Annotated in this window: 438 protein-coding genes, 2 tRNA genes, 1 other RNA gene, 3 pseudogenes and 1 riboswitch (1 of these 445 cut by a window edge); of the genes and pseudogenes, 178 read left to right on the top strand and 266 right to left on the bottom strand. The window is 61.3% G+C overall.

The features are described from left to right. Nucleotides 1–32: 32 nt before the first annotated feature. A complete protein-coding gene (locus EM6_RS04935; protein WP_126420694.1) occupies nt 33–740 on the top strand; it encodes a CoA transferase subunit A in 708 nt (235 codons plus the stop codon). A gap of 112 nt (nt 741–852) precedes the next feature. Next, the gene (locus tag EM6_RS04940; RefSeq protein WP_126420696.1) at nt 853–1,500 is read left to right on the top strand and encodes a 3-oxoacid CoA-transferase subunit B; all 648 of its coding nucleotides are present in this window, start codon (nt 853–855) and stop codon (nt 1,498–1,500) included. A gap of 154 nt (nt 1,501–1,654) precedes the next feature. On the opposite strand, the gene EM6_RS04945 is transcribed toward EM6_RS04940, so the two are convergent. Then, the gene (locus tag EM6_RS04945; RefSeq protein ID WP_126420698.1) at nt 1,655–2,101 is read right to left on the bottom strand and encodes a PaaI family thioesterase; all 447 of its coding nucleotides are present in this window, start codon (nt 2,099–2,101) and stop codon (nt 1,655–1,657) included. 43 nt (nt 2,102–2,144) lie between these two features. On the opposite strand from EM6_RS04945, the gene EM6_RS04950 reads away from it, so the two are divergent. From EM6_RS04950 to EM6_RS04970, 5 genes are all read left to right on the top strand, one after another. Continuing rightward, entirely contained in the window at nt 2,145–2,393 is a 249-nt protein-coding gene (locus EM6_RS04950; protein ID WP_126420700.1) for a DUF3253 domain-containing protein, read from the top strand. 186 nt (nt 2,394–2,579) lie between these two features. After that, a complete protein-coding gene (locus tag EM6_RS04955; protein ID WP_126420702.1) occupies nt 2,580–3,713 on the top strand; it encodes an MlaE family ABC transporter permease in 1,134 nt (377 codons plus the stop codon). Then, nucleotides 3,713–4,519, top strand: a complete 807-nt coding sequence (locus tag EM6_RS04960; protein ID WP_126420704.1) for an ABC transporter ATP-binding protein — start codon at nt 3,713–3,715, stop codon at nt 4,517–4,519. Before EM6_RS04955 ends, EM6_RS04960 begins: the two co-directional genes overlap by 1 nt. A 71-nt stretch (nt 4,520–4,590) precedes the next feature. Beyond that, a complete protein-coding gene (locus EM6_RS04965; RefSeq protein WP_126420705.1) occupies nt 4,591–5,553 on the top strand; it encodes an MlaD family protein in 963 nt (320 codons plus the stop codon). Then, complete coding sequence (locus EM6_RS04970) at nt 5,553–6,248, top strand: ABC-type transport auxiliary lipoprotein family protein (RefSeq protein WP_126420707.1); 696 nt, start codon at nt 5,553–5,555, stop codon at nt 6,246–6,248. The genes EM6_RS04965 and EM6_RS04970 overlap by 1 nt, the downstream gene beginning before the upstream one ends. A 147-nt stretch (nt 6,249–6,395) precedes the next feature. On the opposite strand, the gene EM6_RS04975 is transcribed toward EM6_RS04970, so the two are convergent. Next, nucleotides 6,396–7,547, bottom strand: a complete 1,152-nt coding sequence (locus EM6_RS04975; RefSeq protein WP_126420709.1) for a DUF2336 domain-containing protein — start codon at nt 7,545–7,547, stop codon at nt 6,396–6,398. Nucleotides 7,548–7,725: 178 nt separating this feature from the next. On the opposite strand from EM6_RS04975, the gene EM6_RS04980 reads away from it, so the two are divergent. Then, on the top strand, nt 7,726–9,510 hold the full coding sequence (locus EM6_RS04980; protein WP_126420711.1) for a sensor histidine kinase: 1,785 nt from the start codon (nt 7,726–7,728) through the stop codon (nt 9,508–9,510). Here the strand turns inward: EM6_RS04980 and EM6_RS04985 are convergent. The 14 genes and pseudogenes from EM6_RS04985 to EM6_RS05050 form a co-directional block, all read right to left on the bottom strand. Beyond that, a complete protein-coding gene (locus EM6_RS04985) occupies nt 9,507–10,307 on the bottom strand; it encodes a transglycosylase SLT domain-containing protein (protein WP_420000736.1) in 801 nt (266 codons plus the stop codon). The two genes, EM6_RS04980 and EM6_RS04985, sit on opposite strands and share 4 nt — an antisense overlap. A gap of 123 nt (nt 10,308–10,430) precedes the next feature. Further along, nucleotides 10,431–11,513: an NAD(P)/FAD-dependent oxidoreductase gene (locus EM6_RS04990; protein ID WP_172961136.1), complete on the bottom strand. Its 1,083-nt coding sequence runs from the start codon at nt 11,511–11,513 to the stop codon at nt 10,431–10,433. A gap of 136 nt (nt 11,514–11,649) precedes the next feature. Then, a tRNA-His gene (locus tag EM6_RS04995) sits at nt 11,650–11,725 on the bottom strand. Between the two features lie 103 nt (nt 11,726–11,828). Continuing rightward, nucleotides 11,829–12,383, bottom strand: a complete 555-nt coding sequence (locus tag EM6_RS05000; protein WP_126420717.1) for an energy transducer TonB — start codon at nt 12,381–12,383, stop codon at nt 11,829–11,831. A gap of 22 nt (nt 12,384–12,405) precedes the next feature. Beyond that, nucleotides 12,406–13,182: a M48 family metallopeptidase gene (locus EM6_RS05005; protein ID WP_126420719.1), complete on the bottom strand. Its 777-nt coding sequence runs from the start codon at nt 13,180–13,182 to the stop codon at nt 12,406–12,408. Between the two features lie 141 nt (nt 13,183–13,323). After that, nucleotides 13,324–14,040 (bottom strand): energy transducer TonB, encoded by a 717-nt coding sequence (locus tag EM6_RS05010; protein ID WP_126420721.1) that lies wholly within the window; start codon nt 14,038–14,040, stop codon nt 13,324–13,326. 509 nt (nt 14,041–14,549) lie between these two features. Continuing rightward, nucleotides 14,550–14,624, bottom strand: a pseudogene (locus tag EM6_RS17540) (energy transducer TonB); the annotation flags it as partial. Next, nucleotides 14,609–15,055, bottom strand: coding sequence for a hypothetical protein (locus tag EM6_RS17545; RefSeq protein WP_232037100.1), 447 nt, complete (start codon nt 15,053–15,055; stop codon nt 14,609–14,611). The gene EM6_RS17545 and the pseudogene EM6_RS17540, both read right to left, overlap by 16 nt. A gap of 110 nt (nt 15,056–15,165) precedes the next feature. Then, complete coding sequence (locus EM6_RS05020) at nt 15,166–15,603, bottom strand: ExbD/TolR family protein (RefSeq protein ID WP_013479037.1); 438 nt, start codon at nt 15,601–15,603, stop codon at nt 15,166–15,168. A 6-nt stretch (nt 15,604–15,609) separates the two neighbouring features. Beyond that, complete coding sequence (locus EM6_RS05025; protein WP_126420723.1) at nt 15,610–16,473, bottom strand: MotA/TolQ/ExbB proton channel family protein; 864 nt, start codon at nt 16,471–16,473, stop codon at nt 15,610–15,612. A 753-nt stretch (nt 16,474–17,226) separates the two neighbouring features. Continuing rightward, a complete protein-coding gene (locus tag EM6_RS05030) occupies nt 17,227–18,555 on the bottom strand; it encodes a lytic murein transglycosylase (RefSeq protein ID WP_126420725.1) in 1,329 nt (442 codons plus the stop codon). 80 nt (nt 18,556–18,635) lie between these two features. Further along, nucleotides 18,636–18,938, bottom strand: coding sequence for a winged helix-turn-helix domain-containing protein (locus EM6_RS05035; protein ID WP_126420727.1), 303 nt, complete (start codon nt 18,936–18,938; stop codon nt 18,636–18,638). 2 nt (nt 18,939–18,940) lie between these two features. Continuing rightward, nucleotides 18,941–20,230 carry a hypothetical protein gene (locus EM6_RS17550; RefSeq protein ID WP_232037101.1) on the bottom strand — a complete coding sequence of 430 codons (1,290 nt, stop codon included), beginning with the start codon at nt 20,228–20,230 and terminating at the stop codon, nt 18,941–18,943. 9 nt (nt 20,231–20,239) lie between these two features. Next, nucleotides 20,240–21,463, bottom strand: a complete 1,224-nt coding sequence (locus EM6_RS05050) for an acyltransferase family protein (protein WP_172961137.1) — start codon at nt 21,461–21,463, stop codon at nt 20,240–20,242. Nucleotides 21,464–21,733: 270 nt separating this feature from the next. Here EM6_RS05050 and ykgO point away from each other — a divergent pair, with 270 nt between their 5' ends. The 4 genes from ykgO (at nt 21,734) to EM6_RS05070 (ending at nt 23,436) form a co-directional block, all read left to right on the top strand. Then, entirely contained in the window at nt 21,734–21,859 is a 126-nt protein-coding gene (ykgO, locus tag EM6_RS05055) for a type B 50S ribosomal protein L36 (RefSeq protein WP_013479043.1), read from the top strand. A gap of 192 nt (nt 21,860–22,051) precedes the next feature. Next, complete coding sequence (locus tag EM6_RS05060) at nt 22,052–22,321, top strand: DUF2312 domain-containing protein (protein WP_013479044.1); 270 nt, start codon at nt 22,052–22,054, stop codon at nt 22,319–22,321. Between the two features lie 71 nt (nt 22,322–22,392). Next, nucleotides 22,393–22,794: a hypothetical protein gene (locus tag EM6_RS05065; protein WP_126420731.1), complete on the top strand. Its 402-nt coding sequence runs from the start codon at nt 22,393–22,395 to the stop codon at nt 22,792–22,794. Nucleotides 22,795–22,848: 54 nt separating this feature from the next. Next, nucleotides 22,849–23,436 carry a DUF3833 domain-containing protein gene (locus EM6_RS05070; protein WP_172961138.1) on the top strand — a complete coding sequence of 196 codons (588 nt, stop codon included), beginning with the start codon at nt 22,849–22,851 and terminating at the stop codon, nt 23,434–23,436. Here EM6_RS05070 and EM6_RS05075 read toward each other — a convergent pair whose 3' ends face one another. Together EM6_RS05075 and EM6_RS05080 are read right to left on the bottom strand one after the other, a co-directional pair. Beyond that, nucleotides 23,437–24,903 (bottom strand): sigma-54-dependent transcriptional regulator, encoded by a 1,467-nt coding sequence (locus EM6_RS05075; RefSeq protein ID WP_126420734.1) that lies wholly within the window; start codon nt 24,901–24,903, stop codon nt 23,437–23,439. 172 nt (nt 24,904–25,075) lie between these two features. Beyond that, nucleotides 25,076–27,556 carry a hypothetical protein gene (locus EM6_RS05080; protein WP_126420736.1) on the bottom strand — a complete coding sequence of 827 codons (2,481 nt, stop codon included), beginning with the start codon at nt 27,554–27,556 and terminating at the stop codon, nt 25,076–25,078. 113 nt (nt 27,557–27,669) lie between these two features. On the opposite strand from EM6_RS05080, the gene EM6_RS05085 reads away from it, so the two are divergent. Continuing rightward, nucleotides 27,670–29,484 (top strand): M3 family oligoendopeptidase, encoded by a 1,815-nt coding sequence (locus EM6_RS05085; RefSeq protein WP_126420738.1) that lies wholly within the window; start codon nt 27,670–27,672, stop codon nt 29,482–29,484. Nucleotides 29,485–29,525: 41 nt separating this feature from the next. On the opposite strand, the gene EM6_RS05090 is transcribed toward EM6_RS05085, so the two are convergent. Both EM6_RS05090 and EM6_RS05095 read right to left on the bottom strand, forming a co-directional pair. Continuing rightward, nucleotides 29,526–29,936 carry a hypothetical protein gene (locus EM6_RS05090; protein ID WP_126420740.1) on the bottom strand — a complete coding sequence of 137 codons (411 nt, stop codon included), beginning with the start codon at nt 29,934–29,936 and terminating at the stop codon, nt 29,526–29,528. A 41-nt stretch (nt 29,937–29,977) separates the two neighbouring features. Further along, nucleotides 29,978–30,634, bottom strand: coding sequence for a YitT family protein (locus EM6_RS05095; RefSeq protein ID WP_172961139.1), 657 nt, complete (start codon nt 30,632–30,634; stop codon nt 29,978–29,980). Between the two features lie 192 nt (nt 30,635–30,826). On the opposite strand from EM6_RS05095, the gene EM6_RS05100 reads away from it, so the two are divergent. The 5 genes from EM6_RS05100 to EM6_RS05120 all read left to right on the top strand — a co-directional run bounded on the left by EM6_RS05100 (nt 30,827) and on the right by EM6_RS05120 (nt 35,020). Continuing rightward, nucleotides 30,827–31,069: an aa3-type cytochrome c oxidase subunit IV gene (locus EM6_RS05100; RefSeq protein WP_126420742.1), complete on the top strand. Its 243-nt coding sequence runs from the start codon at nt 30,827–30,829 to the stop codon at nt 31,067–31,069. 47 nt (nt 31,070–31,116) lie between these two features. Continuing rightward, the gene (locus EM6_RS05105; protein ID WP_126420744.1) at nt 31,117–31,956 is read left to right on the top strand and encodes a DUF817 domain-containing protein; all 840 of its coding nucleotides are present in this window, start codon (nt 31,117–31,119) and stop codon (nt 31,954–31,956) included. Between the two features lie 172 nt (nt 31,957–32,128). Further along, entirely contained in the window at nt 32,129–33,256 is a 1,128-nt protein-coding gene (locus tag EM6_RS05110) for a Re/Si-specific NAD(P)(+) transhydrogenase subunit alpha (protein WP_126420746.1), read from the top strand. A gap of 10 nt (nt 33,257–33,266) precedes the next feature. Then, nucleotides 33,267–33,602, top strand: coding sequence for an NAD(P) transhydrogenase subunit alpha (locus EM6_RS05115; protein ID WP_126420748.1), 336 nt, complete (start codon nt 33,267–33,269; stop codon nt 33,600–33,602). After that, a complete protein-coding gene (locus tag EM6_RS05120) occupies nt 33,602–35,020 on the top strand; it encodes an NAD(P)(+) transhydrogenase (Re/Si-specific) subunit beta (RefSeq protein ID WP_126420750.1) in 1,419 nt (472 codons plus the stop codon). Before EM6_RS05115 ends, EM6_RS05120 begins: the two co-directional genes overlap by 1 nt. Nucleotides 35,021–35,147: 127 nt before the next feature. Here the strand turns inward: EM6_RS05120 and EM6_RS05125 are convergent, their stop codons facing one another. The 4 genes from EM6_RS05125 to gcvT form a co-directional block, all read right to left on the bottom strand. Next, nucleotides 35,148–35,657: a hypothetical protein gene (locus EM6_RS05125; RefSeq protein ID WP_126420752.1), complete on the bottom strand. Its 510-nt coding sequence runs from the start codon at nt 35,655–35,657 to the stop codon at nt 35,148–35,150. Between the two features lie 441 nt (nt 35,658–36,098). Next, on the bottom strand, nt 36,099–38,945 hold the full coding sequence (gcvP, locus tag EM6_RS05130) for an aminomethyl-transferring glycine dehydrogenase (protein WP_126420755.1): 2,847 nt from the start codon (nt 38,943–38,945) through the stop codon (nt 36,099–36,101). A 146-nt stretch (nt 38,946–39,091) separates the two neighbouring features. Next, complete coding sequence (gene gcvH, locus EM6_RS05135; RefSeq protein ID WP_126420758.1) at nt 39,092–39,460, bottom strand: glycine cleavage system protein GcvH; 369 nt, start codon at nt 39,458–39,460, stop codon at nt 39,092–39,094. A gap of 12 nt (nt 39,461–39,472) precedes the next feature. Further along, on the bottom strand, nt 39,473–40,585 hold the full coding sequence (gene gcvT / locus EM6_RS05140) for a glycine cleavage system aminomethyltransferase GcvT (protein WP_126420760.1): 1,113 nt from the start codon (nt 40,583–40,585) through the stop codon (nt 39,473–39,475). Between the two features lie 152 nt (nt 40,586–40,737). Continuing rightward, nucleotides 40,738–40,827, bottom strand: a riboswitch (glycine riboswitch). 137 nt (nt 40,828–40,964) lie between these two features. On the opposite strand from gcvT, the gene EM6_RS05145 reads away from it, so the two are divergent. Then, nucleotides 40,965–41,150 carry a hypothetical protein gene (locus EM6_RS05145; protein WP_126420762.1) on the top strand — a complete coding sequence of 62 codons (186 nt, stop codon included), beginning with the start codon at nt 40,965–40,967 and terminating at the stop codon, nt 41,148–41,150. Between the two features lie 119 nt (nt 41,151–41,269). Here EM6_RS05145 and EM6_RS05150 read toward each other — a convergent pair whose 3' ends face one another. The 3 genes from EM6_RS05150 to EM6_RS05160 form a co-directional block, all read right to left on the bottom strand. Beyond that, nucleotides 41,270–41,689 carry a hypothetical protein gene (locus tag EM6_RS05150; RefSeq protein ID WP_126420764.1) on the bottom strand — a complete coding sequence of 140 codons (420 nt, stop codon included), beginning with the start codon at nt 41,687–41,689 and terminating at the stop codon, nt 41,270–41,272. A 3-nt stretch (nt 41,690–41,692) separates the two neighbouring features. Beyond that, nucleotides 41,693–42,457: an NYN domain-containing protein gene (locus tag EM6_RS05155; protein ID WP_126420766.1), complete on the bottom strand. Its 765-nt coding sequence runs from the start codon at nt 42,455–42,457 to the stop codon at nt 41,693–41,695. A gap of 111 nt (nt 42,458–42,568) precedes the next feature. After that, nucleotides 42,569–43,234, bottom strand: coding sequence for a Tat pathway signal sequence domain protein (locus EM6_RS05160; RefSeq protein WP_126420768.1), 666 nt, complete (start codon nt 43,232–43,234; stop codon nt 42,569–42,571). Between the two features lie 179 nt (nt 43,235–43,413). Here EM6_RS05160 and ispH point away from each other — a divergent pair, with 179 nt between their 5' ends. Next, on the top strand, nt 43,414–44,364 hold the full coding sequence (ispH, locus tag EM6_RS05165; RefSeq protein ID WP_232037102.1) for a 4-hydroxy-3-methylbut-2-enyl diphosphate reductase: 951 nt from the start codon (nt 43,414–43,416) through the stop codon (nt 44,362–44,364). Nucleotide 44,365: 1 nt separating this feature from the next. After that, nucleotides 44,366–44,809, top strand: a complete 444-nt coding sequence (gene rnhA / locus EM6_RS05170; RefSeq protein ID WP_126420772.1) for a ribonuclease HI — start codon at nt 44,366–44,368, stop codon at nt 44,807–44,809. 69 nt (nt 44,810–44,878) lie between these two features. Here the strand turns inward: rnhA and EM6_RS05175 are convergent, their stop codons facing one another. From EM6_RS05175 to EM6_RS05185, 3 genes are all read right to left on the bottom strand, one after another. Continuing rightward, nucleotides 44,879–45,265 carry a zf-TFIIB domain-containing protein gene (locus tag EM6_RS05175; protein ID WP_126420774.1) on the bottom strand — a complete coding sequence of 129 codons (387 nt, stop codon included), beginning with the start codon at nt 45,263–45,265 and terminating at the stop codon, nt 44,879–44,881. 95 nt (nt 45,266–45,360) lie between these two features. Beyond that, a complete protein-coding gene (locus tag EM6_RS05180; protein ID WP_126420776.1) occupies nt 45,361–47,472 on the bottom strand; it encodes a TonB-dependent receptor in 2,112 nt (703 codons plus the stop codon). Nucleotides 47,473–47,570: 98 nt separating this feature from the next. Beyond that, nucleotides 47,571–48,092 carry a gamma carbonic anhydrase family protein gene (locus EM6_RS05185; protein WP_126420778.1) on the bottom strand — a complete coding sequence of 174 codons (522 nt, stop codon included), beginning with the start codon at nt 48,090–48,092 and terminating at the stop codon, nt 47,571–47,573. Nucleotides 48,093–48,568: 476 nt separating this feature from the next. On the opposite strand from EM6_RS05185, the gene EM6_RS05190 reads away from it, so the two are divergent. Further along, complete coding sequence (locus EM6_RS05190; RefSeq protein ID WP_126420780.1) at nt 48,569–49,336, top strand: PhoH family protein; 768 nt, start codon at nt 48,569–48,571, stop codon at nt 49,334–49,336. An 81-nt stretch (nt 49,337–49,417) separates the two neighbouring features. Here the strand turns inward: EM6_RS05190 and EM6_RS05195 are convergent, their stop codons facing one another. The 3 genes from EM6_RS05195 to EM6_RS05205 form a co-directional block, all read right to left on the bottom strand. Beyond that, nucleotides 49,418–50,503 carry a D-Ala-D-Ala carboxypeptidase family metallohydrolase gene (locus EM6_RS05195; RefSeq protein WP_197723592.1) on the bottom strand — a complete coding sequence of 362 codons (1,086 nt, stop codon included), beginning with the start codon at nt 50,501–50,503 and terminating at the stop codon, nt 49,418–49,420. Further along, the gene (locus EM6_RS05200; protein ID WP_126420782.1) at nt 50,503–51,855 is read right to left on the bottom strand and encodes a hypothetical protein; all 1,353 of its coding nucleotides are present in this window, start codon (nt 51,853–51,855) and stop codon (nt 50,503–50,505) included. The genes EM6_RS05195 and EM6_RS05200 overlap by 1 nt, the downstream gene beginning before the upstream one ends. Before the next feature lie 161 nt (nt 51,856–52,016). Further along, nucleotides 52,017–53,393: a hypothetical protein gene (locus tag EM6_RS05205; RefSeq protein ID WP_232037103.1), complete on the bottom strand. Its 1,377-nt coding sequence runs from the start codon at nt 53,391–53,393 to the stop codon at nt 52,017–52,019. A 431-nt stretch (nt 53,394–53,824) separates the two neighbouring features. Between EM6_RS05205 and EM6_RS05210 the strand changes: the two genes are divergently transcribed. From EM6_RS05210 to EM6_RS05220, 3 genes are all read left to right on the top strand, one after another. Beyond that, nucleotides 53,825–54,778, top strand: coding sequence for a DUF2336 domain-containing protein (locus tag EM6_RS05210; protein ID WP_126420784.1), 954 nt, complete (start codon nt 53,825–53,827; stop codon nt 54,776–54,778). Between the two features lie 49 nt (nt 54,779–54,827). Beyond that, complete coding sequence (locus EM6_RS05215) at nt 54,828–55,586, top strand: NAD kinase (protein ID WP_126420786.1); 759 nt, start codon at nt 54,828–54,830, stop codon at nt 55,584–55,586. 96 nt (nt 55,587–55,682) lie between these two features. Further along, nucleotides 55,683–56,171: an Hpt domain-containing protein gene (locus EM6_RS05220; RefSeq protein WP_126420788.1), complete on the top strand. Its 489-nt coding sequence runs from the start codon at nt 55,683–55,685 to the stop codon at nt 56,169–56,171. A gap of 72 nt (nt 56,172–56,243) precedes the next feature. Here EM6_RS05220 and EM6_RS05225 read toward each other — a convergent pair whose 3' ends face one another. Beyond that, the gene (locus EM6_RS05225) at nt 56,244–57,566 is read right to left on the bottom strand and encodes a NupC/NupG family nucleoside CNT transporter (RefSeq protein WP_126420790.1); all 1,323 of its coding nucleotides are present in this window, start codon (nt 57,564–57,566) and stop codon (nt 56,244–56,246) included. Nucleotides 57,567–57,801: 235 nt separating this feature from the next. On the opposite strand from EM6_RS05225, the gene EM6_RS05230 reads away from it, so the two are divergent. The 3 genes from EM6_RS05230 to EM6_RS05240 all read left to right on the top strand — a co-directional run bounded on the left by EM6_RS05230 (nt 57,802) and on the right by EM6_RS05240 (nt 60,682). Further along, nucleotides 57,802–58,503, top strand: a complete 702-nt coding sequence (locus tag EM6_RS05230) for a response regulator (protein WP_013479076.1) — start codon at nt 57,802–57,804, stop codon at nt 58,501–58,503. 135 nt (nt 58,504–58,638) lie between these two features. Continuing rightward, a complete protein-coding gene (locus tag EM6_RS05235; RefSeq protein ID WP_126420792.1) occupies nt 58,639–60,003 on the top strand; it encodes an ATP-binding protein in 1,365 nt (454 codons plus the stop codon). 109 nt (nt 60,004–60,112) lie between these two features. After that, nucleotides 60,113–60,682 carry a hypothetical protein gene (locus EM6_RS05240; protein WP_126420794.1) on the top strand — a complete coding sequence of 190 codons (570 nt, stop codon included), beginning with the start codon at nt 60,113–60,115 and terminating at the stop codon, nt 60,680–60,682. A 221-nt stretch (nt 60,683–60,903) separates the two neighbouring features. Here the strand turns inward: EM6_RS05240 and ftsH are convergent, their stop codons facing one another. The 12 genes from ftsH to ruvC all read right to left on the bottom strand — a co-directional run bounded on the left by ftsH (nt 60,904) and on the right by ruvC (nt 73,221). Then, entirely contained in the window at nt 60,904–62,805 is a 1,902-nt protein-coding gene (ftsH, locus tag EM6_RS05245) for an ATP-dependent zinc metalloprotease FtsH (protein WP_126420796.1), read from the bottom strand. Nucleotides 62,806–62,896: 91 nt separating this feature from the next. Further along, nucleotides 62,897–64,177 carry a tRNA lysidine(34) synthetase TilS gene (tilS, locus tag EM6_RS05250; protein WP_126420798.1) on the bottom strand — a complete coding sequence of 427 codons (1,281 nt, stop codon included), beginning with the start codon at nt 64,175–64,177 and terminating at the stop codon, nt 62,897–62,899. Further along, nucleotides 64,168–65,076: a tetratricopeptide repeat protein gene (locus tag EM6_RS05255; RefSeq protein WP_126420800.1), complete on the bottom strand. Its 909-nt coding sequence runs from the start codon at nt 65,074–65,076 to the stop codon at nt 64,168–64,170. Before EM6_RS05255 ends, tilS begins: the two co-directional genes overlap by 10 nt. A 175-nt stretch (nt 65,077–65,251) precedes the next feature. Beyond that, on the bottom strand, nt 65,252–66,187 hold the full coding sequence (locus EM6_RS05260) for a CsgG/HfaB family protein (RefSeq protein WP_126420802.1): 936 nt from the start codon (nt 66,185–66,187) through the stop codon (nt 65,252–65,254). A 220-nt stretch (nt 66,188–66,407) separates the two neighbouring features. Next, entirely contained in the window at nt 66,408–66,962 is a 555-nt protein-coding gene (gene pal / locus EM6_RS05265) for a peptidoglycan-associated lipoprotein Pal (protein ID WP_126420803.1), read from the bottom strand. Between the two features lie 275 nt (nt 66,963–67,237). Continuing rightward, nucleotides 67,238–68,548: a Tol-Pal system beta propeller repeat protein TolB gene (gene tolB, locus EM6_RS05270; RefSeq protein ID WP_126420805.1), complete on the bottom strand. Its 1,311-nt coding sequence runs from the start codon at nt 68,546–68,548 to the stop codon at nt 67,238–67,240. 13 nt (nt 68,549–68,561) lie between these two features. Then, nucleotides 68,562–69,368 carry a hypothetical protein gene (locus EM6_RS05275; protein ID WP_126420807.1) on the bottom strand — a complete coding sequence of 269 codons (807 nt, stop codon included), beginning with the start codon at nt 69,366–69,368 and terminating at the stop codon, nt 68,562–68,564. A gap of 2 nt (nt 69,369–69,370) precedes the next feature. After that, nucleotides 69,371–69,853 carry an ExbD/TolR family protein gene (locus EM6_RS05280; RefSeq protein WP_126420809.1) on the bottom strand — a complete coding sequence of 161 codons (483 nt, stop codon included), beginning with the start codon at nt 69,851–69,853 and terminating at the stop codon, nt 69,371–69,373. Nucleotides 69,854–69,866: 13 nt separating this feature from the next. Then, on the bottom strand, nt 69,867–70,571 hold the full coding sequence (locus EM6_RS05285; protein WP_126420811.1) for a MotA/TolQ/ExbB proton channel family protein: 705 nt from the start codon (nt 70,569–70,571) through the stop codon (nt 69,867–69,869). A gap of 294 nt (nt 70,572–70,865) precedes the next feature. Continuing rightward, nucleotides 70,866–71,909 carry a Holliday junction branch migration DNA helicase RuvB gene (ruvB, locus tag EM6_RS05290; RefSeq protein WP_126420813.1) on the bottom strand — a complete coding sequence of 348 codons (1,044 nt, stop codon included), beginning with the start codon at nt 71,907–71,909 and terminating at the stop codon, nt 70,866–70,868. Nucleotides 71,910–72,028: 119 nt separating this feature from the next. Continuing rightward, nucleotides 72,029–72,646, bottom strand: a complete 618-nt coding sequence (gene ruvA / locus EM6_RS05295; RefSeq protein WP_126420815.1) for a Holliday junction branch migration protein RuvA — start codon at nt 72,644–72,646, stop codon at nt 72,029–72,031. Beyond that, entirely contained in the window at nt 72,643–73,221 is a 579-nt protein-coding gene (gene ruvC / locus EM6_RS05300) for a crossover junction endodeoxyribonuclease RuvC (RefSeq protein WP_126420817.1), read from the bottom strand. The genes ruvA and ruvC overlap by 4 nt, the downstream gene beginning before the upstream one ends. Before the next feature lie 232 nt (nt 73,222–73,453). Between ruvC and EM6_RS05305 the strand changes: the two genes are divergently transcribed. From EM6_RS05305 to EM6_RS05325, 5 genes are all read left to right on the top strand, one after another. Beyond that, nucleotides 73,454–75,277, top strand: a complete 1,824-nt coding sequence (locus EM6_RS05305) for a hypothetical protein (RefSeq protein ID WP_126420819.1) — start codon at nt 73,454–73,456, stop codon at nt 75,275–75,277. A gap of 107 nt (nt 75,278–75,384) precedes the next feature. Continuing rightward, nucleotides 75,385–75,735: a DMT family protein gene (locus EM6_RS05310; RefSeq protein WP_126420821.1), complete on the top strand. Its 351-nt coding sequence runs from the start codon at nt 75,385–75,387 to the stop codon at nt 75,733–75,735. A gap of 113 nt (nt 75,736–75,848) precedes the next feature. Continuing rightward, the gene (locus tag EM6_RS05315; RefSeq protein WP_126420823.1) at nt 75,849–76,229 is read left to right on the top strand and encodes a hypothetical protein; all 381 of its coding nucleotides are present in this window, start codon (nt 75,849–75,851) and stop codon (nt 76,227–76,229) included. Nucleotides 76,230–76,430: 201 nt separating this feature from the next. After that, on the top strand, nt 76,431–78,608 hold the full coding sequence (locus EM6_RS05320) for an autotransporter assembly complex protein TamA (RefSeq protein WP_197723594.1): 2,178 nt from the start codon (nt 76,431–76,433) through the stop codon (nt 78,606–78,608). Next, nucleotides 78,608–82,864 carry a translocation/assembly module TamB domain-containing protein gene (locus tag EM6_RS05325; protein ID WP_126420825.1) on the top strand — a complete coding sequence of 1,419 codons (4,257 nt, stop codon included), beginning with the start codon at nt 78,608–78,610 and terminating at the stop codon, nt 82,862–82,864. The genes EM6_RS05320 and EM6_RS05325 overlap by 1 nt, the downstream gene beginning before the upstream one ends. 36 nt (nt 82,865–82,900) lie before the next feature. On the opposite strand, the gene EM6_RS05330 is transcribed toward EM6_RS05325, so the two are convergent. Then, nucleotides 82,901–83,110: a DUF4287 domain-containing protein gene (locus EM6_RS05330; RefSeq protein WP_126420827.1), complete on the bottom strand. Its 210-nt coding sequence runs from the start codon at nt 83,108–83,110 to the stop codon at nt 82,901–82,903. Between the two features lie 184 nt (nt 83,111–83,294). On the opposite strand from EM6_RS05330, the gene EM6_RS05335 reads away from it, so the two are divergent. The 7 genes from EM6_RS05335 to nagA all read left to right on the top strand — a co-directional run bounded on the left by EM6_RS05335 (nt 83,295) and on the right by nagA (nt 92,967). Then, nucleotides 83,295–84,923: an ABC-F family ATP-binding cassette domain-containing protein gene (locus EM6_RS05335; RefSeq protein WP_126420829.1), complete on the top strand. Its 1,629-nt coding sequence runs from the start codon at nt 83,295–83,297 to the stop codon at nt 84,921–84,923. Between the two features lie 89 nt (nt 84,924–85,012). Next, a complete protein-coding gene (locus EM6_RS05340) occupies nt 85,013–87,265 on the top strand; it encodes an EAL and GGDEF domain-containing protein (protein WP_126420831.1) in 2,253 nt (750 codons plus the stop codon). A gap of 149 nt (nt 87,266–87,414) precedes the next feature. Beyond that, complete coding sequence (locus EM6_RS05345; RefSeq protein ID WP_126420833.1) at nt 87,415–88,152, top strand: GntR family transcriptional regulator; 738 nt, start codon at nt 87,415–87,417, stop codon at nt 88,150–88,152. Between the two features lie 198 nt (nt 88,153–88,350). After that, nucleotides 88,351–89,487: an acyltransferase family protein gene (locus EM6_RS05350; RefSeq protein WP_126420835.1), complete on the top strand. Its 1,137-nt coding sequence runs from the start codon at nt 88,351–88,353 to the stop codon at nt 89,485–89,487. Nucleotides 89,488–89,651: 164 nt separating this feature from the next. Beyond that, nucleotides 89,652–90,923 carry a sugar MFS transporter gene (locus tag EM6_RS05355; RefSeq protein WP_126420837.1) on the top strand — a complete coding sequence of 424 codons (1,272 nt, stop codon included), beginning with the start codon at nt 89,652–89,654 and terminating at the stop codon, nt 90,921–90,923. Between the two features lie 11 nt (nt 90,924–90,934). After that, nucleotides 90,935–91,834, top strand: coding sequence for a BadF/BadG/BcrA/BcrD ATPase family protein (locus tag EM6_RS05360; RefSeq protein ID WP_126422895.1), 900 nt, complete (start codon nt 90,935–90,937; stop codon nt 91,832–91,834). Continuing rightward, the gene (gene nagA / locus EM6_RS05365; protein WP_126420839.1) at nt 91,831–92,967 is read left to right on the top strand and encodes an N-acetylglucosamine-6-phosphate deacetylase; all 1,137 of its coding nucleotides are present in this window, start codon (nt 91,831–91,833) and stop codon (nt 92,965–92,967) included. Before EM6_RS05360 ends, nagA begins: the two co-directional genes overlap by 4 nt. Before the next feature lie 59 nt (nt 92,968–93,026). Here nagA and EM6_RS05370 read toward each other — a convergent pair whose 3' ends face one another. From EM6_RS05370 to EM6_RS05395, 6 genes are all read right to left on the bottom strand, one after another. Next, nucleotides 93,027–93,590: an OmpA family protein gene (locus tag EM6_RS05370; RefSeq protein WP_126420841.1), complete on the bottom strand. Its 564-nt coding sequence runs from the start codon at nt 93,588–93,590 to the stop codon at nt 93,027–93,029. 116 nt (nt 93,591–93,706) lie between these two features. After that, nucleotides 93,707–94,531, bottom strand: a complete 825-nt coding sequence (locus EM6_RS05375; RefSeq protein ID WP_126420843.1) for a protein phosphatase 2C domain-containing protein — start codon at nt 94,529–94,531, stop codon at nt 93,707–93,709. 11 nt (nt 94,532–94,542) lie between these two features. Continuing rightward, on the bottom strand, nt 94,543–94,950 hold the full coding sequence (locus EM6_RS05380; RefSeq protein ID WP_126420845.1) for an acyl-CoA thioesterase: 408 nt from the start codon (nt 94,948–94,950) through the stop codon (nt 94,543–94,545). Between the two features lie 114 nt (nt 94,951–95,064). Beyond that, the gene (locus EM6_RS17555) at nt 95,065–95,493 is read right to left on the bottom strand and encodes a YdcH family protein (RefSeq protein ID WP_232037104.1); all 429 of its coding nucleotides are present in this window, start codon (nt 95,491–95,493) and stop codon (nt 95,065–95,067) included. A gap of 84 nt (nt 95,494–95,577) precedes the next feature. Further along, a complete protein-coding gene (locus tag EM6_RS05390) occupies nt 95,578–96,078 on the bottom strand; it encodes a TIGR02444 family protein (RefSeq protein ID WP_126420847.1) in 501 nt (166 codons plus the stop codon). Further along, the gene (locus tag EM6_RS05395; RefSeq protein ID WP_126420849.1) at nt 96,071–96,649 is read right to left on the bottom strand and encodes a UbiX family flavin prenyltransferase; all 579 of its coding nucleotides are present in this window, start codon (nt 96,647–96,649) and stop codon (nt 96,071–96,073) included. The genes EM6_RS05390 and EM6_RS05395 overlap by 8 nt, the downstream gene beginning before the upstream one ends. Before the next feature lie 239 nt (nt 96,650–96,888). Between EM6_RS05395 and EM6_RS05400 the strand changes: the two genes are divergently transcribed. Then, the gene (locus EM6_RS05400; protein WP_013479202.1) at nt 96,889–97,089 is read left to right on the top strand and encodes a DUF465 domain-containing protein; all 201 of its coding nucleotides are present in this window, start codon (nt 96,889–96,891) and stop codon (nt 97,087–97,089) included. A 93-nt stretch (nt 97,090–97,182) separates the two neighbouring features. On the opposite strand, the gene EM6_RS05405 is transcribed toward EM6_RS05400, so the two are convergent. The 3 genes from EM6_RS05405 to EM6_RS05415 all read right to left on the bottom strand — a co-directional run bounded on the left by EM6_RS05405 (nt 97,183) and on the right by EM6_RS05415 (nt 103,120). Continuing rightward, complete coding sequence (locus EM6_RS05405; RefSeq protein ID WP_126420851.1) at nt 97,183–99,120, bottom strand: sialate O-acetylesterase; 1,938 nt, start codon at nt 99,118–99,120, stop codon at nt 97,183–97,185. Between the two features lie 85 nt (nt 99,121–99,205). Then, a complete protein-coding gene (locus EM6_RS05410; RefSeq protein ID WP_126420853.1) occupies nt 99,206–102,262 on the bottom strand; it encodes a type ISP restriction/modification enzyme in 3,057 nt (1,018 codons plus the stop codon). A 147-nt stretch (nt 102,263–102,409) separates the two neighbouring features. Further along, nucleotides 102,410–103,120 (bottom strand): DUF1013 domain-containing protein, encoded by a 711-nt coding sequence (locus tag EM6_RS05415; RefSeq protein WP_126420855.1) that lies wholly within the window; start codon nt 103,118–103,120, stop codon nt 102,410–102,412. 193 nt (nt 103,121–103,313) lie between these two features. Between EM6_RS05415 and EM6_RS05420 the strand changes: the two genes are divergently transcribed. Beyond that, nucleotides 103,314–103,997, top strand: coding sequence for a hypothetical protein (locus tag EM6_RS05420; protein WP_126420857.1), 684 nt, complete (start codon nt 103,314–103,316; stop codon nt 103,995–103,997). Nucleotides 103,998–104,001: 4 nt separating this feature from the next. On the opposite strand, the gene EM6_RS05425 is transcribed toward EM6_RS05420, so the two are convergent. Beyond that, the gene (locus EM6_RS05425; RefSeq protein WP_126420859.1) at nt 104,002–104,973 is read right to left on the bottom strand and encodes an NAD(P)H-quinone oxidoreductase; all 972 of its coding nucleotides are present in this window, start codon (nt 104,971–104,973) and stop codon (nt 104,002–104,004) included. 137 nt (nt 104,974–105,110) lie between these two features. Here EM6_RS05425 and EM6_RS05430 point away from each other — a divergent pair, with 137 nt between their 5' ends. The 3 genes from EM6_RS05430 (at nt 105,111) to thiE (ending at nt 106,693) form a co-directional block, all read left to right on the top strand. After that, the gene (locus tag EM6_RS05430) at nt 105,111–105,335 is read left to right on the top strand and encodes a DUF1192 domain-containing protein (protein WP_126420861.1); all 225 of its coding nucleotides are present in this window, start codon (nt 105,111–105,113) and stop codon (nt 105,333–105,335) included. Between the two features lie 145 nt (nt 105,336–105,480). Continuing rightward, the gene (locus tag EM6_RS05435) at nt 105,481–105,999 is read left to right on the top strand and encodes a DUF1465 family protein (RefSeq protein WP_013479208.1); all 519 of its coding nucleotides are present in this window, start codon (nt 105,481–105,483) and stop codon (nt 105,997–105,999) included. A 76-nt stretch (nt 106,000–106,075) separates the two neighbouring features. After that, nucleotides 106,076–106,693, top strand: a complete 618-nt coding sequence (gene thiE / locus EM6_RS05440; protein WP_126422899.1) for a thiamine phosphate synthase — start codon at nt 106,076–106,078, stop codon at nt 106,691–106,693. Here thiE and EM6_RS05445 read toward each other — a convergent pair. Together EM6_RS05445 and EM6_RS05450 are read right to left on the bottom strand one after the other, a co-directional pair. Beyond that, nucleotides 106,668–107,831 carry a hypothetical protein gene (locus EM6_RS05445; RefSeq protein ID WP_126420863.1) on the bottom strand — a complete coding sequence of 388 codons (1,164 nt, stop codon included), beginning with the start codon at nt 107,829–107,831 and terminating at the stop codon, nt 106,668–106,670. The genes thiE and EM6_RS05445 overlap by 26 nt on opposite strands. 65 nt (nt 107,832–107,896) lie before the next feature. Next, the gene (locus tag EM6_RS05450; protein WP_126420865.1) at nt 107,897–108,577 is read right to left on the bottom strand and encodes a hypothetical protein; all 681 of its coding nucleotides are present in this window, start codon (nt 108,575–108,577) and stop codon (nt 107,897–107,899) included. Between the two features lie 165 nt (nt 108,578–108,742). Here EM6_RS05450 and efp point away from each other — a divergent pair, with 165 nt between their 5' ends. Both efp and EM6_RS05460 read left to right on the top strand, forming a co-directional pair. Then, nucleotides 108,743–109,309 (top strand): elongation factor P, encoded by a 567-nt coding sequence (gene efp / locus EM6_RS05455; RefSeq protein WP_126420867.1) that lies wholly within the window; start codon nt 108,743–108,745, stop codon nt 109,307–109,309. A gap of 179 nt (nt 109,310–109,488) precedes the next feature. Then, the gene (locus EM6_RS05460; RefSeq protein ID WP_013479212.1) at nt 109,489–110,283 is read left to right on the top strand and encodes an inositol monophosphatase family protein; all 795 of its coding nucleotides are present in this window, start codon (nt 109,489–109,491) and stop codon (nt 110,281–110,283) included. Here the strand turns inward: EM6_RS05460 and EM6_RS05465 are convergent, their stop codons facing one another. From EM6_RS05465 to EM6_RS05480, 4 genes are all read right to left on the bottom strand, one after another. Beyond that, nucleotides 110,284–111,138: a hypothetical protein gene (locus EM6_RS05465; protein ID WP_126420869.1), complete on the bottom strand. Its 855-nt coding sequence runs from the start codon at nt 111,136–111,138 to the stop codon at nt 110,284–110,286. It lies immediately after the preceding gene. A gap of 81 nt (nt 111,139–111,219) precedes the next feature. Then, the gene (locus tag EM6_RS05470) at nt 111,220–111,864 is read right to left on the bottom strand and encodes a TetR/AcrR family transcriptional regulator (protein ID WP_126420871.1); all 645 of its coding nucleotides are present in this window, start codon (nt 111,862–111,864) and stop codon (nt 111,220–111,222) included. Further along, nucleotides 111,865–112,725: an SDR family NAD(P)-dependent oxidoreductase gene (locus EM6_RS05475; RefSeq protein ID WP_172961140.1), complete on the bottom strand. Its 861-nt coding sequence runs from the start codon at nt 112,723–112,725 to the stop codon at nt 111,865–111,867. Between the two features lie 274 nt (nt 112,726–112,999). Beyond that, the gene (locus EM6_RS05480) at nt 113,000–114,850 is read right to left on the bottom strand and encodes an ABC transporter transmembrane domain-containing protein (protein ID WP_126420875.1); all 1,851 of its coding nucleotides are present in this window, start codon (nt 114,848–114,850) and stop codon (nt 113,000–113,002) included. A 134-nt stretch (nt 114,851–114,984) separates the two neighbouring features. Here EM6_RS05480 and rpmE point away from each other — a divergent pair, with 134 nt between their 5' ends. After that, nucleotides 114,985–115,209: a 50S ribosomal protein L31 gene (gene rpmE, locus EM6_RS05485; protein WP_013479216.1), complete on the top strand. Its 225-nt coding sequence runs from the start codon at nt 114,985–114,987 to the stop codon at nt 115,207–115,209. A 261-nt stretch (nt 115,210–115,470) separates the two neighbouring features. Here rpmE and EM6_RS05490 read toward each other — a convergent pair whose 3' ends face one another. Continuing rightward, entirely contained in the window at nt 115,471–116,616 is a 1,146-nt protein-coding gene (locus EM6_RS05490; protein ID WP_197723596.1) for a calcium:proton antiporter, read from the bottom strand. Nucleotides 116,617–116,732: 116 nt separating this feature from the next. After that, nucleotides 116,733–117,149 carry a cupin domain-containing protein gene (locus EM6_RS05495; protein WP_126420877.1) on the bottom strand — a complete coding sequence of 139 codons (417 nt, stop codon included), beginning with the start codon at nt 117,147–117,149 and terminating at the stop codon, nt 116,733–116,735. Nucleotides 117,150–117,447: 298 nt separating this feature from the next. Here EM6_RS05495 and argB point away from each other — a divergent pair, with 298 nt between their 5' ends. From argB to EM6_RS05525, 6 genes are all read left to right on the top strand, one after another. Next, nucleotides 117,448–118,386 (top strand): acetylglutamate kinase, encoded by a 939-nt coding sequence (argB, locus tag EM6_RS05500; protein ID WP_126420879.1) that lies wholly within the window; start codon nt 117,448–117,450, stop codon nt 118,384–118,386. A 188-nt stretch (nt 118,387–118,574) separates the two neighbouring features. Continuing rightward, a complete protein-coding gene (locus EM6_RS05505; RefSeq protein WP_126420881.1) occupies nt 118,575–119,225 on the top strand; it encodes a pyrimidine 5'-nucleotidase in 651 nt (216 codons plus the stop codon). A gap of 88 nt (nt 119,226–119,313) precedes the next feature. After that, complete coding sequence (locus EM6_RS05510; RefSeq protein WP_126420883.1) at nt 119,314–119,655, top strand: hypothetical protein; 342 nt, start codon at nt 119,314–119,316, stop codon at nt 119,653–119,655. A gap of 1 nt (nt 119,656) precedes the next feature. Further along, nucleotides 119,657–120,460, top strand: coding sequence for a DUF2145 domain-containing protein (locus EM6_RS05515; protein ID WP_126420885.1), 804 nt, complete (start codon nt 119,657–119,659; stop codon nt 120,458–120,460). Nucleotides 120,461–120,560: 100 nt separating this feature from the next. Continuing rightward, entirely contained in the window at nt 120,561–121,421 is an 861-nt protein-coding gene (gene dapD / locus EM6_RS05520) for a 2,3,4,5-tetrahydropyridine-2,6-dicarboxylate N-succinyltransferase (protein ID WP_126420887.1), read from the top strand. Between the two features lie 77 nt (nt 121,422–121,498). Beyond that, entirely contained in the window at nt 121,499–122,953 is a 1,455-nt protein-coding gene (locus EM6_RS05525) for a nucleoside hydrolase-like domain-containing protein (protein ID WP_197723598.1), read from the top strand. Nucleotides 122,954–123,018: 65 nt separating this feature from the next. Here the strand turns inward: EM6_RS05525 and EM6_RS05530 are convergent, their stop codons facing one another. Together EM6_RS05530 and ilvC are read right to left on the bottom strand one after the other, a co-directional pair. Further along, nucleotides 123,019–123,675, bottom strand: a complete 657-nt coding sequence (locus EM6_RS05530) for a YiiX/YebB-like N1pC/P60 family cysteine hydrolase (RefSeq protein ID WP_126420889.1) — start codon at nt 123,673–123,675, stop codon at nt 123,019–123,021. 19 nt (nt 123,676–123,694) lie between these two features. After that, nucleotides 123,695–124,693 carry a ketol-acid reductoisomerase gene (ilvC, locus tag EM6_RS05535; RefSeq protein WP_126420891.1) on the bottom strand — a complete coding sequence of 333 codons (999 nt, stop codon included), beginning with the start codon at nt 124,691–124,693 and terminating at the stop codon, nt 123,695–123,697. 249 nt (nt 124,694–124,942) lie between these two features. Here ilvC and EM6_RS05540 point away from each other — a divergent pair, with 249 nt between their 5' ends. Together EM6_RS05540 and EM6_RS05545 are read left to right on the top strand one after the other, a co-directional pair. Beyond that, complete coding sequence (locus tag EM6_RS05540) at nt 124,943–125,776, top strand: thymidylate synthase (RefSeq protein WP_232037105.1); 834 nt, start codon at nt 124,943–124,945, stop codon at nt 125,774–125,776. 115 nt (nt 125,777–125,891) lie between these two features. Continuing rightward, nucleotides 125,892–126,413, top strand: a complete 522-nt coding sequence (locus tag EM6_RS05545; RefSeq protein WP_126420893.1) for a dihydrofolate reductase — start codon at nt 125,892–125,894, stop codon at nt 126,411–126,413. 151 nt (nt 126,414–126,564) lie between these two features. Here the strand turns inward: EM6_RS05545 and EM6_RS05550 are convergent, their stop codons facing one another. From EM6_RS05550 to EM6_RS05560, 3 genes are all read right to left on the bottom strand, one after another. Then, nucleotides 126,565–127,656: an NADH:flavin oxidoreductase gene (locus EM6_RS05550; protein ID WP_126420895.1), complete on the bottom strand. Its 1,092-nt coding sequence runs from the start codon at nt 127,654–127,656 to the stop codon at nt 126,565–126,567. A gap of 86 nt (nt 127,657–127,742) precedes the next feature. Then, nucleotides 127,743–129,110 (bottom strand): tetratricopeptide repeat protein, encoded by a 1,368-nt coding sequence (locus EM6_RS05555; protein WP_126420897.1) that lies wholly within the window; start codon nt 129,108–129,110, stop codon nt 127,743–127,745. Between the two features lie 66 nt (nt 129,111–129,176). Beyond that, nucleotides 129,177–130,274, bottom strand: coding sequence for an Mrp/NBP35 family ATP-binding protein (locus tag EM6_RS05560; protein WP_126420899.1), 1,098 nt, complete (start codon nt 130,272–130,274; stop codon nt 129,177–129,179). 77 nt (nt 130,275–130,351) lie between these two features. Here EM6_RS05560 and miaA point away from each other — a divergent pair, with 77 nt between their 5' ends. From miaA to EM6_RS05585, 5 genes are all read left to right on the top strand, one after another. Next, on the top strand, nt 130,352–131,209 hold the full coding sequence (gene miaA, locus EM6_RS05565) for a tRNA (adenosine(37)-N6)-dimethylallyltransferase MiaA (RefSeq protein WP_126420901.1): 858 nt from the start codon (nt 130,352–130,354) through the stop codon (nt 131,207–131,209). A gap of 61 nt (nt 131,210–131,270) precedes the next feature. Beyond that, complete coding sequence (locus EM6_RS05570) at nt 131,271–133,199, top strand: alpha/beta hydrolase family protein (protein WP_126420903.1); 1,929 nt, start codon at nt 131,271–131,273, stop codon at nt 133,197–133,199. A 214-nt stretch (nt 133,200–133,413) separates the two neighbouring features. After that, nucleotides 133,414–134,565 (top strand): aldose epimerase family protein, encoded by a 1,152-nt coding sequence (locus EM6_RS05575; RefSeq protein ID WP_126420905.1) that lies wholly within the window; start codon nt 133,414–133,416, stop codon nt 134,563–134,565. Nucleotides 134,566–134,592: 27 nt separating this feature from the next. After that, on the top strand, nt 134,593–136,404 hold the full coding sequence (locus EM6_RS05580) for an IlvD/Edd family dehydratase (RefSeq protein ID WP_126420907.1): 1,812 nt from the start codon (nt 134,593–134,595) through the stop codon (nt 136,402–136,404). Nucleotides 136,405–136,671: 267 nt separating this feature from the next. Further along, the gene (locus tag EM6_RS05585) at nt 136,672–137,517 is read left to right on the top strand and encodes an MCP four helix bundle domain-containing protein (protein ID WP_126420910.1); all 846 of its coding nucleotides are present in this window, start codon (nt 136,672–136,674) and stop codon (nt 137,515–137,517) included. On the opposite strand, the gene EM6_RS05590 is transcribed toward EM6_RS05585, so the two are convergent. Further along, on the bottom strand, nt 137,499–138,551 hold the full coding sequence (locus EM6_RS05590; RefSeq protein WP_126420912.1) for a sigma-54-dependent Fis family transcriptional regulator: 1,053 nt from the start codon (nt 138,549–138,551) through the stop codon (nt 137,499–137,501). The genes EM6_RS05585 and EM6_RS05590 overlap by 19 nt on opposite strands. A gap of 239 nt (nt 138,552–138,790) precedes the next feature. Between EM6_RS05590 and adh the strand changes: the two genes are divergently transcribed. The 3 genes from adh (at nt 138,791) to EM6_RS05605 (ending at nt 142,293) form a co-directional block, all read left to right on the top strand. Further along, entirely contained in the window at nt 138,791–140,308 is a 1,518-nt protein-coding gene (gene adh / locus EM6_RS05595) for an aldehyde dehydrogenase (RefSeq protein WP_126420914.1), read from the top strand. Between the two features lie 164 nt (nt 140,309–140,472). Further along, nucleotides 140,473–141,507 (top strand): alcohol dehydrogenase AdhP, encoded by a 1,035-nt coding sequence (gene adhP / locus EM6_RS05600; protein WP_126420916.1) that lies wholly within the window; start codon nt 140,473–140,475, stop codon nt 141,505–141,507. Nucleotides 141,508–141,744: 237 nt separating this feature from the next. Beyond that, entirely contained in the window at nt 141,745–142,293 is a 549-nt protein-coding gene (locus EM6_RS05605) for a DUF1353 domain-containing protein (protein ID WP_126420918.1), read from the top strand. A 213-nt stretch (nt 142,294–142,506) separates the two neighbouring features. Here EM6_RS05605 and EM6_RS05610 read toward each other — a convergent pair. After that, nucleotides 142,507–143,261, bottom strand: a protein-coding gene (locus EM6_RS05610; RefSeq protein ID WP_420000730.1) for an IS5 family transposase whose coding sequence is annotated in 2 segments (ribosomal slippage) — nt 142,507–142,928 and nt 142,928–143,261 — 756 coding nt in all. Because the reading frame shifts where the segments join, the coding sequence is not laid out codon by codon here. A 107-nt stretch (nt 143,262–143,368) separates the two neighbouring features. Beyond that, nucleotides 143,369–144,148: a M12 family metallopeptidase gene (locus EM6_RS05615; RefSeq protein ID WP_232037003.1), complete on the bottom strand. Its 780-nt coding sequence runs from the start codon at nt 144,146–144,148 to the stop codon at nt 143,369–143,371. 322 nt (nt 144,149–144,470) lie between these two features. Between EM6_RS05615 and EM6_RS05620 the strand changes: the two genes are divergently transcribed. The 3 genes from EM6_RS05620 to EM6_RS05630 all read left to right on the top strand — a co-directional run bounded on the left by EM6_RS05620 (nt 144,471) and on the right by EM6_RS05630 (nt 148,250). Further along, a complete protein-coding gene (locus tag EM6_RS05620) occupies nt 144,471–145,253 on the top strand; it encodes a hypothetical protein (protein ID WP_126420920.1) in 783 nt (260 codons plus the stop codon). Nucleotides 145,254–145,707: 454 nt separating this feature from the next. Then, nucleotides 145,708–146,211: a hypothetical protein gene (locus tag EM6_RS05625; RefSeq protein WP_126420922.1), complete on the top strand. Its 504-nt coding sequence runs from the start codon at nt 145,708–145,710 to the stop codon at nt 146,209–146,211. A gap of 227 nt (nt 146,212–146,438) precedes the next feature. Further along, nucleotides 146,439–148,250, top strand: coding sequence for a long-chain-acyl-CoA synthetase (locus EM6_RS05630; protein ID WP_126420923.1), 1,812 nt, complete (start codon nt 146,439–146,441; stop codon nt 148,248–148,250). On the opposite strand, the gene EM6_RS05635 is transcribed toward EM6_RS05630, so the two are convergent. From EM6_RS05635 to nhaA, 4 genes are all read right to left on the bottom strand, one after another. Beyond that, the gene (locus EM6_RS05635) at nt 148,251–148,502 is read right to left on the bottom strand and encodes a hypothetical protein (RefSeq protein WP_126420925.1); all 252 of its coding nucleotides are present in this window, start codon (nt 148,500–148,502) and stop codon (nt 148,251–148,253) included. 68 nt (nt 148,503–148,570) lie between these two features. Next, nucleotides 148,571–148,855, bottom strand: coding sequence for a glycine zipper domain-containing protein (locus EM6_RS05640; RefSeq protein WP_013478508.1), 285 nt, complete (start codon nt 148,853–148,855; stop codon nt 148,571–148,573). 149 nt (nt 148,856–149,004) lie between these two features. Then, nucleotides 149,005–151,554, bottom strand: coding sequence for a TonB-dependent receptor (locus tag EM6_RS05645; RefSeq protein ID WP_126420927.1), 2,550 nt, complete (start codon nt 151,552–151,554; stop codon nt 149,005–149,007). A gap of 305 nt (nt 151,555–151,859) precedes the next feature. Then, the gene (gene nhaA / locus EM6_RS05650) at nt 151,860–153,041 is read right to left on the bottom strand and encodes a Na+/H+ antiporter NhaA (protein WP_126420929.1); all 1,182 of its coding nucleotides are present in this window, start codon (nt 153,039–153,041) and stop codon (nt 151,860–151,862) included. A 234-nt stretch (nt 153,042–153,275) separates the two neighbouring features. Between nhaA and EM6_RS05655 the strand changes: the two genes are divergently transcribed. Next, a complete protein-coding gene (locus EM6_RS05655; RefSeq protein WP_126420931.1) occupies nt 153,276–154,703 on the top strand; it encodes a protein adenylyltransferase SelO family protein in 1,428 nt (475 codons plus the stop codon). On the opposite strand, the gene EM6_RS05660 is transcribed toward EM6_RS05655, so the two are convergent. The 7 genes from EM6_RS05660 to EM6_RS05690 form a co-directional block, all read right to left on the bottom strand. Continuing rightward, nucleotides 154,693–154,986 (bottom strand): type II toxin-antitoxin system RelE/ParE family toxin, encoded by a 294-nt coding sequence (locus EM6_RS05660; protein ID WP_126420933.1) that lies wholly within the window; start codon nt 154,984–154,986, stop codon nt 154,693–154,695. The two genes, EM6_RS05655 and EM6_RS05660, sit on opposite strands and share 11 nt — an antisense overlap. Next, on the bottom strand, nt 154,983–155,273 hold the full coding sequence (locus EM6_RS05665; RefSeq protein WP_126420935.1) for a type II toxin-antitoxin system ParD family antitoxin: 291 nt from the start codon (nt 155,271–155,273) through the stop codon (nt 154,983–154,985). The genes EM6_RS05660 and EM6_RS05665 overlap by 4 nt, the downstream gene beginning before the upstream one ends. Nucleotides 155,274–155,315: 42 nt before the next feature. Continuing rightward, nucleotides 155,316–156,239, bottom strand: coding sequence for a glutaminase (locus EM6_RS05670; RefSeq protein WP_126420937.1), 924 nt, complete (start codon nt 156,237–156,239; stop codon nt 155,316–155,318). Between the two features lie 40 nt (nt 156,240–156,279). Then, nucleotides 156,280–157,215 carry a class A beta-lactamase gene (gene bla / locus EM6_RS05675; RefSeq protein WP_232037004.1) on the bottom strand — a complete coding sequence of 312 codons (936 nt, stop codon included), beginning with the start codon at nt 157,213–157,215 and terminating at the stop codon, nt 156,280–156,282. Further along, the gene (locus EM6_RS05680) at nt 157,212–159,284 is read right to left on the bottom strand and encodes an alpha/beta hydrolase family protein (protein ID WP_126420939.1); all 2,073 of its coding nucleotides are present in this window, start codon (nt 159,282–159,284) and stop codon (nt 157,212–157,214) included. The genes bla and EM6_RS05680 overlap by 4 nt, the downstream gene beginning before the upstream one ends. Nucleotides 159,285–159,397: 113 nt before the next feature. Next, nucleotides 159,398–160,717, bottom strand: a complete 1,320-nt coding sequence (locus tag EM6_RS05685) for a hypothetical protein (RefSeq protein ID WP_126420941.1) — start codon at nt 160,715–160,717, stop codon at nt 159,398–159,400. A gap of 11 nt (nt 160,718–160,728) precedes the next feature. Beyond that, the gene (locus EM6_RS05690) at nt 160,729–162,327 is read right to left on the bottom strand and encodes a tetratricopeptide repeat protein (protein WP_232037112.1); all 1,599 of its coding nucleotides are present in this window, start codon (nt 162,325–162,327) and stop codon (nt 160,729–160,731) included. Nucleotides 162,328–162,674: 347 nt separating this feature from the next. Between EM6_RS05690 and EM6_RS05695 the strand changes: the two genes are divergently transcribed. Both EM6_RS05695 and ettA read left to right on the top strand, forming a co-directional pair. Next, nucleotides 162,675–163,163, top strand: a complete 489-nt coding sequence (locus EM6_RS05695) for a GAF domain-containing protein (RefSeq protein WP_126420943.1) — start codon at nt 162,675–162,677, stop codon at nt 163,161–163,163. Between the two features lie 112 nt (nt 163,164–163,275). Beyond that, nucleotides 163,276–164,943: an energy-dependent translational throttle protein EttA gene (ettA, locus tag EM6_RS05700; RefSeq protein ID WP_126420945.1), complete on the top strand. Its 1,668-nt coding sequence runs from the start codon at nt 163,276–163,278 to the stop codon at nt 164,941–164,943. A gap of 92 nt (nt 164,944–165,035) precedes the next feature. Here the strand turns inward: ettA and EM6_RS05705 are convergent, their stop codons facing one another. The 3 genes from EM6_RS05705 to EM6_RS05715 all read right to left on the bottom strand — a co-directional run bounded on the left by EM6_RS05705 (nt 165,036) and on the right by EM6_RS05715 (nt 167,350). Beyond that, nucleotides 165,036–165,842: a hypothetical protein gene (locus EM6_RS05705; protein ID WP_126420947.1), complete on the bottom strand. Its 807-nt coding sequence runs from the start codon at nt 165,840–165,842 to the stop codon at nt 165,036–165,038. Beyond that, a complete protein-coding gene (locus tag EM6_RS05710) occupies nt 165,839–166,609 on the bottom strand; it encodes a hypothetical protein (protein WP_126420949.1) in 771 nt (256 codons plus the stop codon). The genes EM6_RS05705 and EM6_RS05710 overlap by 4 nt, the downstream gene beginning before the upstream one ends. Nucleotides 166,610–166,888: 279 nt before the next feature. Then, nucleotides 166,889–167,350, bottom strand: coding sequence for a MarR family winged helix-turn-helix transcriptional regulator (locus tag EM6_RS05715; RefSeq protein ID WP_126420951.1), 462 nt, complete (start codon nt 167,348–167,350; stop codon nt 166,889–166,891). A 236-nt stretch (nt 167,351–167,586) separates the two neighbouring features. Between EM6_RS05715 and EM6_RS05720 the strand changes: the two genes are divergently transcribed. The 5 genes from EM6_RS05720 (at nt 167,587) to EM6_RS05740 (ending at nt 170,205) form a co-directional block, all read left to right on the top strand. Beyond that, nucleotides 167,587–168,165 (top strand): YqaA family protein, encoded by a 579-nt coding sequence (locus EM6_RS05720; RefSeq protein WP_126420953.1) that lies wholly within the window; start codon nt 167,587–167,589, stop codon nt 168,163–168,165. 82 nt (nt 168,166–168,247) lie between these two features. Then, nucleotides 168,248–168,790 carry a disulfide bond formation protein B gene (locus EM6_RS05725; RefSeq protein WP_126422914.1) on the top strand — a complete coding sequence of 181 codons (543 nt, stop codon included), beginning with the start codon at nt 168,248–168,250 and terminating at the stop codon, nt 168,788–168,790. 10 nt (nt 168,791–168,800) lie between these two features. Beyond that, a complete protein-coding gene (locus EM6_RS05730; RefSeq protein ID WP_126420955.1) occupies nt 168,801–169,370 on the top strand; it encodes a demethoxyubiquinone hydroxylase family protein in 570 nt (189 codons plus the stop codon). Next, nucleotides 169,367–169,816 (top strand): DUF1003 domain-containing protein, encoded by a 450-nt coding sequence (locus EM6_RS05735; RefSeq protein WP_126420957.1) that lies wholly within the window; start codon nt 169,367–169,369, stop codon nt 169,814–169,816. Before EM6_RS05730 ends, EM6_RS05735 begins: the two co-directional genes overlap by 4 nt. Further along, nucleotides 169,816–170,205: a VOC family protein gene (locus EM6_RS05740; RefSeq protein WP_126420959.1), complete on the top strand. Its 390-nt coding sequence runs from the start codon at nt 169,816–169,818 to the stop codon at nt 170,203–170,205. Before EM6_RS05735 ends, EM6_RS05740 begins: the two co-directional genes overlap by 1 nt. 120 nt (nt 170,206–170,325) lie before the next feature. Here EM6_RS05740 and EM6_RS05745 read toward each other — a convergent pair whose 3' ends face one another. The 48 genes from EM6_RS05745 to EM6_RS05975 all read right to left on the bottom strand — a co-directional run bounded on the left by EM6_RS05745 (nt 170,326) and on the right by EM6_RS05975 (nt 210,036). Beyond that, nucleotides 170,326–171,741, bottom strand: coding sequence for a Do family serine endopeptidase (locus EM6_RS05745; protein WP_172961141.1), 1,416 nt, complete (start codon nt 171,739–171,741; stop codon nt 170,326–170,328). A 227-nt stretch (nt 171,742–171,968) separates the two neighbouring features. Beyond that, a complete protein-coding gene (locus EM6_RS05750) occupies nt 171,969–173,243 on the bottom strand; it encodes a TCR/Tet family MFS transporter (protein WP_126420961.1) in 1,275 nt (424 codons plus the stop codon). Nucleotides 173,244–173,253: 10 nt separating this feature from the next. Beyond that, nucleotides 173,254–174,513, bottom strand: coding sequence for a TCR/Tet family MFS transporter (locus EM6_RS05755; protein WP_126420963.1), 1,260 nt, complete (start codon nt 174,511–174,513; stop codon nt 173,254–173,256). 157 nt (nt 174,514–174,670) lie between these two features. Continuing rightward, the gene (locus EM6_RS05760) at nt 174,671–175,903 is read right to left on the bottom strand and encodes an alkaline phosphatase family protein (RefSeq protein ID WP_126420965.1); all 1,233 of its coding nucleotides are present in this window, start codon (nt 175,901–175,903) and stop codon (nt 174,671–174,673) included. 129 nt (nt 175,904–176,032) lie between these two features. Then, nucleotides 176,033–176,185 (bottom strand): hypothetical protein, encoded by a 153-nt coding sequence (locus tag EM6_RS17320; RefSeq protein WP_172961142.1) that lies wholly within the window; start codon nt 176,183–176,185, stop codon nt 176,033–176,035. Nucleotides 176,186–176,401: 216 nt separating this feature from the next. Continuing rightward, nucleotides 176,402–176,821, bottom strand: coding sequence for a 50S ribosomal protein L17 (rplQ, locus tag EM6_RS05765; protein ID WP_013478483.1), 420 nt, complete (start codon nt 176,819–176,821; stop codon nt 176,402–176,404). Nucleotides 176,822–177,052: 231 nt separating this feature from the next. Beyond that, nucleotides 177,053–177,463, bottom strand: coding sequence for a hypothetical protein (locus tag EM6_RS05770; protein WP_126420967.1), 411 nt, complete (start codon nt 177,461–177,463; stop codon nt 177,053–177,055). 109 nt (nt 177,464–177,572) lie between these two features. Beyond that, nucleotides 177,573–178,589: a DNA-directed RNA polymerase subunit alpha gene (locus EM6_RS05775; RefSeq protein ID WP_013478482.1), complete on the bottom strand. Its 1,017-nt coding sequence runs from the start codon at nt 178,587–178,589 to the stop codon at nt 177,573–177,575. 72 nt (nt 178,590–178,661) lie between these two features. Then, a complete protein-coding gene (gene rpsK, locus EM6_RS05780; protein ID WP_013478481.1) occupies nt 178,662–179,051 on the bottom strand; it encodes a 30S ribosomal protein S11 in 390 nt (129 codons plus the stop codon). Nucleotides 179,052–179,065: 14 nt separating this feature from the next. Next, nucleotides 179,066–179,434, bottom strand: a complete 369-nt coding sequence (gene rpsM / locus EM6_RS05785; protein ID WP_126420968.1) for a 30S ribosomal protein S13 — start codon at nt 179,432–179,434, stop codon at nt 179,066–179,068. A 349-nt stretch (nt 179,435–179,783) separates the two neighbouring features. Next, nucleotides 179,784–180,356, bottom strand: coding sequence for an adenylate kinase (locus EM6_RS05790; RefSeq protein WP_126420970.1), 573 nt, complete (start codon nt 180,354–180,356; stop codon nt 179,784–179,786). Then, nucleotides 180,353–181,705 carry a preprotein translocase subunit SecY gene (gene secY, locus EM6_RS05795; protein WP_126420972.1) on the bottom strand — a complete coding sequence of 451 codons (1,353 nt, stop codon included), beginning with the start codon at nt 181,703–181,705 and terminating at the stop codon, nt 180,353–180,355. The genes EM6_RS05790 and secY overlap by 4 nt, the downstream gene beginning before the upstream one ends. A 174-nt stretch (nt 181,706–181,879) precedes the next feature. Further along, entirely contained in the window at nt 181,880–182,359 is a 480-nt protein-coding gene (rplO, locus tag EM6_RS05800) for a 50S ribosomal protein L15 (RefSeq protein WP_126420974.1), read from the bottom strand. Nucleotides 182,360–182,507: 148 nt separating this feature from the next. After that, entirely contained in the window at nt 182,508–182,684 is a 177-nt protein-coding gene (gene rpmD, locus EM6_RS05805) for a 50S ribosomal protein L30 (protein WP_013478476.1), read from the bottom strand. 5 nt (nt 182,685–182,689) lie between these two features. Then, nucleotides 182,690–183,265: a 30S ribosomal protein S5 gene (rpsE, locus tag EM6_RS05810; RefSeq protein WP_013478475.1), complete on the bottom strand. Its 576-nt coding sequence runs from the start codon at nt 183,263–183,265 to the stop codon at nt 182,690–182,692. Between the two features lie 12 nt (nt 183,266–183,277). Beyond that, entirely contained in the window at nt 183,278–183,631 is a 354-nt protein-coding gene (gene rplR, locus EM6_RS05815; RefSeq protein ID WP_013478474.1) for a 50S ribosomal protein L18, read from the bottom strand. A gap of 3 nt (nt 183,632–183,634) precedes the next feature. Further along, entirely contained in the window at nt 183,635–184,168 is a 534-nt protein-coding gene (rplF, locus tag EM6_RS05820) for a 50S ribosomal protein L6 (protein WP_013478473.1), read from the bottom strand. A 37-nt stretch (nt 184,169–184,205) separates the two neighbouring features. After that, nucleotides 184,206–184,604 (bottom strand): 30S ribosomal protein S8, encoded by a 399-nt coding sequence (gene rpsH, locus EM6_RS05825; RefSeq protein WP_126420976.1) that lies wholly within the window; start codon nt 184,602–184,604, stop codon nt 184,206–184,208. 15 nt (nt 184,605–184,619) lie between these two features. Further along, nucleotides 184,620–184,925 carry a 30S ribosomal protein S14 gene (rpsN, locus tag EM6_RS05830; RefSeq protein WP_013478471.1) on the bottom strand — a complete coding sequence of 102 codons (306 nt, stop codon included), beginning with the start codon at nt 184,923–184,925 and terminating at the stop codon, nt 184,620–184,622. Nucleotides 184,926–184,943: 18 nt separating this feature from the next. Continuing rightward, the gene (rplE, locus tag EM6_RS05835; RefSeq protein WP_126420978.1) at nt 184,944–185,501 is read right to left on the bottom strand and encodes a 50S ribosomal protein L5; all 558 of its coding nucleotides are present in this window, start codon (nt 185,499–185,501) and stop codon (nt 184,944–184,946) included. Then, entirely contained in the window at nt 185,494–185,808 is a 315-nt protein-coding gene (gene rplX / locus EM6_RS05840) for a 50S ribosomal protein L24 (protein WP_126420980.1), read from the bottom strand. The genes rplE and rplX overlap by 8 nt, the downstream gene beginning before the upstream one ends. Beyond that, a complete protein-coding gene (rplN, locus tag EM6_RS05845) occupies nt 185,808–186,176 on the bottom strand; it encodes a 50S ribosomal protein L14 (RefSeq protein WP_013478468.1) in 369 nt (122 codons plus the stop codon). Before rplN ends, rplX begins: the two co-directional genes overlap by 1 nt. Before the next feature lie 392 nt (nt 186,177–186,568). Next, the gene (gene rpsQ / locus EM6_RS05850; RefSeq protein ID WP_013478467.1) at nt 186,569–186,808 is read right to left on the bottom strand and encodes a 30S ribosomal protein S17; all 240 of its coding nucleotides are present in this window, start codon (nt 186,806–186,808) and stop codon (nt 186,569–186,571) included. 11 nt (nt 186,809–186,819) lie between these two features. After that, nucleotides 186,820–187,014, bottom strand: coding sequence for a 50S ribosomal protein L29 (gene rpmC, locus EM6_RS05855; protein ID WP_013478466.1), 195 nt, complete (start codon nt 187,012–187,014; stop codon nt 186,820–186,822). A gap of 5 nt (nt 187,015–187,019) precedes the next feature. Beyond that, nucleotides 187,020–187,448, bottom strand: a complete 429-nt coding sequence (gene rplP, locus EM6_RS05860; RefSeq protein WP_013478465.1) for a 50S ribosomal protein L16 — start codon at nt 187,446–187,448, stop codon at nt 187,020–187,022. Between the two features lie 5 nt (nt 187,449–187,453). Then, complete coding sequence (gene rpsC, locus EM6_RS05865; RefSeq protein ID WP_013478464.1) at nt 187,454–188,209, bottom strand: 30S ribosomal protein S3; 756 nt, start codon at nt 188,207–188,209, stop codon at nt 187,454–187,456. After that, nucleotides 188,209–188,592 carry a 50S ribosomal protein L22 gene (rplV, locus tag EM6_RS05870; RefSeq protein ID WP_013478463.1) on the bottom strand — a complete coding sequence of 128 codons (384 nt, stop codon included), beginning with the start codon at nt 188,590–188,592 and terminating at the stop codon, nt 188,209–188,211. The genes rpsC and rplV overlap by 1 nt, the downstream gene beginning before the upstream one ends. 3 nt (nt 188,593–188,595) lie before the next feature. Next, entirely contained in the window at nt 188,596–188,874 is a 279-nt protein-coding gene (gene rpsS / locus EM6_RS05875; protein ID WP_013478462.1) for a 30S ribosomal protein S19, read from the bottom strand. Between the two features lie 3 nt (nt 188,875–188,877). After that, a complete protein-coding gene (rplB, locus tag EM6_RS05880) occupies nt 188,878–189,714 on the bottom strand; it encodes a 50S ribosomal protein L2 (RefSeq protein WP_013478461.1) in 837 nt (278 codons plus the stop codon). A gap of 15 nt (nt 189,715–189,729) precedes the next feature. After that, on the bottom strand, nt 189,730–190,026 hold the full coding sequence (locus tag EM6_RS05885) for a 50S ribosomal protein L23 (protein ID WP_107874122.1): 297 nt from the start codon (nt 190,024–190,026) through the stop codon (nt 189,730–189,732). 3 nt (nt 190,027–190,029) lie between these two features. Continuing rightward, the gene (rplD, locus tag EM6_RS05890) at nt 190,030–190,662 is read right to left on the bottom strand and encodes a 50S ribosomal protein L4 (protein ID WP_126420982.1); all 633 of its coding nucleotides are present in this window, start codon (nt 190,660–190,662) and stop codon (nt 190,030–190,032) included. A gap of 2 nt (nt 190,663–190,664) precedes the next feature. Then, entirely contained in the window at nt 190,665–191,396 is a 732-nt protein-coding gene (gene rplC, locus EM6_RS05895; protein WP_013478458.1) for a 50S ribosomal protein L3, read from the bottom strand. Between the two features lie 11 nt (nt 191,397–191,407). Then, complete coding sequence (rpsJ, locus tag EM6_RS05900) at nt 191,408–191,716, bottom strand: 30S ribosomal protein S10 (RefSeq protein WP_006273890.1); 309 nt, start codon at nt 191,714–191,716, stop codon at nt 191,408–191,410. A gap of 307 nt (nt 191,717–192,023) precedes the next feature. Continuing rightward, complete coding sequence (locus EM6_RS05905; RefSeq protein WP_172961143.1) at nt 192,024–193,214, bottom strand: GNAT family N-acetyltransferase; 1,191 nt, start codon at nt 193,212–193,214, stop codon at nt 192,024–192,026. 56 nt (nt 193,215–193,270) lie between these two features. Beyond that, nucleotides 193,271–194,146 carry an AraC family transcriptional regulator gene (locus EM6_RS05910; protein ID WP_126420986.1) on the bottom strand — a complete coding sequence of 292 codons (876 nt, stop codon included), beginning with the start codon at nt 194,144–194,146 and terminating at the stop codon, nt 193,271–193,273. 185 nt (nt 194,147–194,331) lie between these two features. Beyond that, nucleotides 194,332–195,522: an elongation factor Tu gene (gene tuf / locus EM6_RS05915; RefSeq protein WP_013478455.1), complete on the bottom strand. Its 1,191-nt coding sequence runs from the start codon at nt 195,520–195,522 to the stop codon at nt 194,332–194,334. A gap of 158 nt (nt 195,523–195,680) precedes the next feature. After that, nucleotides 195,681–197,759 (bottom strand): elongation factor G, encoded by a 2,079-nt coding sequence (gene fusA / locus EM6_RS05920; protein WP_126420988.1) that lies wholly within the window; start codon nt 197,757–197,759, stop codon nt 195,681–195,683. Between the two features lie 140 nt (nt 197,760–197,899). Beyond that, the gene (rpsG, locus tag EM6_RS05925; protein ID WP_013478453.1) at nt 197,900–198,373 is read right to left on the bottom strand and encodes a 30S ribosomal protein S7; all 474 of its coding nucleotides are present in this window, start codon (nt 198,371–198,373) and stop codon (nt 197,900–197,902) included. 12 nt (nt 198,374–198,385) lie between these two features. Continuing rightward, nucleotides 198,386–198,757: a 30S ribosomal protein S12 gene (gene rpsL, locus EM6_RS05930; RefSeq protein ID WP_013478452.1), complete on the bottom strand. Its 372-nt coding sequence runs from the start codon at nt 198,755–198,757 to the stop codon at nt 198,386–198,388. Between the two features lie 280 nt (nt 198,758–199,037). After that, on the bottom strand, nt 199,038–200,624 hold the full coding sequence (locus tag EM6_RS05935) for an alpha-amylase family glycosyl hydrolase (RefSeq protein ID WP_126420990.1): 1,587 nt from the start codon (nt 200,622–200,624) through the stop codon (nt 199,038–199,040). Between the two features lie 99 nt (nt 200,625–200,723). Next, on the bottom strand, nt 200,724–202,130 hold the full coding sequence (murD, locus tag EM6_RS05940) for a UDP-N-acetylmuramoyl-L-alanine--D-glutamate ligase (RefSeq protein WP_126420992.1): 1,407 nt from the start codon (nt 202,128–202,130) through the stop codon (nt 200,724–200,726). 174 nt (nt 202,131–202,304) lie between these two features. Continuing rightward, nucleotides 202,305–203,414, bottom strand: coding sequence for a phospho-N-acetylmuramoyl-pentapeptide-transferase (mraY, locus tag EM6_RS05945; RefSeq protein WP_126420993.1), 1,110 nt, complete (start codon nt 203,412–203,414; stop codon nt 202,305–202,307). Nucleotides 203,415–203,423: 9 nt separating this feature from the next. Then, complete coding sequence (locus EM6_RS05950; protein WP_126420995.1) at nt 203,424–204,812, bottom strand: UDP-N-acetylmuramoyl-tripeptide--D-alanyl-D-alanine ligase; 1,389 nt, start codon at nt 204,810–204,812, stop codon at nt 203,424–203,426. 35 nt (nt 204,813–204,847) lie between these two features. After that, nucleotides 204,848–206,311 carry a UDP-N-acetylmuramoyl-L-alanyl-D-glutamate--2,6-diaminopimelate ligase gene (locus tag EM6_RS05955; RefSeq protein ID WP_126420997.1) on the bottom strand — a complete coding sequence of 488 codons (1,464 nt, stop codon included), beginning with the start codon at nt 206,309–206,311 and terminating at the stop codon, nt 204,848–204,850. 47 nt (nt 206,312–206,358) lie between these two features. After that, entirely contained in the window at nt 206,359–208,158 is a 1,800-nt protein-coding gene (locus EM6_RS05960; protein WP_126420999.1) for a peptidoglycan D,D-transpeptidase FtsI family protein, read from the bottom strand. Beyond that, nucleotides 208,155–208,607 carry a cell division protein FtsL gene (gene ftsL, locus EM6_RS05965; protein WP_126421001.1) on the bottom strand — a complete coding sequence of 151 codons (453 nt, stop codon included), beginning with the start codon at nt 208,605–208,607 and terminating at the stop codon, nt 208,155–208,157. Before ftsL ends, EM6_RS05960 begins: the two co-directional genes overlap by 4 nt. Beyond that, a complete protein-coding gene (rsmH, locus tag EM6_RS05970) occupies nt 208,604–209,587 on the bottom strand; it encodes a 16S rRNA (cytosine(1402)-N(4))-methyltransferase RsmH (RefSeq protein WP_126421003.1) in 984 nt (327 codons plus the stop codon). The genes ftsL and rsmH overlap by 4 nt, the downstream gene beginning before the upstream one ends. After that, nucleotides 209,584–210,036, bottom strand: a complete 453-nt coding sequence (locus EM6_RS05975) for a division/cell wall cluster transcriptional repressor MraZ (RefSeq protein WP_126421005.1) — start codon at nt 210,034–210,036, stop codon at nt 209,584–209,586. The genes rsmH and EM6_RS05975 overlap by 4 nt, the downstream gene beginning before the upstream one ends. Before the next feature lie 398 nt (nt 210,037–210,434). Here EM6_RS05975 and EM6_RS05980 point away from each other — a divergent pair, with 398 nt between their 5' ends. Continuing rightward, nucleotides 210,435–210,725, top strand: coding sequence for a putative quinol monooxygenase (locus tag EM6_RS05980; RefSeq protein ID WP_126421007.1), 291 nt, complete (start codon nt 210,435–210,437; stop codon nt 210,723–210,725). Between the two features lie 33 nt (nt 210,726–210,758). Here EM6_RS05980 and EM6_RS05985 read toward each other — a convergent pair whose 3' ends face one another. The 7 genes from EM6_RS05985 to EM6_RS06015 all read right to left on the bottom strand — a co-directional run bounded on the left by EM6_RS05985 (nt 210,759) and on the right by EM6_RS06015 (nt 214,108). Then, nucleotides 210,759–211,034, bottom strand: a complete 276-nt coding sequence (locus EM6_RS05985; protein WP_126421009.1) for a type II toxin-antitoxin system RelE/ParE family toxin — start codon at nt 211,032–211,034, stop codon at nt 210,759–210,761. After that, nucleotides 211,025–211,198 carry a CopG family transcriptional regulator gene (locus EM6_RS05990; protein WP_126421011.1) on the bottom strand — a complete coding sequence of 58 codons (174 nt, stop codon included), beginning with the start codon at nt 211,196–211,198 and terminating at the stop codon, nt 211,025–211,027. Before EM6_RS05990 ends, EM6_RS05985 begins: the two co-directional genes overlap by 10 nt. Nucleotides 211,199–211,293: 95 nt before the next feature. Further along, nucleotides 211,294–211,720, bottom strand: an RNA gene (rnpB, locus tag EM6_RS05995) — RNase P RNA component class A. Between the two features lie 34 nt (nt 211,721–211,754). Beyond that, nucleotides 211,755–212,126, bottom strand: coding sequence for a DUF423 domain-containing protein (locus EM6_RS06000; RefSeq protein WP_126421013.1), 372 nt, complete (start codon nt 212,124–212,126; stop codon nt 211,755–211,757). Beyond that, nucleotides 212,127–212,864: an N-acetylmuramoyl-L-alanine amidase gene (locus EM6_RS06005; RefSeq protein WP_126421015.1), complete on the bottom strand. Its 738-nt coding sequence runs from the start codon at nt 212,862–212,864 to the stop codon at nt 212,127–212,129. It abuts the gene before it with no gap. 82 nt (nt 212,865–212,946) lie between these two features. After that, nucleotides 212,947–213,192: a hypothetical protein gene (locus EM6_RS06010; protein WP_126421017.1), complete on the bottom strand. Its 246-nt coding sequence runs from the start codon at nt 213,190–213,192 to the stop codon at nt 212,947–212,949. 238 nt (nt 213,193–213,430) lie between these two features. Next, entirely contained in the window at nt 213,431–214,108 is a 678-nt protein-coding gene (locus EM6_RS06015) for a TerB family tellurite resistance protein (RefSeq protein WP_126421019.1), read from the bottom strand. A 182-nt stretch (nt 214,109–214,290) separates the two neighbouring features. Here EM6_RS06015 and EM6_RS06020 point away from each other — a divergent pair, with 182 nt between their 5' ends. Both EM6_RS06020 and EM6_RS06025 read left to right on the top strand, forming a co-directional pair. Next, a complete protein-coding gene (locus tag EM6_RS06020; RefSeq protein ID WP_126421021.1) occupies nt 214,291–215,016 on the top strand; it encodes a hypothetical protein in 726 nt (241 codons plus the stop codon). A gap of 414 nt (nt 215,017–215,430) precedes the next feature. Further along, entirely contained in the window at nt 215,431–215,715 is a 285-nt protein-coding gene (locus EM6_RS06025) for a DUF1294 domain-containing protein (protein ID WP_126421023.1), read from the top strand. On the opposite strand, the gene EM6_RS06030 is transcribed toward EM6_RS06025, so the two are convergent. Further along, nucleotides 215,712–216,332 carry a DUF4272 domain-containing protein gene (locus EM6_RS06030; protein ID WP_172961144.1) on the bottom strand — a complete coding sequence of 207 codons (621 nt, stop codon included), beginning with the start codon at nt 216,330–216,332 and terminating at the stop codon, nt 215,712–215,714. The genes EM6_RS06025 and EM6_RS06030 overlap by 4 nt on opposite strands. Next, nucleotides 216,329–217,579: a M24 family metallopeptidase gene (locus EM6_RS06035; RefSeq protein WP_126421027.1), complete on the bottom strand. Its 1,251-nt coding sequence runs from the start codon at nt 217,577–217,579 to the stop codon at nt 216,329–216,331. Before EM6_RS06035 ends, EM6_RS06030 begins: the two co-directional genes overlap by 4 nt. A gap of 108 nt (nt 217,580–217,687) precedes the next feature. Between EM6_RS06035 and EM6_RS06040 the strand changes: the two genes are divergently transcribed. Next, on the top strand, nt 217,688–218,467 hold the full coding sequence (locus EM6_RS06040; protein ID WP_126421029.1) for a BglII/BstYI family type II restriction endonuclease: 780 nt from the start codon (nt 217,688–217,690) through the stop codon (nt 218,465–218,467). On the opposite strand, the gene EM6_RS06045 is transcribed toward EM6_RS06040, so the two are convergent. The 4 genes from EM6_RS06045 to EM6_RS06060 form a co-directional block, all read right to left on the bottom strand. Further along, nucleotides 218,468–219,112: an MT-A70 family methyltransferase gene (locus tag EM6_RS06045; protein ID WP_197723563.1), complete on the bottom strand. Its 645-nt coding sequence runs from the start codon at nt 219,110–219,112 to the stop codon at nt 218,468–218,470. A gap of 238 nt (nt 219,113–219,350) precedes the next feature. Beyond that, nucleotides 219,351–220,139, bottom strand: coding sequence for a DUF4908 domain-containing protein (locus tag EM6_RS06050; protein WP_232037005.1), 789 nt, complete (start codon nt 220,137–220,139; stop codon nt 219,351–219,353). Nucleotides 220,140–220,393: 254 nt separating this feature from the next. After that, nucleotides 220,394–221,119 carry an acetoacetyl-CoA reductase gene (phbB, locus tag EM6_RS06055; RefSeq protein ID WP_126421035.1) on the bottom strand — a complete coding sequence of 242 codons (726 nt, stop codon included), beginning with the start codon at nt 221,117–221,119 and terminating at the stop codon, nt 220,394–220,396. 160 nt (nt 221,120–221,279) lie between these two features. Further along, nucleotides 221,280–222,473: an acetyl-CoA C-acetyltransferase gene (locus EM6_RS06060; RefSeq protein ID WP_126422918.1), complete on the bottom strand. Its 1,194-nt coding sequence runs from the start codon at nt 222,471–222,473 to the stop codon at nt 221,280–221,282. Between the two features lie 423 nt (nt 222,474–222,896). Here EM6_RS06060 and phaR point away from each other — a divergent pair, with 423 nt between their 5' ends. Next, nucleotides 222,897–223,529: a polyhydroxyalkanoate synthesis repressor PhaR gene (phaR, locus tag EM6_RS06065; protein WP_126421037.1), complete on the top strand. Its 633-nt coding sequence runs from the start codon at nt 222,897–222,899 to the stop codon at nt 223,527–223,529. A gap of 114 nt (nt 223,530–223,643) precedes the next feature. Further along, a complete protein-coding gene (locus EM6_RS06070) occupies nt 223,644–223,856 on the top strand; it encodes a hypothetical protein (RefSeq protein ID WP_232037006.1) in 213 nt (70 codons plus the stop codon). 12 nt (nt 223,857–223,868) lie between these two features. On the opposite strand, the gene EM6_RS06075 is transcribed toward EM6_RS06070, so the two are convergent. After that, nucleotides 223,869–224,123, bottom strand: a complete 255-nt coding sequence (locus EM6_RS06075) for a hypothetical protein (RefSeq protein ID WP_126421042.1) — start codon at nt 224,121–224,123, stop codon at nt 223,869–223,871. A gap of 13 nt (nt 224,124–224,136) precedes the next feature. On the opposite strand from EM6_RS06075, the gene EM6_RS06080 reads away from it, so the two are divergent. After that, nucleotides 224,137–224,367 (top strand): hypothetical protein, encoded by a 231-nt coding sequence (locus EM6_RS06080; protein WP_126421044.1) that lies wholly within the window; start codon nt 224,137–224,139, stop codon nt 224,365–224,367. Nucleotides 224,368–224,370: 3 nt separating this feature from the next. Here EM6_RS06080 and EM6_RS06085 read toward each other — a convergent pair whose 3' ends face one another. After that, nucleotides 224,371–224,826 (bottom strand): hypothetical protein, encoded by a 456-nt coding sequence (locus tag EM6_RS06085; protein ID WP_126421046.1) that lies wholly within the window; start codon nt 224,824–224,826, stop codon nt 224,371–224,373. Nucleotides 224,827–224,918: 92 nt separating this feature from the next. Continuing rightward, nucleotides 224,919–225,650 (bottom strand): glycosyltransferase family 2 protein, encoded by a 732-nt coding sequence (locus EM6_RS06090; protein ID WP_126421048.1) that lies wholly within the window; start codon nt 225,648–225,650, stop codon nt 224,919–224,921. Between the two features lie 186 nt (nt 225,651–225,836). On the opposite strand from EM6_RS06090, the gene EM6_RS06095 reads away from it, so the two are divergent. The 3 genes from EM6_RS06095 (at nt 225,837) to EM6_RS06105 (ending at nt 230,297) form a co-directional block, all read left to right on the top strand. After that, complete coding sequence (locus EM6_RS06095) at nt 225,837–227,525, top strand: ArnT family glycosyltransferase (protein ID WP_126421050.1); 1,689 nt, start codon at nt 225,837–225,839, stop codon at nt 227,523–227,525. 59 nt (nt 227,526–227,584) lie between these two features. Continuing rightward, entirely contained in the window at nt 227,585–229,033 is a 1,449-nt protein-coding gene (locus EM6_RS06100) for a DUF1800 domain-containing protein (protein WP_126421052.1), read from the top strand. A 94-nt stretch (nt 229,034–229,127) separates the two neighbouring features. Beyond that, nucleotides 229,128–230,297, top strand: coding sequence for a DUF1501 domain-containing protein (locus EM6_RS06105; RefSeq protein WP_172961145.1), 1,170 nt, complete (start codon nt 229,128–229,130; stop codon nt 230,295–230,297). Nucleotides 230,298–230,300: 3 nt separating this feature from the next. Here the strand turns inward: EM6_RS06105 and EM6_RS06110 are convergent, their stop codons facing one another. Further along, a complete protein-coding gene (locus EM6_RS06110; RefSeq protein WP_269471946.1) occupies nt 230,301–232,169 on the bottom strand; it encodes an ABC transporter ATP-binding protein in 1,869 nt (622 codons plus the stop codon). Between the two features lie 81 nt (nt 232,170–232,250). On the opposite strand from EM6_RS06110, the gene EM6_RS06115 reads away from it, so the two are divergent. Then, the gene (locus EM6_RS06115) at nt 232,251–232,670 is read left to right on the top strand and encodes an MAPEG family protein (protein ID WP_126421054.1); all 420 of its coding nucleotides are present in this window, start codon (nt 232,251–232,253) and stop codon (nt 232,668–232,670) included. Nucleotides 232,671–232,828: 158 nt separating this feature from the next. Here the strand turns inward: EM6_RS06115 and sugE are convergent, their stop codons facing one another. The 3 genes from sugE to fumC form a co-directional block, all read right to left on the bottom strand. Further along, nucleotides 232,829–233,146: a quaternary ammonium compound efflux SMR transporter SugE gene (gene sugE / locus EM6_RS06120; RefSeq protein ID WP_126422924.1), complete on the bottom strand. Its 318-nt coding sequence runs from the start codon at nt 233,144–233,146 to the stop codon at nt 232,829–232,831. A gap of 802 nt (nt 233,147–233,948) precedes the next feature. Then, nucleotides 233,949–234,626: a phytanoyl-CoA dioxygenase family protein gene (locus EM6_RS06125; protein WP_126421056.1), complete on the bottom strand. Its 678-nt coding sequence runs from the start codon at nt 234,624–234,626 to the stop codon at nt 233,949–233,951. A gap of 13 nt (nt 234,627–234,639) precedes the next feature. Continuing rightward, a complete protein-coding gene (gene fumC, locus EM6_RS06130) occupies nt 234,640–236,034 on the bottom strand; it encodes a class II fumarate hydratase (RefSeq protein ID WP_126421058.1) in 1,395 nt (464 codons plus the stop codon). A gap of 310 nt (nt 236,035–236,344) precedes the next feature. On the opposite strand from fumC, the pseudogene EM6_RS17560 reads away from it, so the two are divergent. Next, nucleotides 236,345–236,608: pseudogene (locus tag EM6_RS17560) on the top strand (IS1595 family transposase); the annotation flags it as partial. A 49-nt stretch (nt 236,609–236,657) separates the two neighbouring features. Here the strand turns inward: EM6_RS17560 and EM6_RS17325 are convergent. Then, nucleotides 236,658–237,698 (bottom strand): hypothetical protein, encoded by a 1,041-nt coding sequence (locus EM6_RS17325; RefSeq protein ID WP_172961146.1) that lies wholly within the window; start codon nt 237,696–237,698, stop codon nt 236,658–236,660. A gap of 328 nt (nt 237,699–238,026) precedes the next feature. On the opposite strand from EM6_RS17325, the gene EM6_RS06140 reads away from it, so the two are divergent. After that, nucleotides 238,027–238,626, top strand: coding sequence for a hypothetical protein (locus EM6_RS06140; protein WP_126421060.1), 600 nt, complete (start codon nt 238,027–238,029; stop codon nt 238,624–238,626). 497 nt (nt 238,627–239,123) lie between these two features. Here EM6_RS06140 and EM6_RS06145 read toward each other — a convergent pair whose 3' ends face one another. The 9 genes from EM6_RS06145 to EM6_RS06185 all read right to left on the bottom strand — a co-directional run bounded on the left by EM6_RS06145 (nt 239,124) and on the right by EM6_RS06185 (nt 250,159). Next, entirely contained in the window at nt 239,124–240,242 is a 1,119-nt protein-coding gene (locus EM6_RS06145; RefSeq protein ID WP_013478344.1) for an ABC transporter ATP-binding protein, read from the bottom strand. A 12-nt stretch (nt 240,243–240,254) separates the two neighbouring features. Next, nucleotides 240,255–241,121, bottom strand: a complete 867-nt coding sequence (locus tag EM6_RS06150) for an ABC transporter permease (protein ID WP_126422926.1) — start codon at nt 241,119–241,121, stop codon at nt 240,255–240,257. Nucleotides 241,122–241,135: 14 nt separating this feature from the next. Next, on the bottom strand, nt 241,136–242,047 hold the full coding sequence (locus EM6_RS06155; protein ID WP_126421062.1) for an ABC transporter permease: 912 nt from the start codon (nt 242,045–242,047) through the stop codon (nt 241,136–241,138). A gap of 63 nt (nt 242,048–242,110) precedes the next feature. Continuing rightward, entirely contained in the window at nt 242,111–243,208 is a 1,098-nt protein-coding gene (locus EM6_RS06160; protein ID WP_126421063.1) for an ABC transporter substrate-binding protein, read from the bottom strand. A 289-nt stretch (nt 243,209–243,497) separates the two neighbouring features. After that, entirely contained in the window at nt 243,498–244,871 is a 1,374-nt protein-coding gene (locus EM6_RS06165) for a glutamine synthetase family protein (RefSeq protein WP_126422928.1), read from the bottom strand. A 17-nt stretch (nt 244,872–244,888) separates the two neighbouring features. Further along, the gene (locus EM6_RS06170) at nt 244,889–246,232 is read right to left on the bottom strand and encodes an aspartate aminotransferase family protein (RefSeq protein WP_126421065.1); all 1,344 of its coding nucleotides are present in this window, start codon (nt 246,230–246,232) and stop codon (nt 244,889–244,891) included. A gap of 153 nt (nt 246,233–246,385) precedes the next feature. Then, nucleotides 246,386–247,837 (bottom strand): NAD-dependent succinate-semialdehyde dehydrogenase, encoded by a 1,452-nt coding sequence (locus EM6_RS06175; protein ID WP_126421067.1) that lies wholly within the window; start codon nt 247,835–247,837, stop codon nt 246,386–246,388. A 4-nt stretch (nt 247,838–247,841) separates the two neighbouring features. Beyond that, nucleotides 247,842–249,362 (bottom strand): aldehyde dehydrogenase, encoded by a 1,521-nt coding sequence (locus EM6_RS06180; RefSeq protein ID WP_126421069.1) that lies wholly within the window; start codon nt 249,360–249,362, stop codon nt 247,842–247,844. An 89-nt stretch (nt 249,363–249,451) separates the two neighbouring features. Then, entirely contained in the window at nt 249,452–250,159 is a 708-nt protein-coding gene (locus EM6_RS06185) for a GntR family transcriptional regulator (RefSeq protein ID WP_126421071.1), read from the bottom strand. A 127-nt stretch (nt 250,160–250,286) separates the two neighbouring features. Here EM6_RS06185 and EM6_RS06190 point away from each other — a divergent pair, with 127 nt between their 5' ends. Further along, nucleotides 250,287–251,618, top strand: a complete 1,332-nt coding sequence (locus EM6_RS06190) for an aspartate aminotransferase family protein (RefSeq protein WP_126421073.1) — start codon at nt 250,287–250,289, stop codon at nt 251,616–251,618. Here the strand turns inward: EM6_RS06190 and EM6_RS06195 are convergent. Further along, on the bottom strand, nt 251,615–251,878 hold the full coding sequence (locus EM6_RS06195) for a hypothetical protein (protein WP_126421075.1): 264 nt from the start codon (nt 251,876–251,878) through the stop codon (nt 251,615–251,617). The genes EM6_RS06190 and EM6_RS06195 overlap by 4 nt on opposite strands. Nucleotides 251,879–251,996: 118 nt before the next feature. On the opposite strand from EM6_RS06195, the gene EM6_RS06200 reads away from it, so the two are divergent. The 8 genes from EM6_RS06200 to EM6_RS06235 all read left to right on the top strand — a co-directional run bounded on the left by EM6_RS06200 (nt 251,997) and on the right by EM6_RS06235 (nt 255,051). Next, nucleotides 251,997–252,464, top strand: coding sequence for a hypothetical protein (locus tag EM6_RS06200; protein ID WP_126421077.1), 468 nt, complete (start codon nt 251,997–251,999; stop codon nt 252,462–252,464). Between the two features lie 91 nt (nt 252,465–252,555). Then, nucleotides 252,556–252,639, top strand: a tRNA-Leu gene (locus EM6_RS06205). A gap of 207 nt (nt 252,640–252,846) precedes the next feature. Further along, entirely contained in the window at nt 252,847–253,065 is a 219-nt protein-coding gene (locus EM6_RS06210) for a hypothetical protein (RefSeq protein WP_126421079.1), read from the top strand. A gap of 79 nt (nt 253,066–253,144) precedes the next feature. Further along, entirely contained in the window at nt 253,145–253,513 is a 369-nt protein-coding gene (locus EM6_RS06215; protein WP_126421081.1) for an EF-hand domain-containing protein, read from the top strand. A 5-nt stretch (nt 253,514–253,518) separates the two neighbouring features. Beyond that, nucleotides 253,519–253,839: a hypothetical protein gene (locus EM6_RS06220; RefSeq protein ID WP_126421083.1), complete on the top strand. Its 321-nt coding sequence runs from the start codon at nt 253,519–253,521 to the stop codon at nt 253,837–253,839. Continuing rightward, on the top strand, nt 253,839–254,393 hold the full coding sequence (locus EM6_RS06225; protein ID WP_197723564.1) for a sigma-70 family RNA polymerase sigma factor: 555 nt from the start codon (nt 253,839–253,841) through the stop codon (nt 254,391–254,393). The genes EM6_RS06220 and EM6_RS06225 overlap by 1 nt, the downstream gene beginning before the upstream one ends. Beyond that, on the top strand, nt 254,386–254,664 hold the full coding sequence (locus tag EM6_RS06230; RefSeq protein WP_126421085.1) for a hypothetical protein: 279 nt from the start codon (nt 254,386–254,388) through the stop codon (nt 254,662–254,664). Before EM6_RS06225 ends, EM6_RS06230 begins: the two co-directional genes overlap by 8 nt. Before the next feature lie 63 nt (nt 254,665–254,727). Further along, the gene (locus EM6_RS06235) at nt 254,728–255,051 is read left to right on the top strand and encodes a hypothetical protein (protein WP_197723613.1); all 324 of its coding nucleotides are present in this window, start codon (nt 254,728–254,730) and stop codon (nt 255,049–255,051) included. 190 nt (nt 255,052–255,241) lie between these two features. On the opposite strand, the gene EM6_RS06240 is transcribed toward EM6_RS06235, so the two are convergent. Then, nucleotides 255,242–255,706 (bottom strand): Lrp/AsnC family transcriptional regulator, encoded by a 465-nt coding sequence (locus EM6_RS06240; protein WP_013479302.1) that lies wholly within the window; start codon nt 255,704–255,706, stop codon nt 255,242–255,244. A 175-nt stretch (nt 255,707–255,881) separates the two neighbouring features. Between EM6_RS06240 and ald the strand changes: the two genes are divergently transcribed. Continuing rightward, a complete protein-coding gene (gene ald, locus EM6_RS06245; RefSeq protein ID WP_126421087.1) occupies nt 255,882–256,979 on the top strand; it encodes an alanine dehydrogenase in 1,098 nt (365 codons plus the stop codon). A gap of 527 nt (nt 256,980–257,506) precedes the next feature. Here the strand turns inward: ald and EM6_RS06250 are convergent. The 3 genes from EM6_RS06250 to EM6_RS06260 form a co-directional block, all read right to left on the bottom strand. Next, on the bottom strand, nt 257,507–258,508 hold the full coding sequence (locus tag EM6_RS06250) for a hypothetical protein (protein WP_126421090.1): 1,002 nt from the start codon (nt 258,506–258,508) through the stop codon (nt 257,507–257,509). Nucleotides 258,509–258,746: 238 nt separating this feature from the next. Continuing rightward, nucleotides 258,747–259,673 (bottom strand): alpha/beta hydrolase, encoded by a 927-nt coding sequence (locus EM6_RS06255; protein ID WP_126421092.1) that lies wholly within the window; start codon nt 259,671–259,673, stop codon nt 258,747–258,749. Between the two features lie 3 nt (nt 259,674–259,676). After that, entirely contained in the window at nt 259,677–260,516 is an 840-nt protein-coding gene (locus EM6_RS06260) for a hypothetical protein (RefSeq protein ID WP_126421094.1), read from the bottom strand. 125 nt (nt 260,517–260,641) lie between these two features. Between EM6_RS06260 and EM6_RS06265 the strand changes: the two genes are divergently transcribed. Together EM6_RS06265 and EM6_RS06270 are read left to right on the top strand one after the other, a co-directional pair. Next, nucleotides 260,642–261,124, top strand: coding sequence for a GNAT family N-acetyltransferase (locus EM6_RS06265; protein WP_126421096.1), 483 nt, complete (start codon nt 260,642–260,644; stop codon nt 261,122–261,124). A 163-nt stretch (nt 261,125–261,287) separates the two neighbouring features. Beyond that, nucleotides 261,288–261,797, top strand: a complete 510-nt coding sequence (locus tag EM6_RS06270; RefSeq protein WP_126421098.1) for a GNAT family N-acetyltransferase — start codon at nt 261,288–261,290, stop codon at nt 261,795–261,797. Between the two features lie 190 nt (nt 261,798–261,987). Here EM6_RS06270 and EM6_RS06275 read toward each other — a convergent pair whose 3' ends face one another. Both EM6_RS06275 and EM6_RS06280 read right to left on the bottom strand, forming a co-directional pair. Continuing rightward, nucleotides 261,988–262,524, bottom strand: coding sequence for a type II CAAX prenyl endopeptidase Rce1 family protein (locus EM6_RS06275; RefSeq protein ID WP_126421100.1), 537 nt, complete (start codon nt 262,522–262,524; stop codon nt 261,988–261,990). Continuing rightward, a complete protein-coding gene (locus EM6_RS06280) occupies nt 262,521–263,774 on the bottom strand; it encodes an SEL1-like repeat protein (protein WP_126421102.1) in 1,254 nt (417 codons plus the stop codon). The genes EM6_RS06275 and EM6_RS06280 overlap by 4 nt, the downstream gene beginning before the upstream one ends. Before the next feature lie 252 nt (nt 263,775–264,026). Between EM6_RS06280 and EM6_RS06285 the strand changes: the two genes are divergently transcribed. The 4 genes from EM6_RS06285 (at nt 264,027) to EM6_RS06300 (ending at nt 267,880) form a co-directional block, all read left to right on the top strand. Further along, a complete protein-coding gene (locus tag EM6_RS06285) occupies nt 264,027–264,653 on the top strand; it encodes a LemA family protein (protein WP_126421104.1) in 627 nt (208 codons plus the stop codon). 23 nt (nt 264,654–264,676) lie between these two features. Beyond that, a complete protein-coding gene (locus EM6_RS06290; protein WP_126421106.1) occupies nt 264,677–265,483 on the top strand; it encodes a TPM domain-containing protein in 807 nt (268 codons plus the stop codon). Nucleotides 265,484–265,497: 14 nt separating this feature from the next. Further along, nucleotides 265,498–266,190 carry a TPM domain-containing protein gene (locus EM6_RS06295; RefSeq protein WP_126421108.1) on the top strand — a complete coding sequence of 231 codons (693 nt, stop codon included), beginning with the start codon at nt 265,498–265,500 and terminating at the stop codon, nt 266,188–266,190. Between the two features lie 451 nt (nt 266,191–266,641). Then, on the top strand, nt 266,642–267,880 hold the full coding sequence (locus EM6_RS06300) for an Hsp70 family protein (RefSeq protein ID WP_126421109.1): 1,239 nt from the start codon (nt 266,642–266,644) through the stop codon (nt 267,878–267,880). A gap of 25 nt (nt 267,881–267,905) precedes the next feature. On the opposite strand, the gene EM6_RS06305 is transcribed toward EM6_RS06300, so the two are convergent. Beyond that, a complete protein-coding gene (locus EM6_RS06305; protein WP_126421111.1) occupies nt 267,906–268,196 on the bottom strand; it encodes a hypothetical protein in 291 nt (96 codons plus the stop codon). Nucleotides 268,197–268,386: 190 nt separating this feature from the next. Here EM6_RS06305 and EM6_RS06310 point away from each other — a divergent pair, with 190 nt between their 5' ends. The 10 genes from EM6_RS06310 to EM6_RS06355 all read left to right on the top strand — a co-directional run bounded on the left by EM6_RS06310 (nt 268,387) and on the right by EM6_RS06355 (nt 276,946). After that, complete coding sequence (locus tag EM6_RS06310) at nt 268,387–268,707, top strand: YerC/YecD family TrpR-related protein (RefSeq protein WP_126421113.1); 321 nt, start codon at nt 268,387–268,389, stop codon at nt 268,705–268,707. A 6-nt stretch (nt 268,708–268,713) separates the two neighbouring features. After that, nucleotides 268,714–269,601: an ATP phosphoribosyltransferase gene (gene hisG / locus EM6_RS06315; RefSeq protein WP_126421115.1), complete on the top strand. Its 888-nt coding sequence runs from the start codon at nt 268,714–268,716 to the stop codon at nt 269,599–269,601. Nucleotides 269,602–269,655: 54 nt separating this feature from the next. Continuing rightward, the gene (gene hisD, locus EM6_RS06320) at nt 269,656–270,954 is read left to right on the top strand and encodes a histidinol dehydrogenase (RefSeq protein WP_126421117.1); all 1,299 of its coding nucleotides are present in this window, start codon (nt 269,656–269,658) and stop codon (nt 270,952–270,954) included. Between the two features lie 95 nt (nt 270,955–271,049). After that, nucleotides 271,050–272,552: an imidazoleglycerol-phosphate dehydratase HisB gene (gene hisB / locus EM6_RS06325; RefSeq protein WP_126421119.1), complete on the top strand. Its 1,503-nt coding sequence runs from the start codon at nt 271,050–271,052 to the stop codon at nt 272,550–272,552. After that, complete coding sequence (locus tag EM6_RS06330; protein ID WP_126421120.1) at nt 272,549–273,223, top strand: imidazole glycerol phosphate synthase subunit HisH; 675 nt, start codon at nt 272,549–272,551, stop codon at nt 273,221–273,223. The genes hisB and EM6_RS06330 overlap by 4 nt, the downstream gene beginning before the upstream one ends. Nucleotides 273,224–273,354: 131 nt before the next feature. Next, the gene (hisA, locus tag EM6_RS06335; protein ID WP_126421122.1) at nt 273,355–274,086 is read left to right on the top strand and encodes a 1-(5-phosphoribosyl)-5-[(5-phosphoribosylamino)methylideneamino]imidazole-4-carboxamide isomerase; all 732 of its coding nucleotides are present in this window, start codon (nt 273,355–273,357) and stop codon (nt 274,084–274,086) included. 47 nt (nt 274,087–274,133) lie between these two features. After that, a complete protein-coding gene (gene hisF, locus EM6_RS06340) occupies nt 274,134–274,955 on the top strand; it encodes an imidazole glycerol phosphate synthase subunit HisF (RefSeq protein ID WP_126421124.1) in 822 nt (273 codons plus the stop codon). A gap of 146 nt (nt 274,956–275,101) precedes the next feature. Next, nucleotides 275,102–275,749: a bifunctional phosphoribosyl-AMP cyclohydrolase/phosphoribosyl-ATP diphosphatase HisIE gene (gene hisIE, locus EM6_RS06345; protein ID WP_126421126.1), complete on the top strand. Its 648-nt coding sequence runs from the start codon at nt 275,102–275,104 to the stop codon at nt 275,747–275,749. 61 nt (nt 275,750–275,810) lie between these two features. After that, nucleotides 275,811–276,329 carry a DUF805 domain-containing protein gene (locus EM6_RS06350; protein WP_126421128.1) on the top strand — a complete coding sequence of 173 codons (519 nt, stop codon included), beginning with the start codon at nt 275,811–275,813 and terminating at the stop codon, nt 276,327–276,329. Between the two features lie 86 nt (nt 276,330–276,415). Continuing rightward, nucleotides 276,416–276,946 carry a hypothetical protein gene (locus EM6_RS06355; RefSeq protein ID WP_126421130.1) on the top strand — a complete coding sequence of 177 codons (531 nt, stop codon included), beginning with the start codon at nt 276,416–276,418 and terminating at the stop codon, nt 276,944–276,946. On the opposite strand, the gene EM6_RS06360 is transcribed toward EM6_RS06355, so the two are convergent. Further along, nucleotides 276,943–278,355, bottom strand: coding sequence for a hypothetical protein (locus tag EM6_RS06360; protein WP_126421132.1), 1,413 nt, complete (start codon nt 278,353–278,355; stop codon nt 276,943–276,945). The genes EM6_RS06355 and EM6_RS06360 overlap by 4 nt on opposite strands. Nucleotides 278,356–278,665: 310 nt before the next feature. Between EM6_RS06360 and EM6_RS06365 the strand changes: the two genes are divergently transcribed. The 3 genes from EM6_RS06365 to dgcA all read left to right on the top strand — a co-directional run bounded on the left by EM6_RS06365 (nt 278,666) and on the right by dgcA (nt 283,220). Beyond that, nucleotides 278,666–279,316 carry a hypothetical protein gene (locus EM6_RS06365; protein WP_126421134.1) on the top strand — a complete coding sequence of 217 codons (651 nt, stop codon included), beginning with the start codon at nt 278,666–278,668 and terminating at the stop codon, nt 279,314–279,316. A 299-nt stretch (nt 279,317–279,615) separates the two neighbouring features. Continuing rightward, a complete protein-coding gene (locus tag EM6_RS06370) occupies nt 279,616–282,261 on the top strand; it encodes a tipN (protein WP_232037007.1) in 2,646 nt (881 codons plus the stop codon). Continuing rightward, a complete protein-coding gene (dgcA, locus tag EM6_RS06375) occupies nt 282,261–283,220 on the top strand; it encodes an N-acetyl-D-Glu racemase DgcA (protein WP_126421138.1) in 960 nt (319 codons plus the stop codon). The genes EM6_RS06370 and dgcA overlap by 1 nt, the downstream gene beginning before the upstream one ends. Before the next feature lie 122 nt (nt 283,221–283,342). On the opposite strand, the gene EM6_RS06380 is transcribed toward dgcA, so the two are convergent. Together EM6_RS06380 and EM6_RS06385 are read right to left on the bottom strand one after the other, a co-directional pair. Then, nucleotides 283,343–284,323 carry a bile acid:sodium symporter family protein gene (locus EM6_RS06380; RefSeq protein ID WP_126421140.1) on the bottom strand — a complete coding sequence of 327 codons (981 nt, stop codon included), beginning with the start codon at nt 284,321–284,323 and terminating at the stop codon, nt 283,343–283,345. A 30-nt stretch (nt 284,324–284,353) separates the two neighbouring features. Next, nucleotides 284,354–285,244, bottom strand: a complete 891-nt coding sequence (locus EM6_RS06385; protein ID WP_126421142.1) for a 2-dehydropantoate 2-reductase — start codon at nt 285,242–285,244, stop codon at nt 284,354–284,356. 82 nt (nt 285,245–285,326) lie between these two features. Between EM6_RS06385 and EM6_RS06390 the strand changes: the two genes are divergently transcribed. The 4 genes from EM6_RS06390 to EM6_RS06405 are packed head-to-tail and all read left to right on the top strand — an operon-like array spanning nt 285,327 to nt 287,800. Then, nucleotides 285,327–285,779 (top strand): DUF4442 domain-containing protein, encoded by a 453-nt coding sequence (locus tag EM6_RS06390; RefSeq protein ID WP_126421144.1) that lies wholly within the window; start codon nt 285,327–285,329, stop codon nt 285,777–285,779. Between the two features lie 49 nt (nt 285,780–285,828). After that, nucleotides 285,829–286,866 carry a threonine aldolase family protein gene (locus EM6_RS06395; RefSeq protein WP_126421146.1) on the top strand — a complete coding sequence of 346 codons (1,038 nt, stop codon included), beginning with the start codon at nt 285,829–285,831 and terminating at the stop codon, nt 286,864–286,866. A 9-nt stretch (nt 286,867–286,875) separates the two neighbouring features. Continuing rightward, nucleotides 286,876–287,352, top strand: a complete 477-nt coding sequence (ybaK, locus tag EM6_RS06400; RefSeq protein ID WP_126421148.1) for a Cys-tRNA(Pro) deacylase — start codon at nt 286,876–286,878, stop codon at nt 287,350–287,352. 43 nt (nt 287,353–287,395) lie between these two features. Further along, a complete protein-coding gene (locus tag EM6_RS06405; protein ID WP_126421150.1) occupies nt 287,396–287,800 on the top strand; it encodes a hypothetical protein in 405 nt (134 codons plus the stop codon). Between the two features lie 28 nt (nt 287,801–287,828). On the opposite strand, the gene EM6_RS06410 is transcribed toward EM6_RS06405, so the two are convergent. The 6 genes from EM6_RS06410 to EM6_RS17330 all read right to left on the bottom strand — a co-directional run bounded on the left by EM6_RS06410 (nt 287,829) and on the right by EM6_RS17330 (nt 293,176). Next, the gene (locus tag EM6_RS06410) at nt 287,829–288,455 is read right to left on the bottom strand and encodes a glutathione binding-like protein (protein ID WP_126421152.1); all 627 of its coding nucleotides are present in this window, start codon (nt 288,453–288,455) and stop codon (nt 287,829–287,831) included. Nucleotides 288,456–288,571: 116 nt separating this feature from the next. After that, complete coding sequence (locus EM6_RS06415) at nt 288,572–289,360, bottom strand: tetratricopeptide repeat protein (RefSeq protein ID WP_126421154.1); 789 nt, start codon at nt 289,358–289,360, stop codon at nt 288,572–288,574. Nucleotides 289,361–289,422: 62 nt separating this feature from the next. Next, on the bottom strand, nt 289,423–289,944 hold the full coding sequence (locus EM6_RS06420) for a DUF1993 domain-containing protein (protein ID WP_126421156.1): 522 nt from the start codon (nt 289,942–289,944) through the stop codon (nt 289,423–289,425). A gap of 207 nt (nt 289,945–290,151) precedes the next feature. After that, a complete protein-coding gene (locus tag EM6_RS06425) occupies nt 290,152–291,858 on the bottom strand; it encodes an alkaline phosphatase D family protein (protein ID WP_126421158.1) in 1,707 nt (568 codons plus the stop codon). A gap of 123 nt (nt 291,859–291,981) precedes the next feature. Continuing rightward, the gene (locus EM6_RS06430) at nt 291,982–292,929 is read right to left on the bottom strand and encodes a Gfo/Idh/MocA family protein (protein WP_126421160.1); all 948 of its coding nucleotides are present in this window, start codon (nt 292,927–292,929) and stop codon (nt 291,982–291,984) included. Between the two features lie 13 nt (nt 292,930–292,942). Next, nucleotides 292,943–293,176, bottom strand: coding sequence for a hypothetical protein (locus tag EM6_RS17330; RefSeq protein WP_172961147.1), 234 nt, complete (start codon nt 293,174–293,176; stop codon nt 292,943–292,945). 28 nt (nt 293,177–293,204) lie between these two features. Here EM6_RS17330 and fucP point away from each other — a divergent pair, with 28 nt between their 5' ends. The 8 genes from fucP to EM6_RS06470 all read left to right on the top strand — a co-directional run bounded on the left by fucP (nt 293,205) and on the right by EM6_RS06470 (nt 300,293). Continuing rightward, the gene (fucP, locus tag EM6_RS06435; RefSeq protein WP_126421162.1) at nt 293,205–294,506 is read left to right on the top strand and encodes an L-fucose:H+ symporter permease; all 1,302 of its coding nucleotides are present in this window, start codon (nt 293,205–293,207) and stop codon (nt 294,504–294,506) included. 1 nt (nt 294,507) lies between these two features. Further along, the gene (locus EM6_RS06440) at nt 294,508–295,362 is read left to right on the top strand and encodes an amidohydrolase family protein (RefSeq protein WP_126421164.1); all 855 of its coding nucleotides are present in this window, start codon (nt 294,508–294,510) and stop codon (nt 295,360–295,362) included. Then, complete coding sequence (locus tag EM6_RS06445; RefSeq protein ID WP_013479394.1) at nt 295,359–296,138, top strand: IclR family transcriptional regulator; 780 nt, start codon at nt 295,359–295,361, stop codon at nt 296,136–296,138. Before EM6_RS06440 ends, EM6_RS06445 begins: the two co-directional genes overlap by 4 nt. Before the next feature lie 166 nt (nt 296,139–296,304). Continuing rightward, a complete protein-coding gene (locus EM6_RS06450) occupies nt 296,305–297,312 on the top strand; it encodes an aldo/keto reductase (protein ID WP_126421166.1) in 1,008 nt (335 codons plus the stop codon). Between the two features lie 14 nt (nt 297,313–297,326). Beyond that, nucleotides 297,327–297,635: a UxaA family hydrolase gene (locus EM6_RS06455; protein ID WP_126421168.1), complete on the top strand. Its 309-nt coding sequence runs from the start codon at nt 297,327–297,329 to the stop codon at nt 297,633–297,635. After that, nucleotides 297,628–298,827 (top strand): UxaA family hydrolase, encoded by a 1,200-nt coding sequence (locus EM6_RS06460; RefSeq protein ID WP_126421170.1) that lies wholly within the window; start codon nt 297,628–297,630, stop codon nt 298,825–298,827. The genes EM6_RS06455 and EM6_RS06460 overlap by 8 nt, the downstream gene beginning before the upstream one ends. A gap of 169 nt (nt 298,828–298,996) precedes the next feature. Next, complete coding sequence (locus EM6_RS06465) at nt 298,997–299,734, top strand: SDR family oxidoreductase (RefSeq protein WP_126421172.1); 738 nt, start codon at nt 298,997–298,999, stop codon at nt 299,732–299,734. Between the two features lie 145 nt (nt 299,735–299,879). Beyond that, nucleotides 299,880–300,293: a cupin domain-containing protein gene (locus EM6_RS06470; protein WP_126421174.1), complete on the top strand. Its 414-nt coding sequence runs from the start codon at nt 299,880–299,882 to the stop codon at nt 300,291–300,293. Between the two features lie 3 nt (nt 300,294–300,296). On the opposite strand, the gene EM6_RS06475 is transcribed toward EM6_RS06470, so the two are convergent. Then, entirely contained in the window at nt 300,297–301,160 is an 864-nt protein-coding gene (locus tag EM6_RS06475) for an aldose 1-epimerase (RefSeq protein WP_126421176.1), read from the bottom strand. 158 nt (nt 301,161–301,318) lie between these two features. On the opposite strand from EM6_RS06475, the pseudogene EM6_RS17740 reads away from it, so the two are divergent. Both EM6_RS17740 and EM6_RS06480 read left to right on the top strand, forming a co-directional pair. Further along, nucleotides 301,319–301,444 (top strand): annotated as a pseudogene (locus tag EM6_RS17740) (hypothetical protein); the annotation flags it as partial. 114 nt (nt 301,445–301,558) lie between these two features. Beyond that, a complete protein-coding gene (locus EM6_RS06480) occupies nt 301,559–303,121 on the top strand; it encodes a tyrosine-type recombinase/integrase (RefSeq protein ID WP_172961148.1) in 1,563 nt (520 codons plus the stop codon). A 289-nt stretch (nt 303,122–303,410) separates the two neighbouring features. On the opposite strand, the gene EM6_RS06485 is transcribed toward EM6_RS06480, so the two are convergent. From EM6_RS06485 to EM6_RS06495, 3 genes are read right to left on the bottom strand one after another with little or no spacing between them, the layout of a single operon-like run. Continuing rightward, the gene (locus EM6_RS06485; RefSeq protein WP_126421180.1) at nt 303,411–306,563 is read right to left on the bottom strand and encodes a type I restriction endonuclease subunit R; all 3,153 of its coding nucleotides are present in this window, start codon (nt 306,561–306,563) and stop codon (nt 303,411–303,413) included. Nucleotide 306,564: 1 nt separating this feature from the next. Beyond that, nucleotides 306,565–307,803: a restriction endonuclease subunit S gene (locus tag EM6_RS06490; RefSeq protein ID WP_126421182.1), complete on the bottom strand. Its 1,239-nt coding sequence runs from the start codon at nt 307,801–307,803 to the stop codon at nt 306,565–306,567. Then, nucleotides 307,800–309,356: a type I restriction-modification system subunit M gene (locus EM6_RS06495; protein WP_126421184.1), complete on the bottom strand. Its 1,557-nt coding sequence runs from the start codon at nt 309,354–309,356 to the stop codon at nt 307,800–307,802. The genes EM6_RS06490 and EM6_RS06495 overlap by 4 nt, the downstream gene beginning before the upstream one ends. A gap of 254 nt (nt 309,357–309,610) precedes the next feature. Here EM6_RS06495 and EM6_RS06500 point away from each other — a divergent pair, with 254 nt between their 5' ends. Beyond that, complete coding sequence (locus tag EM6_RS06500; protein ID WP_126421186.1) at nt 309,611–310,165, top strand: recombinase family protein; 555 nt, start codon at nt 309,611–309,613, stop codon at nt 310,163–310,165. A 127-nt stretch (nt 310,166–310,292) separates the two neighbouring features. On the opposite strand, the gene EM6_RS06505 is transcribed toward EM6_RS06500, so the two are convergent. Beyond that, nucleotides 310,293–310,661 carry a hypothetical protein gene (locus EM6_RS06505; RefSeq protein WP_126421188.1) on the bottom strand — a complete coding sequence of 123 codons (369 nt, stop codon included), beginning with the start codon at nt 310,659–310,661 and terminating at the stop codon, nt 310,293–310,295. A gap of 107 nt (nt 310,662–310,768) precedes the next feature. After that, on the bottom strand, nt 310,769–311,200 hold the full coding sequence (locus EM6_RS06510; protein WP_126421190.1) for a hypothetical protein: 432 nt from the start codon (nt 311,198–311,200) through the stop codon (nt 310,769–310,771). Between the two features lie 1,276 nt (nt 311,201–312,476). Between EM6_RS06510 and EM6_RS06515 the strand changes: the two genes are divergently transcribed. Continuing rightward, a complete protein-coding gene (locus EM6_RS06515; RefSeq protein WP_172961149.1) occupies nt 312,477–312,671 on the top strand; it encodes a helix-turn-helix transcriptional regulator in 195 nt (64 codons plus the stop codon). Between the two features lie 647 nt (nt 312,672–313,318). Here the strand turns inward: EM6_RS06515 and EM6_RS17335 are convergent. Continuing rightward, nucleotides 313,319–313,456 (bottom strand): hypothetical protein, encoded by a 138-nt coding sequence (locus EM6_RS17335; protein WP_172961150.1) that lies wholly within the window; start codon nt 313,454–313,456, stop codon nt 313,319–313,321. Nucleotides 313,457–314,329: 873 nt separating this feature from the next. Between EM6_RS17335 and EM6_RS06520 the strand changes: the two genes are divergently transcribed. After that, a complete protein-coding gene (locus EM6_RS06520; protein WP_172961151.1) occupies nt 314,330–314,821 on the top strand; it encodes a DUF805 domain-containing protein in 492 nt (163 codons plus the stop codon). A 421-nt stretch (nt 314,822–315,242) separates the two neighbouring features. On the opposite strand, the gene xylE is transcribed toward EM6_RS06520, so the two are convergent. The 6 genes from xylE to EM6_RS06550 form a co-directional block, all read right to left on the bottom strand. Continuing rightward, the gene (xylE, locus tag EM6_RS06525; RefSeq protein ID WP_232037008.1) at nt 315,243–316,673 is read right to left on the bottom strand and encodes a D-xylose transporter XylE; all 1,431 of its coding nucleotides are present in this window, start codon (nt 316,671–316,673) and stop codon (nt 315,243–315,245) included. 460 nt (nt 316,674–317,133) lie between these two features. Then, nucleotides 317,134–318,918 (bottom strand): IlvD/Edd family dehydratase, encoded by a 1,785-nt coding sequence (locus EM6_RS06530; RefSeq protein WP_126421196.1) that lies wholly within the window; start codon nt 318,916–318,918, stop codon nt 317,134–317,136. Nucleotides 318,919–318,927: 9 nt separating this feature from the next. Then, on the bottom strand, nt 318,928–319,839 hold the full coding sequence (locus EM6_RS06535) for an SMP-30/gluconolactonase/LRE family protein (RefSeq protein WP_126421198.1): 912 nt from the start codon (nt 319,837–319,839) through the stop codon (nt 318,928–318,930). Between the two features lie 55 nt (nt 319,840–319,894). Continuing rightward, entirely contained in the window at nt 319,895–320,644 is a 750-nt protein-coding gene (locus tag EM6_RS06540) for an SDR family NAD(P)-dependent oxidoreductase (RefSeq protein ID WP_126421200.1), read from the bottom strand. An 87-nt stretch (nt 320,645–320,731) separates the two neighbouring features. Next, nucleotides 320,732–321,907: a fumarylacetoacetate hydrolase family protein gene (locus EM6_RS06545; protein ID WP_126421202.1), complete on the bottom strand. Its 1,176-nt coding sequence runs from the start codon at nt 321,905–321,907 to the stop codon at nt 320,732–320,734. A 227-nt stretch (nt 321,908–322,134) separates the two neighbouring features. Next, entirely contained in the window at nt 322,135–323,196 is a 1,062-nt protein-coding gene (locus EM6_RS06550; RefSeq protein ID WP_126421204.1) for a LacI family DNA-binding transcriptional regulator, read from the bottom strand. Between the two features lie 313 nt (nt 323,197–323,509). Between EM6_RS06550 and EM6_RS06555 the strand changes: the two genes are divergently transcribed. Both EM6_RS06555 and EM6_RS06560 read left to right on the top strand, forming a co-directional pair. Then, nucleotides 323,510–325,459, top strand: coding sequence for a sialate O-acetylesterase (locus tag EM6_RS06555; protein WP_126421206.1), 1,950 nt, complete (start codon nt 323,510–323,512; stop codon nt 325,457–325,459). A 68-nt stretch (nt 325,460–325,527) separates the two neighbouring features. Continuing rightward, nucleotides 325,528–327,159, top strand: a complete 1,632-nt coding sequence (locus EM6_RS06560; protein ID WP_126421208.1) for an alpha-L-fucosidase — start codon at nt 325,528–325,530, stop codon at nt 327,157–327,159. A gap of 4 nt (nt 327,160–327,163) precedes the next feature. Here EM6_RS06560 and EM6_RS17565 read toward each other — a convergent pair whose 3' ends face one another. Then, nucleotides 327,164–327,286 carry a hypothetical protein gene (locus EM6_RS17565; protein WP_232037009.1) on the bottom strand — a complete coding sequence of 41 codons (123 nt, stop codon included), beginning with the start codon at nt 327,284–327,286 and terminating at the stop codon, nt 327,164–327,166. 23 nt (nt 327,287–327,309) lie between these two features. Next, complete coding sequence (locus EM6_RS06565) at nt 327,310–327,498, bottom strand: hypothetical protein (RefSeq protein ID WP_126421210.1); 189 nt, start codon at nt 327,496–327,498, stop codon at nt 327,310–327,312. A gap of 337 nt (nt 327,499–327,835) precedes the next feature. Between EM6_RS06565 and carA the strand changes: the two genes are divergently transcribed. The 4 genes from carA to carB all read left to right on the top strand — a co-directional run bounded on the left by carA (nt 327,836) and on the right by carB (nt 334,384). Further along, on the top strand, nt 327,836–329,008 hold the full coding sequence (gene carA / locus EM6_RS06570; RefSeq protein WP_126421212.1) for a glutamine-hydrolyzing carbamoyl-phosphate synthase small subunit: 1,173 nt from the start codon (nt 327,836–327,838) through the stop codon (nt 329,006–329,008). 66 nt (nt 329,009–329,074) lie between these two features. After that, complete coding sequence (locus tag EM6_RS06575; RefSeq protein ID WP_126421214.1) at nt 329,075–330,424, top strand: AAA family ATPase; 1,350 nt, start codon at nt 329,075–329,077, stop codon at nt 330,422–330,424. Nucleotides 330,425–330,456: 32 nt separating this feature from the next. Further along, the gene (locus EM6_RS06580) at nt 330,457–330,915 is read left to right on the top strand and encodes a hypothetical protein (protein WP_126421216.1); all 459 of its coding nucleotides are present in this window, start codon (nt 330,457–330,459) and stop codon (nt 330,913–330,915) included. 172 nt (nt 330,916–331,087) lie between these two features. Then, entirely contained in the window at nt 331,088–334,384 is a 3,297-nt protein-coding gene (gene carB / locus EM6_RS06585) for a carbamoyl-phosphate synthase large subunit (RefSeq protein ID WP_126421218.1), read from the top strand. 242 nt (nt 334,385–334,626) lie between these two features. Here carB and EM6_RS06590 read toward each other — a convergent pair whose 3' ends face one another. Both EM6_RS06590 and EM6_RS06595 read right to left on the bottom strand, forming a co-directional pair. Next, a complete protein-coding gene (locus tag EM6_RS06590; RefSeq protein WP_126421220.1) occupies nt 334,627–334,932 on the bottom strand; it encodes a winged helix-turn-helix domain-containing protein in 306 nt (101 codons plus the stop codon). 3 nt (nt 334,933–334,935) lie between these two features. Continuing rightward, the gene (locus EM6_RS06595; RefSeq protein ID WP_126421222.1) at nt 334,936–335,550 is read right to left on the bottom strand and encodes a hypothetical protein; all 615 of its coding nucleotides are present in this window, start codon (nt 335,548–335,550) and stop codon (nt 334,936–334,938) included. 208 nt (nt 335,551–335,758) lie between these two features. Here EM6_RS06595 and EM6_RS06600 point away from each other — a divergent pair, with 208 nt between their 5' ends. The 3 genes from EM6_RS06600 (at nt 335,759) to EM6_RS06610 (ending at nt 339,361) form a co-directional block, all read left to right on the top strand. Beyond that, nucleotides 335,759–337,945: a prolyl oligopeptidase family serine peptidase gene (locus tag EM6_RS06600; protein ID WP_331875690.1), complete on the top strand. Its 2,187-nt coding sequence runs from the start codon at nt 335,759–335,761 to the stop codon at nt 337,943–337,945. A gap of 131 nt (nt 337,946–338,076) precedes the next feature. Next, nucleotides 338,077–338,472 carry an MliC family protein gene (locus tag EM6_RS06605; protein WP_126421226.1) on the top strand — a complete coding sequence of 132 codons (396 nt, stop codon included), beginning with the start codon at nt 338,077–338,079 and terminating at the stop codon, nt 338,470–338,472. A gap of 40 nt (nt 338,473–338,512) precedes the next feature. Next, nucleotides 338,513–339,361 (top strand): IclR family transcriptional regulator, encoded by an 849-nt coding sequence (locus EM6_RS06610; protein ID WP_126421228.1) that lies wholly within the window; start codon nt 338,513–338,515, stop codon nt 339,359–339,361. Nucleotides 339,362–339,374: 13 nt separating this feature from the next. Here the strand turns inward: EM6_RS06610 and EM6_RS06615 are convergent, their stop codons facing one another. Together EM6_RS06615 and EM6_RS06620 are read right to left on the bottom strand one after the other, a co-directional pair. Continuing rightward, a complete protein-coding gene (locus EM6_RS06615) occupies nt 339,375–341,489 on the bottom strand; it encodes a malate synthase G (protein WP_126421230.1) in 2,115 nt (704 codons plus the stop codon). 135 nt (nt 341,490–341,624) lie between these two features. Next, the gene (locus EM6_RS06620; RefSeq protein ID WP_126421232.1) at nt 341,625–342,536 is read right to left on the bottom strand and encodes an SMP-30/gluconolactonase/LRE family protein; all 912 of its coding nucleotides are present in this window, start codon (nt 342,534–342,536) and stop codon (nt 341,625–341,627) included. A gap of 197 nt (nt 342,537–342,733) precedes the next feature. Between EM6_RS06620 and EM6_RS06625 the strand changes: the two genes are divergently transcribed. The 4 genes from EM6_RS06625 (at nt 342,734) to EM6_RS06640 (ending at nt 347,951) form a co-directional block, all read left to right on the top strand. After that, a complete protein-coding gene (locus EM6_RS06625; RefSeq protein WP_126421234.1) occupies nt 342,734–345,100 on the top strand; it encodes a glycoside hydrolase family 2 TIM barrel-domain containing protein in 2,367 nt (788 codons plus the stop codon). A 55-nt stretch (nt 345,101–345,155) separates the two neighbouring features. Further along, nucleotides 345,156–346,856, top strand: a complete 1,701-nt coding sequence (locus tag EM6_RS06630; protein ID WP_232037010.1) for a GH39 family glycosyl hydrolase — start codon at nt 345,156–345,158, stop codon at nt 346,854–346,856. 4 nt (nt 346,857–346,860) lie between these two features. Further along, nucleotides 346,861–347,628 (top strand): SDR family NAD(P)-dependent oxidoreductase, encoded by a 768-nt coding sequence (locus tag EM6_RS06635; RefSeq protein ID WP_126421236.1) that lies wholly within the window; start codon nt 346,861–346,863, stop codon nt 347,626–347,628. A gap of 71 nt (nt 347,629–347,699) precedes the next feature. Further along, complete coding sequence (locus tag EM6_RS06640) at nt 347,700–347,951, top strand: hypothetical protein (protein WP_126421238.1); 252 nt, start codon at nt 347,700–347,702, stop codon at nt 347,949–347,951. A 33-nt stretch (nt 347,952–347,984) separates the two neighbouring features. Here EM6_RS06640 and EM6_RS06645 read toward each other — a convergent pair whose 3' ends face one another. The 4 genes from EM6_RS06645 to EM6_RS06660 form a co-directional block, all read right to left on the bottom strand. Continuing rightward, complete coding sequence (locus EM6_RS06645) at nt 347,985–348,671, bottom strand: ATP-binding cassette domain-containing protein (RefSeq protein WP_126421240.1); 687 nt, start codon at nt 348,669–348,671, stop codon at nt 347,985–347,987. Further along, on the bottom strand, nt 348,668–349,345 hold the full coding sequence (gene modB, locus EM6_RS06650; protein ID WP_126421242.1) for a molybdate ABC transporter permease subunit: 678 nt from the start codon (nt 349,343–349,345) through the stop codon (nt 348,668–348,670). The genes EM6_RS06645 and modB overlap by 4 nt, the downstream gene beginning before the upstream one ends. A gap of 4 nt (nt 349,346–349,349) precedes the next feature. Continuing rightward, complete coding sequence (modA, locus tag EM6_RS06655) at nt 349,350–350,093, bottom strand: molybdate ABC transporter substrate-binding protein (protein WP_126421244.1); 744 nt, start codon at nt 350,091–350,093, stop codon at nt 349,350–349,352. A 207-nt stretch (nt 350,094–350,300) separates the two neighbouring features. Next, entirely contained in the window at nt 350,301–351,569 is a 1,269-nt protein-coding gene (locus EM6_RS06660; protein ID WP_126421246.1) for a 3-phosphoshikimate 1-carboxyvinyltransferase, read from the bottom strand. A 226-nt stretch (nt 351,570–351,795) separates the two neighbouring features. Here EM6_RS06660 and EM6_RS06665 point away from each other — a divergent pair, with 226 nt between their 5' ends. The 4 genes from EM6_RS06665 to EM6_RS06680 all read left to right on the top strand — a co-directional run bounded on the left by EM6_RS06665 (nt 351,796) and on the right by EM6_RS06680 (nt 354,633). Beyond that, nucleotides 351,796–352,032, top strand: a complete 237-nt coding sequence (locus EM6_RS06665; RefSeq protein WP_126421248.1) for a FeoA family protein — start codon at nt 351,796–351,798, stop codon at nt 352,030–352,032. A gap of 15 nt (nt 352,033–352,047) precedes the next feature. After that, entirely contained in the window at nt 352,048–353,880 is a 1,833-nt protein-coding gene (gene feoB, locus EM6_RS06670; protein ID WP_126421250.1) for a ferrous iron transporter B, read from the top strand. Continuing rightward, a complete protein-coding gene (locus EM6_RS06675) occupies nt 353,877–354,092 on the top strand; it encodes a hypothetical protein (RefSeq protein WP_126421251.1) in 216 nt (71 codons plus the stop codon). The genes feoB and EM6_RS06675 overlap by 4 nt, the downstream gene beginning before the upstream one ends. A 301-nt stretch (nt 354,093–354,393) precedes the next feature. Next, nucleotides 354,394–354,633, top strand: a complete 240-nt coding sequence (locus tag EM6_RS06680) for a hypothetical protein (protein WP_126421253.1) — start codon at nt 354,394–354,396, stop codon at nt 354,631–354,633. A 95-nt stretch (nt 354,634–354,728) separates the two neighbouring features. Here EM6_RS06680 and EM6_RS06685 read toward each other — a convergent pair whose 3' ends face one another. The 12 genes from EM6_RS06685 to EM6_RS06740 form a co-directional block, all read right to left on the bottom strand. Beyond that, nucleotides 354,729–356,048, bottom strand: a complete 1,320-nt coding sequence (locus EM6_RS06685) for an NCS2 family permease (protein WP_126421255.1) — start codon at nt 356,046–356,048, stop codon at nt 354,729–354,731. A gap of 50 nt (nt 356,049–356,098) precedes the next feature. After that, the gene (locus tag EM6_RS06690) at nt 356,099–357,013 is read right to left on the bottom strand and encodes a 5'-methylthioadenosine/S-adenosylhomocysteine nucleosidase (RefSeq protein WP_126421257.1); all 915 of its coding nucleotides are present in this window, start codon (nt 357,011–357,013) and stop codon (nt 356,099–356,101) included. Nucleotides 357,014–357,438: 425 nt separating this feature from the next. Continuing rightward, nucleotides 357,439–359,028 carry a sodium/sugar symporter gene (locus EM6_RS06695; RefSeq protein ID WP_126421259.1) on the bottom strand — a complete coding sequence of 530 codons (1,590 nt, stop codon included), beginning with the start codon at nt 359,026–359,028 and terminating at the stop codon, nt 357,439–357,441. Nucleotides 359,029–359,204: 176 nt separating this feature from the next. After that, nucleotides 359,205–361,796: a glycoside hydrolase family 3 protein gene (locus tag EM6_RS06700; protein WP_126421261.1), complete on the bottom strand. Its 2,592-nt coding sequence runs from the start codon at nt 361,794–361,796 to the stop codon at nt 359,205–359,207. 546 nt (nt 361,797–362,342) lie between these two features. Next, nucleotides 362,343–363,401: a LacI family DNA-binding transcriptional regulator gene (locus tag EM6_RS06705; RefSeq protein ID WP_126421263.1), complete on the bottom strand. Its 1,059-nt coding sequence runs from the start codon at nt 363,399–363,401 to the stop codon at nt 362,343–362,345. A gap of 186 nt (nt 363,402–363,587) precedes the next feature. Then, on the bottom strand, nt 363,588–364,217 hold the full coding sequence (gene eda / locus EM6_RS06710; RefSeq protein ID WP_126421265.1) for a bifunctional 4-hydroxy-2-oxoglutarate aldolase/2-dehydro-3-deoxy-phosphogluconate aldolase: 630 nt from the start codon (nt 364,215–364,217) through the stop codon (nt 363,588–363,590). Nucleotides 364,218–364,273: 56 nt separating this feature from the next. After that, nucleotides 364,274–365,290, bottom strand: coding sequence for a glucokinase (locus EM6_RS06715; protein ID WP_126421267.1), 1,017 nt, complete (start codon nt 365,288–365,290; stop codon nt 364,274–364,276). A 6-nt stretch (nt 365,291–365,296) separates the two neighbouring features. Next, nucleotides 365,297–367,114: a phosphogluconate dehydratase gene (gene edd / locus EM6_RS06720; RefSeq protein WP_126421269.1), complete on the bottom strand. Its 1,818-nt coding sequence runs from the start codon at nt 367,112–367,114 to the stop codon at nt 365,297–365,299. A 29-nt stretch (nt 367,115–367,143) separates the two neighbouring features. Next, the gene (gene pgl, locus EM6_RS06725) at nt 367,144–367,875 is read right to left on the bottom strand and encodes a 6-phosphogluconolactonase (protein WP_126421271.1); all 732 of its coding nucleotides are present in this window, start codon (nt 367,873–367,875) and stop codon (nt 367,144–367,146) included. Next, a complete protein-coding gene (gene zwf / locus EM6_RS06730; protein WP_126421273.1) occupies nt 367,868–369,349 on the bottom strand; it encodes a glucose-6-phosphate dehydrogenase in 1,482 nt (493 codons plus the stop codon). Before zwf ends, pgl begins: the two co-directional genes overlap by 8 nt. Before the next feature lie 222 nt (nt 369,350–369,571). Then, complete coding sequence (gene ppc / locus EM6_RS06735; RefSeq protein ID WP_126421274.1) at nt 369,572–372,244, bottom strand: phosphoenolpyruvate carboxylase; 2,673 nt, start codon at nt 372,242–372,244, stop codon at nt 369,572–369,574. A 342-nt stretch (nt 372,245–372,586) separates the two neighbouring features. After that, complete coding sequence (locus tag EM6_RS06740) at nt 372,587–372,970, bottom strand: group III truncated hemoglobin (protein WP_126421276.1); 384 nt, start codon at nt 372,968–372,970, stop codon at nt 372,587–372,589. 153 nt (nt 372,971–373,123) lie between these two features. On the opposite strand from EM6_RS06740, the gene EM6_RS06745 reads away from it, so the two are divergent. From EM6_RS06745 to EM6_RS06765, 5 genes are all read left to right on the top strand, one after another. Next, a complete protein-coding gene (locus EM6_RS06745; protein ID WP_126421278.1) occupies nt 373,124–373,729 on the top strand; it encodes a hypothetical protein in 606 nt (201 codons plus the stop codon). 119 nt (nt 373,730–373,848) lie between these two features. Next, entirely contained in the window at nt 373,849–376,452 is a 2,604-nt protein-coding gene (pepN, locus tag EM6_RS06750; RefSeq protein ID WP_126422940.1) for an aminopeptidase N, read from the top strand. Nucleotides 376,453–376,584: 132 nt separating this feature from the next. Continuing rightward, nucleotides 376,585–377,142 carry a response regulator gene (locus EM6_RS06755; protein WP_126421280.1) on the top strand — a complete coding sequence of 186 codons (558 nt, stop codon included), beginning with the start codon at nt 376,585–376,587 and terminating at the stop codon, nt 377,140–377,142. 157 nt (nt 377,143–377,299) lie between these two features. After that, a complete protein-coding gene (locus EM6_RS06760) occupies nt 377,300–379,894 on the top strand; it encodes a PAS domain-containing sensor histidine kinase (protein WP_126421283.1) in 2,595 nt (864 codons plus the stop codon). Between the two features lie 14 nt (nt 379,895–379,908). After that, nucleotides 379,909–380,067 carry a hypothetical protein gene (locus EM6_RS06765; RefSeq protein ID WP_197723565.1) on the top strand — a complete coding sequence of 53 codons (159 nt, stop codon included), beginning with the start codon at nt 379,909–379,911 and terminating at the stop codon, nt 380,065–380,067. On the opposite strand, the gene EM6_RS06770 is transcribed toward EM6_RS06765, so the two are convergent. From EM6_RS06770 to EM6_RS06785, 4 genes are all read right to left on the bottom strand, one after another. Next, nucleotides 380,059–380,607: a periplasmic heavy metal sensor gene (locus EM6_RS06770; RefSeq protein ID WP_126421285.1), complete on the bottom strand. Its 549-nt coding sequence runs from the start codon at nt 380,605–380,607 to the stop codon at nt 380,059–380,061. The two genes, EM6_RS06765 and EM6_RS06770, sit on opposite strands and share 9 nt — an antisense overlap. Continuing rightward, a complete protein-coding gene (locus EM6_RS06775) occupies nt 380,607–381,041 on the bottom strand; it encodes a hypothetical protein (protein WP_126421287.1) in 435 nt (144 codons plus the stop codon). Before EM6_RS06775 ends, EM6_RS06770 begins: the two co-directional genes overlap by 1 nt. 15 nt (nt 381,042–381,056) lie before the next feature. Continuing rightward, nucleotides 381,057–381,671: an RNA polymerase sigma factor gene (locus tag EM6_RS06780; protein ID WP_232037011.1), complete on the bottom strand. Its 615-nt coding sequence runs from the start codon at nt 381,669–381,671 to the stop codon at nt 381,057–381,059. Between the two features lie 164 nt (nt 381,672–381,835). Beyond that, nucleotides 381,836–384,796, bottom strand: a complete 2,961-nt coding sequence (locus EM6_RS06785) for a bifunctional [glutamine synthetase] adenylyltransferase/[glutamine synthetase]-adenylyl-L-tyrosine phosphorylase (RefSeq protein ID WP_126421289.1) — start codon at nt 384,794–384,796, stop codon at nt 381,836–381,838. A gap of 288 nt (nt 384,797–385,084) precedes the next feature. Between EM6_RS06785 and EM6_RS06790 the strand changes: the two genes are divergently transcribed. Beyond that, nucleotides 385,085–385,264 carry a hypothetical protein gene (locus EM6_RS06790; protein WP_232037012.1) on the top strand — a complete coding sequence of 60 codons (180 nt, stop codon included), beginning with the start codon at nt 385,085–385,087 and terminating at the stop codon, nt 385,262–385,264. A 9-nt stretch (nt 385,265–385,273) separates the two neighbouring features. Here EM6_RS06790 and EM6_RS06795 read toward each other — a convergent pair whose 3' ends face one another. The 3 genes from EM6_RS06795 to EM6_RS06805 form a co-directional block, all read right to left on the bottom strand. Continuing rightward, entirely contained in the window at nt 385,274–386,227 is a 954-nt protein-coding gene (locus EM6_RS06795; protein WP_197723566.1) for a hypothetical protein, read from the bottom strand. Between the two features lie 151 nt (nt 386,228–386,378). Further along, a complete protein-coding gene (locus tag EM6_RS06800; RefSeq protein ID WP_126421295.1) occupies nt 386,379–387,848 on the bottom strand; it encodes a sensor histidine kinase in 1,470 nt (489 codons plus the stop codon). Between the two features lie 9 nt (nt 387,849–387,857). Continuing rightward, nucleotides 387,858–388,532, bottom strand: coding sequence for a response regulator transcription factor (locus EM6_RS06805; RefSeq protein ID WP_126421297.1), 675 nt, complete (start codon nt 388,530–388,532; stop codon nt 387,858–387,860). Nucleotides 388,533–388,890: 358 nt separating this feature from the next. Here EM6_RS06805 and EM6_RS06810 point away from each other — a divergent pair, with 358 nt between their 5' ends. The 3 genes from EM6_RS06810 to EM6_RS06820 all read left to right on the top strand — a co-directional run bounded on the left by EM6_RS06810 (nt 388,891) and on the right by EM6_RS06820 (nt 390,391). Further along, nucleotides 388,891–389,262 carry a phasin gene (locus EM6_RS06810; protein WP_126421299.1) on the top strand — a complete coding sequence of 124 codons (372 nt, stop codon included), beginning with the start codon at nt 388,891–388,893 and terminating at the stop codon, nt 389,260–389,262. Between the two features lie 10 nt (nt 389,263–389,272). Further along, nucleotides 389,273–390,055, top strand: a complete 783-nt coding sequence (locus tag EM6_RS06815; RefSeq protein WP_126421301.1) for a 3-hydroxybutyrate dehydrogenase — start codon at nt 389,273–389,275, stop codon at nt 390,053–390,055. A 66-nt stretch (nt 390,056–390,121) separates the two neighbouring features. Beyond that, nucleotides 390,122–390,391 carry a type II toxin-antitoxin system ParD family antitoxin gene (locus tag EM6_RS06820; RefSeq protein ID WP_126421303.1) on the top strand — a complete coding sequence of 90 codons (270 nt, stop codon included), beginning with the start codon at nt 390,122–390,124 and terminating at the stop codon, nt 390,389–390,391. A gap of 187 nt (nt 390,392–390,578) precedes the next feature. Here EM6_RS06820 and EM6_RS06825 read toward each other — a convergent pair whose 3' ends face one another. Next, on the bottom strand, nt 390,579–392,534 hold the full coding sequence (locus tag EM6_RS06825) for an ABCB family ABC transporter ATP-binding protein/permease (protein ID WP_232037013.1): 1,956 nt from the start codon (nt 392,532–392,534) through the stop codon (nt 390,579–390,581). 213 nt (nt 392,535–392,747) lie between these two features. Here EM6_RS06825 and EM6_RS06830 point away from each other — a divergent pair, with 213 nt between their 5' ends. The 3 genes from EM6_RS06830 to EM6_RS06840 all read left to right on the top strand — a co-directional run bounded on the left by EM6_RS06830 (nt 392,748) and on the right by EM6_RS06840 (nt 395,032). Then, entirely contained in the window at nt 392,748–393,545 is a 798-nt protein-coding gene (locus EM6_RS06830) for a GDSL family lipase (protein ID WP_126421305.1), read from the top strand. A 204-nt stretch (nt 393,546–393,749) separates the two neighbouring features. Further along, nucleotides 393,750–394,586, top strand: coding sequence for a hypothetical protein (locus EM6_RS06835; protein ID WP_126421307.1), 837 nt, complete (start codon nt 393,750–393,752; stop codon nt 394,584–394,586). Next, the gene (locus EM6_RS06840) at nt 394,586–395,032 is read left to right on the top strand and encodes a hypothetical protein (RefSeq protein ID WP_126421309.1); all 447 of its coding nucleotides are present in this window, start codon (nt 394,586–394,588) and stop codon (nt 395,030–395,032) included. The genes EM6_RS06835 and EM6_RS06840 overlap by 1 nt, the downstream gene beginning before the upstream one ends. 26 nt (nt 395,033–395,058) lie before the next feature. On the opposite strand, the gene EM6_RS06845 is transcribed toward EM6_RS06840, so the two are convergent. The 7 genes from EM6_RS06845 to EM6_RS06875 form a co-directional block, all read right to left on the bottom strand. After that, a complete protein-coding gene (locus tag EM6_RS06845; RefSeq protein ID WP_172961152.1) occupies nt 395,059–395,757 on the bottom strand; it encodes a DsbA family oxidoreductase in 699 nt (232 codons plus the stop codon). A gap of 73 nt (nt 395,758–395,830) precedes the next feature. Then, nucleotides 395,831–396,109 (bottom strand): addiction module antidote protein, encoded by a 279-nt coding sequence (locus tag EM6_RS06850; protein ID WP_126421313.1) that lies wholly within the window; start codon nt 396,107–396,109, stop codon nt 395,831–395,833. Continuing rightward, nucleotides 396,087–396,401 carry a type II toxin-antitoxin system RelE/ParE family toxin gene (locus EM6_RS06855; protein WP_126421315.1) on the bottom strand — a complete coding sequence of 105 codons (315 nt, stop codon included), beginning with the start codon at nt 396,399–396,401 and terminating at the stop codon, nt 396,087–396,089. Before EM6_RS06855 ends, EM6_RS06850 begins: the two co-directional genes overlap by 23 nt. A 134-nt stretch (nt 396,402–396,535) precedes the next feature. Next, the gene (locus EM6_RS06860; RefSeq protein ID WP_126421317.1) at nt 396,536–397,480 is read right to left on the bottom strand and encodes an alpha/beta hydrolase; all 945 of its coding nucleotides are present in this window, start codon (nt 397,478–397,480) and stop codon (nt 396,536–396,538) included. 2 nt (nt 397,481–397,482) lie between these two features. Continuing rightward, nucleotides 397,483–399,543, bottom strand: a complete 2,061-nt coding sequence (locus EM6_RS06865; protein WP_232037014.1) for a glycoside hydrolase family 97 protein — start codon at nt 399,541–399,543, stop codon at nt 397,483–397,485. Nucleotides 399,544–399,918: 375 nt separating this feature from the next. Next, nucleotides 399,919–400,938 (bottom strand): LacI family DNA-binding transcriptional regulator, encoded by a 1,020-nt coding sequence (locus tag EM6_RS06870; protein ID WP_126421321.1) that lies wholly within the window; start codon nt 400,936–400,938, stop codon nt 399,919–399,921. Nucleotides 400,939–400,986: 48 nt separating this feature from the next. After that, a complete protein-coding gene (locus tag EM6_RS06875; RefSeq protein WP_126421323.1) occupies nt 400,987–402,963 on the bottom strand; it encodes an ArnT family glycosyltransferase in 1,977 nt (658 codons plus the stop codon). A 115-nt stretch (nt 402,964–403,078) separates the two neighbouring features. Here EM6_RS06875 and EM6_RS06880 point away from each other — a divergent pair, with 115 nt between their 5' ends. After that, entirely contained in the window at nt 403,079–404,473 is a 1,395-nt protein-coding gene (locus tag EM6_RS06880; RefSeq protein WP_126421325.1) for an L-serine ammonia-lyase, read from the top strand. A gap of 217 nt (nt 404,474–404,690) precedes the next feature. Here EM6_RS06880 and EM6_RS06885 read toward each other — a convergent pair whose 3' ends face one another. The 3 genes from EM6_RS06885 to EM6_RS06895 form a co-directional block, all read right to left on the bottom strand. Next, nucleotides 404,691–405,107 carry a hypothetical protein gene (locus EM6_RS06885; protein WP_126421327.1) on the bottom strand — a complete coding sequence of 139 codons (417 nt, stop codon included), beginning with the start codon at nt 405,105–405,107 and terminating at the stop codon, nt 404,691–404,693. A gap of 50 nt (nt 405,108–405,157) precedes the next feature. Beyond that, nucleotides 405,158–406,048, bottom strand: a complete 891-nt coding sequence (locus EM6_RS06890; RefSeq protein ID WP_126421329.1) for an alpha/beta hydrolase — start codon at nt 406,046–406,048, stop codon at nt 405,158–405,160. Nucleotides 406,049–406,112: 64 nt separating this feature from the next. After that, complete coding sequence (locus EM6_RS06895; protein ID WP_126421331.1) at nt 406,113–406,421, bottom strand: Dabb family protein; 309 nt, start codon at nt 406,419–406,421, stop codon at nt 406,113–406,115. A 166-nt stretch (nt 406,422–406,587) separates the two neighbouring features. Between EM6_RS06895 and EM6_RS06900 the strand changes: the two genes are divergently transcribed. After that, a complete protein-coding gene (locus EM6_RS06900) occupies nt 406,588–407,529 on the top strand; it encodes a TraB/GumN family protein (protein WP_126421333.1) in 942 nt (313 codons plus the stop codon). Between the two features lie 12 nt (nt 407,530–407,541). On the opposite strand, the gene EM6_RS06905 is transcribed toward EM6_RS06900, so the two are convergent. Together EM6_RS06905 and EM6_RS06910 are read right to left on the bottom strand one after the other, a co-directional pair. Then, entirely contained in the window at nt 407,542–407,934 is a 393-nt protein-coding gene (locus EM6_RS06905) for a MerC domain-containing protein (protein ID WP_232037015.1), read from the bottom strand. A gap of 195 nt (nt 407,935–408,129) precedes the next feature. Next, complete coding sequence (locus tag EM6_RS06910; RefSeq protein ID WP_172961153.1) at nt 408,130–408,858, bottom strand: polysaccharide deacetylase family protein; 729 nt, start codon at nt 408,856–408,858, stop codon at nt 408,130–408,132. Nucleotides 408,859–409,111: 253 nt separating this feature from the next. Between EM6_RS06910 and EM6_RS06915 the strand changes: the two genes are divergently transcribed. The 5 genes from EM6_RS06915 (at nt 409,112) to EM6_RS06935 (ending at nt 417,964) form a co-directional block, all read left to right on the top strand. Then, nucleotides 409,112–411,193 (top strand): glycoside hydrolase family 2 protein, encoded by a 2,082-nt coding sequence (locus EM6_RS06915; protein WP_126421337.1) that lies wholly within the window; start codon nt 409,112–409,114, stop codon nt 411,191–411,193. A 69-nt stretch (nt 411,194–411,262) separates the two neighbouring features. Beyond that, nucleotides 411,263–412,276 carry a LacI family DNA-binding transcriptional regulator gene (locus EM6_RS06920; protein ID WP_126421339.1) on the top strand — a complete coding sequence of 338 codons (1,014 nt, stop codon included), beginning with the start codon at nt 411,263–411,265 and terminating at the stop codon, nt 412,274–412,276. Nucleotides 412,277–412,669: 393 nt separating this feature from the next. Beyond that, nucleotides 412,670–415,525: a TonB-dependent receptor gene (locus EM6_RS06925; RefSeq protein WP_126421341.1), complete on the top strand. Its 2,856-nt coding sequence runs from the start codon at nt 412,670–412,672 to the stop codon at nt 415,523–415,525. A gap of 107 nt (nt 415,526–415,632) precedes the next feature. Beyond that, nucleotides 415,633–417,132 carry a tryptophan halogenase family protein gene (locus EM6_RS06930; protein WP_126421343.1) on the top strand — a complete coding sequence of 500 codons (1,500 nt, stop codon included), beginning with the start codon at nt 415,633–415,635 and terminating at the stop codon, nt 417,130–417,132. 124 nt (nt 417,133–417,256) lie between these two features. Then, nucleotides 417,257–417,964 (top strand): response regulator, encoded by a 708-nt coding sequence (locus EM6_RS06935; protein ID WP_013479481.1) that lies wholly within the window; start codon nt 417,257–417,259, stop codon nt 417,962–417,964. Between the two features lie 241 nt (nt 417,965–418,205). Here the strand turns inward: EM6_RS06935 and EM6_RS06940 are convergent, their stop codons facing one another. Further along, nucleotides 418,206–418,739: a hypothetical protein gene (locus tag EM6_RS06940; RefSeq protein ID WP_126421345.1), complete on the bottom strand. Its 534-nt coding sequence runs from the start codon at nt 418,737–418,739 to the stop codon at nt 418,206–418,208. An 11-nt stretch (nt 418,740–418,750) separates the two neighbouring features. Further along, the gene (locus EM6_RS06945; RefSeq protein WP_126421346.1) at nt 418,751–419,071 is read right to left on the bottom strand and encodes a PadR family transcriptional regulator; all 321 of its coding nucleotides are present in this window, start codon (nt 419,069–419,071) and stop codon (nt 418,751–418,753) included. A 153-nt stretch (nt 419,072–419,224) separates the two neighbouring features. Between EM6_RS06945 and EM6_RS06950 the strand changes: the two genes are divergently transcribed. Continuing rightward, nucleotides 419,225–419,407, top strand: a complete 183-nt coding sequence (locus EM6_RS06950; protein WP_013479482.1) for a DUF1328 domain-containing protein — start codon at nt 419,225–419,227, stop codon at nt 419,405–419,407. Between the two features lie 48 nt (nt 419,408–419,455). Here the strand turns inward: EM6_RS06950 and EM6_RS06955 are convergent, their stop codons facing one another. Beyond that, nucleotides 419,456–420,295, bottom strand: coding sequence for an alpha/beta hydrolase (locus EM6_RS06955; protein WP_126421348.1), 840 nt, complete (start codon nt 420,293–420,295; stop codon nt 419,456–419,458). 70 nt (nt 420,296–420,365) lie between these two features. Here EM6_RS06955 and EM6_RS06960 point away from each other — a divergent pair, with 70 nt between their 5' ends. Continuing rightward, entirely contained in the window at nt 420,366–420,851 is a 486-nt protein-coding gene (locus EM6_RS06960; RefSeq protein ID WP_126421350.1) for a MarR family winged helix-turn-helix transcriptional regulator, read from the top strand. On the opposite strand, the gene EM6_RS06965 is transcribed toward EM6_RS06960, so the two are convergent. The 9 genes from EM6_RS06965 to EM6_RS07005 all read right to left on the bottom strand — a co-directional run bounded on the left by EM6_RS06965 (nt 420,848) and on the right by EM6_RS07005 (nt 428,642). Continuing rightward, the gene (locus tag EM6_RS06965) at nt 420,848–421,630 is read right to left on the bottom strand and encodes a response regulator (RefSeq protein WP_126421352.1); all 783 of its coding nucleotides are present in this window, start codon (nt 421,628–421,630) and stop codon (nt 420,848–420,850) included. The two genes, EM6_RS06960 and EM6_RS06965, sit on opposite strands and share 4 nt — an antisense overlap. 158 nt (nt 421,631–421,788) lie before the next feature. Beyond that, entirely contained in the window at nt 421,789–422,601 is an 813-nt protein-coding gene (locus EM6_RS06970) for a sensor histidine kinase (RefSeq protein WP_126421354.1), read from the bottom strand. 73 nt (nt 422,602–422,674) lie between these two features. Continuing rightward, nucleotides 422,675–423,172 (bottom strand): hypothetical protein, encoded by a 498-nt coding sequence (locus EM6_RS06975; RefSeq protein ID WP_126421356.1) that lies wholly within the window; start codon nt 423,170–423,172, stop codon nt 422,675–422,677. Nucleotides 423,173–423,281: 109 nt separating this feature from the next. Continuing rightward, a complete protein-coding gene (locus tag EM6_RS06980; protein WP_232037016.1) occupies nt 423,282–424,859 on the bottom strand; it encodes a response regulator in 1,578 nt (525 codons plus the stop codon). Between the two features lie 7 nt (nt 424,860–424,866). Continuing rightward, nucleotides 424,867–425,331, bottom strand: a complete 465-nt coding sequence (locus EM6_RS06985) for a response regulator (RefSeq protein WP_126421360.1) — start codon at nt 425,329–425,331, stop codon at nt 424,867–424,869. 4 nt (nt 425,332–425,335) lie between these two features. Continuing rightward, a complete protein-coding gene (locus EM6_RS06990; RefSeq protein WP_126421362.1) occupies nt 425,336–427,180 on the bottom strand; it encodes a sensor histidine kinase in 1,845 nt (614 codons plus the stop codon). Nucleotides 427,181–427,417: 237 nt separating this feature from the next. Beyond that, nucleotides 427,418–427,573: an entericidin A/B family lipoprotein gene (locus EM6_RS06995; protein ID WP_013479491.1), complete on the bottom strand. Its 156-nt coding sequence runs from the start codon at nt 427,571–427,573 to the stop codon at nt 427,418–427,420. A 232-nt stretch (nt 427,574–427,805) separates the two neighbouring features. Next, a complete protein-coding gene (locus EM6_RS07000; RefSeq protein WP_126421364.1) occupies nt 427,806–428,258 on the bottom strand; it encodes a hypothetical protein in 453 nt (150 codons plus the stop codon). Nucleotides 428,259–428,339: 81 nt separating this feature from the next. Further along, complete coding sequence (locus EM6_RS07005) at nt 428,340–428,642, bottom strand: DUF883 family protein (protein ID WP_126421366.1); 303 nt, start codon at nt 428,640–428,642, stop codon at nt 428,340–428,342. Between the two features lie 75 nt (nt 428,643–428,717). Here EM6_RS07005 and EM6_RS07010 point away from each other — a divergent pair, with 75 nt between their 5' ends. Both EM6_RS07010 and EM6_RS17340 read left to right on the top strand, forming a co-directional pair. Beyond that, nucleotides 428,718–428,939, top strand: coding sequence for a hypothetical protein (locus tag EM6_RS07010; RefSeq protein ID WP_126421368.1), 222 nt, complete (start codon nt 428,718–428,720; stop codon nt 428,937–428,939). A gap of 89 nt (nt 428,940–429,028) precedes the next feature. Further along, nucleotides 429,029–429,202: a hypothetical protein gene (locus EM6_RS17340; RefSeq protein ID WP_172961154.1), complete on the top strand. Its 174-nt coding sequence runs from the start codon at nt 429,029–429,031 to the stop codon at nt 429,200–429,202. Between the two features lie 315 nt (nt 429,203–429,517). Here the strand turns inward: EM6_RS17340 and araD1 are convergent, their stop codons facing one another. Then, entirely contained in the window at nt 429,518–430,540 is a 1,023-nt protein-coding gene (gene araD1 / locus EM6_RS07015) for an AraD1 family protein (protein WP_126421370.1), read from the bottom strand. A gap of 158 nt (nt 430,541–430,698) precedes the next feature. On the opposite strand from araD1, the gene EM6_RS07020 reads away from it, so the two are divergent. Beyond that, complete coding sequence (locus EM6_RS07020; protein WP_126421372.1) at nt 430,699–431,484, top strand: FadR/GntR family transcriptional regulator; 786 nt, start codon at nt 430,699–430,701, stop codon at nt 431,482–431,484. Between the two features lie 177 nt (nt 431,485–431,661). Here EM6_RS07020 and EM6_RS07025 read toward each other — a convergent pair whose 3' ends face one another. From EM6_RS07025 to EM6_RS07045, 5 genes are all read right to left on the bottom strand, one after another. Then, on the bottom strand, nt 431,662–432,909 hold the full coding sequence (locus EM6_RS07025) for a dicarboxylate/amino acid:cation symporter (RefSeq protein ID WP_126421374.1): 1,248 nt from the start codon (nt 432,907–432,909) through the stop codon (nt 431,662–431,664). Between the two features lie 121 nt (nt 432,910–433,030). Beyond that, nucleotides 433,031–434,614, bottom strand: a complete 1,584-nt coding sequence (locus tag EM6_RS07030) for a sodium:solute symporter family transporter (RefSeq protein ID WP_126421376.1) — start codon at nt 434,612–434,614, stop codon at nt 433,031–433,033. 415 nt (nt 434,615–435,029) lie between these two features. Beyond that, nucleotides 435,030–435,965 carry a TraB/GumN family protein gene (locus EM6_RS07035; RefSeq protein ID WP_126421378.1) on the bottom strand — a complete coding sequence of 312 codons (936 nt, stop codon included), beginning with the start codon at nt 435,963–435,965 and terminating at the stop codon, nt 435,030–435,032. Between the two features lie 40 nt (nt 435,966–436,005). Continuing rightward, the gene (locus EM6_RS07040) at nt 436,006–436,221 is read right to left on the bottom strand and encodes a helix-turn-helix domain-containing protein (RefSeq protein ID WP_126421380.1); all 216 of its coding nucleotides are present in this window, start codon (nt 436,219–436,221) and stop codon (nt 436,006–436,008) included. Between the two features lie 2 nt (nt 436,222–436,223). After that, entirely contained in the window at nt 436,224–436,697 is a 474-nt protein-coding gene (locus tag EM6_RS07045; protein ID WP_172961155.1) for a DUF2975 domain-containing protein, read from the bottom strand. A 488-nt stretch (nt 436,698–437,185) separates the two neighbouring features. Between EM6_RS07045 and EM6_RS07050 the strand changes: the two genes are divergently transcribed. The 3 genes from EM6_RS07050 to EM6_RS07060 all read left to right on the top strand — a co-directional run bounded on the left by EM6_RS07050 (nt 437,186) and on the right by EM6_RS07060 (nt 440,257). Next, nucleotides 437,186–439,609 carry a glucan 1,4-alpha-glucosidase gene (locus EM6_RS07050; protein ID WP_126421384.1) on the top strand — a complete coding sequence of 808 codons (2,424 nt, stop codon included), beginning with the start codon at nt 437,186–437,188 and terminating at the stop codon, nt 439,607–439,609. Between the two features lie 65 nt (nt 439,610–439,674). Then, nucleotides 439,675–439,869, top strand: a complete 195-nt coding sequence (locus EM6_RS07055) for a type II toxin-antitoxin system VapB family antitoxin (protein WP_126421386.1) — start codon at nt 439,675–439,677, stop codon at nt 439,867–439,869. A gap of 7 nt (nt 439,870–439,876) precedes the next feature. Beyond that, nucleotides 439,877–440,257: a type II toxin-antitoxin system VapC family toxin gene (locus EM6_RS07060; RefSeq protein ID WP_126421388.1), complete on the top strand. Its 381-nt coding sequence runs from the start codon at nt 439,877–439,879 to the stop codon at nt 440,255–440,257. 62 nt (nt 440,258–440,319) lie between these two features. Here the strand turns inward: EM6_RS07060 and EM6_RS07065 are convergent, their stop codons facing one another. The 11 genes from EM6_RS07065 to EM6_RS07115 all read right to left on the bottom strand — a co-directional run. After that, the gene (locus EM6_RS07065; RefSeq protein ID WP_126421389.1) at nt 440,320–441,819 is read right to left on the bottom strand and encodes a Do family serine endopeptidase; all 1,500 of its coding nucleotides are present in this window, start codon (nt 441,817–441,819) and stop codon (nt 440,320–440,322) included. A gap of 224 nt (nt 441,820–442,043) precedes the next feature. Continuing rightward, nucleotides 442,044–442,556 (bottom strand): cytochrome c-type biogenesis protein, encoded by a 513-nt coding sequence (locus EM6_RS07070; protein ID WP_126421391.1) that lies wholly within the window; start codon nt 442,554–442,556, stop codon nt 442,044–442,046. Further along, on the bottom strand, nt 442,553–444,535 hold the full coding sequence (locus tag EM6_RS07075; RefSeq protein WP_126421393.1) for a heme lyase CcmF/NrfE family subunit: 1,983 nt from the start codon (nt 444,533–444,535) through the stop codon (nt 442,553–442,555). Before EM6_RS07075 ends, EM6_RS07070 begins: the two co-directional genes overlap by 4 nt. Then, a complete protein-coding gene (gene ccmE / locus EM6_RS07080; protein WP_126421395.1) occupies nt 444,532–445,026 on the bottom strand; it encodes a cytochrome c maturation protein CcmE in 495 nt (164 codons plus the stop codon). Before ccmE ends, EM6_RS07075 begins: the two co-directional genes overlap by 4 nt. A gap of 52 nt (nt 445,027–445,078) precedes the next feature. Further along, nucleotides 445,079–446,143 (bottom strand): tetratricopeptide repeat protein, encoded by a 1,065-nt coding sequence (locus EM6_RS07085; RefSeq protein WP_126421397.1) that lies wholly within the window; start codon nt 446,141–446,143, stop codon nt 445,079–445,081. Between the two features lie 70 nt (nt 446,144–446,213). Then, nucleotides 446,214–447,569, bottom strand: coding sequence for a hypothetical protein (locus EM6_RS07090; protein WP_126421399.1), 1,356 nt, complete (start codon nt 447,567–447,569; stop codon nt 446,214–446,216). A gap of 77 nt (nt 447,570–447,646) precedes the next feature. After that, nucleotides 447,647–449,056 (bottom strand): sensor histidine kinase, encoded by a 1,410-nt coding sequence (locus tag EM6_RS07095; RefSeq protein ID WP_126421401.1) that lies wholly within the window; start codon nt 449,054–449,056, stop codon nt 447,647–447,649. A gap of 42 nt (nt 449,057–449,098) precedes the next feature. Further along, nucleotides 449,099–449,779: a response regulator transcription factor gene (locus tag EM6_RS07100; protein WP_126421403.1), complete on the bottom strand. Its 681-nt coding sequence runs from the start codon at nt 449,777–449,779 to the stop codon at nt 449,099–449,101. Continuing rightward, nucleotides 449,779–450,123 (bottom strand): hypothetical protein, encoded by a 345-nt coding sequence (locus EM6_RS07105; RefSeq protein WP_126421405.1) that lies wholly within the window; start codon nt 450,121–450,123, stop codon nt 449,779–449,781. Before EM6_RS07105 ends, EM6_RS07100 begins: the two co-directional genes overlap by 1 nt. A 164-nt stretch (nt 450,124–450,287) precedes the next feature. Beyond that, nucleotides 450,288–451,241, bottom strand: a complete 954-nt coding sequence (locus tag EM6_RS07110; RefSeq protein ID WP_126421407.1) for a DnaJ C-terminal domain-containing protein — start codon at nt 451,239–451,241, stop codon at nt 450,288–450,290. A gap of 67 nt (nt 451,242–451,308) precedes the next feature. Beyond that, nucleotides 451,309–453,271 carry the 3' portion of a baseplate multidomain protein megatron gene (locus EM6_RS07115; protein WP_126421409.1) on the bottom strand. 1,703 nt of this gene lie beyond the right edge of the window, so only the last 1,963 of its 3,666 coding nucleotides appear in the window; its start codon lies off the right edge, out of view — the gene reads right to left on this strand; it ends in the stop codon at nt 451,309–451,311.

Raw genomic sequence — 453,271 nt, forward strand, 5'->3', positions numbered from 1 at the left:
GCTTTCATCAGATACGCGAACGGGAGAGACCGATGCCGTCGAAGATATATGCGGACGCGAAGAGTGCGCTGGAGGGGCTGACGTTTGACGGGATGACGGTGATGGCCGGAGGCTTTGGCCTGTGCGGCATCCCGGAGAACCTGATCGCCGCGCTGCGTGACTCAGGCGTGACCGGGATCACCGCCATTTCCAACAATGCCGGGGTCGATGGCTTCGGGCTGGGGATGCTGCTCAACACCCGTCAGATCAAAAAGATGATCTCGTCCTATGTCGGCGAAAACAAGGAGTTCGAGCGGCAGTATCTGGCGGGCGAGTTGGAGCTGGAGTTCAATCCGCAGGGCACCCTGGCCGAACGCATTCGCGCCGGCGGGGCCGGGATTCCGGGCTTCTACACCGCCACCGGCGTCGGCACGCTGGTCGCCGAGGGCAAAGAACTGAAAGACTTCAACGGCAAGACCTATGTGCTGGAGACGGGTCTGGTCGCTGACCTCTCGATCGTCAAGGCGTGGAAGGCCGATGAGCGCGGCAACCTGATCTTCCGCAAGACGGCGCGCAATTTCAACCCGATGATGGCCACCGCCGGCAAGGTCTGCGTCGCCGAGGTTGAGGAAATCGTGCCGGTGGGCTCGCTCGACCCCGACGCCATCCACACGCCCGGCATCTATGTTGACCGTATCGTGCAGGGCACGTTCGAGAAACGCATCGAACAGCGCACCGTGCGTCAGAGAGAAGGCGCCTGATCATGCCCTGGACACGTGACCAACTGGCCGATCAGCGCTCAAGCAGCGAAGCGGTAGCGCAACAAAAAATGCGCGAGGCCTGCCCGGCGCACCTTGTTTTGGAGTTTTAATCATGCCCTGGACACGCGACCAACTGGCCGAGCGCGCGGCTAAAGAACTTCAGGACGGTTTCTACGTCAATCTGGGCATCGGCATCCCGACTCTGGTGGCCAATCACATCCCGCAGGGCATGACCGTCACCTTTCAGTCGGAAAACGGTATGCTGGGCATGGGCCCCTTCCCGTATGAGGATGAGGTCGATCCCGACCTGATCAATGCGGGTAAGCAGACCATCACCGAACTGCCCGAAACCAGCTATTTTTCGTCAGCGGACTCGTTCGCCATGATCCGCGGCGGGCATATCGACCTGACCATATTGGGGGCGATGGAGGTGGCCGAAAACGGCGACATCGCCAACTGGATGATACCGGGCAAGCTGGTCAAGGGCATGGGCGGGGCGATGGACCTCGTCGCCGGGGTGCAGAAGGTCGTGGTCGTTATGGAACACGCCAACAAGCACGGCGAGTCCAAGGTGCTGAAACGCTGCGACCTGCCGCTGACCGGGGCGGGCGTGGTCGATCTGATCATCTCGACGCTCGGCGTGTTTGAGGTCAAGCCCGATGGCTCAGGCCTTGTGCTGGTCGAACTGGCCCCCGATGTCACCCTCGACGACATCGCCGCCCAGACACAGGCCACCTATGAGGTCGCGCTGCGGGCGTAAGACTGAAAGATTAGCCACGAAAAGCACGAAAAGCTGCGGTATTGATCTTGCCCGAAGGGCCATTATTGAACCGCCCAGAGATACGCTTGGCGCGTCGCGCCGAAGGGTGAACGTCGCTTTTCGTGTCTTTTCGTGTTTTTCGTGGCCAAAATCCTTAAGCGCCCGACTTGCTGGCGCGTTTGATAACGCCGGAAAAGGTCATGACCATGCGGTCGCCGACCTTGATCTGACCCCGGCCGAAGATGGTCGATTGACCGGCACGGGTGATCTCACCGGTGGCAATCACGATGTCGCCCAGATTGCCGGGGCTGAGGAATTGCGCATCCAGTTGCATGGTCACGCCGCCTGAGGTTTGCAGATTGTCCAGCGCAAACACATACAATGCCGTATCGGCCAGCGACAGCAGGCAGCCGCCGTGCATGATACCGCCGCCATTGAGGTGTCTCTGTTCGACCTTCAGCGCCACCTGCATCTTGCCGTCTGCGCCGGGCAGATAATAAAACGGCCCGATATGGTTGACATAGTCGTCATGGAAGGGCGAAAGGAACCACCCTTTGAAATCGCCGTCCTCGACCTGAAGGGGTTTGGGCTGATCGGCCATTTGCATACCTCGTTTAAACACGCACAAAAAAGTTAGGCCCGTCATGGCGAACCCGGTGGAAGAGCTGATTATCGAACTCCTGACCGAGTTGGGAGATAAGGAAACCCTAAGTCCTAATCAAGTCGCCAAAACCATAAACGCCGAAAACTGGCGGCGCCAGTTGCCGCAGGTGCGCGCCGCCATCGGGCAACTGGTCGAAGCCGGGCGCATCGAGGTGGTGCGCAAGGGCAAGGTGGTCGAATTCGACGGTATCCGCGGCATCTGGCGTATCCGACTGGCGGGGGCGGAATAAGCGGAGGTCGTTCATTTTGCCGCCGGGCAGGGTCTGTCTGTGGTAATATCTGACTTGACCGCCTGTGCGTCGAATAAATCTGGTGCCTATTGTCTCCTTATTTCCGGAACCTTATCTTTTCGGCGTTATATCCGCTATGGATTGAAGAGTGGCGCATAACGCGTTTTGCTTTTACCCTCAGGTTTGATGTCGAAGGCTGATTTTAAAATTGAGACGCCGCCGGGTGGGGAGGCAAGGGTCGTCAGCCTGACAGGTGACTGGACCGCCATTGGCCTGCGCGACGCCGGCGAACGGCTGAGGTCCGCCCTTAAATCGGCCTCAGCGGTCCGCATCGACACCGATGATCTGAGCGGCTTTGACACGGCCGGGGCCTATGCCCTGCGTACAGTTCTGGGTGAACACGGTGATGACGCCCTGTTTGCGCACGATTCGCGACTGAGCGCCGTCTATGAACTGATCCGCGACATTCAGCCCAAGGTGGTTGAGGCGCAGAAAAAGACAGCTCAGCAAAAAGCCAATCCCATCATTGCCGAACTGGCGCGACTGGGGCGCAGCACTGAGGACGTGTTTAAGGATCTGCGCGATCTGAATGTCTTTATTGGACAGTTGATCGTCACCGCCTTCCTGTCGCTCGTCACACCGGGGCGCATCCGCTGGACGCCGCTGGTGGCCCAGATGCAGCAGGCGGGTTTCGGGTCGCTGATGGTGGTCTGCGTCACCAACTTCTTCGTCGGCGCGGTGATCGCGTTTCTGGGCATCCTACAGCTACAGCAGTTCGGGGCCGCCGTCTTTGCCGTCGAACTGATCGGCATTTCGGTCCTGCGCGAATTTGGCCCGGTCATCGCGGCTGTGCTGATCGCCGGGCGCTCGGCCTCGTCATTCACCGCCGAAATCGGCGCCATGAAGATGAATCAGGAAATCAGCGCCATGCGCGTCATGGGCATCAACCCGTTTGACGCCCTGATCTTCCCGCGCCTTGCCGCCCTGGTCCTCACCATGCCTCTGGTCACCTTCGCGGGGTCCATGGCCGGCCTTCTGGGCGGGTTTGTGGTGGTGTGGGCACAACTGGGTTATGGGCCGCACTTCTTCTCGATCCGCATGACCGAGTACGTGCCGTTCGTGAACTTCTTTGTCGGCATGATCAAGGTGCCGCTGTTTGCTATCGCCATCACCATTATCGGCTGTCGGCTGGGTATGAACGTCACCGAAGACGTCATCTCGCTGGGCCGTCAGGTGACGCGCGCCGTGGTGCAGGCCATTTTCACCATCATCCTCATCGACGCCATCGTCGCCATGATGTTCAACGGGTTTGACTTCTGATGACCGAAGCCCCCGCACCCGTTTCCACTCCCGCGCACCCCATCGTTATTGAGGGCCTGCGCAATCAGTTTGGCCCGCACGTCGTGCACGACAACCTCGACCTGACGGTCGAACGCGGTAAGGTCATGGGTGTGGTTGGCGGCTCCGGCACCGGCAAGACGGTGCTGCTCAACTCGATCCTTGGGCTGCAAAAGCCGTCCAAAGGCGCTATCCATCTGTTCGGTAAGGACATCACGAAGCTCAACGAGAAGCAGCTACGCCTGATGCAGTCGCGCTTTGGCGTGCTGTTCCAGAGCGGGGCGCTGTTTTCGGCGCTCAGCGTCATCGAAAATGTCTGCGTGCCCCTGACCGAATACGCGAAGCTGAAACCCGCACAGATGCGCGAAATCGGCCTGATGAAGATGGCTCTGGCGGGCTTGCCGCTCGATGCCGCTGACAAGCGGCCCTCGGAACTGTCGGGGGGCATGATCAAGCGCACGGCACTGGCGCGTGCACTGGTCCTCGATCCGGAGCTTCTGTTCCTCGATGAGCCGACCGCTGGCCTCGACCCCATAGGGGCGGCGGCGTTCGACGCGCTGATCCGCGAGCTGTCGGACAGTCTGAACCTGACCGTCTTCATGATCACCCACGATCTCGACAGCCTGTACGCCATCTGCGATGAAGTGGCGGTGCTGGCCGACAAGCGCGTGGTGGCACAGGCCCCGCCGAAAGTGCTGGAACAATCCGACCACCCGTGGATTCATGAGTATTTCAACGGCCCGCGTGGCCGGTCTTCGCAAAGCCGGGGGACGGGAGACGCCTCATGACCTGCCGAGTTGATGTCCACGCCTACACGACGACCCTGAGCGGCAAACGCGCCGTGACGAGAGGAGAGTAAATGGAAAGACAGGCCCATTACGCGGTTGTCGGACTGATCACACTGGTGCTCACCGCGGCTGCCTTTGTCTTTGCCTTCTGGCTGATTCAGGGCAGTTTCAACGAAACCTACTCGGAATACGACGTCGTGTTCAACTCTTCGGTCAACGGCCTGACCGAAGGCGGCGAAGTGCATTTCAACGGCATCAAGGTCGGTGAGGTCAAGGAACTGCGGCTGGGTAAGGCCAATACGGCTCAGGTCATTGCCACAGTGCGCGTCGATTCCTCCACGCCCGTGCGCGTCGATTCCACCGCTGTGCTGGAACCTCTGGGCGTCACCGGCCTCAACTACATCCAGATTTCGCCGGGCTCCAAGGAAGCGGCGCTGCTCAAGCGTGAGCCCGGTATCGGCGCCCGCAACCCGGTTATTCGCGCCACGGAAAGCCGCCTGGACAAGCTGCTCGCCGGGTCCGGCGGCGTGATCGAGAGCGCCTATGAGTCGCTCAACCGCATCAATCGCCTGATGTCGGATGATAACCTCAACGCCTTCTCCAAGACGATGAAAAATATCGAAGACATCACCAGCGATATTGGTGAAGTGACCGAGGATCTCAAACAGCGTAAGCAACTGCTGGATGACGCCCATGAGGCCATTGTGCAGGCCGGCATCGCCGCTGAAAACCTGTCCAAGCTGGCCAATTCGGCCGATGTGCTGGTTAAGGATCGCGTGCCGCAGACCATGAACCGCATCGACGACGCGGCGGCCAAGCTGGCCGATGCTGCCACCGAAGTCGCCAACCTGTCGAAGGCGGCGCAGGGGCCGATCAACGAAGTGTCCGAGACCACCCTGCCCGCCCTGTCGGACAGCCTGCGTAACCTCAATCAGGCCACCCGCTCCGTCGAAGACCTCGTTGAAGAGGTTCGCGCCAGCCCGCAGGGCCTGATCGGCAAGCCCAAGGCCAAAGAGAGAAAGGTCAATCCGTAATGATGACGCGCACCACACGTCGCTCTTTGAGCCTCGGTCTGCTGACCGCCGGTCTGGCCACTGGCCTCAGCGGCTGCATTACGCTGCTGCCCGAAGTGAAGCCGGTGCAGCTTTACAGCATTCGCTTCAACCCGGCCCTGCTGGAAAAAGGCGAGGTCAAGGCCCCGCCCGCCTCGCCTGACGCCAAGCCGGTCGATGTCTTCGTCAACTTCGACGGCTTTCCGCGCGCCGCCGCCGGGGACCGCATCGTGACGACCGAAGGCAATGAGGTGTCCTACATCTCCGGCGGCCGCTGGGCCAGCACGGCGCAGGGGCAGTTCCGTGACCTGATGTCCGAAGGCTTTGCGCGGCAGGCCAGCCCTGAGGTGCGTCTGGGTGATCAGGGCCGTGTGTCTGGCGAATACCGCCTCGACATCAATGTGCGTCGCTTTGAGGCGGCCTATGCCAAGCGCCGGCCAACGGTCATTGTGGCACTGGATGCGCGACTGGTGCGGTTAAAAGACCGCCAGGTGATGGCAGAGAAGTTCATCTCCTCAGAGATCGCTGTGCGCAAGGGCAGTCTGGGGCCGATGATCGAAGGGTTTGAAAGCGCCGCCTCGCGCGTGACGGTGGAGGTGATTGCTTTCACGGAAACGGCGGTCAGCGAGGCCAAGGCCAAAGAGGCCATGGTGGCAACACCGGCCCCCGCCCAGTAACAGAAAAGCCCGGTCATTAGAGCGAGATGACTTTGAGCGGAATCGTCATTTCGCTCTAAATTTTTGCTTTGTCGCGATGTTTTTGCGGAAAACCGCTCACACGTTTCGACATATCGCTCGCGACCGGGCTTTTTCATTTGGCGTTCCTCAGGCCGCCTGAAGGGTTGATTTGCCAACCCGGCGACGACCGCGCGCATCGCGGTCCAGGCGCTCATAGAGATAGATCAGGTCCTCGCGAGGCGCGAACGGCACCTGAGTCAAAAAGCGTTCGATCATGCGCGCCTGAAAGCGCAACACGTCGGGATCGGCATTTTCGCTGGCCAGCGAATGATAGGTGTCCACAGCGATGCGGAAGGTCTGGAACATACGCGCCGGCAGGCCCGCCCGGTCATAGATGGCGCGCAGCCCCAGTGCGCCGGCATCATGCACCATCAGCCAGCAGCGATCGTGCGGCACGCCCGACAGTTCCGCCAGAGCGTGCTCAAAGAAGGCCATATGCCCGCGCGCCAGCGCCCGCAGCATCAGGGACGGCGTCATGCGCCCGGCGATGACAAGGTGGCGCGCCAAAGCCGCCGGATCACGGCTGGCCCCCGTCTGATCGGCAACGTCCAGCGTGGCGCGCTCCTGCGTCGCCTCGGTGATCTGCACCGCCGTTTCCGGCTGGATGGCGTGACGCGACACCAGTTGTTCTTTCAGCGACTGGCTGACCATATGGATCAGCTTTTCAGTCACCGAGACCGGCAGATGCTGACGATTGATCAGCGTGTTCTGTACAATTTCGGACTCGCCAAAGCGTTCCAGCACCGCATCCATGCCGGCGCTGCTGAACACGGCCTGATTATTGGCGCAGGCGATCACGACCGCCTCTTCGACGCCGTGTTCGGCCAGGGCCGTTGTCACGGTTTCCGACAGGGTTTCGCGGCGTGCCACGGCCATCTGACGCACAGGCCCGCCGGAGCGGATGATGTCGGCCAGATCTTCGTCGGTAAACACCGGCGAATAGCTCAAGACCGGCACGGCGACCGCCTGCACGTCGCGCGACAGGCGCAAGGCGACGTCGTGCGGCAGCAGGCTGGAGGTGCGCAAGGTGACCGCCAGCGACTTGCGCACCAGTTCGGCGGCATCGTCAGCCAGCAGGCGGATGATTTCCTGCGCGGCGGCGCGCTCGACTTCGCTCAGTTCGCTGCGTTCCATCAGGCGGCACACCTTATGGGTGGCCACAGCGCGATCATCGGCATTGTCACTTCTGACCAGACGGGCGACGTCCGTTTCGGAAAGCAGGCTACGCGAAGCGGTCATGGGAGGAGGTCCTGATCATCTCGTACCGGACGAGTCGAGACGGTACGTTCTTGGATTGTCCGCCCCGCCCCTTAACGAATCCTTACCAAGGCTCGCGTTGAGGACTGATCTTCGCTCAAAAGTTAATTTTTTCGGCTCTGGTAACGGGACCGCAATCTGTTTGCGCCATTGTGGGGGCATGTCAGAGTCCACGCCGCCCTTAATCGCCGACGCTGAGGTCGTGCCCACGCAAGAACAGATCGCGCTTGATTACGGTCTTAAGGCGCAGGTGCGCCTGCTGCCCTATGCGCTTGGCTTTTTTGCCATCGGCCTGCCCGTCTATATCTGGGGCGCCAACTACTTCATGTCGCCTCTGTCCATAGCGCTGAATATTGCGCTGTTTGTCTGCGTCTGGGCCGCCTTTTTCTTGCTGAAGCCCTCGCTGAAAACCGACACCCGTCCTACCCGTCAAAGTCTCAATGTGCGGCTACGGCGGCAATGGCTGTGCGGGGCCCTGTGGTCGCTGAGCCTTCTGGTGGCGTCTTTGAGTTGTATCGGCGGGGGGCAGGCGGCACAGGTCTTCGCGACCATCTGCGCCGGGGCCGCGGTGGGGATTATCTTTTTCAGCGCACCGGTCCTGCTGTTTTTGCTGACGCTTGCGCCTCTGGCCATGGCCGGGCCTATACTGGCGCTCAACCTGACCCATCCGGACGGTGCCTGGACAGGCCTGATCACCGGTGGACTGGCCATGGCGCTGGCTCTGGGCCTGATCATGAACCGGCATCTGCAGGAACATTATCAACTGGCCTTTGCCCAGCTACGCACCCTTGAGGAGCGCGAAGCCGCCCTTACCGCCCGCGACGCCCTGACCCGCGATCAGATGGCCCTGATGCAGACCCTGTCGCGCGAAATCGCCACAGGTCTGCGCAGCGTGGATCAGACGCTGGGGCAGGGTCTGTCGCACCTCAGCCGGGCACCCGCCCCGCGCCACTATGTCGAAAGTGCGCGCAGCGAAATCGACCATTTGCTGGGGTTGATCACCACCACGCTGGATGAGGGCGAAGCGCGCTCCGGTCAGATGGTGCTGGACCCGCGGCCACTGGATATCGAAAGCCTGATCCGTGAGGTCACCTCCGGTTTCCAGGAGATGGCCGACGCTAGAGGGCTGGACCTCGCCCTGACCCTGCCGCCCCGCCCCGACGCAGGGGCGGCCATCGGTGATGCGCTGCGTGTGGAGCAGATTCTGTCGCACCTGCTGGCCAATGCCTTGCAATATACCCCAAAGGGCAAGGTCGAAGTCCGGCTGCTACCGCCCTCAGACGGGCATCTGCGGGTGGAGGTGGTGGATTCCGGGCCGGGACTTGAGCCCGACGAACTGCATCGCGCCTTCCTGCCGCACGAGCGTATCGCGCGCACCTCCGCCGGTTATTCCGGGGCTGGGCTGGGGCTCAACCTGTCGCGGCGTCTGGCGGAGTTGATGCACGGCGACGTCGGGGCCCAGAGCACCCCGGATGTAGGCTCCAAATTCTGGCTGGCGCTACCCTATGATCCGGCCGCCATCGCCCCGCGTCCGGTTGAAGAGGCCGCCCCCCCCGTTACGGAGCCTGTAAGCGGCCTCAAGGTCATGCTGGTATCCAACGACTCCCTGCGTTCGGTCGAACTGCGCGACACGCTGGAAGGACTGGGGCATCGCTGCCTGACAGCCACCACGCGGCCGCGCGCCGTGTCTTTAGCCGCCAAGGGGGATATCGACGCGGTGCTGATCGCCACGGGTGCCTTTGAGGATTTGGACAATGCGGCCAACCGCCAGAAGCTGGCCGAATGGCTGGAACGTCTCAGGGCGACACAGGCGCGCGAAGCCCTGACCATACTGGCCCTTTTGCCCGATGGTCAGCAGGCGGAACCGCTGAGTGAAATGGGTGTGCGCCCGCTGCTGATGCCGCAAACGGAAGACGCCCTGCGCCGCGCTCTGACAACGGGTTAGACGAAGCCGCCGCCCACTTCGCGCTTGTCCTTTTCCGGACCGAAGGCCGACAAAAGTTGCGTAGCGAACAACAGGCTCTGGTCGCCCGTTCCATTACCAAAGGCGATATTGAGCAACTGAGCGTCCGATTGCACGCGGTGCAGACGCGCCAGCAAATAACCATTGCCATTGGCGTCCATCGGCGTGTCGCTGTCGGGCACATCGGGTAGGTTCATCTGCACGGCCCCGCCCGCCTTGGAATTGAGATTGGCCATAAGCTGGGCGGCGCTGACCGGCGCGCCATTGCGGTAGAAGATCGAACGATTGGCATTGGCCGCCGCCGGAAACAGACTGGCCGCCGCAGCACCAGGCCGCCGCTCCACCGCTTCAATCAGGTTGGCTGCCCCCGCTGGCCCCAGAAAATGCGCGGCATAAAGTTCGCCTGCCGTGGGGTTACGGCCCGTGCGGCCTTTCAGATAGGCCGCATTGCCCGCCGTCATCTCCGCCGCCATGGCCGCCGCTGCGTCCTGATTGTAGCGCAGGCCCAGCACCTGCTGACGCGCTTGCGAATCGGCCACATAGTATTGCCCGTTGCCCCCTTGACGGATGGCGTCGGCATAGCCGCCATAGCCGTGCTTGCCACCATGCTTTTTGACGGTTGCCAACCAGGTCTGTTCGATAAATTGAAACAGACCTGCCGCCGATGAGGTCGGGGCCTTGGCATTGGGGTTTAAGGAGCTTTCGCGCTGAGCGGTTTTCAGCAGATAGCTAAAATCGACACCCGTCCGCTGGGCCGCCCGCGTGATAGCGGAGACCACACTCTGCTTTCGCGGCGACAGGCCGGAAGAGTCGGGAACGGGAGACGAAGGGCCGGACATGAAAGGCGCACATTAACCAAAGAATGGGCAAATTTTGCCCGATGGAGGTTAACGAGGCATGAATCAAAACCGCTGCAGCGCGTAGGCCTCCGCCCCTTCCGGCGGTTCCTGCCCCGTTATCAGGGCCGTTAACACCGTGGCGGCATAGGGACCATATATCCAGCCATTGCGCCGCATTCCGGCGGCCACATAGACGCCACTGACGTCGCGCCCAATCAACGGCCATTGATCCGGTGTCGCCGCCCGCACGCCAACGCGCGGCGTGACGTCCTGAAGCGGCGCAACGGACGACGGCGTAAATTTGCGGGCCTTGTCTATCAGCGAATCGATGACGCCCGGTTCCACACCCTCATCGGCCTTACCGGCCTGCATGGTGGCGCCAAACTTGGTCAGGCCGTCCAGAAACACCCAATAGCCCCAGGGCGAGCGCACCATCCGCCCGGCCAGAGCGGGGTCACTGCGCCCGTCGCGATCGAGCAGATGGCCCTTGATGGGCGTCAGAGCCTTCAATGACGGCACAGAATCCGCAAAGGTCTCTGCCCCGTAGCCGGCACAGACGGCCACATGCCCGGCCTGATGCACCGAACCATCGGAAAGCTCGACGCTGTGGGCGGCCACCTGCGTGACCTCGCCCTCGACCCAGCGCCCGCCACGCGCCTCGAACTGCGTTTTCATAAAGGCCAGCACCGGCGCCGCGGCCATCAGCCATTCGCCAACGATCTCGATGCCGTGCAAAGGCGCATGGAACCCCAGTTTGGCAAGGTCTTCTTCGGCCATCACCTGCCCCTTGGCTCCCAGCGCCGTGAAGCGCGCCATCATGTCGTCAGGCGACGGCCCCGCCTCGCCCGACCACACCCAGACGGCGGGTTGCGCCATTTCAAGGATTTCAGACAAACCCAGATCGGCAGCGAAGGCAGGCCAGTGCTTCTGCGCCGCGACGTAACGGGCATAGGACATCTCCGGCTGCGCTTCAGTCAGGGCTTCCATCGCCGGGGCAATCATGCCCGCCGACAGGGCCGAGGTGGTGTCTTCGACCGCGTCCTTTGCAATAAGGGTCACCGCCAGACCGTAATCCAGCGCGCGCAGGGCAAGGCTCAGGCCGGTAATGCCGCCACCGATAACGATAAGGCTGAAAGACGAAGACATAGGCATATCCTTTTCAGGCCTGCCTTATAACCGGATTTGCCCGCAGGACCAGAGCGCACGCGACCCTTGCGTCAATCCGTCCGTGGACGACCGGTTTAGCTATGCCATAGGGCGTGTCGGGGGGCTTTTATCACGATGGTACCGTCTGCTGGTTTCGAACCAGCTACCTCCAGAGCCACAATCTGGCGCTCTACCAAGTGAGCTAAGACGGCAGACCATCGTGAGGGCCGATCCTCTAAACCGCGACGGCCCGCCGATCAAGGGGTAATTTCACCCGCCGACGCAATAAGCGGTGAAAAAGCGGCTCCGTAACATTCAGTCCACCACCCAGCGAAAGCGTATCTTCAATCCCTCACCCGCTGTTAAGGGCTCATCGGGATTTCGGGCGGCAACCCGCCCGTGGTCGCGCATCAGACGCAGCGTTGCCTGTCCAAAACCAAATCCCTGCGGGCTCTCAGAGATGATCGTACACCCTGTCACGCGCCCGCCGGCATCCCAGCGGCACGCAACCGTGCTTTCACCCTTTGCATTGGCATCTATGGCCTTATCGGGCATGTAATCGGCGAGGTCCACATCATCGCCAAGGTCCCACCTTGCGTTAATCGTGTTAGAGTCAATGTCTACGGGAACAGGTGGCGATGCCTCCACGGCGGGAATATCATGAGGACGTGGTTCGTGGCGCGTCTGGCGCGTGACCTTCTCCGAAAAGAAGGCCTCAATACTGTCTGAGACTTGGGACAGAGTGGGAAGTGGCTTTGTGTAATCGGCCAGCAGGCCGGCCCCCACAAACAGCAGCAAGGCCAAGATAAGCCACACCATGAGTCTTTTCAGGCGGCGCGCGGCCGCCTCCCGCTCGTCCTCAACGATCATAGCCCCGCCCCCTTATATAGTGTTATTTATAACCTTTTGACTGGATATAGGTTTCCAGTTGCGCGATGCGCGTATTGTCTGACGGGTGAGTTGAAAGGAATTCCGGTGGTTTGCCCTGATTCAGGGCCTGCATATTGCGCCACAGGGCGATGGACTCCGAGGCCTTATACCCCGCCTTGACCATGATATCGACGCCGATCCGGTCGGCCTCCAGTTCGTGCTTGCGCGAATAGGGCAGCAGAAGCCCCAGTTGTGCACCCATGCCGCCGTAATTGGCAATCACCTGCTGGGTACGGCCCGACGTGGCCCCGGCGGCCGTCTGAAGCGCGATCTGCGTGCCGACCTGCTGCGAATAGCGCTCAGCCGCGTGCTTGCCCAGGACGTGCGCCGTTTCGTGGCCCAGAACCGCCGCCAACTGGTCATCATTCTTCACCACCTTGAACAGGCCAGTATTCACACCGACCTTGTTGCCCGGAATGACGAAGGCGTTGGGCTGATCATCCTGAAACAGCACATATTCCCACTGATTGGGATTATAGCCCGCCGCCGCGACGATCTTCGCGCCGACGGTCTTGACCCGGCGGTTCAACGCGGCGTCGGTCGAGACTTTCGAGGTACGCATCAGTTCCTGCCACCCTTGCAGGGCCGACGGCTCCAGATCGGCATTATCAACCAGAAGGAACTGGCTGCGGCCGAGGGTGTCGTTCGTTTCGCAGGCCACCAGAGTCCCCGCGGCCGCAATCAGGGCCGTGATCGTCAGTGTTTTCGGGCTCAGAATGGTTTTCAGGCGCGCAGGCATGGGGACTCCCTCGGATTTTTCCTGAAACATAATGGCGTCTGCGCGGCGCTCGGTCAATAAAGGCTGCGCCCTTGGCCATAAGCCGCACGTAAAAAGGCCTCCGGATGTCCGGAGGCCCTGTCACAATCGGGAGGCAGGCGCCTACTGGAGGGCAAAGCCCATCTTGACACGCATGGTGGCTCCGACCTCGACCGCACCGTTCGATGTGTCGGCGCGGCCCTTGGCCTCTACCGCGCGCACTGCGGCATCGCCAAAGCCATAACCTCTGGGGTCTTCCGACAGCACCTCGCACTTCACACGACCCTTGGTGTCACGCACCGTACAGGCCAGAGTCGCCGCCCCTTCGACCTCGGCGTCCATAGCGCGGGCGGGGTAATACTCCATCAGGACCGCTGAGTCCGGAAAGCGCGACCACACCGCCTTGACGTAGGTCGGACCAACCGCATGGACCGGCCCGGGGTCAGCCACCGGGCCCGGCTGACCGGTGATAACCGGTATGGGACCTGTCACTTCGGGCAGGTCCGTCGGCGTTGCCACCACTGGCAGGCTGTCCTCAACCGGCAGGACCAGCGTATCGGGTCTGTTTAAACGGATCGGCGTCGTTTGGGGTTTGCGTTCCTGAACCGTGGGCTCTGCTGGCTTGGGTTTGAACGTGATCATTGGCGCTTCGATAACCGGCGTGCCGTCCGGTGCCTGGGCCAGCTTTACTTCAAAACGTTCGTTGATGATGTAGGCCGCAAGGCCCAGATGCACCACAGAGGCAAAGGCAATGCCCACCATGACGGGCTTGGACAGGCGCTTTTGAGCGGGGGCCTGAAACAAAGGGTTGCGGGTCGGCGGGATGATGGTCGTTGCCATGGGGTGTTTCCTTTCCTTAGGGTCTGATCCTTATGGCCGGCACCCGTCCGGAAAACGGGCACCGGTACGTTACCGCGTGCGAGACGGTAAGGATTTGATGTCTGCGGGCCCGTGCGTCTCAAAGCCCCCTTGCCTGAGACCAACCATCGGGAGAAAGATATTTTCTTCTGACTTAGCAAAACATATCACTTAGCATTTATAAGTTCAAATGCCTTTTTCGTGATTGAAGTACATTCCGAAAAACACGCAGCAGCATAGAAAGAAAAATATGTTATAAAACAGTATATTGGATCGAATTTCTTTTAGATGACCCCAGCATTTCAGCCTGCGTCCGGTAAACAAAAAAGCCCTCCGGCAGAACCGGAGGGCTTTTCTGAGTTTCGGCGTGGACCCTATTGCAGGGTCCACTTGAAGCGGAACTTCTTGCGGTCACCATCGCGAAGTTCACCATCGGTGCCCTTCTTGATCTTGGCATAACGCATAAAGCCCTTCACGGTCGCCGCGCCGAAGCCATAGCCCGCAGGCTTTTCGCTTTCGACAGTACAGCCCGTGATCTTGCCTTCTGAGTTTAGAACGCAGTCAATCGTGACTTCGCCCTCAACTTCCGCGTCCTGAGCACGCGGGGGTAAAGGTCAAGCAACTGATCCGATGTCGGCGGCGTCCATTGAGCCGTCGTGTAGCGCGGACCAGCGGGAACGACCGGAGCCGGAGGCGGCGGCGGTCCCGGGACGATTTGCGGCGGCCCCTTGTACTCGACGCGGTCTTCCTTCTTCGTAGCTTCGATCTGAATCGGAGCCGGAGGCGGAGGCGCGTCGGTCTGGATCACCGGCTCGCGAACCTGAAGCTTCGGCGGAGGCGGAGGCATGTCAGGCGGAGGCGGAGGCGGAGGTGGCGGCGGTGGGGGCGGCGGTGCCAGATCTACCAGTTCGGTATCAATCTTGGTGTCTTCATATTCCACCGGCTTGATTTCGAACTTTTCGTGATAGATGTAGTAGGCCAGTCCCACGTGGGCCACGATTGCCACGCCAATACCGACAAACAAGGGCGTTTTGTCCTTGTTAACCGGGGGGTCGAGAATAGGATCTCGACGCCTGTGTGGGGTCTCTTCCATAATCTCAGGCCCTCTTACTTGTTACCATCTTCACCGATCAGAGCAACGCTGTAGTAGCCGTTGTCCTGAAGGGCATTCATCACCTGCATGAAGTCCGCATAGCGGGTCTTGCGATCGCAACGAATGAAGATGCGCTCCTTGTCCGGATCACGTTTGCCGACCTGAATCTTCATGTCGGCCCCAAGATCAGCCAGAGAGGTAGGTTTATCGCCGATGAACACACCGCCATCCTGCTGGATGGAGATATAGATCGGCTTGGGCGGGTTTTGTTGCGGCGGGGCGACGGCTGTCGGAAGGTTCACTTCGATCGACACGGAGGCCATGGGAGCGGCCACCATGAAGATAATCAGAAGAACCAGCATGATATCGACGAACGGCGTAACGTTAATTTCGCTGTTCTGCTCGATATGAAACTTCGAGCCGCCGCTGCCAGAGGATAGCTTGGCTCCCATGAGTACTTACGCCCCTTTGTCGAGTTGACGCGACAGCGAGTTCATCAGTTCCGCAACAAATTGCTCCGAACGGGTACCGTAAGCAGCGATCGAGGTGTTGAAGATGTTGTACATGACGACGGCCGGGATAGCGGCAGCCAGACCGATACCGGTGGCGAGCAGGGCTTCGGCGATACCCGGAGCCACGACGGCCAGGTTGGTCGTACCCGAGTCAGCAATGCCGATGAACGAGTTCATGATGCCGTAAACCGTACCGAACAGACCGACGAAAGGCCCGATCGAACCGGTCGAAGCGAGGAAGGTCAGGCCACCCGACAGACGCTTGGCCAGACCGGCCTGAACAGCGTTGATCGAGGACGAGGCGCGGTGCAGGGTCGAGTCGCGATGCTCACCCGAAACCTGAAGGCCGGCTTGCTTCGAGATCTGGATTTCTTCGGTGGCGACGGCGGCCATGTCGGCCATCGGGTTGCCAGCGAACTCATCCGAGGTCGAGATGCGGTTGATGTCGGCGATCGAACGGGCGCCGCGGAAGGCTTCGAGGTAGTTGTTCGACGCCTTGTTGAGCTTCGCGAAGAACATCAGCTTGATGACCAGGATGGTCCAGGAGATGACGGACGCGAGCACCAGACCGATCATGACGGCCTTAACGACCGGCACGGCCAGCATGAACATCGAGGCAACGGTGATCTTGCCGTGACCACCGGTGGTCGCAGCCGGGGCCGCTTCAGCAGCCGGGGCTTCAGCAGCCGGGGCTTCAGCAGCGGCGGGCGACGTAGCCGCAGCCGCGGCAGCCATCGTCGGAGCGCTCAGAAGCAGCGCAGCGGCGCCGAGCAGAGCAATGAGCGGGTTGTGTTTCTTGTGTTCGAGCATTTTTCGCCAATTCCTGAATAAGGATAACCCCCGGTAGGAGGGCTGACCAAGGATTTTCGGGGGCAGCGTGAACCCCCTGGTTTAAGCCTAAGACATATTTAGAACGTGGCACACGAAAGCCCATGTTTCCGTTAAGGTCGCATGTCCCTTCGTGAACCTCTCTTGTGTTACGCATCGTCACGGATCTGCGTCCGCATACGGCTGCGCTGCGCACAAACCTTTTGTCCCTGCCCTGCCGAATGACCGGGCGTGGACGATCCCTCTGTTACACCAGTGGTTACAAAGTGATTTGCGGACTAAAAAAGCAATCCTCCCTCACCCCGTCAAGGTGCTTATCGTGCCACCGCGCGTTACATTTCGGCCACAGGCAAGGTAATTCCTGCGCTTTTTTGTTAAAAACTTAAACATGTCCGATAGTTAAGTTCCAAGAGGCTTGGGAGAATATTTTTGCGTGAGATAAATTTTTTTTAATTCGGGGTGCAGGTCGAAGGGCGACTTGCATCGAAAAGGCGAAAAAACCACCCGCTTTCAACGCTATGTGTCAAATTTATAAAGACGTTTTTACGAACGCGCGGACGTCTCACGTCTCGGAAAGCGACTGGATTCGGACATGTCCTTGCCCTTTATCCGGCATAAGATAACGCTAACACTGGCAAAATATTACCGAAGACGGGAAATTTTCCCGCATTGCAGCAAAAGACAGTGTTCGGAGCATCCGGAAAGCGGATTTAAACCGCCTGAAGTGGCACCGGTTTAACGGCCCGACGGGCCCAGGATCGTGTATCCCGTCACCTTGGCCGACAATTCGCTGGCCAGTTCGTAGCTGAGATAGCCATCCGCGACGCGGCCATTGGCCTTTTGCCATTCGCGCAAAGCCTTGCGCGTACCGATGCCGATAACCCCATCGACGGTCCCGGCGTTGAAGCCCGCCGCATTCAGCGCCGTCTGGACATTTTTGCGCACCGCCAGAGACAAGGGCTGTTCATCCGGCCACGGCGTCTTCAACGCGCTGCGCCCCGCAATTCCATCGGCATTCAACCCGACGGCCAGCGCATAGGCGGTGGAATTATTGTATTTGCGAATAACGAAATGATTGGGCAGGGCCAGAAAGGCTGGCCCCTTGGCCCCCGACGGCAGAATCAGCACGGCCGGGGCCGTCTTTTCGCTGGCGTTCCAGTTGCCGCCGTCGGCACGAACCACACCCTTTTGCGCCCACCCGTCGGGCGTCTGGCTTTCGGTTTCGGCCAGATAGTAGTCGAAACCCACCGGAAGCGTCACCTCAACCGCCCAAGCCTGCCCCGGACGCCAGCCCTCGCTTTTCAGCAGATTGGCGGCGGAAGCCAGAGCGTCAGAGTCCGATGTCCAGATATTGACGTGGCCATCGCCGTCGCCGTCCTGCCCAAGCTTCAGATAGTTTTCTGGCAGGAACTGCGTCTGGCCCATCGCCCCGGCCCATGAGCCCTTCAACTCCTGACGGGTCGCCTTTCCGCTCTTTATAATAGAGAGCACACTGAGCAACTGCGTTTCGGCCCAGTCGCGACGACGCCCGTCATAGGCCAGAGTCGCAAAGGCGGTAACGACATCAATATCGCCCTGCACGCGGCCATAGTCGCTTTCCATACCCCAGACGCCGCCCAGCACTTCGCGCGGCACGCCATAGCGCGCTTCGATGGCGGCAATATCGGGATTGGCGTTGACGCGCTCACGCCCCGTCTGGATGCGCGCCGCCGACACGGCGTTTTTCACGTAAGACGAGATGGGCTTGGAAAATTCCGGCTGCCCCGTATCGGCCTTGACCACCGATTCTTTCGGTTGCACATCGGCCAGCAGGTTTTCAACAAAAGCGCGGTCAAAGCCTCTGGCCACCGCCCTGGCCACAAAGGCCTCGCGCCAGTCGGCGAAATTGGCATAGGTGACCGGGGCAGAGGCCGGTGCGGGCTTCGGCGGCGATTGCGGCTTATCGGTCGTCGGCCCCGTTTCGACGCGCGGCGGCTGCGGCTTGTTCTCGATCGGCGTCGGCAGGCTGGAGGCCGTCGAACAGGCGCCGAGGAACAGACACAGACTGAGTACACGCCGCTTCATACAGATCATCCTTCCGATACAGGTGCGAATCTTAGCCTTGGAATGATGTCATTTCCAAGCGCAAAGCGGTAAACAAGCTGTTATGTGCGCTTTTCGACAAGTCCGGACAGCACCTCTATATAGCGGGCGAAGGCCTGACGCCCCGCAGAGGTGATGTGCACGCGCGTCAGCGGCTTCTTGCCCTGATAGCCCTTGACGATCTCGACATAGCCCGCGTCCTCCAGCTTGGACAGATGCACCGAGAGATTGCCCTGCGTGGCTTCGAGCACGCCCTTCAGCTCGTTGAAATCGGCGGCTTCGGCGTCGGCCAGATAGGCCATGATCCCCAGCCGCAGGCGGCCGTGGATCGCATCGTCCAGCCGGTTGACGTCAAAGCCACTCATACTTACGCCCGCTGTCCGGCGTCGAAACGCATCAGGAGATAACCCGGCACCGCCATCAGCAGAACCAGCGCCCCGGACAGGATCAGCAGATATTCCGGGGTTTCCACCCGCCACGCCAAAAGAACCGCGGTCATAAACCAGCCCGCACAGACAAGCGCGGCCCACAGCTTGCGCTTGGCAACCGCCGCCACGTACCAGCCGGCCCCCATCAGCGCGCAAAGCGAAATCGGATAAAGCATCCAGATCAGCCACAGCTTTTGCGTGAAGGCGGCATAGCCAAAGACAAGGTTCATAAACAGGTTAGCCAGCCCGACACCGCCAAAGGCCGCATTGATGGCCCGGCTGCCGGCATTGGCAGGGGCCTTATGCCGGTCGCGCCACACCACGACACCGACCACGATCAGAAACAGAATCGTCGGCAGGACACCATTGATCAGATGCCCCAAGGCCCCCAACCGGAGGCGGTCGCTCATGTCCAGACCGTGCAGCAGGCATTGCAGGCCATACAGCAGACCGCCGGACAGAAGCAGCAGGCCGCCCGATATCTGAACCTGCTCGCCGCGATCGACCAGTGCCTTGACAAAGGCCAGAGCTTCCCGCGCGGCCTGCGGGTCGGTGTCGGCACCTGAATCGACAGTTTTTTCGATCCCGAGTGTTTCAGGTGCGCGCTCGCGCGCCGACAACCGCTGCATGACATAACCCGGTGCCGCCATCAGCGCCAAGAGAGCTAGGCCCAGACAAAAGAGATAGGCTGCCACCTGCGTCATCAGCAGGGTCAGGGCCAGTGTGGTGACGAACCAGCCCGCCGAAACCACACCCAGCCACAGCTTTCGACGAATCAGCGCGGCGGCGTACCATACCGCGCCCTGCATGGCGCAGATGACGATGGGGTACAAAAGCCAGATCGTCGTGGACTGGCGACTGATCGCCAGCCAGCCGAACGTCACCGCAATAACCAGATTCAGCAGCCCGGCTGAGGTGTAGCTGGCCGACAGGGCGCGCGTCGCCACACCGCTCTTCCCCTTGCGCTCGCGCCAGGCGACATAGGCGATCACCCCCAGAAACGGCAGGGTCGGACCGATGGCCAGCCACAGGCCGTAGGGCGGCGTGACAGTCAGCCAGCCCGCTTCGATGGCCGCATAGACAAGCGTCTGAAGGCCATAGAGCAGCCCGGCCCAGAAGAAGACCAGCCCCGCCGACGCCTGTGCCCGCGGCCCTTCCCCGGCGAAGGATCGGGCAAAGGCCAGATCCGCCGCTTCGGCAATGCGCGATTTGAAAAATATCCGACCCATGATCAGCAATCAGACTGTAGCGGTTGTTGCGGGCGTCTGGCGCTTGCGCAAAACGCGCTTGCGACCGTCCAGAATCGCCCCGATGAAGCTGTACCTTACCAGAAGCTGATAGCTGAGCAGCGAAAGAAACAGCGTGCTCAAAACGGCCAGCGGCAGCTTTACGAAATAAGGCGCCGAAAGGTCGAGCAACAGGTACTGCATCAGCAAGACCAGCGGCAGGTGCACCAGATAGACCCAATAGGCCGAATCCGCCATGTAGCGCCAGAAGCGGCTGGGGCGATCCAGAAAGCGCAGGGCGACGCCGATCAACCCCAGACACCAGCTCCACAGCCCCAGCACATAGGTTGCTGAATAAAGCGCCCGCCACGCGCCGCCGGTGACCGCGTCGGTTTCGGCCTGATGCCCGCCCAGCCATTGCGCCGCCAGCGTCAACGCCACGGCAGAAAAGAGATTCAGAAAGCCTTTCTTGCGCACCATCTCCAGCCGGTTCGCATTGCGATGCAGGCACCAGCCGAAGACGAAGGTCGACAGGTAGGCGGCGCTGGCCAGCGCATTGGGGATAAAGCCCTTGTCCGGCGTCGGGATGCCGAGCCAGTGATCCCATTGCGGCTGCACCTGAATAAGCAGCCACAGCGGCAGGCCAAACACCAACGGCGTCAGGTCCCAGCGGATGACAAGGCCAAACACGCCGTCGGCTGCGCGGCGCAAGGCCCCGCCGCTGTCGATAAAGGCCAGCAGGCCGCGCAGCGGTACGCACACCGCATAAAGCAACAGCAGCATGTAGAGGAACCACAGGTGCGTCAGGGGAAAGGTCTCTGCCGTCAGGGGCGGTGGTGGGGCTGGCGGCTGGTTCGCCAGCGCCGGATTGGCTTTCAGCGCGGCAAGAATGAGCACCGTGATAATGGCTGCCAGAACCGGAAACCAGAACAGGACCAGTGGGCCCGCCACGCGCTTTACGCGATCAAGGACAAAGCCCGCAGCGCCGCGCTTGCGGTACAGCAGCCGCGCAAAAAACCCGGCCAATATAAAGAACAGGCTCATGCGGAACATATGGATGGTGAAAAACAGCGATCCCACCGCGGCATGGCCCGAAGGATCGTTCACGATCCAGGCGGGCGGCGACATATAGGCCAGTCCGGCGTGCAGCACGACGCCTAAAAACAGCGCCCCGCCCCGTACCGCATCCAGCGCATAAAAGCGCGTTCCGTCCACCCTTTGCGTCTCATTCGTCATGGCGCCCTCCTCCGGCGTCACCCCGGCCATAACGCCGTTGCGTCGGATTATATAAACCAGTTTATAATTTAAACTAGTCTAAAAATGATAAATCCATCCGCCGCTCGCCTGCGGTCGTGATTTGTGCAAAAAGCCGCTCACAGATTGTTGACTTGTGTCTGCGCTTCGCGTAGGAACCGCGCCTCACACATGGCTTGAAGGCTTCGCCCCCGTATGGGCCGCGCGAATTCGGTCAAAGCCTCAGTCATTACTTAGTCAAAGGTTGGGACCATGAAAGTCCGTAGCTCGCTGAAGTCGCTGAAGACCCGTCACCGGGACTGCAAGATCGTCCGTCGCAAGGGCGTGGTCTATGTCATCAACAAGACCGACCCGCGCTTCAAGGCCAAGCAAGGCTAATCGACACCGATTAGGCCTGAAGGCTCACAGAATTCAGCGTCCGGAGTCCGCTCCGGACGCTTTTCTCGTTTATCATGGCTACGAAATTCATCCACAGCTCAGGCACATCCGGCGAATCGCGGCGTATTGAGCGGGTGATTCGCATGGTTTATGGTGAACGGGACCTCCGTTTTCCCTTTCAAGGATAGTTTCATGGCCGACGATCAGTCCGCTCACCCCGACGTCATCACCGCCGCCGCGCAAGGCCGCCTGAAATCGTTTATCGAGCGCATCGAACGCCTCGAAGAGGACAAGGCCGCCATCGCCGGCGATCTGAAAGACGTCTATGCCGAGGCCAAGGGCGAAGGCTTCGACACCAAGGTGATGCGCAAGGTGGTCAGCCTTCGCAAGAAGGACAAGGTCAAGCTTCAGGAAGAAGAAACCCTGCTCGACCTTTATCTTTCGGCTATTGGCGGGCTGTGATGTGATCCTCTCCTGACAAAGGAGAGGATTTTTTATTTGACCCCAATGCCTGAGCGGCGTGTGATGCTCAAATGGCGTTCAAGTCCAAAACGCCCGGCAAGGGGCTGACACGCAAGAGCGAACTGAAGACAAAGGCCCCTCTGTCATCACGGGGCGGTCTGTCTGCCCGGCCGCCTGCGCCCAAACCGCCCTCCTCCCCGCTCGATGAAAAGAAGGCGCTGCAAAAGCGCACCCTGCGGGCGCTGGAACGCGCCAAAAAGGCCGCGGCCGAGGCGGGCGTCGATCTGTCCGAATGGGAATACGACTTTATCGACAGCGTGAGCGACCGCGTAAAGACCTATGGCCGCGCCTTTGCCGATCCGGATAAGGGGGCAATGAATGGGACCCTGTCCCTGCTGCAAGGCGTCAAACTGCGTGAGATCCGCCAGAAGGTGAAATCGCGCGCCGCCAAGCCTGCCGAAGACGAAGACTGAACCGAAGCCTCACGGATAGCGTACTCTGATAAACCGCTATTGATGGAGCGTCCGATGCGTTCACGTGCCCTTCTGTTTGCCCTGGCTCTGACCACCGTCGGTGCGGGCAGTCTTTCCGGCTGCGCCTCGCTGGACATCGCCAGCAACAGCCGCCCGCAACCGGCCTTCGAGCTTGAGTCCTACTTTGCCGGGGAAACCCGTGCCTATGGCGTGTTCGAGGACCGCAGCGGCAAGGTCAGCCGCACCTTCAGCGTGGTGACGCGCGGCACGCCGACGGCTGAGGGTTTTGTACTGGATGAGCGCTTCTTGTGGAATGATGGTGAGCGCCAGACGCGCACCTGGACCTTCCGCAAGATCAGCAATGGCCTCTATGAAGGCCGGGCACAGGATGTGGCCGGAACGGCGCGCATCGAAACGGGCGGCGACGCCATCCGTATCCGTTACCTGCTCAACCTGCCCTATCAGGGCGGCACGCTTAAGGTACGCTTCGACGACTGGTCGCATCTGGTGGCGGACGGGGTCGCTATCAATCGCACCGATGTGTCGAAATTCGGCGTGCATGTGGGGCGGGTGACCTTGAGCTTTATCAAGCCCGGCCACCCGGCCCCGGTGGCCGAGTCATTGACCAAAGACTTTAAATAGTTAACCCGCTTCCTTGACCATGCCTTCAAGGCCGCAGTCACGCACCTTGCGATAGAGCGTAGAGCGGCCGATGCCGAGGCGGCGCGCCACTTCGGACATATGCCCGGCATAGACGCTGATGGCGTGCTCGATCAGGTCGCGTTCGATCTCTTCCAGCTTGCGCAGGTGCCCGGCCCCGTCGAGGATCTTCACCGGCTGATCCGGCAGGCCCGCATCAAGCTGCGTCATGGCCGCCTGATGCTCGGCAATGACCGGCGGCAGCACCGGCGTGGACATAACCGCCTGCGGCAGGTGCTGACCCGAAATGGCCGGGAAGTCATAGGCCTGAAGGTGCGGCGTATCGGCCAGCACAATGGCGCGATAGATGGTGTTTTCCAACTGACGCACATTGCCTGGCCAGTCGTAAGCGCACAGGAGTTGCAGGGCGTCCGAGGCCACACCGGCCACGCGCTTGCCCTCTTCGACATTGAAACGACGGATGAAGTGTTCGATCAGGGCCGGAATATCCTCACGGCGTTCACGCAAGGACGGCGCTTCGATCGGGAAGACATTGAGGCGGTAGAAGAGGTCTTCGCGGAAATGCCCGGCCTTTACCTGATCCTGAAGGTTGCGGTTGGTCGCCGAAATGATGCGGACATCGACCTTGACCGGACGTTTGGCGCCGATGGGGTCGATTTCGCCTTCCTGAAGGGCGCGCAGCAGCTTGACCTGCATGTCAAGCGGCAGTTCACCGACCTCATCGAGGAACAGCGTGCCGCCGCTGGCTTCCTGAAACTTGCCAAGGTGCTTGTCCGACGCGCCGGTGAAGGAACCCTTTTCGTGACCGAACAGAATGGATTCGACCAGATTGGCCGGTAAGGCACCACAGTTCACGGCGACAAAGGGCTTACCGGCGCGATCCGATGAGCCCTGAATGGCGCGCGCGATCAGTTCCTTACCGACGCCGCTTTCGCCCAGGATCAGCACGGGGATGCCCGACCGCGCGGCGCGTTCGCCCAGACGGCGCACCATCTGCATGGCCGCAGACGTGCCGACCAGATCGTCGAACGAGGTGCGGTTGGTGACCTGCTTCTTCAGGCGCGTCACCTCGGCCGCCATATCGCCCATCTGCAAGGCGTTACGCACGCTGACCAGAATACGCTCTGGTGAGGCGGGTTTGATAAAGAAGTCCTGCGCCCCGGCCTGCATGGCCTTGACGACGGTGTCGATGCCGCCCGAGGCGGTAAGCACCACCACCGGCGTGCGAATGCCCGCCGCACGGATGTCCTTGAGCGTGTCGATACCCGACTGCCCCGGCATGACCAGATCGAGAATGACCGCGTCTATGCCGGAGGTGGTGGTCAGGCGATCATAGGCCTGCGGTCCGTTCTCGGCGTGGACGACCGCAAAGCCCTCGCGTTCCAAAACGGCCTGAATCAGCCGCCGCTGGGTCGGATCATCGTCGCAAATCAGAATCGTCTTAGCCATTGCCCGCACCATCTCGTGTTGAGTGTAGGACGCCGCCGAAGACTATGCCGCCGGTTGCGCCTGAGCGCCCGCATGGAGGTGCGGACGATCTGTTTTGAGACACAAATAGAGCAACACCCTGAAAATCCGGTTGAAGGACAGGGTTAATGTCCCGTTGAGGGACGATCAGACCTTATGTAATCCAGCCGCCGACCGTCTCGCCCTTACAGACCTCTTTCTGGCAGCGGATGATCAGCGAACCGCCGACCCACCCCGCCGACCAGTTGACGAAATAGGCCGAACCGTCGGGTGCCGCGAACAGGTTGATAATCTGCGGTGGATAAAAAGGCGCCTTACCGCGCCCCAGACGCTCCAGATCGGTAGGCGAATAGACGATCAGACGGAAGGGCGCACCGGCTATACCGGCAAAGATGTCTTTTTCGGCGACGACAAACAGGGTCTGTCTGAACCCCTTAGGCGCGGCACCTCCCGCAATAGCCGCCAGTATATCATCCGCAGGCTGCTCAGGCCGCGGACGGATGACAATTGCTCTCGCCTCATGTCCGGCCAGCGCCTCCAGAACGAGGCGCGCCACCTGTGACAGGCGCGGATCGGTTGCGGCGCTGTAGGCGCTCAGCGGCAAGGGATCAACGCCGTCGATCAGGCCGTCGCCATCGCTGTCACCCTGGGCAGGGTCGAGGCCGAGACGACGCTCTTCCACATCGGTCAGACCATCCCCGTCTGCATCGGCGCGCAGGCTCTCCAGCGGGATGTCGAGATAAAGCCCCTTTGCCTTGCGCTTATAATCCAGTGAAACCGGGGGAAAGGTGATCGTGTCGAGATCGATTTCCCTGACCTGAACCTCCAGCCGCAGTCGGTCGCCGTCGATCAGCGGCAGGTTCGACCCCGGCGTGACCACATAGGGAAAATGCGTCTGAAGCCCAAGATAGAGCGGCGTCTGCCACCTGCCGTCGCGCTTCAGCGCTACCCACAGGCCATAGGCGGGAATTTCCCCAGCCAGATCGTATTCGGCGGATTCATAGACGACGGTGGCCTCCTTGCCCGATGCCTCATAACGCACCACGCTGCCGATCCATTTGGACAGATTGCGCGGCGGCTTAGGCCCTTCCTTGTCTTCCGGCCATGCCGACATACCCTCAGGCAGGGGGTTTTCGGCCCATTGTGCCGGTTCGCCTGCCACCTTTACGTGCCCCGGACCGTTGCTGGCCCGCAGCAACGCTTCGTCGCGGGCTTTAGCCTCTTCGGCGAAGGCCTTCCATGTGCGGGCCATATCCGGTGCAATAGCGATAAGATCGCTCAGGGGCTCCAGAAAGGAGACGGCCTCAGGGTCGATATAGGGGGCCTGCGGGCGACGCAGCCAGACGGCCATGTCGACATAGCCCGCCTTATCGAGGCGTCGCGCCACGACTTCGCGTACCGCCGGGGCCGCACGGGCCAAAGCGAACAACGCACCATTCCCTTCCAGACTGCCACCTCGGAAAACCCCATTGCCGCACGCATCCTTGTGAGGTTCCACCGCAGTCTGATCACCGACCAAATAGAGTTCGAACAAGGCTTTATCGGTCACTTCGGGGGTAATGGCGTCACGCAGAGGATTGAATCCGGGCGTCACAGATACGCCTTGCCACAGGGTTCGCGCCTCTTCTGCCTGCCCTTCGAGCCACAGGGCGGCACCGAGAGCGACCGCGTTACTTTCAAGCGCATCGACGCTGCGGCAGGCCGCCTCTTTCGACCAGTCAGCCGACGCCTTGAACAGATCAGATTTCATCGCCTCCGGCAGGGCGCGATATCGCCGCACGGCCTCGGCATCGAACCCCCTTTCAACCAGATGACCCACCTGCATCCCTTCCAGCACTTTTCGCCAGCGCAGGCCATCCGGTGTCGGCTTCAAGCGGGCCAGCGTCGTATCGATCAGCGCTGGCAGGGCTCCGCTTCGCATATCCGGCAGACCGGCGTCCCGATGCATAGCCGGCAAGGTGGCAACTCCCACCGGATCGTCTGGCAACCGGCTCAGGAACGCCGCCAGCCATATCTCCTTTTCCGTGTAGAGATAGAGGTCACGAAACGCATCGAGTGCCTTAGGCGTATCCCAGCCGAGGCGGACCAGCGCCGGTGTTTCGTCCTGAGCAATCCTTTTGAGTACCTCGGTCAAAAGCTGACCGCTGGTGTCTGCAACTATCTGTTGCCGCGCCTCGTCATACAGCGGGGCTCCCGGCTCAAAGGCGCATTCGTGGCGGCAATAGGCCACCACCGCCTTCAGCAGCCGCCCGCTGCGCTCTCTGACCAGAAGGCGCGCTGCCTCATCGTACAAAGGCTGGCCCGCCCGGAACGCGCACTGCCTGTCGCAGGTCTCGAAATAATTGACCAGACCGACGATCAGGCTTGCATAGGCGTTGGCGTCTTCCTGCGCGAACCCGAAGTAATGCCCAAAGGCCTGCACGGCTGCATCGACCGGCACCTCTTTCTCGTCTTTTTCGCCGGAAACATAGAGTTGGTACTCCAGTTCGTCCGGCTCGGCCTCACCATGTTGACTCATCGAATGGTCGCGGAACGCTTTCCAGTCCGCCGCCGTGAGACTTCCGGCCCGAACCTCCGACGCGCCAAACAGGACGCACACGGTACCTACCACGAGACCAATGGCTCTGAATTTCATCCCCGCCTCCCCTTATTGCTGCACAGCTTAAACCCTATGGTTTCGGCTGTAAATCCGGAGCCGGCACCTTGAAAGCCCTCGCTTTTCTCCGGCGTTTTAGCTAAGGCCAGGATATGACACAGATCGACTCCGCGGCCCTAGCCACCGACGCCCTTCCCGTCTGGGATCTCACCGATCTTTACAGCGGTGTGGACGACCCGAAGATCGCTGCCGACTTTGCCGAAGCGGCGGCGACCCTGAAAGAGCTTCAGAAGCTACAGGGCAATTTCGTCGCGGCGCGCGGTAATGCCGAGCGACTGGGCCTGCTGATCGATCAGGCGGCCACGCTTTATGAGCGCGCCTCGGATCGCATGGCCGGGGCTATGGCCTATACGACGCTCGCCTCGACCATCGCGCGCGAAGATACACAGATTGCCAAGCTCGATGCCGACCTGCGTAACAAGGCCGCGCTGATCTCGACCGACAGCCTGTTCCTGTCGCTGGAACTGAACCAGTTGGAAGACTGGGAAATAGAACAGGCGCTTCGCGTCACCGAAAAGGCCCAAAAATGGCGGCCGTGGCTGCGGCGTATCCGCGCCAACCGCCCGCATGAATTATCAGCCGATCTGGAAAAGCTGCTGCTGGAAAGGATGCCCGGTGCCGCCTCGTGGGTGCGCCTGTTCGATGAGACCCTGACCCGTTTGCGCGTCAGAATCGGGCCGAAGTCGAAGCCCGAAGTCCTGACGCTCAATGACGCCCTGACGCGCCTGTCCTCGCCTGACGAAGCCGTGCGCAAAGCCGCCGCCGAAGGCCTGTCTGTGGCCTTGAAAGACAATGCGCCGGTACTGGCTCTGGCGCTCAATACGCTGGCCTTTGAAAAGCAGGTCGAAGACCGCTGGCGCAAGTTCGCTACGCCCGCCGCCTCGCGCCATCTGGCCAATGAGGTCGATGGCGATGCTGTCGATGCCATGGCCGAGGCCGTGAGCGAATCCTACGCCGCCCTGTCGCACCGCTACTATGGGCTGAAGGCGAAGGTCATGGGCAAGACGGTATTGAATTTCTGGGACCGCAATGCCCCCCTGACCAGCGCTGCTCCGAAATTGTATAGCTGGGACGAAGCCAGACGCATTGTGCTCGATTCCTTCGCCCGTCTGGGGCCAGACTTTGCCGAACGCGCCGCCGTCTTTTTTGAAAAGCCGTGGATCGACGCCCAGCCGCGCGAAGGCAAGTCGTCGGGGGCCTATGCCCACCCCGTGTCGTCCAGCCACCACCCCTATGTGATGCTCAACTTCACGGGTGAGCGGCGCGAAATGCTGACCCTGGCCCACGAACTGGGCCATGCGGTGCATCAGACTCTGGCCGCGCCTCTGGGCTCTATTCTGGCCGACACGCCGCTAACTTTGGCGGAAACCGCGTCGATCTTTGCCGAAGGGCTGGTGTTCGAATATCTGGTGGCTGATGCCTCGCCCGAAGACAGGAAGGCGCTGCTGGCCGGCAAGATCGAGGATGGCCTCAACAGCGTGGTGCGTCAGATCGCCTTCCATCGCTTCGAAGAACGCTTCCATGCTGAACGTCTTGAGGGCGAAGTGCCGCTCGATCGGCTGAACGCCCTGTGGCTTGAGGTGATGGGCGAGTCACTGGGGCCCGCGATCAGGCTGAACGACGGCTATGAATACTGGTGGGCCTATATCAGCCACTTCGTCCACGCGCCCTTCTACGTCTATGCCTATGCCTTCGGTGACCTGTTGGTATCGGCCCTGATGGAAAAGCGACGCGAAAACCCCGAAGCCTTCACCCCGCTCTACGCGCAGCTTCTGTCGGCGGGCGGGACAAAGACCTATCTCGAAGCGCTGGCCCCGTTTGGGCTCAATCCGCGCGAAAAGGCCTTCTGGGAGATGGGCTGTCAGCGGCTGAAAGGCCTGATCGACCAGTTCGAGGCGCTGGTTTAGGTTCAATCTTTCTTTTCATTAGAGGAGACAAGACAAACGCTTCACCCGAACGTATGTCTTGACGGTACAGCGCACACCTGATGTGCGTCCTCATAAAGGACTTGTCCTACGTCACGTGTCGTCAAGACCTCTATATGGACCCCGCAGGCCTCCAGAGCTGTTTTAAGGTCATACATGCGGCGAATATGCTCCACCGCCTCGGGTTTAAACCACGACAAACCGGGATTGCCGGGATGCCATCTATCACCGTAATAAAGTCGATCTGGTTTTTTTAAATGACGACAGAACCAATCATAGGTTTCGTTCAGTAGGGCGAGCGCCCAGCCCTCTGCATAATGACTATCCTGCGCGTCATCGCAGGCTTGAAATATACCCAAGGCATGTCTTTGCCCTTCGATGGTCTTGAAACAAACGAAGCGGATATAGACCGGGCGATCATCACTTAAGCGCATTGAATTAATCTGTGAGAACCCAATCGCCAAGTAAAGAGCCTTTACCGTCCGATATAGCGCTCCGGGCGGTGCCAGCTCATCATGACCAGACTCATGGCCGCCGCCGACACGACCGAGTACAATAGCCGCTCCCCCGGTATGACGAACATCGACGCCGCCATAATAATCAGGTCGATGATCAGTTGCGTCTGACCGGCATTAATACCGCGCTTTTTCTGAAGATAGAGGGATAAGACGCCCGTACCTCCGGCCCCGGCTCCGTGCCTTGCCAGCGACAATATCCCCATGCCGATGATCGTCCCGCCGAAGACGGCGGCAAACAAGGGCTGCACATAGTCGATATGCACGGCCATAGGCATCAGCACGGCCAGCCCCATGATCGCCATGGAAACGATGATGGTCTTGATCATGAAGACCCGGCCCATGCCCAGATAGGCAAAAATGAAAAAGGGCACATTGATCATCATGAAAAGCACGCCGACCGGCAGCGGGATCAGATAGGAGACCAGCAGTGCAATCCCGGCCACGCCGCCAGTGACCAGCCCGACGGTCTTCAGCAGGACGATCCCCAGCACGATCATCGAACAGCCAATAGCGAAGGCATAGGCGTCCTCCAGAGGCGTGTGCTTCAGACGCTCCGTCGATCCGTCATTGGTGTTACCGGGCTTCAGCGAGGCCCAAAGTCTGGCAAAAATCATGCGTGTGGCTCTAAACCCAGATCCCACCCGCCTGTCGTTCATCCCTGTCCGGATCACGCCGGAACCTGTTTTATAATTTCACTTGCAACCGTTTTAGGCGATTTCAGCGCCTGCGTCCATCAGCCGTTGACCGCAAAGCCCTGCTTTTGTAGAAAAGTACGAACGACAGACTTTTTCAGGGACACGAATCCAATGGCCGGACATCAATCGGGCGACTACCACAAGGGCGACATGGACATCCACGAACAGTCGGAAACCTACGACCTGTTCATGGGCCTGACCAAGTGGGGCAGTCTGATCATCGCCGTTGGCATCCTGTTCTTCGTGCTTCTGTTCGCCGTTAAGGGCGCGGGCTTCTTCATCGCCGGCTTCGTTTCGGCCGTAGTGGCCGTGATTGGCTTTCTGGTGCTCAAGAAGAAGCCGGACGCCCACTGAGCGCGCCAATAGATCAGAGCCAAAGGCCCCACCCGCTGGGGCCTTTTTTGCAACCGGCGCGGCGGCTCATCCACCACACGCTCGACCGGTTGCCCGCGCCACTGGCCGAATTTATCCTGTTTGGTCTGAAGATGGCGTGGTCATGCCTGTTCGGCGCGGCCATGCTGGGGCTGTTGATCGCCACGCACCTGTTCTGGCCGGATAAGGCCCCGCTGCTGCGCTACGACTTCCTGTTCGTCGCGGCGGTGATCCTGCAAATCCTGATGCTGGTCCTGCGTCTGGAAACCTTCGAGGAGGCGCGGGTCATCTTCCTCTATCACGTCGTCGGCACGGTGATGGAGATTTTCAAGACGCATATGGGCTCGTGGGCCTATCCGGACGAAGCCGTCATCCGGATTGCGGCTGTGCCGCTGTTTACCGGCTTCATGTATGCCTGCGTCGGTTCCTTCATTGCCCGCGCCAGTCGGGTGATGGACCTGAGATACACTAACTATCCGCCTGTGTGGGCCACCTTTTTGCTGGCGGCGCTGATCTATCTCAACTTCTTCACCCATCACTATATCTGGGATTTTCGCTATCTGCTGTTCGCCGCCATCGGCGGGCTGTGGTGGCGAAGCTGGATCGTCTTTCGCGTTGACCAAAAGGATCGCCGGATGCCCTTCATCCTCGCCAATGCGCTGACGGCCTTCTTTCTATGGGTGGCGGAAAATATCGGCACGGCCACGCGCACCTGGGTCTATCCGGATCAGGATGTCTGGCACATGGTCAGCCTGCACAAGATGGGGGCGTGGGCGCTGCTGCTGGTCCTCAGCTTCGTCATGGTCAGTCTCGTCATCCCGCCACGCGCCCCACAGGAAGTTGAAGACCGTAAATCCGCAGAACCGTGATAGGTTGACACCTGCCGCAGGTCAGCCTGGCTCAACGCTTGAGCCTCTAAAACTGTCTTTACTAAACCCCGGCGAGGCCGTAAGGCCTGAGTATAAGAAGAATAAAGTGGCGTAAATCGTTGCAATTGTGAGGATTTTTCTGATGTAATCAGACAAATCCGGGGAGAGACACTTGGTTCTTGTCATCGGAATACCGAAGGAAAGCCTGACGGGGGAAACGCGGGTCGCCGCGACACCCGACACGGTGAAGAAATGGGTCGCCAGCGGCCAGCGCGTTGTTGTGGAAACCGGCGCGGGCCTCAGCGCGGCCTTTACCGACGAAGCGTTTACCGCTGCGGGCGCAGAGATTGCGGACACCAAAGCCGTGTGGTCGTCGGCAGACATCCTGCTCAAGGTGCGCGGCCCGTCCACCACCGAAGCAAAAACGCTGAAACAAGGCGCGACCGTCGTCGCCCTGCTCGACGCCTACCGCGAAAAAGACGCGCTGAAAGCGCTGGCCGAGGCCGGTGCCACCGCCTACGCCATGGAGTTCGTGCCGCGCATCACCCGCGCGCAGGTGATGGACGCCCTGTCGTCTCAGGCCAATCTGGCCGGTTACCGCGCTGTGATCGAAGGCGCGCACCTATACGGCAAGGCTTTTCCGATGATGATGACGGCGGCGGGCACCGTCGCTCCGGCCAAGGTGTTTGTGATGGGCGTTGGCGTGGCCGGGCTTCAGGCCATCGCTACGGCGCGGCGTCTGGGGGCGGTCGTCTCCGCCACCGATGTGCGCCCGGCAACCAAGGAACAGGTCGAATCGCTGGGGGCCAAGTTCATCGCGGTCGAGGACGAAGAGTTCAAAAACGCCCAGACCGCGGGCGGCTATGCCAAGGAAATGTCCGACGACTATAAGGCCAAACAGGCCGAACTGATCAGCGGCCATATCGGCAAGCAGGACATCGTCATCACCACCGCCCTGATCCCCGGCCGCCCGGCCCCCCGACTGGTTACGGCGGCGCAGGTCGCCTCGATGAAGGCCGGTTCGGTGTTGGTCGATATCGCGGCCCCGCAGGGCGGCAATGTCGAGGGCTGCGTGCCCGATAGCGTGGCGGAAACGCATGGCGTCAAAATCTATGGCCCGACCAATATCGTCGCGGCCATCGCCAACGACGCCTCGGCGCTTTACGCCAAAAATCTTCAGGCCTTTCTGGGGCTGCTGATCAAGGACGGCGCACTGAGCCCGGATTTTGAGGATGAGATTCTCAAGGCCGCTCTGGTCACGCAAAACGGTGCCGTGGTGCACCCCAACTTACAAAATTAAGGGGGAAACCGTGGAACACATCAATCCCACCGTCTTCCATTTCGCCATCTTCGTACTGGCGGTCTTTGTCGGCTATTACGTGGTCTGGTCGGTGACCCCGGCCCTGCATACGCCGCTGATGGCCGTGACCAACGCCATCTCCTCGGTCATTATCGTCGGTGCGCTGATCGCCGCCGCGGCCTCCGGTTTCGGCGCAGGCACCTGGTTTGCCAAGGGCTCCGGTGCCATCGCCAGCGCGCTGGCGGCCGTCAATATCTTCGGTGGCTTCATGGTCACGCGCCGGATGCTGGCCATGTACAAGAAAAAAGAGCGTCCCGCTCAGGTTAAAAAAGAAGGGGCGCACTAATGTCTTTCGCTGACTTTTCGGCCCTCGCCTATCTGGTTTCGGGCGTGCTGTTCATTCTGGCCCTGCGCGGCCTGTCCTCGCCCGAAACCTCGCGTCAGGGCAATCTTTACGGCATGGTCGGCATGGCCATCGCCGTCGGCGTGACGCTTCTGGGCCTGTTTATTGGCGGTGAGATCGACCCCGTCACCATCGCCCTGATCCTGGGTGGCGTGGCGGTCGGCGGTTTTGCCGGAGCGAGCATCGCCAAAAAGGTCTCGATGACCTCCATGCCGCAGCTTGTGGCCGCCTTCCACTCACTGGTCGGTCTGGCCGCCTGTCTGGTTGCCGTGGGGGCCCTCTATGCGCCAGACGCCTTCCATATCGACTCCGGCCTCGGCATCAAGACGCAGTCAGTGATCGAACTGAGTCTGGGCGTTGCCATCGGTGCCATCACCTTCACCGGTTCGGTCATCGCCTTTGCCAAGCTCAACGGCAATATGTCGGGGGCACCGATCATCCTGCCGGCGCGTCACGCCCTGAATATAGGCATCGGTCTGGCCATCTTCGCCCTAATCGGCGTGCTGATCGCCACGGCGGGTCAGGCGCAGTGGGCCTTCTGGCTGATCTTTGCCCTGTCTCTGGTGCTGGGCGTGACCCTGATCATCCCCATTGGCGGGGCCGACATGCCGGTCGTTGTCTCCATGCTTAACTCCTATTCGGGCTGGGCTGCGGCGGCGCTGGGCTTCACGCTGGAAAACATCGCCCTGATCATCACCGGGGCGCTGGTCGGCTCCTCCGGGGCCATCCTCAGCTACATCATGTGTAAGGGGATGAATCGCTCCTTCGTCTCGGTCATTCTGGGCGGGTTCGGGGCCGATACCTCGGCGGCCGCCGCCGGTGGCAAGGTCGAAACGCGCCCGGTCAAGCAGGGCTCAGCCGATGACGCCGCCTTCATCATGAAGAACGCCTCCAAGGTCATCATCGTGCCGGGCTATGGCATGGCGGTGGCTCAGGCTCAGCACGCCCTGCGCGAAATGGCCGACAAGCTGAAAGAGGAAGGCGTTGAGGTCAAATACGCCATCCACCCTGTGGCGGGCCGCATGCCGGGGCACATGAATGTGCTGCTGGCCGAAGCCAATGTCCCTTATGATGAGGTCTTCGAACTGGAGGACATCAACAGCGAGTTTGCCACGGCGGACGTTGCCTTTGTCATCGGGGCCAATGACGTGACCAATCCAGCGGCCAAGACCGACCCGACCTCGGCCATCTTCGGTATGCCGATCCTCGACGTCGAAAAGGCGCAGACCGTACTCTTCGTCAAACGCGGCATGTCGTCGGGCTATGCGGGTGTCGAAAACGAACTCTTCTTCCGCGACAATACGATGATGCTGTTTGCCGATGCGAAGAAGATGGTCGAAGGGATCGTCAAGGCCCTCTGATCACTTCGCATCGGCGGGGATGCTATTCGCCGATGCCAAGAAGAGGGTCGAGGGGGTCGTCAAGGCCCTCTGAGACCCCTCATTCAGACCACAAAAAAACTCCCGATCCAAGGATCGGGAGGTTTTTTTAATCGGCCGACTGTGGGCGGAAGCTATGGCGGCGCGCCTTGCGCAGGAAACGACGCCGAACGGGTCCCAGAATACGGTCCTTTGTCCGGGTAATCACCAGCTTCTCGGTACGCAGCATCTGATGCCAGATGATCGACAGGAATCTGGCGCGCGGACGCAAAAGACGGCGCACCGGGGTCAGCCACTTCGGATGACGCCGCCAGGTGCGGATAAACTGCCGCTTGGCCCAGTAAGAGTTTCTCAGAACAATAACCAAGCCGGCGATGGAGACGGGCAGGCCCATTGGTCCCGGCAGGGGCGCGATGATCACACCCAGAACCACAATGAAGAAGCCGAGCCCAACCAGAACCCCGCGCCACAGACGGCTGGCACCGCTACGCACATGGCCCTTACGACGGGTTTTGGGCTTGCGGGTTTTCGGCGAGGCGGTCTCGAGCGCGCGCGACTTCGACGCCTTCCCGGAGGAAGGTTTGAAAAGTCCCGCCAATAAGCCCTTCGGCCCGCTCATCGTCTTGCTCCGTGGTCCTGTGCGGTCGTTCTAGACCGTTTCAGGCCCTATTCTGTCAGTAGCCGTTCAAAGCTACCATACCAGGGTTATGATATCGTAAGTCTAGGCTAATAATCCCGCCGCGATTGCGATATGGGAATCGTCATCACCTTTATAAAGAGCCACTAAGGTCTAAATTGCGGCGACTGGCCTTAATTGGGCTCACTTTAGGTAAAAGCGCTGATACGTGACGTGATGGCCACAAGCCGTGTCTTTTTTATCGCAAAAAAAGGCGGCCCCGCAAGACCGCCTCTTGTTCAATGGATTGGCCGTTGTCAGATTCGGCGGCTTATCCGCTCACACATCGTTCTATTCCGCCGCCTCGCGGTTTTCCCGCTCAAACGCCGCTTGGCTCGCCACAGGGGCGGCGGCGTGCGGTCGCACGCTGTCCGAGTCGGCGGATTACTCCGCCGCCTCGTCCATATAGCTCTCCATCGGCGGACACGAGCAGACCAGATGGCGGTCACCATAGACATTGTCGATGCGGTTGACCGGCGACCAGTACTTGTTGGCCATCGCCCCCTTGGTCGGGAAGCAGGCTTCCTGACGGCTATAGGCGCGGTCCCACGTTTCGGAGGCCAGATCGAAGATGGTGTGCGGCGCGTGACGCAGCGGGCTTTGCTCCGCCGTGAAGCGGCCATTGGCCACGTCATCGATTTCGCGCTTGATGTCGATCATGGCGTCGCAGAAGCGATCCAGTTCCGTCTTGGCCTCGGACTCCGTCGGCTCGATCATCAGCGTGCCCGGCACCGGGAAGCTCATAGTAGGCGCGTGGAAGCCGTGGTCGATCAGGCGTTTGGCCACATCGTCCACCGTCACACCCGTGGCGTCCTTGATCGGGCGCAGGTCGATGATGCACTCATGCGCCACGCGGCCCTTTTCGCCGCGATATAGCACCGGAAAGTGCCCTTCGAGGCGCGCGGCGATGTAGTTGGCGTTGAGAATGGCCACCTCTGTCGCCTTGCGCAGACCCTGATCGCCCATCAGCAGCATATAGGCAAACGAGATCGGCAGGATAGAAGCCGAACCATAGGGGGCCGCCGACACCGCCCCCGCCTCGCCCGTTTGCGGGTCCGACGGCAGGAAGGGTTTCAGATGCGCCTTGACGCCGATGGGGCCCATGCCGGGACCACCGCCGCCATGCGGGATGCAGAAGGTCTTATGCAGGTTAAAGTGGCTGACGTCCGAGCCGTAGTGCCCCGGACGCGACAGGCCGACCTGCGCATTGAGGTTGGCCCCGTCGAGATAAACCTGACCGCCCGCCGCATGGACCAGGTCGCAGATCTCCTTGATCGCTTCTTCAAACACACCGTGGGTCGACGGATAGGTGATCATGATAGCCGCCAGATTGGCCGCGTACTGATCGACCTTGAGCTTCAGATCGGCCATATCGACATTGCCGTCCTCGTCACAGGCGACCACCACCGTCTTCATGCCGACCATCTGGGCCGAGGCCGGGTTGGTGCCGTGCGCCGAAGCCGGGATCAGGCAGATGTCACGGTGGGAATCGCCACGCGAGAGGTGATAGCCCCGGATGGCCAGAAGGCCCGCATATTCGCCCTGCGCGCCCGAATTGGGTTGCAGGGAGACGGCGTCATAGCCCGAAATGCCGCACAGATAGGCTTCGAGCGCGTCAAACATGCGCTGATAGCCCTTCGCCTGATCCTTGGGCGCAAAGGGGTGCAGGTTCGAAAACTCCGGCCACGTGATGGGGATCATCTCGGTCGTGGCATTGAGCTTCATGGTGCACGACCCCAGCGGGATCATGGTGCGGTCGAGCGCCAAATCCTTGTCCGACAGGCGGCGCAGATAGCGCAGCATTTCGGTTTCCGAGCGATAGAGATGAAAGACCGGATGGGTCAGGATGTCGTCCGAACGCCGCAAGGTGGCCGGAATGGCCACGCCCTCGCCCGTACCGCCGTCCTTGCCAGCGGCAAAGGCCGCGATGACGCGCGCCAGTGCCGCCGGGGTGACGCTTTCATCCAGCGACACGCCGATATGGGTGTCATCGACGCGGCGGAAGTTGATGCCATCGGCCACCGCACGCGCGTGGATGGCGGCGGTGTCGGCACCGGTTTTCACCGTAATCGTATCGAAGGCCGCCCTGGTCACAACCTCAAAGCCCAGACCGCGCAGATGCGCCGCAAGGGCACTGGTCTTCTCGTGGATGGCCGAAGCGATGGCCTTCAAGCCTTCCGGACCGTGATAGACGGCGTACATGGAGGCGATGACGGCCAGCAGCACCTGAGCGGTACAGATGTTGGAGGTCGCCTTTTCACGGCGGATATGCTGTTCGCGCGTTTGCAGGGCCAGACGATAGGCCGGCTCCCCGCGGCTATCGACCGACACGCCGATGAGGCGGCCCGGCATGGAACGCTTCAGCGCGTCCTTGACGGCCATATAGGCGGCGTGCGGGCCGCCATAGCCCATCGGCACGCCGTAACGTTGCATGGAGCCGATGGCGATGTCGGCGCCCAGTTCGCCCGGCGAGGTCAGAAGCGTCAGGGCCAGCGGATCGGCGGCCATAGAGACGATCGCGCCCTTCGCCCTGGCAGACGCGATCACCTGACGGAAATCGCGTACCTCACCCGACGAGCCGGGATATTGCAGCAGGATGCCGAAAACCTCGGCGTCGATGTCGGTTTCCGGATTGCCGACGACGATCTCCCAGCCCAGCGGTTCGGCGCGGGTGCGGATGACGGCCAGGGTTTGCGGGTGGCAGTCGGCATCGACGAAGAAGCGGTCGGCCTTGACCTTTGAGGACCGACGCGCCAGCGCCATGGCTTCGGCGGCGGCGGTTGCCTCATCGAGCAGCGAGGCATTGGCGACGTCAAGCCCGGTCAGATCGCACAGCAAGGTCTGGAAGTTCAGCAGCGCTTCAAGGCGGCCCTGACTGATTTCCGGCTGATAGGGCGTATAGGCCGTGTACCAGGCTGGATTTTCCAGAATATTGCGCTGAATGACGCCCGGCAGCAGCGTGCCGTAATAGCCCTGCCCGATCAGCGAGACGAACGGCTTGTTTTCCGCGGCAACGCCGCGCAGATGCGCCAGAACCGCCTCTTCATCCATCGCCTCGCCCACGCCCATGGGGGAGCGTTCGCGGATGGCCACGGGGATGGTCTGATCGATCAGGGCGTCGATATCGGACACCCCCAGCTCCACCAGCATGGCGGAGATTTCGGCTTCGGACGGACCGATGTGACGACGGACAAAGGTGCCCTGTTCGACGGGCTGATTGGACTGACGCATGAGATTTACCTCTAAGCATCCCCCCTGATATCAGGGGGGAAACCGGCGAAGCCGGAGGGGGGTTACACCGGTGGTTTTAACCCCACCGTCTTCGCCGCCTGACCGACGGCGAATCCACCTCCCCTGACATCAGGGGAGGCACTTGATTACAGAGTCGCCAGATAGGCTTCGTAGGCTTCGCGATCCATCAGCGCATCAAGCTGCGACGGATTGGTCAGCTTGATTTTCGCGAACCAGCCACCGGCCTCCGGCACAGCATTAACGGTTTCCGGCGCATTGCCCAGTTCGCCATTGCCTTCGATGACCTCGCCATCGACCGGCGCATAGACGTCAGAGGCGGCCTTGACCGACTCGACCACGGCGAAGGCGTCGCCCTTGGTCAGGGTCTTGCCGGCTTCCGGGACTTCGACGAAGACCACATCGCCCAGCGCGTCGGCGGCATAGGCTGTGATGCCGACGAAGGCCGTGCCGTCGCCCTGATCCTTGACCCACTCGTGTTCCTTGGTGAATTTCATGATGACGACCTCTTAAGCCTTGGGTTTGCGGTAATATGAGTTAGGGACGAAGGGGATGGTGACGACTTCGCAGGCATAGGGTTTGCCGCGCACCTCCAGCTTCAGTTGCGTGCCGGGCGCCGATTGCGTGGCGGGCACATAGCCCATAGCAATCGAATAGCCGAGCGTCGGCGATGGCACGCCGGAGGTGACGATGCCGATGGCCTCACCCTCAGTGTTGAGGATCTTGGCCCCGTCGCGGGCGGGCGGCCCTTCCAATACGCGCAGTGCCACGCGGGTGCGTTGCGGGTTTTCGCGCTCCGCCCGGATGCGCTCGATGCCGCGGATGTCGCCGCGTTCCAGACGCGACTTCGACATGCCGAAGCTCAGGCCCGACTCGACCACGCCGTAGGTTTCGTCCATTTCGTGCCCATAGAGCGGCATCCCGGCTTCGAGGCGCAGCGAATCGCGCGCGCCCAGACCGATCGGCTTCACCTGCGGGAAGGTTAGCAGCAGGTCCCACAGCTCAGCGGCGCGGGCGGCCGGAAAGCTGATTTCAAAACCATCTTCGCCCGTATAACCCGACCGCGACACAAAGGCCGTTTCCCCCAGAATCTCGAACGTGCCGCAGTCCATGAAGTACATGTCACAGGCGGCGGGGCAGACCTGCGCCATCACTTCGCGGGCGCGCGGCCCCTGCAAGGCCAGAAGCGCGCGGTCGGCCAGGATGTCAAACGTCGTATCGCCCTTGAGGCTGTCGGCGATAATCGCGAAGTCCTGATCCTTGCAGGCGGCATTGACCACCAGAAAGAAGCCATCGGCTTGCGGACGCGACACCATCCAGTCGTCGAGAATGCCGCCCGCTTCGTTGAGCAGCAGCGAATATTTCTGCTTGCCGGGCTTCAGCGCCGCAAAATCGGTCGGCGTCAGGGCTTCGAGCGTGTGGACGGCATCCGTCCCGCTCAGGCGCGCCTGCCCCATGTGCGACACGTCGAACAGACCGGCTTCGGCGCGGGTCCATTTGTGCTCGGCCATCACGCCTTCGTACTGAACGGGCATGTTGTAGCCAGCGAACGGCACCATGCGCGCCCCCAGCGCGACGTGACGGTCCTCAAGCGGAGTGGATTTCAGAGCGACATCGGTCATACGCGGCCTCAGGGTTGCAAACGTGCGGAATCGCAGAGCTTTTCACTAAAAAAGTCTGCCCCCGCTGTCCCTGTGACCTGAGAGATTTAGACCCGGTTTACGGGCCGTTGCTCCGTCGGTAGGCGCCTCATGGCGCCATTTTCCAGCGTGTAAAACGATCCACGGTCCTTTGGCCTGAGCGTTTCCGGGGCGGTTGCGCCTTCGGCGGCATGACGAGTCATGCACTCTCCCGTGGGTCATCTCGCTTGTGCGTGAGGCGAGCCCAAGAGTCAATAGGCCGCCCGTCTGTCGCCGCGCCTCACTCACAGGCGGGAGTTGCAACCTGTCCCCGCTGATGACGCCTGTGCCTACACTCAGTGCATCAGCTCAGGAGCCGCACATGACACCCTCTTCCCAATCCACCGAATCCGCAGCCGCCCTCAGCCTCGAAGTCCGCGACCTGTTTCACGGCAGCGCGCAGAGCAAGGTCGCCATCGACACCCTCGCCTTTCTGGTGATTTTCCTCAGCGCCCTGATGTTCGGGGCTTTCGTACTGGCGCGGTTTTACCAGCGCGGCAGCCCCTGACCGTTATTGACCACGACCTTGAGGTGCTCTTTTCCGGACATTTCAGGTGAGCCATAGGCCTCCGGGGGTTTGATCGACACCGGCGACCACAGCGGCTTGACAGAGACTAGATACCGATTTCAAGCCTGCCAACTTTTGACTATTTCATTGTAGGCGTCGTCCGCGACGCCCTCTCTGTCATCACAGGACATATAGGCTATCATCAGTGCACAGTACTGTTCGCGATACCCAGCTACCATTCGCATAATGGCAACGGCTTGTTCTACGCTTAAATAACGGCATGAAATAAGCGCTTCGGCGGCAGTAAGCAGTGGCACTTTCAGCGGATGGTCAATATGTGCACACCAAAAATCCAACATGTTTTTGGCGCGCTTAGGCTGTAGCCCCCCCTTGAAGGGTGGACGACATATCTCGTTAAGTACAGCGAATGCGGCATTTGGCGATATTTGCTTGGATAATTCGATCAAACCGCGCCATGCCTTTTCCCGATCATACGGAAAATTGGCGTCTATCAGTTGGATGAAGGCCTCCTCATCCATTGGTCACCCGTTATTGACCACGACCTTGAGGTGGCCCTTTTCGCGCAGTTCCGGCGGGTCATAGGCTTCGGGGCGCTCAATCGTTGATGACGGCCCCAGCAAGCGCGTCCGGTATTTGGTCATCTGCGGCAGCAACGACGCCTCAAGGTGCTCGCGCTCGATCTCCACCACGCGATCTGCAAATTTGAGGATGTGCTTGTTGGGATAGCGCCCCGGCGGGCAGACCAGCACCAGTTCCTTCTTCGGGAAGCGTTCTTTGAGGTAGCGCGCCGTCGCCGCGTGGTCGCCATCGGCGGAGACCAGATAGCAGACGTCGAACAGGTTATCTTCGGCATCCGAGGCAATCGACAGAGCCAGATTGACGTCACCCTGCTTTTCGATGGCCAGATGCCATTGATGACCGCAGGCATTGCAGCCGTCGATGGCTGACACGAAATGGCCTATGCGGCAAAGGACACCGCGGGCCTGAAGCGCCCGCATATAGTCTTCGTGGCGCTTCATTTTCGACTTGTTCTGCGGACGGAAGGCCGAGCACCACACCACGCGCTTGACCACTTCGTCAGACGGACTAATCGCCTGCGCCAGCGCCTTGAGGTCCAGCCATTTCAGATAGGGCCGTTTATAGGCATCCACCGCGTGATAAAGGTTGAAGCCATCGTAATAGACAGCGGCGCGCTTACGGAAAAAGGGTAGCCTGAAACCGCCCCGTTGCCCGCGTCCCGTTACCGGTGCCGTGCCATGATTTTTGGCTTTATCTGGCTGCGACATGGACCCCGAAACGACGCAAGCGTTAACCCTCTGCTAACACTAAAGCGCATGTTTCGGCGTTTGTCAGTATCTTTCGGGTGACAGTTTTATTTTCACCCAACCGGAGAATCGTTACGGCTTGACCTTGGCGAAGCGGAAGCGCTTGCCCTGACGGTTGAAGTCCACCATTTGCGGCGTCACATCAAAGCCGACCAGAACCTCGAAATTCGAGCCCGCCACGGTCGAAGAGGCGCGCGGAATGACGATGTTTTCAACGCGGGTGGCCACATCCACCGTTTGCTGACCGTTAAAGCGCACCGGCAGGTCAAAATATTCCTTGGCCAGTACCGCCTTGTCGCGGTCGGTCACCGCCACCCAATAGCGATAGGTGTTGGTATCGGCCGGGGCCTTCGGGCCCTTGCCCAGCGAGAAGCCGATGATCATGGCGATTTCAATCGGCTGATCACCCTTATAGGCGCAATCCGACGCGACGCCGTTGATCTGACCGGTCCAGGTGGCGTCAGACGAGGCTTCCTTGTTATCCGCAAATTCGTGATAGCGAGCGGCTTCGTACAGCACCTTCACATAGGGGCACGGACCATCCGCACGACGCTTGGCCAGACGGAGGTCCTTCTGTTCCCACTCTTCTTCCTTCTTGGCGCGCTTTGACGCGTCATCTTCCGATTGATCGCGGTCACGGTCGCGATTCTGAGCCGAGGCAAGACCGGGCAGAATCGCCGCCGAGGCGACACCGGCCAGCGACAGACCAATCAGAAGCGCACGCAATTTGGAAGACATTCAGGTCTCTTGAGCTTGAAAAGGCGAAAGGGCGCCGCGAAGCGCCCCCACTTAGTAGCGTCTCGCCTGCGAATTTCAAAGAGCTAAAGAGGGATGTGGGCGACTTCATGGCGAAGCGGTGTTGTGTATGATGCACAAACTCTATGGCGCGCCGCCGCGAAAGCGCTTATCTAAGCCCCATGCCTGATGCCCTTACTCTCAAACTGGCGACCCCGCGCGGTTTCTGCGCCGGAGTCGATCGCGCCATTCAGATCGTCGAACGCGCCCTCGAACTTTACGGCGCGCCGGTCTATGTGCGCCATGAGATCGTCCACAACAAACACGTCGTGGATCGTCTGAAAGGCCTGGGCGCGGTGTTCGTCAAGGAACTGGATCAGTGTCCGCCGGACCGCCCGGTGGTGTTTTCGGCGCACGGCGTGCCGAAATCGGTCCCGGCCGAAGCGCAATCGCGTCAGATGTTTTTTCTTGATGCCACCTGCCCGCTGGTGTCCAAGGTGCATGTGGAGGCCGAACGCCATCACGAAGCCGGGCGTGAAATCCTGCTGATCGGCCACGCCGGCCACCCCGAAGTCATTGGCACCATGGGGCAATTGCCCGAAGGCGTGGTCAAGCTGATCGAAACGGTCGAAGACGCCCGCAGCTTTCAGCCCGCCGACCCGAAAAACCTCGCCTTCGTTACCCAAACCACCCTGTCGGTCGATGACACCGCCGATATCGTGGCCGAGCTTAAGGCGCGCTTCCCGGACATCTCCCTGCCGCACAAGGAAGACATCTGCTACGCCACCACCAACCGTCAGGAGGCGGTGAAGCGCGTGGCCGAAGACTGCGACCTTTTCCTCGTCATCGGGTCAAAAAAATCATCTAACTCACAGCGTCTGGTCGAGGTGGCCCTGCGCGCCGGGGCCCGTAGCGCGTATCTGATCGACGACGCGTCGGAGGTGGACTGGAACTGGTTCGACGGCGCGCAAACGGTGGGTATGTCCGCCGGAGCCTCGGCGCCGGAAAACCTGATCGAAGACCTGATCAAGGCCATTCACGCGCGCTTCGACGTGTCGATGAGCGAGGACAATGGCGTGCGCGAAACCGTGACCTTCAAGCTGCCGCGCGTCCTGACCGAAGCGTCCGCCTGAGATGAAGAAGGTCACCATCTATACCGACGGGGCCTGCAAGGGTAATCCCGGCAAGGGCGGCTGGGGCGCGATCCTCACCTTCGGCCCGCATGAGAAGGAACTCTACGGCTATGAAGCCGAGACGACCAATAACCGCATGGAGTTGATGGCCGTCATCATGGCGCTGGAGGCGCTGAAAGAGCCCTGCGAAATCGACCTGCACGCCGACAGCCAGTACGTCCTCAAAGGCATCAAGGAGTGGATTCACGGCTGGAAGGCGCGCGGCTGGAAGACCGCTGACAAGAAGCCGGTGAAAAATGACGACCTGTGGATGCGCCTCGACGCGGCCCGTCAGCGGCACAAGATCCACTGGCACTGGGTCAAGGGCCACGCCGGGCACGAGATGAACGAACGCGCCGATGGGCTGGCCAACAAGGCGATTACGGAAGCGACGGCGGCGTTTTAAAAAGAGTGTGGGGCCCGGCGCTCAGGCCGCGAAGCGTTAGCGCGCGATAAAGGCCCCGTGTCTTTTCCTTTAATCGAAGTCGAAAATATCCAGCATATCGAAGCCCTTTTTCTTCTTGCGATGGCCGTACTTGTCGTACTCGATCTTGCGACCGTACTTGTCGTATTCGACGGGCCGCCCGTACTTGTCTACCTGAGGCGGGCGTTGCTGATGATAGGGCTGCTGCGGATAGGGTTGCGGCGGTTGCTGGTAGTGCGGCTGTTGCGGCGGCACATAGGGGGCCGGTTGCGGCGTGGGCTGCGCCACAGTGCCACCGGCGGCCAGCGACAAAAGCTTTTCCAGTTCGCCGCGATCCAGCCAGACGCCACGACACTGGGTGCAGACGTCGATCAGTATGCCCTCCTTCAAAACCTCACGGAAGTCACCCCGGCAGACGGGACACTGAAGGGCAGACATGCTTTCTCTCCTGTAAAAGATCGTACAGCAGAGACATTGGCCCATAATGGGCACGCTTCAAGAGCCATTGCCGTACGCAATCGGTTCCACGGCGCTTAATTCCCGAATTTGTAGTTCAGCGCCAGCTTTACCGCCCGACCATAATAGAATTGCTCGGCCTGTGTGCGGTAGCGCGCCGTCACCGTGCGGCTTTCATTGGACTGAGGGCCCAGCAGGTTGGTGCCTGTCGCCACAAGGGTCAGTTTTTTGTTTAGCGGATGCGACCAACTGATCTCGGTGCTCCAGTTGACACCCGAACGCGACTGTAAGCCCCGATTTTGCATCACGGTCGCCGAGAACTGATACTGATCGCCGCTCAGGCCCGCGCGCTTGGGGCCATCATATTGCAGCATCGGTTTGACCATCCAGAAGGTCGCCTCGCGCGGCCCGCCCGCCTCAATGGCTTCCGAACGGTTGCGGGTGAAGCTAGCGCTGCCGCTCTGGCTCCAGCGCCCCTTGCCCGGCAGACGCTTGACCGGAAAGCGCCAGTTGACGTCAAACCCGGCATACTGGGTCTGGCCGCGATTGACCGGCCGCGACAGGATGACCTCGCCGTCGATCAGGGTGTTGACGTTTTCGATAGCGTTACTGGCTTCACGCATGAACAAGCTCGCGCCCCACAACGAGTCCTTGTGCTCCCAGTCGTAGCTGGCCTCCAGCGAATTGACGAGGACGAGCGCCAGATCGGGATTACCGCTCTGCGCCCAGGTCAATGACCCGCGCAGAATTTGCGGGTCATATTGCCCAAGATTGATCGGATCGAGGCGGCGGCTGTAGCTAAGGCGTATTTTGCCATCCTCGCCCCAGGCCCGACTGAGGTGCAGGGAGGGGAACCATTCCGTCTCCCCGCCCCGCCGCCCGGCAATATCGCGGCGGCGATCTTCGACACGCAGACCCGGCATGGCCGTCCACTTGCCCGACAGGGGCCACTGCAGGGTCACATAGGCCGCGGCCGTTGTTTCGCGCCCGGCAAAGCGGCTGTCGTAGTCGATCAGTCCCGGCATATCGCTGTCGAGTGATCGCGCCATACGCAGCCTCTGTCTCTGCCAGTCGAAACCGGCACTGAGCAGTTTGTTACCCCCCAGCGGCTTCTCGTAATCGGCCTTGATCTCCTGCCCATGGTCTCGCTGAATATCGCTGACGCGATTGGTGCCCGTACTCGCGCCCATGTACGCATAGAGCGTGGAATCGCGCGTATGGTTCAGTTCGTCGCTCACCTCGACTGTCAGGCGTTCCCCTTTGTCATCGGCAAAGGTGTAGTTCAGTTCGTAAGCCCACAGGCGCAGGAACCACGGCTCATAGGCGCGTTCACGCGTCATCCCTTCGGCGCTGTCGTCATAGGCCGTCAGGTTATTGCCGGTCCAACTGGCCTCACTTTGCCGAACCTTCAGCTTCAGTGAACTGCGCGGCCCCAGCTTGTAGCCCCCGCGCAAACCGACATTGCGCCATTCGTTGTCACCGATATTGATGCCTTCTTCGCGCAGACGGCCCGTCACCTGCCCCTGCGCGTTGATATAGTCACGTGTGGTAAACGAGCGATTTTTCGTCGGGCCGCCATTGGCAGACAGGTTCAGCCCCCACGACCACGGCCCCTTGCCGTCGTCATAGCTGAGAGTGGCCCCATAGCGATCACGCGAGTGCGCCCAGAGCGAGGCAGACCCTCTGCGCACGACCTTACCGCGCGGCTTTTTGGTGATGATATTGATAATGCCTTTGCTGGTGGCCGCCGCGTACTGGGCCGAAGGGTTGGTGATGACCTCAATGCGCTCGATCTCCGATGCCGGCAGCATACGCAGCACCTGCTTGCCCTCCGCCGGAGGCTTGCCATCGACCCAGATGGTCACACCGGAGTCGCCGCGCAGAAGAACCTTGTCATCGGGGGTGACGGTGACCGAGGGCACCTTGGACAACACATCGCTCAATTGCCCGGTGGTCGCCTGCGGGTCGGTCTTAATGTCATAGACGCGACGGTCGATGCGCGTGCCGGCGCTTTTGCTGGCGGTGACGGTGATTTCTTCGATGGCTTCGCCGGGTTTGGCGTCTTTTTCAGCGGTGGCAGGCGCCGCTTGAGCGGTTTGCGTGGCCTCTTGCGCCTGAACCGCCGTCGCCAGCGCCAATCCCGCCAGCAGCCCGGCGGCGGCCGCCCCATAAACCAAGCCTCTCTTCATCGAGCCCCCCAAAGTGTCGGCATCCCCTTATCCCACTGACACACGCAATCAAGGCGAGATTCCGGCAAACCCAACCTCAGCGACACACGAGCGCGTGATCAGAGAGGGGTAAGGCCCTTGGCAAATCTCTGGGCATTCCACACATAGTGATCCGCCGACAGAGTGAGCCGCGCGATCTGATCTTCGGTCAGTTCGCGCGCCACCCGTGCCGGAGACCCGATCAGCAGCACCCCATCCGGGAAGACCTTGCCTTCCGGCACCAGCGCCCCGGACCCGACGATCGAGTTCCGGCCGATCACCGCGCGATTGAGCACCACCGCATTGATGCCGATCAGGCTGTTGTCGCCGACCGTGCAACCGTGCAGCATGGCCTTGTGCCCGACTGTCACCCCCTCGCCGATCCTCAGGGGTGATCCGGGGTCGGAATGCAGCACCGATCCGTCCTGAATATTGCTGCGCGCCCCGATCATCATGGGCTCGTTATCGGCGCGCAGTACGGCGTTGAACCATACGCTAGCGCCGTCCCCCAGGCGCACATCACCGATCACCTGCGCCGAAGGCGCGATCCAAACGCCTTCGCCCAGCGTTGGCGAAACGCCGTCCAAAGCAAAAACCGTCATCGCGGCCCTGTCCTCCCGATTGTTTCCTTACGCTTATGAGCGTGAGATAGGGCCCGTGGCAAGCCTTGGGCGGTCGTCGCGCGAAATTCCATTATTTCGCGTATGCACAAAAGTTTTCCACAACCCATTTAAGAACTCGGTAAGCATTCTGCCGGAATCTGGTACTGTTCTTCAGGGGGAATCACCAGAGCCCCCCAACAGGACCCGGCGACATCCGGCCCGTTACCTTTCAAGAGGTTTTCAGTGGCTCACAGGTACGTGTTTGCACCCGAAAATGTCCCCCCGCCCCCGGCGGTGCGGCCCCAAGGATGCGACACACCCGGACGCGCCCGCCTTTCCTCCCCTGACGCATACGCGAAGACGAACCCTTACCCGGTTTCGTCTTTTTTTGTGCCTCAAATCCCGCTCTTGCTGACGCGCACTGACCGGACGCCTGCACTGCGTTCCGGCTGGCGCTCTTTTTTAAGGAGGCTGTCATGACCAAGCGTTCCACCAAGCGTTTTCTGCGCGAAGGTACTCTCGATGCCGAAGAATATGCCCGCGACACCAAGGTGCGCCGCATTTCCGTGCATCACGCCGCCTGGTCGCCGGTAGCCCCAGCAAACGAAGAAAGGGACCAGAGCTACGTCAAAACCATCAAGGCCAAGTCCGATGGACAGGCGCAGCTTCTGACCGCCATTGACGAGAAAAACCTCGTTCTGGCGTTGGGGCCGGCAGGGACGGGCAAGACCTACCTCGCCATCGCCAAGGCCGTTGAGGCGCTGGAGGCCGGGAAGGTCGGCCGCATCGTCCTGTCGCGCCCGGCGGTCGAGGCCGGGGAGTCGATCGGCTTCCTGCCCGGCGATATGGAGGACAAGCTGGCCCCCTATCTGCGCCCCCTGTACGACGCCCTGACCGATCGCCTCAGCATGAAGCGCGTCAAGGCGCTAATGCAGGAAGGCCTGATCGAGATTGCGCCGGTCGGCTATATGCGCGGCCGCACGCTGAACAACGCCTTTGTGGTCATCGACGAAGCACAGAACTGCACCTATACGCAGCTCAAAATGCTGCTGACGCGCCTCGGATGGAACTCGACCATGATCGTCACCGGTGACCCGAACCAGTCGGACCTGCTGCCCGGCCTGTCGGGTCTGGCCGATGTGGCGGCGAAGTTCGAAACACTCGATACCGTGGCCGTGGTGCAGTTGAAGGACAAGGACATCGTCCGTCACCCGCTGGTCGCACAAATGCTCGGCGTTTTGTAAGCGCAGGCACATCGCGAAAGCAAAAATTTAAAATGGAAAGGGCGGGGGGCTCTCCGCCCTTTTCTTTTAACCCCGGAAAAACTACAGCACGAGCGGGCGATAGGCCGTCGGGGTCACACTGAAATCAGCGCGCAGGGCCTGACGGCGCGGCGTGTCGGAGAAGCCGATATGCACCCACGTCCCCTCATAGATCAGCTGATCAAACACGATATCGCTGGCCATGATCTTGCGGCAGATATCGAGCGGCGTGCCAAAGCGCTGCGATACAAAATCCACCGCCCGGCCGATCATGTGGGCACTGGTCTTTGAGCCGCCGATTTTGGCATTAAGCGTCGGACCGCGATAGCCGCTGCGCACCGTGATGGGCTGCCCCAGAAGCGCACGCACCTTGTCCATGCGCTGCGCCGTGTCCTTGAGATTGGCCAGATGCTCAGGCGTCGGCGTGTTGTCGATGCCGTTGCGTTCCGCAATATCGGACTGGGTCAGTTCTTCCAGCGTGAAATACTGGCTGAGCGGCGTATAGCCCGGATAGCTGGGCGGCAGGACCGGCTCCGGCCACACCTGTTTGGCGCGTTCATATAGCGCCTTACGGTGATCGAGGCCGTTGGTCCCACCATTGATGATGCGCGTAATGCCGACAAGGTCATCGGCATCGGCCAGCGCGTTGAGGTTTTTGGCACGCCAGAAGGCCGCAGACGCACGCGCCGCCGTTTCCGCCTCCTCCAGCTTTTGCGGCTGCTCGGCCAGAGGCAGGCCCGTCAGTTCCCCGTAGCGCGTATAGTTGGCCCGCCCGGTGATCATAATAAAACCGCGCCCGATATAGCGGAAGCCGTCGCCGGGCTCGACATTACCCAGTTCGGGGCGGTTGCCATAGATGGCTTCGGCAATGGCCGCCTTGCCTTCATTCACCAGCCGCTGGGCGTTTTCCAGCGAGCCGACACGCTTGGGGAAGGTCTTGTAGAGGCCCTGCGCGCTGTAGTTCAGGTTTTCAACCAGTGCGCGGAAATTATCGCACTCATGCGCCAGTTGCGCCATGAAGTGCGCGACCCGCCGTGGCGTGTCGATACCGTATTCGACCCGCGCCGCTTCCAGTGCCGGGGCATAGACGGCGATGCGCGTCGCATTGGCCTGCGGCGACAGGGCCTTGAGCGTGTCCGCCGTAATCATCAGTAATCCCTCGACCGCAGCGACGGATCGGGTAAGGCGTCGTCGGCCTCGACCACTTGAGCCGGAACCGCCGCCAGCGCCGGGGCGGTCGCGGTGGTGGTCACGGCGGATGAGGTCGGCAAGGTTATGACGCGCATGGTCGTTTCATCCGGGAAGGGTTGAAGCGGCGTGAAGGTCGAAGCCGGCGGTGGCGCGCCCCCTTTGAAGGTCGAGCGCACCGTCATCAGCTTGCTCAGCACGTCGAACCAGAAGGGCGCCCCCAGCGTCACGGCAAAAGCCGTCATCACCCAGCCTGAAATCAGCGCCACCATCGGCAGCACGTTAAACAGCGCATTGTCGCCGAGGGTCGGCGTCCCGTTATAGGCATTGGTGGCGATCTCAATCGTGCGCCCGACGGCCAGTTGCGCATTGTGCCACCACTGATCCGGACGATCGAGCCGGAAGTCAGGCGCCGGTGTCTTTGGTTCCTTGCTGGGTGGGCATTTGCGGTTATCGTGCAGCGGCGTGTCATTGCCGCAGAAACGGAACAGGTGCTGCATACTGTCCATAGTGGTGGCGTTCCACCCCAAGGGCAGGCCCAGACGGCTCAAAGGGTTATCCAGACTGGCCGTCGCCTCTACGCCCTTGGCGGCGGTGTCGGTATAGTATTGCTGGGCCGAGGCCTCGACCGCCTTGCGCAGGCTGGGCGAGCGGTAGAGCGTATCGGCAATCACCACCGTGTTGACGTTCATTACCACGCAGGCGACGAGGCTGAACCAGAACAGAATGGTCTGCGTCTCATGGCGATACCAGCCGGACACGCGGTCCATGGTGGCGTTGAACCACTGCTCCAGAAAGGTACGCGCCTTGTTCATATCGCCATCGGCGGTATTGACCGCCAGTTGCACCACCCTGGCCAGACGCGGATTATTGAGGTTGTTAGTAGCGTTCAGCACGGCCTGCGGGTCGAGACGCCCGGACTGGGTCTGACCGCCCTTTTCGCTGATCATATCCAGCACAACGAAGGCGAAGTGCTCGGCCGGTATGTAGGACGGCAGTTTGCGCCCTTCGAAAAAGCGGCGGCGCGGCGGCGGCTTATAGTTGCCGCGATACAGCGTCATGATCAGGGGGTGGTTATAAAACCCTTCCAGAAATTCAAAGCCGTGCAGCTTGTCACCCGACTTGCGGTCAAAGCGCAGGGAATGCCCCTTGGGCAGGTTGCACAGAAGTTCGATCAGGCCGCGCTCCAGATTGCGCGAACGGCTTTTGAAAAAGCCTTCTACGGCTTCGCGCGCCGTCGTCGCCAGCACGCTCATCAGCAGGTAGATGAACACCAGACCCGCGGCGACATCTATGGACTCCGGCAGCAGCATGTCCCCCACCCCGACCCGTTCATGGAAATTTTTATAAAAAATCAAACAGCCGGGGAATGACGTTAACCATAATTAACGAAAGCGCAATCACCAAATCGTGACACTTTCCACAGGGTGGAAAGTGGCGCATTCGGGTCACAGGTCATGGCGTGAAAGTTAGCCTATTCCGGCCGTTCGAGGGCGCTCAGCTTTTCGCGGCCTTCGGGGCTGAGGGTCAAGCCGTCGGCAACGGTTTTGGCCGTCGCCACGGCCCCGCGCGGCGACATCATGGCCGCCGCCTTCATCGAGGCGTGTGTAATACCCGCCAGCCGCGCCACCGCCATCTGCCGATAGCTGTCGAAGCCCTGCACCATGCAGGCACCGGCGGCCTGTTTGGCCGCGGCCGCCAGTTGGCCCAGATATTCGCTCAGCGCGTCGTCATCGCGTTTAACGCCATCATATTCGATGCACACGCCCGAAAGGCCGCACTTGGCCAGAGCTGAGATGACCTTGCGGTCCGAAGACACGTGCCCCACCACCGTCATGCAGAAGGGCTTGATCAGCGAGACGATTTCCAGAACGCGGTGCGGCGGCACCCCATCCAGACCGCGCACCTCAAACAGGACTTTCAGCCCCATCTCATTGGCGGCCTTGGCCACTTCGTGCGTGATCTTCTGACGCGCGCGCTGCGAGGCGAAGGTGGAAAAGGCGGCGGGCACGACCATCAGCATCTTGCGCTGATCGGCCTCACGCATACGCAGAATTTTCAGCCCCTGCTCGATATTGGTGATATCGACCAACTCGCGCAGACCCCAATCCATATTGGCCAGCGCCTTGCGGTCCAGCAGGGTGTTGTCCGACGCCTCGACGACCAGTGGCTCCAGTCGGTGGCCGATCATCACCATCTTCTTCATCTCGAACAGGGGCTCGTTGGATGAAGCGATGCGCAGGGTGCGATTGGCCAAGGTCACGGTGGCCGCCACCATCACCGGGCGCTGGATATTGGTCATTTGCGGCCCCTGACCGGGCGTGCGGACGGCCTCACCCGTGGTTTCGCCCGTAATCGGCTTTACGCGCTCAGGCCCGGCTTCCGGGCGGTCGAACCAGGTTTTGAGGTCAATCGGATTGAGCAGGAAGCGGTCCACGTCCTCGACCTGCACCTCATACAGGGGCACCGGCACTTCGGAGACGTCACCGACAAAGAAATTCCCCAGATCGCGCCACATCTCGGTCACCGACAATGCCCCTCGCCGCGATCCTTCCGTCGGGATTATGGCCAGCCAGGCGTCATCATTGATGCGCAGGCACCAGTTCGGCTCCTGAAAGCGGCGTTCAAACCCGGTCTTGAGATGTTCGTAAACCAGCTCGCTCTTGACGTCCCACTTGGAGCCCAGACGCACGATCAGCGTATCGAGTTTGAGCAGAAAGGCATGGCCCCGCGCACTGACACGGGTTTCGCGCAGGCGCTCGATGATATTCACCGCGTCCTCGCGCTCCAGCACCAGCCGTTCAGGCTCCGCTGCGCTACCCTGCCCTGTCGAAAGGATGTCTTGAGACATGCCGCTGACACCAGCCCTACTTACAACACCATCCCCCTCAGCCTACGGATGCAGCGTTGAAACAACATTAACGCACATGTCAAAAATGCAGCGCGCGGGTCTGAGGAGGTGAAAGGACGCTGCGAACGAAAGAGTTAAGCAAGTCTTCACTCTAGTATCGTGAATTTGAAGTTCGCTTCATTTTGATATCGAGAGCTGGGCGAACTTCAAATTCAAAAACGATACTAGATACAATAAGTTGCTAGTGTCCGGTTGAATCTGAAATTCGCCAGAGAGCGATATCAAGCGCATGCGAATTTCAGATTCAGGACACTAGGTGTTAAAACCTTGTACATCTTGAGCGAATCGCCCGGAGGCTTGCCATTTCCGCCGTTGCACCGGCCCCTGACGACCTGGACCGCGTCGCCCCTGCGGCAGACGCGCCCGAAGTCGTGCGCCCGGACAGCGGCCTTCAGCCCCTGACACAGGTTCGGACCCTTTTGCATCTGATGCAACTGAACGCTCTGGCGCGGCGTCAGGCGGGTTTGGCGGACGAAAGCCAGCCGGGCTTTGTCGCACGCCTGAAGGCGCTGATCGCGGACCTGCCTGCGGACAGCGCGCAAGCCGTACTCAACGAACTGGCCGAGGCCGACTGGGCCGATCCGGATCTGGTTGCCTCCCTGTGCCGTTTATCACAGGCCGGGGCCGCGGGTCTGCTGGGTTCGCCGGTTTTGCGCGATCACGACCTCCTGTCGCTCTTGGCCGATTCAGCCGACCGCGCGCGCCTGATCGCGCGACGATCCCATCTCAGCCCTGCGGTCATCGACGCCCTGATCGCGGTGGCTGACACCGCCACGGCCACCGCGCTGCTGAACAACCGCCACCTGCGCCTCAACGCCGTCGCTTTCGATGCCCTGACCGACCGCGCGCGCACAGACATCGCGCTGCGCGCCCCCCTGACGCGCCACCCTCGCCTGACGCGCGAAGCGGCGGCCCGCCTGCTCGATGTGGTGGGGCCGGACCTGCGCGCCACCTTGCTTGGCCGCTTTGAAGGCCTTTATGCCCGGCATTTTCACACCACACCGCCGGCCGATGCGGCACAGACCCTGCACCGGCTGCAAGGCGGCGATTTCCTCGCCTTCCGTCAGGGTCTGTCGCGCCTGACCGGACTGGACCGCGCCGTCGTGGACCGCGCCCTGACGCAGGACTCCGCCGTGCCTCTGGTCCTGCTTCTGAGCGCCGCGAAGATCGACCGGGCCGCCTTCGCGGACATACTGGCTCAGGTTCAGGCGCTGAATGACGGGCACCCGCGTATTCATGAGCGCCACCTGGCCTTTGTGCGCGGCCTGTTCGATCTCGATGCCGACGAAGCCCGTCAAAGGCTGTTGGCCATCTATTCCCATTGAACGAAATCCGTTTTAAGACGGCTATCCCCTGCTGTTCAGACCCTGCCTCATGCCCCTCAAACTCGCCTTTACCGCCTCCGAACGCCCCGAAGCTCAGGCCGCCTGCGCGGTCTTACGCAAACGGTATGGCGAGTCGAATGACCCGGATGTGATTGTGGCGCTGGGCGGGGACGGCTGGCTTCTGGAGTGTGTGCACGCGCATTTCCGCGACGAACGCCCGATCTTTGGCATGAATATGGGCTCGATCGGCTTTCTGCTGAACGAATATCGTGAAAACGACCTGATGGCGCGCATCGAGAGCGCCGAGCATACGCGCATCAGCCCCCTGCGCATGACCGCCACCAATGGCCGTGGCGAAGTGCAGGAGGCGCTGGCCTTCAATGAAGTGTCGCTGCTGCGGCAGACGCATCAAAGTGCCAAACTGCGCATCCTGATCGATGGCAAGGCGCGGCTGGAGGAACTGATCTGTGACGGCGCGCTGGTGGCAACGCCGGCGGGTTCGACCGCCTACAATCTGTCGGCGCACGGGCCAATCATCCCTCTCGACGCGCAGGCCCTCGCCCTGACCCCGATCAGCGCCTTCCGCCCCCGCCGCTGGCGCGGCGCCCTGCTGCCCCATTCCGCCAAGGTGCGCTTTGAGGTGCTGGAGTGCGATAAACGCCCGGTAGCAGCCTCGGCCGATACGTTCGAAGTGCGCTATATCCGTGAGGTCGAGGTCGTCGAGGCCCCGGAACTATCGGCGACGATCCTGTTTGATGCCGGTAATGGCTATGATGAGCGCGTGCTGACGGAACAGTTTTCGAGCTGACCTTTGTCGTCCACAGGTGAAATACGTGGCTATTAGGGCTTCCTAAAGGGGTTTGGGATATGGTTGACGAAACAATCCTACGGAAATAACCACGTCATGTCCGAAAAAGCCCAGGTCATTCAGATCCCCAACACTTTGCGCGCCAAGGTCGGCGGCAAGCTGGGTGCGCTTGATCCGGCCACGCTTGCCAAGGCGGAAGAAGCCCTGTCGTCCCTGTCGGATCAATTCGACAACTGGCTGGACGATGAGGTCAACAAGCTGGAAAAAGCGCAGGAGACCATCCGCAACGAAGGCCTCAGCGAAAAGAACGCCGAACAGCTCTATTTCCGCTGCCATGATCTCAAAGGGCTCGGCACCACCTATGGCTATCCGCTGATCACCCGCATCGCCGGTTCGGTGTGCAAGATGCTGGACGACGAGACCATTCGTTTGCAGTCGCCGCGCCTTCTGATCGACGCCCACGTCGATGCCATCCGCGCCGTCGTGCGTGGCAAGATCAAGGACGAAAACCATCCGGTGGGCGTGACGCTGGCCGAAACGCTGGAAGCGCGCGTCAAGGAACATATGGACAAGTTCAAAGACTGATACGCTTTGCGTCTGGTCACACAAAAAGCCCCGGTTCGCACCGGGGCTTTTTGCGTTTCAGGGGGATGGATGTCAGCGAGTGGCGACCGCTGCGGCCGGTGCCTTGGCCTCGCTGAGGCCGAACAGGGCGTCCGGCAAAGCCCCAATGATAGCCGCCGACAGGCAGGTGGCGACAAAGCCGGCAAACAGAGCCTTCCACACCAGACTCAACACCTCTTCGCGGCGCTCGGGCATCAGCACGCCCAGCCCCGTGACCGTGATGCCGACCGAACCGATATTGGCGAAACCGCAAATGGCATAGGTCATCAGCATCCGCGTGCGCTCGCTCATATCCTCTGCCGGGATCGCGCCCAGCTTAAGGAAGGCAACAAACTCGGTCAGAGTCAGCTTGGTGCCAAGGATATAGCCCGCCTTCTGCGCCTCTTCCCACGGCACGCCAATGATCCAGGCCAGTGGGGCAAAAACGACCGACAGACCGCGTTCCAGCGACAGGGGCTCGCCACCGACGTGCGGGAACATGCCCAGCAGGATGTTGACCAGCGAGACGAAGGACACGAAAACGATCAGAATGGCCGAAATATTCATCACCACCATCAGGCCGTCCGCTGTACCCTTGGAAATGGCGTCGATGGCGCTATCGTACTTGAGCGACGAATTGTAGTCGGCGACCACGCCGCCCTCGCCTTCTTTCTCCGGTACGATAATGCGCGACAACAGCACGCCTGCCGGGGCCGAAATGATCGAGGCGACCAGCACGTGACCCGCCGCATTGGGCAGGGTGGCTTTGAGGATCAGGGCGTAAGCGACCATGGTCGAACCGGCCACCGTGGCCAGACCCACCACCATCATCATGAACACTTCCGAGCGCGACAGCTTGGACAAATAGGCGCGGATGACGATGGGGCTTTCGATCATGCCCAGAAAAATATTGGTGGCCACCGCCAGTGCCGACGCGCCGCCAAGGCCCATCGTCTTCTGAAACAGGAAGCCGAAGCCCTGCGTGATCCATTTGAGGATATGCCAGTGCCACAGAAGCGCCGACAGGGCCGAAATGACGAGGATCAGTGGCAGGACCTGAAAGGCAAAAACGAACAGGGCGCTCTGGTCCTGCACGGTATAGGGCTGGGCACCGCCGCCCAGATAGCCAAAGACGAACTGCGTGCCCTGATTGGTCGCGGCCGCCAGAGCGTCCACGCCGGCATTCACGCTGTCGAGCACGGCCTGCGATTGCGGGAAACCGAAGAACAGAAAGGCCAGAAGGACCTGAACGCCAATGGCACCGAGGGTCAGAAAGACCGGAAACTTTTTCTTGTTTTCCGAGAGCAGCCAGCAGGCCAGCAGCATGATCCCGATGCCCAGTATGCTCTGGACGTTCAGCATTCCGTAAGACGGCATGTACACAATCCCCTGGCGGCTCTGCACACGATTTCGCCGCCCAAACTGTAAATATCCGATAACCTTTGAAACCAAGGCAAGCGGTTTCTTCGTCTGGCCGACACTATTTTCGCTATCCGCGATCCGCTATGACAAAAAGGCGACAAATCCAGATGACAAATCACCTTGTGCCCCTGTAGTCTCGCCACAATACCGGCCCCAAGACGCCGCCCATAACAAGGACAGGACTTATCAAGTGAGCCCTCAGCCCGGTCTTAATGACGCCGTCGTTCGCCACCTGCTGGTTGTTGACGACGATGATCGCATCCGTACCCTGCTCAAGGAGTTCCTGTCGCGTCAGGGCTTCCGCGTCACCGCCGCCGCCCATGCCGACGCCGCCAAGCGGATGCTGCAACTGCTGGATTTCGACCTCCTGATCCTCGACGTGATGATGCCGGGCGAAGACGGCTTCTCTCTATCGAAATGGGTGCGGCAGCATTCCAACGTACCCATCCTTATCCTGACGGCGCGCGGCCTGCCCGACGACCGTATCATGGGGCTAAGCCTGGGGGCCGACGACTACCTGTCCAAGCCGTTCGAGCCGCAGGAACTGTTGCTGCGGATCGAAGCGATCCTGCGTCGCACCGGCGTCAAGCCTGCCCTGCCGAAGACCATCAGCATGGGGCAGATCACCTTCGACCTCGAACGCGCCGAACTGACACGAAATGGCGCGATGGTGCGCCTGACCGAGGCCGAGGCGCAGCTTTTGAAATACCTGGCTGAACGCGCCAATGTGCCGGTGGATCGTATGGACCTCGCCAAGGACAGCGTCGATACCACCGGTCGCGCCGTGGACGTTCAGGTCACCCGACTGCGCCGCAAGATCGAGCCGGACCCCAAGAACCCGCGCTACCTGCAAACTGTGCGCGGCAAGGGCTATATGCTGGCGCCGGATTAAGGCTTCGCCCTACCTGCTCGCGAGGAGGGAGGGCCGCGAAGTGGTGTGTGGGGCAAACCACGCAAAGACATGCCCCCTCCGGCGCAGACCAACTGCGCCACCTCCCCCGCCCCGCAGGGGAGGAGGATCGGTTGAATGCGCATACCCCGTCTCAAATTCTGGCCCCAGGCCATCAAGCGCAAGATCCCCAAGACGCTGTGGGGCCGCGCCCTGCTGATCATTGTCCTGCCCGTCGCCCTGATGCAGGTGGCGGTGACCTGGGCCTTTTTCGACATGCACTGGGAAACCGTTACCGCCAAGCTGTCGGAAGGGCTGGTCGGCGACGTCGCCTGGGCCGTCGATGCCTACAAGGCCGATCCGACGCCGCAGACCATGGCCACCATCTCCGCCGCCGCGCAGAAGTCGATGCAGCTATCCATCGTCTATCAGCCCGGCCGCGCCCTGCCCGAAAACCGCCGGCGCAACGCCTGGGCCGCGCTCGACCGCTCGCTGAAACGCGCGCTCAATGAGCAACTGGACGACCCCTTCTGGTTTGACACCACCCGCTATGCCGGGTCTGTCGATATCCGCGTCAAGGTGAAGGATGGTGTGATCCGGGTGATTGCGCCGCGTGAGCGCGCCTTCGCCACCCGCGCCCATATCTTCGTACTGTGGATGACGGGCGCGACCCTGCTTCTGACCGCCGTGTCGATCCTGTTTATCCGCAATCAGGTGCGCGCCATCGAGCGCCTGTCCGTCGCCGCTGAAAAGTTCGGGCGCGGCGAAGATGATCCCAATTTCAAGCCCTATGGGGCGGCCGAGGTGCGGGCGGCGGCGCAAAACTTCCTTAAGATGAAATCGCGCATCCAGCGTTATATCGAACAGCGCACCACGCTTCTGGCCTCGGTGAGCCACGACCTGCGCACCCCCCTGACGCGGCTGAAGCTGGAACTAGCCATGGCCCCGCCCGATGCGGCGACCGAACGCATGAAGCAGGACGTGTCGGAAATGGCCTATATGATCGACGAATATCTGGCCTTTGCGCGCGGCGAAATGCAGGAAAGCCCGCAAACCACCTCAGTCAACGCTCTGCTGGAAACCGTCGTGGACGGCGCCCGCCGCGCCGGGCATCAGCCGGAATTTGTCCCCCTTTCGGAAGACGTCGAAACCTCGATTCGCGTCATGGCGCTCAGCCGCGCCCTGTCCAATCTGGTGATGAACGGCTTTCACTACGCCACTCAGGTGCGCGTCTCTGCCGAGATCGAGCACAAGGCGGGCGGCAAGCAGTCGCTGCATATCTATGTCGATGACGACGGCCCCGGCATCCCGCCCGAAAAGCGCGAAGAGGCGCTCAAGCCCTTTTCGCGTCTGGATGATGCGCGCAATCAGAACAAGAAGGGCGTCGGATTGGGGCTGGCCATCGCCCGCGATACGGTGCGCAGCCATGGCGGCGAACTAAACCTCGATCAGAGTCCGCTGGGCGGCCTGCGCGCCGATATAGGCATACCGCTGATCAGTTAAATGCATCCGCGCATTAACCCTGTTTTCTAACCCTTTATTGACCATATGGGCCCATTGTGCACGCTAAAGCCGAAAAAATGATCGGCTTGCCCAGAACAGAAGGTTCCCGATGGCCAAGGCCTCCACGCATCGAACGGTTGCCCGTTCCCGCGCCCCCCTGAAGGCGTGCGGTGAGTGCAATCTGTGCTGCAAGGTCTATGACGTCGAGGACGTCGGTAAAAAGGCCGGGAAGCTATGCAACCACACCCGCGAAAACGCCGGTTGCGGCATCTGGGGACTTCACCCGCAAATCTGTCAGGATTTCAAATGCCTGTGGCTGAAACACGATGACCTGAATGGTCTGTGGCGGCCCAATATAGCCGGCTTTGTCCTGCGCCTTGAGCCGAATGGCACGACGCTGAATGTCGATGTGGACCCGGCGCGCCCGGATTCGTGGCGGCAAGCCCCCTACTATGCGCAGTTCAAGCTGTGGGGCGAAGGCATTCTGCGTAATGAGAGCCTTGTCGTCGTCTATGCGCCGGAAGGGCTTTACGTTGTCACCCCCGACGAGGACCTGTTCCTGCGCCAGCCCAGACGCGGCGACATACTGGAAACCGGTATGGAAATGACGCTGTTCGGCCCCCGCGCCTTCGCCCGCGTCGTACCCGCCGCCAAGGGCCGTGACGCGCTGAGAGCCTAGAGCGGGATGATTTTAAATAGAAGCGTCATCCCGCTCTAAGCTTCTGGTTTGTCGCGATATTTTTGTCGAAAACTGCTCACACTTTTCGACATATCGCTCTGAAAGGGTCTCTCAGCCGTTTTATTGCAGCCAGATCGCCTGACAATTTCGCTTAAATCCGTGTGACCGTGTATTCGCCCGACACCGTGTACGCATCGGGCGAATGTCAGATACAACGCAACTCAAGCGCCTTCCTTGACCTCCGGCACCACGGTTTCCGGCAGAGGCTCCGGTTCATCCGTCGTTGGCACCGCCAGGCGGGTGGTATTTTCGATCAGGATGCCGGTGTCTTCGTCGCGCACGATCTCTTCGCCGCGCAGCACCTTCTCGATCTCTTCACCGCTCAGGGTTTCGACATCAAGCAGGGTTTGGGCCAGACGATGCAGGTTGTCGAGGTTTTCGGTCAGGATGCGCTTGGCCTCATCATAGCCGCCCTGCACCAGACGTTTGACCTCACCGTCGATGGTCTGAGCCGTCGATTCCGACACGTCGCGACCAAAGGCCCCGTGCTCGTCCTCGGCGTCCTTATAGTTGACGAGCCCGAGTGCGTCCGAGTAGCCCCAGCGCGTGACCATGGCCTTGGCCAGACGGGTCGCCTGCTGGATGTCTGATGACGCCCCCGACGTGATCTGATCCTTGCCGAAGATCAGTTCTTCGGCCACACGACCCGCCATTAGAATGGCCAGACGCGAGGTCATCTGCACGTAGTTCTGCGAATAGCGGTCGCCTTCGGGAAGTTGCATCACCATACCCAGCGCACGGCCGCGCGGAATAATCGTCGCCTTGTGCACCGGATCGGCTTCCGGGGCCTTCAGCGCCACGATGGCGTGACCGCCTTCGTGATAGGCCGTCAGCTTCTTTTCGGCTTCGGACATGGCCATGGAGCGGCGCTCGGCCCCCATCAGCACCTTGTCCTTGGCGTCTTCAAAGTCCTTCATGGTGACCAGCTTGCGGTCCTTGCGCGCCGCCATCAGCGCCGCTTCGTTGACAAGATTGGCCAGATCGGCCCCGGAGAAGCCCGGCGTACCGCGCGCCACCACCTTGACATCGACATCGACAGCCAAAGGCACATTGCGCATGTGCACGCGCAGGATGGCTTCGCGACCCGTCAGGTCGGGGTTCGGCACCGTCACCTGACGGTCGAAGCGGCCGGGACGCAGAAGCGCGGAGTCGAGCACATCCGGACGGTTGGTCGCCGCGATGATGATGATGCCTTCCTGAGCTTCAAACCCGTCCATTTCAACCAGCAACTGGTTGAGGGTCTGTTCGCGCTCATCATTACCGCCGCCATGACCGGCGCCGCGATGGCGACCCACGGCGTCGATTTCGTCGATGAAGATGATGCACGGCGCATTCTTCTTGGCCTGTTCGAACATGTCACGCACGCGCGAGGCGCCCACGCCGACGAACATTTCCACAAAGTCCGAACCTGAAATCGAGAAGAAGGGCACGCCCGCTTCACCGGCCACCGCACGGGCCAGCATGGTCTTACCCGTACCCGGAGGGCCAACCAGCAGCGCCCCTTTGGGGATCTTGCCACCCAGCTTCTGGAACTTGGTCGGATCTTTCAGGAAATCGACAACCTCCTGCAATTCTTCCTTGGCCTCATCAACGCCGGCCACGTCGGCAAAGGTGACGCGGTTCTTGTGCTCGGTCAGAAGGCGGGCCTTCGACTTGCCGAAGCCCATGGCCCCACGACCGCCGCCCTGCATCTGACGCATGAAGAACAGCCACAGGCCGACGATCAGCAGGATGGGCAACAGACCGGACAGCAGTGACACCAGGAAGGGCTGGGTGACGGTCTTCATATTGACCTTCACGTTCTTGGAATCGAGCCAATCGGCGGTATCGCTATTGGGATAAGGGATGACGACCTTGTGTTTCTGCTTGGCGGTGTCGGTAACCACGGCCTGATCGCGGTCGATATCGGCCGATACGATCTGACCCGCATTGACCTGTTCCTTGAGCACCGAATAGCTCATTTCCTTCGGCGCATTCTGATAGGGGGTCTTGCCGACCACGGCATAGCCGACCATCAGAACCGCCAGAAGTATCCCGACAATCGTCAGAGCACGAAAATTCATAAGCTTCCTCACAAGCAGCCAGCGGGCTGCGGGTCTTGACGGCGGCCAGAAACCGCCTGTTGGTTGAACCTATATAGTAGGCTCTTTAACGCTACGCTACCGGCAGACCGCAGGAAAACGCGGGATGACAGGCTTCCTCTTCGTTGCGGATGAGACCAAGCGCCGCGCGCAACCGGTTGTACGTCACGTCCTGCAAATCTCCTGCCGCAAACAGGCGTACCGACTCGTCGTGTTTCAGAACAGGCATGGCGGCACGCACGACGGGCGGCAGGCCCTTCAAACGCAGGCGATCCTCCGGGGACAGAGCGTTAAGATGCCCCTTTGCCGGGACGATTTCGCTCCCTATGGCGTAAGTCGGCAGACGGTAGCGTCCGTCCCAGATATCACCGATCCGCTCAGGGCGTGCCCCATTGCGGGTCATGTCGCCGGGCTCACGGCAGATCAGCCAGCCACCCTCATGGGCCTCGATGCGCGCCCCGCACAGGGTAAAGCGCGTTTGACCTTTGCCGACGGCGGTAAGGATATGCGCAATCTCCGCCTGACGCGGCAGCTTGTCCCCACCCCCGGCACAAACGATCAGGGCCGAGAGTATGTCAGGGGCTGGCAAGGCAGGGATATGGAAACAGGCCGCACCTGTCGGCGTTACGTTCATTGCAACCGCCAAATCCGGTGAGAGGGTGGCGCTACGCATATCGGTTGCAAAGGGCGTCACCCCCTGCTGCCGTACCCGCGCGCGCAGATAGCTTGGGTTGGCATTGGCCGGGTCATCGACATAGGACACGCCCGCCGCGTTCAGCCAGTCCCGCAGCCGCGCCCGTCCGATGCCCAGCAGGGGGCGCAGATAGAACATGCCCTCCCCTTGCGGCCAGAAAGGCGCGGGCGACCACAGTTTCGGTGCGCCAACCGTCGAACCTTCGGCGCGCATGGCAGCCGCTTCAGCTACATCATCGGCATTGTGTCCCAGACAGAGGACGCGGATGGCTTTTGCGCGTGCCGCTTCGAGGATCAGAGAATGCCGTGCCCGGCGCGCCACCGCCTGAAGCCCGGTACGGGGCTTGTCCCCCGCCCAGCGCAGGACGGTGACCGGCACACCCAATGCGCGCCCTAGCGCTTCGACACCGCGCACCCAGTCGGCACTCAGGGGGTTGATACCATGATCAACGGTGAACACCTCCAGTGGTCTCTGCCCCCACAGCCACAACAGGAGGAGAAGGGCCACAGAGTCTCCGCCGCCCGACACCGCAACGCCCACGCGCCGTTCCGCCGGGCCATTGAGATACTCAGCAAAACGCAAACGGCTTGCGGCTATGTCCGGAAAGCGTTCCAGACCCGCCGCAAGCCGCGATCTTACATCGGGAGGTATTAGCTGCACTTGCCCTTGGTCGCCAGCGCCTTAGCCTGCGACTTGATGGCCGCCGACGCCGCCGAGGCATAGCGCTTGTTGAATTCGGCAATCGCGACGCACGATTTCGGCGCGTCGGTTTGCGCCAGGGCGGTGGCCAGTTTCACGGTCGCTTCGGGGGCCCAGCTCGTCTTGGGCCAGCCTTTCAGCGAAGTGGCATAGGCCGCCACCGACCCGGAGACGTCCCCTTTGACGGTGCGGATCTGACCCAGACGGAACCAGGCTTCCGGCGTCTGCGGAGCTGAGGCCCACTTGGTCGTAAACTCGGTAAAGGCGCGCTCGGCATCGTCCATCTTGCCGTTGGTCAGCAGGTCGTAGGCCTGATTGAAGTCACCTTCGGCCGTCCCGGTGGTCGGCGGTGGCGGCGGCGGTCCGGCCAGCGCCGCGTCGATGTCTTTGAGGTGGGCTTCGGCCAGATCCAGACGCTGGACCAGCGTGCCGATACGTGCCTCCAGCCCGGCGATCTTTTCATTGGCCTGACGCGCGGCGAAGCCGGCCTCTTCGATCTGACCGGTCAGGCGCGTGATCTGCTGCGCCTGATCATCGACCTTGCGCGACAGGATTTCGACCGTGGCCTGAAGTGCGACGACTTCGGGGTCCGGTTCGATCAAGGCGGGCGGCCCGGCATTCTTACCGGTTTTGCCTTCATAATTCGAAATGGCGCGTTCCAGCTTGCGCACATTGCGGTCCAGACGCTCCAGGCGCTTCTTGTCCCATTCGACCGGAGGCGACTTGTCGTCGGCCTCATCCTGATCAATCGAAAAGAGCTGGGCGTGGGCGGGCGTGGGCGCAACCGCGCTCAGTGAGGCCGCCGTCGCAACGGCGATCGTCAGGGCGGAAAGGGTGGCCTTTAAACTCTGGCGGGTCATGCGTGTCCTGAAACCTGTGGGGGCGCGTGTTCAAATACCTGACGTGCGCGCCTCAGATGTCAACCATTTTTGTAACGGTTTCCATCGTGACGGGCCACTCCGGCGAAATTAAGACGTCGGATGTGGCATAGAGGACCAAGAGAAAACCCCGCCGACTGGGCGGGGGTTCCTTAATCTATTTCGCGGCGGTCAGCTTGTCGTTCTGGACCCAGCCGACATTGTCGTTGTCGTCCATGACTTCCCACCACATGCCGTCCTTGTTGCCGGTCGGATAGAGGAGCATGTCCTTGGGCAGGGCGCGGATCATCTTGCCCGTCGCCGCCGGGGTGGCGCGCAGGCTGGTCGGCGTCAGGACGACGAAAGAACGCTGCGGCGCGGCAGCCTTACCGCCAATGTCGAGGCCACCCATTTCCTGCACCATATTGGTGTAGGTGACGATAAAGGCTTGGGTTACGATGCGACCGATTTCCGTATCTTCATAGCCACCACCGACGGCGCCGGCAAAGCCCGCGCCACCGCCGACACCCCAGGTCAGGTCATTCTTGGCTGCGCTGCCTTCAAACGAATTGGATTCAGACGTGCGCACATCCGTCAGCGACAGGATGGTGTTGGCTTCGAGCTTCTTGGTACGGAAGCCGCCAATAACGGCGCCGGCGCGACCGCCGACCATGCCGCCAATGATGCCTGCGGCACCGCCGCCACCCGTATTGGAATCCGCCGCAGCGACCTCAGCCACCAGCACGAAATCCGCCGCCTTGATCTGGTTCTGGCCGACATTGGAGCCGCCTTGCAGGCCGATACCCGCCGCCAGATCCCGCTCGCGCTGCGCCGCATTCATGCCTGCGCCGCGATCGACCAGCGAAAAGCAGCCGGACTTCTGAACGATGACACGCAGCAGCTTTTGCGGCGGAGCCAGATTGTTCTGCGCCCAGCCACGCTCATCGTCACCGTTGACGATGGAGATGGTCCCCAGCTTCTTGGTGCACTTCGGGATCGAGTCCATCATGCTGTTCTGGGTTTGCTGAACCTTGGACGGTTTGGCCGTCTGGGCCATGCCAGTCACCGGCACGACAAGAGCGGCCAACGCGATGGCGCTGAGATATTTATGCATATCCTACCCCCTGGTATGAAATGTCGGGATGCTGTTCGGATGAGGGTCGCCTGTGAAACGGACAGGCCGACCAACGCGGTGACGCGGACTCTACTTTCCCCTGCGATAGCAGGCGGGAGGTGTCGCGGCAAGCCCGAGCCCGCCCCCCTCCCCCATTCAGGGTATAAAAAAGGGCCCGGCGAACCGGACCCTTTTCATTCCGTCATCTTGGTCTGAACGCCTATTGCGCGCCTTCGGTGATGGCGGTGTGGGCGTTACGGTTCTGCGACCAGGCTTCCTCGTCAGCGCCCGTAGCGATCGGGTTTTCCTTACCGTAGGAGATGGTGGAGATGCGCGACGGCACCACACCCTTCGAAGTCAGGTACTGCGACACCGACTCGGCGCGACGGGCACCCAGGGCGAAGTTGTATTCGCGGGTGCCGCGTTCGTCGGCATTGCCTTCGATACGCACCTTCACGGCCGGATAACGAACGAGCCACGCGGCTTGCTTGTCGAGCAGGGCCTTAGCGTCTTCACGCAGCGACGACTGATCCAGATCGAAGAACACGCGGTCGCCCACATTGACGACGAAGTCTTGCTGCGAGCCCGGAACCGGACCGGTCGGCGACAGCGGCTTGGTGTCGGCGGGCGGCGGCGGCGTATAGGCCGGGGGTGTTGCCGGCTGCTCGGCAACGACCGGCGGGGGCGTCACGACTTCCGGCTTCTTACCGGCACAGGCGGCCACGGAAAGCGTGGCGCAGGCCAGCAGAGCGAGTTTGAATACAGACTTGGTCATCGAAAAAAACCCCTTGGTTGGAACAATTGCAAAGTGGATGGAAACGGCGTGCCATTTCCTGAGAAAATGAATGATGCTACTTTTCCGCCAGATGGCGAATTTGTCAAATCCTAACACCACACTTAGTTACATTCTGTAACAGTCTTGTGGCAAAGATGTTGCGCTGCACACATAATGCGCTCAAAAATAGGGTGCGCGCAAATCCTCATAGGCAAAATAAGGATTTGCGCTCGTAAAAATCAGTATCCGATAGGGAATACCGCGCGATATGTCCCTTATTTCAGTCGGGGCGACCACGCCGGGTCCGATGCGCCACCCGAATAAGGCACGGCGCGCTCAATGCGACCCGACGCCTCCACCATCCACAGCGACGGCAGCGCGCCAGGCGGTTCACGGAAGAACATGATGTAGCGGCCATTGGGGGCCCAGGTCGGGCCTTCTTCGAGGAAGGACGAAGTCAGCAGCTTTTCATTGCCGCCACCGGCATCCATCACGCCGATAGAGAACCGACCGCCCGACTGCTTGGTGAAGGCGATCTTGTCACCCTTGGGGCTAAAGACCGGCGTCGAATAGATACCGCCACCGAACGAAATGCGGCGCACACCCGAACCGTCGGCATTCATGGCATAGAGTTGCGGCGAACCGCCCCGGTCAGAGTTAAACACGATGGTTGAACCGTCCGGCGAGAAGGAGGGCGAGGTATCAATGCCCGGATCGGTCGTCACGCGGCGCGTGGCGCGCGTGCGCAGGTCCATCACATAGATATCTGTATTACCGCCCTGCGCCACCGAATAGGCCAGCTTGCTGCCATCGGGCGAAAAGCGCGGCGCGAAGACCATGCCCTTGATCTGGCCCACGGCTTCCTGACGCCCCGTCTCGATATTGAAAACATAGATGCGCGCCGAATCTTCGCGCAGCACCATATAGGCCACTTCCTGCGAGTCGGCCGAGAAGCGCGGCGTCATCACCTTATATGAGCCGTCGGTCAGATAGGACGGATTGGCCCCGTCCTGATCCATGATGGCCAGTCGCTTGACGCGCTTACCGCGCGCCCCGCTTTCGGCCACGAAGACGATGCGGGTATCGAAATAGCCCTCTTCACCGGTCAGCTTTTCATAGATGGCATCGGCGATCTTGTGCGCGATACGACGCCAGTTTTCCGGCGTCGCCGTTACCGATTGCCCCAGAAGCTGCTTTTCGGAAAAGACGTCCCACAGGCGGAAATCGACCTGAAGGCGGCCTTCCCCATCGACACGCGCCACGCCATTGGCGAGCGCCTGCGCATTGATGGTCTTCCAGCTGGCGAAGGTCGGTGTGGCGTCGATGCCAACGCTTTGTTCGATAAAGGCATTGGGGTCAATGGGCTTGAAGAAGCCCGACCGCTCAAGGTCAGCCATCACCACCTTGGTGATCTTGTCGCCCAGATCAGAACCGCTCGATTCGATGTCGATGGCGATGGGCAGGGGCGCGATCACGCCCTCATTGACCTCAGCGCGGATCGGGGCCTGCGCAAAGGCGGCCAGCGGCGCACCCGCCAGAGCCAGAAAGGCTATGAGAGCCACGGCAGCGATTTTAAAGGGTTTCATGAAGGGCCTCCCGTTATGCGCCTGCGCAGGCCTTCTGCGCATTGAAGGTGATTTCCAGAGGTTGGTTATAAAGTCCGTCGGGCAGATTGTCGTACAGCTCACCCTTCTTGACCGCCGCCTGCGCGCGACCGGCGGCCGCCTGCCAAACCGGGTCATTGCGCGGATTTTGCCACTCCGGCCCCTTGATCACGCGGCCATTGGGCGAAATGGTGAAGGCAATAACCGCGCGCACCTGATCGCCGCCGGGCACATCGCAGTTGGGCGACCACAGGCGTTGCAGCTTGGCCGTCAGGGCGTTCAGGGCCGGACCGGTATCGGCCGCCGCACTGCCGCGCGCTGATGACCCATCGGTCGGCGTGCGCGTCGGACGCGCCGGAGTCCGTGTGTTGGACTTAGGAGGCGAGGACTTCACCTGAGAAAGGGAATCGAGATCAAGCGTCTGAGGCTTCGGCTTCTGCGTGCCCTTGGGGTCTGGCTTGGTCTTGGCCGGTTTAACAGGCTCCAGCTTTTTGGGCTCAGGCTTTTTGGTTTCCTTCTTCACCTCCGGCACCGGCTGTTTCGGCGCGGGCGGTGTCGGGACCGGTTCTGGCTCAGGCGTCGGCACGGGTTCCGCGGGCGCAGGTTCCGGCACGGGCTCCAGCACCGCCGTCTCATCGACCGGCGCGGCGGCCATCGAGCGTTCCGGCAGTTCGGCCACGATCTGCACCGGCACCGACACCACCGGCTTGGCCTCCGGCAGCGTGTTCCAGTTGAGGAAGGCAAGCGCCAGCACACCTGCGTGCAGGAGAAGCGAACCGATAAGGGCGCGACCCATCTTCATGGTTACGGTGCCGCCTCCCCGGCCGTCGCCGGTTTTTGCGTCTTGCCGAGGTTTTCAGTGAGAAGGTTGATCTTGGTGAAGCCGGAGGTGGACAGACGCGCCATCACCTTGGCCACGGTCTCATAGGGCGCGGCCCCTTCGGCGCGCACATAGATGGGCTTGGAAGTGTCGTTGTCGGTCATGGCCATCAGGCGCGGCGTCAGTTGGTCAAACGTGGCCGCATCATCCATGACGTACAGCGCGCCGTCGCGCTGGATGGAGACGGTGATCGGATCGCCCTCGTCCTTCAGTGCCGCCGCCTCGGTCTTCGGCAGTTCGATCTTGATGCCTGACGTCAGAAGCGGTGCCGAGATCATGAAGATGATCAGCAGCACCAGCATGACATCAACCATCGGCGTGACGTTGATTTCCGCCAGAGCGCCACGGCGTGCCCGCCGCCTGCCGCGCCGGCGTCCGCCGCCTGTGCCTGCATTACCCATTGCCATGTGCGTGCCCCTCTCAGCGACCGGCCAGCTTGCCGCCGAGGCGACCGGTGACCGACACCATCAGTTCATCGGCAAAGCCTTCGAGGCGACCCACGAAGCGCGCCACCTTGGCATTGTAGAGGTTGAAGAAGATGTAGGCCGGGATGGCCGCGCCCAAACCGATGGCCGTGGCAAACAGGGCCTCGGAAATGGCCGGCGCGACGGTGGCCAGATTGGTGTCGCCCTGCGAGGCGATGGCCGAAAAGGCGTTCATGATGCCCCACACCGTACCGAACAGCCCGATGAAGGGCGCGGCGGTGGCGACAACGGCCAGCAGGCTCAGGCCGTCTTCCATGGCGTCGGCCTCGGTCGAAATGACGTGGTTCAGTTCGCGATCGATGCGCGACAGCAGAAGTTCACCTTCCGGGGCCGAAATGCTTTTGCCCTTATACTCGCCCCAGGCCGACGTCACCGTCACCAGCAGCTTGGGAAAGGGCGCGGTCGGCTGAGTGCCGTGCTTGGCGGCAATGTCTTCCAGGGCGCGCCCGGCCGCCAGCTCGGCTTCGAAACCGGCAGCTTCCTTATTCAGCTTGGCCAGCTTGAAGCCCTTTTCGATGATGATGGCCCAGGACCACAGCGAGCCCAACGCCAGAAGAAGCATGACGCTCTTCACAACCCAGTCGGCCCGCAGGAACAGGTCGATAAAGCTGAGGGACTCGGCGGCGTGGGCGGCTTCCATGAACAACTCCTGAGGCAATAGTTAGGTCGGGGCCGGATTCAGTCCAAAGCCGGTGTCGTTTTGCGGAAAACGAAACGGGCTCTTAGACTCCTTTTCGCGTGCCTTATTCGAAAAACCGGTGTCCACTTTTTCGAAGCACGCTCTAGCTTAACCATGCGATCAAATTTTTAAAGGCGCAAAATGGGTGTTTTTTGCTGCATCGCAGCGTTTTACCCGCAGGCTTCCCATCCTGACACAGGTTTGGCGACATTAATGTGGCGCGCGGATTATAAAATTCCGAAAAAACCGAAAGGCTCACTCAAACAGATCACCAGTTGAGGGCGTCATCGTCCCATTGGCCGGCGGGTTTAGGCCCAGATGCGTATAGGCCCGCGCGCAGGCCATGCGACCGCGCGGCGTGCGCTGGATAAAGCCCTGCTGCATCAGATAGGGCTCGATCATGTCTTCGACCGCGTCGCGCGCTTCGGCAATGGCAGCGGCGATGGTTTCCAGCCCCACCGGCCCGCCATTGTAGTTTTCGATCATGGCGGTCAGGTATCGGCGGTCGAGCTGATCGAGCCCCGACGGATCGACTTCGAGGCGCGCCAACGCGCGCGCGGCGACTTTTTTATCAATGATTTCGGCCCCTTCGGCGGTCGCGAAGTCGCGCACCCGGCGCAGCAGACGCCCGGCCACGCGCGGCGTCCCGCGCGAGCGCGAAGCCACCTCAAAAGCGCCGTCCTCGCTCATCACCGCCCCCATCTTGCGCCCCGTCCCCATCACCACGCGCACCAGTTCTTCAGGCGTATAGAATTCCAGCCGAAGCGGGATGCCGAAACGGTCGCGCAGCGGCTGCGACAACAGCCCGGCCCGCGTCGTTGCCCCCACCAGCGTGAACGGCACCAGATCGATTCGCACCGTGCGCGCCGCTGGACCATCGCCAATGATCAGATCCAGTACATAGTCTTCCATGGCCGGATAGAGGATTTCTTCGACCTGCGGGCTCAGCCGGTGGATTTCGTCGATAAACAGCACATCATTGGGTTCAAGATTCGACAGGATGGCCGCCAGATCGCCGGCCTTGGCCAGCATGGGGCCGGACGTGGCGCGAAACCCGACCTTCAATTCCTTGGCCACAATCTGCGCCAGCGTCGTCTTGCCCAGCCCCGGCGGGCCATAGAACAGCACATGATCGAGCGCTTCCTTGCGCGCCGCGGCGGCCTGAACGAAGACCTTGAGATTGGCCTTGAGCGGAGCCTGCCCCACAAAGTCATCAAAGCTCTGCGGGCGCAGGGCGCGGTCCGAGGCAAAGGCCTCGACCTCGTCGTCCGTCGGTTCGCCGGAAATGATACGCGCCATGAGCTATCCTTAATAACGCGCGGCGGGGTCCCAAAACCGCTTCACACTTTTGGGGCCGCGCTGGGTTTTACGCGCGGCTTGATCCCAAAACCGCTTCACACTTTTGGGGCCGCGCTTAATTACTTACCAATCAACTTCAGAGACGCCCGGATCACCGCCGCCAGTTCGACTTCGGGGCCCAGTTCCTTGACCGCTGCCTCGACCGCCTGCCGCGACTGCGCTTCGGGAATGCCCAGCCCCATCAGGGCCGCCACGCTCTCACCATTGAGACTGGCCGTCGGGCTCACCGAGGCCAGCACCGCACCGGGGGCCATCGGCACAAAGGCTTCCCCGACCGCCAGCGCCTTACCTTTCAGCTCAATAACGATGCGCTGAGCCAGCTTGGGGCCCACCCCATTGGCCTTGTTGACCTTCGTCTTGTCCTCATGGGCTACCGCGATGGCCAGTTCGTGCGGCGTCAGTATGTCGAGCACCGACAGAGCCGCCTTAGGTCCCACCCCCTGCACGGTCAACAACTGCTGAAAGGTCTTGCGTTCGTCCTTCGACAAAAACCCGTAAAGCCGAGTGCCGTCTTCGCGCGTCTGGCTTTCGATATGCAGTATCGTTTCCTGACCATTGCCGGGCAGGTTGGCCAGGGTGCGCACCCCGCACTTGACGATATAACCCACCCCCATGACCTCGATCACGGCTTCGTCGTCTTCGATTTCCAGCAAAATACCGCGCAACCGTCCGATCATGCCGCCGCCCCTTTTTTAGCTGGTCGCGCACCTGTTACCGAAAACCGCTCCACACTTTTCGGGGTGCGCTCAAGAATCCTGTGTTTGCGCTTGTGCGCGTGGGTCACCGCCACGGCCAGCGCATCGGCCATGTCCGCCGTCAGGCCGTTTTCCGCCGTCGCCGCACGTGGCAGCAGACGCTTGATCATAAAAAGAATCTGATCCTTGTCGGCGCGCCCGGCACCCACCACGGATTTCTTGACGTCAAGCGCCGCGTATTCGGCCACGCTCAGGCCGGCCTGCGCCGGAGCCAGCATGGCCGCCGCGCGCGCATGGCCCAGTTTCAGCGTCGAAGCCGGGTTCATGTTGACGAAGGTCTCTTCGATCGCGGCTTCCTGCGGACGATACTGAAGGATGACCTTACCCAGTTCCTCGAACAGATAGAGCAAACGCACCGACAGTTCCGCCTTTTCATCAGGCAGGATGACGCCGTGCGCGACCCAGCTCAGCCGCGCCCCTTCGACGTCCAGAACGCCCCAGCCCAAACGGCGCAGGCCGGGGTCGAGCCCGATAATGCGAATCCTGTTGTTCTGCATTCGTTCAGCATTACCCCTTCGCCGCTCCCCGCGCAATCGGCAATTCTTGCCGCCGGGGTTAACCCCTGCGCAGCGCCAAACCGTGGCGTGAAACCTGCACCCACCGTCGCGAAACGAACCCAAATCAGGCCTTGGCGCGCCTGCCTGCCTCAAACTGACGCAGGAAGCGATTGTCAAGAACACCGGCTTGGGGTTAAGGTTTGGTAGTGTATTCTTAATGGGGGTTATGGACATGGCGGCACATAAGGGTCATTCCCGCGCCAATGCAGGCCTGTTTATCGGTATTGCCATCGCCGCGGGGGCAGCGGTGGCATTTGCGCTGATCAATGGCGGTGCGCCTCTGTCCGCTGGGTTTTATCTGCCGGACTGGATCAACTGGGTGCGCATCACGCCGTCCATGTCGGGCCTTCTGGCCCTGGGGCTGGTTGGCCTGCTGGTCGGGATCGTCGGCACAGTGGTCAGCTTGATGACGCCGGCACGCAAAACCCCGGTCAAGCGCACCCCCGCCAAAACCGTCGTCCCGACACCCGCTCCCGCCGTTGCAGCGGCGCCCGTTGCCGTCCCTGAGGCTGCCGAGACGCCCGCGCCAGTAGCGCAACTGGTTGCCGACAATACGCGCAAGGCATCTTTGCGCTTCGAAGCCCCGGTCGCTGCCGCGGCGCCGCCCGCGCCCGTCAGCGCTGCACCTGAGCCCGAAGCGCCGACGCAACCGCTGCCCAGCGCCGAAATCATTCCATTCCGGCCAGAGCCCACGCCCGAAACCGCAGAGGTGGTGCCCCCTGAGCCGGTCGCAGAGGCCACCGAACCGGCGACTATTGCCGAGCCTGCTGTGGACGAGACTCCGGCGATCTCTGGTGACCCGATCGCGGCGGCGCTGCTGCACGCAGGCCCCGAAGCGCGCACCGAACCTGAGGCCGCCCCGGATATCAATTCGGTCATCCATTCAGCCATGCGCTTTATCGACAGGCCTGATCCGACCTCTGTGACCAGCGTCGAGGAAGTCCATGCCGTGCGCACGCAGGAGGTTGATTCCGATGCCCCGCCACGCGCCGCGCAAACGGAGTCGCTGAGCGAGCGGATGCACGAGGCCCCGGTCGGCTCAACGGCCGAATACAAGGCCTTGTCAGAAGCCTTAGCCGACAACAACACCTTCGAAGACGCCACCCCTCTGCTCGACTCGGTGGTGCTGGAAACGACACCCGCCGAAGCCGTAGAGGCCAGAGAGCCTGCGCCGGACTCCGAGCCTGCGGTCGAAAGCGACGTCGCATCTCTGAACGCCACTGATCCACAGGCCGAGATTGCGCGCGCCCTGACGGCCGCCCTCACCCACTGGCCTGACGCCACGCGCGACATTGCCGAAGGCGAACTGCACGTGCGCCTCAGTCAGCTCTATCACGACAACGCCCTGCAAAGCCGCGAAGCCTTTGCGCGCATCGCCCAGGGCGATCTGAGCGGCGGCGCGGCGGTAATGGCACAGGAGGCGCAGGCCTTTGCCGATGCCCGCTTGCCGGAAAAGGCCGCCGAACTGTGGCGCATCTATGGGGCCCTGCACATGGGCCGCGACGATACGGCAGCCATGCACGCCTATGAACAGGTGTCGGCACTGGATACGGCCGACGGCAACATACATATGTATCTCATCCACCGCTACCGCATGGCCAATGAGACGGACAAGATGTTGCCGGTCATCGGCCGGGCATTGGGGGTGGTGACCGACCGTGACACCCGCCTTGACCTGCTGACGCAATATGCCGAACTGACCCAGGCGGGCGGCCACCTCGGCCATACGGCGCAGGCGCTGGAGGAACTGAGCCGCATCCGGGGCGAATTGTCGGCCGAAGACCCCGACAATCTCCAAAAGCGTTCCGCGCACGCCATCGCCCTGGCCAAACAGGCGCAGGTGCGTGAACTGCTGGGCGAAGGCCCGAAGGCGGCCCCGCTTTATCAGCACGCCCATCGCGTCTTTGCCGAGCTGTCGGCGCGCGTGCCGGATCACGCGGGGTTGAAGGCCATGGCTGAAAACGCCCGTCGTGACGCCGAACGGCTGAGCGCCTGAAAACCGAGGCACGTCCCTTCAAGGCACCTTGAAATCTTATAACTGAACACCGTATGGCGATGCGGCCAAAGCCGCCTGTTCGGCTTCACTTTGATGAGTCTCGCCTTATGCCTGCCCTGCCCCCCGGTCTGATGACCGTGCTTTTGCTGATCGGTTCCAACATCTTCATGACCTTTGCCTGGTACGGGCACCTGAAGGTCAAGCACGAGAAACTGTGGATCCTCATTCTGGTCAGTTGGGGTATCGCCTTCTTTGAATACTGCCTGATGGTGCCGGCCAATCGTATCGGTTACGGCGTCTTTTCTGCGGCTCAGCTCAAGACCATTCAGGAAGTCATCACCCTGTCGGTATTTGTGCTGTTTTCGGTCTTCTATCTCGGCGAAGCCATCCGCTGGACGCACATTGTGGGGTTTGCGCTGATCGCACTGGGGGCGGGTTTCATCTTCTACAAGGGGTGATGCCGGGAAGCGACAGACGAGAAACGTCACATTCTAAAGCTTTGACTCAGGCGGCATCTGTGCCACTATAGGCGTTAACCATATTTTTAGCGGCGGTATTTCGAGGGATAGGTATGAAACGCGCATTGGTAATCATGGGGGGTGTTGCGCTGATGGGGGGGCTGTCGGCCTGTAGTCCCACGCCCCGTTACGACTATGTCGATGCCCGCACTCAGGCGCAGCGCGCCGACGCCTGCGTGGCGCAGTTTGAGCCCGACGGCACGGCGCCTCAGGTGATGACCTACGACTCGCAGAGCAAGACCGAAGTTCACCTGAATCAGGACGGCAAGCTGGTGACCGTCACGGCCCAGAACAAGCCGGACTCAACCGCTCTGGGCATGGAAGGCAAGGTGGGTGGCTCACGCCCGGTGTCGTGCACCGATGCCACGGTGGCGCGCGGACGCACCGATCTGCCTAAGGACCCGCCCAAGCGCGGCAATTGGTGGTGGAAATAGATTTCCGCCAGGACGGATTTCCGAAGCGCCCGGTGCCTGCCGGGCGCTTTTTTGCTGAACCGGGCGGGCGAAAAAGACACGATGCCCCGCTATCCGGGCTCGGCAAAACTATCTAAGTGCTTTTTTATATATCCGACGTGCATAAAGCGCGGTGCGGGTGTAGTCCCGGTATGTTACGGTACTTACTGACAGGATAATCCCTTGCGTCTGGCGGCTCCGGCCTTGATGGCATTTACCTGCTTGGCAGGACAGGCGACGGCACAGACACTCGCTCAGCCCGCGCCGGAGGCCAGCCCTGCGTCCACGCCGCCTGCGACGGACGCCCCGCTTACCGAGACCCCCATCATCAGCGACGACGAGTTCGAAAAAGCTCTGCCGTCCCTGACCTCCCCGGCCATCAATCCGCAATCCGTGACACCCGCTCAGGCGACAGAAAAGCCCGCCACCTCGGTAATTACCGCGCCCGCCCCGGTCGTCGAAACGCTGGAACTGCCGCCGCTTAAGCCCGACGAAGACCCGGCCCTGACCGCGGCCCTGCCGCCGCTCGACAGCTTCAACCCGAAGGCCGCGCCCGTCATCCTAAGTGAAAATCAGCAGGCGATCCCGGCCATCCGCTATGACCTGCACATAGATGGTCTGGCGGCACTCGATCTCGAAAACCGCTTCAAGGACCTGAGCGCCCTGCAATCCGGAAAAGGCAGCGCCGCCAATGCCGCCATGCTGCGCGCGCGCCTGACCGAGGATGAGCAGACGGCACTGCGCCTGCTGAAAGGCGAAGGCTATTACGACGCCGTAGTGGTGGCGCGCATCGAGGCCCCCATCCTGCAACCCGGCGAGAGCCTTCAGGACGCCACCGGCCGCACGCAGGGCCGGGTTCAGGTGCGCGTCTCGGCACGCGCCGGGGAACGCTACAGCCTGTCTTCCGTCACCGTGAAGGCCGATCCGACCGAGCCGCCGACCCTGATTGCCGACAATCTGCCGCTAAAGGTCGGCGATCCGGTGGACGCCACCCTGATCAAATCCGCTGAGGCCAATCTGGCGCTGGTCCTGCCGCAACAGGGCTATCCGTTTGCCGATCTGGGGATGCGCGACGTGCTGATCGACCCGCAGACGCGCACGGGCGACTACACCCTGCCCGTCACCACCGGCCCGCGCGCCCGCTTTGGGGCCATCCGCTCGGAAGGCCAGCGTCAGGCCTTCGGTGACGATCATGTGCGCGTCCTGTCGCGTTTCGAGAGCGGCGACCTGTACGACAGTCGTCAGGTGGACGATCTGCGTCAGGCCCTGTCGGCCACCGGCCTGTTTGCCTCGGTGGCGGTCGAACCGGTCCTGACCGAACAAAAGAACCCCGATGGCACAACGGTCGTCGATCTCAAGGTCACGCAGAATGCCGGACGCCCGCGCACATTGGCCGGAGATATCGGCTTTTCCACCGGTCAGGGTCTGCGCACCGAACTGAACTGGACGCACCGCAATTTCCGCCCGCCCGAAGGGGCGCTGATCGCCTCGGTCATCGCCGGGACGCAGGAACAGGGTCTTGGCGTCACCTTCCGCCGCTCCAACGCCAAACGCCGCGACCGCACCCTTCAGTATGGCGCGGCCTTCAATAATCAGGCCTACGATTCCTACGAAGCCCAGACCGTGTCGTTCAGCGTGAACGTGTCGCGCGTATCGACACCTTTGTGGCAGAAGCGCTGGACCTGGTCCTACGGGGCCGAGGTGCTGGCGACGCGCGAAACCGGCTTTTCCAAACGCCGCAACGCCAATGTGCAGGATGACTACTTCTACGCCTCCGTGCCGCTGAAGCTGAATTACGACCGCTCGGACAATCTGCTCAATCCGGTGCGCGGCTGGCGCGCCGGTGTGCAATCGACGCCGACCGTGTCGCTCAATGGCGGAGCGGGCAACTTTATTGCCAATGTCGGCAGCGCCACCTACTACCGTCAGGTTAGCCCGAAGGTCGTGCTGGCGGCGCGGGCGCAACTGGCCTCTATCTACGGGGCGGAAACCTCCAATATCGCGCCGTCACGACGCCTCTATGCCGGGGGCGGCGGCTCAGTGCGTGGCTTTGGCTATCAGGAACTGGGGCCGCGCGACCCGGCCAATAACAACAACCCCATCGGTGGGCGCTCCTCAGTCGAACTGGCCTTCGAAGCGCGCTATCGCATGGGCAATATCGGCATCGTGCCGTTCATCGATGCCGGTCAGGTCTATGACAAGGAATTCCCGCCGTTTTCCGATCTGCGTTTTGGCGTCGGCGTCGGGGCGCGCTACTATACCAATTTCGGCCCCATTCGCATCGACATCGCGACGCCGATCTCACGCCGCGACGGGGAATCGCCCGTCTCCCTCTATGTCGGCATCGGGCAGGCCTTCTGATGACACAGGACCCGACCCCCGATACGCCTGAAACCGCCAAAGCGGCAATAGAGACGCAGGACCACGCGCGCTCGGAAGCGGGCGACGACCTGCCGCCGCCGGAGCGTCCGGCCCCGGTGCGTAAAGCCTTTGCGTGGCGCAAGGCGCTGATGTGGACCGGGGGGGCGGTAGGCGCGCTGCTGGTGCTGGGCGGGATCGGCGTGGCCGCGCTCGATAGCGCGCCGGGCAAGCGGTTTATCGTTTCGCAAATCACCGGCCTTAAGCCTGATAATGGTCTGAGGATCGGTGTCGGGCGCATAGACGGCTCGATCTATGGCGATTTCACCGTTCACGACCTGACCCTGTCCGATGCGCAAGGCGTCTTCCTCAAAAGCCCGGCGGTGCGGCTCAACTGGCGGCCCTTTGGGCTGCTGAACAAGCATCTCGATGTGCGCGAACTGTCGTCGCCGCGCGTCGAGTGGCTGCGGCAACCCGCCCTGAGCGAAACGGCCAAGACCACGCCGTCCGAACCCTTCACCCTGCCCGATCTGCGCATCGACGCCGAAAAGGTCGATATCAAGGCCCTCTATCTGGCCCCGCCGGTGACCGGAGACGCCCAGACCCTGACGCTTAGCGGCACGGCCCATCTGAAAAACAGGCGCGCCCTGATCGACGCGCGTCTGAGCGGCGACCGTGGCGACCGCGCCGTCCTGAAACTCGATGCGCAGCCCGATGCCAACCGCTTTGACCTGAGTGCGGCGGTCGATGCGCCAAAAGGCGGCGCCATCACGGGACTGGCCAAACTGGAGACGCCCCTGACCCTGCGGCTGGAGGGCAAAGGTGACTGGAAAGCGTGGGACGGTCGCCTCAGCGGAACGGCGGGGGATCAGCCGCTGGCCGATCTAAACCTGACGGCGCGCGACGGCCTGTTCGGTGTGAAGGGCACGGCGCGACCGCAGGCCATTGTGCCGTCGCTGTCGGACACGCTGTCTCCGGCCGTCCGTGTCGATCTTTCGACGACGTTCAGGGACCGCGTCGCCGACGGCACCCTGTCTCTCGCCGCCGATGCCCTGACGCTGAACGCCAAGGGCCGTGTCGATCTGGCAAAAGGGGCGTTCGGTGATCTGACGATCGACGCCGCCCTGCTCAAACCCGCCAGTATCGCCAAGGGGCTGAATGGCAAGGATATTGCGGCGACGCTGCGTCTGGATGGGGCGTTCAAACGCCCCCTGATCGACTATGGACTGTCGGCCGGGAGCATCGGCTTTAACGATGTGGTGGTGCATCAACTCCGCGCCGAAGGCAAGTCGCGCCTCGATGGCGACCATATCCTGATCCCGGTCAAGGCCTCGGCCAGACACATGACCGGGTTGAATGCGGCGGCGGAGTCGTTAGTCAGCAATATCACGATCAATGGTGACCTGGCCTGGTCGGACGGCCTGATCCTGTCGGACAATCTCAAAATCCGCTCGGACAAGATCAATGGCACGGCCATCATCCTCGCCCAGCCGTCGGAAGGCCGTTACGAGGGCGCCCTTAAGGGGCGTATCAATCAGTATCTGGTCGATGGGATCGGCCTGTTTAACCTGATGATCGACGCCGATCTGCGTCAGCTCAAGGCCGGCGGCTTCGGCATTGTGGGCAAGGTCGATGGCGAAAGCCTGCGCCTCGACAATAGCGGCCTGAAGTCGTTTTTCGGCGGTAACTTCAAATTTTCCGGCGCGATGAACACCACCGCCAATGGCGACGTCATCCTGCAACGCCTGACCCTGACGGCACCCGATTTCCGCCTGACCTCGGCCAGCGGTCGCCTGTCGAAAGGGCGGCTGGAGTTCAAACTGGCGGCGCAGTCGGCCAAGTACGGGCCGTTGAGCGCCGAGGCCGGGGGAACATTGAAGGCCCCCACCTTGACCCTGCGCGCGGAAAAGCCCGGTCTGGGGCTGGGTCTGCAACAGGTGGTGGCGCACATCAATAGCACGCCGCAGGGCTATGCCATCACGGCCGAAGGCGGCTCGCAATACGGCCCTCTGAAGGCCGATGTGCTGGTGCTGAAAAGCGACGGCCCGCTGACCATCGACGTGCGCACGGCGCAGGTGGCGGGTTTCAGCGCGCAAGGCCGCGTGGCACAATCAGCCAGCGGCCCCTTTACGGGCACGCTGAACCTGACCGGGCGCGGGATCAACGGCACGGCGCGTCTGCTGGCCTTTGACGCCGTGCAGGGGGCTCAGGTCTCGGCCCGCGCCAACAATGCCCTGCTGCCCGGTGAAGCCGAAATCCGCATCGGGCGCGCCATTATTGAGGCCACGGCGCGCCTTGACGAACAACCGACGATCAAGGGCGATGTGCAACTGGCCGACGTGGTCTATGGCCAGACCTACGTCGAAAAGGCCCGCGCCCGCATCGACCTCAAAGGCATGCGCGGCACGGTGCAGATGATCGCCAATGGCGACGCCGGCACGTCGTTCAATCTGGCGGCCAATGCGCAGGTGTCGCCCGATGACGCTCTGATCGCCCTGTCCGGTCGCGCCGGTCAGGTGCCGTTTGCGCTGGAACGCCCCGCCCGCGTGGTGCGTCAGGGTGAGGATTGGGTACTGACCCCGGCGGTGCTGATGACCGCCCAAGGTAAAGTCAATCTGGCTGGACGCTTTGGCGAGGTCCTCCGCGCGCAGGCGCAGTTTGATCGCTTTGACCTGAGCATCCTCAACATTATCGACCCCAATCTGGGGGTTAATGGCACGGTGTCCGGCGGGCTCGACTACACCCAGCGGGGCAAGGCCTTCCCGCAGGCCCAGATGCAGCTTAGCTTCGACAATCTGACGCGCACCACCATTGCCCGCGTTTCGACGCCCCTCGATATCCAGATGCAGGCCAGCGTCAGTGAAACCCGCTCCGAAGCGCGCGGCCTACTGCGGCAGGGCGCGGCCGATATAGGCCGCTTCACCCTCAGCATCGACCCGCGCGGTGACGGCGCGTGGACGCAGCAATTGCAAAACGGCGCCGTTTCCGGCGGCCTGCGCTTCAATGGGCCGTCCAGCGTGCTGTTCTCACTCGCTGGCCTTGGCGATCAGCAGATGACCGGCAATGTGGCGCTGGCTGCCGACCTGTCGGGCACATTGCGCCAGCCGCGGCTCAATGGTCTGGTACGCGGCAACGGTCTGGTGTACGAACACCTGACCTTCGGCACGCGCATCAGCGATATCGCTCTGGAAGGCCGCTTCTCCAACGACCGGCTGGAACTGCAAAAGTTCGAAGGCCGCGCCGGAGACGGCCGCGTGTCGGCCACCGGCTTTGTGGGCCTGAGCGCCGACGACAACTTCCCGATGAAGCTGAATGCCAAACTGGACAATGCCCGTCTGGCAGCTTCGGACGCGCTGGCCTCCACCGTGTCGGGTACGCTCGATGTCATCAATGATGCCCAGAACGGCCCGTGGATACGCGGCAATCTCAACCTGCCGCAATTCCGTTATCAGGTGGTGTTTCAGGGAGCCTCCAAGGTCGACGAGCTGGAGGGCGTGCGCATCAAGGGCGCGCGTGTCTTGGATCGCAAATCAACCCGCGTCGCCCCCACCCTGTGGAACCTCGATATCCGCCTGCGCGCCGATAACCAGATCTTCGTTTCCGGCATGGGGCTGGACTCCGAATGGAAGATGAACCTGACGGTCGGCGGCACGACGCGCGACCCGCATATCGTGGGGCGGCTCAATGCCCTGCGCGGCACCTACGCCTTCTCCGGGCGTGAATTTGACATCGACAAGGGTGAGATCATCTTCGATGGCGGCAGCCTGAACAATCCGGAAATCACCCTGACCGCGACGACCAAGGTCGATGACATCACCGGCACCATCGGTGTCTCAGGCCGCGCCCAGAACCCGCAGATCGCCTTTGGCTCCACCCCGGCCCTGCCGCAGGACGAGGTGCTGTCGCGCCTTTTGTTCGGCGAAAATGTCGCCAACCTGTCGGCGACGCAGGCCCTACAACTGGCGGCCTCGCTTCAGGCGCTTCAGGGGGGCGGGCTTAACCCGCTGGGTAAGCTGCGTTCGGTGACCGGTATTGACCGTCTGCGCGTGCTGGGGGCCGATGCCTCGACGGGCCGGGGCACGGCGTTGGCGGCGGGTCAGTACCTGACCAACGACATCTATGTCGAGATCGTCACCGATACGCGCGGCTTCACGGCCACGCAGGTCGAGATCGCCCTGTCGCGCGTCCTGTCGGTGCTGACACAGGTCGGCTCCACGACGGGCACCAGCGTCAATCTCCGATACTCGCGGGACTATTAGCGGAATGATTTTTAACGGAATTATTCCGCTCTGGGTTTATGAAACGTCATTCGCCAGAGTGTAAGCGACGATAGCATTGGCGTGACCGTGCCCCATGCCGTGTTCGGTTTTGAGCATAGAGACCAGTTCCATATGTTTGGCTGGAAGCCTCTCTCTGACCAAGGCCTGCCATTCCGCCACTGGTCGGCCATATGTTTTTTCGATCGAGGGAAAATAGGAAGCCGGTCCTTTGATCTTATCGGTCATATCCTTCTCTTTCCTTTGCATAACCGTATTATGGTGTTCACCGAGTACCGCCAAAGACAGATTTCAGCAACAATTCTGCCGAAAGGCACCCTTTCATTAATGTGCGCGCCATTGTACAGGCCTTTGCAACCGCCTTGCGCTGCAAAACGCGCGGCCCTCCCCGCCTCTACTCTGTAAGTCCCGTATGATCCGCCTCGACAATATCAGCAAGCAAAACGGCCACCAGATCCTGTTCATCGACGCCTCCATGGGCGTGCAGAAGGGCGAGAAGGTCGGGCTGGTCGGGCCGAACGGCGCGGGTAAGACGACGCTGTTTCGCATGATCACCGGGCAGGAACCGCCCGATGACGGTCAGGTGTCGATCGATGCCGGCATGACCATCGGCTATTTCAGTCAGGACGTCGGCGAAATGTCCGGGCAAAGCGCCGTCGCCGCCGTGATGGATGGCGTCGGCCCGGTGAGCGCGCTGGCTGCCGAAATGGCCGAGCTTGAGGCCGCCATGGCCGACCCGGATCAGGCCGACAACTTCGATGCGGTTATCGAGCGCTATGGCGAGGTGCAGGCGCGCTTTGAGGAACTGGACGGCTATGCGCTGGAGGCGCGGGCGCGCGAAGTGCTGGCGGGCTTAAGCTTCAGCCAGGAGCGCATGGACGGCGACGTAGGCCTGCTCTCCGGCGGCTGGAAGATGCGCGTGGCGCTGGCGCGCATCCTGCTGATGCGGCCCGACGGCATGTTGCTCGACGAACCGTCGAACCACCTCGACCTCGAAAGCCTGATCTGGCTGGAAGCCTTTCTCAAAAACTACGACGGCGCGCTGCTGATGACCTCGCACGACCGCGCCTTCATGAACCGCATCATCGGCAAGGTCATCGAAATCGACGCCGGTTCGCTGATCACCTATTCCGGCGATCTCGACTTCTACGACCAGCAACGCGCCCTGACCGAGGCACAAAGGCAGGCGCAGTATGAGCGCCAGCAGGCCATGCTGGCCAAGGAAATCAAGTTTATCGAGCGCTTCAAGGCGCGCGCGTCCCATGCGGCGCAGGTGCAGAGCCGCGTCAAGAAGCTCGACAAGATCGAGCGCGTCGAGGCGCCGCGCCGCCGTCAGTCGGTACAGTTCGAATTCCGCAGCCCCCCGCGTTCGGGCGACGACGTGCTGAACCTACGCGATGTGCACAAAAGCTATGGCGACCACGCCATCTACAGCGGGCTCGACTTCAAGGTGCGGCGCAAGGAACGCTGGTGCGTGCTGGGGGCCAATGGCGCGGGCAAGTCCACCCTACTCAAGCTGGTGGCCGGGGATACCACACCCGACAAGGGCACGGTCACCGTCGGGGCCAGTGTGAAGATGGGTTATTTCGCCCAGCATTCCATGGACCTGCTCGATGGCGAAGAGACGATTTTCGAGTCGCTGGAAGGCGCATTCCCGCAGGCCCCGCAGGGTGCGCTGCGCACCCTGGCCGGATGCTTCGGTTTTTCCGGCGACGATGTTGAAAAGCCCTGCCGTGTGCTTTCGGGCGGCGAAAAGGCGCGGCTGGTCATGGCGCGGATGCTGTTCGATCCGCCCAATCTTCTGGTGCTCGACGAACCGACCAACCACCTGGATATGGTGACCAAGGAGATGCTGGTTGCGGCGCTGGCCGATTTCGAAGGGACCATGCTGTTCGTCTCGCACGACCGTCACTTTCTGGCGGCCCTGTCCAACCGCGTACTGGAACTGACGCCCGACGGCGTGCACGAATACGGCGGCGGCTATACGGAATATGTGGCGCGCACCGGTCAGGAAGCACCGGGCCTGCACCCGAACGGGTAAGCTCCGGTTAACCCTGTCGCTTACCGGAATGTTCACGCGCATCGGATATCATGGTTACTTCCGCAATCCAGCGGTAAGTATCTTTGCCCATGACCGTTCCGCTTACCCCCCCTGCCTCCCTGTCCTGCCGTTATATGGAGGGCGACGCCACTGAGCTGACGCAACTCAAGGGAGAGGCCGTAGATGCTATAGACACCGCCATGGTGATCACCGACACCAGCGGCCGGTTTCTGTATGTCAACGAAGCGTTTCGCAACCTGCTTGGGTTCAGCGCCTCGGAGTTAAGCGGTCATACGCTGGGGGATCTGTGCCGCCTGCATTCGGATTCGTGTGAGCACCTCGAAGACATACTGAGCGACGTCCACCGCAACGGTCAGCGCAGCGGCGAGCTGCTGGTTCATGATCGCAACGGTCACCCGATGTGGGTGTCTTTCAGCGCCACCGCCATGACCGACGCCGCCCATCGCCGTCGCGTCATCGCCACGGTCAGCGACATCACCTACGCCAAGCTGAACGAAACGCTGCAATGTCTGGTGTTCGACGCGCTCTTACAGGATAAGCCCCTGTCCGAAACCCTGTCCCTGCTCTGCCTTGAAGTGGGACACATGGTGCAGGACGTCAGCATGTCGGTCCTGCGCGTGGCGGAGGGAAAGCTAAGCCCACTGGCCGCGCCAGGATTACCCGACTGGTACAATGCCGCCATCGAAGGCCTCGCCATTGGCCCCGTTGTCGGCTCGTGCGGGACCGCCGCTTGGCGCGGCGAGCCCGTCATGGTCAATGACATGCGCTCCGATCCCCTGTGGGCGCCTTATCAGGCATTGGCCGAGCCGCTGGGTTACACCGCCTGCTGGTCCACGCCCTTCAAGGACAAGGCAGGCAAGGTCATCGGCACCTTCGCCTTCTATTCAACCCAGCCGTTCGTCCTCAATACCTTCGTGCAGAGCATTGTCGATGTCTGCACACAGTTATGCACCCTGGCTTTCGAAAAGGATGCTTTTCAGACACGTATTCAGTATCTGGCCCATCATGACTCCCTGACCGGCTTGCCCAATCGCGGCTTCTACCAGACACGTCTGGCCGAAGAAGCTGCGCGTGCCACACGTCAGAAGACGCAACTGGCCCTGCATCTGATCGACCTTGACCGCTTCAAGGAGGTCAATGACACCATGGGGCACATGGTCGGCGACGAAGTGCTGATCACCGTTGCCGAAACCCTGCGCGATCTGGCCAGCCCCGGCGACGTGCTGGCGCGACTGGGGGGCGACGAATTCGTCTTTCTTCAGGTCGGCGTGACCCAGCGCGCTCAGGCCGAAGCCAAGGCCGAGGCGCTGGTCAGCGCCCTTCAATCGGAGATGCACGCACAATTTGGTCATCAGGCCCCCGATGTCGGGGCCAGCCTTGGCTTTGCCCTCTATCCCGACGAAGGCCCGACGCTTGATCGCCTGACGCGCCACGCCGATATGGCGCTGTATAAGGCCAAAACGGATGGTCGCGGCTGCTGGCGCGCCTTCGATGCCACCATGGCCGAGGCCCTGCGCCGCCGTCGCCGCCTTGAGGCCGATCTGCGTGACGCGCTTGCGCACGGTCAGCGAGGCCTGTCGCTGGTCTATCAGCCGCAGTTCTGCCTGAACCTCAATCGTTTCATCGGTTATGAGGCTCTGGTACGCTGGACGCACCCGGAACTGGGGGCGATCCCGCCGTGTGATTTCATTCCGGTGGCCGAAGAGGCCGGCCTGATCACCGCTCTGGGGCAATGGATATTGTCGCGCGCGCTGGAAACCGCCGCCACCTGGCCTGCGCATCTGAACCTTGCGGTCAATCTGTCGCCGTTGCAAATCTGCGAGGGCGATCTGACCCGCTATGTGCAGCAGGAACTGATCCGCACGGGCTTCCGGCCGCAGCGTCTGGAACTGGAGGTCACCGAAGGCGTGCTGATCGAAAACACCGACCGCGCCCTGCACGTGCTGCGCCAGCTCAAGGCCATGGGCGTGCGTATCGCCATGGACGATTTCGGCACCGGCTATTCCTCGCTCTCCTACCTTCAGACCTTCCCCTTCGACCTGATCAAGATCGACCGTAGCTTTGTCGAAGGTCTGACGCCGTCGCCGGACCGCAAGGTGCACAAGCACGGCATACCGGCCGAAGCGATCGTGCGCGCCGTTATCGGTATGGCGCACGCTATCAACATACCGGTCATCGCCGAAGGCGTGGAAACTCAGGAACAGATGGACCTGCTGCGCGACATGGGTGCCGATGCCGTACAGGGCTATCTGATCGGGCGGCCGCAGGCCTATTGCCTCAGTGAAGCGCCGCCTGCGCTTTTGGCAGCGGGTCAGCGCTGAGGCCCTAGCGGCGCGGGCCGATGACAGGCCTCTGCCCCGGTTGTGGCTTTGACTTTGACGCCACCCGGTCGCTATTATACTGGGTCTGAGTCGCCGACACCTGCGGCTTGATTGAGAGCGGCAGAGGTCGCGAGAGAGACTTAAACTCCATGTCCATCATAGACTCTGTCGGTCGCCTCGAAAAAAACGATCCCGCCCCGCTCTATCTGCAACTGCAAAAGGTGTTGCGCGAAGCCATCCGCGCGCGCGTCTTTGTGGCCGATGACGCCATCCCGCCCGAACGCGATCTGGCCGAAGCCTTTGACGTCTCACGCATTACTGTGCGCAAGGCCATTGACGGGCTGGTCAACGAAGGGCTTCTGACGCGCCGTCGCGGGGCCGGCACCTTTGTCGCCGCCCGCGTCGAAAAGAGCTTTTCCAAGCTGTCCTCCTTTTCCGAAGACATGATCTCGCGCGGCCGCAAACCGCACAGCGTCTGGGTCAGTAAGTCGGAAGGGGCCGTCACCCCCGAAGAAGCCCTGTCTCTGGGTCTGTCGCCCGGTTCGCTGGTCTATCGCTTTCACCGCATCCGGTATGCCGACGATTCGACCATGGCGCTGGAATATTCGACCATTCCCGGCTATTGCCTGCCTTCGATCGAAGCGGTCGGCGATTCGCTCTATGCGGCGCTGGAAACCTCCGGCCACCGTCCGGTGCGCGCGCTTCAGCGCCTGCGCGCTATCTCCTTTTCGCGCGATCAGGCCGAACAGTTGAATGTCACAGCCGGTGAGCCCGGCCTGTTTATCGAACGGCGTGGTTTTCTGGCCGACGGGCGCGCCGCTGAATTCACCCAGAGCTATTATCGCGGCGACGCCTATGATGTGGTCGCCGAACTGAACGATCTCTAGAGCGAAATGACTTTAGGTGGAAACGCCATTTCGCTCTAAATTTTTGTTTTGTCGCGATGTTTTTGCGAAAAAACCGCTCACACTTTTGGCTTCGCCGAACTTCGTTTCCGCACATCGCTCTAAGCCAAACACGCCTTTTGACTTTTGCGCGTAATCGGGCATCGTCCCCCTCTGCATCATCAGGCGGGGAGACAGCCAATGAGTGATCCGAAGACCGCGGTGCAACGCCTGCCCTCTCTGGATGTCCTGCGCGGCCTGACGGTCATCGGCATGATCCTCGTCAATGCGACGGCAGGCATGTATTACGGCCTTCAGGCCAAGGTTTTTCCGCTGCTTCTGCACGCCCACTGGGAAGGACTTAAGATCGCGGATGTGGTCTTTCCGGCCTTCCTGACCATGGTTGGCCTGTCAATCCCCATGGCCCTACACAAGGCCAAGATGACGACGGGCCTCGATGCCGCTCAGGCCCGCAAGATCGGCTGGCGCGTCGTTCGGCTGTTTCTCATCGGCTGGCTGTTGTCGAACCTTGGCTGGCTGGCGCATTTCGATGGCGAGCCCTGGCGCTTCTGGGGCGTGCTGCAACGCATCGGCCTCGTTTATGGCGCAGCGGCGGTGCTGTTCCTGTGGTTTGGGCCGAAGACGCGACTGGGGATCGGTGCAGCCATCCTGCTGCTCTACTGGCCCCTGAGCCTGCTTCCGGCGCTTGATGGCTTGTCGGGCGATATCTGGGAGCGCGGCCACAATTTCATCGCCTCGGTCGATCGCCTGATGTTCGGCGCGGGCGGCCATAACTACGTCAAGGGGCCGGAAGGCTACGACCCCGAAGGCCTGCTCGGCACCCTGCCCGCCCTCGCGCAGGCTTTGCTCGGCATGGCGGTGGGTGAGTTCCTGATGCAAAGCCACAGGCGCAGCGCCCTGACCCTCGCCGGGGCAGGCGCGGTTCTGCTGATCGTCGGCGCAGGCTGGGGCTTTGTCTTTCCGGTTATCAAGGACATCTGGTCGTCCTCCTTTGTGCTGGTGACGACGGGGATCACCTTCCTGGCTCTGGCGCCGCTGCATGCGTGGCTTGATAATCGCGACACCCCACTGCATGGCCCCCTCAGCCTGCCCGTAACCTTCGCCAGCGCCTTTGGCCTCAACGCCATTGCCGCCTATGTGCTGCATTTTCTGATGAACCCGCTGCTCGGCTGGGATTTACTGACCCAAACCTATGTCTTGAGCCGCGCCACAGTGGGCGAGGCCGTGGCAGCCCTGTTTCCCGTCGCCCTGTTCATTCTCTGCGTCTGGCTGCCGGTCGAATATCTGCGCCGCAAGGGTTGGATCATAAAGGTTTAAAGCCGCCATTTAGCCCAATTTATATCCAATTTTACCGTTAGGGGCGACCATTTCGGGGGCGAAAATCGCTGCCAAACAATTGAAACCAAGTTTTCTATAGACAAAATAGCGATTTTGCTCTCCTATCTGGACAATACCAAAATGCAGAATAGGTCCTATAGATCATGAATGCGTCTCCCCCGGAAAAAGCCCCCAGTCTTGTCGTCACCATGGGCCTGATTGGCCTGATGTTCTTCATCTTCGGTTTTGTGACCTGGCTGAACGGACCGCTGATCACCTTCGTCAAGTTCGCCTTCGACCTTGATGATGTCGGCTCCTTCATGGTGCTGATGGTGTTCTATATGTCCTATTTCGTGCTGGCCCTGCCCTCGGCCTTCATCCTGAAGGTGACGGGCATGAAGAAGGGCATGGCGCTGGGGCTTTTGGTCATGGCGGTGGGCGCCGCCATGTTCGGGCAGTTCGCCACCCATCGCATCTATGTCGGGGCCATGACGGGCCTGTTCACCATCGGCGCGGGTCTGGCGCTGCTGCAAACGGCGGCCAACCCCTATATCTCCATCGTTGGCCCCATCGAATCGGCGGCGCAGCGCATCGCCGTCATGGGCATTTTCAACAAGCTGGCAGGCATCGCCGCTCCCTTCGTCTTCGGCGCTCTGGTGATGAGCGGCATTACCGAGTTCGGAGCCAAGCTGGAGGCCACGACCGACCCCGCCGCCCGCGAGTTGCTGCTCAGCGGCTTCGCGCAAAAGGTCCTGTGGCCCTATATGGGTATGGCTGCCCTGCTGGTGGCGCTGGCTGTCTTCGTGCTGAAGTCGCCCCTGCCCGAACTTAAGGGCGAGTCTAAGGCCGAGATTACTTCGCAAAAAGGCGGCAAGGGCCTGTTCGCTCACCCCAACCTGTTCTTCGGCGTCCTGTGTATCTTCCTCTATGTCGGTGTTGAAGTCATGGCCGGTGACGCCATCGGCACCTATGGCGCGGCCTTTGGCCTGCCGCTCGACCGCACGGTCCTGTTCACCTCGCTGACCCTGGCCGGTATGCTGGTCGGTTATATCGTTGGCTGGATCGTCATTCCGCGTTTTGTTTCGCAGGAAAAATACCTCGCCTTCTCAGCCATTCTGGGTGTGCTGTTCACTCTGGGGGCCTTCCTGACCAAGGACTATGTCTCGGTTGGTTTCGTCGCCGCCCTGGGCTTTGCCAACGCCATGATGTGGCCGGCTATCTTCCCGCTGGGCATCCGCGGCCTTGGCCGTCATACCGAGATCGGCTCGGCCCTGATGATCATGGGCATCTGTGGCGGGGCCATCCTGCCGCGCCTCTATGTTGGTCTGGCTGAGGCCATACCGTTCCAGACGGCCTTCCTCGTGGTGATGGCGCCGGCCTATCTCTACATCCTGTTCTTCGCCCTGTTCGGCAGCCGCGTGGCGGCCAAGGGGTAAAGGACGTGGATATGACGCAGTACTTCCTCGGCATAGATGGCGGCGGCTCCAATTGCCGCGCGCGTCTGCGTGACGCCGAAGGCCGCCTTCTGGGCGAAGGCATGAGCGGGTCGGCCAATATCCGTCTGGGGCTCGACCTCGTCTGGGGCCACATCCTCGAGGCCACGGATCAGGCGCTGGCGCAGGCCGGACTGACGCGCGAGGCCTTTGCTCGCACCGCGATCGGGTTGGGTCTGGCCGGTATCACCACCGCCGAAGACGCCGCCCGCACGATTGCCGCCGGGCCGCGCTTTGCCTTTGCGTCGGCCGGAACCGACGCTCACGCCGCCGTGCTGGGGGCCTTTTCGGGCCGCGACGGCGCGATTCTGATCACCGGCACCGGCTCGGCGGGCTATGCCTGGGTAAAGGGCAAGGGTCATGCGGTCGGCGGCTGGGGCTTTGAAGTCTCCGACGATGGGTCTGCGGCTGTTCTGGGCCGCGAAGCGACGCGCGTCGCCCTGCACGCCTATGATGGCCTTGCGCCGCGCAGCGCCTTCACCGACGCCGTGATGGCGCGCTTCAACGATCAGCCGTCGCAGGTCGTGGCCTGGGCGACGACGGCGCGCCCCAAGGACTACGGCACGCTGGCCCCGCTGATCCTGTCGCACGCGCAGGACGGCGATGCCGTGGCCGTGGCCCTGATCGAACAGGCGGCCCGTGATCTGGGCCGCTATATCCGCCGCCTGAACGAGCTGGGGGCCGCGCAGGTCTGCCTTGTCGGCGGCATGGCGGGCGTGCTGACACCGTGGCTGGCCCCGTGGACCCGGCCGCTTCTGGCCACGCCGGAACAGGACGCCATCGAAGGCGCGCTGCTGATGGCCAAGGGCGCAGGCAATGGCCTGAGTTCGGTTACTAGTGAGGTTGTTTCGTGAGTTTTACCCTTTCTAATGCCCGCCTTGTCACGCCGGTCGGCGTCGTCGAAGGCTCCCTGACCATCGACGGTGACCATATCACCGCCATCGGGGCCGAAACCGGCGGGCTTGATCTCGAAGGCGGCTATCTGCTGCCGGGCTTTATCGACACGCAGGTCAATGGCGGGGGCGGTGTGCTGTTCAACGACACCCCGACCGCCGAAGCCATTGCCGCCATCGGGGCCGCGCATCGCACCTATGGCACGACGGGCTTCTTCACCACCCTGATTTCGGACGATCTGAGCGTGGTGGACAAGGCCCTGCGCGCCACCGAAGCCGCCATCGCCCAGGGTGTGCCCGGCGTGCTGGGCATCCATATCGAAGGGCCCTTCCTCAATGTAAAGCGCAAGGGCACCCACGACGAGAGCAAGTTCCGCCGCCTCGATGCTGAGGCCGTGCGACTTTTGTCCTCGCTCAAAGCGGGTAAGGTGCTGGTGACGCTGGCCCCCGAACTGGCCGCCCCGGAGGACATCCGGGCGCTGGCCGAGGCGGGCGTGATTATCGCCGCTGGACATACGGACGCCACCTATGCCGAAGCGCGGCGCGGCTTTGAGGCGGGCATTACCGGCGTCACCCACCTCTACAACGCCATGTCGCCCCTGTCGCATCGCGCGCCGGGTGTCGTCGGGGCCGTGCTCGAAAGCGACGACATCTATGCCGGCATCATCGTCGATGGGGCGCACGTCGATCCGGTGGCCCTGAAGATCGCGCTGAAAAGCCGCCCGCATGACCGCTTCATGCTGGTGACCGACGCCATGCCGACGGTGGGCTCTGCCACCAAGCACTTTAACCTGATGGGTAAGGATATCCGCGTCGAAAACGGCGTCTGCGTCGGGCCGGACGGCACTTTGGCCGGGTCCGATCTTGATATGGCTACCGCGGTGCGCAACAGCGTTCAGATGCTGGACCTGCCGCTGGAAACGGCTTCGATGATGGCCTCCGAAGCCCCCGCGCGCTTCATGAAGCTGCCCAGGACCTACGGCCATCTGGCGGTCGGCGCGCGTGCGGACCTTGTATGGCTCGATGCCGACCTTCAGGTGCGCGGCGTGTGGATCGGCGGTCAATCGGACGAGGCCCTGCGCAAGGCCGCGTAACCGGTTTAAACCCTACCAAAGACGAAACGCCCGGCTGATCGCTCAGCCGGGCGTTTTGATTACGACAGAACTACGATCACCACCCGGCGGTTGGCCGCGCGGCCTTCTACTGTGGAATTCGGTGCAACGGGCTGTTCCGCCCCGTAAGAGATAGAGGCCATACGATTCAGCGCCACGCCCTGACTGTTCAGGAAGCGCTTCACGCTGTCGGCGCGGGCATTGCCGAGGCGATAGTTGATGTCATCCGTCCCGGTCGAATCGGTAAAGCCCTGAATTTCCAGATAGACATTCTTGTTGTCGCGCTTCAGCCGCGCGGCGAGGTCGGCCAGCACCTGTTTGCCCTGCTCAGACAGAACGGCCTTATCAGTGTCGAACCTGATGGAATCATCGCTCAGAACGACGGAATAGTTGAACTTGCCTTCGGCCAGCTTGCCCGCCGCCGTGGCGCGGCTCAGCGCCTCCTGCGTCGTCTGATCGAGTTGCGTGAGACGGGTCTCCTGCTGGTCGATCCGGCCATTGGTCGCCGTAATCTTGTCATCGACGTACTTGTGGCTGGCACAGGCCGTCACGGACAGCATAAGGGGGATCGCCACAAGCAGGGCCCCGGATTTTAAACGCGTCATCGAAAACCTTTCTGTTCACGAATCCACCCATTTCCGCCACGCCCTTTGATTGATAAGGCAAAAATCGACCGAAAAAGGGCACGTGCTGGCCGTCGGTTGCGAACCGCATCGTCCTTTTATATTTCGGTCAGCACCCAGCTGGCGTCGTCATGCGGCTTGAAACGCGGGTAGCGCAGCCCTTCCGGATCGGCGCGTTCGATGTTGCGTAAGCGCTCGATCAGCGCGTCCCCCTGCCCGGCCTTTAGCCCCTCCCGCACCTCGGCAAAGGGCACACCATAGGCCCCCCACAGGTCGTAAAAACCGTCCGTAGCCATCAGCACAGAGTGCACGCCGGCCACCGGGACGCGCGTGACCTGCATCCCCGCCAGACAGGCCGTATCGAGGCTCAACACCCAATAGCCGCCAGCCGTATTCATTTTCGAGCGGTTATCGCGCAACAGCGGATCAAGCTGGGACCGCGCCGCCTTCAGTCCGATCGGCCCCTGTTCGGCGCGCATGGCGACCAGTCGCTCAAGTGCTGCCGCATCGAGCGCTTCCAGAACCTCACCACCCGGCAGGGCCGTCACCGCACCGTCCGGGGCGATCAGCCACACCTTGACGTCACCCAGTACGCCGATTTCCAGCGTGTCCCCCTCACGTCGCATCACCGCGGCCCCCGCCGATGGCATGGCCCACGGGGCGTCGGGCAAGGGGCCAGCCGCCTCATAAACCGCCCGCGCCGCCTCTATGGCCGCGCTCAGGCGCTCATGCACGCTACCGGTCGTGTGGGCCAGCCTGTCCGAAACGAAGTGCGCAAACCACGCGGCGTCGCTGGTCCCCGCCATGCGCGATGGCCCCAGCGACGTGGCCCCATCGAGCAGCCACACAGCGTCGCCCGCTGCCCCCAGCGCGTCCTCATTATAGATGCCGCCACGATCCGAGCCCTGAGACACGATACGCATCAGGCGCTCCTTTAAACCGGCATATAGGCGTCAAACCACTCACCGCGCGTCAGGCGGCCGTCGATCTTGCAGATGACATCGACGCGCGCGCGGATACACACGGCCTGATCGGCGACGCGCACCACCTGCTGATCGAAGATGATCTTGGCCCGTTCACGCCGCACCTTTGAGCGCACTTCGAACACCTGCCCGCCGGTGAGCGAGTTCACGAAGTCGATCTCCATATGCGAGGTCATCAGGAAGATGTTCTGCGGGATCAGATCGGCGAACTTGACGCCCTGATGCTCCAGGAATTCGTGCCGCGCATATTCCATATAGACCAGATAGTTGGCGTTATTGACCACGCCCTGCGCGTCGCATTCGGAATCGCGCACCTTGAGCGTAGTAATGAAAACGCCGTCTTCGACACGGTTGAGCATAGGGCACCTCCGCATGACGGCGTAACCGGTGCCGGTATGAACCGCAAGGCTGAAACTAAGAAAGGCAGGCCCTAAAAGCCTGCCTCCTGAAAATTCAGATTCAACACCCAGTCATCAGGCGATAATGTCCGGGCGGATGCGGTCTTCCAGCGTGCTGATCTGATCGCGGACAGCTAGCTTCTTGCGCTTGAGGCGCGCAATCAGGATCTGATCCGGCAGGGGCATGGTTTCCAGCGCCAGAATCGAATCATCGAGATCCTTATGCTCCTGACGCAGGTGCGCCAGTTGCGTACGCAGATTGACCGTTTCGGCATCCAGCGGCAGGGACGCGATGGCGGGATCGGTTTCGCGCAGGACGGGTTCAAGGTCATCCTTCTGGTATTCCAGCGCCTCTTCGGTCACCAGTTCCAGATTGCTGTGATCAAGGTCTTCACGATGGATCACCCGGCGTTCGAGGTCGCTGCTCGATTCGACCGGCGTGTTTTTCACCAGTTGCAGCGAGTCGGGACGGAAAAGAGCGCGGATATTGCTGTCATCGTGCATGTGGACCAGCTCCGGTTCGTTCTGAATGGGACATTCTGAAAGGGCCAGGCTGTTCCCGTGTACGCACCGGACGGCCTGTGAACATTAAGCATTATACCTCAAAAAACCGCGCTCCGAAAGGGCATCGCAGAAGGCATTCAGCGGATTTCGCGGCACAACCCGCGCCCATAGCCGCGCCACGGCCAGCAGGTTGTCGCGCGCCGCCTTTTCCGGTTCAGCCGAGCCGCCCCCGACCAATGCCGCGAGGGCCGCCATCTGAGCGCGTTCGGCCTCGATCTCCAACGCCTTGATGCGTATGCGTAAGGCTTCGCGGTGGGCGTCGTCCATGTCCCCGACCACCGCGCGCATCCGCTGACGGATGCTGCGCAACGGCACGACGACTGTATCGGCATAGGCGCGCGATATATCGACGGCCGCCTCCACCGTCTCGTCGTCCAGCGCCACGCCGCGCACTCCGGCCCACACGGCAAACAGCACCAGCGGCACGTTCTGCCCGTGCGTGTCCTGAAGCTCAAGGCACAGAGACGGCACGCCCTCGCCCGCATAGGCCCTCAGCGCCCAGTCCCAGAAGGCGGTGTCACTCATCCTTAAGTCCGTTCCAGCGCGTCATCGGCGCATCGAGGCCGAACAGGTCCAGCGCCCGCGCCACGCTCTGATCCACCATCTCCTGCAAGGACTGCGGGCGGGTGTAGAAGGCCGGCACCGGCGGGGCGACAATGGCCCCCATCTCGGTTACGGCGGTCATGGTGCGCAGATGCCCCAGATGCAGCGGGCTTTCGCGCACCATCAGCACCAGCCGCCGCCGCTCTTTCAGCACCACATCGGCGGCCCGGCTGATCAGGTTGGAGGTCACGCCCGTGGTGATTTCGCTCATCGTCTTGATCGAGCACGGGGCGACCAGCATCCCCAGTGTGCGAAAGGAGCCCGAAGCAATCGACGCCCCGATGTCGCCGACCTTATGCACCTGATCGGCCAGGGCGTTGAGATCGCCAATCGTCAGGTCGGTTTCCGCATTCAGGGACAGTGCCGCCGCCCGCGACACCACCAGATGGCTTTCGATCTTAAGCTCACGCAGCATTCGTAGTGCGGTGATACCATAGACCGCACCGGACGCTCCGGATATGGCTACGATAAGTCTTTGATTAGCTTCCGCCATTGCCGCGCGTCCTTTTTGTTGCCACAATAAGTGGCTCATAAGATTAAGCTTTTACTAAATATGAATCTCGCAAATCCGTGATCGGATGTAATGGATCGTGATTACACAGTAAAGCGTTTTGGGTGTTCCCTATACGTGTTCAGGCCTCGATCCGACCACGGAGAATGTGGGAAAAGGGATGGGGTTCCGGTCGGCAGTATCCTCTTCCGGCCCAGTCTTACGAGCAAAGGAGATAGCTCATGAGCATCGAAGCGAGAGTGCGTGAACTTGATCACCGTCATCAGGTCCTCAAGGACACCATCGCCCGCGAATCGCGTTCGCCTTCGGCGGACTCGCTCTATCTCAAGGAACTTAAGCGTAAGAAGTTGAAACTGAAGGATGAAATCGACACTATCAAAGCCACTCTGCGACAGGAACGAACGTATGAGACTCTCCAGTGATGGGGGGTGATGGCTTTTTGAAACACGAACGCCGGAGGGGACACCTCCGGCGTTTTTTTGTGGCAAAGTCATCCGGGTTCAGGGGCTTGCTCGCTACTTGACCGCTATTTCGAACGGGCTGACCGGAAGGGTGGCGTCGGTGAGATTGCACACCGGCGAGTCCCCCCAGCAGTAGCGCACGCGGGTGGCCGAAGCCGCCGAAGGTCCGCTCAGCACCAGCGTGTCACCGGCCAGGCGCGCCTCGGCGTACTGACAGCTTCCAACGCCCTCGCCACACAGTTCAAAGCGCACAGCCGCCTGTCCATCGCTGGTTTTCAACGCACCGTCGAGCTGAGCGAAGCGCACGCTTAGCTGCCCGTTGGCGCGGGTGGCTTCGATCGGGACGCCACCGGAGGGCGACAGCGCTGCCTTATAGATCAGGCTTTGCGCCGCACGCGACAGGCGCTTGCCCACGGTCAGCTTGTCGCGCGGGTGGATGTCGAGCGGATTGCCGATGTCGATGGTAACGGCATAGGCGGCGCGCTTGTCATTCAATGCGGCGCGGCGTTGCGCCTCACGCACCCCTGACCAGCCGGACTCGACGGGCGCGGTGGGGATGGTCCCGAAATTGGCCAGTTGCACCAGCAGGAAGGCCGTATCCGGCCCGAACTGCTGCCGCCAGTCGGCCATCAACCCGGCCATCAGCGCCTCATACTTCGCCGCTTCGCCCGTATTGGATTCGCCCTGATACCACAGCGCCCCGGTCAGGGCATACGGCCCGATGGGGGCGATCATCGCCTGATGCAGGGTGATCAGGCCACCGGTCGGGTCCCAAGGCGCGGTCGGCGGGAAGCGGACGTTTTGCGGCGGCTGCCAGTAGCGCCAGCCGGTTTTTAAGGGCTTGGCCGTGCCGTTGGCCAGCCGCAACTCACGCACGGCATCGCCATACATGCCGCCCTTGGCCCACAGATCAACGGCCTGAACCACGATAAGATTATCACCGGCTTTCAAGGTGCCCGCGGGCAGTTTGTAGGCGCGCGGCGAACCGGGCGCGGAGGTGTAACCGATGGCGACGCCATTTACAAAGGTCAGGTCGAGATCGTCAATGGCCCCCAGGCTGAGCGTTGCGCCCGCTTTTGCCTCTTCGGCGCTGAGTTTGACATTGATGGCGTACCACAGCGGCCCATTGTAGTCGCTTAGGGCCTTGACCCCCCAATCATCGAAATTACGGCTGACATCAGGGACGGCGGCCCAGCCGCTCAGGGCCTGCGGCGTCACCGCCCACGGCGTCCCCGGCCCGCCTGCGGCCTGCCACCATTGCTCAAAGACCTGCCCATAGGCCCCGGCCCCCTTGACGGTATCGGAGGCATAGGCGTCGAGCATGTCGAGCCCCTCCTGATAACCGCCGATCTTTTGCAGGGCGGCGCGGCTCATCCACGGCTGAATCTTCGACCCGCCCCAGGAGGCATTGATCAGGCCGATGGGCACATTGACGTGCGTTTGCAGATCGCGAGCAAAATTATAGCAAACGGCTGACCAGTTGGGCGTGGTGGCGGGGGACGCCGTCTGCCATTCGGTCGGGGTGACGAAATGCGATTGCGGCGTGAAGGCCTGCGTCTTCTGCACCGTCATCATGCGGATGGTCGGGTTTGCCGAGGTGGCAATCTGCTCCGCCGCCCCGATGGTGTCCTTCAGGTTCCATTCCATGTTCGATTGACCGGAACAGAGGAAGACATCCCCAACCAGCACATCGGACACCGCCTGTTTCACTGCACCCGCTGAGGCCATTAGCACATAGGGACCACCCGCTGGCATGGGCGGCAGTTCGGCGCGCCAATGCCCGGTCGCGTCCGTCAGCGCCGTCACGCGGGCAGAGCCGAAGCTCAGCGTCACCGTCTCGCCCGGCCGGGCCTCGCCCCAGACGGGGACGGGCCGGTCACGCTGAAGCACGGCGTGGTCGCGGAACACCTCAGCCAAGATGGGTTTGTCCTGCGCCTGCGCCGCCATAGGCAGGCTGAGCGCGATAAGACCGGCAAGCCAGTGTCGTCGCATGGTAATAACTCCCTGTGTGTTCTTGTTAGCGCTAACGCTAAGGCCGAAAGGCCCCACAGGTCAACGGCAAAAAGCCCTATGCCGTCTAACGCTTTACCGCCCTCATCGCCTCGGTAATGGCCACGGTTTTCACGCTGACCGTGGTGACGCGCTGCAACAGGTCGATCACCGTCTCCTTATAGTCGGCAAAGCGGTAGGTGTTGAACTTTTCGCGGATGGTTTTGTCCTTCGGCGTCTTTTCCTTGTACTGATCCAGCACCCAGTCGATGGCCGAGCGGTTGCCGAGGCGATAGTCAAAGGCCTCAGACGGCACGCCGGTCAGCACGGTTTCGGAATCGAGCGTGATCATGCCGTTTTGCGCGTCGGATTTCAGCTTGGGCGTCGGATGAAGACCCGCCGCACGGGCGCGCGTGTCGGGTGTATCCACCCGCGTCAGACCGAACGGCTCAACGCCTTCATAGCCGATATGCAGGTCGAGCAGGGCCTGCCCCCAGTCGCGCCAGCGGGCGAAATCGTCATACAACGGTACGCGCGGGAAGTCGCGTTTGAGGTTCTGCGCATAGGTTTCGCGATAGACCGGGTCGTGCAGCACGCCGTAGCAATAGGCAAAGATGTCGTCCTTCGACACCTGGCCCTTGCCGTACTTCGCCTCAAAGGTTTTCAGCCCCCAGTCGGTAATATTGTCGATCCGCTCGCCTTCGCTATTAAAAAAATAACGTGCAAAACAAACAGACCCAGCCCCACTTCCGACGAAGTGTAAATCAACCGGTCTTTTGCTACATCCTACCAACCACGGCTTTTGAGCAGTGGGATCGGTGAATACAATTATTTTATTATCTTTCCTATATTTTTCTCCAAAAAATTGAGGATTTATGCTAGGCCTATCAATCATTAATGGAGATAAATATAATTTTAACGATACAAAAGGCCTATAATTTACATTAACTATATAATTATCATTGTAATTCTCAGAATATCTAGATTTTATTTTTCTATCCATGGTTTCTGAAAGTTTGATTTTCTCAGATAATTTAGACTCACTTATTTTTAATTTTTCAAACTCGGAAATAAACTCCTTTACTTTTGACTCTACTTCATCAGACCTTTTACCATATACCCAGTCGTCTCTATTTGTTGATATTCCCAAAGAGAATTTACGAAATATGGCCCGTCCTTTTGAGCCAGCAATTCCGGACTTAACATCCTTCGACCCGATGAAAAGTTCATCCACAAATTGCTCATCAGGATGATTCAGCCAGTATCCCTCTGCGTCTTGTTCAATTTGAACCCAACGGATGCCAGTTGGCGAATTGGACGCAAGCCATGCAAGCTTATCCTCTTTGCGAGCACCTATTGGCGGGTGTGCGTAATACAACTTTGCCGATGATTTAGCCTTTGATTTATGATCTTTTTTGACTAAAAAAGAAATGGCCACCCCTGTGCCGATGTCAAACACACTCTCACCAGCTGCCACCCCCTCGCCTTTATAGTCACCCCCCAAATCAACAATAAATATATCTGAAAACTCAGATGCAACAACCTTTCTAAAGCCGTCAAAATTCTTGCCGTCTAAAAATTTTCTATTTGTCACAAATGCAATTACTGAGCTTTTATCCGACCTGTCAGAAGACCATCTAAAAAATTTAACGAATGGATCGTAAAGTTTTGTCTTTTGAGCAGATGAAAACTTCAAATAAGTTTCTTTAATGCGCCTATCTACATCTTGATATTTTCTATTTTTATTATTTTCGCCCGATCTTTTTTGATTAGCGTTGTAGGGCGGATTGCCGATTATTACGCTAATTGTCTTTTGGTTCTGGCGTTTGACACGAGCGATATTTTCATCTGAAAGCGCTGCGAACATGTCGTGCTGATGGCCGGAATGCAGGCCCAGCGCCGCCACATTGTCCAGCGTATCGACAAAGCACAGATTGGGGTATTCGGCGAACTGCCCCGTGGCGGCGGCATAGGTGGCTTCGATATTCAGATTGGCCACGTAATAGGGCAGGATAGCCACTTCGTTGGCGTGCAGTTCTTCCTTGTATTTGCGGTGCAGCTTGTCCGGCTGGCCTTTGAAATAGTCGATCAGCTCACAGATAAAGGTGCCCGTGCCGGTGGCGGGGTCGAGGATTTGCACATCCTTGTCGATCAGGCTGCGGCCAAAGTGCTTTTGCGTCAGCCAGTCGGCGCCTTCGATCATGAAGCGCACGATCTCATTGGGCGTATAGACCACCCCCAGCCGGTCCGCCGCCTTGGGGTTATAAACCTTGTAGAAGTTTTCGTAGATCACCTTGAGGAAGGTCTGTTTTTCGGCGTGGCTGGTGATCATGGCGGCGTTGGCGCGGATGGCCGAATAATAGGCCTCCATAGCCTTCAGCGTCTCGCGCTTGACCGCCCCGGTGAAGAATTTGGCCTCAAGGCCGTAAAGGGCCTGCGCGATATTGTTTTCGCGGTGGAAGTCGCCCTCATTAAAGACGTGGGCGAAGATTTCCTCGGTCAGGATGTGCTGGATCAGCATTTCGCGCACATCGGTTTCGGTCACGGCGGGGTTGATGGTGGCCTTGGCCTGCGCCAGAAAGGCCTCCGCCGCCGTCTTGAACGCCGCATTGCCGGCATAGGCGTCGTCGATGCGCTCGCGCAGGGCCTCCAGCACGGCGGGCAGGTCGCTCTTGAACTGCGCCACGGCGCGGCGGAAATCGGCGATCTCCTTGCGCTCATAGGCAAAGAACAGCGACAGGAGACGGTTGAGTTCCTTGGTGTCCAGCATCTGCGCCCGCATCACCTCATTGCCGTTCTGGATCAGGACGGCGGTGTGCGAGTTTTCGAAGATGATGTTATCGGTGGGGTAGCCTTTCAGGCGCTTCTTGCGGATTTCCTCGTCAAGGTCGTCCTGGGTGTCCTTCGACTCCCAATAGCCCAGCGGGACGCGCAGGTCGTGCAGAATGGTGCCGTCGGGGATGACCGCCGTCTTTTGCGCGCTTTCCTTGCGCAGTTCGGGGGCGAAGACCAGACCCGACTGCTTGGCCCAGCCTTTGAGCAGGTCCTTGAAGGCTTCGCGGATCACCGATTCCGACAGGGAACCGGACACCTTTTTCAGGGTGGTCAGTTCGTTGAGAAATTGCTGGATCAGTATCTGGCTCAATGGTGGCGCTCCCCGCGTCGATTCCCGCCGCCACAGTGGCGCAGGTGCATTGCCGGATGCAACCCTGAATAAGATTTACGTGACCCGTGCACAAAAAAAAGCCAGCGTTTCCGCTGGCTTTTTCCGTTTTGATGGCCGCGTGGCCGATCAGTATTCGTCGTCTTCCTCGTCGTGGACGGGCTTGGACGGGGCCGAGCCGAAAACGTCTTCGACCGTCAGGTCGGCCTTGCGGCTATAGGTGTCTTCTTCGTCGTCGAACGGCACCACGACCGGAGCGGCGGGTTGCAGCGACGGATCGTCCAGCGGGATGCCCAGCTTTTCGGCCTGCTTGCGCTTCACTTCGGCGGCCTTTCTGACGGCGGCGTCCAGCTCGATCTGGGACACGAGACCCAGCGTCACCGGATCAACGGGTTTCAGGTTGGCGGCGTTCCAGTGGGTGCGGTTGCGCACCTGCTCAATGGTGGTCTTGGTGGTGCCGAGCAGCTTGGAAATCTGCGCATCCGTGACTTCCGGGTGGTTCTTGACGAACCAATAGATGGCGTCCGGGCGGTCCTGACGGCGCGACACGGGCGTGTAGCGCGGGGCCTTCTTTTGCGGCTTCAGCAGTTCGGCGTGGCGGCTCTTTTGCGCCTGCATACGGTAGGCCGGCGTCTTTTCCGCCTTGTCCAGTTCTTCGCGGGTCAACTGACCATTGGCGATCGGGTCGGCCCCGCGGATGTCGCGCGCCACTTCGCCGTCGGCAATACCTTTCACTTCGAGCAGGTGCAGGCCGCAGAAATCGGCGATCTGCTCGAACGAGAGGCTGGTATTATCGACCAGCCACACGGCGGTCGCTTTCGGCATCAGGATATCGGCCATATTCAGTCTCACAAATAGCTACGCCCGGCCTTTGCGACCGGGCGTGAGGGAATTCTTGTCACCGCTATAGACCGATTTTTCATCGAAGGGAATAGGATTATCAGCGACAAAGCGGGGTAGCGGTTTTTGGCCTCGACAGAAACTGCCGCTCACCATAGATTGCACATAATACCGCCAGATCAGGGGAAAAGAGATGACCGTCGCCGCTTCCCTCGCCCTGTGGCTTCTGGCCGCCGCGCCTGTCGAACAGGCACCGCCGCAACCGCCCATCTATGCGATGCGTGATCAGGTGCGCCGGGCAGCCTTCGACCCCTCAACCTATTTCGACGATCCACAGTTTGATCTGATCTATATCACGTATCACGGCGATGACTATGACTGGCCCTACTATGCCATTGCGGTCCGCCGGAACTGCGATCACGGAACAAAGGAAGGTTGTGAAGTACGGTTTCAGGCTCGGCGGGTTAAGGTTCCCGTCGAACCAAGCGAACGCCCGCGTAAGAGCGGTAGCCGTTTTGTCCACAAGGTGATGCAAAACGCCGAGGGGTCTGCGGACCTGCGCCCGGTACTGGATCAGGCCGGATTGATGTGGGAAGAGACGGACCTGAAGGCCTGTCCCCATGCGATTAAGGTGCTGGCGGAAGCTTCCGGTCTGGAGTGGGTACGCAAAACCACCGTTGCCCCCGTCAAGGGAGACGAAATCCGCATCGCACTGCACGCGGACAAGATCACGGTCGCTTTTAACGACTATTTGCAGGAAGCGACCTATTACGGCGCGCTACACGAAGGCACGCCCGCTGCATGGGCTAACACACTGGCTCAGACGCTGGAGCCCTGCTGGACGCCAGCCAAAGTGCCGCCGCCGTGGCGCAAGTGAGGGGCTACCACCTCAGCACCACCTTGCCCGCGTGCTGGCCGCTATCGAGATAGGCCTGCGCCGCCCCGGCGTCGGCGGCATCGAACACCTTGGCCAGCACCGGGCGGATGGCCCCGCCTTCGATCAGCGGCCACACCCGTTCGGCCACCGCCGCGCTAAGGCGGGCCTTTTCGTCGGCGCTACGCGGCCTGAGCATCGAGCCGGTCAGTATGCCCTGCTTCTGCATCAGGCGCGGCAACTCGATTTGGGTGGTGTTGCCGCGGATCATGCCAACCTGCACGATGCGCCCCCGGTGTTTGAGGCACAGGATGTTTTTGGGCGTGTAGTCCCCCCCCATGATGTCGAGCACCACATCGGCCCCGCCAAGGTCTTTGACCGGGGTGACAAAATCGCTGTCGCTTGTGTCGATCACGTGATCGGCCCCCAGCGCCTTCACCCACGCCGCCCTCTCTGCCCCGCGCACCGTGGCGATGACATTGGCGCCAAAGCCTTTGGCCATCATCACCGTCATCGAGCCGATACCGGAATTGGCCCCGTGGACCAGCACGGCCTCACCCGCCTGCAACGCGCCGTGCTCCATCAGATTGGCATAAACGGTCAGGCACACTTCGGGCAGACCCGCCGCCTCGGCGTCGCTCAGAGCGCGCGGCACGGGCAGGAGGTGGCGGGCATCGACGCTGACGAATTCGGCATAGCCGCCGCCATTGACCAGGCTGCACACGCGGTCACCTGCTGTCCACAGATTTTCGTCGCTGTTGACGGCTTCGACCGTTCCGGCGACCTCAAGGCCCATAATCGGCGACGCACCGGGCGGCGGCGGGTAGCTGCCCTGCCTTTGCAGGATGTCGGGACGGTTTACGCCGGCGTGGCTGACCCGAATTAACACATGTCCCCGCCCCACTTCGGGACGCGGCACATCGCCCACATACAGATCATCGGCAGAGTGGCCGCCTTCGCGGATGAGAATAGCTTTCATGATCAACCGTGCCGCTTGCTTTCTTCGTCCCATAGGGGTTTTATAGGACATGTAGAGACATTTATAACCAGCGCAACGGTTCGCGCGCTGGCTGCAAAGGTTTCCAAGCCCTGATATACCCCCAGAGGAGACGCCGCATGTCGGACGAAGAAGCGTTCACCCCCGCTTTTCGCTCAGGCACCGGGCCGGGCGGGCCGCTGAATGCCTTGATCCATGAGGATCTGAGCGGTTATTCGGTCATCGACCTCAAGGAGCGCATCAGCGCGCTTGAGGCCGAAATCGTGCGTACCCGGACCATGCTTGACTCCAAGCAAAGCGGTCGCAGCGCGGCGGAAGCCCTGTTCTCCTTCAAGGGGAGTTAGGGCTTTGTTAGGGGGCGGCGTGGCAGGTGCGCGCCCCGTCCTGTCGCTTCGGGTGGCACGCCCGTTGCAGGACGATCAGTGACCTCAGGGGTGCCGTTTGGGCCCCTTACGTATTGTGTGTTTTGAGATTTTCCGAAGGCCAGCCATGTCCGATACCGGTGCCGTAGTTTCCTTGTCCCAGCGTGCGGACCTCGTGCGTGATTTTGCCCGTTCGGACCTGTTCGACCGGACCTTCCGCGAAGGCATGGGTCTGGTCGAAGAAACGGCCTCCTATCTGGACGGCGATGGCCGCCGCGACTCGCGCATCCTGAGCCGCGAAGACGCCCTGCTCTATGCCGGTGAGTCCATGCGCCTGACGACGCGCCTGATGCAGATCGCCTCGTGGCTGCTGGTGCAGCGTGCCGTGCGCGAAGGCGATATGGAAGCCACCGACGCCTGCGACGAAAAGTATCGCCTGTCGGCCGCCGCCCAGAGCGAATATGGCGACCAGCTCAAGGTGCTGCCGCAGGGGCTTTTGGAACTGCTGGACCGTTCCAACCGCCTGTATGACCGCATCTCGCACCTCGATCGCCGCATGTTCGTCGAAGCCGAGGCGGACAAGCCGCAGACCAATCCGGTGCTGGATCAGATGGCCCTGCTGCGCAACACGTTTGGCAATCTCTGATACCCTCCTCCCCTGTAGCGAAGCGGGCGGGATGGAAAAACTTGCCCCCGGCCCGCTTTTGGGGCAGGACGAGGCGATGACCTCGCAACTCTACCTCATCACGCCACCCCGCATTGCCGACCACGCCGCCTTTGCGCGCGCTCTGGACGACGCCCTGTCGGCTGGGCCGGTCCCGGCCCTGCAAATCCGCCTCAAAGACGTGTCACTGGATGAAATCCGCGCGCTAACGCGGCTGATCACGCCGATCGCCCACCGGCACGGCACCGCGGTGCTGATGAACGACCATGTCGATCTGGCGAAGGAATTGCGTCTTGACGGCGTGCACGTGGGTCAGTCCGACACGCCCTATAAGGAGGCGCGCAAGCGGCTGGGGACCGAGGCCATGATCGGCGTCACCTGCCACAACAGCCGTCATCTGGCCATGGAAGCCGCTGAGGCCGGGGCCGACTACGTCGCCTTCGGGGCCTTCTATCCCACCGCCACCAAGACGGTCGAACACATGGCCGAACTGGACACCCTGACCATCTGGCAGGAGACGATGGAAGTCCCCTGCGTCGCTATCGGCGGCATCACCGCAGCAAATGCGGCCGAAGTCTCCGCCGCCGGAGCCGACTTTATCGCCGTATCCGGCGCCGTCTGGACCCATCCGGACGGCCCGGACGCCGGCGTCAGGGCGCTGCTGGCGGCGATTTAGGGCCGCACCGCCTCCAGTCATAGTACTGCCAGCCCAGCGCACCGGTGTAGAGCGTCAGGCACAGGGTGTCCCCCGGTTCGGTCTTGCGATAGGTCTGCGTTCCAATAGGCAACTTGCGGACCTGCGTTACAGGCCCCCAAGGCTCCACGCGCACAAACTTGGCCCCATAGCGTCCGGACGTCTTGCTTAGCACCTCAGTTTCAAAAGACTGCGGGGGCGCCGTCTCATAGGCGCCGTTGGCCAAGGTGAGGGTACTGAAGGCGTAGATCAGATTTACGGGCAGGATCAGCCAACTTATGACGCGACGATCCCCCATTTTTTGTACGATCAGCAAACCGAGCGCCGCGACCAGAGCGCCCCCCAAGATCGCTGCCTCATCAACGGGCTCAAACCGGAAATAAGCGACCACTGCTGTCGTCACCACAGGCCAGACCGCTATATGCCAGACGGGCAAGGTCCGGCGGGGTTGGCCGAAAAACGACCAGCGCCCACCCGACAGGGCTGGCAGCCCACATACCAGCAGCGGAATAAGCACGGCAATCACCCGAACGGGCGGATAGCCGCTGATCAGCGTCCAGAAGGCCACCATGCCGGAGAAGCCTGAGAGGACGCCAAGAAACGCTTTATGGTTATAAATCCGCGCTTCGCGAACCTCAGCCGGACCAAAGGCAGGGTTGGTGAGCAGTGCCCTGTTCTTGAACGTCTCGTCCGTGGCCTCCAGATCGGGCAGCCCGTTCAGCCAGTCCGCAAGAGCGGTTTGCGCGCCGCCAAATAAGGACACCTTTATACGCCATAAGTCGCCGTCCAGGGTCCGGACCTCTATAAAGGTTCCGTACTTAGAGGTCTTGAGGCCCCAACCCAGCACCTCCTGCCGTCGCAATCTGTGAACCTTGAAGACGGCTCGCCATTCGACCGCCTCAGCATCAAGTTTCAGATAGGCAAAGTAGCTGCTGATGTAGGTAACCCCTAAGACCACCGCGCCGCTCAGGCTTATGCCACATATGAGCAGGCGCAGTGAAAGGCGCTCGTCTGTGGAGACGATGAGCCCCAGCAGGAAGATCCCCACACAGAAAAGCAGCGGCAAGATGATCTCGTGCCGGTCGTATTTCGTGCGACGAAAGGTTTTTCCGACTGACATGCCCTACCCTGAGTGAGGGGATACAAAGGGTCCCGCCCACAGTCAACCAGAGCGCAACGCGCGTCTTACTCCACCGCCGCCGAAGGTGACGGCCAGCCGACCGACATTTCGACGATGACCGGTTGAAGCGCCTGCATATTGGGGTTGGAGGACGCCACCTGCGTGTCGCCGACAATATCGCTGGTCAACTGACCGGTGTGGCTTTCCGGCGGCGCGAAGCGCAGGCTCAGCACGCAGTCGCCCGACATCAGGCCGAGCGTGCCGCCCTTGAAGTCCGCCGCGTAACCGCCGTAGTCCCAGTCAAAGCCATAGAGATCGAACCCCTTGCCATTGGCCGCCTCAACCGCTTTCAGCGCAGAGCCGATGCGGATATTGCCGGGGCCGGACCACTGCACCGCGCCGCGACCGATGCGCACATCGGCCACCTGCGTCTTGGCTTCGTCCCAGAAGGTGACCACCACCTTGCGCGCCGGATCGTCAGGATAGAGGACGACGGCACTTTCGGTCGTGCCTTCCGGACCTGGCACGGTTTCTTCGCGTGCTTTTCCGGCATAGGTCTGAAGCAGTTGTGCCGCCGTGGCCGATTTGGCCACTGGCGTTTCGCACGAAAGAGTTTGCGCGCTCTGATCCGCTACAGAAGACGACGAGACGCCTGAGCCTTCGTCCGATGCTGTCGGCTTGTCCGGCTTGCCACAGGCCGTCAGGGTCAGAAGGGCCATAAGGGCTATACCCGTCGGCTTAAGCATGTCGCGCTCCTCTCCATCTCAATCAGCGTTACCATGCGCTGTCTCGCATAAAAAGTCGATTCCCGCTGCGGCTTCGCGGCCCCCTTGCCTCGTCTGGGGTAAGCGTGTAGTAACGCGCGCAAACTCTTCTGGGCCTGTGCGCTCGCTCCTTGACAAGTCGAATCCATGAAAATCAACGCCAATACCATCAAACCGGGCATGATCCTCGAATATCAGAACGGTCTGTGGGCCGTCGTGAAGACCGAGCACGTGAAGCCCGGTAAGGGCGGCGCCTTTGCCCAGGTCGAAATGAAGAACCTCGTCACCGGCACCAAGCTGAACGAGCGCTTCCGTTCCGACGACACGGTTGAGCGCGCCGTGCTGGAGCAACGCGACCATTCGTACCTCTACGAAGACGGCGACATGCTGGTGTTCATGGATCAGGAAAACTACGAGCAGATTTCGCTGTCGAAGGACTGGGTCGGCGAAGATCAGGTCCGCTTCCTGCACGACGGCATGATCGTCGTTATCGAATCCCACGAAGGCAAGCCGATCGGCATGAGCCTGCCCGACACGGTGGTGCTCGAAGTCATCGAAACCGAGCCGACCATCAAGGGCCAGACCGCCTCGTCTTCCTACAAGCCCGCCAAGGCCTCCAACGGTATGCGCGTCATGATCCCGCCCTTCATGGGCACGGGTGAGCGCATCGTCGTTTCGACCGAAACCGGCGAATATATGCGCCGCGCCGATTGATCCTCCGCTTCCCCTGTACGCCTCGCGAACGGGGGAGCCGGATCGCTGGTGTGATGCTAGCAGATGTAGCGCGCTGAGGCGGAGGGGCCATCCTTTCGTCTCGTCGCCCCCTCCGGCCAGACAAGCTGGCCACCTCCCCCGCTAAGGCAGGGGAGGAGGTGTTTTTAAAAGGCCCTGACATGGTAATCCAATCCGCCCTCATTCAGGCCATGGTCGCCGCCATCCGCAAGGCGTGCAAGGGGGTGTCCCGCGACTTCGGCGAAATCAGCGAGCTTCAGGTGTCGCGCAAAGGCCCCGGCGACTTCGTTACCGCCGCCGACAAGCGCGTGGAAGCCGCCCTGTTCGAGGAACTGACCCGCCTGCGCCCCGGCTACGGCTTTCTAGGGGAAGAACAGGGCCTGCGTGAAGGCACGGACAAGACGCACCGCTGGATCGTCGATCCCATCGATGGCACCACCAACTTCATGCACGGTATCCCGGTGTTTGCCTGCACCGTGGCGCTAGAACGTGATGGAGAGATCGTCGCGGGCGTCACCTATAACCCGATCACCAACGACCTCTACTGGGCCGAAAAGGGCAAGGGTGCCTATCACAATGACCGCCGTCTGCGCGTTTCGGCGCGCAAGGTGATGGAAGACAGCCTGATCGCCACGGGTCTGCCGTTTGTCGGCAAGACCGGCCACGCGCAAGCCCTGAAAGAACTGCATCAGATCATGCAGCGCACGGCCGGTATCCGTCGTCTGGGGGCCTGCTCGCTCGACCTCGCCATGGTGGCCGCTGGTCAGGTGGATGGCTATTGGGAACGCGGGCTTAAGCCGTGGGACATGGCCGCCGGGACGCTGCTGATCACCGAAGCCGGCGGCAAGATCGGCTCGCTGGACGGCGATCAGTCGCCGCTGATCACCGGCGAAATGCTGGCCGCCAATCACGACCTCTATCCGCAACTGCTGGAAAAGCTGCAACTGGCGAAGTGATCATCCACTTGCTAGGATGAGGAATATCCAAGCGACCGTGAACCCCACCATAATGGCGCTGCCGATCAATAACCAGAATTGACGCAGCGCCAGACTCTTTGCGGTTAGGCCGGGTGAACTGGCTTCAAGTTCATTCAGCACATCGTTCAAAGCATTGGAAAGACCACTGATAACCGTCACTCTATTCACCGCCAGCCTATCGATAGCGGCTCTGAGTTGATGCAACCGCTCATAATTTGCTTCCGGTCTGAGTTTGGGCCCCTCCCCTGATAAGGTAAGATCGGGCACATCCAGTCGAATAGAGGCATTTGACTCTATGTTGTTGACCGGCCGCTTACCGTTGGGGTCTGTCAGTTCAAGTACAGCCCTGAGATCGTTGGAAAGCGACGAATTGAGGGCCTTTACCCAGCGGTCCAAGGCCGCGAGATTTCCGCGTATAATCTGACCGCGCGCATCAAGTTCGAGAAGCCCGACCTCTGCTGATTTTTTAATAGCCTCATCCAAAGGTGCCAGAAAAGCCGCGATAGCATCACGATTAAAGGATCGTGCCCTGCGAAACTCGACCCTTACCGCGAGTACGACAGGGACTGAGACAATGAGGGCGACGGTCGTAGAGGTAGTTATGGCCGTGAAAGCATTTTTGAAGATAAAATCGAATAGTGACTCGAATACCTTGCTAAGAAAAGCGTCTCGGGCCGCCGTACCGACACTTTCAACAATAGCGGCCGGAGTCGTAATAACGGTTTGCCACAACGCGGCGACGGCTATGATGCACACGAAGGTAGCGAAGGCCGTCGCCAGCCACATCCAGATGCGATAAAGCCAAACCTCAAGTGTTCCTGCGAACTTCGCCATTATCCTGCCCCCCAGCCTACAAAGGTTAATCTGCCAGAGCCATTAACCTTTGTCTATGCCACACGAGCAACTCAGGCGCGATCAGGCCTCGATCAGGACTTCCGAACTGACGGGCTGCGTCACCGGCGCAATGCCGCGGAAGACGATGGCGATCAGCTTGTCGGCTTCTTCGGCGTTCATCATGTGGAAGCGCCCGGCCAGAAAGCGGAACATCAGCGGGCCATAGATCAGATCAAGCCCCATCTGCATGTCGATATCGCTGCGCAGGTCGCCGCGCTCGACGCCCCGCCGCCAGATGGTCGCCACCGCTTCGCGGCGCTGGTTGAGGAAGCTTTCCAGCAGGGCCTGATTGAAGGTTTCATCCCCCTGCCCTTCGGCGATCAGTTGCGCCAGCGTGCGCCCGGCCGCCGACGCATAGAAGGCCATGGCGTCGCGCATCGCCATCAGGAAGTCGCGCTCCGATGAGCCCGTGTCCGGCACGACGATCTCATCGCTTATGCGCGCCATAAAGGCATCGAAAGCGATATGCAGCTTGTTCGGCCACCACTTATAGAGGGTCGCCTTGGAGACCCCGGCCTTGCGCGCAATGGCTTCGGCGGTGATGTCGCGCAGGTTCCCGGCTTCCAGCAGGTCGAGCGTCGCCTGAAGGATCTGTTCACGCGCACTTTCCGAGCGCGGACGACCACGCGGGCGCTTTACGGGGGGCGAGAGAGTGTCGATGGTCATTTACGCGGCCTCGGATTGATACAAACTCAGATTACGCCAGGCCGACAGTTCGGCCTGAAGGGCGCTCAGGCGACGCAGTGCCCGTTCATAGGCGCGCGCCCCCAGCACCAGATGACCGGGCGCTTCGGGCAGGTCCATGGCGCGCAACACGGCTTGCGCACGACCGGCCATGACCATCTCGTCCAGTTCTTCCTGCCACAGACGCGCAGGCCCCAGCCGGGTGTCGTAGTCTGCGATCACCTGACGCGCGATGATGCGGGCTTCGGGGCCGCCCAGCATACCGGGGTCCACGGTCGTCACCTGAATGCCCAGCGGTTTCAGTTCCTGCGTCAGCGACTCGGACAGGCCGCTCACCGCGCCACGCACCGCGTGGGTCAGGCCAAAGCCCGCCGCCTGCTCCGGGTGACCGGACGCCAGCGTCACCACGTGGCCACGGCGGCGTTCGCGCATGTGCGGCAGCACTTCGCGCATCACATTGAGCACACCGAACAGATTGGTTTCAAACAGGCGGCGCACTTCGAGGTCGCTCGCCTCCTCCACCGCGCCGATCAGGCTGGCGCAGGCATTGTTAACCAGAATATCAATATGGCCAAAGCAACGGATGGCCGTATCGACCGCCACACGCACTTCGTGGGCGTCATCCGAATCCATGGCCAGCGCCACCAGCGCATGGGCATAGTCTTCGAACCCGGTGGCAAAGGTTTCCGGGCGGCGGCCCGTGGCCACCACGAAATCGCCGCGTTCGAGCGCGGCACGCACCAGTTCACGCCCCAGGCCATGCGAGGCCCCGGTAATGAACCATACCCGGTGGCTTTCCGACGCTTCGGAAACCTCTCCGGAGTCCAACAAATCATCTGACACGGTACACGATCCCAAGGCGGCCGGTGCGGGTGAGGACGGCCAAACTCATCCGGATGAGGGAGGTTCCGGGTTGAAGCTATATAAAACTGTACGTACAGTATATCAATGATATGAAGACGTGAATACGTATTCAGTCCGTTAAATACATGACTTCAAAAGGGAAAATTTTTCTCGCATGGGTAGATTTTTATCCCCGATCACGCGATTTGCGGCCTTATGATACCTTTTGCGCACAACCGTAACATTTATTGATGGCTTTTGGCCCTTCAGCGCCTCAGGCGCCGAATTGCAGTTCAGCTAAACGGGCATACAACCCGCCCTGCGCCACCAGTTCCTCGTGCGTCCCCTGCTCGACCACGCGGCCTTCGTCCATCACCACGATGCGGTCGGCCTTGAGCACGGTGGCCAGCCGGTGGGCGATGACCAACGTCGTGCGTTCGCTCATCGCCTCGTTCAGCGCATCCTGCACCAGCCGCTCATTCTCGGCATCCAGTGCCGACGTCGCCTCATCAAGCAGCAGAACCGGGGCCTGACGCACCAGCGCCCGCGCAATCGACAGGCGTTGCTTCTGCCCGCCGGAGAGCGACTTGGCGCGCTCACCCAGAGGCGTGTCAAAGCCCTGCGGCAGGGCCTCGATAAAGGCCTGCGCCTGCGCCTTCATCGCCGCCGTCTGTATCTCTTCGGGCGTCGCGTCTTCGCGGCCAAAGCGGATGTTCTCGGCGGGCGAAGTCGAAAACAGGGCGGCGTCCTGCGCCACCAGCGACAGGCGACGGCGCACCGCCTTGGGGTCGGCTTTGGCGATATCAACGCCATCGAGCGCAATCGTCCCGGTCGTGGGCTCGTAATAGCGCAGCAGCAGCTTGAACACGGTCGATTTCCCCGCCCCCGACGGCCCGACCAGCGCCACCGTCTCACCGGGCTGTACGCTGAGCGAAAAACCGCTCAGCACCGGCTGTTCCGGGCGAGCCGGATAAGCGAAATCGACCTGATCAAACACCACCGCCCCGCGCGCCGGTTCCGGTAACGGCAGAGGATTGGCTGGGGCGACGATAGTCGGCTGTGCCGTCAGCAACTCGTCGATGCGGCTCATGGCGCCGGCGGCCTTTTGCACATCGCCCCAGGTTTCCGACAGAGAGCCGACCGACCCGGCGACCAGCACCGACAGCATGACGAACTGGATCAGCGTGCCTTCCGACATCTCTCCGGCCAGAACGGCGCGCGAGCCGAGCCACAGCACAAAGGCGATGCCGCCAAAGACCAGTGAAATGACCAGCGCCGTCATCAGGGCCCGCGCCCCCATACGCTTCAGCGACTGACGAAACGCCGTTTCCACGCCCTCGCCAAAGCGGCCGCGCGCATAGTCTTCGCGCACAAAGGCCTGCACGGTTTCCAGCGCGTCCAGCGTCTCACCCGCCGTGCCGACGGCGGCGGCAAAGCTGTCCTGCGTCTGGCGCGTCAACTGCCCCACGCGCTTGCCGAAGGTGAACAGCGGCACCAGCACCACCGGGAAGATGCACAGCACGAACAGGGTCAGTTTGGGGCTGACGAACATCAGCAGGATCAGGCCGCCGACGAACGAAATGCCGTTGCGTAGCGCCATGGAGATCGAGGTAGACACCAGGGTATCGACGATCTGAAGATCGGTGGTCAGGCGCGAAATCACCTCACCCGTGCGGATTCTCAGGAAGAAGCCGGGATCGAGACCCAGAATGTGGTTGAACACATCCTTGCGCAGATTGGCCACCACCCGCTCGCCCAGCTTGGTGATGTAGAAGTAGCGCAAGGCGGTCGCCAGAGCCAGCACCAGCGCCACCCCGGCCATCACCCCGAACCACAGGTTCAGTTGCGACCCGTCCTGAGAGCCAAAGCCATTATCGATCAGGTAGCGCGAAGCGACCGTCAGCGACAGGGTGGCCCCTGACGACAACAACAGAAAGAAGATGGCAAAGACCGCATCGACCTTCAGCCGTGCAATATAGGGCCATAGCCGCAGCAAGGGCTTGAGGTTGCGCGTCTTTTCCCGCCCGGCTGCGGCGGAGGTGATCTGCCCCACCAGTTCAGCCCCCGATCCGGGGCGGTCGTTGAGGGCGTCGGAGTCGCTGCGCGGGGGTGTCTGTGCGGTCATAAACCCGCGTTTAATGCGTTATGGCTTGCGCCGCAACGCCGCTTACGCTATGAGCCGCGCTTCGCTGTAACAGCTTCACCCTTTCTTCGCGTCCGCATCCCTGCTGGCCGGACGTTTTTAAGGACTTAATAGAGATGAAAAAAGACGGTCACCCCGACTATCACTGGATCACGGTTACCCTGACCGACGGTTCGTCCTATCAGACCCGCTCGACCTACGGCAAGGAAGGCGCTGTCCTGAACCTCGACATCGACCCCCGCACGCACCCGGCGTGGACCGGCGGTCAGAACACCCTGCTCGACCGCGCTGGCCGCGTGTCGCGCTTCAACAACAAGTTCGGCGGTTTCCTTAAGAAGTAAGCCCCGAGACTTCGTTGAAAGTTTCAAAACCGGCTCAGGCAACTGGGCCGGTTTTTTGTTGCTCCTCTCCCTGCAAAGCGGGAGAGCCGCGTGAAGTCGATGACAGGCAAGGTTCAACCGGGTTAAAAACCACAGATTTCACAGATCAAGAGAGTCTAACGGCAGCTTTATCTGGATTAATCCGAGGCGCAAAGCGCCCATCTGTGCAATTTGTGTCATCTGTGGATACCTTCTCTTCCTGCACGCTGGGAGCCGGGATGCTTATGGCACCACGGTCACAAACAGATAGGTGGCGAAGATCACCAGATGCGTCACGCCCTGCAACACGGTCGTACGGCCGGTGCCCAGTGAAAAGATCGACACCACGAACGACAGCAACAGCAGGACCATCGACTTGGTATCGAGCCCCAGCGACAGAGGCCAGCCCATGACGACGCTTAAGACCGCTACCGCCGGAATAGTCAGGCCGATGGTCGCCAGCGCCGAGCCCAAAGCGAGGTTGAGGCTGGTCTGAAGGCGGTTACGGCGCGCCGCCTTGATGGCCGACAGGCTTTCCGGCGCCAGCACCAGAGCCGCGATCAGCACCCCTACCACGGCCAGCGGCAGACCTGCGCCCACCACCGCCTTTTCAATATGCGGCGACAGGCTCTTGGCCAGCAGCACCACCCCGGCCAGCGCCACGATCAGCACGCCAAAGGCGATCAGGGTCTCTTTCAGCGTCGGCGGCTCGGCATGGGCGTCGGGTTTCAGGTCACCTTCGCCCGACGGCAGGAAGTAGTCGCGATGGCGCACCGTCTGCACCAGCACAAAGGCGCCATAAAGGATCAGCGACACCACGGCGACGAAGATCAGTTGCGACGGCGAAAAGAATGGCCCCGGCACGGAGGAGGTGAAGTTCGGCAGGACCAGAGACAGACAGGCCATGGCCGCCAGCACGCACAGGGCCGAACTGACGCCTTTGAGCACAAAGCGCTGCTCGTGATGGCGCACCCCGCCAACCAGCAGACAGATGCCGACAATACCGTTCATAATGATCATGATCGCCGCAAACACCGTGTCGCGGGCCAGAGTCGCTGTATCACCTGACCCCGACAGCATCAGCGACACGATCAGCGACACCTCGATAATGGTCACGGCAATGGCCAGAACCAGCGTGCCGAAAGGCTCACCTACGCGGTGCGCCACGACTTCGGCATGGTGCACAGCCGCCAGAACGCAGCCCATCATGAGGACCGCCGCCCCGATCACACCCGCCAGCCCGAGATAAGACAGTTGCGCCAGATAGGCCCCCATCCCCAAAAACGGTACGACCAGCGTCCATAAGGGCAGAACCGCGTGCATGGGGGTATGCGGCTTGGGAGACTCTGCCGACAAAGCGTTATGGCTTTCGGGTTGGGTTCCTGGCATTCGGTCGCGTAGCTCCTGTGTGGCGAGGGGATGGCCCGGACGGATCAACAGGCCTTTGTTCTGACATAGGGTGCCCGGTCACCGTTTCAAACCCGGACGGAAGCGATTTGTGCGGTTTATCCCGGTTCCCAGCCCGGCGGGGCCATTTCAAATCCGGCAAAATCAAAGCCCGGCGCGACCGTGCATCCGACCAGAGTCCAGTCCCCCAGGCTCTCTGCGCTTTGCCAGCCGCCGACCGGCACCACGCCCTGCGGCCTCTGCCCGCTCAGCACATCCGGCCCCAACACCACCTCCCACCCCTGCCCTTCGTGATGCAGGCGGAGTTTCAGCGGCGCACCGGCATAGTAGTGCCAGACCTCGACGGCATCTATGCGATGCCAGTGCGAACGCTCCCCCGCCTGAAGCAGGTAATAGATGCACGACGACGCCCCGCGCCCGCCCGAAGGGTTGTCGCGGAAGGTTTCGACATAGTGCCCGCCTTCCGGATGCGCCTGCATCCGCAATTCAGCGATGATAGCGTGAGCGTCGGTCATGGCGCGTCTCCTTTGCAGCCCTTAGCTTAGCGGAATGATTTCAAACGGAATCATTCCGCTCAAGCCGCCATTGAGGCGGCGGCCAAGGTGGCGAGGCCACCACCCGGCGAGGGGCGAAACAAAAAGCTAGATCATTATGTTTCTACCAGAAATCATAATGATCTAGCCTGAATTTTGCGACGCATCAGGCATAAAACGCTAATGACACGCCGCCGCATATCCTGTAATGCGCGCGCTCATCGTACTGTCACCTTTTGCTGATACGCCGTCAGGTGTAACCGGGGTAAGTCTTCCTGAAATGATCATTCAGACCGCCACGACCGAAACCATCGAAGAAAACGGCTGGGCCACGGCCAAAACCCTGGCCGAAGCCCTGCCCTTTATCCAGATCTACGACCGCGAAATCGTCGTGGTGAAGTACGGCGGTCACGCCATGGGGCAGGAAGAAACGGCGCGCATCTTCGCCTCGGACATCGTGCTGCTGAAACTGCTGGGCATCCATCCGATCGTCGTGCACGGCGGCGGGCCGCAGATTTCGGCCATGCTGGGCCGGGCGGGCGTCAAATCGACCTTTATCGACGGCCTGCGCGTCACCGACGAAGCGACCATGGAAATCGCCGAAATGGTGCTGTCGGGTGCGGTGAACAAGGAAATCGCCTCTTGGATCACGCGCGCCGGTCAGGAAGCCGATGTGCGCGGTGTCGGGCTGTCGGGCAAGGACGCCAGCCTGATCACCGTTGAAAAGGCGACGCGCCTGAAAAAAGACCCGGATTCGATGATCGAACAGGTGGTCGATCTGGGTTTTGTGGGTGAGCCCAAGCGCGTGGACGACAAGCTGCTGCGCACCCTGATCGGTGATCTGGAACACGACTATGTGCCGGTCATCGCCCCCATCGGCGTAGCCGAAGACGGCGCGACCTATAACATCAATGCCGACACCGTGGCCGGGGCCGTGGCGGGCAAGATGAACGCCAAGCGCATGTTGCTGCTGACCGATATTGCCGGCGTGCTGGACGGCGAAAAGCGCCTGATCCGTCAGATGACGGTATCGGAAGCCAAGGACCTGATCGAAACCGGCGTCGCCGTGGGCGGCATGATCCCCAAGCTCGAAACCGCCATTGCCGCCATCGACGCCGGCGTGGAAGCCGTGGTTATCCTCGATGGCCGCCGCCCGCACGCCATGCTGGTCGAGTTGTTTACTGAGCACGGCGCGGGCACGCTGATCACGCGGGATTAAGTCAGATTTAGCCACGAAAAACACGAAAATCTCGAAAATTCAGTCCGCTCACACAGGGATGGCTCTTGTAAAATCAGGCGCAAAAAGCCTGCTTTTTCAGCTTTTCGTGTTTTTCGTGGCCAAGACCTTTTATCGCGACGCCCAACAAAACACTTGAACATACACAGGTAAAATCCGAAACAGGCGGTATGAGCCCGCATGTTCAAAACCTTCCGCACGTTTCCACCTGGCTGTTTGACCTCGACAACACCCTCTATCCGCCCGAAGCCGAGGTCATGGCTCTGGTCGAAGGCCGCATGACCGATTTCGTCATGCGACAAACGGGCCTGCCGCGCGAAGAGGCGCGCACGCTTCAGAAAAAATACCTCTATGAGCACGGGACGACGCTCGCCGGGCTGATGGCCTATCACGACATCGACCCCTATGCCTTTATGAACGAGGTGCATGACGTGTCGCTGGATGGCCTTGTGCCCGATGCGACCTTGAATGCCGCCATCACCGCCCTGCCCGGCCGCAAGCTGGTCTTCACCAATGGCGACGAACAGCACGCCTATCGCATTCTTGACAAGCTGGAGATGACCCCTCTGTTCGAGGATGTGTTTCATCTGGGCCATGCCGACCTGATCCCCAAGCCGAACCTCGTTACCTTTCACCGCATGATGCAAAAGCACGCGGTGACCGGTCCCGAAACGGCCTTCTTCGAAGACAGCCCGAAAAACCTCAAACCCGCGCACGAACTAGGCATGACCACCATCCTCGTCGGCCCGCACGCCGACGCCAATGCCGATGCGTTCGTGCACATCCGGGCGGCGTCGCTGAAAGTTTTCCTTACGGAATGAACGGCGTTCAAAATTAACTTGACGCATTGGGAATTCTGAACCATGTTCAGTGAACGCCGTTCACAGGCGTGTCACGGAGATCATGGTCATGTTCAAACCGATTGCCCTTATCCTGTTCGCGTCTGCCCTTGCCCTGCCCGCCGCCGCGCAGGACAGCCTTGAAAACACCTCCAAGGCCGCGGCCAATTCGGTCGAAGCCACCGCCCAGTTGTCGGGCGCCGGCGTGATGGTGGTGGCCGGCAGCGCCGCCCTGCCCTTTGTCGCCGTCGGGGCCTCAGCCGAAAGCACCGGTGCGGCGATCCGCGATTCCGGCGAGGCCGTCTGGGACGAAGCCAATAAACCGCTGACGGTCAGCCCCGAAACCGTGGTGGCGCAGGACGCGCCGAAGGTTCCAAACGAGGCCGAAAAGCCGCAAAAGAAGGCGCAGTAAGGTGTGGCGGGCGGCGCTGCTAGCTGTATCCCTGCTCCTGCCCACCGGCGCGTGGGCGGGCAACGAATCCGGCGACAGCGCCGCCAACGCCAAACCGCATTTCAGCCCGCCGGAAGCCGCCGCCTTCGCCAAACAGATCGAGCAAAATCTGGCGGCCAGGGGCGCGCGGGTGGCCATCGTCTTTCGCACCAGCCGCGCGCACGACAAGCTGCCGCCCGGCATCGCCTATACGCACGGGGCCTTCTGGGTCCACAGCGACATCACCACCGCCGGCGGACGCCACCTTCAGGGCTATGCGGTCTATAATCTCTATCACGGCGACGGAAAGACCCTGCCGGTCAGCCAGTCCTATCTGAAGCAGGACTTCCCTCTGAATTTCGCCAGCGTCTCGGCCGAAGACGATGTCGGGGTCATAATCCCGACACCGGAAATGCAGCGGCGGCTGCGGGCGCTGATCGGCACGCCCGCCTATGCGCGCCTGCACGTCAGCGACTATTCGCTGGTATCCAATCCGCTGGAGGCGAAGTACCAGAACTGCGTCGAATTTGTGCTGGATGTCGTCGCGGCGGCGGCATGGGAGACCGACTCCTACCCTCAGATCAAGGCCAATCTGACGCGCTGGTTTGAACCGACCACTGTCAAGGCCGGCTTCGTGCAACGCACGCTGGGGCCGATGGCCGATGCGCGCCTGCGCACCGACGACCACCCCGGCGCGATCCGTACCGCCACCTATGAGAGCCTGTCGGCGTTTATGCTCAAACATGAACTGGCGACAGAGGCGTATGTGATCAGGCGCACTCAGTAAACAGCGCCTGAGCGTGAGCGAAAAAAGAAACCTTGATCCGAAGGATCATAGGTCTTAAGGCCCTGTCATTCCTTCTTTGACAGACCTTATGAGAGCCGCCATGTCCGACCTCGCCGCCTTCCACGACGATATCGAAGCCGCCTGGGAAATCCGCGACACCCTGTCGCCGTCCACCACCGGTCCGGTGCGCGATGCGGTGGAAAAGGCGCTGGGCCTGATAGACAATGGCCGCTTCCGCGTCGCCGAAAAGATCGACGGCGAATGGGTCACGCATCAGTGGCTGAAAAAGGCCGTGCTGCTCTCCTTCCGCCTCAATGGCAACCACCTGATGCACACGGGGCGTGGCCTGTTTGAACAGGCCCCTATCGGCCCCTTCTGGGACAAGGTGCCCAACAAGTTCGCCAAGTGGAAGGCCGAAGACTATCAGGACGCCGGTTTCCGCTCGGTGCCGGGCGCTATCGTCCGCCACGGTGCTTTTGTGGGCAAGAATGTCGTGCTGATGCCGTCGTTCGTGAACATCGGCGCCTATGTCGGAGAAGGCACCATGGTCGATACCTGGGCCACGGTCGGCTCCTGCGCCCAGATCGGCAAGCACGTGCACCTGTCGGGCGGCGTCGGTATCGGCGGCGTGCTTGAGCCGCTTCAGGCCAACCCGACCATCATCGAAGACAACTGCTTTATCGGGGCGCGCTCCGAAGTGGTCGAAGGCGTCATCGTGCGCGAAGGCTCGGTGCTGGGCATGGGCGTCTATCTGGGGCAATCGACGCGCATAGTCGATCGCGCCACCGGCGAAGTCTTCTACGGTGAAGTGCCGCCCTATTCGGTCGTCGTGGCGGGTTCCATGCCGTCGTCGAACGACAAGAACCCGAACGCCCCGCACCTCTACTGCGCCGTCATCGTCAAGCGCGTCGATGCCCAGACGCGCTCCAAGACCGGGATCAACGAACTGCTGCGCGATTAAACCGGTTGACGCTTATCCCGTGGCCCACCACACTGCCAGGCCAGAAATATAAGGCCAAGAATAGAGGGATGAGACGGATGAGACTGCGCGGATGGGCTGCGGCCCTGTGTCTTATGGTGTGGGCAAGCCCGCTGGCGCAGGCCGCAGAGCCGGTCACCACAGCCGCCCCGGCAACGGCCGACAAGCCGCGCGTCTTCGTCCTGACCGATATCGAGAACGAACCAGATGATGCGGAGTCTCTGGTGCGGTTCCTGACCTATGCCAATCAGTGGGATATCGAGGGTCTGGTCGCGACCACCTCCATCCATATGCGCCACCACACGGCCCCGGAGCGCATCCGCCAGATTGTGCGCGCCTATGGGCAGGTGCAGCCCAACCTCAACCGCCACGAACCGGGCTATCCGTCCGCCGAACACCTCCTGTCTGTGGTCAGCGAAGGCCCGCAAGCCTATGGCATGACGGCCGTGGGGAAGGGCCTGACCTCGCCGGGGGCTGAGCAACTTATCCGGGCGGTGGATCGCCGCGATGAGCGTCCGCTGTGGGTGCTGGTGTGGGGCGGCCCCAATACGCTGGCTCAGGCCCTGCATAAGGTGCGCGCCACGCGGAGCAAGGCCGAACTGAAGCGCTTTGTGGCCAAGTTGCGCGTCTATACCATCTCCGATCAAGACGATTCCGGCCCATGGCTACGTCAGACCTTTCCGGACCTTTTCTATATCGCCAGCCCCGGTATGCACGACGGCGGCGCCTATCACCACGCCACCTGGTCGGGCATCAGCGGCGACCGTTTCCACGGGCGTTTTGTCGGTGCGGATTTCAGTCTGGTCGATGTGCCGTGGCTGCAAACCCACATTATGAGCAAGGGGCCTCTGGGGGCCGAATACCCGAAACCCATCTATCTGATGGAAGGCGATACCCCCAGCTTCCTGTACCTGATCAATAACGGTCTGGGCGCGCCCGAACACCCCGACTGGGGCAGTTGGGGTGGGCGTTATGAGTTCTACACCCCACCGCCCGCGCGCTGGCACCTGATCCCGGAAACGCGGCCTTTGTGGACCGATGCCGAGGACGAGGTGCTGGGGGTCGATGGCAACTGGCACACGAGCAATCACGCCACCATCTGGCGCTGGCGTCAGGCCTATCAGAACGACTTTGCCGCACGCATGGACTGGACGATCAAGCCCTATGCCGAGGCCAATCACCCGCCGGTGCCAATACTGTCGCATCCGGATCGTTTAACGGCGCGGCTGGGGGACACGCTGTCACTCAGCGCCGAAGGCTCCACAGACCCCGATAAGGACGCACTGAGCTTTGAGTGGTTTGTCTATGGCGAAGCCGGCGGCTTTACGACCTCTAACGGGCGCAATGGCCGCATGGTGACCATCGCCAATGCCGATCAGCCCAAAATTAACCTGACCATCCCGAAAAACAGCGTCTTCCGCACCGGCACCCTGCACGTCATCGTGGCCGTGACGGACAAAGGCACCCCGGCCCTGACGCGCTACAAGCGGGTGATCATCGACGTGAAGCGGTAGGGGCAGCATTACCAAGCTAGTTCTGCAACAATTTCCCAACTCCGCCGACGAATTGCGAAGAATTTTTAGATCGGATAATTAGAGTAAACCTTCTTAAGGTCTTGGTCGCGCGCGATGCTCACCGGTGTCACTAACTCACGCACGAGAACCTTGGTCATGCAGGCTTTACGATCCAAACCACGACATTCGGGATCAACGATTGCCCGTTTGGCAATCAGGTCCTTTGCGGGACCCTTGAGCACACCCAAATCGCCAATTCGCTGACGTTCCCCCAGCTCAATCCCAGCAGCCTCAAAGGCTAGATAGGCCAGTTCGCTACAGTAGATGGCGCGATTTTCGAATGAAAAATATACGTCATAAGGTCGGCCGTAGAGACGTTTGGCTTCCGAAAAAACTTGCTGCCTCTGGCGAATCGTCAAGGCTTTCGGACGATAGACGGCGACACGCGCGAACTTGCCGCGTTGCGTCCACTCCCTCAAAGGTGTCTCTTTTACCGGTCCGACGGCTTCGACCACCATCCAACCGGATGAAGTGTGTTTGACAATGCCCATGTGGGTGTAGAGGCTGCGGCTGGCGACCAGAATGGCCTTTGATTGCTGGCTACGCGAAGTCTGGAATATCAGGTCGCCCTGATGCAGGTCCGGCATGGGACAGAACCACCGGACCAGACCGAACATCAGAAGAATAAGCGCCGCCGCGCCCGCCAATCGCCAGATTTTCATTGCCACCCCTGAACTTTGTTCAAAGTTTAGCAGAATCCGCCACCCCGTCCAAGTACCGTTTGGTCTGATCCAGCGCATTGTCCGCCAGTGACGCGCGGCGGCGTTTGAGGTCAACCGCGCCGGCGTCATAGTCCGCCATCAGGGCGCGCACGAAATCGCCCGACTGCACGTCTTTCAGCACGGCGTCCATAGCCGCTTTTGAGGCATCGCCGATAATGCGCGGGCCGGTCAGATAGGCCCCGTATTCGGCGGTATTGGAAATCTTCTCAAAACCGCCGGACATGCCGCGCTCCCACAGCAAATCGACCACCAGCTTCAGCTCGTAGCAGGTTTCAAACCACGCCACTTCGCGCGGATAGCCCGCCGCCACCAGAGTCTCAAACGCCGTGGTGACCAGTTCGCGCGTCCCGCCACACAGGACCACCTGCTCACCGAACAGATCGCTTTCGCACTCGGCCTTCAGGGTGGTCTCCAAAATCCCCTTACGCCCGCAACCGAGCGCCGCCGCAAACGACAGGCCGATGGCCTTGGCGTGACCCGTGGCGTCCTGCTGCACGGCAAACAGGCAGAAGACCCCCTCGCCCGCCTCATAGATGTCGCGGATGCGCGGCCCGATCCCCTTGGGCGAGACCAGCAGCACATCCACATCTTTCGGCGGCGTGACCAGCCCGAAATTGACCGACAGCCCATGCGCAAAGATCAGCGCCTGACCGGCCCGCAGGTGCGGCCCCACCTGATCGCGGAACAGGGCCTGATGCGCCTCATCAGACGTCAGAACCACGATCACCTCGGCCCATGGCACACCCTCTTCGACCGTCACCACCGCAAACCCATCGGCGGCGGCCTTGTCCCGGGTGGCCGATCCGGGTTTCAGCGCCACGCGGATGTCGGATACACCGGAATCGCGGGCATTCAGCGCCTGCGTGCGGCCTTGCGAACCATAGCCGATGACCAGCAGGCGCTTGCCGCGGATCACAGCCAGGTCGCAGTCGCGATCATAATAGACGGGCAGAGTCATGGGAACTCCAAAACATCGTAGCCATCGACGGAGAATCGTCGCATTAACCTTGATTAACGAAATTTTCACATCGGTTTTCATACCGGATCGTGATAGTGGTTGATCCAAAAGATTAACCAACCATCAAGCTCTATTTCTTATTTCTAAAGAGTCGAGCTTGTTGCGATATGCCGATTTATTGGTGAAGTCGCTAAGATAATCCGGCTGGCTTGGCGAGTGGAAATTTCATCAGTTATGCGGATGAATCACATGTTTGACAAACCTGCACCAATGCGCATCAAGTTGCATCCCGAATACCAGTATCTGGAATTACTTCGTGACCTGCTTGATAACGGCGTGGAACGTAGTGATCGTACGGGTGTTGGAACCAAGGGGCTTTTTGGCCGACAAATCCGTTTTGATTTGTCGGAAGGTTTTCCTGTTATCACAACCAAAAAACTTCATTTGAAGTCCATCATTCACGAACTCCTTTGGTTTTTAGCCGGGGATACCAAAGTCAAAACGCTTCAGGATAAGGGCGTAAAAATTTGGAATGATTGGGCCGACGAAAAAGGTGATTTAGGCTGTATTTACGGCAAACAATGGCGCCGCTGGGAAGGTAAGGATGGTCGAATTGTAGATCAAATTACCCAGTTATTGGATGGTCTAAAAAACAACCCTTACTCACGACGTCATATAGTTTCGGCGTGGAATCCCGCAGAAATAGAGGACATGGCCTTACCTCCTTGCCATTGCCTTTTTCAATTCCATGTGGCGGATGGCAAGCTGTCGTGTCAACTCTATCAGCGGTCCGCCGATATCTTTCTCGGTGTGCCGTTCAATATCGCCTCCTATGCGCTTCTGACGCACATGGTGGCTCAGGTTATTGGTCTGCAGGTCGGTGACTTCGTGCACAGCTTTGGTGACGTGCACCTCTATCTGAACCATGTCGAACAGGCACAGACTCAACTATCGCGCGACCCCATGCCCTTCCCGACGCTGAAACTGGCACCGAAGACCGATTTATTTGACTTTGCCTTCGAAGATATTGAAGTCATTAACTACCAGTCTCATGGCATCCTCAAAGCGCCGGTGGCGGTATAATCCCTTCTCCCCGTTTACGGGGAGAAGGTGGCCTGCTAAGGCCGGATGAGGGGCAATACGGATTAGCCCCTCACCCCAGCCCTCTTCCCGCATGCAGGAAGAGGGGGAGACATCAATGCCCAAACCCAAACTCGCCCTTATCGTCGCCATGAGCGAAAACCGCGTCATCGGGCGCGACAACGCCCTGCCTTGGCATCTGAAATCCGACCTGAAGATGTTCAAGGCCATTACCCAGTTCAAACCCATCATCATGGGCTCGAACACCTGGGACTCGCTGCCGCGCAAGCCCTTGCCAGGACGGCTGAACCTCGTCTGCTCGCGTGATCTGAAGTTCGAGGCCGAGGGCGGCATCGTGTGCAATTCGCTGTTTGAAGCACTCGATATCGCCCGCGAACACGCCGCTGACGATGGGGCCGATGAGGTGGTGGTGATCGGCGGCGCCAATATTTACGAACAGACCCTGCCCAAGGCCGACCGTCTCTATGTGACCGAGGTACACACGACGCTGGAAGGCGACGCGCACTTCCCGCAGATCGACCCGGCACAATGGACCGAGGTGAAGTCGGAATTCTGCCCCAGGGCTGAGGGCGACGATTACGACTTCACGCTGAAGGTCTATGAGCGGAAACGCATATAATTATACCTCCCCAGTTTACTGGGGAGGGGGACCGAACGAGCGAACGTAGTGAGTGAGATGCGGTGGTGGGGGTTTTAGAATCGGCCTCTGCCCCCCTCCGTCACGCCTTCGGCGTGCCACCTCCCCCAGTAAACTGGGGGAGTAAAAACAACTACACCAGCGAAGCCAGTGCCGAGCGGTCGAACGCCTTGACGTCCTCAAGCTGACCGGCGCGCACCTTGTTGAGCCACTGCGGATCGGCCAGCAAAGCACGACCGACGGCCACCAGATCGAACTCCCCGCGCTCCAGACGGCGCAGCAACTCGTCAATGCCCTGCGGATTGGCCTGCGCCCCGCCGAAGAAGGTGATGAAGTCTTCGGCCAGACCGACGCTGCCCACCGTGATCACCGGGGCCCCGGTCAGCTTCTTGACCCAACCGGCAAAGTTGAGGTCCGAGCCTTCGAATTCCGGTTCCCAAAAGCGGCGCTGCGAGGCGTGGATGATATCCACCCCGGCATCGAGCAGCGGCCGCACCCAGTCTTCCAACTCCTGCGGCGTGTGGGTGACCTTGGCGTCATAGACCCCGCCCTTGAACTGCGAAATGCGGATGATCAGCGGGTAGTCTGCCCCGACCTCGGCGCGCACAGCCTTGATGATCTCGGCCGCAAATTTGGTGCGCGCACCGATCGTATCGCCGCCCCACTGATCGCCGCGCTTATTGGTGCGGTCCCAGAAAAATTCGTCGATCAGATAGCCGTGCGCCCCGTGCAGTTCCACCGCATCGAAGCCCAGCTTTTTGGCGTCACCCGCGGCGCGCGCAAAGGCGGCGATGGTGTCGGCCACATCGGCATCGCTCATCGGTTCCCACTTTTGCGTACCGTCGAGCGCAATGCCCGAAGGGCTCTGCTTCGGCTGAGGATCATACTCACCGCGCGAGGCGGCCGCTCCGGTGTGCCAGATTTGCGGCGCGATCAGCCCGCCCTTGGCATGGACCGCTTCGACCACCTTGCCCCAGGCCGGCAGCGCCTCGCCGAAGAAGTTGGGGATACCGGCCTCGTTCTTGGAAGCCGGACGCTCGATCACCGTACCCTCGGTCAGAAGCAGCCCCACCCCGCCTTCGGCGCGCCGCTGATAATAGGCGGCCACGTCAGCGGTCGGGATACCGCCCGGCGAAAACTCCCGCGTCATGGGGGCCATGACCACGCGGTTTTTCAGCTTCAGCGATTTCAGTTCATAGGGCGAAAACAGGGTGTCTAACGACATGAGGGAGCTCCGATTAAAAAGTAACCGAAGCGGATATGGTTACGCTTTTCGCAGGCGCAAGAAATCTATCCCGCCACTGTCAGAATTTATCCGATCACTTTTGGAAAGGCCTTGATCAGATTGGCTTCAGCCGCCTCAGCCGCCTTCAACAAAGTGTCTGGAAGTTGCGGTTTAAGGGCATCGCGTGCCGCCGCCGCCTCTGGGTGTCCATTTTTGGCCGCCACATCCAGCCAGACATAGGCATTGGCCAGATCATTCGGCGTCTTGGCCGTCTCTTTGATAAAAAACTGCGCCAGAGCATATTGGGCGTCACTATACCCCTGTTTGGCGGCCTCGATCCACAAGGCCTTGGCCATCACCATGTCCTTGGCCGTATACGCCTGCTGGGCTTTGCGATGTTGTGCGCGGGCATTCTTGGCCGCCACGGCATTATCCAACCATTCGGTCGCTTTTGACACGTCTGCCCGCACGCCATCCCCGGCGGCGTAGATTTCAGATAGCCTGATCATCGCCTCAGGATAGCCCGCACCGGCGGCCTTTTCGAGCAAGTCCAGACCGCGCTTACGATCAGGCACCCCCGCTTCGGGGTCATATAACAAGTTGCCCGCCAGATACTGTGCTAGGGTGCGATACTTATCCGCGATGACGGCCTTGGTTTCCACCAGTCTTAAAGCGATAGTGCGCGCTTCGGGAAGGTTTCGAATATTCGGATCAGTACTCGAATAAAGATCAATCAGGGTGAAGGCACCGTTTTGGACATAGCCCGGCAGATAGGTTTCGATGCTCTTGCCTGCCGCATCGTAACAGACACGATTCCATTTTACTGCCTGCTTCAGGTCTTTGGCCACGCCGTCACCTCTGACATAGATCGTCGCCAGCTTGCGCGTGCTGTAGCAGCGGTGATCATATCCCATTTCCGGATCAAGCGCGAAGGCTTCGAGCGCCTTTATCGGATCGGCCGACAAACGCACCGCCGCATCCTGTGAATCTGTAACGCCCAACCGGGCCGACGCTCGGTAAAGATCGGCGGCTTTCGTCGTATCGGCGGCGACCCCCTCTCCCTTTTCGTACATCTGCGCCAAGCCATGGCAGCCCTTGACCAACTGACCGGCCTTGTCGAAGGACGTCGCGCGGGACGGCAGTTTGCCGGTGCGCTTGAGATCAATCTGGGCCTGCTTGCAGTCCTTTTCGTAGCGTTTGAGCAGGAAGGAATAATTTTTTTCGGCAATCGCCTTTTCAACGATCGGATCGGGGCCTTCTCTAAGCGCCTTTTCGGCCTCGGAACGCCGCTTGGCATCGGCCAATCGGCTGGAGGTCGTGTCACGTCTGGGTTCCTGATAGGTGCGATTGGGTATGTAGGTCGGCGGCGGTGTCATGGTTTGCGCAGCCAGCGAGCCCACCATAAACAACAGGCACAGGCTGACCACGAAGCCTGTGATGACGTTCCTACACATGTTATCCCCCCCTGACCACGCCTCCCCGGCGCGTATTGTGCCCCTACACAAGCATGAAGCGCCGGCTTAGGTCAACTGCGTCCACAACGCCTTGGCCATTTCCGCAAACCGTTCCGCCATCGGGCCATCGCGCAGCGGCGTGGCGCGGTCGGCCGCTTGCCGTAAGGCCGGATCGAGCGGCACTTCGCCCAGAAACGGCCGCTCCAGCGTTTGCGCCATCTTTTGCGCGCCGCCGCGGCCGAATATCTCGACCGGCGTACCGTCGGGGCCGACGAAATAGGCCATGTTCTCGACAATCCCCAGCACCGGTATCTGCGTCTTGTCGAACAGGGTCACGGCGCGGCGCGCGTCGATCAGCGCCATATCCTGCGGCGTCGAGACCACCACCGCTCCGTCGATCAGAGTCTTTTGCGTCAGGGTCAGTTGCACATCGCCCGTCCCCGGCGGTAGATCAACGATCAGTACATCAAGCGGGGTTTCCGCCGTGCCCCATTGCGTCTGAGTCAGCAACTGGGTCAGAGCCTGTGACGCCATCGGCCCACGCCAGATCATCGCCTGATCGGCATCGACCAGAAAACCGACCGAATTGACCTTCAAACCAAAGGCGACCGGCGGGATCATCTTCTTGTCATCGCTGAACGACGGCGGCGTATTGAGCCCCAGCATGACCGGACCCGACGGGCCGTAGATATCTGCATCGAGCCAGCCGACATTCAGCCCCAGCGCCTTCAGCCCCAGCGCCAGATTGAGCGAAACGGTGGACTTGCCCACCCCGCCCTTGCCGGAACCGACCACAACAACGTACCTGACATGATCCGGACGGGCCGTGGCCACCGGGGCCTTCGGCTTGCCCTGATCGGCGGCCTGCGGCGACAGCTTGGCCTGCGGACCGGGACGCGGCGTGTGCGGTTCGGCCACTTCGGCGGTCAGAACGACCTGCGCCTTTTCGATGCCGGGCAGGGCCGCCAGTACGGCTTCGGCAGCCTCGCGCACCGGTGCATAGCGTTCGACCTGTGCCGCCGGCACCTCCAGCATGAAGCCCGCGCGCGTGCCCGATACGGTCAGGCCGCGCACCAGCCCGGCCGTGGCCAGCCCCTGCCCGCTCACCGGGTCGATGACCGTGTTGAGCACGTCGAGTACCTGCTGTTTGTCGAGATCGGGCATATTTGTCTTTCCGCTGGGTCTTCAGGGCCGTATAGGCGGAAATAGGAACGACACAACCCCTTTTGCAGACCTCGCCGATGCCAGACCCTCACATTCTGTTGCTGGGCGGCCCGACCGCTTCGGGCAAGACGGCGCGCGCGCTGGATTGGGCGGCTAAGACCGGTGGGGTGATCCTCAATGCCGATTCGATGCAACTCTATGCCGATGTGCCGTTACTGACCGCGCGCCCGGATGCGGCTGAGAGCGCGCAGGCCCGGCATGAGTTGTATGGTTTTCTGCCCCCGGACCAGCAGTGGTCCACCGGTGACTGGCTGCGCGCCGCCCTGCCCTTTATCGCGGCGGCGCAAAAGGGCGAAACGCCCCTGTGTATTGTGGGCGGTACGGGGCTCTATTTCCTCACTCTGGTGCGCGGACTGGCCGAAATCCCGGAGATAGAGCCTGAGGTGCGTGAGCGTGCCCGCGCCACCTATGACGAACAGGGGGAAGACTTTGTGCGCGACACCCTACGTCCCCTCGACCCCGTGACAGAGGCGCGGCTGGCCCGTAATGACCGTCAGCGCCTGTGCCGCGCGCTGGAGGTGGTGTGGCAGACCGGGCGGGCGCTCAGCGACTGGCAAACCAATACCCACCCCATCCTGCCGCCGGCCAGCTATCGCTTCGACATTCTCAAACCCGACCGCGACGGGCTCTATACCCGCTGCGATCAGCGCTTCGACCAGATGATCGAACACGGCGCACTGGACGAGGTGCGCGCCCTGATGGACAAGGGCTTACAAGCCGACTGGCCCATTCTGCGCGTGCTGGGCCTGCCGGAGCTGTGGGCCCATCTAAAGGGCGAAATGACGCTCGATGAGGGCCGCACTCTGGCCAAACAAAAGACCCGCAACTACGCCAAGCGCCAGACGACCTTTTTCGGCAACCAATTCGCCTCATGACCTTTACAAAGGTGACGCTCGCCGCTGATATGAGCTTTCTACGACATACGGGGGGATAATTATGACCGACCTGAACCGCCGCACTGCCCTGTGCGCTGCCGTCTCCGCACTGATCGCTGCAATGGGCACACCCACCGCCCGCGCGTCTACGGCGCGCCCAGACCCCGTTGTCTTCGCGCGCGATCCGGCCATTTTCGACACTGCCATCTCTCCGGACGGCAAACGCATCGCCGTCCTCACCAAGAAGAATGGCGAGGACATGCTGTTCGACTACGATCTGAGCAATGGCAGCGAAAAACACACGCGCGTCACGCGCGAGACCGAAAAACGGCTAAGCTTGCCCGACACCAAGATCAGGGCGATATTCTGGGCCTCTAACAATCATATCGCGGTGGTCAAAAGCTTCACGCAAGGCAATGCCACTTACGAACATTACGTGACCAATGTGCTGGATCTGCAAAAGGGCACATTTGTTAGCTTTAATACAGGTGCGATGCCGGAGCGCGTGCGGGTAGACGACAAGTACGAGATCCTGTTTTCCACGGCGCGGGTCCTGTCGCGGTTTGATCCTGCGACCGGAAAAAGTACACAAATTTCATACGACTATAACGGTTTCGACTGGGTGGTGACCCCCGAGGGCATCCCCGTAGCCTATTCCGAAATGGACTGGGGCAGCCGCAACTTCAAGATCAATATGCGTGACGGCGACGGCTGGAAGACCGTGTTCACCGGCAATTACAAGAATCGCAACAACGACACAGGCAAAGCCATTCCGCGTTTGATTTGTCTAGGGCGCGAAGGCTACTCGATCATTGCGCGCTTTCCCTTCACCGATGACGACGAGGAGGACACGTCTGGCATCGTTGAAATCGCGCCTGATGGCATGCGCAGCGAACCCTTCAAGATCAAGGGAAGACGTGCCTTTGCATTGATCCATCCGCAGACAAAACGATTTGCAGGCTTTTCTTACCGCGAAGATTGGATACGTTACGATTATACCGATCCCTTTCTGGCTCAGATCGCCGAACGTGCGCAGATGGCCATGCCGAAACACCTCGTCAAAATCGTTGACATGGCCATCGAGGACCCCAGAAAGGTTATCCTTTACGTCGAGGGACCGAACACGGCCGGCGCTTATTTTTTCGTGAACTTCGGTACCGGGGCCATGATGGAAATCGGCGGGAGCTATCCTGACCTGCCTGCCGACTGGATCGCCAGCAAGACGAAAACTACCTATACGACCACAGATGGCCTTGGCATTGAAGCCTATCTGAGCCTGCCGCCGCAGCGTGAAGCGAAGAACCTCCCCCTGATTGTCCTGCCGCATGGCGGGCCTCAGTCGCGTGACGATCTGGGCTTTGACTGGCTTGCCAACGCACTGGCTACGCGTGGATACGCGATCCTGCAACCCAATTTTCGCGGATCATCCGGTTATGGATACGACTTTGTGAAAAAGGGTCATGGCGAATGGGGACGCAAGATGCAGACCGATCTGTCAGATGGTGTGCGGCACCTCAGCGGGAAGGGGATCATCGATCCAAGGCGTGTCGCCATCCTCGGCGCCTCCTATGGGGGTTATGCGGCTCTGGCCGGCGTAGCGTTTGAACCTGACGTCTATCGCTGCGCCATCGGCATTTCTGGTGTGTACGACCTACCCGATATGATGATGAACGAGGCGATCGACAGCGGCCGCAAGAGCTTTACCTATCGCTACTGGCAAACCTTTCTGGCCGGGTCGGACCTTGAAGCCATTTCTCCAGCCAGAAATGCTACTAAAATCACGGCCCCGGTGCTGCTCTTACACGGTCTTGACGACACGGTAGTGCCCTTCTCACAGTCCACACGGATGGAGGCCGCGCTGAAAAAGGCGGGTAAGCCTGTGGAACTGGTCCGGCTCAAGGGTGAAGACCACTGGCTGTCGGTCGAGACGACACGCACAGCGCTGCTCAAGGCCGCCATCGCCTTCCTTGAGACGCACAATCCCGCTTGATTTCTGGACATTGGAAGCTTTCTGCACCCGGATGGTCCACTTGATAGCCTGAGAACACAGCCTATAATTTATCATATAATTAAACGCTCTGCATTTTACCTATTGTCTGACTAAAAGGCAGGGTTTAATCAGGCTGTTACGGCATCCGGCGTAACCGGCGCCAAATGACTACGGGAAACGCAAAACAGCTCCTTGATGGGAAAGGCCTGACGCCATGACTCTCCGCAATTCGTCTGCGCTCGCAGCGCTTGTTCTGACGCTGATGGGCGTCAATGCCGCGCAGGCCGCTACGGCCACCAGCGAAACCTTCGGCAAGCTGTCCGACGGCAGCGAGGTCAAGGCCGTGGTGCTGAAAAACGCCAAGGGCGTTTCCGCCAAGGTCATCACCTACGGCGCGACCCTGCAATCGCTGTGGGCGCCCGACCGCAATGGCAAGGCCGCCGAAATCACCATCGGCTATGACGACCTGAAGGGCTATGTCGAAACCCCGCAATATCTGGGGGTGACCGTCGGCCGCTACGCCAACCGCATCAACAAGGGCAAGTTTACCCTGGATGGCAAGACCTATACGCTGGCCACCAACAATAATGGTAACCACCTGCACGGCGGCCTGAAAGGCTTTGACAAGGTCAACTGGACCCTGGCTTCGGTCAAGAGCGGCGGCAAGACGGGCGAGGCTTCGGCCACCTTCACCTACACCTCGCCGGACGGCGAAGAGGGCTATCCCGGCACCATGAAGATCGAGGTGACCTATAGCCTCAGTGAAAACAACGATCTGACCATCCGCTACAAGGCGACGACGGACAAGCCGACCATCGTCAACCTGACCAACCATGCCCTGTTCAATCTGGCGGGTGTGGGTTCGGGCCGCTCGGCGCTCGAGGCCTCGCTGCAACTGGAATCAGACGGTTATCTGCCCACCAATGAAACCGCCATTCCCTACGGCAATATCGCCCCGGTCAAGGGCACGCCCTTCGATTTCACCAAGCCGGCGGTGATCAATGAGCGCGTGCGCGATGCGCGCGATCCGCAAATCCTGATCGGCCTTGGCATAGACCACAACTACGTCCTGCGCGGTGGTGTGACCAAGACTCCGAAACAGGCCGTCACCCTGATCGACGCCAAGTCGGGCCGCGGCCTGAAGATACTGACCACCGAGCCTGGCATTCAGATGTACACCGGCAACTTCCTCGACGGGAAGGTTCCGGGCCGCAACGGTCAGGTCACCCGCATGGGCGACGCCGTGGCCTTCGAAGCCCAGCACTTCCCCGACAGCCCCAACCAGCCGCAGTTCCCGACCACCCGTCTGAACCCCGGCGAAACCTACACCCAGACGACGGTTCACCACCTCTTCGTCGCCAAGTAATCCAAGAAGTAAAGAACGCCCACACCGATGTCCGACCGCAACCTCTCCCGTTCCAAGACCAAGCTCCGTTCGCGCGCCTGGTTCGACAATCCTGAAAACGCCGACATGACGGCGCTCTACCTTGAGCGTTACATGAATTTCGGCCTGTCGCTGGAGGAGTTGCAGTCGGACAAGCCGATCATCGGCATCGCCCAGACCGGTTCCGACCTCAGCCCGTGCAACCGCCACCACCTTGAACTGGCCAAGCGCATCCGCGAAGGCATCATCGAAGCGGGCGGCATCCCTATCGAATTCCCGGTCCACCCGATTCAGGAAACGGGCAAGCGTCCGACGGCGGGCCTTGACCGCAATCTGGCCTATATCGGCCTCGTCGAAGTCATCTATGGCTATCCTCTGGACGGCGTCGTGCTGACCATCGGCTGCGACAAGACGACCCCGGCCTGCCTGATGGCTGCCGCTACCGTCAACATCCCGGCCATCGCCCTGTCGGTGGGCCCCATGCTCAACGGCTGGTACAAGGGTGAGCGCACGGGTTCGGGTACCATCGTGTGGAAGGCCCGCGAATTGCTGGCCGCCGGGGAAATCGACTATCAGGGCTTCATCAAGCTGGTGGCGTCTTCGGCGCCTTCGACCGGCTATTGCAACACCATGGGCACGGCAACGACCATGAACAGCCTGGCCGAAGCGCTGGGGATGCAACTCCCCTACTCGGCCGCCATCCCGGCCCCGCACCGCGACCGTCAGGAATGCGCCTACCGCACGGGCAAGCGCATCGTCGATATGGTCCACGAAGACCTGAAGCCGTCGGACATTCTGACCAAGGAAGCCTTCATCAACGCCATCCGCGTCAATTCGGCCATTGGCGGTTCGACCAATGCCCCGATCCACCTCAACGCGCTGGCCCGCCATATCGGCGTGGAGCTGAAGATCGAGGAATGGCAGCAGTACGGCGAAGAGGTGCCGCTGCTGGTCAACCTGATGCCGGCCGGTGAATATCTGGGTGAAGATTACCACCATGCCGGTGGCGTCCCCGCCGTGGTGGGTCAGTTGATCAAGCACGGGCTGATCCATGAAAACGCGATCACCGCTAACGGCAAGACGATCGGCGAAAACTGCCGCGATGCGGTCATCGAGGACGAGCGCGTTATCCGTCCGTTCGAGCAACCGCTGAAACTGGCCGCCGGGTTCCGTGTCCTGTCGGGCAATCTGTTCGACTCGGCGGTGATGAAGGTCTCGGTCATCAGCCCGGAATTCCGCGAGCGCTACCTGTCCGATCCGGCCTCGCCCAACGCCTTTACCGGTCGCGCCATCGTCTTCGACGGCCCGGAAGACTATCACCACCGCATCGACGACGAATCCCTGAACATCGACGAACACTGCATCCTGTTCATGCGCGGTGCTGGCCCCATCGGCTATCCGGGTGCCGCCGAAGTCGTCAATATGCGCGCCCCCAACTACCTGCTGAAGCGCGGCGTCACCTCTCTGGCCTGCATCGGCGATGGCCGTCAGTCGGGCACGTCGGGTTCGCCGTCGATCCTCAACGCTTCGCCCGAAGCGGCGGCGGGCGGCAACCTTGCCATCCTGCAAACCGGTGATCAGGTGCGCGTTGATCTGAATGACAACACGGTCAATGTCCTGATCTCCGACGCGGAAATCGCCGAGCGCCGCGCCGCGCTTGAGGCTGCCGGTGGCTTCCAGTACCCGGCGCACCAGACCCCGTGGCAGGAAATGCAGCGGGGCGTCGTCGGCCAGATGGGGTCGGGCATGGTGCTCGAAAACGCCGTCAAGTATCAGCGCATCGCTCAGGTCGGTGCGGGCGTCCCGCGCGACAACCACTGATCTCTTTTGTTAAAGCGTTTGTTCAGCCGCCGGAGGTCAGCCTCCGGCGTTTTTTATTACCGCCAGATCAGGGTTAATACTTTTTTGTGCTGCGGTAAGTGTTCGTCGCACTTTTATGTAAGGCGGATATCGTTTCTATGCAATATATTACCGCCACATCAACCAAATAGCCCAATTTATAACCAAAATCAGCGCAATAAACACGATCTTTACACTTAAGCACCTATAGGTGTCATAATCGCGTTATCTGTTTCGGGTTTGGGACCTATGTCGATTCGTTTGCGCCTGATGGCCCTGATTGCCTCGTTCGCCGTCATGTCGTTGCTCATTACGAGCCTCGCCCTGATGTCTCTCGACCGTTACAAGACGATGATGGGCGCGTACGGTGCCGCCTACGAACACGCCTACGACATCGAACGCATCAACCATATGGTCAGCAATGTTGTGATGGAATCGCGAGGCATTTACCTGTCGCAGGATGCCGCCGAAGCGAAGGTTTTTGCAGGGAACCTTTCCCGCAGCCTCAATGAGGTTGAGCGTGTGCTTCAAAGCTGGCAGCAGTCAAAAGATGCCGAAGAACGTGCCCGTTACACCGAGATTGAACCGACTGCGCGTACATTCATAGCGGTCCGTCGTCAGGTGGTGGCTCTGGCGAACGAAGGGGCAATCGATAAGGCCACCGCGCTGGGCACGTCCAGCCGGGAAGATCGTATCCAACTGCAAAAAAGTCTGGACAAATTGGTGGTTGAAGCCCGCAAGGACCTCACCAGCACCCAGGCGAAAGCCGCCGCCTTTTCAGCACAGCGCAGTCAGACCTTTCTGCTGATGGCCCTCTTTTCGATAGCCGGAATCCTGTGTCTGTCGGCTCTGGCCATCCTCCACTTCATCACCCGCCCGCTGCGGCACGTGGCCGGGACCATCATCAGCCTGTCAGAAGGCAAGCTCGATACACCGGTGCCGGAACAGACCGGCGACAAGGGAGAGGTGGCTGAACTGTGGCGCGCCATCGCCCGGCTCAAGGCCCACGCCATCGAAGCGGAAAAAATCGTCGCCGCTCAACGCGAAGCCGAACGCCTGCAAGCGCTGGAAGCACGTCAACTCATACTGGACTGACCCGATTTGCGGTAAATGGTCGAACGGTGGATACCCAGTGCCCGCGCCGCCGCACTGACATTACCCCCATGCGCCTCAAGCGCACGCCGAATGGCCGCCGTCTCGACATCGTCCAGCCGTCCCTCGGTAAGGTTCGTCACTGCCGGGGCCGTGCCGTCCTCTTCGCAGCGCGCGTGATAGAGCCGCCCTTCGTGGTCGCGCAGGTGCAGCGCGCCGGGCCGCAAGCCCCCGGCATCGAACAGGTCGTCAAAGCGCAGGCTGTCGAGATCGTCCCAGTTATGCCCGGTCAGCGACAGGCCACGGCGGTTAGCGGCGACCACCACCCCGTCACGAAAGACCAGAATACCTTCGCGCGCCGCCCCCAGCAGGCTGGAATCGCTATGGAAACGCAGGGTCTGGCACGACTCGAAGCCTTCGCGAAACAGGCGGTGTTCGATCTGTTCGACCGCCAGCCGCATCAGGCCCAGCATGTGTCCACCCTGCATATGGGCCGGGGTCGAGAGGTCAAGCACCCCCAGAACCGCGCCGCGCGGGTCGATGATCGGCGTCGCGGCGCAGCTCAACACGCGGTGCGCCTGAAAATAATGCTCGGCACCGTTGACGGCCACCGGGCGACGCTCGGCAATTGCCGTACCGATCGCATTGGTGCCGGTGCCGTCCTCGCTCCATAGGACACCAGGGCGCAACGCCACCTCCGCCGCCTTGCCCGCAAAGCCCGGATCACCGACGGCATCGAGGATTTCGCCGCGCGCATTGGTGAGGATGACGATGCCCGAAAGTTCACGCGCCTCAGCATGTAAGGCGTCCAGTTCCGGGCGTGAAATGCGGCGCAGCGCCTCGTGCTTTTCGTGAAGCAATCGCACATCGCTGGTCGAAGGGGCTTCGGTGCGCGGATCGGCAGCCGCATTCAGCCCCATATCAGCGCAGCGTATCCACGACCGCAGTATGGCATGCCCCACCTGATCGACGGGCAGGCTGCGCTTTTCGAAGAAGGACTTACGCGCCGCCTCGACGCGGGCCGGATCGGTGGTCATGGTTTCCTGCCGCATTATCGTTTGTTGCGGACATTATGCGCCCGCTTTCGACGTCTGTCATCTGTCGCAAAATGCGACAGATTCGACACCTGTGATGCAGCCTGCGACAGCGGGGGTTGGCGGGGTTTCACAATGCGCGTGATGCTGCGGCGCATCATGTTTGTCCGTGCTTGCGACAGGCCATCGCGGGGGCGCAGGCTGGGTGTCTCAGGGGTTAACACCAGATAAGGACAACTCGCATGACCAAGCATGAACGCGATCTCACCGCCGCCACACCGTTCAAAACCCGCTACGGTAACCTTATCGGTGGCGACTGGGTCGAACCGGTCAATGGCCGCTATATGGACAATATCTCGCCGGTGAACGGTCAGAAGCTGTGCGAAGTGCCGCGTTCCGACGCGCAGGACATTGAGCGCGCGCTCGATGCCGCCCACAAAGCGAAAACGGCCTGGGGCCGCACCTCGGTGACCGAGCGCGCCAACATCCTTCTGAAGATCGCCGACCGCCTAGAAGCCAATCTCGGCCTCGTTGCCGAAGCTGAAACCTGGGACAATGGCAAGCCGCTGCGCGAAACCACCGCCGCCGACATTCCGCTGGCCATCGACCACTTCCGCTATTTCGCCGGCTGCATCCGCGCGCAGGAAGGCTCGATAGGCGAACTGGATCACGACACGGTCGCCTATCACTTCCATGAACCGCTGGGCGTTGTGGGTCAGATCATTCCATGGAACTTCCCCATCCTGATGGCGGCGTGGAAGCTGGCCCCCGCTCTGGCCGCCGGTAACTGCGTGGTGCTGAAGCCCGCTGAACAGACCCCGGCCTCGATCCTTGTCGTCGCCGAACTGATCGCCGACCTGCTGCCGCCGGGCGTTCTCAACATCGTCAACGGTACCGGCATCGAGGCGGGCGCGCCGCTGGCCAAGAGCCCGCGCATTGCCAAGATCGCCTTCACCGGCTCGACCGGCGTCGGCAAGGAGATCATGCGTTCCGCCGCCGACAACCTGACCAACATCACGCTGGAGCTGGGTGGCAAGTCGCCCAATGTCTTCTTCGCCGATGTGATGGACGAAGACGACACCTTCCTCGACAAGGCTCTGGAAGGCTTTGCCTTCTTCGCCCTCAATCAGGGGGAAGTCTGCACCTGTCCGTCGCGGGCTCTGGTCCACGAGTCGATCTATGACAAGTTTATGGAGAAGGCCATAAAGCGCGTCGAAGCCATCACCCAGGGCGACCCGCTGAACATGGGCACGATGATCGGCGCTCAGGCCTCTCTGGAGCAGTACGAGAAGATCCAGAAATATCTCGATATCGGCAAGGCAGAAGGCGCCAAGGTGCTGACCGGCGGCGAAGCCAATCACCTGTCCGGCGACCTGAAAGGCGGCTTCTATATCAAGCCGACCATCTTCGAAGGCCACAACAAGATGCGCGTCTTCCAGGAGGAAATCTTCGGTCCGGTCGTTTCGGTTACCACCTTCAAGACGGTGGAAGAGGCTATCGAAATCGCCAATGACACCATCTATGGTCTGGGTGCCGGTGTGTGGAGCCGCGATATGAATACCGCCTATCGCGCCGGTCGCGGCATCGAAGCGGGCCGCGTGTGGACCAACTGCTACCACGCCTATCCGGCCCACGCCGCCTTCGGTGGCTATAAGCAGTCGGGCATCGGACGCGAAACGCACAAGATGATGCTCGACCACTATCAGCATACGAAGAACATCCTCGTCTCCTATCAGCCAGCCAAGCTTGGCTTCTTCTGACCGGAAATGCAAAAGCGCGGTGGGTGTTGAAGCCCCCGCGCTGTTTTTACGCGCGCCCATCCGTCGCATGGCGGCACGGCCCCCTGCGACGCATCATGCTTCTCATACCAAGAGTCATTTTCAATGACCCTTGGTATCACCCCCATCCGCAGGAGAAACGCAGCATGGCCAGAACCATGAAGGCGGCCGTTGTCCGCCAGTTCGGCAAACCCCTCACCATCGACGAAGTGCCGGTGCCGGAACCCGGCGAAGGCCTGATTCAGGTGGCCATTCAGGCCTCGGGCGTGTGTCACACCGATCTGCACGCCGCCGAAGGCGACTGGCCGGTGAAGCCCAATCCGCCCTTCATCCCCGGTCACGAAGGCGTCGGTTACGTTTCGGCGGTGGGCAAGGGCGTCAAGCACGTCAAGGAAGGCGACCGCGTCGGCGTGCCGTGGCTCTATACAGCCTGCGGCCATTGCCGCCATTGTCTGGGCGGTTGGGAAACCCTGTGCGAATCTCAGCTCAACACCGGCTATTCGGTCAATGGCGGCTTTGCCGAATATGTGGTGGCCGACTCCAACTTCGTCGGTCACCTGCCCAAAACCATCAGCTTTACCGAAATCGCGCCCGTCCTGTGCGCGGGCGTGACCGTCTATAAGGGGCTGAAGGTCACCGACACCAAGCCCGGCGACTGGGTGGTCATTTCCGGCGTCGGCGGTCTGGGCCACATGGCCGTGCAATACGCCAAGGCCATGGGGCTCAACGTCGCCGCCGTCGATATTGACGACGCCAAGCTCGACCTCGCCCGCCGCCTTGGGGCAACTGTGACCGTCAATGCCAAAACAGAAGCCGATCCAGCGGCCTATATCAAAAAGGCTACCGATGGTGGGGCGCAGGGCGTGCTCGTCACCGCGGTTTCGACCACCGCCTTCAAACAAGCGCTCGGCATGGTGTCGCGCGGCGGGACGGTGTCGCTCAACGGCCTGCCGCCGGGAGAATTCCCGCTCGACATCTTCGGCATGGTGCTCAATGGCGTGACTGTGCGCGGCTCCATCGTCGGCACGCGCCTCGACCTTCAGGAATCGCTTGATTTCGCCAGCGACGGCAAGGTCAAGGCGACCATCGCCACCGAAAAGCTGGAAAACATCAACGACATCTTTGCGCGTATGCACGAGGGGCAAATCGAGGGCCGCATCGTGCTCGACCTGACGGCCTGACGTCTGAGCGTCTATGACGCGCAAGCCGACGCCCTGCCCCCTCCCCGGTAGGGCGTTTTTTTATGCCTCCGCAACCCTCCCTTGCCTTGAGGCTGGTTTCAGAGAATAGTGTTACGCGCGCTTAGAGCATTCGTCGGTCCAGTTGAGCCGCCAAATGTCTATAAGTTTCTGTTTTATAGCGATATTTTTTCAAAAACCGCCCACGCTTTTCGACATATCGCTCTAAATGGAGGGGACATGCCATTCTATTCCGGGACAAAACCGGTCGCCGAGATGGGGCTAAAATACGCCCCGACCATGCCGTCTGCGCTTCTGGTGGCCGTGCTGGATGGCGACATTGAGCGGGAAGGCCGCACCACCGCCGTCCTTTACGAAAGCTTTGTCTATGAGGACGAAATCGAGGGCCTGAGGTTTCGCGTACCGCAAAGCTACATTACTGATTTCGCCTCCATTCCCTGGCTGGTGCGCGGCCTGATTCCCGCCTTTGGTCGTCATGCCAAGGCGGCGGTCGTGCACGACTGGCTCTACGCCGTGGGTGAGCCCGACATGCGGGCGCGTGCCGATCGCGTCTTTCTCCATGCCTTGCGTGAACTGAAGGTGGCGTGGTTCAAGCGCCTTATCCTGTACACGGCGGTGCGACTGGGCGGCAGCGGCGGTTACAACAAGGAACGCCGCGTCTGGAACCGGACCTTTGCGGACTGGCGCGATGGCAAGCGTCTTGAGATTGCCCCGTTCGAACGCCACACGGCGTTCAGCGGCGAAACCAACGGCCCGCAGCCCCTGTAGCGTGGTTTTCGAAAACGCGCATGAAGACGTGGCCGGTTAAAGCGTCAGGGACAGTGCTGCTTGATCAAGCCTAGAGCGATGTGCGGAAACGAAGTTCGGCGAAGCCAAAAGTGTGAGCGGTTTTCCGCAAAAACATCGCGACAAAACAAAAATTTAGAGCGAAATGGCGTTTCCACCTAAAGTCATTTCAACTCTAGGCTCAAGACTCATTGATCAGAGCCAGAAGATGACGGTAGCGGCGATAAGTATGGCAGAGAAGAAGGTGTGGGCACAGCGGTCGTATCGAGTGTGTACGCGCCGCCAGTCTTTGAGTTTGGCGAACATGTTTTCGACCTTATGGCGTTGCTTATAGAGTATTTTGTCATGCTCGATCTGGACTTTTCGATTACGCTTTGAAGGGATGCAGGGGTTTATTCCTTTATCTTTCAGAGCATCACGGAACCAGTTGGCGTCATATCCCCGATCACCCAGCAAAGTTTTTGCTTTGGGCAGTGTATCCAGCAGCAAGGCTGCGCCCTTGAAGTCGCTGACGTGTCCAGCGGTCAGCAACAGGCAGATAGGCCTGCCGTGCGGGTCGCTAACCGCATGAAGTTTGGAGTTCAGGCCACCTTTGGTGCGTCCGAGAAGGCGGGGAAATCCCCTTTTTTTAGCAGGCTGGCTGCGGTGCGGTGGGCTTTGAGATGCGTGGCGTCGATAATCAGTTGCTCCGGATCACCGGCCTGCGAGGCCAGAGCGCTGAAAATCCGATTGAAAACGCCCATCCGGCTCCAGCGCATGAAGCGGTTATAAAGCGTCTTGTGCGGACCATAGCCCTTGGGGGCATCCTTCCACTGAAGACCATGTTTTATAACGTAAATAATCCCGCTGACCACGCGCAGATCATCCACGCGAGGAACGCCATGCGACAACGGAAAATACCGGCGTATCCGGTTGAATTGCACATCAGACAGCAAAAACACATCAGCCATGATCCACCTCCTTCCAAAAGTGAATCACATCAACCCCCCCTTGGGAATCCCTCGCGTTAATTAATAGGGCCTGAGCCTAGATGATTTTGAATGGAAACATCATCCCGCTAATCCACAACCCCGTTAAAGCGCCGCACCAGTTCGGCATCCAGCTTCGATACCGCGCATTTCTGCCCCACCTTACGGCAGCGCGCCGGCAGGGCCGCAAACTGCCCCTGACAGGTCTTGAGTCGGGCCTGCCCCTTGTCCGTCAGGCTAAAGATACGCGCCCAGCGCTTGTCCTGCGGATGGCGCGGTGCCTGATTGGCCAGATAGTGCATCAGGGAGCACGGATCATAGTCGGTCTTTGCCCGTACCCCGACCTTGGGAAAGGCCAGCCGCACATCCCGACACACCTCGGTCAGGAAGGTACAACGCTGCAAGAGCGCGGTCAGAAACGGCTCAAAACGCAGATAGTCATCGCGGTCGGGTCGCTGATGCTCGTGCATCAGCCCCAATACATGGCCAAACTCGTGCAGGACGCTGCCGTAGGTGACGCCCGGCTCGATGGTTACCCGATTACCCGCAGGCAAGCGCCCTATCGTGCCAGTCGTAGCGGCCCCCCTGACAATGCTGACAGAGTCGAGCCGTTTAGCATCAGGCACAAAGCGCACGCCGCTGACGCGCGTCCATTCGGCCATGGCCTGACAGGCCTGTTTCGCCGGTCCAGCGCGCCATCGGCTCCATTCGCGGCAATCGGCCCCTTTGGCCCCTGCCTGTTGTAGCAATGCCGGTTCAAAATGATAGGGCACAGCCCCGCCGGACCACGGACGCACCCCGTCCATGACAGCGGCCGCGTGCGCTGTCCCTGCCCAAAGCAGCCCCAGAGCCAAAACCCACACACGCATTTTTACCCCCTACAATTCCGTTTCCAAACCTATTGGCTAATATGGCTTTCCCATGGCAACTTCAGCATCAAGAGCCTCCGGCGGGCAGGGGCGCGGCCCCTGCACCCGGTTTAGGGGCGCGAAACGTCCCTCATACCTCCCCAGCTTGCTGGGGAGGGGGACCGCACGAGACGCCAAAGGCGTTGAGATGCGGTGGTGGGGGGCTTCCTTAACCTCAACACCACGACATTCTGACAAGCAGGTAACGCACCTCGCCCCTGCGCTGCGGGCAAAATGCCCCCAATCTATCCCCGCCATAAAAAGCGCGGTTACCCTTTGGGGCATGACCGAGACGACGGACATGGCTGGCTCTCTGACCCCCGAACAGCGGCGCGAACACTTGCGCGCCTATGCGGACCGGATGCTGCTGGCCTTAAGCGCGATGGACGCGCCTGAAACGCCGGACGCGGTCACCAAGGGCATCCGCACAGCGCTGATGATCGAGCGCCTCTATGCCCGCTGCGACGCCTCTCAGGCACAGGCGCACAAACACGCCATCGCCGCCATCGAGGATCAGGTGAAGCTGAAAAACAAACTCGAATGGTCTGGAGACTGGCTCGACAAGGCGCCGGACGTGCCCTTCATCACACTCAAACCCGATGCGCTCAAAGGGATGCAGTGGCCGCACCCGCCGCGCGATCACATGGCTGAACTCAGCGCGCGGATCGAACAAATGCGGGTCAATGCCCGCGCCTACAAACAAGCGCGGTCACAACCGGCACCACAGCCTGAAACCAAACCTGTCGCACCGGTCGAGGTTACACCCGCTCCTCAGCCGAAATCTGAACCTGCTGCCCCGTCGCGGCCCCTGACGCCGCCGGAAATGGCTCTGCGGGAGCGCGTGCAGAACACCGTGGCTATCCCCCGGCCGCAGGGCACGCCGTTAACGCAGCACGATTACGGCCTGATCCGCGATGAGGATGTGGAGGTCCTGCACGGCGACCGCCTCCCCCGCCTGTATGAAATGGGCGAAACGCGCGACACGCTGCTGAAAGCGCTCAAAGCCTATAGCCGCGAAGACCTCAATCTGTTGTGGCCCGACCTGTTCCCGCTGGATACGGGGTGAAGGAAGCACCACGAACGGCACGAACTCCACGAACCTCTTTGCGTTGAAACGCCCGGCCCGCAGGGCCCTTACCTTCGTGCGGCCTGCACGAGTGAGGGGCGCTGCGCGCCGAAGGGATTTGAACCACAGATTTCACAGATGGCACAGATTGGCGCTACGCGCCTATGCGTGACACAGGCACGGATAATCTGTGTAATCTGTGTAATCTGTGGTTTCTAAAAAATCTCGCGCGCCACAACTCAGCCTCGATATGTTAGGCGCAGGCCTGTGCCACAGGCTCCCGTTCGTGCTTTTTGTGTTTTTAGTGGCTAAACCTTTTTAGCCTCACATCCGGGGTCCGGGGTCAACTGACCCCGGATTCTTATGCTTGCCTAAAATCAGTCCCGCCCATCTTCCCTGCGCCGCAATTCCGGGATTACACTCAGCGGTAAAATGGCTCTGTCAAAGGTATCCCATGCGCGCCCTACTTCTTTCCGCCGCCCTGTTGCTGACCGCCGCTCCGGTATGGGCCGAAGAGGCCAAACCGGCCTGCCCGCCGGAGCCGGTCCTGACCGGGCCCTTCACCCACTGGATGCACGCCACCCCGGTCAAGGCCACGGCGGAGGCCAGCGGTGCCCCGGCTTTGAGCCTGGGCAAGCCGGTCAAGGTGACCCTGCTTGAGGCGACCCGCGTCACCTATAAACGTGCCCGCGCCACGCCGCCGACCACCTCGACCTTTAGCGGCACGCTGAGCCTCAGCGTAACCGAGGCCGGCACCTATGGCATTGCCGCCGGGGCTGGGCTGTGGATCGACGTGGTGAAGGATGGTGAAGCGCTGAAATCGAGCAAGCACGGGCACGGGCCGGACTGTTCCGGCATCCGTAAGATCGTCGATTTCGACCTGCAACCCGGCACCTATGAGGTGCGGTTGATCGACAACAAGACCGCCGATGTGACGGTCATGGTCCTGAAACGCTGACGGCAAGGCCATTGAAATTTAGATTTAACCACGGATAAAATCTTGGCATATCAACGTATTGAGGCGTTTGAAACCTGAGCTGACATAACAGCGCCTTCCCTTGCGGTAAGGGAAAATACTTTCCGTTCACGTCAATTTTATGCTGGCGAAACGCATATTCCGGGATATGCTGACTCATAAGGCGTCACCATAGACGTCATGAGGCACAGGGTATCCGGAGACGTTCCATGAACCTGATCGACAGGGCCAGGCGCGAATTCATTTTCATCAAGCGGTTGCTGCGGCTGCTGCGCCATATCCGCGAGGTGGATTCAAACTCGCCTGTGCTGGTGTGCGACGATGTCGAAGCCTCGGTAGATCGCCATTCGGCGCGCATTGCCCTGCTGTTCGAGGACAAGAGCCTCACCTATTCAGAGATGGACGTGCTGGCCAACCGCGTGGCCAACTGGGGTTTGTCGCGCGGCCTGAAACCCGGCGACACGGTGGCGGTCTTCCTGCCCAATCGCCTCGAATACATCCCTATCTGGTACGGGCTGAGCAAGATCGGCGTGATCAGCGCCCTGATCAACAACGCCCTGACCGGTCAGGGTCTGGCCCACTGCATCAACATCTCGACCGCCAGCCTGACGATTGTCGATCCCACCACCCTGCCCGCCTTTGCCGAAATCGAAGCCAGCCTGAGCCGCCATCAGGAGGTGTTTGTGCTCGATCTGGCGCAGGGTGACGAAACCTCGCATCACCATTCGCTGACCCAGGCGCTCAAAGGGGTCAGCACGGTGCGCCCCGACCGCAAAATCCGGCAGGGCATGGTGGCGCGTGACCCGGCGCTCTATATCTACACCTCCGGGACCACCGGCCTGCCCAAGGCGGCCAAGATCACCCATGCGCGCGCTCAGCTCTACATGAAGGCGTTCCGCGGCGTGTCGCACATGAGCGAGGAAGACCGCCTGTATAACGCCCTGCCGCTGTACCATTCGACCGGCGGCCTGTGCGGTGTCGGCGCGGCGCTGCTCAATGGCGGCTCCATGGTCATCAAGCGCAAGTTCTCGGCCTCGGCCTTCTGGCCTGATGTGCGCAGCCTCAACTGCACCCATATCGTCTATATTGGGGAACTGTGCCGTTACCTCGTCAACGCGCCAGTGGCGGCCAATCCGGACGATGAGACCAAGCACCGGCTGAAGGTCGCCTTCGGCAACGGTATGCGGCCGGAGGTGTGGAGCGAATTCAAGTCGCGCTTCAAGGTGCCGGTGATCATCGAATTCTACGGCTCGACCGAAGGCAATGTGTCGCTGTTTAATTTTGATGGTCAGGCCGGTGCCATTGGCCGCGCACCGGCTTATCTGCGCAACGCCTTCAACATCCGGCTGGTGCAGTTCGATGTCGAAAGCGAAACCCCGGTGCGCGGGCCGAACGGTCTGTGTATCGAGTGCAAGCCCGGCGAGGTCGGCGAAGCCATCGGCGCCATCGGCACCGATGCCCGCCACTTCTACACCGGCTATGCTGACAAGGCCGCGTCGGAAAAGAAGGTGATGCGCGACGTCTTCAAAAAGGGCGACGCCTGGTTCCGTTCCGGTGACCTGATGAAGATGGACCGGGACGGCTATATCTATTTCGTGGACCGTATCGGCGACACCTTCCGCTTCAAGGGCGAGAACGTTTCGACCTCAGAGGTGGGCGAATGCTGCGCCCGCGCCGAAGGCGTTGATGAGGCGATTGTCTATGGCGTGCCGGTGCCGCACTATGACGGCAAGGCGGGGATGGTGGCGCTGATCACCGGTGAAGGCTTCTCGATCGAAGCCTTTGCACAGCATGTAAACAGCCACCTGCCCGTCTATGCCCGGCCGCGCTTTGTGCGCTTGCTGCAAAATGCCGAGACGACCGGCACCTTCAAATACAAGAAGATGGACCTTGTTCTGGCGGGTTTTGATCCGGCAAAAGTCAGCGATCCGCTCTATGTGATGAAGATGGACGACAGCGGCTATAAGCCTCTGACGGCGGAGTGCCTGAGCCTGATCGAGAGCGGTCAGTACCGCATGTAGTCACAGCGTCATAAGCGCGATGCTGAGCGTCTTAATAAGCAAGGGAATGCCGACCAGAAGAGTCCCGGCGCGCGTTGCGGCCGTGATCCAGAAATCACGGAAGTCTTCCTTGCGATCCAGTGGTGGCTCCTGATTGAAGATCGGCACAAAGCCCAGCCCGTTCATCTCCCCGTCACGCAGACCACGATAGAGCTGAAAAGCGCAATAGCAGAGGCCCGGCGTGGCCACACATATCACAACCCAATAGATCATTGCCCCTCCCACACAAAACCGCGCCGCTTCACTTGAAACGGCGCGGTTTGTTTATGTCTGTAACCGTCTTAGTCGCGGCGCGACAACAGCAGGCCGATGACCACACCGGCGGCGGCGGCAATGGCCACCGAGGTGCCGGGGTGACGGCGAATCTGACGGCGCACGACCTTGGTCTTGTCTTCGGCCTCGTCGCGGGCTTCTTCGAGAATGACCTGAAGGCGGTCGATGCTGCCATTGATCTTGTCGCGGGTGTCCTGCGACACCTTCAGCTTGTCTTCGAGGTACTCCAGCGCGTCGGTGATCGAGCGCGTGGTCTTTTCGGCAATAGCTTCGGCAGGGGCTTTGTCGGCCATGAGCGGTCTCCTTTGGCTGGACTATAGATATAGGCGTTCTGTCGGAATATTGCATCCCACAAGAGGGTGAAAATACGGCAACAGGGTGCCAAAAAATAAGGCCCCGGCGGTCACCGGGGCCTTTGTCTCTGCTGATCTGTAAATCAGGATCAGTATTTAACGCGCAGGGTCACGCCATAGGTACGCGGCTGACCCATAAAGGCGTCGTAGGTGTTGGAGTCCAGCGCCTGATTGTAATAGGTGCCGTTTGCTTGCAAAGTGGACTGGAAGCCATTGCCTTGCAGCGGCGCGTTGATCACGACCTGCTTATAGGTTTCGTCGGTCAGGTTCTGCGCCCAGAACTCCAGCGTCCAGGCCTGATTGGGCGCACCGATGCCGAAGCGGGCATTGAGCAGCGTATAGCCGTCCTGCATCTTGAACGGGATCAGGTCGGAGCCGGTATTGTATTCCGAGGAATACTTGGCGGCGATATTGCCCGTTGCGCGCAGGTTTTCGGCGATATTGCCCGACCAGGTAACGGCCAGCGAGCCCGTCCATTCCGGGGCGAAAGACATGCGCGCGCCCGGCAGGAGCGACAGTTGCGGGAAGCGTGCCGGGTTCGACAGGTCAGCGGCGGTGAAGCTGCCGTACTTGGTGTCGGCATAGGCGACGCCGCCCTGCACCGACAGGCCGCGGATCGGCGTGGACCAGTAGACATCGGCGTCAAAGCCCTTCGACTTCAGTTCCGGGATCGACTCGACCACAAAGGCCGTGCCGAGGAAGGTGTTGAGCTGGAAGTCCTGGAAGGTCTGATCGAAGGCCGTAATGTTGAACAGCAGCTTGTTGTTCAGCATCGAGGTCTTCAAGCCGACTTCGTAGGAGTCCACCGTCTCCGGCTTGAAGTAGAGCGAGGCGTCCGGCGTGATGCCCGTCTGGGCGCGGTCGAGGTTGTACCCGCCGCCCTTATAGCCACGGGCGTAGGAGGCATAGGCCATGATGTTTTCGTTGAAACGGTAGGCGCCTTTCAGCGTGCCCGACCACTCCTTCTCGGTCACTTCGTTGGCGATGCGGCGGTTGTTGAAGGCCGCATTGCCCCAGAAGGTACACATATTGCCGACCACGGTCGGCCGCGAGGCCGCCGGGATGGCCGCCCAAGTGCCGACCGGGGCATTGCCCATCAGGCCCGAACGCGCAATGGCCGAGGCACAACCGACGCCCCCATCTGAATTGGTGTAGATGGCGGTCATCTTCTTGGTTTCCTGCGTATAGCGCAGGCCCATCGTGACCTCGAACTTGTCGGTGAACTTGTAACCATTGTTGGTGAACAGGGCCAGCGACTTCGACTCCTGCGTATAGTAGTCGAGCGCGCCCTCACCCGCCGCGTAGGAGGTGCCGGCGGCGCGGCCGGTCAGCAATGAGACCGTCGGCGTCGTGGTGGGCAGGCCCAGCGCCTGCGCCAGCAGGATCGACAGATAGGTTTCGTACTGCGAGCCATAGACGTAAGAATCCGTGCGCTTCAGGTCTTCGTCGGTGTAGAAGGCCCCGACCAGCCAGTTCAGCTTTTCACCGCCTCCGGCCAGACGCAGTTCCTGCGAGAAGGTGTCGAAGTCCGCCTTGAAGTCCCCGTTGTCGCGGCGATAGAGGATGTCAGCGCCTGAATAGTCGATATCCTGACCATTGGTGTTCTTCCACTTGCGCACGCCGGTGACCGAGGTCAGGGTCGAGTCGAGCCAGTCCAGCTTGATATTGGCTTCGACCGAGACGCCGCCATCAATGATCTGCTGCGTGGTCGGGCGGTTGGAATAGGCCAGACGCGCTTCCGGATTGGCGGTCGCCGCCACGCCGTTACCGCCCGCCAGCGTGTTGATCGCCGCACCGGTCGGACCGGTGCGGGTCTGCACCACGGCGCAGCAGTTTTCGTCGCGCTTCGAATAGTCGGCGATGACGCGGATCTTGTGCGCGCCCGGCGTGAACAGCAACTGACCACGCACCGTGTAGAAGTTCTGATCGGCGTCTTCCTTGAGGGCGCGCGGGCCAATGCCGGTATTGACATCGTAGAAGCCGCCGCGCTCACGCTTGGCCACAAACAGGCGACCGGCAACAAGGTCTTCGGACAGCGGCCCGGTGATCGAGGCCGACACGCCCTTGCCGTCATAGTTCGACACCGTGGCTTCGCCGTCCATGCCAAAGGTGAAAGACGGTTCCTTGGTGATGATGTTGATAACGCCGGCCGAGGTGTTCTTACCGAACAGGGTGCCCTGCGGCCCCTTCAGCACTTCGATGCGGCCGATTTCGCCCAGATCTCCGAAACCGACGCCATTGCGCGGGCGATAGACGCCGTCGATGACCACGCCGACCGAGGACTCCATGCCGGGGTTGTCACCGACCGTGCCGACGCCCCGGATACGGGCGGTGGTCAGGGTTTCGTTCTGCGTCGAGGTGACGGTCAGGCCGGGCGTCAGGACCTGCATGTCCTTGATGTCCCTGACACCGGCGTCCTGCAGCAGCTTGGCCGACAAGGTGGTGACCACGATCGGCACGTCCTGAAGCGACTGCTCGCGCTTCTGAGCGGTGACGGTGATGACCTGAACCTCTTCCTCAGGCTGAGCGGTCTGGGCCATGGCTGATGCCGCGCTGAGCGCCATGACCATACCGGAACAGGTTACCATCAGTGTGCGGTTGAGGGAGAAGCGATTGTGTGTGTGTGCCTTTACGCGCATGTGTTTCCCCTAGGTCAAGCAGGCCGCCTCTTCCGCAAGGGAAGATTTTACAGTGTAAACGGCGGTCCCTGTATTTGCCGGTTTTGTCTTTGACGTTGTTTTATGCAGACTCGCCCAAGGGTTTACTTGGAACGATCCGCTACGTGACATGATATGACACAAGTGTGGACAAAGACAATTTCAAATTCATCTCGCAAGCGCACATGAAAAAACCGCGTAAACCTTGCCAGACAAGGCTTACGCGGCGTTAGCAGTAGCACCACAGCGGCCAAAAAGGCCTGTAAATATTGACGGTTACGCAAACGTCAACTTGCGACGCGGCGACGCGACAGAACTATTGCGCCTGCACAGGCCGAAAGTAACGATCCCGTAATTACACCAAGCTTTATGGCATTTTGGGCACTTTCCGCATGGTCAGCAAAGGCCAGAGCCCCCAGAAACAGGCTCATCGTAAAGCCGATTCCGCACAAAAGGCTGACGCCATAGAGGGCTGCCCAGCCGCTGTTTTCGGGGGCCCGGGCGATTTTCAGGCGGATGGCCAGCCAGGCCAAGCCAAAAACGCCGATCTGTTTGCCGACAAACAGGCCCAGCGCCACGCCCAACATGCGGGGATCGGCCAGCGAGGCGAAGCTCATCCCCGCGAACGAAAAGCCCGACGCCACGAAGGCAAAGAAGGGCACAATACCATAGGAAACCGGCGTATGCAGGTCGTGCATGATGGTTTTCAGCAGGCTTTCTTCACCGCGCGCCGGCGCGTCCAGCGTCACCATAAAGGCCGCCGCCACCGCCGTCAGGGAGGTGGCCAGTCCCGCCTTCAGGCTGAGCGCCCAAGTTGCGACGAAGAGCACCAGATAGACGGCTTTCAGACCGCGCGCCTGATCGCGCAGGGCGTATTTGGCCAGCCCCATCACGGCCAGCAGAGCGGCGATCCACAGGCACAGCATCAGGTTGATCCCCGACGAATAGAAGAGGCCAATGACCAGCACCGCCCCCAGATCATCGACAATGGCCAGCGTCAGCAGGAAGACACGCAGGCTGTCCGGCAAGCCCCGGCCGACCACCGCGAACACGGCCAGAGCAAAGGCAATATCGGTCGCCATCGGCACGGACCAGCCGCGCAGGTCGCCGCCGGGCAGGCCCGCATTCAGCGCCACATAGACCAGAGCCGGGGCCGCCATACCGCCAATCGCCCCCAGTACCGGCAGGGCCAGTTTCTTCGGGTTCGACAGTTCGCCGCGGAAAATCTCGTACTTGATCTCCAGCCCGACCACGAAGAAGAAGATGGCCATCAGGCCTTCCTTGGTCCATTTCAGCACCGACTTGTCTTCGACAAAGGCGCCGATCTGCACCGGGATATGGGCGTTGATGAAGTCGAAATAGACCGCGGCCCACGGCGAATTGGCCCAGATGACGGCGATCAGGGCCGACAGCCCCAGAATGAAGCCGGCTCCGGCTTCGGTTTTGAGAAATTCGAGGGTGAACTTCATCGGCGGTCTCCTTTTCCGCGGGCAGGATCAACGATCCTGCGAGGGTTAAGTCCGGATAGGGATTTTTGTTGGCGTCCCTCGCCGGGCGGTGGCTCCGCCACCTTGGCCGCCGCCTCAATGGCGGCTTGAGCGGAAGGGTGTCATTCCGCTCAAAAAGAGTGATGTTTGGTATCGACTATTGCGGAGAACCGTAGCAAACCGGACGCCCTGTCCCAAGCAAAACCAGTCTGTCTCATGCCGATTTCCGCCCGATATCGTCCCGATCCGCGCCTTGCGGCCTCTGGCCTGCCGCTGGTCGACGCGGTACGCGCCGCCGACTTTCCGCAGACGGTTTTAAGATACCGCAATGACCGCGCGGCGGCCTCGGTCGGCCTTGAGGGGTTAAGCGATGCCGAATGGATCGCGCACTTTGGTCGGTTCGGGCCCCTGCCCGACAATCAGGCCGAACCTCTGGCCCTGCGCTATCACGGTCATCAGTTCCGCCACTACAACCCCGACCTCGGCGACGGGCGCGGCTTCCTGTTTGCCCAGATGCGCGATGCGCGCGACCGCCTGCTCGATCTCGGCACCAAGGGCTCCGGTACGACGCCGTGGTCGCGCGGTGGCGATGGCCGCCTGACGTTGAAAGGTGGCGTGCGCGAAGTGCTGGCGACGGCGCTTCTGGAGGCGCTAGGAGTCAACACATCAAAGAGTTTTTCGCTGGTCGAAACGGGCGAGGCCCTGCGCCGCTATGACGAACCGTCGCCGACGCGGGCGGCGGTGCTGGTGCGCCTGTCGCATTCGCATATCCGCTTCGGCACGTTCGAGCGGCTGGCCTATCTCAACGAAACCGAGGCCATGACGGCGCTTGTGCGCTATGTGGCCGACACCTATTACGCGGACCTCAGCGCGTATCAGGGGCCGGACCTGACGCACGCCCTGTTCGATGCCGTGGTGACGAAGACCGCGCATCTGACGACCCAGTGGATGTGCGCGGGCTTTGTGCACGGGGTGCTCAATACCGATAATATGAACATCACGGGAGAAAGTTTCGACTACGGCCCCTATCGCTTCCTGCCGCACTATGAGCCGGGCCTGGTGGCGGCCTATTTCGACGAAGGCGGGCTCTATGCCTATGCGCGGCAACCCGATGCGGTGTTCTGGAACCTGACACAACTGGCGCGCTGCCTCAGCCTGATCGGCGACAGCCAGCCGCTGATCGACAGCCTCAACGCCTTTTCCGAGCGCTATCAGACGGGCATGGCCACGCAGTTCTGCCGTCGTTTGGACCTCATCCCGCAGGGTATGGAGGCAGAGACGCCCCTGATGCAGGCCGCCTTCCGCATGTTGAGCGCCGCAAAAACGCCCGGCAGTTTTGAAGGGTTTTTCTTCGACTGGTTCGGCGGCTTGCTCAGCGAAGCCCGCGCCCTCAATGGCCCGCGCGCCGAGGTCTATACGCACCCCGACGCCGCCGACTTCCGGAAGTTGATCGGTGGCTATGCGCCCGCCAATGCGGACACGCTCTCACACCCGCTGTTCGCGCAAGTCACCCCGGCGACCCTGCTTTACGATGAGATCGAAGCCCTGTGGAAACCCATTGCGGAAGACGACGACTGGTCGCTGTTCTATAAAAAGCTGGCGGAGATCGAGCGTTATCGTGAGGGGTTGGGGTTTAATCCGTGAACATATCCGCAGCTATCAGACGCGCACTGTGTAAGATGCGACTGACACGGATTTCTGACGGCAAAACACGATAATAAATGGAATAGTTGCCGTAGGGAGCGCGCCTCAGATCAGGCAAAAGGCCTTCGACCTGAACATAACCTCTCGGACGGTCTGCCAGCCCCAGACAGAAGGTTCTCAACTCGGTCACGAAAGTAAGAGCACGGGGAAGATTATCCTGCGCGATAAAATCGCCGATCTCCTCCATATCAAGAAGCGCCCGTCGCGTGATCAGGACATTCATGCCGCAGCATCATCCTTGATCATGCCCTGATACTTCGCGATCAATCTGTCAAAGGCCTCTTCGGCATCGACATAGCCGCTGCGCTCGCCCTCGTCGATCAGCGCTTTCAACTCGGCGATCTGGCGTTCGCGGGCCTGCTGCTTGTACTTCCAGTCGCGCAGGGCTTCGCGCACCACTTCGCTTGCCGAGGCGTATTCGCCGCTCTCGACGGCGTCGCGCACCATGGCCGCCATATCGACCGTCAGGGCAATACTGACCTTTTCCACGCGCGGCTTATCATCGGCCATGAGGCACCTCCGGTACGAACGAGTAGCAATTTATACCACCACTCACAGCACCGAACAATTGGTGATCTGGCTGAAGGCCTCCAGCGCCGCAAAGCCCACCACCGACGTGCCGTGACGATCCAGTTCCGGCGACCACACGGCAATGGCGGCCTGTCCCGGCACGATGGCGACGATACCGCCGCCGACGCCGCTTTTGGCCGGCAAGCCGACGCGATAGGCAAACGACCCCACCGAATCGTACACGCCGCAGGTCAGGAGCAGGGCATTCAGCCGCCGTGCCTGCCGTGCCGGGAACACCGTCTCTTCGATGACCGGCGAAAACCCGCCCGCCGCCAGCGGCAGGGCCGCGCGCGCCAGATCGCGGCACGACAGGGTAATGGCGCATTGGCGGCAATAGGCCGCGATGACGGTTTCGACCTCATGATGCAGGGTGCCTGCCCCCTTCATCAGGTTGGCAATGGCGCGGTTCTTATGCGCCGTGTCAATTTCCGAACGCGCGACGGCCTCGTCTATGGTCAAAGCGTTCTGGCACAGGAAGCCCATATAGTCGCGCACCGTCAGGTCCGGTCGCCGCGTCCCTTTGAGCAGCATATCAACCACCGCCAGCGCCCCGGCATTGATAAACGGATTGCGCGGAAACCCCGCCTCGTGCTCAAGCTGCGACAGGTAGTTGAAGGGCGTCCCCGACGGCTCCTTGCCCACCCGCGTCCACACCTCATCGCCTATGCGATTGAGTGCAATCCCCAGCGCAAACAGCTTGGTGACTGACTGCGCCGAAAAGGGCTCATCGCCGTCACCGATCACGCATTCCTGTCCATTTACAGTGCGCACCGCCATGCCGAACTTCTTCGGATCGACGGTGGCCAGTTCAGGGATGTAGTCGGCCACCCGCCCCTTGCCGAATTGCGGCTTCACCGTCTTTTCGATCTGCGACAGGACTTCGGGCAGGGACAGTTCGTGTTTCATGGCGCCTCTATAGCCCCTCCTCCCAATAACAAGGAAGGGTTTAAGATGAGGCGCTCTTGCTGTCGAGGCTTTCGGCAAAGGCCAGCGTATCTATGACCAGCCGCGTGATATCGGAGACGATTTGATTCCGGCCGGTGTCGTCCAGCGTGCCACCCGTCGTATAGATCGACAGGAAAAGCGGCGGCTTATCGCCTGACGGCCAGATCACCGCCACGTCGTTGACCGCCCCATTGGCCCCGCGTCCGGTCTTGTGCCCGACGGTCCACCCCTTCGGCACGCCCGCAGGAATCATGTCGGGGCCCGTCACCGTGGCCACCATCCAGTCACGTAGCAGAGACAGGCTTTGGGGTTGCAGTACGGCTCCCGTAAAGACGGTGCGCAACAGGCTGCTCATGGCGTCCGGTGTCGTGGTGTCGCGTTCATCCCCCTCAATATTGCTGTTCAATTCGGGCTCGTTGCGGTCAAGGCGGGTGACCGTGTCGCCCAGCCCGCGCACAAAGGCCGTCAGGCCGGCCGGGCCGCCGATCAGCGGCAACAAAAGGTTGGCGGCGGCATTGTCGGAGACCGCCACCGCCGCGGAACACAGGTCGCCTACGGTCATGCGGCCTTTGGCGACGTGTTTTTCCGTCACCGGCGAATGGTCGAGCAGGTCGGCCTTGCCGTAGCGGATTTCCTGCGCGACGGTGAGTTTATTCTCATCCACCGCCTTGAGGATCGCCGCCGCCAGTACCCATTTGAAGGTCGAACACAGGGCGAAGCGCTGGCTGGAATTGATATTCAGGCTGCCGTCCGCGGCGGTGTCTCCCTGAACGACGGCGGTGCTGGTGCGGACGCTGACGCCCACCCGGCCACCGTGGCGTTTCTGAATCTCCATCAGGCGCTGGCCCAGACCGATGGCCTGATTGACCTTTTCAGAACAGCCGGCGAGGCACAGACCGGCCCCGCCCATCACAATACCCCGCCGCGTCAGCATCATTTCGCCTTCGTATGTTCATCCAGCCAGTCAAACACCGTCCTGTGCCACTTCAGGGAATTCTGCGGTTTCAGTACCCAATGGTTTTCATCCGGGAAGCGCAGGAACTTTGACTTCACGCCATTCATCTGAAGCGCCGTAAAGGTGCCGATCCCCTGTTCCGGGATGACGCGGAAGTCCTGATCGGAGTGGATGACCAGCATCGGCACCGACCAGTCCTTGGCGTGCAAAGCCGGGTTGAACTTGTCGTAGTTCTCCGGCTTCTCATAGACGCTGCCGCCGTTTTCCCAGTCCGAGAACCACAGTTCCTCAGTGGCGTAGCCCATCGAGCGGTTGTCAAACAGACCATTGTGATTGACCAGGCACTTCCACGGGGCCTTCCACTGCGAGGCGATCCAGTTGATCATGAAGCCGCCATAGGAGGCCCCCAGCGCACAGGCATTGTCCTTATCGAGGAAGCTGTATGTCGACAGGGCGTAGGCATAGCCCTTTTGCAGGTCTTCCAGCGGGCGGTCGCCCCAGTGCTGGCTGATGGAGTCGGTAAAGGCCTGCCCATAGCCGGTCGAACCGTGGAAGTCGATCATAATGACCGCATAGCCTGCCCCGGCATAGGCCTGCGGGTTCCAGCGATAGGACCAGCTTTCGCCGAACGAGCCCTGCGGCCCGCCGTGGATCAGGAAGGCCACGGGATATTTTTTGCCTTCGACATAGTTGGCGGGCTTCACGATATAGCCATGCACGGTTTCGTCGTTCCAGCCCTTGAAGGCAAACTGCTCGAACGCCCCGAAGGCGCGGTTTTGCAGAACCGGGTCATTGAGGGTGGTCAGCGGGGTGGCCCCGTCATCAATCAGTTTGGCTTTCGGTTTGGAGACAAACAGTTGCGACGGATAATCAAGCCCGCTCTTGGCAAAGACAAAGCGATCTTTCAGCGGCACGAAGGCGTCCATATGGCCGCCCTTCGACAAGGGCGTCACTTGGCCCGAAGCGATTTCGACGCGGAACAGCGGCGTCTTACCGACATCGCCAGCGACGACGTAGAGGCTCTTGCCATCGGCGGCCCATTTCAGGCTGTCGGCCGAGCGGTCCCAGTCGGCGGCAATCTGCTTCGTCTCACCGGTGGCCAGATTGCGCAGGAAGATTTCGAACTGATCGGCCTCAAAGCCCGGGCGCTTCATGGCGCGATAGGCCAGCCACTTGCCGTCGGGCGACACCTCGGCCCCTGTATCCCAGGCCTTGTTGGCCTCGGTCAGGTTGGTTTGCGTGGACGGGTTGGCGAGATCGACCTTATAGATGTCGAAATTGGTCGAGCGCGGCTCGTCCTTGCCGGCGATACGCACGGAGTAATAGACGGTCTGGCCATCGGGTGAAAAGCTGTATTCGGCTTCGTCACCAAACGGCTTGGACGGCACGTCGCCATCGACCCCGGCGGTCAGCGACACGGCCGCGCCGCCGCTCAGCGGCACGTAGAACAGGTGGTTGCGCGTCCCGTCGGCCCAGGTGTCCCAGTGGCGCACGAACAGGCGGTCATAGATGACGCCGGTGGACTTATCGGCCTTCTTTTCGGCCTGCACCTTTAGCGTGCAGTCGATCTCTTCGGTCTGGCACGCCTCCTCGATGGCCAGCGACAGGACCAGCCCCTTACCGTCCGGCGACAGCTTGTACGACCCGACATCGAGCGGCAGTTTCGTCACCTGCACCGCTTCGGCGTCGTTGAGGTCGGTCTTCCACACCTGCATCGAACCCGATCGCGCCGACAGGAAGTACAGCGCCCCATCGGCCCCCCACTGCGGCGACAGGGCCCCGCCCTTCGACGCGGTGCTCAGCGGCTTTGAGGTGCCGGTCTTGAGGTCGGTCAGCCACAGGGCATTGACGCCCTTGGTCTTTTCGGCGTTCAGCGTGCGCACCTGAAACGCCGCGTGGGTTTCCGCCTTATTCACCGTCAACCCTGACAAACGCTGCATCGACACGAGGTCGTCATAGGTGAAAGGTGGCTTGTCCTGTGCCTGAACGGAAAGGGCGGGGAAAAGAAGCGCGGCGGCCAGACCAGCCGTGGCGAGAAGATAAGACTTCATCGGAAACCCGTTGGTTACAACAGAAAGGAAGCGTTGTTAGACCGCGCTTTCGCTGACCTGTCGAGTCCGCCCGCCGGAGTCCGGGTTAAAATTTGGTAATAATCCGGTGAAGCCTATTTCGAGGCGACCAGCAGACGCGGCCAGTAGTCGGCAAACATGTACTGGCGCGTCGCGTCGGCCGGGATATCGAACTCAGACCCCTTATACCACGGCGTGCAGGTGCGTTGCGCCGGGTCGAGATTGCCCCATTGCAGCTTCGGACACGGCTCGTTCGACGGGTCGATCAGATTATCCACGGCGCGGATTTCGCCGCGCGAGGAGGCCAGTATGCCCGCCGTGCGAATCCGGGCGATCTGATTGCCCCCGATGAAGCCCGTACCGTCCTCAATATTGATGGCGATTTCGTTCGACAGGATCTTGTTGTCGATGACGCGCAGACGGTTGAGGCTGGAGGTCACACCATGTTCCGAGAAGTCGATCAGCGAGCGCGACAGCAGGGCTTCGCCACCGCCGGACAGGCTCAGGGCCGAAGCAAAGAATTCGATGCGCATATCGTCCATCGACAGGATGGAGTCGCCGGAATCGAGCTTGACTTCCATGCCTACGGCCCCGGCACCGCGTTCGAACCCGCGCCAGTCGGCCAGTTGCTGCACCGTCACGCCGGTCATCTGCGAATCGCCGCTGAGCACCGCATAGAGGCCACCCGCCGTCGAGGTCACGCCCGCCTGTTCGGCATAGAGCTGCGCCGAATTGACGGCGACGGCGACCGTGCGCGTCTTGGCCACGACAAAGGACGACAACAGGTTGAGACGCCCGCCGGACACGTGCACGGCGGCGGAGTCGCCCTCATAACGCACGGTCGAATTTTGCAGCGTCAACTCCGAACCGGAGCTGTAGATACAGGCCGACTGCCCCCCGCGACGCGAGGCGATCAGCATGTTTTTCAGTATCACCTTGCTGGCCTGCGGGTTGATGCGCAGGCAGGATTCGCCATCGGGAGCCACCAGCACCGGCAGACGTGAGTCGCTGCTTTCGCCGACAATCGTCAAGGATTGATTGATCATCAGACTGGCGACGCAGGAGCGGTTGCGCGCCACCAGTTTGAGCACGCCGCCGGGGCGCATCCGGCGCACCACGTCTTCGACATAGGCCTGACGCGCGGTATCGCAATTGATGGTCGCACTCCACTTCGAGCCATAATAGCCGTAGCGGTTATGCGGCTTGTAGGACTTGCCCTGGCAGGTCTTGAGCTGCGCATCCAGCAGGACGCCGAAGCACGGCCGGGTCAGGGCCTCGGTGCGCGCCGCATTATAGCCGTTGCTGTAGCTGGCGCCATAGCTGGTCTGCGTCTGGGCCGAGGCCGCGGACACGCCGCCGAACAGGGCGACCACAACAAAGGCGAGGTGAGCGGCAAAGGTAACAACTGAGCGCATGGTCATTTCCCTCACCGCCCCGGATTGGTCGAAATCTGGTTGAGTACGGCTTGCAGACGCGAAGCCGACGGACGGAACCCGGCCAGCGCCGAGTCGAGACGCAACACCACGGCCTGCGCCTTATCCTGATCGGCGACGCCACTCAGGCCCAGGGCGAAATAGGTGGACATAGCGAAGCGCGCCTCGGCCGAACCTTGCTTTTCGGCCTGCTGATACCAGTAGTAGGCGCGGGCATAGTCGGTCGGCACGCCCACCCCTTCGGAATACATGACCGCCAGCACAAGCTGCGCCTGCGACGAACCATTGGTCGCCGCCAACTGGATGGCGCGTACCTTATCCAGATTGGTCATGCGCGACCCGTCGGGGCGGCCCAGTATGGCGCGCAGGGCCGAGAGGGTCTGCGGCGGCACGCGGCCCGCCGAATAGACGGCCTCGGTCGGACGCGAACCGCCCGAAACCTGAGCAATGTCGGCATCATTGGGCCCGACGGGGTAGCGTTCCTGACCCGGATTGCCGTCGCTGTCCGGTCCGCCGCTGACGCGCTGAACCGGCGCCGATCCCTGCGCCAGATCGAGATAGACCAGCGCGCGCCACACGTGGATAAATGGCAGCTCATCCATGCGCGACAGGGCGTATTCGTAAGCGTCGGTGCGCGGACGGCTCTCGTCCGAATGCGGCACCCCCCCGGCGGGCGCGTCGGGCGGGTAGAATTCAAACGGCGAGACCCAGCGCTTGGCCTTGGCCTCGACAAAGGCCCCGTAACGGCTGCGTTCGGGGGCGGACTTTTCAAAGTCCTTCAGCATCACATAGGCCCCGACATCGCCGGTTTCCGCCGCCTTATAGTTATAAAGGTAAGCATCGACGTCGTTGCGCGGGAACAGGCTGATGACGTTTGGACGACCATCGACCGGATTGCGCATCATGGCGCGCACCGCTTCGCGGTTATCAACGGGCTCACCCATCGGACCGTACTGATCGTCATACAGGCGACCGAGCGTGCGGAATCCATCCGCCCCCAGTTGCGCCTGAATATAGATGACGCGGTCGCGCACCTTATCGCGCTCGGAATTGTCCATGCGCGCCAGAAGCGTCTCCAGCTTGCGATAGGCAACGGAGCGTTCCACCGCCCGGCACTTGTCAAAGCGCGAGGCCATCTGACCGTTTTTGAGCGTGCGGTTGATCGGCGCGAAGCCTTCGGGATTGGTCAGGGCCATGACCAGCCACACCGACGCCTCGGTCGGGTCTTCGAGGTTCTTGTCCGTGGCGCGTTCGGCCATATAGCGGCTGGCCAGTTCAAGTTGCGAGAAGAAGTCGTTGGCAAAGGCGTGCTTGCGGAAATAGCGAACCGCCCGCTCCTGCTCATTGAAGCCAGCCCCGCCATTATCGGCCATGGGCGGACGCGGACAGCCGCTGACGCCACGCGGCCCGTCGCCGCCGCCGCCCAGCCAGTCCACCGACACATCGCAGGCCGTCAAAGGCAGGCTGAGCGCCGCCGTCAGCATCACCGCCGCCGCAGCGCGAAAGGGCACACGGTTCATCAGCTTCCGGCCGGTACGACGGGCGGTCTTATCACCGGCGCCGTTGCACCTCATGTCTTCGCTAATTGACATCACGCATCGCCCCGACAGAAATGCCGGCAAAATTATGGTTAACAAATCTTGTGTTAGGGATCGTGCGACCTGTCAAGCGCCCCCATCCGGTCCATTTGCGATACCGGCAAAGCGTTGCCGGATTGTCGCGGACCCTGACGAAACCCAGATGGAAAAACCCAGCCCCTGAGCGGTACGTCAACCCCCGTATAACGCTCCAATGATAGCGTTAATTTCCGCGCCTTGGCCAGAGAAAAGTGTTAAGAGCCGCCCGTTCCGGGACACTTTTCCCTGCCCCGGAGACAGAATCCATATCCGCCCCTTATGATTTCGCCCATAAGGCGAAATTCACCCCGCACAGGTCCGTCATGCTTACCGCGTCACAGAAACAAGAAATCTATCAGTCGCTTAAAAAAGAGATTCTGTCGGTGCTCGAGTCTGAGCCCAATCGCGTGGCGCGCATGGCAACCGTGGCCTGTCTGGGCGCTCAGGCCTTTGAGACCTGGTTCTGGACCGGCTTCTATGTCGTCGATGAAACCAAAAAAGCGCAGGGCATAGATGAACTGGTGGTCGGCCCCTATCAGGGCACGCTCGGCTGTCTGCGCATTGATTTCAGGCGCGGTGTGTGCGGCGCGGCGGCGCGCGAACGCACCACGCAGGTGGTCGAAGACGTGCACGCCTTTCCGGGGCATATTGCCTGTGACTCGCGCTCCAACTCCGAAATCGTCGTGCCGGTGTTCGATGCCAAAGGCGAACTGATCGCCGTGTTCGACGTCGATTCGGAAAGCTACGGTGCGTTTGACGACACCGACCGTGTGGCGCTCGAAGACCTGATGCAGGCCGTATTCGGGGTTTAATCCCAACCCACTCCTGCGGCGCTGAACCCTATTTTCAGGTTGTGATTTTGCCCCCCCTCGGCTAAACCCGCCGCACCATTCCATACATGTGAAACAAAGGGTGCCTCCTCGCATGGCGCAACAATATATTTTCCAGATGCAGGGCCTGACCAAGCATTACCCCGGCGGTAAGAAGGTCTTTGAAAACATCTGGCTCAGCTTCTATTCGGACGCCAAGATCGGCGTCGTCGGCGTCAACGGTTCGGGTAAGTCCACCCTGCTGAAGATCATGGCCGGCATCGACAAGGAATTTTCGGGCGAGGCGCGCGCCGCCGAAGGCACCAAGATGGGCTATCTGGAGCAGGAGCCTAAGCTCGACGACTCCAAGACCGTCTGGGAAAACGTCATCGACTGGTGCGAAGAAAAGAAGATCGTCGATCGCTTCAACGAAGTCGCTGCCCTGATGGGCGAAGAATATAGCGACGAACTGATGGAGGAGATGAACGCCCTTCAGGAGAAGATCGACGCCGGTGACCTGTGGGACATCGACAGCCGCATCGAAATGGCCATGGACGCCCTGCGCTGCCCGCCGAACGAGTCCGGTGTGACCAAGCTGTCGGGCGGTGAAAAGCGCCGCGTGGCGCTGGCCCGCCTGCTGCTGTCCAAGCCGGACATGCTGCTGCTCGACGAACCGACCAACCACCTCGATGCGGAATCGGTCGCCTGGCTTCAGCACCACCTCGAAAACTTCCCCGGCTGCGTCATCCTCGTCACCCACGACCGTTACTTCCTCGATCAGGTGACCAAGTGGACGCTGGAACTCGACCGCGGCAAGGGCGTGCCCTATGAAGGCAACTACTCCGGCTGGCTGGAGCAGAAGCAAAAGCGCGTCGTGCAGGAGCAGTCCGAATCCGAAGCCCGTCAGCGCGCGCTCACCCGCGAACTGGAATGGGTGCGTTCCGGTGCCAAGGCCCGTCAGGCCAAGTCGAAAGCCCGCCTCGCCGCCTATGAGCGCATGGTCGAGGAACAGGAACACGCCACCAAGGCCCAGACCTACGCCACCATCCAGATCCCGCCCGGCCCGCGCCTCGGCAACGTCGTCATCGAGGTCAACGGCCTCGAAAAGGAATTCGGCGACAAGGTGCTATTCAAGGATTTGTCGTTCAAACTGCCGCCCAACGGCATTGTCGGCGTCATCGGCCCGAACGGCGCCGGTAAATCGACCCTGTTCAAGCTGATCACCGGTCAGGAAAAGCCCGACGCCGGCACGATCAAGCTGGGTGAAACCGTCAAGCTCGCCTATGTCGATCAGTCGCGCGACGACCTCAACCCCGATCACAATGTCTGGCAGGCCATCTCCGGTGGCACCGACGTGATGATCGTCGGCAAGCGCGAAATCAATTCGCGCGCCTATGTCGGCGGCTTCAACTTCAAGGGCGGCGATCAGCAAAAGAAGGTCGGCCTGCTGTCCGGTGGTGAGCGCAACCGCGTCCACCTCGCCAAGACGCTGGCGTCCGGCGGTAACGTCATCCTGCTCGACGAACCGACCAACGACCTCGATATCGAAACGCTTCAGGCCCTCGAAGAGGCGCTGGAAGACTTCGCGGGCTGCGCCGTGGTCATCAGCCACGACCGCTGGTTCCTCGACCGTCTGGCCACCCACATCCTCGCTTTCGAAGGCGACAGCCATGTGGAATGGTTCGAAGGCAACTTCGAAATGTACGAAGAAGACAAGAAGCGCCGCCTGGGTACCGACAGCCTGATCCCCAAGCGCATCAAGTTCCAGAAGTTCGCGCGGTAGGGCGGGAAATTAAAGATTGCAGGGGCAGCCGCCCCTGCACCCGATTGTTGGAGCAGAACAAACCGCCGGAGTTTCAAAATCCGGCGGTTTTTCTATGCCAGCATATTGCGCTTGTGCTTGGCCAGCTTGCCCTTGGTCGGGCGCGGCGCGGGCGGCGGCAGGTCGTCCGGGCCGATGGGCGTCGTTTCCGTCACCGTGACCACAACCAGTTCGTCAGACTGGCGCGTCTTCGTCTTTTTCTTTTCCGGCTTTGGCATTTTCGGCGTCGGCGCGCCGCCCCACGGATGGCGCGGATCAATCAGACCCCGGCTATGGAAGAAGGCCGAGGTCACGCTCTTGCGCCCCAGTTCGGCCTGCGCCCCTTCGAGCAGGTTGAGGATATGCGCCTCATCCTTCCACGCCTCGTGAAAGTCCTGCAAGGCGCGCCACACGGCCACCCGATGCTCGTCCGTGGTCATATCGACCTTGACCTTGGCCGGAGGGTCTTTTTTGGGATTTTCCGGGTCGGGCTCCGGCTCGGACAGGGCTTTTTTGAGGTCGTCGAATGGCTTGCCCGACTTGTCTTTCAGCGCCAGCAGCGTCCCCAGCTTCGCCTCGATCACCGCTGACAATTCGCGCGCCCGCTCAAGCTGCAAGGCCCCTGACGCGCTGACCGCCAGATGCAGGCTGTAGCGTACACTGTCGTAGATCGCCTTCGCCGAGGCACGATAGCGCGCCTGTTGCCCGGCCTTCGATAACTGCCCCGACAGCCATACGGTCAGGGCAAACAGCACGACACCCGCAATCAGAAAACTCAGCAAAAGCATCAACGTATGCCCATCGAGCACGATGGTCGCCACCGCGCGCGGGCCTTCCCCGAAGGGATCACCGAAATCCTCAGGCGCGTCCGAATATCTCATCTCTGCCACCTCGGACGGGCCGACTCGCCACCGGGCTCACCCGCCCCATAGAGGGTGCGCGGGTCGCGCCATTCCGCCGTCGTCAATTGCCGGAACACCGCCGCATAGTGCTCACGCATCAGACCGATATCCCGCCACGGCGCGGCCAGCTTTTGCAGCGTCAGCCACACCTTTGTGGTGGTATCGAAGCCCGGTTTGGGAGCTTTTTTCTCTTCGGGCTTGGGCAGGCCCACCACCTCACCACCGACTGCGGCCACGGCGCCCGCGGTCGCGCCCGATTCCGCCACACCCGGCTGACAATTATTGACAGCGATATTGATCACCGTGCCGCCCGACATGCCACCCACGCCCCCCTTGGCCGCCTCCGGCTTCTTGTCCGGCTCGACCTCCTTGACGGCGCTGTTGGCCTTGTTCAGCGCGGCGTGGTGCTTGCCGATCAGGTCCATCAGTTCGGTCGTATTCCCGAAAATTTCCTGATTGGCGTCGATGGCTGCGTTTGATTTGTCGCGCACATTGGCCGCCGAACCGCGCACCGCGTCACCGATCACCGCCCCCAGCGCATCGACATTACGATTGAGCGCCGGCGGCAGCCCCGTCCGGCGACGGGCCCCGACGATCAGGCCCGCAATGAGCATCAGCACGCAGAAGCCAATGCCGATCATCCACAACAGGCCGCCGCTGTACCACAGGCGCACCAGCGTATCCCACAGGCTGGGGTCATAAAAGCCGTCCGGCGGCGTGGCGTAATCGTCCCCGGTGTAGCGCATGAACCCTGAAAACCTCCCCCAAAGTGGTTAACGTGCCAAAGGGTTAACAGATTGCCACGCTTTGCACCAGCGGGGTAGATCGAATCCACACTGTCGCTGCAAAAAGGGCTCACCCCCGAAAGGATGAGCCCTGTGCGTTCGTTATGAATGGGGATCGTTTTGATGGAATCGTTCGGCTTTAAAAGCCACAGATTGCACAGATTACCCGTGTTTGGTGTCACACGCACAGGCGCGTAGCGCCTATCTGTGAAATCTGTGTCGTCTGTGGTTCAAACCCTTTCACCGCGCACTGCGGCCCTGAGTCTTCGTGGCGGCTTCTTCGATGCGGCGCAACAGGTCCTTCATCAGTTCGATCTCTTCGACGCTGAGATTGGCCAGCACTTCCTTTTCAAACTCCACCGCCGAGGGGGCGACATCGTTGAACAGGCGCTGACCTTCCGGCGTCAGGATGAGGTGGTGCGAACGGCCATCGTGTTCGTGCGGGGCGCGGGTGATCAGGCGGCGCTTGGCCAGGGCCTGAGCGGCGCGCGAAATGGTCACCTTGTCCATGCCGGTGCGCTTGACCAGCGCCTGCTGGGTCGAGGGACCGTCTTCGTTCAGCACCCAGATCAACCGCCATTCCGGAATCTTCAGGCCATAGAGGCTGTCATAGGCCGTCGAAATCAGCCCCGATACCGCGTTGGAGGCCACAGACAGGCGATAAGGCAGGTAATTATCGAGCGACAGCTTGCTATAGGGCATCGGATATCCTCTCAAAAGGTAACTCTGCTATTGCCGTTTTAATGTCATAAATACAAATGAGAATTTTTTAATTCGTCATAAACCCGGACTAATGCGCGGCGGCCTTGTTTTCGACACGGTAGCGGCGCAGGGAGCACGCTCTTTATTTATTTCGCGCCGCAACAGGGTGTGAGGCGACAAGCCCCGTGCAAGCTGTTATGGCGGCAGAAATATCTTTTTAGTTACGGATTTATCCCTTGCTGCGCCCGCTTTACGACTGGACCCTGAAACAGGCGGCCCGTCCCAATGCTGAAAAAGTTCTGGCCGCGATCTCGTTTGCCGAAAGCTCTTTCTTCCCCATTCCGCCCGATGTGATGCTTGTGCCCATGGCGCTGGCCAAGCCAGAAAGAGCCTATCGTCTGGCACTTATCTGCACCATTGCTTCCGTGCTTGGTGGATTGCTTGGGTACGCAATCGGCTATTATCTGGCCGACGTAGGGATGAAGATCCTTGGCCTGTTTGGCTATGCAGGCAATCTGGACGCCTTCCATAATTGGATACAGGAATGGGGCGCCTGGGCTATCTTAGCAAAGGGCCTGACGCCCATCCCGTTTAAGCTGGTCACAATCGCCTCAGGCATGGGGCAGCTTAATATTTTCATTTTCACGGTGTGTTGCATCGTAACGCGTGGTGCCCGCTTCTTCCTGAGCGCGTACCTGCTCAAGCGCTTCGGTCCTCAAGCGCGAGAACTGATCGAGAAACGCCTGTATCTCGCGGTCGGCATTTTCATAGCCATTCTGGTTCTGGGTTTCGTTGCGATCAAATTCCTACACTAAACCCCTCACACAGCCGATTGCCCCGGTCGTGCGAAGCATTTAAGGTGTGATCGCTTTGCGTAACCAGAGGTGACCGATTGTGATGAAAGCTGTGCTGTTTTTTAGCCGCTGGTGGTCGGTCATCGCCCTGATCAGCGCCCTGTGTCTTCTGGGCGCGGCGCACGCCTTTCAGACGTTCGGCAATCTCAATCCCTGCCATCTGTGCCTGAAGCAGCGCGACATCTACTGGATCGCCGTCGGCGTGTCGCTGGCCGCCACGGTATGGGCGGTGTTTACGGGGGCCAAGGGCCCGCCGCGCGTCTTTTCCTTTGTGTTGTTCGCCATCTTCGCCACGGGCTGCGCCATCGCCATCTTCCACATGGGCGGCGAAGAAAAGTGGTGGGCGCTGCCGGCCACCTGCACCGGCGTGTCAGACGAGGTGTCGATTGATTCCATCGCCGCCATGTTGTCCGGTGGCAAGTTCAAGGCCCCGCAGTGCGACATTGTGGCGTGGCGCTTTCTGGGCCTGAGTATGGCAGGGTGGAACGCCATCATTTCCGGCGCGCTGGCGATCCTCAGCCTGATCGCCTCCCTGCGCCTGCAACTCTATTACCGCCTGTCCCAGCGGCAGGCGAGCGAAGCCTGAGAGGCCTAACATGACCGAAGCCGCGCTCCGCCACACCCCTCCCAAGCCCGGCGCGGGCGAGCGTCAGCGCCGCCTGCACGAGATTTTGCGCGTCGATCACGCCGGGGAACTGGCGGCCGTGCACATCTATCGCGCGCAGGCCGCCGTGTTTGCCGCCACGCCGCACGCAGGCTTAAGCGACGATCTCAAGCGCATGGAGGGCGAGGAGCAGGTGCACCTTGACCGCTTTGAAGCCCTGATGCGCGACCATCAGGTCCGCCCGACCGTGATGACGCCCGTGTGGCGGATGGCGGCGCTGGGGCTGGGGGCCGCGACGGCATTGCTGGGCGAAAAGGCCGCCCATGCCTGCACCGAGGCGGTTGAAAGCGTTATCTCGGAACACTATGCTGAGCAGATCGCCGAGACTCAGGCGCGCGACCCGGAACTGGCCGCCGAACTGACGCAGTTCCGCGACGATGAGTTGCGCCACCACGACCACGCCATCGAAGAAGGCGCGCACGAAGCCCCCTTCTATCCGTTGCTGTCGGCGGTGATCAAGGGCGGCTGCAAGCTGGCCATCAAGATCAGCGAGAAGATATGAGTCCCGTCCCGCTGCCGCCGCACCGCGCCGAAGACCTGCGCAATCTGGGGGCCAAGGCAGCCGACGGCATCGCCGCCATCGTGGGATCGTGGCGCTTTATTATCATTCAGTCGATTCTGCTGTTTGGCTGGATCGCGGTCAACAGCGTAGCGTGGATGCGCGGCTGGGACCCGTATCCGTTTATCCTGCTCAATCTGGTTCTATCGTTTCAGGCGGCCTTCACCGCGCCCATCATCATGATGTCGCAAAACCGCCAGGCCGAGGTGGACCGTCAGAAGGCCGACGCCGACTACCACGTCAATATCAAGGCCGAAGAAGACATCTGCGGTCTGCATGAAAAGATGGACCTGCTGCGCGAACAGGACGTGGCGCGGCTGATCGGGCTGGTCGAAGCGCTGATCGAGGATAACCGCGCGTTGCGGGCCGAACTGGCGAAACGCGACTGATGTTTTCGCACGTCTTTATCGGTATCAGCGATTTCGAGCGGGCGCTGGCCTTCTATCGCCCGCTGATGCAGGTGCTGGGGACGCCGGAACGCTTCTGCGATGATCAGCGGCCGTGGGCCGGGTGGCAATCCGCGCCCGGCCCGCGCCCGTTGTTCCTGATAGGCAGGCCCTTCGATGGCGAGCCCGCAGCAGGCAATGGCCAGATGGTCGCCTTTATGGCCAGGGATCGCGCCACGGTAGATCGAGCTTACGCTACAGCTCTGGCCAATGGCGGCACCTGCGAGGGTCCGCCGGGTCTGCGCCCGCAGTATCACGCCGACTATTACGGGGCCTATGTGCGTGATCCGGACGGCAACAAGCTATGCGTGGCGTGCCATACGACCGCTTAGACGCGTTTAAAAATCAACTTGAAAAGCGAAAAATCCCGACGGGCCACCCCGAGGGATTTTTCACTGCATTCAATCCGCTAAAAAGTACCCCGCTTGCGGGGCCACTTTTTAGCGAGGCAATTAGAATTGAGCGGTAATATTCTGACCGCCGCGGCTGATGGTGATGGTGAAGCGGCGGGCCGACTTCATCACCGACTCTAGTTGCGCCGTCGAGGTGATGGCCTGCCCATTGACGTCCCTGACGATATCGCCCGGCCGGAAGCCCGCTGCCGCGGCATACGAACGCCCGGACAGGGCATAGATCATCACGCCCTTCGACGCCGCAAACGGATCGAGCCCGATCTCATCGGCCACAGCCGGCGACAGATTGACGACGGTGGCCCCATTCAGCGGGAAGTTGCCGCTGAGGGCGCGCTGATCCTTCGGCGCGCCGCTGGGCGGGGTGACGCGCGCCGTCAGGCTCAGCTCCTTGCCCGCGCGCAGCACCTTCAGCGCCGCCGCGTCATTGGGATTGAGCAGGCCGACGCGGTAGTTCAGCGCCTTGGGGTCGTTGACCGCCTCGCCATTGATGCCCAGGATGACGTCGCCGGTCTTCAGGCCCGCCTTGTCCGCCGGACCCCCGGGATAGACGTCGGACACGAGGATACCATCCGGACGCGACAGGCCCAGAGAGCGGGCGATTTCGGTGGTCATGCCATCGCCCTTGGCCCCCAGCCACGGCCGCACCAGCGTCGATTTACCGCCCAGCGCCGTATCGACCGCGCGGCGCACCATGGCCGCCGGGATGGCGAAACCGACGCCTGCCGACGAGCCTGAGCGCGACAGGATGAACGAATTAATACCGATCAGGCGGCCATCCATATCGACCAGCGCCCCGCCCGAATTGCCGGGATTGATGGCGGCGTCGGTCTGGATAAAGGCCCCCTCGCCCTGCCCCACATCGGTGCGGTCCAGCGCCGAGATGATGCCGTTGGTGACGGTCTGCCCCACGCCGAACGGGTTGCCGATCGCCAGCACCAGATCACCGACCTCAAGGTCGTGGCCTTCCTGAAGATTGATGGTCGGGAATTTCTGCCCGGTGGTGTCGAGCTTGAGGATGGCCAGATCGCTGCGCTCATCGGCCAGCAGCACCTTGGCCGGGAATTCGCGGCGGTCATTGAGCACGACCATGAATTCCTGACCGCCCTGCACCACGTGGTTGTTGGTGACCACAATGCCGTCGGCGCGCACGATGACGCCGGACCCCAGCGACTGCTCAACGCGGGCCTGCGGCACGCCGCCGCCAAACAACTGCCAGAAGGGATCGACCTGCTGACGGGTCACACGCCGCGCATAGACATTGACCACGGCGGGCGCCGTCTGCTTGACCACGGGCGAGAAGGACGACTTCATGGCACCGGCATCGCCCGGCACCTTGCGCGTCGCCGGGGCCGGCGCCTGATTGAAGCCCTGATAGTCCTGCGACTTGCCCTCGCCGGGTGAACAGGCGGCCAGCACGGCGCAAACGGACACCAGCAGGGCGGATTTCAAGGTCATGGTGATCTCTTTGGCTCTTATCATCATAGGGACTAATGTAAAAACCAAAATGGCGACTTCAAGGCCGCAAGGTTTGGCCACGAAAAACACGACAAGCACGAACACGGTTTTTGCCGACAGCGCGAAGCGCCTTTGGGAGGCGCGTGCCGCAAACCGCGCAAAGGCCCTGCGGGCGAAAGGCAGGGGTTCTGGCGTTCGTGCTTTTCGTGTTTTTGGTGGCCAAACCCTCAGAACAGCGGCTCGTGGTCGTGCTGCACGGGCTTGGCTGTCGTCGGCACCGGTTCGTCCTTTGAGCGATCGCGCACGCCCAGCGCCATCAGGAAGGCCACGAGAAGCACCACAGCCGCCGAGAAGAAGGCCGCCCCCGACCATAGCTTTTCGACGCCCGGTCGCGTCATCACCGACAGGATATAGCCAAAGACAAACGGCGCAATAATCCCCGACAGCGACATCAGGCTGTTGACCGCCCCTTGCAGCAGGCCCTGATCGCCCGCACCGACGCGCGTGGTCATCAGCGATTGCAGGGCGGCATTGGTCATGCCCCAGCAACTCATGATCGGAATGGTGATCAGAAAGACGCGCCAGTCGGTATTGTAGCCATAGCTCATAAAGCCCACGACGCCGCACAAAAGGCCGATGACCAGAGTCGCCTTTTCGCCAATGCGTTTGACGACCATGCCGGTCAGCCCGCCCTGCACGATCACCGCCCACACGGCGTAATAGGCCATGGCGAGGCCGACCTCGCGCCCGCCCCAGCCCAGCCGGTAGCTAGCGTACAGCACAAAGGTCGCCGGGATGACGTGGTGCGCGAAGTTCGACACCATGCTGATCAGGGCCAGGCGCATGACGCTTTTGGCCTGCCACAGGAAGAGGATCGAGCCGATGGGATTGGCGTTTTTCAGGCTGAACGGCTTGCGGTGGTCCTTATCGAGCGATTCCGGCAGGACCAGCGCGCCATAGAGGGCATTGAGCAGGCTTAAGCCCCCTGCCACCCAGAAGGGCAGTCTCAGGTCGATATGGCCCAGCATCCCGCCCAGCGCCGGGCCCATGACGAAGCCGACGCCAAAGGCGGCACCGATATAGCCGTACATCTGCGCGCGTTCGTCCGGCTCGGAAATGTCGCTGATATAGGCATAGGCCGTGGTGATCGAGGCCGAGGTGACGCCATTGAGCAGCCGCCCGATCAGAAGCCACATCAGATTGCCGCTCAGCGCCATGATCAGATAGTCGAGCGCCAGCCCCAGATTGGACATCAGGATGATGGGGCGGCGGCCGAAGCGGTCGGACAGCGACCCCAGTATGGGCGAGCAGACGAACTGCGTGAAGCCCCACAGCGAGTTGAACACCCCGCTCCACCAGCTTGCCGCCGTCACCGAGCCGACAAAGGTTTCGATCAGGCGCGGCAGGACCGGTATGGCCAGCCCCAGCGCCATCATGTCGAGACAAACGGTGATGAAGATGAACATCACCCCCGGTTTGAGATGTGCTTTCACGCCCCCCATGTCGCCCCGGTCAGTGTACGGGGCCGGACGGCGGCGCGCCGTTGCCGCTGTGGCGAATGGCGGCCTTGACGCCGGCGGCGATCAGCAGGGCGATGCCCAGAATGGCCGCCGCCAGCACAAAGGGCGCGCCGGCGGTCACCGGCCCGTGGGTCGAGGCCACGGCAAACACTGCGCCAAAGGTCAGGGGCGCGAAGATGCCCGCCGCCGACATCAGGCTCATATTGGCCCCTTGCAGGGTGCCCTGTTCCTGCGGCGCGACCTTTGAGGTCATCAGGGCCTGCGCCGCCGGACCGGTCAGCCCCCACAGGCTCATCAGGGGGATAAAGAGGACATAGGCCTGCCAGGTGGGGGCAAGGCCGTAGCCGAGAAAACCGATGACGCCGAAACTCAGGCCCACCAACATGGCCTTCTTTTCGCCGATGGCGCGCACCACGCGCCCGGTCAGACCCGCCTGCACGATGGCGCTGCACACGCCCACCGCCGCCAGCGTCCAGCCCACCTCCTTGGGGCCCCAGCCAAAGCGCAGGGCGGCATAGAGGACGAAGGTCGTCGGCAGGACCTGATGCGCGAAATTGACCGTCAGATTGATCAGAGACAGGCGCAAAACATCCGCATTCCGGCTGAGGAAGGCCAGGGCTCCCAACGGATTGGCTGTGCGCAGCGAGAAGGGCTTGCGGTTTTCCGGCGGCAGCGATTCGGGCAGGACAAACAGGCCGTAGCAGAAGTTCAGCAGGCTTAAGCCCGCCGCGACGTAAAACGGCAGGCGCGGATCGACATCGCCCAGCACGCCGCCCAGCAGCGGCCCCAGAACAAAGCCCAGACCAAAGGCGGCCCCCATCATGCCAAAATATTTAGCGCGGTTTTCCGGCTGGGTGACGTCGGAAATGTACGCATAGGCGGTGGAAATGCTGGCCGAGGTGATGCCGTTGATCAGCCGCCCCAGCAGCAGCCAGCCCAGCCCCGGCGCCATGGCCATCAGCAGGTAGTCAAAGCCCAGACCGAAGTTCGACAACAGCACAATGGGCCGACGCCCGAAGCGGTCCGACAGCGCGCCCACGATGGGTGAGGAGATGAACTGCATCACGCCCCACAGCGAGCCGAACAGCCCCACCCAGTAACCGGCGGCCGAGACATCACCCACAAAGTCCGCGATCAGGGCGGGCGTCACGGGAATAATCAGCCCCAGCGCCACGATATCGAGGCAGATGGTGACAAAGATAAACGGGACCGCCGCCTTGTGAGGGCGCGACAGTTCGGGGATTCCGCTCACGTTCCAGCCTTGCAGACGAAATAAACAGCGGACCTACATAGGTCAATTCTCTACGCTTGGCTAGTGCGGCCTGCGATTTCGACGCGGCATTTTATCTGATCAACAGACTGTTTTTTATAGGTTTATTTTGTGAAATCCATTGCGCGTCATCCCGCACCTATCTGAGGGCGGGGGCCACATCGCGCAAATGGCCGTCCGATGGCTGCGGCTTCAGGTGCATCAGGCGCATGATCAGCGGATAGACATCGACATTGTCAAAGGTCTTCAGCGTCACGCCCGGCCGGATATCGGGGCCGAAGACGATCAGGCGCGTAAACATCTCCGGATCATAGGGATCATAACCGTGGCTGCCGCCCTGTGGTTTCGGCATCCAGCCGTCGCGCGAGGGGGCGACGATGTAGCTGCCCGGATTGGCGAGGCAGACGATCGGCGGCACACGGCGGTGCGTGCCGTAATGGAAGCGTGCCGGGATGTCCTGTTTGCGCCAGCATTGCATATGGGCGTGCGGTTTCAACAGCGCGGCTTCGACGATCTTTTCCTGACCTGCATTGGGGGTGAAACCGGCCGCCTGACCGCCAGAGACCGTCGCGCTGTTGGGCGGCAGCAGGTCCGCCACCTTGATAAAGGTTTCGGGCCTGTGCTGCGTCATGCCGTGATCGCCGACGATAACGATATTGACCTTACCCCACAGGCCGCGCGCCTTAAGACCGGCGATCAGGTGGCCGATACCCTCATCGACGGCTTTCAGCGAGGCGGCGACCTCCGGGCTGTTGGGGCCGAAATCGTGCCCCGCATGATCAACGTCGCTGAAATAGAGGGTCAGGGCCTGCGGACGTTCGGCCTCAGGTACATCGAACCAGGCCAGACCGCGATCCACCACGGTGGTGGGCGGCAGATGGTCTTCAAAAGCGGCGTATTTATAAGGCCGCGCCCCGTGAATTTCCGCCTCTGAGCCGGGCCAGAACATCGTGGCCACCTTCACGCCCTGACGATTCGCCGTCACCCAGAAGGGCTCGGCGTCGTTCCACCAGAAGCCGTCGGTCACCTGTTCGCGGTCCGACAGCCTGAAGGTTACGCCGGGGCGCTGCGGGTCACGCATGGTGTTGCCGACAATGCCGTGGTGGTCCGGACGCTTGCCGGTCACCAACGTATAGTGGTTGGGGAAGGTCAGGGATGGAAAGCTGGGGCGCATCGGGCCGGTCGCCCCATTGGCGGCCAGATAGCTCAGATTGGGCGTCAGGCCGCGCGTGTGATAGTCAGCGCGCCAACCATCAATCGAGATCAGGATCAGGGTGTGGCGCGGGGCCGACGTTTGCGATGGCATACTGGCGCAGGCCGACAGGATAAGCGCGGCCAAACCGCAAAGCCACAACCGCCACAGAGCTCGCATCGTCAACGCCTTTCACACACCTGCTTTCATAGGTAACTAACGGGTATGACGGGGCGATGACAAGAGGCCTATGCGCAACAAAAAGGCCCCCGGCGGAGCCGGAGGCCTGTGTTCAGGATTATGTAGGCCTCAATCGCAGGCGCGACGGGCATCAAGCACAGGCTGATCGAAGACTTCCGGCGCATGGCTCGGTTCGCTCTGGTCGGGGTAGGCATATTCCGTCATCGCTTCGGACAGGGCGAGCGCGCCGCCGACATCAGTGGTCCGGGTATCACTCAGCATGTAAACCTCCTGTTGGGCTATGGGAACGTCTGCCAATTCCGTCTCTGAAACACGCTCAGACGAAATCTGCATCTGAACGATAGGGAATAAAGCCGCGCTAAGACAGTCACAGTTGTGCCTCAATCGTTCACAGCCGCGTTAACAGAGGTTGATAGAACGTAAAAAGGCCTCCGGATCGCTCCGGAGGCCTGAATTCAAAGGGGTGTGTGCCCTGATTTATTCTTCGCCCGCGTCGTCGGCGGTGAAGACCGGGCCCGAATCCTGACCCTTGGCCGACTCGTCACGATCGACGAATTCGATGACGGCCATGGCGGCATTATCGCCGTGACGGAAACCGGCCTTCATGATGCGGATATAGCCGCCATTGCGGTCGGCATAGCGCTTGGCCAGAACGTCGAACAGCTTGCCGACCTGGGTCACGTCACGGACGCGCGAGATGGCGATACGACGGTCGTGCAGGGTGCCCGACTTGGCCAGCGTGACCAGCTTTTCGACGAAGGGACGCAGTTCCTTGGCCTTCGGCAGGGTGGTGACGATCTGCTCGTGCTTGATCAGCGAGGCCGACATGTTAGCAAACATGGCGATGCGGTGCGAGGTGGTACGACCGAGTTTACGGTAACCGGAACCGTGACGCATAAGAATTCTCCATAAGATCACGCCGCACTCTGGCTGTGCGTGACCCCAAAAACAGGCCCGAAGCTCAAGGTCTAAGGGCCTTCGTGACCCCTGCCCGCTTCGGACGTCCGTCGGACGCATGTCCTAAGGAAATTACCGGGACAAGGTTTTGGTCTTTCCCGGTAAGTCTCGCATCTGAGCGAGGCGCGCCTAATCGCAGACTACTTATCCAGAGTCAAGGCCCCTGCCCTATTAAGCCTGCCGCCACTCTTTCAAAGCCTTCAAAAGCATCGGACGTGTATAGGTTTCGACCGGATTTTCATCAAGCGGTCGTCCCATGTGATGATACTCACCCTCATCGAACGCATTGAATATCTGAAAGAAACCGTTCGCCGCATTCAGCGGGTGGAGATTTATCGCCAGAAGATAGAGATCATTTACAACCGCGTCACAGAAAAGGAAGTCGAGCCGGCCCTCACAAAAACCCTGAGCCAGTTGTAATGCCAACTCATCCAGAACGGCACCTGCTGACGTGCGGGTTTTCTCGGCCCGACTGATAACATCGTGCTCGGTTACAATCGGAGGGCCATCGGCTTGCGTCCAATAGGCATCGCCAAGCGCACGCCATCTGTTTTCCAGTTCATAGCACAGATCGTCAGACATGCTCGGCATCTTAACGTAAAAAGCCAGACAACGGAAAACCGCGTCTGGCTTTTATAATATTCACTTTCACATTTTGATATCGCGCAGCGAGATCGAAATGTGAGATGTCTTAGATCTGGTCTTCGAACTTCTTGGCGAGGTCCTCAACATTCTCCGGCGGCCAGTTCGGCACATCCATGCCGAGCGACAGACCCATCGATTGCAGGACTTCCTTGATTTCGTTCAGCGACTTGCGGCCGAAGTTCGGGGTACGGAGCATTTCCGATTCCGTCTTCTGGATCAGGTCGCCGATATAGACGATGTTGTCGTTCTTCAGGCAGTTCGCCGAACGGACGCTGAGTTCCAGTTCATCCACCTTCTTGAGAAGGGCCGGGTTGAACGGCAGCTCAGGCTTGCCTTCTTCTACGATGGCCGGCTTCGGCTCTTCAAAGGTGATGAAGATCTGAAGCTGATCCTGAAGGATGCGCGCGGCATAGGCCACGGCGTCCACAGGCGTCACCGCCGCATTGGTTTCAACGTCGAGCACCAGCTTGTCGTAATCGAGCGACTGACCCTGACGGGTCGGCTCGACGCGGTAAGCCACCTTCTTGACCGGCGAATAGAGGGCGTCAACGGCGATCAGGCCGATCGGCGCGTCTTCCGGGCGCAGACGGTCGGCGGGGACGTAGCCCTTACCGGTCTGAACCGTGAACTCCATACGCACCGAAGCGCCTTCGTCCAGCGTACAAATGACGTGGTCGGGGTTCAGCACTTCGATGTCCGACGGGACGTCGATCATGCCCGCGGTCACCGGACCAGCCGACGACGCACGCAGAACCATGCGCTTGGGGCCTTCGGCGTGCATACGCAGCGCCAGTTGCTTGATATTGAGGATGATATCGACCACGTCCTCACGAACACCCTCGATGGAGGAGAATTCGTGAACAACGCCGTCGATTTGTACCGCCGTCACCGCCGCCCCTTGCAGGGAGGACAGGAGCACGCGGCGCAGAGCATTGCCGAGCGTCACGCCAAAGCCGCGTTCCAGGGGTTCCGCAACAAGACGCATCTTGCGCTGGGAATCCTGACCGGACTCGATTTGGGGCTTCTCGGGACGAATAAGCTGCTGCCAGTTTCTTTCGATCATTGCGTCCCTCAGACGAGAAAGGTTGCCCTCAGCTTCACGCCGAGGGCAACGGAAAAGGGGTAGAAATCGGTATTAAACGCGACGACGCTTCGGCGGACGGCAGCCGTTGTGCGGGATCGGGGTCACGTCACGGATGGTGGTGATCGTGAAGCCGACGGCTTGCAGCGCGCGCAGAGCCGACTCACGGCCCGAACCCGGACCGGCGACGCTGACTTCCAGCGTCTTCACACCGTGCTCGATCGCCTTCTTACCGGCGTCTTCAGCCGCAACCTGAGCCGCGTAAGGGGTCGATTTACGCGAACCCTTGAAGCCCATGTGACCGGCCGACGACCACGAAATCGCATTACCCTGCGCGTCCGTGATGGTGATCATGGTGTTGTTGAACGAGGCATTAACGTGCGCCACGCCCGAGGTGATGTTTTTACGCTCGCGCTTTTTAACGCGGGAAGGTTCTTTGGCCATAAATCAGATCCCGATTACTTCTTCTTGCCGGCGATGGGCTTCGCCGGACCCTTGCGGGTGCGGGCGTTGGTGTGGGTGCGCTGACCGCGGACCGGCAGGCCCTTACGGTGACGCAGGCCGCGGTAGCAGGCCAGGTCCATCAGGCGCTTGATGTTCATGGACGTTTCGCGACGCAGATCGCCTTCGACCAGATAGTCACGGTCGATGGTTTCGCGGATCTGCAGCACTTCGGCGTCCGAAAGCTGGTTGACACGGCGGGCGTCTTCGATGCCCACCTTTTCCACGATTTCCTTGGCCTTTTGCTGGCCAATGCCGTGGATATACTGGAGCGCGATCACAACGCGCTTGTTGGTCGGTATGTTGACGCCTGCGATACGGGCCACGTCTGAATCTCCTGAACGTGCGTTGACACGTTAAAAGGCGAAAGGGACGCGCCTGCCACCCCATCCCTCAGGGATGGCGGGTGAGCGGGCACAAGCGCCTTTCGCGGAAGCTGCCCCTTATACAGAGGGTTTGGCTCCCGTCAATGGGTAGGATTGAGATATTGTCAAGATTCAAACTGAATCTGACAATGTCCCGGTGAGTTCCGTTGTCCGAAGCCGTTAACGGGAGGTGAAAGCCGTTGCAAGCCCCAAAAATACGGTAGGGTTGGGTTCCGGCCTAAGCCGGAGGGCTGCCCCCGCCCCTTTTGAGGGTCGGAGACATTGGAAACCGAGGTTTCCGAATCTGTGATTAGCTGACGTGTTCGGACAGCGCGGCTTCGATACGGGCCGAAACCTCTTCGACCGATCCCATGCCATCGACCTCGACCAGCTTGCCCTGCGCGGCGTAATAGGGCAGCAAAGGCGCGGTCTGGGCGTTATAGGCCGCCAGACGCACCTTGTAGCTTTCCGGGTTGTCATCCGAACGGCCCTGCTCGGCAAAACGCTTTTCGATGCGTTCGACCAGCGCATTGTCATCGACCTTGAGGCGGACGACGATGTCGATAGTCGCATCGCGTTCGGCAAGCATGGCGTCGAGCGCCTCGGCCTGAGCCACGGTGCGCGGGAAGCCATCAAAGATAGCGCCGCCCGCCGCTTCGGCTGCCGGCAGATTGGTCTTGATCAGGTCGATCACGATATCGTCGGACACCAGCCCGCCCGTGTCGATGATCGACTTGACCTTCTGGCCCAGCTCGGAACCCGACGCGATGGCGGCGCGCAGCATGTCACCAGTCGAAAGCTGCACCATATTGTGCGCCACCACCAGACGCTTGGCCTGCGTGCCCTTGCCCGCTGCCGGAGGTCCGAAAAGAATCAGGTTCATCTGCCGCGCGCTCCCCGCATTTTTGATTTCTTGATCAGGCCATCATACTGGTGCGCCAGCAGATGCGATTGAATCTGAGCCACCGTATCCATGGTCACGGTCACGACGATCAGGATCGAGGTACCGCCAAAATAGAAGCTGTTGCCCAGGTTCGAGATCAGGAATTCCGGCAGCAGACAGACGATGGTGATATAGGCCGCGCCGATGACCGTAATGCGGGTCAGCACGAAGTCGAGATATTCCGCCGTGCGCTTGCCCGGACGGATGCCCGGCAGGAAGCCGCCATACTTGCGCAGGTTTTCCGCCGTTTCGTCCGGATTGAAGACCAGCGAGGTGTAGAGGAAGCAGAAGAAGATGATCATGGCGGCATAGAGCGCCATAAACACCGGCTGACCGTGCGTCAGTTGCGCCGTCACGCCCGGCAGCCACGACAGCCATTCCGGCACCTTGGACGGGTCCTGCGCAAGGAAGGCCGCGGCCGTGGTCGGCATCAGCAGCAGCGACGAGGCAAAGATCGGCGGGATAACGCCCGCAGTGTTGACCTTCAGCGGCATGAAGGACGATTCGCCGCCCATGACGCGGTTGCCGACCTGACGCTTCGGATACTGCACCAGCAGACGACGCTGCGAGCGTTCCATGAAGACGATGAAGACGATGGCCGCGACCAGAACCAGCACGATCAGCAGAAGCACGCCGGCATTGATCTGGCCTTCCTTGGCCAGAGCCAGCAGGTTAGCGATGGTGCGCGGCAAAACCGCGACGATACCGGCAAAAATGATCAGCGAGGTGCCGTTACCGACGCCGCGCGCCGTGATCTGCTCACCCAGCCACATCAGGAACATGGTGCCGCCCGTCAGGGTGACGACCGAAGAAATGAGGAACATCGGCCCCGGATCGAGCGCCAGACCAGACGCCTGCATACCCGCAGCGATGGAGAAGGACTGAACCAGCGCCAGAATGAGCGTCAGATAGCGGGTATATTGGTTGAGCTGCTTGCGGCCGGCTTCGCCGCCTTCCTTGCGCAGCTTTTCCCACGGGGCATAGACCGAACCCATCAACTGAACGATGATCGACGCCGAAATATACGGCATGATGTTCAGGGCGAAAATCGCCATGCGCTCAACGGCACCGCCGGAGAACATGTTGAACATGCCCAGAATGCCCTGGGATTGGCCCGAAAAGGCCCGCTCGAACGCCGCCAGATCAATACCCGGAATGGGGATATAGGTCCCCAGACGATAGACGATCAGCGCGCCCAGAGTGAAGAGAAGACGCTTATGAAGCTCCGTCGCCTTGGCAAAGGCGCTGAAGTTCAGATTGGCCGCTAATTGTTCAGCCGCAGATGCCATGAAAACCTCAAGTCGCGGACGAAACCGATGATTCCGTCCTGTCTGTACCACCCTTACGGGCCCCGCAAGCCGTTGTCAAAGCGAGTGACCATCGGCTTTGGTCGCATATGGGGAAGCGAAACCGAAAATGCCGCACCCTGATCCCGAAAGATCAGGGTGCGTGACATTTTTGGCTTAGGCTTCGGTCTTGGCCGGACGCGCCTGAGCGACCGAACCGCCCGCAGCTTCGACCGCCTTGACCGCCGAAGCGGTGGCCGAATAGACCGACAGGCTCAGCTTGGCCGTCAGTTCGCCCTCGCCCAAGAGGCGCACGCCGTCGAGTTCACGACGGATGACACCGGCGGCCTTCAGAGCGGCAGCGTCGATGGTGGCAGCAGCGTCGAGCTTGCCCGCGTCCACGGCCTGTTGCAGACGCCACAGGTTGACTTCGGCGTATTCAGCGCGGTTGCGCTTGTTGAAGCCACGCTTCGGCATACGCATGTACAGCGGCATCTGACCGCCTTCGAAGCCCAGCAGCGACACGCCGGTACGCGACTTCTGACCCTTTACACCGCGACCCGACGTCTTGCCCTTGCCCGAACCGGGGCCACGGCCAACGCGCATACGGCCCTTGGTGGCGCCTTCATTGTCACGGATTTCATTCAGCTTGGTCATCTGGGATGCCTTTCTTGATAAGATGCGCTGGCGCTAAGGCCAACTCGGCTGGAAAAACGGAAACCGTTAAGAAATACGGCTCTCATAAATAGCAAAACGCCCCGACACGAAGGCCGGGGCGTCTTTGTTTTAATCTCGGCAGAGCCGCTTACTCAACGATTTCGATGAGGTGAGCGACCTTGGCGATCATGCCGCGCACCGAAGGGGTATCCTCCAGAGTCGAGACACGGCCCATCTTGTTGAGACCGAGACCGGCGAGCGTAGCGCGCTGGTCCTTGGTGCGGCGGATGGGGCTGCCGGTTTGCTTGACAGTGACTTGAGCCATGATGATTAGCCCTCGATCGATTCAGGCGACGAAGCGCCATCGTTGCGACGGGTCAGGATGTCGCCGACCTTCTTACCGCGCTTGGCGGCGATCTGACGGGGCGAAGACTGCACCTTCAGAGCTTCAAAGGTGGCGCGCACCATGTTATAGGGGTTCGACGAACCGAGCGACTTGCCCACGACGTCGGAGACGCCCAGGGTTTCGAGCACGGCACGCATCGGACCACCCGCGATCACGCCGGTGCCCGGAGGGGCCGCGCGGAGCTGGATCTTGCCGGCGCCCCAACGGCCGTAACCGTCGTGGTGCAGGGTGCGGGATTCGCGCAACGGAATGCGAACCATCGACTTCTTGGCTTCTTCGGTCGCCTTGCGGATGGCTTCCGGCACTTCGCGCGCCTTGCCATGACCGAAGCCGACGCGGCCCTTCTGGTCACCAACGACCATCAGAGCAGCGAAGCTGAAGCGACGGCCACCCTTCACGGTGGCGGCGACGCGGTTGATGTGAACGAGCTTTTCGACAAACTCCGAAGGTTCTTCGGTGCGTTCGCGACGATCGTTGCGGTTTTCGCTGGGACGAGCCATTGAACGTACCCCTTAGAAGTTGAGACCGGCTTCGCGCGCGGCATCTGCCAACGCCTTCACCCGGCCGTGATAGATGTAACCGCCACGGTCAAAGACAACGTCCTTGATACCGGCTTCGATGGCGCGCTGGGCGACCAGCTTGCCCACTTCGGTAGCGGAAGCGGCGTTCGACCCACGCTTGGCAGCCGTTTCGAGCGACGAAGCGGCTGCAACCGTAACGCCCTTCGAATCGTCGATGACCTGAGCGTAGATGTTCTTGTCCGAACGGAAGACCGACAGACGCGGGCGGCCGTTGGAGAGGCTCTTGAGGCGGGTGCGGTTGCGTTGCGCCCGACGAGCCATTTGTTCACGAGGAGAGAGAGCCATGGCTTACTTCTTCTTCCCTTCCTTGCGGCGAACCTTCTCGCCGGCGTAACGGACACCCTTGGCCTTGTACGGCTCAGGCGGACGGATCTTGCGGATCTTGGCGGCGAGTTCGCCGACGACCTGCTTGTCGATGCCCTGGATCTTGATTTCGGTCTGCTTCGGCACGACGAAGGTGACGCCGGCAGGCGGAGCCACTTCGACCGGATGCGAGAAGCCGAGCGACAGTTCGAGGTTGTTGCCCTTCATGGCAGCGCGGTAACCAACGCCGACCAGTTCGAGGTTCGACTCGAAGCCCTCGGTCACACCCTTCACCATGTTGGCGATGAGCGTGCGCGACAGACCCCACATCGCACGGTGGCGAGCGGTTTCACCACGCGGCGCAACCGACAGGTTGTCGGCTTCGTGCGTGACTTCGATTTCTTCAACCACGGTCCAGTTGAGCTGGCCCTTGGGCCCCTTAACCGTGATGGCCTGACCGTCGAGCGTGATGGTCACGCCCTTCGGTACAGCAATGGCCTTTTTCCCAATACGAGACATTATGTGTTCCTATGGTCTTAAGTAAGTCCCGCCGGTCTTAGTAGACGCGGCAGAGGACTTCGCCACCAACGTTCAGTTCGCGGGCAGCGGTGTCAGACAGGACGCCCTTGGGCGTGGACAGGATCGCGATACCGAGGCCGTTTTTGATCGGCTTCAGATCTTTGATCGACGAATAGACGCGACGACCGGGCTTGGACACGCGGGCGATTTCCGCGATGACCGGCTGACCGTCGAAGTACTTCAGTTCGATTTCGAACTGCGGGAATTCACCCGGCACTTCGAGCAGCTCGTAACCGCGGATGTAGCCTTCGTCCTTTAGGACGTCGAGCACGCGGGCGCGCAGCTTGGACGCGGGGGTGAGCACCTTCGAACGCTGGCGCTGGGCGGCGTTCTTGATGCGGGCGATCATATCGCTCAGGGGATCAGAGATGAACATGTGTGTGATCTTCCCTTACCAGCTGGCCTTGGTCATGCCGGGGATCTGACCTTCATTGGCCAGCTTGCGCAGGCTGACGCGGCTCATCTTGAGCTTGCGATAGAAGGCGCGCGGACGTCCGGTGACTTCGCAGCGGTTGCGGATGCGGGTGGGTGCCGAGTTGCGGGGCAGCTTGGCGAGGGCAAGACGAGCTTCGAAGCGCTCTTCCAGGGGAAGGGATTCGTCAACAGCCGCCGCCTTCAGCGCAGCGCGCTTGGCAGCGTATTTGTCAACGAGCTTCTTGACCATCTCGTTACGGTTTACAGCCGATTTCTTAGCCATTGTTCTGTACCTTTCCCCTTACGAAATGAACGGGAACTGGAAGTGCTTCAGGAGAGCCTTGGCTTCCTTGTCGCTCTTCGCCGTGGTGCAGACAACAATGTCCATGCCCCACATCTGGTCGATCTGATCGTAGTTGATTTCCGGGAACACGATGTGTTCCTTCAGGCCCATGGCGTAGTTGCCACGACCGTCGAAGGAGTTACCGTTCAGGCCACGGAAATCCTTCACGCGCGGCAGCGCGATCGTGATCAGGCGGTCCAGGAATTCATACATACGGTGCTTGCGCAGCGTCACCTTGGCGCCGATCACCATGCCTTCGCGCAGCTTGAAGCCGGCGATAGACTTACGGGCCTTGGTTTCAGCCGGCTTCTGACCGGTGATAGCCGCCAGGTCCGCGATCGCGGCCTTGACCTTCTTGGAGTCGGCAACGGCTTCGCCGATACCCATGTTCACGACGATCTTGTCGAGCTTGGGGACCTGCATTTCGTTGGTGTAGCCGAACTCTTCCTTCAGCGCCGCGCGGATCTTGTCCTGATAGACGGCCTTGAGGCGCGGGGTATAAGCTTGATCAGCCATTGATGACCTCACCGGTGCTCTTGGCGAAGCGCACCTTCTTGTCGCCTTCGACGCGGAAACCGACGCGGGTCGGCTTGCCGTTGGCGTCAGCCACGGCGACGTTCGAAAGGTGAAGCGAGGCTTCCTTGTTGATGATGCCGCCTTGCGGGTTCGTTTGCGAAGCGCGCGTGTGGCGCTGAACGATATTGATACCCTGAACGACGACGCGGTTCTCGGTCGGGAGAACCTTCAGGACGGTGCCGGTGCGGCCCTTGTCCTTGCCCGTCAGGACGACGACCTTGTCGCCCTTCTTAACCTTCGCAGCCATTAGAGGACCTCCGGCGCCAGCGAGATGATCTTCATGTGGTTCTTGGCGCGCAACTCGCGCGGAACCGGCCCGAAGATACGGGTGCCGATGGGCTCACCCGACTTGTTCACGATCACAGCGGCGTTGGTGTCGAAACGGATCACCGACCCGTCCTTGCGCTGGATGTCTTTCGAGGTGCGCACGACGATGGCGCGCAGAACGTCGCCCTTCTTCACGCGGCCACGGGGGATCGCTTCCTTAACCGAGACGACGATCAGGTCACCCACCGAGGCGTAACGGCGCTTGGAGCCGCCCAACACCTTGATGCACATGACCCGGCGCGCGCCCGAATTATCGGCAACGTCCAGATTAGTTTGCATCTGAATCATAATTCAAACTTTCGAATGGTTCGGATCAGAAACCGGCCGGCAAGCCGTCCGTTTTATGATCCGGGTTCATCTGTACGGACAATCCGAAGCTCGAAGCGGTTCTTCGCTTCGGATTGCGTTTTTTCAGAGAATTTCGCGGGCTTGCGCCCCCGAAAATCACGAAGGATTCCGAGGAAGCGGGCCTTAAACCCTATTTCCTCCGAATAAGCAAACAGAAAAATGCTCAACGAAGCCGTTCCGCCCGTCTGGGGTGGAGGTTCCGTGAGCATCTCTCCGGTTCAACGTCTGCGAAGGGTATTCCGCGAAATCCCGAAGGCAGGCGGAACCGGATCGCAAATGTCAAAAGACCGAAACCCGGAAAGCTCTAAACAGCCTTACGGGTCTCTGATGTCTTAGGCTGCGTCCTTGGGAAGCACTTCCCAGGTCTTCAGCTTGGACTTCGGCGCGCACTCGATGATACGAGCGACTTCGCCAGCCTTGTAGGTGTTGTTCTCATCGTGAGCGTGGTAGCGCTTCGAAACGCGCACCGGCTTCTTCAGAACCGGGTGCAGAACGGTACGCTCGACCTTCACGACGATGGTCTTGTTGCCCTTGTCAGAAACAACCAGACCTTCAAGAATGCGCTTGGGCATGGTCTATTCCTTTAGGCAGACTTCTGAGTGGTCAGAAGCGACTTGATGCGCGCGATGTCCTTGCGGACTTCGTTCACACGGTGGGTCTTCTCCAGTTGGCCGGTGGCCTTCTGGAAACGAAGGTTGAACTGTTCCTTCTTGAGGTTCAGCAGTTCTTCCTGAAGCTGATCGGGGGTCTTGCCCCGCAGGTCGGCAATCTTGGTCATGGTCCTTACTCCGCCGCAATGCCGGCGTCGAGACGGGTCACGACGCGGGTACGAACCGGCAGCTTGGCCGCGCCGAGGCGCAGAGCTTCACGGGCGATGTCGTCCGCGACGCCGTCGATTTCAAACAGGATACGGCCGGGGGCCACGCGGGCCGCCCAGTAATCCACGGAACCCTTACCGGAACCCATCCGGACTTCTGCGGGCTTGCCCGTCACGGGCAGGTCCGGGAAGATACGGATCCAGACGCGGCCCTGACGCTTCATTTGACGCGTGATGGCCCGACGGGCGGCTTCGATCTGACGGGCGGTCAGGCGCTCAGGCTCGACCGTCTTCAGACCATAGGAACCAAAGTTCAGCGTGTAGCCGCCCTTGGCATTACCGTGGATGCGGCCCTTGAAGGCCTTACGGTATTTTGTGCGCTTAGGAAGCAGCATAGCGATCAGGCCTCCTTATTGTTGCGATCGCGGCGCGGGCCACGGTTGTTACGCTCGCCGCGCTCCGGACGCTCGTTCGACGACGGGCCCGAGGCTTCCTGCGACCAGCGCTTGTCCTGGGCCATCGGATCGTGCTCAAGGACTTCGCCCTTGAAGATCCACACCTTGACGCCGATGATGCCGTAGGTGGTCAGGGCTTCGGCAAAGCCGAAGTCGATGTCCGCACGCAGGGTGTGCAGCGGCACGCGACCTTCACGGTACCATTCCATACGGGCGATTTCCGCCCCGCCGAGACGACCCGACAGGTTCATACGGATGCCCTTGGCGCCCAGACGCATGGCCGACTGGATCGAACGCTTCATGGCGCGGCGGAAGGCCACGCGGCGCTCCAGCTGCTGAGCGATGGATTCGGCAACCAGTTGCGAATCGACTTCCGGCTTGCGGACTTCAACCAGGTTCAGGAACACTTCGCCTTCGGTGAGGGCGGAGATGTCCTTACGCAGCTTGTCGATGTCCGCACCCTTCTTGCCGATCACCACGCCCGGACGGGCGGCATAAATGGTGATGCGGCACTTCTTGTGCGGACGCTCGATGATGATGCGCGACACGCCGGCGGCGTTAAGCTTTTCCTTCAGTTCCTTACGGATCTTCAGGTCCTGGTGCAGCAGCTTCGCGTATTCCTGACGGGCGGCGAACCAGCGCGAGTCCCAGGTACGGTTGACGCCAAGGCGCAGACCGATCGGATTGACTTTCTGACCCATTAGGCAGCCTCTTGACCAAGTTCACGGACGACGATGGTCAGTTCCGAGAAGGGCTTCAGGATACGCGACGAGCGACCGCGGGCGCGGGACGCAAAGCGCTTCATGACGATGTTCTTGCCCACATAGGCCTCGGCGACAAACAGGTTGTCGATGTCGAGGTTGTGGTTGTTTTCGGCGTTCGAAATCGCCGAATACAGGGCCTTGCGAACGTCGCCGGCGATGCGCTTGTGCGAGAACTCAAGCTCGTTGAGCGCGCGCTGGACCTTTAGGCCGCGGATCGACTGGGCCACCAGGTTCAGCTTGTAAGGGCTGATGCGGATGGAGACCAGCTTGGCGCGGGCTTCGGTCGGCTTTACGCGGCGAGGATTGGACGTTTGCGACATGGCTTACTTCCTCTTCGCCTTCTTGTCAGCGGCGTGACCGGGGAAGTTCCGCGTGGGCGAAAATTCACCGAGCTTCATGCCGACCATGTCTTCCGACACCAGCACCGGCACGTGCTTCTGACCGTTATAAACACCAAAGGTGAGCCCCACAAACTGGGGCATGATGACAGAGCGGCGCGACCACGTCTTGATGACGTCCTTGCGACCGCCGGCCTGAGCCGCTTCCGCCTTCTTAAGAAGGTGGCCATCGACAAAGGGACCTTTCCATACGGAGCGAGCCATGGATTAGCGAGCCTTCTTGAGGTGACGCGAGCGGATGATGAACTTATCCGTCGCTTTGTTGGTACGGGTCTTGCGGCCCTTGGTGGGCTTGCCCCACGGGGTGACCGGGTTACGACCGCCCGAGGTGCGGCCTTCACCACCACCGTGCGGGTGGTCGATCGGGTTCATGGCCACACCACGAACGTGCGGACGCCAGCCCTTGTGACGGGCGCGACCAGCCTTACCCAGGCTTTCGTTCATGTGGTCCGGGTTGGACACGGCGCCGACGGTGGCCATGCAGGTGTCGAGCACCATGCGCAGTTCACCCGAACCCAGACGGATCTGGGCGTAACCGGCGTCACGGCCAACGAGCTGGGCATAGGCCCCAGCCGAACGGGCCAGCTGACCACCCTTCATGGGCTTCAGCTCGACATTGTGGATGATCGTACCGACCGGCAGCGAACGCAGCGGCGCGGCGTTACCCGGCTTCACGTCCACCTTTTCCGAGGCGATGATGGTGTCACCAGCCTTGAGGCGTTGCGGGGCCAGGATGTAGGCCTTTTCGCCGTCGGCATAGTTGATCAGCGCGATGAAGGCGGTGCGGTTCGGGTCATACTCCAGACGCTCCACCGTACCGGCCACGTCGAACTTGCGACGCTTGAAGTCGATGATGCGATAGAGCTTCTTGGCGCCGCCGCCACGGAAGCGGACGGCCACGCGACCGCCGGCACCACGGCCGCCGGACTTGGTGAGACCTTCGACCAGAGCCTTCTCAGGACGGCCCTTGTGCAGCTCGGAACGGTCAACGAGAACCAGTTCGCGACGACCGGGCGAGGTGGGGTTGAATTGCTTCAAAGCCATTGTTCAATCCTCTCCTTACAGACCGGTGGTGATGTCGATGGATTGGCCCTCTTCGAGGGTGACAATCGCCTTCTTGACATCGTTGCGACGGCCCATGATGCCCTTGAAGCGCTTGGTCTTGCCCTTCGTGACAACCGTGTTCACCTTGACAACCTTGACGTTGAAGAGGGCTTCAACGGCCGAGGCGATCTCGTCCTTCGAGGAGTCGAGCGACACCTTGAAGACCACCTTGTTCTGTTCAGACAGAACGGTCGCCTTTTCGGTGATGTGCGGCGCCAGGATGACGTCGTAATTGCGGATAGTAGCAGCCATAACTTAGGCCTCCACTTTGAAGCGGGCTTCGATCGCTTCCACCGCCGACTTCGTCAGAACCAGCGTCTGGCGGCGCAGAACGTCATAAACGTTCAGACCGGCCGACGGCAGGACGTCGATGTTCGGGATGTTGCGCGAAGCAAGCGCGAAGTTGGTGTCAACTTCCGGGCCCGCGATGATGAGAGCGTTCTTCAGGCCCAGCGTTTCGAACTTGGCACGAAGCGCGGCGGTCTTGGCCGTGTCGAGCGTGGCCTGATCGAGAACGATCAGCGCACCGGCCTTGGCCTTCGAGGACAGGGCGTGACGCAGACCCAGAGCGCGAACCTTCTTTTGCAGGTCGAAGGCGTGCGAGCGAACGACCGGACCGAAGGCGCGCGAGCCGCCGACGAATTGCGGCGCACGGCGCGAACCGTGACGGGCGCCGCCGGAGCCCTTCTGCTTGTACATCTTCTTACCCGTGCGAGAATTCTCGTTGCGGGTCTGAACCTTGTGCGTACCGGCGCGGCGCTTGGCCAGTTGCCAGTTGACGACGCGGGCCAGGATGTCGTTGCGGATCTCTTCGAGGCCGAAAACGGCGTCAGAGACGTCAACCGAACCGGCCGTGCCGTTGTCGAGAGTGATAACGTCGAGTTTCATGATTATTCAGCACCCTCTTCTTGAGCGGGCGCTTCCTCAGCTTGAGCCGGAGCGGCGGCCGCCTTCTTGAGGCCGGCCGGGAACGGCAGAGCCTGCGGGGCCGACTTCTTCACGGCGTCGCGGATCTTGACGAACGAGCCTTCCGCACCGGGCACAGCGCCACGGATGAAGATCAGGCCGCGCTCGGCGTCGATGCGAACGACTTCGAGGTTAAGCGTCGTGACGGTTTCCACACCATAATGACCGGCCATCTTCTTGCCGGGGAAGGTGCGGCCCGGATCCTGACGGTTACCCGTCGAACCGTGGGCGCGGTGCGAGACCGACACACCGTGGGTGGCGCGCATACCGCCGAAGTTCCAGCGCTTCATGGCACCGGCAAAACCTTTACCGATGGTCGTGCCCTGAATGTCAACGCGCTGACCTTCGACGAAGTGATCGGCCGAGAATTCAGCGCCGACTTCGACGAGGGCGTCTTCGGAGACGCGGAACTCGGACAGGATGGCCTTGGGCTCAACCTGAGCCTTGGCGAAGCGTTCACGCTCAGGCTTGGAAACGTTCTTGGCCTTGCGGGTGCCGGCACCCAGTTGCAGGGCGGTGTAGCCGTCCTTGTCCTTGGTGCGCTGGGCCACAACCTGGCAGCCTTCGAGCGAAAGGACGGTGACGGGGACGTGCTGGCCTTGCGCGTCGAAATAGCGCGTCATGCCGAGCTTTTTGGCGAGGAGACCTGTTCTCATGACCGGGCCCCTTAAATCTTGATCTCGACGTCCACACCGGCGGACAGGTCGAGCTTCATCAGCGCGTCAACGGTCTGCGGGGTGGGATCGACGATGTCCAGCACGCGCTTGTGCGTGCGGATTTCGAACTGTTCACGGGACTTTTTATCGACGTGCGGCGAACGGTTCACGGTGAAGCGCTCAATCAGCGTCGGCAGGGGGATCGGCCCCCGGACGGTAGCACCGGTGCGCTTGGCCGTGTTCACGATTTCACGTGTGGAATGGTCCAGCACGCGGTGATCGAAGGCCTTGAGCCTGATGCGGATATTCTGACGATCCATATCGCTCTTATTCCAAGTTAAGGGGTTGCGTATCCCGCGTCCGTTGAACCATTTCAAAGACCAGCTTCGATCCAAAAACAGAGACCGACGCGTTATCCGCAAAAACAAAGCCGCGCAGCGTGAGCTGCGTGGCCATTCGGAAAGTCTGGAAGCGTCACCTTATATATAAAGACGAGGCCGCCGACTTAATTTCGTAATATGCGGACCGCGTATGAAGCGTGAACCTCACGGCCGATCCAACAGAGGTGGCGTATATGCCGAAGGAGTCGTCCCGCGTCAACCCCTGCAACTATAATTCTTTGCGTGTTTAAGCCGCTACGTCGTTGGTGGCCGGTGCCGGGGTGCGCAGACGGCTTATACCGCGACGCAAGAGCGCCTGAAAAGCGTCACGTTTGCCCTTGGGCTCGGTTTCACAGGCGCGGATGGTGCGCAGACGACGTTGCACGCTGAGACGAAGCCGCCCCAGTTTTTCACGCGCGGCGGGTGACAGGGCGACCACCGCATCGACCAGAACGGTCATCAGGCTGGTGCGCGATTCGATCGTCCCTTCCAGACACACCCGCGCCGGAGAGGTCAGGGTGTGTTTGTAGCATTCGCCGCCCGCGCCGAAATCAATCTGGGTCACGCCCATCTCTGCCACGTGCTGCATGATGCGCAGCGACAGCAGGATGCCGGGGCTGTAGCGATAATAGCTTTCGGCATAGGCCGGGAACCAGAAGTGCAGACAGGCGTCGCGCATCAGGCAAATTTCCGCCGCCACCAGCACCGGTTCAGGGCCGCTGACATCGCGGAACACCCCTACCCTCAGCCCGAACCCTTCGTCCTGACGTTTGGCGAGCTGGCTCAGAAGATTGAGCGTCCAGCCGCAGCCGAACACGTCGTGCATGCCGGAACGGCTATATTGCTGGCGCTTCTGGTCGATGACCCATTGCAGCAGGTCGGGCGTGACGCGCTCAAAGCTGAAGGCGAAGCCGCCGAAGTCCTTTTCGACATTGCGCTGGCAGCGGCCGACATTTTTATAAAACTTGTGATGCTGCGCCTTCTGGCGCGCCAGATAGGCGTCATAGCCGTCGCTCAGGTCGGCAATCTGCGTGATCGCCTCAATGGTGCGGGCGTGGACCTTATCCGCCGTCATCTCCCCGACCCAGCCCATGAATTCGAGGCGGTTCGCCTTGAGGCTGCGCAGCAGCAGGGGATAGTCCACTACAAACCCGGTATCGGCAATGACGCCGTGATAGTCGGTCAGGGGGGCGCCCAGCGGCTGAAGCGTGCGACCGCGCACCTGATAGGGCAGATAGCCGGCGACCTGCCCCTGCTCATCATAAAGACGCGCTATGTGGGCATCCGGGACGCTCTGGCCGATGTCCATGACGTAGCGCACGTCGAAATAGGGCCCGATCAGGTCAGGCCGCCGCGAAGTAAACCCTTCCCAGGCTGCAATATCTTCGGGCGTAAGCGCTTCGGGCGCGACGCTTTCGATGCGTGTCAGTCTGGCCATACGGCTCCCCAGTGCGTGCATGTAACTGGGTGTACAGTGATAAGGTTGATATTGGCCTAAGCCGAAGGGTTAATAGAGAGAGGCAAGTACAGATCGCAACGCAAATCCGCCATCGCGACCTCTTCCGGATCATCGAGGAAATGCAGGTGCAGCGGCTGGTCCGCCAGCGCATAACCGGCGTCTATAGCCGCGAGGTAGAGCGCATCCATCGTCGGCTGGACCGCATCATAGTCTCCGTAATGACGCAGACGCGCATACACGCCGCCGGGCACATCTATGTGATAGAGGTCTTCAATCAGTTCCGCCTTGCCCCCGACATCGACGGCGACTTCGGCACGGCAGGCTTCTGGCGGCGTACACCGTGGATCGTCGTGCTGATAACCATAAAGACCGCCAAGCTCTTCGATGGGAAGCTGTGAAAAGACCAGATCGAACAAACGCTGATAGACAGCGTTCAGTTCCGGATAGGCCCCGGTGTTACGCAAAGCGGTAAGCATGAGGGGTTCGGCTTCGACGATTTCGACGGCCAGCGGGCTCTGCACACTCGCCGGGCGTCGCAACTGATGGCTCAGGCCTTCGCGCAGGGACTCGGATTGACGTATCTCACTCGCTGTATGGCCGGTTTCGGATTTCAGCGCGCGGGCAAAGGCTTGCGACGTGGCATAGCCCGCCGCCTGTGTCGCCTCCCCGATAGAGTGCTCAAGGGCGTTCGTCGCCCGCGCCAGACGGATACGCCGGATCGTTTCCGCTGGCGTCTCACCGGTCATGAGCCGGTAGATGCGGTGGAAATGAAAGGGCGACAGGGCCGCAATACCGGCCATTTCATCAAGGTCCGGTACCTCTGTGAAATCAGTGGCTTCAAGGTGTTTTAGCACCCGTTCGATGCGCTGAGCATAGTCAACGGACGGCGTCAGTTGAGATTGAGCGGTCATATAAGGCTCCCCTGAAAACATCAGGCCTCACTGTGCCACGCTCTGCGTCAGGCGTCGTTCCCGATCTTGCGGAAATGGACGCTTGCCGGGACACAACGAAAAACCCCCTGAGTTGCCTCAGGGGGTTTCCTTAGTCTGATCGGTGTGGACTGCCCGCTTAGGGGCAGAAACCGGGACCTTTGCGATTAAGCAAGGATCTTCGCCACAACGCCGGCGCCGACGGTGCGGCCACCTTCACGGATAGCGAAGCGGAGCTTCTCTTCCATGGCGATCGGGGTGATCAGTTCGACGTTCAGCTCGGCGTTGTCGCCCGGCATGATCATCTCAACGCCTTCCTTCAGCGTCACGATGCCGGTCACGTCGGTCGTGCGGAAGTAGAACTGCGGACGATAGTTGGTGAAGAACGGCGTGTGACGGCCGCCTTCTTCCTTCGTCAGGATGTAGGCTTCGGCAACGAACTTGGTGTGCGGGGTGATCGAGCCCGGCTTGCAGAGAACCTGACCGCGCTCAACGTCTTCACGCTTCGTGCCGCGCAGCAGAACGCCGACGTTGTCACCGGCTTCACCCTGATCGAGCAGCTTGCGGAACATTTCGACGCCCGTGCAGGTCGTCTTCTGAACCGGACGGATGCCGACGATTTCGACTTCTTCACCGACCTTCACGATACCGCGCTCGACGCGGCCGGTCACAACCGTACCACGGCCCGAGATCGAGAACACGTCTTCGACCGGCATCAGGAAGGGCTGGTCAACCGGGCGAGCCGGCTGCGGGATGTACTCGTCCACGGTCTTCATCAGAGCGAGGATCTGGGTTTCGCCGATTTCCGGGTTCACGCCATCGGTCGCGGCCTTGGCCGAGCCCTTGGTGATGGGGATATCGTCGCCCGGGAACTGGTAGGACGACAGAAGTTCACGAACTTCCATTTCGACCAGCTCAAGCAGTTCTTCGTCGTCAACCAGGTCAACCTTGTTCATGAACACGACCAGAGCCGGCACGCCAACCTGACGGGCGAGCAGGATGTGTTCACGGGTTTGCGGCATCGGGCCGTCAGCGGCCGACACAACCAGAATAGCGCCGTCCATCTGAGCGGCACCGGTGATCATGTTCTTCACGTAGTCGGCGTGACCCGGGCAGTCAACGTGAGCGTAGTGACGGTTTTCCGTCTCATACTCAACGTGGGCGGTGTTGATGGTGATGCCGCGGGCCTTTTCTTCCGGAGCGGCGTCGATGTCTTCGTACTTCTTGGCGGTGGCGCCGCCCGACTTGGCCAGCGTCATCGTGATCGCGGCGGTCAGGGTGGTCTTGCCGTGGTCAACGTGACCAATGGTGCCGATGTTGCAGTGCGGCTTTGTACGGTTAAATTTTTCCTTGGCCATTTCAAATCCCCGCAAATATGCGGGCCTTCACTCGGTTAGGGGTTGGAAACTGGGGGCACTCCGCCCCGGAAATCCGTGTCGTCATCCTTGCGGATTTCCGGTTCGGGGCGCAGTGGGGAAGGCCCGTAGCATAGTCTTTGCTACGGGCCAAATGGTTTTTAGGCGTACTTCTTGATCACTTCGTCGGCGACGTGCTGCGGCACGGGCTCGTAGTGGTCGTACACCATGGTGAACTGCGCACGGCCTTGCGACATACCACGCAGGGTATTCACGTAACCAAACATGTTCGCCAGCGGAACGAAGGCGTCAACGACGATGGCGTTACCGCGCATGTCCTGACCCTGGATCATGCCGCGACGACCGTTGAGGTCGCCGATGACCGAACCCAGATACTCTTCCGGAGTCACGACTTCGACCTTCATGATCGGCTCAAGCAGCTTCGGGCCGCCCTTTTCGCGCAGTTCCTTGAAGGCGGCGCGAGAGGCGATTTCGAAGGCCAGGACCGACGAGTCAACGTCGTGGAAGGCGCCGTCGATCAGGGTGGCCTTGAAGTCGATCAGCGGGAAGCCGGCCAGAAGACCGTTTTCCTTGGCCGATTCGAGGCCCTTGGTGACGCCCGGAATATATTCCTTCGGCACCGCGCCGCCGACGATGGCCGACTCGAACACGAAGCCCGTGCCCGGCTCGCCCGGTTCGAACACCAGCTTCACGCGGGCGAACTGGCCGGTACCACCGGTTTGCTTTTTGTGCGTGTAGTCGATTTCCGCCTTGCGGGTGATCGATTCGCGATAGGCCACCTGCGGCGCGCCGATATTGGCTTCGACCTTATAGGTGCGCTTCAGGATGTCGATCTTGATGTCGAGGTGCAGTTCGCCCATGCCCTTCAGGATCGTCTGGCCCGACTCGTGGTCGGTCGAAACGGTGAAGGACGGGTCTTCGGCGGCCAGCTTCGACAGGGCGACGCCCAGCTTTTCCTGGTCGGCCTTCGACTTGGGCTCGACGGCGATTTCGATAACCGGGGCCGGGAATTCCATACGCTCCAGAATGACCGGCGACTTCAGCGGATCGCAGAGCGTGTCGCCCGTGCGGGTATCCTTCAGGCCCGCCAGAGCGACGATGTCGCCCGCGAAGGCTTCCTTGATGTCTTCACGGTTGTTGGAGTGCATGAGCAGCATGCGGCCAACCCGTTCACGCTTGTCGCGCGTCGAGTTCAAGAGGCCCATACCGGCTTCGAGCTTGCCCGAATAGATACGGCAGAAGGTCAGCGAGCCGACGAAGGGGTCGTCCATGATCTTGAACGCCAGAACCGACAGGGGTTCATCGTCCGAGGCCTTGCGGGTGACTTCTTCTTCGGTCTTGTAGTCGATGCCCTTGGTCGCGGGGATATCGACCGGCGACGGCAGATAATCCACAACGGCGTCGAGGAGCGTCTGAACGCCCTTGTTCTTGAACGCCGAACCGCAGAGGATCGGGAAGAAGGCCGAGGTCAGAACCGCCTTACGGATGCACTTCTTCAGAGTTTCTTCCGACGGTTCATTGCCTTCGAGATAGGCTTCCATCGCCTCGTCGTCGAGTTCGACGGCGTTGTCGATGAGGTACTGACGGGCTTCGTTGGCCTTTTCGACCAGATCGGCCGGGATCTCTTCGTCGTGGTACGACGCGCCCAGACCGTCATTGTCCCACACCACGGCCTTCATGCGGACGATGTCCACAAGGCCCTTCAGCGAGGATTCGGCACCGATCGGGAACTGGATCGGCACAGCCTTGGCGCCCAGACGGTCGCGGATCGACTCGACCGACTTGTCGAAGTCGGCGCCGATCTTGTCCATCTTGTTGACGAAGACGATACGCGGCACGTTGTACTTGTCGGCCTGACGCCAGACGGTTTCGGTTTGCGGCTCAACACCGGCGTTGCCGTCGAGCACGGCCACAGCGCCGTCGAGGACGCGGAGCGAACGCTCGACTTCGATGGTGAAGTCCACGTGACCCGGCGTGTCGATGATGTTCAGGCGCTTGCCTTGCCAGAAGGCGGTCGTCGCGGCGGACGTGATGGTGATGCCGCGCTCCTGCTCCTGCTCCATCCAGTCCATGGTGGCAGCGCCATCGTGGACTTCGCCGATCTTGTGGCTCTTGCCGGTATAGTAGAGGATACGTTCCGTGGTCGTGGTCTTGCCGGCGTCGATGTGCGCCATGATACCAAAGTTACGGTAGTCCTCGATTTTGTGACTGCGGGGCATTGTACGGGCCTCAGACAAAAAGGGGATTTAAAAAAAGTGTGTAGGCACTATGCGTAAGCGCGGGAGACTTCATCAGCAAAGTCGCCCGCGCCTTATAGACCTTTTTTGACAGGACCGTGACAGCCCTGTCCCGCAAGGAATTACCAGCGGTAGTGCGCGAACGCGCGGTTGGCTTCGGCCATCTTGTGCGTGTCTTCGCGCTTCTTGACCGCGGTGCCGCGGTTGTTGGAGGCGTCGAGCAGCTCACCGGCCAGCTTTTCGGTCATGGTGTTTTCACCACGCTTGCGCGCGGCGTTGACCAGCCAGCGGATGGCGAGGGCGCGGCGACGGTCCGGACGGACTTCGACGGGCACCTGATAGGTGGCACCGCCGACGCGGCGCGAACGCACTTCGATCGACGGGGCGACGTTGTCGAGGGCCGCATGGAAGGTCTCAACCGCAGTCGCGTCCTTCTTCTTGGCTTCGAGGATGTCGAAGGCACCGTAAACGATGTTTTCGGCGACGGCCTTCTTACCTTCGTACATGACGTAGTTCATGAACTTGGTGACAACCAGATCCCCGAACTTGGGATCGGGCAGAACTTCACGCTTCTCTGCGCGGTGACGACGGGACATATGAGTCTATCCTTACTTCGGACGCTTCGCACCGTAGTGCGAACGGCGCTGCTTACGGTTCTTGACGCCTTGCGTGTCGAGCACGCCGCGCAGGATGTGGTAACGGACACCCGGAAGGTCCTTCACGCGGCCGCCGCGGATCAGAACCACGGAGTGTTCCTGAAGGTTGTGGCCGACGCCGGGGATGTAGCACACCGATTCGATGCCGGAGGTCAGACGGACCTTGGCGACCTTACGCAGAGCCGAGTTCGGCTTCTTCGGGGTCGTGGTGTAAACGCGCGTACACACGCCGCGACGTTGGGGCGAGCCCTTCAGGGCCGGCACCTTGTTGCGCTTCGGGTTCGGCTTGCGCGGCTTGCGGATAAGCTGGTTAATCGTGGGCATTTAATCTCTTGCCTTAGATGGGGAGGCCTGTGCCGTTTGGCCGGGCGACCTCGGTTAAGATGTAGCCTTCAGAAGCATCGGAAACGACAAACACAAAAGCCGCAACCCGCGCTTTGGGGGTTACGGCGGGCACGCAGGCCCTTGTCTCAATCGCTCTGAAAACGGACCCTTGCAGGTCCCGCCTCAAAAAAGATTGGGGGGGCTATACAGGAGCCCCCCCGGCGGGTCAAGCGGGATTCACGCCGGGACCACCAAAGGGCGGCGGGCAAGGGCAGGACGACTATGGCCTGCCTGCCGCCACATAGGCGGCCACGCCCTTGGGCGGCAGGACAAGGCGCAGTTGGCCGTCCTGCGCCGTCAGTTGCGCCGGAGCGCCGAGGTCCAGGGCCGAAGCCCACACCCCCTCGCCTTTCGTCTCAATCGTCTGCGGCGCGGCAGACAGGTTGATGAACACCAGTCCCTTCTGCCCGGCCTTCTGACGCGCAAAGACCAGCGTCTCCTCCCCGGCCTTCGACAGAAGCGTAAACGTCCCGTCGGCCAGCACCGGGTGCGCCTGCCGCGCCAGATAGAGGGCGCGGTAATATTCCAGCAAGCTGCCGCCTTCGCCGGTCTGCGCCTTGACATTGTGGGTGGCGGCATTGGTCGCATAGGCGCGATAGGGTTTGGCCGCCGTGGTAAAGCCGTGCCCGGCCGCACCGTCCCAGCTCATCGGGGCGCGCAGGCCGGGGTCGTCATACTTGCCATTATTGGCCAGCCCGATCTCTTCGCCGTAATAGGAAAACGGCGTGTCAGACGCCAAAATCGACACGGCCGCCGCCACGCGATAGCTGCCGGCATCAAGATCGTGGATCAGGCGGTCTCCGACGTAGGAATCGTGGCTTTGCAGGACCAAAGGCATCAGGGCGCGCGTGTCCGAGGCCAGTTGCGTCGCCAGTTTTGCCGACAGCCTGCCGTCGCGGGCGCTGGACTTGATTTCCTTCTGCGTACCGAAGGCGAAAGAGTGGGTGCAGGCCTCACCGGCATAGAGGGCGGGCTGTTCGGAGGCTTCGCAGATCAGGTAGCGGTTAGGGTAGGCTTTGACGACCGCATTGACCTGTTTCAGCACCTCAAGGTTTTCCGGCTGATCCATATAGGCGGTGGGGCCGTTTTCGACCAGCATGGTCACGGCGTCGATGCGGAAGCCGTCAACCCCCTTGTTCAGCCAGAAGCGGAAATTGTCGGCGTGATAGTCGATGACACGCTGATTTTTCAGGTTGAAGTCCGGCATCTGATCGTCGAACAGGCCGTAGAAATAGCCTTTGCCGACCTTGTTCTGGCGCCACGGCCCCCAGGAAAAGCCCGCCCACTTCGGGTCCTTGTCGGCGAAGATGTACCAGTCGCGATAGGGCGAGGTTTTCGATTGCGCCGCGCTGAGGAAGATCGGGTTGTCATTGGCCGAATGGTTCATCACATAGTCAATGATGACGCCGATACCGCGCTTGTGCGCCTCGGCCACAAAGCGCTCGAAATCGGCCATGGTCCCATAGGCCGGATTGACGGCGCGATAGTCGCTGACCGCATAGCCGTGGTCCTTGTCCGCTGACGGGTGCATGGGCATCAGCCAGATGCCGGTCACGCCCAGACTTTGTAGATAGTCGAGCCGCGAGGTCAGGCCGTTGAAATCCCCGATGCCGTCGCCGTCCGAGTCCTGATAGGAGCGAACAAAGATTTCCATAAAGGTGGCGCTGCGGTTCCAATGCGCGGGCAGGCCATTATCGCGCGGCTGGGCAGCGACCTTGGAGACGTCGGCTCTAGCCGTTTGCGCCTGCGCGCCCGTGGCGAGAAGCGCGCACGCCAGCGCCGCGCCTGTCAGCGATTTCAATACCATACTTTGTCTCCCTGTCTTTTGACGCAGGAAAACACAGGCGCTCATTCGCGAACAGACATGCGACGGATGAATACGTATGCGGCCTTAAACGCGACCGTTTTAAGCCGAGGCCAGACTGCGCTGAATGTCGGCCACGGCCTCTTTGAACGCATCGCCGCGCGCCTCGAAGTCGGTGAACTGGTCCTGAGAGGCGCAGGCCGGGGACAGCAGCACCACCTCTTCCTTGCCGGACTTTTCGGCCGCCGCAAAGGCCTGCGCCACCGCGGTGAACAGCAGTCGCGACTGGGTGCAGGGGGCGGCCGTGCCGATGGTCTTTTCAAACAGCTCCGCCGCCTCGCCGATCAGATAGGCGTGCTTCACGCGCGGGAAGAGGTCTTTCAACTCCTCAATGCCGCCCGCCTTGGCGCGGCCGCCTGCGATCCAGTAGAAGCCGTCATAGCTCGACATAGCCTGACGCGCCGCATCGGCATTGGTGGCCTTTGAGTCGTTGATAAAGCGCACATTCTTGATGCGCCCGATCTCCTGCATCCGGTGGTCGAGGCCGGGGAAGGACCGGATGCCCGCCACGATCGCTTCGACCGTCAGGCCCAGCGCCCGGCAGGCCGAATAGGCGGCGCAGGCGTTTTGCCAGTTGTGGCGACCGGTCAGAGTACGCACGGTTTTGAGGTCGATGATCTGACGCGCACGGTCGGTCGTGGCGTCATAGATGACGCCGTTCAGCGCATAGACGCCGCGCCCCAGGGTGCGCCGCGACGAAATGGGGATGAGATTGACCGAATGGTGCGCGGTCATTTCCGTCACCACGGCCTGCGACCACTCATCGTCAGTGCCGATCACCGCCGTCTGATGCGCCGTCTGGTTCAGGAAGATGCGCTTCTTGGCCTTGATATAGCCGTCCATATCGCCATGCCGGTCGAGATGGTCAGGCGAAAAGTTCATCAGCACCGCCACGTCCGGGCGGAAGGTCTGGGTCAGGTCAAGCTGATAGGAGGAGGTTTCGATGACGTAGATGGTCCCGGCGTGCATTTCCGGCAGATCCAGCACGCCGATGCCGATATTGCCGCCGATATGGGCGTCGCGCCCGGCGGCCTTGAGGATATGGCCGATCAGGGCCGTCGTCGTCGATTTGCCGTTGGTGCCGGTAATAGCCACGGTCTTCGGGCGCTGCTTTTCCGGCAGGGCGTTCAGCGTGCGCGCAAACAGCTCGATATCGCCGATGACCGGGACATGGGCGGCTTGCGCGGCCTTAACGGTCCAGTGCGGCTCCGGATGCGTCAGCGGCACGCCGGGCGACAGCATCAGGGCGTCGATTTCGGACCAGTCGGCGACCTTCAGGTTTTCGATGGTGAAGCCTTCCTTCGAGGCGCTGAGCATCGACTGCGGCTTGTCGTCCCACAGAAGCGGCTCGGCCCCTCCGGCCTTCAGCGCGCGCGCCGCCGACAGGCCGGACCGCCCCAGACCGAAGATGGCGACACGCTTGCCAGCGAAGCTTTTTACCGGGATCAAAGGGGTCTCTCCATAACTCTTGAAACGCACCCCACCCCCACATCTCAGGGCTTCGCCCTTCGTGTGGTCCCCCTCCCCGCACCTTGTGCAGGGAGGTATAGGTATAGATTACACCTCCCCGCTGACGGGGAGGGGACCATTGGCGGAGCCAATGGGGGTGGGGTGGCTACACTTTTATCTCAGCTTCAACGTGGCCAGACCGACCATGGCCAGAATCCCGGCCACGATCCAGAAGCGGATGACGACCGTCGATTCCGCCCAGCCCTTCTTTTCGAAATGGTGGTGGATCGGCGCCATCAGGAAGACCCGCTTACCCGTCAGCTTGAAATAGCCGATCTGGATCATCACCGACAGGGCTTCGACCACGAACAGGCCGCCGACAATGGCCAGCACGATCTCGTGCTTGATGGCCACCGCCGTCATGCCCAGACCGCCCCCCAAAGCCAGCGAACCGGTGTCGCCCATGAAGATCTTGGCCGGCGGGGCGTTGTACCAGAGGAAGCCCATGCCGCCACCGATGACCGCCGCCAGAAACACCGCCACCTCACCCGATCCGGGCACGAAGTGGACATTGAGATAGTTGGCAAAGACGTAGTTGCCAACGGCGTAGGAGATGATGCCGAACGTCCCCGCCGCGATCATCACCGGCACGATGGCCAGCCCGTCCAGCCCGTCGGTCAGGTTGACGGCGTTCGATGCGCCCACAATGACCACGGCGGCAAAGACAATGTAGAAATAGCCGAGATTGAAGAGCACGTTCTTGAAGATCGGCACGGCCAGAGAGGTCGAAAGCCCGGACGAGGTCGGCGACTGCGGCCCGAAATAGACCAGAAGCGCCGCCGCAATCCCCGCCACGATGAACTGCGCAATCAGCTTCTGCGACCCCGACAGACCGGCTGAGGTCTGCTTGGTCACCTTGGCGTAGTCGTCCATAAAGCCCAGAAAGCCGTAGATCATGGTGACGCCCAGCACCACCCACACGGTGACGCTGCGCAGGTCGGCCCACAGAAGCGTCGCCACCAGAATACCGGCCAGAATCATCAGCCCGCCCATGGTCGGCGTGCCCTTCTTGGTCAGAAGGTGCGATTGCGGACCGTCTTCGCGGATCGGCTGGCCCTTGCCCTGCTTGGCGCGCATCCAGCGGATAAAGCGCGAGCCGAGACCCACCGCCACCAGATAGGAGGTGATGATGGCCAGGCCGACGCGCACGGTCTGATATTTCAGGAGGTTGAGCAGCGGCCAGTGGTCAAGCGCCGCAAAATGCTCGTACAGAAAATAAAACATACAGTGTCCCTAAATCAGAAGGCTCTTGGCAATCAGGCCCGCCTTCGATCCGTTGGAGCCCTTTATCATAACAATGTCGTTCGGACGCAAGGCTGATTTCAGCGGTTCCAGCAGTTCCGCCGCCGTGGCCGCGTAGGCCCCGCGCTGCGCCTCTGGCAAGACGTCCCACAGGGCGCGCATCAGCGGCCCCGCGACAAACACCTGATCGACGCCCGCTGCCGTCAGGGCCGGGGCCAGAGCCGCGTGACGTTCGGCCTCATCAGGGCCCAGCTCCAGCATGTCAGTCATCACCGCGATGCGCCGCCCGCCGGTCGCCAGCCGACGCGCGGCCAGAGCGTTGAGCGTCGCCACCATCGAGATCGGGTTGGCGTTATAGCTTTCGTCGATGAGCGTCACCTGACCACCCGCCACCGCGATCTGGTGCTCGGCCCCGCGGCCATCCAGCGCCTCAAAGGCCGACAGGGCGGCGAGTGTCGTCGCCGTCTCGACCTTCAGCGCCTCGCACATCAGCAGCACCGACAGGGCGTTGAGCGCCTGATGCTTGCCCGTATGGGCCAGGGTAAAGGCGATATCGCGCCCGTGCAAAGTGGCGGTCACCTGAGCGCGGCCATCGACCACCTCATGGCTGATCAGGCGTGCGTCTGCGCCCTCGGCCTCGCCGAAGCGCTGCACCCTGGCGCCCATTTCGCTGGCCCGTTCGTTCAGTTCCGCAAACCAGGGATTGTCGGCGTTGAGAATCGCCAGCCCGCCGTATTTGAGGCCGTCGAAAATCTCGGCCTTGGCCTTCATCACCCCTTCTTCGCCATCGGGGAAGTTTTCGGTGTGCACGGCGCCCACCGTGGTGATGATCACCGCATCGGGTTCGACCAGTTCGGACAGGGGCGTGATCTCATTGGCGTGGTTCATGCCGATTTCAAACACAGCCCGTTCGGTATCCGCCGGCATCCGCGCCAGAGTCAGCGGCACACCGATATAGTTGTTGAAGCTTTTGACCGCCGAATGGGCGCGTCCGGCGCGGCTCAGGGCCGCCATGACCATCTGCGTCACCGAGGTCTTGCCGACGCTGCCGGTCACCGCCCCTCTCAAGGCCGGAGCGCGGTCGCGGGCATAGGCCCCCAGCTTTTCCAGCGCCTTAAGCACGTCCGGCACCATCAGGCAGGGCCCGCCTTCGACCGGTTTGCGCGTGATCGCACACACCGCCCCCTGCGCAAAGGCCTGCGCCACGAAGTCGTGCCCGTCGCGCACGCCGGACAAGGCCAGAAAGATATCGCCCGGCTGCACCTGACGGCTGTCGAAGGTGATGCCGGTGGCGCAAATAGCGCTGGCGTCGCCGCTCAGGCCCGCGAAGGTGCCGCCTGTGGCCTTGAGCAGTTCGGTTCCGGTCCAGAGAGGTGTCATCTTTACTCCTCCCCCTCCCTTGAGGGAGAGGGGGTTTATGCGTTCAAGGCTTCGAGCACTACACCGGCGTCGTCGAAAGGCAAGACCTTTCCGGCGACGATTTGTCCCTGTTCGTGGCCCTTGCCCGCCACGACCAGCACATCGCCGGTTTTCAGGCTGGCCACGGCTTCGAAAATGGCCTGACGGCGGTCGCCGATCTCAAGCACGTTAGACGACTGCGTGCCGGCCAGACCGGCCATGATCTCGGCGCGGATGGACGCCGGTTCTTCGGAGCGCGGATTGTCGTCGGTAACGATAACGCGGTCGGCCAGACGCTCGGCAATGGCCCCCATCTGCGGACGCTTGCCGCGATCGCGGTCACCACCGCAGCCGAAGACGCAGACCAGACGCCCCTGCGTGTGCGGGCGCAGCGCCTTCAGCACCGTCTCCAGCCCGTCGGGCGTATGGGCGTAATCGACATAGATTTCGGCGCCATTGCCGGTCGAACCGACGCGCTCAAGCCGCCCACGCGCCCCGCTCAGGTGCGACAGCGCCTCCAGCACCGACTCGACCTTCTGACCGGCGGCCAGACACAGGCCCGCCGCCACCAGCGCGTTCGACGCCTGAAACAGGCCGGCCAGTTTCAGCTTGACCTCAAACTTGCGGCCCTGATGCTCAAGGTACAGGATCTGCCCGTCGACGGTCAGGTCGCGGTGGGTCAGGGTCAGGTGCTGCCCGCGCTCGCCGACGCTGAGCAGCGACGCCCCGGCGGTGATGGCCGAGGCGGCAAAGGCGTTATAGGCGTCGGAATCGGCATTGAGCACCGCCGTGCGACCGCGCGGCAGGAGCTGCTCGAACAGGCGCAGCTTGGCGGCGCGATAGGCCTCCATCGTGGCGTGATAATCGAGATGGTCCTGAGTCAGGTTCGTGAAGCCCGCCGCCGTCAGGGTGACGCCATCGAGGCGACGCTGATCAATGCCGTGCGAGGAGGCTTCGAGCGCCAGATGCGTGACGCCATCGCGCGCCAATGCGGCCAGATGCTCGGCAATGTCGGCGGCGTCCGGCGTGGTCAGTCCCGGCGGCGTGATAGCGTGCTCGGCCGCCCCGTTCTGGGTGACGATGCCCAGCGTGCCGACGCTGGCCGAATGGTAGCCCATATGGGCAAACATCTGACGGCAGAAGGTGGCGACCGAGGTCTTGCCATTGGTGCCGGTGATGGCCACGCAGGTCTTGGGCTGCGCGCCGTAAAAGGCCTTGGCCGCCAGGGCATAGGCGCGGCGCACATCATAGGCGGTGAGGATGTTGGCGGCGGTCGCGGGCGTGTCTTCGGGGGCCAGAACGGCGGCGGCCCCCTGCGACAGGGCCTGAGGGATAAACTCACGACCGTCGCGTGCCGTGCCCGGCAGGGCGCAGAACAGCGTCCCCGGTCCGACCTTGCGGCTGTCGGCGGTCACGCCGGTCACGACCGGATCGACGTCCAGATCGCGCCTCAATATGTCCGACAGGCGAAGCCCGCTCATGGTTCCATTCCCTTGTTCATACGCGCACACATTAGCAACTTGCGGGTTTAATGACCTGCCGCCGCCGGGACGGCCGCTTCCGTCACCGTCGCCCCGCCGGTCTGTTCTTCCTTCATCACCTGCGCCTTAACCCACTCCGAGTCGGCGAACTTGTCATCCTTGCGCGTCACATTGAGGAAGGGCGCGATGCGGTCGATGACGCGACCGGCCACCGGCGCGGCCACCCAGCCGCCGGTGCGCAGGCCGAACGTGTCTTTGTTGCCCGTCGGCTCATCGACCATGATCATCACCATGTAGCGGTCATCCTCGACATTGCCGTCGGTGGGGAAGACGGCGACGAAGGACGACAGAAGCTTGGTGCGATCATAGCGTCCGCCAATGACCTTTTCCGCCGAACCGGTCTTGCCGCCGACGCGCAGGCCCGGCACATTGGCCTTGCCCCCCGTGCCTTTGAGGACGTTGACGCGCATCAGGTCGAGCATCTGACGCGAGGTATTGGCCGAGAAGACGCGCTCGCCTTTCAGCGGCTGCGCCGGGTCGTATTTGCGCAGCGTCAGGGGCCGCAGATAGCCGCCATTCATGGTCGCCGCGGCGGCCTGCGCATAGGACAGCGGCGAAATCGACATGCCGTGCCCGAAGGAGGACGAGGCCAGCGAATCTTTAGACCACTTCTTCGGCAGCAGTGGCGACGCCGTTTCGGCCAGCTCGATATCGGCGGCGCGGAACAGGCCCAGCGCGTTGTAGAATTTGGTCATGGTGTCGATGCCGACGCTTTCGGCCATCAGGGTGGTCCCGATGTTCGACGAGACGAGGAAGACGTCTTCCAGCGTCATGATGCGGTTTTCAGCGTGGTAGTCCGAAATCTTGCGCTTGCCCAACTGATAAGGGGTGCGCGCGTCATAGGTGGTGTTGAGCGAGGCCGTGCCCGATTCCAGACCGATGGCCACCGACAGCACCTTGAACACCGAGCCCACCTCAAACACCGAATTGGTGACTCGGTTCAGCTTGTTATTGTCCGGAAAACGACCGGCCTGATTGGGATCGAATTCCGGCCAGCTCGACATGGCGATGACCTCGCCCGTGCGTACATTGGTGACCAGGCCGATGGCCCCCTTGGCGCTTTGGGCCATCGCCACATTACGCACCTCGTTTTCCAGCGCGCCCTGCACCCTCAGGTCCATGGCCAGCGGGAAAGGCGTGTTGGAACGGGCGATCTGATCCTGAAAGGCGCGTTCGGCCCCGGCGAGGCCCTTACCCGCCTTTTCCGTCATGCCGATATAGAAGGCCCCGGCTGTGCCCAGCGGATAGCCACGCAGGCGGCGCGGTTCAAACCCCACACCAGGCAGGCCATAGCTGAGGATGCGCGCCTTGTCCGCCGCGCTCAGCCACGGCATGACCATCAGGCGCTTGCCCCCCGACAGGGCCGAATCGAGCTGATCGCGCGGCACATCGGGCAGAAGCTGGATCAGGGCGCGCTTCACCAGCGGGCGGTCCGCCGCCATGATGTCGGCCGGATCGAGGAACAGGTCGTAGTTGAAGACATCGGTAGCCAGCAGGGCGCCATTGCGATCGACAATATCGGCGCGCGCATCGGCGGGCAGGCTATAGTCCACACCGCCATTCCCCCCCGACAGGGCGGCCTTCACCGCAAAGCCCGACAGCACGACATAGATGACGCCCATCGCCACCAATATGAAGAAGATACGCATGCGCGCGCTGGCCAGCCGGTCCGAGGCGACCGCATTGGCGCGCTCAAACGCATGTTCGACTTTCCACATGCGGTCTGCCACCCACTGAAAGCCGGAGGCGGTCGAGTCAATAAACGACAGGCGGTGTCCGTATCTCATCGCGCAGCCTCCCCGGTCGCGGGCGTGGCCGGCGCAGCGATGGGTGCGCTTTCCTCTTCGGTCATGGCCGGAGGCTTGGCGGTGACCGCGGTCACCGGCGGGGCCGCATGGATTTCCGGACGCGCCACCGAGCGCGAGATTTCCACCAGATTGTCGAGACCCGCCTCACGCTTGGGCGACAAAGGCTCCATCCCCAGATACTGCCGCGCCAGCGCCTCGATACGCGCCGGCTGCTCCAGATTGGCCACCTTGACCTTGAGCGCCTTGATGGCGGCCTGTTCCTCTGCGATCTGGGCGTTGAGCGCGTTAAGGCGGGCGACCTCCTGCCCCTCCTTGACCTTGGACAGACAGACCCAGAAAATCATGATCAGGGCCAGCACCAGACCGATGGCTTCGATCAGGCGGACACCACGGATACGACGGTCGAACAGACTCATCAGGGCTTTCATCTGACGGCTCTCCGGGAAGGGGACGCGCTACGGGCGACATCAAAAGGCGGGTGACCGGTACGGCGGGCGGCGCGCAGCTTGGCCGAACGGGCGCGCGGATTGACGCTCAGCTCGGCCTCGGACGGGGCAATCGCCTTGGTCGAATCGAGGCGATAGGTCGGCGCGGGCCCGGTGTGGATTTGCGGCGCGTGGCGTGAACCCAACGGCGTGCGCCCGGCGCGCTCGGCTAGGAAGGACTTGACCATGCGGTCTTCGAGCGAATGGAAGGTGACAACCGCCAGCACGCCTTCGGGCTTCAGCAGGCGCTCAGACGCCTCCAGCGCGCTCTCCAGCTCACCCAGTTCGTCATTGACGGCGATGCGCAGCGCCTGAAACGTCTTGGTCGCCGGATGCACCTTGTCGCCGCGACGCCCACCGACGGCCTTTTCGACCACCGCGGCCAGATCGAGCGTGCGCTCGAAGTGGGCTTCCTTACGGCGCTTGACGATGGCAGCGGCAATGGCGCGCGATCTGTGCTCCTCACCGTAAAGCCAGATAATATGGGCGATGTCGGCTTCGGCCCATTCATTGACAATATCCGCCGCGCTCAGACCCTCAACGGCCATACGCATATCCAGCGGCCCGTCGCGCATGAAGGAGAAGCCGCGATCGGCCTCATCGAGCTGCATGGAGGAGACGCCGATATCGAGCACAATGGCATCGACCTGATCGACACCCAGTTCGGCCAGACCTTCGGCCATTTCTGAAAAGGGGCGATTGACGAAGCGGAAGCGGTCGCCAAAGTCGCCGCGCACGGCCTCGACAAACGGCTGGACGCGCGCGTCGCGGTCAAAGGCAATGACCTCCGCCCCGCGCGACAGAAAAGCGCGGGTATAGCCGCCGGCCCCAAAGGTGCCATCGACCACCACGCGGCCCGGCTCAGGCACCACGGCGGCGATCACCTCATTCAGCAGGACGGAGATGTGCGGCGTTTCACTCATAAGCCCAGCTCCGTCAGCACGCCGGACAGCTCGGCCTCCTGCGTCGCCAGATGCGCGGCATAGGCGTCAGGGTTCCAGATCTGAAAGCGGTCATAGAGGCCGACCAGCAGCACGGCGTCCTTCAGGCCAAACTGCTCGCACAGGGCGTCCGGCAGGGTCATGCGCCCCGCCGTGTCGAAATTGAGCCTGGCCATATCACCGAAGATGCGCGCTTCAAGGATGCGGCGCGGCGCCGAGCCGAAGGGCTGCGCATCAACGATCTTCTTGTAATGACTGAAAAATTGCGCCCCGCCGCATTCGACACAGCCAAGCGATTTGAGGGCAAAGGCATAGAGGCCATCAAAGCCATCCATCCCGTCAAAGGGCACCAGCGCAGCCGCACGGAAGTCCTGCGGGACCAGCAGCCTCCGCTTCGCATCCAGTTGCTTCTCGTGCGTGGAGAGAAACACCCCTGCGCGTCCGGGCCAATGCCCGCTCCCTCATTCCGAATAATCCATGCCCACAGCCCGACGAAAAGCCCTGCTTCGTCGACCCGAATTAGGGTTAACATGGGATGAAGTGGGACGCAATGACTCTGACTGACACTTTATGCCTTTCGGCACAGAATTTATCGAACAGGGACAAGGGGATAGAACGGAAAGAGAACCTGTTAACACTTTTGCAAACAAGCTGAACAAAGGATTGCCAAAGCCTTTACAAATCCTGAACTCGGCCGATTCACAAAGATTAACAAGGCCTGTGCATAAGCCTGTGAGGCGCGGCAATTATCCACAAGGCACATCGCGACCATCTGCTGACAGGTTTTGTCACCCAGAAAGGACAGGATCGATGGCAAAAGGAGACACAGATGTACGGATTGATCGGCAGCGTCTCTGCCCACCCCGGCAAACGCGACGACCTGATCGCGCTGATGACCGCCAGCGTCGGCGACATGCCCGGCTGCCTGAGCTACGTGGTGGCCAGGGACCCGCAGGACGGAGACAAGCTGTGGATCACCGAGGTGTGGGACTCCGCCGACAGCCACAAGGCCTCACTGCACCTCCCCGCCGTGGCCGAAACCATCCGGCAGGCCATGCCGCTGATCGCGTCGTTTGGTGAGAATATCGTGACGGAACCCGTGGGCGGGTATGGGATTTAGCGCAGCGCCCCAAGGAGAGGACATGCGTGAAACTCACTCTTCCCGTTGCTGCGCACCATGCCAGATCCGGACAATTTCAACGCGATCCACCTTACGGCGATAAACGATTACATAGGGCTTCACGCTCGTTAGTTCGCGTGTTCCGGGATAGCGACCGGGCCGACCGCGCTCAGGCATCTGTTCCAGTTGATCGCAGACTGCCACAAGCCTGACGGCCATACGCGAGGCGGCAAAAGGGTTATCAAAACCGATGAAGGTCCGAATGGCGGCAAGATCGTCCAGCGCTTTAGGTGAAAAAACTACTGGCATTCAGGCTTGGGCAACTCGGACGGCGTGCCCCACGACAAAAGCCAGCGTCGCACCTCTTCATAAGGCACTAACTGATCAGCCTCCAGCGAGTGCAACCCCTCTTCAACAGCCGAATGAAAGTCGGACTGGTCCTCAGACAGATGCGGTTTGGGAGCCTGTGTCATGTCCGAAGAGTAACACAGCAACCCGTAATGGCAACGCTTTGTGGTTTAGCTTGCACGCCTCGCGCCTGCTACAAAGCCGGACTTTAGGGTGAGAGGGGATCAGATGACCTGTAAGCCGGGTTCTGTTCGGGGCTTGCGCCCTCTGGCGATCATTCATCTTGGCGACGGATTGCTCCGGCGCTCATGCAACCAACCCGAACGTGCTGGGGCGGTAATACCCTGTCGGAGAACCGACGCGCCGTTCCTATTCGGTTTTGCTTCGGGCGGGGCTTGCCGTGCCGCTTCCGTTGCCGGTCGCGCGGTGCGCTCTTACCGCACCGTTTCACCCTTACCCGGCTGACGCCGGGCGGTTTCATTTCTGTGGCGCTATCCCTAAGGTCACCCTTGGCGGGCGTTACCCGCCGCCCTATTACCGTGAAGCCCGGACTTTCCTCAAGATAAGGTCGCCTCATCTCTATCCCAAAACCGCAAAGCACTTTTGGGGATGAGGCTCTCCGCTCCTGCGATCGCCCGGTCATCTGATCCACGCGCCTTGTGCGGGAAAGCCGTGCCTAAATCAAGCCTTCTTCGCGGTCAGCTTCAAAGCCGAAGCCAAAGCCACCCCGGCCCAGCCCAGCATGACCAGCACGCCGCCGGTGGGGGCCAGATTGGGCAGAAGCCCCTCACCCCGCATGACGCGCGAGCAGATATCAGCGGCAAACACCCCGCTGCCGACCATCAGCAGCAGCAGGGCGTTGAGGCGCATCCGTGGCCCCATAAAGCCCGAATGGACCAGACCGATGGCCGTCGCCGCGTGGAACAACAGGAACATGCCGGCCGAGGTCAGGCGCGGATCAGCATGGCTGCCCGCCGCCAGCAGCATGACGCCGATCAGCCCCCACAGGCCCGACATCAGCAAAAACACATAGTCCCAGCGTTGGTAATTCATTTACGCCTCCAGAAGCGTGATATGCCGCAACAGCGCCATCAGGCGCACGCGCGTCAGGGCATCGGCCTTGCCGTCGATGCGCGTCTGCACCCAGTGGCGCTGAAAAGCGGTGACGATGGCTTTCGTTTCCGCGTCATAGGGTCCGCCCGGCAGGAGGTCGTAGCCCAACTTGCCCAGCGCCCCCTGAAGCGCAAACACGCCCGGCCCGGTGTCGCCAATATCCAACGGTGGCCCCATGACGCCCTCCGGCGGCAGCGGCGGATCGACCCACAGCCCGTGCCCCGCCTCGGCAAGAGCCTGCCACGGGAAGCGCTCACCGGGGTCTTCCTTGCGTGCCGGGGCGACGTCCGAATGCCCCAGAATGCGATGGTCCGGAATATCCCAGCGCCCGCGAATGCTATCCAGCAGCCCGATCACGGCGTCGATCTGCGCCTGCGGAAAGTCGCGATAGCCGAACTCATGGCCGGGATTGACCAGCTCAATGCCGATCGACACACCATTGATGTCGCGCGCGCCCTTCCACACCGAGACCCCGGCGTGCCAGGCGCGGCGCTCCTCATCGACAAGGTGATAGACCGTGCCGTCTTCATCGACGACGTAATGGGCCGACACCTGCGCCGCCGGATCGCACAACCGGTCCAGCGCCGCCCTGGCCGTCTGCATACCCGTATAGTGCAGGACGACCATGTCGGGCACGGACGGGCGCGCATTGAAATTGGGGGAAGGCAGCGAAATCATCGGCAAATCCGCAACAAAAAACCCCGGCTTGATAGGCCGGGGTCACGAAACCTTCAAGGTTTAAAAGCTCAATAGACTTGCCCTAATAGACTTCCCAAGTCGAGCCGTTCTTGCGCGCGTCCAGCACGCCGTCTTCGCGCTTGCGCTTGTTGGCATCGACCGTGACGCGCACGGGCTTGCGCGTGAAAAACGCCGTCACCGCCATCAGGCCGACGCCGATCAGGGCCAGCGCCGCGACGATACCGGTAAAGATCACCGCCAGCACGGCACCGGCGAGTGAGATGAGCCCGATCAGGGTCATCATGAAAATGTGCTTCAGTCTGGCCATGGCGTTCCTCCGACGCACTTGCGCCCACGGATGGGGGCGCGTGAAACTTCCGAATACGGACCTCAAATCGCTCATGGCTATACTGACCTCATTACGCGCCATGCCAGATGGGGAGTGTTGGCACTGCACCACAACAGATTGGCACGATTAAGGCCCGCGTCAACCACCTGACCGAGCGTTAACTTAACTTTTTTATGACTTGTTAAGAGAGACATCGATTTCATAGCCCAATGTGCCCCTATTGCAGCGCCCGCTCACGCAGGATCTGCGTGTAGGCCTCGTTGATGCGCGCCGCCTTTTGCGTGAAAAGCCCCACATATTCAGACGGCAGGCCGCGCGCCAGAATGCGATCCGGGTGCACATCCCCCAGCGCCTTGTTGCGCGCGATGCGGATTTCGTGGTCGGCCACGTCCGGATGAATGCCCAGAATATGATAGGGGTCATCGGCGTCCGGCCCGGCATAGTCGGCGCGAATGCGGCGATAGGTCGCGGGGCTGAGGTCGAACAGACGCGCCACGGTTTCCAGATAGGTCTCTTCGCGGTCGGTGAGATGGCCGTCCGACACGGCGATATGAAACAGGCCTTCCAGCACGTCCTCAAGGATGCGCGGGCACTGCGCATAGCGTTTGGCCAGCCGCCGGGCATAGGATTCAAAGCCCAGACTGGTCTGGCGCGCCAGATCATACAGGCGGCGGATATTGTCATAGGCCCCGCGTTCGGGCTGAAATACGTCGAAAAAGGCCTGCTCCTCGCTCTCATCCACCAGCCCGTCAGCCATAGCCAGCTTGGCCCCCAGCGCGGTTACCGCCGTGGCGAACGCCGGGTCGCGGCCCGGCTGCCCCTTGGGGCAATCGGTGCAGTCGGCGGGGTCAAAGGCGTGGGCCGCCTTGTGCGCGAGGGTCTTCCAGAAACTCATGGGTCTTATCCTGACCACTACCTTAGGCCATTATACGGCGCAAAACCCCTTAAGTTTCTGTAAGAGAGATTTTTTCTGTGCGCGCGGCGACATTCCACTCTAAAATAACCATAAAACGCGATTTCGCCCCAATTTGTCCGCATGACAAAGGGATGAGTCTGAATATGAGGATGACGGCGTCCATGAAAGCGACGATTACGGCGACTGTGTGTATGGCCCTGCTGGTCGGTTCGGCAATGGCGCAAACCGATGATGGCCCTATCGCCACCAATGTCACCGGCATCAAGGAACAGGTCGTGCGTACCCCCGTCATCGCCGACGCGCCAGCCGATGACTTCAACCGCGTGGCCTGGTGCCACGGAATCCTGTCCGGGCATATGGACCTGGCCGAGCGTATCTCGGACGTCGAGCCTTTGAGCCAGGAGATGGAAAAGATCGGCGCCTCGTATCTGCGCGCCTATGAGGCGGCGCTGACCCTGTCGAAAAAGGGCGAAGCCCCGGAAGGCCGCAAGAGCGCCGAGGCCGCCCGCGAACAGGGCTTCAACGGCTGGGAAGAGGCGCGCAAGGCCCCCAAGGGTCAGGCCGCCGGGGCCTATGTCAACTGGTCCCTGCCCGGCGATTGCGAGCGCGCGACCAAGGCGCTGTCGGGGCATCCCGACATCTTCAAGGAAATGCAGACCGAGGAAGAGGCGAAGATCATTGCCGAGGCGATGAAGCCCGCGACCGAGCGTCAGACGCTCGATGTCCTCACCCCGCAAAAGACCAGCGCCACCACGGCCCCCGCTGATCCCGATGCCGCCATCGGCTCATCCCGCGCGACGGGTAAATCGGGCAAGGGCCAGTCGAGCGGCAACTGGGCCACCGGCCTGATGAACAAGCTCGGCTGGGGCAAGAAGGACGGGGAATAGGTTTTTAACCACGGATCGACACGGATGAGGCCCGCTGCGCGGCCCTCTCACGGATAATCGTGGCAGACCTCCAACATCCGTGACGCCGCCGAAGGCGGCATCCGTGTCGATCCGTGGTTAACCCCTTACTCTCGGTCAAGATGGGCTGCCCACGCCTTAATCTCGTCGTGACTGTGTGTGCGCTCTTGCAGATCGAGCCAGTTCTGCAAAGCCTCACAAATGGCCTGATCTTGTGAGACATTTTTCCGTAAAGCGGCAATATCGAGGGCATCCGCCAACTGGACAGGGATTTCCGCACTGATGGTAACGGGTCTCATAAGCTTCAGGATGCGATACAATTCACACCTGTCCAATCAATAATTTCAACCTTGACAGGTTCAAACCTTCTTATCCCATCCACCTTATCCTGTCGCCATGACCCTCTGCATACTGGCCCTCGGCTGGCTGGCTCTGATCAATCTGGTGACGTTTCAGGTGTGGGCCGCTGACAAGCGCCGCGCCATCCGGCGCGAGCGTCGCGTGCCGGAAGCGACACTGCTGCGGCTTTGCTGGCTGGGCGGCTGGCCCGCGGCGCTGCTGTCCATGCGGCTGTTTCGCCACAAGAGCGTCAAGCGCGATTTCAAACGCAGATTCAACGGAATCGTCTGGCTTCACCTGCTGGCGATGGTGGCCACGATCATCGCATTCCAGACGCTCTAAGTATCCGTCTGCACGTCGTCCCAGTCGTCGCCTTCGTAGCCGATCAGCCAGTTGAGCGCGTGGTGGCGTTCGCGCACCACATCGGGCAGGACGCCTTCGGCCCCGTCGCGCACCGCCCCGTGCAGGCGATAGATCAGGTCGGCCTGATCCAGTATCTCTTCGACATCTCGGTGGCCGATACGGCTCAGGTCGTCGTGCGCAAAGTCCTGCCAGTAGTCGAGCATCTCCTGCGCGTTGACGTCTTCGGCGGGAAACCACAGGTCGTCGATCAGGCCGATCGCCCACATCAGCGGCACCATAGCCTCCACCCGCCACGAAAAGCGGATGGCATCGGCCTCAGACACCGCGTCCCCTTGCAAAAGCGCGCGTTCCTGCGGCGTCAGGTGCGGGTCGAGCTTCCAGCGCCCGACAAACGGCAGGACCGGACCCGGCCGCCCCAGAAAGGCCGCCTGCGCCACCGCCGTCAGGCACAGGAGGCGATAGACGATCGCTTCGCCGGAGCGGATGGTCACGTCCGCTGCCTCTTCGATTTCGGGCAGGCTGTCGCTGACCGGCAGGCCCCGCGCCTTCAACACACGGATCGAATTTTGCTTGCGGGTTTCGGCGTCTATAGTCAAATCGGGTCTTCCAGTGAGCGGGCCAGAGGCGAAAACAGCTTCGGCCCTGTGGGCGTCATATACCAGCAATCCTCAAGCCGCACGCCGAATTCGCCGGGGATATAGATGCCCGGCTCGTCCGAAAAGCACATACCGGCCTCCAGCGGCGTCGCGTCATTACCGACCAGATAAGGCGCTTCGTGGCCGTCCATGCCGATACCGTGCCCGGCGCGGTGCGACAGACCCGGCAGGGTGAAGCCCGGCCCCCAGCCCTCCTTATCATAGAAGGCGCGCACGGCGGCATCGAGCTTCGCCACCGGCACGCCGATCTTTGCGGTTTCCAGCACGATCTCCTGCCCGCGGCGCACCGTGTCCCACACCTTGCGCTGCCGCGCCGTCGCTTCGCCATAGACCCATGTGCGGGTAATGTCGGATTCGTAGTCGAGCAGCGCACAGCCGCAATCCATCAGGATCACCGAGCCTTCGCGCACCGTTTGCGGCGTCTTGGTGCCGTGCGGATAGGCGCTGGCCTCATTGAGCAGGGTCAGGGCAAATTCCGGCGCGCCCCCCAGCGCCCGCGTGGCGTCGTTCATCAGGGCCGCAATATCGCGCGACGCCATACCGACCTTGATGTTCGCATGGACGTGACGCAGCGCCGCCAGCGTGATGTCGTTGGCCGTCTGCATGAGGGCCAGCTCAGCCGGCGACTTGATGCGGCGGCAGGCGGCCACCAGCGCCTCCCCCGATACCACCGCGAACGCGCCCTGCTGTTTGAGGCCATCGATGATGAAATAGCGCGTGGTCCCTTCGACGGCCAGCGTCCCGCTGGCCGCGCCGCGATCCTTCAGCGCACCGGCAATCAGCGCATAGGGGCTTTCGTCCTCGTTCCAGGTGCGGACATCGGCGGGAATTTCCAGCGTTTCGCGCGTGCGCGATTCCTCGAAATAAGGGGTGACGATAACGGTTTGTCCCTTGGCCGGGATCAGGGCCGCCGTCACGCGCTCAGACCGCCCCCAGCGCAGCCCCGTGAAATAGGTCAGCGACGTGCCACCTTCGACCAACAACCCGGCGATCTTTTGCCGCTGCATCTGCTCTTGCAGCCGGGCGATGCGCGCCTGACGCTCCGCCACGCTGATGGGCTTGGCCCCCGCCGCCAGATTGGGCAGGCCCTGAGTCTGGGTCACGGTCTGAGTCTGGGCCTTCACGCCCGACGCCACGACCACACCCGAAGCAACGGCCCCGCTCAAAAACGCCCGTTTGGACAACATGACCCCGCTCCTGCGCTCAAAATCGTATACGACCTAGCGCGGGTTTGAAGCGATTGGCAAGCGGCCAATGTGCTTTTGATCCACAACGAATCCTGTCAACTTAGAGTTATGTTTGAGGATATCCAGAAGCGCGGCTTTCAGGTCGAATTTCACGCCCATGCCAGGGCGATATTGGGGACTGATTTCCCTCAGGCCATAGCCGAGCTTGAGGCCGTTCTCAGTACGCTTTCTATCCCGATTGAAGAAATTATCGGGAGTGGCGGGGGTGAGGCCAAGGGCACCCAGCGCCTGCGACGGGCACTGGCCCAAACTCACTGGCAAAAGGTCAATTTTACCATTGAGAAGTCTATCAACGGCATTCGGCGCGAGTCGATTTCCCACGAAGTCGATCACGTACGGAGCTTTGAAAACGGCACAATTGCGCTCGAAATCGAGTGGAACAACAAAGACCCGTTCTTTGACCGGGATCTGGAAAACTTCAAACGCCTGCACGCCGAAGGGGCCATCAGCGTTGGCATTATCGTTACGCGCGGCGAAACCTTGCAAAACAGCCTGTTCGATCTGGTGCGCCGCTACGCACAGGAGAAGGCCCTGACTTCGGTCGAAGACCTCCGCGCCATCGGCCTCAATCCGACACGGCCGCAGCAGGCGGATCTGACGCGGCGAATGCAGAACGGTACGGGTTTTGACGAGGCGTGGGCGCGGAACTTTGTCCAAAGCAAGTATGGGGCGGCGACAACCCACTGGCGCAAGCTGGAGGACCGCGTTCATCGCGGTGTCGGTAATCCCTGTCCGTTGCTGTTGATTGGACTTCCGGTCTCGGTTGTCACCTTCGGGGAAAATCTGGATACCGCCGCTATCGCAGAGGGCGACGAGGCGGAAATCTGATTATTCCGCCGCAACGGCTTTGGTCGCCGCGCTGTTGTGCGCGTAGGTGTCCCACGTAGGCGCGTAGCTGTCATCGGCCTGATTGCCCCACACCGTCCAGCCGGGGCGCGTTCCCCGCGAAAACATCTCCAGCCGTGGGCCTGGGCTACACGCTTCGATCAGTTCATACTGCTCATCCGGTTTGCGGCTATGCTCACGCTTGCGCGTGCCGATATAGTTGACCTGAGTACGGCCCGGTTGAAGCGTGCGCGCGTTCTTGCCGCGTACCCCGAACAGGATGATTTCGGTTACATTGCGAAAATAAAAGCCGACGCCGCGACCGTCAGATCCACCATCCTTACGCAGCTTATGCCAGATGAGGTTTGACTTGTACTCAAACCCCCACGCCTTCATCACTTCCAGACCGTCGGGTAAGAGCGCATTAGGCACCCAGAGATAGAGATGCGCCGTCGGTGCCAGCACCTGCGCTACGGGCAAGGCACAGATCTCCGGCAAGGTCATGGTACCGTAACGATTAAGCCGCTTGTGTTCGGGCGCGACCTTACCGGTACGGTTGACAAACTGCCAGGGCGGGTCCGCCAGAATAGTGGCGTACTTTGTCTTCCCGGCAGCGGCCAGAAAATCCTCAGCAGCAGAAGGTTCCAACGGACAGACCTCATAAAAACGAATCGCGCGAGCTTGTTCGCGATTTATTCTGACAGTAATGGAAGGCGGCCGCGTTTATCAAGGCACATAGTTGAGGATCGGGCTCAGCCACCGTTCCGGCCCTGCGGTGGCCTATTCGGCCAAGCGAAATCCAGATAGGTGCCGAAGCGGTTGGTCTCATAGCGCGGTTTTGGTCATCTCCATCCCTAACCTCACGCGAGTTGGAGTATGACCGCCCCTACGGCGCGTTGCCGCCGCTGGCCAGCACCTTCATCACGCGCTTGGACGACGGCCGACCGCCCCACCCCTTACTCAGGTCAAGCTTGAGCATCAGCGTATCGCCTTCGACCCAGGCGCTGGGCGGGCGGCCTTCGATCAGCTTGACCTCCTGCACGGGGGCCAGAAGTTTGCGCCCCTTTGTGGTCGCCGACATTTCGACAATGGCATCGGCGGTCACGGTCGCTGCGTCCGCAAACAGATAGTCCGCGCCCGGCGTCTGCACATCGGCCTCAAAGCGCACCAGACGGCTGAGGGCCGCCGAAGCTTTTTTGGAGGTACGCACCAGATGCTGGAACAGTTGCGACGGTGACATATGGCCGGGCTCAAAGGCTTCGGCGCGACCGGCCACGGCCACCGGATCACCGGTCGGGCGGTCCTTGGAAAACAGGATCATGCCGCCCCAGCGCGTCGCCTTGAGCACGGGCTCGCCCAGATCGTTCTTGAAGATGATGTCGCCCATCGGACCGGGCGTCGGGGTAAGCGCCCACACCTCGCTGTCGCCATCGAACTGGATCAGCGGGTTGCGGCGGCTGCGGTCCAGCACGAAGCTGGCCCCGCGGTCAGTGGTAAAACGCGCCACGGTCGGCGGTGCATTGGTGCGCCCGTCATTGGGCGTCGCCCGGCCGATCAGCGAGTCGCGCAGGGTGCGTTCGGCCTGCGCCTGCGCCACGCCCGCAACCGGCAGGCAAAGGGCAAGGATCAGAAGGCAGAGCGCCCGGCAAAGGGTCTGAAACCGGGTGGGACGCAATGTGAACTGAGGCTGTGTCATCGGGGCGTAAACTACGCACGGAAATGGGCGGAATTAGGACAGGCCGGAGGTGTCTTAAGGGCACTAATCGTTGAATTACAAGCGATTGCGGCATTTTTGTCACAAAGCGGCGCGCGAATGATAACCGCTCTCAAACAGGCGTGCCGCAACAGCATAAGGTATGAAAAATCCCCCGCCATCGAGATGGCGAGGGACACGTTCTCCGCCTATATGCGGCACAGCCAGCATAAGGCCTAGCTGGCCATATGCTGACCGCCATTGACGGCGATGGTGGCGCCGGTGATGAAGCTGCCCATGTCCGACGCCAGGAAGGCAACGATTTCGGCGACTTCTTCAGGCGTGCCCAGACGTCCGACGGGGATGCCGGAGACGATCTTTTCCAGCACCGCCGGGGCGATGGCCGAGACCATTTCGGTCGAGGTATAGCCGGGGGCGACGCAGTTGACCGTGATGCCCTTGGCCGCCGATTCGAGCGCCAGCGCCTTGGTGAAGCCGATCACGCCCGCCTTGGCCGTCGAATAGTTGGCCTGACCGGCCTGACCCTTCTGACCATTGATCGACGAGATGTTGATGATGCGGCCATAGCCGCGCTCACGCATACCTTCGATGACCGGGCGGGTCATGTTGAACATCGAATCGAGATTGGTGTGGATGACTTCCTGCCACTGCTGCTGGCTCATCTTATGGAAGAAGCCGTCGCGCGTGATACCGGCATTATTGACCAGCACCTCGACCGGGCCCAGCGCGGCTTCAACCTCGGCCACAGCGCGCTGACAGTCGGCGAAATCGGCCACCGACCCCTTGACCACGAAGACGCCCAGTTCTTCGGCGACGCGCCTGGCGTTTTCTTCATTCCCGGCGTAACCGGCGGCCACCTTGAAGCCGGCGTCCTTGAGGCGCTTGGCAATCGCCTTGCCGATACCGCGCGTCCCGCCCGTAACCAATGCAACTCTGCTCATATTTTTTATCCTGTAGGTTTAAAATCCGGGCCCCTTTTCTCCTCCCCACCTTGTGGAGAGGGGAACCGCGAAGCGGTGGAGGGGTACGGCTCTGACGGTCATACCCCTCCGTCTGCTCATTTCATTCGAATCCACCTCCCCACGCCGTGGGGAGGAGAGATTAAGCGACGGTCTCGACGGTCAGGGCAACCCCCATCCCCCCGCCAATGCACAGCGTGGCAAGGCCCTTCAGCGGCTTGCCCGCCTCAGTGGCGCGGCGGTTCAGTTCAAAGATCAGCGTGGTCAGGATGCGCGCGCCCGATGCGCCGATCGGGTGGCCGATGGCGATGGCGCCGCCATTGACATTGACCTTCGAGGTGTCGAGACCCAGTTCCTTGACGACGCACAGGGCCTGAGCGGCAAAGGCTTCGTTCGATTCGACGAGGTCGAGATCGGCGACGCTCCAGCCGGCCTTTTCCAGCGCCTTTTTCGAGGCCGGGATCGGGCCCGTGCCCATGATGGCCGGATCGACGCCCGCAGTGGCCCACGACTTGATGCGCGCCAAAGGCTTCAGGCCGCGCGCCGCCGCTTCGTCGGCCGACATCAGGACCAGCGCCGCCGCGCCGTCATTGAGGCCCGACGCATTGGCCGCCGTCACCGTGCCATCCTTCAGGAAGGCGGGCTTCAGACCGGCCACGCTGTCGAGCGTTGCGCCGTGGCGGATGAATTCGTCCTTATCGACGACCGTATCGCCCTTGCGCCCCTTGATGGTCACCGGCGCGATTTCGGCGTCGAACTTGCCGGCCTTCTGAGCGGCTTCGGCCTTGTTCTGCGAGGCGACGGCGAACTCGTCCTGCGCCAGACGGGTGATCTCCCACTTGGCCGCGATGTTTTCGGCCGTCTGACCCATATGATAGTTGTTGAAGGCGTCCCACAGGCCGTCCTTGATCATGGTGTCGGCAAACGAGATGTCGCCGAACTTCTGGCCATTGCGCAGGAAGGCCGCGTGGTTGGCCTGCGACATGCTTTCCTGACCCCCGGCGATGACCACCTTGGCGTCACCCAGCGCGATCTGCTGCGCGGCGAGCGCCACCGCGCGCAGGCCCGAGCCGCAGATCTGGTTGATGCCCCAGGCCGGGGTGGTGTGGGGCAGGCCGCCCTTGATGGCCGCCTGACGGGCCGGTCCCTGCCCCTGAGCGGCGGTCAGCACCTGCCCCAGAATCACTTCGTCGATCTCTTCTGCCTTGAGGCCGGAGCGTTCCAGCACGGCCCGGATCACATGGGCGCCCAGCTCCGCCCCCGACAAAGAGGCCAAACCACCCAGAAACGAACCGACCGGTGTACGGGCCGCAGCCACGATCACCACGTCAGACACAGAGCTTACCGACATGAAAATTCCCTTTTGAAAATAACCGGACGTTTCCCTTGCAACCGCTCATTTGCGCGCGTATCCGGCGAGTTGACGGTTCGGACCCTGCCCCAAAGGCGTGACGGTGTCACGACACAAAATATGTGTAAAAGTCTCCAAACACGTGATTTTGAGCGCAAATTTTTCGCATGTGCACAACCATCACGCCGGATTTACCGCATTTTGCACACGCACACGCGCTTTATCGCCGCACACCCCTTGAACAACTGAGGGAATAGCCATTTAGTAGGTGCAGTTCTTCCGCATAAGCACAAAAAGCCGCGGAAAACCTCTTCGCTTTTCGCATCTGCGCGACGGATCATGTTGCGCAATATGAACCGCGAAGATGGCATCACACTGGACCCGTACAGGGGGAGTCAGGATCAAGGCATGACCGAAACCAAAACGAAGACCAAACGCGGCGATCAGGAACGCGTGGTCATCAAGAAATACGCCAACCGCCGTCTGTATAATACCGCCACCAGCTCCTATGTGACGCTGGACAACCTGTCGGACATGGTGCGTCAGAATATCGACTTCATCGTCTATGACGCCAAGACCGGCGACGACATCACGCGCGGCGTGCTGGCCCAGATCATCTTCGAAGAAGAGAGCCGCGGTCAAAACCTGCTGCCGATACAGTTCCTGCGTCAACTCATCTCCTTCTACGGCGACTCGATGCAGAACCTTCTGCCGACCTATCTGGAAATGTCGCTCGACGGTTTTGCCAAGCAGCAGGAGCGCTTCCGCTCGCAATTCTCTCAGGCCTTTGGCGGCGCGCCGGGGCTGGGCTATTTTGACGAGCAGGTGGCGCAGAACCTGGCCATGTTTGACCGCGCCATGCGCATGTTCTCGCCCTTCTCGTTTGCCGCCCCCGGCGCGGCCCCCAGCGCGGGCGCAGCCGAACCGGCGGCCCCGGCTGCGGCCCCCGCGCCTGCAGCCGACAGCGATCAGGTCAATGAACTGCGTCAGCAGATCGAGGCCATGAAGGCGCAGATCGACCAGTTGGCGACGCGCAAATAGACTCAGTTTTAAGACTATCGGTGTAGAGTGGGCGGGAGCTTCGGTTTTCGCCCCTTTTCTTTTGCCGACAGAATGACGAAAAAGCCCAACCTTCCTGTGCCTGTTGGTCCCGCTGTGGAACACGAACCCTCGTCCACGCGGCGGGTCAACAAGGCCTATGAGAATGTGGACTATGCGGCGCAGGTGCTGGGCGGCGGCGAAAAGCGCGGCCTGCGCGGCGGGCCGGAGACGCTGGGGCGGGCAAAAAAAACCTATCTGGCGTCCGAATATTCCGGGCCGAACGACCGCCGCCCGGCACCGGGCCGCATCAAGCGCGAGAAGATATAGGGTTAAGAGTCGTTAAGCCTGCGGCACGGCTTTTGCAACGCGCCCCGCATCTGATGCGGAGCGTCCCATGCCTACCTTGATGCCGATCCTGACCAAGACCTTCGACGTGCTGCTGGTCGCCACCATCTTCACGCTGTTTACGTAGGCGCGATATTTTAGTTGGAAATACCATCCCGCTACGGCACCTCCCCTGAAACAGTTTTCGGCAAAGCGAAATCCGGGAAGATGAGTTGGACGATTGAGTAGTGCCGTCCGGCGTTTCAGCATAAGGGCTTCGAGAATGGACAAGCTACTGTTTGAACTGGCGGATTTGCAAATCTGGCGGCGCGGCAACCGTTATTTTGTGCGCTATGATGCCGGATCGCATCAAGTTGTCATCCGCGAAGATGAAATCAGCGAAACCGAGGCACGCGAAGGGATGAAAAGCGGCGTAGCGGCGGTGAAAATGCTCCATGCCGTGCAAGACAGGCTCATCCAGCAGGGCATCAACCCGTACACTTCAAACCTGTGACGCTCAGCCAAATTCCAGATCGCGGCGGGCGGTGATAATGGTCACGATAAAGCCGGCCAGCACATCGAGCAGCGTCATGGTGGTGAGCAGGAAGAAGGTCGAAGTGCCAAACGGGCGCAGCAGCAGAAACTCGACCAGACAGATGATAAACAGCACCATCGACAGCGAGTGATTGACGATGGCCACGCTGTCCGAACGGGTCGATTTCAGAAGCTCGAAAAACAGCATGATCAGGCCGATAAACACCACCACATCGCCAGTGGAAATCAGCCACTTCGTTCCGGGTGACGGCATAGAGACGGTAAACAGAACGTGGTTCAAACCGTTATAGGCAGAGTTTGCGTCGCTGCCGAACATGTGAAACAGGGCGACGATATTATACACCGCAACCGGAATCACCAGCATCGGGAAGGCCGTCAGAATTCCCCCCTCGTCCTTCTTGGCCGCTCCATTCGCCATGTGCTTCCCCGTTTGCGAGATGACTGCTGTACCTACTACCGCGTTTCGCTGTTCCTGACTAGCCATCCCGTTAACCCCGTTCTCAGAGAGGTTTAAACCTCTGTGGTGCGCCCCGGCAGGCGGCGACGGCTGTTCAGCCACATGACGCCCGGCAGGTCGGTCAGCGCGTTTTTCAGGCGGCCCCAGTTGGTATATTTGGAGCTGCCCGTCGTGCGCAGCCGGTCATCGACCGGTTCAAAAAGCGTAACATAGCCTTCGCGGTTGACCAAGGCCGGGATGTAGCGGTGCATATTGTCGAAATAGGGCAGACGCAGAAACAGGTCGCGGCGTATGGCCTTGATGCCGCAGCCGGTGTCGTTTGAGCCGTCTTTCAGCAGGTTCCTGCGGATGCCGTTGGCCCAGCGCGAGGCCCATTTCTTTGAGGCCGTGTCCTGACGACGGCGGCGCTCACCGGCGACCATGCCCACACTGGCATCGGCGGCCATCAGCATCTGCGTGACCTTCAGCACGTCGGCGGCCGGGTTCTGGCCGTCGCCGTCCAGCATGGCCACGATATCACCGCGCGCATAAAGGACGCCCGTGAATACGCCGCCCGACTTACCCACATTGTTTTCGTGGCGAATGACGCGCAGTTCCGGCACCGAGGCCTTCAACCCGCTCAGCACCTGCGGCGTCGCGTCTGTCGACTTATCGTCCACAAACACCAGCTCGTAATTCCCGGCCCCAAGGCCCGCGTCAAACACGCTTTTCAGCTCCTGCACCACCTGCGGGGTGGCCCCCTCTTCATTGTGGACGGCAACGACGACGGACACGGGTACGGACATGGATGAGCGGCTCTTTGCGGGAAAGGGAGGCGTGGTCGGCGCGACCAGCGGTAATATGAGTCTGGCGTCTTATCAGGTTTGCGGTTAAGCGTAAACCGAACACCCCCTCATCAGGAGTCCGGTGCCCCGCCGCACCCGGATTTCGCGCCTGTGAGGCCGCTTTGCCCCTGTGAGCCCGCTTTGCCTATGTCCAGCAAGACCTTCTCCCCCCTGAGCCCTGATCTGCGCGGCCCGCTGCTGGCGGCGATCATCGCTTTTCTGGTTGGCCTGCCCTGCGCCCTGCTGATCCCGCCGCTCGACCGCGACGAATCGCGCTTCGCTCAGGCCTCCAGCCAGATGCTGGAATCGAAGGACTTCATCAATATCAGCTATCAGGACCGCCCGCGGCACAAGAAGCCGGTCGGCATCCACTGGCTTCAGGCCGCCTCGACCGCCCTCACCTCGGACGTGGCGGCGCGCGACATCCTCTCTTACCGCTGGCCGTCGCTGTTTGGCGCGGCTTTGGCGGCCTTTGCCATGAGCTGGGGCGCGGGTTTCCTGTTTGACCGCCGGCAGGGGCTGATCGCCGGGGTACTGTTCGGCGTCTCCTTCCTGTTGTCCAGCGAAGCCTTTATCGCCAAGACCGATGCCGTGCTGTGCGGCCTGACCACCCTGTTCCTGATGGCGCTGGCGCGCATCTACGTCACCTATCGTCAGCGCACAGACCTCAGCGAAAAGCCCAAGCTGACCAGGTACAAGCTGATCTTCTGGCTGGCCTTCGGCGGCGCGGTGCTGATCAAGGGACCGATCGGGCCGATGATGTTCGCCGCCACGGCGCTGGCGCTGTTGGGCTGGGATCTGAAGGCCAAGGTGCCCGGTGCCGCCGACTGGCTGAAACACCTCGGCTGGACGTGGGGGCTGCTGATCACCGCCCTGATCGTCGGGCCGTGGGCCATCGCCATCACCATAGCGACCGACGGCGGCTTCTGGGGCACGGCCATCGGCGACGACTTTGCGCCCAAGCTGGTGTCGGGGTCTGAGGGGCATTTCGCCTGGCCCGGCTATCATACGCTGGCCCTGCCGCTTCTGTTCTTCCCCTTGAGCTTCCTTCTGGGCGGCGCGCTGCAAACGGCGTTAACGCGCTACGCGGAGCCCGCCGTGCGCTTTGCCATCTGCTGGTTCGTGCCGGGCTTCCTGATCTTTGAAGCCTCGCCCACCAAGCTGGTCCACTATCCGCTGCCGACCTATGGCGGTCTGGTGCTGCTGGCGGTGCTGGGGCTGTCGATCCCGCTGAAAACCTGGGCCAAGGTGATGAACACCGGTCTGGGCCTGTTCGGCGGCTTCCTGATCACCGCCATCGCCGCCTATGGCCTGTCCGAGTTTGGTCATGCCGGCGTAGCGGTTCTGGTCACCATCGTAGCCGCGGCGGCGCTGCTGATCGGGGGTCTGGCGGCGCTGTTCCTCTGGCGTCAGCATATGAATACGGCGCTGGCCTGTCTGATCGGCGCGGGCGTGGTGGCGCACCTCGGCTTCGTCGCCACCCTGTCGGAGCTTAAGCCTTTGTGGATGTCGCGCAATCTCGAAGCGGCGCTGGTCGAAACCGGCCTTGACCCGCGCAAGGGCCTGCAACCGGGCCCGGTGGCGACGCTGGGCTATGCCGAACCGTCCTTCGTCTTTGCCATGGGCACGGAGACCGAGCTGGCCGACACGCCGGAACAGGCCGCCGCCGCCCTGCTGCAAGGGCGTCCGGTGTGCGTCGAAGGCCGCCACGACGCGGAGTTCCGCAAGGCCGTCAGCGCCGCCGGTCTGAGGCCGCGCGCCGTCAAAACCATCGAGGGTTATAACTACTCCAACGGCGACCCTGTGAAGATCACGCTGTATCAGTTGCAGAAGTAAGCGAAGGGTCGCGCCAGCGCCTTACGTATCACCTCTGTAATAAAGACAGAGGAGGCGTCATGAGCCCGGACACACGAGCCGCCATCGCGTTCAGCCGTTTCGGATTGGGCATCACGCCAAGGGGCCTCGGCGCCGCCTCCGGTGAGGCGCGCGAAGCGCTGCTGGCGGAACTGAAATCTCCCCCGACCCTCAGCATGAGCCTGAGCGACGTGCAGCGCGATCTGGGCTTTTCCACGGCCCTGCCGCCGACGCCGGAGTTGCTAACGCAGATCGCCGCCTATAACCGCGCCCGCAAGGAACGGCGCGAGATCAAGGCGCAAAACCAGACACCCGCGCCCGACACCCCGTCTATGGCCGCCCCCGATATGGCGGGCAAACCGGGCAAGCCCGCGCCCCTGATGGACGATCAGCGCCTGCCCCAGGCCGTCAGCTTTGCCGAGGTCGCCGCGCGGCTGAAGGTCTGGGGCGACGCCCGCATCGGTTTCCATGAGCGGCTGGTGATGTTCTGGGCCAACCACTTCGCCGTGTCGGTCGATAAGGGCCTGCCCGTGCGGATACTGGCCGGGGCCTATGAGCGCGAGGCGATCCGCCCGCACGTCACCGGGCGCTTCCGCGACCTGTTGCTGGCCGCCGAGCGTCATCCGGCCATGCAGGTCTATCTGGATAATGACGCCTCCATCGGGCCGAACGCCCGCGCCAACCGCAACGGCAAGCGCGGTCTGAATGAGAATCTGGCGCGTGAAATCCTCGAACTGCACACGCTGGGCGTCAATGGCGGCTACACGCAGGCCGATGTGACGCGCTTTGCCAAGGTGATTACCGGCTGGGGGATCAACCGCAGCGGTCAGGGCGACGGCTTCCGCTTTAACGCCAATGCCCACGAGCCGGGCCCGCAGACGATCCTGGGCAAGACCTATGCCGATGACGGCGAACGGCAGGGCATCCGCGTGCTCGAAGACCTCGCCCGCCATCCGGCAACGGCGAAACACATCGCCACCAAGCTGGTACGCCACTTCGTCAGCGATCAGCCGCCACCAGCTCTGGTCGAACGCTTAAGCCGCCGGTTCATCGACACCGACGGCGACCTCAGCGCCGTCTATGCGACCCTGATCGCGGCGGACGAAAGCTGGAGCGCGCCGCGCGCCAAGCTGCGGACCCCGCAGGAATATGTGATCGCCAGCCTGCGGGCGCTGGATACGCCGGTCCAGCCGCAGCGCTTCCTGCAAACCCTGCGCGTGCTGGGTCAGCCCCTGTGGCAGCCGCCCGGCCCCAACGGCTTTTCCGATCTGGCCAGCGTCTGGGCCACACCCGAAGGCCTGAACAACCGCCTCGACCTCGCCTATCAATTGTCAGAGCGCGTCGCCGAAAAGACCGATCCGCGCGTCTTTGCCGAAGAGCGGCTGAAAGGCCTGATCTCCGAGACCACCCGCCGTTCGGTCGCCCTGGCCGAAACCCGTCCGCAGGGCCTGGCCCTCGTGCTCCTCTCCCCCGAATTCATGAGGCGTTAGCGCCCGTATGGCTGCGCCACACCGGCGCTAACATTTTTACTGACGCGCTTTTGAATCCGAAAAGTGCGTCCCACTTTTCGGAAAGTGCTTGAAAATGATCGACCGCCGCTCCTTCCTCGTTGCCTCCACCGGCCTGTTTGCTTCGGCTGTCCTGCCGCAGAGCGCCTTTGCGGCGGGACGCGACCCGCGCTTCGTCGTCATCATCCTGCGCGGCGCGCTCGATGGCCTCGCCGCCGTGCCGCCAGTCGGTGACCCAGACTTCGCCGCCCTGCGTCCCCCGGCGTGGGAGGGCGAGGCCCTGCCGCTCAACGGCTTTTTTTCCCTGAACCCGGCCATGCCCAACCTGAAACGCCTCTATGGCGCGAGTCAGGCGGCGATCGTCCACGCCTCAGCCACCCCCTATCGCAACCGCTCGCACTTCGATGGGCAAGACGTGCTGGAGTCGGGCTTTGATGTGCCCGGCCACGCCGATACGGGCTGGCTCAACCGCCTGATCCTGTCGCTGGGGCAAGGGTCAAAGATCGGCGCCGCGCAAAAATCGCTGTCGGTCGGCACGCTGACGCCGCTGGTCATCCGCGGCGAAGCGCCCCTACTCGGCTGGGCCCCGCAGCAGTTGAAGGCCGCCGATCCCGACCTCGCCCCACGCCTGTTGCGCCTCTATGGCGAGACGGACCCGGCCCTGATGACCGTGCTGCAAGAGGGTATCGACACCGGCAAGATCGCGTCGGGCATGAACCCGATGATGGGCGGCGGCGGCCCGGCCGGGGCCATGGTCGATATGGCCAAGGGGGCGGCGGCCCTGATGGGGCGCGACGACGGCCCGCGCATCGCCGCCATGGCTTTCGATGGATGGGACACCCACACCGCCGAACAGCGCCGCCTGACGCAGCTTCTGGGCGGCCTCGATCAGTCTCTGGCCGCTTTTGAACAGGGTCTGGGGGCGAAATGGGCCGACACGGTGGTGCTGGTGGCGACCGAATTTGGCCGCACGGCGCGCTTTAACGGCACGCAGGGCTCCGACCACGGTCAGGCCACGACCGCCTTCCTTGCCGGCGGTGCGGTCAAGGGCGGGCGTGTCATCGCCGACTGGCCGGGCCTGAAAGGCGCGCAGCTCTACGAAGGGCGCGACCTCACCCCGACCACCGACCTGCGCGCTGTGGTGATGGGCGTGGCCCGCGACCATCTGGGGGCCGATGTGCGGCGGCTACAGACCGACGTCTTCCCCGGCGCGCTCAGCGTCAAACCGCTGGACGGTCTGGTGTAGAGATCACTCCGCGATAAAGCCGCCGGTCTGGCGGGCCCACAGGCGGGCATAGAGGCCCTGCGCGGCCAGAAGCTCCGCATGGGTGCCGGTTTCGATAATCCGCCCCTCTTCGAGCACCACCAGACGGTCCATCCGCGCGATGGTTGACAGCCGGTGCGCGATGGCGATGACCGTCTTGTCCTGCATCAGCTCGATCAGGCTGTCCTGAATGGCGGCTTCGACCTCGGAATCGAGCGCCGCCGTGGCTTCGTCCATGATCAGGATCGGCGCGTTTTTGAGCAGGACGCGGGCGATGGCGATGCGCTGCCTCTGACCGCCGGACAGCTTGACGCCGCGCTCCCCCACATGGGCATCAAGGCCGGAGCGGCCCTTGTTGTCGCGTAGGTCAGGGATGAAGTCCCAGGCGTGGGCGCGACGGGCGGCTTCGATGATCTCTTCATCCGAGGCCCCCGGCCGGCCATAGGCGATATTGGCTCGGATCGAACGGTGCAGCAAAGACGTATCCTGCGTCACCATGCCGATATGGGCGCGAAGGGAATCCTGCGTGACGTGCGTAATGTCCTGCCCGTCGATGCGGATGCACCCTTCGCTGAGGTCGTAAAGGCGTAAAAAGACATTGACCAGCGTCGATTTGCCCGCGCCGGATGGCCCGACCAGGCCGATCTTTTCGCCCGCAGCAATGGTCAGGTCGATGCCGTTCAAAGCGGGTTTGCCTTCGGCGTAATTGAAGCGAACCCGCTCAAATTGCACCTCACCCGCCGTGACGCTCAGCGGCTTGGCATCCGGGGCGTCGCTGACGCTGTGGGCTCTGGCGATGGTCTCGATGCCGTTCTGCACCGTGCCGATGTTTTCAAACAGGCTGGTGACCTGAAACATCACCCAGCCGGACATGTTGAGGACGCGCTGGGTCAAGGCGCCGACCAGAGCGATGGCCCCGACGGTGATCAGCCCCTGCCCCCACAGCCACACGGCCAGCACGCCGGTCGAGAGCAGAAGGGCGGCATTGAGACAGGCCACAAGGATATCCAGCCGCGTGATCAGGCGCTGCTGTTGCTGCCATTTGGCGGTGTTGTCTTCCAGCGCCTCACGCACATAGGCGTCTTCGCGCGACGGGTCGGCGAACAGCTTAACCGTCTGGATATTGGTGTAGCTATCGACCACACGGCCGACCAGCGCCGAGCGGGCTTCGGAGGCCTGTTCAGAGGCGCTCGACAGCTTCGGCACGAAGCGCCAGCAGATCAGGCCATAGCTGATCAGCCACAGGCTCAGCGGCACGATCAGGCGGATATCGGCCTGAAAGAACAGGTAAAGCGCACTGGAGAAATAGACCAGCACGTAGAGGAAGGTGTCGCACAGGGTGATCAGGGTGTTGCGCACACTGGACGCGCTATCGACGACCTTGGATGCGACGCGACCGGCAAAGTCATTGGAGAAAAAGCTCATCGACTGACGCACCACGTGGCGGTGCGACTGCCAGCGGATCAGGGCCGGGAAGTTGGTCGTCACCCCCTGTTGCAGCAGCAACGACTGGATCAGCACCAGCAGCGGCCAGCCAATACCCAGCAGCAGCACCATGGCGATAAAATAGTGCCCGTGCTGTGCCCAAAGCTGCGACGGCTTTGTGGTGTTAAGTATGTCCACTATGTCGGCGATGAAGCGGAAGATCATCACCTCGGTCAGGGTCACCAAGAGTCCCGCCGCCAGAACGCCGGCAAAGACGGGCCAGGTCTGACGCAGATAGACGAGGAAATAAGGCACGATCGACGCCGGCGGGGTCGTTTCCGGATAGGGCCGGAACGGGTCGATCAGGCGCTCAAAACGGCGAAACAGGGCGGTCAGCATGGCACAGCTTTCGGATGGGGCCGCACGCATGGCAGCCGCGCCGGTCAGGAGGCGTCAGTAGCCGAAAGCGGCGGATCGTGTCATGCTCAAAAAGATGAAAACGGAGGGTCCATGCCCAATACGCTTCTGATCCTGTGGCCGATGGGCGCGCTGGCCGCCCTCACCTTTGTCATGCTGACGGGTATCCTGATCACGCGCCTCGCCGCGGCCAAGGCCGGACAGGTGACGCCGCGCGACTTCGCTTTTGGCGAAAGCGAGCGGGTGCCGAAGCAGAGCCGCCTGATCAGCCGCAACTATTCGAGCCTGTTTGAGCTGCCGGTGCTGTTCTATGTTCTGTGCCTGATGCTGTTTGTCACGAAGACGGTCAGCGATGGGCAACTGATACTGGCCTGGGCCTATGTGGCCTTGCGTGTCCTGCACAGCCTGATCCACGTAACGATCAACCACATCCTGTTCCGCTTACTGGCCTTTGCCGGGTCCGTGACGGTGCTGCTGACGATGTGGGTGCTGTTTTTTGTGCGGCTGGCGTGAAAGCGCGCTCCCTTATACCTCCCCGCCTTTGGCGGGGAGCCGGGCGGCCGGTGCCGGGGACCGCACGAGCCTGTCTGAGCCTAAGCGAAGACGGGTGAGATGTGGTGGTGGGGGCCTTTCTGAGAGCGCGTTTCGTTCAGGTTGAATCATAAACGGGCTTAAGCCGCCGTCGCCTTGAGCCCGATAATCGCCACCAGCAGCATCCCCAGAAACAGGAGCCGCATCGGCGTTACCGCTTCGTGGAACAGCACAATGCCGAGGATCGCCGCCCCCAGCGCCCCGATACCCACCCACACGCCATAGGCCGTGCCAATGGGCAGGCTTTGCGCGGCCTTGGCCAGCAAAAACATACTCCCGGCCAGCGTCACCAGCGTGAACAGGCTCGGCACGGGCTTCGTAAAGCCGTGGCTGTATTTCAGCCCGATGGCCCAGCACACCTCCAGCAGTCCGGCAATAATCAGATACACCCACGGCATCGGCAAGACCGTCGTCATAACGCACGCCTTTGATAATAAAATGTCAGGGAGCGTCGTCTTGTCTGCCCGGCCTTTTTGCCGCGCATCCGTACCCCAAAACCGCGTGGCACTTTTGAGGATGCGCTGACTCCGGTCCCGGTACGGCGCGTCTCGTCGGGAACAGATGCGCTATAGCAAATGCGGCACGCCGGATAAAGCCCTGATCGGGCTCAGCTTTTGGCCACATTACAGGCCTGTAAGTTATTGCGCAAAATTCATCAAATAAATCAAATGATTAAATCCCGTTCATGACGTTCATTTAATTTGAAACTATCTGCGGGCTGCGGCATACCCACATCACCGGCGGACGAAACGCCGCCACACAAAAGCAAACCTCAAACCGAATACTTATCAAATCGAAAGGATATCGACATGCAAATCTCTCTGACCGGCGCCACCTTCCTCAGCTTTGCCACCTTCCTGACCATGCCCTGCTCAGCATCTGAGCCATTACTTGCACACACCGAAAGATATACACCATGACCCGCTACCTCACCCCGCTCTACTTCCTGTCGATCACCGCCTTCTGCGTGATCTCGCTCCTCACCATCGCTTAAGGATAAGTCCCATGACCAACGCATTAACCGGCCTGTTCTTCCTGTCGTTTGCCGCCCTCGCCACCGTCGCCCTGCTCGTCATCTGAGCGATGCTGACAGATGAGTAATGCGTAACGACAGGGAGGCGCTGATGCCCACCGCACAGCCAGACACCAAAACCAAACGGCCAAAAAAACGGGCGGAAGACTGATCTTCCGCCCGTTTTCTTATTTGGCAATCCCATACCAGTTCAACCCGCCGGGCAACTCACCCGCTGCGTAATCCACCTGCAATACCCGCCGCCGTCCCATGCGCTGCGACCTTTCGGACGCATGAAGAATAGGCGTCGAATAGGCCCAGACATCTCCCGCCGACGCCAGACACTCTAAAACCGGCAAGTGTTCCGCACGGTCGGCCACCTCCGCCGCAGGCACACGGCCTAGCCGGTGCGAGCCGAGCGCGATCTTCAACGGCGCATTGTCCGCACCACAGTCATCCAGATGCAAACGCAGGGTCACCATACCTTCCAGCACGGATATGGGCGGTTCGACATGGATCAGGCCGTCCTTTACCGACCACGGTCCAAAGCCTTCGACGGCGATGCGCTCACGCACGACTATGGTGCGGTCCTGATGCCAGGCCACACTCCAGTTGGTCTCAGGCGTCTTGTCGAAGATGACCGCTCTGACCGGATGCGCCCCGGCCCCGATATGGCCCACAGCGATTTGCGCCAGCGGTCCCTCGGACACCACAGACGCCCAGTCGCCCTTGCTTAATCGTCGGCCGGGTCGCCCGCTCAGTTGCAACTCGAACACACGACACAGCGCCGCGACAGTCTCAGACGCAAGAACGGCGCGATGAAGCACCGCGCCGTCCCTGTGGAAACCCAACACTTCCGGGCTCATATCCACCCGCCCATTAACCGGGGCTGACCATGTTTTCCGGGCGGACGTACTGATCGAACTCTTCATTGGTCAGGTAGCCACCACCGACCGCCTCTTCGCGCAGCGTCGTGCCGTTCTTGTGCGCGGTCTTGGCGATCTTGGCGCAGGCATCATAGCCCAGACGCCCGTTCAGCGCCGTCACCAGCATCAGCGAGTTTTCGACGCCCTTACGGATATTGTCGATGCGCGGCTCGATCCCCACCACGCAGTTGTCGGTGAACGACACGGCCGCGTCGGCCAAGAGGCGCACCGATTGCAGGAAGTTATAGGCCATCACCGGGTTAAAGACGTTCAGTTCAAAATGCCCCTGCGACCCGGCAAAGGTCAGGGCGGCGTGGTTGCCGAACACCTGCACGCAGACCTGAGTGAGCGCCTCGCACTGGGTCGGGTTGACCTTGCCCGGCATGATGGACGAGCCCGGCTCGTTTTCCGGCAGGGCCAGTTCGCCTAAGCCCGCGCGCGGCCCGGACCCCAAAAACCGGATATCGTTGGCGATCTTGAACAGCGACGCGGCCACCGTATTGATGGCCCCGTGCGAGAAGACCATGGCGTCGTGCGCCGCCAGCGCTTCAAACTTGTTCGGCGCCGTGGTGAAACCAAGGCCCGTGATGCGTGCAATGGCTTCGGCCACGCCCTCAGCAAAGCCGATCGGCGCGTTGAGCCCGGTGCCGACCGCCGTGCCGCCCTGCGCCAGTTGCATCAGCGCCGGAAGCGTCGATTCAATGCGCGCAATGCCGTTTTCGACCTGCTTGGCATAGCCCGAAAACTCCTGACCGAGCGTCAGCGGCGTCGCGTCCTGCGTATGGGTGCGGCCGATCTTGATGATCTCGGCCCAGGCCTTCGCCTTGGCATCGAGCGCGGCGTGCAGGTGCTTCAGCGCCGGCAAGAGGTCGTGCACGATCTGCTCGGCGCAGGCCACGTGCATGGCCGTCGGATAGGTGTCGTTCGACGACTGCGACATGTTGACGTGGTCGTTGGGGTGCACCGGCTTTTTCGAGCCCATCTCACCGCCCAGAATTTCGATAGCGCGGTTGGAGATGACTTCGTTGGCGTTCATGTTGGACTGCGTGCCCGAACCGGTCTGCCACACCACCAGCGGGAAGTGGTCATTGAGCTTGCCCTCGATCACTTCGTTGGCGGCCTGAATGATGGCATTGGCGATGGTGGCGTCCAACTTGCCCAGAGACTGATTGGTTTCCGCCGCCGCGCGCTTGACGATCCCCAGCGCCCGCACCACCGGCAGGGGCTGCTTTTCCCAGCCGATCTTGAAATTGCCGAGGCTGCGCTGTGCCTGCGCGCCCCAGTATTTCGAATTATCGACCTCGATGGGGCCGAAGGTATCGGTTTCGGTGCGTGTCGCTTTGGTCATGACGGGAGTCTCCGTTACTGCCGGGGCATCCACGACCGGGGCCTGAGACGCTTGGGTCTGAGAAGCCTTAGTCTTCGATTTTTTCTTGCCGAACAACCAGCCGAACATGGATGCACCCCTCCTGAAAATCTGCGGCTTTCAGTGGAACATTTGCCCCAAAAGGGCAAGGGGTTTTACGTCAAGGTGCGGGCAATTTGCAATGCTGCTCTCACCTTGCTTAGCCGGTGAGCGGTCATACAGCGAGCGTGGCAAATCTTAGGAATTAGAATTGGGGCTGTCGTAGATAAGGTAACTTATCTATGGTGGTTATATGGGCTTAAAGCGCTGTAAATTAAGTCGAAAAACACAGCTTCGGCTTCTGGAATTTTTCGTTCTGGAAGTGACAGCACGCTCGGCTGCGGATGTTTTGGGTTTGCAGGCCAACACCGTAGCCTTATTTTACCGAAAAGTGCGCGAACTTATCGTCGAACAGGCAGCCGCCAATGAAGAGTTGCTCGGCGGTGAGGTCGAGGTGGATGAAAGCTATTTCGGCGGAGTTCGTAAAGGCAAACGAGGTCGGGGCGCTTTGGGTAGGCGCCCCAAATTGCTTGAAGATTTAGACAGATTAGACGGAAATCGAGAATTCAGCGACGACGACGCTTTGACTTATATCCGCTCCGCCGACGCCTCAAGCCACGCTCATGGAGCTTGTCATGAAGAAGGGATGTTAAGCGGTCTTGCCACCCATCTGTATGCACGACGCGATCAAAATGAGCGTCCTGATCGCGAAGGAGATCAAGCCGCGACCGCTGTGATGCTTCGCCCCAATCTTGGTATAGTAGATACACCGCATTGCCATATTTGAGGTTCTCAAACACGACTAGATCATCCGCAAACTGCGCGCCGAAATAGGAACCAAAACTTCCCTGTCCACGAATGTAGGCTTTCGGCTCGAAACCTTCGAACAATCGCACACGGTCTCGGACATGCTTCTCGAAATCGGGAGCATTTGAAGGGCGCGCCGAACTTAACAGACGAGCAACAACCTCATCGGCAGTGCCGGGCGGAAAAATCTGCCAGTCGAGCGTGACCGTCGAAATGTATTCAGCTCGTGTCGCATCGCTCGCAAACACGCCAGTGACCCCCGTGTTCTCTTGCAAGACGTTTAGCGCCCAAAGCAGCATTAGATCGAATTCGGCCATGCCACGGCTCAGCATGGGGGTGAGAGCAAACTTAACGATTAACTGCTCGCCACCCTTGTCTTCAAGCACTATAGGCTCAATGGTCATCCCCTGTGGCTCGAATATTTGGTGTTGGTAGACATCCTTCGTCCACGAGCGCATCGTCCAACCGTTGCGCGCACCATCTCCAAAATTGGGTGACTCGAAGGTCCATGACTTCTGGACCATCGGCCAATCCTCGCGCTTGCGATCCCAGCCGTGCGCGTTCCGCTTAGACCACCTTCCAGCATCTGCCGGAGGATGTGCGGGTCCAGCGGTAGAAATCCCGGAGGTCGCTGCAGTTAGCCCTAGATGACTATACAGCCCCTCTTCGACATCACTTCGATTGACTCTCTTGGTTGCAGCAACGGCGATGAGATCACCCTCAATGTCGTCCAGCGCATCCAGCACAAATGAAGGGATTTGACGGTAGTTGCTCTTCCAAGAAAAACGCTTTGCCATCATGTAACCCCCTGCTGTGGAACCAAAATATATGGGTCCGATAGCAAACTTACAAGTAGGGGTTGAGACTTTTTTAAAGGTCGCTTGTTTGCGAAAGAAATAACCAGATATGAATGGGGAATGCAAAATGTGAGGCTGCGCGGGCATACTTTCGTCAATTTCCACTCACTTACGATCAGCTACCGGTCCATACACAAGGGTCACTGGCACCTGCACGCCAAAATCTACCTAAATCTATCCCCCTCGCTGAAAGCCGGTGCATCCTGTGGGCATGGCTTTGGATACGCACAGCACAGAGGAGAGACTAAGCCCGGAGGTTCGGCGCCGCCGATTGCGCGCCTTTGCCGACCGGATGCTGCTGCGCGCCGAGGCTCTGGACGATCCCGAAGACATGCAAGGCGTTGAGCGCGCGGTGCGCGTGGCGGCGGTTATTGAGCGCATCTACAGCCGCTGCGACCGTGCCGAAACCCAGGCTCCTGATCCGCGCAAGCTGGAGGCCGAACGGGCGCAGCACTACAACGAAGCGCTCAAGGCGCGCGTCTCACTGGCCGGAACGCTGCAATGGGCGCAGGCGCGCCGCACCGAGCTGGGGCCGTGGTGGGAGGCCGCGAAACGCGAAGCCACCTCGCCGCGTCCTCAAGCCGACGCGGTGCCAGCGCCTGCGCCAAAAGGCGTCACGCCTGAGGCGGCGAAAGCGCCGACTGTGGAGGCTGCGGCTGTGGCGACCAAGGCCTCCAAAATGATTGACCGTCCCCTGCCTGTGCCGGGGGTGACGCCGGTGAGGGCTGCGGGGACTGAGTTTCGTCCGAACGCGCGCCCCGCTCCGGCAGTTCTGCCCGGTCTGACGCCGCAGCCGTCGAAAGCGGCGCAACTGGTGGCGCAGTTACGCCGGCAAGGGACGCAGACACAGCCTCCAACCGCCCCACCGTGAAGAGGGACGTAAACGATACAGCCCCAGCGTTTTGGGAAAGAAAGACCCCCCACCACCGCATCTCACCGCGTAAACGCGGCTCGTGCGGTCCCCCTCCCCAACAAGTTGGGGAGGTATAAGGGAGGTGTGAACCTTCCCCGCAACGCAGGGACCGAGGGCAAGAAAAGCCACCGTCCCGCGCCACCCGGACACCCGCCTGCCAACCTTGGGGGATCGCCCTTCCTTATACCTCCCCAGTTTACTGGGGAGGGGGGACCGCACGAGCCTGTCTGAGCCTACGCGAAGACAGGTGAGATGTGGTGGTGGGGGGCTTTCTGAGTTTCAACACCGGCGCGGGTGGACGTTGCGCCTCACCCCACCCCCGCATCGCCTTCGCTGCGCTCAGTTGTGCGGTCCCCGGCACCGGCCGCCCGGCTCCCCGCCAAAGGCAGGGAGGTGTAAGGGAGGGTGAACCCACTACTGGCGCTACACCCCCACCCACGGAGCTATAAACGCGCCTAGCTCAGCAAGGCCGCCGGGGCGCAGGCGTTGAAGGACAGCCACACCTTCTCATCCCAGGTAAAGTCTTCCTGATCCCAGCGCGTCAGGTTGGAGCGCAGCACCTTGACCATGCGGCCGCTTTGCAGCTCAACCTCATAGACCGTTTCTGAGCCCAGATAGGTCATCAGGCGGATGGTCCCGGCGACGATGTTATAGCCTTCCGGGGCGTCTTCCATCTTGGTCGGCTTGTGATCGAACTTCTCCATCTCGATCTTTTCCGGACGCAGCGCCGCCCAGACGGTCGCGCCGGTCGCCCCGGTCACCCCGTGGTCGAGATAGATGGGGCCGATGTCGCGCGTATTGATGATGGCGTGGTCCGGCTCATCGACGTCGAGCGTCCCTTCAAACAGGTTCACGCTGCCGATAAAGTCGGCGACAAAGCGCGAATTGGGGAACTCATAGAGGTCAAAGGGCGTGGCCACCTGTTGCAGCAGGCCGCGGTTCATCACGGCGCAGCGCGTCGCCATGGCCAGGGCCTCGTCCTGATCGTGGGTGACCATGATGAAGGTGATGCCGACCTTCTCCTGAAGAAGCGCCAGCTCGGTGCGCATGGCGTCGCGCAGCTTGGCATCGAGCGCCGACAGGGGCTCATCGAGCAGCAGGACGCGGGGCTTTTTGACCAGCGCGCGGGCCAGCGCCACGCGCTGACGCTGACCGCCCGACATCTGGTCGGGCTTGCGCTCACCGAAGCCGCCGAGCTTGACCAGCTCCAGCGCTTCCTCGGCGCGCTGACGGCGCTCAGCCTGCGGCACACCGTCCATCTTCAGGCCGTAGGCGACGTTATCGAGCACGCTCATGTGCGGGAAGACGGCGTAGGACTGAAACACCATGTTCACCGGGCGCTTGTTCGGCGGGGTGTTGGAGACGTCCTTGCCGTCGATCAGGATGCGGCCCTCGGTCGGCATCTCAAACCCGGCCAGCATACGCAGAAGCGTGGTCTTGCCGCAGCCCGACGGCCCCAGCAGGGAGAAGAATTCACCCTCCTTGATGTCGAGCGACACATTGTCCACGGCGGTATTCTTGCCAAAGCGCTTGGAGACGTTCTCGAAGCTGATGATGGTCTTGTCTTCAGACATCAGGTGTCTCCGTCACTTCTTTTCGGGGCCGTGGCCGGCGGTCAGGGCGCTGGTCCCTTGGAATTTCAAGGCGAGGAAGGTGAGCAGGACCGTCACCACGATCAGTATGGTCGAGGCGGCGTTGACCTCAGGCGTCACCGAGAAACGCACCATCGAATAGATCTTCACCGGGAAGGTCACGGTGTCGGGCCCGGAGGTGAAGAACGTGATGACGAAATCATCGAGCGACAGGGTGAAGGCCAGAAGGGCGCCGGCGATCAGCGACGGCTGGATATGCGGCACCAGCACGTCCATCAGGGTGCGCCATTCGCTGGCCCCCAGATCCTTGGCGGCCTCTTCAAGCTCCCGGTTGAACGAGGCGAGACGCGCGCGCACCACCACCGCCACGAAGGGGAAGCTGAACGAGACGTGGGCGATGATGATGGCCCCCAGATTGAGCGGCCACGGCAGGCCCTGCGGCCAGGGGAAGATTTTGGCGAAGAAGACCAGCATCCCGACGCCCATGCAGATTTCCGGCACCACGATGGGGATGGCCATGCCCGCATCAAAGGCGGTGCGGCCGGGGAAGCGGAAGCGCCACAGGGCAATGGCCGCCATGGCCCCCACGATCACCGACAGGATGGTCGAACACAGGGCGATGACGAGGGAGTTGCTGAAGGCCTCGATCAAACTGGCATTGGTCAGGGCCTTTTCGTAGTATTTCAGCGTAAAGCCCTGCCACACCACGTTGCGCTTTGAGTCATTGAAGGAAAAGACCATCAGCGAGATCAGCGGCGCGTAGAGGAAGATCGTCACCGCGATCAGCCACGCCTGAATGGGCCAGCGGCGCATATAGTCGAGCGGGCCCGGACGTTCTTTTTTGGCTGGGGTTACCTTCATGGGGGCTGCGTCGCTCATGCCATCCCCCGCTTCTTCGCCGAGCTGTCGAGCAGGCCCTGAATGGCGATACCGATAAAGGTCAGATAGACCAGAATGAAGCACAGGGCCGCGCCGAAGGGCCAGTTATTGGCGCGCTTGAACTGGCTTTCGATGACATTGGCGATCATCTGCGAGTCCGTGCCGCCCAGAAGGTCCGGCGTCAGATAGGCCCCCAGCGCCGGGATAAAGGTGATCAGCACGCCCGAAGCTATCCCCGCTCCGGCCAGCGGGATTACAATCGAGAACATCGTCCGGATATGACCGGCCCCCAGATCGAGCGAGGCCTCCAGCAGCGAACGGTCCAGCCGGTCGAGCGTCGAATAGAGCGGCAGGATCATGAACGGCAGATGCACATAGACGAGGCCCAGCACCACGGCGAAATTATTGTACAGCAGCTCCAGCGGCTGAAACGTGCCCAGTGGCTGAAGCCCGATCAGCGTCATCAGGCCCGACGCATGTTCCCACAGAAAGCGATAGGTCTGATTGACATAGCCTTCGCTGCGCAGGACCGCGATCAGGGCGTAGGTGCGGATCAGCAGATTGGTCCAGAAGGGCAGCATGACCAGCAAAAGCAGCCACGGCTTCCACTTGTCCGGCGCAAAGGTGATGGCCAGCGCCACCGGAAAACCGATCACCACGCAGAGGAAGGTGGTCAGGGCCGCCACCCACAGGGACTTGGCGAAGATACCGAGATAGAGGGGCTCCAGCGCCTTGGCGTAGTTGCTCCACGTCCCCGTAAAGGCAATGTCGATCAGGCCGCGGTTTTCACCAAAGCTGTAGAGCCAGACAATGCCCAGCGGCACGAAGAAAAAGAAGACCAGCCAGACGAGCGGCGCGCTCATCAGGGCGGCAAAAAGTCCCTTGGCCTGACGCCAGCTCTGTTCCATGTGCTGTCCCCTTACACAAAAACAAACCGCCGCAGGTCTGGTACCCCTGCGGCGGCGCGACGATTAGGCGGCCTTGATCTTGGTCATGGCGTCTTCATAGACCTGCGCCTTGGCAGCGTCGAACGCGGCGTATTCGCAACGCGCGAGTTCCTCGGTCGAGGGGAAGATGATGGGGTTGTTCTTGTAGCTGTCCGGCATCAGCGCTTTGGCGGCGGCATTGGTCGTCGGGTAGAGGATGGTCTCAAAAATGTGCTTAGAGGCCTGCGCGTCCATCATATAGTTGATGAAGCGGTGGGCGTTTTCCGGGCGCGCCGAATCCTTGGGGATGCACCAGTTGTCGGAATTGAGCTGCGAGCCTTCCTTAGGGATGATGAAATCGATATCGTCGTCCTCAGCCTTAGCCTGCGCGATGTCGCCATTATATTCAAGGACCAGATCAACGTCCTTCGCCAGCAGCATGTCCTGCCCATCATCTTCGTGGAAGGCCTTGATATTGGGCTTTTGCCTGATCAGCATTTCGGTGACCTTGTCGATGGTCGCCTGATCGAGGCCATTGACCGAATGGCCAAGGTATTTGGCCCCCAGACGGATCATGTCCCCGGCTTCGGAAAGGACAGCGATCTTGCCCTTGAACTGATCGGAATCGAACAGGTATTTCCACGAATCCGGCTTGAAGCCCGCCGGCATTTTCGACTTGCGATAGCCGATGCCGAGCACCAGCCAGGTATAGGGCGCCGACCATTTACGGCCCGGATCATAGGCCACGTCCATAAAGGCCGGGTCGATGTTTTTGAGGTTGGGCAGCTTGGCGTGATCGAGCGGCAGGAGCAGGTCGGCCTGCGACAGGCGCTCCACGAAGTCATTCGACGGCACAATCACGTCAAAGCCGGAATTGCCGGTCTTCATCTTCGCGAACAGCTCGTCGTTGGTGGCGAAGATCGACATGTTGACGTCGATACCGGCGGCCTTTTTGAAGTCGGCCAGCGTATTCGTGCCGATATAGGTGTCCCAGTTGTAGAAGTTCAGCTTGTTGCCTTCGCCGCCGGAGGAACTGGCCCCCTGCGAACAGGCCGACAGGCCGCCGAAACTGATGCCCACCGCCGCGGCCCCAAGACCTTGCAGCAAGGAACGACGTGAAGCGTGCGTACGCGATGAAGTCATGTCCGGTCTCCTCAGGTTTCAACCCGTCAGCTTGTAACGGTGGTGGTGGTGCAAACCCCACGGAAGACGCCGTCCCTCTGGCCCCTTCCAAGTGTGACGATACGTTAACAGAATACGGGATTGGGCTTCTGTCAACCGGCAACTGTGATCACGTTCGCAAATGCGTCATGTTTCTTGCGCGGGGCCTCACTCAGACCAGGCCTTGGTCGCCATTGCGCTTTCGCGCCTTACCTCCTCCCCATTTTATGGGGAGGAGAAAAGAACCGTGCGTTTTAGGGCCCAAACCCAATCAGGCGTTGCGCAGATACCAGTCGTAGTCCAGTTCGGTGATTTCCTCGAAGAAACGCGCCTGTTCGGTCTTTTTGACCTTCACATACATGTCGATGAAGCGCTCCCCCAGATAGTCGCGCAGCACCTGAGACCGGTCGAGATAATCGACCGCCGCGAACCAGTTGGTGGGCAGCGTTGCGCCGGTTTCGGCGGCCACGGCATAGCCATTGCCGACCACGGCGGGGCCGGGGTCGATCGCGTGCGTCAGGCCGTGGTGGGCGCAGGCCAGAATGGCCGCCAGCACCAGATAGGGGTTGCCATCGGCCCCGGCGACGCGGTGTTCGACGTGGCGCGTATGGGCGGGGCCAGCGGTGACACGCAAACTCACCGTGCGGTTATTGACGCCCCAGGTCAGGCCCACCGGCGCGTAGGAATTGGCCTTGAAGCGCTTATAGCTGTTGGCACCCGGCGCGAGAATGCCCATGCAGTCGGCCAGATGATCCTTCATGCCGCCGATCATGTGCTTGAGCAGGGGCGAGCCTTCCGGATGGGCATCGGCACAGAGGTTTTTGCCGTCCTTATCCGCCACCGAGACGTGGACGTGGAAGCCGGAGCCCGCGCGATCGGCCCACGGCTTGGCCATAAAGGTCGCTTCGATACCGAGGCTGAGCGCCACGCCCTTGGCCATGCGCTTATAGAGGACCGCATCGTCGGCGGCGCGCAGCGCATCCGGCTTGTGCTTCAGGGTCAGTTCGACCTGACCGGGGGCAAATTCGGAAATCGCCCCTTCCAGCGGGATGTTCATGACATCCGCTGTCTCCCACAGGGTGCGGAAAAACTCACCGTGCGCTTCGACTTCGGGCAGGCCATAGACCTGAATCCCCTTGGGCGTCTGGCCCGTGGTGAAGCCGGCGGCGGGCACCAGTTCACCGTTTTGTCCCCGCTCGATATCGACAAGGTAATATTCCAGTTCGCAGGCCACCACCGGCGTCAGGCCATCAGCAGCGTAGCGGTCGAGCACCCGTTGCAGCACATGGCGCGGATCGAGGTCGTTGGGCGTGCCGTCCAGTTCGTATAGGGAGAGCATAACCTGCCCCACATCATCCCCCAGCCACGGCGCGGGCGTCAGCGTGCCCGGCACCGGCCGCGCCACGCGATCGGCGTCGCCATCTTCCCAGACAAGACCCGTCTCTTCGCAATCGGCCCCCAGCGTATCGACCACCAGAATCGAGCCCGGCAGGAAGCGGCCGTATTCGTAGATGGGCAAAAGCTCGTGACGGCGCAGGCGCTTGCCGCGCGGCACCCCGGTCATCGAGGTGAACAGGATCTCAAAATAATTGATGTGCGGGTGGGCCTCCAGAAAGGCCTTGGCCTCATCAACGGTGGCGACCATGGGGTGTGCAGGCAGGGTCATGAGAAGCCTTTATATTCGACGATAAACCCTTCCACCGCCGCCACGAGGCGGTCAATGGCCTCCGGTGGGGTTTTGGGCGAAATCAGCATCATATTGTGGAAGGGCGCGATCAGCACCCCGCGATTGATCAGATAGAGATGCAGGGCCTCCAGCAGGTGCGGGTCCAGCGCGCGGCGCATGTCGGCGGCGTTTTGTGGCTCAGGCGCGGCGAAGACCAGCTCGGCCCGCGCGCCCACATGCACCACCGACCACGGCACCTGATGCTGCACAATGACAGCCCTCAGCTTGGCCACAAGGCTTTCGGCCCCGGCCTGCATCCAGGCATAGGCGTCCGGGGTCATGACCTCGCTCAGCATGGCCTTCATCCCGGCGATAGCCAGCGCGTTGCCGGACAAGGTGGTGCCTATGCCCGACGAACCCGGACCGATGGCAGCCTGAGCGGCGTCCATGCGCGCGGCGACCTCTGCGGTCACGCCCCACACGGCGGCCGGCACGCCTCCGGCAATGGCCTTGCCTACGGTCAGGACGTCGGCGCGCAGACCGTGTTCGCGCACATAACCGCCAAAGCCCGACGACAGGGTGTGCGTCTCATCGTAAACCAGCAGCGTGCCCGTCTCGTCACACAGGGCGCGCAGGCGCTCATGATAGCCCTCAATCGGCAGGATCATGCCGCAATTGGTCATGACGGGTTCGAGCATGACGGCGGCGATCTCACCCGTGCGCAGCGCCGCCTCCAGCGCCGTCAGGTCGTTGAACGGCACGACGACGCTGTGCTGCGTCAGGTCGGCGACCTGCCCGATCAGGCCGGTCTTATGAACGATCTGCCCGTCCTTCAGCACCACAAAGGCGTCATCGACCATGCCGTGATAGGCCCCGTCGATAAACAGGATTTTAGCGCGCCGGGTGATGGCCCGCGCCCAGCGGATGACGGCGCGATTGGCGTCCGACGCCGTGGTGGCGCACTGCCACATCGGCAGGCCGAAGCGGTCTTTCAGAAGCTGTCCCACCTCAAGGCTGGAGCGGGTCGGCAGCATGAAGCCCACCCCCTGCCCGGCCTGCGCGGCAATGGCGCGTTGCAGTTCTTCGCGCCCGTGGCCGAACATGGACGGGGTGTCGCCCAGACAGAAGTCGTCATAGGCGTGGCCATCGACGTCCCACAGGGTCGCGTCCTTGGCCCGCTCGGCATAGAGCGGCACGGGCGAGGCCCAGTCGTGCATCCAGTGCATCGGCACGCCGCCGCGCCACACCGTTTGCGCCTCAGCGGCCAAAGCGACCGTTTTGGGGTGGGTGGCGGTGAACAGGCGCTTTTGTTCGGTGAGGAAATCAGACAGAGCCGTCACGGCAGGCCCCCTCCGTCAGCGACGTCGCGCTGCCACCTCCCCCGCTCCGCAGGGGAGGAGAAACGAATACCCTCCTCCTCCCCTGTCGCGAAGCGTACGGGGGAGGTGGCCTCTGAGCGTCAGCGAAGAGGACGGAGGGGGCGATATCCCAACTCATCCCAGCCCCCCGAAACTGATGAACTTGGTCTCCAGAAACTCCTCAAGGCCTTCGACCGCGCCTTCGCGGCCCAGACCCGATTCCTTGACCCCGCCAAAGGGCGCGACCTCGGTGGACATGACCCCGTCATTGAGGCCGACCATGCCCGCCTCAATGGCCTGCGTGACGCGCCAGCCGCGCTTGATGTCCGTCGTGAAGGCATAGGCCGCCAGACCGAACGGCGTGTCATTGGCCAGAGCGATCCCTTCCGCTTCGGTATCAAACGGATAGAGCGCCGCCACCGGGCCGAAGATTTCCTCATCAAACATACGGGCCTCACGCGGCACGTGGGTCAGTATGGTCGCCGGGAAGTACAGCGGCCCCTGAGCGTCATCGACCTTGCCGCCCAGCACGACCCGCGCCCCCTTCGCCACCGCGTCTTCGACCAGTTGCGTCACCTTGGTCGCCGCCTTCTGATTGATCAGCGGCCCAAGGCCTGTGCCCTCTTCCCAGCCCGGCCCGAGTTGCAGGCGTTTGGCTTCGGCGGTCAGGCGTTCGACAAAGGCGTCATAGATGCCGCGCTGCACGAAGATGCGGTTGGCGCAGACGCAGGTCTGCCCCGAATTGCGGAACTTCGACAGGGCCGTCGCCGGGACTGCGATATCGAGGTCGGCGTCGTCAAACACCACCACCGGCGCATTACCGCCCAGCTCCAGCGAGATCTTCTTAATCGTCGAGGCGCACTGTTCATAGAGCGTTTTGCCGACCGGGGTGGAACCGGTGAAGGAGAATTTTTTGATGCGCGGATCGGTGGTCAGGACCTTACCCACCTCGGCCCCGCTGGCCGCCGTCACAATGTGGATCAGGCCTTCGGGCACCCCGGCCCTGTCGGCCAGTTGCTTCAGCGCCAGCGCGCTCAGAGGCGTGTCTTCGGCGGGCTTCAGCACCGCCGCGCACCCGGCGGCCAGCGCCGGCCCCAGCTTGCGCGTGAGCATCGACAGGGGGAAGTTCCACGGGGTCACCGCGCCAACCACACCCACCGGCTGCTGGAGGGTCAGCAATTGTTTGCCCGCCACCGGGGCCGGGATGGTGCGGCCATAGGCGCGCTTGCCCTCTTCGGCGAACCATTCGATGAAGCCCGCCGCATAGGCCACTTCGCCGCGCGCTTCCTTAATGGCGCGGCCCTGTTCCAGCGACACCAGAAGGCCCAGTGCCTCCTGATTCTGCATCAGCAGATCGTGCCATTTTTCCAGAATCCTGGCGCGTTCCTTGGCGGTCTTGGCGGCCCATTCGGGCATGGCGGCCTGAGCGGCGGCGATGGCGGCCTCGGTCTCTTGCGCCCCCATATCGCGCACATAGGCCAGCACCTCGCCGGTCGATGGGTTGTACGAGGCAAAGGCCTTATAGGCGGGCGGCGTCTGGCTGATGGCGTCGCCGAGGATGTCGAGAATGGCGGGGGTGAGTTTCATGGCTTTATACCGTATAGCTGATCGAGACGGACTTCAGATCGGCATACTTATATAGGGCGTGCAGGCTGCGATCGCGACCAAAGCCCGACTGTTTAAAGCCCCCGAAGGGCAGCGTAATGTCACAGGCGTCCCAGCCATTGACCCAGACCAGCCCGGCCTTGAGCCGTTTCGCCGCCCGCATGGCGCGCCCGACATCCGCCGTCCACACCCCGGCCGCCAGCCCATAGACGGTATCGTTGGCCAGTCGGAAGGCCTCGGCTTCGCCCTCAAAGGTCAGGACCGACAGGACCGGCCCGAACACCTCTTCGCGGGCCAGCACATTGTCCGGCCTGATGCCGTCAATGAGCGTCGGCTCGACATAGAAGCCGCCGGTGTCGCGCATGACCCGGCTACCGCCCAGCCGCACCGTGCCGCCCCCCGCCTGCCCCTTGGCGATATAGTCAAGCGCCGTGTTCATCTGACGCTCGGAGATCATGGCTCCGAAGGCGGTTTGCGGGTCGAAGGGGTCGCCGACCCTGATGGTCTTGGCCACAGCGATGACCTTTTCGAGGAAGGCGTCCTTGATGGCGGCTTCGACGAACAGGCGCGAGGCCGCCGTGCACACCTGACCCTGATTGTAGAAGACGCCCCAGGCAGCGTTCTGGGCCGCCGCCTCAAGGTCCGGGCAGTCGGCAAAGACGATCTGCGGCGACTTGCCGCCCAATTCCAGCGAGACGCGCTTGAGGTTCGACTCGGCCGACGCCTTCATCAGTTGCCGCCCCACCGGGCCCGACCCGGTGAAGGCGATCATATCGACCTCCATATGGCGGGCCAGCGCGTCCCCGGCCTCAGGACCGAAGCCGGTCACCACATTGAACACGCCGGCGGGCAGTCCGGCTTCGATGGCCAGCGCCGCCACATAGAGCGCCGTCAGGGACGATAGCTCGGCGGGTTTGAGCACCACCGAATTGCCCATGGCCAGCGCCGGCGCGACCTTCCACATGGCCATGTGCAGCGGGAAGTTCCACGGCACAATGGCCCCGATCACCCCCAGCGGCTCGTGTTCGGCATAGGAGAACCGGCCCTGCGGCGCGGGCGCCACCTCGCCATAGATCTTGTCCAGCGCCTCGGCATAGTAACGCACGCTGTTGATGGCCAGAGGGATATCGACGGCGCGCGCATCGCGGATCGGCTTGCCCGTATCGAGACATTCGAGCAGGGCCAGAGTTTCCGCGTGCGCCGTCATCAGATCGGCCAGGGCGTGCAGCACCTTTTTCTTGGCCTTGGGGGCGACGTGGTGCCAGCGCCCGTCTTCGAAGGCCTGACGCGCCGCGCGCACCGCCGCATCCACATCGGCGGCGTCACAGGCGGGCAGCCGGTTGATCAGGCTATGGTCGCGCGGCGTGTGATTATCGAAGGTGCGCCCGGACGCCGCCGCCGTCCATTGCCCGTCGATAAAGGCCTTGTCGGGTCTGAAGACGGCTTTCAGGGCCGCAAGCACCCCGGACAGGTCGGCAGCAGGCGTGGCAATCGGCGCGGGCAGCATGGCAAAACCTCCGGCAATTTGTGATCACAAATGGAGCACGCGATACGGCGAAGTGTCAATCCCTTCTCCCCGCTAGCATGGAGAGGAGGCTAGGCCCGCAACGCCTCCAGCATCAGTTCCATACCCTCGTGCACGTCGTCCGACATATGCTGGCGCACGGCCGCGGCGTCGCCGGTTTCAAAGGCGCGGATCAGTTCCTGATGGTGGTCCTGCGGCAGTTGCACGGTCCCCAGCCGCCCGAAGACCACGCGCATGAACGGTCCCGATTGCAGCCATAACGTCTTGGCCATATCGAGAAACAGGTCCGCCTGCGCCAGCCGGTAGATGCGGAAATGGAAGGCGTGGTTGGCCTGCATATAGCCATCGACATCGCCCTTACCCAGCGCCGCCATCAGGCGCTGATCGTCGGCCTTCAGCTCGGCAATCGTGTCCTTCGTCATCGCCGCCACAGCGCGGAAGGCCAGTTCCGGCTCGACCCACTGGCGTGCCATCATCAATTGCTTCAGGCGGTCTTCGGAAAGCGAAGGCACGCGCAGGCGCTTGTTTGAGGGCTGAAGCTCAAGGGCCTTCTGCGCGATCAGGCGGCGCACCGCCTCGCGCACCGGCATGGGGCTGACGCCCAGCCCGCTGGCCAGCGTCCGGAGCGAGACCGACTTGCCCGGCGGAATCTGCCCCTGAATCAGCAGGTTGGCCAGCGCCTCATAGACCTGATCGTGGACGGAGGCGTCCTCGTCGCGCCCATCGACCCCGGTGCTCAGCGCGTTGGGCGGAAAGACGTTCAGCGCCGGAAAGGTCATAGAGACGGCCTCGAAAATGTGATCACAAAATAGGGAAACGGCGCACAAAAAGACTGGCAGAGCTGTGTATAGCCTGTAAGCTGTGGACGGACAATTGAAATGCCTGTTGTTTAAGGGAGGCCCGGCTATGGAGGCGTCTGATCATTTCCCCTCACCCGACGCGCTGAGTTCGTTCTGGATGCCCTTCACGCCCAACCGGGCCTTCAAATCCGGGCGGCACAAGCTGCTGGTCGAAGCCGACGGCATGTACTACCGCAGCCACGACGGGCGTGAGATTCTGGACTCCACGGCGGGCCTGTGGTGCTCCAATGCCGGGCATAACCGGCCGAAAATCACGGCGGCTATCCAGACACAGGCGGCAGTGCTGGACTTCGCGCCGACCTTCAATATCGCCCACCCGCTGGCGTTTGAATTTACCCACAAACTCAGCCACATCCTACCCTACGACCTGAAAAAGGTCTTTCTGACCAATTCCGGCTCGGAGGCCGCCGATACGGCGCTGAAGATCGCCCTGGCCTATCACCGGATGCGCGGCAATGGCGCCAAGACGCGCCTGATCGGGCGTGAGCGCGCCTATCACGGCACCGGCTTTGGCGGCATCAGCGTCGGCGGCATCGTCAAGAACCGCATGCACTTCGGCACGCTGCTGACCGGCGTCGATCACCTGCCGCACACCCACCTGCCGCAGAATGTTTTCTCAAAAGGCGAGCCGGAGCACGGGGCCGATCTGGCCGACGCGCTGGAACGGCTGGTGACGCTGCACGACGCCTCGACCATCGCGGCTGTTATTGTTGAGCCGGTGGCCGGTTCGACCGGCGTGCTGATCCCGCCGAAGGGCTACCTGAAACGCCTGCGTGAGATTTGCGACAAACACGATATTCTGCTGATCTTTGACGAGGTGATCACCGGTTTCGGGCGGCTGGGGACGCCGTTTGCGGCGGACTATTTCGGCGTGCGCCCGGACCTGATCTGCATGGCCAAGGGCATCACCAATGCCACCGTGCCGATGGGGGCCGTCGGCGTGTCGAACCGCATCTACGACACCTTCATGCAGGCCTCGGAAACCCCGATCGAGCTGTTCCACGGCTATACCTATTCCGGCCACCCGCTGGCCTGCGCCGCCGGGATTGCCACGCTGGAAACCTATGAAGAGGAGGGCCTGTTCGCCCGCGCCGCTGAAATTTCGCCCTATTGGCAGGAGGCCGTCCATGGTTTACGCGACGCGAAGCACGTCATCGACATCCGCAATCTGGGCCTGATCGCCGGGATCGAGCTGACGCCGCGCGAAGGGGCCCCCACGGCCCGCGCGCTTGAGGTGTTTGACCGCTGTTTTGAGGCGGGTCTGCTGATCCGCGTCACCGGCGACATCATCGCCATGTCACCGCCGCTGATCATCGAAAAGGCGCACATCGACCGTATCGTCGAAACCCTGCGCCGCGTGCTGGATCAGACGGCTTAAATCACCGACACGATCAGCGCGAATAGGCCAAAGATCGCGCAGCCCAACACATTGACCCACCGCCCGCCCAGTTTGCGCACCGGCGGGGCAAAGCGCGCGACCAGCAGGATCAGCACCAGCCAGATGGCCCACAGCCCCTCCGGCTTATCCTCACCATTGAGGATCATCCCGCCCCACAGAAACAGGATCGACAGCAACCAGTAGAGCGGTGCGCAGATGACACCCGTCATGTGCCACAGGGCGGCGATCAGCGTTTTCATCAATGAGCCTCGGCTTTTACGGAATTCTTACGGAATCGCGCGGATATCCTTGCCCTAAAGCTCGCCAAACGGCCATAGTGTGCCGCACAATCGATCTGTTCATTTCAAGGGGCGTGTCATGTTTAATCTGTCGGAACAGCTATCTGAGCTGCGGACCACCCTGATCGTCGTTGTCCTGATGGTCGCCGCGGCCATTATCGGTCTCGCCTGGGCCAGTATCGGCCTGTTCAACGCCCTGCAAATCTGGCTGGGGCCGATCTGGGGGCCGGTGGCGCTGGGCGGCGTGATGATCCTGCCGCTGATCCTCTATGTGCTGGTGAAGCAGGCGGGCAAACGCCGCCGCGAGGAACAGCAGGCCCTGCTGAAGGCCCAGACTCAGGCCGCTCACGCGCAATCGGCTATCGTGCATATCCAGCGCATCCTTGATGCCCTCAAAGGGCGCTCGCCCGTGCTGGCCAGCGCCGCCGCCGTCGCCGCCGGGCTTCTGGCCTCGCGCTTCCCGTCGCTGCTGGCCATCGTCTCTGAGCTGATTTCGGCCTGGGGCGAGGACATGCGCCGCCGCGACGCCGAACGCGACGACGACTGATTGGTGGAAACGCAGGCCTGAGGGGCTTGCCAGTCCCGGCAAAAGCCGATAACTACGCGTCCCTCACCCGCTGCGATCCGTCGCAAAGCGTGCCCCTGTGGTGAAATGGTAGACGCGCCGGATTCAAAATCCGGTACCGATAGGTGTGTCAGTTCGAGTCTGACCAGGGGCACCATTTTATATTTTCGCAGAAAATATAAAATGGATCTTAGTTTGCGCTCAGAGGCTTCACCCAGATTTCGTAAAAGACGGGCTATGCCCTTTGGGGCGCCGCGCAGGCTGCACTCCCGCCCATTAACCCCGTTTCTAAGCCCCTCCTTAAGCCATACGGTTTATTATCCACAGGCCGGGTGCCGAACGCGCCGGTGACAGGTGGCGCAAGATGATCGCTTTTCATACCGCAGCGGCGGGGGCCCTGAACGCGACGCGGATGTTTGACCGCGCCGCGACGAAGGTGGCTCAGTCCGCTGGCGGCGATACGAACACCCTGTTGGGGGCCGTGGTGGATCAGTCTGAGGCGCGCACCGCCTTTGCCGCCAATCTGGCCGTGATGAAGACCGCCGAAGAGATGACCGGCCGATTGCTGGACATGAAGATATAACGGTTTGACGTCTCTGCGCAGGGGATTGGCGCGGGGCCCCGTATAAGGGATATCTTTCCTCCAACGGACGGTTACCCCAATGAAAAAGACCCCGCTTCTGATCGCTTCCGCACTGTTCCTGCTGCCGGCCGCCGCTATGGCGCAGACCGATGGCCAAACCCCGCCGCCAGGCGGCTGGGGCAATGGCGGCCCCGGCCCGCGCATGACCCCTGATGAGCGTTTTGCCCGCATGGACACCAATAAGGACGGCTTTATCACCCGCGATGAATTCAAGGGCCGCCGCCCCGAAGCCTTCGATATGATGGACGCCAACAAGGACGGCAAGCTGACCAAGGACGAAATGATCGCCTTCATGAAAGAGCGCATGGGTCCGGGCGGTCCGCGTGGGGGAGGCCCGCGTGACGGGGGCGCATCGTCGTCTTCATCCTCTTCGAGCGGAGGGAACTAAGGCCCATGCGACCCGTCGTCTTCAGCCTGATGGCCGCTGGCCTTATAATGGCGGCCTCCCCCGTCTTCGCGCAAGCCACCCTGTGGCAGGAGCGGATGCAGGAACACCGCAAACGCGCCGACGAGATGCGTGACAAATTCGAGGAGCGCCTGTTCAAACGCACCGACGCCAATCAGGACAATTTCATCTCACGCGAGGAATTCCTGAAACAGGCCAATGAGCGTTTCGACCGCCTCGACGTCAATAAAGACGGCAAGCTGTCGCGCGAAGAGGTGCGGGCCGAACTGAAAGGTCCCAAGCGCCCGCCGGAGCCCAAGGACAAGTGATGCGCGATACGGTAGGTGATGCGCAGCTTATGCGGCTGACGGCGGAGGGTGATGCCGCCGCCTTCCGTCAGCTCGTGGCGCGTCACCTACCGCGTGCGCACGCCGTGGCTTACCGCGTTCTGCTCAACCGGGAGGACGCCGAAGACGCCGTGCAGGCGGCCTTCACCAAGGTGTGGGCCAATGCCGGGCGTTATGAGCCGGACCGCTCGGCCTTTTCTACCTGGCTTTATACCATCGTGACCCGCGCCTGCCTCGATCGGGCGCGGCGTTTCAAGCCCAAGACCCAGTCGATCGACGACTGGGCTGAGGCGCTGAGCGATGGCGACCCGGATGCGGAAACGCAACTGTCGCAGCGGCAGGCCGCCGGGGCCGTGCGCGCTGCCGTGGCGCAACTGCCGCTCAATCAGCGTATGGCCGTGGCCCTGTGCTATTTCGAAGGCTTCAGCAATGCCGAGGCCGCCCAGAGCCTCAATATGAGCGTAAAAGCGGTGGAATCGCTGCTCGTGCGGGCAAGACGGCAGTTGAAGACTGTGTTAGGAGTAAAGGATGACTGAGTTCGAGCGCACATTGCAGCAGTGGAAGACCCCGCAACCGGCGACGGGATTGTCTGACCGCATTGCGCGTGAGGCCATGCGCCAGCCGCAGGGCTTTGCCTGGCGCGAAGTGGCGCAACGCAGCCTGACCGAATGGCGCTACGGTCTGGTCTATAAGGCCGCCGCACTGGCCGCCTGTGTCGTCATCGGCGTCGGCGTATCGGTCAGCCTGAACCAGCCCGCGGCGCAGGAGGCCGATCTCGACGAACTGGCCTTTATCGTCGGAATCTGAGGCGTCGCTATAATTCTGCCGCTTACCGGCATTAGGATGTCACCCTGAACCGGAGGTGACCTCATGCGTAAGACCCTGATCTGGCTGATCCCCGCCCTGAGCCTCTCGGCCCTGCCCGCTATGGCCGAAACCGTCGCGCCGCCCAAGACCGCAGCCGAAAAACAGGCCCTGCGCAGCCGACTTGATGCCGAAGTCGATAAGCAGTTCCGCAAGACCGACAGCAACAGGGACGGCAAGATTTCGCGCGCCGAACTGACGGCGGTAAGCCCCAAAAACGCGGCCTATTTCGATCTGGTCGATATGAACCGCGACGGGACGCTCAGCCGCGAAGAACTGAGCGCCGTGGCCAGCCTGATGTTTGAAAACTGGGTGGCGAAGAACGGGTAACCGGCCACAGGATGTAAAAATCTGGCCACGAAAAGCACGAAAAGACACAAAAAATTTGAATCCCGAAGGACCGACAGGTCCTTCATATCCACCTTAGTCAAGGGCGCTGCGCGCCGTTACGTGGCTATGATGTTCGTGTCTTTTCGTGTTTTTCGTGGCCAAAATTTCAGGGCCAAGGTCTGCTGAAAACTTAGACCGCCTTCACCGTGCGGATCGAAAACTGCGACACCAGCTTGGACACGCCCGGCATGGTCGAAAGCACGTCGCGGTGCACGTCCTCATAGGACAGGCTTTCGCGCAGCACGATTTTCAGCAGGTAATCCGCCTCACCCGACATCAGGTGGCATTCTTCGACGGCGGCGATCTGCACCACCGCCTTTTCGAACTTTTCGAAGGTTTCGCGGCGCTGGTCCTGAAGCGTGACGTGCACGAAGACCATGCCCTGCTTGCCATGCACGCTTTCAGCAATCACCGCGCGGTAACCAGTGATGATGCCGCGCTGTTCCAGCAGCTTGACGCGACGGTGCGCCGCCGAGGGGCTGAGGCCCACCTTTTCCCCCAGCTCCGCCGCCGTGGCCCGCGCGTCATTGCGCAAAACCTTGATCAGTTCGCGGTCAAAGGAATCGAGATCGGAAAATTTATCAGCGTTCGCCATGGAATTGAGAATATATCCCACAAATCGGCAGCACAAGCCACATAATTGCAAGAAAATCCACCGAAATTCGTATCATTATCTACCACATAAGCGCACGCCGAAAAGTGGATACCGGTTTTCGGGATTTCGTGCGCGCGGAACCAAAACGTGATCACAAAAGTGGCGGAGGACTCCCATGAAAATCAGCGTGCCGAAGGAAATCAAGAACCACGAATACCGCGTCGGGCTGACGCCGGGCAGCGTGGCGGAACTCACCCACCACGGGCATCAGGTCTTTGTTGAAACACAGGCCGGTGCGGGCATCGGTTTCAGCGACGCCGACTATCAGGCCGCCGGAGCCACCATCGTGGATACCGCCGAAGCCACGTTTGCGGCGGGTGACCTGATCGTCAAGGTCAAGGAACCGCAACTGCACGAATGCGCCTGGCTGAAACCGCATCAGACCCTGTTCACCTATCTGCACCTCGCCGCCGACAAGCCGCAGGCCGAGGCGCTGATGGCGTCGGGCGCCACCTGCATCGCCTATGAAACCGTGACCGAGGCGCAAGGCGGCCTGCCGCTGCTGCGCCCCATGTCGGAGGTCGCCGGGCGTATTTCGGTGCATGTCGGGGCCAGCTATCTGCACAAGGCCTATGGCGGACGCGGCGTGCTGATGGGCGGTGTGCCGGGCGTCGAACCGGCGAAGGTCGTCATCATCGGCGCGGGCGTTGCGGGCATCAACGCGGCGCAGATGGCCGCCGGGCTACAGGCCGACGTGACCGTATTCGACGTCTCGGCGCACAAGCTGATCGAGATTGACCGCCTGTTCCACGGCCGCGTCAAGACCGCCTATTCGGCGCGCGCCGCTCTGGCCGCTGCCGTGGCTGAGGCCGATCTGGTCATCGGGGCGGTGCTGATCCCCGGCGCGGCAGCACCCAAGCTGGTGACGCGCGACATGCTGAAGACCATGAAGCCCGGCGCGGTGATGGTTGATATCGCCATTGATCAGGGCGGCTGTTTTGAAACCTCGCACCCGACCACGCATCAGGATCCCATCTTCCTCGTCGATGGCATTGTGCACTATTGCGTCGCCAACATGCCGGGGGCGGTGGCGCGCACCTCGACTCTGGCGCTCAATAACGCCACCCTGCCCTTCGTGGTGAAGATGGCGAAGCTGGGCGTCGCCGAGGCGCTGGCTGCCGATACGCACCTGAAAGCCGGGCTGAATGTGGCGGGCGGCCATATCCGCCATGCCGCCGTGGCCGACGCGCTCGGCCTGCCGTTTGTCAGCTAGATCATTATGATTTCTTTTAGAAACATAATGATCTAGCTTTTGTTTCGCCCCTCGCCGGGCGGTGGCTTCGCCACCTTGGCCGCCGCCTCAATGGCGGCTTGAGCGGAGCGATTCCCTCAGACATCATTCTGCTAAAAGGGTGCGGCGTCCTGCCGCACCTTGAAGCTATTTTTTTCGAGCTGAAGGTCTGGAAATCCGTCTGGGTGACCCTATCTACAGCTTACCAACCGGTCAGACGTCCCCCCCCCCCTGAACTGTCCGGCTGAAGATGGCGCTTGAGACTTCCCCCCTGGTCTCAAGCGCCTTTTATATTTTAATCTCTTGTTCTCTTATATGTTTGCCGCACAGAATGCGCGAGGCGATAATAATGCGCCTGCGTCCATACCTGTTCAATGCTCTGACTTACACTCGCGGCCGAAGGTGCTGAGCGTATCCGACCGTTGAAACCTCGATAATGTCTCGAAGTATCAGCGACATGAGACATTATACAAAGGCATACCAGGAGTCATTTCCAATCACCCTCGGTATTATCTGACGGGCTCGGTCTTTCCGGAAGTCACGGCGTAGGTCAAAGTGCGCGCGTCGAGTACGAGAGCACGATCTACAAACAATTTGTTGCCCGTCATACCGCCCATGCCCGTGGCACGCATGAGCATATTTTGCATAAAGCTGGTCCCTTCGATATAGGTCGCCGAACCCAACGGTATTTCCGTAGCGCCGAAACGGATACGGCTTTTGGTAGGGGCCATGTGTGCGGTCAGCGTTTTGCCCCAGCTATTTACCGGAAAGGTTGTTGCACCGGCGCCGTTACTGGTCATGCGCTGCCAGGTTGTTTTGTCGGTCAAGAGGGCAAAAGCACTGGACCCCGTATCCAGCATAAGCTGTGTTTTCTTACCGTCGATAGCGACGTCTTGCAGTATAACGCGGCGCTCCTTGAAGGTGAACGGACTCATGGCACTGGAAAGCACCACCCCCTCCGGCACATGGTCACCCAGGAAGAGGTCCTTATTGGTATAATCTATGACGAGGACCCGTCCATCCAGCAAATCTGACCCTATGGTCCCGATAACATCGATAGACTCCGGATTATCCCAATCGATAGCTGAGGTTTCACCCACCTTGCGGACTTTGATGCGGTCCGATGAGAGCGTCAGATTACCGACACGGAACTCTACTTTGCTCGCAAAGGCCGCATCCCCTTCGGTTACGGTTGGCCATCTCCCAAGCCGCTCTTGAAGGCTCTTGAGTTTGTTGGCCTTCAATACGGTGGATGGCGTGCCCAGATCGAATTGCATGTAAAGCGTCTTCGGACTGCCTTCGATCACAACGGGCACAAGAAGGGCAGAATGGGGTTCAAGTCGATCCCCGAAGCGCGATTGCGCCCATTCGAAGGAAAAGTGCGTATTGAGACCGGATACTTTCAGCGTGTTTGGCGGCGCCTTATACTGGGCTGCGGCACATCCAGCGATCAATAAGCCCCCGGTGAACAGCAAAAGTGAAACTGTCAAAAACTGAATAGCGCGCTTCATGAAAACGAAATCCCCATCTGAACAGCCCGCGAAGGTCCGAGAGTTTGAGGTTAACATGATCTCGAACCCTGAAAATCTCAGGCATAACTCTGCAAAGCTTTACACGACAAGGTTGACCTAGAGTAATGCCGAATCTGTATCGGACGCGGCAAATCGGCAACGCTATAAGCGATTGCAGGTACAGTCCGTTTGCGCGCGAAGATGCAGTTTGCCGCCTCTCCGCCAAAATATAAGCCCCCTACGTCGGCCATTTCGGCAGGGCGTGGGTCATTAGCGGCCAAAGATTATTACGCGCCGCCTGCGCGGGACGCGCATTGTTGCGGTCGGTCGGCGCGGGCAGGGTCACGGCGGGCGAGGTCCGCATCGTCTGCCCCGGATAGTAGTCCATATGGTCGAAATTGCGGTCCACCGCCGGATCGAGCCACAGGAAGGTCGATGGAATCTGATAGTTTGATACATTGGCCGGGCGCGGTTTGGCCCCCGTCAACCCCAGAGCGGCGGTCAGCGGCGCGTCGATTTCACCCGTAAAGGTCGCCGCAAAATTGCCCGGCGGATAGGCAAGCATCAGAATCTTGTCAGCCTTTGAGGCCAGAATAGAGATGCGCTCGGCCTTGGCCTCCACGCCCTTATAGCGTTTGGCAAAGGCGTTGGCATTGACCGCCGGGGCCGTCAGGCACACCTCGCGGAAGCGACGCTTGACCGTCTTCAGGCACTCCAGACCGACCCGACCGCCCAGACTGTGCGAGATGAAGTTTACCTCAGCCGCCGCGCCGCAATGGGTATCGACCAGCTCAGCGAGGCGTTTACCGGCGGCGATCGCATCGTGGTGCTCGGTGATATAGTTGAGCGGCGTGCCCCCCTCGCCCGGCCACAGCACGCCGATGACCAGATAGCTCTCATCGAGGCTGAGGAACTGCCGCACGCCAGACAGGGCGTTCAGACCATCGCGCATGGTCACATTGTAGCCATGCGTCACAAAGACCAGCCGGCGGTTGGCCACATAACGGCCCAGCAGCGCCACATCGGTATAGGTCTGCACGCCGCTGGCATAGGGTTTGATCACCTCGCCATCGCGTTTGGTGACGTAATGCAGCCGCGCCTGCCCGAGGTCAGCGACCGTCGTGGTCCCCGGATTGGGGCCGCCGCGCACATCGAAAAACCACACGGCCTACCCCTTGCTCGTCACGGTTTTCAGGGCGTCGCTGGCCGCCCGCAGGGCCGAGGTCAGGTCCTTGGCAATCGGGGCCAGAGGCACGGCCAGCAGGCCCAGAATGGCCGCGCCCGCGAACACCACCCCCTCCGGCACGGTGTCATCGGCATAGGCAAAGGCCGCCCCGCACGCCAGCGCCAGCCCCAGCGACACCACCGCCGCCGACAGACGGGCCTTGGCGCGATAGTCGTGCGCTGCCAGCTCAAACGCGGCCTCCAGCCGCGCCCGCACCAGCGCGTCAAAGCGCCCCAGCGCATCAAAGGCCTGCTGCGTGCGCAGGGCCTCGGCGCGCGTCACCTCCGGCTCTGCGGCCTCCAGCGCCACCGGGCCGTCGGCCTCCAGTGGCGGCGCGGGCGGGTTCTTGATCAGGCGCACCGCGTCTTTCAGACTGGCCACCTCCACCGGCACAGGGGCAGACGCCTCCGACGAGGCCAGCTTCACGCCCGGCGCGCCCGTATCCAGCAGCCGGTCGAGCAGCGCCTGCGGGTTGTCGTCATTCAGCCCCAGCCGCACCATGGCGATCACCGTATTGATCTGCTGCTCGTGCGGCGTGCCATTCAGCCAGTAACCACGCAGCACCGGCTCCCACGAGCGCCCCAGCGCCACGCTGAGCGCCGGTTCCAGGGCCTCATAGACCGCCTTGATATGCTTGTAACCACAGGCGGACACCCCCCCACTGGGCAGTATCCCCCGCGACGCATCGACCAGCGCCGAGGCCGCCGTCCCGACCGCGCCGGTGGCCAAAATCACCGCCCCGGCGTGTTCAATAAGTTGTGTCGCCACCGTTGCATCGGCCATGACACCCCCCTCCGGATAAGCACAACTTCTGGATGATAACCACGTTACAAAACTTCTGTAAAGAGCGCGCAGCCCTTGCTTTGCGCCCCCATCCTTGTCACAGAGTCAGACAGGGAGCACAAATAATGACCGATATTTTTGCGGCCACGCTCGACGACCTGCCGCGCGTACAGGCGCTGGCGCGCGACATCTGGCCGGAATGTTTTGCGGGCATCCTGCCGCCGGAGCGCATCGGCCCGATGGTCGAAGCCATCTACGCGCTGGACACCCTGCGCGACGACGTGCAGGTGCGCGGGCATCGCTACTGGCTGGCGCAGGTCGATGGGCACGACGCCGGCTACGTTTCCGCCTATCCGGAGGGTGCGCGCCTGTGGCTGAAGAAGCTCTATCTGCGCCACACCTGCCGCGGCAAGGGCACAGGCAAAGCCCTGATCGCGACCGTCCTGAAGGCCTTTCCCGACGCCCGCGAACTGGCCCTCTATGTCAATGACGGCAATGCCCCGGCTATTGCCTTCTACCACGCGCAGGGCTTTGAGATCGAAGCCACCGTCCCTGTGCGCATGGGCCCGTTTGACTTTACCGACCACATCCTGCGCAAGGCCCTGTGATCTGATGGGACACGCCCTGAAATAATATTTCACAGGACGTGAATTTCATGGCACCTTGTCCACAGGCGTCACTGCCATTTGGAGGAATTGACACAGGGAAGACCCAAAGGCGCCCTGAAGTCTTGTTAAAGGCACCCCCGCTGCCAGGAAACGGAGGTCACACATGCCGAACCCGCCCAAAATCCGCCGCATCCGCACGGACGAACTGTTTATCGTGCGCGATCTGGCCATGCTGATCTGGCCGCGTCTTTACCGCAACGTCGTCTCCCCGGTGCAGATGGACGCCATCATCAGCGCCCTGTTCGACCTCGATACGCTGGAAGAAGATATGGACGAACGCGGCCACGTCTATTGGGTGGCCGAAGTGAACGGCAAGCCCGTGGGCTTCCTGTCCGCCGCCGCCGAAGACGGCCACGTCAGCGTGCACAAGATCTACGTCCTCGAAGACTATCGCGGTTTCGGTATCGGTAAGGCCCTGATGCAGGCCGCGCTTGGCCATTTCGACGACACGCGCACCCTGTCGCTGATCGTGCCCAAAGACCACGACCACGGTATCGGCTTCTCGCTGAAATCCGGCTTCACCTTCGATCACGAAGAACCCACCCGCGTCGGGGGCTATGACCTCACCAACTACGTGATGCGCAAAAGCCTTGATGCCGCGGTGGCGTCGTAGGGCCAAAGTCTGGATTGCAGGTTTTGGATTTCAAATTCTGGGGCCAGTTGGCCCCAGACCCCGTAAAGGGCGCTTTCCCTTATACCTCCCCAGCTTGCTGGGGTATAGCGCCAGCGAAAGTATAGCTTTCGCCAGCGTTGGGACCGCGCCCGCAGGGCGTGGTGGTGGGGTGTTCCTTGGCCCCCCAACCTCACCCCGCCCGCATCAGCGCCTCCAGAGACGGCCCGCCCAGCCACGCCTTCCACACGAACACCAGCACCCCGTGCAGCAGCACCGCCGGCCATAACGACCCGGTACGCCAGCGCATCAGCGCGCACCCCAGCCCGATCAGCCCGGCATTGAGCAGAAAAGCCGGATGCAGAAACAGGGTCGCGCCCGGCAACAGGACCAAGGCCTCAAATATGTGCCACAGCACGAAGATCAGCGTCCCCACCCCGATCCAAAGAACGGGCCGCGTGGTTTCGGTCTGCGCCGGGATCATCAGCCCACGAAAGACGATTTCCTCGCTGAACGCCGGGACCAGCATCACACTCAGCCACAACCCCAATAAGCCCGCCTGCGGCGACGCGACCCGCAATATACCGCTGCCAAAGCCAATCACCGCCACGGCCAGCGTCACCGCCGCCGACACCCCCACGCACCACGCCCAGTCCTTCAGCGCCGGCCAGACGATCAGGCTGCGCCCGGCGCCCGTTATCCGCTCGCGGATCAGGCGCAAAGGCGTCATTTGTTCGCCTCGGCCTCCAGCGCCGCCTTGCGCTCGGCCAGCAGGGTCTTGCCCTTGCTCTTATCGGCCCCGGTCATCTGCCCTTCCAGCGCCTTGAGCTTCTCTTTCGCCTCGTCATTCTTTTTCTCAGCCGACAGGCTGTACCACGCGAAGGCGCTGCCGCGATCCTGCGCCATACCCATGGCGTTTTCCGCCATGATCCCCAGTTGCAGCATGGCCGATCCATGCCCCTTCAACGCGGCCTTTTCAAACCAGCTTTTGGCGTCCGAATAAGAGGTTTTTACCGATAATCCTTTGAGGAACATGTAGCCGACATAGTACTGCGCATTGCCATCGTCCTGATCCGCCGCCTTGCGGAACCACTTATAGGCCTGATCATTATCGGCTTCAAGGAACTCGCCGGCAAAGTACATGTAGCCGAGGCTGTATTGCGCCTCAGCATTGTCCTGCATGGCCGACAGGCCGAACCATTTGAAGGCCTCGGCCAGGTCCGGTTCCACGTCCTTACCATAATAATAGACATCACCCAGTTCGTACTGCGCGTTGTCATCGCCCAGTTTCGCCGCCTTGATCAGCCATTCCCGGCTTTTGGCCGCGTCCTGGATCAGGCCTCCGCGTCCCTCGTCATAAAAGACAAAGACCTTATAGGCCGCCCCGGCCTGATCCTTGGTGGCCGCCTGCTGGTACCATTTCAGCGCCTCGGCATCGCTCTTGTCGCGGCCTTCGCCAAATTCGTACATGATCCCCAGATCGTACATGGCGTCGGCATCGCCCTTGTCTGCCGCCGTGCGGTAATGCGCATAGGCGGCCGCGAAATCGACCTTTTCGCCATAAAGGCCCAGCACCGCAATATTGCCCAGTTGCGCGTGCGCCCCGGCATGACCTTGCGCAGCAGCCTTTCTGTACCATTCGATGGCCTTGGCATTGTCTTCGGCGACGCCATAGCCGCCATCGTAGTAATAGGCGGTGCGGAACTGCGCTTCGGCCAGCCCGGCCTCTGCAGCCTTCTGCGCCCATGTGAAGGCCTCGGTCCAGTTGCGCTCCACGCCCTTGCCCGTGAAATAGAGCAGGCCCAGCGCGTGCATGGCCACCGGGTCGCCCTTGTCGGCGGCGGCCTTCACGGCGTCAAACGGCTTATCGGAAAAGGCGGTCGGCGCAGGCTTGTAAAAGGCCTGAGCGGCCAGCGCCGCATCGCCCACGAACAGGCCACCCGCGATCAGCAGCGCGGAACAGAAGGTTTTCAGAGACATAGGAGGCTCCCCCCGGAACAATAATACCGCCCCCTTGTGCCAAACCTGCCCCGGAAAATCCACTGTAAAGAGAGCTGGCCTTAGGTTTTCACTTGGTCGCGCAATTTTTCCGCAAAGTGCCAAGAAGCTTTTATGGCACTTTGTCGGAGTGCGCTCCAGCTTAACAAAAGGTAACCTTGCCCCCCTTTTGCAAGCGCCCGATTTCGCCTATGTGTAGAGACTACACACGGGCTTTTTAAGGGAGCTACCCTCGTGATCAAGCTGAAGCGTATTCTGGGTCTGTTTGCCGTCGCGGCCGCCGCCGTGAGCCTGACGGCCTGCGACGTCAACCGCATCCCGACTCAGGAAGAAAACGCCAAACGCGCCTTCTCTGACGTGCAGGACGCCTATCAGCGCCGCAACGATCTGGTGCCGAATCTGGTCGCCACGGTGCAGGGCGCGGCCATTGCCGAACGCGGCACCCTGACCGAAGTGGTCGAAGCGCGCGCCAAGGCCACCAGCGTCACGGTCGATGCCTCGACCATCACCGACCCGGCCAAGTTCCAGCAGTTCCAGCAGGCGCAGGACGGTATGTCTTCGGCACTGGGCCGCCTGATGGTCGTTGTGGAACGCTATCCGGACCTCAGGAGCCAGCAGAACTTCACCACCCTGATGTCGCAGCTTGAAGGCGCGGAAAACCGCATCTCCATCGCGCGCCGCGACTTCAATGCCGCGGCCCAGACCTATAACACCACCCTGCGTTCCTTCCCGCAGAACATTCTGGCCGGGACGATCCATTCGGGCGCCAAGCCGATGGAATATTTCAAGGCCGCACCGGGCGCCGACAAGGCTCCGACGGTGGACTTTTCGGGCCTGAACAACGCCGAAGCCTCGAAATAACCCTCTAAACAGAAGGCCGTCCCATGTCTCTCCCCGCCTCCGCCTTGCGGATCAGGACCGCATGGACGGCCTTTCTCTTCGTCTGTCTGACACTGTGGGCCTCCGCGGCCTTCGCGGCACCTGACTTCCCCAAGCTGACCGGGCGCGTGGTCGATCAGGCCGAACTTCTGACGCCCGAAGTCGAGGCGGACCTGACGGCCAAGCTGGCGGGGCTCGAAAACGCCACCACGGATCAGGTCGTCGTCGTCACGGTCAACAGCCTTCAGGGCTATGATATTGCCGATTACGGCTATCAACTGGGGCGCACCTGGGGCATCGGTCAGAAAGAGGCCAAGGCCACCACGGGCGTCGAGTCCGAAGCCGGTGGTCAGTTCAAAAACAATGGCGTCCTGCTGATCGTTGCGCCCAATGAGCGCAAGGTGCGTATCGAGGTCGGCTATGGTCTCGAACCGGTCATTACCGACGCCTATTCGTCCGTGATCATCCAGAACGCCATCCTGCCGGCCTTTCGCGAAGGCGATTACCAGACCGGTATCGTCAAGGGCACGGATGAGATCATCGCCCAGCTTTCGGCCGATCGCGGCACCGCCATCGAAAAGGCGCGTCAGGTCGCTCAGCAGCCGGTGCACAAGGCGGAGCGCTTCCCCGTGTGGATCATCATCGTCGTGGTGCTGTTCCTGATTATCTTCGGGCGCGGCTGGCTGCCCTTCTTCATCCTGGAGGCCCTGCTGCGCGGCGGCGGGGGTGGCGGCTGGAGCGGCGGCGGCGGCGGTGGTTTCAGCGGCGGCGGCGGCAGCTTCGGCGGCGGCGGTTCGTCGGGTAGCTGGTAGAGGGAAAGACGGACATGCCTTTGAACATCGACCACGCCCGCATCAATGCCGCCATCGCCCGCGCCGAAACGCAGACGGCCGGTGAAATCACCTGCGTTATCAAGAAAACGGCGCTCGACTATCCGGAAACGCCGCTGATGTGGGCGGCGGCTTCGGCCTTTATCCTGCCGCTGATCTTTCTGGGGCTGGGCGTGTGGCCGCACGACTGGCTGGGGCCGGTCTTGAGCGCCCTTGCCGGGTGGAATGCCCCCAATGTCACGGGCGAATTGCTGGCCGCCGAAGCGATCATCTTCTACGCCCTGACGCAATTGCTGCTGTTTGCCGTCGTCTATCTGCTGGTCAGCGTGCCCAAGGTGACGCTGTGGCTGACGCCGCGCTTCATCACGCGCCGCCGCGCCCACAAAAAGGCGCTGGAACAGTTTCTGGCGCGCGGCCTGCACCTGACCGAGGCGCGCACCGGCGTGATGATCTTCTGCGCCCTTGAGGAACGCTTTGTCGATGTGATTGCGGATGAGGGCATCTATTCGCGCGTGGACAAGAGCGAATGGAACGCCACGGTCGCCGCTCTGGTCAGCCATATCAAAAAGGGCGACCTGACCACAGGATTTGAGGCCGCCGTGGAACGCTGCGGCGTGGTGCTGAGCGCCCACTTCCCGCCGGGGGCCACCAATGCCAATGAATCGCCCGACGTGCTGATCGAGATTTAACCCCAGTCCGTCCGATCGATGGTAATGATTATTCCTGCCAAAATCAGGAGCGGTACGGGAATTAGTGCGTAGGGAATAAAAGCGTTCAGCTTCAATGCGCTCAACCCAAAAATCAGCATAAAGCACAGGCCTGTGCAACCGATGCCGAAGAGGACTAACAGCCAACCCTCTTTCCGTGTCGGCCATATACCGAGCCATGAACCCCGGAACCAGTAATGATCCGGTCCCCGGTCATCATAGGGTTTGCTTTTGTTTCCCATAGCCACCTCCGGATAGAGTGACCATATTCACCCAGAATTTTAGCTAAGGCGAGATGATTTAGGTTGAAATGACATGCCGCTTTAGCGCCTCCCTGTCGAGTAGCGATGAAGCGGAGAATATGCGACTGGCCTTCCCCACTGATCCCGTGTACACACCGCCGCCCTTTTGTGTGTCTTCGGCGGAACCTCCCATGTCTTTGCGTCCCTATTGCGGTATAGACTTCGGCACCTCCAATTCGGCGGTCAGCGTCGGTCGCGGTGATCAGGTGCAGCTTGTCCCCGTTGAAGGCGACGCCGTCACCCTGCCCTCGGCCCTCTTTTTTAATACCGAAGAAGACCACCTCAGTTTTGGACGCAAGGCGATTGCCGAATATCTCGACGGCTATGAGGGTCGCCTGATGCGCGCCCTGAAATCCGTGCTCGGCAGCCATCTGATTGGCGAAACCACTCAGGTCGGCACCAAGCGCAAAAACTTCCGCGAGATCATTGGCCTCTATATCGCCCATGTGAAACAGGCCGCCGAACGCCACGCCGGTGAGCCCATCGAAGACGTGGTGCTGGGCCGTCCCGTGCACTTTGTCGATGACGATGAAGAGGCTAATCAGCGTGCCGAAAACGAACTGCGCGGCATTGCCGAGGCGCAGGGCTTTAAGACCATCCGCTTCGAATACGAACCTCTGGCCGCCGCCCGCGATTACGCCAGCCGCCTCAGCGCGCGTGAAACCGTGCTGGTGGTCGATATCGGCGGCGGCACTTCGGACTTTTCCGTCCTCAGCCTGTCACCCGACCATTCGGATATTCTGGCCAATACGGGTGTGCATATCGGCGGCACCGACTTCGACCGCCTGCTGAGTATGGATACGGCCATGGTCGATATGGGCTGGAAGTCGAAGCTGAAAAGCGGGCTCGACATGCCGGGCCTGACCTATCATCAGCTTTCGACCTGGCACCTGATCAACTTCCTCTACACGCAAAAGGTCATGCACAGCGTGCGCGAACTGCACCATCTGGCTGAACGCCGCGACCTGACGCAGCGCCTGATCAAGGTGCTGGAAGACCGCATGGGCCACGCCATCGCCAGCCGCATCGAAGCCGCCAAGATCGCCTTGTCCTCTGATGCGGTTACGCATATCGACTATGGCGATATCGACGCCGGCTGGGTGTCGGACGTGAGGCGCGAGACGCTGATCACGGCCACGGCGCGCGAAGTGGCCAGGGTGGTGGCCACCGCCTTGCTATGTGTGGAAAAGGCCGGCCTTAAGCCGGACGCCATCCATACCCTGTTCATGACCGGCGGTTCGACCGCCATGCCGGGCTTTGAGGCCGCCATGCAGGCCGCCTTCCCCGCCGCCAGCATCAATTACGGCGACCGCTTTTCATCGGTGGCGTCGGGTTTGGGTCTGGCGGCACGGGCGGCGTTTAAAACCTGATCGAAGCTTAAATTGCACAGCCTGTTCAGGCCATGCGAGTTTTGCGGATACTAAAGACAAAGAGTATCAAGAACACAAACACACTGCCTGAGGCGATGTATTTGCCCCATTCGAAGCCGCGTTCGATCAATGCGACACCTGTGCCGACACCGCCACCGATGCAAAGAATTTCCCCCAGAGTCAGCAGATAACCCTGCCAAGTGATCGGCCACCAGAAGCCGAACGGTCCCCACTTGAACAGAAACCATGCCCCTCGAATTTTAGGCGTTGGACGCTTCTGATCCCACAAGGGTTTGGATTTCGAAAATTCAGCCATGAGTGGAGATTAACTAAGCTCGACCCTCTGTCAATGCGAATGAATAGAGCCAAAATCCGTTCCGGTGTGCTGCTTTACAGACCTTCTCCGATACGGCATTGAGTCCCGGCCATAAATTTCAGGTTTCAGGGTTTGAGGCCTTGCCATCCTCCCCCGGCTTCTGTATTAACGCGCTAACACAGTAACACACATGACTGACAAGCCTGCCAAGACCCCGCAATCCTTCGCCGCCGATGAGGCGGAGCTGGTCCGCGCCCTTCTGACGCTCAAAACAGCCGAAGAGGTGCGCGCCTTTCTCGACGACCTGTGTACGCCGTCGGAAATCCGGGCCTTTGCCGAACGCTTCAAGGTCGCGCGTCTGCTGGACGAAAACGCCCTCTCCTACCGGGACATCTCGGAACGGACGGGGGCATCGACCACCACCGTCACCCGTGTGGCGCGCTTCCTGCGCGACATGCCGCACAAGGGCTACCGGCTGGTGATCGACCGATTGAACCAAGAAAGTCACTAAAGTTCTATGCCTTCCGAAACCCTCAGACTGCGTATCGCCGTTCAGAAATCCGGCCGTTTGGCCGACCGTTCGCTGGAGCTGATTTCCGGGGCGGGCCTGCGCGTCATGAAGGGCGCCAATGAGTTGCTGTACCGCATCGAGAACCAGCCCATCGACCTCCTGCGCGTGCGCGACGACGACATCCCGACCTTTGTGGCCGATGGTGTCGCCGAACTCGGCATCGTCGGTTACAACGTGCTGGCCGAACACTTCCCGGAAGATGACCTCGAAGAGCGCATCGTCATGCGCCTCGGTTTTGGCAAGTGCACGCTGAAGATCGCCGTGCCGGACAGCGTCACCTATGAGGGCCCCCAAAGCCTCGAAGGCAAGCGCATCGCCACCTCCTACCCGAATATTCTGGGCAAATGGCTGAAGGACCGGGGCGTCAGCGCCACCATCGTCGAAATGCGCGGCGCGGTCGAGGTGGCCCCGCGCATGAAGATCGCTCACGCTATCTGCGACCTCGTCTCGACCGGCGCGACGCTGGAGGCCAATGGCATGAAGGCCGTCGATCTGGTGCTGGCCTCCGAAGCCGTGCTGATCAAGGCCCCGCACGCGCCGCCGGCCGATCTGGCGCACGTCTATGACATGCTGCTGCGCCGTTTCGATGGCGTCACCGCGTCGAACGGGGCAAAATATGTGATGCTGAACGCACCGCGTGAGCATCTGAACGAGATTATCGAGTTGATCCCCGGTGCCGACGCCCCGACCATCATGCCGCTGGCCGGGCGCGAAGACACGGTGGCCGTCCATGCGGTGTGTCAGGAAAATGTGTTCTGGGACACGCTGGACAAGCTCAAGGCGGCGGGCGCTTCGGCGATCCTCGTCCTGCCGATCGAAAAGATGATGAAGTAGGTGTCGCGGACACCCTTTTAGTTAGGCCTGCGGCACCGCAGGCGGGTATGCACCATGAAGACCTTTATCTGGAACGACCTCAGCGCTTCTGAGCGCAAGTCGGCGTTGTCCCGTCCGGAAAACCGGCGCGACGCCCGCGTGCTCGAAACGGTGAAGACCATTTTCGACGACGTCGAAGCGCGCGGCTTTGAAGCCGTCACGGACTGGGCGACGCGGCTCGACGGTCACGCCCCCGTGCGGGTCGAGCTGACGCGCGGTCTGGTCGATGAGGCGCGCGCCAATCTGAGCGCCGAAGACCTCGCCGCCATGGAACTGGCCGTCGAACACGTGCGCGCCTTCCACGCCGCTGAGCTGCCGTCCGCCGGGCCGGTCATCGCCCCGTCGCAAGGTCTGTCGCTTCAGCGCGTCTATCGCCCGATCTCGACCGCCGGCCTCTATGTGCCGGGTGGCACCGCGCCGCTGTTTTCGACCCTGATCATGACCGCTGTGCCCGCTCTGGTCGCCGGTGTGCCCAACAGAGTCTGCGTCACCCCGCCAGCCAAGGACGGCTCGCTGCACCCGATGATGATCGCGGCCGGGGCCGCTGCCGGTCTTGAGGCCGTGTGGCGCGTCGGCGGCGCGCACGCCATCGCCGCCATGGCTTTGGGCGCACTGCCTGACGTCCCGGCAGCGGACAAGCTGTTCGGGCCGGGTAACAAGTACGTCGCCGAAGCCAAACGTTACGCCACCGAGCGCATCTCCGGCATCGCCATCGACATGCCCGCCGGGCCGTCGGAGCTGATGGTCATTGCCGACGCTTCGGCCAATGCGAAGCTGATTGCCGCCGACCTTTTGTCACAGGCCGAACACGACGCCGATGCGCAGGTCGTGCTGGTGACGCTGGACGCGGATCTGATCACCGCCGTCGCCGCCGAGCTTGCGGCGCAACTGGCGACCCTGCCGCGCGCCGCCATTGCCCGCGCCTCGCTGGAGCAGGCCCGCCTGTTCGTGGTCGATAGCCTTGAGGCCGCCGCCGAAGTCGCCAACCTCTACGGCCCCGAACACCTGGCGCTTCAGGTGGCCGATCTCGACGCCCTGATCCCGCAACTGACCGCCGCCGGAACGGTATTCGCCGGGACCTATGCCGCCGAAACCTTCGGCGACTATGCGGCGGGCCCCAGCCACGTCCTGCCGACCGACGGCGCGGCACGGGCCTGGGACGGCATCACCATCCGCTCCTTCCTGACCAGCTTTGTGGTGCAGCGCGCCACCAAACAGGGCGCGGCGACCATTGCGCCCGCCGCTGCCCGTCTGGCGCGTCTGGAAGGCCTCGAAGCACACGCGCTGGCAGCAGATTTCAGGCTGGAGGTTTAAAATGACACTGTTGTGCACTGCCGCCAGCTTTTTAAGTTGCGCTACCGCTTCGCTGCCTGAGCGCAGGGCGGCAGATTTCCGGTTAGAGGTCTAACATGTTCGCGTCTCCCTTCACCGCCCTCAATGCCCAAGGCTCCGGCCTCGAAGCCTCGCCGCCCTCGCTGGAGCCGCTGCGTGAGCGCATGGCTGAGCTTTATGGCGTCGAGCCCTATCAGCTCATGGTCACGCGCGGGGCGTCTCACGCCACCGAAATCCTGATGCGCCGCCTGAAGGTCAATGGCTATGAGGCCGTCTTCACCGAGCCCTGCTATTCGGAGCGGCAATACCACCTGCAAAGTCTGGCCGACGCCTATGGCCTGACGCTGAAACAGGCGACCAAGCCGCTGATGACGCTCAAGGGCGCGGGCATGTACGTCATCGACAACCCCGCCATGCCGGACGGCAAGGCCTGGGACCTGATCGCGGCGCGCACCCTGGCCGTTGAAATCTTCCCGGCCCTGCTGGTGATCGACGAGAGCTATTTCGACGTTTGCGACGCCCAGAGCCTGATCGAACTGACCAAGTCCGAATCGAACGTCGTCGTGCTCAAAAGCCTGTCCTTCCTGTACGGGCTTTCGGGCGCACGGGTCGGTGCGCTGATCTCCTCGGCCAAGACGCTGAACGGCCTGACGCGCTTCTGCGAGCCGGTGCCGCTGCCCACGCCCTCGATCCGCGCCGCCGAGGCCGCTCTGGCCCCGTCGCGCGCCTTAAGCGTGCAGGCGCGCATCGACCTGATCCGCGGCGAACAGGCGCGCTTGCGCGACGCACTGGAACAGGCGTCCGCCGTGGTGCAGTTCCACGTCAATGACGGCCCCTTCGTGTTTATCAAACCGAAGGATCTGATCCGCAGCCAGACCCAGCTCAAAAAGTTCGGCATCACCGCCAAGAACGCCTATGAGGGCCTGATCATGGCGCTGGGTGACAAGGCGCACAATGACCGCATTCTGGCGGCGCTCGGGGTCAGCATGGAAGCCGGACGCCCGGCGCGGCGCGGTGAGGTGCTGCGCGACACCAAGGAGACCAAGATTTCGGCGATTGTCGATCTTGATACGCCCAAGCCGGTGAAGATTCACACCGGCATCGGCTTCTTCGATCATATGCTGGATCAGGTGGCGACGCACGGCGGCTTCTCGCTGCAACTGTCGTGTCAGGGCGATCTGGAAATCGACGGCCACCACACCATCGAAGACTGTATGCTGGCCTTCGGTCAGGCCCTGAAACAGGCGCTGGGCGACCGCGTCGGCATGGCGCGCTTCGGCTTTGTCCTGCCGATGGATGAAACCGAAGCGAAGGTGTCAATCGACATTTCCGGCCGCGCCTTCTGCGTGTTCAAGGGCAACTTCGACGCCAGCCACATCGGCGACTATCCGACCGAAATGACCGGTCACGCCTTCCGTTCGCTGTCCGAAGCGCTGGGGGCCTCGATCCATGTCGAGGTCGCGGGCGAAAACGACCACCACAAGGTCGAAGCCTGCTTCAAGGCGCTGGGACGTGCCCTGAGGATGGCCACGCGCATCGAAGGCGACGCCTTGCCGTCAACAAAAGGCATGTTGGCATGAGTCAGGTGGTTGTCATTGAATTAGGCTGCGCCAATACCGCCTCGGTGCTGTTCGCGCTGGAGCGTCTGGGCGCTGAGGCCGTGCTGTCGTCGGACGCCGCCGAAATCCGGGCCGCCCCGCGCGTGGTACTGCCCGGCGTCGGCGCGGCGGGCTTTGTGATGAGCCGCATCCACGAGCTGGGGCTTTATGACACGATCCGCGGCCTGACCCAGCCGCTGATGGGCGTCTGTCTGGGGCAGCAACTGCTGTTCGACAGCTCCGAAGAGGGCGACGTCGCCTGTCTGGGCCTCATTCCGGGCCGGGTCGTGAAGATGGGAGCCCCCAAAGCCCCTGAGCGCATTCCGGAAAGTGGGCACCGGTTTCCGGAATCAAATGCGCGACCAAGCCTAGAACCAGAGCCTGTCAGGGCTCTGGTGGTTCCACACATGGGCTGGAACCAGCTACAGGCCGTGCGCGAAGACCCGCTGACGGCGGGCCTGAATGCGGGTGACTACGCCTATTTCGTACATAGTTTCGTCTGCCCGGTCACCGACCATACGCTGGCGCAATCGACCTATGGTGCGCCGTTCGCGGCTATGGTGCGTAAGGGGAATGTCTGGGGCTGTCAGTTCCACCCCGAACGCTCCTCAGCCGCCGGCGCGAAGATACTGGAGAATTTTCTCCGTCTGTAATGCAACCCCCTCTCCCTAGAGGGAGAGGGTTGGGGTGAGGGGGTGACCCTAAGCTCCGTTTTCCCCCTCACCCGGCACGAAGCCAAGACTTCGCGCCACCCTCTCCCTCTAGGGAGAGGGGGAGTAAAAAAATGATCCTCTACCCCGCTATCGACCTGATCAACGGTGAATGTGTCCGCCTCGCGCAGGGCCGGTTTGATGCCGTCACCAGATACGACTCCGACCCGTTCAAGCGTCTGGCCCTGTTCAATGAAGAATTTGCGGAATGGGTGCATATTGTCGATCTCGACGGGGCGCGCGCCGGCTCACCGCAGCAGCACGAACTGATCGGGCGGCTGGCGCAGGCCTCGCGCGCCAAGATCCAGACCGGCGGCGGGGTACGGTCACGCGCCCATGTGCAGACCCTGCTCGATCAGGGCGTCTCCGCCGTCGTGGTCGGCTCTGCCGCTGTGAAAGACCCCAGGGAGGTGCGCGGCTGGCTGCGCGACTTCGGCAAGGAACACATCACGCTGGCGCTCGACGTTTTACCCACCAGGGACGGTGACTTTGACGCCGCCCTGCACGGCTGGACCGAAGGGTCGGGGATTTCGCTGTGGAAGGTGCTCGACGAATATCCGGTCGGCGTCGCGCAGCGCATCCTCGTCACCGACGTGTCGCGCGACGGCATGTTGATGGGGCCGAACATGGACCTGATGCGCGCCCTGAGACAAAAACGCCCGGACCTCGACATTCAGGCGTCAGGCGGCGTGCGCTCGGTCGAAGACCTTTATGATCTCAAGGCGCTGGGCGTACACGGCGCCATTGTGGGTAAGGCCATCTATGAGGGCCTGATTGATTTGAAGGCCGCTCTCAATGTTGGCTAAAACGCAAATCTCCTCCCCTACGAAGCGGTAAGATGGAAAGCTGCCCCATGTTAGCCAGACGCATCATCCCCTGTCTCGACGTCAAGGACGGCAAGGTCGTCAAGGGCGTGCAGTTTGTTGGCCACGAAGTGCTGGGCGACGCCGTCGATATGGCGCTGCGCTACCGCGACGAAGGCGCCGATGAGCTGGTGCTGTATGACATCACCGCTTCGGCCGAAGGGCGCACGGTGGATTACAACTGGGTGCGCGACATTGCCCGCGCGCTTGACATCCCCTTCTGCGTGGCGGGCGGCATCCGTTCGGCGGAGCAGGCGGTGAAGTGCCTCAATTCCGGGGCCGACAAGGTGTCGATCAATTCGCCCGCCCTGGAGCGCCCGGACCTGATCAACGAACTGGCCGAAATGGCCGGGTCGCAGTGCGTGGTGGTGGGGGTGGATTCGAGAGAACTGCCCCTCCCGAAAAGTGGGAACCGGTTTTCGGATACAGAGGGGCAACCGCCTTTAAATAGCGATTATTACGTTCATCAGTATTCCGGCGATCCGGACAAAATCCGCGCAGCGGGTCGTCGCACGCTCGACTGGGTGGTCGAGGCGGCGGAACGCGGGGCGGGTGAAATCGTGCTCAACTGCATGAATCAGGACGGCGTGCGCAAGGGGTACGATATTCGGCAACTCAGGCTGGTGCGCGACCTGATCGACATTCCGCTGGTGGCCTCCGGCGGGGCCGGCGCACCGGAACACTTTACCGAGGTCTTCGATCAGGCCGACGTGTCGGGCGCTCTGGCGGCCAGCGTCTTCCACAAGAAGATCATCCATATACCGGACCTCAAACGCGACCTGCAAAAGGCGGGAATCGCGGTTAGGGTATAGTTCGCGCCCGTCCAATCGCAGATTGGGCGGAAATAAAGCGAAAAAATCTCGCAGGGCCGCCCCAAGAGATTTTTTCTCAATCTGATAAATAAAACGTGAAAAAGTATCGAGGCACAGCCGAGAGACTTTGTTCACGAGGAAATTATATGCCCGAAGCCCACAAACTCCCCAACCCCCTGACGCTGGCCGATATCGACGCGCTCGATTTCACCAAGGGCGACGGCCTGATCCCCGCCATCGTGCAGGACGCTGACACGCTTCAGGTGCTGATGCTGGGCTATATGGACCGCGCCGCCCTGAGCGAGACCCTGACCGATCGTCAGGTGACCTTCTTCTCGCGCTCCAAAAACGGCCGCTGGCGCAAGGGCGAAACGTCGGGCGACTTCCTCAATCTGGTCAGCGTGACCACCGATTGCGACGAAGACGCGCTGCTGGTGCTGGCGCGTCCCGTCGGGCCGACCTGTCACACCAAGACCACCTCGTGCTTCGGGCACGACACCGCGCCCGGTATCGGCTTTATGGGCCATTTGGCCGCCGTGGTGAAGGACCGCGCCAAGGCCCCGCCCGCCGACAGCTACACCGCCCGCCTGATGCAGAAGGGCGTCGCCAAGATTGCCCAGAAGGTCGGCGAAGAAGGGCTTGAAACCGCTCTGGCCGGGCGCTGCGGTGACCTCGACGAACTGCATAACGAGGCTGCCGACCTGCTCTATCACCTGTCGGTGCTGCTGATGGCGCGCGACACGACGCTTGAGGCCGTGCTGGATATCCTGCGCGAGCGCCACACAGGGCGGTAAGCGGCATTTGACAGCCCTCCTGGGTTGTGATTGTCTCCCTGACAAACAGGGGGTATAAATCATGTCCAAACGCAGCGGGTTATTAATAGGTCTTGGAGAATTCATCTCTCCCAAAGGGAGATTGAACCGTCTGCCCTACTTCGCCAACGCCGCGGGCGTGAATATCATCGCCTTTGTCATAAGCCTTACATTTATGGGCCTGATGTCATGGACGACAGAGGCCAATCCTGCCATGTCATTCGTAGTGCAGATTACGTGGGTAGCTCTCGTTATCTTCCTGAATTATGTCTGGTTTTGCCTTGTGGCCAAACGCCTGCACGATATGGGCCTGACAGCATGGATTGGCCTGATCATCTGGGCTGACACCGCCTTCTTGCTAATCACGATGACTATGGAAATCGTGGGTCAGCCGCTGTCTCTATATGCCGATACCGACCTGATCCAGACGATCATAACCATCGTCCGGGTGATTTTCAGTCTGGTCATACTGTTTACACCCGGCCAGAAGGGGGAAAACCGGTTCGGCAAGAGCCCAAACTACTACCTGCAACCGCAGAAACCGCACGTTCTCGAAGGCTGAGTTCCGCGCCACTTCCGCGTTTTCGGATTCGACAAGTGCCCGCTTGGTGCTAGAACGGGTAGGATAACGCCGATCTGAGCCTGCCCATGCGTCGCCCTGCCTTTGTCCTGTTCCTGTTTGTCCTTGTTGCGTTGGTCAGTGCGCCGGATATAGCGCGCCGTTTCACCGACATCGACGCCGCGTGGCTGGGCTGGGTTCAGGCCTTGTTGATGGCAGCAGGGGTGATCTTTGCCGCCCGCGCCCGTTTGCGCGATGCCGGTAAGCCCGAAGGCTGGCTGTGGCAGGCCCTGCTTGTCGTCACGCCCGTCTATGCCCTGTTTGCCTCACCGGTCGCAGGTCTTCTGCCCATACCAAGTCAGCTCAGCACCCTGGCCCTGATCGGGGCCAACGGGCTGGTTTTCGGTGGACTAATCGCTCTGGCCTTGGTGCCGTCCGCATACCCTGCGACACCGGCTCGGACCCGCCGATCGGACTCCGATGGCGGCTTTGTCGCGGCGACGGACACGTCCGCCTCTTCGTCCTCCGGCAAGGGCGCACACGATTCGTCCCGCGACAGCGACTCTGCCGACTCGTCCAGCAGCAGCGATGGCGGCGATGGCGGCGGCGGCGGGGATTAATAGATCGGACAGGCCTTCCACTCATAGGGCACGGCCATCAGCGAGCGGCCGCGCCATTCGATGCGATAGCCACGACCTTCGGCCGGGCGGTCGGACATGTCTTCGCAGCGGCTCATGCTAACATAGCCCAGCACCTGCTGCCCCTTGCGCTCGGCGGAATATTTGCCATCGGCGAGGCGCACCTTGGCCGTGTCGTAATCCTGCCAGACGCGATCACCGTCGCGCACCTGACGCTTCAGCACCACCACGTCCAGCGCCTTGTGGTCGAAGGCGCGCATATAGCCGATGACCTCTTCGAAGCAGATACCGGGCAGAAGCTGTGCCGTGTCCGGGCACGAACTGCGCGCCATGGCCACCGGTCGCGCCTCGCCATAGGCTTCGAAGATGTCGCGCGGCGTCGGCGCAGGCGGCGCGCCGCAGTCGCTCAAGGCCTCTTCGGCGACAAAAAGCGCACCGTCGCGGTCGTGCACACGGAAGACCGTGGCCTGAGTCGCCGAACACCCCGACGGGATGGTCAGCTTGCTGCGCTCGAACCAGCGCTTGTCGGCCTTGAACCCCTTGCTGGCGCGCTTGAGCACCAGTTGTTCGACTGCCTCGTCCTTCAACACATCGCCGGCACGCACCGCATATTTCGAGGCGATGAGGTCCAGTTCCTTTTCCTCCGCATGGGCTTGCAGATAGGCGATACCCGTCTGCGCGCAGTAGGTTTTGCGCACCACATCGCTTTCGGCGCAGGCCGGGTCCGGCTGCGCCAGATAGCGCCAGTCGCCTTGTGCGCGCAGGGTTTCCGTGCGCGGCCAGGCGTCGCGGCTGGCGCGTACCGGCGCTCCGGCCACGGGGGGATCGACCGGGATGGACGGGCCATCGACGCGCCAGGGACCGTTCGGCTGACGCGGGCCGCCGCCGCAGACCACGGTCTGACGCTCCTGCGCCACCGTCTGCCCGCCACGGGTTTCGACCGTGTAGAACACCCCTTCGCCGCGCAGGGCATAGCAGTCACGCGGTACAAAAACGTCCGAGGTCGGCAGGTCGGCTTCGCGCCAGCGCAGGCCTTCGGGCGTCAGGGTCAGGTCGAACAGGCTGTAATCGCGGCCATAATCACCGCGCACGGCTTCGCCCGCGGCTGCTGCATAGCGCACACCCAGCACCCGTGCCTGAGTAAGTCCCGAGGCCTTAAGCGTCGCCGCCACGCCGTCAAAACAGGGGCCATTGTCGAAAGATCGCGAGGCTTCGGGGCAGTTGGCCTTTGGCGTCGCCACATAGCGGGCCGCGCCCAAAACCTCATGCACCGTGCCGATTCGCGCCGGCTCCACCAGACGCGGCGTCATCTGTGCCTGCGCCACGTCCGGACACACAATGGCCCCCAGAGCCATACCGGCCACGATCAAACCCGGCTTACCTAAGCGCATGTCCGCCCCCATTTCTGCAATCTGTGATATTTTCGCTGCACGTCCCTGACAGCGTCTTTACCATAACCCACAGGGCAAACAATCGCCATAATTTCCAGCAAATGAGGCACAACACGAGCGGGGCGGCCACGTGTTCAGTGGTAAGCCTTGCCTCAGAACCTTTTAGTTGCAGTCGTCAACGATTTGCGGCATATTTGTGATGATTTAAGGCACGAGGCATGGGCTTTGCCTGTCCTCAGACTTTCGATTTCAAAGTGGCGTAAGGCTGGCCGGGGCAGACCGGTGGGGACTTTCTGGACGCACATCTCACATGTCGGCGCTGTTTGACATCATCATCGGCTTTATTGCGGCCCTTGTTTCCGCGGCCTTCCTGCATTTCGGTGCCGGTGCGGCGCCGGAACAGCCGAAACCTGCGCCCGTCACCCAGAAACAAGCCGTGCCGGCGGCCACGCCGAGCGCACCGGTCACACCCGTCAGCGAAACCACCCCGCTCAGCCAGCCGGCCCCGGCGCAGGAGGCCGCCCCTCGGACCGTGGCCGTCAAAAGCGAACCCGTAAAGTCTGAGCCCAAACGCGATGCGGCAGCGGTGAGTGCACCCGTCGTGCGGGTGAAGGCCGTGCGCTCCGAAGCCCAAACCGTGCTGCCGCCGGAGGCGGCCCCTGCGCCCCCGGCTCCGCCCGCCCTGGCCCTGCCGCCTCTGCCAGCGGTTCCGGCCCTGAGACTGCACGTTGCCGAACTGAGCGCCGAGGATCAGGCCAATATCGCGCGTGACGTGGAAAAGAGCCTGCGGGCGGGCGCACTGGAAATCGCCGTGCGCGGCGAAGATGCAAAACTGCTGATCGAGGCCGTAAAAGCCTCACGCGCCGCACGCAAGGCACAGGAAGACGCGCTGAGCGGTCCCTGCCCGGACTCGCATGGGGTCCCCGCCACGGGTCAGATTCGCACGATCGTCGCCCAATAGGCCGACAGGGGCGTCGCCGCCGGAGCGGACGGGTGGCAGCCTATGGTAAACATCCTCGCCTCTACCCCGCTAAACCATTTGCGTTATCAATGATCTGCGGCTAGCGTTCGCCTCACGGGAGAACCCGGCTTTCCGGTGGTAAAGACCCTGGCGCAGGACAGTATTCTATGAAATCTCGCATTCGTCCCCCTCTGAACCTCTCGTCTTCCGAGACGCGGGGGCGTAAATCCAGACTGCGCCCGCTATTTGAGGACGATACGCCCGCCGACGATACGGCCCCAGAGGCAATGCCTGAGGCAATGCCAGAGGCAATGAATGTCGAGACGGCGAACCTGAGTGCAGATACGGACGATCTCGACATCCCGTCGACCGCGCACCTGAGCGATGCCCGCACAGACAGCGAAGCGACGCATGACGTCGTGCCCGAAACCGCAGAAACCCCGCTTGAGGTCGAGCCCGCGCCGGTGGATGACCTGCTCGACCGGCCACTGGATTTCCATGCGGTCTCAGAGCCGCAACCGGCACCGCCGCCCACCGAGGCGATGGACACTCCGCAGCACGCGCCCCTGCCGCCGCCAACCCATACTGAGACGCCGTCCGCCCTCACCTCGCACCGCAAGGCCGAGCCCGCCACCGCGCCGGTCAGCCCCGTCGAAGTCAAGCCCGACGGTATCATGCAGCTTTCGGGCGGCTCACCCGTGCCTTTCTGGGGCGGGGTGACGGTAATCAGTCTGGGTTGGGCCCTGTGCCTGACGGCCTTTATTCTGGGGGCCGAAACCCAGATCGCCGCCTTCACGCTTCAGCCGTTCCGCGTGGTAATTCTGGGGGCGCTGGCCCTGTTCCCCATCGGTCTGATCGTCGCCACGGCCTTTGCGCTGCGCCATGCCGCCGCCCTGTCGCGCGAAGCCCGCCGCACCGCCGCGCTGGCCGACGCCATGGTTGCCCCCGCCGCCATTGCCGCCACCCAGACGACCGCTCTCGTCGAATCGCTGCGTCAGCAGGTCGAACAGGCGGTGCGCGCCGTGCGCGTGGCGCACAACGACCTCAATGAACTCAGCCTGCGCATGAAGGTTGAAACCGAGTCCATGCTGGCCGCTGCCGAACAGGCGCGCCAATCAACGCAGACCATCACCGGGGCCCTGTCGCTTGAGCGGCAGGCGGCGATGGATATGGGCGTGCAACTCGATGAACAGGCGCGCGGCGTTATCGACGCCGTGGACCGTCAGGCCCGTATGGTCGCCGATGCCTCCGATCTGGCTCAGACGCAGTTGCGCGAAGCCGAGGCCGCACTGGCGGCGCGCGCGGCTGACCTTGCCACCGTGGCCGCCGATACGCACAATACGGCGCGCACCGTCGCCGAAGACCTGGATCGTCAGACCCTGCGTCTGGAAACCGCCGGGGCCGGCGTCGCCGATCAGATCCGCAGCGTCGAGGAAGGCCTGGGGCAGCAGCGCGCCGGGCTGGTCTCCGCCGCCCTGTCGCTGCGCGCCGATCAGGAAGACTTCGCCGTCCATCTGGAAAACCAGCGCGCACAACTGTCCGAAGCGCTCAGCGTGACGCGCAACGCCACTATCGAACTGGGCGAAAGCTCGTCGCGCGGTGTCGATATTCTGCGCGATCTGGTGCTGCACGCGCAGGAACAGTTCCGTCAGGTGCTCAACGGCGCCGAAAACGAGCGCACGGCCTTTGAAACGCGCATCCATTCGACCCTGTCCAACATCTCGGTCATGGCCGCCGATGCACGCGATGAGCTGATCAACGAGACGCGCCGTGCGCTGGAGCAACTGAATATCGCCGCCGAAGACGCCCGCCGCGCGGCCGCCGATGCCGCCCAGACGGCGCAGGTGCGCGTCGATCGCCTCAACGAGTCGCTGTTCGAAGCGGGCAAGAAGGCCGATGAGGCGTTTGATGCGCGCTTCAATTCCGCGCGTCGCCTGATCGAGGATTCTGCGACGCTGATCGACGAAGCCGGCCTGACCGCCGCGGATCGTCTCGACAACGCCTTTGGTCACGCGCGTGATGGCATCAAGCAGGTGGAGATGGCGCTGAGCGACCTCAATGCGCGCGCCGACGAACTGCCGCTACAGGCCAAGTCGCGGCTGGAGGAAATCCGCCGCGCGGTCGAAGACGGCCTGCTGGCCATGACCGAGGCGGCGCGCAAGGCGGCGCTGGAAACCGAAAGCGTCGATCAGGCGTTTCAGGAGCGCGTTAAACGCAATTACGACATGCTGACCGAGGCCGTGCGCCTGATGGGGGTCATTTCGTCCCAGCCCCTGCCGACCGCACCGCCCGCCCCCAACCCCTATGTGGAGCGTTTTGAGCGCCCGCGCGACAGCGCAAGCCCGCGCGCCGCGACGCCAGAACCGCGCACGCCCGCGCGTCCTGAACGTCCGCGCCGTGCGCTCGACCCGCTGGAAGCGCCGCTCGATACGCCGCGCCCGATCTCTGCCACCCCGTCGGCGTCGCGCTCCCCCAGTGGCCTGTCGTGGCGTGACCTACTGAACGGCATGGATGGCCGCGAAGCCCCCCCGCGTGCCACGCAGCCGCGCGCTGAGCCCGCCCCCGCCCCCGTGGAGCCCGGCGGCCCGGACACTCTCGATGACCTGATGATTGCCGAAGTCGCCTCGATGGGCGTCGATGCGCAGGCCCTGCTCAACCGTTCGCGCCTCGAAGAAATCATCGCCGCCATCGTCGCCGACGATAACGAAGGCGCGCGTCTGGTCCTGCGTCGCATTGCGCCGGCGGCCATCCGCCGCCTCAGCCGCCGCCTGACCACCGACGCCAATCTGCGCGATCAGGCGCAGGAATTCGTCACCTTCTACGACCGGCAGCTCAATATCGCCCTGTTGACCCGTGATCCACGCGGTGCCCTGACAGAGATACTGGCCACCCCGACGGGGCGCACCTATCTGCTGTTCGACGCCGCCATCAGCGACCTGATCTGATGCACCTGACCTGTCGCTCCGAAGCCTGGCCCATTGCCGGGCGTTTCACCATTGCGCGCGGCTCCAAGACCGAGGCGCATGTCATCTATGTCGAGGTGACGGACGGCACGCACAGGGGCCACGGTGAAGCGGTCCCCTATGCCCGCTATGGCGAAACGGTCGAAGGCGCGCTGGCCGCGCTTGACGCCGCACGCGCCGACATCGAAGCGGGGCAAATACCCGACCTGACGGGGGCTGCCGCCAATGCGCTCGATTGCGCCCTGTGGGATTTGCGCGCCAAGGCGTCAGGGGTTCCCGCGTGGAAGGCGGCGGGTTTGCGTAGTTTCAGTCCGCTGAAGACCGCCTATACGCTCAGCCTCGATACGCCCGAAGCCATGGGGGCGCAGGCCGCCGCCAATGCCCGCCGCCCGCTGCTCAAACTGAAGATCGGCGGGCCGGACGATCTGTCGCGCGTGGAAGCCGTGCGACGCAATGCGCCCAAGACACGCCTGATCGTCGATGCGAATGAAGGCCTGACGCTCGATAGCCTCAAGGCGCTGGCGCCCGAACTGCAACGCCTCGGCGTCGTGCTGATCGAACAGCCGCTGAAGGCGGGCGAAGACGACGCACTGGAAGGTTATAAATGCCCCGTGCCGCTGTGCGCCGACGAAAGCCTGCATACGCGCGCCGAACTGGAGCGCTGCGCGCGCCTCTATGATGCGGTGAACATTAAACTCGACAAGACCGGTGGCCTGACCGAGGCTCTGGCCCTGAAACAGGCGGCGCAGGCCAAGGGGCTGAGGATCATGGTCGGCTGCATGGTCGCCACCTCGCTGAGCATGGCTCCGGCCATGATCGTGGCGCAGGGGGCCGACTTTGTCGATCTCGACGGGCCGCTGCTGCTGGCCAAAGACCGTGAGCACGGGCTGAAAGTCACCGGTTCGATGCTGGAACCGCCCGAACCGGCCCTGTGGGGGTAGAGCGGATTTCGTTCAAATTGAATCGAAACGAAATTCGGCGAAGCCAAATCACGCTCTACATTTTTGGTTTAACGCGCTTTTTTATCCGAAAAGTGCGCCCCACTTTTCGGAAAGCGCTCTGATCAGCCCTTTTTCAGGCGCGGAGCCAGAAACGCGCAGACGATCAGTTGCAACTGATGGAACAGCATCACCGGCAACAGAACCGGCCCCAGCACCGCGGCCGGAAACAGCGTCCCCGCCATCGGCACGCCTGAGGCCAGAGACTTCTTCGAGCCACAGAACAGCACCACCACGCGGTCTTCGTGGCTGAGGCCCATACGTCCGGAAACCCACCAGGTGCCGCCCATGACCAGCGCCAGAAGCCCGGCCCCGATGACGAAGATCAGGCCCAGATCGCTCAGGCCCACCTTCGACCACAGGCCTTCGACCACCGAGGCCGAAAAGGCCGTATAGACGACCAGCAGGATCGACCCGCGATCGACGCGCCCGACCAGCGTCTTGTGCCGGTCGAGATAGCCCTTCAGCCACGGCCGCATCAGGTGCCCGACCACAAAGGGCAGCAGCAGTTGCAGGGCGATGTCGATGATCGAATCGAGCGACACGCCGCCGCCCGTCGTCTTCATCAACACCGCAACCAGCAGCGGCGTAATGACAATCCCCAGAATATTGGACAAGGAGGCGCTGCACACCGCCGCGGCGACATTGCCGCCCGCTATGGCCGTGAAGGCGATGGACGACTGCACGGTCGAAGGCAGCAGGCAGAGGAATAGCACGCCCGACAGGATCATCGGGTCCATCAGCGGTTTCAGTACCGTCTGTATGCCCAGCCCCAACAGCGGAAACACGGCAAAGGTGGTCAGGAACACCACCAGATGCACCTTCCACGCCATCAGCCCGGCGAAAATGGCTTCGCGTGACAGCTTGGCCCCATGCAGGAAGAACAGCAGCACGATGGCCGCGTCCTTGACCCAGCCGGCGACCACAGCACTGTCGCCCCGCACCGGCAGGACGGAGGCCAGCCCCACCATGCCCAGCAGGGCCAGGATGTAGGGGTCGAAGGTCTTGATCAGGTTACGCAGCGTAAAGGCGGGAGCATCGGTCATGCCCCCTTGTCGGCGTCTTTGGGCCGATAATCAACCCGGCACGCCCACCTTTTGCGCCGCCAACAGAGGCACGATCAGATCACTGACCGGTGTCGGGATGCCGTGCAGACGCCCTTTGCGCGCGATGACGGCGTTGCGGGCGTCCCATTCGGTTTCGCGTCCGGCGGCGCGGTCATCATACATCGAATTGGTGTCGTCGGGCGTGGCGGCCATAAACCGCGCCATCTGTGTGTCAATCAGATCGTCGGGCAGGTCCGCCCCTTCGGCCCGCCCCACGGCCACGCATTCGCTCAGAATGGCGCGCGCAATCGCGGCGATACCCGGCTGATGGAAGACCTGCATGGTTTGTCCCGTCAGCGCCAGTATGGCCCCGCCCGGCGCGTTGACACACAGCTTTTTCCAGTTTTCGCTCACATAATCCGGCGTCGGACGTGCCGTGACAAAGCTGCCCGTAAACAGCGCGCAGAAGTCCTGACCTTCCGGTGTATCAGCCGTGAGCACGCCTGCCCGGCCCCGCCACTCGGCCACGCCCGGCGCAGAGCGTCCTGCCGGAATATCGACCACCACCGGCACCAGCACCGTCCCCGCCGGAACCACCGGCGTGACCCGCTCACGGTGCTCGACGCCGTTTTGCAGGATAGCGACACGGGTGTGAGGTCCGACCGTAGCATCGAGCCACGCCTTTGCCCCTTCGACCTGATGCGCCTTGACGCACAGCAGCACCCAATCGGCGGGCGTGAGCGCTTCCGGCACGGTGACCACCGACACCCGGCGGCGCGGCGCCATCTCACCGGCATTGGCTACTTTGAGCTGCGCGAAGGCCTGCCGGGCGGCAAACACCACCTGATGGCCCGCGTCGATCAGGGCCGCCCCGACGCTCAGACCGACCGCGCCGGGCCCGATGATGACAATGTTCGCCATTTTATTACGTTTCCTTCCCCAAGGTGATTCTATCGCGTCGTGCGTTTTGACGATAACGTAAACCTCTTCTGCGGGGTGTGTGATGACCGACTTTGCCAAACGTTTCAAGCTGATCAACTACTATCCGCCATTTATCGGGGCGGGCATCCGCGTCGTGCGCACCGATGCCGATTTCACCGAGATCGAGGTGCAGATGAAGCTGCGCTGGTGGAACCGCAATGTGGTCGGCACGCAGTTCGGCGGCTCGCTGTACATGATGTGCGACCCGTTCTTTATGGCCATCCTGATGACGCATCTGGGGCGCGGTTACATAGTCTGGGACAAGGCGGCGCGCATCGACTTCCTCAAACCCGGCCGAGGGCGGGTAACGGCCATTTTCCGCATTCCGCCTGAAGAGATCGCGCGCCTCCGCACAGAGGCCGACCGCCAGTCCAAGCTGGAGCCGGAATTTGAGGTCGATGTGGTGGACGACGCCGGCGTGGTGGTGGCGCGCGTGCACAAGACGCTGTATGTGAGGAAAAAGCCTCCGAAATAGCCGCTCCCTCTCGTTTGAGAGAGGGACAGAATTTGCAACAGAGTGACGAATGGTCTGGTTCGCCAGCGACAATACCGCCCCCATGCACCCCGCCGTTCTGACCGCCCTGAGCGCCGCCAATACAGGCCACGCGGCCTCTTACGGCGCGGACGAGATCACGGCGCGCCTCAATGCCCGCCTGCGCGAGGTGTTTGGCAACCCGCACCTGAGGGCCTTCCCGACCTTCAACGGATCGGCGACCAATGGCGTGGCGCTGGCCTCTGTCATGCGACCGTTTGAAGCGACAATCGCCACGCGCGACGCCCATATCCAGAACGACGAATGCGGCCTGCCGGAGTTTTTCACCGGGGCCAAGATCCTGATTGCGCCGGACGTGCTGGGCAAGCTGACGCCCGAAGGGATTGAGGCCATCGTCGCCCTGTCGCAGGATCACGCCCCGCACGCCGCGCGCCCCAAGGTGATCAGCCTGACCCAATCGACGGAGATCGGCACGATCTATAGCGTCGAAGAGTTGCGCGCCCTGCGGGCCGTGGCCGACCGGCACGGTCTGCTGATCCATATGGACGGGGCGCGGCTGGCCAACGGTGTGGCAGCCTTGGGCGTATCGCCGGCCGAGGCCGTGACCGGCGTGGATATTCTGTCGTTTGGCGGCACCAAGGCGGGCGCGGCCCTGGCCGAAGCGGTGGTGATTTTGAACCCCGCCCTGATCCGCGACTTCGAATACTGGCACAAGCGCATGGGGCAGTTGCCGTCCAAGATGCGCTTCGTGTCGGCGCAGTTGCTGGCCCTGATCGAAGACGATCTGTGGCTGACACTGGCGTGGCACGCCAATGGCATGGCGCGGCGTCTGGCCGAAGGACTGAGCGCGCTTGAGGGCGTGTCTCTGGTCTATCCACAGGCGGCCAATGCCCTGTTTGTCGCCCTGCCCCCGGCGCTGGCCGAGGCGTTGCAGGCCGCCGGGCACCGCTTCTATCCGTGGTCTCTGGCGGGGGAGCATGTCTATCGGCTGGTGTGCAGCTTCGCCACGACCGAGGACGAGGTCACGGCGTTTCTGACGGATTGCCAGACGCACCTCCCCGGCCGCTGAGAGCTTAACATGTCCAAAACCACCGCCGCCACCGCCGCCCTGCAAAAGGCCGGGATCGCCTTTGATCTCCACCCCTATGCCTACGACCCGGACGCGCCGCGCGTCGGCCTGCAGGCCGCCGAAGCCCTGGGCGTCGATCCGTCCCAGACCTTCAAGACCCTGATGGCCGAGGTCGATGGCAAGGGTGTCTGCGTCGTCGTGCCGTCCGACGGCGAGGTGTCGATGAAGAAGCTGGCCGCGCACTTCAAGGGCAAGTCGGCGCAGATGATGAAGGTGCCCGAGGCCGAAAAGGTCACGGGCTTCAAGGTCGGCGGCATCTCCCCCTTCGGCCAGCGTAAAACCCATCCGACCGCCATAGACGAGACGGCGCAGCTTTATGACCGCATCTATATCAATGCTGGTCAGCGAGGCCTGCTGCTGTCGATTGCACCCGATGCGGCTGCGCATGTCTTGAATGCCGGATATGTGGATGTAATGGCGGAATAGCACAACCCGTGATAGTGTTCCTGTGGTCTATCAGGAGGCACATATGGCGGACGGTAATCCCTTCTTCGATCCCTTCGGATTGTGGCGCTTCGCGCCGCACACCCTGACGCAGGACATATTGCGCGGCTGGTCGCTGATCAGCATTACCGAGAACAATTCGTCAGCGCCCGACACCGAAAGACGTATTGTCGAACAGGAAAGCTATGGCCGCCAGATCGGTAAGCTGAGCGCGGCGGTGCTGTGCCTGATCGACGACCTGCCCGCCGATCAGCGCGATAAGGAGGCCTATAAGGAGTTGAGGGACCTCGTTAAGCGCATAAATGCGCTGAAGGCCGAGAGCGCCTCCCAACGGCTTGACCGCTGGAAGGACGATCTGACACGGCTGAAAACCTTCAATCCGGCGGAATATGAGCGGCAAATCCGCGAGTTGAAGGCGCTGCTTGGCTAAACGGACTGGCCTGCGTGGGTGGCGGCGATCACGTCGCCGTCTTACCGACCGTCATGCCCTTTTGCACCGCCGGACGCGCGCCGACCTTATCGAACCACGCCCGGATATGCGGCGTGTCAGCGAGCAGGGCCTCCTGCTGATAGAAGGTGCGCAGCGTATTGATCCACGGATAGATGGCCATATCGGCGATGGTGTAGTCATCCCCCGCCACATAGGCGTGCTTCGAGAGCTGCGTTTCCAGCACACCGAGCAGGCGTTTGGCTTCGTTGGTATAGCGGTTCAGCGCATAGGGCACCTTTTCCGGCGCAAAAACCGCAAAATGCCCAAGCTGACCGAACATCGGCCCCAGCCCGCCCATCTGCCAGTTCAGCCATTCCAGCACCTTGTAACGCGCCTCGCCCGACGTCGGCAGGAATTTACCCGTCTTTTCGGCCAGATAGACGAGGATAGCGCCGGTTTCAAAGACGCTGATGCCCGTCTCTTCATCGACAATGGCCGGAATCTTGTTGTTGGGAGAGATTTTCAGAAAGTCCGGATGGAACTGCTCATCAGCGCCGATATTGACCGGCCTGACCTTATACGGCAGGCCCATTTCTTCGAGGGCGATGGAGGCCTTGAAGCCGTTGGGCGTGGTCCAGGTGTGCAGAACAATCATGGTCTTTTCCCTCAATAGGTCGAGTATGCCGAAAACATGGGCATGAAACCGTAAACGTCAAGGTTACGGTTCATATCCCACTGAGCAGCCTTGGAGCCGTTTGATATCGTCACGGCTTAAGCGCCTTTCAGCTTCTTCTTCTCTTGCTGGATATAGATCAGCTCATTTTTAGCGATCTGATTTTTCGGGTCCAGTTTCAGCGACGCCTTGTACGCCGCCTCGGCCTCGTCCCAGCGGTTGAGTTCGATCAGGGCATAGCCCTTGCGGCGCAATATCGCGGCCTTGCCCATATCTGACAGGCCCAGCATGAAGTTGTTCAGATGCTTGTCGGCCGTTTCAATGGTTTCCTCGCTGCGTCCCGCCTGCCCCAGACAGAACAGGTGTTCAGCGATCATCACCTCATCAAACGGGTCACGCTTGAGACCGTCCTCAAGCATCGCTATGCACCGCGCATAGTCCTTGCGATCCGCGTAGACCCAACCCAATCCATGCGCAATGGTCGCATAGGGCGTCGGCCCCGACAAATTGATATTGAGCTTGGTCTTCCCGTCTTTATCGCCACCCGCCGCCATAACGCCAACCATCAGGGCCGCGGTCATATTGCGGGTGTAAACATTGATGTGGTCATCGCAACGTTCAAGATAATAGGGCGCGGGGGCCGTGGCCATGACAGCTTCCATATCCGGCACCAGCGCAAGGACTTTTGCCCGGTCAGCCGACTGAAAGGCCGCGGAAAAGGCTTGCGCGACGGCCTGCGCCTTCGCCTCGGCGGCCTTGTCCCGCGACTGGCACGCCACTACATCCAGCTCTGGTTTATCGGCGTCGGTGGTTGCGTCCTGCGCCAACGCGCTGCCGGAAAAAGCCAGTGCCGCACCTAAAGCGAGAAGTGTGGTTCGAAACAGCATGAAAAAGCCCCCCGTTGTTAAAACAGGAGGCTAAACTCATCCCTGCAGGGTGGCAAGAGCGCTTACAACCCGCCGCGCAGATAGTCCGTCTTGCCCAGTTCGACGCCATAATGGCGCAGGATGGCGTAGGCGGTCGTCACGTGGAAGAACAGGTTGGGAAGGACAAACCCAACCACATAGCTGTAGCCCGTAAAGGGGATTTCGCGGCCCGGTAGTTTCAGCACCACATCGCGGCTTTCGGCGCCATCGAACAGGGCTGGATCGACGGATTCGATATAGGCAATGGTCTTTGCCAGACGGTCTTTCAACTCGGCAAAGCTCGTCTCCGTGTCGGCCATGGAGGGGATCTCCGTGCCGGTCAGGCGCGCCACAGCCCCCTTGGCCGTATCCGAGACCGACTGGATCTGACGGCGCAGCGGGTGCATGTCAAGCGCCAGACGCGCTTCGATGACCACCGACGGGTCGATCTTTTTCGCTTCGGCAAAGGCTTCGGCCTTGCTGAGGATATGGGTCAGGTTCTTCATCGCGTTGATGAGAACAGGCACGGTCATCGAATAGATCGAAACAGGCGGTATCTGGGTCATGGACAGTCTCTTATAGGTGCCCGGTGCGGCACTTCACCCCAGATGGGCAGGGAGCGGCGACAGTCAAGGCCGAAGCTCGCATTAATACCAACGGCCGAAGATGCTGACCGCATCCGGCCGTTGAAGACACGAGACTGTTTCATATGTATCCGCGACATGAGACAGTCTCGAATGGAATACCAAGGGTCATTTTCAATGACCTTGGTATCAGGCGACAGAAATCACCTTCAGCGGTCCCACACGATCGGCCTCGGCCTGAGCGGCGAAGGTGCCATCGACCGTAACCTGATAGTCGCGCGCGGTGATGGTCGAAACCGACACCCACTCGCCCGTCGCCGTTTCCGGCGTCAGGGTCAGGCGCACAAAGCCGTTGCGGTCGGTCGAGGCGGCCAGCACTTCGTCGTTCTGATCCGCCAGCACCTTGGCGAGGCTGAAATTGGGCAGCAGATGATCGAACCACACGGTCGGGCTCGAAATCGCCGTAACGCCCAGTTCCACCGCCACGCGCTCGCCCTTGGCGTCGTGCAGTTCGTTGGCCCAGGCCTGATGGCTGTCGCCCGACAGCACGACGGCGCGCGCCCTGGCCTCGCGGATCAGGCCATAGAGGCGCTCGCGCTCGGCCGGATAACCGTCCCAGGCGTCGAGATTGAGCGGCAGCGGGTCTTCTGTCTGGCTGAACAGGTCGATCATCGGCCCAATGACGCCGGCCACATTGGGCGGCAGCATCTTCAACATACCAGTGATGCGTTCCTCGCCATACAGCGCCTTGAGGTCCGGGCCCTTGACCTTGGCCATCACCACCTGATTGCCAAGCACCTGCCAACGCACGCCATCGGCCACCGAGGCCTTCAGGCCCGTCTGAAGCCACTGACGCTGCGTGGCCCCCAGCAGTTCGCGCGACGGTGCATTCAGTTCGGCACGAAAGGCGGCGTAATCGGCCTTGCCCGCCGAATCGCGCTTGAGATCGGTCTGGTAGTCGAGTTGTTTGGAACGCGCCAGAAAGCGCGTCTCGGTCATGAACAGCTCGGCCAGTTGCCCGAAGCGGAACGAGCGGTAGATGGCTTCGGACAGCATACCCGGTTGCGGGTCACGAATGGGCATCCATTCACGATAGGCCTTCAGTGCCGCGGCCTTGCGCACATCGAAGTCGCCTTCGGTATCCGGCTGATGGTTCTCGGCCCCGTGCATCCACGGGTCGTTGCACATTTCGTGGTCGTCGAAGACACAAATCCACGCGGCGCGGGCGTGCGCCGCCTGAAGGTCGGCGTCGGCCTTGTACTGGGCGTGGCGCGTGCGGTAATCGGCCAGAGTGACAATCTCGTGCGGCGGCTCAGGAATCCGGCCCAGCAGGCGGCCATTGCCCATGCCGTAGTCGTTCAGGCCCGCACCGTATTCGTAGATATAGTCGCCCAGATGCAGGACGGCATCGACCTCTTTCAGATCGGCAATGGCGCGATAGGCATTGAAATAGCCGTTGGAAAACAGCGAGCACGAGGCCACCGCCAGCACGACGCGATCGGTCTGCAGCGGCAGGGTTTTGGCCTGACCGATGGGTGAGATCACGCCCTGACAAACGAAGCGGTAATAATAGGTCTGCCCCGGCTTGAGCGCCGCCGCATCGACCTTGACCGTATAGTCACGCCCGGCGTCGGTCACCATGCGACCGGTGCCGACGAGGGTTTTGAAATCGGCCTGTTCGGCGATCTGCCAGACGACTTCAGTGGCAGCCTCAAGACCTGACACCCGCGTCCACAGGATCAGGCGGTCGCTCAACGGGTCGCCCGCCGCCACGCCGTGTGCAAAGTGCGCGCCCTTGATCGGCGCCTGACCGGACCCGGATACGGCCGGAGCCGCCCCCATCAGACCGAAGGCCATCAGCGCCTTGCGGCGGCTTACCTTATACGTCGCGCTCATCTGTGCCGTCCCCTGCCGTGCGTTCACGACCGGCCATAAGCCGCTTCGGTGACAGGGTTATTGCGCCTGCGTGACAGTTTTGTTCACAGACTTATGCACAGGGGTGCGCAGGAAGAGGTGTGTCTACTCAATATATTCCGGGGCGTCGATGCGCTTGCCCAGCAGCATGGCGTCGGCGACGATGCGCAGCGGCGAGAAGTCGGCGTCCGACTGACCCGCGCGGACCAGCTTTTCAAAGTGGGCATAGAGGCCGGGATATTCGGCTTCCTTTTCCTTCATGATCTCCTTGCCGTCGATGGCCAGGCCCGTGCCGCCCATGCTCAGTTCCAGCTTTTCGCCCTTTTCGGACTCAACGAAGATAGACCAGGTCTGAATGCCGGTTTGCAGGAAGTCGTAATCGGCGCGGATGGCGACGCCGCTTTCGGTCGCCATGTCCATCTCGACCTGAATCGGGGCTTCGCAATTGACCGGAATGTGCAGGTCGGCCTTTTTGACGATGACCTTTTCCGGCACGATGCGCGTCAGGATAGACAGGGAATTGATGCCCGGATCGAAGACGCCCATCCCGCCGGCCTCGAATATCCACTTTTGACCCGGATGCCACTGACGCACATTTTCCTTCCACACGACATGGATGGATTTGATCTTGCGCCCGGCGATCCATTGGCGGGTCGTTTCCACCGCCGGCGCATAGCGCGAATGCCAACTGGCCAGCACGGTCACGCCCTTGGCGCGCGCCAGATCGGCAATGGCCTCAGCCTCGCCCAAAGTCGCCGCAGGGGGTTTTTCAAGGAAGACGTGCTTGCCCGCCGCGATGACCTGCCTGGCTATCTTATGCCGGATTTGCGGCGGCGTGCAGATGGCCACGGCCTCGATTTCCGGGTGGGCCGCCAGCATTTCTTCCAGCGAATCGTAGGCGGTGACGCCCTCCGGACGGGCATTGGGCGAACACCCGGCCACCAACTCCAGCGCCGGGTTGGCGCGGATCGACGGTATGTGCTGGTCGACGGCGATCTTGCCCAGCCCCACCAGACCGATCTTCAGCGGCTTGACCTTTTTTTTCCCGAACATGGACGCTTCCTGCTTAACTTTGGGCTGACTTAACCTTGAGCGGCTTCGTTATCATGGCCGAAACGCTTTCGGCAATATTTATATGATAATTTAAGCCATTACCCGGACAATTGCTGACAACGCCCATATCACGCCTGTCTGATCTGTCAAAGGCCCTCGCCTTTTCGCACATTGCGATGCGCAGCATTTCATATTTGACAATCAACTTCATATGTGGTGCCTTGCGCGCAAGACGCTCGGCAGCCATGACCGGGCATAATGGGAAAGAAACGCACATGACCTCCGAAACCGCGCCGGGCCGGGGCCTGAAAAGCCTGTGGCCGCTGATCCTGATTACCAGCCTGTTCTTTTTCTGGGGTGTGGCCAATAACCTCAACGACGTGCTGATTCCGCAGTTCAAAAAGGCCTTTGTGCTGACCGACCTGCAATCGGGTCTGGTGCAGTCAGCCTTCTACATGGGCTATTTCCTGCTGGCCCTGCCCGCCGCCTTTGTCATGCGCAAGCTGGGTTACAAGACCGCCGTGGTCGTGGGCCTGCTGCTCTACGCCGCCGGGGCCTTCATCTTCTATCCGGCCGCCGACAATCACCAGTATAGCTGGTTCCTTGGCGGGCTTTTCGTCATCGCCTCGGGTCTGGCGTTTCTCGAAACCTCCGCCAACCCGCTGATCACGGTTCTGGGCTCGCCGGACAAGGCCGCCTTCCGCCTCAACCTGGCCCAGAGCTTCAACCCGTTGGGGGCGCTGTCCGGTATCTTCATCGGTCAACACTTCATCCTGTCGGGTATCGAACACGATGAAACCGCGCTCGCCGCCATGACCGACACCGCGCGTCAGGCCTTCTACATTTCGGAAGTCAAGGCGGTGCAGGGGCCCTATCTGGTCATTGGCTGCGTTGTGCTGTTGTGGGCGCTGCTGGTCTTCCTGTCGAAATTCCCGGCGGCCGCCACGCAAAACGCCCACGAAGACAGCGGCGAAGAGGTCGGCTTCTTCCAGTCGGTCGTTCAGTTGCTCAAACGCCCACGCTTCATGTTCGGCGTCATGGCGCAGTTCTTCTATGTCGGCGCTCAGGTCGGTATCTGGAGCTATATGATCCGCTATGCCCAGAGCGAAATGGGCCTGACCGACAAGGTGGCAGCCACCTATCTCTACTACACCCTGATCGCCTTTGCCGTTGGTCGCTTTATCGGCACGGGCCTGATGACCAAGGTGCGTCCGACCCTGATTTTGGGTCTGTTTGCCCTCGTCAATATCGGCCTGATGCTGTTTGCCGTCGTCAACGGCGGTGAAAGCGGCCTGTGGGCGCTGGTGGCCTCCAGCTTCTTCATGTCGATCATGTTCCCCACCATCTTCGCCACCTCGGTCGCGGGGCTCGGCAACCTGACCAAGACCGGTTCGTCGCTGCTGGTGATGAGCATTGTCGGCGGGGCGGTCCTGACGGCGGTGATGGGCTTCGTCTCCGACCACAGCCATATCCGCACGGCCTTTACCGTCACGGCGGTGTGCTTCGCGGTGATCGCGCTTTACGCCTTCCGCGCGCCGAAGGACGCGACGGGCCCCGTACAGATGACCGGTCACTGAGATGTCCCCGGTCATCGACGCCCATTTCCACCTGTGGCAGGTCGGGCGCCACGGCTTTGAATGGCCGACCCCCGACCTGACGGCCATCTATCGCGACTTTGCCGCATCGGATTTGCGCGCGGCGGCGGGGGACGGTTTGCACGGCGCGGTGGCGGTGCAGTCGCAGCCGTTAGACGCCGATACGCAGTGGCTGCTTAGTCTGGCCGAAACCGATCCGTTGATTCTGGGGGTTGTCGGCTGGACCGACCTGTCGGCCCCGGACGCGGCGACACGGGTCGCCGAACTGGCCCGCCACCCCAAGCTCAAGGGTCTGCGCCCGATGTTGCAGGGCCTGCCCGACGACAACTGGATTGTGCGCCCGGACGTCGCCCCCGCCCTGTCGGCCATGCAAGCGGCGGGGCTGGTCTTTGATGCGCTGGTCTTTACGCGCCACCTGCCGGCCATAGAGACGGTGGCGCAACGCTATCCGGATTTGCGTATCGTGATCGACCACGCCGCCAAGCCCCCGATCGCCACGACTGAGGCACAGCCCGAAGCGACGCGCGGCTGGACCGAGGCCATGACCGCTATCGCACGTCACCCGAATGTGGTGTGCAAACTGTCGGGCCTGTTTACCGAGATGCGCCCAGATCAGCCCTTCGATGAGGCGGCCCCCTACGTGGCGCATCTGCTGACCGTCTTTGGCCCGCAACGCCTGTTGTTCGGCTCTGACTGGCCCGTGGTGCGGCTCAACGGCGACTGGCAAAAATGGAAACACTGGCTTGAGGACCAATTAAACCCATTGACGTCGCCAGAGCGTCAGGCCATCTTTTTCACTAATGCAAAAAGAATTTATGACCTACAGGGGGTCCCATGATCAGCGAAGATACCCGTCATAGCGACGGTGAAAAGGCTATGAAATACCGCGCACCCGCCCTTGAGAAGGGGCTGGACGTGCTGGAGCTTCTGGCCGCCAACAAACGGCCCATGACCTTGTCGCAGATTTCGCACCGGCTGGACCGCTCGGTGTCCGAACTGTTCCGCATGGTGCAGGTGCTGGAAAATCGCGGCTATGTGGCGCAATCGCAAAAGGGCGACGGGCTGGAACTGACCAACAAGCTGTTCTCGCTGGGCATGAGCCGCGGCCCCAGCCAGAACCTGCTGGCCTCGGCCCTGCCCCTGATGCAGGCCCTGTCGGAACAGGTGCGTCAATCCGTGCATCTGGCCATCGCCTCTGACGATCACATGGTGGTCATTGCCCGCATCGAAGCGCCGGGCGATCTCGGCTTTTCGGTGCGTGTCGGCTATCAGCGGCAACTGGTGCAATCGACCTCCGGCCTCGTTCTCTATGCCTTTCAGCCGCCCAAGCTGAAGGAGCAGATGAAGCACATGCTGCGCGGCACGGCGACGCCGCAGGAGTGGCAACTGTTCGAAACCGTGGCCGAACGCGCCCTGCATCAGGGCTATGTGCAGGCCAAGAGCGATTTCGTCGATGGTGTGCTGGACGTCTCCTGCCCGGTGATGAACGACACCACGGTCATCGCCGCCATGACCATCCCCTGGCTGAAGACGCACGGCTGTCTGAGCCTCGAAGACACGGTGGCGCGGCTGAAAGGCACGGCGGCAGCCCTGTCGCGCACGCTGGGTGGATAGGCGTTTCGCCTGATTTGAAAATTGGCAGAGCGCTGATTTCATGAGCGAAAAGGAAAATGCGCGCGGTCGGCGCAATCGCGTCTGAGGCCTCTTGCGTCGACATTACGTCGGTTATACATATTTTTTATAAGCAATAATCATTTTTAAAAATGAACAGGGATGCGTCGTGCCTATCAGCGATCTCCATACCATAGGCCGCACACAGGTCCGGGTCAGCGCGCTGGGTTTCGGCGCGGCGGCCATCGGCAACCTGTATCGCCCGGTCGATGATGCCACGGCGGCAGCGACGCTCAAGGCCGTGACGGATGGCGGCATCGCCTATATCGACACCGCTCCGCGCTATGGGCACGGCCTGTCCGAGCGCCGCCTCGCCGACCTGAGCGCCGACGCCACCCTGTCCACCAAGGTGGGGCGCGTGCTGACCCCCATCGCTGCCCCGCCGCCCGGCACCGAACGCCACGGCTTTGTCGATGGCGACCCCTTCGATGAACACTTCGACTATAGCTATGACGGCGTGATGCGGTCGTTTGAGGACAGTCAGAAGCGGCTGAAGCGCGAACGCATCGACATGCTGCTGGTCCACGATCTGGGGGTCGAAACCCACGGCAGCGGTCATGCCCGACATCTCGCCGCCTTTCTGGGCGGCGGTTTGCGCGCCCTGCACGAACTGAAGGCGCAGGGCCTGACGCAGGCCATCGGTCTGGGTGTCAATGAGACGGCCATCTGCGACCTCGTTATGGCCGAAGCCGATATCGATGTCCTGATGCTGGCCGGACGCTATACCCTGCTGGAACAGACACCGCTGGACGGCCTGTTTGAACGCTGCGCGGCGCACGGCGTGTCGGTTCTGGCGGCGGCCCCTTTTAATTCGGGTCTGCTGGCCGGAGGCGCGCATTTCAACTATGAGGCCCCGCCGACGGACATCCTGACCCGCGTGCGCGACATCGAGGCCGTCTGCACCCGCCACCATGTGCCGCTGGCCGCCGCTGCGCTTCAGTTCCCTGGCTTCCATCCGGTCGTAGCCAGTACCGTCGTCGGCATGGCCCGCCCGCAGCAGGTGGCGCGCAATATCGAGCTGTTCAGCCATCCCATCCCTGCCGAGCTGTGGCACGACCTGAAAGCCGCCGGTCTGCTGCGCGCCGATGCGCCGGCGGGTGATGTTTCGCAAGCGTAAGAGTTCAACTGTCCATGTCCCTGCCCTCTCCCCTGATTTTACTGCACCCTGATGACAATGTGGCGGTGTGCCGCGCGGCGATCGCAGCGGGCAGCATGGTGACGGTGGGCGCCGAGGCTTTGTCGATTACCGAGGCCATCGAGGTGGGTCACAAGGTTGCCGTGCGCGATCTGAAGGCCGGGGACAAGATTGTCAAATACGGCGCGCCCATCGGCTCAATGACCAAAGACACACCCAAAGGTGGCCACGTCCACATGCACAATATGAAAAGCGACTATATTTCGTCCCACACCCGCGAAGCCTCCGGAGGCGGTCATGCTTAAGGGCTATTTGCGTCAGGATGGCCGAAAGGGTATCCGCAATGTCATCGCCGTGGCCTATCTGGTCGAATGCGCCCACCACGTGGCGCGCCAGATCGTCACCAAGTCCGACGACAGCGAGGTGCACCTGATCGGCTTTCCGGGCTGCTATCCCAACGACTACGCCTTCAAGGTGATGTCGGCGGTGACGACGCATCCCAATGTCGGCGGGGTGCTGCTGATCTCTTTGGGCTGTGAGAGCTTCAACCGTGAGCGCCTGAAGGCCGCCATCGAGGCGTCCGGTCGCCCGTGCGAAACTCTGGTCATCCAGCAGTCGGGCGGTACGCTTTCAACCATTCAGAAGGGGCTTGAGGCCGTGGCCCGGCTGCAAGCTGTAGCGGCGCAGACCCCGGTGGTCGAGATGGCGGTGTCGGAGTTGGTCATCGGCACCATCTGCGGCGGCTCGGACGGCACGTCGGGCATCACTGCCAATCCGGCGGTCGGTCGTGCCTTCGACTGGTTCGGGACGCAAGGGGCGGCCTGCGTGTTCGAAGAGACCGGCGAACTGGTCGGCTGCGAAACCATTATGGCCAGCCGCGCCGTCACGCCGGAACTGGGGGCCGAACTTGAAGCCTGCGTACAGAAGGCCGAGGCCTATTACACCGTCATGGGCTTTGGGTCGTTCGCGCCGGGCAATGCCGAAGGCGGCCTGACCACGCAGGAAGAAAAGTCGATGGGGGCCTATTCCAAGTCAGGATCGGCGCCCATCTGCGGCATCCTGAAACCCGGTGATCTGCCCCCGACGGGCGGGCTCTACCTGCTCGATGTGGTGCCGGATGGTGAGCCGCGTTTCGGCTTCCCCAATATCTCGGACAATGCGGAAATCGTCGAACTGATCGCCTGTGGCGCGCACGTGACCCTGTTCACCACAGGCCGCGGCTCTGTGGTGGGTTCGGCCATTTCGCCCGTGATCAAGGTCTGCGCCAATCCCGACACCTATCGCAAGCTGAGCGAGGATATGGATATCGACGCTGGCAAGATCATGGAAGGTCGCGCCACGCTGGATGAGGTTGGGCAGGAGATTATCGACAGCGTGCTGGCCGTCGCCGGTGGCGCACCCACCAAGTCCGAAGCCATGGGCCATCAGGAGTTCATCCTGACCTATAAGGCCTTCGACCCTCTGGGCCCGGCCTGCCTGCCGCTGCGCCGGGCGTAACCTAATTATACCTCCCCAGTTTACTGGGGAGGGGGACCGCACGAAGCGAAGCTGAGATGCGGTGGTGGGGGTTCTGGATGCGCCAGACCGTCACCGTCAGAGTCTTTGCCCCTCACCCCAACCCTCTCCCCATAAAACGGGGAAGGGAATGATTTCAAGAGACCGCACCATGTCACGACTTTCCGGAAAAACCGCCCTGATCACCGCCGCCGGGCAAGGCATTGGCCGCGCCACCGTCGAAGCCTATGTGCGCGAAGGGGCCACCGTCATCGCCGCCGACATCAACGACGCCAGCCTCAGCGAACTGGCGGCGCTGGAGAATGTCATCGCGCGCAAGCTCGACGTCACCGACGCCGAAGCGGTCAAGGCCATCGCCGCTGAGTTCCCGAATATCGACATCCTCTATAACTGCGCCGGTTTCGTGCACGCCGGTACCATTCTCGATTGCGACGAACAGGACTGGGCCTTTTCCAACAGCCTGAACGTCACGGCGCAGTACCGCCTGATCCGCGCCGTCCTGCCCAACATGATCGCACGCGGCGGTGGCTCGATCATCAACATGTCGTCGATCGCCTCGTCGGTCAAAGGCATCCCCAACCGCTTCGCCTATTGCGCCACCAAGGCGGCAGTGATCGGCCTGACCAAGTCGGTGGCGGCGGACTTCGTGGCGCAGGGCATCCGCTGCAACGCCATCTGCCCCGGCACGGTGGAGACGCCGTCTCTGCTGCAACGCCTGCACGACACGGGCGATTTTGAGCAGGCCTATAAAGACTTCACCGCGCGTCAGGCCATGGGCCGCTTCGGCAAGCCGGAAGAACTGGCGGCGCTGGCCGTCTATCTGGGTTCGGACGAATCGAAATTCACCACCGGCCGCGCCCATATCATCGACGGCGGCTGGGTGATGTAAGCCTCCTCACACGTCTATGGCGCGCCATAGACGTGTGGATTGCATGGACGGACAAATGCGGGCTCGAAGCGGTTCTTCGCCCGCATTTGACATTTTGGGGCGATGCGTTTCTCTTCTCCGAAGAGAAACGTAAATGAGGAACCCCATGCGCCTGATCTTAGTGGCTGCGCTGATCGCCCTGCCCTCGTTCGCCCTCGGAGCCCCGCCCATGGTCATTATCGACGAAAAGGATACGGTGGTCGAAGAGGCCCCGCCGCACGGCCGGATCGGCATGTCCACCGCCTGGCGCATCAGCGACAAGGCCCCACAGCGCAGTATGGAGTTCCGCAAACGCAGCCTGCACAAGGGCGCGGCCATCGGCATCCACCCCATCGACCACGACGAGGTCTATTACGTCGTTTCCGGCACCGGGATTGTGGAATCGGACGGCGTGACTCACACCCTTACCGAGGGCATGACCGCCTATCTCTATGAAGGGGCAAAGGTCGGCATCACACAGGTGGGCGATGAGCCGCTGACCCTGATCATTTCGTATCCGTTGAAAGCCCGCACGAAATAGTGCCTACCCGTGCAGGCTTATATCCATCCAGATCAGCGCCACTTCGCCGGGCTTGAGGCAGCGCAGGCCGGAATTGGCGTGGTGGAAGGGATCGGGCATATGGTTGACCGGCTCGGCGCAGAAATAGTCCTGACCCGGCGGCACATAGACGTGCAGCCAATGACAATCCGGTGAGGCGCGTAAGGTCAGGACCGGTGTCGCGTCCTCATAGATGTCGGCGCGCCCGGCAAAGCCCGTATGACAATGGTCGATCAGACCCGTGTCGCTGACGAAATCCCCCTTCGTCCAGTCCTTGCGCCACACGCCCGCGTACCATTCGGTCGGCAGGCAGTCCATATCGGCGATCCACACCCCATCGACGGGCGCCTTGAGCCGCGTCTGAGAGGTGCGGTTGAAATAGGGGTGAAAGCCCAGCCCCGCCGGCATGGCGGTTGAGCTGAGGTTCTTGACGCTCAACCAGACGCGCAGCCCCGCCGGACGCAGTTCGAACACCTGCCGCGCCTCATAGGCCCACGGCCATTCGTCCGGCTGATGACGATAGGTCAGAACGGCCCGCGACGGCGATTGCTCCGTCACGCTCCAGCGCGCGCGCCAGCCCTGACCGTGCAGGGTATGCGGATGGTCACCCAGATTGGGGGCCATCTTCACCTTTTGCGTACCGATGGAGAAGCTGCCGTTACGGATGCGGTTACAGAAGGGCACCAGAGGAAATGACGCCGTTTCCAGCACATCGCGCGGATCTTCGGGGGTCGGGCGCATGTAGTCGCGGCCCCTGTGGCTCAAAGCGCCGATGGAGCCGCCCAGGTCCGGATGCAAGGCCAGCGTGGTGTCGCGTACCGTAAGGGTCAGCGTCGAAAGAGCGATCATATGGCATTTCCATGTTTTTGTTTTTCAGACGCAAACGGCGGAGCCTGATCGCAGCTCAGGTCGGCACGCCATATGTGGATGAATTCTCTTATCATATTGCAGTATATAATCTTTTAGTCAAAGTGCGACACAAAATTTGTCACACAGACTGTCACACAATGTCCAAGTCACCTGATCATCTGCTCCTCCGTAGTGGCGTCTACTATTACCGCCGGAGATACCCCCGCGAGCTAGAGAAGCTGTTGGGCCTAGACAAGCCTCAGTTCTTTCAAAAGTCGCTCAGGACTAAAAACCTCCGAGAGGCACACAGGCTGGCAGCTATCGAAGACAAGCTATTTGAGGAAGAATGCACCCGACAGCTCACGGGAGAAACACCGGCAACGACGGCGGAGGTGGTCTTGACCGACGACTTCCTCAGAGAACTGGCCGCGAAGCAATATAACCGATACATCGAAGAAGACCGGGAACTGATGCGCAAGGCAAAAAGCGACCCATTGGTCGCTGAACAGGTTGAGCGCATGGCTACATCGCTCGCGCCCTCTGTGGCATTCTCGGCTAAAGGACAACCCCTTCCCCCCCGTCCCAATGCTCGATCCCATTCGCAGATAGTTCGAGACTACTTTGAACCCGATGTGATGGTTGACGCTGCCATCATTGAGCAAAGACTTGGGTTACGAGGTCACCCCGGCGCGCGTGACCTCCTATCAGAGGCGTTACTTGACGCTAGGATCAAAGCCTATTGGGCGCAACATACCCTCCCTACCGGAGCGGTTTTTCCTGATGACTACAAGCCAACGAGCGGCGAGGATATTCCAGCGCACCCTTCTGAGACCTGGACTATTCGAACGCTAGCTGAGGAATTTATCTCTCAGTGTGATCCCAGCTCCGGATGGCGTCATAAGATTGAAGTCGCCGCCGACGCCTTCGAGCAAGCACTCGGCACCGCCATACCTTTATCAAAAATCACCAAGCGTCACGTTACCGCCTACGTTCAACTCATGCTGAGGGTACCCAGTCGCTACACGCATCGTTTCCCCGGAATGAGCCTTCACGATGCTATCGCAGCGAACGGACAACTCCCTGCTCCATATGAGACTCTCGGTCCCACTACTGTGAAAGAGAACTATCTGTCACCAATAGGTCGATTGTTCGACTTTGCAGAAAACGATTTGCACGCTCGCATAACCAGCCCAGCGCGCGGCATTAAAGTGAAGGGTGCGAGCAAGAGCATAGGACGCCGGACGAGCTTTGAGATCGACGAACTCTCCAGACTCTTCAAACAGCCATTGTTCTCTGGCTGTAAGTCACCGGATCGAACACTGACCCCCGGCGACTTTTTGGTGACCGACCACCAATTCTGGACGCCCCTTTTGATGCTGTTCACCGGTGCGCGAGTCAGTGAAATAGCCCAACTCTCGATCACCGATGTCAAGGTTGAGGCATCGACACCTCATATTTCGATACTGACGGAGTTCGATCCCGACGACCCCGAAGAACGAGAATACGTAAAGTCCTTCAAAACGGAAAACTCAAAGCGATTGATCCCTTTGCACCCGCAACTGGTAGAGCTGGGCCTCGGTGAGTACGTGAAGCATGTTGCGGCGCGAGGATCGAAGAGGCTTTTTCCGGAATGGCCCCTCTCGACAAACGAGAGGAAACTCTACTCATCTGCGACTTGGGTACGGCGTTTCAATGAGAAAATCATCCCGGAGGTTACGAGTCGTGTGCCTCGGCCGAAAATTTACAACCTACGTCACACGTTTAAAACCCGGCTTGCGATCAGCGAAGTGCCGCCGCAATATCAAAACAAAATCCTCGGTCATGCACCGATTGCGATGGACAAGCGCTATCTCGACGTTATCCCCATCGACGTGCTCTACAAGTCGATGCTTTCCCTAAATTACGACGGCTTGGACCTATCCGGCATTGCCAGATACTCACGACGGACGAGCACAAGGTGACAGCCGCCCCTGACCCCTACGATGTCAACGTACTGATAAACCATACTTTTCAATGGCATGGACCGGCAAACACGGGCAAACGTGTTCAAGCGTTTTCAGGGTTTGCCGTTTCTTGGCGTGTCACTTGCGTGGCGCCCATCGGATTTTAAGTCCGAAGAAAGTGACTGAAAGATATGGCCTTTTCCTCAAACCAGAGAGGGAAAAGCCCCTTTTCTTTCATGTGCTTATAGAATCTCGTCAAACCAAAATCGACACCGAGCTGCATGGAAATTGTGAGGTTGAGAGCAAGTCAGCTATATCGGGTCGTCACGAAATCCCAAACCTGCCGCACCTTTTGGTCCCAGACTTCCATTGGGTAAGGCATCTCCGGAAGTTGGTTCAGCCGGACCCTGATCTCGCTGTAAACCGCTCCCCGCGTTTCCTGAGCCCGTAGCCAGTCCAGATGGTCGGTTAGCTCGTGCAGCTTGCTTAACAGGTCACGAGCGACCTTTTTCACCTCAACCTGCTCTGCGCTCGACAGGACCGGCTCAGGCTTTGTCAAGAGGTCGTAGATAGCCAGCTCGTCTTCTGTCAGACCCTCCTTGACCGCACGGTGCTCCTCTTCGTCCATCTCACGGACGAAGGTTTGTAAGTCTTCAAAGAGGCGTTCAACATCAATGGCACCGGTATTGTAAGCGTCGATTAGCTTCTCCAGCTTTTCGACAAGGTGCACTCGCGTGGGGTTAGCCCTTGCCATCGACTCAACTCTCGCCTCGGCTTCTTCCCGGAGGGTTTCCGTGGTGACCCTGGGGCTCTCGTGAAACAGGTCGGCAAGCCTGTCGAAATCTATGTTTGAAAGGTCAACTCGACCTTCTGCCTTGTCACCGGTGATGATGGGCGCAAGGATGGCTACCCCCTCGATATGTTCGTCCAGCAGTTCGGCAATCTGTCTTTGGATAGCGGTGATATCGACCGGTGTGAGCTTGGCCCGGACTGCCTCCGCCAAGGTGTGCAAAACCGCGACGGGCCTAAGGTAAGTTGCCGCCCGCTCATCCGGAAGGAGTGCCTTATAGGCTTTGGTGACCTCTGAGGTCAGCCTGAAGAACTCCTTGCGTACTTCATCCGGCGCAATCAAAGCCTCTACAGCCGACGCAATAAGCCTTAGCCGCGTTAGGGGCTCAGCCTGTGCGATAACAACGGCATCTACATTGTGCGCTTGGACATAGGTTTGCGCCACGTCCAATGCCCCTTCCAGCGCCGCGACAAGAGCCGCTTTGTCTTGGATAGGCTCGCCCTCGCCCTCTCCGTCTTGACCGTTCGCACCGCCCGCATAGATGGCGAGGGCTCGCTGAAGGTTGTTGAAAACACCAACATAATCGACAATGACGCCCGATGTTTTACCGCTCGCCTTACGGTTCGCGCGGGCGATGGTCTGCATCAGCGTATGGTTCTTCATGGGCTTGTCGAGATAGACCGTGCCTATAGACGGCACATCAAATCCCGTGATCCACATGGCGCATACAAACACCAACCGAAGTGGATCATTCCCGTCTTTGAACTTCTCTTCAAGGTCTTCGGTCTGCATCCGACGACGGTGGTGCGTGATGTCCAGCCCCTTCTTGCGCAGGTCGTCCACCTCGTTCTGACCCTGACTGACCACCACAGCCATGTCCAGTTCCCGCAACCATGTCAGCCGTTCGGAGATAGCCGCGCCCTCAGCTTCATGAGCCGTCTTCAGCTTGACTTCATCTTCCGCGATCAATCGCGCGATAGACAGTTTGACGCGGTTGTACATCGCAACCGCCGTTGCCTTGTCGATGGCAACGAACATGGCCTTTCCGCGATAGCCGCGTTGAGAGAAATGCAGCGCCACATCGTCCGCCACCTTGTCCAGCCGGTCAGGGTTGGTGATCAGCGTATACTGCCGGGCGAACTCGCGATTGAGCTTGGCTTCCTGTGCTTCATCCAGCATGGCATCTTCGAGTAGAGCGTCTAAACCGTCCTGGAGGACGTCTTTATCAAGCTGAAGCTCTGGTTTTCGGGCCTCGTAATAGAGCGGCACCGTCGCTCCGTCCTTTACCGACTGCGAGAAATCATAAATCGAGACATAGTCACCGAAGACCTCTCGCGTGCGGCTATCCGAACCTTTGATCAGCGGGGTGCCGGTGAATCCAATGAAGGCGGCATTCGGTAAGGCCTTCCGCATGTTCATCGCTAAGATGTCATACTGGCTGCGGTGCGCCTCATCGGTAATAACGATAATGTCTGAACGATCCGACAATACCGGCATGGGCTCGCCGTCACCGGTCGAGAACTTTTGGATGAGAGTAAAGACATAGCGCTCATTGCTCGCCAGCAACTCGCGGAGATGTTGCCGACTTGCCGCCTGAGCGTTCTGAATATCCTTGGTCAGTGCACCGGCAGTTTTGAATTGCCCAGAAATCTGAATATCCAATTCGTTACGGTCAGTCACGATGACAAAGGTATAATTCCCCCCAAGCCGACGAAGAACCTTCTCGGCAAACATGACCATAGAAAGGCTCTTGCCTGACCCTTGGGTGTGCCAAAAAACCCCCAGCTTCCCTTTGTTGTCGTCGATTTTCTGAACGGCTTCGATAGCGCGGTTGACACCCAAGACCTGGTGATACTTGCCGACGACCTTCCGTAAACCGTTTTTGGTTTCATCGAAGAGAAGGAAATTTTCGATCAGGTCAAGGAACCGCTGGGGCTCACAGGTAGCGCGCAACAGCGTCTCAAGTGACAAGTCTTCCGGCCCGTCCTCGTGCAGCTTTTTCCAAGGGGCAAACACCTCAAAATCAGCATGTGCCGGACCCATCACGGTTTCGATCCCATTCGACAGGATGACAAAACCGTTGGCGTGGAAAACCTGCGGGATGGTATCGCGATAATCGCGGACATTGTCCTCGTGGGCGCTGGCCAGCGGCTTCGTTGGCGCCTTCCATTCAGCCAACAACAACGGCAGACCGTTCACATAGCCAATGGTATCCGGGCGACGTTTGTGAAGAAGCCCTTGTAACCAGACCTGACTGGCGGCGACAAAGTCATTGTTGTGCGCGTCTCGCCAGTCGATAACACGAACCCGATGGTCATCATAACCACCTTTCTCATTCCGGACCTGCACGGTAACCCCATCGACCAATAGCGCCAAGACATCGCGATTGGCATTGACCGGTGACAAAGCCGACCGATCCTTCGTCAGCTCAATCTCAGCGGCTTCAACCGCGCTGATGGGTAGAGATGAGTTGAGCTTCACCAGTGCTGCCCGTAGCCGCGCCGGAAGGTAGGACTGGTGAAAACCGGTTCGGCCCGTTGGATTGGTTGCTCCCGGTATCTCATGCATCAGATTGATTGCCGTCCAGCCCAAGGCCTCCAATAGCGCTAAGGCGGGCTTTTCCACCACACCGTTTTCAGAGGCAACCATACCAGTCAGCGAAGGGGGCATCTTAGGCGATCTCCAATTCCTTCTCGGCTGCGGCAACCGATAATTGACCCGTCATTAGGCGCGGCAGAAGAAGGTCGCGTGAGGCAGCGAGATGTTGGTTGGCAAGTGTCAACTTCGCTATAAGATCCAACAACGGACCCGCAAAATCGTGATAATGGCTCATCAATTCATCGGTGGGGATAGCTATTTGCACGCTCGAGAACTTCTGCTTGTTCACGTTCGTCATTGTCGCCCCGTTCGACCCAAGATTCTGCAAGTGAGCCTTAAGGCTCTCCAAAGCGAAATAAAGGTATTCTCGCCAATGAGGATCATGTGGCACGAGAGTGTTAATCTGCTGATTGGTTTGGGACGGTTTGGTGGTAATTGAAACAAGTCCGACAGTGGCAATGCAACTTACACACAGGGAACCCGCAGGCACTGTCTTACTCATCTGGGAAGATGCACCTTGCGAAGATAGGCTATCCGCCGTCTGCCAAATGAACATCGATTGGTGCATATCAGGTATCTTTACGAATGGAACATCGGCACCATAGAAAGCTGGATTAGCCTTGCTCGGTGTTTTCCCCGTTATCACCGCACCCATCTGTCCCAGAGTCTTACAGTTCCACCCCTCCGGAAGGGGACCATTGGGAGTGTCAACCAGCGGGACGCTTTCGTGACCGGGAAAGCGGAACCGGACGAACCACTCTTCAAAGAGCCCGCGCGCCATCTCCTCTAGAACAGCGATGCGTCGCTGGTTCACCTCGATAAGATCGTCATAGGCACCAAGAATCCCCGCGATCCGAGCCTGAGTTTCGAGACTAGGACAATTAATCTCAAGGTCCGAAAAGACTGACTTGTTGATGATCGGTGTGGCTGTACCTGCGGCTCGCGTCCTCAGCTCGTCGGTCTTTTGTCGCATCGAATAATACACAAAGTGTGCATCAAAAGCTGACGGATCAACAACGATGCTATTGATTTGCTGATTAGTATGGGACGGCTTCAAGGTCATGCAGACCTTGCCGATAGACGCAATACAGACCACGCATATCGAGCGAGATGGCAGGATCAACCGCTCCTTTACATCCCAAGCTGTCGATAGATAACGCTCTGTTTGGATATGCCGCGCATCGTCAGACATGTCGCTCGGTGTAATAAAAGGAATGCCCCCTATAAATAGCTCCGGTTGCGCTGATGGTGGAGTTTTGCCTGTAATGACTCTTCCCAGATCGCCAATCCTAACGGTCCGCCACTCGCTCACGCCAACACCTCTGCCACATTTTGCGCGATTACCGCCTGTATGCGCGACGCCTCTGCGTTGAGCCCTTCCAACTCTTCCTGCAAAGCCTCCAGCCGTAACTTGAACTCCTCATCATCTGAGTGTTCACCCTGTGCCACTCCAACATACCGTCCAGGATTGAGACTCCAATCCTGAGCCAGAATATCCGAGCGCTTGGCGACGCAACACAAACCGGGAATATCCTTATAACAGTCGTCACCAAATAGCTCAGCCAGTCGAGATGCACTTCCGGCCACCGTTTCGATCTCGTTGCCGCGCCATAGCCGGACAATGTTTGCCAGAAGCTCTATCTGGTCCGGCGCAAAGTCACGGTGAGCGCGTGTGACCTGTCGGAAGATGGTGCGGGCATCTATGAACAGCACCTCATCCTCTCGGGCGGTGGTGCGTTTGCCCTTGTCAAGGAACCACAGGGTCACCGGTAAGGTAACGGTGAGAAACATGTTTGGCGAGGTCGTGATGATGCAGTCCACGACCCCGCTCTCGATCAGCTTACGGCGCATTTCGCGTTCACTGCCGCCCGCGTCCGAAGCCGAATTCGCCATGACGAAACCTGCACGGCCTGTCTCGTTTAAAGCAGCCGTAAACAGCCCGATCCAAAGGTAATTTGCGTTGTTTATTGAGGGGATACCCAACGAAAATCGTGCATCAACCACGCCAGTCTGTTGTGACAATAACGAGCGGTCAACCTCAGACTGATTAAAGGGAGGGTTCGCCATGACATAGTCAAATTTACCCACCAGATCGTGCGGGTCTTCGTAATAACTGTTTGCCTCGCGTATATCGCCAGATAACCCATGAACTGCTAAGTTCAGACTGCACAATTTACGGGTGTCAGGCATCTTCTCAGTACCGTAAACGCTGATCTCGCGGCTTGGCGACATATGATGACGTCGCACAAACTCTGCCGAATGCACAAACATGCCGCCAGAGCCGCAGGCAGGGTCGAAAATCTTTCCATGGTAAGGCTCGATCACTTCGACGATTAGCTTCACAATGGACGACGGAGTGAAATACTCTCCACCCTTCTCCATAAATGCAGAGGCAAACGCATCCATAAAGTATTCAAAGATCAAGCCATAGGCGTCACCTGTGATCTCCAGTGGCTGAAGCAATCGCAGCAGTTCACGCAATACTCGATCCGGAAGGGCTCCATATCCCTGCGGCAGGATACCTCTAAGATCGGGATTGTGCTCGGCCACCAACTCCATTGCTGTATTTAGAGCTCTTCCGAGGTCCTCAGCTTCTGGGAGTGCAAGCAGGAAAGAGAAACGCGCTTCTTCTGGGAGGAACATCGCACCTTTGGCATGATAATCAGGTGCTGTAGCACGCAGCCGCCCTGTGAATGTCTTCGATAGTGCGGCGTGGACATCGTTGAACTTGGCTTCCATCTGACGAAGCGCAATGAGCGCGAGGACCGGCTGAGAATACTGGTGTGGTCGAAGCGTCGTATTGGTCCATAGCTGATTTGCAGTCTTAAAAAGACGTCGCGAAAGGTCCTGAAGGTCAACAGACATATATACTCGCTTAGTGTGGGTTATCCCGTGACTCTACCAGAGAGACACCATATGCACGTTGGACCATGTTCCGAGAGGCACCGTCAAGCCCGCATAGATGGCACTGCGCCTCATATGTGTATACCCCGGCTAGGCGCCCCCACGCTGCCGGGAAACCCTTGAAGCCGTCCACAAGAGGGTGCCTTATTCGGTGGACGCCGAAATAATGAGGCGGTAATTTCGGAAGGTCATAGACCCACACGAGACACCTTACCATGAGCCTCACCGTCGGTTACGCCCGCGTTTCATCCTCCGGCCAATCCCTCGAAGTTCAGGAGGAGCAGCTTCGCGCCGCAGGCTGCACAGAGCTATTCGCAGAGAAGAAGTCCGGGACCACCACGGACGGACGCGAGCAGCTTGAAGCCGCCCTCAAGTTCGTCCGTAAAGGCGACATATTCGTAGTGACCCGCCTCGACCGCCTCGCCCGCTCAATTACGGACCTCCGCCAGATCATTGACCGTCTGACTGAAAAGCAGGTGGACTTCCGGTGTCTCCAGCAAAGCGGGCTCGACACCACGAAGGCCGAGGGGCGGCTGATGCTTAACATCCTCGCCAGCTTCGCTGAGTTTGAAACCGAACTGCGCAAGGAGCGCCAGCGCGAGGGTATCGACAAGGCTAAAGCCGCTGGTGTCTACAAAGGACGTCCCAAGACCATTGACGCCGAACAAGTCAAAGCGCTCCGTGACGCGGGCGTCGGTGGTACGGAAATCGCCAAGCGTCTGGGTATCGCCCGCGCGTCCGTCTACCGGATGCTGACGGGGTCGCAATAAAACCCTTCGAGCTTAAATCGCATAAGCCTAAGAGACGTTTCGCAGCCCTCCGCTCCTATGTCCGGAGAAAATGTCAAGTTTGCAGGGTAGCCCAGAAGGTCTAGCCGTCACGACATTTCGCTCCCATTTAGCAGTAACGTCGAGTGCAAATTTCCCATTTTTTGCCAGATTGATCCTCACCAGTCAAATTGCCGAAGCTCGGAAGACATGAAACCGAAAATTCTTGATTGCAAGACACGAAGATATTTTCAAGTTTAATGATAGCTACTTCACCTTCACCAAAAAATAGGAGGGCATACTTATCCCAAGCACTATAATTGAAAGATTTTGTGGCTCTATTTAGCTCACTTCCGAGCAAGAAGGTCACCCGCATGTCGTACCAGTCAGATTGCCCGTAACTGACATCGTACCTCACCTTGGCAGCGGTCGTGACCTCGGCTCCCGCTGGTGAAGCGACCGTCGCCATAGCGAGTAGTGCCAGTACAAACGCTCTCATAATCTCCCCCTAATGAAACCATCCAGACAATCACATCTCAGCGTTGCATTCAGTTGTGGCACGACAGTTTGAGTCCGGCAAGGTCGTATTGACGTTCGATCATTGGGTCACCGCCCCTGCCGGACAAGCGCGATTGTCAGCCCCTTCATAGTCAAGTCATCCGGGTCATTCGCCATCTGTGCCGCGAACGCCCCAAGGTCGCCACCGCATCCTTCGATAGCGTCCAGCCATGAATTGATCATGTGGTCGCGCTGAGCCGCCGAAACCAATTCCGGACGGTGGATCAGGAATGTCTGATAGTGGGCCTCCTCCGTGGCGACGCTCACTCGACGCGCGGCACAGTCCATCGTCTTGTTGTACTCCCCCGGATGCGCCTTCATGCGCTCGACCAGCTTCGCCTTCTCCGTTGCTATTTGCTCGCGCCAGACAGCCTCTTCGGCGGCTTCACGCTCGCGCTGTTCCTGCGGGCTTTCGCATCCGTACAGGGCGGCAAAAAAACCACCAACCATCAGCAAGCCAACCACATACCGTTTCTTCATAGGAATACCCTTTCCAAAAGCAACGGTTACAGAGCGGGACGGCAATCGGCACAAGGGTGAATTCCACCTGAGACCGCAGCCGTCCACAGACGGCTTCTCCTGAATTATCTGCAATAACCCCTAGACTTGCGAGTTATCCACATGGTATCATAGTATGTCCGGACGATATAACTCCCTCGAAGCCTACCTTGACGTAGCATGGAGACATCCCCGGCTCACTATAACCCCCTTATGAAATGACTACCCACTCTCTCAGCTCTGTACCGGGTCCTCGTGCGTACCCCGCGTACATAACCGCCAGAACGCACCGCGAAAAGCTCATCGAAGGCTACGCTGATCTTTACAAGCAGAACGGAGCTACCCACGCACTGACCATTGCGTTGGGCCTTCATCCCCGGCGGTTTGATCCGGAAACGGAGCTTCTTCCTCAACTTCGCCGGATCGCCAGAGAGATCGCAGATCAGCTCCGTGACGTCCCAAAACGAAAGCTCATGAGATTACGTCCGGAAGACGCGGTGTTCATGGCTGGTTTCTACGAGCCCAAAGATGGGGCGGGCGAATTGTACCCACACTTTCATGGTGTCATCTCCCTTCGGGAGGGTGAGGAGCGTTTGCTCCGGAGCGTCCTCACCGAGACCGTGGGAGCCGACAGCTCTCAGCCGAGTTCTTTGCTGGTTCCTCCGTCACGGCCCGTCATATCGACGCCGCGCGCGAAACCTAGCTTTGACCTGCAACCACTGACGGAAGACGCCAGGTATATTCGGTATGCCACTAAACAGGTCCAAGGGTTAGACGTCACCCATTGGACCATAGCCGACATACTGAGCCACCGCTAAGCCAAGTATCAGAAAACCAAAGAACCTACGACCTTACGACCCCACGACCCCACGACCCCACGACCCTACGACCCTACGACCCTACGACCCTACGACCCTACGACCCTACGACCCCAAAAAAAAGATCAATCAAAGAAAAGCAACCCCAAGAAGTGTCTTGAAGCTTCGCGGGTCAAAATTCCTCTGAAACGTCCGAACCGCCTCGCGTGCGAGGGCAGGTGGCTCAGAGGTCCCGGTGGTGGATTTGCCATAGCCGGTGTTCCGGAAACGAAGGACACAACGTTTTCCGAGACTGCTAGAGCGCGGTCAGCCGACAGTGTCACGCACCACGCGCCCGTCATTAATGACCCGGAGACCCACCGACTTGGGTCGCGATGGCCTCGGTTCAAAACCGAGCGCCAATTTAAGTCATGTCTAAAACACAAACGAAAGCCATCAAAATGAACAACGAAACGATCACCTCTCAATACCTGAACGCCAAACAAGCCGCACGCTTCACAAACCTCTCCACACAAAGCCTCTACAAGTTCGATAAGCAAGGAAAGGGACCAATCAAGATCAAGGTAGGCGGACGGGTCCTCTTCGATAAGAACGACCTCACAGCTTGGATGGACGCACAGAAGATCAAGCACTAAGACACATCATAAAACAGACAGGGAATGCCGCTCGATAAACGGACGGTATTCCCTCCCACCCTTCACCGGGACCATGACGATCAATCGTGTCTCTGGAATAACCGAGGTCTTAGACGTCTCGACTGCCCTGTCACCCGGTTGCCTTATGTGGGGACTGGGAAATAGGTCACCTCCCTTATATAAGGCTCGCATGAATATGATGCTCGGCCTGTCGGTGGTGACAGCCACGATCACCGCAGCCGCTTAGAAGGTTCCGGGGTCAGAATGCGATAAGGTCGCGACCCGCTACAGCGTCCCTCTCACCCCAGCGATGGCTCCGGAAGCCTGAAACCGTACAATAGCGAACAATAGCGAACGATTTTACCACATACGTTTAATAATTGTCAGTTCTTACAATATCTGACTACAGCTTACCGCCTGGCCCCCATTTCCAGTTTTTGCTGGCTGGGGACGGGTCTTAGAGGGCGCGCAACCCATACAAAACAAGTCAGGTGCGACGGCATAAGGACCCACGGTGTAGGCACAGACCAGCCCCTTTGCGCCGCTGAAAGTCTCTTTCCTGCGCCGCACGTTTTTCGGTTCTCTTACCCCTCGACCGCGACTCAACAGGATCGTCGCGCCGTCGGTGGTGGACATCCGGACAGAAGCTACCCCCAGCGCCACAGCAGATAGGTGGCAGGCAGTAGCAATAGCCATGACGGATTTGGCTGCGAAACCAGCGGCAACAGACCGCCAAGCACCAGCAACACGACATAACCTGCGATTTTGAGCTGTTGCCGCTTCATGACCTCCCCCGGACAGGTTGGCAGGTTACCCACACTGGCGCGAATTTGTCCACAGAACGTTAACGCCGCAGCGCGTCACTCCAGATTGACTCTGTCAATCAATGAGAACAAATTAAGAACACTCACGGAGAAGTCAGATGCAACAGCCCACCGAACTCGAACGCCTTGTGTCCGCTCTTGAAGGTCAGTGGTTAAAAAGGACGAAGTTAGAAGACCTCCCGCCATCATCCCGGTTACGCTGCACCTGTCGCACATGCGGCAAGTCTCGAACAGAGTCCGTCGGGCTTATGGTTCGCGGGCCTCGCCTCGGCAGGGTCACTGTCGGCGACTTGGAGACGCTCCTGACCTGTCACAGCCCGAAATGCGGCGGGGCTCTGGACATGGCACTGGCATATGAACGCGCGGGCTTAACCTCTCTTCCTTTGAATTATGGTCGCCTCCACTGATGACCCCGGAGCCAAATTGAAGCGCACCCCTCAAGATGAAGCCTTTCGGCTCCGGTTTCTCGCCGTGGTTCATGACGCTATGGCCTCACGTCAGAAAGAGCTGGGAAGCACAGGCCAGGTTCATTGCGAACGTGCCCGCAAGCTCCGGATACATGCCGATTTGATCGAGCAGGGCGTGATTACCGCTCGCCCGCTCCAAACACCGTCGCCGTGACTCAGGGAAGCTCGCTGGCGGCGGTCGGGAGGTTTTAGGTGGCGATGTACCGCCGGAGCAGTTTGCCCGCCTGTGACCATCAGGTGAGTCGCCACGGGGCATAGGTGTCAGGCCGACGATCTAACGCGGGCGGCACACCTCTCCCCAACGAGTCAAAGTTGACTTTCTCACTCATGAAGCCGATCATCTTCACAGTCAGATATGGGGGATGTGATGATAGAGTTCCTGTTTAGCTTTCAGGGCCGGGTTCGGCGCAGAGACTACTGTCTGTTCAATCTCGCACTATTCATACTAGTGTGCTGCATCACCGCCCCGGAACTTGCACAGGTTGACAAACTATCCAGCCTCCTGCGCATCCTGAGCACGGGCTATCACGACTTCTATGCGTACTTAGGTCGCATCCTTGACAGGCTCTTAGCGCCTCTGGCCGTTGCACCCGGATGGCTAAAGATGACCATCGGTTATGCGTGCTTCGGCGCAATAGCGTGGGTGCGCCTCGCTTTGGCGGTTAAACGCTGGCATGACCGAGACAAGTCCGGGTACTGGGTTCTCATTGAGTTGCTGCCGGTGGTAGGCCTTATATGGTCATTTATCCAGACCATCATTCTGCCGGGCACGGTTGGCGACAACCAATATGGACCTGACCCTAAAGCTCAAGGTACAACAGAGGGTGGCGATGCTCATATCCCCGCCCGGTACATATGACCTTGTAAAGCGTACTTAGCAGAGCGCTGAGATAGTACCCTTCCGGTCAGCGACAGGCTTGCTGTGCCGTGACTCAGGGACGCACGCTGACGGTGATCGGCGTGATTTTTGATGGTTGAGTACCGTCGGACCATTTTGCCCGCCTAGAGCGTTCTGGCAGCTTTTTCCGAAGACTTTTATGCCGCGAGGCAAGGAATCGCATCCGCATCCAGATGCAGCGAGCCGAATCTGAGGGCGGTTCGAGCGCCCGTACCGAGCTTGAAGCGGTGTACCCAGCCCGTGAGGCGACACAAAAACTGTCACACAAACTGTCACACAGCGCAGGCTAGATGAGGTCTATATAATTGATTTTATTTACAAAAAGAAGAAACGACGGAGACTGATCGCAGCTCCGCCGTCCTTTACTGTGTCGTTTGAGAGTTTACGACTTCTTCCACAGGCTTTCAATCGCCTCAAGGGTCCGGCCCTTGGTTTCCGGCACGAACTTCCACACGAAGACCGCTGCCAGCACCGAGAAGGCCGCATAGATGTAGTAGTTGAGGCCGTGGTTGAAGGTGGCGTTCAGCGTGCTGTCGCCATCAATCACCTTGAATGACCAGGTGACGATGTAGTTCGAAATCCACTGGGCCGCCACGGCGATGGCCATGGCCTTGCCCTTGATGGAGTTGGGGAACATTTCGGCCAGCAGCACCCACACGACCGGGCCCCACGACAGGGCGAAACCGGCGATGTACAGCATAGCGGCGTACAGCAGCAGCGTGCCTTCCTGCTTCTGCTGGAACAGGATGCCGAGCGCGGCCATCGACACGGCCATGACCAGAGCGCCGAGGATCAGCAGCGGCTTGCGGCCCCAGTGATCGACGGTGAAGGTCGCCACCAGCGTGAACACCACATTGGCCGCACCGACCAGCACGGTCTGGAACAGGGCCTGATCGGTGCCCGACCCGATATTCTTGAACATCAGCGGCGCGTAATAGAGCACGGCATTGATACCGACGAACTGCTGGAACACCGACAGCAGCACACCGACCACGACGACACCGACGCCGAACGAGAACAGCTTGCCCGAATGTTCGCTGAGCGAGCCGCGGATTTCGTCCATGGTCGCCTGCGCTTCCTGCGGGTCGTTCAACTCGCTGAGCAGCTTGCGCGCCTTGTCTTCCTTCTGCTTCATCACGTACCAGCGCGGCGTGTCGGGCATCAGGAAGGCCGCCAGGAAGAACAGGGCCGCCGGAATACCCGCCGAAGCCAGCATGTAGCGCCAGCCGGTCGAAAGCACCCACTCGTCCGTGCCGGATTCGGCGATCTTCAGATTGACGAAATAGACCAGCAGCATACCGCCGACGATGGCGATTTGCTGAAAGGTAATCAGCAGGCCACGCTGCTTCGCCGGGGCGATTTCTGCGATGTACAGCGGCGAAATCAGCGACGCCATGCCGATGGCGACCCCGCCGATAAAGCGGTAGATCATGAACGGCGTCAGGCCCTCAACCCCCAGCCCCCCGATCGGTGCCAGACCCAGTTCCGGATAGCCCGACAGGATCGACGAGGCGAAGAACAGAAACGCGGCAATCAGCATCCCGGCGCGACGGCCAAGCGAGGTGGACAGCGGCCCGGCGATCAGCGAGCCCAGCACGCAGCCCAGAAGTGCAATGCCAATGGCCGTACCGGCCAGAGAGTTGCGCGCCACCTCGGTGAGGTCGGTACGCGGCGTGACGAAGTTATGGACGATGGCTTCTTCGGCGCCGGAAATCACGGCGGTGTCGTAGCCGAACAGGAGGCCGCCCAGAGCCGCGCCGATGGCGAGCCCCATGACCAGCCCCATATTCACTTTTCCAAGTGATGAGGACATTCAATTTTCCCTTCCCTGAGTGCAATCGAAGGATTGCAGACGTGTGACGCCTTCCGCTCTCTGGTCCCTGTGTATCGTTGGTGGTCGGGTGTGGCGGATAGGCGTAATGAAACTGAACCGCGCGCAGCGACTCGTAAAGGCCGCTCTCTCAAAAAGTGAGACAGGGTCTTGGCGCACCGCGCCGCGGGCGTAGTTAATGTGCCTTAAATTTTCAGTCTGGCAAGCAAAAAGCTGATAGCGCTACCATGCTTGGGCCGAATTCTACCGCAAAAATGCTGCGCAACATCCCTCCTCCCTGTTGCGCAGCAACAGGGAGGAGGTTGCGGTTATAGCGGAATGATTTCTCTTGGAATCATTCCGCTCAAGCCGCCATTGAGGCGGCGGCCAAGGTGGCGCGAGCCACCGCCCGGCGAGGGGCAAGCAGAAATCCTGATCATGATGTTTTATCAAAACATCATGATCAGTGGTTATGCCGCGGCATCTTGTCGGCAATCTTCGTGTATTTCAGCGCCGGTTCCATCACCGCGCCCGTGTGCAGTTGCCCCACGGTCTGGCGATAGATTTCCTGCCACATGGTCATGGACTCCGGATAGGCCGGGACACCGTCGGCCTTGCGCTTTTCGATCTCTTCGGCGGAGACCAGCATGTCGCAGGCCCCCGTATTGATGTCGATGCGGATGGTATCGCCAGTGCGCAGCCAGGCCAGCCCGCCACCCACCGCGCTTTCGGGCGAGGCGTTGAGGATGGAAGGCGAATCCGCCGTCCCCGACTGACGCCCGTCGCCGATGGTTGGCAGCGAGGTGATGCCCTTTTTCAACAGCGCGTCGGGCGGCTGCATATTGACCACTTCGGCCGACCCCGGCCAGCCGACCGGGCCGGAGCCACGGATGACCAGAATACAGTGCGCGTCAATATTCAGCGCCGGGTCGTTGATGCGCTCGTGATAGCCGGTCGAGCCATCAAAGACGATGGCGCGGCCTTCGAACACGCCTTCGCGGCCGGGTTCGGACAGGTAGCGCTGACGGAATTCGGGCGAAATCACGCTCGTCTTCATGATGGCGAAGTCGAACAGATTGCCCTTGAGCACCAGGAAGCCCGCCCGCTCCATCAGCGGCTCGGCCACGGTGCGGATCATTTCGCGGTCGCGGGTTTCGCGGCCTTCGACATTTTCGGCAATCGTCTTGCCGGTAATCGTCGCCGCCGTGCCGTCCAGCATCCCGGCCTTCAACAGCTCGACATGGATAGCCGGGACGCCGCCCGCGCGGTGGAAACGCTCACCCAGATACTTGCCCGCCGGCTGCATGTTGAGGATCAGCGGGATGTCATAGGCCGCCATCCAGTCTTCCGGCGTCAGCTCGACCCCGGCGTGGCGCGCCATGGCCACGATGTGCGGCTGGGCATTGGTCGAACCACCCAGCGCCGCCACCGCCGCAATGGCGTTGAGGAAAGAGGCCTTGGTCAGGATTTTTGAGGGTTTAAGGTCCTCATAGGCCATTTCGACGATGCGGCGGCCCGTCTCATAGGCCATCTGCCCACGCTCCCGATAGGGTGCCGGAATGGCCGAGCAGCCGGGCAGCGACAGGCCCAGTGTTTCGGCCACGGCATTCATGGTCGAGGCTGTGCCCATGGTGTTGCAATGCCCCGCCGACGGGGCCGAGGCACAGGCGGCTTCGAGGAATTCGTCTTCGGTGATTTCACCGGCGGCCAGCTTGCGGCGTGAGCGCCAGATGACGGTGCCGGAACCGACCAGATCGCCGTCGTGCCAGCCATCCAGCATCGGCCCGCCCGACAGCACAATGGCCGGAATATCAACGGCCGTGGCGGCCATAATGCCCGCCGGCGTGGTCTTGTCGCATCCGGTCGTCAGCACCACCGCATCGAGCGGATAGCCGTGCAGGATTTCCACCAGCGTCATGAAGCTGAGGTTGCGATCGACGGCAGCCGTCGGACGGCGACAGTTTTCAAAGATGGGGTGGCAGGGAAATTCCATGCAGATGCCGCCCGCATCGCGGATGCCTTCGCGCACGCGCTGGGCCAGATCGAGGTGGATGCGGTTGCACGGGCTGAGGTCCGACCCCGATTGCGCGATACCGATAATGGGCCGCCCCGACCGCAGTTCCTGCGGCGTGATGCCATAGTTCATGAAGCGCTCCAGATAGAGCGCCGCCATGTCGATATGGCCGGGGGCTTCGAACCATTCCTGCGAACGGAAACGGCCATTGGGGGTCGCGGGTTTACGGCTCATGGATTGCCCTCAGAGGAAGTTTATTTCGTTTTGCGGCTGACCCGCTACGTCGCTGCGGAAGTTGAACAGACCACCCGCCAGCGGCTGCGATTTCAGATCATCGGCGCTCAAGCCCTTGGCGGCGGTCGTCGCATAGACGGTTTTCAGGTCGCGGCCGCCAAAGGCGATCTTCGTGACGTTCGACACCGGTAGATCGACCTTGCGGATCAGAGTCCCATCCGGCGCATAGACATGCACGCCCCAGCCGAAGAACAGCCCGACCCACACCTGACCCTGGCTATCGACGATCGGGCCGTCCATATAGCCTTCGCCGTGCGCGCCGGTTTTGCCCCCGATTTTGCCCATGGCGTCCAGTTGCGCGAACAGGCGCTTGTTATGGATGTCGCCGTGGTCGTCGAGATCGAAGGCATAGATGTGCTTTTTCAGCGTGTCGTTGTGATAGAGGGTCTTACCGTCGGGGCTGACCGCCGGGCCATTGGTGATGACATAGTCGTCGTCCATAACTTTCAGACCTCGCGCATCGTAGCGGTAGAGGCGACCGGTGGGCTTTTCCTCATCATCGTCCATCGAGCCGAACCACAGGCGGCCCTTGGCATCGACAAAGCCGTCATTGAGACGGTTGGTCGGCAGGCCCGGTTCAACATGGCTCAGCAGGGTAAAGGTGCCGGTTTTGGGGGCGAAATCGTAGAGGCCCGTCTTGCAGCCGACGACAAAGCCGCCGCGTGTTTTGGGAGCGAGGAAGCCCGGCTCGGACGGGGCGAGGAAGGACTGATGCGAACCGATGTCGGGATCATAGCGGTGGACGCGCTTTTGTTTGATATCGACGAACCACAGGGCGTGATCGCGCGCCGACCATACGGGCCCTTCGCCCAGCGTGGCCTTGAGGTCGAGAACACAGGTGGGGTGGAAGAGCTGGGTCATCTGTATCTCCCGCCTCCCCTGCAAGCCCTTGGGCTTGCAGGGGAGGTGAATTCGCTTATCGCCAACCGGCGTCGATCCAGTAGCCGTGGCCGGTGCACAGGGCCGCGTCGTCAGAAGCGAGGAACAGGGCCAGAGAGGCCACGTGCTGCGGCTCGATACGGCCATCGAGGCACTGGGCTTCGACGATCTGACGCTCGCCTTCGGGCGTGTACCACTTCATCTGGCGCGGCGTTTTGACATTGCCGGGGATGATGGTGGTGACGCGGATATTGTCGCGGCCCAGTTCGCGGGCCAGAGCGCGCGTCATGCCTTCGATACCGGCCTTGGCCGTTTCATAGAGCGTCAGGTCGGGCAGACCGAGGTGCCAAGAGATCGAGCCGAAATTGATGATGGCCCCGCCGCCCGCCGCCTTCATGCCCGGCGCAATGGCGCGGGTAACCATCAGCATATGCTTGAGGTTGACGCCGATATTCTTGTCGAAAAATTCCGACGTGATTTCCGCCAGCGAATGACGGTCGTCGCGCGCCGCATTGTTGAGTAGGATGGTCACCGGACCGTCCGCCTGAATGGTGGCCAGCACCTTTTCCAGCGCCGGCGTATCGGTCAGATCGCACTGATGAAACACAGGCGCGACGCCCAGAACACCGGTGTCAATGGTGGCGGAGACTTCATCGACCAGGTCGATGAAGTGCACCTTCGCCCCTTGATTGACGAAGGCCTTGACCAGCCCTCCGCCGATACCCGACCCCCCGCCGGTGATGAGAACCTTACGCCCTTTCAGGCTCGGATAGATGGCAGACGACATGTCTTCAGAACTTTCTACAAACAAACACCAAGGGGCACCCGGAAACGGTTTCTGCGTTTCTTATAAAGGATGCACGTTTAATTACATCTAGGCCGCATCGGCCTTGGCCGTTTCGACCTTCAGCAGACCCCGCGAGACGAGGTTCTGCATCAGGGCGACGATACCAAAGGTCCAGGCGCGTGCGTCTTTTGAGGTGGTGACGCGGTTTTCCAGCGTACCGAGCTTTGGCGAAGTGACGGTGACGATGTCGCCGACCTTGTGCGTGAAGCCGCGACCCGGCGTGTCGCGGTCCTGCGTCGGGGCAAACAGCGTGCCCAGCATCAGGACGAAACCGTCGGGATAGTGGTGCTCGCTCAGCGCCTGACGGATCAGCTCCAGCGGATCACGGCTGATCTGATCCATCGAGGAACGGCCTTCCAGCACATAGCCTTCCGGCCCGTCGATGCGCAGATCGAGCACGGCGGAACGCACATCCTCAATCGTGAAGCCTTCGTCGAACAGGCGAATGAACGGCCCCAGCGCGCACGAGGCGTTGTTGTCCTTGGCCTTGCCCAGCAGGAGCGCCGAGCGGCCTTCGAAGCAGCGCAGATTGACGTCGTTACCGAGCGTCGCCCCCAGCGCGCGACCCTTCGGATCGACGACCATCACCACTTCGGGCTCAGGGTTGTTCCATGTCGAGTCGGAGCGCACGCCGACCTCTTCGCCCCAGCCCACCGACGACAGGACCGGCGATTTGGTGAAGACTTCGGCGTCAGGACCGATGGCGACTTCGAGATATTGCGACCACAGGCCGTCGGCGATCAGCGCCTCTTTCAACTTGGCCGCCGCTTCGGTCCCCGGCACGACCGAGCGGATATCGCCGCCGACGCGGGCGGCCAGATCATCGCGAATGGCCTGCGCCTTGTTATAATCGCCGCGCGCGCGTTCTTCGATGACGCGCTCGACCGCCGACACGGCAAAGGTGACGCCCGCCGCCTTGACCACCTGAAGGTCGATGGGCGACAGCAGGGTCGATTTCCCTTCCCACGCCTTCTGGAAGGCAAAGTCTTCCAGCTTGCCAAGGCTCTTGCCGCCAGCGGGGACGCCCTTTTCCGGCCAGTTCGCCAGAAGCTGCGCCACGGTCGGGGCCACCGCGCTCATGTCGAACACCTCGCCCCCCTTGACCAGAACCGGGGTCGGGCCTTCGGGCAGAAGGATGCGGCCCACCAGCGTGGCCTCACGCCAATCTACCGGAAGCATGGCGGCGGGGAGGAAATCGGTCATGGTGACGCACCTTTGCTTTTACGAATCGTCCGGACAGCCGGAAAGAAGGGACTCTGCTCAACCTGTAGCGTCCGGCCACTAACCACCGGACTTTTTTGTATTTTTTTCCACACGGCCTCGCGCGCAACCGTGGTTACGCGGTTAAGCTGTTATGATACCGCTACCATTTCCAGCAGAAGTAGTCACTTGTCAAGAGGCGACACCCTTCGGGTTACATTTTTCGGCCCTCAGTCCGTCGCGTCTTCGCCCGGTGCCGAAGAGGACTGCCGCTCAATGATCGCGAAGTCGCGGATTTCATGCACGGGTGCATAGGGCTGACCCGAACGGCGCGTGCGAATCTGCTCCAGCAGCATCTTCAGCCCCAGCGACGCCATGTCGGAAATCGGCTGACGCACGGTGGTCAGTTCCGGCCACACGGACGAGGCCATGGACGTATCGTCAAAGCCCACAATGGTCACATCTCTGGGCACATCGAGGCCCAGCCGGTGAGCCGAAGCCACCGCACCGGCGGCCATATCGTCGTTGGAGGCAAACAGCGCCGTCGGGCGCTCATCGCGCATCAGCAGGCTTTCGGCGGCATCGAAGCCCGAGCGATAGGTGAAATAACCCTGCCCGATCAGCTTGTCTTCCGGCGTCAGCCCGGCCTTGGTGAGGGCCGCGATGTAGCCCTCATGCCGCAACTGGCTGTAATAGGAGTTGGGGTTGCCCTTGATAAAGCCGATACGGCGGTGGCCCAGCGCGATCAGGCGCTGCGTCATGGCGAAGGCCGCCTTGAAATCGTCGATGGAGACGCTGGCCGCATCCGGCGACGGGCGCGACGTCGCCACACCGACAAACGGCAGGCCCATCTCGCGCAGGGCCTTGGCCACGCGGGTGGAATCCGACAGAGGCGGCGGCAGGACCACGCCATCGACGCCCAGCGATTTCAGCTTGTCCAACACATCGGCCACGCCTTCGGGGCCTTCGCAGCTTTCGATGATCAACTGACAGCCGCTTTGCGAGCTCTGGTGCAGTATGCCCAGCAGCAGTTCCGACAGGAAAGACATGGAGGGGTTGGAATAGATCAGGGCGATGCGCGACGAATCCTGAGAGGCCAGAGAGCGCGCCGCCATATTCGGCGAATAGTTCAGCGCTTCGATAGCTTCGGCCACCTTTTTGCGCGTCTCTTCGCGGACGTTCTTCTCACCATTGATGACGCGCGACACGGTCATCGGCGACACGCCGACGTGCCGGGCCACATCATGGATGGTGACGATGTTGCCGCCGCGACGACTGACCTTACGCGCCAATGCTTTACCCCTTGAGTGCCGCGCCCCAGGACGCTGAATCGGATACAATCGTACAAGTGTCGCACGCTAAAGCGGCAAAGGTAAAGAGGGACAGGCGCTTTGTTTTTATTGGCAAAATAAATTGTCACTTGAAAAAAAGTAAGCGCTGTCATAAGCCTGATCGACGACCTCGACCGCAAAACAGAAGCGAGGCGAACAGGGAAGACAGCCAGATGACCGCCCCGACTCTGACAGGTGATGGCGACTCGATCGCAGTGACCGACGCCCGAGTCATGGTAATAATTTTCAGCAAGAATCCAGTGGAGACCGCCCGATGAAACTGACATCCCTGCGCCTGACCGCCGGTCTGCTGGCCCTGACGCTGCCCCTGACGTCCCCTCTGACGGCTGAGGCCGCGCCGCGCTTTGCCGCCATCTTCGGTGACCACGCTGTGTTGCAAAGAGAGGCCCCGGTGCGGGTGTGGGGCTTTGCCGATAAGGGCGAAACGGTCACCCTGCGCATCGCCGGTCAGACGGCGACCGCAACGGCTGACGCTTCAGGCCGCTGGGAGGCGACCCTGGCCCCCCTGCCCGCAGGCGGACCTTACGAGCTAAGCCTGTCGGGTGGTGCGACGCTGAAGGACGTTCTGGTGGGCGACGTGTTCCTGTGTTCGGGGCAATCGAACATGGAATTCACCACCAAATACGCCACCAATGCCTATAACGAGATCCTCAACTCGGCCAATGACCGCATCCGCTTCGTCACGGTCGAAAAGGACGCGCAGCCCGCCGGCCCGCTGAGCGACCTGCCGAAATCACCGGCGTGGCGCGCGGTCGGACCCGAAACGACCGGCGATACCTCCGCCGTCTGCTACTACATGTCGAAAGCGCTGGCGGCGAAGACCGGTGTGCCCATCGGCATGATCCATTCGTCGTGGGGCGGCACCATGATCCAGTCGTGGCTGAGCCAATCGACCCTGCATCAGCTCAAAAGCTATGATACCGGCCTTGAGACCCTGAAACTCTATGCCCGCGACCCGCAGGCGGCGCAAAAGGGCTGGCAGAAGGTGACGCAAGCCTGGTGGGATACCCACGAACCGCAGGCGGCCGAAAAGCGCCAGTGGGCAAACGTGGCCTATGACGACCGCGACTGGAAGATCATGGACACGACGCGCTTCTGGGAAGAGTCGGGCGACCCGGCCCTTGCGGGCTTTGACGGCGTGGTGTGGTATCGCAGCGAGATCACCCTGACCGCCGCGCAGGCCAGATCGGCCACCACGCTGGTGCTGGGGGCGGTGGACGATGCCGATACCACCTTCCTCAATGGTCAGGTCATAGGCTCAGGCGAAGGGTGGAACACGCCGCGCCGCTATGACATCCCTAAGGGCGTGCTAAAAGCCGGGCGCAATGTCATAGCCCTGCGCGCCGTCGATACGGGCGGCGGTGGCGGCCTGTGGGGCGACCCCAAACCGCGCGGTCTTTACCTCAGCGATGGCAAAATTATTCAAATTCCGGAAAAATGGAAATACAAGATTTCCACGCCTATGTCGGCCCTTAGCGATGTGCCGACCACACCGTGGCTGCCCACCTCCGGGCTGGCGACCCTGTATAACGGTATGATCGCGCCGATCGCGCCCTACACGCTCAAGGGTGTGGCCTGGTATCAGGGCGAATCCAATGCCAGCAATGCCAGGGAATACAGCCGTTTGCTGCCCGCTTTATTCGCCGACTGGCGCGCCAGCTTCCGGCAACCCGATCTTCCCGTCGTTGTCGTGCAACTGGCCAATTTCGGGCCGGTGGTGAACGGCCCGGCCCCGTCGCAATGGGCGGCCTTACGCGAATCCCAGCGCCTCAGCGTCAAGGCCGACGCGAAGACCGCTCTGGCCGTCAGCCTCGATGTGGGCGACCGCACCGACATCCATCCGACACAGAAAAAGGTGGTGGGTGAGCGCGTGGCACTGGGGATGCGCAAGGCCGCCTATGGCGAAGCGGTCGCCCTGTCGCCCGAACCCGTCTCGGCCACGCGCCGCGGCGCGGATGTGGTAATCCGGTTCCGCGACACGGGCGGCAAGCTCCTCACCTATTCGTCGGATCAGGCCATCGGTTTTGAAGCCTGCGACGGTGCCTGCCGCTATGTCAGTGCGACGGTCGAAGGCGATGCGGTGGTGCTGAAAGGGGCGGCGACGGCGAAGCAGGTCCGCTATGGCTGGGCCGACTCGCCCTACGTCAATCTCTACAACGCCAGCGACCTGCCGGTCGCCCCGTTCCAGATCGACATCCCATAACACCAACGGCCGAAGAGGCTGACTGCATCCGGCCGTTGAATACCCGCTTTCTCCGCAAAAGGACTCCCATGCGCCCTACCCGCCGTCAGATGCTTGGTTCCGCCGCTGCGCTCAGCGGTGCCACCCTCGCCCCCGCCACGCAGGCCGCGACGGCCCCGTTCAAGGCCAGTTGGGAGTCGCTGGGCGACGCCTATGAGACGCCGGACTGGTTCAAGGACGCCAAGCTGGGCCTGTGGTCGCACTGGGGGCCGCAGTGCGTGCCGGAAGCCGGCGACTGGTACGGACGGCAGATGTATATGCAGGGCAATCCCTATTACGACCTGCATGTGCAACGTTATGGCCATCCGGCGCATCATGGCTTTATGGAGATCATCAACGACTGGAAGGTCACGGAATGGGACCCGGAAGGCCAGATCGCCCTCTATAAGGCCGCCGGTGCCAAATACTTTGTGTCGATGGCCAATCACCACGACAATCTCGACATGTTCGATTCGAAGTTCCACAAATGGAATTCCCTGAACGTCGGCCCGAAGATGGATATTGTCGGCCGCTGGGCAAAGGTGGCGCGCGCCGCCGGTCTGCGATTTGGCGTGTCCAACCACGCCGCCCACGCTTGGCACTGGTGGCAGACGGCCTATGGCTACGATCCGGAAGGGCCGATGCGCGGCGTGCGCTATGACGCGGCGCGCCTGACGAAGGCCGATGGCAAGGGCAAATGGTGGGACGGCCTCGACCCGCAGGACCTTTATACCGGTCCGGCCGGGGACATGGTACCGCCCGACGGTCTGACCACGATCAAGGCGATGAACGACTATCACGATCAGCATTCGGGTCAGTGGCTGGAAACGTCGCCCAACGCCTGGTACGCCCGGCAGTGGTTGCTGCGTCAGAACGATCTGGTCGATAAATACCGGCCGGATTTTGTCTATTTCGACAATTACGGCCTGCCGCTGGAGCAGGCGGGGCTCGATGCCACGGCCTATTTCTATAACCAGAACCGCAAATGGAACGGCGGCAAGCTGGAGGCCGTCGTGACCGGCAAGAAGCTGGACGCCAGACAGAAACGCGCCATCGTCGATGATGTCGAGCGCGGCTTTTCTGACCGTCTGCGCGCGGAATACTGGCAGACCTGCACCTGCATCGGCAACTGGCACTACGACCGCGGGCTCTATGAGCGCAATGGATATAAAACCGCCAAGGACGTCATCCAGCGCCTCGGCGATATCGTCGCCAAGAACGGCAATATGTTGCTGTCTATCCCGCAGCGCGGCAATGGTGCCATTGACGAAAAGGAAGTCAAAATCCTTCAGGACATGGCGGCGTGGATGACGGTGAATGGTGAGGCCATCTTTGGCACCCGCGTCTGGACGATCTACGGCGAAGGCCCGGCCCGCTTTGCCGAGGGGATGCAGAACGAACACGCGCAGAAGGGCTTTACCCACGAAGACATCCGCTACACCACCAAGGGCGGGGTGCTCTACGCGCTGGGGCAGGACTGGCCCAACAGCGGGTATATGAGCCTGACGGCCATGGCGCAGGGGTCGGCCCAGCGCAAGGGCACGGTCGAGCGGGTCGAACTGCTGGGCCACGGTCAGCCGCTGGACTTCGGCCTGTCGATCAACGGGCTGAATGTGAAGCTGCCCGACGCGCGCCCGACCTTTACGCCGGTGCTGAAGATATTCGGCACCGGCATAGTATAAAAGGTTATTTCTTGGCCGGCGACAAGGTGCCCTTGGCAAAACCCGCCTTGGCCGCCGGCTCGATCTTCACCTTTGCCGCCTTGGGTTTGCGGATTTCCTTGTTGGATTTCTTTTGTCCTTTAGCCATGGTCGGTGTCCTTATGATTATGGTTATTGCGGATATTGAAAGACGAGCTGGCTGGTTTGCATATCATAGATGCGCGCCTGCGTCGCCCCATGCCAGCGGCTGTGGGCGGGCAGGTGGGCCTTGGCGTGGTCGATAGCCAGATTGAGGTCCGATCCCCACGGCACCGACGTCACTTCGGCGTCTTCGGCATTGAGGAAAAAGATTCGATACATCAGGGCTCTCCCGTAAGCGCACCCCGCAAAGGTCGGGCCTTGCGGATGGGATGCGCGTCAAAGGTGGAGGCGCCGGTTCGACGGGTCGAAACGGCACCGGGCGATCCCCCGCCGGAAAAGACCGAGACCTATCGCCGCCAAATAGAGCCGCAATGAGGCGAAATCCGGCTTTTCCACGACAGAGTCCGATTATGTTACCAAGCCTTACATGCGTCGCGCGCAATCGTGACCGCCTGAGGGCAATTCGTCATTGACCCGGCGGGACCAAATCCCTATGTGTGCGGCCGTTTACCCGCAGCCCTGCCCGCCTCTGGCCTTCCTATAGGAGTTTTTGACCATGACTGATCTTCTTCCCGGTGTAACGGGGGTTCTGGTTCTGGCCGATGGCACCGTGTTTCAGGGCCTGGGCTGTGGCGCGACCGGCGATGCGCTGGGCGAGGTCTGCTTCAATACGGCCATGACCGGCTATCAGGAAATCCTCACCGATCCGTCCTATATGGATCAGATCGTCGCCTTCACCTTCCCGCACGTCGGCAATGTCGGCGTCAATCCGGAAGACGTCGAACAACTGGGCGATGATCCCCGCCGGGCCGCCAGAGGCGCGATTTTCCGCGACCTGCCGACGCCGCCCGCCAACTGGCGCTCGACCCTCAGCTTCGATGCGTGGATGGCCTCGCGCGGCGTCGTGGGCCTCGCCGGGATCGACACGCGCGCGCTGACCAAGCGCATCCGCGAAAAGGGCATGCCGCACGGCGTGATCGCCCACAACCCCGAAGGTCAGTTCGACATCCCCGCCCTGACGCAAAAGGCCGCCGAATGGGCGGGTCTTGTCGGGCTGGATCTGGCCAAGGACGCCACCTCGACCCAGTCGGCGCAATGGACCTCCGACCTGTGGAAGTGGTCCGAAGGCCATAAGGACGGTCAGAAGGCGGACTTCGACGTCGTCGTCATCGACTATGGCGTGAAGCAGAACATCCTGCGCGCCCTGATCAGCGTCGGTGCGGCGGTAAAGATCGTCCCGGCCCAGACGCCGGCCGAAGAGATTCTGGCGATGAAGCCCGATGGCGTGCTGTTGTCCAACGGTCCGGGCGATCCGGCCGCCACCGGGGCCTATGCCGTACCGCAGATTCAGAAGCTGGTCGAAGCCGGTCTGCCGGTCTTTGGCATTTGTCTCGGCCATCAGATGCTGGCTCTGGCGCTGGGGGCGAAGACGCTCAAGATGGAACAGGGCCACCACGGCGCCAACCACCCGGTCAAGGACCTGACCACCAACAAGGTTGAGATCGTTTCGATGAACCACGGCTTTGCGGTCGATCGCGACAGCCTGCCCTCCGGTGTCGTCGAAACCCATGTCTCGCTGTTTGACGGCACCAACTGCGGTATCGCTCTGGCTGGCAAGCCGGTGTTCAGCGTCCAGCACCACCCCGAAGCCTCGCCCGGCCCGGTCGATTCGCTCTATCTGTTCGAGCGTTTTGCGCACTATATGCGCGACGCCAAGGTGGCGGTTTAATTAATGGTGAAATTGCACTAATATCCTATTATGCTCCTCGTGTGATCCCTTTTAAGCGCAATCATCATGCTTAGTGCAATTACTATCCAAAATTTCAAAAGCTATGTGAGCGCGAAGCTTCCGCTTTCGCCGCTTACAGTTCTTATAGGTGCAAACGCATCAGGAAAGAGCAATGCTATTGAAGCAATGCGGCTACTTGCTTGGATGGCACAAGGGCAAAAGCTTTCTGCCATACAATACGCTGTGCAAAATGGCGATAGATTTGTCAGAGGAAATATCAAAGATTTAGGTTACTGTGGAAGTTCTCTATTTGAATTAGGATGCGAGAATAAATCCGAGACATATAATTCATATAAAATACAAATAGAGAGAAGAATAGATGGGCTTCATATAGTAGAAGAAGAATTAACTTCAAATCACACTACGGTCCCGCTTTATCGCTTAGAGCATCCTTCCATTGGGCAGGGCACTGACGTTAGCGTTTCGTACGATAATTTTGCGCGTGGAGGCAAAAAGCCTAAAATTGTTTGCAATGACCAGCTTGCAATTTTAACGCAGTTAACGAGCCCCGCCACATTCAACTCTGAACATAAACAATCTAGAAGACTTATTCCTAGATACACAAAACATTACGAGTCACTTTTGTCTTCCATGTTGTTTCTCGACCCCGTTCCAGCGAAGATGAGAGATTATACATTCCCGTCTGATAGAATATTACAAAGCGACGGATCAAATTTGTCTGGCGTTCTGTTTGATCTATGGAATAGTGAGATGGATCTTGAAGATTTATTAGAATCCGAAAACAATATTCCAGTTGATTTAAAACCAATTCAACGCGACATTATAAGCTTTATACAAAGCCTACCGGAACAAGATATCTCAAAATTAAGCTTTATTCGCGAGCCTCGCGGCGGGGTAATGGTACAACTTACCGAAACCTTCGGCGATGGGGAACGGAATTACGATGCATCATTACTTTCGGATGGAACTTTAAGGGTTCTAGCAATTTCTGCGGCAATGCTATCCGCAATAGAGGGAAGCATTGTAGTTATTGAAGAAATAGACAATGGTGTCCACCCCAGCCGGGCAAAGCATCTTCTGGAAAAAATTCAGCAAATTGCAGAAAAAAGAAATATAAGAGTTCTTCTATCTACCCATAACCCAGCACTTCTAGACGCACTACCCGATTCCGCAATCCCTGACGTTGTTTTTTGCTATAGAAGTAAGGAAAATGGATCAAGTCAATTAATAAAATTAGAGAACATTTCTGATTATCCGGAATTAATAGCTCAGGGCACGCTTGGGCACCTCGTAACCAGCGGCCTACTAGAGCGTTTTGTGAAAAATCATAAAAGTGGATTAGAAAAAAGAAACAATGCTTTGAAATGGCTTTCAGAAATTAGTAATAGAGTCTAACTATGGGAGACATAATACTAATTGACACATCAGTGTACCTGAACGTCTTAGACGTCCCGGGATGGAACCAAGACAGAAATGCTGTTTTAACAGAATTTGCGCATAGAATTAAAAATTCAGATAATTTTTTACTTCCTATGGCAACCATATGGGAAACCGGAAATCATATAGCGGACCTCAAAACTGGTGGCCGACGTAGAGAATATGCTACAAAATTATGCAGAGATGTGCAAAAAGCATTAGACGGCGAAACCCCTTATACTCCAACCCATTTTCCCGAGCGATCCGAATTTGCGCTTTGGCTTCAAAAATTTCCTGAATACGCAATGCGTAACAAATCCGAAATCAAAACTCGAGAAGGTATTAGCTTATCTGATCTGTCCATAATTATGGAATGGGAAAGGATGTGCGAGCTTAGTCAAGCTCAAAGAGTATTGATTTGGTCACTGGATAGCGATTTGTCAGGTTATGATCGAGCCGCCGTTATCTAATCATACGCAAATCTTTTTGCTCCTGCACTTGCATCCCCGTCCTTAAGGCACTAAAGCACCCGCTTAGCCTGAAAACATAACAGAGCCCACAAGGGTTCATCTTCCACCGGACAGAGGCCACACGGCGTTTGCCCGAAACTTTGCGCGCGACCAGACCTGAAGAAAGACAGACATGCCCAAACGTACAGATATCAAGTCCATCCTGATCATCGGCGCGGGGCCCATCGTCATCGGTCAGGCCTGTGAGTTCGACTATTCCGGCGTGCAGGCCTGTAAGGCCCTGCGTCAGGAAGGCTATCGCATCATTCTGGTCAATTCCAACCCGGCCACCATCATGACCGATCCGGACGTGGCCGATGCGACCTATATCGAGCCGATCACCCCGGAATTCGTCGAAAAGATCATCGCCAAGGAGCGCCCGGACGCCCTTCTGCCGACCATGGGTGGTCAGACGGCGCTCAACACCGCGCTGGCGCTCGAAAACAACGGCGTGCTGGCCAAGTACAATGTCGAAATGATCGGCGCCAAGGCCGAGGTCATCGACAAGGCCGAAGACCGTCAGAAGTTCCGCGACGCCATGGACAAGCTGGGGCTTGAATCGGCCAAATCCGCCGTCGCCCATAGCTGGGAAGAGGCGGTTGAGGCGCTGAAGACCATCGGCGGCCTGCCCGCCGTTATCCGCCCGTCGTTTACGCTGGCCGGGACCGGCGGCGGCATCGCCTACAATCAGGAAGAGTTCCGCGACATCGTCACGCGCGGCCTCGACCTCAGCCCCACCACCGAGGTGCTGATCGAAGAGTCGATAGTCGGTTGGAAGGAATACGAGATGGAAGTCGTCCGCGACAAGGCGGACAACTGTATCATCGTCTGTTCCATCGAAAACGTCGATCCGATGGGCGTGCACACCGGCGATTCGATCACGGTCGCCCCGGCCCTGACCCTGACCGACAAGGAATATCAGATCATGCGTTCGGCCTCTCTGGCCGTGCTGCGCGAAATCGGCGTCGAAACCGGCGGCTCGAACGTGCAGTTCGCACTGAACCCGGCCGACGGCCGCATGATCGTCATCGAGATGAACCCGCGCGTGTCACGCTCCTCGGCTCTGGCGTCGAAGGCCACCGGCTTCCCCATCGCCAAGATCGCCGCCAAGCTGGCCGTCGGCTACACGCTGGACGAACTGACCAACGACATCACCAAGGTGACGCCGGCCTCGTTCGAGCCGTCGATTGACTATGTGGTCACCAAGATTCCGCGCTTCGCCTTTGAAAAGTATCCGGGCTCCGAGCCGCTGCTCGGCACCTCGATGAAGTCGGTCGGCGAAGTCATGGCCATCGGCCGCACCTTTTCCGAGTCGGTGCAAAAGGCCCTGCGCGGTCTGGAAACCGGCCTGTCGGGCTTTGATGAGGTCGAAATCCCCGGCGTCGCCGGTGCGACCAGCGTCCACGCCATCAAGGAAGCCGTGGTGCGCGAACTGGGCCGCCCGACGCCGGATCGTCTGCGCGTCATCGCTCAGGCCTTCCGCCACGGCCTCAGCGTCGAAGAGATCAACACGGCCTGTCACTATGAGCCGTGGTTCCTGCGCCAAATCGAAACCATCGTCGCTGAGGAAGCGAAGATCGGTGCGCTGGGCCTGCCGAAGACCGCGCATGAGCTGCGCAAGCTGAAGGCCATGGGCTTCTCCGACGTGCGGCTGGCCAAGTTGACCGGCACCAAGGAAAAAGACGTGCGTGCCGCCCGTCGCGGCCTCAATGTGCGCCCGGTGTTCAAGCGCATCGACACCTGCGCCGCCGAATTCGCCTCATCGACCGCCTACATGTATTCGACCTACGAATCCGGCGCTCTGGGTCAGGTGCCGGAATGCGAAGCCGCGCCGTCCGACCGCAAGAAGGCCATCATCCTGGGCGGCGGGCCGAACCGCATCGGGCAAGGCATCGAGTTCGACTATTGCTGCTGCCACGCGGCCTTTGCCTATAAGGACATGGGCCTTGAAGCCATCATGGTCAACTGTAACCCGGAGACGGTCTCGACCGACTACGACACGTCCGACCGCCTCTATTTCGAGCCGCTGACCGCCGAAGACGTGCTGGAACTGATCGCGGTTGAGCAGTCGAACGGCACGCTGGCCGGTGTGGTGGTGCAGTTCGGCGGCCAGACGCCGCTGAAACTGGCACAGGCGCTGGAAGACGAGGGCATCCCCATCCTCGGCACGTCGCCCGACGCCATTGATCTGGCCGAAGACCGTGAGCGCTTCCAGCAACTGCTGAAAGAGATCAACCTGACCCAGCCGGTCAATGCTATCGCCCGCACGCCGGAAGAGGCCTTCAAGGCGGCGCATGAGGTCGGCTATCCAATCGTCATCCGGCCGTCCTACGTTTTGGGGGGCCGCGCCATGGAAATCATCCGCGACGACGAGCAACTGACCCGCTATGTGCGCGAAGCCGTGCAGGTGTCGGGCGACTCGCCGGTGCTGATCGACCAGTATTTGAGCGCCGCCATCGAAGTCGATGCCGACGCGCTGGCCGATGAAACCGGCGTGTTTGTCGCCGGTATTATGGAGCATATCGAAGAGGCCGGCGTGCACTCCGGCGACTCGGCCTGTTCGCTGCCGCCCTTCTCGCTGAAGCCGGAAACGGTGAAGGAGCTTGAACGTCAGACGGTTGAGCTGGCGAAGGCCCTTAAGGTCAAGGGGCTGATGAACGTGCAGTTCGCCATCATGAACCCCTATACCGACCCGAAGATCTATGTGCTGGAGGTCAATCCGCGCGCCTCACGCACCGTGCCGTTCGTCGCCAAGACGCTGGGCAAGCCGCTGGCCGGGATCGCCGCCAAGGTTATGGCCGGTCAGTCCCTGTCGTCCTTCGGCCTGACGCCGCGCGATTATCGCCACGTGGCGGTCAAGGAAGCCGTCTTCCCGTTCGCGCGCTTTGCCAATGTCGATACGGTGCTTGGGCCTGAGATGCGCTCGACCGGTGAGGTCATGGGCCTCGACTGGGTGCGCGATGGCGAAGAAATGATCGACGCCTTTGCCCGCGCCTTTGCCAAGTCGCAACTGGGCGGTGGCACCAGACTGCCGACATCGGGCAAGGTGTTTGTCTCGGTCAAGGATCAGGACAAGCCGGTGATCGTTGAGGCCATCCGCACCCTGCTCAGCCTCGGCTTCGAGGTGTGCGGCACGGCGGGCACGGCCGACTATCTGGCGGCGCAGGGCGTGAAGATCGACACCATCAAGAAGGTGCTCGAAGGCCGCCCCAACGTGCTGGACGCCATCAAGAATGGCGAGATCGCGCTGGTCTTCAACACCACCGAAGGCAAGCAGGCCCTGCTCGACTCCTTCTCGATCCGCCGCACGACTCTGATGATGAAGATCCCCTACTACACCACGGCCAATGGCGCTGTGGCGGCGGTGCGGGCCATCGCCTCGGGCCTCAAGGGCGAGCTGGACGTCCGCTCCATTCAGGAATACGCGTAACGAAGAAAGCCCCGGTGAAAACCGGGGCTTTCTTCGTTATAGAGCCCCTCTTATACCTCCCCAACTCGTTGGGGAGGGGGACCGCACGAGCCTGCTGAAAGCAGGTGAGATGCGGTGGTGGGGGTTCTTTCTTGGTTTCAAAGTTTCAAACGGAGCGCAGGGTTAAAGATCGCAAGATACCCCACCACCACGCCCTTTGGGCGCGGTCCCCCTCCCCGGCATAGCCAGGGAGGTACAGGCTCTTACCCCGCCTCGTCGATCAGGCGGCGCATGGCGTCGAGATAATCGACAAAGGCCGCGCGGCCCGCTTCGGTGAGCGTGATGGTCGTTACCGGCTTCTTGCCGACAAAGGCCTTGTCCACCGTGACATAGTTCGCCTCTTCCAGCTTGCGCACCTGCACCGACAGATTGCCGTCCGTTGATTGCGTCTTGGCTTTCAGCGTGGTGAAGTCCGCCGACCCGGCCGTCGAGAGAAAGGCCATAATGCCCAGCCTCAGTCGGCCATGAATAACGTCGTCGATACGCTCAATATTGAACTCATCCGGCATGTCTCAGCCCTCCGATGAGCGCATGAGAACCAGGCCCGGAATGGTGGCAATGAGGGTCAGGGTGATGGCATAGCCCAGCATCTGGATCGGCTGACCGCCGACAAAGGCCAGAAACGGCGCGCTGGCAAAGCTGAGCAGGCCCACGCCCGCCATCCACTTTCGGCCCGACAGGACCGAGACGACCCACCAGCCGACTCCATAGAGGATAACGATAGCCGGCGCGATCAACGGCTGCATCTGTTCCATGGCCTTCATCCCGACTGCGGCCGCCGTCAAGGTAACGAACAGGGCGAAGATGGCAAAACCGACGCCCGACCACACCGAACCGATGGCACGGTTCATGGCATTGCCGACCCCATAGCGGCGCTTCGACGCAGCGATAGAGGCGATACACAGGACGGCATAGATGGCCGCCGCTACGCCCCAGTTCAGGGCGATGAACCACGGGTTGGGAACGGTTAGAACACCGTCCAAAATCAAATACTGAACCACGGCCGCCGCCGAGAAACAGATGCCGGCCCAAAAGAGCGCGCCGCCGTTCATGACCGGGGCGCGCCCGCCATCCAGAGCCAGAGACTTGAGATAGTCGATGTCGCTTTTGAGTGCGTTAGAGTCCATTGGGTTTGCCCCTCCATAAGGCAGCGTTTGATGTCGTCAGGGCCCTCTGTGTGAGCGGCCTGAGCTTGTTATGAATGAAGCGCTTTATTTTGTAAAGTACTTTATGCGTATCCGTCATTACATTTTCGTAAGATTGCCCTCCGGGCTTGCCAAAGGGGCCAAAGCCGAGGTTAGTTTCAGACAAAACCAACCGCGGGAAACCCTCCACATGTCAAACACGTCCTTGTCGCGTCAGGCCTTGCGCATGGCCGCCTCGCTGCTCATCTTGGGAGCCATGCCCCTCACCTCGCAGGCCCAGATGACCAATATCACCACCGTCGCCAAATCCACTCCGGCCAATCCCGCCAGCCTGACGCCGGACGCCGCCGATCCGCGTCAGTATCTGGAAGAGGTCGAGGGCGAAAAATCCCTCGCCTGGGTCAAGGCGCAGAACGAACGCAGCCTGAAGCGCCTGACCAGCGATCCGCGCTTTGCGCAATACGAAGCCGATGTGCTGAAAATCGTCGAAGCCACCGACCGCATCCCGTCACCCGGCTTTGCCAATGGCGGCTTCATCGACAATTTCTGGCAGGACAAGGACCATGTGCGCGGCATCTGGCGCCGCACGGACAAGGCCTCGTATCTGGCCGGGGCACCCAAATGGGACATCCTGCTGGACTTCGATGCTCTCGCCAAGGCGGAAGGCCAGAACTGGGTCTATAAGGGCGCATCGTGCCTGCCGCCGCAAAACACCCGCTGCCTGATCAATCTGTCGAACGGCGGTAAGGACGCCGTGACGGTGCGCGAATACGACCTGACGACCAAGAGCTTCGTCGAAGGCGGCTTCACCCTGCCCGAAGGCAAGCAGATCGTCACCTGGAAGGACAAGGATACGCTCTATGTGGCGCGCGAATGGACGCCGGGCGAGGTCACGCCGTCGGGCTACGCCTTCGTCACCAAGGTGCTCAAGCGCGGTCAGAGCCTCGATCAGGCGCTAGAAATCCATCGCGGTGAAAAGACCGACATGATGGCCTATCGCACCGTGCTGCGCGACATCGACGGCAATTACGTCATGGACTATGCCGAGCGCCGCCCCAGCTTCTTTGAAGTCGATACGACGTGGTTCACTGACGCCGGCGAAGTGAAGCTGCCCCTACCGCTGACCTCAGAAATGAACGCCTACTATAAGGGTCAGGCCGTCTTTTCGCTAAAGGACGACTGGACCAGCGCCAAGGGCACGAAATACCCCTCCGGCGCGGTGATCGCCTTTGACCTGAAGGCCGCACTGAAAGACCCGAAGAACGTCGAGCCTTCGGTGATCTTCGCCCCGAACGATCATCAGAGCGTCGCCGGCATCGGTCAGACGAAGAACCATCTGGTGCTGTCGATCCTGTCCAACGTCACCGGTCAGGTACAGTCGGTGAGCCTCGTCAATGGCCAATGGGTGCTGAAACCCCTGCCCCTGCCGGAAAACTCGTCGCTTAGCCTCGGTTCGACCGATGACGAGTCGGATCAGCTCTTTGCCTGGTCCACCGGCTATCTGCAACCCTCGACCCTGTACATCGCCGACGCCGACAAGACGACGGTGACCAAGCTGAAGGCCAGCCCGGAACGCTTTAATGCCGAGGGGCTGAAGGTCGAGCAGCACTGGGCCACCTCGAAGGATGGCACCAAGGTGCCCTACTTTGTGGTGATGAAAAAGGACACCAAACTGGATGGCAATACGCCGACCCTGCTCTACGCCTATGGCGGCTTTGAAATCTCGCTGACCCCGTCCTATTCAGGGGCCATCGGCAAGCTGTGGCTGGAAAAGGGCGGCGCCTATGTTCTGGCCAATATCCGCGGCGGCGGGGAGTTCGGGCCGAAGTGGCACGAAGCGGGCCTCAAGACCAAGCGTCAGGTCATCTATGACGATTTTCAGGCCGTGGCCGAAGACCTGATCAAGAGCAAGATCACCTCGCCGCGTCGTCTGGGTATTATGGGTGGCTCGAATGGCGGGTTGCTGATGGGTGTGCAACTGACGCAGCGCCCGGACCTGTGGAACGCCGTCGTGGTGCAGGTGCCGCTGCTCGATATGCTGCGCTATCACACGCTTCTGGCCGGGGCCTCGTGGCAGGGCGAGTATGGCCGTCCGGATGTGCCGGAAGAAGCCGCCTTCCTGAAGACCATATCGCCCTATCACAATCTGAAGGCCGGGGTGAAATATCCGGAGCCCTTCTTCGTCACCTCGACCAAGGATGACCGCGTGCATCCGGGCCACGCGCGCAAGATGGCGGCGCTGATGGGGGATATGGGCCTGCCCTTCCTCTATTACGAAAACACCGACGGCGGCCATTCCGCAGCCGCCAACCTCAAGGAAACCGCCAAGCGGAACGCGCTGGAATACACCTATCTGGCGCAGAAGCTGATGGACTAAACTCAAACCCCCTCTTCCCGTCGGAAGAGGGGGTTTTCTTCCCTCTCGTTAATCTTCGATAAGGGGCGATCTGATCGTTTCCTTACGCGCGGGCTGATACCTCCGAAGGACCACTGAAAGAGGATCACCCCATGCGCAAGATCGCCACCGCCGTCGCCCTGATGACGCTGACCGCCGCCTCGCTGTCGGCCTGCTCCAAGCCCGAAGCCCAGCAAGCCGTCGAAGAGGTGCAGGAAACCACGTCTGAAATCGCCACCGACGCCAAGGACGCCATGTCGTCGGCCGCCGCGGATTTCGCCGTCTCCGACCCGATCAGCTATACCTGCGCGCTGGGCACCAAGCTGTCGGTCGTCTTTTCCGACGACAAGGCCGATGTGACGGTGCTGTCCGACAACAACCGCAAGCTCACCCTGCTGAAAACCCCCTCCGGCGACGGCACGCTTTATCAGACCGAAGGCTACAGCCTGCACACCAAGGGCAATGACGCCACCTGGGGGTCGGCGGACGAAGCCTGCACCAAGGGGTAAACCCTTTGACGGGGTGGCATTTTGGAAATAGTTTCCATTTATGGTCAACTCCCCCCAACCCACCCCGTCCCGCCCGCGTGGTCGCCCGCGCGAAGACCGGCTGAAACCCGACGCCCCGTCGACCAATCAGTCGCTGGAAAAGGCGCTGGGCCTGCTGAAAGTGCTGTCGGCCCACGACGGGATGAGCCTGACCGAACTGTCGCGTGAGGCGGGACTGGCCGCCTCGACGGCGCACCGGCTTCTGGCCACCCTGTCGGCGCACGATCTGGTCAGTTGGGACGAGCCGTCGCAGAAATGGTCCATCGGCATCGAGGCCTTGCGCATCGGCATGGCTTTTCAGCGCCGCAACCGCATCCTCACCGCCGGGCGACCGGAAATGCTGCGTCTGATGGAGGCGACGGGCGAGACGGTCAATCTGGCCATGCTTGACGGTTTCGAAGTGGTATTCGTGGCGCAGGTCGAATGCGAAGCCCCCATCCGCGCCTTTTTCCGCATCGGCGACCGCCGCTCGGCCCATGCGTCGGGTATCGGCAAGGCCCTGCTGGCGCAGCTTGAGGATCGCACTCTGGAGGCCCTGCTGAAACGCCGCGACCTGCCGCAATACACGCCCAAGACCCTGATCACGCCTGAAGCCCTACGCAGCGATCTGAGCGCCATCCGGGCGCGCGGCTGGTCGCTGGACGACGAAGAGGCCCATATCGGTATGCGCTGCGTCGCCGCACCGGTGTTCAATGAATATGGCGAAGCGCGCGCCGGGATATCGCTGTCCGGCCCGTCCTTACGCCTCAGCGATGACCGCCTGCCGCAACGGGCGCAACAGGTGCGCGAAACCGCCGCCCGCATCACTGCGCTGATCGGCGGTCACCTGTTGAACCCCCTCTCCCCGTAAACGGGAGAGGGTGTTATGCCCGTTCCACCACCTGTTTCGCCGCCTGTCGCCGGGCGTGGAGGATGAACTCCGTATAGCCATTGGCCTGTTGCGCACCCTCAAAACACAGGTCACAGGCCGCCTTGAACGCCTCACCCTCATAGGTCAGCGCCATCGGGCGATAGGCGGGATCACCGGCATTTTGCGCATCAACGACCTTCGCCATGTGTTTCAGGCGCTCCAATACCTGTGCCTCAGACACCCAGCCGTGCCGCAGCCAGTTGGCGACGTGCTGGCTGGAGATGCGCAAGGTCGCGCGGTCTTCCATCAGGCCGACATCATGTATGTCCGGCACCTTGGAACAGCCCACGCCCTGATCGACCCAGCGCACCACATAGCCGAGAATGCCCTGCAGATTGTTGTCCAGTTCTTCGGCAATCTCTTCAGCACTGTAGGTCCGCGTCGCCAGTGGCGGCGTCAGAATATCATCGACCAAGGCGCGCGGGCGGGCGCGCAACTGCGCCTGCACGGCGGCGACATCGACGCGGTGATAATGCAGGGCGTGCAGGGTGGCTGCCGTCGGTGACGGCACCCAGGCGGTCGAGGCCCCCGCCTTTGGATGGCCGATCTTCTGCGCCATCATATCGGCCATCATATCCGGCGCGGCCCACATGCCCTTACCGATCTGGGCGTGGCCGGGCAGGCCAGCGATCAGGCCGCAATCGACATTGGAGTCCTCATAGGCCTTGATCCAGATGGCCCCCTTGATCTCGCCCTTGCGCAGGACCGGGCCCGCTTCCATCGAAGTATGGATTTCATCGCCCGTGCGGTCGAGGAAGCCCGTATTGATGAAGAAGACGCGGTCCCTGGCGGCTTCGATACAGGCCCTCAGATTGACGCTGGTGCGGCGCTCCTCGTCCATAATGCCGATCTTCAGCGTGCGTTCGGGCAGGCCCACGGCGCGCTCGGCGACGGCGAAGGTTTCGACCGCAAAGGCCACCTCGTCCGGCCCGTGCATCTTGGGCTTGACGATATAGGCCGAGCCCGTGCGGCTGTTGCGGCCGGCGTCGTGGCGCGCGATCAGGGCGGTGATCATCAGGTCGATCAGCCCCTCCGGCACGGCCTGCCCGTTATGGCGCACCATGTCGCTGTACATATGCAGACCGACATTGCGCGCTAACATGAGACTACGCCCATGCAGGGTGAAGGCCTGACCATCGGGGGCCGTATAGGTGCGGTCGGGATTGAGGCGGCGCGTCTGCACCTGACCGCCCTTGTGGAACTGTTCGCTCAGGTCGCCGCGCGTCAGGCCCAGCCAGTTGCGATAGAGGCCGACCTTATCCACCGCATCGACGGCGGCGACGCTGTCTTCCATGTCCATAATGGCCGACAGGGCGGCTTCGAACACCACATCGGCGACGCCCGCCGCATCGGCCACCGGGCTTTGGCGATCGATATGGATGTCGATATGCAGACCATTATGGCGCAGCAGGATCGACTGCGGCGCATCGGCCGGGCCTCTGAAACCGACGAACTGCGACGGGTCTTCCAACGGCGCGCCATTGGCCCGCAACTGTCCATCCACCACCGCATAGGCCGTGACCCCGGCGTGGCTGAGACCCTCCAGCGGCACGAATTCATCGAGATAGGCCTTGGCTGCCGCCTGCACCGCCGCACCACGCGCGGCGTCATAGCCGCCCGCCGCCGGAGCCGGCCCCAGCACATCCGTGCCATAGAGGGCGTCATACAGGCTGCCCCAGCGGGCATTGGCGGCGTTCAGGGCGTAGCGGGCATTGGACACCGGTACGACCAGTTGCGGCCCGCTCAGGCGCGTAATCTCGTCATCGACATTGGCCGTTGTGACGGTGAACGCCGCCGGTTCGGGCCGCAGATAGCCGATTTCGCTCAGAAAAGCCTTATAGGCGACCGGCTCAAAGGCGTGGTGGCGGTGCCAGTCGTCGATCTGCCCCTGCAAGGCGTCGCGCTGCGCCAGAAGGGCGGCGTTGCGCGGCGCGAAGTCGCGGATAAGCCCGGCCAGCCCGTCCCAAAACGCCGCCTCGGCCACGCCGGAGCCCGGCAGGGCCTCTTCGCGGACAAAGCGCCACAGGATGTCATCAACCTCGATACCGGAGACAGGGGTGTAGGCCATAGCGGTTTCCTTTTTAACTGATGCGAGGATAACCGCTCATGGCCCAGCGGGTCAATTTTTCCGGAAATTATTTCCAGAAATCAATTTAAATATAAATATCTGTTTTTATTCGATAAATAATTTCCACTTTTGGTACTATGCGCCGCGCGTATTCACGTACAGCGCAAACAGCGACTGCCCTGCCGTCATGAACAGGCGGTTGCGGGCCCGTCCGCCAAACACCAGATTGGCGCAGCGATTGGGCAGGTGGATATGGCCGATGGCCGTGCCGTCCGGCGCGAAGACGCGCACCCCATTGAGGCCCGGCCCACCGCCCCAGCCGCACCACAGATTGCCGTCTTCGTCGCAGCGAAAGCCATCCGGCTGCCCAGGCACGCATTCGACAAACACCCGGCCATTCGTCAGGCTGTCGCCCGCCACTTCAAAAACCCAGATGCGTTTGGGCTCGCCCGACTGCGCGATGTAACACAACCGCTCATCCGGCGAAAAACAGATGCCGTTGGGCCGGTCGATGGCGTCGCTCACCACGCTTAAGCCCGCCTCCGTCCAGCGATAGACGTTCGTCGGCAGTTCGGGGTCTGCGCGGTGACCTTCGTAATCGCCCAGGATGCCAAACGGCGGATCGGTGAACCACACTGAACCGTCGCTTTTGACCGTCACATCATTGGGTGAGTTGAGCCGCTTGCCCTGATAATGGCTGGCCAGCGTCGTGATCGTGCCGTCATATTCAGTTCGCGTGACGCTGCGCGTGCCGTGCTGACACGAGATCAGCCGCCCCTGCCGGTCGCGCGTGTGACCATTGGCGAAATCCGCCGGCTTGCGAAAGATCGACACGGCACCCGTCTCTTCGTCCCAGCGCAGGATGCGATCATTGGGGATGTCGCTCCACAGCAGGTAGCGCCCGTCGCCGAACCATACCGGCCCCTCGCCCCAGCGCGTGCCCTCATAGAGACGCTCCACCGCCGCCAGAGACAGGCGGTACGTGTCAAAGCGCGGATCGAGGCTTTCGATGGACGGATCGGGATAAATCTCTGACGGTTGCCACATGTGATGTCTCCGGTTTTTCTCTGGCTACACCGGAGCGACCCCGAAAATCAAACCCGCCGTAACCATCATATAATTCACTTGCTCGCTGCTCAATTTCAGTCATTACTAATCAAAAAAGCGCAACGCCCGACGGTGCAGGCGCGATTCTCCGTAAAATGAAACAGGCCGGAAAACGGCGGGCGAAACAGGGAAACAACATGCTGAAACGATACGTCGTGGCTGTGGCCGCGCTGATGCTGTCTTCATCGGGCGCCATGGCCGGTGAAACCGTCAATTTCGATGCGGGCTGGACCTTTGCCAAAGGCGATATCGAAGGCGCGGAAAGCGTGGCCGGAGGGGCCGCCGACTGGAAGCCCGTCACCCTGCCGCACGACTGGGCCATTGCCGGGCCGTTTGATCAGACGGCCGCCTCCACGGGCTCAGGCGGCTGGCTGCCGACCGGTGTGGCCTGGTATCGCAAGAGCTTTGCCCTGACGCCAGAGCTGAAGGGCAAGCGTGTCTTTATCGAACTGGGCGGCGTTATGGAACGCGGCGGCGTGTGGATCAACGGGATGCACGTCGGCCACCGCCCCAACGGCTATTCCAGCGTGCGCTATGAAATTACCGACCACCTGAAAGACGGTGACAATGTGATTGCCGTGCGCGCCGACACCTCCGCTCAGCCGGCGTCGCGCTGGTACGCCGGGGGCGGCATCTATCGCCACGTCAAACTGATCGTCACCGGCGACATCCATGTCGAGGGCTGGGGCACCTATGTCACGACGCCCAAAATCGACGCCGCATCGGCCGCGGTGAAGGTCGAAAGCGCCATTCGAAATCAATCGAAGACCGACCGCACGGCGCATCTGGAAATCACCCTCACCGGCCCGGATGGCAAGCCCGCCGGGACGTTTAAGGGCGCAGCGCAGACCCTGCCCGCCGGGCGCGTCACCAAGCTCAGCGCCGAAGGGGCGCTGGCCCAGCCGAAGCTATGGGATATCGGTCAGGGCAACCTCTATACCGCCGAGGTCAAGGTGGTGGCCGATACGGGCGAAGTGCTGGAAACCGACCGTTCGACCTTTGGCGTGCGCACCATCGCATTCCGCGCCGATACCGGCTTCTGGCTCAATGGCCGCACTATCAAGCTGAAAGGGACGGCCATCCATGCCGATGGCGGGGCCTTTGGCATGGCCGTGCCGCTGAGCTTTTATGAGCGGCGGTTGCGCGGCCTTCAGGCCCTGGGGGTCAATGCCATCCGCACGGCGCACCACCCCTTTTCACCGGAATTCCTCGACCTGTGCGACCGGCTTGGCATCGTAGTGATGAACGAGGCCTTCGATATGTGGACGGTGGCCAAAAGCCCAAAGGACTACCACCTGTTCTTTACCGACTGGTCGTCGCTGGATGCCCGCGATTTCGCCAGACGCGACCGCAACCATCCGTCGGTCATCATCTGGTCCATCGGCAATGAAATCCACGATACGCCCTATCCGATTGTCGCCAAGTCGATCCTGACGCGCCTGCAAAACATCTTCCATGAAGAAGACCCGTCGCGTCCGGTGACCATGGCCCTGTTCCGCCCGAACACCACCGGCGACTACAAGAACGGGCTGGCCGACCTGCTGGACGTGGTGGGGCAGAACTACCGCGAAAACGAGCTGATTCAAGCGCATAAGGACAAGCCGACGCGCAAGATCATCGGCACGGAAAACTCCAAAAACCGATCCTCCTGGGTGCCGGTGCGTGACTATGCCCCCTATGCCGGTATGTTCCTGTGGACCGGGGCGGACTATCTGGGCGAAGCCGACCGTGCCGGATGGCCGTTTATTTCCAACCCGTCGGGGCTGGTGGACCGCACGGACGTGGTGAAGCCCATCGGCTGGGAGCGCGCCTCATGGTGGGCGGAAACCCCCGTGGTCAGGATCGGGCGCCGCGTCACCGAAGTGATCGACACCTCGGAATTGCCGACCATGGTGGGCGTCGCCATGCCTCAGCCGAAGGGGCCGGGCGTGCTCAATGACTGGACGCCGCAGGAGAACGGACCGCACACAGAGAAGGTCGAAATCGTCGCCAATACACCGACGGTCGAGCTGTTCCTCAATGGGAAGTCACTGGGCAGGAAGCCGAGGAATGCCGACGACAGCGCCATCAGATACGACGTCCCCTTCGCCCCCGGCACAATCCGCGTGGTGGGCTATGATGCCGCCGGTAAGGTCGTAGCGCAGGATGAACTGAAGACCGCCTCCGCCCCCGTGGCGGTGCGCCTGACGGCGGAACAGACCGCGCTGAAGCCCGGCTTTGATCATGTCGGCTTTATCCGGGCCGAGGTGGTGGACAAGAACGGCGTGCGCGTGCCAGATGCGGCCCAGACCCTGAGTGTGACCGTCGAAGGCGCGGGGCAACTGGCGGCCTTTGACAATGGGTCGCCCACCGACTCGACCATCTTCTCGTCCCCCACCCGCAAGGCGTGGAACGGCCGGGCCCTGGTCATGGTGCGTGCCAACGACACAAAGGGCAAGATTCGCGTCACGGTCTCCGGTTTGGGCCTGAAACCCGCAACGGTGACGCTGGATGCGAAAGAGTAGACGCATCTCTCTCCCTTACCTCAGCCCTCTCCCAGACGGGAGAGGGGGCCACAGGATGTCCATGATGCGCAAACTCGCTTTGACCACTACCCTGCTCGCCCTGGCCTTGCCCTCACTCGCCGTGCCCTCGCTGGCGCAAGAGTCCTTCCCGGTAACCGTGACGGTCGATGCCGCCCAATCCACCGGCCCGCTCAAGCCCGTCTGGCGCTTTTTCGGGGCGGATGAGCCCAACTACGCCACCATGAAGGACGGGCAGAAACTGCTTGGCCATCTGGGGGCGCTGAAGCCCCGGCAGGTCTATTTCCGTGCGCATAATCTGCTGAATACCGGCGATGGCACCCCGGCCTTCAAGTGGGGCTCCACCAACGCCTATACCGAAGATAAGGACGGCAAGCCGGTCTATAACTGGATGATCACCGACGGGATCATCGACTCCTATCTTCAGCGCGGCGTGCGGCCCTATCTACAAATCGGATTTATGCCTGAGGCCCTGTCGTCAGCGCCGGAAGGCACGCCCTATCGCCATGCGTGGCGGCCGGGCTTTCGCTATGAGCTGATCGAAGGGGGCTGGAACTATCCGCCGAAGGACTACGCCAAATGGGAGGAACTGGTCTATCAGTGGACGAAGCACAATGTCGAACGCTATGGCCGCGACGAAGTCCTGACGTGGTATTTCGAGGTGTGGAACGAACCCAATGGCCCCTCCTACTGGAAGGGCACGCCGGAAGAATTCCACAAGACGCACGACTACGCCATTGCGGGCGTCAAGCGCGCCCTGCCCGAAGCGCGGGTGGGTGGGCCGGACGTGGCCGGTTCCGGCGGGGCCTTTATGGACGGGTTTCTGAAACACGTCGTCTCAGGCACCAACTACGCTACGGGTCAGACCGGCACGCCGACGGACTTCCTTGCCTTCCATGCCAAGGGGCAGCCGACCTTCGTCGGTGATGCCAGGGAGGGGGGCTACGTCCGCATGGGCATGGTCAGCCAGCTCAAGGCCATCGACAATGGCTTTAAAAAGATCGCGGCGGTTCCCCAACTCAAAAACATCCCCATCGTGATCGGCGAAAGCGACCCCGAAGGCTGCGCCGCCTGTCCGGGCAAGGCCAATGGCTATCGCAACGGCACCATGTATTCCAGCTATACGGCGGCCTCCTTTGCCCGCATCTGGGAGCTGTCCGAACGGCATAAGGTCAATCTGGAAGGCGTCCTGACCTGGGCCTTCACCTTTGAAGATCAGCCGTGGTTCGCCGGCTATCGGCAACTGGCCACCAATGGCATCGACCTGCCTGTGCTGAATGTCTTCCGCCTGTATGCGAAGTTGGGGCCGGAGCGGCTCAGCGCCACCTCTTCGGCGCAGGTGCCGCTCGATGAGATGATGGCCAGCGTCACTCAGAAAAACGACGTCGGCGTCATGGCCACGCGCGACGGTCAGCACATCGCCGTGCTGCTTTGGCACTATAATGATGACGACCTGAAAGGGCCGGACGCCCAGATCGCCCTGACCCTGAACGGCCTTGGCAAGGCCGCTTCGCGCAAGGTTACGCAATACCGCGTTGATCCGGATACCGCCAATGCCTATACGACCTGGCAAAAGATGGGCGCACCGCCTTCACCGGATCAGGATCAATATAAACAGCTCGAAGCCGCGTCCGTCATGCACCCGCAAACCTTGCCGGCACTGAGGGTCGCAAACGGACAGTCCACCCTGAACCTGACGCTAATGCGTCAGGGCGTCACCCTACTGATTATTGAATAGACACATGACCATGCTCAATGACCTCAAAGGCAAATCCGTACTCGTCACCGGCGCATCGTCGGGCATAGGCGCCGCCGTCGCCAGGGGCTTTGCCGACTGCGGCGCGGCGGTGGCCATCCATTACGCCTCCAATGCCGAAGGCGCGCAGACCGTAGCCGACGCCATCACGGCTGCGGGCGGCACGGCGGTGATCGTGCAGGCCGACCTGACCGACCCGAAAACGGCCAAAGGCATGGTTGAGGCAGCCGCGCAAAAGCTCGGCAAGCTCGACATCCTCGTCAACAATGCCGGCAGCCTGTGCGGCCGACGCCCGTTCATGGAAATCGACGACGCGCTATATGACACGGTGATGAACCTCAATGTGCGCGCGGTGATCAACGCTTCTCAGGCCGCCGTGCCGTTGATCGAACAGCAGGGCAGCGGCGGCATCATCAATGTCGGCTCGATTGCGGGTAATGATGGCGGCGGGCCCGGGTCAGGCCACTATGCCTGCGCCAAGGCCTATGTGCACAATCTGACACGGCACATGGCGCGCGACCTGGCCAAACGCGGCATCCGCGTCAACGCCATCGCGCCCGGCGTCATTGGCACGCCCTTCCACGCGGCAACACCGGCCGAGCGCATGGAGGCGATGAAGAACGCCACGCAACTGGGGCGCATCGGCACGCCGGAGGACTGCGTGGGCACGGTGCTCTATCTGGCCTCCGATCGCATGAGCGGTTACGTCACCGGTCAGATCGTGCATATCAATGGCGGGCAGTATATGCCGTAGCGCGCCTTACACCATTGCCTCCTTATGCCGGTTTTTCGATCATGGCGCCTTCTGTGATAAGGAGCGTGCCCATGACCGACGACATCCCCCCGCACAGCTTTGAGGACGGCGAGCGCGTCGAACACACCGAAAAAGGCCTCGGCACGGTCAGCCATGACCCCGCCGATGACAACCTGATCGTGCCGCCCGGCGAAGCCCGCAAAGGCGGTTCCGATATGGTGCATGTGGTGTGGGACGACGACCGCTTTCCGGTCGGCAAGGTCGCCGCCTCTGAGCTGCAAAAAGTGCCCGATGCCACCGCCGCCATCTCGACGGGGATGTAATCCTTTATACCTCCCTACTTGTCGGGGTGTAGATTATGAACCCAAGGCCTTGAGCGCCAGCGCCTCGATTTCGGCCTGAGACAGGCCATCCAGCGTCACCGCCGGGCGCGCGCTCAGGCGTCCGTTTTGGATGTAGATGACCTGCTGCGTCAGGCGCGCCACCTCCAGCGGGTCGTGGCTGACATAGAGCACCGGCACGCGCTCGGCCACGTCGCGGATCAGCGGTAGTATCTCGGCCCGCGCCGCCTGATCGAGGCTCGACAGCGGCTCATCCATCAGCAGCAGCTCCGGTCCGGACAGTAACGCCCGCGCCATCGCTACGCGCTGACGCTCCCCGCCCGACAGCCGGGCAACCTGACGCGGCAGCATAGCGCCAATGCGCAACAGTTCGATAATTCCGGTTTTATCGACATTTTGTGGACTACGCTTAAGGGCAAAATCGAGATTGCCTTCGACCGACAGGTGGCTAAACAGCGACGGCTCCTGAAACACATAGCCGACGGCGCGTTTGTGCACGGGCACAAAGCGGTCCTCGGCCTGCCAGACGGCGTCGCCCACCTGCACCCGCCCGCTCAGGCGCTCCAGTCCGGCAATAGCGCGCAGAAGCGTCGTCTTGCCGGACCCGGACTGCCCCATCAGCGCCGTCAGTCCGGACCCGGCCTCAAAGCGCACCGACAGCGCAAGATCACCGACCCGCCCGCTCAAATCGACCTGAATCATGGCCGTATCCCCGCCGAGCGCGCGCCGAAGCGCCGGTCGATGACCAGCATGACCATCAGGGCCACGAAGGAGAAGGCCAGCAGGCCGCCGGAGATCAGATGCGCTTCGGCAAAGTTGAGCTGTTCCACCGCCTGAAAGATGCGGATGGAGACGACCTCGGTCTGCCCCGGAATGGCACCGCCGATCATCAGCACCACGCCAAATTCACCGATGGTGTGCGCAAAGACCAGCAGCGCCGCCGTCACATAGCCGCGTCGTGCCTGCGGCAGGGCGACGGACCAGAAGGCGTCCCAGGGCGAGGCGCGCAAGGTGGCGGCCACCTCCAGCGGGCGCGGCCCCATGGCCTCAAACGCATTGCGGATGGGCTGCACGGCAAATGGCAGCGAATAGACCAGTGAGCCGATGACCAGCCCGGTAAAGGTGAAGGCCAGTGTCCGGACGCCGAACGGCTGCAACAGCCCCATCAGCGGGCTGTGCGGCCCCAGCGCGATCAGCAGATAAAAGCCCAGCACCGTCGGCGGCAGGACGATGGGCAGGGCCACCACGGCGGCCACCGTATCGCGCACCCACCCCGTCCCTTTGGCCAGCCACCACGCCAGCGGCGTCGCCAGCAGCAACAGCAGGGGCGTGGTCACGGCGGCCAGCAGCAAGGTGACGCGGATGGCCTCCCACATGGGTTCAGCGGACCTCGTAGCCGTGCGAACGGATGATCTTCACCGCTTCCGGCGAGCGCAGAAAGGCCATATAGGCTCTGGCGGCGGGGTTGCTCGCGCCGGTGTTCAGCAGCACGGCCTGCTGATCAATGGGCGTATAGAGGTGGGCCGGCACCCGCCACGACGATCCGCCCTTGCCCTGCACCTGCGACAGGGCGACAAATCCCAGTTCCGCCGCCCCCGTGGCCACGAAGGTATAGGTCTGGGCGATATTGCCGCCCTTGACGATCTTCGCTTGCAGGCGGTCATAGAGGCCCAGCCGGGTCAGGGTCTCGACCGCCGCCACGCCGTAAGGAGCCGCCGCCGGATCGGCAATGGCCAGCTTATCAAACGTGCCCTTGCTGAGGACCGCGCCCTTGGCGTCCACGCGCCTATCGGCGCTCCACAGGACCAGCTTGCCATAGGCATAGACAAAGCGCGTGCCCTTGACGGTCAGACCCTCGGCCTCAAGGCGCAGCGGGCGTTCGGCATCGGCGCTGAGGAAGACATCGAAGGGCGCGCCGTTTTTTATTTGCGCATAGAACTGACCCGACGCCCCGAAGCTCTGGGTGACGGTGTGGCCGGTCTTCTTTTCAAAGGCGCTGGCGATCAGTCTGGCCGTATCGGTGAAATTGGCGGCGACGGCGACGCGCACCTCTTCGGCCCGCGCCAGAGCCGGCACGGCAAACAGCGCAAGGGCGATCAGCAGAAGACGACTAAGGGTTTGCATGGGGTATGTCGGCATGAGAAAAGGTATTTAGCCACGAAACGTAGTTCGGCGCAGCCAAAAACACGAAAAGACACGAACTTCATTGCGCGGATACTGGGCGCGAAGCGTCTGAACAGGGATGTCCCACGCTTGTCAAATAGCCCTGCGGGCAAAGACGTTTCCACACGCGCAGCGTTCGTGACTTTTCGTGTTTTTGGTGGCTAACCCCTACGGATGCTTCAACCCCACACCGAGGCTTTCCAGCACGTCCCAATAGGTCGGGAAGGTCTTGGACACGCATTTCGGATTGTCGATCACCACGCCCGCCATTATCAGTCCGGCCAGCGAAAAGCACATGGCGATGCGGTGGTCATTGTGCGTGTCGATCACGGCCTTGGTCGTCGCCCCGATCAGCGCCGGATCGGCATGGACGATCAGGTCGTCGCCCTCTTCGTGGGCCAGCCCGGCGCGCAGGGCGTTCAGCCCGTCACACACGGCGCTCACGCGGTCGCACTCCTTGACGCGCAGATTGGCAATACCAACAAAGCGCACCGGCGTCTGGTTAAACGCCGCCAGCACGGCCAGTGTCGGCACCGCGTCCTGCATTTGCGAGCCGTCGATAACGGCGGGCATGTGCGGCCAGCTCATGATGACGTCGCGCGCCCTGGCGTCCGGCTGGGTCAGGGCCGCCGTGTCCATCTGAAAGTCGATCTGGCCACCGGTCAGCACCTCGGCCGCCCACAGATAGGTGCAGGAGGACGCGTCCGGTTCGATGGGATAGTCTGCGGCCACATAGCCGGTGGGTTCCACGCGCCACACGCCGTCAGACGGCTGCGACACCTTCGCGCCAAAGGCCTGCATCACACCCAGAGTGAGGTCGATATAGCCGCGCCCACCGATGCCGTGATCGCCACGTAGCCGCACCTCAACCGCGGTCTCGCCACAGGCCGCCAGCATCAGAAGCGCCGACACGTACTGGCTCGACAAACCGGCGTCAATTTCGACGACATCGCCGGAAAAGCCGCCGCGCGCCATCACCGTCACCGGCGGACAACCGGTCGGGGCCGACACCTCGACCCCCAGCCGCGTCAGGGCCTCAACCAGCGGCAGGATGGGCCGCTTGCGCATGTGCGCGTCGCCGTCGATCACCACCGCCCCGTCGGCCAGCGCCACCGCCGCCGTCAGAAAGCGCGTCGCTGTACCCGCATTACCGAGAAACAACGGCTCAGCCGGCGCTTTCAGCTTGCCCGACGAGCTCAAGGTTACCGTGGTGGCATCGACCGCCTCGATCTCAACCCCCATCTGCTTCAAAGCCGTGGCCATATGCACCGTATCGTCGCTGGTCAGCACCCCCGACAGCGTGCTTTCCCCCTTGGCGAGCGCCGCCACCAGAAAGGCGCGGTTGGTCAGGGATTTCGAGCCCGGCACCACCACGGCCCCGGTGATCGGCCCGGTGACCGGCACGATTTCAAGCTGAGGGAAGGCGTCGATATTCATAACAAGCTCCGCGATACAGGCGCTTCCTAAACACTGAGAGGGCGTTCGTAAAGGGTGCAGCCATCCGCCGCAGGCCGCGCAGTCGCTTGTTTTTATTGCATCTGAAACCGTTTGCCTGACGCCTGAGATCACAGGGAACGGACAAAACCGTTGTCAGGACGGTTTCAATTGCGTAAGAGCCACTTTATAATCATTCTCACTTGCAAGTCTGACCCGCGTCCCCGATATGAAACTCAGCGATCTGCCTCTGCATAGCGCCGCCATCGTCGTCGATGTCGCCGATTTCGGTGCCGATGACCGCGTCGGCCGTCGGTTGCGCGAACTGGGTTTCGTCGCCGATGAGCCGGTGAAGGTCGTGGCCAAAGGCCCGTTCGGGGCCGAACCCCTGCTGATCCAGATTGGCTTTACCCGTTTCGCGCTGCGCCGTGCCGAAGCCGACCGGGTTCAGGTGCGTACAGCGTAAGGAGCGCGTGCTGAGATGTCCGGACTGCTGATCGCGCTCGTGGGTAACCCTAATTGCGGCAAGACCGCCCTGTTCAACCAGCTCACCGGCGCGCGCCAGAAGGTCGCCAATTTCGCCGGTGTGACGGTCGAGCGCAAGGAAGGCAGCTTTACCGCCCCGTCCGGCCGCACGATCAAGGTGCTGGACCTGCCCGGTGCCTACAGCCTCGATGCGCTGGGCCCCGACGAAATCATCACCCGCGACGTCTGTATGGGCAAGGTGGCCGAAGTCGGTGCACCCGACGTGATCGTCTGCGTGGCCGATGCGACCAATCTGCGCCTCAACCTGCGCTTTGTGCTGGAAATCCGCAAGCTGGGCCGCCCGATGGTGCTGGCGCTCAACATGATGGACGCGGCGCACAAGCGCGGCATCCATATTGATCAGGACCGGCTTCAGGCCCTGCTGGGTATTCCGGTTATCCAGACCGTGGCCATTGCCGGGGGCGGTGCCAAACACCTGATCGATCACATCGACACGCAGTCGATCGAAGCGCCGAAGATCGCCGCGACCGAGCGCGACGTGCACCTTGAGGTGCGCGATATTCTCAACGCGGCCGTCACCATGCCGAGCTTTACGGCCAAGATCGACGACCAACTGGATGGCGTCCTGCTCAATCCGGTGTTTGGCCTACCCATCCTCGCCCTGTTGATGTTTGTGGTGTTTCAGGCCGTCTTCGCCTGGGCGACGCCGCTGATGGACGGGATTGAGGGCCTGTTCGGCTGGGCCGCCGAAATGGTACGCGCCCACATGCCCGAAGGCCTGTTGCAGAGCTTTATCGCCGACGCCATGATCAGCGGGGTGGGCTCGGTGCTGGTCTTCCTGCCGCAGATCCTGATCCTGTTCTTCTTTATTCTGGTGCTCGAAGAGTCGGGCTACCTGCCGCGCGCCGCCTTCCTGCTCGATACGCTGATGGCGCGGGCGGGCCTGACCGGGCGGGCCTTTATTCCGCTGCTGTCGTCGTTTGCCTGCGCCATTCCGGGCGTCATGGCCACGCGCTCCATCCACGACATCCGCGACCGCCTGACTACCATCATGATCGCGCCGCTGATGACCTGTTCGGCGCGCCTGCCCGTCTATGCCCTGCTGATCGCCGCCTTCATCCCCGAACGTCAGGTATGGGGTGTCCTCAGCTTTCAGGGCCTTGTGCTGTTCGGCCTTTACATCGCCGGTATCCTGTCGGCCCTGATCGTCGCCTGGGTGATGAAATTGCTGCGCACGGACAAGAGCCCGGCCATGCTGCTGATGGAGCTGCCCTCCTACCGCCTGCCCAATCCACGCAATCTGGCGCTGGGCCTGTGGGAGCGTGCGGGCATCTTTATGCGCAGAATCACCGGCGTCATCTTCGCCGCCAATACGCTGTTGTGGGTGCTCGCCACCTTCCCGCGCCCGCCTGCCAATGCCACGCAGCCGGCCATCGACTATTCCTTTGCCGGCATGATCGGCCACGCCATCGAGCCGATCTTCCGCCCCATCGGCTTTACGTGGGAAATCTGTATCGCCCTGATCCCCGGCATGGCCGCCCGCGAAGTGGCTGTGTCGGCGCTGGGGACGGTCTATGCCATTTCCGGCTCCGAAGACGCCGTGGCCAATCAGTTGCAGGCCACGGTCGCCGCGCAATGGTCGCTGGCTACCGGCTTCTCGCTTCTGGCCTGGTACATCTTTGCGCCGCAGTGCCTTTCGACTCTTGCCGTCATCCGCCGCGAAACCAATTCGTGGAAGTTCGTCGGCCTGACGACGGGCTACCTGTTCGGTCTGGCCTATCTGGCCTCGTTCCTGACCTATAGCGTAACGAAGATGGTGACGGGATGAGCTACGACCTGATCCAGACCCTGATCGTCGCCGCCATTGTGGTCGTGGCTGCCGCCTTGATGGCACGCCGCCTGTTCCCCAAAACCGCTGAAGGCGTGACCCGCCGTCTGGGGTTTAAGGCCGCTGCCAAAACGGCCGCCGGGTGCGACTCCGGCTGCGCGTCGTGCAATGGCTGTAAGACGCTGAATTTCGATCTTCCCCCCAAAAGCTAAACACTCCCGGATTTCGGGCAAAAAAAAGCCGCGCATTGCGGCGCGGCTTAAAGTTTACAGGGAGGAAACGCCCAGGAAGGGCAATCAGCGCAGCGCGCTGAACATCTTCAATTTAGTTTGCGATGCAGCAAAACGCAAGACCTTAAGCGACAAGCCTCTTCAACAAAAGTTACAAACGCAATGGGCTTTGTGAATGCAACGCAACACAGAGCGTCGATAGGGCATTCTTACAAATGAGCGGGCTTTTGGCACTGTGGTTTTCCGTCGCAGGGCGCATCCTGAGAGTCTTTGGAGCCCTGTCATGACCCATTCCGAAGACCCGTTGCACGCGCGCGGCGACGCGCTGACCCGCAGCGGCCCCGAAGGTCCCGGCAATCTGCCGCGCCGTCGTCTGCCGTGGGGCATTATCGCCCTTGTGATCGTCCTGATCGGCTTTGTCATCGCCTTTACCGCCACCAACCGCGACAGCCCGACCGCAAAAGGTCCGGATGCGGCCTATGAGGCCAATCGCGTGGAAAAAACCGGAACTTCAAACCCCTAAGCCTTAATGGCGGCGGATTTAAACATCTGAGCACGTTTGTTTTTTTGACGCCTCATGTATATCCGAAAAGTGGTGTCCACTTTTCGGCATGAGGCTTAGCCCGCACTCAACCAGATAAAACGTGCCACAAACAGCCCGGCCAGCACCAGCAATAGCCAGTCGCCAGGCCGCGCCTGACCGCGCAGCAGCTTGATCACCGCATAGGCCGTGATGCCGAAGGCCAGCCCGTTGGCGATGGAAAAGGTCAGCGGAATCCCGATCAGAATCAGGAAGGCCGGAACAGAGACACCCGCGTCTTCCCAGTCGATCTCTTTCAGCGGGGCCATCATCAGCGCGCCGACGATGATCAGAGCCGGAGCGGTGGCCGCCGCCGGGATGAACTGCGCATAGGGGGCGAAGAACAGCGCCACCAAGAACAGCAACCCCGTCACCACTGCCGTCAGGCCCGTGCGGCCGCCTTCGGCCACGCCCGCCGCGCTTTCGATATAGCTGGTGACGGTCGAAGTGCCCATCACCGCCCCGGCCATCGAGGCGATCGAGTCGGTGAACAGGATCTTGTTGAGGCGCGGGATGCTGCCGTCCGGCTGCATCAGCCCGGCGCGCTTGGAGACGCCGACCAGCGTGCCGACATTGTCGAACAGATCGACAAACAGAAACACGAAGATGATTTCAAGGATGCCGAAACCCGTCTTGCCGATATCGAGCGCCGCCGGGATATCCAGTGCGAAGGCCGTCGCGGTCAGCGCCTTGAGGTCATAGGGCGTCGGCTGATAGGTCACCTGCCCCAGACCCCACGCCGCTGCCGTCGTCGCCAGTATACCGATCAGCACCGCGCCCTTAATGCGCCAGGCGCTCAGCACGGCGATAATCAGCAACCCCAGAAGCGCCAGCGCCGGGGCCGGTGTTTTGAGGTCTCCCAAGGCCACGGTGGTCGCCGGGCTGGCGACGATGATCCCTGCCTCTTTCAGGCCGATAAAGGCGATAAACAGGCCAATCCCGCCCGCTACGGCGGCGAACAGGGGCTTGGGGATGGCGTTGACGATCATCTGACGCACCCCGCCGAGCGTCAGCAACAGAAAGCACACGCCCGACAGAAAGACGCAGCCCAGCGCGGTCTGCCACGGCAGCCCCATCCCCTTGACCACGGTAAAGGTGAAATAGGCGTTCAGCCCCATGCCCGGCGCCATGGCCAGCGGATAGTTGGCCACCAGCCCCATCAGGATCGAGGCAAAGGCCGCCGATGCACAGGTCGCCGCCGCCACCGCCGCCAGCGGCATCCCCGTCTGCGACAGGATGGCCGGATTGACCAGCACGATATAGGCCATGGTCAGGAAGGTGGTGAAACCGGCCATCACCTCGGTCCGCACCGTGGTGCCCTGTGCGCTCAGGCCAAAATATCTGTCAAGAAAGCCCATATCGTCCCCACTCCTTAAGTTCCTCCCCTGATTTCAGGAGGCGCCCTCTATTATGGCAAGGCCCGGATAAACCGGCACACCACCGCGGCTGAATTTTCCGAAGCCAGCGCCATAAAGGTCGCCATCTGATTGGCGTGTTCGTCACCGCCCGCTAGATCGGACAGGCTGCGGAAGACGATGAACGGCACGTCATTGGCAAAGGCCACCTGCCCCACCGCCGCGCTTTCCATATCCGCCACGCGGGCATTAAACGCGCGGTGCAGATAGTCGCGGTAATCGGCATTATCGACAAAGGCCGGCGACGATACCGCATCCCCACCCACATGCAGTTGCGGCCTGTGATCGAGGCAGCGCCCGTCCGCCGTGCAGTGGGCCAATTCCGTCTGCTCAAGTTTAGCGGCGACCGCCAGCATGGCAGGATCGGCCTCAAACCACACCCTGGGCGCGGGCGCGTGTTTGGCGCTGCCCACCACCACCGAACTGGGGATGATCATACCATAGGCTTCCATGCCGTCCGGTGCCCAGGTCAGCCAGTCCGGCTTGACGAAGCCTGTGGCGGTCTTGCGGCCCATAATGGTTTCCAGCGACTGCGCCCAGCGCGCCGGGACGACCACATCGCCGATCTTCAGGGACGGGTCGATGCCCCCGGCAATGCCCGAAAAGACGATGCGCTCGACGTGGAAGCGATCAATAAGCAACTGCGTATTCATCGCCGCATTGACCATAGACATGCTCGACATGGTCAGGACGACGGGCTTGTCCTCCAGCGTGCCGGTGACGAACTTCATGCCATTGAGGCTGTAGCTTTGGGCGTCTTTCAACCGCCCGATCAGGGCCTGCCATTCCGGCTCAAAGGCCGAGATGACGCCGATGCGCGGGGTTTTATCCAGATAGGCCGCCGCCTGCGCCGTCATCGTCATCATTACGCTCATCACCATCGCCAGACAGAGGCCCCACACCCGCATACGTCACCTCTTCGCAAATGCGAAAAGCTAACGCGGCTTCATGGGAGACGCAAATGATTACTGCACGTCCAGTTTAATGGCATCGTACATCACCTGACCCGGCGTGGCGCTGCCGGGGGCCTGATCGTCGTCAGCGGCGGCAGGACGGTTTTGAGAGCCTTCGATGTCACGGTATCTTCCCTGATACCAAGGGTCATTGGAAATGACTCTTGGTATGCCTTTCGAGAATGTCTCATGTAGCTAATACATATGAGACATTCTCGAGTTTTCAACGGCCGGATGCGGTCAGCATCTTCGGCCGGTTATATGTGTGCATTTATCGTTCATCAAACGTCACGAATGCTCAGATTCCGTTACAACGCTATGTGTAAAAACGAAAAAGCGCCCCGCAAGCGAGGCGCTTTTCCCGTTGTTTCCGCCTATCCCTACCACAGCAAGCCATAGAGGGCGACCAGCACGATCACCACACCGATCGCCAGTATGTTGAACGCCGTCGAGGTCTTGAAGCTGACCCCTTCCAGCGTCAGGGTCGAGACCGGCTTTTTGTTCGGTACGATCAGCGACACCAGCACGCACAGGGCCAGAGACGCCAGGAAGACATAGCCGACGCGGTCCATGAAGGGCACATCGGGCAGCGCGTATTTGGCCACGGTCGAAAGGATGACCGAGGCGGCCACGGCTACAAAGGCCCCGGCGGTCGAACAGCGCTTCCAGAACATGCCCAGTGCGAAGATGACCACGATGCCCGGCGTGAAGAAGCCGGTGAACTCCTGAATGAACTGGAAGGCCTGATCGGTCTTGCCGAGCAGCGGCTGCGCCACCGCCATGGCCACGATCACCGACACCACCGAAGCGATACGGCCAATCGTCACCAGCTTCTGATCCGGAATGTCCTTTTTCAGGGGGGCCACCACGTCCAGCGTGAAGATGGTCGAGATGGAATTGATCTTCGAGGCCAGCGAGGCGATGATCGCCGCCACCAGCGCCGCAAAGACGAGGCCCAGAAGGCCGCTGGGCAGAAGCTGCATCATGGCCGGATAGGCGTGGTCGGCCTTTTCGATATTGGGCGCGAGGATCAGGGCGGCGAGGCCCGGAAACACCACGATAACCGGCATCAGCAGCTTGAGATAGGCGGCGAAGGCAATGCCCTTTTGCGCCTCATTGAGCGACTTGGCCGCCAGCGCGCGCTGGATGATGTACTGGTTGAAGCCCCAGTAGGAGATGTTCATGATCCACAGGCCGCCGACCAGCACGGCGATACCAGGCAGGTCCTTATAGAAGGGCGAGTCCTTCGACAGGATCATGTCGAAATGCTCCGGGAAGCGCGTGTAGAGGGTGTGCAGACCGCCCATAACCCCCGCGTCGCCGCCGATCTTCGAGAACGAGATATAGACGATGATCAGACCACCAAGGATCAGCAGGGCCACCTGCACGATGTCGGTCAGGGCCACGGCCTTCAGCCCGCCATTGATCTGATAGGCCAGAGCAAAAATACCGATGGCGACGATGGCATAGATGGGCTCAACGCCAGTGACGCCCGAAATCGCCGTCGCCCCCAGCCACAGGATCGAGGTCAGGTTGACAAAAACGTAGAGCACCAGCCAGAAAACGGCCATCAGGTACTTCACGCTGGGGCCGAACCTTTGTTCAAGGAAGCCCGGCATGGTCATGACGCCGTTCTTGATAAACACCGGCAGGAAGTATTTCCCGACGATGATCAGGGTGATCGCCGCCATCCACTCATAGGAGGCGATGGCCAGACCGATGCGGAAACCGGACCCTGACATGCCGATGATCTGTTCGGCCGAGATATTGGCGGCGATCAGCGACGCGCCGATGGCCCACCACGGCAACTGATTGCCGGCGAGGAAGTAGCCCTTTGAGGTCACGGCCTCGCTGGACTTGCGACGCGACACCACCTGCGCCAGAATGAAGATGCCGACGATATAGGCCAGCAGGATATAGAGATCGACGTCCGCCAGTATGTTGGTGGCGGGCAGGAAACCTGAAAGCATGGATGCCCCCTGTGTGTTTTTGCGGCGTCTGTTGCGCAGCAATTGTCACACAATTAATCGAAATTTAGAATTTGGCAATGTGCAATCGTCAGCAAAAGACGATCGGCACGCCTCAAAAAAAGACGCGGTGGAGTGAGCCCCACCGCGTCTGGTTTTTTCCGTCCTGTCGGTTCCGCCTATTTCGGGCAGACCGCATCGCCTTCGTTGGAGGCCAGCTTGACCGACGTGTAAGTCAGTTTCAGCGGCTTTTCCGAACGCAGCGCAAACGGCATACCGATCTGGGCCATGTTTTGACCGATAGCGGCGAAGCAGTTCAGCTTGACCTTCAGCGTATGGAACTGACCGTCGGCCTTCAGCAGGCTGGCGACATCCATTTCCTGGAAGACGAAGCGGTCACGGCCCAGCGCCAGATGCACCGGTCCGGTCGGGGCCGCCTCAAGCTTATAGGTGATGGAGATAGCCAGTTCGCCGGTCGATTGACGGCTGAGGTCAATCACATCGCTGGCGAAATAGGCCTCGCCCTTGCCCTGCCCCGTAAAGGTGAGCAGGCGGCCGTTTTCCTGAGCCCCGGCATCGACCGTGGCCTGAGTGACCACGCCCTTCGGCGACTTGATCGTGCCGTGATCGCCCGCCACCGCGCCATCGGCGTCGGCGAGATAGAACGTCCACGGCGCGCGCACGCGGCCGGCATTGAAGTAGGTATCGACATTGACGACACCGGCGTCTTTCAGACCGGAGTCTTCGGACAGCGGCAGCAGGTCGCCCTTGTCGGCATAGGTCAGGCCGTAGCCATAGGCAAATAGCGGATCATAGCCCGGCGTGTTGAGGTTCAGCGGCTGCTGATTGGCGAACTTCGGCCACGAGAAGCTGAGCTTGCCCTTGAAATCGTTGCGCGCCTTGCCCGCCTTGTCGCCGATCAGCACGTCAGCCACGCCGCCGCCTTCGCTGCCCGGCAGGAAGGCCGCCACAAAGGCGTCAGAGGCGTTGATTTCCGGGTTCACCCACATCGGACGGCCCGACAGGAAGACGGTGACGACCGGGATACCGGCGGCCTTCAGCTTTTTAATGAGGGCCAGATCCTTGCGCTCACCCGACTGGTAGTCGAGGTTCGGACGGTCGCCCTGGAATTCGGCATAGGGGTCTTCGCCGATCACCACGATGGCAACGTCCGGCTTCTTGCCTTTGAACGTTCCATCGACCGACAGGGTCGCCTTGCCGCCCGACGCCTTCACCGCGTCGCTGATGCCGCCAAAGATCGACTGACCGTTGGGGAAGTCGGAATTGGCATTGCCCGTACCCTGCCAGGTGATGGTCCAGCCGCCCGACTGCTTGCCGATATTGTCGGCCCCGTCACCAGCCACTAGCACGTTCGCCCCGCCCTTCACCGGCAGCAGCGAGCCATTGTTTTTCAGCAGAACCAGAGACTCACGCACGGCCTGACGCGCCACGGCGCGGTTTTCGGCCTTGCCCAGATTTTCCCAGTGACCGGCCATCGGGCGATCCTTGGGCGCGCCCAGCGTGAACAGGCCGCCCTTGATCTTGGCGCGCAGGATGCGGCGCACGGCGTCATTCAGGCGGTCTTCGGAGATTTCGCCGGACTTCACCTGAGTCAGCGTGTTCTCATAAATGCCCTTCCACGAATCGGGGGCCATGAACATGTCGATCCCGGCATTGAAGGCCTGCGGGCACGAGGTGGTGGTGCAGCCCGGCACCTGACCCTGCGCGTTCCAGTCGGACACGACGAAGCCGTTAAAGCCCATGCGGTGCTTCAGCACGTCGGTCAGCAGGTACTTGCTGCCGGTCAGCTTCTCACCGTTCCACGAGGAGAAGGAGGCCATGACCGACAAGGCCCCGGCTTCGATCGACGGCGGGTAGCCGGCATTGTGGATGTTGGCCAGTTCCTCTTCGCTGATCTGGGCGTCGCCCTGATCCTTGCCGTTCAGCGTGCCGCCGTCACCGAGGAAGTGCTTGGCCGAAGCCATAATGTGTCCGGGCTTGATGCCCTCATCGCCGCCCGTGTCACCTTGCAGGCCTTCGACGACCTTGCCGGCATAGGCCGCGACATCGGCGGGGTTTTCCGAATAGGACTCATAGGCGCGGCCCCAGCGCTTGTCGCGCGATACGGCGACCGTCGGCGCAAAGGTCCAGTCCACGCCGGCCAGCGACATTTCATAGGCGGTGACGCGGGCGATATCCTTCATCAGTTGCGGGTTGCGCGTGGCCCCCAGACCGACATTGTGCGGGAAGATGATGGCGCCGACGAGGTTCGAGTGGCCGTGCACGGCGTCAATCCCGAACAGCAGCGGAATCTTGCTCTTTGACGGATATTCCAGCGAGGCGCGCCAGTAGGCGTCGGCCAGATCGAGCCATTGTTGCGGCGTGGCGCGCTCATTGCCGCCGGGGGACGAGTTGCCACCGGCCAGAATCGAGCCCAGCGGGTATGTTTTGAGGTCTTCTGGCTTGATGGCCGAAATATCGGCTTGCACGGTCTGACCGACCTTTTCCTCCAAAGTCATGTCGGCCATGAGGGCGTCGATCTTCGCTTCGACATCGGCGTCGATCAGACCCGCATCCTTCGTCGTCGGCCACACGGGGTTGACCTCAACGGCGGCAGGCGTCGCCACCTCGGCCGGGGTCGCCGCCACCGGCGTTGGCTCCGCCTTGCCCTTGCTCTCGATAAGGGTGACGCAGCCCGAAGTCGCCAGGGCCGTCAGCAAAAGGCCTGCGGACACGCTGGCTTTCAGCGCGCCCTTCATAGATTTGCGCATGTCTTCTCTTCCTTCTTCCCGCGGCGTTTCGTTTGCCGGTCTTATTTGTATATCGGGCCCGAAAGCGTGCAACCGCCGCTTTGAGCGCCTCACTTAATGACAGCGCTATCAGAGAGCGTCAAGCCGCGAGACAGGGCGAAAGGCACGCCAAGCGTCTGTGAAAACGATTTTCTCACCTCCCCCGTCAAAAACCGCCATACCTTTAAATCATTGACACGCCGCGGGTTTTCTCATGATTTTTCACGCCTGCGCCGAAATTTCACAGCCCTTATCGCCATCTTCGTCAAAAACACGCTTGACAGCGCTGTCAGATTATCGCAATTCTTGGCTACCCGTTGGTGCTCCTTTTTGAACGGTCCCTCCGACCGTTCGAATCTGAGTTTAAAATTCTGGCTGAGCGCGACTTCTTTCCCTTTTTCACGGTCGCGCGCCCGCAGAATTTTAAATCGTCATCTGGATTTGGCATTATTCAGGTGGCAATGGCCTTATACCCGGCAGCCCGGTTTATCCGGTCTGCCGGTTTTTTTTGCTTCAAAGCCATGAGCCTTACAAACGGCGCACCGATTGCCGCTCGATCAGGGCAAAGGGCAACAGACGATCGGGGGCCTGCGGCGCGGGTTCGCCCTCTTCGCCTTCCTGACGGGTCAGTAGAATATCGGCGGCGGCATAGGCCAGCGCTTCAACCGGCTGACGGATGGTCGTCACGTGCGGCCACACCAGCATGGCACCCGGCACATCATCGAAGCCCGTGATCGAAACATCCTCCGGGATGCGGATACCGACCTGCTGGGCCGAGGCCATCACCCCGAACGCCATATAGTCGTTGGACGAAAACACCGCCGTCGGGCGCGTCTTTTCGGCAAACAGGGCGCGCCCGGCCTCGACACCGGATTCGTAGGAGAAGTAGCCCTGCTTGACCCATTCCGGGCGCGGCTCGATCTGGCTTTCGCGCAGGGCCCGCACAAAGCCCTCATAACGCTGATGGCTGCCGCCGTGTTCCGGGTGGCCGCGGATAAAACCGATATCCTTGTGGCCCATAGAAATCAGGTGGCGCGTCATCTCATAGGCGGCCTGGGTCTCATCCATGCGCACGCAGGGCGAGCGGCCGGGATTGAGGAAGGGCGATACGCGCACATAGGGCACGCCTACCGCCTCAATGGCGTGCAGCACCACCGCCATATCGCACAGGGGCGGCGTCAGAATGACCCCATCGAGACGAATGGTGGCCAGCAAGCTGGAAATCTTTGACACCAGATCAGGCGCGTGACTGTCCTGAGGTTCGATCAGCAGGTGATAGCCCTGCTCGCGCGCCCGCGTGATGACGCCGCGCTGCATGTCGGTGATATAAGCCGCGTTCGGGTTGTCGTAGAACAGGCCGATCAGAAAGCTGCGCGATCCGGCCAGCGAGCGGGCCAGCAGGTTCGGGCGATAGTGCAGAAGCGTGGCGGCTTCCTGAACCTTATCGCGCGTTTCGGAGCGCACATTGGGCTCGTTATTCATGACGCGCGAGACGGTCTTGATCGACACCCCCGCCAGTCGCGCCACATCATTGATGGTCGAGGTGCCGCCGGCCCCCGGCACACCGCGGTCTCTGGGCGTTCTCATGCCCCCATCCCTGCGATGCGACATATATTCTGAGCGGCCAATCCCCGGATTCCCTTTTTGTGTTTATTTGGTCAGACCAAAGAAGAACGGCGCAGGCCCCGTTGTCAAGGACGCTGCGCCGCAAAAACTCTATGGTAGCGGTAACTCAACCCGGACCCGCCTTGGCGCTGGTCCGAAGCCGGGACCTCAGCCCGCAAACTTTTGCACGGCTTCGGCAGCCAGTTTGGAAATTTCGCCCCACTGGCCTTCCTTCATCGCCTTTTCCGGGGCCACCCAAGAGCCGCCAACGCACAGGACGTTATCCAGCGCCAGAAAATCGGCGGCGTTGTTGAGGCCGATACCGCCCGTCGGGCAGAACTTGACCTGCGGCAGCGGGCCGCCGATGCCTTTCAGCATGGGCACACCGCCCGCCGGGACGGCCGGGAAGAATTTCAGGCGCTCAAAGCCCCATTCCAGCGCCTTCATCACTTCGGAGGCCGTCGAAACGCCCGGCAGCAGAGGCAGCGAATCCTGCTTGGCCAGAGTCTTGGTCAGACCCGGCGACACGCCGAACTTGGCCCCGGCCTCAGCGGCCTTTTCGGCGTCCTTGGGCGTCAGCAGCGTGCCTGCGCCGACAATAGCGTCCGGGCGCTCTTTGGCGATCAGCTTGATGGCGTCCAGCGCGCAATCGGTGCGCAGGGTGATTTCCAGCACCTTGATGCCACCGGCCATCAGGGCGTCGGCCAGAGGCAAGGCCATCTCGATATCCGGAATGACCATCACCGGCAGGACGGGCCCCGTGGTCATGATGGTGTGAACGTCGAGCGGCTTGGTCATGGCGTATCCTTATTGTCATGCACTCCCCGGCGGCGCAGAGAGCTTGTTCAGGCGCACTAAGCGATTATTTCGGCGTCCGTCAAGGCGTTGGCCGCCCCGATCAGGGCCGCGCATTCATGGGTGATGATGCGCGACGGAATGGCTTCGACATAGGAGACCAGCGGGGCCTTGGCCTCCATACGGGCGCGGAAGCGCGCTTCGTCGATATATTTGGCCAGCTTCGGCGCGATACCCCCAGCAATAAACAGGCCCGCCGTTGCGCCGTGGCACAGGCTGAGGTCGCCCGCCACCGAGGCCAGAATATCAAGGAAGGTTTCAACCGTGTAGCGCGAGCCCTGTGCGTCCGGACCATCCAGATGCGTGATCTGCGCGGGCGTCAGCTCCAGCGTCGGTTCGCCGCGCACATTGGTCACGGCCTTGTAGAGATTGACCAGACCGGGGCCGGACAGCACCATTTCAATGGTCACGCGCCCGTGCTTTTTCGACAGGAAGCGGTGGAGTTCGCGCTCGAAATCATTGACCGGGGCCCAGGAGGCGTGGCCGCTTTCGGTCGAAAGGCAATAGGGTCCGTAGGGCCCACCCACCAGCACCGAAGCGCCGAAGCCCGTGCCCGCGCCCATGACGGCGTGCACATTGCCCTTGCCTTCGCGCAGCGGCCCGATGCGGCGGGTGTCTTCGTCCTGAAGATGCGGCAGCGCATAGGCCAGACCGGCATAGTCGTTGATCAGGCGCACCTTGCGCGCCGAGGTGTGGTGCGCCAACTCGGTTTCCGTCACCAGCCAGTCGAGATTGGTGAACTTGATGGCCCCGTCGTTGACCGGCCCGGCCACGGCGATGACCGAAAAATCGAGGTCCGGACGCCCGCTCAGACCACCGAAATAGTCGTCGATGACGGCGTAGAGGTCCTTATAGCCATCCGTATGGAAGCTCTTGAACTCGGTCAGCTTCGTCTGCCCCCCGCCCCGTTCGGCAATGGCAAAGCGCGCATTGGTCCCGCCGATATCACCGACAAGGCCCCTGAACACCTGTGACGAAGCAGAAAAGGTGGTCTGATTATCGAAAAGCGCCGTCATAATACCTTACCAGAAAACGGAGCCGCCTGAGACGGCTTCGCCGACCAGACGCCTGAACGGCGCGAACAGTTCACGCCCCAGACCGTCGGCATCCGCCGGTCGGGGCGCGCTTTCCCGCGCCATCAATTGCGCTTCATCACCTATGAAGCTCAGGTTCCCGTTTTCACAGTCCACGCGCACAATGTCCCCTGACCGTAGTTTTGAGATCGGTCCGCCGTCAACGGCTTCTGGGGTCAAATGGATGGCCGAAGCCACCTTACCACTGGCCCCCGACATGCGTCCATCCGAGACAAGGGCCACCTTGCGGCCCTGATCCAGCATGGCCGACAGGGAGGGAGTCAGGCTGTGCAGCTCAGGCATACCGTTGGCTTTTGGCCCCTGGAAGCGCACAACGCAAATAAAATCGCCTTCCGGGAGCCTATTTTCCTTGAAGGCCTTCAAAAAATCGTCCTGATCGTCAAAAACGGCACACGGGCCTTCGACGACGCGGTGTTCCGGCTTGACCGCCGAAATCTTGGTCACCGCCACGCCCAGATTGCCGCGCAGCTCACGCAATCCGCCTTCGGGCGAGAACGGGTTGGTTACCGGGCGCAGGATGTCGAGGTCGAGCGATTCGGCGGGCGCATCGACCCACACCAGTTGCCCATCGCGTAAACTCGGTTCCTTGCCATAGGCGGCCAGACCCGGCCCCCAGACCGTATTGACATCGGCGTGCAGCAGACCGGCCGACAAAAGTTCCTTGATCACAAAGCCGATACCGCCCGCCGCGTGGAAGTGGTTCACATCGGCCGAGCCATTGGGATAGACGCGCGCCAAAAGCGGCACGACGCCCGACAGGTCGTTCATGTCTTCGGGTTTCAGGATGATCCCCGCCGCGCGCGCCATGGCCGGCAGGTGCAGGGCGTGATTGGTGGAGCCGCCGGTGGCCAGAAGCCCGACCACGCCGTTGACGATGGCGCGTTCATCAATCACATCGGCCATATAGGCCGGCGCATCGCTCAGCGCCGAAGCCTTCGCCGCGCGCTCGACTGCGGCGCGGGTCAGGGCGTCACGCAGTTCGCCGCGCGGCGGCACGAAGGCCGCGCCCGGCACGTGCAGACCCATGATTTCCATCAGCATCTGGTTGGAATTGGCCGTGCCGTAGAAGGTGCAGGTGCCTTCGGAATGGTAGGAGGCCATTTCGGCGGCCAGAAGCGCGTCGCGCCCGACCTCGCCCTTGGCATAGGCGGTGCGAATCTTGGCTTTTTCCGGATTGGGCAGGCCCGACGGCATGGGGCCCGACGGCACGAAGATCACCGGCAGGTGCCCGAAGGCCAGCGCCCCCATGACCAGACCCGGCACGATCTTGTCGCAGATACCGAGCATCAGGGCGGAATCAAAGGCATCGTGGCTGAGCGCGATGGCCGTGCCCATGGCGATGACGTCGCGCGAAAACAGGCTCAGCTCCATGCCCGGCTTGCCTTGCGTGACGCCGTCGCACATGGCGGGGACGCCACCCGCCACCTGAGACGTCGCGCCCACATGGCGGGCATAGTCCAATATCTTTTCCGGATAGCGGTAATAGGGGGCGTGCGCCGACAGCATGTCGTTATAGGCGGTGACCACGCCGATATTGGGCACCTTATCGAGCGCCAGAGCCAGCTTGTCGGCCTCAGTCATCGGGGCGGCGACGTGGGCGTAGTTGGCGCAGGACAGCTTCTTGCGGCGCGGCTCACGCGACTTGTAACGCTCGACGCGGGCCAGATATTCGGCGCGCGTGGCCTTGGAGCGCGCGATGATGCGGTCGGTGACGGACTTGAGAACGGGATGAAGCTCGGTGGTCATGTTATCTTTTCGCTGTTGAAGGCCGGCCGTTACGGACACCAGACGATGTCAACGGGCACGGGGCATTGGGCGAGGAAGGCACCGATGGGCGCGGTGTCGGGGTTGGGATCGGCGATGGCGGCCATGAGCGCGTCGCGCTTTTCCTGACCGGTGATATATAGCACGATCCGGCGCGAGCGGTTGAGGGCCTTCACGGTCAATGTGATGCGCGGCAGTCTCGGCTCTGCGCCGCCGCTGGCCGGGACGACCGGCAGGACCAGTGCGTCCGTGTCATAGACCGTGGCATTGAGCGCGTGGCCGGGGAAGATAGAGGCGTAGTGCTTGTCCGGCCCCATGCCCAGCAGGGTCAGGTCGAATTCCGGCGCGTCACCGTCATTAAAGCCGCGCAGCAGGGCCTCGGCCTGTTGCGCACACAGGCCCGCGTCGCTGAGATCACGGATCAGGGTGTCAAAGCGCATCCCTTTGGCGATCACCGGGGCAGCGGCCTCGGCCATCATCTTCGTGTTGGAGGCCGCATCATCGACCGGCACAAAGCGCTCATCGACCTGAGACAGGGTCACCTTGTCCCACGGCAGGTCCAGCGTATCGAGCTGCTGATAGACGGGCTTCGGCGTGCCGCCCCCGGCCCCGATCCACAGGGCCTGACCGCGCTCGGCAATGGCGGCTGACAGGGACTCGGCAATGGCCGCCAGCACGGCGGTTTCAGCCTCGGCCGCGCTGTCGAAGCTGCGCAGGCGGTGAATGCCCAGGGCCTCAGTCATTCCACACCCGATGGTCGCGGTCGAGCAGCATATAGGCGCTCATCGGACCATTGGTCCCGGCGGGGTAGATTTGCGGCTTGGGATAGGCTTCGGCCCACGCCGCCGAAATACCATCGACCCACGCCCAGGCGGCTTCGACCTCATCGCGGCGCACGAAGGCGGCGTTGTTGCCGTTCAGCGCATCGAGGATCAGGCGTTCATAGGCGATGCGACGGCGCGGCGGCTTATCACCATTGCCATCAAAGGCATTGGACAGCGACAGCGACAGGTCGAGCGGCTGAAGCTGCATACCATCAGCGCTAAGACCCGGTGCCTTGTTCATGACCGTCAGCTTGATGTCTTCGTCCGGTTGCAGGCGGATGACCAGACGGTTGGGCTGCGCCGCCGAGCCGAAGATCGAATGCGGCACGGGGCGGAACTGGATCACCACCTCGGTGGTGCGCGACGGCAGGGTCTTGCCCGTGCGCAGGTAGAAGGGCGTGCCGGCCCAGCGCCAGTTGGCGATTTCGGCCTTGATGGCGACATAGGTTTCGGTGTTGGAGGGCGAGCCCTTTTCGGCCTCATAACCCGCCACCTGCTTGCCTTCGGCAAAGCCCGGACCGTACTGACCGCGCGCCGTCACATCGCGCACATTATCTGCCGTGATCGGTTTCAGCGACCGCAGCACCTTGACCTTTTCGTCGCGCAGCGCATCGGCGTTGAAGTTCGACGGCGGCTCCATGGCCAGCAGGCAGACCAGTTGCAACAGATGGTTCTGCACCATGTCGCGCAGCGCGCCGTAATCGTCGTAATAGCCCAGACGATCGCCCGTGCCGACGGTTTCGGAAACGGTGACCTGAACATGGTCGATCGACTGCGCGTTCCACAGCGGTTCAAACACCGTATTGGCAAAGCGCAGGGCCAGCAGGTTCTGCACCGTCTCCTTGCCGAGATAGTGGTCGATGCGGAAGGTGCGCGCTTCGTCAAAGGCGTGGGCGACCGAATCGTTGATCACCTTCGATGAGGCCAGATCACGCCCCAGCGGCTTTTCAATGATGACGCGGTTGGGGGCCTTGCTCAGGCCGGCGCTTTCCAGATGTTCGCAGATCGGCTTAAACAGCGACGGCGACACAGAGAGGAAATAGACGACCTCAAGCGCCTCAGGCTCACCCAGTTCGGCCTTCAGCTTGGCGCCCCACTGCGGATCGGAGGCATCGAGCGCGATGTGGCTAAGGCGCGGCAGGAACTGATCGAGCGTCGTCGCTTCGAGATTGGCCCCGATGCGCTTTTGTACGGCGGCGCTGACGCGCTCAAGGAAGGCCGGGCGGTCCACCGCCTCACGCGCCACAGAAATGATGCGCAGGTCCTTATCCAGAAAGCCGTCCTGATCCAGCATGGCCAGAGACGGCCACAACATGCGCAGCGCCAGATCACCGGTGCCGCCGACGAGGACGAAGACGGGTTTACGATTCGCAGAAGAAGTCGATAAGCTCACGATAGGGTTCCTGGGTCTTGGCGAGGTGACGTCGGGCCTTTTTAGCAGGCGGCTTATTACGCAAACGTCACAGCGCGTCAAAAAATTTTGACAGCGCTGTCATAACGCGCGTCCGCCTGCGGGTCAAGCCGGGAATTGTGCTTTCATAAACTATATATAGGGGCCGGGGCCGCGCCTCAAGGTATTAAATTGGTATTATCGTGGTGCGGAGGCTGTTATACCCTACCCCGTATTGCGCAGGGCCGAGGCGATGCCGTTGACGGTCAGTTGCATAGCCAGCTTGACTAACTTGTGCTTGTTGCCTTCGCGGCGCTTTTTCAACAGCTTGACCTGCATGCGGTTGAGCGTCTGAAGCAGGGCGTGCGAGCGTTCAATGGAGCCGCGCAACTGTTCATGGGTGGACAGAAGCGTGCCCGCCTTGCGGATGCGTTTGGCCAGCGCCGTCATCTCCTCGTGCTCCTGACGGATGATGGCGAAGATGCGTTGCGCCTCGACCGGATCGGAGGCCATGCCGGCGTAGAGCGCCGCCATTTCCATGTCCGACTTGGCCAGTGCCATCTCCATATTGGCCAGGAAGACCTCGAAGAAGTCCCATTCGTTGCACATGTCGATCAGGGTCTGGTCATCGACCCCCAGCGCCTTGACCGCAGCGTTGAAGCCGTAGAAGCCCGGCAGGACCATGCGCGACTGCGACCACGAAAAGACCCACGGAATGGCGCGCAGGTCCTCGATCTTGCCCGACTTGGTGCGCGAGGCCGGGCGCGAACCGATCTTGAGGTCGGAAATCTCCGAAATCGGCGTCACCGAGCGGAAGAAGTCGAGGAAGTGCGGGTCGTCATAGACCAGGGCGCGATAGGCGTCGAATGAGGCCTTGCACAGCTTATCCATCAGCGGGCCATACTTGGCTTCGGCCTCGGATTCCTTGATGTGGTGGGCATCGCGCTCCTTGACCGGCAGCGAGGCGAGGAAGACCGCCGCCGCGAAGGAATCGAGCGTCTTGCCCGCCGTTGTCTGATTGCCGAACTTGCGCGCGATCATTTCGCCCTGTTCGGTCACGCGGATCTGACCGCCGACCGTGCCTTCGGGCTGCGCCATGATGGCGTTGAAGGACGGGCCGCCGCCGCGACCGACCGAACCGCCACGACCGTGGAAGAGGCGCAGCGCCACGCCCTTCTGATTGCACACGGCCTTGATGGCCGATGAGGCCTTGTGCAGGCTCCAGCGCGAGGCTGTATAGCCGCCGTCCTTGTTGGAGTCGGAATAGCCGAGCATGACCTCCTGCACCGCCGGACGCCCCATCAGCGAGCGCATGGCGGGCAGACCCAGCCAGCGCTTCATGATGTCGGGCGCGGCCTCAAGGTCTTCGATGGTTTCAAACAAAGGCGACACGCGGATCATGGTGTGCGGCGACGGCCCACCATAGACCAGACCGGCCTGTTTCAGCAGCACCAGCGGCTCAAGGATGTCCGACACCGACTTGGCCATCGACACCACATAGGCCCCGATGGCGTCCGGCCCGAAGGTGCGGATCACTTCGGCCGCCGCGTCGATAATGCGCAGTTCGCGGCGCGTCTCATCGGAATATTTGGCGAAGGGCCAGCGCAGCAGGCGGTCATTGGTCAGTTCCGCCATCAGCGCCGACACGCGCTCGTTTTCCGACAGCGAGCTGTAGTCGAGCAGTTCCGACGACTGCGCGAACAGTTCGGCAATCACGCGCTCATGCACGGCGGAGTTTTGCCGCATGTCGAGCGACAACAGGTGGAAGCCGCACGAGCGCGCGATCTGGATGGTGCTTTTCAGCGTCCGTCCCACCAGCCGCTTTCCGCCATATTCAATCAGCGAATCGCGGATGATCAGCAGGTCGCGCACAAAGTTTTCCGACGTCTCATAGGCCCCGGCCAGCGGCGAAGCCAGCGGGTGCGGCAGTTTGAGAATGGCCTGCCAGGTCGAGGCCAGCCGCGTCTTGATAAAGGTGATGGCGCGGCGATAGGGCTCATCGACGCGGTGCACATTGGTGTCGGACGATTTGCGCGCCAGCTCCAGCAGCGCATCGGTGACCGGCGCCAGTTCTTCGGACAGGGTCAGTTCAATATCGAGCTTGTCGAGTTGCTGGAAATAGAAGTCGAGCACCAGCTTCGCCTGATTGTGGAAGGCGTAGTTCATCGTGGTGTCATCGACGTGCGGGTGGCCGTCGCGGTCGCCGCCGATCCACGAGCCGAGTTTCAGCACGTTGGGCAGTTCGCCTTCCAGCTCGATCTCGCGGTTCCAGTCGCCATAAAGCTCAACCAGCGCCGGCAGGATGGCACGACGCACAGCCCCCAGCGAGTTCTGAATCTCATCGGCGACCGTGATGCGTTCGGGGCGGTTGAGGCGCGTATTGAACAGCAGAGCCACGGCGCGGAACAGGTCCTCTTCCAGCGCCTTGCGCTCCGAGGCGCGGGTCGTGCGCTCATAGGACGACAGGAATTGCGTGATGTCGTATTCGCGCTCCACCACCGAGGCGCGACGCATTTCGGTCGGGTGCGCCGTAAACACCGGCGAGGCCAGAATGCCGTTCAGAGTCTCTTCGATCTCGGCCTGCGAATGGCCCTTGGCGCGCGCCTGCTGCACGGCATTGGCCAGAGTGATCGCCTCCTGCGTCCCTGGAAAGGTCTCGACGCGCTTGAGATTGGCCACGTCCTCGGACAGGACGGTCAGGGTGGACAGGCAGGTCAGGACGCGCGCCGCGTGGGCGGCCTCGGATTCGCTTAAATCATCGACATCGGCATTGTCGGCGCGCAGCGCCTCGATCTTCGACAACACACTGCCGCGCCCGAAACTGTTGACGGCGTCAGTCAGAAACCCCTCCAGCATGGCGGTGTTCTGCTTGACGTGATCGATCATAGCGTCGGTCATCGGCGGGCCTCTTTTTTTAAGTCTATCGGTGCAGCCTGAGGCGTGTGCGGGAACCGGGCGGGTCTGAGCGGGCGGGCTAGCATCGGCTCAGGGCAGGCAAGGCTGAGGACACACAAAACCTGCCGCAGACGGCAGACCTCAGGCAGGAATTTCTCCACCCTAGCGCAAAATTTGTGCGCCGCAAGAGGGTTTGGGCGCAGATTTTTGCACCGCGATAATATGACGAATAATTACAAACGCTTGCCCGGCGCCCCTGCGACAAGAAAATTAAATGTCTGACAAGATTAAGGAAAAAGCCGTTTAGTTTGAAACATATACCGTATCCGAAGATAGCGGTAACACTCAGCGCAACATTTCGTTCATGGCCTGCGCCGCCTGAAACGACTGACCGATGCGCCAGGCCTTTTCACGCAGCGCCTCAGCGCGCGGGGCGTCAAACACCTCAGCCGTCGTTTCGGCCCACAGGTCGAGCCAGCGGTCAAAATGCTGCCGTTTCAGCGGCAGGGCCAGATGTTTGGGCAGGGGCCGCCCCTTGAAGACCGGCATGTCCGGGCGCGGGCCGTTCATCACCATGCTCCAGAAGGCGGTCAGCATGTCGAAATGCGGCGGCCAGTCGTCAACGGCGGCTTCAAACACCGGCCCCAGCAGGGTATCCCGGCGCGCCCGCTCATAGAAGCGTTCGACCAGATGGCGCAGGTCAGCGGGGGCAAAGGTCGGATCGGTCATAGCTAACTCTTAACACGTCTTAACCGCACTCCCTCACCAAATGCTAAAGCCTGTGCGTTAGGGTCGGGTCTGGCGCCTGAGCGGTTAACACCCGCCACGCCTTCGCGCCATGTGACAAATCACCCGCGTACAGTTTGCGTCAAAGGAACTAAGATGGCCAAGGCTGTTTTCCATCGAAATCAACGTGTTTATGTCGAGCCCGTCGGCACCTGGGCCATGATCGAACAGGTAAAGCCGGTGTGGGTCGCGGGTTTTGAGGAACCGATCCGCGTCACCTATGACTGCGGTCTGGGGCGCGATTTCCGCGCCGAGGAACTGACGGCGGAAACCGAGATCGAGGCGGCACCGGGCGAAGCGCCGGGGAAGACGCCGTGGCGGCTGATGCGAGCGCGCAACCGTGTGCAGGCCGTCGAAGATTGCGCCCACCATCCCTATCCGGGCACCTATCCGGTGGTCGTCACCGACCCCAATGACTGGGGCGGCTGGCGCGTGCCGGGGGCCGAATACGACCGCGATCCGGCATTGATCGAAATGCAGGCGCGCCTGATTACGGCGGCCCCGCGCTTTTTCAATCTGGCCCGCGAACTGAGCGACTATGTGAAAGGCGACGACACCCCGACCCTGCCGGAGCCCCTGCTGCGCATCGCACGCCGCTTTGAGCAACTGCGCCGCGTGATCGAAACACCGCCGCCCGACGCCCAGATGCGACCGATGGAGCCTCAACCGGAACCGGAAATCAGCGCCACCGCCGCGGAATGAAAATCCCAATCGGTTGCCTACCGAAAATTGGGTAGGGCAGAATTGGATTTTTGCAAGACTATGCAAAGATGGGCAGCTACTCTGTTGCCGACCTGTTTGCTTTGCGAGACGCCGCGCGTATGTACCGTACCGATATCGCCCGCCCCATCCGTCTGACCGATTACCGCGTGCCGGATTTTGCCATAGCTGAAACGCAGTTGGCGTTTGATCTACACCCGACGCAGACGCGGGTGCGGGCGACCTATCGCATCGAACGACGCGGCGCCGCCGACGCGCCGCTGGTCCTGCTGGGTGAGCGGCTGACCCTCAAAGCGCTGCGGCTGGATGGCGTTGAGCTGACGCCCGAGGCCTACGCGCTGTCGCCGGAATGTCTGACCCTCCCCGGCGTGCCCGACCGCTTCACGCTGGAGGTCGAGGTCGAGATCAATCCGCAGGAGAACAAGACGCTGGAAGGGCTCTACATGTCCTCCGGCCGGTACTGCACGCAGTGCGAGGCCGAAGGCTTTCGCAAGATCGTCTATTTCCCTGATCGCCCGGACGTGCTGTCGAAATATACGGTGCGTTTGCGCGCGCCGAAGGCCGGTTTCCCGCGCCTTCTGTCCAACGGTAATCTGATCGACAGCGGCGAAGACGCAGACACCCATTACGCCGTATGGGAAGACCCCTTCCCCAAGCCGGCCTATCTGTTTGCGCTGGTCGCCGGCGAACTGGACGTGCTCGAAGACCACTTCGTCACGATGTCGGGCCGCACGGTGGCGCTGAAAATCTTCGTCGATCCGGGCATGAGCGCGCGCGCCGCCTACGCCATGGACGCGCTGAAGCGCTCGATGCGGTGGGACGAAGAGACCTATGGCCGCGAATACGACCTCGACCTGTTCATGATCGTCGCCGTGCGCGATTTCAATTTCGGGGCGATGGAGAACAAGGGGCTCAACATCTTCAACGCCTCGCTTCTGCTGGCCGATGCGCAAACGGCCACCGATCTCGACTATGAGCGCATCGAAAGCGTCGTGGCGCACGAATATTTCCACAACTGGTCCGGCAACCGCGTCACCTGTCGTGACTGGTTCCAGTTGTGCCTCAAGGAAGGCCTGACCGTCTTCCGCGATCAGAGCTTCTCCGGCGATCAGCGCGGCCACGCGGTACAGCGCATCAAGGACGTGAAGATGCTGCGCGCGCGGCAGTTTCCGGAAGACGCCGGGCCGCTGGCCCACCCGGTGCGCCCGGCCGCCTATCTGAAGATCGACAACTTCTACACCGCCACCATCTATGAGAAGGGGGCGGAAATCGTCGGCATGTTGAAGACGGTCGTGGGGGCGGACACCTATCGGCGCGCGCTTGACCACTATTTCGATACGAATGACGGCACCGCGGCGACGCTGGAAGACTTCCTGAGAAGCTTCGAAGCCGTCACGGGGCAGGACTTTTCGCCCTGGCTGAAATGGTACGTGCAGGCCGGCACGCCGACGCTCAGCCTCAAAGCCACCTATGACGCAGCGGCGCAGCGACTAACCCTCAATGTGGTGCAGATAACGCCCCCTACTCCGTCACAGGCGCACAAGGCCCCGGTGCCGATCCCGGTGCGGCTGGGCCTGCTGTCCGAGGCCGGTGCGCCGTTGAATTTTGTCCTCGCGGGCGAAAGCGTGACCGAGGCCCTGTTCCTGTTAACCGAGGGACAGGCGCAATGGGTGCTCGAAGCAGTGACGCAAACGCCGGTGATCTCGGCCCTGCGGGGGTTCTCCGCCCCGGTCAAGCTGACGCTGGACGAGCCTGAGGCACACCGTTTTGCCCGCTTCCGCGGTGATCCGGACCCATTCAACCGCTGGGAAGCGGCCCAGAGCCTCGCCAAGGCCCTGATCCTCGACCCGCAAGGCGCGGCCGCCGCCTATGCCGAAGCCCTGCGCGCCACCCTGACCGATCCGACGCTGGATGCGGCGTTCAAGGCGCTGATCAGCGGCCTGCCGACCGAGATGGACCTGGCCCAGAGCCTGACGCCGGTCGATCCGGCCTTCATCCATGCGCGGCGCAAGGCCTTCAAGGCCGAACTGGCGGCCGCGTTGAAAGCGGATGCCGAAGCCCTCTATGCGGCCCTGCCCGTCGAACCGACCTTCAGCCCCGACGCCGCTTCGGCGGGCCGCCGCGCCCTGCGCAACGCCCTGCTTGACCTTATCGTTGCTGCCGATGCCCCTGCGGCGACCGCTCTCGCCGAAAAACACTACCGTGACGCCAGCAATATGACCGATCAGATGGCCGGTCTGTCGGCCCTGTCGCAGGTCCACGGCCCCGCCTATCAGGACGCGCTCGACGACTTCTATGCGCGCTTTAAGTCCGAGCCGCTGGTGCTCGACAAATGGTTCGCGGTGCAGGCCGCCTGTGCCCATCCCGAAACCCTGACGCGCGTGCGTTCCCTTGTCACGCATCCGGATTTTGACCGTAAGGTGCCCAACCGCTGGCGGTCGGTGGCGCAGGCCTTTGCTGCCAATAATCCGGCCATTTTCCACGACATATCCGGCGAAGGCTACGCCTTTATCGCTGACGAAATCCTCAGCGTGGACCGCTTCAACCCGATGACGGCGGCGCGCCTGATCGAAGCCTTCGGCGGGTTCAAACGCTATGCCGAACCGCACCGGGGCCTGATGCACGCGGCGCTGGAGCGGATTGTCGCCACCGAGGGCCTGTCGAAAAACGTCGGCGAACTGGCCGGAAAGGCGCTGGCGGGGTAAGGGGGGCCGTCACAAGCCCCAGTTGGAAGATTGCCGTTCGCTTAACCTGTTGACAAACTTTAACGTTTAAAACTCTTCCCAGAGGCCGCCCGCAACGGCCTCCGCTCTGGTATGTGCGTAAGGGAGTCAAAGGTGGCGGGACTTGAGCGCGTGCGGTTCATGGTGGTGGATGACAACACCCACATGATCCACATTGTGAAAACGATTTTGCGCGGGTTCGGTGCCACTCATGTATTTGAGGCGCGCGACGCCGGCGATGCGTTTCAGCGCCTGCGCAACGACGCCATCGACATCGTCATCGTCGATTTCATGATGGAAGTGCTTGATGGCGTCGAATTTGTGCACATGGTGCGCAATTCGTCGGACAGCCCCAATCGCTACGTGCCCATCATCATGCTGACGGCGCATTCGGAACGCTCACGCGTTACCGCCGCGCGCGATGCCGGGGTCAACGAATTCTGCGCCAAACCGGTAACCGCGCTGGAACTGTACCGCAAGGTGGCCGCCGTTATTGACAAGCCGCGCCCCTTCATCAAGACCGCCAGCTATTTCGGCCCCGACCGCCGCCGCCGTCAGGACTCCAAATATCAGGGTAAGGAACGCCGCGAGGGCTGGAGCGAGGATCACAAGCCGCCGGTCAAGGAGGCTGCACCGGCTGCGGACGAGAACGCAGCGGCCAAGGCGGATTGAGGCGGAGGTTTTTTTGCCCACAGCGCAGTGAGGCCGTCCCCTTTTTAACGACCGCAAGACTCTCGACAAAGGGTTAACGCGACGTTTACCCTTTCAGTTGTACCCGAATCAAATCCGGTCGCCGCCTGTCCTCCCCTTCCCGGATATCCTGACGCGCATGAAGCTTTTCTCGCCCCAGCCCAGCCGCAGCGGAGCCCCAGACGGCCCGCGCGTCCGGCTGGGTGGGACCCAGGGTGGCGGATCGCTCAAATCCAGCTTGCTGACGCAGGTCAGCCCGCGTATGCCCCTGTGGATGCGTATTGGCGGGCTCAGCCTGGCGCTGGGTCTGATGCTGTTTGCGGCCATTTCTTCGGCGCGTTTGCAAAACGACTTCTCGTCCGGTCAGGCGACGCGCGATGCCGCTGCCTATGGGCAAGCCCGGCTGAACGCGCTTAGGGCCGACAAGGCCGTGTCCGTCGCCCGCGTCGCGATGGACGGAGCGCTATCGGCCTATCAGACTCAGCCGGGGGCAGCCCAAAATGCGGTGCAAAAGGCGCTTGAAGCCTCGGGCGGTGCCGTGGCCTCGCTGGCCCTCATTGATGCCGAAGGGCGCATCATCGCCCGCGCCGGTCAGGACGAGAACAGCCTGCTGAGCGAGGCAGCCAGGGCCGAAGACAAGGGGTTTGCGGCTCTGGCGCTTGGGTCGCGCCTGACGCGCACCGCGCGTGCCTATCTGGTGCGCACGCCCGCTCCCGGTCGCGTGCGCGCCGTCGCACGCCTCAACAATCCGCTGCGCGACGCGGAAAACACGCGCGACAACCAGATTGTGCTGATCAATGCCGTTGGCGACATCCTCAGCGCCACGGACGAGCGGCTGACCGGACAGAATATCCGCAAGGCCCTGACCGTCACACCGGAACAGATCCGCGACAATGCCAACAGCGCCCGCATCAGCGAAGGCACGCTGGAAGAAAAGGGCTTTGTCCGCATCGCCGCCGTGCGCGAAGGCGAAAATGGCCTGACCACGCTCTATGTCGAGCCGTCGAACGCCGCAGCAACAAGCAACTGGCTGGCGACGGCGACGCTGTTTATCGGGCCGCTGATCATTGGCGCGCTGTTCGGAATGCTTCTGATCGTGCAAAGCCGCCGCAATTCCGAAACCGCGCGTCAGTATGAGGCCAAGGAGACCCGCTATAGGCTGGCCGTCGAAGCGGCGCGCTGCGGCATCTGGGAATGGGACCTCGAAAGCGATCAGGTCTTCATGTCCGAAGTCACCGGCGTCATGTTCGGCTGGGGCGGCAGCGGCGTGGCGACGACCAACGAAGTCCTGCTGCGCATCGCTCCCGAACACCGGGAAGCGGTGCGCAAGGCCCTGCTTAACGCGCGCGGCCACGGCGCGCTGGACGTGTCTTTCCGGGTGCCGGGTGACAATGGCCGCTCGATCTGGGTCGATGCGCGGGGTCAGGCGACGGGTCCGCGCGATCTGTCCGGCTTCAGCCGCCTGTCAGGGGTGGCACTGGATGTCACCGAGGAGCGCGCGGCGCAGTCCCGCGCCCAACGTGCCGAAGCGCGCCTGACCGGGGCCATCAATTCGGTGTCGGACGCCTTCGTCCTGTGGGATCGTCGCGGCCGGCTGGTCATGTGGAATGCCGTGTTTGGCCGCACCTTCAGCATCGACCCGCGCTTCCTCAAGGCGGGCACGTCGCGCGAACTGATCGAAAAGGTCATGGCCATCGCCATCCGCCGTCAGGAGCCGGTGATCGACGGCCGCGAAGGCGTGGTGGAAGCCGAACTGAACGACGGGCGCTGGATACAGATTTCCGAGAGCCGGACGCTGGAAGGCGGCACGGTCGTCACCGGGGCTGACATCACCGCCATCAAGATTCAGGAGGAGATGAGCCGGCGCAACGAGGAACAGCTTCAGGCCATGGTCGATAAGCTGGAACAAAGCCGCCGCATCCAGACCGACCTCGCCAAAAAGTACGAAATGGCCAAAATTCGCGCTGAACAGGCCAATCACGCCAAATCGGAATTCCTGGCCAATATGAGCCACGAACTGCGCACGCCGCTGAACGCCATCAACGGCTTCTCCGAGATCATGGCGGGCGAAATGTTCGGGCCTTTGGGCCACGCGCGCTACAAGGAATATGCGGGCGATATCCTCAGCTCCGGTCAGCACCTGCTGGCACTGATCAACGACATTCTCGACATGTCGAAGATCGAGGCGGGCAAGATGACGCTGCGCTTTGAGCCCGTCTCGGTCGAAGAGGTGGTGGACGATACGCTGCGCCTGGTGCGGCAGCGGGCGGAAAAGGCGGGGCTCAAGATGCGCGTGCACCTGCCGCAACTGCCCGATATTCAAGCCGATTATCGCGCCCTGAAACAGATACTGCTCAACATCCTGACCAACGCCATCAAGTTCACGCCGTCGGGCGGCACCATCACCGTGTCGGCGGTCCCGACCGACAGCTTCATGCACCTCTACGTCGCCGACACCGGCATCGGCATCGCCCCGAAGGACATGGAGCGTCTGGCCCGTCCGTTCGAGCAGATCGAAAACCAATTCTCGCGCACCAAGGAAGGCACCGGCCTCGGCCTCGCCCTCACCAAGTCGCTGATCGAGATGCATTCGGGCCGTCTGGAGGTCGATTCCACCGTCGGTCAGGGCACCACGGTCAGCGTCATCCTGCCCCTGACCCAGACCAGCCCCGGCGCCAGCGCCGACGACACGCCGGATACCCCGGACACGTCAGGTCAGATCGCCGCGGCCTGATACCCCGGACGCTGATGGGGCAGATGATCCTGTTCGAGACGCTGTTTGCCCTACTCTACGGCTTCCTGTGGGAAGGCCGCTGGCCCCATCTGACGGAAATCATTGCCATTGCGCTTCTGTGCGCCAGCGTGCTGACCTGCGCCGCCGCGCACCGGCCACGCGGCTCAGCGTGAGGCCGAAGCCGCCGCCGCTTTCGCCTTTTCTTCCGCCTTACGCACATCCGACAACGCCTTGGACCGTGCACGGAACGGCGTCTTGATCAGGGGCTCAGCCACCCTGGCCCGCTCTTCTGGCGGCAACTGGATCAGCAGCGAAATGACCGCCGTTTCGATCTTGTCCTTGGCCGAGGCCTCGGCCCGGCGCGCCTTGGTGATTTCGGCCTGAATGGCCACCGGGTCGGGCTTGGGCTGTAACATCAGCTCCGCCGCCGATTTGCGATAGGTGCGGCTCTGATCCATATCGCCTTCACCGGCCAACGCCGCATCGGTCAGGATCTGACGCGCCTTTTCCTGATTGGCCAGGCTCAAACCTTCGATCATGTGCAGAAGCGCCGGAGACGCACGGTCCGGCCTGGGGCGGAAATGCTTCGACGCAATCACGCCCACGCCGATCAGCGAGCCCAGCAAAAACACGTTGAGCGCCAGCGACACCCCCAGCCAGGTGCGGGCGGTGGGCCGCTTTTTCGGGGACGCAGACGGAACGGTCTCAGGCATTACCAGTTATCCACCTCGGCCAGACTGGCCGAAGCCAGCACCGCTTCAGCGCGCGCTTCGGACAGGGTCATCAGCCCGATATTAACGCCGAAAATAATCCCCGCCGCACAGGCGGCCGCCAGACCGATACCGCCTGCCAGCCAGCGCCGGCGACGCGGCCGCGCCGCCACCGGGGCCGGACGCGCAGCGACCCCCGCCGGCATCATGCGGGCCAGAACCTCCCATTGCAGGGCGACGGAAGGCTCGACCTCATCCGCCGACGACAGCCAGCTATCGAGCGTGCGCGCTTCGGCCAAGACGCGACGCGCCACTTCCGGGTGCTGCTGCATGAACAACAGGGCGGCGGCGCGCTCGTCCTGCGGCCAGCGCTGGGGGTCGGCCCCATAGGCATCGACAATCGCTTCGAAGCGTTCGGATGTGATCTGAATGTGCATCATAACGCTCCTTTCCTAAATCTTGTTGCCTTGAATAACTTTTAACACCGGACGACCACTGGACGCTGAGCCGCCGATCAGATCGCCGCGCGCCTCGCTCAGCGTCGCCTTGAGCTGCCGCCGTCCGCGCGACAGCAGGCTTTCCAGCGCCTCGACCGAAATCTCCATCAGGGCCGCCGCTTCGATATTGGACAATTCCTGATAGTAGCAGAGGACGATGGCCACTCGCTGCCGCTCGGGCAGGGTGGCCAGCGCGGATTCGACCGTCTGGCTCATCTGCTGCTGATCCAGCCGCCGCGTCGGATTGGCCGAGGGGTCGGCCAGTTCGATCTCGGTATGATCGATCGTGTCGCGCCGCCGCCGCAGCCGGTCGTAGCACAGATTGACCGCCACCTTGTGCAGCCAGGTATCGACGCGCGCCCGGCCGGGCACCCACAGCGGGGCCTGCTTCCACAGGCGCAACAGGGCCTCCTGCGCCACGTCCTCAGCCTCGGCGGCATCATTGAGCAGACGCCGCGCCAGTGACAGGACGCGCGGCAGTTTGCGGGCCACGAGGGATTGCGTGGCGGCCGCGTCTCCGCGCGCCACGGCTGCAATCTGCGCCTCATCCGGGTCAAAGCCCGTGGTCATGACCTGTCCTGTCCCGCGTTCTTGTGGGCGACGGTGTTTCGCCTCAGGCGTCACATTACTCATAAGCGGGGCCTTTACGCAACAAGGGTTTGGGCAACCGATTGCGGCCATCTGACCGATTCGTTTGTCATAGCCTTTTACGCGGCGAAACCCACAATCCGTCGTTAGCGTTCGTCGCGCGGCGCGACTACGATCTCAAAAGCATTGCGGGCGCGTTTGCGCAGGTCTTTCAGCTTCTTTTCGAGCGTATCGAGACGGCGGGTGTGCACGGCGCGCGCCAGCTTGCGCTGAAACGCTTCCGGTTCTTTCGAAGGGTCGTCATTGGCATCGAGCGATACGCGCATCACCTGCGCCAGACTTTGCTGCACACGCCAGGCGGCGCTCAGCGCTTCGATGTCTTCGGCCCTCGCCAGACCGGCGCGCTGCATGGCCTGAAGCGCGGCAATGGTGCCGACGCGCAGCGGCCCGCCATTGGCGGCGTGCACCAGTTGCAGATACTGAGCCGCAAATTCGCAATCGACCTGACCGCCGACGGCCAGCTTGAAATCCCAGAAAGTCTTGGCCGGGCGCTCCTTCTCCATCAGGGCGCGCATATTGAGCACGTCCAGCGCCGTGCGCGCCTCAGACCGCGTGGCGCGCAGGATGGTTTCGAGCTTCAGGCGCACCAGATCGGCAAAGTCCTCGGACGTCGCCCACACCACGCGGGCGCGCGTCAGGGCCTGAAACTCCCAGGTATCGGCGTCCTTGGTGTAGTAGTTTTCAAAGGCCGCCAGCGACACGGCCACCGGCCCCTTGGCCCCGGTGGGGCGCAGCTTCATGTCGATTTCGTACAGTGTACCTTCGTGCGTCGGGGCCGACAGGGCAGCGATCAGGCGCTGCGTGAAGCGACCGAAGAAGGTTTCCGCGCCCCAGCCCTTGATCGAGGACATTTCCGACGGATCATCGGGCAGATAGACGGTCATCAGGTCGAGGTCAGAGCGCGCCGTCATCTCCTGCCCGCCCAGCTTGCCCAGCGCCAGAATGGCCACCTGGCCCGACAGATGGCCGCCCAGCCGCCGCACCTCCTCCAGCGCCAGCGGCGACAGATGGGTGATGCAGGCATCGGCCAGACGCGCATAGGCGGCGCCCGCCGCTTCGGTCGTCAGGCGGCCATTGAGAATCTGCATGCCGATGCGGAACTGCTGCTCGCGGCAGATGCGGCGCAGCGCATTCATCACGTTTTCCAGCGCGTTTTCCGGGTCGGGTGGCACGCGCTCGACCTCCGCCATGATCAGGCGATCCAGTTCCTCACCCAGCGGATCGAAGAAGCCGGCATCCAGCATGGCGTCGAAAATGGTCGGGTGCCGCGACAGAAGCTGCGCCAGACGCGGGCTGAAACCCATGATCTCGACAATCGCCTTGAACAGCTTGGGGTTGGCGAGGAACAGCGACTGAATCTGCACCCCGGCGCTGAGGCCCGAAAAGAAGACGGCAAAGCGCGTAAAGGCTATGTCCGGCGCGCCCGTCTCGTTCACCGCCTCCAGCAGGCGCGGCACCAGTCGCGTAAACAGTTCGCGGCCGCGTGGCGTGCGCGTCGCCGGAATACGCCCGTGGTGCCAGCCGCGGATGGTGGCCGAAATCTGCTCCGGGTGCTCAAAGCCCAGACGCGCCAGGGTCTTCAGCGTTTCGGGATCGTCCTCGACCCCGGTGAAGACCAGACTGCCGAAGGACGACGACAGGTCTTCGGAATCGGAGAACAGCTCGCCATAGTGGCCATTGACCAGACGCAGGGTGCGCGACACGGCCAGATCGAAGCGGCTGAGGTTGGAAAAGCCGCACATGGCGGCGACGCGCATCCGCTCGTCCTCGGCTTCGGGCAGGGTGTGGGTCTGCTCGTCGGCGATCATCTGCACGCGGTGTTCCCAGTCGCGCAGGCGCACATAGGCCTGTTTCAGTTCCTTGGCGACCGCCGGAGCCAGATGGCCGGCACGGCGCAGGGCATCGAGCGCATCCAGCGTGCGGCGCGAGCGCAGGGACGGGTCGCGTCCGCCAAGGATCAGTTGCTGCGTCTGAACGAAGAACTCGATTTCGCGGATACCGCCGACACCCAGTTTGAGATTGGCGCCGGCGGGGTCCAGGCGTTCATCAACCTTATAGGTATGGATCTGGCGCTTAATCGACTGAATATCGGCAATGGCCGGATAGTCGAGGCTGCGCCGCCAGATGAAGGGCGATAGGGCCTGCATGAAGGCCTTGGCCTCGATCATGTCCCCGGCGATGGGCCGCGCCTTGATAAAGGCCGCACGTTCCCAGTTCTGCCCCACGGTCTCATAATAGTTCAGGGCGAAGGGCACGCTGACCACGGTCGGCGTGGAGGACGGGTCCGGGCGCAGGCGCAGATCGACGCGGAAGACGTAGCCGTCGCCGGTGCGCTCACTGAGGATGTTCGACACGCGGCGCGCCAGCCGATCGACAAAGACCTGCGCCTCCACGCCCTCTTTCAACGGCAGGGCGTCCAGCTCGGCAAAGAAGGTGATGTCGATATCCGACGAATAGTTCAGTTCGCCCGCCCCGTGCTTGCCCATGGCCAGCACGAACAGGCCCGGCATGAGGCCCCGCTCCCCCTTGATATCATAGTCGATCAGGCGGCCCCGGTCGCGTTCTTCGCGCACAGCCAGCGCGATCCCGGCATGGGTCACAGCGTCAGCAAAGCGCGTCAGGGCGGCGGTGACGTGATCGAGCTTCCACACATCGCCCAAATCGGCCAGCGCCGTCAAAAGGTGGGTATCGGCCTTCAGGTGGCGCAGGACGCGCTTGGCGGCATCGACATCGAGGGTTTCGACCGTATCGGCCTGATCGGCCAGCGCCTCGGTGGCCAGCAGAATGGCCTTCAGCCGCGCTTCGGGCGGCGACATCAGGGTTTCGCGCAGGCGCTGCGGTTCGCGCCGCATCAGCCCGGCCAGATAGGGCGAGGCCCCCAGCACCGGCATCAGGGCCGGACCGGCGCGTTGCAGCAGGTCGGGCCAGCCTTCGGCCTCGGCCACTTCGGCAATCGCCTCATAGGCGTACAGCGCCGCGCCGTCGTTCAGCACCGGCCCGCAGGGATGCAGACGATCCACCAGCGAGGAAAAAAGAATATCCGCCATGCCCCTCTGTTAGGCGAATCGAGACGCAGACACAAGGGTGGCCTTGGGTTTCGCTTTATGCAAACGGTATACAGCCGCGTGTGCATGGACAGCGGGAGGCGATCGTTAACCGATTTTTACTTTCATCCCGTTCAGTTCACAAAAACAGGAATAATATAAAAATAAGAAATCAAGGCCAATACCGTCGAGATTTTCAAATTAACACGTTACAAAGCGTGTCTCATTATTGAATGACACTCTACCCTTATCGAAAGTACCGCGTCCTTGTCCTTTGCTAAATCGCTCCTGATGCCGAAGAAAATCCTCATCGCCGGATGGGTCATGATCATAGCGCTGTGGCTGGCCATCGCTGTCGAGCGGTTTACGGACATCGAGACCCTGCCCTTTGTGCGCACGATCTTCATCTATCTGGTGCTGGACTATATGTGGGCGACCTTCTACCGCCAATGGCGCGGTCAGGCGAATTAAGGGCTGAACTCAGAGCGGCCTCACCCAGTGACGACGCAGATAGTCAGCGAATAGCGGCACGGTGAAATCAATGTCGCCATGCGACGGGCTGTAGATCATGCCTTTACGGATGATGCTGGCCCGCATCGGCCCCAGCTTTTGCACCTGCCGGTTCATGGCATCGGCGATATCACCTGATCGGTAAGGCCCATCGCCCAGTCGGGCCATGGTGCACACATAGTCTCTTTCCGCCGGGGTCAGACGATCAAAGCGTACTTTGAAGAAGCCGTCATCCAGACGCGCGACGGCATTTTCGGAAGACTGTTCGACATCCTGACGATCAATGGGCGAGCGCTCCGCCGCATTCCATGCCTGATACCCCCATTCCTGCAAAAAATAGGGATAGCCGCGCGTCTTGCGCACAATCTCGTCTATCGCCGCCGGTTCTATGCCTTCACCTTCCTCTTCGATAGGGGCGCGAATGGCGCGTTCCGCCGCCTGCGGGTCCAGAGGCCCGACCGAGGGATAGGCGAAAAGCCGTTCGGCATAGGATTTTGCTTCTCCCGATAGCGCCGCGACCTGTGGCAGCCCCGCCCCAAAGAACAGGATAGGGAGGTTCCGCTGATTGACTCTGTGGATCGCCACAATCAGGGCGGCATAGTCTTCCAGTTTCAGATACTGGACTTCGTCGATCAGCAGGGTCCACCCTCTGCCCGCGGCCTTTGCCGCCTCGCCGATCTTCAGGAAAAGTTCAGGCAAGTCCAGTTCCAGATTGCCACTGTCAGCAACGCCGGGCTCCGCCTCCACCGAGACCGAAACATCGCCCATTTCGATTTTGAAGACCGAGGCAAAGCCTCTCAGAGCCCGCAGGGCCGCATGAGCCGAGGCTTTTGACTGCGCCACAAAGGACAGTTTGCGCAGGACCTGAGCCATGCGCGGATAGAGGAGGTCTGCCAGACGCCTGTCTTCGGGCGCCTCGATCATGGAGGTGAAATGCCCGTTGGTTTCGGCGATTTTCTCGATCTGATTCAGCAGGACGGTTTTGCCGACACACTGTACGAAAATTTAAAAGCGTATACCTTTGTATATGTGAGTATATCAAAACGTCAATATACAGCGCTATACATTGCTAAACCTACCCCACCGGCGGCAGGACCAGCGCCGTGCGCAGGCCCGGCCCCTGATCGCCATAGACGCCGGGGCCTTCGTCGATACTCAGGCGGCCCTTGTGCGCCACGGCCACGGCCTCGACCATCGACAGGCCCAGGCCAACACCCGGCAGGGAGCGTGAATTTTCCAGCCGCACAAAGCGTTGGGTGATGCGCGCCCGGTCGGCTTCGGGGACGCCCTGCCCCGTATCGGTGACGGAAAACTCGATCTCCCGCCGTGAATTGTGCCTAAGCCGCAGGGTGATGCCGCCCGTCTGGGTGTATTTGATGGCGTTGTCGAGCAGGTTGGCCATGGCCTGCGCCAGAAAATCGCGATTGCCATAGGCCTTCACGCCCGGCTCGATCTCGGCGGTGAATTCCAGCCCCTTGTCCTCGGCCAGAATTTCAAACAGCTCGCGCATGTCTTCGGCCAGCGCCGACGCATCAAACAGCTTCTGGTCCGGGGCCTGACCCGCCGCCTGAAGCCGCGAGATGGAAAACACCGTCTGGAAGGTGCGCAACAACTGATCGGTTTCGGCCAGCGCCCGCTCGATCACCTCCGGGGCCTGCGACGGGTCTTTTTCGACGTCGTAAAGCGACACTTCGAGCTTGGAGCGCAGGCGCGACAGGGGCGTTCTCAGATCATGGGCAATGGCGTCGCCGGCGTATTTAAGATTGCCCATGGTCTTTTCCATGCGGTCCAGCGTCTCATTGACCCGTTCGGCCAGAGCGTCAAACTCATCCCCCGAATTGCGCAGCTTGGCCCGCGCCTTGAGGTCGCCCTCCTTGACCAGATCAAAGACCTGCATCAGGCCCTGCACCGATCGCGACACTTCGTTATTGATGATCATGCCGGCAAACAGACCCAGCACGATGACCAGCACCCCGCCGCCCCACAGGGCCTTAAAGCCCATGTCGAAGCCCTTTTCCGACCAAGACGTGTCCATGCCGACATAGAGGGACAGGCCGGGCTCCAGCGTCACCACCTGCCCGCGATAGGCATAGGATTTGCGTTTGCCCGCCGGATCGGTCAGGCGGTAATTGATCTGAAACGCGCGCTCATCACCGCCGACATAGCGGGCCTTTTCGCGGATATGGTCAAAGACCTGCGGCGACACCTCGGTTGTGGCGCGGCGGTTTTCGGCCAAGATCTCGCCATCGTCGCGATAGACGATCTTGACGAAAAACCACTCCGTGATGTCTTCCTGACTGAGGGTTTCGACCACAGCCTCTTCACCCTGTTCGCGATACACCTCCTCCAGATAGTCGATGCGCGACTTGACCTGCGCGTCGGACACGGCCTTGGTCTCAGCCGAAGAGGCGATGTAGATATAGGCAAAGATCAGCACCGCCACGAAGGAATAGACGGTGATAAACATCAGGGTCAGACGGAACGGCGTCTGCCTGAACATGGTGGCTTTCAGCGAAAAGCGCGCAGGGTTGGGAAGGGCGATCACGACCTGTTTTTAGGGCTTGAGCTGATAGCCTTCGCCACGCACCGTATGCAGCATCGGGCGGTCAAAGCCCTTATCCAGCTTGGCGCGCAGACGCGAAATATGCACGTCGATGACATTGGTCTGCGGGTCGAAATGATAGGCCCAGACCTTTTCCAGCAGCATGGTGCGCGTGACGCTCTGGCCCACATGGCGCATCAGGAATTCCAGAAGCTGAAACTCGCGCGGTTGCAGGTCGATCTCGGACGTGCCGCGCTTCACCACGCGGGTAATCAGGTTCATTTCAAGATCACCGACGCGCAGGGTGGTTTCCACCGCGCCCGTGTCCTTGCGCCGCAACAGCGCCTCAAGCCGCGCCACCAGTTCAACCAGCGCATAGGGCTTGACCAGATAATCATCCGCCCCGGCCTTGAGGCCATAAACACGGTCTTCGAGTTCGCCCAGCGCGCTGAGGAACAGCACCGGCACGTCGATCCCTTCGGAACGGGCGATTTCCAGCATCGACACGCCATCCAGGCCCGGCATCATGCGGTCCAGCACGACCACGTCGAATTCGCCGTCGCGCAGCGCTTTCAGCCCCGCCTCGCCGTCGTGGGTGACGACCGACTCAAAGCCCTGCTCCGACAGGCCTTTCTGCATGGTCAGGGCCGCTTCGACATCGTCTTCGACTATCAATACCTTGGTCATGTGCTGAATGCCCCGCGCAACCTTGTCTTTATTCTTAGTAAAGCGCGCCGCCGGTCCTGTGAAGGGGTTGCGGTGTTAAAAAGCTGTCATGTAACGCCTGCGGCGCAAGGCCCAACTTCCGACGCTGGATCATTATGATTTCTGGTAGCAACATAATGATCCAGCTTTTGTATGGCCCCTCGCCGGGTGCGGGCTTTGCCACCTTGGCCGCCGCCTCAATGGCGGCTTGATCGGAATGATCCCGAAGAGATCATTCCGATCTATTGCAGCGCACAAATTCCAAAAATAACCTCTGGCGGCCTATACACAAATACGCTTAATATCACACAAAAGCGCACTTACAGGGGATACCGAAACCATGACCAAACCCCATTCACCGTTTGAACAGGGCCTGAAGATGATGGGCGCGCAGCAGCAACTGGCGGCGCGCAGTCTGGTCAATCTGATCGGCATGGTATCGGCCTCCTCGCACCGCTATGCGCAGGAAACCACGGCCTTTACGCGCGACGCCCTGTCGCTGATGCAGCAGGCGGCCCAGACGCGCGACCCGGCCGAACTGCGCGAGCTTCAGAGCCAGTGGGCCAAGACCTGCGTCAAATACGGTCAGAACCAGACCCGCGCCACGATGAGCTTTGTCGAACAATGCGGCCTTCAGGCGTTGAACGCCTCAGTGCCGCAAGGCGACGACCTTCCCCCCAAAGAATCCGGGGCAGAATCCCAACCCAAATAGGAGTATCCCCATGCTGACTGGCAAAACCGCCCTCGTAACCGGCTCGACGTCGGGTATCGGACTGGCCATCGCGCGCAAGCTGGCCTCAAAGGGGGCGAAGGTGATGCTGAACGGCATGGGGGATGCCGCCGAAATCGAAAAGCTGCGCGCCGACATGGCCGCCGAATTTGGCGTTGAGGTGGCCTTTAACGGCGCCGACCTGACCAAGGTCGAAGCCATCGAAGCCCTGATCACGGACACGACGCAAACGCTGGGTGGGCTGGATATTCTGGTCAACAATGCCGGCATTCAGCTCGTCTCGCCCATCGAAGACTTCCCGGTCGATAAGTGGAACATGATCATCGCGCTGAACCTGTCGGCGGCGTTCCACACCACGCGCCTCAGCTTCAAGGGTATGAAGGATCGCGGCTGGGGACGCATCATCAACATCGCCTCGGCGCACGCCCTCGTCGCCTCGCCGTTCAAGGCGGCCTATGTGGCGGCCAAGCACGGCATTGCCGGCCTGACCAAGACGATCGCCCTCGAAGGGGCCGAACACGGCGTGACCTGTAACGCCATCTGCCCCGGCTATGTGCTGACGCCGCTGGTCGAAAAGCAGATTCCGGACACGGCCAAGGCGCGCGGCCTGACCGAGGAACAGGTGATCAAGGACGTGCTGCTGGCGGCCCAGCCGACCAAAAAGTTTGTCGAAACCGACGACATCGCCGAACTGGTGGTCTTCCTGTCGTCGGATGCGGCCAGGTCGATCACCGGCGCGCTGCAATCCATCGACGGTGGCTGGACGGCGGCGTAGGCGTCGAACCGTGATTTGACGGGGCGCGTCTGCGGAATTATCATTAGATGATAACGGAGACACATCATGCCCAGCAGCTATAGCCTTGGGGCTCATTTCGAGACTTTCATTCAAACGCAATTGGCTAGCGGACGTTACAACAACGCCAGCGAGGTCCTGCGCGACGCCCTGCGCCTGATGGAAGACCGCGAACGCCGTCTGGCGTCGCTGGACGCCAAGCTACAGGAGGGCTTGCGCGATGCTGAGGAGGGGCGCGTCTATGATATTGAAGATGTGTTTGATGAACTGAACGCCGAACTGGCAGCACTCGAAAGCAAACAGCCACATTCTGGCTAACCCCTGTACCTCCCCGCTGGCGGGGAGGCGGACCATTTGCGGAGCAAATGGGGGTGGGGTGGTTTATCCGTCTATCTGCCTGTAAGCTTCTGCAAAGCCGCAAGACATCTCATCTGCGACGCAGGCTCATGCCGGAAGTTATAAAATAAACACTCGGCACCCTCGGTCATGACTATCAGCGAAGGCATTACTCCGCCGGCACCTCGGACTCCAGCGCCTTGGCCAGTTGATCGCGCGCCGCATCAGCGGCCTTCTGGCGCTCCCACATGCCGAAGTAGAGCCCTTTGAGCTTCATCAGTTCGGCGTGATTGCCGCGTTCGGCCACCAGCCCGTCCTTGAGCACCAGAATCTCATCGGCCCCCACGACGGTCGAAAGGCGGTGCGCAATCACCAGGGTGGTGCGGTTCTGCGACACCTCATCCAGCGCCGCCTGAATTTCGCGCTCCGTATGGGTATCGAGCGCTGAAGTCGCCTCATCAAGGATCAGGATCGGCGGCGATTTCAGGAGGGTGCGCGCAATGGCCACGCGCTGCTTTTCGCCGCCCGACAGCTTGAGTCCGCGTTCGCCCACCTCGGTATCGTAGCCCTGCGGCAGGGAGGCGATGAAGGCCGAAATCTGTGCCTGTTCGGCGGCGGCCTCGACCTCTTCGCGTGAAGCGCCATTGCGGCCATAGCCGATATTGTAGGCGATGGTGTCGTTAAACAGCACCGTGTCCTGCGGCACCATACCGATGGCGCGACGCAAGGAGGCCTGATTGACGTGGCGGATGTCCTGACCGTCGATTTCGATAGAGCCGCCCTTCACGTCATAGAAACGGAACAGCAGGCGCGAAATCGTCGATTTACCGGCGCCGGACGGGCCGACAATGGCCACGGTCTTGCCCGCCGGCACCTCAAACGACACGCCCTTGAGAATCGGGCGGTCGGCGTCATAGGCAAACACCACGTCCTTGAAGGCCACAGCCCCCTGCCCCACCTTGAGGTCCGGCGCGCCCGGCGTATCGACCACCTCTTGCGGTTCATCCAGCAGCTTGAACATGGCTTCCATGTCGATCAGGCCAGTGGAGATTTCGCGGTACAGCGTGCCGATGAAGTTCAGCGGAATGGCCAGTTGCATCATGAAGGCGTTGACCAGCACGAAGTGGCCCAGCGACTTGGTACCGTTCATCACCTCATAGGCCGACATCAGCATCACGATGGTCATGCCGATCGAGAAGATAACCGCCTGCCCGATATTCAGCCAGGCCAGAGAGGTATAGGTCTTGATCGCCGCCTTTTCATAGGCCGCGGTGGCGCGGTCATAGCGGCTGCGCTCAAGCTGTTCATTGCCGAAATATTTGACGGTTTCGAAGTTGAGCAGCGAATCCACCGCCTTCGACATCGAGTCGGAATCCGCCTCGTTCATCTCCTTGCGGATGGCGATACGCATGTTGGAGGCGACGATGGAGAACCACACATAGAGCACGACGGTCACAGCCACGACCGCCACATAGATGAGGTCGAACTGCCACCCCAGCGCGCCTGCGGTCAGGACGAATTCCACCACGGTCGGGATGCCGACCATCATGGTCAGGCGGATGATGGTTTCAATGCCCATCTTGCCGCGTTCGATCACCCGCGACAGGCCGCCCGTGCGGCGTTGCAGGTGGAAGCGCAGCGACAGATTGTGCAGGTGATTAAAGGCGCGATTGGACAGGCCGCGCACGGCGTGCTGCCCCACACCGGCAAACATGGCGTCGCGGATATTGTTGAACACCTGCGACATCATCCGCGCCACGCCGTAGGCCAGCACCATGATCACCGGTGAGATCAGCACCAAGGTCAAAAGATCGGTCTTGCCGCCTGTCTCGCCCGGCGTGAAGGCGTTGGTCGCCCACTTATAGGCAAAGGGTGTGGCGATGGTCAAAAGCTTACCCACCAGCATGGCCAGCAGCGCCCACACGACCTGCACCTTCAGGTCAGCCCGGCCCTCCGGCCACAGATAGGGTTTGAGGAAGGCGAGCGTATCGGAGGCCTTGCCTTTCGGCTTGGGCATGGGGGCGGGCGCGTTCATCAGGCTAAGGGACTCGATTTTCGGTGCGGCAAAGGATTGCGCATATATAGGTCCGGGCCGGTACAAAATCCAACGAATACCAAGAGTCATTTTCAATGACCCTTGGTATTTCATTCGAGACTGTCTCATGTCACTGACACATATGAGAAATTCTCGTTTCTTCAACAGCCGGATGCGGTCAGCCTCTTCGGCCGTTGGTATAAGGTCAGGATTAATTTTACAATCAAAATTGATCGTATATGCTCACACACAATCAACGCATCCCCTCACCCAAAGCTCAGAGAGGGATAGGAGGACACCCCGATGCTACGTCGCACCCTGATCGCTGCTGCTTTGCTGTTGTCAACGCCGGTTCTGGCGGCAGACAAACCCACCGACACGCGACCGGTGCGCGTCATTCTGGTCGGCGACTCGACCCTGACGGACAAGTCGGGCTATGGCAAAGGCTTCTGCGCGCAGTTCAGACCCGAAGTGGTCTGCGTCAACGCGGCGCGTGGCGGTCGCTCGTCCAAGAGCTATCGCGTCGAAGGCCTGTGGGACAAGATTATCGCGCAACTGAACGACGGCACGGCGTCGAAAACCTATGTGCTGATCCAGTTCGGACATAATGACGGCTCATCAAAGCCGGAACGCCACACCAATATTGAAACCGAGTTCGGCCCGAACATGCGCGGCTATGTGCTGGACGTGAAAAAAGCCGGTGCGGTGCCGGTGCTGGTCACGCCACTGACGCAGCGCCATTTCAGGGGTGGCAAGCTACAAAATGACCTTCTGCCGTGGGCGCAGGTGACGCGCCTGATCGCGCGCACGACGGATACGACCCTGATCGACCTCTATGCCGAAGGTCAGGCGAAGGTGCAGGCGATGGGCGCGGTCGAGTCGCTCAGCCTCGCCGGACAGCCGGTGCCGCAGAATGTGCGGGATGCCGCACCCACCGGCACCACGGTCCCGGCCAAATTCACCGACGCCTCTCAGGGGCAGGGCACCGCGCAGGCCTTCGACTATACGCACCTTGGCCCCAAGGGCTCGGACTATTTCGGCCAGATGGTGGTCGATCTGTGGGTTAAGGCCGATCCCAAGGTGAAGGCACTGGTGAAGTAGCGAAAAAAGTCCCTCCCCTGATTTGGCTTCGCCGAACTTCGTTTCAGGGAAGGTGGCGCGAATGAAATGAATAGATGTTGGGGGTTAACTACTTTTTGCGGCTTTGTCAAAAAACACACCCAGCCATGTGATCGGCGTGCTTTTTAACCACTTGCGCGCGAGCTGTCCGCATAGCATAGTTCTCTTACAACTTTGGGAGGGGCTATGTCTGAAACATTTCAGCTATTTCGACTGGTGTTGACGCCGCGTAGGCAAATTGACCTGTTAGATGTACATTCGGGATTTACGCGGGAACAGTATTTAAAAAGCGTATTCACTGAAGAGCGCAAATTTAAAAGGCGTAAATCAGAATTTCATTACATACCAGAAGATAAGGCGCTGCCCGATGGGGCGATAGTAGGTAAGTTGGGTAAACCGGTTCGAAGAGAGGAAAACTTACCTCCGGACCAAGGATTCAAAGAAGTCACGCATGATGCTTGGAAAGCAGTTGTGATCGCAATTGACCCCACCAATCATGAGGATGGTCAGAAGGCCTCTGTGCAAATAGACGCACAAGTGGGCAATCCGTTGGTACTGCTGCCTGAATTTGTCAAAGCCATAAACGAATCTTACCCTGGCGCCCCCTTTCTTATCCAAGCCGAGCCATTGTTTGATCAAGGAGATTTCTGGGATTTTGCGCACGAAAATTCGGGTCAAGTCACCTGTGTAACATTTGAGTTTGTAACCCCTAACGGTCCTTGGGGGACGGCAAATGACGTTAAAAATGGCATGAAAGAATATCAGAATATTTTAAATGCGGCAAAAGTTACACAGACTTTTCAGAATAAAGATGGCTTAGATTTAGATAATGATCTTATAAGAGCGTCTGTAGATTACGCCGAGTCTGGGCAAGGAACTATAAAAGCCAAAGCAAAGAAAAAGAAAAAATACAACTCGACGGACAGCAGAAAAACCGTTACAATAAAAAGCGAACCGGAAGGCGACGAAGAGGTTGTTGATATTGTGTTCAGACTATTCAAAAAGGTTTTGGGTAGAAATTGATGAACAGAACAATCGCTATTTGCTCTTTGTTAGCTTGGTCGGCAATTTGGAGCGCCGTAGTCATATGCGCGCCGTGGATTTTTAGCGACAAAAACAAATTTTTTGAAGGGTTTGTGAACGAGCAGTTCTTGAGTTTTATGGGCGTCATTGTGACTATAACATTAGCTTCCGCTGCTAATTTATTTATAGAAATGAATAAACTTGAGGATAAAGTTGATAAGCCCGTATTCCGTAAAGCAAAAGACGGCGTAAAAGATTCATCTTATTGGCTTATAGCGCTTTTGATATTTTCTATCGTTGTTGTAATTGTAAAACCACTTGTTAATACGGGAGAAAGGTCGCAGGCCATTGTAAATGGAGCAGCCATTACGATAATTATAATGAGCGTACTTATTTTAATTGATTTGACTCAATCTGCCTTCACACTTGATCCAAGGCAAGACTAATTGACATTGACGATCAAGGGGGGGACTTAAACCTCGCACACCCCGTCATTGCACGTCGGGCCGCTCCTGACCTCCGGCGGCAGGTCGTCCCAGGCGCGGTTCAGCACCTGCGTGAAGCCCGCCACCGGCTGCGCGCCGGACACGGCATAGCGGTCGTTGATGACAAAAAACGGCACGCCCTGCACGCCGCGCATTGTGATAAATTCCTGCTCCTCCTGCACCGTGTCGGCATAGCGATCGGTTTTCAGGAAAGCCTCGGTTTCCGCCGCCTCCAGACCGATCTCGACGGCCAGCGCCACCAGAGTCGCCTCATCAAAAAGGGACTGCGTTTCGGCAAAATAGGCGCGATAGAGCCGCTCAACCGCCTGCGCCCCCAGGCCCTTGTCCTGCGCAAATTTCACCAGCCGATGCGCCTTCAGCGTATCGCCGTAAAACGTGCCTGCAAGCGTCATAGAGAGGCCGGCCGCCGCCGCCATCTGCTCGACCCGCGCCTGATTCTGATCGGCCTGAGCCGCCGTCAGGCCGTACTTCTGTTGCAGCATCTGCCCCACGGGCGCGACCTGGGCATCCGGCCCCAGACGAAAGGCGTGGTGGCGCACCGTGACCTGATCCTTGCCCGCAAAGCCTTCCAGCGCCTGTTCAAAATGACGCTTGCCGATCCAGCAGAAGGGGCAGATCAGATCAGACCAGATATCGACGGTAATCGGGCTTGGGGACACGGACATAGGACCTCGCTTTCCCCCCCGCATATCGGTCTTTGTGCGCCCCCGCGCAAGCAGGGAGGAAAAGGTAACCGCCTCAGGCCGCGACCGACAGGCGGATACCGAGCGCCTTGGTCACCGCCAGCAGGGTCGTCAGCGTCGGATTCCCCGATGGGCCCAGCGCCTTGTACAGCGCCTCACGCGACAGGCCGGTTTCGCGCGACAGGTCGGTTATGCCATGCGCGCGGGCAATATCGTTAAGCGCGCTTCGGATTTCATCCGCGTCACCGTCTTCAAACACCGCCGCCAGATAGGCCTGAGCGGTTTCCGGATCGCTGAGATAGTCCGCCACATCAAAAGGAGCGATGGTCTCCATCGGGAATGTCCTTTGCCAAACTCCGCGCCAGGCGAATATCAGACTCCTGACTACCTTTGTCACCGCCGCAGAGCAGCAGGATGATCTGCGTGCCGCGTTGACAATAATAGACCCTGTAGCCGGGGCCGCTATGGATACGCAATTCACTGACGCCATCGCCTATGGTTTTGACGTCACCGAAATGCCCGCTTTCCAGTCGTTTCATACGGCGCAGTATCTGCGCTGCGCCGAGACGGTCTTTCAGCGTAACAAGCCATTTGTCGAAACGTTCAGTGCGATGGAGCGTGAACATGGGAACATTCGTTATCCAGAATGTAGTGCGTGATCATGTTAACGACCCCATTCACCGAATGGGAGGGACGGATTACGCCCCTCGGTCGGTTACAATAACTATAACCCCCCAATTTGTCAACTATAGTTATCATTTCACTGCGCCAGCAGGAACCCCAACGGAATATCCACCCGCGCGCGCCAGTCGGCTTCGTTGTGCGTGGTGCCTTCGAACACCGAACTGCGCCAGTTGCGCCCTTCGACCCAGCCATAGCGCGGCAGAACCGCCTCCATCTTCAGGCTATAGGGCCGGTAGTTGGCATCGAGGTCGCGCGTGCCGTGGTCCATATAGAGCCGCTGACGCTTCGGGTCGAAATGCGCCGTGTGGAACCACGCCCCCCACGCCTGCGCCGTGGCGTCCGCCGCCGCCTCGCGCGCTTCCGGCGTCGCGGGTGGGGCCATCAGCGGCCAGTGGATCGACACGCAGGCCGCGCGCCCGAACACCTGCGGGTACTCGCCCAGCGCATAGAGCGAAATCAGCCCGCCCATGCTGGAGCCCATAATGCCGGTGTGGGCGGCATCGGGGCGCGTGCGATAGGTGCGGTCGATAAAGGGCTTCACCTCTTCGACCAGAAAACGCAGATAGTCGTCGGCCTTGAGCGGCCCTTTGGCCAAAGTCATCACCTGCGCCTGCATGTCGGCGGGCAGATAGGCCGCCAGCTTTTGCGGGAAATAGTCGGCATAGCGCGTAGGCGAATTCCATACCCCCACGACGATGGCCTTCTGGCCCATGGCGCTGAGGGCCTCGTCAATGCCCCACTCCTTGCCGCCATAGGCAGTGGCGGTCTCAAACAGGTTCTGCCCGTCGTGCATATAGATGACCGGCAGGCGCGGCCCTTTGGGGTCATAACCTTCGGGCACCCACACCCAGACATGGCGCGCGCTGACAAAACGCGACGGGAAGGCCTCGTACTTATCGAGCCGGCCGTGCGGTACATCGGCGGTGGCGCTGACGCTGTGCGTCGGCACAGGATCGGCGGCCCCTGCCCCCACTGGTACAGCGAGGAGCAGGGCGGCGAGAATCGCTACAAAAGCGCGCATGGTCACAGCGCCTTGAAACGGATGGCCTGACCGCCGCCGGGCGCCAGTTTCAGCGTCAGGCGGTCCTTGGCGGTCACCTTGCGCTTTTCGATCTGCATCGAATGGCGGGCGTCTGTACGGTAATCGGCATCGTCACCGTCGCGGTAGATCTGCGCCTCATAGGTCTTGCCGGGCGTCAGGAAGTCGAGCGCGATGTCGAGGCTGCGCGCCTCCTCATCCGTCACCGCCCCCAGATACCAGTCGCGGCTGTGCTTATCGAGGCGCACCAGCGTGGCGTAATCGCCCGGCTCGCCGTTCAGCATCTTTGTATCGGCCCAGTCGGTCGGCACGTCCTTGATGAACTGAAACGCCGGCATCTCCTTTTCGTAATTTTCGATCAGGTCAGCGGCCATGTGGATCGGCGAATAGAGCACCACATAGAGCGCCAGTTGCTTGGCCTTGGTCGAATAGATCGGCTTGCCATTCCCCTGAAGGCTGAGGACACCCGGCGTGAAGTCCATCGGGCCGGACAACATGCGGGTGAAGACCAGATTGGCCTCGTGCTCCGGCGGGTTGGGCGGATTGCCCCAGGCGTTATATTCCATGCCGCGCTGACCTTCGCGCGACACCCAGTTGGGGTAGGTGCGGCGCAGGCCCGTATCCTTGATCGGCTCATGCGTATTGATGGCGATATGATACTTCGCCGCCGTTTCGGTCACCTTCTGGAAGTGGCGCACCATGTCCTGCGAGTCGTTCCAGGTGTAGTAGGGCTTGCCGTCCGCCCCCATCACCTTGGCCCCACCCGCATCGGCGACATAGCCAGTCTTCACCGCATCGACGCCATTCTGCTGATAGAGGGCAAAGCCTGCGTCCATCTGCGGTTCGTAATGGGCCGCATTGCCGCCCGTTTCGTGGTGGCCCACAATATGCACGCCCTTCTTTTTGGCATAGGCCGACAGGGCGGGCAGGTCGAAATCGGGATAGGATTCGGTAAAGCTGAACAGGTCGCCAGTAGCGAACCAGTCTTCCCAGCCGGTGTTCCACCCTTCGACCAGTACGCCGCGGAAGCCATGCTTCGCCGCAAAGTCGATATATTTTTTGGTGTATTCGGTCGTCGCCCCGTGCTTAGGCCCGGCTTCCCAGGTCTTGGTGCCGAGGTGCATATCCCACCAGATGCCGACATATTTGAACGGCTTGACCCAGCTCACATCGCCCAGCTTGTTCGGCTCATTGAGGTTGAGCAGGATGTGCGAGTGATAAAGGTCCGGCGCGTTATCGGTCACGATCACCATGCGCCACGGCGTCGGGAAGGGCGCGTCGCGCACCACATTGGGGCCGATGGACGACGGGGCCAGCCGCGTCTTCAGGCGCTGCCCATCGACGCGACGCATCCAGATGGCCGCATAGTCGATCAGGGCGGCCTCATGGAAGCTCATATAGAGGCCGGAGTCGGTCTTCAGCGTCATCGGCGTCTGGGCCTCGGACACTTCGGCCAGCGGCGTCTTCTGGATGATGTATTCTTCGCGGTTCCATTCGCCGGCGACGTTCCAGTAGGCGGTCGCCTTGTCGCTGACGGCAAACTCGGTCAGTTCGTCGGTGATCTTCAGCGTCTTCAGTTGCGGCTGATCGGGAAACTCATAGCGGAAGCCAAAGCCGTCATCGAACAGGCGGAACACCACCGTCATGCGGCGGTTATCGTACTTTGTCTGCACCACATCGACGCGCAGCTCGGTGTGCGTATCGCGGATGGTCTGCCATTCGCCCCACGGCTGCTCCCACGTCGCATCAAAGGCCGAGGTGGCGGTCTTTTCCACGGAGAAATTGCGGTCCAGCTTGGGCTGATCGGCCAGAATGAAGCCCAGCCGAGACGGGGCGATGATCTCATGGCCCTTGCGCGCAATGGCATAGGACAGACGCCCGTCATTATCGAGCAAGACCTTGACCGACAGGACCTTATTGGGCGACTCAGCGGTGGCGATGACCGCCAGCCCCGTGGCCTGACTATAGGCCGCATCAAGCGTTTCGGCGGCGGCCACGGCGGGCGGGGCCCAGCCGATCGTTGCGGTCGTAGCGGTAAGCGTCATGGCAAGCCCCATCAAAACTGGCTTACCAAAGCTAAAGCGCTTTGCGCGAACTGTCATCGTCTGTCTCCCTGTGTTTTATCGCTGTCGGCGTTTGTCCTGTGGTTAGCACACCGCCCTGCCAAGGGTGCGTGCATACGTATTCAGAACGGCGCGGCTCGCGTTGAATACGTATTCAGATTGCCGCTGTGCGCCCCGCAACCTAGTTTCCGGTCAAACGATTTTACAGGGATAACCACACAAAGACTCCCCCCCCTGATACCCCTTCTGCCCGTGGCAACGCGGCGGAACCGCCATTTCAGCCCTGGAATGGTTTCTTCTCAAACCTGACCTTTTAACCCCGCTGCGCGTCTCCCGTCGCACGGGGTTATTTTTTGGCTATCCGCCACAGCTTTCGCGGATAATCAGGCGGGTCGGCACGCGCACCGGCTCCACCGGCGCATTGGCGATCATGCGATCCAGCGCATCGACCAGAGCGCGTGCCGCCGCCGTCGTATCCTGCCGCACGGTCGAAAGCGCCGGTGTAGTGCAGGCCGCCGCCCACAGGTCATCAAAGCCGATCACCGACACGTCCTGCGGCACGCGCCGTCCCTGCTTCTGCAAGGCCTGCATGGCCCCGATGCCCGGCAGGTCCGCCGTGGCAAACACCGCGTCAAACTCTGCCCCGCGCTGCATGAGCCGCGCCACCGCCGCCGCCCCGTCTTCGCGCGAGATAAAGCAGTCGGCCAGCAGATCGGCGTCCAGGCTCAGGCCGTTTTCGCGCAGCGCCCGCGCATAGCCGTCATAGCGGTCGCGAAACTCCGGATGGCTGGATGAGGCCTCGCCCAGAAAGGCGATGCGCCGCCGCCCCAGCCGGATCAGGTGCGACACGGCCTCATAGGCGCCCTGTTCATTATCCGAGCCCAAACTGTGCCCGGCGCCTGGCTGCACCAGCCCCCAGACGACCCACGGTTCGCCGATATCGCTTAAGCCCTCGGCCTTGCGCACATAGTCGTCATAGTCCTTATAGCCCAGCAGGATCAGGCCGTCGGCGCGCCGCGCAAAGCCATAGTCGTTGCTCCAGCTTGCGCTCTGCTGTTGCAGCGAGGTCAGGACGTCATACCCCTTCTGACCGGCATATTTGAGGATGGCCCCCAAGAGCGGCACAAAAAACGGGTTGATCGGATTGTCCTGATCGAGGTCTTCGGAAATCAGCACGGCAATGGTGTTGATCTTCTTTGAGCGCAGTTTGCGCGCATTGACATCGACCGTGTAGTTGAGCTGCTGCGCCGCCTCAAAGACGCGCTTTCGCACCTCTTCGGACACCGCCGGTGACTGGCTAAGCGCGCGCGACACGGTGGCCTGCGAAACGCCGGCCAGCGCCGCTATGTCAAAGGATGTTGGCCGTTTTACCCCCACGCGGAGCCTCCCTTTTTTGCGCAGCATAGCCCGCTTCGGGAGCGGCGGCTATTTCTTAATATAGAGGGTCTTTTCCGCCCCTTCGACCGTGGTGCCGTCGGTCCGCGTGGCGCGCAGAGACAGGGTGTGCGGCCCCGGTGTCAGCCCGGCCTTATCCAGCTTGAAATCGAATTGCAGCTTCGGCCAGTTTGGGTCGTAGCGCAGGGCGTCGGGCGTCTTGAAGCCTTCCGGATCAAGGCCGTAATGGGCCTGCGTCACCGGCTTGCCATCGATCAGAATATCGACGCGGGTCACGCCCTGAGCATCGGCGGCGATACCGAAATAGTTGGTCTGCGCCGTGGCCTCAAGGAACTGCCCGCGCGGCGGTTGCGCGATATAAAGCTCCGGCAACAGGGCACACGGCGCGGGCGGCGACTTCACGGCGTCCTTACGCAGGCGGCCGGTGTAAAACGCCACCACATTGCGCCCCGGCGGAAGCTCGACGCGCTTATACAGCATCAGGTCGTCAAAGCGCTGACAAAGGTCGCGGCGGAAGCTCAGCTCCTCCGGCTGATGGTAGAGATAGCTGGGGTCGGGCAGGACCAGCACCACGCCCTTGCCCGCCTGCGTCTTGATCAGGTCGCTGAGGCCCAGCCCCCAGGTCTGACGCGCCGTGCCGAAGCGCGAAAAGCGGTCATAGGGCTCACCCAGCGTATAGAAGGTGCGCGTCGGCCTGTTGGGGAACTCCAGACGCACCGCCGGGACGTGGCCCGACACCGCCACGGCGACTTCGGGGCCGAACTGCTGCCGCGCCAGCGCCTCGGCCTCGATCAGGGTCGGGTGCAGCACGGTCCAGTCTTCGTTGCGCATGAAGTTGATCTGCTTCCATTGCCACGGCAGCTTTTCCGTGTGTGCCCAGACATATTCATAGACGGTGATACCGATGCCGACGCCCAGCGCCAGAACCGGGCCTAGCGCCAGCGCCCCCTGACGCAGACGGCGCGCGCCCATCGTTTTGGCCTGATCGACAAAGCGGATCAGCACGCCGGGTAAGCCCACCACCAGCGGCACATAGGCCAGAAACGGCCAGTGCGGCATGATCTGCGCATTGGCAGGCGACTGAACGAAATAGAAGCCGAAGATAAACGCGCCAACAATGCCCAGAAGCGCCAGAGGCGTGCGCCGCTTATCCCAGCACAGCGTCTTGGCCGCAAAGATCAGGCCGACAAAAAACACCGGCGACACCAGCCCGATCTGCTGATTGAGAAAGGCCGTCATCAGCTTCAGTTCCGGCCGCCATACCGGGCGGTTGGTGACGTGGAAGGCGATGGCGGGCCAGTCGTTGAAGGCGTTGTAGAGCAGAGACGGCAGAAGCCCCAGCGCCGCCACACCTCCGGTCGCCCAGAATTTGGGCCGCCCCCACAACTGCCGCCCGGCCGGCGTCAGCAGGGCAAACAGCACAATCCCCGCGCCGGGAAACAGAAAACGAAAGTGCACAAACAGGCCCAACGCCCCGCACAGGCCCGTCAAAAGCCACCACTTCCATTCATCGGTCTTGAAGGCGCGGATCAGGCAGCCCAGCATCAGGGCCAGCAGCAGTTGCAACAGCCCTTCCGGATAGAAGATGGTCCCCGACATCGACAAGGGCGGGATCAGCAGCGACAGGATGGCAGCCCACAGGGCCTGACGCGCCGGGACGACCGGTTTGGCCATGAACCAGATGGCAAACGGAATGGCGGTGGCGATCAGCAGCGACAGCACCCGCAGCGGCAGGACCTCCATGCCGAAGATCAGCGTCACCAGCCGCGACAGCAGCGGAAAACCGGCAGGGATATCGGGATAGCCCAGTTCCGGATAGAGGCCGGACACGGCGAAGTGCCCCTCTTCCCAGATGACATTGGCCGTCATCGCGATATAGAGCTTCCACACAAAGATCACCGCGCCGATGATCAGCCCCGCGCGCATCAGCGTCCGGTCGTCGCCAAACAAGGGCTTTTGCGGCCCCAAGGCTTCCGGTCCCTGTCCGATCTCATACAACTGGGTCATGCATGGCCTCCCTTCCCTCTTCTATAGCGGGGTTTGCCCATCGCACAATCAGGATGTTGCGGCAGGCCAAACCGTGTTAAGCCGTAATGAAGTTACATCTGCATCGAGTTTCCCCATGCTTTCCGTCCTCGACATGTTCAAGATCGGCATTGGCCCGTCCTCCTCGCACACGGTGGGGCCGATGCGCATTACACGCCGCGCCCTGATCGAGGCGAAGACGGCGGGGGTGCTTGAGCAGGCGGCGCGCGTGCGCGTGGAGCTTCAGGGCTCACTGGCCCTGACCGGCATTGGTCACGGCTCGGACAAGGCGGCGGTGCTGGGGCTGTTGGGGGCCGAGCCGGATCAGGTCGATCCCGACTGGGCCGATGCCACCTATGAAGCGCTGAAAACCGCCACAGAGATTTCGCTGTTTGGCGGCCCGACGGTTGGCTTTGATTACCGCCGCGATATCGACTTTCGCGGTGATATCACGCCGCGCCTGCACCCCAATGGCATGAGCGTGCGCCTGTACGATGCGGCGGGTGTGGAGGTGTTTGAGCGCACCCTCTATTCGACCGGTGGCGGCTTTATCGCCTCGGCGGCGCAACTGTCGGCTCCGGCGCAAAACGACCGCATCAGCGTGGGTCAGAAGGCGGCTTTACCCTTCACCTCGGGGGCCGAATTGCTGCACATATGTGCGCAGCATAATCTCAACATCTACGACGTTGTGCTGGCCAATGAAGACGCCCGCCGCCCGCGCGCCGAAACCGATGCCGGGTTGAAACGCATCTGGGAGGTGATGGATTCAGGCATCAACCGCGGTCTGAAAACCAGTGGCATCCTGCCCGGTGGCCTCAGCGTGCAGCGCCGCGCCCCGCGCCTGTTTGAGACGCTGAAAACCGAAGCGCACAATCAGGAATCCGAGCGCCTGTTCGACTGGCTAAACGTCTTTGCCATGGCCATCAATGAAGAAAATGCCGCCGGCGGGCGGGTCGTCACCGCCCCCACCAATGGCGCGGCAGGCATTATCCCGGCCCTGATCCGCTATTATTGCGCCTTTGAGGGCTGGAGCGAGGCCGATACGCGCTCGGACGGCAAGATCGGGCGCTTTCTGCTCACCGCCGCCGGCATCGGCATGATCTATAAGCAGCGCGCCTCGCTGTCCGGAGCCGAGATGGGCTGTCAGGGCGAGGTCGGCGTCGCCTGTTCGATGGGCGCGGCGGGCCTCAGCGCCGTCTGGGGCGGCAGTGCCCCTCAGATCGAGCACGCCGCCGAAATCGGCATGGAGCACAATCTGGGCCTGACCTGCGATCCGGTCGGCGGGCTGGTACAGATCCCATGCATCGAACGCAACGCCATCGGCGCGGTGAAGGCCGCCAATGCCGCGCGCCTGTCCTTGCGCGACGAAGGCCCGCACAAGGTGACGCTGGATCAGGTGATCGAAACCATGCGCCAGACCGGCCTCGACATGTCGTCGAAGTACAAGGAAACCTCGCAGGGCGGCCTGGCCGTGAATGTGGTGGAGTGTTAAGGCGAAGAGGATTTTAGGTGGAAACGTGTTTCCAGCTCCTCCCCTGATTTCAGGGGAGGTGGATTTGACGCCGCTCAGGCGTCAAAGACGGTGGGGTTAAATACCGCTGCTTTAACCCCACCCGGCCCTTCGGGCCACCGGCACCGGCCGCCCGGCTCCCCTGAAATCAGGGGAGGTGCTAAAGCGCGAAGCCGTTTCCACCTAAAATCATCCTACTCTAGTTTTTCAGCGGCATCCGTTTCAGGCACTCATTCAGGCGCGGCGTCAGGGTGTCGCTGTCCACCTTGCCTAACTCTGTCTTGACGGCGGGGGTCGCCACAGCGGCGAAGACAAAGCGTTCGGTGTGACCTTCGGCGATCTTGATGGCCGCATCGGCTTCGCTGAGCGACTTTTTGGCGGCCTCCAGCCCCTCGGTCGAAAGGTTGGGTGAGCGTTCGATACGCACGATCAGACTGTCCATAATCTCGTACTGACGGTCGCGCAGCACCTCGGCAATGGCGCGGCATTCGCTGGCCTCGGCGGCGCTGAGCGGCTTCACTTCTGGCGGCGATGCGAGGGGCTGGGCAACAGCCGACACCACCCACAGGACGCTCAGGCCCATCCCTATCGCGGTCGCGTGACGCACAAGGCTCATGAAACTCCCCGGTTAATGAGGGATGCCGATAGCATCGGCGCGCGGCTCAATTATGGCACGGTGACATAACCCCTGTCGATCAGCCAGTCAGACAACCGCGCGGGCCAGTCCTTGACCGCGCGCAGGTTCGACCGCTCGCCCATATTGAAGGCATGACCACCGGCGGCCAGTATGTGTGTTTCGACCGGCACCTCCGGCCACGCCGCATAAAGCCGCGACAGGCGCTCCAGCACCGCCACCGGCCCGCGATCATCGTGCGCCGTCAGGAAGAAGGCCGGGGGTGGTGCCGTCTCAAAGCGCTCCGGCACGCCCAAAGGCCCCGGATAGACCTCGATAATAAAGTCCGGACGCGCACTCAGGCGATCCATCGGGTCGGCCGCCGTCGCTTCCCCGTCAAACCCCGCAAAGGCCGTCATGTGAACCAGCTCGCCCCCGGCGGAAAAGGCCATCACACCGATGCGTTTGATGCCATATTCGGCGGCGTGGGCGCGCACCCAGCGCACGGCCCGCCTCAGGTCCGCCGCGCCGTGCGTGGCGATATCATAATCCGCTTTCGGGTTATCGCTTTCGCGCCCCAGCCGGTATTTCAGCGCAAAGGCCGTCACGCCCTGCGCCTGAAGAAAACGCGACGGTTTCACCCCTTCGGAAGTGAAGACGAGGTTTTCGTGCCCCCCGCCAGGCAGGACGATGATGGCCGTACCGCTGTTGCGGGCGGGGTCAGCGCGAAACACGGTCAGGGACGGATTATTGACGCCCCGCACCCACCAGTCGCCGGATGTTTCGGGCACGTCGCGCAAGGCCTCAAAGCCCGGTGCGCCCTTGTCCCACAGGGGGATAACGACACCCGCGTTTTGAGTGATCGTTTCTGCCGCCAGCGCGGGCGACAGGCTCAAAACCGCGACTACACAGGCCAGCATTCTGGCGACAAAACAGGCACGCATGATCATCCTCCCTTATGTTTTGGAAGGAGCATAGAGCGATGTGCGAAAATGTGTATGTGGTTTTTTACAGCGCCGTGGTGGCCGCCGCTTCGACCGTGTAATCCGCCGCTACGCGCAACTCACGCAAGGGGCGCACAATATCAATCGACTGCTGATACAGCGGATGGTCTTTATAGGCGCGCAAGGCCGTCACGTCGGCAAATTCGCCATAGACCACGACTTCGATATCGTTGCCGAGTTGATCGACCTTTTCATTAAAGGCGACCTCCAGCTTCTGGGCGTGCGGGATCTGCGTCAGCAGGGACAGGCCCTGACGGATGCGGTCGCGATCGGCGCTATCCTTGCAACTGAACATGACGATGTGACGCAGCATCGGGGCAATCCGTACAAAATGTAACCGCCGCCCCTCTTAAAGCGTCAGGCGGCTCAGTCAACTCAAATGCGAGATAATATGGCCCGTACCTAACAGCGGGCTCTGAACAAAACCACCTTGACTATACCAGGTTACACCTCCAACCTACCCTTGAGGAGAGAAGAGTGTGCTCAGACAACTTTTGATCAACGCTATCATTTTAGCAACACTGACGACGTACTTGGTGCCGGTCGGTAACGCATCCGCCCAGTCCGCGCCATCCGATCCAGACTGGAACGTGACCGAGGTCACAGTAGAAAAGTCCCTACCAGGACCGGCACTGTGGAAAATCACAAAAGAAGACAAAGTTTTGTGGGTTCTTGGTGTCATGCCAATGCAGCGTACTCATTGGGATATGAGCCGCGTCAAGCGTTTGCTCGACGGCGCTGAAACGCTCTACCTCCCACCCCTCAGCGAAGGCACAATCTCTCTGAGCAGTACCCGCCTCCCCGAAGGTCAGATGCTGCGCGACGTGATTTCAGAGAAAACCTATATACGATATCGAGCGACGGCCAGAACCTTTAATATCGAAACCAAAGAGGACGAGCAGTACCAGCCCTTTTGGGCCGGACAGAAGATGTTCCAGAGGATACGCTTGTATAACGGAATATCCTTAAACGCAGTCACCGAGCAAGTCGTCGATGCGGCTAAAGCTCGAAAGGTAAAGGTTCGCCGGATAGCACTCTACGATAGCTCAGATACATTGGCGGAGAGTACGACTTTTACAACAGAACAAGGCGAGGCTTGCCTTAATTACACCCTGGATAGCATCGACCATTTGGTCCCAAACCGCAAACGCGATGCTGCGGCCTGGGCCAGAGGTGACGTCGATACGCTCAGGGCCCGACTTGCGGCAGCCCCCAAGGTGACGTGCGGCAATAATCAGTCGGTACGAGGCAATAAGGCGCGAAGCGACACGCTTCGCGCTATCGAGCAAGCGCTGAGTGGTCCTCGGCGCAACGTCATGATTTCTTCTTTGTCGGTACTGTTGATGGACGACCAACTGATGCACGAACTGAGTGCGCTTGGATATAAGGTCATTGCACCAAGATCCAAACCGGCGCCTTAACCCAGTGCGTCTCTAACCGTGCTTGTGACCTCGGCGATGCAGGCGCGAATTGAGATAGTGCGCCCCGGCGACAAACACCGCGCCGATAATGCTGATCAGGGTTTCATGCGCGGCCACCACCGGCACAAAGGCCGCCGCCGCCAGAAGGCCCAAACCGATAACCGCCAAGGCAGCCACCAGCGGCTTTTTCCAGCCACCCGTGCGATGCAGCGCCCAGATGCTCAGCGGCGCGGCCATCAGAATCAGCACCTGATGCACCAGATGGTCGCCCGCCACCTGACCCAGCACCGGCAGGGCCGCCACGGCAAACGGCAGCAGCAGACAGTGCGCCAGACACAGGCCCGACAGGCCAATGGCGGTGGCATCCATCCACGAATTCGGCTTGGGGTCGGGCAAGGTGGGCATCGAGGGCGGGGGCTTCGCAGCTTCGGGGCAATATCGGGTCTTTGTTTGGTCGCGCAATTATTCCGAAAAATGGTACCCACTTTGTCGGATTGCGCTCTAGACATATGTTATACCGTAACTCTTTGCAAGGGGCGAGGCAAAAGATAACCGCCCACATATGTTACTTTATAACACGTTAACAAGCCCGCTTTGCGATTATTTTTCCCACTCGATATGCACCACCTTATAGCCATTGGCTTTCAGCGCTTTCAGCATCTGCGGCAGGGCCGCCGCCGTGCTGTCCTGACCGTCGTGCATCAGAATAATGCCGCCGCCCTTGCCCTTAAGGCGTTCCAGAAGACGCGCGGTCAGCATGTCCGGCGTCTGATCCGGCAGCCAGTCGTCAATGCCCAGATCGACCGACATCACCGTGATCTTTTGGGCTTTCAGCGCCTCGATCAGGGTCGGGCTTTCGGCCAGAAACGGAAAGCGATAGGCCGTGGCGGCGTGGCCAAAGGTCGCGGCGTAAATGTCCTGCGTCGTTTTCAGATCGGCTGCCTGCGCGTCGGGGCTCAGTTGCGTCATGTTGAGGTGCGTCAGGCTGTGCATCGCCGTCGAATGGCCCGCCGCCGCCACCTGACGCGCCAGATCGGGGTGTTTGGCCATATTGTCGCCGACCATAAAGAAGGTCGCCTTCACGCACTGATCGGCGAGCGCCTTGAGCACCGGGGGTGTCGATTCGGCGCGCGGCCCGTCATCAAAGGTCAGCACCACCTCGCCCGGCTGCAAGGGCAAGGCCCCGTGCTGCGCCGTGCCGTAGGCGGCGCCTTCGCGCTTTAAAACCAGCGTCCGTGATGTCCCCAAAGCGTCCGGCGCACAGGCCAGCGCCGTCACCGGCACAGCGGCCAGGCTCACACAGGCCGCGACAATAAGCGAACGAATCATGCAACACACTCCCCAAAGATGATCCGGACGGATAAACCCGCACGGTCTTATTTGCAGCCATATTGCCTGCATAATCGACCGTTGGAAAGCCGTTAGGGTGATTAAAGCAACGGCCGAATGCTGAGCGCATCCGGCCGTTGAAAACTCGCGAATGTCTCTTCTGCATCACGGGCAGGAGACATTCGCGAAACGCATACCCGTCGTCATTTCCAATGACGACGGGTATCATATCTAAAAAGAGGATACGCCAAGGATGAGCCTCCCCCGCGCCCTGATCTTCGCCCTGCTGGCCTGTATCAGCATCGCCCTGCCCGCTGCCGCACAGATTCACGCCACGGCCTCGCTCGATACAGGCTGGCGCTTTCTGAGGGCCGATGTCAAAGGCGCCGAAGCCCCCGCCTTTGACGACAGCGCGTGGCGCGTGGCCACCCTGCCCCACACGGCCAATGCCGGCGATGGCGAAGACGGCCCGACGGCGGGCAAAAGCGACTATTACCGCGGCACCATGTGGTATCGCAAAGCCATCGACCTGAAGGCCCTGCCCGCCAGCAAGCGGCTCTATCTGCAATTCGACGGCGCGGCGCTGGTCAGCGACGTGTTCGTCAACGGCACCTTTGTCGGGCGGCACGAAGGCGGTTACGCCACCTTCCGGTTTGATATTTCGCCTTACGTCACCGCCGGGCGCAATGTGATCGCCGTGCGCGTGTCCAACGCCGTCTGGCCGCACATCGCGCCGCCGGGCGGGGATTTCACTGTGTATGGCGGGCTCTATCGCGGCGTCTCTCTGATCGAAGCGCGCGAGGCCGGGTTTGACTGGCTCGATCATGGCTCACCCGCCGTCGCCGTCACCACGCCCACCGTCTCCACCCAAAGCGCGACCCTGAATATCCGCGTCGGCCTGCGCAACCATCGCGCTCAGGCGGCGCGCCTGATTGTGCAAACGCGCATTTTCGACGCCTCGGGCACCCCGGTCTTGAGCGTTTCCAAGGCCGTCAATGTCGCCGCCAACGGCACGGCCATGGCTGACCTGAAAGGCGAACTGCGAGCGCCGCGCCTGTGGAATGGGCGGAAAGACCCGTACCTCTATTCGGCGGTGACCGAAATCAGCGACGACCGCGCCACGCTGGACCGCAATTCGGTCGCCTTTGGCATTCGCACGGTGCGTTTCGATGCGCAAAAGGGGCTTTTGCTCAATGGCCAGCCCTATGAGGTCAATGGCGTCAACCTGCACGCCAGCCGCGCGGGCAAGGGCGGGGCGATCACCCCAGCCGATATCGTCGAAGACTTCAACCTGATCGACGAGATGGGGGCGACGGCGGTGCGGCTGGTCCACTATCCGCACGCCGAAACGGCCTATGACGAAGCCGACCGGCGCGGGCTTCTGGTCCTCACCGAGATTCCGCTGGTTGGCACCTTGCCCCCCGTCACCGAAGCCTTACGCGCCAATGCGGCGCAGCAACTGCGCGAACTGATCCGGCAGAACATCAACCACCCCTCCGTGATCGCCTGGGGACTGGGCAACGAACTGCACGGCGAAACCGCGACGGTCAGCGGCCTGTTCCGCGAACTGAATACGCTGGCCAAGACCGAAGATCCGACGCGGGCGACGATCTACGCCCATTGCTGCGTCGCCGACGACGATGCCCGCGCCCTCGTCACCGATCAGCTCGGCTTCAACCGCTATTTCGGCTGGTATCCGGAGCAGAAGGGCACGCTGGGCGACTGGGCCGACGCCTATCACAAGCGTTTCCCGACCAAGCCCTTCGCCGTCACCGAATACGGCGCAGGCGGCAGCGTCGCGCATCAGGACGACACCCCAGGTGCGGTCGTGCCCGCCTCCGGCTGGCACCCGGAGCAATATCAGGCGCTGTATCACGAAACCAACTGGGCCATGCTGAAGGCCCGCCCCTTCATCTGGGGCCGGTTCGTGTGGCAGATGTTCGACGCGGCCTCGGACGGGCGCAACGAAGGCGAGCAGTCGGGCATCAACGACAAAGGCCTCGTCACCTATGACCGCAAGACGCGCAAGGACGCCTTCTGGTTCTACAAGGCGCAATGGTCGAAGGCCCCGGTGGTCTATATCACCTCACGCCGCTTCAACCAGCGCTCTGAGCCGCGCGCCGATGTGAAGATCTACACCAATCAGCCGCAGATCACCCTGACGGTCAATGGCGCGAAGCTGGCGACGCAAAATGCCGTTAATGGCGTGGTGATCTTCAAAAGCGTGCCGCTCAATCCCGGCGTCAATACGATACAGGCCGAAAACGGCGCCTATTACGACCGCGTGCGCTGGGCCTACATGACGCCCATGGACTCCCTTATCCCCACACCCTGACATTGAATACACTTTGCATTTGCCACAAGGGCGATTAAGCAAGCGGTATTCACAAAGGATTATCGCATCGTGTCGCCCCGCCCCCGCCTTCAGGATATTGCCCGCATCGCCGGCGTGTCGGTGGCCACCGTATCGCGCGCCCTGTCCGATTCGCCGTCGGTCAACCGCGTCACCAAGCGGCGCATCTGGTCGATTGCGCGCGAGCACAACTATTTCAGCGATGCCGAAGCGCCGGTGCCGATGTCAGGCGCCAATGCCACCATCGCCATCGTCATCCCGCCGCCGCACGGGCGCGAAGGGCGCTTCTCTGATCCCTTCTATCTGGAAATGATCTCCGATGTCGGCGAAGCGGCGCGCGATATGGGCTGCGACCTGCTGCTGTCGCACCTGACGCCCAAGAACCAGCACGACCTGACGTCGCTGATGCACAATATCCGCGCCGACGGCGTGATCTTTCTGGGGCAATCCTACCTGCACGAACGCTTCAACCACCTGATGAAGTCGCACCGCAACTTCATCGTCTGGGGGGCGGAGATCGCCGGTCAGACCTATTGCAGCGTTGGTTCGGACAATCTGCACGGCGGGGCGCGCGCCACGGCGCATCTGGCGCGGCTGGGGCGGCGGCGCATCGCCTATCTGGGCGATGTCGGCGAAGCCCCGGAAATGAAGCAGCGTTATCAGGGTTATCTCAATGCGCTCAATGCCGCCGGGCTCGACTTCGACCCGCAACTGATCGTGCCCTGTCACTTCGAAATGGAGTCGGCGCAGGCCGCCGTCACCCACCTCCTGTACAAGGGCATAGAATTTGACGGCATCTTTGCCGCCTCGGACATCATTGCGCTGGGGGCTATCAAGGGGCTGACGCGCGGCGGGCGCAACGTGCCGCAGGACGTCTCGGTCGTCGGCTACGACAATATCCAGCTCGCCGCCTATGCCCACCCCATGCTGACCACCATCTCACAGGAACTGGCGCGCGCCGGACGCCTGATGGTGTCGAAGCTGCTGGGGTCGCTCAACGAAGGCGAGATGCTGTCCGAGCGTCTTTCGACCGAACTGGTCGTGCGCGAATCCTGCGGCGGGTAAAACCCTCAGATTGACGTTACGTTACATGTTAGCGCTATCGTGAATTTTGCATAATTTTGTAATTTTTTGCATTAAATTGCAAAAACAGTACCTTTGATATTGCAGGTGATGGCGAGATATTTCCCTCGCAAATGCGAGAAAAAGCGGGCAAATCTGGCTTATTCTCGTACAATTGCGCGCAAAACGTTACATCAGAGCCACAAACAGCCTCAAAGCGTACAGGAAATCCAACGCAATATTTTCACTCGGTTGCAAAAATATTAACTCCGTGTCATAGACCCCGGACACGGCCCGACAGAGGCCGGTTATTGAGAAGTTACAGGGACCAGAGTGTTGCCACGCGAACCAGAAGAGTTTGCGATCCATAAGAGACAGTCAGGAAGGCTCTACATCATGAAAACCGGACACGGCACTTTCCGCCGCGCCACCTTGCTCTGCAGCGGAGCGGGCATCGCGCTCGTCACCTCGCTGGCCCTGTCGGCGCCCGTCATGGCGCAGGACACCGCAGCGAAACAGGCTGACGATGGCGTCACCGAGGTGGTCGTCTCAGGTATCCGTCGCGGTATCCAGGACGCCATTTCCGCCAAGCGTAATTCGACCTCCATCGTCGAAGCCGTCTCGGCTGAAGACATCGGCAAGCTGCCGGATCAGTCGATCGCCGAATCCATCGCCCGCCTGCCCGGCATCGCGGCGCAGCGCACCAATGGCCGCGCCCAGTCGCTGAGCGTGCGCGGTCTGGGGCCGGACTTCACCGTCACCACGCTCAATGGCCGTGAACAGGTTTCGACCAATGACGGCCGTGGCGTCGAATTCGACCAGTATCCGTCGGAGCTGATCTCTCAGGTTCTGGTGTACAAGACGCCGAACGCCTCCATGCCAACGCAAGGCATCGCCGGTACGGCTGATCTGCGCACCGTGCGCCCGCTGTCGTTCGGCAAGCAGGTCGTCGCGCTCAACTATCGCCGCGAGCAGAACTCCAACGACGCCTTTATCGGCGGGTCGAGCAATACCGGCAACCGCTACGCCGTCACCTATATCGACCAGTTCTTCAACAAGACTCTGGGGGTGGCCATCGGCTACGCCTCGACCTCTTCGCCGTCGCAACTGCAAAAATGGGAAGCGTGGGGCTATACGCGTAACTTCTACGGCACCAACAACACCATCATCGACGGCGCCAAGCCCGAAGTCGCCTCGTCCAACCTTGACCGCGACGGCCTGATGGCCGTGCTGGAATGGAAGCCGAACGACCGTCTGCACATGACCGTCGATGCCTACCATTCGGAGTTCAACGAGACGCAACTGCGTTCGCGCATCGAATTCCCGCTGTTCAACCCGGCCAACAATACGGGTTCGACTGCCTGCCCGACGGGCTGCGCCGGGGCCGCCGTGCCGCCGGGCTGGGATGGTCAGACGCGCCTCGTCTCCTACACCGCCTCCAACGGTCTGGTGAACAGCGCCACCTTCTCCGGCATCAAGACGGTGCTGGGCAACTACGTCACGCAGCGTGAAGCCACGCTCGACAATATCGGCTGGAACACCCGCTATCGCCTCAGCGACAACTGGCTGCTCGAAGCCGACCTGTCGCACGCCAAGGTCGATCGCACGGACCTGATTCTGGAAACCACCGCCGGTACGGGCCTTGACGGTTCGGGCGCGCTCGACACCGTGACCATCAAGCAGTCGGGTCAGCAAGGGGCCACCATCACCTCGGCGCTCGACTACACCAATTATAGCACCATCTTCCTGACCGACCCGCGCGGCTGGGGCGGCGGTACGCAGGCCGGTTACCTCAAGAACCCGACGATTGTGGACGAACTGGACATCATCCGTCTGGCCGCCACGCGCACCTTCGACAACAACCCACTGTTCTCGAAAGTCTCGTTCGGTATCAACCGCACGGAGCGTTCGAAGTCGAAGGTCGGCAACGAAGGCACGCTCACCCTGTCGAAGGCGGCCACGCCGGTCCCGATGTCGATGGCCGTGCCGGAACAGTATCGTCGCGGCACCACGGCGCTCGACTTCATCGGTATCAAGGGCATGATCTCCTATGATGCGCTCGGCATGTACAACGACGGCGTCTATACCTTCCGTCGTAACGTCGCGGCCAATGCCATCAAGAACACGTGGGCCGTGGATGAAACCGTCACCACCCTGTACGTCATGGCCGACATCAATACCGAGCTGCTGGGCAAGCCGCTTCTGGGCAATATCGGCGTCCAGCAGCAGCACGCCGAACAGACGGCGACCTCCATCTATACCGGCGGCACGGTGTCGCCGGATAAGGGTCAGGTCATCACGGGCGGCACCGACTATAATGACGTCCTGCCCAGCCTGAACCTGAGCTGGGAAATCTTCGACAACACACAACTGCGCTTCGCCGCGGCCAAGACGCTGTCGCGTCCGAAGATGGAGGACATGTCGGCGGGCTTCAGCTATGACACCTGCCGCAATCCCTGCGCCACGGTGACGGGCACGGGCGGCACCACCAACTACTACTGGACGGCCAATGGCGGCAATCCGGCGCTGGAGCCCTGGCGGGCGACCTCTTTCGACCTGTCGATCGAAAAATACTTCGGTCGCAAGGGCTATGTGGCGCTGGCCCTGTTCAAGAAGGACCTGACCTCCTACGTCTTCGACGCGCGCACCACCTATGACTTCAGCGACACGACGAAGTTTGCGGTCAATCCGAACCAGTTGGGGGCCGGCCTGCCGGCGCACCCGGCCCAGACCAACCGCGTGGGCATCTATTCGACCAAGCTGAATGGCGATGGCGGCTATATCCGTGGCCTCGAATTCTCGGCCTCCATTCCGGGTGAGCTGATCACGCCGTGGCTGGACGGGTTCGGGGTGATCTACAGCTTCACCAAGAACGAGTCGGAAATCAAGCCAAACGGCACGACGGCCATCCCCATCCCCGGCCTGTCGGAGAAGGTGGAAAACACCACCGTCTATTATGAAAAGTACGGCTTCTCGGCCCGCGTCTCGCAGCGCAAGCGCGATGACTTCCTGGGTGAAGTGCCCGACTATCAGAACAATGCCGAACTGGTCATGGTGAAGGGCGAATCGATCGTCGATGCGCAGCTCTCCTACACCTTCCAGAGCGGCCCGTTGAAGGACCTCAGCATCCTGCTGCAAGGCAACAACCTGACCAACGAGCCGTTCATGACCTACTACTCGACCCCGGCCGAAGTGCGTAAGTACGAAGACTACGGTTCGAGCTACATCATCGGTATCAACTACAAGTTCTGATGGCTCAGAACATCCCCGGTCGGAGCGGAAACGCATCGACCGGGTACTGGACACCCGCTTCGGCGGGTGTTTTGTTTTCACCCTCTCCTCTTTATCCGGGAACAGGCATGGCCGATACAATCAAGCGCATCGTTATTGCCGGTGGCGGCACGGCCGGATGGATGACCGCCGCCGCCCTGTCGCAGATCATGGGGGAGCAACTCAGCCTCACCCTGATCGAGTCCGAAGAGATCGGCTCGGTCGGCGTCGGCGAAGCGACCATCCCGATGATCGCGCACTTCAACGCCCTCTTACGTCTCGACGAAAACGACTTCCTGCGCGAGACAAAAGGCACGATCAAGCTCGGCATCGCCTTTGAAGGCTGGCGGCACGAAGGCCATAGCTATATGCACGCCTTTGGCACGCTGGGGCGCGATCTGGGCTCGGTGCCGTTTCATCACTACTGGCTTCAGGCGCATCTCGACGGGCAGGACGACGATCTGTGGGCCTATTCGCTGAACGAACGCGCCGCCTACGCCAACCGTTTCGCACCGCTGAACCAGATCCCCAATACGCCCCTGCCGGGCATACCCTATGCCTATCATTTCGATGCCTCGCTCTATGCCCTCTATCTGCGCCGACTGGCCGAAGCGAATGGGGCGCGACGCATCGAAGGGCGCATCCGCGACATCGCCCTGCACGCCGAAACGGGCCATGTGACGCGCCTCAGCCTTGAGGACGGCCAACAGTTTGAGGGCGATCTGTTTATCGACTGTTCCGGCTTTCGCGGCCTTTTGATCGAAGGGGCGCTGAAAACCGGCGTCGAAAGCTGGAAACACCTGTTGCCGTGCGACCGCGCTTGGGCGGTGCCGTGCGAAAGCGTCTCACCGCTCACCCCCTACACGCGCTCCATCGCCCGCGAAGCCGGTTGGCAGTGGCGCATACCGCTTCAGCACCGCACTGGTAATGGCTATGTCTTCTGTAGCGACCATATCTCGGAGGACGAGGCCGCCACCCGCCTGTTGTCGCGGCTGGATGGTCAGGCGCTGGCCGATCCGCGCTTAATTCGCTTTGAAACCGGGCGGCGGCGTCTTCAGTGGAACGGCAATGTCATCGCGCTCGGCCTGTCGTCCGGCTTTATCGAGCCGCTGGAGTCGACCTCTATCCACCTCATCCAGTCGGGCATAGCGCGCCTGATCACCCTCTTCCCGCACGCCGGTTTCGACCCGGCTGTGGTAGCCGAATATAACCGCCAGAGCGCGCTGGAATTCGAGCTGATCCGCGACTTCATCATCCTGCACTACCACGCCAATGAGCGGCACGGCGAAGCTTTCTGGGATCAGGTGCGCCACATGGCCATCCCCGACGCGCTGGCGCACAAGATGGCGCTGTTCCGCGCCTCTGGCCTGATTCAGCCCAACCCCAACGACCTGTTTCAGCTTCCCGCCTGGCTTCAGGTCATGGTGGGGCAGAATGTCCGCTCCGCCGCCGCGCACCCCTTCGTCGCCGCCGTGCCCGATGCCGCGCGTCAGGACTATCTGGCCAATCTGCGCACCATTATCGGGCGGGCGGCAGACGGCCTGCCGACGCACGAGGCCTATATCGCCCAGCATTGCCGCGCGGTGTAATTCGCTATCGGCGGCTTAAGGACGGTTACGGACGCACACATTTAATTTTTATTTTCGGAACGCTACCCATAAGGCCATAGTAAATGCGGGGCCTGATGCTCCCTTGCCTGCTGAGAGACGCCTTATGATCGAAAAGAAGAACACCATTCTTGTGGTCGATGACGAAGACGAAATCCGCAAGATGCTGAACATCTTCCTCGATGTCGCCGATTTCAAGGTCGTCGAGAGCGAGAACGGTAAGCAGGCCATTCGCCTGTCGGCTTCGGTCAAGCCTGATCTGATCCTGCTCGATCTGGGCCTGCCCGATATCGACGGCAAGGAGGTCATTCAGACCATCCGTCAGTGGTCGAATGTGCCGATCATCGTGCTGACCGCGCGCTCGGAAGATATGGACGCCGCCCCGGCCCTCAATCTGGGCGCCGACGACTATGTGACCAAGCCGTTTTCCGCCGAGGTCCTGCTGGCGCGCATCAACGCCAATCTGCGTAAGTCGGTCGTGCGCGAAGTGGGTGAACCCGATGTGGTCAATGGCCCGATCCGCATGGACCTTGTCCGCCACGAAGTGTTTATCGACGAAAAGAAGGTCCCCTTCACGCCGAAGGAATACGACCTGCTGCGCTTCTTCCTCGTCAACCGCGGCCGTATGCTGACGCACAAGCAGATCCTCAAAGAGGTCTGGGGCCCGGCCCACGTGGACGACACCCAGTATCTGCGCGTCTATATCGGTCAGGTGCGCGAAAAGCTGGAAACCAAGCCGGGGCTGTCGAAGTCCATCGTCTCGGAATCCGGTATCGGTTACCGCATGGAGATCGTCGCCGAAACCGCGGCCTGATCACCCCCGGATCAGGTCCTTAAGGGCGCCTCCCCCGATCGCCCTTCGGCCCCCTCCCTGCGAAGAAACGGCGGCCCCCGTCCCCTGGGGCCGCCGTTTGTTATTTTGAGCCGTGTTATACCAACGGCCGAAGATGCTGACCGCATCCGGCCGTTGAAGAAACGAGAATTTCTCATATATATCAATTACATGAGAAATTCTCGAACGGAATACCAAGAGTCATTTCCAATGACCCTTGGTATTAAGCCGAATGAGACTTCCTCACCGCGCGTCTCGAGGCGCGGCCAGCCCACACAGACAACAGCGCCAAAGCCAAAACGGCGCCCTCGCCCACAATCGGGGGCAAATCCATATGATTCACATAGCCGGTCAGCGGCATGTCAAACCTTATCCAGAAGACCGCATAGGTATAGGTCATATAGGTCAGGACAGACAAGATCGCGGTCGCCCATAACCGGCGCGGCCACACCATGCCGATTACACACCACAGGCTGGCTTTTGGGAACTGACTCAGGACATAGCCCATCGTGCCCTCAGGGCTTGGCAAGGTAATTTCCCACCAGAACCTTGACAGGGGCTCCAATAAAAACGGAAAGGCCAGACAGGTTACAAGCCAAACCCCGTCGGCCTGCAACCGCCATCCGGCGGCGGCACCGAGACAGCCCAGCGCCCAGCCACTGCGTCCGCGCGTCAGCGCCGCATATTCGCCCTGCATGGCCGCAAACCACGCGGTCTGCGCCCTGGGCGTCAGCCATTGCGCCAGCGTCATCATCATATTGGCAACCATCAGGCCCCCCTTGGTTCTGGATTGAGTGCAGTCTTAAAATTCTCGGCCTCTACCCGAGCCGCGGCGATGAGCGCGGCACGTCCCTGTCCGGTCAGACGGTAGGCATGGCGCGGCGGACGTCCCGGCTTTTCCGGTTCCAGCCACTGCCCCTCGACCAGCCCGCGCTCGCTCAGCCGGATCAGGATGGGATAGAGGCTGCCCGATTTGAGCCCTGTGGCCGTCGCCAGTTCCAGCCCATAGAGCCAACCTTGCCCGGCCGCGCTCAGGGCGGTCAGAACAGACAGGGTTTGAGGCGACGGACGGCGGTGTCTTTGGGTCATAACCACAAACTATATATATGTAGAGTTATGTCAAGCGCGATGGTCACGCGCCTTACCCGGCGCTTACGGACGCAGACTTTGCCCCGTTTTGTATCCTTACGCGGTCAGCGCGATGCTGGTTTCAGCAACAAACATCCCTATGGAGGATTTCCAATGCTGAGATGGGTCATCACCTTCTTCATTCTGGCGGTTGTGGCCGCCCTGTTCGGCTTTACGGGCCTCGCTGGCACGTTTGCCGATATCGCCAAGTTCATCGCCGTGGTCTTTGTGGTGCTGTTTATCGCCGGTCTGGTCTACAGCGCGTTGACCGGACGCCGCTCAAGCCCACCGATGTGAGGCCATTAAATCCCTGACACAAAACCCCGCCCTCACCGGCGGGGTTTTTTACTTCGCTAGGAAGGCCGCCGTGGCCTGCACGGTTTCCCTCGCATAGAGGATGCGGCGGTGGCCCAGTCCGGGCAAGGGATGCAGGGTCACGTGGTCCCCGGCCGCGGCAAAGCTTTCGGCGCTGAGGAACAGCACCTCCTGATCCTCCGGCGCGTGCAGCACCAGTGTCGGCAACGGATGGGCCTTGAGGATCGCGTCGCCCATAAAGGCTTCGACCGGATGGCCGGTCAGGCGCTTCACATGGTCTTTGAGATGCCCCGTGGCCTCTGGCGACAGGTCGTGGCGGCGCGCAAACGTATCGAAGACGCGCGGCATGGAACAGGGGGCGGCGATCAGCACCAGCCGCCCGTAGTGAAGCGGCGGCAGGTCACCGACCAGCCCCGACAAACCCGCAAAGGCCACCGCGCCCCCAAACGAATGGGCGACCACGCCGTGCCACGGCCCGGTGACGGCGTGCAGCGCGTGCAGGGCCGCCACCCCCAGCGCCACGTGCAGGCGCTCACCATCGGACCGCCCGTGCCCCGGAAAATCGAGCGCCACCACGTCGAAGCCTTCGCTGACCAGCGACTCGACAAAGAAGGTCATCACCGCCGCCTGACCGGTCCAGCCGTGCAGCAGCACCACCGTCCCACGACCGCTTCCAGCAAAGCGATAGGCCTGAAGCTCGCCCCCCTGAAACGGGATGCGCAGCGCCTCAGCGGCGCTCAGGCGTTCGGCCACCCGCGCCATGCCCTTTTGCGCCGCCTCGTTCAGCGGTTCCGGCGTGCAGAACAGCTCAAACAGACGGTCGGCCTGCGCCTTGGGCGATTCCGTCGCGGCATCCGGTTGCACAGTCATCAATCACGGCCTATTCTGTTCAAGATTGAACCATAATTAGTTCAATCTTGAACAAATCACAAGGACGGAAATGACGCAAGACACCCCGGCCCCGACCGGCCTCATGCCGTGGGAGTTGCCGCGTTTTCGCAACTGGATCGCCGTGGCGCGCGCCCACCAGATCGTCGAACGCACGCTCAATGCCCGGCTGGCTCCGCACGGGGTGCGTATCGCCCACCACGATATTCTGGCCAATATCTACCGCTTTGCCGGTCTGACGCAGAATGAGCTGGCGCAGCGGCTATTGGTCGGGCGCTCCAACCTGTCCATGCTGCTGCCGGAGCTGGAAAAGCGCGGCCTGATCGAACGGCGCAGCGATGCGGCGGACAAGCGCGTGCGGCGGCTGTGGCTGACCGAGGCGGGACGCGCCCTGACCGAACAGACACTCGCCGTGCAGGCGGGCGTGGTGACCGATATGATGACGATCCTTAGCGACGCCGAATGTCAGGCGCTGGGCGACTATATGCGCCGCATCACGGCCAGCATGGCGCAATGGGCCGACTCCGATCGGGTTTAAACCAGCACCGCCGTTTTCAAAAGACGATCCGCCAGTTCGAGCAACTGCCTGCCCTCAAACGGCTTGGCGATACCGACGTCGGCCCCGATGCGGCCAGTGGCATTCAGCGCATCGGTTTCGCTGAGCTGTCCATCCAGACCCGCCGACATGGCGATCACTGGCACGGCAGGCCAAGTCTGTTTGATATAGCTCATGCCCTTGATACCGCCCATACCCGGCATAAAGACGTCACAGACCACCAGATCGACGTGAGCAATATCGACATCGCGGAAGGCCGCCTCCATCGATTCGGCATCCGACACGCGATAGCCACCAAATTCCAACGCGCCGCGGATAAAGCTGCGCAGGGTGCGGCTGTCGTCGATCACCAGCACATGCTTTTTTCGTGTGCGCGTACTCAGGTCCTTGAACGCCGTCTGAAAGATGCGCCGCACGTCACCTTCGCCGAACGGCTTGCGCAAGATGAAATCGGCGCGCGCCTGACGCGCCTTGCGCAGGGTCTCCTCGATGCTTTCCTGCGATGACCCCGCCGTCATCAGGATAATCGGGGCCGTCCCGCTGCGTTTGCGAAAGGCCTCAATGTGCGCCAGCCCATTCGTGGTGCCGACAAAGATGTCCATAAACAGCGCCTGCACCGAAAAGGAGCTGAGCGCATCATAACCTTCGCGGAAGGTCGGAAAATGGATGTGGCTCCATCCGGGTTGCGCCGAAATCAATCGGCCGATCATCTGCGCCTGCACGGCGCTGTCTTCGATAATGAGCGCGGTCGAATGGGTCATGCGGTCCTGAGACGATCCTGTATCTGGCGGGGAGGGCCTTGGGTATGCCCCCGGTTGCGGTGGCAATACTGAACTCTGCGGTTCGCAACGTCTTTTAAAGGAGGCCTGTTAAGCCTTGGTAACCAAAACGGCGGGCGCGCATGACAAATCGCTCCGCGTTATCGATCCCCACCCGGCGGGGCCAGATGCACCGGCACATAGAGGCTGAACACCGCGCCGGTTTCCGGGTGGTTGCGCACCTCGATACGCCCGCCCAGAAGCGTCATGATCAGCTCAGCGATCGACAGGCCCAGACCCGTCCCGGCATTTTGCTGATCCTGCTTTTGCAGGCGCGTATATTTGTTGAAGATGGCGCGCATCTTGTCCGGCGGGATGCCGGGGCCGTGGTCGCGCACGTGCACAAAGGCTTCGTCGCCGGATGCACCATAGTCGATATCGACCACCGGGGCCTTACCTGTGTGTTTCAGCGCGTTTTCGATAATCAGCCCAACCACGCGCGACAAAAGCACCGTATCCGTGTGAAAGGCTTCGGCGCCGCCCAGATCGTGCAGGCGAATCTCGCCCTTGTCCTTCAATGGCCCCAGCCGCGTGATCGAATCGCGGATCAGCGGCGTCAGATTGGCCGTCTCCTCGCGCGGCTGCACGGCGCGGCTTTCCAGCTTGGCCATGTCGAGGATGTTGGTGATGAACTTGTCGAGGCGATAGGCTTCGGACAGGGCCGAATTGATCAGCGACCGGCGCTTCTCCTCCGACAGCTTGGCTTCGAGCAGGGTATAGACTTCCAGCGAGCCGATAATGGTCGCCAGGGGGGTTTTCAGGTCGTGGGATACGGCGGATAACATCTGACGGTACAGCGCTTCCTTGAGTTGGGTCTCTTCCGACGGATCAAGCCCCGGAGCCGGTTCTGCCTTGTCCACCTTGACCTCTGTATCCATAACCAACCCCGAATGGGTATCTGTGGTCAGAGACATATCTTATTCCGGTACACAAGGCCAAGCGAAACACCCCATCGGGTCATTAAAAACAACCGCCAGAGGACAGAGATTACTGGGTTTGCATAAACTGCCCGCGCAACGCGCCTTGCAGACGGGTGATACGGCGAAGCGCGCGGTTCAGTTCGTCGATCAGGCGGCCCTGATCAGGCGTCGCCACCTGACCACCCTCGCCTTCCAGCCGCAGATAGTCGTCAAGCTGCGCCGCCAGATGCACGCGCGCCTCTTCCAGCATGGTCAGCCCGGTTTCCCCCAGTTGCCGCGCGGCCTCAAGCCCTTCGGCGTAGCGCGTCGCCCAGGCGTTGAGGCGCGAAATCTGCGCCTTCACATCGCTTTTGAGGTGCACGGTTTCCACCCCGCTCAGCAGGTCCTGAAGATCATTCCTCAGGTGCTGCGCGTCTTCGATATCGAGGGTGAAATCCACCGGCACAGACGCCGCTTTTTCAGCCTCCGGCGCGGGGTTGGGGGCCTCATAGGCTGCGGCTTCCGCGGGCGGATCAGCCGGTCGGGCGGAGGTCAGGGCGGGATCGCGTTCGACAGGGTCGGACATGGGTATCTCCTTGTCCTGAAACCCTAATCCGACCTCCGCAAGGGCGCAGTGCGGAGCGGCCACCTGCCTATAAAGGGACGGTAAAAAGCCTGAAATCCTTTGCTCATCGTCAGGCCGGGGTCAGTGCCCGCAGTTTTTGCGCCAGAAGCCCGGGCTGAATGGGCTTCGACAGATAATCGTCCATGCCCGCCTCGATACAGCGTTCGCGGTCGCCGGCCAGAGCGTGTGCCGTCACGCCGATAATGCGGTAGCGGAAGCCCCTCGCCGGCTCCAGTTCGCGGATGCGCCGCGTGGTCTCAAAGCCGTCCATCTCGTGCATCTGCACGTCCATCAGAATGGCGTGATAGGGGGTGTCGCTGTCCTTCAGCAGGGCCAGCGCCTCGATACCCGACTCCGCCGCCTCGGCCTCATAGCCCATCTCTTCCAGCATCAGAGTGGCCACCAGAACGTTCGGCGCATAGTCTTCGACGATCAGCACCCGTGGCCGCTCACCCGGCCCCGGCGGCGGCACAGGCGGGCGCTCGTCCTCGGCCACCGCCATCACCGCGACCGGCAGGCTGAGGCGCACGCTGAACAGCGAACCGCGCCCCTCTTCGCTGTCCACCGCAATCTCGCCGCCCATCACCTCAACCAGGGCCCGCGCAATCGACAGGCCCAGCCCCGACCCGCCAAAGCGCCGCGTGATCGAGGCATCGGCCTGAGTGAACTTGTCAAAAATCTGGCTGCGCTTGGCTTCGGGGATACCGATGCCGGTGTCGCGCACCGCAAGGCTCAGATCGACCCGGTCGCCACGCCTCTGCGCCTCACCGATCAGCTCGATTTCGCCGCGCGCCGTAAATTTGAGCGCGTTGGAAATCAGGTTCATCACGATCTGCTGCAAGCGCGTGCGGTCACCGCGCACCGTCACGCCCTGCGTGTTGTCGGTCAGGGCGAAATCCAGCCCCTTGCGCTCAATATCCTGCGCAAACATCATCTTAAGGTCTTCCAGCACATCGGCCGGACGAAAGGCGGTGGACTCCAGATCGATCTTATTGTCCTCAATTCTGGAAATATCGAGAAGATCATTGATCAGCCGCAACAGAAGCTGCGCATTGGTACGCAGAGTCTCTACGATCCGGTACTGATCGTCATTGAGCGGCGACTTGATCAGAATGTCCGACAGGCCCGTCACCACGTTGAGCGGCGTGCGAATCTCATGGCTCATGGTGGCCAGAAAATCGGTCTTGGCCTGCGACGCGGCCTCGGCGCGCTCCTTGGCCGCCTGAAGCTCCTGACGCTGGCGCTCGTTCTCGCGCAGCAGGCGTTCCTTGGTGAAGGCCGCCTGCATGACGGCGGGCAGCAGGTCGAGATAGGCCTGATTGATGTCCTTAACCGCATAGTCAGCCGCCCCCAGCTCCATCGCCTCCAGCGCGATGGCTTCGTCACCGCCGGCGGTGAGGATGATGACCGGCGTGGTGATCTCACGCGCCTTCAGGGCCTTCAGCATCTCCAGGCCATTCATGCCCGGCAGGTTGTAATCGAGCAGGATCAGATCAAACCCCTGCTGCACCATCACCTCCAGCCCGGCCTCGGCCGTGACGGCCAGATCGACCTCAAGGCTGTGGCGGCGAAAGCGCTTTTGCAGCAGGCGGCCCAGCGCCTCATCGTCTTCGATGTACAGGATGCGGGTCAGGGCGGGGGAAGACATCGGCATCTTATTTCACCAAGGTGTTGGGAACCTTCACCACGGCAAGCATCAGGCCCAGCTTGCGGATGGCGTCGGAGAAGTTGTCGTATTCGACCGGCTTGGTGATATAAACATTGCAGCCCAGCTCATAGCAGCGATCGATTTCGCGCGGATTATCGGTCGTGGTCAGCACGATCACCGGAATGGCGCGCGTGGACGGATCGCCCTTGAGGCGGCGCAGAATCTCATAGCCGTCGATATGCGGGATGTTGAGGTCGAGCAGCACCAGAGTCCGTTCATGGCGTTCGGCGGTCTGCGCCGCGCTGAGGTGCTCACCGAAGAAATAGTCGATGGCCGCCGCCCCGTCTTCGAAATGGCGCACCGGATTGCCGATCCCGGCGCGCTCCAGATTCTTGCGAATCAGGCGCGCGTGACCGGCATCGTCTTCGATCATGACCAAGGTGAACTGATCGTCAAAGGCAGGGACCATCATGGGTTCAGGCTTCCATCGCAGTTACAGGGCGTGACGCTTCGCTCAGGCGCGGGCGTTTGGGCAGGCGCACATGAAAGCGCGTCCCTTCATCAATTTTCGAGTCGAACCAGATGTCACCGGACAGGCGCCTCAGCGTCGCCTTGACATAGGCCATGCCGAGCCCTAACCCACCGACCTCGGTCGTATTGCGAGCCCGGCGGAAGATTTCAAACACCTTCGGCTTGTCGATATCGGCGATGCCGCGGCCATTATCCGACACGGTGAAGATGTAATCATGCAGCGTCTCGCGCACGGATACGTCTATCTTTCCGGTAATATCCGGCCGCAGATACTTGACCGCATTATCGAGCAGATTGCCGAAAATCTGCTCCAGCGCCACGGCGTCGCTCATGATCTCCGGTAAGGGGTCACAGCGTATCTCAATTCCCTTCTGCGTAATATCGTACCCCAGAGCCCCAACGCATTTATCGAATATAGTCTGGGTGTTAACGGGCTCGATCGCATAGACACGCTTACCGATGCGCGACAGGTCGAGGATGGCGCGGGTCAGGCTGTCCATGCGCTCAACCCCTTTGGCGATAAAGCCCAGAGACTCCGGCACGTCCTCTTTCAGGGCCAGATCGAGCGCCTTCTGATGCTCTGGCGCAAAGTCTTTCTGATAGGGGGTGATGGCGTTGGTCACCGCCTTCATGGATATTTCCAGTTCTTTGGAAAAGCCCTTCAGATTGACCAGAGGCGCGCGCAGGTCGTGCGAGGTGATGTAGGTGAAGGTTTCGAGATCGGCATAGAGCTGACGCAACTCTTCTTCGCGCTGCTTCTGTTCGGTAATATCGGCGTGGGTGCCGATCATGCTCTTGATGCCGCTGAAATCGGCCCCGGTGCCGACGCCGCGCGATAAAATCCAGCGATAGCCGCCGTCCTTGTGTCGCATACGAAAGATGCTGCGATAGGTGGCATCCGTTCCTTCCATATAGCGGCGTAAATCCGCGTCCGCCGCCTCGCGGTCATCCGGGTGGATCATGTCGCGCAACACCTCCCAGCGGTTTTCCACCTCGTCCGGTGCATAGCCCAGCATGGCCTTATAGGCCGCCGAACAATAGACATCGCCGCTGACAAAGTTCACCTCAAACAGGCCGTCGTTGATGCCTTCGGTGACCTCGCGATAGCGCTGCATGACGGCCTCCTGCTCGGCCAGACGGTTGCGGAAATCGGCCTCCAGATTGAGGATGGTCACCGTCCCCAGCAACATAACGCCGATCAGCAGGATGCTGCCGATGACCAGCGTAAAGACAAAATCCGACCGCGCCTTCCCCACCTCCGCCGTCTGAAGCCGCACGTCAACCAGACGCCGCACATTGGTGGCCTCCAGCGCGCGACGCACGTGCGCCATGTCGCGCACCTGTCGTTCAAACGCCTCGCGCGTCAGGGCCGCCCCGCGCCCCAGTCGGCGGTTTTCGATCTGATCGTCGAAGGTCTTGCGCAGAGATCGGATATTATCGAGCCACAGATAGATGTCGCGCGCCGCCTGCGGATCATGGCGCAACACCAGGCTGCGATAGGCCGACAGATCCCGCTCCAGCATATCGCGCGCCGTGCGGTAGCTGGTCAGCGTCGCCTCGTCGCCGGAAATCAGATAGGCGTGAACCCCCGTTTGCATATCGAGCAGATCGACCAGCACGACCCGGCTTTGGCGAATGGCCTCGTATTCAAACAGGGACTGCCGGTTCTGGTCCTGAATGCGGTTGTAATGGGCGTAGACAATGAACGAAAAGGCCACGGTCGCAATCGACAGCAGGACAAACAGCACAGGATAGTACCGTTGCTGCCGCAGCAGCTTTTGCCACATCATGCCCTCTGCCCCATACCGCTAGATCATTATGATTTCTGTTAGAAACATAATGATCCAGCTTTTCGTTTAGCCCCTCGCCGGGCGGTGGCTTGCGCCACCTTGGCCGCCGCCTCAATGGCGGCTTGAGCGGAATGATCCCAAGAGAGATCATTCCGCTTTAAAAACGCGAACGCAGGCCCTGAAGCCCTGCGGCATCAGAACCTGCGAAAGCCGGAAATGTCCAGCCTTACGACTGGCTTAATTCTTGGCGTCCTTGGCGGCGTCGGAAACCGCTTCGCCCCCGGCCTGAACGTCCTTGCCCGCACCTTCAATGGTGTTGCAGGCCGACAGGGCCGGAACAGCCGCCAGCGCAACGCCGGCAATTACGATCATCTTGGCGATCTTATTGGTCATGTGCTTGGTCCTTTTCAAATGCCCCATCTTATACCAACGGCCGAAGATGTTGACCGCATCCGGCCGTTGAAAACTCGAGACTTTTTCATATGTATCAGCGACATGAAAAATTCTCGAAACGCATACCAAGTGTCATTTTCAATGACTCTTGGTATTGCTCAGAGCTTGCCGCCGCACCGGTAATGGGTCCATGCCATCGACAGAGGCCTTAATAAATAAATCATAAGAAAAATCAGGCGGCTGTTTTACGGCGGTTTGATTTTCCGCTCCTTAGCCCGTCGCGAAAGGCACGCCACACCGACACGGCCCCTCCGGCGGTGCGCGTCACCACGCCCTGCACCTCGCGCTCACCCGGCAGGGCCGAGGTTTCGCTGATCAGATGCTCAAGCGTGCCTTGCACGGCGCGCCGGGCGCGGCCGATGGCCACCAGCAGCATAAGCCCCACGGCGATGACCAGAGCGGCGACGATGCCGCCCGCGCCCTGCGGCGTGAGCCCCAGCGCCTGCAAGCCGTGAAAGGCGAGCAGCAGCAAGACCGAAAGCCCCAGCGCCAGCGCCACCAGCGTAAACACCATCAGCCCGACCAGCACGCCCAACGCGCTCAGAAAGGCCAGGGCCTGCGACCGCACCTGACGAAAGCGCTGACGCACAAAAAACAGTTCCGCCACACGTAACAGCACAGACATTCGCGACCCTTTCACAACCGATACAAAAAAGGGCGAAGCCGCTGTGGACCTCGCCCTTAAACCTTCAGACGAAACGCCCGATCAGCGCTTGAGCATCATGCCGATCAGCACACCGGCACCCAGCGCCAGAAGACCCGTGCGCACGGGGTTTTCGTGAACTTCCTTGTTGAGGCGGCCACCGGCCTTATTCAGATGGCCCTGCGCGTCATCAAAGAGATGACGCAGCTTGGCACCGGCTTCGTTGGCGCGCGAAGACAGGTCATCGGCCACGTGGCGCGCGGTCTTTTCAACGCCATCAACGGTGCGATCGGCTTCCGAACGGACGTCGTGTTCGGCCAGAACCTTGGTGACTCCGGCGGCGGCTTTGGTGGCGGGGGACAGCATCAATCTCTCCTTTGAGGGCGTGCAATATGGGGGAGGAATGGGGGTCACATCCACACGGACCGCGGGGCGGGGGGGATGTCTGACACGGAAGGCCGTCTGAGACAGCATCAAAACGAGGATGGGGGGTATCTCGCTTTCGTCCGTGTCGTGGTCCGTGTGGATGTGATGACTGAACCCTATCGGCGCGGCTTTAAGGATGCGATGCCGATGGCTGAAAGCAAAAATAAGGGGCGGATAAAGGCGCGTTTCCTGATTTTTTACTTACGCGCAACGCCTTGCAAACTCGGCGAAAACTGACGCGGCGCGGGCGCAGGATGAGGGCAAGGTTGTGACGCCATCCTCGGTGCTGCGACCTTCCCTACCCCGCTTCATAAAGGAGATCAGACATGGGCGATATCAAAGGCTCGATCAAGGAAACCGCCGGCGGCGTCGAAGAGGAACTGGGCGAAGCCCTGCACAACGACAAGATGGCCGAAGACGGTCGCAAGCTGCGCAACGAAGGCCGCATCGAACAGGGCAAGATGCCCAAGGTGAACCCGGTCGGCTCCGAAAAGCCATAAGGCCTTTTTTGTTTTATCGCGATGTTTTTGCGGAAAACCGCTCACACTTTTCCGCACATCGCTCTAACGTCAGACCGCTAGCAACGGAAAACCGCCCCGATCCGCAAAGATCAGGGCGGTTTTTTATACCTCCCCGGCGTGCCGGGGAGGGGGACCGCACGAGCCGCGTTTACGCGGTGAGATGCGGTGGTGGGGGTTCTTAACCGCGCCAATGGATTGAACGGTTGGGCAATCACAAAGACACCCCACCACCGTCTTCGCTACGCTCGACGGTCCCCCTCCCCACACTTTGTGCAGGGAGGTGTAAGACAGGCGTTACAACCGCACCACCTTCGCGGTGCTGGCGAGCGGTTCGGTGGTTTTGAGGGGGTTTCTGAGCGGGTGGACGAAGGGGCGGGCGTCGATTTCGAACACGTCGCCCGCTTGCGTCTTCACCCCGTCGGCAAAGCTCGCCGTCGCCGTCCCGAAGCAGTGCACGTGCACATCGCCCGGCACGCGGAACAGCTCGTACTTGAAGTGGTGGTGTTCCAGATTCTCGAACGTGTGGGACATGTTGTCCTCGCCGGAGATGAACGGCTTCTCCCAGATCACTTCATTGCCGCGCACGATCTTCGACGTGCCTTCGACGTGGCTGGGCAGGTCGCCGGTCAGGATCTCGACCCCCAGAGAGGCCGGGCGCAGCTTGGAGTGGGCCAGCCACAGATAGTTCTGCTTTTCGGTCACGTGGTCCGAGAACTCGTTGGCCAGCGCAAAGCCGATGCGATAGGGCTGAGAGTCATCGCCAATGACGTAGATACCGGCCATTTCTGGTTCTTCGCCGCCGTCCTCGGCAAAGGCCGGCGACACCAGCTCGGCGCCCGGTCCGACCAGCGCGTAACCATTGCCCTTATAGAACCATTCCGGCTGCGCCCCGGCGGTGCCCGATGCCGGCTTGCCGCCCTTCACGCCCATCAGGAACATGCGCATCGAGTCAGTCAGGTTCTCTTCGCCGCCCCCGTCTTTGGTCGCCTCTTTGGCCTTGGCGTGCATCTTGTCACGGCCCTCAGCCGAGCCCAGGTGCGTCAGGCCCGTCCCGGTCAGGTGCAGGTGCGCCGGGTCCGGATGGTCGATGGGGGCCAGCACGCGGCCTTCGGACAGGGCCAGCGCGATATCCACCGCCTCACCCACACCCTGCTGCGCCACCTGATCGGCAATGGAGCGTTTGGCGGCAATAGCGGCCTTGGCCAGCTCATAGGTCGTGGTCACGCCCAGAATAATCTTCGCCGAACCGTCATCTTCGGCAGCGGCCACACCGCGCGTCCCGTGGGCATCGACAAACTGGATCAGGCGAAGGGTCATGACGAACTCCCGGAGTAATATCGCTTTTAAAACTCAGACAATTGATTGTGACTTAGGCCTGCCTTTGCCGTTTGTCAAATCGTGTTTATGATCATACGGAGATTCTCCTACACCCGTCTCTCCGCGAGCGGGGAGACGGGGATTAGACAGGGACCTGCATGACCGATACCCGACCCGCCGCTACGTTTGACCGCTCCCCGGCTACCGAAAGTTCCGCTTACGGCGTGCATTTTCAGGGCCGCCTGCACGGGGCGCTGGCCCACCGGCTGGGGGTGGACATCCTCAAGGGCGTCTATCAGCCCGGCGAGGTCCTGCCCAATGAGATCGACTCGTCTTCGACCCTCGACATCTCGCGCTCGGCCTATCGGGAGGCCATCCGCATTCTGGCCGCCAAGGGCATGGTCGAAAGCCGCCCCAAGGCCGGGACGCGCGTCACGGCGCGCCGCCGCTGGAACGTGCTCGACCCGGAGGTACTGGGCTGGATGTTCGAGACCGAGCCGTCGGAGGACTTCATCAAGGGCCTGTTTGAGCTGCGGCTGATCACCGAACCGGCGGCGGCCGAGCTGGCGGCGCTGCGCCGCACGGACGAGCACCTGCGCCTGATGGACAAGGCGCTCGACCTGATGGAGGCCGAGACCCTGGCCACCGAGGCCGGGCGCAAGGCCGATCTCGACTTCCACGACGCCTTGATGCACGCCACGCACAACGAGGCCCTCGCCTCGCTGAGCCACTCCATCGGGGCGGCGGTCGCCTGGTCCACGCGCTTCAAGCAGCGCCATCAGGCCCTGACGCGCGACCCCATCCCCGACCACCGCCGCGTGTTTGATGCCATCAAACGACAGGACTCAGGCGCGGCCCGCTGGTGCATGGAATCGCTCATCCGCATGGCCCTCGACGACACCCAACGCTCCATGCAGACCCAATACCTCGATCCGAGGGGGTGAGAGGGCACGAAAGGTTTTTGGCCACGAAAAACACGAAAAGACACGAAAATGACAGGCGGAAAAGCCATGCGCGAAGCGCCCACCCATCTACCTGACCCAAATAGATAAAGGCCCTTCGGGCAAGGCAGCTTCAACAGCCCCTGTTCGTGCTTTTTGTGTTTTCGTGGCCAATTCTGTCTATTCAGCCCTGGCCTTGACCAAGGGCGAGGTCGCTTCCAACAGGCCGTTTTCGCGTGCCACCAGAGTCGGGATCAGGATCTGACCCGTCACATTGGTCGCCGTACGCACCATGTCGATAATGCGGTCGATGGCGGCCAGCAGCGCGATCCCTTCCAGCGGCAGCCCCGCCGTCGAAAGCGTCAGGGTCAGCATGACCGTCGCCACGCCCGGCACGCCCGCAGTGGCCAGCGACCCCAGCATGGCCGTGAGGGCAATGACGATATAGTGGCTTTGGGTCAGCTCGATATGGAAATAGTTGGCCACGAAGATCGAGGCGATGGCCGGATAGATGGCCCCGCAGCCGTCCATCTTCATATTGGCCCCCAGCGGCACGGCAAAGCCCGCATAGGCCGGATTGAGCTTCAGCTTTTCGATGGCCGCATTAAGCGACACCGGCAGGGTGCCCAGCGACGAGCAGGTGAAAAAGGCCGTCTGCTGCGCTTCGAACACGCCCTTGTAAAAGGCCACGACGCGCAAACCGTGCAACTTGAGCAGGACCGGATAGACGACAAACACGTGGATCAGGCAGGCCAGATAGATGGCCCCGATAAAGCTGAGCAGCGGCGTCAGGCTCTCAAGCCCATAAGACCCGACCACCGAAGCGATCAGGCCAAACACGCCAAACGGCGTCAATTGGATCACCCAGCGCGTCAGCTTGAACATCAGTTGGCTGCCCTGAGAGACAAGCGTTTTCAGCTCGGCCGCGCGCTCGCCCAAGGCGCTGAGGCCCGCGCCCACAAACAGGGCGACAAAAACGACGCTCAGGACCTGACCTTCGGCAAAGGCCTTGAAAATATTGGTCGGCACAATGCCGATCAGCACGTCCTGCACCGGCGGGATGACCTTGGGCTTGACGTCGGCCAGCGGCAGACCGCTCAGGCCCCGGCCCGGCTCGATCAGGTGGCCTATGGCAAAGCCCAGCGATACGGCCAGACCGGCGGTAATGATGAACCACACGATCGTCACCACCCCCAGACGCACGGCCTTGCCGCCGCCGCCTTCGCCCAGAGCCCCCTCACCCAGCCGCGAAATAGAAGCCGCAATGGTGAAGAAGACCAGCGGCACGACCAGCATCTTGATCAGGTTGACGAAGAGGTCACCGATGGGCTCAACCCACGGCACGGCCTGCTGACCGAAGGCGACCCCCACCCCGGTTCCCAGCGCAAAAGCCACCAGAACGCGCAACCAGAAGGGAATTTTGGACATGTCGAGCCTCATCAGTAGAGGCACGAAGATAGGCCGAAATGGTGACGGTGCAAGCGAGGAAAAGTAACGGCTGAAATTAGGTGATGTTACCCCCTAACCCTCTCCCTCAAGGGAGAGGGGATTACAACAACGGGGCGACCAGAAACGTAGTGAACAGCAGCAGGGCCAGCGACAGCCAGCGGTAATTTTTGTACCACGGCACGCCTTTCAGTGCGGCGCTTTCGCGGTCCCACACGGCGCGGGTGAAAACGAGCGCGCTCACCGAAGCCTCCGGGGCCGGGCGCATCAGGCTGCCCGCGATCAAAGCGGCGGCGCTGACGACGAAGATGACAAAGGCCGCCACCAGAAAATGCAGCCGCAAGATACCGATGATCTCGACACTGACGAATAGGCCAAGGCTGAGCGTCGTGCCGACAATCAATGCGCAGGCGGCCCCAAAGGCATTGGCGCGCGTCCAGAACAGCCCCATCAGGAACAGCGTCGCCACCGGCGGCACGAAATAGGCCAGCATGGCCTGTAGATAGTTCCACAGCGTATCCTGAATGGCCCCCAGCATGGGCAGCCACAGGATGGACAGGGCCATGACGCTGAGGATCGCCAGCCGCCCGGCCAGCAGCAGCCGCGCCTCAGAGGTGTGCGGACGAAGCGCTTTGAGGAAGTCAAGCGTCACCAGCGTCGCCGCCGCATTGTAGTTGGAGGCCAGCGACGACAGGATGGTGACCAAAAACACCCCGGCGACGAGGCCCACCACACCCGTCGGCAACAGGCTGAAGGCCAGGGCGAAAAAGGTCTGATCCGGGGCTTCCAGCGCCGGGAACAGCAGCGGCGCACACAGGCCCGGCACGACCAGCAGGCCCAGAGTCGTCAGCTTGAGCCCCCCGGCAAACAGGCTGCCCCAACGGCCATGATCGAGTGATTTGGCGGCCAGCACCTTCTGCACCATGTACTGATTGGTGCACCAGAAATAGAAGCCGATCAGCGGCAGACCCGTAACCAGACCCGTCCAAGGCAGCACATCATCCGTGACCGGACGAACCAGATGCAGCCGCAGGGCGTCGCTGTGGGCAACCACCGCTTGCCAGCCGCCGACGGCCTTCAGCGCCAGAACGCTGATGACCGCGCAGACGCCGATCAGGAAGACCGCCTGCACCGTGTCGGTGATCAGCACGGCGCGCAAGCCTCCGGCGACGAGGAACAGCCCGGCACACAGCGACAGGAGTGCCCCCACCTCAAACAGGCTCAACGCCGGAAACAGCAAACGGAACAACAGGCTGCCCGCAAACAGCAGCCCTGCCGTATCGACAAAGGTCATCAGGGCGATCGACAGGCCCGACACATAGGTGCGCGCAAAACGGCCATAGCGCTTTTCAAGGAACTCCGGGACGGTGAAGACGCCGGACGACAGATAGGTCGGCAGCACCACGGCGCAGAACAGGGTCAGGACCAGCACCGCCACCCAGTCGTAATTATAGACGCTGATCCCATGCGCGTAAGCCGATCCGGGCACCCCGATCAGGGCCGAGGACGACAGGGTAGCGGCGTAAAGCGTGAACCCCACCACGGGCCAGCGCGCCTGACCCGCCGCCAGAAACTGCTGCTTCAGCGTGGTGATCTTCAGCCGCGACAAAAGCGCCAGCGCCACCAGCCCCAGCACATAGGCCGCCGCCACGCCGATATCGATGCTGTTGAGGTGAAACTGAGTCACGGCCCGCCCTTTTTGATGAAAGTTTAGTCCAGACTCAGAGAAAGAGGTATCCACTTCCGCGCCTGACGTAAAAAAAAGCGGCAGACGCCTTAATACCAACGGCCGAAGATGCTGACCGCATCCGGCCGTTGAAGAAGCGAGAATTTCTCATATGTGTCAGTGACATGAGAAATTCTCGAATGGAATACCAGGAGTCATTTTCAATGACCCTTGGTATAAGGCCTCTGCCGAGTTGCGATCCAGCTTTGCGTCATCCAACAGGCGCAGGGGCATCGGATCGGGTCTAAAACAGGTTGTGGCAGGTGCTAAAAGGTTACGCTCTTTTGTTTAGCCCCTCGCCGGTTGCGGGCTCCGCCACCTTGGCCGCCGCCTCAACGGCGGCTTGAGTGGAATGAGTCCATCAGAAATCTCCACTCTAACCGGGGGTGCGGACCTGATAGCCCTGCGCCCGCAGGTCATTCACAAGCCGCTCATCCAGCAACATGGGCATGGGCAGCAGGAGAACGCTGCGGCGGGTGCCCTGCATGGCCGTATCGACCATGCGCAGAGTGTCCGCTGTCCATTGCGCGCGCAACTGCCCCCCCAGCGCCTCGTGACAATCGGCCTTCGGCTGAGCCCGCAGGATCGCTTTCAGGGCTTCGACATCTCCGGAGGCCCAGGCATCGGCCTGCGCAGCGGTTGTGGCCACCATATATTCCGTCAGGTCGAGCATCACCGTCAGGCACCGGCGACCTTCGGCCTCGTCAATGGCGTTGGTCTGCTTGACCAGAGCGCGCGTCTCCATCCGCGAAATGCGCGCGACCTTCACCTTGTGACGTTTGGCGACCTGAGTGAGATGCTGCGTGATGACCTGCGATGAAAACCCCTTCTTCGTGCCGACCGCGTCGAGAAAGCGGACGCCCGCCCACAACGGCCGGTCCTTTTCAATGTCGCGCGTGTCGATCTCATACGTCTGGGCGAGTTGGGTCCAGCGGGCGTATTCAGCCGGTGGCAGAACGTCACGCAGGGTCTGCTTGCCGGGCAAATCCTTGCCGCTCATCACCGCGTAAAGCGCCAGAAGACTGAACTTCGGGGCCGGCGGCAGATAGAGCCCTTCGGCATCCGAAAGTATTCGGTCTATACGGGCGCTGTCCCACGTTTTTGTGGCATCGATCCGTGCATCGCCGATCAGCCAGACGACCTTATCGCCTTTGATAACCTTCCACAGGGCGGGGCCGGGCAGGTTCTTGACGACGCTGACTTCGGTCAGGGACCAGTCATCCGCAGCGGGCGTCAGGGTGACGGTCGTCTGGGCGCAGGCCGACCCGGCCGCCGCCACAAGCGCGGCAGCGAAAACGATAGATTTGAGCATGGGCTCCCCTCTTTTTTCTTTAAGGCGCAAACAGCGCCGCTTAGGTTTTGTCGTCCCGCTGATAGGCGATCAGGTCGCCCGGCTGGCAATCCAGCTCACGGCAGATGGCCTCAAGCGTCGAAAAGCGGATGGCCCGCGCCTTGCCCGTTTTGAGGATGGACAGATTGGGCAGGGCGATGTCCACGCGCTCAGCCAGTTCGGACAAGGTCATGCGACGCGCATACAGCAGATCATCCAGTTTGCTGATAATGGGCATGGCTATACCGTGCCTTCCAGATCCTCACGCAGGTCGGTCCCGATATCGAAAATATGGGCCACCACAAAGCACAGCAGGACCGGCAGGAGCCCTTTGGCCAGAGACGCTATCAGCGCTTCGGGCGCGCGTGAGGAATCGGCCAGAAAGACGAGGATCGGGTGCGCCACATAGCCCGCCGTCAGGAATATACCGATCCAGCGCAGGCGCGTGCCATTTTCCGGCGTGAAGGGCGTGCCGGCCTGACCGGAGCGCACCACCGCCAGCAGGTTCATGAACACAGGCACCGCCAGCGCGATCATAACAAGCGCGGCAACGGACACGTCAATCTGAGTCCCCTTTGGCCACGGTTCAGGCCCAAAAGCGACCAGCATCCCCAGACGGATCGCGCTCAGGACCGCGCCGATGGCGTAGATGACAAGCGCGGCCTTAAGCAGCCAGAGCGTGCCGGTGAACAGACGGCGGCGTTTTGCAGGCATGGGACCCTCCCGATAAATTTCATGATTATCGATAACTCCCATAGCGAGGAATGTCAAATGATTTAATGATAAACATTAAATTTCGAGATTGGCATGGTCTTTTGCCCGGCATTCTAAGGGGCGCAGAACGCGAAACAGGTTACAGAAATTCAAAAGAAGGGGCTGACTGGCTCGGCCCGCCGGCACTCTGTAAGCACCCCCACCACCGCATCTTACCAGAAAGCTGGCTCGTACGGTCCCCCTCCCCAACAAACTGGGGAGGTATAAGAAGAGATGCGTCCCGTCGCTGGCGAAAGCTATACTTTCGCTGGCGCTACACCCCAGTAAACCGGGGAGGTATAAGATGCCTGCGATCTGAATACGTATTCACGTCGGGGGCGGGTTTCGTCAGGGACGGCGGCGCTGTACCAATAGGGAAAGAGTGTAAAAACGCACCGCCGCAGAGGTCCGCTTCTGCCGCCAATGGTGCGTGTTCAGGGAGTGACCTTATGTCCAAGCGCCTCATCGCATCGGTAAGCCTGTGCGCCCTTCTGGCCGCCGCTGCCGCCGCTGCTGCCCAAGACAGCGAAACGCCGAGCAATACCGCCCACACGCCCAATCAGGTCGTCTCAACCGACGCCACGGATGGCCCCGGTGAGGCCTCGCCCTGGGCGGCGGCGACCAAGCAGGGCATCGGGTCGTCCTATGAGGCCTATAGGGACCTGCAATATAGCGATAAGGCCACCACCGGCACGGTGTCGAAGGTGTGGTTTTCGCTGGCCAACGGCGTGCTGTCGGAAACCATGTACGGCCTGATCCACGAAGCGCAGATCCGCGACCTGTCGCTGGTTCTTGTCGGCGACGGCTGGGTGGCCACGGAAGCCGCCGACACGGTGTCGCACATCGACTATCTGCATAAGGACAAGGCCGGGCGTCCGCTGTCGCCCGCCTACCGCCTGACCAATACGGACAAGCAGGGCCGCTTTGTGGTCATCAAGGACGTCTTCACCGACCCGGACCGTCAGACCCTGATGCTGCGCGTCACGGTCAAGGCGCTGAAAGGCACGGTGACGCCCTATGTCGTTCTCGATCCCTCGGTCAACAACACCTCCGGCGACGATCAGGGCGATGCCTCGAAAACGGCCCTGCGCGCTTTTGACGGCCCGCACGCCCTGTCGCTGCGCGCTTCGGTCCCGTATGAGGCCGCCAGCATCGGCTTTACGGGCAAGGACGCGCTGGTTGGCCTTTTGAAAGACGGCAAGCTGGGCGCGCTGAACGCCAAGATCAGCGAAAAGGGCAATATCCGCGCCGTCGCTGCCTTCAAGCCGGTGAGCACCTCGGCCACCTTCGATCTGGCGCTCGGCTTCGGCAAGGACGTCGCCGCCGCCGATACCGAAGCCGCCGCGACGCTGAAGACCGGCTATGCCGCCGTGCTGGCGCGCTATAACGGTCAGGGTAAGGCGGTCGGCTGGGAAGATTATCTGGCTTCCTTAGGCGAATTGCCGCGCCTGACGGCCCAATCGACCGATAATGGCAAGCTGCTCTATGCCTCGGCCCTGATGCTCAAGGTGCAGGAAGACCGCACCTATGCCGGGGCGCTGATCGCCTCCCTGTCGAATCCGTGGGGCGAAACCGTCTTCGCCAAGCAATCGGCGACGGGGTATAAGGCCGTTTGGCCGCGTGACTTCTATCAGGTGGCAATGGCGCTGGCGGCGCTGGGCGACAAAAAAACACCGCTGGCCGCCTATCACTACCTGCCGAAGGTGCAGGTCGGGCCGAACACGCCGGGCAATAAAGGCGACGGCGGCTGGTTCCTGCAAAAGGCGCACGTCGATGGCACGCCGGAATGGGTGGGCGTGCAGCTCGATCAGACGGCCATGCCGATCATGCTCGGCTGGAACCTCAATCATCGCGGCCTGATGAGCGACGCCGATCTCAAGGCCTCGTGGACCGCGATGCTCAAACCCGCGGCGAAATTCCTCAAGGACGGCGGCACGACGCATATCGGCTGGAACAATGCCAAAATCACCCCGCCCTACACGCAGCAGGAGCGCTGGGAAGAGCAGGAAGGCTATTCGCCCTCCACCACCGCCGCCATTGTCGCGGGGCTGATCGCCGCCTCTGACATCGCTGCGCGGTCGGGCGACGCCGATATGGCCGCGCAGCTGAAGGCCCGCGCTGCGGACATTTCGGCGAAGATCGAAGCCCGCATGGTGACGACCACAGGCGCGATCAAGGGCGGTAAGGACACCTACTATATGCGCCTGTCGCGTTCGGACGACGCCAATAATCCGGGCGTGCAGGACGAACGCAATGGCCGCAAGGGGATGCGGGGCGACCTGATCCTCGACGGCGGCTTCCTGGAGCTGGTGCGCTATGGCGTGCGCCGCGCCGACGACGCCAACATCGTCCGTTCACTGACTTTCCTTGATGACGAGACCCTGCCGGAGAACTTGCGCGTCAAATACACCTTCCGTTTCAAGGGCGTCGAAGGGGCCTTCCCCGGCTTCCGCCGCTACGGGAATGACGGCTATGGCGAAGACGAGACCACCGGTGCCAATTACGGCGTGCTGGGCGGCTCGACCCCCGGTCAGCGCGGCCGCGTGTGGCCCTTCTTCACCGGCGAACGCGGCCATTACGAACTGGCCCGTGCGGCGCTGAAAAGCGGCGGTGTGACGGATACGGACAAAACGCGCATCCGCGCCACCTATGTGCGCGGCATGGAGCTGTTTGCCAATGAGGGCCTGATGCTGCCCGAACAGGTTTGGGATGGCGTCGGCGTCAAGCCGGCCGGCTATGAGACGGGCGAGGGCACCAACTCGGCCACGCCTCTGGCCTGGACCCACGCGGAATATGTGAAGCTGCTGCGCTCTCTGGCCGATGGTCAGGTGTGGGACCGCAACCCGCTGACCGCAGAGACGTTCGCGAAGTAGGTGGTTATACCTTGGGTGGATGCGCATTTTGAGGTATAACCTCATCAGATTTGATGAGGCCCCTTATGCGCACCACCGTGACCATTGATGACGCCCTGTTTGAACAGGCGGTGCAACTGGCCGATCCCGGTATGGATCGCGCTGATATTTTCCGCGAAGCCATGAAAACCTTCGTACGGATTCAGGCCGCCCGACGTCTGGCGGCCCTGGGGGGGGCGGCCCCCGACATGACCGGTATTCCGCGCCGTCGCGAAGACTGACGCCTGCATGAACGTGCTGGTCGATACCTCGGTCTGGGTGGATCATTTTCGCAACGACAATGCGGATTTGACGGCGCTTCTGCTGCGGGATGAGGTGATGATGCATCCCATGATCATTACGGAACTGAGTTGCGGACACGTACCGGCACCGCGCGCAGAGACCCTGAATGCTATGCGCCTGCTGCGCACCAGTCCTCAGGCAAGCCTCAATGAGATTTCCGACTTTATTGAACGCGAAAAACTGTTCGGTCTGGGCTGCGGGCTGGTCGATTTTGCCTTGCTGGCCTCGGCCTTGCTCACGCCCTACGCACAGCTATGGACACTGGACAAACGCCTGAATGCTCTGGCTGAGCGTTTTGGCATAGGCTACTTACCCGTGCGGCAATAATCTTTCAAAAAACCCCGGCCTTCGCAGGCCGGGGTTTTCGTATTCAGTCCGTTGCCAGCCCCTTATTTCAGGCTCAGCGGCAGCGGCACATTGCGGCCACCGCGGTTGACCAGCAGCAGGATCGAGGGCCGGTTGGCGGCCTTCATTTCGGTGACGATCTTGTCGAACTCGGCGCGGTTGGCCACGGGCAGGTTGTTGGCGCGCACGATGACGTCACCGGCCTTCAGGCCCTTCTTCGCCGCATCCGAAGTCGGCTCAATCGCCGTGACCACCAGACCGCTGACATCGGCTTCGATGCCATAGGTCTTGCGCGAGGTCGGGTCGAGCGGCTTGACGCTCAGGCCCAGCACCGGCGCGCCGGTTTCAGGCGTCGTAGCCCCGCCGCCATTCAGCACCTTGTTCAGTTCGTCTTCGCCGGGACGCAGGGCCGCGACAATGGTCAGCTTGACCATCTTGCCATTACGGAACACCTCGATCTCGACCTTTTCGCCGGGGCGCACATCGGCCACGTTGCGGGTCAGGTCGGTATTGAGCTTGACCGTCTTGCCATTGACCTTCTTGACGATGTCGCCGACCTGCACGCCACCCTTGGCCGCCGGGCCGTCCTTGGTAACGTCAGCAATATAGGCGCCGTCCTTGTCCGGCAGGCTCAGGCTTTCGACATATTCGTCGGTGACGGGCAGGATTTGCACGCCGATATAGCCGCGCTCGACCTTACCGCCCGCCATCAGCTTGCGCGCAATGGCCGAAGCCGTGTCGGCCGGAATGGCAAAGCCGACGCCGGCATTGCCACCCGACGGCGTGATGATGGCCGAGTTGACGCCGATGACGCGCCCGTTGAGGTCAAAGGTCGGGCCGCCGGAATTGCCACGGTTGATGGCGGCGTCGATCTGCATGTAATCGACATAGCCCTGCGCGCCGTCCGGACGCCCAAAGGCCGAGACGATGCCCGCCGTCGCCGTACCCGACAGACCGAACGGGTTGCCGACCGCGATCACCCAGTCGCCGACGCGCGGACGCTGATCGGTTTCAAACTGCACAAAGGGGAAGTTCTTGCCTTCGACCTTAAGCACGGCCAGATCGGTGGCCGGGTCGCGGCCGATCACCTTGGCCGTCAGCTTCTGTTCGTTGGTCAGGACGACGGTGATTTCGTCGGCCCCTTCGATGACGTGGTTGTTGGTGACCACATAGCCGTCGGCGGTGATGAAGAAGCCCGAACCGGCGCCGCGCACTTCGCGTTCATTGCCTTCCCCTTCGCCGTCGTCCTGCGAAGGCGGCTCGAAGCCGGGGATGATCAGGCCGTTCGGCACCTTCACCTTGCCCTTGGTCTCGATCGAGACAACCGCGGGCGATACCCGCTCGATGATGTCGGCAAACGACATGGGCGCGCCCGCCGGCGGCTTTACCGGGGTCACGGCCGCCGTCTTGATCAGGGTCGAGCCGTCATAGCCCCCTAGACCCGATACCGCCGCACCGGCGACTGCTGCGCCGAGCATCAGGCCACCGGCCACGCCCGCCACCAGGCCCTTATTCTTCTTTACCGAGTTAAGCACGTTCCCCATGGGTCTTCGTCCTGATTATACGCTGTTACGGTCAACATAGGCATTTTAAGGCCGCAAGCCAGTGTTTTCACGCGGGCTTACCATCTTTTAATCCGTCTCAGAGCCGGTATGGCTCTGAGATTTTTGTTTGTCGTGCATTTGAATCCAAAAACCGTTTCACACGTTTTGGTATGCGCTTGAATGCAACCAAAGCGGTGCGGCAAAATCGTGGCTTAGATACAGTCTTATTTGTGACTGTCAGGGTCACGGTTCAGCAGCGCCTCAAGACGCGCCTGTTCTTCGGCACTGAGGCCGGGGGTATCTGGCTCTGCTCCGTTAGGGCTTTTGCGGCGGCCCATGGCGAAAAAGATCACCCCGCCGACCAACAACACCCCTACGGGCAGGCCCCAGAGCAGACCGGTGGCCAGCGAAAAGCGCGGTCGGAACAGCACATAGTCGCCATAGCGGGCGCGCAATATATCACGGATATCGCTGTCGCTTTTGCCCTCAGAGATATGGGCGCGGATGTCACGGCGCATATCGGCGGCGATATCGGCCCCGGAATCGGCAATGGATTCGTTCTGACAGACGACGCAGCGCACTTCGCGGTAAAGCGCGCGGGCGCGCTCGTCCTGCTGTTTGTCCGACAGGGTTTCACCGGGCAGGACGGCTCCGGCCACCTGCGAAAAGGCGAACAGGGTGATGAGGAGGGCCCGAAGATAACTTCCCGCTGGCGAGCTATAGCGTGGATGCCTCATCCTTTTTTCCCCCGATGGGCCAGCCCCAGCCGCAGGCGACGGTCACACAGCGACAACACCCCGCCTATGGCCATCAGCAGCGGCCCGAAGAAGATCAGCCGCGCCCACGGATTATAAAGGGCCCGCACTTGCCATGTCTTTGGCCAGCCGTCGGGCGACGGTTCGCCCAGCACAAAATAGAGATCGTTCAGCGGCTGAAAACACAGGGCCACCTCGGTCGTCACGGTCGCGGACGCCGGATAGAATCGCCGCTCCGGCAGGGCCTGACAGATGGGCTTGCCGCCGCGCCGCACATCGAGGACGCCGCGTTCGGCCTCATAGTTCGGCCCGACCACGCTCTTGATGTCGCTGAGGCGCACCTCATAGGCCCCAACGCGCAGCGCCCCGCCGACGCGCAGATGATCGACGGCGCTGAGCTTGGTCTGGGTTTCAACCACCGCCCCCAGCACGAACAGGCCCAGCCCCACGTGCGCCAGCACCATGCCGTGCGTCGCCAGCGGCAGGGCGCGAAAGCGGCGCAGACTCTCGGAAAACGGCACCTTGAGCAGGTGCGTGCGTTCCTGCAAGACCTGCCACGAACCGAGAATGACCCAGCCACCCAGCAGAAAGCCGACGCCCAGAGAGAGTATTTTTTTCGCTTCGCCGCTGCCCATCAGCACCGCCCCCAGCACGGCCAGCAAGAGCGATACACCCGCCGCCAGAGCCAGCCTCTGCCCCACAGCCCTGAGGTCACCACGCTTCCACGCCATCAGGCTGGCCAAAGGCAGGATGAGCATGGCCACCGACATGGCCGGCGCAAAGCTGAGATTATAATAGGGGGTGCCGACCGAAATCGTCTTACCCGTCAAAGCCTCCATCAGCAGCGGATAAAGGGTGCCCAGACAGACGGTGGACAGCGCCACGAAGACCAGCAGGTTATTGAGCACCAGGGTCGATTCGCGGCTAACCGGCGCAAACACGCCGCCGGAACTGAGCGCCGAGGCGCGGAATACATAAAGCGCGAACCCCGCGCCTGCCGTCACAAACAGGATGGCCAGCAGCAAAATACCGCGCTGCGGATCGACGGCGAAGGCGTGCACGCTGGTCAGCACGCCGGAGCGTACCAGAAACGCCCCCAGCATCGAGAAGGTGAAGGCCAGAAGCGCCAGAAACACCGTCCACGATTTCAGCGCATCGCGCTTTTCCAGCACAATGGCCGAATGCAGCAGGGCGGTCGCCGCCAGCCACGGCATGAAGGAGGCGTTTTCCACCGGGTCCCAGAACCACCAGCCGCCCCAGCCCAGCTCATAATAGGCCCAGAACGACCCCAGCGCGATGCCGAGCGTCAGAAACACCCAGGCCACCAGCGTCCACGGCCGGACCCAGCGCGCCCATTCGCGCCCGATCCGCCCTTCGATCAAGGCGGCCACGGCAAAGGCAAACACCACCGAAAACCCGACATAGCCGAGGTAGAGCAGCGGCGGATGAAGGGCCAGGGCCGGGTCCTGAAGCATGGGGTTGAGCGACTGCCCCTCATAGGGGGCGGGGTCGAGGCGGGCCAGCGGATTGGAGGAAAACAGCGTAAAACCGCTGAACAGCGCCCCCAGAAGCCCCTGCACCCCCAGCACCTTGTGCCGCAGGCCCGACGGCAAACCGCGCCCAAACAGGGTCACCAGCGCGCCATAGCTGAGCAGCACCATGCACCACAACAGCATCGAGCCTTCGTGGCTGCCCCACGCCCCGGAAATCTTGTACAGCAGCGGTTTCAGCGTGTGCGAATGTCTGGCGACGTTGGACACTGAAAAATCCGACGTCACAAAGGCATGGAGCAGGGCCGCAAAGGCCAGAACCGATGCCATCGCCGCGGCCAGAGATAGGCCTTCGCTCCAGCGCGCCATGCCGCGCAAGGGGCGCCACGCCGAACCCGCCACGCTGAGCGCCTGCGCCAGCGACAGAAGGAAGGCCAGCCCCAGACAGAAGGTGCCCAGTTCCGCGATCATTTCGCCTCACCGAAGGGTTTGGAATCGGGTTTGGCCGCGCTTTCCGGCCGCCACTCGCCCTGCTCTTTGATCGCCTTGACGACCTCCTTGGGCATGTAGGTTTCGTCGTGCTTGGCCAGCACAGTTTTAGCCTCGAACACGTCGGCGCTGACGCGCTGCCCTTCGCAGACCACGCCCTGCCCTTCGCGGAACAGGTCGGGCAGATCGCCCTTGAAGCGCACGGTCATTTCGGCCTTCTGGTCGCGCACGACGAAGGTGACTTCGCCGCCGGGGCCCTTGACGACGCTGCCCGCCTTGACGAGGCCACCGAGGCGCATGGTGCGGTGCCATTCGGCCTTGGCCTCATAGGCCTGCGCCGGGGTGTAGAAATAGACGACCTGATCCTTCATGGCGAACAGGGCCAGCGCCACACCGGCCATCAGGATCGGGGCGGCGATCAGAAAGATCATCAGACGCCGACGCGCCTTCATGGATTTGGGAAGCAGGGTCATGATAATCTCCCCCTCGCCCCGCCAGCGGGGAGGTATAAGCGTAACAGGTTTCTCATTGCGCCCCCACCGGCCGGTCGGCCCTTTGCACGATGTCACGCGCAATGGCCGGACGATCCGCATACAGACGATCCAGCGTCGCCAGCACCCGCTTTTCACCTTCGACGTTTTTCAGCACGCGATAGGACCGCAGCAACCGCGCCCAGCCGTCGGGGTCTTCGGGATTTTTAGCCAGACGCGCCTCAAGGCCCGCCACCATGCCGCCGATTTGCGCCTGAACCGTTGCCGCCGTCTGCGCCGACTGATCGAGCGCGGCGATTTCCGCCGCCACCGTCTGCTGACGCCCGTCATCGGCCGCCAGCCGCGACTGCACGACACCATAGAGCCGCCGCGCCTCTTCATAGCGGCCATCCGTGGTGAGGATACGCGCCGAGTAGTAGAGCGCCGTCAGGTCGTCGCCATCGCGCGTCAAGGCCTCGGCAAAGGCGGCGCGCGCCTCTCCATTGCTCTGCCCCTTGTTGAGCAGCGTCAGCGCCTCACCCAGATTGGACCAGCCGACCGCCGCTTCGGGGGCAAGTTGCGTCACGCGCTTGAAGGCCTGCGCCGCCTCATAATAGTCGCCCGCCACCACCTGGGTCTGCCCCAGTTGCAGCCAGTAGGCCGGCTTGTCGCCATACTTGGCCGATAGCTGTTGCAGCGCCACCGCCGCGGGCTTGGCCTCCAGCGTTTCGGGGGCCGTGTTCAGCGTCTCCACCCACGCCTCGACGCGCGCCGCATAGGGCTGATCCGGCAGATCGGGCTTGCCCACAAAGACCGACAGGCCCAGCGCCGCCACGGCGATCACGACGGCCCCGGCAAAGCCGATGCGCGGATCAACCGGTGTCACCGCCTCGGCCTCTTCGACGCGCAAAAGGGCGCGTGCCGCTTCGGTCTTTTCTTCACGCGCCAGAGCCGCATCCGCATGTCCGGCGGCGACGCGGCGGTCGAGATCAGCCACAAAGGCTTCGTACCTCTGACGCGCCTGATCCAGCGCGCTGTCCGGTGTCCGGCGCAGCCACGCGACCGCCAGCCCCAGAAGGGCGGCGCACACAAGTGCAGCGGTAAGCGAGAACAGCAGCATACGTGTCTTAAGCGGCGGGTTGACCGGAACGAACGCACCGGGACTGTGTCATAAGCCCGTTTTCGTCGCCTTAGGCAACCGTTTTTGGTGCGCGGAAGACATCGGCGGCCGTGACACGACGTCGCGCCAGATTGGCCTTGTTTTCCCCCAGAAGCCCCTCCATCAGGGCGATCACGCGCTCAAAGCAGTCCATCACGGCCTGCGCATCGAACGGATCTTCGCCCACGGCGACGCTCAGCACGACGGTGAAATAGGCGTCCATCTGCACTTCGGCGGCTTCGACCGTTTTGTTGAGCAGGCTGAGATAGCCGCCCTGTGAGGCGGTGGGGCGCACCTGATTGATAAAGGCGACGGTTTGCAGCGCCGCCTCGGTCTGTGCCGGTTTCGGCCCGGCATAGTCGGGCACCTCGCGCGTCGCCCGGCCAAAAATGCGCTCGGTCTTCAGCGGCAGGGCCTGAGCGATGATTTTTTCCACGCCTTTCAGGCGGTCTTCGACCAGACCATTGATCGTCTGATTGATCACCAGGACGCGCTTGCCCCACGGCCCGTCGCGCGTCAGTTCGACCGATTTTTGCAGGCTGCTGACCAGACTCAGGCACTGGGCGACCCAGCCTCCGGCCTCGCCCAGCAGCGACGGGTCGCGCCGCCGCATCAGCCCCGAAAACACCTTCATCCGCTCCTCGGCGGCGACAAGGACCCGCTCGCCAAACCCGGCCAGTTCCGACTCGCTTAAGAAACGGTCATTGGCGCCATCCGAAATGACGGCGACAAATTTGAGCACCAGCGTGGCGTCATCCATATTGGCCAGCAGGGCTTCGAGGAAGCGCACCCCGCCCTCACCGTCCGGCGTCTTGCTGCACGCATCCTTGAACATCAGGCGGATGGCCGCCGCCTTTTCGGCATCAATACGCCCCATCCAGTCGGGCAGCCGCGCCAGGGCTTCCCGCAACAGGCGGTGCAGGTCGAGATAGGCGGCAAATTCTTCGAGTTCGTCTTCGTCCTCACCCGACGGCAACACCGTCTCGGGCCGTTCCCGCAGGATGACCGCCGCCGCATTGACCAGACGAAAATAGGGCACGGGCACCGGGTCGCCGCTGCGGGGACTGTGCCCACTGCGGCGCGCCTCCGTCATCAGCCCCGCCTCTTCACGCTCAAGCGCGCTCCACAGACGATCGAGCAGCCACTGTGGAAAAATAACGCCTTCCATACCGTCTTCGCGCGCCATGAACAAAGGCACGAAGGGGCGGAAGACCTGTTCCTTGAGATGATGCGACTCAAGCTGACGCGCCACAAGGTCGCGCACCTCGCCCAGAGCGGCGTCGTGTGTCAGGCCCAGACTGGTGTTCAGTTGACGGAGAATGTTTACGGGCAAGGTTTTCACCAGCCCGCCAACCGCGCTCAGCCGTTTCTCCGATAACACGCCCATGTGGCTCTGCCGTTGTTACAACCCGTCAAATATGGGAGGCGCGTGGTTAATATTTTCTGACCCCAAACCGCCGTTACTCAGCCTATGAAATTGGCCGGTAATATCACAACGCATTTCAGGCCACCCATCCCTGAGCGGTCAAAGCTCAGGCGGCCGCCATAGGCACGCACCAGCTCATCCACAATCGACAGGCCCAGCCCCGAACCGGGGGCCGACTCATCGAGTCGTGCGCCACGTTTGAGCACCTCATCATAGCGTTCCGGCGGCATCCCCGGCCCGTCATCCTCAATCAGCAGCGTCATGCCGCTCGCCTCGTCCTCCAGCGTCGCCGTGACGCGCACCCGGCGCTGAGACCAGATGCAGGCATTTTCCATCAGATTGCCGGCGATTTCCTGAAAATCCTGCTTTTCGCCGCGGAAGGCCAGGTCTTCGGGCGCACGCCAGTCGATGGTTACGCCCTTGTCGCGGAACACCTGCTCCAGCATGACAGCCAGTTCGTCCAGCACCGGCTCGACCGGCGTGCGCTCACCCATATTCTGGGCACGGGCGGCGGCGCGGGCCCGGCGTAAATGGTGATCGACCTGGGCCCGCATCAGGGCCGTCTGTTTACGGATGGTATCGGCCAGAGGGGCCGGATCATCACCCGCCGAGGTCAAAAGCACCGACAGCGGCGTTTTCAGCGCGTGGGCCAGATTGCCGACGTGGGTACGCTGACGCTCCACCACGTCCTGCCCGTATTCCAGCAGGCCATTGACCTCTTCGGTAACCGGCTTGATTTCCGCCGGATAGGTGTTGAGGAGCCGCGTCTGCTTGCCTTTGCGGATGTCGTGCAGTTCGTCGGTCAGGGCAAACAAGGGCCGAAGACCGATACGCACCTGAAGGTAGATGGCAATCAACGACCCCAGCGCCAGCACGATCAGCGCCCCGCCGGTAATCAGGGCAAACTGCCCCACATTGCGATCGACCTCGGAACGGTCTTCGGCGGCCATAAACAGCAGATTGTGTCCCTGAATGCGGAGATAAACAGTGGCCTGCCGCAGCGGCTGATCGCGCGGCCCGATGGCGTTATAATACTGAAGCTGACCCGTCGTCTTATCGAGCGCCTTGGGCATTTGCAGCACGCGCTCGGCCAGCGAGCCCGACTTATAGACCGCCATCACGCGGTCCTGACCATCCAGCTCAACAATCTGCCAGTAGAGGCCGGAATAGATGTCGTCGGTGCGGATGATGTAGAGTTCGGGGATGCGGATGCGCCCGTCTTCGTCGAATTCTGTGTGCGTATAGAGGTTGCGCACAATGTCCGAAATGCCCGCCTGAAAGCGCGTCACCGAGGTGTAGTTAAAGAAGGCGGTGAGGCCTGCTGAAATCAGGATCAGCGAAAAGATGAACCAGATGGCGGCCAGCCGGATCAGCCGCCCGGCCAGCGACCCGCGCCCGGAAATCAGTACGCTGATGAAGCGCTTCAGATGGGTCAGGACGGCTGTCATTTAACGCCCCCCTCCGTCAGCACCTTCGTTCTCATACCTGTGCTAAATCTCGCTGACTTCATTGTGCAGCGGCTTGAGGCGATAGCCCAGCCCACGCACCGTCTCAATCCGCTCATTACCGATCTTCTTGCGCAGACGGCCCATGAACACCTCGATGGTGTTGGAGTCGCGGTCGAAGTCCTGATCATAGAGGTGCTCGACCAGTTCGGTACGCGAAATGACGCGGTTCTGATGCAGCATCATATAGTGCAGCAGCCGGTATTCCAGCGAGGTCAGGCGCAGCGGCTCGCCATTAACCGACGCGCGCGCCGCACGCGGATCCAGACGCACCCCGCCACAGACCAGCAGCGGCTGCGCATGACCGGCGGCACGGCGCACCAGGGCCCGCAGACGCGCCAGCAGTTCTTCGGTATGGAACGGCTTGGTCAGATAGTCATCGGCCCCGGCGTCGAAGCCCGACACCTTGTCCGACCACGCCCCGCGCGCCGTCAGAATCAGCACCGGCGTCGCCTTGCCATCGCGCCGCCAGCGTTCCAGCACCGACACGCCGTCGATCTTGGGCAGGCCGAGGTCAAGAATCACGCAGTCATAGGGCTCGGTATCGCCCAGAAAGTGCGCTTCTTCGCCGTCGGGGGCGTGATCGACCACATAGCCCGCGTCCTGAAGCGAGGCCTTGAGCTGACGCGACAGGTCGGGATCATCTTCGGCAAGCAGAATGCGCATTACATCTTACTCATGGAGCGGTTGGCGAGATCGACGCGATAGGTCACGATATTGGGGCCGATCTGCACCTTGATCACAAAGGTCGAAGGGCCGGTCTGATTGCCCGACACGTAGCGTCCGCCCGTGCGTTGTTCAACCAGGGTGATGGCGTCGTCGATGGAATAGCGCTGCTGCACCGTCAGGCGCTCGGCCTCATCGAAGCGCGGACGCGCCTCCGGCCGCAGCGGCATCTGGCGCACCTCTTCGTGCGCCGGCGGCCAGCCGAAAGGGGCACGTTCGCGCGCTTCGGCAGCGAACGGTGCGCCGACGAGCAGCAGGGCGGAAAGGGTCAGGATCGGTTTCATAGTCACTTTGTACAGTCCCCGACCTGAACCTTAGCTGAACAGGGCCCTAAGGAAAACTTAAAATGCATACCTCCCTGGCTATGCCGGGGAGGGGGACCGCACGAGCCTGATGAGCATAGCGCAATCAGGTGAGATGTGGTGGTGGGGAGGGTCTGCACCCACCCCTACTTCTTCCGCATCGCCGGATGGGTCGGCGTATAGGGGGCCTGCCTGCGCCAATCTTCGGCATAGGCGACAAAATCGCCATCCACCACGTCCGGCAGGGCCAGCACCAGATGCGCAAACAGATCACCGCGCGCCCCGGTCTTGGCATCATACCCGCCGCGCCCTTTCAGACGCAGGATACCGCCGGAATTGGAGCCCTTGGCGATGGTCACATTGACCGGGCCGTCGGGCGTCGGGGCCTGCACCTTGCCGCCCAGCACCGCATCCGGGATCGACACATAGAGGTCCATATGAAGATCATTGCCTTCGACGCGGAACACGCCATGCGGCTTCAGCGACAGTTCGACCAGCGCGTCGCCATGCGGCCCGCGCCCGTTGGGCGACGGCGCGCCCTGGCCTTTCAGGCGCAGGGTCTGACCATCCTTGGCGCCCTTCGGAATGGTGACGTCGAGTGTACGGCCATCGGTCAGTTGCACCCGCCGCGTATTGCCGGCGATGGTATCCATCAGGTCGATATCGAGCTTGATCCTCAGGTCGCTGCCCTTCTGGGCCTGCGCGCCGAAACCGCCGCCCGGCCCAAAGCCCGCGCGACGCCCGGCCCCTGAGCCAAAAATATCGAAAATATCATCGAGATCGACGCCGTCGAACGAGCCGCGCGCCCCACCGCCATAGCCCTGCGACGACCCACCGCCAAACCCGCCACCGCCGAAACCGCCGCGATAGGTTTCCCGACCGTCGGCATCCATCTGACCCGCGTCATATTTCTTACGCTTTTCGGGGTCTTTCAGCAGGTCGAAGGCCGCCGACACGCGCTTGAAGCGATCCTCGGCCGCCTTGTTATTGGGGTTGCGGTCCGGGTGCAGTTCCTTGGCCAGCTTGCGAAACGCCTTCTGGATATCGTCGGCGCTGGCGTTGCGCGCCACACCGAGTTCTGAATAGGGATCACCTGCCACGAAATGGAACCTCAGCAATTACCGGCCACAATTACGAGAATGCCGTTGGCGAAGGATGCGTCACAAGTCAAGCCGATAAAGACATCTCCAGCGCCAAACCAACACGCGATGTGGGGTCTTTCTGCGCGATTTCAACCCGGCTGAGCGCATCGAACCCGCCCGGATAGTCAGTGGCGATAGAGTCTGAGCCATATATAAAGGCGCTCTGCGTCACCTCCACCTCACGGCGCAAATCCGTGCCCTGATAAAAGCGCAGTCGATAGGCCTCATAACCGTCTTCGAGCGGCGGTTCGTAATCGAGCGAATCCCCGCCATAGCGGGCACAGCGTATCCAGCGGACGTGCAAACCCTCCGCCTCCCGCCTTATCCGCCCATGCACCGGTGCGCGCGGTCTGAGGCCGATACCGGTCCACACCGTCTCAATATCTATCGCGCCCTCCGCCTGCGCGCCGAAGCCCGACAGCCCCGCCCGCCACAGACGCGGCAGTCCGTGTTCGGCGTCCAAAACATCCGCCCGCACGACTTCGGGCAGGACGATAACCAAGGCCCCTTCGTCTATCGGCTGGGTCTGCGTCCCCCATTGCCCGCGCAACAGGCCGCCTAAGCGCCACTGGCGCGGCGCGATCATCTGTGCCCGGAGAAACTGGATGATCTCCCATTCACCCCCCGCGCCCCAAACGCAGATAAAATTCTCACCGGACAGCACATCAGCCTCTGAGCGCGTCTGCAAGGTCGCGTTTTCGAGATAAATGTCGAGACAGGCCGGTCTGTTCCACTTGGCAACCTGTCCGGCGGGCAGGCTCTGAAGCGTCGTCCCCACACCCGCCGCCTGATCGACACGGCCACGCAGGGTCAGCGTGCTGGCAGAGGTCCCGGCATAGATATCGACGCCGCTGAACGGCGCGGCGGTCGCCGCCAGCACCGGTCGCCCGTTGCGCTCATCGGCCCCGAACGGCGGCAGGTCGAGCAGCCAGAACCCGGTCAGCAGGGCCCGGCTGACGGTCGTACCGCCCGACGGTTCGTAAGGTATGACCACCGCCGGTTCCGGCAGGGGCGCGAGGGTAAGTGTTGGACGTTCAGCGTCTTCGCTCACGGCAATGCGGTAGGGCCGCCCGTCGAAGCGCACCGCATCCCCCGCTTCAAAGCGCAGCAACTCAAGAGGCCCGACATCCAGCGTCACGGCTTCGCGCACGCGCCGCGCCTCAGACAGGGTGCGGCGGGCAAACGCCCGCGCCTGCGCCGCCGACAGGGTGAGACCGAGATCAAGCTGCATCGTCGGCCCGCCCTCGACCTCTGAGCGCGCGTGCACCGCCAGCACCTGATAGTCGCGGTCCAGATCGTAACAGCGCAGCGTCAGGGCCGACGGCGCTTCGATCATCTCGCGCCGCGCCAAAACCGGCTCGCGCTCGTGATCGGCCAGAGCGTCCGAAGACAACACGACTTCAGCCGTCGGCGCGCCTATGACTTTCAGGCCATGCCCCCGCTCGCACAGGTCCAGCCCCAGGTAGGACAAAAGCGGCTCCAGCGCCCGCGCCGCTGTTATCGGCTGCTCGATCACATAGCCGTCGATCACGCCTTCGACGGCGCTCACGTCGAGAGTCACCCCCGCCTGATCGGCAAGGGCGTTCAGCAGCGCCTTTGCTTCAGCCGACCCGACGCGCCCGTTCAGCCAGTGCCCCGTACGCCAGTTGCCGGCATCGCCCCATACGGCATTCCGCTGCGGAAAATCCGGATAGGGCCGCGCGTCCCAGCACCACACCTCCATGCCCGACAGCATGGGGCCACCATAGACAGAACTCAGCGGATTATGGGCCGGATCGGCGTAGAACTGACTCAGCGCCATCAGGTAGGACCGCTGCGCCCGGTCATCCCGCGCCCCGCTGGAATAGGGCGGAATGGCGCTTTCGGAGGATTTGGGATCGACAAACAGGTTGGGCGCGTTCGGCCCCTTATCTATCGCGCCGCAGCCATATTCGATGAAACGCACAGGCTTAGATTGCGGCACCCACGCCGTCGGCGTCGCCTGTCGC

This window comes from Asticcacaulis excentricus (assembly GCF_003966695.1).
GTDB lineage: Bacteria > Pseudomonadota > Alphaproteobacteria > Caulobacterales > Caulobacteraceae > Asticcacaulis > Asticcacaulis excentricus_A.

Excerpts from the sequence above, each read along its gene's own strand:
- EM6_RS04935 (WP_126420694.1), top strand. The coding sequence starts at position 33 with ATGCCGTCGAAGATATATGCGGACGCGAAGAGTGCGCTGGAGGGGCTG.
- EM6_RS04940 (WP_126420696.1), top strand. The coding sequence starts at position 853 with ATGCCCTGGACACGCGACCAACTGGCCGAGCGCGCGGCTAAAGAACTT.
- EM6_RS04945 (WP_126420698.1), bottom strand. The coding sequence starts at position 2,101 with ATGGCCGATCAGCCCAAACCCCTTCAGGTCGAGGACGGCGATTTCAAA.
- EM6_RS04950 (WP_126420700.1), top strand. The coding sequence starts at position 2,145 with ATGGCGAACCCGGTGGAAGAGCTGATTATCGAACTCCTGACCGAGTTG.
- EM6_RS04955 (WP_126420702.1), top strand. The coding sequence starts at position 2,580 with ATGTCGAAGGCTGATTTTAAAATTGAGACGCCGCCGGGTGGGGAGGCA.
- EM6_RS04960 (WP_126420704.1), top strand. The coding sequence starts at position 3,713 with ATGACCGAAGCCCCCGCACCCGTTTCCACTCCCGCGCACCCCATCGTT.
- EM6_RS04965 (WP_126420705.1), top strand. The coding sequence starts at position 4,591 with ATGGAAAGACAGGCCCATTACGCGGTTGTCGGACTGATCACACTGGTG.
- EM6_RS04970 (WP_126420707.1), top strand. The coding sequence starts at position 5,553 with ATGATGACGCGCACCACACGTCGCTCTTTGAGCCTCGGTCTGCTGACC.
- EM6_RS04975 (WP_126420709.1), bottom strand. The coding sequence starts at position 7,547 with ATGACCGCTTCGCGTAGCCTGCTTTCCGAAACGGACGTCGCCCGTCTG.
- EM6_RS04980 (WP_126420711.1), top strand. The coding sequence starts at position 7,726 with ATGTCAGAGTCCACGCCGCCCTTAATCGCCGACGCTGAGGTCGTGCCC.
- EM6_RS04990 (WP_172961136.1), bottom strand. The coding sequence starts at position 11,513 with ATGTCTTCGTCTTTCAGCCTTATCGTTATCGGTGGCGGCATTACCGGC.
- EM6_RS05000 (WP_126420717.1), bottom strand. The coding sequence starts at position 12,383 with ATGATCGTTGAGGACGAGCGGGAGGCGGCCGCGCGCCGCCTGAAAAGA.
- EM6_RS05005 (WP_126420719.1), bottom strand. The coding sequence starts at position 13,182 with ATGCCTGCGCGCCTGAAAACCATTCTGAGCCCGAAAACACTGACGATC.
- EM6_RS05010 (WP_126420721.1), bottom strand. The coding sequence starts at position 14,040 with ATGGCAACGACCATCATCCCGCCGACCCGCAACCCTTTGTTTCAGGCC.
- EM6_RS05020 (WP_013479037.1), bottom strand. The coding sequence starts at position 15,603 with ATGGGAGCCAAGCTATCCTCTGGCAGCGGCGGCTCGAAGTTTCATATC.
- EM6_RS05025 (WP_126420723.1), bottom strand. The coding sequence starts at position 16,473 with ATGCTCGAACACAAGAAACACAACCCGCTCATTGCTCTGCTCGGCGCC.
- EM6_RS05030 (WP_126420725.1), bottom strand. The coding sequence starts at position 18,555 with ATGAAGCGGCGTGTACTCAGTCTGTGTCTGTTCCTCGGCGCCTGTTCG.
- EM6_RS05035 (WP_126420727.1), bottom strand. The coding sequence starts at position 18,938 with ATGAGTGGCTTTGACGTCAACCGGCTGGACGATGCGATCCACGGCCGC.
- EM6_RS17550 (WP_232037101.1), bottom strand. The coding sequence starts at position 20,230 with ATGGGTCGGATATTTTTCAAATCGCGCATTGCCGAAGCGGCGGATCTG.
- EM6_RS05050 (WP_172961137.1), bottom strand. The coding sequence starts at position 21,463 with ATGACGAATGAGACGCAAAGGGTGGACGGAACGCGCTTTTATGCGCTG.
- ykgO (WP_013479043.1), top strand. The coding sequence starts at position 21,734 with ATGAAAGTCCGTAGCTCGCTGAAGTCGCTGAAGACCCGTCACCGGGAC.
- EM6_RS05060 (WP_013479044.1), top strand. The coding sequence starts at position 22,052 with ATGGCCGACGATCAGTCCGCTCACCCCGACGTCATCACCGCCGCCGCG.
- EM6_RS05065 (WP_126420731.1), top strand. The coding sequence starts at position 22,393 with ATGGCGTTCAAGTCCAAAACGCCCGGCAAGGGGCTGACACGCAAGAGC.
- EM6_RS05070 (WP_172961138.1), top strand. The coding sequence starts at position 22,849 with ATGCGTTCACGTGCCCTTCTGTTTGCCCTGGCTCTGACCACCGTCGGT.
- EM6_RS05075 (WP_126420734.1), bottom strand. The coding sequence starts at position 24,903 with ATGGCTAAGACGATTCTGATTTGCGACGATGATCCGACCCAGCGGCGG.
- EM6_RS05080 (WP_126420736.1), bottom strand. The coding sequence starts at position 27,556 with ATGAAATTCAGAGCCATTGGTCTCGTGGTAGGTACCGTGTGCGTCCTG.
- EM6_RS05085 (WP_126420738.1), top strand. The coding sequence starts at position 27,670 with ATGACACAGATCGACTCCGCGGCCCTAGCCACCGACGCCCTTCCCGTC.
- EM6_RS05090 (WP_126420740.1), bottom strand. The coding sequence starts at position 29,936 with ATGCGCTTAAGTGATGATCGCCCGGTCTATATCCGCTTCGTTTGTTTC.
- EM6_RS05095 (WP_172961139.1), bottom strand. The coding sequence starts at position 30,634 with ATGATTTTTGCCAGACTTTGGGCCTCGCTGAAGCCCGGTAACACCAAT.
- EM6_RS05100 (WP_126420742.1), top strand. The coding sequence starts at position 30,827 with ATGGCCGGACATCAATCGGGCGACTACCACAAGGGCGACATGGACATC.
- EM6_RS05120 (WP_126420750.1), top strand. The coding sequence starts at position 33,602 with ATGTCTTTCGCTGACTTTTCGGCCCTCGCCTATCTGGTTTCGGGCGTG.
- EM6_RS05125 (WP_126420752.1), bottom strand. The coding sequence starts at position 35,657 with ATGAGCGGGCCGAAGGGCTTATTGGCGGGACTTTTCAAACCTTCCTCC.
- gcvP (WP_126420755.1), bottom strand. The coding sequence starts at position 38,945 with ATGCGTCAGTCCAATCAGCCCGTCGAACAGGGCACCTTTGTCCGTCGT.
- gcvH (WP_126420758.1), bottom strand. The coding sequence starts at position 39,460 with ATGAAATTCACCAAGGAACACGAGTGGGTCAAGGATCAGGGCGACGGC.
- gcvT (WP_126420760.1), bottom strand. The coding sequence starts at position 40,585 with ATGACCGATGTCGCTCTGAAATCCACTCCGCTTGAGGACCGTCACGTC.
- EM6_RS05145 (WP_126420762.1), top strand. The coding sequence starts at position 40,965 with ATGACACCCTCTTCCCAATCCACCGAATCCGCAGCCGCCCTCAGCCTC.
- EM6_RS05150 (WP_126420764.1), bottom strand. The coding sequence starts at position 41,689 with ATGGATGAGGAGGCCTTCATCCAACTGATAGACGCCAATTTTCCGTAT.
- EM6_RS05155 (WP_126420766.1), bottom strand. The coding sequence starts at position 42,457 with ATGTCGCAGCCAGATAAAGCCAAAAATCATGGCACGGCACCGGTAACG.
- EM6_RS05160 (WP_126420768.1), bottom strand. The coding sequence starts at position 43,234 with ATGTCTTCCAAATTGCGTGCGCTTCTGATTGGTCTGTCGCTGGCCGGT.
- ispH (WP_232037102.1), top strand. The coding sequence starts at position 43,414 with ATGCCTGATGCCCTTACTCTCAAACTGGCGACCCCGCGCGGTTTCTGC.
- rnhA (WP_126420772.1), top strand. The coding sequence starts at position 44,366 with ATGAAGAAGGTCACCATCTATACCGACGGGGCCTGCAAGGGTAATCCC.
- EM6_RS05175 (WP_126420774.1), bottom strand. The coding sequence starts at position 45,265 with ATGTCTGCCCTTCAGTGTCCCGTCTGCCGGGGTGACTTCCGTGAGGTT.
- EM6_RS05180 (WP_126420776.1), bottom strand. The coding sequence starts at position 47,472 with ATGAAGAGAGGCTTGGTTTATGGGGCGGCCGCCGCCGGGCTGCTGGCG.
- EM6_RS05185 (WP_126420778.1), bottom strand. The coding sequence starts at position 48,092 with ATGACGGTTTTTGCTTTGGACGGCGTTTCGCCAACGCTGGGCGAAGGC.
- EM6_RS05190 (WP_126420780.1), top strand. The coding sequence starts at position 48,569 with ATGACCAAGCGTTCCACCAAGCGTTTTCTGCGCGAAGGTACTCTCGAT.
- EM6_RS05195 (WP_197723592.1), bottom strand. The coding sequence starts at position 50,503 with ATGATTACGGCGGACACGCTCAAGGCCCTGTCGCCGCAGGCCAATGCG.
- EM6_RS05200 (WP_126420782.1), bottom strand. The coding sequence starts at position 51,855 with ATGCTGCTGCCGGAGTCCATAGATGTCGCCGCGGGTCTGGTGTTCATC.
- EM6_RS05205 (WP_232037103.1), bottom strand. The coding sequence starts at position 53,393 with ATGTCTCAAGACATCCTTTCGACAGGGCAGGGTAGCGCAGCGGAGCCT.
- EM6_RS05215 (WP_126420786.1), top strand. The coding sequence starts at position 54,828 with ATGCCCCTCAAACTCGCCTTTACCGCCTCCGAACGCCCCGAAGCTCAG.
- EM6_RS05220 (WP_126420788.1), top strand. The coding sequence starts at position 55,683 with ATGTCCGAAAAAGCCCAGGTCATTCAGATCCCCAACACTTTGCGCGCC.
- EM6_RS05225 (WP_126420790.1), bottom strand. The coding sequence starts at position 57,566 with ATGCCGTCTTACGGAATGCTGAACGTCCAGAGCATACTGGGCATCGGG.
- EM6_RS05235 (WP_126420792.1), top strand. The coding sequence starts at position 58,639 with ATGCGCATACCCCGTCTCAAATTCTGGCCCCAGGCCATCAAGCGCAAG.
- EM6_RS05240 (WP_126420794.1), top strand. The coding sequence starts at position 60,113 with ATGGCCAAGGCCTCCACGCATCGAACGGTTGCCCGTTCCCGCGCCCCC.
- ftsH (WP_126420796.1), bottom strand. The coding sequence starts at position 62,805 with ATGAATTTTCGTGCTCTGACGATTGTCGGGATACTTCTGGCGGTTCTG.
- EM6_RS05255 (WP_126420800.1), bottom strand. The coding sequence starts at position 65,076 with ATGACCCGCCAGAGTTTAAAGGCCACCCTTTCCGCCCTGACGATCGCC.
- EM6_RS05260 (WP_126420802.1), bottom strand. The coding sequence starts at position 66,187 with ATGCATAAATATCTCAGCGCCATCGCGTTGGCCGCTCTTGTCGTGCCG.
- pal (WP_126420803.1), bottom strand. The coding sequence starts at position 66,962 with ATGACCAAGTCTGTATTCAAACTCGCTCTGCTGGCCTGCGCCACGCTT.
- tolB (WP_126420805.1), bottom strand. The coding sequence starts at position 68,548 with ATGAAACCCTTTAAAATCGCTGCCGTGGCTCTCATAGCCTTTCTGGCT.
- EM6_RS05275 (WP_126420807.1), bottom strand. The coding sequence starts at position 69,368 with ATGAAGATGGGTCGCGCCCTTATCGGTTCGCTTCTCCTGCACGCAGGT.
- EM6_RS05280 (WP_126420809.1), bottom strand. The coding sequence starts at position 69,853 with ATGGCAATGGGTAATGCAGGCACAGGCGGCGGACGCCGGCGCGGCAGG.
- EM6_RS05285 (WP_126420811.1), bottom strand. The coding sequence starts at position 70,571 with ATGGAAGCCGCCCACGCCGCCGAGTCCCTCAGCTTTATCGACCTGTTC.
- ruvB (WP_126420813.1), bottom strand. The coding sequence starts at position 71,909 with ATGGCGCGTATCATTTCCGGCGAACCGACGGACGACGAGGTCGAGGCC.
- ruvA (WP_126420815.1), bottom strand. The coding sequence starts at position 72,646 with ATGATCGGACGGTTGCGCGGTATTTTGCTGGAAATCGAAGACGACGAA.
- ruvC (WP_126420817.1), bottom strand. The coding sequence starts at position 73,221 with ATGCAGAACAACAGGATTCGCATTATCGGGCTCGACCCCGGCCTGCGC.
- EM6_RS05305 (WP_126420819.1), top strand. The coding sequence starts at position 73,454 with ATGGCGGCACATAAGGGTCATTCCCGCGCCAATGCAGGCCTGTTTATC.
- EM6_RS05310 (WP_126420821.1), top strand. The coding sequence starts at position 75,385 with ATGCCTGCCCTGCCCCCCGGTCTGATGACCGTGCTTTTGCTGATCGGT.
- EM6_RS05315 (WP_126420823.1), top strand. The coding sequence starts at position 75,849 with ATGAAACGCGCATTGGTAATCATGGGGGGTGTTGCGCTGATGGGGGGG.
- EM6_RS05325 (WP_126420825.1), top strand. The coding sequence starts at position 78,608 with ATGACACAGGACCCGACCCCCGATACGCCTGAAACCGCCAAAGCGGCA.
- EM6_RS05330 (WP_126420827.1), bottom strand. The coding sequence starts at position 83,110 with ATGACCGATAAGATCAAAGGACCGGCTTCCTATTTTCCCTCGATCGAA.
- EM6_RS05335 (WP_126420829.1), top strand. The coding sequence starts at position 83,295 with ATGATCCGCCTCGACAATATCAGCAAGCAAAACGGCCACCAGATCCTG.
- EM6_RS05340 (WP_126420831.1), top strand. The coding sequence starts at position 85,013 with ATGACCGTTCCGCTTACCCCCCCTGCCTCCCTGTCCTGCCGTTATATG.
- EM6_RS05345 (WP_126420833.1), top strand. The coding sequence starts at position 87,415 with ATGTCCATCATAGACTCTGTCGGTCGCCTCGAAAAAAACGATCCCGCC.
- EM6_RS05350 (WP_126420835.1), top strand. The coding sequence starts at position 88,351 with ATGAGTGATCCGAAGACCGCGGTGCAACGCCTGCCCTCTCTGGATGTC.
- EM6_RS05355 (WP_126420837.1), top strand. The coding sequence starts at position 89,652 with ATGAATGCGTCTCCCCCGGAAAAAGCCCCCAGTCTTGTCGTCACCATG.
- EM6_RS05360 (WP_126422895.1), top strand. The coding sequence starts at position 90,935 with ATGACGCAGTACTTCCTCGGCATAGATGGCGGCGGCTCCAATTGCCGC.
- EM6_RS05370 (WP_126420841.1), bottom strand. The coding sequence starts at position 93,590 with ATGACGCGTTTAAAATCCGGGGCCCTGCTTGTGGCGATCCCCCTTATG.
- EM6_RS05375 (WP_126420843.1), bottom strand. The coding sequence starts at position 94,531 with ATGCGTATCGTGTCTCAGGGCTCGGATCGTGGCGGCATCTATAATGAG.
- EM6_RS05380 (WP_126420845.1), bottom strand. The coding sequence starts at position 94,950 with ATGCTCAACCGTGTCGAAGACGGCGTTTTCATTACTACGCTCAAGGTG.
- EM6_RS17555 (WP_232037104.1), bottom strand. The coding sequence starts at position 95,493 with ATGCACGATGACAGCAATATCCGCGCTCTTTTCCGTCCCGACTCGCTG.
- EM6_RS05390 (WP_126420847.1), bottom strand. The coding sequence starts at position 96,078 with ATGAGTGACACCGCCTTCTGGGACTGGGCGCTGAGGGCCTATGCGGGC.
- EM6_RS05395 (WP_126420849.1), bottom strand. The coding sequence starts at position 96,649 with ATGGCGGAAGCTAATCAAAGACTTATCGTAGCCATATCCGGAGCGTCC.
- EM6_RS05400 (WP_013479202.1), top strand. The coding sequence starts at position 96,889 with ATGAGCATCGAAGCGAGAGTGCGTGAACTTGATCACCGTCATCAGGTC.
- EM6_RS05405 (WP_126420851.1), bottom strand. The coding sequence starts at position 99,120 with ATGCGACGACACTGGCTTGCCGGTCTTATCGCGCTCAGCCTGCCTATG.
- EM6_RS05415 (WP_126420855.1), bottom strand. The coding sequence starts at position 103,120 with ATGGCCGATATCCTGATGCCGAAAGCGACCGCCGTGTGGCTGGTCGAT.
- EM6_RS05420 (WP_126420857.1), top strand. The coding sequence starts at position 103,314 with ATGACCGTCGCCGCTTCCCTCGCCCTGTGGCTTCTGGCCGCCGCGCCT.
- EM6_RS05425 (WP_126420859.1), bottom strand. The coding sequence starts at position 104,973 with ATGAAAGCTATTCTCATCCGCGAAGGCGGCCACTCTGCCGATGATCTG.
- EM6_RS05430 (WP_126420861.1), top strand. The coding sequence starts at position 105,111 with ATGTCGGACGAAGAAGCGTTCACCCCCGCTTTTCGCTCAGGCACCGGG.
- EM6_RS05435 (WP_013479208.1), top strand. The coding sequence starts at position 105,481 with ATGTCCGATACCGGTGCCGTAGTTTCCTTGTCCCAGCGTGCGGACCTC.
- thiE (WP_126422899.1), top strand. The coding sequence starts at position 106,076 with ATGACCTCGCAACTCTACCTCATCACGCCACCCCGCATTGCCGACCAC.
- EM6_RS05445 (WP_126420863.1), bottom strand. The coding sequence starts at position 107,831 with ATGTCAGTCGGAAAAACCTTTCGTCGCACGAAATACGACCGGCACGAG.
- EM6_RS05450 (WP_126420865.1), bottom strand. The coding sequence starts at position 108,577 with ATGCTTAAGCCGACGGGTATAGCCCTTATGGCCCTTCTGACCCTGACG.
- efp (WP_126420867.1), top strand. The coding sequence starts at position 108,743 with ATGAAAATCAACGCCAATACCATCAAACCGGGCATGATCCTCGAATAT.
- EM6_RS05460 (WP_013479212.1), top strand. The coding sequence starts at position 109,489 with ATGGTAATCCAATCCGCCCTCATTCAGGCCATGGTCGCCGCCATCCGC.
- EM6_RS05465 (WP_126420869.1), bottom strand. The coding sequence starts at position 111,138 with ATGGCGAAGTTCGCAGGAACACTTGAGGTTTGGCTTTATCGCATCTGG.
- EM6_RS05470 (WP_126420871.1), bottom strand. The coding sequence starts at position 111,864 with ATGACCATCGACACTCTCTCGCCCCCCGTAAAGCGCCCGCGTGGTCGT.
- EM6_RS05480 (WP_126420875.1), bottom strand. The coding sequence starts at position 114,850 with ATGACCGCACAGACACCCCCGCGCAGCGACTCCGACGCCCTCAACGAC.
- rpmE (WP_013479216.1), top strand. The coding sequence starts at position 114,985 with ATGAAAAAAGACGGTCACCCCGACTATCACTGGATCACGGTTACCCTG.
- EM6_RS05490 (WP_197723596.1), bottom strand. The coding sequence starts at position 116,616 with ATGCCAGGAACCCAACCCGAAAGCCATAACGCTTTGTCGGCAGAGTCT.
- EM6_RS05495 (WP_126420877.1), bottom strand. The coding sequence starts at position 117,149 with ATGACCGACGCTCACGCTATCATCGCTGAATTGCGGATGCAGGCGCAT.
- argB (WP_126420879.1), top strand. The coding sequence starts at position 117,448 with ATGATCATTCAGACCGCCACGACCGAAACCATCGAAGAAAACGGCTGG.
- EM6_RS05505 (WP_126420881.1), top strand. The coding sequence starts at position 118,575 with ATGAGCCCGCATGTTCAAAACCTTCCGCACGTTTCCACCTGGCTGTTT.
- EM6_RS05510 (WP_126420883.1), top strand. The coding sequence starts at position 119,314 with ATGTTCAAACCGATTGCCCTTATCCTGTTCGCGTCTGCCCTTGCCCTG.
- dapD (WP_126420887.1), top strand. The coding sequence starts at position 120,561 with ATGTCCGACCTCGCCGCCTTCCACGACGATATCGAAGCCGCCTGGGAA.
- EM6_RS05525 (WP_197723598.1), top strand. The coding sequence starts at position 121,499 with ATGAGACTGCGCGGATGGGCTGCGGCCCTGTGTCTTATGGTGTGGGCA.
- EM6_RS05530 (WP_126420889.1), bottom strand. The coding sequence starts at position 123,675 with ATGAAAATCTGGCGATTGGCGGGCGCGGCGGCGCTTATTCTTCTGATG.
- ilvC (WP_126420891.1), bottom strand. The coding sequence starts at position 124,693 with ATGACTCTGCCCGTCTATTATGATCGCGACTGCGACCTGGCTGTGATC.
- EM6_RS05540 (WP_232037105.1), top strand. The coding sequence starts at position 124,943 with ATGTTTGACAAACCTGCACCAATGCGCATCAAGTTGCATCCCGAATAC.
- EM6_RS05545 (WP_126420893.1), top strand. The coding sequence starts at position 125,892 with ATGCCCAAACCCAAACTCGCCCTTATCGTCGCCATGAGCGAAAACCGC.
- EM6_RS05550 (WP_126420895.1), bottom strand. The coding sequence starts at position 127,656 with ATGTCGTTAGACACCCTGTTTTCGCCCTATGAACTGAAATCGCTGAAG.
- EM6_RS05555 (WP_126420897.1), bottom strand. The coding sequence starts at position 129,110 with ATGTGTAGGAACGTCATCACAGGCTTCGTGGTCAGCCTGTGCCTGTTG.
- EM6_RS05560 (WP_126420899.1), bottom strand. The coding sequence starts at position 130,274 with ATGCCCGATCTCGACAAACAGCAGGTACTCGACGTGCTCAACACGGTC.
- miaA (WP_126420901.1), top strand. The coding sequence starts at position 130,352 with ATGCCAGACCCTCACATTCTGTTGCTGGGCGGCCCGACCGCTTCGGGC.
- EM6_RS05570 (WP_126420903.1), top strand. The coding sequence starts at position 131,271 with ATGACCGACCTGAACCGCCGCACTGCCCTGTGCGCTGCCGTCTCCGCA.
- EM6_RS05575 (WP_126420905.1), top strand. The coding sequence starts at position 133,414 with ATGACTCTCCGCAATTCGTCTGCGCTCGCAGCGCTTGTTCTGACGCTG.
- EM6_RS05580 (WP_126420907.1), top strand. The coding sequence starts at position 134,593 with ATGTCCGACCGCAACCTCTCCCGTTCCAAGACCAAGCTCCGTTCGCGC.
- EM6_RS05585 (WP_126420910.1), top strand. The coding sequence starts at position 136,672 with ATGTCGATTCGTTTGCGCCTGATGGCCCTGATTGCCTCGTTCGCCGTC.
- EM6_RS05590 (WP_126420912.1), bottom strand. The coding sequence starts at position 138,551 with ATGACCACCGATCCGGCCCGCGTCGAGGCGGCGCGTAAGTCCTTCTTC.
- adh (WP_126420914.1), top strand. The coding sequence starts at position 138,791 with ATGACCAAGCATGAACGCGATCTCACCGCCGCCACACCGTTCAAAACC.
- adhP (WP_126420916.1), top strand. The coding sequence starts at position 140,473 with ATGGCCAGAACCATGAAGGCGGCCGTTGTCCGCCAGTTCGGCAAACCC.
- EM6_RS05605 (WP_126420918.1), top strand. The coding sequence starts at position 141,745 with ATGCCATTCTATTCCGGGACAAAACCGGTCGCCGAGATGGGGCTAAAA.
- EM6_RS05615 (WP_232037003.1), bottom strand. The coding sequence starts at position 144,148 with ATGCGTGTGTGGGTTTTGGCTCTGGGGCTGCTTTGGGCAGGGACAGCG.
- EM6_RS05620 (WP_126420920.1), top strand. The coding sequence starts at position 144,471 with ATGACCGAGACGACGGACATGGCTGGCTCTCTGACCCCCGAACAGCGG.
- EM6_RS05625 (WP_126420922.1), top strand. The coding sequence starts at position 145,708 with ATGCGCGCCCTACTTCTTTCCGCCGCCCTGTTGCTGACCGCCGCTCCG.
- EM6_RS05630 (WP_126420923.1), top strand. The coding sequence starts at position 146,439 with ATGAACCTGATCGACAGGGCCAGGCGCGAATTCATTTTCATCAAGCGG.
- EM6_RS05635 (WP_126420925.1), bottom strand. The coding sequence starts at position 148,502 with ATGATCTATTGGGTTGTGATATGTGTGGCCACGCCGGGCCTCTGCTAT.
- EM6_RS05640 (WP_013478508.1), bottom strand. The coding sequence starts at position 148,855 with ATGGCCGACAAAGCCCCTGCCGAAGCTATTGCCGAAAAGACCACGCGC.
- EM6_RS05645 (WP_126420927.1), bottom strand. The coding sequence starts at position 151,554 with ATGCGCGTAAAGGCACACACACACAATCGCTTCTCCCTCAACCGCACA.
- nhaA (WP_126420929.1), bottom strand. The coding sequence starts at position 153,041 with ATGAAGTTCACCCTCGAATTTCTCAAAACCGAAGCCGGAGCCGGCTTC.
- EM6_RS05655 (WP_126420931.1), top strand. The coding sequence starts at position 153,276 with ATGCCGATTTCCGCCCGATATCGTCCCGATCCGCGCCTTGCGGCCTCT.
- EM6_RS05660 (WP_126420933.1), bottom strand. The coding sequence starts at position 154,986 with ATGAATGTCCTGATCACGCGACGGGCGCTTCTTGATATGGAGGAGATC.
- EM6_RS05665 (WP_126420935.1), bottom strand. The coding sequence starts at position 155,273 with ATGGCCGATGATAAGCCGCGCGTGGAAAAGGTCAGTATTGCCCTGACG.
- EM6_RS05670 (WP_126420937.1), bottom strand. The coding sequence starts at position 156,239 with ATGAAACACGAACTGTCCCTGCCCGAAGTCCTGTCGCAGATCGAAAAG.
- bla (WP_232037004.1), bottom strand. The coding sequence starts at position 157,215 with ATGATGCTGACGCGGCGGGGTATTGTGATGGGCGGGGCCGGTCTGTGC.
- EM6_RS05680 (WP_126420939.1), bottom strand. The coding sequence starts at position 159,284 with ATGAAGTCTTATCTTCTCGCCACGGCTGGTCTGGCCGCCGCGCTTCTT.
- EM6_RS05685 (WP_126420941.1), bottom strand. The coding sequence starts at position 160,717 with ATGCGCTCAGTTGTTACCTTTGCCGCTCACCTCGCCTTTGTTGTGGTC.
- EM6_RS05690 (WP_232037112.1), bottom strand. The coding sequence starts at position 162,327 with ATGTCAATTAGCGAAGACATGAGGTGCAACGGCGCCGGTGATAAGACC.
- EM6_RS05695 (WP_126420943.1), top strand. The coding sequence starts at position 162,675 with ATGCTTACCGCGTCACAGAAACAAGAAATCTATCAGTCGCTTAAAAAA.
- ettA (WP_126420945.1), top strand. The coding sequence starts at position 163,276 with ATGGCGCAACAATATATTTTCCAGATGCAGGGCCTGACCAAGCATTAC.
- EM6_RS05705 (WP_126420947.1), bottom strand. The coding sequence starts at position 165,842 with ATGAGATATTCGGACGCGCCTGAGGATTTCGGTGATCCCTTCGGGGAA.
- EM6_RS05710 (WP_126420949.1), bottom strand. The coding sequence starts at position 166,609 with ATGCGCTACACCGGGGACGATTACGCCACGCCGCCGGACGGCTTTTAT.
- EM6_RS05715 (WP_126420951.1), bottom strand. The coding sequence starts at position 167,350 with ATGCCCTATAGCAAGCTGTCGCTCGATAATTACCTGCCTTATCGCCTG.
- EM6_RS05725 (WP_126422914.1), top strand. The coding sequence starts at position 168,248 with ATGAAAGCTGTGCTGTTTTTTAGCCGCTGGTGGTCGGTCATCGCCCTG.
- EM6_RS05730 (WP_126420955.1), top strand. The coding sequence starts at position 168,801 with ATGACCGAAGCCGCGCTCCGCCACACCCCTCCCAAGCCCGGCGCGGGC.
- EM6_RS05735 (WP_126420957.1), top strand. The coding sequence starts at position 169,367 with ATGAGTCCCGTCCCGCTGCCGCCGCACCGCGCCGAAGACCTGCGCAAT.
- EM6_RS05740 (WP_126420959.1), top strand. The coding sequence starts at position 169,816 with ATGTTTTCGCACGTCTTTATCGGTATCAGCGATTTCGAGCGGGCGCTG.
- EM6_RS05745 (WP_172961141.1), bottom strand. The coding sequence starts at position 171,741 with ATGACCTTGAAATCCGCCCTGCTGGTGTCCGTTTGCGCCGTGCTGGCC.
- EM6_RS05750 (WP_126420961.1), bottom strand. The coding sequence starts at position 173,243 with ATGGGGGGCGTGAAAGCACATCTCAAACCGGGGGTGATGTTCATCTTC.
- EM6_RS05760 (WP_126420965.1), bottom strand. The coding sequence starts at position 175,903 with ATGCGAGCTCTGTGGCGGTTGTGGCTTTGCGGTTTGGCCGCGCTTATC.
- EM6_RS17320 (WP_172961142.1), bottom strand. The coding sequence starts at position 176,185 with ATGCTGAGTGATACCCGGACCACTGATGTCGGCGGCGCGCTCGCCCTG.
- rplQ (WP_013478483.1), bottom strand. The coding sequence starts at position 176,821 with ATGCGTCACGGTTCCGGTTACCGTAAACTCGGTCGTACCACCTCGCAC.
- EM6_RS05770 (WP_126420967.1), bottom strand. The coding sequence starts at position 177,463 with ATGTCTGACGATCTGTGCTATGAACTGGAAAACAGATGGCGTGCGCTT.
- EM6_RS05775 (WP_013478482.1), bottom strand. The coding sequence starts at position 178,589 with ATGATCGAAAGAAACTGGCAGCAGCTTATTCGTCCCGAGAAGCCCCAA.
- rpsK (WP_013478481.1), bottom strand. The coding sequence starts at position 179,051 with ATGGCCAAAGAACCTTCCCGCGTTAAAAAGCGCGAGCGTAAAAACATC.
- EM6_RS05790 (WP_126420970.1), bottom strand. The coding sequence starts at position 180,356 with ATGAACCTGATTCTTTTCGGACCTCCGGCAGCGGGCAAGGGCACGCAG.
- secY (WP_126420972.1), bottom strand. The coding sequence starts at position 181,705 with ATGGCATCTGCGGCTGAACAATTAGCGGCCAATCTGAACTTCAGCGCC.
- rplO (WP_126420974.1), bottom strand. The coding sequence starts at position 182,359 with ATGACCAAGCTGAATGAAATCCGTGACAATGAAGGCGCCACCAAGGGC.
- rpmD (WP_013478476.1), bottom strand. The coding sequence starts at position 182,684 with ATGGCTCAAGTCACTGTCAAGCAAACCGGCAGCCCCATCCGCCGCACC.
- rpsE (WP_013478475.1), bottom strand. The coding sequence starts at position 183,265 with ATGGCTCGTCCCAGCGAAAACCGCAACGATCGTCGCGAACGCACCGAA.
- rplR (WP_013478474.1), bottom strand. The coding sequence starts at position 183,631 with ATGGCTCTCTCTCCTCGTGAACAAATGGCTCGTCGGGCGCAACGCAAC.
- rplF (WP_013478473.1), bottom strand. The coding sequence starts at position 184,168 with ATGTCTCGTATTGGGAAAAAGGCCATTGCTGTACCGAAGGGCGTGACC.
- rpsH (WP_126420976.1), bottom strand. The coding sequence starts at position 184,604 with ATGTTCATCTCTGATCCCCTGAGCGATATGATCGCCCGCATCAAGAAC.
- rpsN (WP_013478471.1), bottom strand. The coding sequence starts at position 184,925 with ATGGCTAAGAAATCGGCTGTAAACCGTAACGAGATGGTCAAGAAGCTC.
- rplE (WP_126420978.1), bottom strand. The coding sequence starts at position 185,501 with ATGGCTGATCAAGCTTATACCCCGCGCCTCAAGGCCGTCTATCAGGAC.
- rplX (WP_126420980.1), bottom strand. The coding sequence starts at position 185,808 with ATGGCTGCGAAGGTTAAGAAGGGCGACAAGGTCGTCGTCCTGACGGGC.
- rplN (WP_013478468.1), bottom strand. The coding sequence starts at position 186,176 with ATGATTCAGATGCAAACTAATCTGGACGTTGCCGATAATTCGGGCGCG.
- rpsQ (WP_013478467.1), bottom strand. The coding sequence starts at position 186,808 with ATGCCCAAGCGCATTCTTGAAGGTCTGGTTGTTTCTGACAAGGGCAAC.
- rpmC (WP_013478466.1), bottom strand. The coding sequence starts at position 187,014 with ATGACCAAGATTGCCGACCTGCGGGGCAAGACCCCCGATCAGCTTCAG.
- rplP (WP_013478465.1), bottom strand. The coding sequence starts at position 187,448 with ATGCTGCTTCCTAAGCGCACAAAATACCGTAAGGCCTTCAAGGGCCGC.
- rpsC (WP_013478464.1), bottom strand. The coding sequence starts at position 188,209 with ATGGGTCAGAAAGTCAATCCGATCGGTCTGCGCCTTGGCGTCAACCGT.
- rplV (WP_013478463.1), bottom strand. The coding sequence starts at position 188,592 with ATGTCGCAAACGTCCAATCCTCGCCGCGTAAAGCCGACCGAAGCCCGC.
- rpsS (WP_013478462.1), bottom strand. The coding sequence starts at position 188,874 with ATGGCTCGCTCCGTATGGAAAGGTCCCTTTGTCGATGGCCACCTTCTT.
- rplB (WP_013478461.1), bottom strand. The coding sequence starts at position 189,714 with ATGGCTTTGAAGCAATTCAACCCCACCTCGCCCGGTCGTCGCGAACTG.
- EM6_RS05885 (WP_107874122.1), bottom strand. The coding sequence starts at position 190,026 with ATGGCTGCTACTATCCGCAATTACGACGTCATCCTGGCGCCGCACATC.
- rplD (WP_126420982.1), bottom strand. The coding sequence starts at position 190,662 with ATGAAACTCGACGTTATCACTCTCGACAACGGCACGGCCGGTTCGGTT.
- rplC (WP_013478458.1), bottom strand. The coding sequence starts at position 191,396 with ATGAGAACAGGTCTCCTCGCCAAAAAGCTCGGCATGACGCGCTATTTC.
- rpsJ (WP_006273890.1), bottom strand. The coding sequence starts at position 191,716 with ATGGATCGTCAGAATATCCGCATCAGGCTCAAGGCCTTCGATCACCGC.
- EM6_RS05905 (WP_172961143.1), bottom strand. The coding sequence starts at position 193,214 with ATGGCCAGACTGACACGCATCGAAAGCGTCGCGCCCGAAGCGCTTACG.
- EM6_RS05910 (WP_126420986.1), bottom strand. The coding sequence starts at position 194,146 with ATGACCGCTCAATCTCAACTGACGCCGTCCGTTGACTATGCTCAGCGC.
- tuf (WP_013478455.1), bottom strand. The coding sequence starts at position 195,522 with ATGGCCAAGGAAAAATTTAACCGTACAAAGCCGCACTGCAACATCGGC.
- fusA (WP_126420988.1), bottom strand. The coding sequence starts at position 197,759 with ATGCCCCGCAGTCACAAAATCGAGGACTACCGTAACTTTGGTATCATG.
- rpsG (WP_013478453.1), bottom strand. The coding sequence starts at position 198,373 with ATGTCCCGTCGTCACCGCGCAGAGAAGCGTGAAGTTCTGCCCGATCCC.
- rpsL (WP_013478452.1), bottom strand. The coding sequence starts at position 198,757 with ATGCCCACGATTAACCAGCTTATCCGCAAGCCGCGCAAGCCGAACCCG.
- EM6_RS05935 (WP_126420990.1), bottom strand. The coding sequence starts at position 200,624 with ATGGTATTGAAATCGCTGACAGGCGCGGCGCTGGCGTGCGCGCTTCTC.
- mraY (WP_126420993.1), bottom strand. The coding sequence starts at position 203,414 with ATGTTTTATTTTCTGTACGAGCATTTTGCGGCGCTTGACCACTGGCCG.
- EM6_RS05950 (WP_126420995.1), bottom strand. The coding sequence starts at position 204,812 with ATGACACCTCTCTGGACCGGAACCGAACTGCTCAAGGCCACAGGCGGC.
- EM6_RS05955 (WP_126420997.1), bottom strand. The coding sequence starts at position 206,311 with ATGAGCGGGCTTCGCCTGTCGGACATATTGAGGCGCGATCTGGACGTC.
- EM6_RS05960 (WP_126420999.1), bottom strand. The coding sequence starts at position 208,158 with ATGAGATACGGACACCGCCTGTCGTTTATTGACTCGACCGCCTCCGGC.
- ftsL (WP_126421001.1), bottom strand. The coding sequence starts at position 208,607 with ATGAAAGCCCTGATGAGTCTGTTCGACCGTCGTATCCGTGGTGTCCGC.
- rsmH (WP_126421003.1), bottom strand. The coding sequence starts at position 209,587 with ATGAGTGAAACGCCGCACATCTCCGTCCTGCTGAATGAGGTGATCGCC.
- EM6_RS05980 (WP_126421007.1), top strand. The coding sequence starts at position 210,435 with ATGTACGGATTGATCGGCAGCGTCTCTGCCCACCCCGGCAAACGCGAC.
- EM6_RS05985 (WP_126421009.1), bottom strand. The coding sequence starts at position 211,034 with ATGCCAGTAGTTTTTTCACCTAAAGCGCTGGACGATCTTGCCGCCATT.
- EM6_RS05990 (WP_126421011.1), bottom strand. The coding sequence starts at position 211,198 with ATGACACAGGCTCCCAAACCGCATCTGTCTGAGGACCAGTCCGACTTT.
- EM6_RS06000 (WP_126421013.1), bottom strand. The coding sequence starts at position 212,126 with ATGAATTACCAACGCTGGGACTATGTGTTTTTGCTGATGTCGGGCCTG.
- EM6_RS06005 (WP_126421015.1), bottom strand. The coding sequence starts at position 212,864 with ATGATTTCGCTGCCTTCCCCCAATTTCAATGCGCGCCCGTCCGTGCCC.
- EM6_RS06010 (WP_126421017.1), bottom strand. The coding sequence starts at position 213,192 with ATGGCCAGACTGAAGCACATTTTCATGATGACCCTGATCGGGCTCATC.
- EM6_RS06015 (WP_126421019.1), bottom strand. The coding sequence starts at position 214,108 with ATGAGTTTCTGGAAGACCCTCGCGCACAAGGCGGCCCACGCCTTTGAC.
- EM6_RS06020 (WP_126421021.1), top strand. The coding sequence starts at position 214,291 with ATGAAAGCGACGATTACGGCGACTGTGTGTATGGCCCTGCTGGTCGGT.
- EM6_RS06025 (WP_126421023.1), top strand. The coding sequence starts at position 215,431 with ATGACCCTCTGCATACTGGCCCTCGGCTGGCTGGCTCTGATCAATCTG.
- EM6_RS06035 (WP_126421027.1), bottom strand. The coding sequence starts at position 217,579 with ATGTTGTCCAAACGGGCGTTTTTGAGCGGGGCCGTTGCTTCGGGTGTG.
- EM6_RS06040 (WP_126421029.1), top strand. The coding sequence starts at position 217,688 with ATGTTTGAGGATATCCAGAAGCGCGGCTTTCAGGTCGAATTTCACGCC.
- phbB (WP_126421035.1), bottom strand. The coding sequence starts at position 221,119 with ATGAGCAGAGTTGCATTGGTTACGGGCGGGACGCGCGGTATCGGCAAG.
- phaR (WP_126421037.1), top strand. The coding sequence starts at position 222,897 with ATGACCGAAACCAAAACGAAGACCAAACGCGGCGATCAGGAACGCGTG.
- EM6_RS06075 (WP_126421042.1), bottom strand. The coding sequence starts at position 224,123 with ATGCTGAAACGCCGGACGGCACTACTCAATCGTCCAACTCATCTTCCC.
- EM6_RS06080 (WP_126421044.1), top strand. The coding sequence starts at position 224,137 with ATGGACAAGCTACTGTTTGAACTGGCGGATTTGCAAATCTGGCGGCGC.
- EM6_RS06085 (WP_126421046.1), bottom strand. The coding sequence starts at position 224,826 with ATGGCGAATGGAGCGGCCAAGAAGGACGAGGGGGGAATTCTGACGGCC.
- EM6_RS06090 (WP_126421048.1), bottom strand. The coding sequence starts at position 225,650 with ATGTCCGTACCCGTGTCCGTCGTCGTTGCCGTCCACAATGAAGAGGGG.
- EM6_RS06095 (WP_126421050.1), top strand. The coding sequence starts at position 225,837 with ATGTCCAGCAAGACCTTCTCCCCCCTGAGCCCTGATCTGCGCGGCCCG.
- EM6_RS06100 (WP_126421052.1), top strand. The coding sequence starts at position 227,585 with ATGAGCCCGGACACACGAGCCGCCATCGCGTTCAGCCGTTTCGGATTG.
- EM6_RS06105 (WP_172961145.1), top strand. The coding sequence starts at position 229,128 with ATGATCGACCGCCGCTCCTTCCTCGTTGCCTCCACCGGCCTGTTTGCT.
- EM6_RS06110 (WP_269471946.1), bottom strand. The coding sequence starts at position 232,169 with ATGCGTGCGGCCCCATCCGAAAGCTGTGCCATGCTGACCGCCCTGTTT.
- EM6_RS06115 (WP_126421054.1), top strand. The coding sequence starts at position 232,251 with ATGCCCAATACGCTTCTGATCCTGTGGCCGATGGGCGCGCTGGCCGCC.
- sugE (WP_126422924.1), bottom strand. The coding sequence starts at position 233,146 with ATGCCGTGGGTGTATCTGATTATTGCCGGACTGCTGGAGGTGTGCTGG.
- EM6_RS06125 (WP_126421056.1), bottom strand. The coding sequence starts at position 234,626 with ATGAGCCCGGAAGTGTTGGGTTTCCACAGGGACGGCGCGGTGCTTCAT.
- fumC (WP_126421058.1), bottom strand. The coding sequence starts at position 236,034 with ATGACCAAAGCGACACGCACCGAAACCGATACCTTCGGCCCCATCGAG.
- EM6_RS17325 (WP_172961146.1), bottom strand. The coding sequence starts at position 237,698 with ATGATGGCAAAGCGTTTTTCTTGGAAGAGCAACTACCGTCAAATCCCT.
- EM6_RS06145 (WP_013478344.1), bottom strand. The coding sequence starts at position 240,242 with ATGTCTGAAGACAAGACCATCATCAGCTTCGAGAACGTCTCCAAGCGC.
- EM6_RS06150 (WP_126422926.1), bottom strand. The coding sequence starts at position 241,121 with ATGAAGGTAACCCCAGCCAAAAAAGAACGTCCGGGCCCGCTCGACTAT.
- EM6_RS06155 (WP_126421062.1), bottom strand. The coding sequence starts at position 242,047 with ATGGAACAGAGCTGGCGTCAGGCCAAGGGACTTTTTGCCGCCCTGATG.
- EM6_RS06160 (WP_126421063.1), bottom strand. The coding sequence starts at position 243,208 with ATGACTTCATCGCGTACGCACGCTTCACGTCGTTCCTTGCTGCAAGGT.
- EM6_RS06165 (WP_126422928.1), bottom strand. The coding sequence starts at position 244,871 with ATGGTCGCCACCGTTGATGAGGCCAAGGCCTTTCTGGAGGCCCACCCG.
- EM6_RS06175 (WP_126421067.1), bottom strand. The coding sequence starts at position 247,837 with ATGAAACTCACCCCCGCCATTCTCGACATCCTCGGCGACGCCATCAGC.
- EM6_RS06180 (WP_126421069.1), bottom strand. The coding sequence starts at position 249,362 with ATGCTGCCCGCGCCGATTGCCACGCCTGCTGCCGACCTGTCCGGGGTG.
- EM6_RS06185 (WP_126421071.1), bottom strand. The coding sequence starts at position 250,159 with ATGACCTTTCCGGCGCTGAACGTCTTTCCGCCCAACGCGCTGAGCACC.
- EM6_RS06190 (WP_126421073.1), top strand. The coding sequence starts at position 250,287 with ATGGAGGCGTCTGATCATTTCCCCTCACCCGACGCGCTGAGTTCGTTC.
- EM6_RS06195 (WP_126421075.1), bottom strand. The coding sequence starts at position 251,878 with ATGAAAACGCTGATCGCCGCCCTGTGGCACATGACGGGTGTCATCTGC.
- EM6_RS06200 (WP_126421077.1), top strand. The coding sequence starts at position 251,997 with ATGTTTAATCTGTCGGAACAGCTATCTGAGCTGCGGACCACCCTGATC.
- EM6_RS06210 (WP_126421079.1), top strand. The coding sequence starts at position 252,847 with ATGATCGCTTTTCATACCGCAGCGGCGGGGGCCCTGAACGCGACGCGG.
- EM6_RS06215 (WP_126421081.1), top strand. The coding sequence starts at position 253,145 with ATGAAAAAGACCCCGCTTCTGATCGCTTCCGCACTGTTCCTGCTGCCG.
- EM6_RS06220 (WP_126421083.1), top strand. The coding sequence starts at position 253,519 with ATGCGACCCGTCGTCTTCAGCCTGATGGCCGCTGGCCTTATAATGGCG.
- EM6_RS06225 (WP_197723564.1), top strand. The coding sequence starts at position 253,839 with ATGCGCGATACGGTAGGTGATGCGCAGCTTATGCGGCTGACGGCGGAG.
- EM6_RS06230 (WP_126421085.1), top strand. The coding sequence starts at position 254,386 with ATGACTGAGTTCGAGCGCACATTGCAGCAGTGGAAGACCCCGCAACCG.
- EM6_RS06235 (WP_197723613.1), top strand. The coding sequence starts at position 254,728 with ATGCGTAAGACCCTGATCTGGCTGATCCCCGCCCTGAGCCTCTCGGCC.
- EM6_RS06240 (WP_013479302.1), bottom strand. The coding sequence starts at position 255,706 with ATGGCGAACGCTGATAAATTTTCCGATCTCGATTCCTTTGACCGCGAA.
- ald (WP_126421087.1), top strand. The coding sequence starts at position 255,882 with ATGAAAATCAGCGTGCCGAAGGAAATCAAGAACCACGAATACCGCGTC.
- EM6_RS06250 (WP_126421090.1), bottom strand. The coding sequence starts at position 258,508 with ATGAAGCGCGCTATTCAGTTTTTGACAGTTTCACTTTTGCTGTTCACC.
- EM6_RS06260 (WP_126421094.1), bottom strand. The coding sequence starts at position 260,516 with ATGGCCGATGCAACGGTGGCGACACAACTTATTGAACACGCCGGGGCG.
- EM6_RS06265 (WP_126421096.1), top strand. The coding sequence starts at position 260,642 with ATGACCGATATTTTTGCGGCCACGCTCGACGACCTGCCGCGCGTACAG.
- EM6_RS06270 (WP_126421098.1), top strand. The coding sequence starts at position 261,288 with ATGCCGAACCCGCCCAAAATCCGCCGCATCCGCACGGACGAACTGTTT.
- EM6_RS06275 (WP_126421100.1), bottom strand. The coding sequence starts at position 262,524 with ATGACGCCTTTGCGCCTGATCCGCGAGCGGATAACGGGCGCCGGGCGC.
- EM6_RS06280 (WP_126421102.1), bottom strand. The coding sequence starts at position 263,774 with ATGTCTCTGAAAACCTTCTGTTCCGCGCTGCTGATCGCGGGTGGCCTG.
- EM6_RS06290 (WP_126421106.1), top strand. The coding sequence starts at position 264,677 with ATGTCTCTCCCCGCCTCCGCCTTGCGGATCAGGACCGCATGGACGGCC.
- EM6_RS06295 (WP_126421108.1), top strand. The coding sequence starts at position 265,498 with ATGCCTTTGAACATCGACCACGCCCGCATCAATGCCGCCATCGCCCGC.
- EM6_RS06300 (WP_126421109.1), top strand. The coding sequence starts at position 266,642 with ATGTCTTTGCGTCCCTATTGCGGTATAGACTTCGGCACCTCCAATTCG.
- EM6_RS06305 (WP_126421111.1), bottom strand. The coding sequence starts at position 268,196 with ATGGCTGAATTTTCGAAATCCAAACCCTTGTGGGATCAGAAGCGTCCA.
- EM6_RS06310 (WP_126421113.1), top strand. The coding sequence starts at position 268,387 with ATGACTGACAAGCCTGCCAAGACCCCGCAATCCTTCGCCGCCGATGAG.
- hisG (WP_126421115.1), top strand. The coding sequence starts at position 268,714 with ATGCCTTCCGAAACCCTCAGACTGCGTATCGCCGTTCAGAAATCCGGC.
- hisD (WP_126421117.1), top strand. The coding sequence starts at position 269,656 with ATGAAGACCTTTATCTGGAACGACCTCAGCGCTTCTGAGCGCAAGTCG.
- hisB (WP_126421119.1), top strand. The coding sequence starts at position 271,050 with ATGTTCGCGTCTCCCTTCACCGCCCTCAATGCCCAAGGCTCCGGCCTC.
- EM6_RS06330 (WP_126421120.1), top strand. The coding sequence starts at position 272,549 with ATGAGTCAGGTGGTTGTCATTGAATTAGGCTGCGCCAATACCGCCTCG.
- hisA (WP_126421122.1), top strand. The coding sequence starts at position 273,355 with ATGATCCTCTACCCCGCTATCGACCTGATCAACGGTGAATGTGTCCGC.
- hisF (WP_126421124.1), top strand. The coding sequence starts at position 274,134 with ATGTTAGCCAGACGCATCATCCCCTGTCTCGACGTCAAGGACGGCAAG.
- hisIE (WP_126421126.1), top strand. The coding sequence starts at position 275,102 with ATGCCCGAAGCCCACAAACTCCCCAACCCCCTGACGCTGGCCGATATC.
- EM6_RS06350 (WP_126421128.1), top strand. The coding sequence starts at position 275,811 with ATGTCCAAACGCAGCGGGTTATTAATAGGTCTTGGAGAATTCATCTCT.
- EM6_RS06355 (WP_126421130.1), top strand. The coding sequence starts at position 276,416 with ATGCGTCGCCCTGCCTTTGTCCTGTTCCTGTTTGTCCTTGTTGCGTTG.
- EM6_RS06360 (WP_126421132.1), bottom strand. The coding sequence starts at position 278,355 with ATGCGCTTAGGTAAGCCGGGTTTGATCGTGGCCGGTATGGCTCTGGGG.
- EM6_RS06365 (WP_126421134.1), top strand. The coding sequence starts at position 278,666 with ATGTCGGCGCTGTTTGACATCATCATCGGCTTTATTGCGGCCCTTGTT.
- EM6_RS06370 (WP_232037007.1), top strand. The coding sequence starts at position 279,616 with ATGCCAGAGGCAATGAATGTCGAGACGGCGAACCTGAGTGCAGATACG.
- dgcA (WP_126421138.1), top strand. The coding sequence starts at position 282,261 with ATGCACCTGACCTGTCGCTCCGAAGCCTGGCCCATTGCCGGGCGTTTC.
- EM6_RS06380 (WP_126421140.1), bottom strand. The coding sequence starts at position 284,323 with ATGACCGATGCTCCCGCCTTTACGCTGCGTAACCTGATCAAGACCTTC.
- EM6_RS06385 (WP_126421142.1), bottom strand. The coding sequence starts at position 285,244 with ATGGCGAACATTGTCATCATCGGGCCCGGCGCGGTCGGTCTGAGCGTC.
- EM6_RS06390 (WP_126421144.1), top strand. The coding sequence starts at position 285,327 with ATGACCGACTTTGCCAAACGTTTCAAGCTGATCAACTACTATCCGCCA.
- EM6_RS06395 (WP_126421146.1), top strand. The coding sequence starts at position 285,829 with ATGGTCTGGTTCGCCAGCGACAATACCGCCCCCATGCACCCCGCCGTT.
- ybaK (WP_126421148.1), top strand. The coding sequence starts at position 286,876 with ATGTCCAAAACCACCGCCGCCACCGCCGCCCTGCAAAAGGCCGGGATC.
- EM6_RS06405 (WP_126421150.1), top strand. The coding sequence starts at position 287,396 with ATGGCGGACGGTAATCCCTTCTTCGATCCCTTCGGATTGTGGCGCTTC.
- EM6_RS06410 (WP_126421152.1), bottom strand. The coding sequence starts at position 288,455 with ATGATTGTTCTGCACACCTGGACCACGCCCAACGGCTTCAAGGCCTCC.
- EM6_RS06415 (WP_126421154.1), bottom strand. The coding sequence starts at position 289,360 with ATGCTGTTTCGAACCACACTTCTCGCTTTAGGTGCGGCACTGGCTTTT.
- EM6_RS06420 (WP_126421156.1), bottom strand. The coding sequence starts at position 289,944 with ATGACCCAGATACCGCCTGTTTCGATCTATTCGATGACCGTGCCTGTT.
- EM6_RS06425 (WP_126421158.1), bottom strand. The coding sequence starts at position 291,858 with ATGAGCGCGACGTATAAGGTAAGCCGCCGCAAGGCGCTGATGGCCTTC.
- EM6_RS06430 (WP_126421160.1), bottom strand. The coding sequence starts at position 292,929 with ATGTTCGGGAAAAAAAAGGTCAAGCCGCTGAAGATCGGTCTGGTGGGG.
- EM6_RS17330 (WP_172961147.1), bottom strand. The coding sequence starts at position 293,176 with ATGGCTGCCGAGCGTCTTGCGCGCAAGGCACCACATATGAAGTTGATT.
- fucP (WP_126421162.1), top strand. The coding sequence starts at position 293,205 with ATGACCTCCGAAACCGCGCCGGGCCGGGGCCTGAAAAGCCTGTGGCCG.
- EM6_RS06440 (WP_126421164.1), top strand. The coding sequence starts at position 294,508 with ATGTCCCCGGTCATCGACGCCCATTTCCACCTGTGGCAGGTCGGGCGC.
- EM6_RS06445 (WP_013479394.1), top strand. The coding sequence starts at position 295,359 with ATGATCAGCGAAGATACCCGTCATAGCGACGGTGAAAAGGCTATGAAA.
- EM6_RS06455 (WP_126421168.1), top strand. The coding sequence starts at position 297,327 with ATGTCCCTGCCCTCTCCCCTGATTTTACTGCACCCTGATGACAATGTG.
- EM6_RS06460 (WP_126421170.1), top strand. The coding sequence starts at position 297,628 with ATGCTTAAGGGCTATTTGCGTCAGGATGGCCGAAAGGGTATCCGCAAT.
- EM6_RS06465 (WP_126421172.1), top strand. The coding sequence starts at position 298,997 with ATGTCACGACTTTCCGGAAAAACCGCCCTGATCACCGCCGCCGGGCAA.
- EM6_RS06470 (WP_126421174.1), top strand. The coding sequence starts at position 299,880 with ATGCGCCTGATCTTAGTGGCTGCGCTGATCGCCCTGCCCTCGTTCGCC.
- EM6_RS06475 (WP_126421176.1), bottom strand. The coding sequence starts at position 301,160 with ATGATCGCTCTTTCGACGCTGACCCTTACGGTACGCGACACCACGCTG.
- EM6_RS06485 (WP_126421180.1), bottom strand. The coding sequence starts at position 306,563 with ATGCCCCCTTCGCTGACTGGTATGGTTGCCTCTGAAAACGGTGTGGTG.
- EM6_RS06495 (WP_126421184.1), bottom strand. The coding sequence starts at position 309,356 with ATGTCTGTTGACCTTCAGGACCTTTCGCGACGTCTTTTTAAGACTGCA.
- EM6_RS06500 (WP_126421186.1), top strand. The coding sequence starts at position 309,611 with ATGAGCCTCACCGTCGGTTACGCCCGCGTTTCATCCTCCGGCCAATCC.
- EM6_RS06505 (WP_126421188.1), bottom strand. The coding sequence starts at position 310,661 with ATGAGAGCGTTTGTACTGGCACTACTCGCTATGGCGACGGTCGCTTCA.
- EM6_RS06510 (WP_126421190.1), bottom strand. The coding sequence starts at position 311,200 with ATGAAGAAACGGTATGTGGTTGGCTTGCTGATGGTTGGTGGTTTTTTT.
- EM6_RS06515 (WP_172961149.1), top strand. The coding sequence starts at position 312,477 with ATGAACAACGAAACGATCACCTCTCAATACCTGAACGCCAAACAAGCC.
- EM6_RS17335 (WP_172961150.1), bottom strand. The coding sequence starts at position 313,456 with ATGAAGCGGCAACAGCTCAAAATCGCAGGTTATGTCGTGTTGCTGGTG.
- EM6_RS06520 (WP_172961151.1), top strand. The coding sequence starts at position 314,330 with ATGATAGAGTTCCTGTTTAGCTTTCAGGGCCGGGTTCGGCGCAGAGAC.
- xylE (WP_232037008.1), bottom strand. The coding sequence starts at position 316,673 with ATGTCCTCATCACTTGGAAAAGTGAATATGGGGCTGGTCATGGGGCTC.
- EM6_RS06530 (WP_126421196.1), bottom strand. The coding sequence starts at position 318,918 with ATGAGCCGTAAACCCGCGACCCCCAATGGCCGTTTCCGTTCGCAGGAA.
- EM6_RS06535 (WP_126421198.1), bottom strand. The coding sequence starts at position 319,839 with ATGACCCAGCTCTTCCACCCCACCTGTGTTCTCGACCTCAAGGCCACG.
- EM6_RS06540 (WP_126421200.1), bottom strand. The coding sequence starts at position 320,644 with ATGTCGTCTGCCATCTATCCGAGCCTGAAAGGGCGTAAGGTTCTCATC.
- EM6_RS06545 (WP_126421202.1), bottom strand. The coding sequence starts at position 321,907 with ATGACCGATTTCCTCCCCGCCGCCATGCTTCCGGTAGATTGGCGTGAG.
- EM6_RS06555 (WP_126421206.1), top strand. The coding sequence starts at position 323,510 with ATGAAACTGACATCCCTGCGCCTGACCGCCGGTCTGCTGGCCCTGACG.
- EM6_RS06560 (WP_126421208.1), top strand. The coding sequence starts at position 325,528 with ATGCGCCCTACCCGCCGTCAGATGCTTGGTTCCGCCGCTGCGCTCAGC.
- EM6_RS17565 (WP_232037009.1), bottom strand. The coding sequence starts at position 327,286 with ATGGCTAAAGGACAAAAGAAATCCAACAAGGAAATCCGCAAACCCAAG.
- EM6_RS06565 (WP_126421210.1), bottom strand. The coding sequence starts at position 327,498 with ATGTATCGAATCTTTTTCCTCAATGCCGAAGACGCCGAAGTGACGTCG.
- carA (WP_126421212.1), top strand. The coding sequence starts at position 327,836 with ATGACTGATCTTCTTCCCGGTGTAACGGGGGTTCTGGTTCTGGCCGAT.
- EM6_RS06575 (WP_126421214.1), top strand. The coding sequence starts at position 329,075 with ATGCTTAGTGCAATTACTATCCAAAATTTCAAAAGCTATGTGAGCGCG.
- carB (WP_126421218.1), top strand. The coding sequence starts at position 331,088 with ATGCCCAAACGTACAGATATCAAGTCCATCCTGATCATCGGCGCGGGG.
- EM6_RS06590 (WP_126421220.1), bottom strand. The coding sequence starts at position 334,932 with ATGCCGGATGAGTTCAATATTGAGCGTATCGACGACGTTATTCATGGC.
- EM6_RS06595 (WP_126421222.1), bottom strand. The coding sequence starts at position 335,550 with ATGGACTCTAACGCACTCAAAAGCGACATCGACTATCTCAAGTCTCTG.
- EM6_RS06600 (WP_331875690.1), top strand. The coding sequence starts at position 335,759 with ATGTCAAACACGTCCTTGTCGCGTCAGGCCTTGCGCATGGCCGCCTCG.
- EM6_RS06605 (WP_126421226.1), top strand. The coding sequence starts at position 338,077 with ATGCGCAAGATCGCCACCGCCGTCGCCCTGATGACGCTGACCGCCGCC.
- EM6_RS06610 (WP_126421228.1), top strand. The coding sequence starts at position 338,513 with ATGGTCAACTCCCCCCAACCCACCCCGTCCCGCCCGCGTGGTCGCCCG.
- EM6_RS06615 (WP_126421230.1), bottom strand. The coding sequence starts at position 341,489 with ATGGCCTACACCCCTGTCTCCGGTATCGAGGTTGATGACATCCTGTGG.
- EM6_RS06620 (WP_126421232.1), bottom strand. The coding sequence starts at position 342,536 with ATGTGGCAACCGTCAGAGATTTATCCCGATCCGTCCATCGAAAGCCTC.
- EM6_RS06625 (WP_126421234.1), top strand. The coding sequence starts at position 342,734 with ATGCTGAAACGATACGTCGTGGCTGTGGCCGCGCTGATGCTGTCTTCA.
- EM6_RS06630 (WP_232037010.1), top strand. The coding sequence starts at position 345,156 with ATGTCCATGATGCGCAAACTCGCTTTGACCACTACCCTGCTCGCCCTG.
- EM6_RS06635 (WP_126421236.1), top strand. The coding sequence starts at position 346,861 with ATGACCATGCTCAATGACCTCAAAGGCAAATCCGTACTCGTCACCGGC.
- EM6_RS06640 (WP_126421238.1), top strand. The coding sequence starts at position 347,700 with ATGACCGACGACATCCCCCCGCACAGCTTTGAGGACGGCGAGCGCGTC.
- EM6_RS06645 (WP_126421240.1), bottom strand. The coding sequence starts at position 348,671 with ATGATTCAGGTCGATTTGAGCGGGCGGGTCGGTGATCTTGCGCTGTCG.
- modB (WP_126421242.1), bottom strand. The coding sequence starts at position 349,345 with ATGTGGGAGGCCATCCGCGTCACCTTGCTGCTGGCCGCCGTGACCACG.
- modA (WP_126421244.1), bottom strand. The coding sequence starts at position 350,093 with ATGCAAACCCTTAGTCGTCTTCTGCTGATCGCCCTTGCGCTGTTTGCC.
- EM6_RS06660 (WP_126421246.1), bottom strand. The coding sequence starts at position 351,569 with ATGAATATCGACGCCTTCCCTCAGCTTGAAATCGTGCCGGTCACCGGG.
- EM6_RS06665 (WP_126421248.1), top strand. The coding sequence starts at position 351,796 with ATGAAACTCAGCGATCTGCCTCTGCATAGCGCCGCCATCGTCGTCGAT.
- feoB (WP_126421250.1), top strand. The coding sequence starts at position 352,048 with ATGTCCGGACTGCTGATCGCGCTCGTGGGTAACCCTAATTGCGGCAAG.
- EM6_RS06675 (WP_126421251.1), top strand. The coding sequence starts at position 353,877 with ATGAGCTACGACCTGATCCAGACCCTGATCGTCGCCGCCATTGTGGTC.
- EM6_RS06680 (WP_126421253.1), top strand. The coding sequence starts at position 354,394 with ATGACCCATTCCGAAGACCCGTTGCACGCGCGCGGCGACGCGCTGACC.
- EM6_RS06685 (WP_126421255.1), bottom strand. The coding sequence starts at position 356,048 with ATGGGCTTTCTTGACAGATATTTTGGCCTGAGCGCACAGGGCACCACG.
- EM6_RS06690 (WP_126421257.1), bottom strand. The coding sequence starts at position 357,013 with ATGCGGGTGTGGGGCCTCTGTCTGGCGATGGTGATGAGCGTAATGATG.
- EM6_RS06695 (WP_126421259.1), bottom strand. The coding sequence starts at position 359,028 with ATGCTTTCAGGTTTCCTGCCCGCCACCAACATACTGGCGGACGTCGAT.
- EM6_RS06700 (WP_126421261.1), bottom strand. The coding sequence starts at position 361,796 with ATGCGCAAATCTATGAAGGGCGCGCTGAAAGCCAGCGTGTCCGCAGGC.
- EM6_RS06705 (WP_126421263.1), bottom strand. The coding sequence starts at position 363,401 with ATGAGAACGCCCAGAGACCGCGGTGTGCCGGGGGCCGGCGGCACCTCG.
- eda (WP_126421265.1), bottom strand. The coding sequence starts at position 364,217 with ATGACCAAGCCGCTCGACGTTCACACCATCATGACCACGGGGCCCGTC.
- EM6_RS06715 (WP_126421267.1), bottom strand. The coding sequence starts at position 365,290 with ATGACGGCGCTTTTCGATAATCAGACCACCTTTTCTGCTTCGTCACAG.
- edd (WP_126421269.1), bottom strand. The coding sequence starts at position 367,114 with ATGACCACCGAGCTTCATCCCGTTCTCAAGTCCGTCACCGACCGCATC.
- pgl (WP_126421271.1), bottom strand. The coding sequence starts at position 367,875 with ATGACTGAGGCCCTGGGCATTCACCGCCTGCGCAGCTTCGACAGCGCG.
- ppc (WP_126421274.1), bottom strand. The coding sequence starts at position 372,244 with ATGACCGACGCTATGATCGATCACGTCAAGCAGAACACCGCCATGCTG.
- EM6_RS06740 (WP_126421276.1), bottom strand. The coding sequence starts at position 372,970 with ATGACCGATCCGACCTTTGCCCCCGCTGACCTGCGCCATCTGGTCGAA.
- EM6_RS06745 (WP_126421278.1), top strand. The coding sequence starts at position 373,124 with ATGGCCAAGGCTGTTTTCCATCGAAATCAACGTGTTTATGTCGAGCCC.
- pepN (WP_126422940.1), top strand. The coding sequence starts at position 373,849 with ATGTACCGTACCGATATCGCCCGCCCCATCCGTCTGACCGATTACCGC.
- EM6_RS06760 (WP_126421283.1), top strand. The coding sequence starts at position 377,300 with ATGAAGCTTTTCTCGCCCCAGCCCAGCCGCAGCGGAGCCCCAGACGGC.
- EM6_RS06765 (WP_197723565.1), top strand. The coding sequence starts at position 379,909 with ATGGGGCAGATGATCCTGTTCGAGACGCTGTTTGCCCTACTCTACGGC.
- EM6_RS06770 (WP_126421285.1), bottom strand. The coding sequence starts at position 380,607 with ATGCCTGAGACCGTTCCGTCTGCGTCCCCGAAAAAGCGGCCCACCGCC.
- EM6_RS06775 (WP_126421287.1), bottom strand. The coding sequence starts at position 381,041 with ATGCACATTCAGATCACATCCGAACGCTTCGAAGCGATTGTCGATGCC.
- EM6_RS06780 (WP_232037011.1), bottom strand. The coding sequence starts at position 381,671 with ATGACCACGGGCTTTGACCCGGATGAGGCGCAGATTGCAGCCGTGGCG.
- EM6_RS06785 (WP_126421289.1), bottom strand. The coding sequence starts at position 384,796 with ATGGCGGATATTCTTTTTTCCTCGCTGGTGGATCGTCTGCATCCCTGC.
- EM6_RS06790 (WP_232037012.1), top strand. The coding sequence starts at position 385,085 with ATGCCGAAGAAAATCCTCATCGCCGGATGGGTCATGATCATAGCGCTG.
- EM6_RS06795 (WP_197723566.1), bottom strand. The coding sequence starts at position 386,227 with ATGATCGAGGCGCCCGAAGACAGGCGTCTGGCAGACCTCCTCTATCCG.
- EM6_RS06805 (WP_126421297.1), bottom strand. The coding sequence starts at position 388,532 with ATGACCAAGGTATTGATAGTCGAAGACGATGTCGAAGCGGCCCTGACC.
- EM6_RS06810 (WP_126421299.1), top strand. The coding sequence starts at position 388,891 with ATGACCAAACCCCATTCACCGTTTGAACAGGGCCTGAAGATGATGGGC.
- EM6_RS06815 (WP_126421301.1), top strand. The coding sequence starts at position 389,273 with ATGCTGACTGGCAAAACCGCCCTCGTAACCGGCTCGACGTCGGGTATC.
- EM6_RS06820 (WP_126421303.1), top strand. The coding sequence starts at position 390,122 with ATGCCCAGCAGCTATAGCCTTGGGGCTCATTTCGAGACTTTCATTCAA.
- EM6_RS06825 (WP_232037013.1), bottom strand. The coding sequence starts at position 392,534 with ATGACTCTTGGTATTCGTTGGATTTTGTACCGGCCCGGACCTATATAT.
- EM6_RS06830 (WP_126421305.1), top strand. The coding sequence starts at position 392,748 with ATGCTACGTCGCACCCTGATCGCTGCTGCTTTGCTGTTGTCAACGCCG.
- EM6_RS06835 (WP_126421307.1), top strand. The coding sequence starts at position 393,750 with ATGTCTGAAACATTTCAGCTATTTCGACTGGTGTTGACGCCGCGTAGG.
- EM6_RS06840 (WP_126421309.1), top strand. The coding sequence starts at position 394,586 with ATGAACAGAACAATCGCTATTTGCTCTTTGTTAGCTTGGTCGGCAATT.
- EM6_RS06845 (WP_172961152.1), bottom strand. The coding sequence starts at position 395,757 with ATGTCCGTGTCCCCAAGCCCGATTACCGTCGATATCTGGTCTGATCTG.
- EM6_RS06850 (WP_126421313.1), bottom strand. The coding sequence starts at position 396,109 with ATGGAGACCATCGCTCCTTTTGATGTGGCGGACTATCTCAGCGATCCG.
- EM6_RS06855 (WP_126421315.1), bottom strand. The coding sequence starts at position 396,401 with ATGTTCACGCTCCATCGCACTGAACGTTTCGACAAATGGCTTGTTACG.
- EM6_RS06860 (WP_126421317.1), bottom strand. The coding sequence starts at position 397,480 with ATGCGCGCTTTTGTAGCGATTCTCGCCGCCCTGCTCCTCGCTGTACCA.
- EM6_RS06865 (WP_232037014.1), bottom strand. The coding sequence starts at position 399,543 with ATGACGCTTACCGCTACGACCGCAACGATCGGCTGGGCCCCGCCCGCC.
- EM6_RS06875 (WP_126421323.1), bottom strand. The coding sequence starts at position 402,963 with ATGACCCAGTTGTATGAGATCGGACAGGGACCGGAAGCCTTGGGGCCG.
- EM6_RS06880 (WP_126421325.1), top strand. The coding sequence starts at position 403,079 with ATGCTTTCCGTCCTCGACATGTTCAAGATCGGCATTGGCCCGTCCTCC.
- EM6_RS06885 (WP_126421327.1), bottom strand. The coding sequence starts at position 405,107 with ATGAGCCTTGTGCGTCACGCGACCGCGATAGGGATGGGCCTGAGCGTC.
- EM6_RS06890 (WP_126421329.1), bottom strand. The coding sequence starts at position 406,048 with ATGCGTGCCTGTTTTGTCGCCAGAATGCTGGCCTGTGTAGTCGCGGTT.
- EM6_RS06895 (WP_126421331.1), bottom strand. The coding sequence starts at position 406,421 with ATGCTGCGTCACATCGTCATGTTCAGTTGCAAGGATAGCGCCGATCGC.
- EM6_RS06905 (WP_232037015.1), bottom strand. The coding sequence starts at position 407,934 with ATGCCCACCTTGCCCGACCCCAAGCCGAATTCGTGGATGGATGCCACC.
- EM6_RS06910 (WP_172961153.1), bottom strand. The coding sequence starts at position 408,858 with ATGATTCGTTCGCTTATTGTCGCGGCCTGTGTGAGCCTGGCCGCTGTG.
- EM6_RS06915 (WP_126421337.1), top strand. The coding sequence starts at position 409,112 with ATGAGCCTCCCCCGCGCCCTGATCTTCGCCCTGCTGGCCTGTATCAGC.
- EM6_RS06925 (WP_126421341.1), top strand. The coding sequence starts at position 412,670 with ATGAAAACCGGACACGGCACTTTCCGCCGCGCCACCTTGCTCTGCAGC.
- EM6_RS06930 (WP_126421343.1), top strand. The coding sequence starts at position 415,633 with ATGGCCGATACAATCAAGCGCATCGTTATTGCCGGTGGCGGCACGGCC.
- EM6_RS06935 (WP_013479481.1), top strand. The coding sequence starts at position 417,257 with ATGATCGAAAAGAAGAACACCATTCTTGTGGTCGATGACGAAGACGAA.
- EM6_RS06940 (WP_126421345.1), bottom strand. The coding sequence starts at position 418,739 with ATGATGATGACGCTGGCGCAATGGCTGACGCCCAGGGCGCAGACCGCG.
- EM6_RS06945 (WP_126421346.1), bottom strand. The coding sequence starts at position 419,071 with ATGACCCAAAGACACCGCCGTCCGTCGCCTCAAACCCTGTCTGTTCTG.
- EM6_RS06950 (WP_013479482.1), top strand. The coding sequence starts at position 419,225 with ATGCTGAGATGGGTCATCACCTTCTTCATTCTGGCGGTTGTGGCCGCC.
- EM6_RS06955 (WP_126421348.1), bottom strand. The coding sequence starts at position 420,295 with ATGACTGTGCAACCGGATGCCGCGACGGAATCGCCCAAGGCGCAGGCC.
- EM6_RS06960 (WP_126421350.1), top strand. The coding sequence starts at position 420,366 with ATGACGCAAGACACCCCGGCCCCGACCGGCCTCATGCCGTGGGAGTTG.
- EM6_RS06965 (WP_126421352.1), bottom strand. The coding sequence starts at position 421,630 with ATGACCCATTCGACCGCGCTCATTATCGAAGACAGCGCCGTGCAGGCG.
- EM6_RS06970 (WP_126421354.1), bottom strand. The coding sequence starts at position 422,601 with ATGTCTCTGACCACAGATACCCATTCGGGGTTGGTTATGGATACAGAG.
- EM6_RS06975 (WP_126421356.1), bottom strand. The coding sequence starts at position 423,172 with ATGTCCGACCCTGTCGAACGCGATCCCGCCCTGACCTCCGCCCGACCG.
- EM6_RS06980 (WP_232037016.1), bottom strand. The coding sequence starts at position 424,859 with ATGTCTTCCCCCGCCCTGACCCGCATCCTGTACATCGAAGACGATGAG.
- EM6_RS06985 (WP_126421360.1), bottom strand. The coding sequence starts at position 425,331 with ATGATGGTCCCTGCCTTTGACGATCAGTTCACCTTGGTCATGATCGAA.
- EM6_RS06990 (WP_126421362.1), bottom strand. The coding sequence starts at position 427,180 with ATGATGTGGCAAAAGCTGCTGCGGCAGCAACGGTACTATCCTGTGCTG.
- EM6_RS06995 (WP_013479491.1), bottom strand. The coding sequence starts at position 427,573 with ATGACCAATAAGATCGCCAAGATGATCGTAATTGCCGGCGTTGCGCTG.
- EM6_RS07000 (WP_126421364.1), bottom strand. The coding sequence starts at position 428,258 with ATGTCTGTGCTGTTACGTGTGGCGGAACTGTTTTTTGTGCGTCAGCGC.
- EM6_RS07005 (WP_126421366.1), bottom strand. The coding sequence starts at position 428,642 with ATGCTGTCCCCCGCCACCAAAGCCGCCGCCGGAGTCACCAAGGTTCTG.
- EM6_RS07010 (WP_126421368.1), top strand. The coding sequence starts at position 428,718 with ATGTCTGACACGGAAGGCCGTCTGAGACAGCATCAAAACGAGGATGGG.
- EM6_RS17340 (WP_172961154.1), top strand. The coding sequence starts at position 429,029 with ATGGGCGATATCAAAGGCTCGATCAAGGAAACCGCCGGCGGCGTCGAA.
- araD1 (WP_126421370.1), bottom strand. The coding sequence starts at position 430,540 with ATGACCCTTCGCCTGATCCAGTTTGTCGATGCCCACGGGACGCGCGGT.
- EM6_RS07020 (WP_126421372.1), top strand. The coding sequence starts at position 430,699 with ATGACCGATACCCGACCCGCCGCTACGTTTGACCGCTCCCCGGCTACC.
- EM6_RS07025 (WP_126421374.1), bottom strand. The coding sequence starts at position 432,909 with ATGTCCAAAATTCCCTTCTGGTTGCGCGTTCTGGTGGCTTTTGCGCTG.
- EM6_RS07035 (WP_126421378.1), bottom strand. The coding sequence starts at position 435,965 with ATGCTCAAATCTATCGTTTTCGCTGCCGCGCTTGTGGCGGCGGCCGGG.
- EM6_RS07040 (WP_126421380.1), bottom strand. The coding sequence starts at position 436,221 with ATGCCCATTATCAGCAAACTGGATGATCTGCTGTATGCGCGTCGCATG.
- EM6_RS07045 (WP_172961155.1), bottom strand. The coding sequence starts at position 436,697 with ATGCCTGCAAAACGCCGCCGTCTGTTCACCGGCACGCTCTGGCTGCTT.
- EM6_RS07050 (WP_126421384.1), top strand. The coding sequence starts at position 437,186 with ATGTCCAAGCGCCTCATCGCATCGGTAAGCCTGTGCGCCCTTCTGGCC.
- EM6_RS07055 (WP_126421386.1), top strand. The coding sequence starts at position 439,675 with ATGCGCACCACCGTGACCATTGATGACGCCCTGTTTGAACAGGCGGTG.
- EM6_RS07060 (WP_126421388.1), top strand. The coding sequence starts at position 439,877 with ATGAACGTGCTGGTCGATACCTCGGTCTGGGTGGATCATTTTCGCAAC.
- EM6_RS07065 (WP_126421389.1), bottom strand. The coding sequence starts at position 441,819 with ATGGGGAACGTGCTTAACTCGGTAAAGAAGAATAAGGGCCTGGTGGCG.
- EM6_RS07070 (WP_126421391.1), bottom strand. The coding sequence starts at position 442,556 with ATGAGGCATCCACGCTATAGCTCGCCAGCGGGAAGTTATCTTCGGGCC.
- EM6_RS07075 (WP_126421393.1), bottom strand. The coding sequence starts at position 444,535 with ATGATCGCGGAACTGGGCACCTTCTGTCTGGGGCTGGCCTTCCTTCTG.
- ccmE (WP_126421395.1), bottom strand. The coding sequence starts at position 445,026 with ATGACCCTGCTTCCCAAATCCATGAAGGCGCGTCGGCGTCTGATGATC.
- EM6_RS07085 (WP_126421397.1), bottom strand. The coding sequence starts at position 446,143 with ATGCTGCTGTTCTCGCTTACCGCTGCACTTGTGTGCGCCGCCCTTCTG.
- EM6_RS07090 (WP_126421399.1), bottom strand. The coding sequence starts at position 447,569 with ATGGGCGTGTTATCGGAGAAACGGCTGAGCGCGGTTGGCGGGCTGGTG.
- EM6_RS07095 (WP_126421401.1), bottom strand. The coding sequence starts at position 449,056 with ATGACAGCCGTCCTGACCCATCTGAAGCGCTTCATCAGCGTACTGATT.
- EM6_RS07100 (WP_126421403.1), bottom strand. The coding sequence starts at position 449,779 with ATGCGCATTCTGCTTGCCGAAGATGATCCCGACCTGTCGCGTCAGCTC.
- EM6_RS07105 (WP_126421405.1), bottom strand. The coding sequence starts at position 450,123 with ATGAAACCGATCCTGACCCTTTCCGCCCTGCTGCTCGTCGGCGCACCG.